384 protein-coding genes, 1 tRNA gene, 1 other RNA gene and 2 pseudogenes (1 of these 388 running past the window's edge) are annotated in these 402964 nt (G+C 36.5%); 224 read left to right on the forward strand and 164 right to left on the reverse strand.

The features are described from left to right. Together CDA10_RS06520 and CDA10_RS06525 are read left to right on the forward strand one after the other, a co-directional pair. Positions 1–167: the 3' portion of a toxic anion resistance protein gene (locus CDA10_RS06520; RefSeq protein ID WP_089604802.1), read on the forward strand. It extends 958 nt beyond the left edge of the window; only the last 167 of its 1125 coding nucleotides appear in the window; the start codon falls outside the window, past its left edge; the stop codon is at positions 165–167. 54 nt (positions 168–221) lie between these two features. Beyond that, complete coding sequence (locus CDA10_RS06525) at positions 222–1157, forward strand: hypothetical protein (protein ID WP_228704600.1); 936 nt, start codon at positions 222–224, stop codon at positions 1155–1157. An 84-nt stretch (positions 1158–1241) separates the two neighbouring features. Here the strand turns inward: CDA10_RS06525 and CDA10_RS06530 are convergent, their stop codons facing one another. Then, a complete protein-coding gene (locus tag CDA10_RS06530; RefSeq protein ID WP_089604803.1) occupies positions 1242–1862 on the reverse strand; it encodes a DsbA family oxidoreductase in 621 nt (206 codons plus the stop codon). A 413-nt stretch (positions 1863–2275) separates the two neighbouring features. Between CDA10_RS06530 and ahpF the strand changes: the two genes are divergently transcribed. Further along, entirely contained in the window at positions 2276–3841 is a 1566-nt protein-coding gene (gene ahpF, locus CDA10_RS06535) for an alkyl hydroperoxide reductase subunit F (protein WP_089604804.1), read from the forward strand. Positions 3842–4054: 213 nt separating this feature from the next. Here ahpF and CDA10_RS06540 read toward each other — a convergent pair whose 3' ends face one another. Continuing rightward, on the reverse strand, positions 4055–4972 hold the full coding sequence (locus CDA10_RS06540) for a helix-turn-helix domain-containing protein (protein WP_089604805.1): 918 nt from the start codon (positions 4970–4972) through the stop codon (positions 4055–4057). Between the two features lie 96 nt (positions 4973–5068). On the opposite strand from CDA10_RS06540, the gene CDA10_RS06545 reads away from it, so the two are divergent. Next, on the forward strand, positions 5069–5410 hold the full coding sequence (locus CDA10_RS06545; protein ID WP_089604806.1) for a carboxymuconolactone decarboxylase family protein: 342 nt from the start codon (positions 5069–5071) through the stop codon (positions 5408–5410). Between the two features lie 124 nt (positions 5411–5534). Here CDA10_RS06545 and CDA10_RS06550 read toward each other — a convergent pair whose 3' ends face one another. Beyond that, positions 5535–6227, reverse strand: a complete 693-nt coding sequence (locus CDA10_RS06550; protein ID WP_089604807.1) for an FMN-dependent NADH-azoreductase — start codon at positions 6225–6227, stop codon at positions 5535–5537. Between the two features lie 112 nt (positions 6228–6339). Between CDA10_RS06550 and CDA10_RS06555 the strand changes: the two genes are divergently transcribed. Then, positions 6340–7230 (forward strand): LysR family transcriptional regulator, encoded by an 891-nt coding sequence (locus tag CDA10_RS06555; protein WP_089604808.1) that lies wholly within the window; start codon positions 6340–6342, stop codon positions 7228–7230. A 221-nt stretch (positions 7231–7451) separates the two neighbouring features. Here CDA10_RS06555 and CDA10_RS17100 read toward each other — a convergent pair. Together CDA10_RS17100 and arsC are read right to left on the reverse strand one after the other, a co-directional pair. Beyond that, positions 7452–7562, reverse strand: a pseudogene (locus CDA10_RS17100) (hypothetical protein); the annotation flags it as partial. Positions 7563–7727: 165 nt separating this feature from the next. Then, complete coding sequence (gene arsC, locus CDA10_RS06560; protein ID WP_089604809.1) at positions 7728–8159, reverse strand: arsenate reductase (glutaredoxin); 432 nt, start codon at positions 8157–8159, stop codon at positions 7728–7730. Positions 8160–8255: 96 nt separating this feature from the next. On the opposite strand from arsC, the gene CDA10_RS06565 reads away from it, so the two are divergent. The 3 genes from CDA10_RS06565 to arsH are packed head-to-tail and all read left to right on the forward strand — an operon-like array spanning position 8256 to position 10362. Next, positions 8256–8579 carry a metalloregulator ArsR/SmtB family transcription factor gene (locus CDA10_RS06565; RefSeq protein WP_089604810.1) on the forward strand — a complete coding sequence of 108 codons (324 nt, stop codon included), beginning with the start codon at positions 8256–8258 and terminating at the stop codon, positions 8577–8579. 18 nt (positions 8580–8597) lie between these two features. Continuing rightward, entirely contained in the window at positions 8598–9656 is a 1059-nt protein-coding gene (gene arsB, locus CDA10_RS06570) for an ACR3 family arsenite efflux transporter (protein ID WP_089604811.1), read from the forward strand. 1 nt (position 9657) lies between these two features. Continuing rightward, positions 9658–10362 carry an arsenical resistance protein ArsH gene (gene arsH, locus CDA10_RS06575; protein WP_089604812.1) on the forward strand — a complete coding sequence of 235 codons (705 nt, stop codon included), beginning with the start codon at positions 9658–9660 and terminating at the stop codon, positions 10360–10362. 21 nt (positions 10363–10383) lie between these two features. Here the strand turns inward: arsH and CDA10_RS06580 are convergent, their stop codons facing one another. Next, the gene (locus CDA10_RS06580; protein ID WP_089604813.1) at positions 10384–10788 is read right to left on the reverse strand and encodes a Cd(II)/Pb(II)-responsive transcriptional regulator; all 405 of its coding nucleotides are present in this window, start codon (positions 10786–10788) and stop codon (positions 10384–10386) included. A 105-nt stretch (positions 10789–10893) separates the two neighbouring features. Here CDA10_RS06580 and CDA10_RS06585 point away from each other — a divergent pair, with 105 nt between their 5' ends. Beyond that, positions 10894–11520, forward strand: coding sequence for a cation efflux transmembrane domain-containing protein (locus CDA10_RS06585; RefSeq protein ID WP_089604814.1), 627 nt, complete (start codon positions 10894–10896; stop codon positions 11518–11520). Between the two features lie 147 nt (positions 11521–11667). Here the strand turns inward: CDA10_RS06585 and CDA10_RS06590 are convergent, their stop codons facing one another. Further along, entirely contained in the window at positions 11668–12606 is a 939-nt protein-coding gene (locus tag CDA10_RS06590) for a phosphatidylinositol-specific phospholipase C domain-containing protein (RefSeq protein ID WP_089604815.1), read from the reverse strand. A 272-nt stretch (positions 12607–12878) separates the two neighbouring features. Continuing rightward, a complete protein-coding gene (locus CDA10_RS06595) occupies positions 12879–13580 on the reverse strand; it encodes a YidX family protein (RefSeq protein ID WP_089604816.1) in 702 nt (233 codons plus the stop codon). Positions 13581–14072: 492 nt separating this feature from the next. On the opposite strand from CDA10_RS06595, the gene CDA10_RS06600 reads away from it, so the two are divergent. After that, positions 14073–14717 carry an RluA family pseudouridine synthase gene (locus CDA10_RS06600; RefSeq protein ID WP_089604817.1) on the forward strand — a complete coding sequence of 215 codons (645 nt, stop codon included), beginning with the start codon at positions 14073–14075 and terminating at the stop codon, positions 14715–14717. A 141-nt stretch (positions 14718–14858) separates the two neighbouring features. Next, a complete protein-coding gene (gene rapA / locus CDA10_RS06605) occupies positions 14859–17696 on the forward strand; it encodes an RNA polymerase-associated protein RapA (RefSeq protein ID WP_089604818.1) in 2838 nt (945 codons plus the stop codon). A gap of 64 nt (positions 17697–17760) precedes the next feature. On the opposite strand, the gene CDA10_RS06610 is transcribed toward rapA, so the two are convergent. Further along, positions 17761–18777 (reverse strand): AI-2E family transporter, encoded by a 1017-nt coding sequence (locus CDA10_RS06610; RefSeq protein ID WP_089604819.1) that lies wholly within the window; start codon positions 18775–18777, stop codon positions 17761–17763. 713 nt (positions 18778–19490) lie between these two features. Between CDA10_RS06610 and CDA10_RS06615 the strand changes: the two genes are divergently transcribed. Continuing rightward, positions 19491–20261 carry a response regulator transcription factor gene (locus CDA10_RS06615; RefSeq protein ID WP_228704601.1) on the forward strand — a complete coding sequence of 257 codons (771 nt, stop codon included), beginning with the start codon at positions 19491–19493 and terminating at the stop codon, positions 20259–20261. A gap of 697 nt (positions 20262–20958) precedes the next feature. Here the strand turns inward: CDA10_RS06615 and fabR are convergent. After that, positions 20959–21654, reverse strand: a complete 696-nt coding sequence (fabR, locus tag CDA10_RS06620) for an HTH-type transcriptional repressor FabR (protein WP_089604820.1) — start codon at positions 21652–21654, stop codon at positions 20959–20961. 140 nt (positions 21655–21794) lie between these two features. Between fabR and CDA10_RS06625 the strand changes: the two genes are divergently transcribed. The 3 genes from CDA10_RS06625 (at position 21795) to CDA10_RS06635 (ending at position 24407) form a co-directional block, all read left to right on the forward strand. Next, the gene (locus CDA10_RS06625; RefSeq protein WP_089604821.1) at positions 21795–22862 is read left to right on the forward strand and encodes a ferredoxin reductase; all 1068 of its coding nucleotides are present in this window, start codon (positions 21795–21797) and stop codon (positions 22860–22862) included. Positions 22863–22874: 12 nt separating this feature from the next. Then, on the forward strand, positions 22875–23969 hold the full coding sequence (locus CDA10_RS06630; RefSeq protein ID WP_089604822.1) for a fatty acid desaturase family protein: 1095 nt from the start codon (positions 22875–22877) through the stop codon (positions 23967–23969). A gap of 120 nt (positions 23970–24089) precedes the next feature. Continuing rightward, on the forward strand, positions 24090–24407 hold the full coding sequence (locus CDA10_RS06635) for a nucleoside triphosphate pyrophosphohydrolase family protein (protein WP_089604823.1): 318 nt from the start codon (positions 24090–24092) through the stop codon (positions 24405–24407). Positions 24408–24522: 115 nt separating this feature from the next. Here the strand turns inward: CDA10_RS06635 and CDA10_RS06640 are convergent, their stop codons facing one another. The 3 genes from CDA10_RS06640 to CDA10_RS06650 form a co-directional block, all read right to left on the reverse strand. Beyond that, complete coding sequence (locus CDA10_RS06640) at positions 24523–25293, reverse strand: sulfite exporter TauE/SafE family protein (RefSeq protein WP_089604824.1); 771 nt, start codon at positions 25291–25293, stop codon at positions 24523–24525. Positions 25294–25440: 147 nt separating this feature from the next. Beyond that, positions 25441–27651: a TonB-dependent receptor family protein gene (locus CDA10_RS06645; RefSeq protein ID WP_089604825.1), complete on the reverse strand. Its 2211-nt coding sequence runs from the start codon at positions 27649–27651 to the stop codon at positions 25441–25443. Positions 27652–27930: 279 nt separating this feature from the next. Further along, on the reverse strand, positions 27931–28635 hold the full coding sequence (locus tag CDA10_RS06650; protein ID WP_089604826.1) for an SIMPL domain-containing protein: 705 nt from the start codon (positions 28633–28635) through the stop codon (positions 27931–27933). A 505-nt stretch (positions 28636–29140) separates the two neighbouring features. On the opposite strand from CDA10_RS06650, the gene CDA10_RS06655 reads away from it, so the two are divergent. From CDA10_RS06655 to CDA10_RS06700, 9 genes are all read left to right on the forward strand, one after another. Continuing rightward, the gene (locus tag CDA10_RS06655) at positions 29141–30514 is read left to right on the forward strand and encodes a diaminobutyrate--2-oxoglutarate transaminase (RefSeq protein WP_089604827.1); all 1374 of its coding nucleotides are present in this window, start codon (positions 29141–29143) and stop codon (positions 30512–30514) included. Positions 30515–30517: 3 nt separating this feature from the next. Beyond that, entirely contained in the window at positions 30518–32050 is a 1533-nt protein-coding gene (locus CDA10_RS06660) for a pyridoxal phosphate-dependent decarboxylase family protein (RefSeq protein WP_089604828.1), read from the forward strand. A gap of 862 nt (positions 32051–32912) precedes the next feature. Beyond that, positions 32913–33929 carry a substrate-binding domain-containing protein gene (locus CDA10_RS06670; RefSeq protein ID WP_089604830.1) on the forward strand — a complete coding sequence of 339 codons (1017 nt, stop codon included), beginning with the start codon at positions 32913–32915 and terminating at the stop codon, positions 33927–33929. A gap of 104 nt (positions 33930–34033) precedes the next feature. Further along, on the forward strand, positions 34034–35413 hold the full coding sequence (gene pstC / locus CDA10_RS06675; protein ID WP_089604831.1) for a phosphate ABC transporter permease subunit PstC: 1380 nt from the start codon (positions 34034–34036) through the stop codon (positions 35411–35413). Beyond that, a complete protein-coding gene (gene pstA / locus CDA10_RS06680; protein ID WP_089604832.1) occupies positions 35410–36804 on the forward strand; it encodes a phosphate ABC transporter permease PstA in 1395 nt (464 codons plus the stop codon). Before pstC ends, pstA begins: the two co-directional genes overlap by 4 nt. A 15-nt stretch (positions 36805–36819) precedes the next feature. After that, the gene (pstB, locus tag CDA10_RS06685; protein ID WP_089604833.1) at positions 36820–37734 is read left to right on the forward strand and encodes a phosphate ABC transporter ATP-binding protein PstB; all 915 of its coding nucleotides are present in this window, start codon (positions 36820–36822) and stop codon (positions 37732–37734) included. A gap of 144 nt (positions 37735–37878) precedes the next feature. After that, positions 37879–38583: a Type 1 glutamine amidotransferase-like domain-containing protein gene (locus CDA10_RS06690; protein WP_089604834.1), complete on the forward strand. Its 705-nt coding sequence runs from the start codon at positions 37879–37881 to the stop codon at positions 38581–38583. Positions 38584–38703: 120 nt separating this feature from the next. Beyond that, a complete protein-coding gene (gene sohB / locus CDA10_RS06695; RefSeq protein ID WP_089604835.1) occupies positions 38704–39666 on the forward strand; it encodes a protease SohB in 963 nt (320 codons plus the stop codon). 193 nt (positions 39667–39859) lie between these two features. Then, on the forward strand, positions 39860–41002 hold the full coding sequence (locus CDA10_RS06700; protein WP_089604836.1) for an acyl-CoA dehydrogenase family protein: 1143 nt from the start codon (positions 39860–39862) through the stop codon (positions 41000–41002). Positions 41003–41441: 439 nt separating this feature from the next. Here CDA10_RS06700 and CDA10_RS06705 read toward each other — a convergent pair whose 3' ends face one another. Then, positions 41442–41960: a DJ-1/PfpI/YhbO family deglycase/protease gene (locus tag CDA10_RS06705; RefSeq protein ID WP_089604837.1), complete on the reverse strand. Its 519-nt coding sequence runs from the start codon at positions 41958–41960 to the stop codon at positions 41442–41444. 295 nt (positions 41961–42255) lie between these two features. Between CDA10_RS06705 and pheA the strand changes: the two genes are divergently transcribed. The 3 genes from pheA to CDA10_RS06720 all read left to right on the forward strand — a co-directional run bounded on the left by pheA (position 42256) and on the right by CDA10_RS06720 (position 46216). After that, entirely contained in the window at positions 42256–43362 is a 1107-nt protein-coding gene (gene pheA, locus CDA10_RS06710) for a prephenate dehydratase (protein ID WP_089604838.1), read from the forward strand. A gap of 33 nt (positions 43363–43395) precedes the next feature. Beyond that, on the forward strand, positions 43396–45642 hold the full coding sequence (locus tag CDA10_RS06715) for a bifunctional prephenate dehydrogenase/3-phosphoshikimate 1-carboxyvinyltransferase (protein WP_089604839.1): 2247 nt from the start codon (positions 43396–43398) through the stop codon (positions 45640–45642). Positions 45643–45838: 196 nt separating this feature from the next. Further along, the gene (locus CDA10_RS06720) at positions 45839–46216 is read left to right on the forward strand and encodes a hypothetical protein (RefSeq protein ID WP_089604840.1); all 378 of its coding nucleotides are present in this window, start codon (positions 45839–45841) and stop codon (positions 46214–46216) included. 58 nt (positions 46217–46274) lie between these two features. On the opposite strand, the gene CDA10_RS06725 is transcribed toward CDA10_RS06720, so the two are convergent. The 8 genes from CDA10_RS06725 to CDA10_RS06765 form a co-directional block, all read right to left on the reverse strand. Further along, complete coding sequence (locus CDA10_RS06725) at positions 46275–46799, reverse strand: hypothetical protein (RefSeq protein ID WP_089604841.1); 525 nt, start codon at positions 46797–46799, stop codon at positions 46275–46277. A 252-nt stretch (positions 46800–47051) separates the two neighbouring features. Next, on the reverse strand, positions 47052–47492 hold the full coding sequence (locus CDA10_RS06730) for a DUF2147 domain-containing protein (RefSeq protein WP_089604842.1): 441 nt from the start codon (positions 47490–47492) through the stop codon (positions 47052–47054). Positions 47493–47697: 205 nt separating this feature from the next. Continuing rightward, entirely contained in the window at positions 47698–48729 is a 1032-nt protein-coding gene (gene rtcA, locus CDA10_RS06735; RefSeq protein WP_089604843.1) for an RNA 3'-terminal phosphate cyclase, read from the reverse strand. Between the two features lie 250 nt (positions 48730–48979). Then, the gene (locus tag CDA10_RS06740) at positions 48980–49441 is read right to left on the reverse strand and encodes a DIP1984 family protein (RefSeq protein WP_089604844.1); all 462 of its coding nucleotides are present in this window, start codon (positions 49439–49441) and stop codon (positions 48980–48982) included. Positions 49442–49466: 25 nt separating this feature from the next. Then, the gene (locus CDA10_RS06745) at positions 49467–49871 is read right to left on the reverse strand and encodes a DUF7684 family protein (RefSeq protein ID WP_089604845.1); all 405 of its coding nucleotides are present in this window, start codon (positions 49869–49871) and stop codon (positions 49467–49469) included. Between the two features lie 330 nt (positions 49872–50201). After that, positions 50202–51479, reverse strand: coding sequence for an RtcB family protein (locus tag CDA10_RS06755; RefSeq protein WP_407640364.1), 1278 nt, complete (start codon positions 51477–51479; stop codon positions 50202–50204). Between the two features lie 205 nt (positions 51480–51684). Continuing rightward, entirely contained in the window at positions 51685–52167 is a 483-nt protein-coding gene (locus CDA10_RS06760; RefSeq protein ID WP_157909346.1) for a hypothetical protein, read from the reverse strand. Positions 52168–52261: 94 nt separating this feature from the next. Continuing rightward, entirely contained in the window at positions 52262–52537 is a 276-nt protein-coding gene (locus CDA10_RS06765) for a hypothetical protein (RefSeq protein WP_089604848.1), read from the reverse strand. 213 nt (positions 52538–52750) lie between these two features. Between CDA10_RS06765 and rtcR the strand changes: the two genes are divergently transcribed. Beyond that, a complete protein-coding gene (gene rtcR / locus CDA10_RS06770) occupies positions 52751–54358 on the forward strand; it encodes an RNA repair transcriptional activator RtcR (RefSeq protein WP_089604849.1) in 1608 nt (535 codons plus the stop codon). A gap of 7 nt (positions 54359–54365) precedes the next feature. On the opposite strand, the gene CDA10_RS06775 is transcribed toward rtcR, so the two are convergent. Continuing rightward, complete coding sequence (locus CDA10_RS06775; protein ID WP_089604850.1) at positions 54366–55781, reverse strand: patatin-like phospholipase family protein; 1416 nt, start codon at positions 55779–55781, stop codon at positions 54366–54368. Between the two features lie 292 nt (positions 55782–56073). Further along, positions 56074–56706, reverse strand: a complete 633-nt coding sequence (locus CDA10_RS06780) for an alpha/beta hydrolase (protein WP_089604851.1) — start codon at positions 56704–56706, stop codon at positions 56074–56076. A 124-nt stretch (positions 56707–56830) separates the two neighbouring features. Between CDA10_RS06780 and yaaA the strand changes: the two genes are divergently transcribed. Continuing rightward, the gene (yaaA, locus tag CDA10_RS06785) at positions 56831–57610 is read left to right on the forward strand and encodes a peroxide stress protein YaaA (RefSeq protein ID WP_089604852.1); all 780 of its coding nucleotides are present in this window, start codon (positions 56831–56833) and stop codon (positions 57608–57610) included. A gap of 60 nt (positions 57611–57670) precedes the next feature. Here yaaA and CDA10_RS06790 read toward each other — a convergent pair whose 3' ends face one another. From CDA10_RS06790 to CDA10_RS06885, 20 genes are all read right to left on the reverse strand, one after another. Continuing rightward, positions 57671–58072, reverse strand: coding sequence for a hypothetical protein (locus CDA10_RS06790; protein ID WP_157909347.1), 402 nt, complete (start codon positions 58070–58072; stop codon positions 57671–57673). A gap of 96 nt (positions 58073–58168) precedes the next feature. Next, entirely contained in the window at positions 58169–58801 is a 633-nt protein-coding gene (locus CDA10_RS06795) for a DUF2238 domain-containing protein (protein WP_089604854.1), read from the reverse strand. A gap of 102 nt (positions 58802–58903) precedes the next feature. Further along, positions 58904–60292, reverse strand: coding sequence for an adenylosuccinate lyase (gene purB, locus CDA10_RS06800; RefSeq protein WP_089604855.1), 1389 nt, complete (start codon positions 60290–60292; stop codon positions 58904–58906). Positions 60293–60354: 62 nt separating this feature from the next. Beyond that, positions 60355–61086 carry a high frequency lysogenization protein HflD gene (gene hflD, locus CDA10_RS06805; protein WP_089604856.1) on the reverse strand — a complete coding sequence of 244 codons (732 nt, stop codon included), beginning with the start codon at positions 61084–61086 and terminating at the stop codon, positions 60355–60357. Between the two features lie 35 nt (positions 61087–61121). After that, the gene (gene mnmA, locus CDA10_RS06810) at positions 61122–62261 is read right to left on the reverse strand and encodes a tRNA 2-thiouridine(34) synthase MnmA (protein ID WP_089605179.1); all 1140 of its coding nucleotides are present in this window, start codon (positions 62259–62261) and stop codon (positions 61122–61124) included. A 4-nt stretch (positions 62262–62265) separates the two neighbouring features. Next, entirely contained in the window at positions 62266–62751 is a 486-nt protein-coding gene (locus CDA10_RS06815; protein WP_089604857.1) for an NUDIX hydrolase, read from the reverse strand. Positions 62752–62860: 109 nt separating this feature from the next. Beyond that, the gene (locus CDA10_RS06820; RefSeq protein ID WP_407640365.1) at positions 62861–63283 is read right to left on the reverse strand and encodes an NF045616 family extracytoplasmic (lipo)protein; all 423 of its coding nucleotides are present in this window, start codon (positions 63281–63283) and stop codon (positions 62861–62863) included. Positions 63284–63313: 30 nt separating this feature from the next. Continuing rightward, the gene (locus CDA10_RS06825; protein ID WP_089604859.1) at positions 63314–63721 is read right to left on the reverse strand and encodes an NF045616 family extracytoplasmic (lipo)protein; all 408 of its coding nucleotides are present in this window, start codon (positions 63719–63721) and stop codon (positions 63314–63316) included. Further along, on the reverse strand, positions 63709–64119 hold the full coding sequence (locus CDA10_RS06830; RefSeq protein WP_089604860.1) for an NF045616 family extracytoplasmic (lipo)protein: 411 nt from the start codon (positions 64117–64119) through the stop codon (positions 63709–63711). The genes CDA10_RS06825 and CDA10_RS06830 overlap by 13 nt, the downstream gene beginning before the upstream one ends. A gap of 8 nt (positions 64120–64127) precedes the next feature. After that, positions 64128–64634, reverse strand: coding sequence for an NF045616 family extracytoplasmic (lipo)protein (locus tag CDA10_RS06835; RefSeq protein WP_089604861.1), 507 nt, complete (start codon positions 64632–64634; stop codon positions 64128–64130). Beyond that, positions 64609–65064: an NF045616 family extracytoplasmic (lipo)protein gene (locus tag CDA10_RS06840; protein WP_089604862.1), complete on the reverse strand. Its 456-nt coding sequence runs from the start codon at positions 65062–65064 to the stop codon at positions 64609–64611. Before CDA10_RS06840 ends, CDA10_RS06835 begins: the two co-directional genes overlap by 26 nt. A gap of 62 nt (positions 65065–65126) precedes the next feature. After that, positions 65127–65537 carry an NF045616 family extracytoplasmic (lipo)protein gene (locus CDA10_RS17190; RefSeq protein ID WP_089605180.1) on the reverse strand — a complete coding sequence of 137 codons (411 nt, stop codon included), beginning with the start codon at positions 65535–65537 and terminating at the stop codon, positions 65127–65129. Positions 65538–65562: 25 nt separating this feature from the next. Beyond that, entirely contained in the window at positions 65563–65964 is a 402-nt protein-coding gene (locus tag CDA10_RS06850; RefSeq protein WP_089604863.1) for an NF045616 family extracytoplasmic (lipo)protein, read from the reverse strand. A gap of 3 nt (positions 65965–65967) precedes the next feature. Beyond that, positions 65968–66384: an NF045616 family extracytoplasmic (lipo)protein gene (locus tag CDA10_RS06855; protein ID WP_407640366.1), complete on the reverse strand. Its 417-nt coding sequence runs from the start codon at positions 66382–66384 to the stop codon at positions 65968–65970. Between the two features lie 2 nt (positions 66385–66386). Then, positions 66387–67058, reverse strand: a complete 672-nt coding sequence (locus CDA10_RS06860) for a zinc protease (RefSeq protein WP_089604865.1) — start codon at positions 67056–67058, stop codon at positions 66387–66389. Continuing rightward, entirely contained in the window at positions 67051–67581 is a 531-nt protein-coding gene (locus CDA10_RS06865; RefSeq protein ID WP_089604866.1) for a PAAR domain-containing protein, read from the reverse strand. Before CDA10_RS06865 ends, CDA10_RS06860 begins: the two co-directional genes overlap by 8 nt. Positions 67582–68056: 475 nt before the next feature. Beyond that, positions 68057–68602, reverse strand: a complete 546-nt coding sequence (locus tag CDA10_RS06870) for a gamma carbonic anhydrase family protein (protein ID WP_089604867.1) — start codon at positions 68600–68602, stop codon at positions 68057–68059. Positions 68603–68728: 126 nt separating this feature from the next. Then, positions 68729–69877 carry a D-alanyl-D-alanine carboxypeptidase PBP5/6 gene (dacC, locus tag CDA10_RS06875; RefSeq protein WP_089604868.1) on the reverse strand — a complete coding sequence of 383 codons (1149 nt, stop codon included), beginning with the start codon at positions 69875–69877 and terminating at the stop codon, positions 68729–68731. Between the two features lie 117 nt (positions 69878–69994). Beyond that, positions 69995–70393, reverse strand: a complete 399-nt coding sequence (locus tag CDA10_RS06880; RefSeq protein WP_089604869.1) for an MCR_0457 family protein — start codon at positions 70391–70393, stop codon at positions 69995–69997. 182 nt (positions 70394–70575) lie between these two features. Beyond that, the gene (locus CDA10_RS06885) at positions 70576–70941 is read right to left on the reverse strand and encodes an MCR_0457 family protein (protein WP_089604870.1); all 366 of its coding nucleotides are present in this window, start codon (positions 70939–70941) and stop codon (positions 70576–70578) included. A 118-nt stretch (positions 70942–71059) separates the two neighbouring features. Here CDA10_RS06885 and surE point away from each other — a divergent pair, with 118 nt between their 5' ends. The 3 genes from surE (at position 71060) to CDA10_RS06900 (ending at position 73823) form a co-directional block, all read left to right on the forward strand. Further along, a complete protein-coding gene (gene surE / locus CDA10_RS06890; RefSeq protein WP_089604871.1) occupies positions 71060–71845 on the forward strand; it encodes a 5'/3'-nucleotidase SurE in 786 nt (261 codons plus the stop codon). A gap of 104 nt (positions 71846–71949) precedes the next feature. Next, a complete protein-coding gene (locus CDA10_RS06895; RefSeq protein ID WP_089604872.1) occupies positions 71950–72795 on the forward strand; it encodes a peptidoglycan DD-metalloendopeptidase family protein in 846 nt (281 codons plus the stop codon). Between the two features lie 95 nt (positions 72796–72890). Next, positions 72891–73823 carry a LysR family transcriptional regulator gene (locus CDA10_RS06900; protein ID WP_089605181.1) on the forward strand — a complete coding sequence of 311 codons (933 nt, stop codon included), beginning with the start codon at positions 72891–72893 and terminating at the stop codon, positions 73821–73823. Positions 73824–73987: 164 nt separating this feature from the next. Here CDA10_RS06900 and CDA10_RS06905 read toward each other — a convergent pair whose 3' ends face one another. Continuing rightward, the gene (locus tag CDA10_RS06905; protein WP_089604873.1) at positions 73988–75199 is read right to left on the reverse strand and encodes an aspartate aminotransferase family protein; all 1212 of its coding nucleotides are present in this window, start codon (positions 75197–75199) and stop codon (positions 73988–73990) included. A 161-nt stretch (positions 75200–75360) separates the two neighbouring features. Here CDA10_RS06905 and grxD point away from each other — a divergent pair, with 161 nt between their 5' ends. Then, positions 75361–75705, forward strand: a complete 345-nt coding sequence (grxD, locus tag CDA10_RS06910; RefSeq protein WP_089604874.1) for a Grx4 family monothiol glutaredoxin — start codon at positions 75361–75363, stop codon at positions 75703–75705. A gap of 214 nt (positions 75706–75919) precedes the next feature. Here the strand turns inward: grxD and CDA10_RS06915 are convergent, their stop codons facing one another. After that, positions 75920–78505, reverse strand: a complete 2586-nt coding sequence (locus CDA10_RS06915) for an AAA family ATPase (protein WP_407640369.1) — start codon at positions 78503–78505, stop codon at positions 75920–75922. Between the two features lie 226 nt (positions 78506–78731). Between CDA10_RS06915 and CDA10_RS06920 the strand changes: the two genes are divergently transcribed. The 7 genes from CDA10_RS06920 (at position 78732) to CDA10_RS06950 (ending at position 87552) form a co-directional block, all read left to right on the forward strand. Continuing rightward, positions 78732–80876, forward strand: coding sequence for an AmpG family muropeptide MFS transporter (locus CDA10_RS06920; RefSeq protein WP_089604876.1), 2145 nt, complete (start codon positions 78732–78734; stop codon positions 80874–80876). A gap of 215 nt (positions 80877–81091) precedes the next feature. Beyond that, on the forward strand, positions 81092–83290 hold the full coding sequence (locus CDA10_RS06925) for a YncE family protein (protein ID WP_089604877.1): 2199 nt from the start codon (positions 81092–81094) through the stop codon (positions 83288–83290). 117 nt (positions 83291–83407) lie between these two features. Then, on the forward strand, positions 83408–83809 hold the full coding sequence (gene gloA, locus CDA10_RS06930) for a lactoylglutathione lyase (RefSeq protein ID WP_089604878.1): 402 nt from the start codon (positions 83408–83410) through the stop codon (positions 83807–83809). 215 nt (positions 83810–84024) lie between these two features. Then, positions 84025–85032: a bile acid:sodium symporter family protein gene (locus tag CDA10_RS06935; RefSeq protein ID WP_089604879.1), complete on the forward strand. Its 1008-nt coding sequence runs from the start codon at positions 84025–84027 to the stop codon at positions 85030–85032. Between the two features lie 201 nt (positions 85033–85233). Beyond that, positions 85234–85458, forward strand: coding sequence for a 50S ribosomal protein L31 (rpmE, locus tag CDA10_RS06940; protein WP_004831212.1), 225 nt, complete (start codon positions 85234–85236; stop codon positions 85456–85458). Positions 85459–85808: 350 nt separating this feature from the next. Then, positions 85809–86708 carry an alpha/beta fold hydrolase gene (locus tag CDA10_RS06945; protein ID WP_089604880.1) on the forward strand — a complete coding sequence of 300 codons (900 nt, stop codon included), beginning with the start codon at positions 85809–85811 and terminating at the stop codon, positions 86706–86708. Between the two features lie 70 nt (positions 86709–86778). Further along, positions 86779–87552 (forward strand): helix-turn-helix domain-containing protein, encoded by a 774-nt coding sequence (locus CDA10_RS06950; protein WP_167374952.1) that lies wholly within the window; start codon positions 86779–86781, stop codon positions 87550–87552. A 308-nt stretch (positions 87553–87860) separates the two neighbouring features. Here the strand turns inward: CDA10_RS06950 and CDA10_RS06955 are convergent, their stop codons facing one another. Genes CDA10_RS06955 through epmB form a run of 3 tightly spaced genes read right to left on the reverse strand, consistent with a single transcriptional unit; the run spans position 87861 to position 92809 of the window. Next, complete coding sequence (locus CDA10_RS06955) at positions 87861–90044, reverse strand: EAL domain-containing protein (protein WP_089604882.1); 2184 nt, start codon at positions 90042–90044, stop codon at positions 87861–87863. Further along, positions 90026–91780 carry a GTPase gene (locus tag CDA10_RS06960; RefSeq protein WP_089604883.1) on the reverse strand — a complete coding sequence of 585 codons (1755 nt, stop codon included), beginning with the start codon at positions 91778–91780 and terminating at the stop codon, positions 90026–90028. The genes CDA10_RS06955 and CDA10_RS06960 overlap by 19 nt, the downstream gene beginning before the upstream one ends. Before the next feature lie 15 nt (positions 91781–91795). Continuing rightward, positions 91796–92809, reverse strand: a complete 1014-nt coding sequence (gene epmB, locus CDA10_RS06965; protein WP_089604884.1) for an EF-P beta-lysylation protein EpmB — start codon at positions 92807–92809, stop codon at positions 91796–91798. A gap of 367 nt (positions 92810–93176) precedes the next feature. On the opposite strand from epmB, the gene efp reads away from it, so the two are divergent. The 9 genes from efp to CDA10_RS07010 all read left to right on the forward strand — a co-directional run bounded on the left by efp (position 93177) and on the right by CDA10_RS07010 (position 102860). Then, positions 93177–93746 (forward strand): elongation factor P, encoded by a 570-nt coding sequence (gene efp, locus CDA10_RS06970; protein WP_089604885.1) that lies wholly within the window; start codon positions 93177–93179, stop codon positions 93744–93746. Positions 93747–94140: 394 nt separating this feature from the next. Beyond that, complete coding sequence (locus CDA10_RS06975; protein ID WP_089604886.1) at positions 94141–96240, forward strand: carbon starvation CstA family protein; 2100 nt, start codon at positions 94141–94143, stop codon at positions 96238–96240. 46 nt (positions 96241–96286) lie between these two features. After that, positions 96287–96589, forward strand: coding sequence for a YbdD/YjiX family protein (locus tag CDA10_RS06980; protein WP_089604887.1), 303 nt, complete (start codon positions 96287–96289; stop codon positions 96587–96589). A 221-nt stretch (positions 96590–96810) separates the two neighbouring features. Beyond that, a complete protein-coding gene (locus tag CDA10_RS06985) occupies positions 96811–97836 on the forward strand; it encodes a 2-dehydropantoate 2-reductase (RefSeq protein WP_089604888.1) in 1026 nt (341 codons plus the stop codon). A 115-nt stretch (positions 97837–97951) separates the two neighbouring features. Further along, a complete protein-coding gene (locus tag CDA10_RS06990; RefSeq protein ID WP_089604889.1) occupies positions 97952–98911 on the forward strand; it encodes an AAA family ATPase in 960 nt (319 codons plus the stop codon). A 12-nt stretch (positions 98912–98923) separates the two neighbouring features. After that, entirely contained in the window at positions 98924–99832 is a 909-nt protein-coding gene (locus CDA10_RS06995; protein ID WP_089604890.1) for a DUF58 domain-containing protein, read from the forward strand. A gap of 14 nt (positions 99833–99846) precedes the next feature. Continuing rightward, entirely contained in the window at positions 99847–101850 is a 2004-nt protein-coding gene (locus CDA10_RS07000) for a transglutaminase TgpA family protein (RefSeq protein ID WP_089604891.1), read from the forward strand. Between the two features lie 43 nt (positions 101851–101893). After that, positions 101894–101970, forward strand: a tRNA-Val gene (locus CDA10_RS07005). Between the two features lie 281 nt (positions 101971–102251). After that, positions 102252–102860 carry a tetratricopeptide repeat protein gene (locus tag CDA10_RS07010; protein WP_089604892.1) on the forward strand — a complete coding sequence of 203 codons (609 nt, stop codon included), beginning with the start codon at positions 102252–102254 and terminating at the stop codon, positions 102858–102860. A gap of 45 nt (positions 102861–102905) precedes the next feature. On the opposite strand, the gene CDA10_RS07015 is transcribed toward CDA10_RS07010, so the two are convergent. Continuing rightward, positions 102906–103208 (reverse strand): hypothetical protein, encoded by a 303-nt coding sequence (locus CDA10_RS07015; RefSeq protein WP_213062848.1) that lies wholly within the window; start codon positions 103206–103208, stop codon positions 102906–102908. Between the two features lie 569 nt (positions 103209–103777). On the opposite strand from CDA10_RS07015, the gene CDA10_RS07020 reads away from it, so the two are divergent. The 8 genes from CDA10_RS07020 to CDA10_RS07055 all read left to right on the forward strand — a co-directional run bounded on the left by CDA10_RS07020 (position 103778) and on the right by CDA10_RS07055 (position 111859). Further along, positions 103778–105031 (forward strand): heparin lyase I family protein, encoded by a 1254-nt coding sequence (locus CDA10_RS07020; RefSeq protein WP_089604893.1) that lies wholly within the window; start codon positions 103778–103780, stop codon positions 105029–105031. A gap of 382 nt (positions 105032–105413) precedes the next feature. Then, on the forward strand, positions 105414–106400 hold the full coding sequence (locus tag CDA10_RS07025; RefSeq protein WP_089604894.1) for a quinone oxidoreductase family protein: 987 nt from the start codon (positions 105414–105416) through the stop codon (positions 106398–106400). Positions 106401–106424: 24 nt separating this feature from the next. Continuing rightward, the gene (locus CDA10_RS07030; RefSeq protein ID WP_089604895.1) at positions 106425–107273 is read left to right on the forward strand and encodes a TauD/TfdA dioxygenase family protein; all 849 of its coding nucleotides are present in this window, start codon (positions 106425–106427) and stop codon (positions 107271–107273) included. A 72-nt stretch (positions 107274–107345) separates the two neighbouring features. Further along, positions 107346–108398, forward strand: coding sequence for a beta-keto acid cleavage family enzyme (locus CDA10_RS07035; protein WP_089604896.1), 1053 nt, complete (start codon positions 107346–107348; stop codon positions 108396–108398). 117 nt (positions 108399–108515) lie between these two features. Beyond that, on the forward strand, positions 108516–109871 hold the full coding sequence (locus CDA10_RS07040; protein ID WP_089604897.1) for an MFS transporter: 1356 nt from the start codon (positions 108516–108518) through the stop codon (positions 109869–109871). Then, the gene (locus CDA10_RS07045; RefSeq protein WP_089604898.1) at positions 109868–110527 is read left to right on the forward strand and encodes a DsbA family oxidoreductase; all 660 of its coding nucleotides are present in this window, start codon (positions 109868–109870) and stop codon (positions 110525–110527) included. Before CDA10_RS07040 ends, CDA10_RS07045 begins: the two co-directional genes overlap by 4 nt. Continuing rightward, the gene (locus CDA10_RS07050; protein WP_089604899.1) at positions 110524–110853 is read left to right on the forward strand and encodes a Rieske (2Fe-2S) protein; all 330 of its coding nucleotides are present in this window, start codon (positions 110524–110526) and stop codon (positions 110851–110853) included. Before CDA10_RS07045 ends, CDA10_RS07050 begins: the two co-directional genes overlap by 4 nt. Next, positions 110846–111859 (forward strand): YeiH family protein, encoded by a 1014-nt coding sequence (locus CDA10_RS07055; RefSeq protein ID WP_089604900.1) that lies wholly within the window; start codon positions 110846–110848, stop codon positions 111857–111859. Before CDA10_RS07050 ends, CDA10_RS07055 begins: the two co-directional genes overlap by 8 nt. 219 nt (positions 111860–112078) lie before the next feature. Here CDA10_RS07055 and CDA10_RS07060 read toward each other — a convergent pair whose 3' ends face one another. Both CDA10_RS07060 and CDA10_RS07065 read right to left on the reverse strand, forming a co-directional pair. After that, positions 112079–113098: an AraC family transcriptional regulator gene (locus tag CDA10_RS07060; RefSeq protein ID WP_089604901.1), complete on the reverse strand. Its 1020-nt coding sequence runs from the start codon at positions 113096–113098 to the stop codon at positions 112079–112081. A gap of 265 nt (positions 113099–113363) precedes the next feature. Beyond that, entirely contained in the window at positions 113364–114458 is a 1095-nt protein-coding gene (locus CDA10_RS07065; protein ID WP_089604902.1) for an OmpW/AlkL family protein, read from the reverse strand. Positions 114459–114801: 343 nt separating this feature from the next. Here CDA10_RS07065 and CDA10_RS07070 point away from each other — a divergent pair, with 343 nt between their 5' ends. From CDA10_RS07070 to CDA10_RS07105, 8 genes are all read left to right on the forward strand, one after another. Next, entirely contained in the window at positions 114802–115392 is a 591-nt protein-coding gene (locus CDA10_RS07070; protein WP_089604903.1) for an RBBP9/YdeN family alpha/beta hydrolase, read from the forward strand. Positions 115393–115590: 198 nt separating this feature from the next. Further along, positions 115591–117450, forward strand: a complete 1860-nt coding sequence (locus CDA10_RS07075) for a DUF1302 domain-containing protein (RefSeq protein WP_089604904.1) — start codon at positions 115591–115593, stop codon at positions 117448–117450. A gap of 389 nt (positions 117451–117839) precedes the next feature. Continuing rightward, positions 117840–118778, forward strand: a complete 939-nt coding sequence (locus CDA10_RS07080) for an alpha/beta hydrolase (RefSeq protein WP_089604905.1) — start codon at positions 117840–117842, stop codon at positions 118776–118778. A 237-nt stretch (positions 118779–119015) separates the two neighbouring features. After that, positions 119016–120962, forward strand: coding sequence for an esterase/lipase family protein (locus CDA10_RS07085; protein WP_089604906.1), 1947 nt, complete (start codon positions 119016–119018; stop codon positions 120960–120962). Between the two features lie 362 nt (positions 120963–121324). Continuing rightward, complete coding sequence (locus CDA10_RS07090; RefSeq protein ID WP_089604907.1) at positions 121325–121903, forward strand: YceI family protein; 579 nt, start codon at positions 121325–121327, stop codon at positions 121901–121903. Positions 121904–122254: 351 nt separating this feature from the next. Beyond that, positions 122255–123787, forward strand: a complete 1533-nt coding sequence (locus tag CDA10_RS07095; protein WP_089604908.1) for an MFS transporter — start codon at positions 122255–122257, stop codon at positions 123785–123787. 53 nt (positions 123788–123840) lie between these two features. Continuing rightward, positions 123841–124911, forward strand: coding sequence for an HlyD family secretion protein (locus CDA10_RS07100; protein ID WP_089604909.1), 1071 nt, complete (start codon positions 123841–123843; stop codon positions 124909–124911). Positions 124912–125191: 280 nt separating this feature from the next. Beyond that, complete coding sequence (locus tag CDA10_RS07105; RefSeq protein WP_089604910.1) at positions 125192–126064, forward strand: pirin family protein; 873 nt, start codon at positions 125192–125194, stop codon at positions 126062–126064. A gap of 163 nt (positions 126065–126227) precedes the next feature. Here the strand turns inward: CDA10_RS07105 and pcaD are convergent, their stop codons facing one another. The 7 genes from pcaD to CDA10_RS07140 form a co-directional block, all read right to left on the reverse strand. Beyond that, on the reverse strand, positions 126228–127007 hold the full coding sequence (gene pcaD, locus CDA10_RS07110) for a 3-oxoadipate enol-lactonase (protein WP_089604911.1): 780 nt from the start codon (positions 127005–127007) through the stop codon (positions 126228–126230). Between the two features lie 162 nt (positions 127008–127169). Continuing rightward, complete coding sequence (gene pcaF / locus CDA10_RS07115; RefSeq protein ID WP_089605183.1) at positions 127170–128375, reverse strand: 3-oxoadipyl-CoA thiolase; 1206 nt, start codon at positions 128373–128375, stop codon at positions 127170–127172. A gap of 175 nt (positions 128376–128550) precedes the next feature. Further along, positions 128551–129213, reverse strand: coding sequence for a 3-oxoacid CoA-transferase subunit B (locus tag CDA10_RS07120; protein ID WP_089604912.1), 663 nt, complete (start codon positions 129211–129213; stop codon positions 128551–128553). 18 nt (positions 129214–129231) lie between these two features. Then, positions 129232–129903 carry a 3-oxoacid CoA-transferase subunit A gene (locus CDA10_RS07125; protein ID WP_089604913.1) on the reverse strand — a complete coding sequence of 224 codons (672 nt, stop codon included), beginning with the start codon at positions 129901–129903 and terminating at the stop codon, positions 129232–129234. Between the two features lie 129 nt (positions 129904–130032). Beyond that, on the reverse strand, positions 130033–130953 hold the full coding sequence (catA, locus tag CDA10_RS07130) for a catechol 1,2-dioxygenase (RefSeq protein WP_089604914.1): 921 nt from the start codon (positions 130951–130953) through the stop codon (positions 130033–130035). Positions 130954–131085: 132 nt separating this feature from the next. Beyond that, on the reverse strand, positions 131086–131376 hold the full coding sequence (gene catC, locus CDA10_RS07135; protein ID WP_089605184.1) for a muconolactone Delta-isomerase: 291 nt from the start codon (positions 131374–131376) through the stop codon (positions 131086–131088). 14 nt (positions 131377–131390) lie between these two features. Continuing rightward, positions 131391–132500, reverse strand: a complete 1110-nt coding sequence (locus tag CDA10_RS07140; RefSeq protein ID WP_089604915.1) for a muconate/chloromuconate family cycloisomerase — start codon at positions 132498–132500, stop codon at positions 131391–131393. 103 nt (positions 132501–132603) lie between these two features. Here CDA10_RS07140 and catM point away from each other — a divergent pair, with 103 nt between their 5' ends. After that, positions 132604–133524, forward strand: coding sequence for a cis,cis-muconate-binding transcription regulator CatM (gene catM / locus CDA10_RS07145; protein ID WP_089604916.1), 921 nt, complete (start codon positions 132604–132606; stop codon positions 133522–133524). Between the two features lie 16 nt (positions 133525–133540). Here the strand turns inward: catM and benE are convergent, their stop codons facing one another. The 6 genes from benE to catA (CDA10_RS07175) all read right to left on the reverse strand — a co-directional run bounded on the left by benE (position 133541) and on the right by catA (CDA10_RS07175) (position 139801). Further along, entirely contained in the window at positions 133541–134776 is a 1236-nt protein-coding gene (gene benE / locus CDA10_RS07150) for a benzoate/H(+) symporter BenE (protein WP_089604917.1), read from the reverse strand. 172 nt (positions 134777–134948) lie between these two features. After that, a complete protein-coding gene (locus CDA10_RS07155) occupies positions 134949–135728 on the reverse strand; it encodes a 1,6-dihydroxycyclohexa-2,4-diene-1-carboxylate dehydrogenase (RefSeq protein WP_089604918.1) in 780 nt (259 codons plus the stop codon). Positions 135729–135768: 40 nt separating this feature from the next. Further along, positions 135769–136785 carry a benzoate 1,2-dioxygenase electron transfer component BenC gene (gene benC, locus CDA10_RS07160; protein ID WP_089604919.1) on the reverse strand — a complete coding sequence of 339 codons (1017 nt, stop codon included), beginning with the start codon at positions 136783–136785 and terminating at the stop codon, positions 135769–135771. A gap of 106 nt (positions 136786–136891) precedes the next feature. After that, on the reverse strand, positions 136892–137401 hold the full coding sequence (gene benB, locus CDA10_RS07165; protein ID WP_089604920.1) for a benzoate 1,2-dioxygenase small subunit: 510 nt from the start codon (positions 137399–137401) through the stop codon (positions 136892–136894). Positions 137402–137412: 11 nt separating this feature from the next. Next, a complete protein-coding gene (gene benA, locus CDA10_RS07170; RefSeq protein ID WP_089604921.1) occupies positions 137413–138795 on the reverse strand; it encodes a benzoate 1,2-dioxygenase large subunit in 1383 nt (460 codons plus the stop codon). Between the two features lie 85 nt (positions 138796–138880). Then, complete coding sequence (gene catA, locus CDA10_RS07175; protein ID WP_089604922.1) at positions 138881–139801, reverse strand: catechol 1,2-dioxygenase; 921 nt, start codon at positions 139799–139801, stop codon at positions 138881–138883. Between the two features lie 284 nt (positions 139802–140085). Here catA (CDA10_RS07175) and CDA10_RS07180 point away from each other — a divergent pair, with 284 nt between their 5' ends. The 3 genes from CDA10_RS07180 to CDA10_RS07190 all read left to right on the forward strand — a co-directional run bounded on the left by CDA10_RS07180 (position 140086) and on the right by CDA10_RS07190 (position 144032). Further along, positions 140086–141000 (forward strand): LysR family transcriptional regulator, encoded by a 915-nt coding sequence (locus CDA10_RS07180; protein ID WP_089604923.1) that lies wholly within the window; start codon positions 140086–140088, stop codon positions 140998–141000. Between the two features lie 296 nt (positions 141001–141296). After that, positions 141297–142676, forward strand: a complete 1380-nt coding sequence (locus CDA10_RS07185; protein WP_089604924.1) for an MFS transporter — start codon at positions 141297–141299, stop codon at positions 142674–142676. A gap of 108 nt (positions 142677–142784) precedes the next feature. Next, positions 142785–144032, forward strand: a complete 1248-nt coding sequence (locus tag CDA10_RS07190; protein ID WP_089604925.1) for an OprD family outer membrane porin — start codon at positions 142785–142787, stop codon at positions 144030–144032. Positions 144033–144196: 164 nt separating this feature from the next. Here the strand turns inward: CDA10_RS07190 and CDA10_RS07195 are convergent, their stop codons facing one another. Further along, positions 144197–144997 carry an undecaprenyl-diphosphate phosphatase gene (locus CDA10_RS07195; protein WP_089604926.1) on the reverse strand — a complete coding sequence of 267 codons (801 nt, stop codon included), beginning with the start codon at positions 144995–144997 and terminating at the stop codon, positions 144197–144199. A gap of 447 nt (positions 144998–145444) precedes the next feature. On the opposite strand from CDA10_RS07195, the gene CDA10_RS07200 reads away from it, so the two are divergent. From CDA10_RS07200 to CDA10_RS07210, 3 genes are all read left to right on the forward strand, one after another. Then, positions 145445–146764 carry an NCS2 family permease gene (locus CDA10_RS07200; RefSeq protein WP_089604927.1) on the forward strand — a complete coding sequence of 440 codons (1320 nt, stop codon included), beginning with the start codon at positions 145445–145447 and terminating at the stop codon, positions 146762–146764. Between the two features lie 133 nt (positions 146765–146897). Then, positions 146898–147899 carry an adenosine deaminase gene (locus tag CDA10_RS07205; RefSeq protein WP_089604928.1) on the forward strand — a complete coding sequence of 334 codons (1002 nt, stop codon included), beginning with the start codon at positions 146898–146900 and terminating at the stop codon, positions 147897–147899. Positions 147900–147977: 78 nt separating this feature from the next. Next, on the forward strand, positions 147978–148340 hold the full coding sequence (locus tag CDA10_RS07210; RefSeq protein ID WP_089604929.1) for a hypothetical protein: 363 nt from the start codon (positions 147978–147980) through the stop codon (positions 148338–148340). 202 nt (positions 148341–148542) lie between these two features. Here CDA10_RS07210 and CDA10_RS07215 read toward each other — a convergent pair whose 3' ends face one another. Beyond that, the gene (locus CDA10_RS07215) at positions 148543–149097 is read right to left on the reverse strand and encodes a cytochrome b (protein ID WP_089604930.1); all 555 of its coding nucleotides are present in this window, start codon (positions 149095–149097) and stop codon (positions 148543–148545) included. A gap of 244 nt (positions 149098–149341) precedes the next feature. Here CDA10_RS07215 and CDA10_RS07220 point away from each other — a divergent pair, with 244 nt between their 5' ends. From CDA10_RS07220 to rnhB, 3 genes are all read left to right on the forward strand, one after another. Next, positions 149342–149719 carry a hypothetical protein gene (locus tag CDA10_RS07220; protein WP_089604931.1) on the forward strand — a complete coding sequence of 126 codons (378 nt, stop codon included), beginning with the start codon at positions 149342–149344 and terminating at the stop codon, positions 149717–149719. A gap of 138 nt (positions 149720–149857) precedes the next feature. After that, entirely contained in the window at positions 149858–150220 is a 363-nt protein-coding gene (locus tag CDA10_RS07225; RefSeq protein WP_089604932.1) for a hypothetical protein, read from the forward strand. Positions 150221–150286: 66 nt separating this feature from the next. After that, the gene (rnhB, locus tag CDA10_RS07230) at positions 150287–150856 is read left to right on the forward strand and encodes a ribonuclease HII (RefSeq protein ID WP_089604933.1); all 570 of its coding nucleotides are present in this window, start codon (positions 150287–150289) and stop codon (positions 150854–150856) included. A gap of 74 nt (positions 150857–150930) precedes the next feature. On the opposite strand, the gene csrA is transcribed toward rnhB, so the two are convergent. Together csrA and CDA10_RS07240 are read right to left on the reverse strand one after the other, a co-directional pair. Then, a complete protein-coding gene (gene csrA / locus CDA10_RS07235) occupies positions 150931–151185 on the reverse strand; it encodes a carbon storage regulator CsrA (protein ID WP_010111264.1) in 255 nt (84 codons plus the stop codon). Positions 151186–151423: 238 nt separating this feature from the next. Further along, positions 151424–152704, reverse strand: a complete 1281-nt coding sequence (locus tag CDA10_RS07240; protein WP_089604934.1) for an aspartate kinase — start codon at positions 152702–152704, stop codon at positions 151424–151426. A gap of 677 nt (positions 152705–153381) precedes the next feature. On the opposite strand from CDA10_RS07240, the gene CDA10_RS07245 reads away from it, so the two are divergent. Both CDA10_RS07245 and CDA10_RS07250 read left to right on the forward strand, forming a co-directional pair. Further along, entirely contained in the window at positions 153382–154698 is a 1317-nt protein-coding gene (locus CDA10_RS07245) for a DNA recombination protein RmuC (protein ID WP_089604935.1), read from the forward strand. A 46-nt stretch (positions 154699–154744) separates the two neighbouring features. Then, positions 154745–155326 (forward strand): hypothetical protein, encoded by a 582-nt coding sequence (locus tag CDA10_RS07250; protein WP_089604936.1) that lies wholly within the window; start codon positions 154745–154747, stop codon positions 155324–155326. 143 nt (positions 155327–155469) lie between these two features. Here the strand turns inward: CDA10_RS07250 and CDA10_RS07255 are convergent, their stop codons facing one another. Beyond that, a complete protein-coding gene (locus tag CDA10_RS07255; RefSeq protein WP_089604937.1) occupies positions 155470–156786 on the reverse strand; it encodes a peptidylprolyl isomerase in 1317 nt (438 codons plus the stop codon). Continuing rightward, entirely contained in the window at positions 156786–159221 is a 2436-nt protein-coding gene (locus CDA10_RS07260) for an LPS-assembly protein LptD (protein ID WP_089604938.1), read from the reverse strand. Before CDA10_RS07260 ends, CDA10_RS07255 begins: the two co-directional genes overlap by 1 nt. A gap of 119 nt (positions 159222–159340) precedes the next feature. Here CDA10_RS07260 and CDA10_RS07265 point away from each other — a divergent pair, with 119 nt between their 5' ends. The 27 genes from CDA10_RS07265 (at position 159341) to CDA10_RS07395 (ending at position 180851) form a co-directional block, all read left to right on the forward strand. Continuing rightward, positions 159341–160354: an aminoglycoside phosphotransferase family protein gene (locus CDA10_RS07265; protein ID WP_089604939.1), complete on the forward strand. Its 1014-nt coding sequence runs from the start codon at positions 159341–159343 to the stop codon at positions 160352–160354. After that, on the forward strand, positions 160354–161043 hold the full coding sequence (murU, locus tag CDA10_RS07270; RefSeq protein WP_089604940.1) for an N-acetylmuramate alpha-1-phosphate uridylyltransferase MurU: 690 nt from the start codon (positions 160354–160356) through the stop codon (positions 161041–161043). The genes CDA10_RS07265 and murU overlap by 1 nt, the downstream gene beginning before the upstream one ends. Positions 161044–161181: 138 nt before the next feature. Beyond that, a complete protein-coding gene (gene rsmG / locus CDA10_RS07275) occupies positions 161182–161814 on the forward strand; it encodes a 16S rRNA (guanine(527)-N(7))-methyltransferase RsmG (RefSeq protein WP_089604941.1) in 633 nt (210 codons plus the stop codon). 25 nt (positions 161815–161839) lie between these two features. After that, on the forward strand, positions 161840–162622 hold the full coding sequence (locus CDA10_RS07280) for a ParA family protein (RefSeq protein ID WP_089604942.1): 783 nt from the start codon (positions 161840–161842) through the stop codon (positions 162620–162622). Continuing rightward, positions 162619–163509: a ParB/RepB/Spo0J family partition protein gene (locus CDA10_RS07285; protein WP_089604943.1), complete on the forward strand. Its 891-nt coding sequence runs from the start codon at positions 162619–162621 to the stop codon at positions 163507–163509. Before CDA10_RS07280 ends, CDA10_RS07285 begins: the two co-directional genes overlap by 4 nt. Positions 163510–163551: 42 nt before the next feature. Then, positions 163552–164184, forward strand: coding sequence for a MotA/TolQ/ExbB proton channel family protein (locus CDA10_RS07290; RefSeq protein ID WP_089604944.1), 633 nt, complete (start codon positions 163552–163554; stop codon positions 164182–164184). A gap of 17 nt (positions 164185–164201) precedes the next feature. Next, positions 164202–164624, forward strand: a complete 423-nt coding sequence (locus CDA10_RS07295) for an ExbD/TolR family protein (protein ID WP_089604945.1) — start codon at positions 164202–164204, stop codon at positions 164622–164624. 3 nt (positions 164625–164627) lie between these two features. Further along, positions 164628–166358 carry a lipid A export permease/ATP-binding protein MsbA gene (gene msbA, locus CDA10_RS07300; RefSeq protein WP_089604946.1) on the forward strand — a complete coding sequence of 577 codons (1731 nt, stop codon included), beginning with the start codon at positions 164628–164630 and terminating at the stop codon, positions 166356–166358. A gap of 6 nt (positions 166359–166364) precedes the next feature. Next, the gene (gene lpxK / locus CDA10_RS07305; protein ID WP_089604947.1) at positions 166365–167384 is read left to right on the forward strand and encodes a tetraacyldisaccharide 4'-kinase; all 1020 of its coding nucleotides are present in this window, start codon (positions 166365–166367) and stop codon (positions 167382–167384) included. Further along, a complete protein-coding gene (gene kdsB / locus CDA10_RS07310) occupies positions 167385–168155 on the forward strand; it encodes a 3-deoxy-manno-octulosonate cytidylyltransferase (RefSeq protein WP_089604948.1) in 771 nt (256 codons plus the stop codon). A gap of 80 nt (positions 168156–168235) precedes the next feature. Further along, entirely contained in the window at positions 168236–169216 is a 981-nt protein-coding gene (locus CDA10_RS07315; protein ID WP_089604949.1) for a DNA polymerase III subunit delta' C-terminal domain-containing protein, read from the forward strand. A gap of 26 nt (positions 169217–169242) precedes the next feature. Continuing rightward, complete coding sequence (locus tag CDA10_RS07320; RefSeq protein ID WP_089604950.1) at positions 169243–169587, forward strand: PilZ domain-containing protein; 345 nt, start codon at positions 169243–169245, stop codon at positions 169585–169587. A gap of 48 nt (positions 169588–169635) precedes the next feature. Next, on the forward strand, positions 169636–170409 hold the full coding sequence (locus CDA10_RS07325; RefSeq protein ID WP_089604951.1) for a TatD family hydrolase: 774 nt from the start codon (positions 169636–169638) through the stop codon (positions 170407–170409). 88 nt (positions 170410–170497) lie between these two features. After that, the gene (locus CDA10_RS07330; protein ID WP_089604952.1) at positions 170498–171112 is read left to right on the forward strand and encodes a TetR/AcrR family transcriptional regulator; all 615 of its coding nucleotides are present in this window, start codon (positions 170498–170500) and stop codon (positions 171110–171112) included. 5 nt (positions 171113–171117) lie between these two features. Next, positions 171118–171684 carry a prepilin-type N-terminal cleavage/methylation domain-containing protein gene (locus CDA10_RS07335; protein ID WP_089604953.1) on the forward strand — a complete coding sequence of 189 codons (567 nt, stop codon included), beginning with the start codon at positions 171118–171120 and terminating at the stop codon, positions 171682–171684. Then, positions 171671–172060 (forward strand): type II secretion system minor pseudopilin GspI, encoded by a 390-nt coding sequence (gene gspI / locus CDA10_RS07340; protein WP_089604954.1) that lies wholly within the window; start codon positions 171671–171673, stop codon positions 172058–172060. Before CDA10_RS07335 ends, gspI begins: the two co-directional genes overlap by 14 nt. A gap of 8 nt (positions 172061–172068) precedes the next feature. Then, complete coding sequence (gene gspJ, locus CDA10_RS07345) at positions 172069–172701, forward strand: type II secretion system minor pseudopilin GspJ (protein WP_089605185.1); 633 nt, start codon at positions 172069–172071, stop codon at positions 172699–172701. A 73-nt stretch (positions 172702–172774) separates the two neighbouring features. Then, positions 172775–173740 (forward strand): type II secretion system minor pseudopilin GspK, encoded by a 966-nt coding sequence (gene gspK / locus CDA10_RS07350; RefSeq protein WP_089604955.1) that lies wholly within the window; start codon positions 172775–172777, stop codon positions 173738–173740. Positions 173741–173947: 207 nt separating this feature from the next. Then, on the forward strand, positions 173948–174544 hold the full coding sequence (locus CDA10_RS07355) for a 6-pyruvoyl trahydropterin synthase family protein (protein WP_089604956.1): 597 nt from the start codon (positions 173948–173950) through the stop codon (positions 174542–174544). 59 nt (positions 174545–174603) lie between these two features. After that, positions 174604–175317 carry a uracil-DNA glycosylase gene (ung, locus tag CDA10_RS07360; protein ID WP_089604957.1) on the forward strand — a complete coding sequence of 238 codons (714 nt, stop codon included), beginning with the start codon at positions 174604–174606 and terminating at the stop codon, positions 175315–175317. Beyond that, positions 175314–176435: an enoyl-CoA hydratase/isomerase family protein gene (locus CDA10_RS07365; RefSeq protein ID WP_089604958.1), complete on the forward strand. Its 1122-nt coding sequence runs from the start codon at positions 175314–175316 to the stop codon at positions 176433–176435. Before ung ends, CDA10_RS07365 begins: the two co-directional genes overlap by 4 nt. Before the next feature lie 6 nt (positions 176436–176441). After that, positions 176442–176963: a tRNA adenosine(34) deaminase TadA gene (gene tadA, locus CDA10_RS07370; RefSeq protein ID WP_089604959.1), complete on the forward strand. Its 522-nt coding sequence runs from the start codon at positions 176442–176444 to the stop codon at positions 176961–176963. Positions 176964–177067: 104 nt separating this feature from the next. Next, complete coding sequence (locus CDA10_RS07375; protein ID WP_089604960.1) at positions 177068–177502, forward strand: SRPBCC family protein; 435 nt, start codon at positions 177068–177070, stop codon at positions 177500–177502. Positions 177503–177513: 11 nt separating this feature from the next. Then, on the forward strand, positions 177514–178203 hold the full coding sequence (cmk, locus tag CDA10_RS07380; RefSeq protein ID WP_089604961.1) for a (d)CMP kinase: 690 nt from the start codon (positions 177514–177516) through the stop codon (positions 178201–178203). Between the two features lie 117 nt (positions 178204–178320). Then, positions 178321–180000 (forward strand): 30S ribosomal protein S1, encoded by a 1680-nt coding sequence (rpsA, locus tag CDA10_RS07385; protein ID WP_089604962.1) that lies wholly within the window; start codon positions 178321–178323, stop codon positions 179998–180000. A 159-nt stretch (positions 180001–180159) separates the two neighbouring features. Then, positions 180160–180462, forward strand: a complete 303-nt coding sequence (locus CDA10_RS07390; RefSeq protein ID WP_089604963.1) for an integration host factor subunit beta — start codon at positions 180160–180162, stop codon at positions 180460–180462. Positions 180463–180485: 23 nt separating this feature from the next. Next, entirely contained in the window at positions 180486–180851 is a 366-nt protein-coding gene (locus CDA10_RS07395) for a lipopolysaccharide assembly protein LapA domain-containing protein (RefSeq protein WP_089604964.1), read from the forward strand. 150 nt (positions 180852–181001) lie between these two features. Here the strand turns inward: CDA10_RS07395 and CDA10_RS07400 are convergent, their stop codons facing one another. From CDA10_RS07400 to CDA10_RS07415, 4 genes are all read right to left on the reverse strand, one after another. Then, positions 181002–182063: a fimbrial protein gene (locus CDA10_RS07400; RefSeq protein WP_089604965.1), complete on the reverse strand. Its 1062-nt coding sequence runs from the start codon at positions 182061–182063 to the stop codon at positions 181002–181004. Positions 182064–182081: 18 nt separating this feature from the next. Beyond that, entirely contained in the window at positions 182082–184583 is a 2502-nt protein-coding gene (locus CDA10_RS07405; protein ID WP_089604966.1) for a fimbria/pilus outer membrane usher protein, read from the reverse strand. A gap of 34 nt (positions 184584–184617) precedes the next feature. Beyond that, positions 184618–185325 carry a fimbrial biogenesis chaperone gene (locus CDA10_RS07410; protein ID WP_089604967.1) on the reverse strand — a complete coding sequence of 236 codons (708 nt, stop codon included), beginning with the start codon at positions 185323–185325 and terminating at the stop codon, positions 184618–184620. 71 nt (positions 185326–185396) lie between these two features. Continuing rightward, positions 185397–185930 (reverse strand): fimbrial protein, encoded by a 534-nt coding sequence (locus CDA10_RS07415; protein ID WP_089604968.1) that lies wholly within the window; start codon positions 185928–185930, stop codon positions 185397–185399. Between the two features lie 769 nt (positions 185931–186699). Here CDA10_RS07415 and pyrF point away from each other — a divergent pair. Beyond that, complete coding sequence (pyrF, locus tag CDA10_RS07420; protein WP_089604969.1) at positions 186700–187380, forward strand: orotidine-5'-phosphate decarboxylase; 681 nt, start codon at positions 186700–186702, stop codon at positions 187378–187380. A 384-nt stretch (positions 187381–187764) separates the two neighbouring features. Here pyrF and CDA10_RS07425 read toward each other — a convergent pair whose 3' ends face one another. Both CDA10_RS07425 and CDA10_RS07430 read right to left on the reverse strand, forming a co-directional pair. Then, entirely contained in the window at positions 187765–188673 is a 909-nt protein-coding gene (locus CDA10_RS07425) for a LysO family transporter (RefSeq protein ID WP_089604970.1), read from the reverse strand. A gap of 44 nt (positions 188674–188717) precedes the next feature. Beyond that, positions 188718–190241 carry a flavin-containing monooxygenase gene (locus CDA10_RS07430; protein ID WP_089604971.1) on the reverse strand — a complete coding sequence of 508 codons (1524 nt, stop codon included), beginning with the start codon at positions 190239–190241 and terminating at the stop codon, positions 188718–188720. 154 nt (positions 190242–190395) lie between these two features. Between CDA10_RS07430 and CDA10_RS07435 the strand changes: the two genes are divergently transcribed. From CDA10_RS07435 to CDA10_RS07455, 5 genes are all read left to right on the forward strand, one after another. Continuing rightward, the gene (locus CDA10_RS07435) at positions 190396–191406 is read left to right on the forward strand and encodes an AraC family transcriptional regulator (RefSeq protein WP_089604972.1); all 1011 of its coding nucleotides are present in this window, start codon (positions 190396–190398) and stop codon (positions 191404–191406) included. A 123-nt stretch (positions 191407–191529) separates the two neighbouring features. Next, entirely contained in the window at positions 191530–192681 is a 1152-nt protein-coding gene (gene zapE / locus CDA10_RS07440; RefSeq protein WP_089604973.1) for a cell division protein ZapE, read from the forward strand. Between the two features lie 401 nt (positions 192682–193082). Next, a complete protein-coding gene (locus CDA10_RS07445; RefSeq protein WP_089604974.1) occupies positions 193083–195245 on the forward strand; it encodes a malate synthase G in 2163 nt (720 codons plus the stop codon). A gap of 285 nt (positions 195246–195530) precedes the next feature. Next, positions 195531–196151 (forward strand): 2OG-Fe(II) oxygenase, encoded by a 621-nt coding sequence (locus tag CDA10_RS07450; protein ID WP_089604975.1) that lies wholly within the window; start codon positions 195531–195533, stop codon positions 196149–196151. A 93-nt stretch (positions 196152–196244) separates the two neighbouring features. After that, positions 196245–196907: an SOS response-associated peptidase gene (locus CDA10_RS07455; protein ID WP_089604976.1), complete on the forward strand. Its 663-nt coding sequence runs from the start codon at positions 196245–196247 to the stop codon at positions 196905–196907. Positions 196908–196918: 11 nt separating this feature from the next. Here the strand turns inward: CDA10_RS07455 and CDA10_RS07460 are convergent, their stop codons facing one another. Both CDA10_RS07460 and CDA10_RS07465 read right to left on the reverse strand, forming a co-directional pair. After that, a complete protein-coding gene (locus CDA10_RS07460; protein ID WP_089604977.1) occupies positions 196919–197383 on the reverse strand; it encodes a MarR family winged helix-turn-helix transcriptional regulator in 465 nt (154 codons plus the stop codon). A gap of 71 nt (positions 197384–197454) precedes the next feature. After that, positions 197455–197847, reverse strand: coding sequence for a hypothetical protein (locus CDA10_RS07465; RefSeq protein ID WP_089604978.1), 393 nt, complete (start codon positions 197845–197847; stop codon positions 197455–197457). 659 nt (positions 197848–198506) lie between these two features. On the opposite strand from CDA10_RS07465, the gene CDA10_RS07470 reads away from it, so the two are divergent. Both CDA10_RS07470 and CDA10_RS16770 read left to right on the forward strand, forming a co-directional pair. Beyond that, a complete protein-coding gene (locus tag CDA10_RS07470; protein ID WP_089604979.1) occupies positions 198507–200048 on the forward strand; it encodes a TerC family protein in 1542 nt (513 codons plus the stop codon). Positions 200049–200302: 254 nt separating this feature from the next. Next, complete coding sequence (locus tag CDA10_RS16770; RefSeq protein WP_106408077.1) at positions 200303–200413, forward strand: YHYH domain-containing protein; 111 nt, start codon at positions 200303–200305, stop codon at positions 200411–200413. 69 nt (positions 200414–200482) lie between these two features. On the opposite strand, the gene chrA is transcribed toward CDA10_RS16770, so the two are convergent. The 3 genes from chrA to CDA10_RS07485 form a co-directional block, all read right to left on the reverse strand. Next, a complete protein-coding gene (chrA, locus tag CDA10_RS07475) occupies positions 200483–201841 on the reverse strand; it encodes a chromate efflux transporter (RefSeq protein WP_089604980.1) in 1359 nt (452 codons plus the stop codon). Beyond that, positions 201825–202763, reverse strand: coding sequence for a chromate resistance protein ChrB domain-containing protein (locus CDA10_RS07480; protein ID WP_089604981.1), 939 nt, complete (start codon positions 202761–202763; stop codon positions 201825–201827). The genes chrA and CDA10_RS07480 overlap by 17 nt, the downstream gene beginning before the upstream one ends. A gap of 353 nt (positions 202764–203116) precedes the next feature. After that, the gene (locus CDA10_RS07485) at positions 203117–203974 is read right to left on the reverse strand and encodes an alpha/beta hydrolase family protein (RefSeq protein WP_089604982.1); all 858 of its coding nucleotides are present in this window, start codon (positions 203972–203974) and stop codon (positions 203117–203119) included. A gap of 139 nt (positions 203975–204113) precedes the next feature. Here CDA10_RS07485 and CDA10_RS07490 point away from each other — a divergent pair, with 139 nt between their 5' ends. After that, positions 204114–204572, forward strand: coding sequence for a hypothetical protein (locus tag CDA10_RS07490; RefSeq protein ID WP_089604983.1), 459 nt, complete (start codon positions 204114–204116; stop codon positions 204570–204572). A 142-nt stretch (positions 204573–204714) separates the two neighbouring features. Here the strand turns inward: CDA10_RS07490 and CDA10_RS07495 are convergent, their stop codons facing one another. Both CDA10_RS07495 and brnQ read right to left on the reverse strand, forming a co-directional pair. After that, positions 204715–204951 carry a hypothetical protein gene (locus tag CDA10_RS07495; RefSeq protein ID WP_089604984.1) on the reverse strand — a complete coding sequence of 79 codons (237 nt, stop codon included), beginning with the start codon at positions 204949–204951 and terminating at the stop codon, positions 204715–204717. Positions 204952–205481: 530 nt separating this feature from the next. After that, positions 205482–206774, reverse strand: coding sequence for a branched-chain amino acid transport system II carrier protein (brnQ, locus tag CDA10_RS07500; protein ID WP_089604985.1), 1293 nt, complete (start codon positions 206772–206774; stop codon positions 205482–205484). 342 nt (positions 206775–207116) lie between these two features. On the opposite strand from brnQ, the gene map reads away from it, so the two are divergent. Then, a complete protein-coding gene (map, locus tag CDA10_RS07505) occupies positions 207117–207911 on the forward strand; it encodes a type I methionyl aminopeptidase (protein ID WP_089604986.1) in 795 nt (264 codons plus the stop codon). 321 nt (positions 207912–208232) lie between these two features. Here map and CDA10_RS07510 read toward each other — a convergent pair whose 3' ends face one another. From CDA10_RS07510 to aceR, 5 genes are all read right to left on the reverse strand, one after another. Then, entirely contained in the window at positions 208233–208676 is a 444-nt protein-coding gene (locus CDA10_RS07510; protein ID WP_089604987.1) for an Sbal_3080 family lipoprotein, read from the reverse strand. 13 nt (positions 208677–208689) lie between these two features. Further along, a complete protein-coding gene (locus CDA10_RS07515) occupies positions 208690–209862 on the reverse strand; it encodes a benzoate/H(+) symporter BenE family transporter (RefSeq protein ID WP_089604988.1) in 1173 nt (390 codons plus the stop codon). Between the two features lie 346 nt (positions 209863–210208). Beyond that, positions 210209–210862 carry a leucine efflux protein LeuE gene (gene leuE, locus CDA10_RS07520; protein ID WP_089604989.1) on the reverse strand — a complete coding sequence of 218 codons (654 nt, stop codon included), beginning with the start codon at positions 210860–210862 and terminating at the stop codon, positions 210209–210211. Between the two features lie 137 nt (positions 210863–210999). Beyond that, complete coding sequence (gene tal / locus CDA10_RS07525; RefSeq protein ID WP_089604990.1) at positions 211000–211986, reverse strand: transaldolase; 987 nt, start codon at positions 211984–211986, stop codon at positions 211000–211002. A gap of 88 nt (positions 211987–212074) precedes the next feature. Beyond that, positions 212075–212965 carry an HTH-type transcriptional regulator AceR gene (aceR, locus tag CDA10_RS07530; RefSeq protein ID WP_089604991.1) on the reverse strand — a complete coding sequence of 297 codons (891 nt, stop codon included), beginning with the start codon at positions 212963–212965 and terminating at the stop codon, positions 212075–212077. Positions 212966–213341: 376 nt separating this feature from the next. Here aceR and aceI point away from each other — a divergent pair, with 376 nt between their 5' ends. The 5 genes from aceI to CDA10_RS07560 all read left to right on the forward strand — a co-directional run bounded on the left by aceI (position 213342) and on the right by CDA10_RS07560 (position 218777). Continuing rightward, entirely contained in the window at positions 213342–213764 is a 423-nt protein-coding gene (gene aceI / locus CDA10_RS07540; RefSeq protein WP_089604993.1) for a chlorhexidine efflux PACE transporter AceI, read from the forward strand. A 240-nt stretch (positions 213765–214004) separates the two neighbouring features. After that, complete coding sequence (locus CDA10_RS07545) at positions 214005–216056, forward strand: hypothetical protein (protein WP_089604994.1); 2052 nt, start codon at positions 214005–214007, stop codon at positions 216054–216056. Between the two features lie 141 nt (positions 216057–216197). Next, positions 216198–217913 (forward strand): AAA family ATPase, encoded by a 1716-nt coding sequence (locus tag CDA10_RS07550; protein ID WP_089604995.1) that lies wholly within the window; start codon positions 216198–216200, stop codon positions 217911–217913. Between the two features lie 163 nt (positions 217914–218076). Then, the gene (locus CDA10_RS07555; protein WP_171333954.1) at positions 218077–218268 is read left to right on the forward strand and encodes a hypothetical protein; all 192 of its coding nucleotides are present in this window, start codon (positions 218077–218079) and stop codon (positions 218266–218268) included. A gap of 122 nt (positions 218269–218390) precedes the next feature. Beyond that, on the forward strand, positions 218391–218777 hold the full coding sequence (locus tag CDA10_RS07560; RefSeq protein WP_089604997.1) for a 5-carboxymethyl-2-hydroxymuconate Delta-isomerase: 387 nt from the start codon (positions 218391–218393) through the stop codon (positions 218775–218777). 95 nt (positions 218778–218872) lie between these two features. On the opposite strand, the gene thiM is transcribed toward CDA10_RS07560, so the two are convergent. The 3 genes from thiM to CDA10_RS07575 all read right to left on the reverse strand — a co-directional run bounded on the left by thiM (position 218873) and on the right by CDA10_RS07575 (position 221413). Continuing rightward, complete coding sequence (gene thiM / locus CDA10_RS07565) at positions 218873–219736, reverse strand: hydroxyethylthiazole kinase (RefSeq protein ID WP_089604998.1); 864 nt, start codon at positions 219734–219736, stop codon at positions 218873–218875. 9 nt (positions 219737–219745) lie between these two features. Continuing rightward, complete coding sequence (locus CDA10_RS07570) at positions 219746–220900, reverse strand: hypothetical protein (RefSeq protein ID WP_089604999.1); 1155 nt, start codon at positions 220898–220900, stop codon at positions 219746–219748. A 249-nt stretch (positions 220901–221149) separates the two neighbouring features. Next, positions 221150–221413, reverse strand: a complete 264-nt coding sequence (locus CDA10_RS07575; protein WP_089605000.1) for a hypothetical protein — start codon at positions 221411–221413, stop codon at positions 221150–221152. Between the two features lie 710 nt (positions 221414–222123). On the opposite strand from CDA10_RS07575, the gene pepN reads away from it, so the two are divergent. Continuing rightward, on the forward strand, positions 222124–224733 hold the full coding sequence (pepN, locus tag CDA10_RS07580; protein ID WP_089605001.1) for an aminopeptidase N: 2610 nt from the start codon (positions 222124–222126) through the stop codon (positions 224731–224733). Between the two features lie 171 nt (positions 224734–224904). Here the strand turns inward: pepN and CDA10_RS07585 are convergent, their stop codons facing one another. Continuing rightward, a complete protein-coding gene (locus tag CDA10_RS07585) occupies positions 224905–225132 on the reverse strand; it encodes a hexameric tyrosine-coordinated heme protein (RefSeq protein ID WP_089605002.1) in 228 nt (75 codons plus the stop codon). 280 nt (positions 225133–225412) lie between these two features. On the opposite strand from CDA10_RS07585, the gene CDA10_RS07590 reads away from it, so the two are divergent. The 5 genes from CDA10_RS07590 to CDA10_RS07610 are packed head-to-tail and all read left to right on the forward strand — an operon-like array spanning position 225413 to position 229049. Beyond that, the gene (locus CDA10_RS07590; protein WP_407640367.1) at positions 225413–226078 is read left to right on the forward strand and encodes a 2'-5' RNA ligase family protein; all 666 of its coding nucleotides are present in this window, start codon (positions 225413–225415) and stop codon (positions 226076–226078) included. Then, positions 226075–226593, forward strand: a complete 519-nt coding sequence (gene cobU / locus CDA10_RS07595; protein ID WP_089605003.1) for a bifunctional adenosylcobinamide kinase/adenosylcobinamide-phosphate guanylyltransferase — start codon at positions 226075–226077, stop codon at positions 226591–226593. Before CDA10_RS07590 ends, cobU begins: the two co-directional genes overlap by 4 nt. After that, positions 226593–227645 carry a nicotinate-nucleotide--dimethylbenzimidazole phosphoribosyltransferase gene (gene cobT / locus CDA10_RS07600; RefSeq protein ID WP_089605004.1) on the forward strand — a complete coding sequence of 351 codons (1053 nt, stop codon included), beginning with the start codon at positions 226593–226595 and terminating at the stop codon, positions 227643–227645. Before cobU ends, cobT begins: the two co-directional genes overlap by 1 nt. 26 nt (positions 227646–227671) lie before the next feature. Then, a complete protein-coding gene (locus tag CDA10_RS07605; protein ID WP_089605005.1) occupies positions 227672–228304 on the forward strand; it encodes a histidine phosphatase family protein in 633 nt (210 codons plus the stop codon). A gap of 4 nt (positions 228305–228308) precedes the next feature. Continuing rightward, positions 228309–229049, forward strand: a complete 741-nt coding sequence (locus CDA10_RS07610) for an adenosylcobinamide-GDP ribazoletransferase (RefSeq protein WP_089605006.1) — start codon at positions 228309–228311, stop codon at positions 229047–229049. A 156-nt stretch (positions 229050–229205) separates the two neighbouring features. Here the strand turns inward: CDA10_RS07610 and CDA10_RS07615 are convergent, their stop codons facing one another. Together CDA10_RS07615 and CDA10_RS07620 are read right to left on the reverse strand one after the other, a co-directional pair. Continuing rightward, positions 229206–230699: an amidase gene (locus CDA10_RS07615; protein WP_089605007.1), complete on the reverse strand. Its 1494-nt coding sequence runs from the start codon at positions 230697–230699 to the stop codon at positions 229206–229208. 60 nt (positions 230700–230759) lie between these two features. Continuing rightward, entirely contained in the window at positions 230760–232250 is a 1491-nt protein-coding gene (locus CDA10_RS07620) for a GGDEF domain-containing protein (RefSeq protein WP_089605008.1), read from the reverse strand. A gap of 257 nt (positions 232251–232507) precedes the next feature. Between CDA10_RS07620 and CDA10_RS07625 the strand changes: the two genes are divergently transcribed. Further along, a complete protein-coding gene (locus tag CDA10_RS07625; RefSeq protein WP_089605009.1) occupies positions 232508–232993 on the forward strand; it encodes a hypothetical protein in 486 nt (161 codons plus the stop codon). A 70-nt stretch (positions 232994–233063) separates the two neighbouring features. On the opposite strand, the gene accC is transcribed toward CDA10_RS07625, so the two are convergent. The 4 genes from accC to CDA10_RS07645 form a co-directional block, all read right to left on the reverse strand. Then, the gene (gene accC, locus CDA10_RS07630) at positions 233064–234428 is read right to left on the reverse strand and encodes an acetyl-CoA carboxylase biotin carboxylase subunit (protein WP_089605010.1); all 1365 of its coding nucleotides are present in this window, start codon (positions 234426–234428) and stop codon (positions 233064–233066) included. A 16-nt stretch (positions 234429–234444) separates the two neighbouring features. Then, positions 234445–234861 carry an acetyl-CoA carboxylase biotin carboxyl carrier protein gene (accB, locus tag CDA10_RS07635; protein ID WP_089605011.1) on the reverse strand — a complete coding sequence of 139 codons (417 nt, stop codon included), beginning with the start codon at positions 234859–234861 and terminating at the stop codon, positions 234445–234447. Between the two features lie 24 nt (positions 234862–234885). Then, the gene (gene aroQ, locus CDA10_RS07640) at positions 234886–235335 is read right to left on the reverse strand and encodes a type II 3-dehydroquinate dehydratase (protein WP_089605012.1); all 450 of its coding nucleotides are present in this window, start codon (positions 235333–235335) and stop codon (positions 234886–234888) included. Positions 235336–236546: 1211 nt separating this feature from the next. Then, entirely contained in the window at positions 236547–237458 is a 912-nt protein-coding gene (locus tag CDA10_RS07645) for a YbgF trimerization domain-containing protein (RefSeq protein WP_228704611.1), read from the reverse strand. Positions 237459–237795: 337 nt separating this feature from the next. Here CDA10_RS07645 and ffs point away from each other — a divergent pair. Next, positions 237796–237892, forward strand: an RNA gene (gene ffs, locus CDA10_RS07650) — signal recognition particle sRNA small type. Between the two features lie 191 nt (positions 237893–238083). Here the strand turns inward: ffs and CDA10_RS07655 are convergent. The 4 genes from CDA10_RS07655 to CDA10_RS07670 all read right to left on the reverse strand — a co-directional run bounded on the left by CDA10_RS07655 (position 238084) and on the right by CDA10_RS07670 (position 241259). Next, on the reverse strand, positions 238084–238710 hold the full coding sequence (locus CDA10_RS07655; protein WP_089605014.1) for a regulatory protein RecX: 627 nt from the start codon (positions 238708–238710) through the stop codon (positions 238084–238086). 219 nt (positions 238711–238929) lie between these two features. After that, on the reverse strand, positions 238930–239976 hold the full coding sequence (gene recA, locus CDA10_RS07660) for a recombinase RecA (RefSeq protein WP_089605015.1): 1047 nt from the start codon (positions 239974–239976) through the stop codon (positions 238930–238932). Between the two features lie 160 nt (positions 239977–240136). Next, entirely contained in the window at positions 240137–240577 is a 441-nt protein-coding gene (locus tag CDA10_RS07665) for an RNA-binding S4 domain-containing protein (RefSeq protein ID WP_089605016.1), read from the reverse strand. Further along, on the reverse strand, positions 240561–241259 hold the full coding sequence (locus CDA10_RS07670) for an HAD-IA family hydrolase (RefSeq protein ID WP_089605017.1): 699 nt from the start codon (positions 241257–241259) through the stop codon (positions 240561–240563). The genes CDA10_RS07665 and CDA10_RS07670 overlap by 17 nt, the downstream gene beginning before the upstream one ends. Positions 241260–241277: 18 nt before the next feature. On the opposite strand from CDA10_RS07670, the gene CDA10_RS07675 reads away from it, so the two are divergent. Both CDA10_RS07675 and CDA10_RS07680 read left to right on the forward strand, forming a co-directional pair. Continuing rightward, positions 241278–242129, forward strand: coding sequence for a 3'(2'),5'-bisphosphate nucleotidase CysQ family protein (locus CDA10_RS07675; RefSeq protein ID WP_089605018.1), 852 nt, complete (start codon positions 241278–241280; stop codon positions 242127–242129). A 166-nt stretch (positions 242130–242295) separates the two neighbouring features. Then, positions 242296–243024 carry a histidine phosphatase family protein gene (locus tag CDA10_RS07680; RefSeq protein WP_089605019.1) on the forward strand — a complete coding sequence of 243 codons (729 nt, stop codon included), beginning with the start codon at positions 242296–242298 and terminating at the stop codon, positions 243022–243024. A gap of 141 nt (positions 243025–243165) precedes the next feature. Here the strand turns inward: CDA10_RS07680 and rpsT are convergent, their stop codons facing one another. Beyond that, a complete protein-coding gene (gene rpsT / locus CDA10_RS07685) occupies positions 243166–243432 on the reverse strand; it encodes a 30S ribosomal protein S20 (protein WP_010114753.1) in 267 nt (88 codons plus the stop codon). Between the two features lie 214 nt (positions 243433–243646). Here rpsT and CDA10_RS07690 point away from each other — a divergent pair, with 214 nt between their 5' ends. The 9 genes from CDA10_RS07690 to CDA10_RS07730 all read left to right on the forward strand — a co-directional run bounded on the left by CDA10_RS07690 (position 243647) and on the right by CDA10_RS07730 (position 253737). Further along, positions 243647–244312, forward strand: coding sequence for an NAD-dependent epimerase/dehydratase family protein (locus CDA10_RS07690; protein ID WP_089605020.1), 666 nt, complete (start codon positions 243647–243649; stop codon positions 244310–244312). A 12-nt stretch (positions 244313–244324) separates the two neighbouring features. After that, complete coding sequence (rraA, locus tag CDA10_RS07695; protein WP_089605021.1) at positions 244325–244837, forward strand: ribonuclease E activity regulator RraA; 513 nt, start codon at positions 244325–244327, stop codon at positions 244835–244837. 27 nt (positions 244838–244864) lie between these two features. Continuing rightward, the gene (locus CDA10_RS07700; protein ID WP_089605022.1) at positions 244865–245653 is read left to right on the forward strand and encodes a glutathione S-transferase N-terminal domain-containing protein; all 789 of its coding nucleotides are present in this window, start codon (positions 244865–244867) and stop codon (positions 245651–245653) included. Positions 245654–245941: 288 nt separating this feature from the next. Beyond that, positions 245942–246883 (forward strand): Dyp-type peroxidase, encoded by a 942-nt coding sequence (locus CDA10_RS07705; RefSeq protein ID WP_089605023.1) that lies wholly within the window; start codon positions 245942–245944, stop codon positions 246881–246883. A 126-nt stretch (positions 246884–247009) separates the two neighbouring features. Beyond that, a complete protein-coding gene (locus CDA10_RS07710; protein WP_089605024.1) occupies positions 247010–247363 on the forward strand; it encodes a hypothetical protein in 354 nt (117 codons plus the stop codon). Further along, positions 247360–247719: a hypothetical protein gene (locus tag CDA10_RS07715; RefSeq protein WP_089605025.1), complete on the forward strand. Its 360-nt coding sequence runs from the start codon at positions 247360–247362 to the stop codon at positions 247717–247719. Before CDA10_RS07710 ends, CDA10_RS07715 begins: the two co-directional genes overlap by 4 nt. 264 nt (positions 247720–247983) lie before the next feature. Next, a complete protein-coding gene (gene mfd, locus CDA10_RS07720; protein WP_089605026.1) occupies positions 247984–251442 on the forward strand; it encodes a transcription-repair coupling factor in 3459 nt (1152 codons plus the stop codon). Positions 251443–251799: 357 nt separating this feature from the next. Next, on the forward strand, positions 251800–252234 hold the full coding sequence (locus tag CDA10_RS07725; protein ID WP_089605027.1) for an HIT domain-containing protein: 435 nt from the start codon (positions 251800–251802) through the stop codon (positions 252232–252234). A gap of 51 nt (positions 252235–252285) precedes the next feature. After that, positions 252286–253737 carry an adenylate/guanylate cyclase domain-containing protein gene (locus CDA10_RS07730; protein ID WP_089605028.1) on the forward strand — a complete coding sequence of 484 codons (1452 nt, stop codon included), beginning with the start codon at positions 252286–252288 and terminating at the stop codon, positions 253735–253737. 122 nt (positions 253738–253859) lie between these two features. Here the strand turns inward: CDA10_RS07730 and fdx are convergent, their stop codons facing one another. From fdx to CDA10_RS07770, 8 genes are all read right to left on the reverse strand, one after another. Next, the gene (fdx, locus tag CDA10_RS07735; protein WP_010114772.1) at positions 253860–254198 is read right to left on the reverse strand and encodes an ISC system 2Fe-2S type ferredoxin; all 339 of its coding nucleotides are present in this window, start codon (positions 254196–254198) and stop codon (positions 253860–253862) included. Between the two features lie 16 nt (positions 254199–254214). Beyond that, the gene (hscA, locus tag CDA10_RS07740) at positions 254215–256074 is read right to left on the reverse strand and encodes a Fe-S protein assembly chaperone HscA (RefSeq protein ID WP_089605029.1); all 1860 of its coding nucleotides are present in this window, start codon (positions 256072–256074) and stop codon (positions 254215–254217) included. Positions 256075–256147: 73 nt separating this feature from the next. After that, positions 256148–256663 carry a Fe-S protein assembly co-chaperone HscB gene (gene hscB, locus CDA10_RS07745; RefSeq protein ID WP_089605030.1) on the reverse strand — a complete coding sequence of 172 codons (516 nt, stop codon included), beginning with the start codon at positions 256661–256663 and terminating at the stop codon, positions 256148–256150. Positions 256664–256761: 98 nt separating this feature from the next. Then, the gene (iscA, locus tag CDA10_RS07750; protein WP_010114775.1) at positions 256762–257082 is read right to left on the reverse strand and encodes an iron-sulfur cluster assembly protein IscA; all 321 of its coding nucleotides are present in this window, start codon (positions 257080–257082) and stop codon (positions 256762–256764) included. Between the two features lie 44 nt (positions 257083–257126). Continuing rightward, positions 257127–257513 (reverse strand): Fe-S cluster assembly scaffold IscU, encoded by a 387-nt coding sequence (iscU, locus tag CDA10_RS07755; RefSeq protein WP_005010233.1) that lies wholly within the window; start codon positions 257511–257513, stop codon positions 257127–257129. A 107-nt stretch (positions 257514–257620) separates the two neighbouring features. Next, a complete protein-coding gene (locus CDA10_RS07760) occupies positions 257621–258838 on the reverse strand; it encodes an IscS subfamily cysteine desulfurase (RefSeq protein ID WP_089605031.1) in 1218 nt (405 codons plus the stop codon). A 1-nt stretch (position 258839) separates the two neighbouring features. Further along, positions 258840–259313: an Rrf2 family transcriptional regulator gene (locus CDA10_RS07765; protein WP_089605032.1), complete on the reverse strand. Its 474-nt coding sequence runs from the start codon at positions 259311–259313 to the stop codon at positions 258840–258842. Positions 259314–259451: 138 nt separating this feature from the next. Further along, entirely contained in the window at positions 259452–260105 is a 654-nt protein-coding gene (locus CDA10_RS07770; protein ID WP_089605033.1) for a hypothetical protein, read from the reverse strand. Positions 260106–260402: 297 nt separating this feature from the next. Between CDA10_RS07770 and CDA10_RS07775 the strand changes: the two genes are divergently transcribed. The 3 genes from CDA10_RS07775 to CDA10_RS07785 all read left to right on the forward strand — a co-directional run bounded on the left by CDA10_RS07775 (position 260403) and on the right by CDA10_RS07785 (position 263318). After that, a complete protein-coding gene (locus CDA10_RS07775; protein ID WP_089605034.1) occupies positions 260403–260882 on the forward strand; it encodes a phasin family protein in 480 nt (159 codons plus the stop codon). Positions 260883–261047: 165 nt separating this feature from the next. Further along, entirely contained in the window at positions 261048–261320 is a 273-nt protein-coding gene (locus CDA10_RS07780) for an HU family DNA-binding protein (protein ID WP_010114788.1), read from the forward strand. Between the two features lie 129 nt (positions 261321–261449). Further along, complete coding sequence (locus tag CDA10_RS07785; protein ID WP_089605035.1) at positions 261450–263318, forward strand: SurA N-terminal domain-containing protein; 1869 nt, start codon at positions 261450–261452, stop codon at positions 263316–263318. A gap of 318 nt (positions 263319–263636) precedes the next feature. Here CDA10_RS07785 and CDA10_RS07790 read toward each other — a convergent pair whose 3' ends face one another. Then, a complete protein-coding gene (locus tag CDA10_RS07790) occupies positions 263637–264287 on the reverse strand; it encodes an A1S_1983 family putative colistin resistance protein (RefSeq protein ID WP_089605036.1) in 651 nt (216 codons plus the stop codon). 101 nt (positions 264288–264388) lie between these two features. Between CDA10_RS07790 and ispF the strand changes: the two genes are divergently transcribed. Further along, entirely contained in the window at positions 264389–264880 is a 492-nt protein-coding gene (ispF, locus tag CDA10_RS07795; RefSeq protein WP_089605037.1) for a 2-C-methyl-D-erythritol 2,4-cyclodiphosphate synthase, read from the forward strand. A 94-nt stretch (positions 264881–264974) separates the two neighbouring features. Here the strand turns inward: ispF and CDA10_RS07800 are convergent, their stop codons facing one another. The 7 genes from CDA10_RS07800 to CDA10_RS07830 all read right to left on the reverse strand — a co-directional run bounded on the left by CDA10_RS07800 (position 264975) and on the right by CDA10_RS07830 (position 272339). After that, positions 264975–265499: a protein tyrosine phosphatase family protein gene (locus CDA10_RS07800; RefSeq protein WP_089605038.1), complete on the reverse strand. Its 525-nt coding sequence runs from the start codon at positions 265497–265499 to the stop codon at positions 264975–264977. 76 nt (positions 265500–265575) lie between these two features. Continuing rightward, positions 265576–266667: a 3-deoxy-7-phosphoheptulonate synthase gene (locus CDA10_RS07805; RefSeq protein ID WP_089605039.1), complete on the reverse strand. Its 1092-nt coding sequence runs from the start codon at positions 266665–266667 to the stop codon at positions 265576–265578. Positions 266668–266808: 141 nt separating this feature from the next. Then, entirely contained in the window at positions 266809–267687 is an 879-nt protein-coding gene (locus CDA10_RS07810) for a sulfite exporter TauE/SafE family protein (protein ID WP_089605040.1), read from the reverse strand. Between the two features lie 275 nt (positions 267688–267962). After that, entirely contained in the window at positions 267963–268250 is a 288-nt protein-coding gene (locus CDA10_RS07815; protein ID WP_089605041.1) for a hypothetical protein, read from the reverse strand. Continuing rightward, positions 268247–269821: a PepSY-associated TM helix domain-containing protein gene (locus CDA10_RS07820; RefSeq protein ID WP_089605042.1), complete on the reverse strand. Its 1575-nt coding sequence runs from the start codon at positions 269819–269821 to the stop codon at positions 268247–268249. Before CDA10_RS07820 ends, CDA10_RS07815 begins: the two co-directional genes overlap by 4 nt. A 3-nt stretch (positions 269822–269824) precedes the next feature. Then, positions 269825–270103 (reverse strand): hypothetical protein, encoded by a 279-nt coding sequence (locus CDA10_RS07825; RefSeq protein WP_089605043.1) that lies wholly within the window; start codon positions 270101–270103, stop codon positions 269825–269827. Between the two features lie 79 nt (positions 270104–270182). Continuing rightward, positions 270183–272339, reverse strand: coding sequence for a TonB-dependent siderophore receptor (locus CDA10_RS07830; RefSeq protein ID WP_089605044.1), 2157 nt, complete (start codon positions 272337–272339; stop codon positions 270183–270185). 242 nt (positions 272340–272581) lie between these two features. On the opposite strand from CDA10_RS07830, the gene lpxB reads away from it, so the two are divergent. Next, a complete protein-coding gene (gene lpxB / locus CDA10_RS07835) occupies positions 272582–273754 on the forward strand; it encodes a lipid-A-disaccharide synthase (protein WP_089605045.1) in 1173 nt (390 codons plus the stop codon). A gap of 184 nt (positions 273755–273938) precedes the next feature. On the opposite strand, the gene CDA10_RS07840 is transcribed toward lpxB, so the two are convergent. After that, entirely contained in the window at positions 273939–274811 is an 873-nt protein-coding gene (locus tag CDA10_RS07840) for a DUF2797 domain-containing protein (RefSeq protein WP_089605046.1), read from the reverse strand. Between the two features lie 32 nt (positions 274812–274843). On the opposite strand from CDA10_RS07840, the gene CDA10_RS07845 reads away from it, so the two are divergent. The 5 genes from CDA10_RS07845 to CDA10_RS07865 all read left to right on the forward strand — a co-directional run bounded on the left by CDA10_RS07845 (position 274844) and on the right by CDA10_RS07865 (position 279648). After that, a complete protein-coding gene (locus CDA10_RS07845) occupies positions 274844–275314 on the forward strand; it encodes a DUF6231 family protein (protein WP_089605047.1) in 471 nt (156 codons plus the stop codon). A gap of 126 nt (positions 275315–275440) precedes the next feature. Next, complete coding sequence (locus CDA10_RS07850; protein WP_089605048.1) at positions 275441–276052, forward strand: YidB family protein; 612 nt, start codon at positions 275441–275443, stop codon at positions 276050–276052. A 97-nt stretch (positions 276053–276149) separates the two neighbouring features. After that, a complete protein-coding gene (locus CDA10_RS07855; protein ID WP_089605049.1) occupies positions 276150–276593 on the forward strand; it encodes a hypothetical protein in 444 nt (147 codons plus the stop codon). Between the two features lie 682 nt (positions 276594–277275). Beyond that, positions 277276–279264, forward strand: a complete 1989-nt coding sequence (gene tkt / locus CDA10_RS07860) for a transketolase (RefSeq protein WP_089605050.1) — start codon at positions 277276–277278, stop codon at positions 279262–279264. 168 nt (positions 279265–279432) lie between these two features. Next, positions 279433–279648 (forward strand): hypothetical protein, encoded by a 216-nt coding sequence (locus tag CDA10_RS07865; protein ID WP_089605187.1) that lies wholly within the window; start codon positions 279433–279435, stop codon positions 279646–279648. A 66-nt stretch (positions 279649–279714) separates the two neighbouring features. Here the strand turns inward: CDA10_RS07865 and CDA10_RS07870 are convergent, their stop codons facing one another. After that, a complete protein-coding gene (locus CDA10_RS07870; RefSeq protein ID WP_089605051.1) occupies positions 279715–280125 on the reverse strand; it encodes an OsmC family protein in 411 nt (136 codons plus the stop codon). A 304-nt stretch (positions 280126–280429) separates the two neighbouring features. On the opposite strand from CDA10_RS07870, the gene CDA10_RS07875 reads away from it, so the two are divergent. From CDA10_RS07875 to CDA10_RS07890, 4 genes are all read left to right on the forward strand, one after another. Beyond that, positions 280430–281014, forward strand: a complete 585-nt coding sequence (locus tag CDA10_RS07875) for a YceI family protein (protein ID WP_089605052.1) — start codon at positions 280430–280432, stop codon at positions 281012–281014. Positions 281015–281354: 340 nt separating this feature from the next. Next, positions 281355–282242, forward strand: coding sequence for an alpha/beta fold hydrolase (locus CDA10_RS07880; RefSeq protein ID WP_157909348.1), 888 nt, complete (start codon positions 281355–281357; stop codon positions 282240–282242). A gap of 250 nt (positions 282243–282492) precedes the next feature. Beyond that, complete coding sequence (locus CDA10_RS07885) at positions 282493–283026, forward strand: GNAT family N-acetyltransferase (RefSeq protein ID WP_089605054.1); 534 nt, start codon at positions 282493–282495, stop codon at positions 283024–283026. Positions 283027–283263: 237 nt separating this feature from the next. Further along, complete coding sequence (locus CDA10_RS07890) at positions 283264–283968, forward strand: hypothetical protein (RefSeq protein WP_089605055.1); 705 nt, start codon at positions 283264–283266, stop codon at positions 283966–283968. A gap of 226 nt (positions 283969–284194) precedes the next feature. Here CDA10_RS07890 and CDA10_RS07895 read toward each other — a convergent pair whose 3' ends face one another. Both CDA10_RS07895 and CDA10_RS07900 read right to left on the reverse strand, forming a co-directional pair. Beyond that, complete coding sequence (locus CDA10_RS07895) at positions 284195–285493, reverse strand: Y-family DNA polymerase (RefSeq protein ID WP_089605056.1); 1299 nt, start codon at positions 285491–285493, stop codon at positions 284195–284197. Further along, complete coding sequence (locus CDA10_RS07900; RefSeq protein WP_089605188.1) at positions 285490–286044, reverse strand: LexA family protein; 555 nt, start codon at positions 286042–286044, stop codon at positions 285490–285492. Before CDA10_RS07900 ends, CDA10_RS07895 begins: the two co-directional genes overlap by 4 nt. A gap of 399 nt (positions 286045–286443) precedes the next feature. Here CDA10_RS07900 and CDA10_RS07905 point away from each other — a divergent pair, with 399 nt between their 5' ends. Continuing rightward, positions 286444–287007 (forward strand): 1-acyl-sn-glycerol-3-phosphate acyltransferase, encoded by a 564-nt coding sequence (locus tag CDA10_RS07905; RefSeq protein ID WP_089605057.1) that lies wholly within the window; start codon positions 286444–286446, stop codon positions 287005–287007. Positions 287008–287115: 108 nt separating this feature from the next. Then, positions 287116–287865 (forward strand): YebC/PmpR family DNA-binding transcriptional regulator, encoded by a 750-nt coding sequence (locus CDA10_RS07910; protein WP_089605058.1) that lies wholly within the window; start codon positions 287116–287118, stop codon positions 287863–287865. Between the two features lie 48 nt (positions 287866–287913). On the opposite strand, the gene CDA10_RS07915 is transcribed toward CDA10_RS07910, so the two are convergent. Together CDA10_RS07915 and CDA10_RS07920 are read right to left on the reverse strand one after the other, a co-directional pair. Beyond that, complete coding sequence (locus tag CDA10_RS07915; RefSeq protein WP_089605059.1) at positions 287914–288393, reverse strand: GrpB family protein; 480 nt, start codon at positions 288391–288393, stop codon at positions 287914–287916. Positions 288394–288439: 46 nt separating this feature from the next. Then, positions 288440–288913 (reverse strand): Lrp/AsnC family transcriptional regulator, encoded by a 474-nt coding sequence (locus tag CDA10_RS07920; RefSeq protein WP_089605060.1) that lies wholly within the window; start codon positions 288911–288913, stop codon positions 288440–288442. 245 nt (positions 288914–289158) lie between these two features. Between CDA10_RS07920 and CDA10_RS07925 the strand changes: the two genes are divergently transcribed. The 5 genes from CDA10_RS07925 (at position 289159) to CDA10_RS07945 (ending at position 292891) form a co-directional block, all read left to right on the forward strand. After that, positions 289159–289941 (forward strand): HesA/MoeB/ThiF family protein, encoded by a 783-nt coding sequence (locus CDA10_RS07925; RefSeq protein WP_089605061.1) that lies wholly within the window; start codon positions 289159–289161, stop codon positions 289939–289941. Between the two features lie 39 nt (positions 289942–289980). After that, positions 289981–291279 carry an ABC1 kinase family protein gene (locus CDA10_RS07930; protein WP_089605062.1) on the forward strand — a complete coding sequence of 433 codons (1299 nt, stop codon included), beginning with the start codon at positions 289981–289983 and terminating at the stop codon, positions 291277–291279. A gap of 272 nt (positions 291280–291551) precedes the next feature. Then, positions 291552–291932, forward strand: a complete 381-nt coding sequence (gene folB, locus CDA10_RS07935; protein ID WP_089605063.1) for a dihydroneopterin aldolase — start codon at positions 291552–291554, stop codon at positions 291930–291932. Next, positions 291889–292320: a 2-amino-4-hydroxy-6-hydroxymethyldihydropteridine diphosphokinase gene (locus tag CDA10_RS07940; protein ID WP_089605064.1), complete on the forward strand. Its 432-nt coding sequence runs from the start codon at positions 291889–291891 to the stop codon at positions 292318–292320. The genes folB and CDA10_RS07940 overlap by 44 nt, the downstream gene beginning before the upstream one ends. Before the next feature lie 28 nt (positions 292321–292348). Beyond that, positions 292349–292891, forward strand: a complete 543-nt coding sequence (locus tag CDA10_RS07945) for a hypothetical protein (protein ID WP_089605065.1) — start codon at positions 292349–292351, stop codon at positions 292889–292891. 193 nt (positions 292892–293084) lie between these two features. Here CDA10_RS07945 and coq7 read toward each other — a convergent pair whose 3' ends face one another. Beyond that, positions 293085–293720, reverse strand: a complete 636-nt coding sequence (coq7, locus tag CDA10_RS07950) for a 2-polyprenyl-3-methyl-6-methoxy-1,4-benzoquinone monooxygenase (protein ID WP_089605066.1) — start codon at positions 293718–293720, stop codon at positions 293085–293087. Between the two features lies 1 nt (position 293721). Continuing rightward, positions 293722–295041: an MFS transporter gene (locus CDA10_RS07955; protein WP_089605067.1), complete on the reverse strand. Its 1320-nt coding sequence runs from the start codon at positions 295039–295041 to the stop codon at positions 293722–293724. A 178-nt stretch (positions 295042–295219) separates the two neighbouring features. Between CDA10_RS07955 and CDA10_RS07960 the strand changes: the two genes are divergently transcribed. Beyond that, positions 295220–297943, forward strand: a complete 2724-nt coding sequence (locus tag CDA10_RS07960) for an autotransporter assembly complex protein TamA (protein ID WP_089605068.1) — start codon at positions 295220–295222, stop codon at positions 297941–297943. A 59-nt stretch (positions 297944–298002) separates the two neighbouring features. After that, positions 298003–302538 (forward strand): translocation/assembly module TamB domain-containing protein, encoded by a 4536-nt coding sequence (locus tag CDA10_RS07965; protein WP_089605069.1) that lies wholly within the window; start codon positions 298003–298005, stop codon positions 302536–302538. A gap of 77 nt (positions 302539–302615) precedes the next feature. On the opposite strand, the gene CDA10_RS07970 is transcribed toward CDA10_RS07965, so the two are convergent. Next, positions 302616–304244: a long-chain-fatty-acid--CoA ligase gene (locus CDA10_RS07970; protein WP_089605070.1), complete on the reverse strand. Its 1629-nt coding sequence runs from the start codon at positions 304242–304244 to the stop codon at positions 302616–302618. Between the two features lie 683 nt (positions 304245–304927). Here CDA10_RS07970 and CDA10_RS07975 point away from each other — a divergent pair. Continuing rightward, on the forward strand, positions 304928–305140 hold the full coding sequence (locus tag CDA10_RS07975) for a hypothetical protein (RefSeq protein WP_089605071.1): 213 nt from the start codon (positions 304928–304930) through the stop codon (positions 305138–305140). A gap of 98 nt (positions 305141–305238) precedes the next feature. On the opposite strand, the gene bioB is transcribed toward CDA10_RS07975, so the two are convergent. Both bioB and queG read right to left on the reverse strand, forming a co-directional pair. Further along, on the reverse strand, positions 305239–306228 hold the full coding sequence (gene bioB / locus CDA10_RS07980; protein ID WP_089605072.1) for a biotin synthase BioB: 990 nt from the start codon (positions 306226–306228) through the stop codon (positions 305239–305241). 299 nt (positions 306229–306527) lie between these two features. Next, positions 306528–307628 carry a tRNA epoxyqueuosine(34) reductase QueG gene (gene queG / locus CDA10_RS07985; protein WP_089605073.1) on the reverse strand — a complete coding sequence of 367 codons (1101 nt, stop codon included), beginning with the start codon at positions 307626–307628 and terminating at the stop codon, positions 306528–306530. A 41-nt stretch (positions 307629–307669) separates the two neighbouring features. On the opposite strand from queG, the gene CDA10_RS07990 reads away from it, so the two are divergent. The 3 genes from CDA10_RS07990 to CDA10_RS08000 all read left to right on the forward strand — a co-directional run bounded on the left by CDA10_RS07990 (position 307670) and on the right by CDA10_RS08000 (position 309927). Next, on the forward strand, positions 307670–309181 hold the full coding sequence (locus CDA10_RS07990; RefSeq protein ID WP_089605074.1) for an NAD(P)H-hydrate dehydratase: 1512 nt from the start codon (positions 307670–307672) through the stop codon (positions 309179–309181). 28 nt (positions 309182–309209) lie between these two features. Continuing rightward, the gene (locus CDA10_RS17145; RefSeq protein WP_323807403.1) at positions 309210–309320 is read left to right on the forward strand and encodes an acylphosphatase; all 111 of its coding nucleotides are present in this window, start codon (positions 309210–309212) and stop codon (positions 309318–309320) included. Positions 309321–309588: 268 nt separating this feature from the next. After that, positions 309589–309927 (forward strand): hypothetical protein, encoded by a 339-nt coding sequence (locus tag CDA10_RS08000; protein ID WP_089605075.1) that lies wholly within the window; start codon positions 309589–309591, stop codon positions 309925–309927. Positions 309928–310141: 214 nt separating this feature from the next. On the opposite strand, the gene CDA10_RS08005 is transcribed toward CDA10_RS08000, so the two are convergent. Both CDA10_RS08005 and ruvC read right to left on the reverse strand, forming a co-directional pair. Beyond that, the gene (locus CDA10_RS08005) at positions 310142–311239 is read right to left on the reverse strand and encodes a WG repeat-containing protein (RefSeq protein ID WP_089605076.1); all 1098 of its coding nucleotides are present in this window, start codon (positions 311237–311239) and stop codon (positions 310142–310144) included. 59 nt (positions 311240–311298) lie between these two features. After that, positions 311299–311844: a crossover junction endodeoxyribonuclease RuvC gene (ruvC, locus tag CDA10_RS08010; RefSeq protein ID WP_089605077.1), complete on the reverse strand. Its 546-nt coding sequence runs from the start codon at positions 311842–311844 to the stop codon at positions 311299–311301. A gap of 253 nt (positions 311845–312097) precedes the next feature. Between ruvC and CDA10_RS08015 the strand changes: the two genes are divergently transcribed. The 3 genes from CDA10_RS08015 (at position 312098) to CDA10_RS08025 (ending at position 313850) form a co-directional block, all read left to right on the forward strand. Further along, positions 312098–312331 (forward strand): hypothetical protein, encoded by a 234-nt coding sequence (locus CDA10_RS08015; protein ID WP_228704603.1) that lies wholly within the window; start codon positions 312098–312100, stop codon positions 312329–312331. Between the two features lie 141 nt (positions 312332–312472). After that, entirely contained in the window at positions 312473–313054 is a 582-nt protein-coding gene (locus tag CDA10_RS08020) for an FxsA family protein (RefSeq protein ID WP_089605078.1), read from the forward strand. 166 nt (positions 313055–313220) lie between these two features. Then, complete coding sequence (locus tag CDA10_RS08025) at positions 313221–313850, forward strand: LysE family transporter (protein WP_089605079.1); 630 nt, start codon at positions 313221–313223, stop codon at positions 313848–313850. On the opposite strand, the gene CDA10_RS08030 is transcribed toward CDA10_RS08025, so the two are convergent. Then, on the reverse strand, positions 313847–314062 hold the full coding sequence (locus CDA10_RS08030; protein WP_089605080.1) for a hypothetical protein: 216 nt from the start codon (positions 314060–314062) through the stop codon (positions 313847–313849). The genes CDA10_RS08025 and CDA10_RS08030 overlap by 4 nt on opposite strands. A gap of 291 nt (positions 314063–314353) precedes the next feature. On the opposite strand from CDA10_RS08030, the gene CDA10_RS08035 reads away from it, so the two are divergent. After that, the gene (locus tag CDA10_RS08035) at positions 314354–314602 is read left to right on the forward strand and encodes a hypothetical protein (RefSeq protein WP_089605081.1); all 249 of its coding nucleotides are present in this window, start codon (positions 314354–314356) and stop codon (positions 314600–314602) included. A gap of 179 nt (positions 314603–314781) precedes the next feature. On the opposite strand, the gene metK is transcribed toward CDA10_RS08035, so the two are convergent. The 3 genes from metK to glnL all read right to left on the reverse strand — a co-directional run bounded on the left by metK (position 314782) and on the right by glnL (position 319067). Further along, positions 314782–315948 (reverse strand): methionine adenosyltransferase, encoded by a 1167-nt coding sequence (gene metK / locus CDA10_RS08040; RefSeq protein ID WP_089605082.1) that lies wholly within the window; start codon positions 315946–315948, stop codon positions 314782–314784. Between the two features lie 541 nt (positions 315949–316489). Next, entirely contained in the window at positions 316490–317971 is a 1482-nt protein-coding gene (gene glnG / locus CDA10_RS08045; protein WP_089605083.1) for a nitrogen regulation protein NR(I), read from the reverse strand. After that, positions 317961–319067, reverse strand: a complete 1107-nt coding sequence (gene glnL, locus CDA10_RS08050) for a nitrogen regulation protein NR(II) (RefSeq protein ID WP_089605084.1) — start codon at positions 319065–319067, stop codon at positions 317961–317963. Before glnL ends, glnG begins: the two co-directional genes overlap by 11 nt. 363 nt (positions 319068–319430) lie before the next feature. On the opposite strand from glnL, the gene rimO reads away from it, so the two are divergent. The 12 genes from rimO to lpxA all read left to right on the forward strand — a co-directional run bounded on the left by rimO (position 319431) and on the right by lpxA (position 331833). Then, positions 319431–320774 carry a 30S ribosomal protein S12 methylthiotransferase RimO gene (rimO, locus tag CDA10_RS08055; protein WP_089605085.1) on the forward strand — a complete coding sequence of 448 codons (1344 nt, stop codon included), beginning with the start codon at positions 319431–319433 and terminating at the stop codon, positions 320772–320774. 64 nt (positions 320775–320838) lie between these two features. Continuing rightward, a complete protein-coding gene (gene pyrH, locus CDA10_RS08060) occupies positions 320839–321567 on the forward strand; it encodes a UMP kinase (protein ID WP_089605086.1) in 729 nt (242 codons plus the stop codon). 79 nt (positions 321568–321646) lie between these two features. Continuing rightward, positions 321647–322201 carry a ribosome recycling factor gene (gene frr, locus CDA10_RS08065; RefSeq protein ID WP_089605087.1) on the forward strand — a complete coding sequence of 185 codons (555 nt, stop codon included), beginning with the start codon at positions 321647–321649 and terminating at the stop codon, positions 322199–322201. Between the two features lie 8 nt (positions 322202–322209). After that, positions 322210–322962 carry a polyprenyl diphosphate synthase gene (gene uppS, locus CDA10_RS08070; RefSeq protein ID WP_089605088.1) on the forward strand — a complete coding sequence of 251 codons (753 nt, stop codon included), beginning with the start codon at positions 322210–322212 and terminating at the stop codon, positions 322960–322962. Next, on the forward strand, positions 322962–323786 hold the full coding sequence (locus CDA10_RS08075; RefSeq protein ID WP_089605089.1) for a phosphatidate cytidylyltransferase: 825 nt from the start codon (positions 322962–322964) through the stop codon (positions 323784–323786). The genes uppS and CDA10_RS08075 overlap by 1 nt, the downstream gene beginning before the upstream one ends. Beyond that, the gene (gene ispC, locus CDA10_RS08080; protein WP_089605090.1) at positions 323787–324983 is read left to right on the forward strand and encodes a 1-deoxy-D-xylulose-5-phosphate reductoisomerase; all 1197 of its coding nucleotides are present in this window, start codon (positions 323787–323789) and stop codon (positions 324981–324983) included. Positions 324984–324985: 2 nt separating this feature from the next. Continuing rightward, positions 324986–326341 carry an RIP metalloprotease RseP gene (gene rseP / locus CDA10_RS08085; RefSeq protein WP_089605091.1) on the forward strand — a complete coding sequence of 452 codons (1356 nt, stop codon included), beginning with the start codon at positions 324986–324988 and terminating at the stop codon, positions 326339–326341. 36 nt (positions 326342–326377) lie between these two features. Then, positions 326378–328954, forward strand: a complete 2577-nt coding sequence (gene bamA, locus CDA10_RS08090) for an outer membrane protein assembly factor BamA (protein WP_089605092.1) — start codon at positions 326378–326380, stop codon at positions 328952–328954. Positions 328955–329000: 46 nt separating this feature from the next. Next, complete coding sequence (locus CDA10_RS08095; protein WP_089605093.1) at positions 329001–329486, forward strand: OmpH/Skp family outer membrane protein; 486 nt, start codon at positions 329001–329003, stop codon at positions 329484–329486. 3 nt (positions 329487–329489) lie between these two features. Next, a complete protein-coding gene (lpxD, locus tag CDA10_RS08100; RefSeq protein ID WP_089605094.1) occupies positions 329490–330560 on the forward strand; it encodes a UDP-3-O-(3-hydroxymyristoyl)glucosamine N-acyltransferase in 1071 nt (356 codons plus the stop codon). Between the two features lie 2 nt (positions 330561–330562). Next, positions 330563–331048, forward strand: a complete 486-nt coding sequence (gene fabZ, locus CDA10_RS08105; RefSeq protein WP_010111473.1) for a 3-hydroxyacyl-ACP dehydratase FabZ — start codon at positions 330563–330565, stop codon at positions 331046–331048. After that, positions 331045–331833, forward strand: coding sequence for an acyl-ACP--UDP-N-acetylglucosamine O-acyltransferase (gene lpxA / locus CDA10_RS08110; protein ID WP_089605095.1), 789 nt, complete (start codon positions 331045–331047; stop codon positions 331831–331833). The genes fabZ and lpxA overlap by 4 nt, the downstream gene beginning before the upstream one ends. A 151-nt stretch (positions 331834–331984) precedes the next feature. Here lpxA and CDA10_RS08115 read toward each other — a convergent pair whose 3' ends face one another. After that, positions 331985–333142, reverse strand: coding sequence for a winged helix-turn-helix domain-containing protein (locus CDA10_RS08115; RefSeq protein ID WP_089605096.1), 1158 nt, complete (start codon positions 333140–333142; stop codon positions 331985–331987). Between the two features lie 195 nt (positions 333143–333337). Between CDA10_RS08115 and CDA10_RS08120 the strand changes: the two genes are divergently transcribed. The 3 genes from CDA10_RS08120 to CDA10_RS08130 all read left to right on the forward strand — a co-directional run bounded on the left by CDA10_RS08120 (position 333338) and on the right by CDA10_RS08130 (position 334649). Then, complete coding sequence (locus tag CDA10_RS08120) at positions 333338–333676, forward strand: immunity protein Imm33 domain-containing protein (protein ID WP_089605190.1); 339 nt, start codon at positions 333338–333340, stop codon at positions 333674–333676. Between the two features lie 48 nt (positions 333677–333724). Then, positions 333725–334093: a hypothetical protein gene (locus tag CDA10_RS08125; protein ID WP_089605097.1), complete on the forward strand. Its 369-nt coding sequence runs from the start codon at positions 333725–333727 to the stop codon at positions 334091–334093. A 367-nt stretch (positions 334094–334460) separates the two neighbouring features. Next, on the forward strand, positions 334461–334649 hold the full coding sequence (locus CDA10_RS08130; protein ID WP_089605098.1) for a hypothetical protein: 189 nt from the start codon (positions 334461–334463) through the stop codon (positions 334647–334649). Between the two features lie 93 nt (positions 334650–334742). Here CDA10_RS08130 and dsbG read toward each other — a convergent pair whose 3' ends face one another. The 3 genes from dsbG to dsbD are packed head-to-tail and all read right to left on the reverse strand — an operon-like array spanning position 334743 to position 338369. Next, positions 334743–335501 carry a thiol:disulfide interchange protein DsbG gene (dsbG, locus tag CDA10_RS08135; protein ID WP_089605099.1) on the reverse strand — a complete coding sequence of 253 codons (759 nt, stop codon included), beginning with the start codon at positions 335499–335501 and terminating at the stop codon, positions 334743–334745. 10 nt (positions 335502–335511) lie between these two features. Next, positions 335512–336342 (reverse strand): TlpA disulfide reductase family protein, encoded by an 831-nt coding sequence (locus CDA10_RS08140; protein ID WP_089605100.1) that lies wholly within the window; start codon positions 336340–336342, stop codon positions 335512–335514. Beyond that, on the reverse strand, positions 336339–338369 hold the full coding sequence (dsbD, locus tag CDA10_RS08145) for a protein-disulfide reductase DsbD (RefSeq protein WP_089605101.1): 2031 nt from the start codon (positions 338367–338369) through the stop codon (positions 336339–336341). Before dsbD ends, CDA10_RS08140 begins: the two co-directional genes overlap by 4 nt. Positions 338370–338459: 90 nt before the next feature. Here dsbD and CDA10_RS08150 point away from each other — a divergent pair, with 90 nt between their 5' ends. From CDA10_RS08150 to CDA10_RS08165, 4 genes are all read left to right on the forward strand, one after another. Next, complete coding sequence (locus tag CDA10_RS08150; RefSeq protein WP_089605102.1) at positions 338460–339128, forward strand: response regulator; 669 nt, start codon at positions 338460–338462, stop codon at positions 339126–339128. Positions 339129–339138: 10 nt separating this feature from the next. Next, the gene (locus tag CDA10_RS08155; protein WP_228704604.1) at positions 339139–340524 is read left to right on the forward strand and encodes a sensor histidine kinase; all 1386 of its coding nucleotides are present in this window, start codon (positions 339139–339141) and stop codon (positions 340522–340524) included. 190 nt (positions 340525–340714) lie between these two features. Continuing rightward, positions 340715–341344 carry a TetR/AcrR family transcriptional regulator gene (locus tag CDA10_RS08160; RefSeq protein ID WP_167374954.1) on the forward strand — a complete coding sequence of 210 codons (630 nt, stop codon included), beginning with the start codon at positions 340715–340717 and terminating at the stop codon, positions 341342–341344. A 104-nt stretch (positions 341345–341448) separates the two neighbouring features. After that, positions 341449–342126 (forward strand): class I SAM-dependent methyltransferase, encoded by a 678-nt coding sequence (locus CDA10_RS08165; protein ID WP_089605105.1) that lies wholly within the window; start codon positions 341449–341451, stop codon positions 342124–342126. 66 nt (positions 342127–342192) lie between these two features. Here the strand turns inward: CDA10_RS08165 and plsB are convergent, their stop codons facing one another. Beyond that, positions 342193–344370 carry a glycerol-3-phosphate 1-O-acyltransferase PlsB gene (plsB, locus tag CDA10_RS08170; protein WP_089605106.1) on the reverse strand — a complete coding sequence of 726 codons (2178 nt, stop codon included), beginning with the start codon at positions 344368–344370 and terminating at the stop codon, positions 342193–342195. Positions 344371–344896: 526 nt separating this feature from the next. On the opposite strand from plsB, the gene cysK reads away from it, so the two are divergent. Next, positions 344897–345895 carry a cysteine synthase A gene (gene cysK / locus CDA10_RS08175; RefSeq protein ID WP_089605107.1) on the forward strand — a complete coding sequence of 333 codons (999 nt, stop codon included), beginning with the start codon at positions 344897–344899 and terminating at the stop codon, positions 345893–345895. Positions 345896–346388: 493 nt separating this feature from the next. Here the strand turns inward: cysK and CDA10_RS08180 are convergent, their stop codons facing one another. After that, positions 346389–347333, reverse strand: coding sequence for an alpha/beta fold hydrolase (locus CDA10_RS08180; RefSeq protein WP_089605108.1), 945 nt, complete (start codon positions 347331–347333; stop codon positions 346389–346391). A 267-nt stretch (positions 347334–347600) separates the two neighbouring features. Here CDA10_RS08180 and CDA10_RS08185 point away from each other — a divergent pair, with 267 nt between their 5' ends. Further along, positions 347601–348209, forward strand: coding sequence for a histidine phosphatase family protein (locus CDA10_RS08185; RefSeq protein WP_089605109.1), 609 nt, complete (start codon positions 347601–347603; stop codon positions 348207–348209). Positions 348210–348250: 41 nt separating this feature from the next. On the opposite strand, the gene CDA10_RS08190 is transcribed toward CDA10_RS08185, so the two are convergent. Then, the gene (locus CDA10_RS08190; protein ID WP_089605110.1) at positions 348251–348820 is read right to left on the reverse strand and encodes a LuxR C-terminal-related transcriptional regulator; all 570 of its coding nucleotides are present in this window, start codon (positions 348818–348820) and stop codon (positions 348251–348253) included. A 459-nt stretch (positions 348821–349279) separates the two neighbouring features. Between CDA10_RS08190 and CDA10_RS08195 the strand changes: the two genes are divergently transcribed. The 3 genes from CDA10_RS08195 to CDA10_RS08205 all read left to right on the forward strand — a co-directional run bounded on the left by CDA10_RS08195 (position 349280) and on the right by CDA10_RS08205 (position 353093). Next, positions 349280–350617 (forward strand): MFS transporter, encoded by a 1338-nt coding sequence (locus CDA10_RS08195; protein ID WP_089605111.1) that lies wholly within the window; start codon positions 349280–349282, stop codon positions 350615–350617. Positions 350618–350691: 74 nt separating this feature from the next. Continuing rightward, on the forward strand, positions 350692–351579 hold the full coding sequence (mmsB, locus tag CDA10_RS08200; protein ID WP_171333955.1) for a 3-hydroxyisobutyrate dehydrogenase: 888 nt from the start codon (positions 350692–350694) through the stop codon (positions 351577–351579). A gap of 11 nt (positions 351580–351590) precedes the next feature. Beyond that, on the forward strand, positions 351591–353093 hold the full coding sequence (locus tag CDA10_RS08205; RefSeq protein ID WP_089605113.1) for a CoA-acylating methylmalonate-semialdehyde dehydrogenase: 1503 nt from the start codon (positions 351591–351593) through the stop codon (positions 353091–353093). Positions 353094–353671: 578 nt separating this feature from the next. Here the strand turns inward: CDA10_RS08205 and CDA10_RS08210 are convergent. Both CDA10_RS08210 and CDA10_RS08215 read right to left on the reverse strand, forming a co-directional pair. Continuing rightward, a complete protein-coding gene (locus CDA10_RS08210) occupies positions 353672–355531 on the reverse strand; it encodes an ABC transporter ATP-binding protein (protein ID WP_089605191.1) in 1860 nt (619 codons plus the stop codon). A gap of 382 nt (positions 355532–355913) precedes the next feature. Next, positions 355914–356456 carry a helix-turn-helix domain-containing protein gene (locus tag CDA10_RS08215; RefSeq protein WP_089605114.1) on the reverse strand — a complete coding sequence of 181 codons (543 nt, stop codon included), beginning with the start codon at positions 356454–356456 and terminating at the stop codon, positions 355914–355916. Between the two features lie 99 nt (positions 356457–356555). On the opposite strand from CDA10_RS08215, the gene CDA10_RS08220 reads away from it, so the two are divergent. After that, positions 356556–357452, forward strand: a complete 897-nt coding sequence (locus tag CDA10_RS08220) for a DMT family transporter (RefSeq protein ID WP_089605115.1) — start codon at positions 356556–356558, stop codon at positions 357450–357452. A 118-nt stretch (positions 357453–357570) separates the two neighbouring features. On the opposite strand, the gene CDA10_RS08225 is transcribed toward CDA10_RS08220, so the two are convergent. The 4 genes from CDA10_RS08225 to CDA10_RS08240 form a co-directional block, all read right to left on the reverse strand. Further along, on the reverse strand, positions 357571–358833 hold the full coding sequence (locus tag CDA10_RS08225; protein ID WP_089605116.1) for a mechanosensitive ion channel family protein: 1263 nt from the start codon (positions 358831–358833) through the stop codon (positions 357571–357573). 190 nt (positions 358834–359023) lie between these two features. Then, on the reverse strand, positions 359024–360694 hold the full coding sequence (locus tag CDA10_RS08230; protein ID WP_089605117.1) for an FMN-binding glutamate synthase family protein: 1671 nt from the start codon (positions 360692–360694) through the stop codon (positions 359024–359026). 171 nt (positions 360695–360865) lie between these two features. Continuing rightward, positions 360866–361729, reverse strand: a complete 864-nt coding sequence (gene tehB / locus CDA10_RS08235) for an SAM-dependent methyltransferase TehB (RefSeq protein WP_089605118.1) — start codon at positions 361727–361729, stop codon at positions 360866–360868. Between the two features lie 99 nt (positions 361730–361828). Next, positions 361829–362992, reverse strand: a complete 1164-nt coding sequence (locus tag CDA10_RS08240) for a ribosomal protein uL16 3-hydroxylase (RefSeq protein WP_089605119.1) — start codon at positions 362990–362992, stop codon at positions 361829–361831. Positions 362993–363156: 164 nt separating this feature from the next. Between CDA10_RS08240 and CDA10_RS17005 the strand changes: the two genes are divergently transcribed. Beyond that, positions 363157–363924, forward strand: a complete 768-nt coding sequence (locus CDA10_RS17005; protein ID WP_228704606.1) for a PDZ domain-containing protein — start codon at positions 363157–363159, stop codon at positions 363922–363924. A 51-nt stretch (positions 363925–363975) separates the two neighbouring features. On the opposite strand, the gene CDA10_RS08250 is transcribed toward CDA10_RS17005, so the two are convergent. Together CDA10_RS08250 and CDA10_RS08255 are read right to left on the reverse strand one after the other, a co-directional pair. Next, positions 363976–364569: a Maf family protein gene (locus CDA10_RS08250; protein ID WP_089605193.1), complete on the reverse strand. Its 594-nt coding sequence runs from the start codon at positions 364567–364569 to the stop codon at positions 363976–363978. A gap of 36 nt (positions 364570–364605) precedes the next feature. Next, positions 364606–364989, reverse strand: a complete 384-nt coding sequence (locus tag CDA10_RS08255) for a DUF2237 family protein (RefSeq protein WP_089605120.1) — start codon at positions 364987–364989, stop codon at positions 364606–364608. Between the two features lie 140 nt (positions 364990–365129). On the opposite strand from CDA10_RS08255, the gene CDA10_RS08260 reads away from it, so the two are divergent. The 5 genes from CDA10_RS08260 (at position 365130) to CDA10_RS08280 (ending at position 369794) form a co-directional block, all read left to right on the forward strand. Then, positions 365130–366317: a phosphoglycerate kinase gene (locus CDA10_RS08260; protein ID WP_089605121.1), complete on the forward strand. Its 1188-nt coding sequence runs from the start codon at positions 365130–365132 to the stop codon at positions 366315–366317. A gap of 467 nt (positions 366318–366784) precedes the next feature. Next, positions 366785–367060 (forward strand): hypothetical protein, encoded by a 276-nt coding sequence (locus CDA10_RS08265; protein WP_089605122.1) that lies wholly within the window; start codon positions 366785–366787, stop codon positions 367058–367060. A gap of 130 nt (positions 367061–367190) precedes the next feature. Next, complete coding sequence (gene fba, locus CDA10_RS08270; RefSeq protein ID WP_089605123.1) at positions 367191–368228, forward strand: class II fructose-bisphosphate aldolase; 1038 nt, start codon at positions 367191–367193, stop codon at positions 368226–368228. 91 nt (positions 368229–368319) lie between these two features. Continuing rightward, complete coding sequence (locus CDA10_RS08275) at positions 368320–369171, forward strand: DMT family transporter (RefSeq protein WP_089605124.1); 852 nt, start codon at positions 368320–368322, stop codon at positions 369169–369171. 23 nt (positions 369172–369194) lie between these two features. Continuing rightward, complete coding sequence (locus tag CDA10_RS08280; RefSeq protein WP_089605125.1) at positions 369195–369794, forward strand: GNAT family N-acetyltransferase; 600 nt, start codon at positions 369195–369197, stop codon at positions 369792–369794. Between the two features lie 56 nt (positions 369795–369850). On the opposite strand, the gene CDA10_RS08285 is transcribed toward CDA10_RS08280, so the two are convergent. Together CDA10_RS08285 and CDA10_RS08290 are read right to left on the reverse strand one after the other, a co-directional pair. Continuing rightward, positions 369851–370342, reverse strand: coding sequence for a GNAT family N-acetyltransferase (locus CDA10_RS08285; protein ID WP_089605126.1), 492 nt, complete (start codon positions 370340–370342; stop codon positions 369851–369853). A 512-nt stretch (positions 370343–370854) separates the two neighbouring features. After that, positions 370855–371769 carry an AraC family transcriptional regulator gene (locus CDA10_RS08290; RefSeq protein ID WP_089605127.1) on the reverse strand — a complete coding sequence of 305 codons (915 nt, stop codon included), beginning with the start codon at positions 371767–371769 and terminating at the stop codon, positions 370855–370857. A 189-nt stretch (positions 371770–371958) separates the two neighbouring features. On the opposite strand from CDA10_RS08290, the gene CDA10_RS08295 reads away from it, so the two are divergent. Further along, the gene (locus CDA10_RS08295) at positions 371959–373191 is read left to right on the forward strand and encodes an alkane 1-monooxygenase (RefSeq protein WP_089605128.1); all 1233 of its coding nucleotides are present in this window, start codon (positions 371959–371961) and stop codon (positions 373189–373191) included. Positions 373192–373668: 477 nt separating this feature from the next. Here CDA10_RS08295 and CDA10_RS08300 read toward each other — a convergent pair whose 3' ends face one another. The 5 genes from CDA10_RS08300 to tusD all read right to left on the reverse strand — a co-directional run bounded on the left by CDA10_RS08300 (position 373669) and on the right by tusD (position 375968). Then, complete coding sequence (locus CDA10_RS08300) at positions 373669–374124, reverse strand: DUF2087 domain-containing protein (RefSeq protein WP_089605129.1); 456 nt, start codon at positions 374122–374124, stop codon at positions 373669–373671. Positions 374125–374427: 303 nt separating this feature from the next. Continuing rightward, positions 374428–374751, reverse strand: coding sequence for a TusE/DsrC/DsvC family sulfur relay protein (locus CDA10_RS08305; protein ID WP_089605130.1), 324 nt, complete (start codon positions 374749–374751; stop codon positions 374428–374430). Between the two features lie 146 nt (positions 374752–374897). Beyond that, entirely contained in the window at positions 374898–375182 is a 285-nt protein-coding gene (locus CDA10_RS08310) for a DsrH/TusB family sulfur metabolism protein (RefSeq protein WP_089605131.1), read from the reverse strand. A gap of 23 nt (positions 375183–375205) precedes the next feature. Beyond that, a complete protein-coding gene (locus tag CDA10_RS08315; protein WP_089605132.1) occupies positions 375206–375556 on the reverse strand; it encodes a hypothetical protein in 351 nt (116 codons plus the stop codon). A gap of 43 nt (positions 375557–375599) precedes the next feature. Further along, on the reverse strand, positions 375600–375968 hold the full coding sequence (gene tusD / locus CDA10_RS08320; protein ID WP_089605133.1) for a sulfurtransferase complex subunit TusD: 369 nt from the start codon (positions 375966–375968) through the stop codon (positions 375600–375602). A gap of 70 nt (positions 375969–376038) precedes the next feature. On the opposite strand from tusD, the gene CDA10_RS08325 reads away from it, so the two are divergent. The 10 genes from CDA10_RS08325 (at position 376039) to CDA10_RS08370 (ending at position 384747) form a co-directional block, all read left to right on the forward strand. Further along, entirely contained in the window at positions 376039–377043 is a 1005-nt protein-coding gene (locus tag CDA10_RS08325; protein ID WP_089605134.1) for an SDR family NAD(P)-dependent oxidoreductase, read from the forward strand. Between the two features lie 156 nt (positions 377044–377199). Then, the gene (fumC, locus tag CDA10_RS08330; RefSeq protein WP_089605135.1) at positions 377200–378594 is read left to right on the forward strand and encodes a class II fumarate hydratase; all 1395 of its coding nucleotides are present in this window, start codon (positions 377200–377202) and stop codon (positions 378592–378594) included. Between the two features lie 105 nt (positions 378595–378699). Next, on the forward strand, positions 378700–379194 hold the full coding sequence (locus tag CDA10_RS08335) for a hypothetical protein (RefSeq protein ID WP_089605194.1): 495 nt from the start codon (positions 378700–378702) through the stop codon (positions 379192–379194). Positions 379195–379396: 202 nt separating this feature from the next. Continuing rightward, complete coding sequence (locus CDA10_RS08340; protein WP_089605136.1) at positions 379397–379999, forward strand: nitroreductase family protein; 603 nt, start codon at positions 379397–379399, stop codon at positions 379997–379999. A gap of 518 nt (positions 380000–380517) precedes the next feature. After that, positions 380518–380982 (forward strand): DUF2946 family protein, encoded by a 465-nt coding sequence (locus CDA10_RS08345; protein ID WP_089605137.1) that lies wholly within the window; start codon positions 380518–380520, stop codon positions 380980–380982. A gap of 73 nt (positions 380983–381055) precedes the next feature. Beyond that, a complete protein-coding gene (locus CDA10_RS08350) occupies positions 381056–381289 on the forward strand; it encodes a hypothetical protein (RefSeq protein WP_089605138.1) in 234 nt (77 codons plus the stop codon). After that, complete coding sequence (locus tag CDA10_RS08355; protein WP_089605139.1) at positions 381286–382746, forward strand: cytochrome ubiquinol oxidase subunit I; 1461 nt, start codon at positions 381286–381288, stop codon at positions 382744–382746. The genes CDA10_RS08350 and CDA10_RS08355 overlap by 4 nt, the downstream gene beginning before the upstream one ends. Beyond that, positions 382746–383750 (forward strand): cytochrome d ubiquinol oxidase subunit II, encoded by a 1005-nt coding sequence (gene cydB / locus CDA10_RS08360; RefSeq protein ID WP_089605140.1) that lies wholly within the window; start codon positions 382746–382748, stop codon positions 383748–383750. The genes CDA10_RS08355 and cydB overlap by 1 nt, the downstream gene beginning before the upstream one ends. Positions 383751–383878: 128 nt before the next feature. Then, a complete protein-coding gene (locus tag CDA10_RS08365; RefSeq protein ID WP_089605141.1) occupies positions 383879–383986 on the forward strand; it encodes a DUF2474 domain-containing protein in 108 nt (35 codons plus the stop codon). 452 nt (positions 383987–384438) lie between these two features. Beyond that, positions 384439–384747 (forward strand): DUF7710 domain-containing protein, encoded by a 309-nt coding sequence (locus CDA10_RS08370; RefSeq protein ID WP_089605142.1) that lies wholly within the window; start codon positions 384439–384441, stop codon positions 384745–384747. A 6-nt stretch (positions 384748–384753) separates the two neighbouring features. On the opposite strand, the gene CDA10_RS08375 is transcribed toward CDA10_RS08370, so the two are convergent. Continuing rightward, positions 384754–385671 carry a LysR family transcriptional regulator gene (locus tag CDA10_RS08375; protein ID WP_089605143.1) on the reverse strand — a complete coding sequence of 306 codons (918 nt, stop codon included), beginning with the start codon at positions 385669–385671 and terminating at the stop codon, positions 384754–384756. 130 nt (positions 385672–385801) lie between these two features. Between CDA10_RS08375 and CDA10_RS08380 the strand changes: the two genes are divergently transcribed. From CDA10_RS08380 to CDA10_RS08400, 5 genes are all read left to right on the forward strand, one after another. Further along, positions 385802–387040 (forward strand): acyl-CoA dehydrogenase family protein, encoded by a 1239-nt coding sequence (locus tag CDA10_RS08380; protein WP_089605144.1) that lies wholly within the window; start codon positions 385802–385804, stop codon positions 387038–387040. 126 nt (positions 387041–387166) lie between these two features. Next, complete coding sequence (locus CDA10_RS08385; protein ID WP_089605145.1) at positions 387167–388288, forward strand: phosphotransferase family protein; 1122 nt, start codon at positions 387167–387169, stop codon at positions 388286–388288. Then, entirely contained in the window at positions 388285–388983 is a 699-nt protein-coding gene (locus CDA10_RS08390; RefSeq protein ID WP_089605146.1) for a histidine phosphatase family protein, read from the forward strand. The genes CDA10_RS08385 and CDA10_RS08390 overlap by 4 nt, the downstream gene beginning before the upstream one ends. Before the next feature lie 260 nt (positions 388984–389243). Further along, positions 389244–389987 carry an SDR family oxidoreductase gene (locus CDA10_RS08395; RefSeq protein ID WP_089605147.1) on the forward strand — a complete coding sequence of 248 codons (744 nt, stop codon included), beginning with the start codon at positions 389244–389246 and terminating at the stop codon, positions 389985–389987. Between the two features lie 195 nt (positions 389988–390182). Beyond that, positions 390183–390896, forward strand: a complete 714-nt coding sequence (locus CDA10_RS08400; RefSeq protein ID WP_089605148.1) for an SGNH/GDSL hydrolase family protein — start codon at positions 390183–390185, stop codon at positions 390894–390896. Between the two features lie 12 nt (positions 390897–390908). Here the strand turns inward: CDA10_RS08400 and CDA10_RS08405 are convergent, their stop codons facing one another. After that, complete coding sequence (locus CDA10_RS08405; protein ID WP_089605149.1) at positions 390909–391190, reverse strand: helix-turn-helix domain-containing protein; 282 nt, start codon at positions 391188–391190, stop codon at positions 390909–390911. 228 nt (positions 391191–391418) lie between these two features. On the opposite strand from CDA10_RS08405, the gene CDA10_RS08410 reads away from it, so the two are divergent. After that, positions 391419–392015: a uracil-DNA glycosylase family protein gene (locus tag CDA10_RS08410; RefSeq protein WP_089605150.1), complete on the forward strand. Its 597-nt coding sequence runs from the start codon at positions 391419–391421 to the stop codon at positions 392013–392015. A 96-nt stretch (positions 392016–392111) separates the two neighbouring features. Here CDA10_RS08410 and CDA10_RS08415 read toward each other — a convergent pair whose 3' ends face one another. Continuing rightward, positions 392112–392975 carry a DMT family transporter gene (locus tag CDA10_RS08415; RefSeq protein ID WP_089605151.1) on the reverse strand — a complete coding sequence of 288 codons (864 nt, stop codon included), beginning with the start codon at positions 392973–392975 and terminating at the stop codon, positions 392112–392114. A 172-nt stretch (positions 392976–393147) separates the two neighbouring features. Between CDA10_RS08415 and CDA10_RS08420 the strand changes: the two are divergent. The 3 genes and pseudogenes from CDA10_RS08420 (at position 393148) to CDA10_RS08430 (ending at position 395856) form a co-directional block, all read left to right on the forward strand. Beyond that, positions 393148–394565 (forward strand): annotated as a pseudogene (locus tag CDA10_RS08420) (aminotransferase-like domain-containing protein). A 237-nt stretch (positions 394566–394802) separates the two neighbouring features. Beyond that, positions 394803–395123, forward strand: a complete 321-nt coding sequence (locus tag CDA10_RS08425; RefSeq protein ID WP_089605152.1) for a hypothetical protein — start codon at positions 394803–394805, stop codon at positions 395121–395123. Positions 395124–395232: 109 nt separating this feature from the next. Continuing rightward, positions 395233–395856 carry a class I SAM-dependent methyltransferase gene (locus CDA10_RS08430; RefSeq protein ID WP_089605153.1) on the forward strand — a complete coding sequence of 208 codons (624 nt, stop codon included), beginning with the start codon at positions 395233–395235 and terminating at the stop codon, positions 395854–395856. 147 nt (positions 395857–396003) lie between these two features. Here CDA10_RS08430 and CDA10_RS08435 read toward each other — a convergent pair whose 3' ends face one another. After that, entirely contained in the window at positions 396004–397485 is a 1482-nt protein-coding gene (locus CDA10_RS08435) for a phospholipase D family protein (protein ID WP_089605195.1), read from the reverse strand. A 249-nt stretch (positions 397486–397734) separates the two neighbouring features. Here CDA10_RS08435 and CDA10_RS08440 point away from each other — a divergent pair, with 249 nt between their 5' ends. Next, positions 397735–398169 carry a putative hemolysin gene (locus tag CDA10_RS08440; RefSeq protein WP_089605154.1) on the forward strand — a complete coding sequence of 145 codons (435 nt, stop codon included), beginning with the start codon at positions 397735–397737 and terminating at the stop codon, positions 398167–398169. A 128-nt stretch (positions 398170–398297) separates the two neighbouring features. On the opposite strand, the gene CDA10_RS08445 is transcribed toward CDA10_RS08440, so the two are convergent. Next, positions 398298–399503 carry an amino acid aminotransferase gene (locus CDA10_RS08445; RefSeq protein WP_089605155.1) on the reverse strand — a complete coding sequence of 402 codons (1206 nt, stop codon included), beginning with the start codon at positions 399501–399503 and terminating at the stop codon, positions 398298–398300. A gap of 335 nt (positions 399504–399838) precedes the next feature. Here CDA10_RS08445 and CDA10_RS08450 point away from each other — a divergent pair, with 335 nt between their 5' ends. The 3 genes from CDA10_RS08450 to CDA10_RS08460 all read left to right on the forward strand — a co-directional run bounded on the left by CDA10_RS08450 (position 399839) and on the right by CDA10_RS08460 (position 402622). Continuing rightward, positions 399839–400609, forward strand: coding sequence for an alpha/beta fold hydrolase (locus tag CDA10_RS08450; RefSeq protein ID WP_089605156.1), 771 nt, complete (start codon positions 399839–399841; stop codon positions 400607–400609). A gap of 168 nt (positions 400610–400777) precedes the next feature. Next, positions 400778–401371, forward strand: a complete 594-nt coding sequence (locus tag CDA10_RS08455; RefSeq protein WP_089605157.1) for a hypothetical protein — start codon at positions 400778–400780, stop codon at positions 401369–401371. 90 nt (positions 401372–401461) lie between these two features. After that, entirely contained in the window at positions 401462–402622 is a 1161-nt protein-coding gene (locus CDA10_RS08460) for an MFS transporter (protein WP_089605158.1), read from the forward strand. Positions 402623–402964: the final 342 nt, after the last annotated feature.

The raw sequence follows: 402964 nt of genomic DNA on the forward strand, positions 1-402964 counted from the left end.
AAACACTTGAACATGTTCAAAACACCCTCATTAAGACTGTAAATGATGTGATTCAGATTCAGAAAGAAGGCATGCAAAAGCGTGAAGAAGCATCTACACGAATTAAGGCATTGCAAAATAATTTACAGCAATTGGTGATCAATTCGAGTACAAATAAATCATCATAAAAGTTGTTTTTATTTGCACATCATCTTTGATCCATTTTTAAATAGGTATTGTGATTGAACCAAACATTGAATCAAACAACGAAATATCCTTTAGATGCTCAGCATTTACAACAAGGTCTGACGCTTTTAAAAAGGCGTCAGAATAGATTGTCTGTGTTAGCTTTATTATCAAGCACTCTAGGAATTGTAGGTTTAATCACTGTATTTATGCAGCAAAGCATTGTGTTTGGTTTATTTGGATTGAGCTTAGATATTCACCAAATGCATATCCCTTATGCAGTCGATGAGCAATTGAGAGCATTTCTTCATCAACCTGATTATTTCATGAATGCATTTTCATGGTTTGGGTGGTTGATTTTAAAGGTCATCGTGTCGTTTATTGGTGCATTTGTTATTGTCAGTATTTTAAAAAAGTTTAAATATTTTTTATTTAAATTTCAGTCTTTTGTACTCAAATTCGTGACATGGATACTTGCTTTTGTCGTGCTTTGGTCTGCAATGACCTATGTTCAGTATGATTTAAAAGATGATGAAGAAAGTGAAATGGCCTCTTTTATTCAGTATGAGCAAAATATTCAACAGAGTGAAATTTATGCCTATCTACAGCAAGCCGATACGCCAGACCCTGTAAAACATTATTTATTGGTACAAACAGCGTTGATGCATAAACCCGAGGACAAAACCGTTGCTAAAGTTTATGCGGAAAAGCTTTTAAATGATGAAAAAACAGATCGTCGTTTTCAAGAATATGGTTTTAAACCTGAACAGATTTGGGCGATTCAACATCAAGTCTATGGACATTCGGTTTCTAATATTGCGAAAACTGTAGATCCACAAATAGGTAAAGCGACATTCTTGTCGAATATTGCTCAAAATATTTTATGGGTGATTACAGCGATTAGCTTTGTGATAAGTATATTGATTTACTTTCTTGCGAGCCGAATTAAACAACGTCTCATTCGAATTGTTCAGCAAATTTTTCATCATTAATACAATAAAATTAAATAAGCACGCTATCTATTTTTGAGAAGAGTAGCGTGCTTGAAATCATTGTTTATTTCAGTACTTTAAAATTTAAGCAACACTTCTAGCATCTTCGAGTAAAAGTTGTTTTAACTCCAAAGTATCAAAAGTCTTGTCCCAAATTTCCCCATCTACAATATAGAATGGAGTTGGGTGCTTATCAAAACTATTTACATAACGCGTGATTTCAGCCTGTCTATCACTGATTTCTTTATGCTGAATTGAGCGTAAAACTTTGTTGCCGTCAAGCCCCATTCCTTCGATGATGTCTTTTAGCACCTCGTGATTTGCAATATCTTTACCATGTGCAAATAGCGCATGGAAAATAGCTTGGGCGAGAGCATATTGATCGAAGGTATTGTCGAGTGCCAAAATAGCTTGATGAGCAAGACGACTATTTGGCATACGTTTCATATGCGCAATATCGACAGTTAAGTCTTGGCTATAGGCTGCAAACTTCGCCATATCTAATTTTCGATCGGCTTCTTTTGTGCCATATTTTTCGGTTAGATATTGATAAACATTTAATCCTTCTTCAGGAATTTCTGGCAAAACTTGGACCGGTAATAATTCGATTTTTTTCGCAGTCGGTTGATTCCAATGTTGTTTCAATTTTTCGAAAGCAACATAACTCATTGGATAGACAATATCGAATACAAACTCAATTTTCATTGTTTTACCTCACTCTATATACATCTATAAATACATTTGTTTTGATTAAGGACAAGAAACTGTGGTTAATCGTAGATAAAATATTTCATAGATTTAGCTTAAAACTTTGTATGAAGTCCGCGCATGATTTTTTGTGCAATGATGGTCGCAAATTTATTATTTTTTATTGATGATTAATCGAATTTTAAGGTTGTAGTAAACTGGAAGTTTCATTGAAATTATAAAAATTGATCCAATTCTGAGTGTTACTGAAAAGATTGAACTTTGAAAGTAGAGCGTTAGAATAGAGGGGGTTAAAATCCTTCAAACTAAAAAACCGATTGTTTTTATGAAAACAAACTGTTTTATCTATTTTTTAAATTGCCGTACTATACACTTAATAAATGAAATTAACTCCTTTGGAGATGTAAGCCATGTTAGATCAAAATACAACTGCTCAATTAAAAACACTTTTAGAACGCTTGGAAGCACCGATCGAATTGGTAGCATCTTTAAATGATTCAGAAAAATCTGAAAAAATTAAAGAATTAGTGACAGAAGTTGCAGCTTTATCTGACAAAGTAACTGCACGTTTTGATGGTCAAAATAATCGTAAACCAAGCTTTGGTATTGCTAAAGCAGGCGAGCAACCACGTGTATTCTTTGCTGGTTTACCGATGGGGCATGAGTTTACGTCTTTAATCTTGGCTTTATTACAAGTTTCGGGTTATGCGCCTAAAGTTTCAGATGAAGTACTTGCTCAAATTAAAGCATTAAATTTAACGTCGAACTTCGATGTATTTGTATCTTTAAGCTGTCATAACTGTCCAGATGTTGTGCAAGCGTTGAATTTGATTGCAATTAACAATCCGGGTACAACGGCGACCATGATTGATGGTGCTTTCTTCCAAGATGAAGTTGAAGAACGTAAAATTTTAGCTGTACCTATGTTATTTCAAAATGGTGAACATATCGGTCAAGGTCGTATGACTTTAGAAGAAATTATTGCCAAATTAGATACGGGTGCGGCGGCGAAAGATGCAGAAAAATTAAATGCAAAAGAAGCATTTGATGTATTGATCATCGGTGGTGGGCCTGCTGGTGCAACTTCAGCGATTTATGCAGCACGTAAAGGTATTCGTACAGGTATTGTTTCTGAACGCTTTGGTGGTCAGGTGATGGATACCATGGACATTGAAAACTTTATTTCAGTGCAAAAGACCCAAGGGCCTAAGTTTGGTGCGGATATGGAAGCACATGTACGTGAGTACGGTGTAGACATTATGAATCTACAAAAAGTGAAAAGTATTGTCGGTGCAGAGCAAACAGCTAATGGTTTAGTTGAAGTTGAGCTTGAGAATGGTGCAAAACTTGAATCAAAAACGGTCATCTTATCGACAGGTGCGCGTTGGAGAGAAATGAATGTACCGGGTGAGAAAGAGTATAAAACACGCGGTGTTGCATACTGTCCTCACTGTGATGGGCCATTATTTAAAGGTAAAAAAGTTGCTGTCATTGGTGGCGGGAACTCGGGTGTTGAAGCAGCAATTGACCTTGCGGGTATTGTTGAGCATGTGACTTTGGTTGAGTTTGATACCAAACTACGCGCCGACCAAGTGCTTCAAAACAAATTGAACAGCTTGCCTAATACCACAGTGATTTTAAATGCACTTTCGACTGAAGTGGTGGGTGATGGTTCGATTGTCACTGCGTTGAAGTATAAAGATCGTGCGACTGATCAAGAGCATACTGTTGAACTTGCAGGTATTTTTGTACAAATTGGTTTGTTGCCAAATACAGATTTCTTAAAGGGAACCGCAGTTGAACTTTCAAATCGCAATGAAATTGTGGTGAATGATCGCAATGAAACCAATGTAAGAGGTGTCTTTGCCGCGGGTGATTGTACAACTGTCCCTTATAAGCAAATCATCATTGCATCTGGTGAAGGTGCAAAAGCTTCTTTATCTGCATTTGATTACATGATTCGTTCAGGTCAATAAGCGTCAAAAGAAAAACCAACGTGCTCTCAATTCGCGTTGGCTTTTCTTGCTTTCCTCTTATTATTTACCCTTGATAGGAATTGAGTCACTAACAGCTCAATTCCTTTTTTATTGCTTAATGTATTCTTATAACAATCTACCACTTCAATAGTCATGATCAACCCTAGCTTAAAAGTTCTCTATTTAAAGGACTTTAATTCTAAGATTTTAATTTTAATGAGAATTTCGATAGCAGTGCGGTGTCATTCCATAATGTTGTTTAAAGACTCGTCCAAAGTGTGTTTCAGACTGAAAACCAAGATCTAATGCAATATTATAAATAGATAGATGGCTTGTTTTTAAAAGCAAAGTCGCATGTTGTAGTCGTATTTTAAGCAAGAATGCATGTGGTGTCGTGTGTAAATCTTTTTTAAATAATCGGATGAGCTGAATTCGAGTACAGTGCAGGAAGCTCGCCATCTCATCTAAACTCCATTTATGTTCAGGAGATTTTAAAATAACGTGAATGAGCTGAGACAGTTTTGAAGTATTCCATTGCAGAATACGTGATGAAATATTGTCATGTTGAGTATTCAAATAGCTACGGAAAATATAAATTAATAAAACTTCAGATAGGGCATTGATGACCTTGATCTGCCCGATCGTTTGTACTTTTTCTTGTTCTAGTAAGTTTAACAATGACTCTAATAATAATGGTTCAAGCTTTAAGTGGATAAATTCTGGCAACTGGATAAATAAATCTGCATCTTCAGAATAAGTGAAATGTGCACAAAATAAATTCAAATTGAGCTGCTGAGAATGATTGGTCTTTAAAACTAATCCTGAGGTCTGTTTGAGAGCGATAATTTCTTGTATAGATTCAGATTCCTTTTCAATCATTAGAATATCGTTAGTATTTTCTTGAAAATGAACGAGTTGGTGTGCTGCGCCGTGTGGGAAAAAGATGACATCTCCTGCGTCAATCTTAATCTTTCTGTGATCGATATATAACCAACCTTTTCCGCGGCGAACAATATGAATCATTGCGGTGTTTTCAAGTGGCGAGATGGAGTATAGCCACTCGCCACCAAATCGACATTCAGTGTCTATACCACCTTGGATTTGAGCAAGCTCGATGAGTTTATTTAACATAGCATGATACTTTTAGATTGTTGTTTGATACTTTTGAGCGGTTTTTACTATATAAAAATTGCAATACTAAATTATCAACACAATGAGATGAATGCAATGTTTATGGATTGGCAAGATCACACGCAACATGTAAAAAAATCATTTGGAGCTTTAGGAAAAAAGCATCCAAAAATGTTGCAAGCGTATCAAGCTTTAGACGATGCTGCGGCAGCTGAAGCTTTGGATGCTAAAACACGTGAGTTAATTTCTTTGGCTGTTGCAATAACAACTCGCTGTGAAAGCTGTGTTTCTGTACATGCAGAGGCAGCAATGAAAGCTGGTGCAACTGAAGGAGAGGTTGCGGGAGCATTGGCTACTGCAATTTCACTGAACGCAGGTGCAGCTTATACTTTTGCGCTACGTGCGTTAGAGGCATGTGAAGCACAAAAGCCTGAATAATTTTATTGATTCTTGTTCTATAAAATAAATTTTTTATAAAAAGGACAAGACAATTTTACCGAATGAAAAAGCCAATGTGTTCCCCAATTCACGTTGGCTTTTTCTTTTGATAGGAATTGGGCGGTTAGCGGCTAACAGCACGATTCCTTTTTTTATCGAATTGTTGCTGTAATTTATGCACCAAAGCCGTTGTTTTTAACTCCGCATCTGCAATAGATTTTTGCAACAAATCCCCGCCATATTCTTGATACTCAATTGCAATTTCATGAAATTTTTCTAGTCCCATGAAATTAAAAGCAGTTTTGATCGATGGTTCGACATGATTCGCAAAAGGCGTATTCGCAGAATCAAAATCATGCCCACCACGTGCAGATAAAAGAATTACAGGTTTTTCGTGGTCGAGTAAACCGATATAGGGTTGCGCTTTGCTACTGTCGTACTTGTAGGTTTTGTTCATTCTCACCACATTGTCAATATATGCTTTTAAATGCGCAGGTGGCCCAAAGTTGTACATTGGGACACCGAGCACAATAATATCTGCCCAATTTAACTCATCGATCAGCTCATCACTGAACTGTAAGCGCTGTTGCGCTTTTTCAGGTGATTCAGCATAGCCAAATTCTGAAACAATCCATTCCTCATCAATTAAAGGGGGTGGATTTGCTCCAACATCGCGCACTTTGATTTGTATGGATGAATCAATTTCATTCCATGTGTTGATAAATAATTCAGTTAAGCGACGGCTTAAAGAGCCATGCGGATGTATTCCAGAGATCCCTGTACGTGCACTCGTATCTATTCTTAAGATATTGGTCATTTTAATCGACTCATTTGATCTGTTGATTTCAATTTTCTTCAAATTTTTAAGCAACGACAAACGATAAGAATACATGTTATAAGTGAATTGAATTCATTCATTGGGTTTTAAAATGGATTTGCATTATTCATTAGAACAATTATTGGCATTTCAGTATGTTGCAGAGCATCTCAGTTTCAAAAAAGCTGCGGATCAATTGTTTTTAACACCTACAGCTTTAAGTCACCGTATTAAAAAGCTTGAACAGCAGTTGAATATTCAATTATTTGAGAGGCATACTCGTGCTATTTCATTAACTCCTGAAGGGAGTTATTTGCTAAAGCATGTACAAGCTGGATTTGGGCAGATTCAAACTGCATTAGATCAGTTACAACATCATAAACAACGCTTATTTACGATCACGACGACACCTTCTTTTGCCAGTGAATGGATTATTCCTTATCTTCCAGAATTACAGCGCCGTTTTCCGAATATGATGTTTCGAGTGCATACCAGTTACGATGCGGTAAATATGTCTTCGGGTCTTTATGATTTGGCAATTCGTTATGGTTCTGGGACTTATCAAGATGTAAATGTTGAGTTATTGGTTAACGATGAATATGTCGCTGTAGGACATCCATCGTTAAACACTGAAACAATTAACTGGTCAACTATACCTTTGATTCACTTTAGCTGGGGAGATGAATATTTTCCAAATCGAATAAGTTGGCAGAAATGGTTTGATCGACAACATTTGCATATTCAAGCAGGTCAACCACAGGTATTTTATACACAAGAAAGTCATGCGATTCAGGCTGTTTTATCTGGACAAGGTGTGGCTCTACTAAGTCGTATCCCAATTGCAAAGGCTTTAAAACAGCAACATCTTAAAATAGTTTCACCACATACTGAAAAGGCGCTGAGCTATTATTTATTAACACTACCTAGAGCAGATTCTATCGTCCATGAAATTAAGCAATGGTGTCGGGACAAGTTTTTGCAGTCTTATGATTCTCATAAATAGATTTATTTGACCAAAGAGAAAATCCAACGTGTTCCCCAGTACACGTTGGATTTTTCTCCTTTTTTCTTGTTTTACCCTTGTTCGGTAGTGAGTGACGAGCAGCTCAATACCTTTTTATTATTTATCGTTATTATTGCTTACTGTTATTTTTATTCTTCACGTTATTTTTTTTATTGTTATTAAATTTTCCACATCATTCATAAAGCAAAAAGAATACCAACAAGTTGTAAACTATAACGTGGTAGACCTGCATAAACAGCGTCTGCACGATAAACAAAGGTTTCAAGTGAACCAACAGATGAGAGTCGTTCAGTAATGTGATTGGTGCTCATAAAAGCCTAAAGGCATACAAAAACTATGTCTTTATTGTAGGGATTTAAAAATAAGATTCAACCTAGTAAAACACTCAGGATTATTAGGTTGAATTTATTTAAAAGTAATTATTTATCAATAAATTATATTTAATTTTTTGATCGTAATATAAAGCTAGCGAAAAATTATTTTATTCGTTTTAGTTGATGATCGATAATAATTTCACCATCTTCTTTGCTAAATGGGTGAAGTTGTGGCGCAGATAAAATATCCAAAACTAATTCTGAAGGTCTGCACAATCTGACACCTAATTCAGTGACTACAAATGGACGATTGATTAAAATAGGGTATTTCAGCATAAACGCTATCAATTGTTCGTCTGTCCAATGTTGTTGTTCTAATTCTAAATCTTGATAAGGTTCGACATTTTTTCGAATGGCTGCGCGTACAGATAAACCTGATTGCTGAATCATCTCAATTAATTGATCTTGAGTTGGCGGGTTGTATAAATATTCAATCACTTCAGGTTCTTGCCCTGAATTACGAATGAGCGCCAAGGTATTCCGCGAAGTCCCACAAGCAGGGGTATGATAAATTTTAATCAGATTTGATGACATGTTCATTCTCAGATGGAAAGCTATATTGCATTTATATATGGATATGCGTATATTCGCAATAGCATATATTTAAAGCAACAAAATTGAGTGATCAATATGGATCAAACTGATTTTTTTAAGTGTTTATCTGACCCAACTCGGTTAGATATTTTGAAAATGGTGATGGCAAAAGATAATGTCTGTGTCTGTGAAATGACGGCAGGATTGGATTTGAGCCAACCGAAAATTTCGAGACATTTAGCACTACTCAGAAACCTATCGATTCTGCTTGATCAACGCAAAGGGCAATGGGTCTATTATCGTTTAAATCCTGATTTACCTGAGTGGGCTGTTGCAGTTTTAAACATTATTGCGCAGCAACATATTGATGTTTCTGAAAATAGCCTAAGTGATATTCATCCTGTCAATTGTTGCGATTAAATGTAAGTGAGCAAAAGCATGTCTGCATCCAAACTGTCTTTTTTAGATCGTAATTTAACATTATGGATTTTTATTGCTATGGCTTTGGGGATCGGGATAGGCGTCTACTTTCCACAAGCTTCTACGGCTTTAGATCGTTTAAGTGTAGGTACGGTTAATATTCCAATTGCGATTGGTTTAATTTTAATGATGTATCCACCTTTAGCTAAAGTGGACTATGCAACCTTGCCACAGGTGTTTAAAGATAAACGTACGTTGATGCTGTCATTGGTTCAGAATTGGTTGATTGCACCGTGTCTGATGTTTGCTTTAGCAATCATTTTTTTACATGCTTATCCTGAGTATATGACAGGTTTAATTCTGATTGGTTTGGCACGTTGTATTGCCATGGTACTGGTTTGGAATGGTTTGGCATGTGGTGATAATCAATATGTTGCAGGGCTTGTTGCTTTTAACAGTATTTTCCAAATCCTATTTTTTAGCAGTTATGCATGGCTATTTCTGAGTTTCCTACCGCCATATTTTGGCGTAGCAGGGCAAGTGATTGAAGTGGGGTTTTGGACAATTACCCATGCTGTGCTGATTTATTTAGGCATTCCTTTTTTATTGGGTTTTTTAAGTCGACTCATCCTGATTAAAGCCAAAGGTTTGCAATGGTACGAGACTCAATTTATTCCCAAGATTAGTCCTTTGAGTCTATTGGCATTGTTATTCACGATTGTTGCCATGTTTAGTTTAAAAGGCGCAGAAGTTGTTCATTTACCTTTAGATGTACTGCGGATCGCAACTCCTTTGACGATTTACTTTGTGGTGATGTTTTTCCTAAGTTTCTTTATGAGTAAATGGATGGGGAATGATTATCCTCGGACAACGGCTATTTCATTTACAGCAGCAGGTAATAATTTTGAATTGGCACTTGCTGTGGCGATCGCAACATTTGGTTTAGCGTCACCTGTTGCATTTACCACAGTGATAGGCCCTTTGGTTGAAGTTCCTGTATTGGTTCTTTTGGTGAGTGTGTCTTTGTGGTTGCGGAAAAGATACTTCTCAGAAGCGCTAAAGCAGGTGGGAGAATAGAATGAACTTACCCAATATTGATTTAGCGTTATTGCAAACACCAAGTTTGGATCAGATTCAAGCCAAAGCACTGACGCATCCACCTCGTATATTATTGCTTTATGGTTCTAATCGAGAGCGTTCATTTAGCCGTTTGGCTGTCATGGAAGCAGGGCGTATTCTTGAGCAGTTTGGAGCAGAGGTTAAAATCTTCCATCCTAAAGGTTTACCACTGCCTGAAGATGCAGAAACCACGCATCCTAAAGTTCAAGAATTGCATGAGCTCTTGGCTTGGGCAGAGGGAATGGTCTGGTGTTCTCCTGAGCGACATGGCTCGATGAGTTCTATTTTCAAATCACAAATTGATTGGATTCCTTTAGCCGCAGGTGCAATTCGTGCCACGCAGGGTAAAACGTTGGCATTAATGCAAGTCAGTGGTGGTTCTCAATCATTTAATACAGTGAATCAATTACGTATTTTAGGTCGTTGGATGCGAATGATCACTATTCCAAATCAGTCCTCTATTCCAAAAGCATTCTTAGAGTTTGATGAAAATGATCGGATGAAAGCATCTTCGTATTACGATCGGATTGTCGATGTGATGGAAGAATTGTTTAAATTTACATTGTTAACACGTGGGCAAACGGCTTTTTTCACAGATCGTTATTCTGAACGTAAAGAATCAGCAGAACAGTTGTCTAAACGAGTCAATCAGAAGGCATTGTAAGTTATCTATAAACCTCATCAGTTATTCAGAAGTCTCCAGTTTTTTGACAATTTGGCAATGATCAATGGTGGTATTTGAGGAACAGGATTGACGTAATTCATGTAATTGAGTTTTAAAACTCATCAATTCTTGAATACGTGTCTCTACATGTTGGATGTGTTCCTCGATCAGTTGATCAATCACTTTACAGCCTTGTTCAGGATATTGAATTTGTTCAAGAAGTTGAGTGATTTCGTGTAAAGTCATATCTAGAGAGCGACAACGTTTGATAAAAATCAGACGTTTTAATGCTTCATCATCATAATATTTATAATTATTATCTGCTCTAAAACTAGGTTTAATCAGTTGTTTCTTTTCATAAAAGCGAATGGTGTCATTACTCAATTGGGTCTTTTTGGCTAAATCACTGATTAAATACTGATGCATGATTTATTCTCCGCATTTATTTTTCTAAACAGACTTGACCTTGGAGTTACTCCATGGTTTTGAATAGCATAATATAGATTATGATTTAATCAAGTGAGGAATGTGATGGCATGTACTTGTAGCCATGAACCTGCACCGCAAAAACCGAATAGTAAGTTTCGTACAGCACTATGGATCGCTTTATTTATTAACTTAACCATGTTTTTAGTTGAGTTGATTGGCGGTGCTTATGCACATTCATCGGCACTTTGGGCAGATTCTCTGGATTTCTTTGGAGATGCTGTCAATTATGGAATTTCACTGGCCGTTTTAGGCGCAAGTCTGTACTGGCGTGCGACAGTCGCATTATTTAAAGGTCTCACCATGGCTTTGTTTGGCTTGGTGGTGATTGCAAAAACAGCCTATGCTTATGTACAGGGTATTCCACCTGAAGCGATTACGATGGGTTTAATTGGTGTGCTTGCTTTAATTGCCAATGTGATTGCCGCAGTCGTTCTGTACGCATTTCGCGATGGTGACTCCAATATGCAGTCAGTATGGTTATGTAGTCGTAATGATGCAATTGGGAATGTTGCTGTAATTCTGGCTGCGGTAGGTGTGTTTGGTACTGGCAGTTTGATTCCAGATTTAATCGTGGCTTTGATTATTTCTATACTGGGGTTAACGGGTGGATATCAAGTGATTAGAAAAGCATTGCAAGAAAGAAAGCAGAATAAGTTTGTGAATGCTTAAGTTGTTTTTATGACAGTTTTTCTTTTTTAAATTTATTTTGAAATGATCGATTAGATAAATTGAACCATTAATAAAACGATAACTCCATGAATATCAATCTATTTATTTAAGATTGTTCATTCAATGGAGTTATTTTAAATAAAGCGCTCATATATAATTCTTCACACTATAGCGTAAGTTAAGTTCAATCAGAGTTTTGGTGAGATTGAAACCATTCTTATCCATGTTACGGTAGTAATCCAATAAAATGACGCCTAAACGTGCTGGATGATTCGGTAAGTTTTCTAAAATAACCATGAGAGATTTATTCATAACAGGGTATCCAGTTAAACCGTTGCCCCATGCTAAATCGTATGGTGTCTCTTTTTCAGAATGTGTTTGTATACAGTTATAGCTAATGTACAAGGTATCATTGCTGTTAGTTGTAGCTTCATCGATCACTTTTTTAATACCCGTAATTTGACCCGCAGTTTCAGTTTGGTATTGCAATGGCAAGATACGGAACTTTTGGTCCAAATGATTTGAGTATTCATATAATCCAGCTTGACATGGAATACCGATTTCACTGATTGCAGTACAATGATTGAAGAAAACAATTTTTCCTCTCAATTCACTGAGTGTTGTATTGCGATCACATTCAGAAAAATAGGTTTTATCACCCTCGATTAGATACTCTTCCAAGTGGTGCATGAAATTACGTTTAAAATTGAAGAACTTCGTTTCTCTTTGCACAATTTGAATACAGATGATTTCTGTAGGATTGCGTTTTAAAAAGCTTTTGCAGGTCAAAAGTACTTGTTCAAAATTAATTTGGCAATGATAACGATCATGAATCACACTTAGCGCGTAATCTTCAGGATGTGTACATGCCAATTGGATATCCAAATAGCGGATTCCATCATGAAGTTGTTCAAGTAAAGTATAGTTCTGATGTTTAAGATGATTCATCGAGTCATCAAAATTATAAGTCGCTGAGCAATGCGTCCCCGGGATGGTAATTTCACTTAATTTTAAGTTTGGATTTAAATGTCTCATCCAATTATGTGTAGCAACACTATAAACGTGTTTATTTATTCCAAGATTCATCGCAGAACTCAACTTTGATGTTTGTGTTTATAAAGTATTCAACTTTTGTAAGTGTGAGAATCACTAAAAATAAGTAAAATTTAAGTAAAATTCAGTAAATTAAAATTTATGATATTTTTACTTAAAACAATGGTTTGTATCTAAAATTTGTAACAAAATAATTGCAATAAAACTGAGCTTTGAAATGTCTATAAAAGCTCAGTTTTATTGATGGTTCAATCGATTCAAAATACAGAAATAAATGAGCCGAATTGGATTAAAAGCTTGGAAAATTAATCAAAGATTTTTTGAATGGCTTGAAATGGTAAAGTCACTACATCGAATGCGATAGCAAAAGGGAAAAGCACCAGTTTATCGGTCGTTTTACGACCGACTTGAGCGTAATCCTTCACTTGTTCATTGGTATAAATACTAACGCTATACGGTTTGCTGAGTGCTTTAAATGAGGCACTATTTGTTGCGGGTGGATAAATTAGCCCAGATAAAGCCAAATTAAAACAGAAACGCTGCGCTTTTAAGCGTTGGTCACTTGAAGTTGTACATTCTTCTGCGCCATTTTCAATAAAAAATTCACGATCTTGTTTGGTGACATCTTCTGAAAGCTTAACGTATTTCAAGGGTAATGTGCCTGAAAATTTCCCATCATTATTTGCAGAATAGAATTTAAGTTCTTTATCAATTTGAATAAATTTAGGATCAAGCCCCGTAATGACTTTGGCAAATCGAGCCCCACCACTGGTGAGCACATAGCTTTGCTGTTGTCCAGCGATGACGATACTATCCGCAGGTAAAGTAGGAATGGGTTGAGATGGTTTGCCAAAAGCCAGTACCGTATCATCCACTAAAACTTTCTGCACATTACGAGTACGTACACCATCATCTTTTTCTAAAAGGGTTTTGGTTGCACAACCTGTAATGAATATGCTTGAAGAACATAAGATTGCGAATGTGAATTTATAGGTTGTTTTATTCATATTTGACTCATTTTGTTTGAATTGATTGTTTATAACATTTCATCAAGGGTGGCGTTAAGATAATAAGTTGCCAAAAAAAACGGCAAAAAAGTGCTTTATCAATAGATTACTCATTTTTTAACGTTGTGAATTGGCAAAATGTATGATGATTGATTTTATAAAACGCTCATTATCCTGAATCAATGCATTAAAATTTACCTAAATCGTGCATGTGTTCGATATCTTTTTTCTCTACATTTAAAATTCTAATCATCATTTGAGAGTAGGATAAATTTAAAATGAGGATTTCATTTCAATTTTTTGATTATCGTTTGGTTATAGTTTGGTTATTATTTGATGAGGGGAACAAGATTGATTTATAAAGCTTAATCAATCCAAGTTAGTATGATGAAAAACCGATGAATATAGCTAAAAAACGAAAATATTCATTGTAATTTCATGTCAAGATTCATAGAATTGCTCGCTTGTTTGCACGATCAGCGGAACTGAACCTTGAGTAATTTTCTAACCGAGCACCTGATACATCGTGAAGATGATTTTATGGTGATTCATAAGCCAGCAGGCATACTCACAGTTCCCGGAAAAACAGAAGACTTACAAGATTGTGTAATTAACCGTTTATTGAAAATACAACCCAAAACTTTACTGATTCATCGCTTAGATCGAGATACTTCAGGTATTCTTGTATTCGGCTTAAGTAAATGGGGACAAAAAAGTATTTCACGCCAGTTTCAAGAACGCCAAACGTCCAAAATATATCAAGCCGTTGTTGCAGGAAATTTGCAAGGTGAGGGTACTGTCGATATTCCTGTAATTTATGATCCTGAACATCCTCCATTACATATTGTTGATCCTTCAAACAATAAACCTGCTTTGACCCATTGGAAAGCAATCGAGCATTTTCAAATACAAGGTCAGCCTGTAACACGTGTTGAATTAACACCGATTACAGGGCGGTCACATCAGTTACGTGTTCATATGCAATATTTAGGTCATCCCATTATTGGTGATACTTTGTATGCAACAGCAGAACAACAACAGCTTATGCCTCGGTTATGTTTACATGCACAACAACTGAGTTTTCATCATCCTAAAACAGAGGAGCTTGTACAATTTGATTGTCCAGTTCCGTTTTAGTCAAATTTTTTTAAATAGATCGTGAAAAAGCTCAGAATTTAGTGAGCTTTATGTCAAAAAGTATTGCGTAAAGGCGGTATACTTTGTTCAAATATTCTCCTGATTTGAGCAACTGTGTTTCGGTCCTAACTTGAGATAAAGGTGGAAAAATTGCAACAATTTGCTATAGGTCAACGTTGGTTATCAGACACAGAAACTGAATTAGGTTTAGGTGTATTGATTGATGTCGATGAACGTTCAATTAGTATTCTCTTTCCGAAAAGTGATGAAACGCGTGTCTATGCACGTAACAATGCACCTCTATCTCGTATTGTCTTCAATGTAAATGATGAAGTTCAAGACCAAGAAGGCACAAAATGGATCGTAGAATCATTTGATGATCACAATGGTGTGATTCGTTATAACGTGATTCGCACGCTTGAAAATGGTGAACAAGAACGTAAAGCCTTGAATGAAACGCGTATTGGCGCGCAAATTCAATTGTCAAAACCATTAGAGCGTTTACTTGCAAGCCAAATTGACTATAAAGAGTGGTATGACTTACGTATTGAAGCTTTGCAAATGCAAGCCAATATGCAAACTTCACCATTACGTGGTTTAGTGGGCGCACGTGTAGGTCTTATTCCACACCAGCTTTATATTGCACATGAAGTCGGTAAGCGTTTTGCACCTCGTGTTTTACTTGCCGATGAAGTCGGTTTAGGAAAAACCATTGAAGCAGGTTTGATCATTCATCAACAATTGAAGACAGGTCGTTCTGAGCGTATTTTGATTCTCGTACCTGATTCATTGCAATATCAATGGATGATTGAAATGCGCCGTCGTTTCAATCTAAACTTCTCATTGTTTGATTTGACACGTACAGCTTCGATTAAAGAACATGATCCTGAGTTAAATCCATTCTTAACTGAGCAATGTATTATTGCTTCGGTAGATTTGATGATTGACCATGATGACTTGCGTGATCAAGCAATTGAAGCAGGTTTTGATCTTCTTGTAGTCGATGAAGCACATCATTTGATGTGGAGCGAAGAAGAAGGTGGTAATGACCGTTATGACCTTGTAGAAGAACTTGCAGAAAAAACTGAAGGCGTATTGTTATTAACAGCAACACCTGAACAATTGGGTGTAGAAAGCCATTTTGCTCGTTTACGTTTACTTGATCCGCAACGTTTTAGCTCTCTAGAGCGTTTCTTAGATGAAGAAGAGCAATATCATCATACGGCTAAAATTGCAGAAGTGTTGATGTCAGATCTTCCACTTGAAGCTGAACATTTAGCTGCAGTAGAAAAGCTACTTGGTCATCCGATTGAAGATCAACCTGAACACCGTTTCCGTGCGATTCATGAGCTTTTAGACCGTCATGGTACAGGACGTATTCTTTTCCGTAATACTCGTGAAGCAATTCAAGGTTTCCCTGGTCGTGACTGTCAACCTGCGCCATTACCTGCACCAGAGCACTGGTCTAAAGATGGTAAGTTGCGTGAGCAAATGTGGCCAGAAGAAGCACAGCTTGATGGTGCTTGGATGGAAACAGATCCACGTGTGACGTGGTTGATGGAAAAATTACGTACAGATTTAAAACATCACAAAGTACTGTTAATTGCACGTAGTGGCCCAGTGGTAGAAGCATTGGAAAATGCTTTACGTATTCATGCAGGTATTCGCACAGCGATGTTCCATGAAGGCATGAGCTTGTTGGAACGTGACCAAGCAGCTGCTTATTTTGCAGAAGATTCTTACGGTGCGCAGATTTTACTGTGTTCTGAAATTGGTTCAGAAGGTCGTAATTTCCAGTTTGCTTCTAACCTCGTATTATTCGATTTACCTGCCAATCCTGATGTTTTAGAACAACGTATTGGTCGTTTAGACCGTATTGGTCAAGAACATCGTATTCAAATTCATGTGCCTTATCTATTAGGAACGGCTCAAGAGCGTATGTTCCGTTGGTATAACGAAGCATTGAATATTTTCAGCAGTATTTCTCCAACGGCTCAAACGCTACAAGAAAACTTTATTCTTGATTTAAAAGAGAGCTTATTGACAGATAAAGGTCAAGAATTTGAAGAACTTCTTGAAGCTGTGAATGTTCAACATCAATCACTTGAAAATGAGTTACAAGAAGGGCGTGACCGTTTATTAGAATACAATTCATGTCGCCCAATGGTTGCGCAAGAAATTGTGACAGCGCTTGAAGACTATGATGACAATACATTATTACCGATGTTTATGAAGCGCTTTATGGCAGCAACGAATATCGATTTTGATGAGCAAAGTAATGGCACTGTAATTATCAAACCAACGGATCAAATGCAAGTTCAAGGCTTGGATATTGATGAAGAAGGTATGACAGCAACATTCTATCGTGACCAAGCGCAGATTCGTGAAGATGCCCAATATTTAACACTTGAGCACCCATTTACTGAAAGTGTAATGGAAATTATTCGTACACAATCTTTTGGTAGCACCAATGTTGCGATTCTTAAAACCAATGCTTTAAAACAAGGTTCAATCTTGTTGGAAGTATGGTTTAAAGTAGATGTGATTGCACCTAAAGCATTGAACTTACCTTCAAGTTTACCGACTCAATTGATTCGTGTTCTACTGACTGAGACTGGTCAAGATATCACGGCAAAACTTGATCCTGAGATCATTAAACCGTACTTGCATCATTTAGACAGTAATAGTTGCCGTCAAGTGGTTAAAGCACGCCGTGAAGTGGTTGAAGAGCGTTATGCACAAGCACTTGATATTGCTAAAGGTGCATTGCCGACTTTGCGTGAACAGGCGAAAGAAATTTATGGTAGTAAATGGCAATATGAAATTGACCGTTTAACTTACTTAAAACAATTTAATCCAAGTATTCGTACAGATGAAATTGAGCGTTTACAGAAATTCCAGAAAGAAGGTTTGAACTTATTGGATGGTTTATCTGTAACACCAGATGCAATTCAAATCTTAGTTGTGGTTAAACCTTAACTTATTCATCTTATTCGAATAAAAGTTAAAAAGTAAAAGCTCCTTCGGGAGCTTTTTTTTCTAGTCAAATCATCCCAGCTTCTTTTAATTCAAGTTTGATATAGGCATAGAAAATAGGTGCAACGATTAAACCTGCAAGTCCAAAAATAGACTCAAATACGAGCATGGCCAATAAAACTTCCCATGATGCTGCATGGATTTTTGTTCCAATGATTTTGGCATTGATAAAATATTCAAGTTTATGGATTAAAATAAGATAAATCAGAGCAATACCCGCAGTTGCTACCGAAATGGTTAAACCTGTAATGACAATAATCGTATTTGAAATGAGATTTCCTACAATTGGAATCAAACCAAAAATAAACGTTAGAATCACTAAGGTATTGGCAAAGGGTAACTCTATTCCAAAAATTGGTAATAAAATATGCGAAAAAATAAAGAATAATCCAGTATTAATCAGTGAAATCTTAAATTGAGCAAACACTACATTTTTGAATGAAATAGATAGGTTTTCTATACGTTGTATCATGGCTTGTTTGAATACGGGATGCTCAGGCTTTTTCTGTAAACGATTTAATGAAACCAATATACCGACAATCGAGCCAATGAGCATTGTCGCGAGGTTATGAATAAAATCGGTACCTGTATGTTTGAGCGTGGATAAATTATCTTTCATCAATGCCAAAGTTTGATCTTTAAGCTCAGGTAAAGTATAGGGGATAAATCCAGGGATATATTGTGCAATTTCGAGTTGAAGTTTTTGTAGTGTTGAGTCTATTTGTAAACTTAATGCATTGATCCCAGAACCTTGGACATCATGTTGCATAAAACTAATGAGGCTGGTAATTGCAAAAGTGATTAAGGTTACGGCAGTGATCCCAAGAACGACACTTATTGTGATACGAGCACGTTGACCATCGATATATCTTTCAGTGATAGTGCCTAAACTATTGATCATTTCATAAATAACAAAACCTGCGAAGAAACTTGCAAGCAGATGCAGAGGAATGATTGAAATTAAAGCGATGAACATGATTGTATAGCTTGCAAGAATGCTTTGACGGTTATTCAGTAGGTTCATTGAGTTGTCCAAATCGCTTAGTACCGTTTGATTATAGATGGGATTATAAGAAGTGTTTAAGTGTGGTCATTGAAGATGCATTTCAATTCTAGGCTTTTTTTATTTTATAGTGTGAAATACTTAAAATTAGATGAATATTTTTATATATTCCAAAAAAAAAGCTGATGAACATGTGCAGTTCATCAGCAAAGAGGGACTTGACCGCATTTTGTGCATAGGTAAACATGCCGAATAACGCGTAGTTAAACAAACAGATCAAGTCTAAAAAAAAATCATTTTAATTTTCCCTAAAACAAAAGATGCTTTAGGTCTGTTAAATATCAAAAAGCAAGCACTGACAAAATTCCCCATTAAACTGGACTTAATTGTGATTTTTAGCTTAAATAAAGACCTACCTTTTAAATGAAGAAAAGATATGTTGAACCCTTGTAATTAAACTAATTCAGAGTATCAAGATAATAAATCACTAAAAATAAGTAATTTAAAATTTATATTAATGTTAATCTAATCTTAATAATTTGTTTTGTAATAATAGAGGAAATATTTTAGTTAATAAAATATGTTACATATTTTTTAAATTATTGTAATTTATATTTTTATTTTAATGGTTTGAATCTTTTTTTAAGATTAAATGAAATATACCCAATATTGGTTATTGTATTATATCTCATTTTAAATTAACAATATTAGGAAGTAAGGAAGGAGTGGAATACATGTTTTCTTTAGACTATCAATTACCATTACCTACTCATACATTAGAAGATGATCATAAAATGGATGAACACTTTAATAATATTTTTAATATGGATTGCAAATTAAGGTTACCTGTTCTTGTTTTAGAAGATGATCCAGTTATTCAAGAACGCATGTATAAAATATTAATGAGGTTTGGTTATAAAGATGAGGACTTAAATTTTACTCAAACGATTAAAGGGGCTGAGGAAATTTATGATACAAAACATACTGAATTGGTTTTAGTTGACTTAGGTTTGCCAGATGGTAATGGTATCGATTTTATTTCATATATGCGTGAATACAAAAACGATAACAAAACACCGATTATGGTGGTATCAGCATGGAATTCTGTAGACACTATTTTAAAAGCCTTGTCTGCAGGTGCTTCGGGGTATGTCTTAAAGGAACGTGATGATTTTGAACTGATTTTTGCAATTCGTAGTTTATTGCGTGGTGGGGTAATCATTGATCCATTTGTTGCTAGTCAAATTCTGAAAAGCATGAACCATATAGATGATGAAGTTAAACCATCATGTTCGCAGCATAAAATGGAAAGCAATTTATCGACTAGAGAATTAGAAATATTAATTTTAGTTGCAGCTGGGAATAGTAGCCGAGAAATTTCCGAAACACTGAGTATTTCTAAGTTTACAGTAGATTGTCATATTAAAAATATTTATCACAAACTTTCTGTTAATTCTAGAACAAAGGCAATTAATGCTGCAAAGAAAATAGGATTAATTGATTAATATCATTCAATTTTATTGAAGCATTTGATTACATATATGGAGATTTTAAACATCTTCATTATTTATCAAAAGGTCTAAAAACTAGAAATCCAGTGCCATTTTAACCAAATTAAAGTGGCAAATTTTAGTTAATTTAGTTTGATATTTGAATGATTAAATTAAAAAATAATTAATTTGAAATGAGTGATTAAATAGAATTCTATTAAAAAAGATGTAATCATACTTTTGTTGGTTAATTTTACTTAATTTAAACTAAAAAATCTTATAGGTAAATAATGTCACTCATGATTTATAATATGTATTTTATTTACACCTTATTAAGGTGGGTTATTTAGACATATATTGGGTTTAATATAAGTATTGTTTTTATTTCAAATATGAACATTTAGACATTTGTTGGATTAAGCTCGGAAAATTATATTATAAAAACATGAATCATTGAATTTAACTAAATAGGGTGTAGTTATTATTAAGAATAACTTTTTTAAAACATCGTTCTTCACATGCGATTATTAAAAGACTTAAAAGCAAAGTTTATATTGGACTGATTACTGGCTCTAACATTAGCTAAAAAAGGCTCAATGAACCTTTATAGAAGCATTAATGTAGGCAATGATTTGTAACCAATCCAAAGCTGTGATTTTTTAAAGCATAGCTTGAGTGATAAATAATCTAAGTCAATGCAAATCGCTAAAAATTAGCGAATCTGTGCTTCTTCTAAATGACGAGAACCTTCAAGTAGCATACGAATCATAATCATGGTTTGTTCCGCAATTTTTTTTCTTTCTTCTATAGGTAAATCAATCACTTTTGCACCCATATTAAACACCAATTGGGTAATGGCTTTTGCAACTAAATCAGGATGTGCCAACTTACTGTCATTGATTTGTTCTAAGCGAATTAAATCATCCTGTAGTTCTTGTTGGAAGTAGTTCAATTGTTTATCGACAGCAAGTTTATATTGAATTGAGCCTGTATAGCCCTCACGCAGTAAAAGGCTAAGATTACCTTCATCTGCATCCAATTGTTCAATAAACACTTCGACAGAACTACGAATAATGCTGCTTTGTTTGATGGCTTTAATTCGAGCTTGATGCAGAATTCGGCGTAAGGCACCCCCAGAAAGCTCAATTAATTCAATGGCTAATTCATCAATATCTTTAAAATGTCGATAAAAGCTATTCGGTGCGATACCTGCTTCACGTGCAACTTCTCTCAAACTCAATGAAGCAATGCTTTTTTGAGGGCCGATTAAATTAAGCGCAGCTTGAAATAATTCTTCTTTTGTAATGGTTGCCTTTCTGCCAACAGTGCGCACAGATACTTTCTCAAGCTCATGATACTGCTCTTGAAGTGTAGATGGATCCTGAGGAATTGCAGAAGTCTGATTCATAAATATCAAATAAATTAAATTATTTAACCATTATAGCGTTCGAAGTCACATAAATGAAACGACTAGATACAATACACATGTATATACAAATATATATACATGTGTATAATAATTAAAATTTAGACAAATGGTGAGCTCAAATGCACGCTATTGAAAAGCAAAAATCTCCTGTAAATTCGATGTTTGACATAGTTTTAGGTCAAGACAGTGTTAATTTTTGGCTACAAAAAATTAATCCACTATGGTCTGTCCATCAGGCTTTAGGAAAAATTGTTCAAAAGCAACAATCCGCAGCGGACACGGTGAGCTTAACCATTCAAGTCAATCGTCACTTTAAAATGGGGCAAGCAGGACAACATCATCCGATTATTATTGAAATAAAAGGTATTCGATACGAAAGAACCTATAGTTTGACGCAACTTGATGATCAGCATGTGCTTTTAACGGTTAAAAAAGTAGATAAAGGTATCGTCAGCCAGTGGTTGAATGATCGTGCCAAAATTGATGATGTGATTGAGTTCGGTGTTCCTTATGGAGAAATGCTACTTCCAAAAATGCCACAAAGTTTGATTCTATTGGCTGCGGGCAGTGGTATTACACCGATGTATAGTCTAATCCAAAAATTAGCAACGACCCGACAATTAGATCAACAAGCAGTACATTTAATGTATTGGGTCAAAAAGCATGAAGATGTTGCTTTTAAACAAGCGTTTGATCATTTCAGCGAGCAATTTCCACAATTCAAATTCGAAGTATTTTATACCCAAGAACAACATGCAGATTCACGTTTAAATGTTGCACATCTGAGTCATATTGAAAACCTTCAACACAGTATAGTCTATGTGTGTGGGCCTTCAGGCTTTGTTACAACAGCAGAAGCACTGTTTGAAAATGTCCGAGACTTCATGAGTGAAGCTTTTAGCCTAAGTCCTGTAATCACAGATGATAATGGCTTTATTAACGTGACATTAACACAGTCGAATAAAGTGGTTGCGATTCCAAAAGGACAGTCCATTTTAGTCGGACTTGAGCAGCAAAACATCAAACCACAACATGGTTGCCGTATGGGAATCTGCAATAAATGTGCGTGCAACAAAGCACAGGGTGCAACCAAGAATTTAGTCAATGGTTCAGAAAATTCAGAACCGAATAATCTGCTGAGAATCTGTGTCAATACAGCCCAAACTGATTTAGTTATCGATCTTTAAGCGAGTTTTGTCATGAATATGCCCGTTAAAATTCAATATTTTACCAATCCTAAAAACCGTGAACTTACTCAATTTGAATTGGATGAATTAGCACGTGAGTTGGATGCAATTAAACAAGAAGTCCTTGATGATATTGGGGAAAAAGATGCCAAATACATTAAAAAAGTGTATGCAGCGGTTCGCTATAGCAGTATTTTAGGTCGTGCTTGTTTATTTGCGGGTTGGTTCCCGCCAGCATGGTTGTTGGGTACAGGCTTACTTGGTTTTGCTAAAATCATGGAAAATATGGAGTTGGGTCATAATGTCATGCATGGGCAATATGATTGGATGAATGACCCACGTTTTAAAGGTACAACTTACGAATGGGATATCGTTGGAACCTCAGATAATTGGCGCCAAACGCACAATTATAAACATCATACTTATACCAATATTAAGGGTATGGATGATGATATTGGTTATGGTTTATTGCGTCTATTTCCAGAACAACGCTGGAAAGCTGGGTTTTTATTACAACCTTTGTATGCGATTCCATTCTGTTTATTGTTTCAATGGGGGGTAGCCATTCAAAATCTTGAAATTGGTAAACTCATCTATAAACGAAAAACTTGGGCGCAGTTTAAAGAAGAGTGGAAACCAACTCAGAAAAAAATTGGTAAACAATTTTTTAAAGATTACTTATTTTTCCCACTCATTGCAGGGCCAGCAGCATTACCTGTATTTACAGGGAATTTAGTTGCCAACGGCATTCGTAATATTTGGACCTTTAGTATTATTTTCTGTGGGCATTTTACCAAAGACGTTGAGGTTTTTCCTAAAACGGTATTGCAAAATGAAAGCCGTGGTCATTGGTATATGCGCCAAATCCGTGGTTCTTCGAATTTAACAGGTTCAGAAGCCTTTCATATTTTGACGGGTCATTTAAGCCATCAAATTGAACATCACCTATTCCCAGAAGTACCTGCACGTCGTTATCGTAAAATGGCGCCAAAGGTAAAAGCTGTTTGTGAAAAATATGGCTTAAATTATAACAATGCCAGTTTGTTTAAGCAGTACGGTCAGGTGCTTGGACGTATTGTGAAATATGCATTTCCGTTCAAGAAATAGTTTGGATTGAATCGTCTCTTCTAAAGACCACTTTCGAGTGGTTTTTTACTGTGAATTACATGACTTCAACGCTAGTTTGGAGGAGAAGAAGTATGATCTAGTCTTTGGATTGATCAAAATATGAATGAAATAACGTTAGCTGAAGTTGTAGGACGTTCAATTAAAATTCGAGCACGTTATCACGAGTTGGAAAGAATAAATCATGATGCTGAATGGACAGTGCAAGAAGATGCATTGGCATTTTTATCTGATGCAGGTTTAGTCGGTAGGTTAACGATGGCACAAACAGGAAAGTGGGTACATAAAGGAAATGCACAAGAAGAATTGAAACATAAACTTGGGGAATGCGTTTGGTGGTTGGCCATACTTGCACATGAATTAGATTTGGATTTAACCGATGCAACGCAATACTTTTTAAGTAAAGCTGAAAAAATTTAAGCTCAATATTTTAATCGTTTAATATTTAAATGGTTTGATAGTTTAATGTTTTAAAACCTCCGATAGGAGGTTCTATTGTTATGACTAACATGAAACGGAGAACATCTATTTATTTTTAGTTTAAAAACAAATCATAGCCCATACGACCAATTAAAAAAATCAATAAAATCAAAAAGAAAATCCGAATAAAACCACTGCCATATTTTATGGCTAATGCAGTTCCTGCAAATGAACCTAAAACATTACATACGGCTAAAATAATGCCTGCCATCCAAAGAATGTGCCCAGAAGGAATAAAGAAGAACATGGCAGAAATATTGGTTGCTACATTCACCAATTTGGCTGAGGCAGAAGCATTTAAGAAATCAAAGGCAAAGACTTTAACGAATAAAAATAACAGGAAACTTCCAGTTCCTGGGCCGAAAATTCCATCATAAAAGCCAATCAATGCACCAAAGAATAACCCTAAGGCAATTTCTTTTTTACCTGTTTGCAAAACAGTATGAATTTGTCCTAAATCCTTTTTTGCAAAAGTGTAGATTGCAATGATGATCAATAAGAAAAAGACAATATAGCGCATGAGTTCTTTGGGAATGAATGAAACTGACATCGCACCAAAGAAAGAAAAGATGAATGCAGCGAGCATTGTTGGAATAATTAATTTCCAATTGATAGTGACTTTCTTATAGTAAGCAAAGGCTGAGGAAACTGTACCAGCCATTGCAATGATTTTATTGGTTCCGAAAACTGTGGCTAAGCTTTGTTTTGGAAATGCATGCATCAATGCAGGGAGTTGGATTAAGCCACCACCACCGACTGCAGCATCAATAAGTCCTGCGCAAAAAGCGAAAAACCCAAGGCTGAGTAGTATCGTTTCGTATTCCATTGCTGAATTTTCTATCTATAGAGTCATTTTGAGAGAATAATCATAGAAGATATTCAAATAAAAGTAATTAAAAAGTCCTAATCTCATATTTTGAGATTAGGACTTTGGTGGTTTAAAATACGATTGATAAAATTTAAACCAATAAGCTTAGAAATCAACAGAAGTTTGTAGATAGAAGGTACGTGGTTGCCCTACGTATTTACCACCTGTTGAGTCAGAAGAACGAGTGAAGTACTGAGTATCAAATAGATTCTTAATCCCACCTGCAACTTTTAAACCATAAAAATCTTTACCAAAGTTATAACCTGTACGAACCGCAAAAGTTGAATAACCAGGGATATCACCGATACGACCATCTGCTGTTTCTTTGGTTTGATATTCGTCCCCAGAACCTGGCGCATGTTGTTTAGACTGGGCAAACATATCGGCATTTACGGTCCATTTCTTTAAGGTATAACCCAATCCTAAGTTTGCAACATGACGTGAATAGTAAGGCAAGTCTTTACCGTCAAATTTACCTGCTTCAGATACAGCTTTGGTAAAAGTATAATTACTATAAACTTTAACGCCTTTTAACGTATCTGATAATGATCCAAAATCATAACTCAGACCAGTTTCAATTCCTTTATGACTGGTTGCACCTAGATTGGTCCAAATACCTGTACCAATATTGTCAGGACGTTCTAATAAAAGTTCTTTATCAAAATCTAGGTAAAATACGGTGAATTCAGCATTTAAACCATTGCCTAAGTATTTGGTTCCAATTTCGTAGTTATTTGATTTTTCAGGATGTAAGCCGTCAAGAGTTGTAAAAGCTGTATTTATATTTTTATTCTGTGAATTCTTTACAGCTCTCGTTGTGACCAATTGGTTGTATTGTTGTGGGCCGAATGATACGCCTGCATTGGCAAATACATTCCATTGGTCATTGAATGCATACTGTATTGCGATATTGGGTAAGAATTCATCCGATTTAATTTTTGGATGAACTGTATTGACCGCAGCGCCATCTTGATATGCAGTGAAATCATTGTGAGTTTTAATTGACTCAAAGCGAACACCCGGTGTAATCGTCCATGCACCCAGACCAAAACGGTTATCAATATACACAGCATGGGCTTTTGTTCCACCATCACTGGTGGTATTCGGTACACGCGTTCCTGGGATACCTGTTAATGTATTGTAGTCCGCTGTACGGCCTGAAAACTCAGAACTTTCTTCTTCTAAATAGCGATAACCTACAGTCACTTCATTATTCATTTTGCCCCATGTATAAGCTCGAGAATAACGTGGTTCGATACCAAAATATTTATAATCACGAGGCGAATTACTAATACGGCTATTGGCTGTATTGGCAATCGCAGATTCAAGATCACTGGTACGGAATGAATCGACGTAGTAGCCCAACACTTCAAAATTATTGACATCATCTTTATGGCTATATTTCACTGAAACGTCAGAACGACGACCTGCGAAATAGTTACGAAATTGATTCGATTGATAAGGATTCTCTGCATATTGTGCAGCTGTTAAACCTTCAGGCATTTCACCACGACCTTCATAATGATGCAGATTGACTGCAACTTCATCATGATCGGTAAATTGATATGATGTTTTTAACATTACGTCATCAATATCAATTTCATTGTTGGCTTCTCGGTAGCCATCACCTTTGGTTCCTGAATAAAGCAGGGCAAGACCCAAACCATTATCCATTGTTCCGCCAATGAATAGGCTTGGGCTATATTTGATTTGATCTGTACCTGTTGCAAACTCAGTGGTTAAACCGACTGAACCAGAAAGTTCTTGAGGAATAGAACGTGTCGCAAAGTTAATAATACCCCCCACGTTTTGTGGCCCAAAGCGTACTGAACCTGCACCACGAACGACATCAACAGACTCAATATTCCCCATAGAAAGGGGAGCCATAGACAGCTGTGGCTGACCATATGGAGCAAAGGATAAAGGAACACCATCCATCAACACAGTTGAACGCGGGGATAAACGTGAAGTTAAACCACGAACCCCTAAGTTTAAAGATACATCACTACCGCCAGTCCCGTTGCTGTCTTGAACTTGAACACCGGGAACTTGTTTTAAAGCATCACGAATTGAAGTAACAGCAGAGGCATCCATTTTTTTACGATCGATAATGGTTCGTGCACCTGCATGGTTATGGACTTTTTCTGCATTGGCATTTTCTAACCAGTTACCTTTGGCTTGAACAACAATTGGGGCAAGCGTCTGCGTTTGATTATTGTCTTCATTTTCCGCATAGCTTATAGACGTAACAGAGAGGAAAGATAATCCAATCGCATAACTAAGGGTAGATGGCTTGAACTTTAAGCTTTGTAGCATGAGCGTCCTTGAAAATTCTATGAGAATATGTGCAATTAAAATTTAGTTCATTTTAATCTTTTGTAATCTAAATTTAAATAAACATGATTATCATTTATAACTATTGCTTAGTTAAAATTAATTGAATTTTTAATAAATAATGATCATTTTAGATATCGCCTTTAGCTGTGTATTTTAATGCACCATTGGCTTATTGATATTGAATGCGCTGTTGTCGCAGCGAATATGCAGGCATGAAAAAACCGTGCATGAGCACGGTTCTTATTGATTAAATTAAACTTATTTCAGTTGAATTGAACCATTGGCATTCACAGTCACTTTAGATTCACCCGCTGAAACATCTTGAGGCGGAGCTGCTTCAGCATCAGAAAATTTTGCCATACTTGCACGCATCATGACGGGTTGTGGGTAATAGTTACTGGTATTCAAATTTAAGTTAACCAAGTTGTAGCTGGATTTATTCCAAGCTTGTGTAATGATTTGAGCACGTTGTTGGAAGCTTTTTGAAGCTTCGACCATCAATTCATTTTCAACTTTCTTACGTTGTTCATCTGAAACAGAGAAGTTAATCGATTGAGTTTGGAAGTTTTGCTGCAATTCACTAATTAACTGACTTGCTGCTTTAAAGTCCTTACTTTCGATTTGGACTTCTGCACGTCCACGCCATTCTTTTAATTTCTGATTGTCATTGTCATATACAGGGTAAGTGGTTTGCGAACCTGTTTCGACTTTAACCTGCGGGTATTTTTTAGCAATAGCCATCGCTTGATTCATCAATTGAGCAATTTGTGATGAAAGTTCAGCAGGCTGTTTGTTGGTTTTTTCAATGAAGAGTACAGCATGCATTTCGTCATTAGACACTTGACGAGTTGCTTCAGCTTGTACATTGACAATATTGTAATTTAAAGGCTCTTTTTCAGCTGCAATAGTCATAGTGCTTAATGTCGTTCCTAAAAGTAGGGTAGTTAAAGCTAAATAACGCATGGCAAATCCTTACAAAGTGTTTGTCAAATTTTTGACTATTTGACTAAAAGTTATATGAAAGTGGTTTGAATATATTTTGATATTAAGCACAACTTGCGTATTACTTTGGCAGAATTTGTGGTGTAATTGTAATAATTTACGTATGATTTGCAAATTTGATAAAATTTAAATGATATAAAAATTAAATGCTTATATAAAAAATTAAACTGTTTGTTTATAAGGTATATGTAGATTTTAGCAAATAGAGATAATTATCGGGTTTTCTTTGCTTTGTCACATAGTATGATAATAATAGTAGTTTAGAGTTCGCTGAATGTTTTTTTCGATAAATGGGATATAGATAAGTGCATAAAAGATATTTATTTTGTCGTAAAAAACTGTATCATTCCGCTCCTAGTTATGAATACACAAAGCACTCTAACTAGATTCTATAAAGCACCGAGTCAAAAGACCGCAAGTCACCCGACTTATTTCTTTCAACCCATATCAGAGATGGTAATTCGATATGAGCGTTACTTCTGTAAATCCTGCTGCCACTTCCACAAACGAATACTACTTGACTCGCCAAAGTCAGATGGAATCGAATGTTCGTAGTTATCCACGTAAATTACCGTTAGCGATAGCGGAAGCACATGGTTGTTGGGTTACCGATGTTGAAGGTACAAAATACCTCGATTGTTTAGCTGGGGCAGGAACATTGGCTTTGGGCCATAATCATCCTGCGGTAATTCAAAGTATTCAAGACACTTTAGCGAGTGGTCTACCTTTACATACTTTAGATTTAACAACGCCTTTAAAAGATGCTTTCACTGAAGCACTTCTTGCCGAACTTCCAGGTGGTCAAGAAGAGTATTGCTTACAGTTCTGTGGCCCATCTGGTGCAGATGGTACAGAAGCAGCAATTAAATTGGCAAAGACCTACACAGGTCGTAGCACAGTAATCAGTTTTTCTGGTGGCTATCATGGGATGACTCATGGTGCACTTGCGATGACTGGTAACTTATCTGCTAAAAATGCGGTGAATGGCTTAATGCCTGGCGTACAATTTATGCCATATCCGCATGAATATCGTTGCCCACTTGGGGTTGGCGGTGAAGCGGGTGTAGATGCCTTAACGTATTTCTTTGAAAACTTCATCGAAGACGTTGAAAGCGGTGTGACGAAACCTGCAGCTGTGATTCTTGAAGCAATTCAAGGTGAAGGCGGTGTAGTAACTGCACCAACGAAATGGTTGCAAAAAATCCGTGAAGTGACTGAACGTCATAACATTGTTTTGATTCTTGACGAAGTTCAAGCTGGTTTTGCACGTTCAGGCAAAATGTTTGCCTTCGAACATGCAGGAATAGAGCCTGATGTTGTTGTGATGTCTAAAGCCGTAGGTGGTAGCTTACCATTGGCTGTTTTAGCAATTAAACGTAAGTTTGATGCATGGCAACCAGCGGGTCACACGGGTACATTCCGTGGTAACCAACTTGCTATGGGTACTGGTCTTGCAACAATTAAAACCATTAAAGAACAAAATCTTGCGAAAAATGCGCAAGAACGTGGTGATTTTTTACAAGCTGAATTGAAAAAATTAGCTGTTGAATTTCCATGTATTGGTAATGTTCGTGGTCGTGGTTTGATGATTGGTGTTGAAATTGTCGATGAGCGTCAAGCTGCGGATCATATGGGTTCATTACCTGCAGATTCACAGTTGGCTGCTGCAATTCAAACAGCTTGTTTCAACAATAAATTATTGCTTGAAAAAGGTGGTCGTAGCGGTACGGTTATTCGTTTACTTTGCCCATTGATCATCACTCACGAAGAATGTGTTGATGCACTTGCTCGCTTTAAGAAAGCAGTTGCTGAAGCGCTTGTTGCAGTTCGAGGCGCATAAGTTATGGTAGATTTTGCAGAACACAGTAAAGCGTTACTCTGCAATGATGCTCAATCTATTGCTGACTATGAGTCAGCAATGGGTGAGGCGACTAAAGCAGTCGCAGCATGGTTGCAAAACGATAAAATGTACACTGGCGGAAGCATCAAAGATCTTCGCAGTGCAATTGCATTTAATCCTTCAAAAGAAGGTTTAGGTGTACATAAAGCTTTGGAACGTATGGTTGAGCTTTTCTTAAATAAAAGCTTAAAAGTACATCATCCACATTCTTTAGCACATTTACATTGTCCTACGATGGTGACAAGTCAAATTGCTGAAGTATTGATTAATGCGACCAACCAATCCATGGATTCATGGGATCAAAGCCCTGCGGGTTCTTTGATGGAAGTTCAATTAATTGATTGGTTACGTCAAAAAGTTGGTTATGGCGCAGGTCAAGCTGGTGTGTTCACTTCAGGTGGAACACAATCAAACTTGATGGGTGTTTTACTGGCGCGTGATGCATGTATTTCTAAAAATTGGAAAGACGAAAACGGTAATCCGTGGTCTGTACAGCGTGATGGTATCCCTGCGGATGCAATGCGTAATGTCAAAGTGATTTGTTCTGAAAATGCACATTTCTCTGTGCAAAAGAACATGGCAATGATGGGTATGGGCTTCCAATCTGTTGTAACTGTTCCTGTGAACGGTAACGCACAGATGGATGCTGATGCATTAGAAAAAACCATGGCTCATCTTCAAGCAGAAGGTAAGATCGTGGCGTGTGTTGTTGCAACAGCGGGTACAACCGATGCTGGTGCAATTGACCCACTGAAAAAAATCCGTGAAATCACCAATAAATATGGCGCGTGGATGCATATCGATGCGGCATGGGGTGGCGCACTGATTCTTTCTAATGATTATCGTTCTATGCTTGATGGGATCGAATTGTCTGACTCTGTGACATTAGACTTCCATAAGCATTATTTCCAAACAATTTCTTGTGGTGCGTTCTTGTTGAAAGATGAAGCGAATTATCGTTTCATGCATTATGAGGCTGAGTACTTAAACTCTGCTTATGATGAAGAACATGGTGTACCAAACTTAGTCTCTAAGTCATTGCAAACAACGCGTCGTTTCGATGCATTGAAATTGTGGATGACTGTAGAATCGCTCGGTGAAGAATTGTACGGTTCAATGATCGATCATGGTGTTGATTTAACACGTGATGTTGCGGCATATATCAATGCAACAGAAGGTTTGGAAATGTTGGTTGATCCACAATTCGCTTCTGTATTGTTCCGTGTCGTTCCAGCAGGCTATCCAGCTGAGTTGCTAGATACGTTAAACCAAAACGTTGCAGATGAATTATTTGCACGTGGTGAAGCGAATATTGGTGTAACCAAAGTGGGTAATGTTCAATCATTGAAAATGACCACTTTAAGCCCTGTTGCAACTTTAGAGAATGTTCAAAATCTGTTGAATCTTGTATTAACAGAAGCTGATCGTATCAAAGATGCAATTGCAGATGGTACATATACACCTGCGATTGATTAATTCATCATGGTGATGTGCAAGAAGGAGATCAGATGATCTCCTTTTTTGTATGCTTAAGATATGGCTAGCGTTTTTTAATGAGTATGTTCTTAGCATGAATCAAAGCACATATAGGCGTATATATGAGCCTTGAATGATGATTAACCCATTAGCCGTAATACTCGTTTAACATTTTACTAAAGCTCAGAAAAAATGAACTCAGTATGATCAGTGTCATAGAGAAACTACTACAAAAGAAAATAATTTTTTGGTAGTTCTGTCTACAGCTATTCATTAAAGGTAAATGATAGACATGATACATCGAACGTAAAGTCTGCATGGTGAGAATGAACAGTGAAATAAAACTGAAGCTAATCAATAGATTTTGCATCAGAAAAGAGGGGCTGATTTGTGATAATAATATGTAAAAAATGAGGCAACTCATTGTAATGATCAACGTGATCATACTGGTTGAACCCACCATTTTCAGAAAAGTTTCATGCCATTCTTGACGATTTAATACTTTCATTAGCCATTATCCTTTTTTTCTATTTTAAGCGAATTTTGCGTATAAAATAACGTAGGCACGACTTAAGTTGTCGCCTAATTGACTGAAATAAAAATGTATATTTGTGACAAATAAATGATTGATTACATTTATATTCACAATATTAGAAAAAATTAAAATATATGACAGTTTTTTACATATTGAATTTTAAAGAGTTTTAATCAGATTTATTCTAAAATATCAATTATCATAAAAGCGTCATAAAGCTGTAACTTCTTTGTCATATTTTAAAATCAAAATGCAGTTATCCGAAAAGTACAACATCACTAACAAATGGCGTACTTCAAAATTGCAAGCTTATTAAGAGAGAAAAGAATGCGCTTAAATCACATTGCACTTGCTTTAGTTGTTTCAGGGGCGGCGGTTGCAACCACAGCTAATGCAGCTCGTGACACGATCCAAATTGCTGGTTCTTCAACTGTACTTCCTTATGCAAGTATTGTAGCAGAAGAGTTTGGTCATACTTTCCCACAATACAAAGCACCTGTTGTAGGTTCTGGTGGTAGTTCTGCTGGTCTAAAACAATTCTGTTCTGGTGTGGGCGACAACACCATCGACATCGCAAATGCTTCTCGTAAAATTAAAGATACTGAAATCGCTGCATGTAAAAAAGCAGGCGTAAATAAAATCCAAGAAATCAAAATTGGTTATGACGGTATCGTATTTGCTTCAAACTCAAGTAAAGCAGCTTATAAATTACGTCCACAGCACGTATTTGCAGCTTTAGCAGCTGAATTGCCATCAAATGGTAAATTGGTTCCAAACCCTTATACACGTTGGAATCAAATTGACAAATCATTGCCAAATGAAGCGATTACTTTAGTTGTTCCTGCATCTAACCACGGTACACGTGAAGTATTCCAAGAAAAAATGGTTGAAGCTGGTTGTGAAAGTTACGATTACTTCAAAAAGTTAGATAAAGATGCACAGAAAAAAGCATGTTCTAATTTCCGTAAAGACGGACGTGTGATTGAAATTGCAGGTGACTATACTGAAACACTTGCACGTTTAAAATCGTCTCCAAATGCAGTTGGTGTTTTCGGTCTAGGTTTCTATGATCAAAACCGTGACAAATTACGTGTTGCGACTGTAAACAATGTAACACCTTCTGAGCAAACCATTCTAAATGGTACTTACCCAGTATCTCGTCCTTTATACTTCTATGTGAAAGGCGAACATTTACAATCAATCAAAGGTTTAAAAGAATATACTGAATACTTCTTGAACAAAAAAGTATCTGGTAAAGGTTCTAAATTAGATAAAGCGGGTTTAATTTCAATGTCTGATTCTGAGCGCGCAAAAGTTCTTGCAGCTTTTAAAGCTGGTAAATAATCAATCAGTCATAATCGAAGCTGATGGTGGGTGACTACCATCGGCTTTTATTGCTAAGCAGAGTTTTTTCAAATCATGAAGATTGAAAAAACGGTGGAGAATACATGAATCTGCTACTTATTGGCGTGTTATTAGCTTTAATTGCTATCGCATATCAAATCGGGCTACGCAAAAGCCGAAGCCTAGCAGGTAAGGGAAATAACACTGCAATCTTACATTCGCGTCCAGGCTATTATGGTTCATTGGTTGCGTTATGGTGTGGCATTCCTGCTTTTTTAATTTTGATCATTTGGAATTTGGTTGAACCAAGCATTTTACAACATTTAATTTTACAGAATGTTCCTGTAAATATTGCTTCTACACTTGATGAAGCCGGGGTAGATGTACTGGTTGACCGTATTCAAGCGATTGCTTCTGGGTTTGGGGTAACAGATACACCAGCCGCTTATGAAGTAGCAGCAGCAGAACAACTTGCTAAATTTGAAAGAATTGGTTCTTTTGCAAAATTCGCAGTAGTGACCTGTGCGGCAATGCTAGGACTTGTTTGGGCAAAGAAAAAAATTAGTCAACAATTCCGTGCACGTAATGAAGTAGAAAAAACAATTAATGTTGTTTTAATTCTTTGTTCTGGTGTGGCGATTCTCACCACCGTTGGCATTGTCATGTCAATGTTTAGTGAAGCAATGCACTTCTTCAAATTTGTCAGTCCAATGGAATTCTTCTTTGGCACAGAATGGAATCCGGGTTTTAGTACTTCTGGAAATGCAGAGGGTAGCTACGGATTATTACCATTGCTATGGGGTACGCTCATGGTGAGTGGTATTGCCTTATTGGTTGCTGTGCCGCTGGGTTTAATGATCGCTATTTATCTCGCTGAATATGCTTCTCCACGCTTTCGTTCTTGGGCAAAGCCAACCATCGAAGTTTTAGCGGGTATCCCAACGATTGTATATGGCGTTTTTGCCATCATGGTGATTGGGCCAGTCTTTAAAATATTAGGTAATGCTATTGGTATTGAAGTCAATGCAACCAGTGCTTTAACAGCAGGTTTTGCAATGGGAATCATGATCATTCCATTTGTATCTTCATTATCCGATGACATTATTACGCAAGTGCCTCGTTCATTACGCGATGGCTCATTAGGTTTAGGTGCAACCAAGTCTGAAACCATTCGTCAAGTTGTATTGCCAGCAGCATTACCAGGGATCACAGGAGCATTCTTGCTTGCTGTTTCTCGTGCAGTCGGTGAAACCATGATCGTGGTACTTGCCGCAGGGAACAGTCCTTTATTGCATATCAATCCACTTGAAGCTGTTTCAACTGTGACAGTAACGATTGTGAAGCAATTAACCGGTGACACAGATTTTGCCAGTCCACAAGCATTGGTGGCGTTTGCACTCGGTTTAACCTTATTTGTCATTACATTGTGTTTAAACATTGTTGCACTTTACATTGTGCGTAAATATCGTGAGCAATACGAATGAGTACATCAAATACATCTCCTGTGGATCAAAATGTATTTGATCCTCAAGTTGCAGCAGAACTTCGTGAAAAGCGTAAGGCTAAAATTGCCAGTACATTGTCAAAGCGCCATCGTAGAGAAAAAACCTTTCGTATCTTTGGTTTTACTTCGGTGATTATTGGCTTAACCTTCGTTGCAATCTTGTTTGGTAGCATCTTATACAAAGGTCTTCCTGCGTTTTGGCAAGCCAGTATGACTGTTCCTGTTTATTTTGATCCAACGGTGATTGATGCAGGACCGAAACCAACACAGAAAGTGGGTGAGTTACCTGCGCATTATGAAGAGCGTTATGTAGACTGGCAAACCAAGATGGGTATGGTGGATTGGGATGCTTTAATTGTGAATGGTTTGATTGCAAAAGATCCTTCACTTGAAAGTCGTCGTGATGAATTAAGCAATTTATACACCAGTTCTGAGGCGTATCGTATCCGAGATATGGTGTTTAAAGATCCTGCTTTAATTGGTAAAAAAATAGAATTGAATTTTCTAACAGATGCTAATATTGATGTGTGGTTAGCCGGTAATATTGATCGTTCTTTGCCTGATGATCAGCAACAATTAAGCCCAGAAGTACGTAAACTTTCAGATGATTTAGCTGCAAAAGGTGTGATCGAACGTACCTTCAATACCCAATTGTTTAGTAATCCAGACTCACGTAGTTCACCAGCAACAGCAGGTTTAGCGGGTGCATTCATCGGCTCATTGTTCATGATGCTCATCGTGATTGCGATCTCTATTCCGCTAGGTGTAGCAAGTGCAATTTATCTAGAAGAATTTGCACCAAAGAATTTTATCACTGACATTATTGAAGTGAACATTAACAACCTTGCAGCTGTTCCATCGATTGTATTTGGTTTACTCGGTGCTGCAATCTTTATTGGTTGGATGCATTTACCCATTTCAGCACCTTTAGTCGGTGGTTTGGTACTCAGCTTAATGACGCTGCCAACTGTAATCATTACCACACGTGCTTCGCTTAAAGCGGTACCACCATCGATTCGTCAAGCTGCCTTAGGTATCGGTGCATCACGTTTACAAACTGTTTTCCACCATGTATTGCCGTTGGCTTTACCAGGAATCATGACGGGTGCAATTATTGGTGTTGCGCATGCGTTAGGCGAAACCGCACCCTTATTATTAATTGGTATGAGTGCATTTGTTGCAAATATTCCAGTATCTCCATTAGATCAATCTACAGCATTACCTGTTCAGGTCTACTTATGGCAAGGCAATGAGTTACGTAACTTCTTTGAAGGACGTACAGCTGCAGCCATCATCGTATTATTGGCATTGATGGTAGGCTTGAATAGTTTTGCGATTTGGTTACGTAAGAAATTTGAAGTTCGCTGGTAATAAAGGGCACAATATATGAATACTGTAGAAATTAAAAATTCCTTAGAACAGGATAGAACCGTGAATTCAGAACAATCTCAATCAGCATTGAATGAAACAGAACAAAAGCGTCAAGCGACGTCATTTGTTTCGCAATTTGAATCTAGTAGTACACCAAAAAAAGAAAAAAATACGACAGTTAAAATCAGTGCTGAAGATGTGCATGTGTATTATGGTGAATCTGAGGCCATTAAAGGTATTGATCTTCAAGTATTTGAGAATGAAGTGATTGCATTTATTGGACCTTCGGGCTGTGGTAAATCAACATTTCTACGTACCTTGAATCGTATGAATGACACTATTGATACTTGTCGTGTAACGGGTAAAGTTCGTTTAGACAATCAAGATATTTATGATCCAAATTTGGATGTAGTTTTACTGCGTGCTCAAGTCGGTATGGTTTTCCAAAAACCAAATCCATTTCCAAAGTCAATTTTTGATAATGTGGCTTATGGCCCTAAACTGCATGGTTTAGCACGTGATAAATACGATTTAGAAGAAATTGTAGAAAATAGTTTGCGTAAAGCTGGTTTGTGGGATGAAGTAAAAGATCGTTTAAATCAGCCGGGTACAGGTCTTTCAGGTGGTCAGCAACAGCGTCTTTGTATCGCACGTACCATTGCAGTGAGTCCAGATGTAATTTTAATGGATGAGCCATGTTCTGCACTAGATCCTATTGCAACGGCAAAAATTGAAGAATTAATTTCTGAACTTTCTGCACAATATACGATTGCGATTGTAACGCATTCTATGCAACAGGCTGCTCGTGTATCTGACCGTACTGCATACTTCCATTTAGGTGATTTGATTGAAGTGAATGCGACTGAGAAGGTATTCACACAACCCGATCATCAATTAACAGAAGCATATATCACAGGTCGTTTTGGTTGATCTAAAATACGTTGTGAAATTGAAAGAGCCGAAAGGCTCTTTTTTTATTTGTAGTTCGTTCGTAGAAAGAAATTTTAGGTTTTCTCGTCCTGAGTCATACGATTTAATATATGATTTTGCAATATTTATAAAAAGATTTTTGAAATGATTAAAGAAAAAATAATCGCAATGGGCGGCGGTGGATTTTCCACAGAATTAGATAATTCATTGCTTGACCAGTACATATTGAATGCGAGTGGTGTTGAGAAACCACGGATTTGCTTCCTACCCACAGCGGGTGGGGATAGTGAAGCTTATACGACAAGATTTTTTTCCAATTTTTCTTCGTACAATTGTGAACCATTTTGTTTATCGCTATTTAGACCACAAATAGATGATATTGAATCATTTTTACTGAGTATGGATATTATCTATGTGGGTGGTGGAAGTACCAAGAATTTACTCGCAATTTGGAAAGATTGGGATATTCCTCGGATTCTAAAAAAGGCTTTAGAAAATGGTACAATTCTCTCTGGTGTCAGTGCGGGAATCATTTGTTGGTTTGAAGCAGGTCTTACAGATTCATTTCATGGAAAATATGTTCCTTTAAAGAGTTTAGGTTTCTTATTAGGAAGTGTTTGTCCACATTGTGATTCTAAAGACGGTCGTCTTGAGAAATATATTGAATACATTCAAAGCGAAGAAATTCCATCAGGATATGCTATAGATGATGGTGTAGTGCTCCATTTTGAAAATGGTCAGTTAGTCAAGGCCGTAAAGTCTCAGCCGAATGCCAAGGTACTCTTCATTTCAAAGGAATTAGGTGTGATACATCAAAGACAGCTTGAAACTCAAACTTTAATAAAATGAGTTCTATTAAATACCCAACTTTCGACAGATAAATATTTAATTTAAAAATAGCTATTGAAAAATATCACCATTGACCTAATCTAAGTTTAAAGCCTAGGCCTATTAGAGAATATAAATTCTATGTTATTTCATTTACCTAAAGTATCTGCAGAGATCCATATTGGTCATTTAAATGCACGTATTAACGAACAAAGAAAAAGAATTGCGCAAACAACGTCTTCTAAACTAGAGCTTTTACAACTGACACAACAGTTTTCTAAAGAAGCACGTTTAAGAAAGAAAAATAACCAAAAAGTCTATGTTTTAGATTTTAAAGGTGATGTTCAAGCTTCTGCTGTTGAAAATTTACGTGAAGAAATCACGCTGATTTTGGCAACTGCAAAAGCAGGGCGTGATCGTGTCGTAGTGCGACTTGAAAGCCCTGGTGGTATGGTACATGGTTATGGTCTAGCTGCTGCACAATTGGTTCGTTTACGTGATGCAGGATTTAACCTGACAATCTGTGTGGATAAAGTTGCTGCAAGCGGTGGTTATTTGATGGCTTGTATTGCGAGTGAAATTATTTCAGCACCATTTGCAATCGTGGGTTCGATTGGTGTGGTTGCTCAAATACCTAATTTCAATCGTTTATTAAAAGAGCACCATGTAGACTTTGAACTTTACACCGCAGGTCAATTCAAACGTACCGTGACCATGTTTGGTGAAAACACACCAGAAGGTAAGGCAAAGTTTGAAGAAGAATTGCAACAAACTCATCAATTATTCAAGCATTTTGTGGAAAAATATCGTCCGCAACTCAATGTTGAAAAAGTGGCGACAGGTGAGCACTGGTACGGTGAAGATGCACGTAGTCTGAACTTAGTGGATAAATTACAAACTTCAGATGAATATTTGCTCGGTCTATTACCAAATCATGATGTTTATGTGATCCAAACACGCCGTAAACCAACTTTAGGTGAAAAATTAGGATTGCAAGCTGCACAAATGGCGGATGCTTTGATTCCCTCACTGATGAATAAATTGGTAAATGAAGTCACTCAATTAAACTCATCATTACCGATGTTTAGAGACAATAAGTTTTAAGTCTAATATCCAGTAATGATGTATTTGAAGAGTAATCAATGAACATTGGTTACTCTTTTTTATCTGTGAAGAGCTTTTTATTGGCTAAATAAACATAAAAAAATGACCTCATGTGATCATGAAAGTTTTCTCAAAATTGATTAGCATGAGGCCAATAGGAATTTAAACAACAAACTCAATAAGGAACAGCATAATGTTAGCTTATGATGCAGATTTAGAACTTTTTCGTGATAATTTTAAACGTTTTATGAATGAACACATTGCGCCTTTTTATGAGCAATGGGAAAAAGAAGGCTTAATGCCTCGTTCGGTATGGACACTTTTGGGTGAAAATGGTTATTTGTGTGTTGATATTCCTGAAGAATATGGCGGTTATGGCGTACCCACTGAATATTCTTTGATGTTGGTTGAGGAGTCTTCACGTGCAGGCTATGGCGCATTATCTACAGCCATTTCATGCCATTCGGAAATTGCAGCGCCGTATATTTTAAATATTGCCAATGAAGAACAGAAACAATATTGGCTGCCTAAAATGGTTGCAGGTGAAGTGGTTGGTGCAATTGGTATGACTGAGCCGGGAGCAGGTTCTGATTTACAAGCGATGCGTACTTCAGCGATTTTGAATGGCGATCATTATGTTTTAAATGGTTCAAAAACATTTATTTCAAATGGTCAACATGCGGATTTAGTGGTTCTCGCGTGTAAAACAGATCCGCAAGCGCGTGCAAAAGGTGTGTCATTGCTTTTGGTTGATACGCATTTGGACGGTTTTAAGAAGGGTACGAATTTAGACAAGATCGGCCTACATTCTCAAGATACTTCTGAATTGTTCTTTGATAATGTCAAAGTTCCTGCAAATCAACTTTTGGGTAATGCAGGAAATGGTTTTGCTTATTTGATGCAAGAATTACCACGTGAGCGTACGGCGATTGCAGCAACAGCTTTGGGTGCAATTCGTGGTGCAATTGATATTGCGACAGTTTATGTCAAAGAACGTCAGGCTTTTGGTCAAGCAATTGGTAATTTCCAAAATACTCGTTTTGTTTTAGCACAAGCAAAAATTGATGAGTTAGCAACAGCAGCTTTTTATAATCAAAATTTAGCGTTATATAAAGAACATAAATTGGATGTTGAAACGGCTGCGGCTTTGAAAAGCTTTAGTACAGACATGCAAATGAAAGTTGCAGATAACTTACTTCAGTTGTTTGGTGGCTATGGTTATATGACTGAATATCCAATTTCACGTTTCTTTGTCGATGCGCGTATCCAGCGTATCTATGGCGGAACAAACGAAATTATGAAAGAGATCGTGGCACGTGGCATGATTGGGCGTTAATCTATATTTCTTTGAATATATGGAAGTTATTAGTAAATAGCTTCCATTGAGGAATAAAAATAAATTGAACCACGAGATAGAAAAACACCAACAATACCAAAAGCTTATACAGGCAAGAAATCGGTTTGTAATCAGTTTTTTCTCTTTACCATTTTTAATATATTTCTGTTATTACATCTTAAAAATATTCATTGCGACTCAAGGCTTGGTTTTTGTTTTGACAATGATCTTTGGAATTTTTGCTTATCTCTTTGTCATGTTTGGTTTTTTAATGAAAGATATTTGTCCTTGGTGTAGGCAGACGTTCTTCTTTCGTGCAGGCACTCATGTAAAAATAAAAAACTTTTTATGGTTTAGCGGAAATCATTGCGGTCATTGCCAAGAACCTAAAAACATTAAGACTCTAGGCTAATAAAATAGAAATGTTATTTAGCACAGTTTAAGCTCTTAATACATTTAAACATTCACTAATAAAAATGGGTAATTCTTGTGTTGAGCGAGAAGAGATATATAAATTATTGTCATTGACTACTTCACGGTCAAAAATGACTGCACCTGCTTCTTTAAGTTCTTCAATCATGGCTTCGATTGAAACCAAACGACGTCCAATTGCAATTTGCGCATCAATCAATAAATTAGGACTATAGCAACATAAAAAAATCGGTTTCTGTGCATTGGCAAAATTACGTAAAAAATCAATAAAACGTGGGTCTTGTTTGAGTAAAAGAGGAGAGTTTCCACCGGGAATCATCAGCGCATCAAAGTCCTGCACTGAAATTTCATCGATCCCTAAATCGATACTTACAGATGATTTTCGTTGTTTACTATAAACAATATTCCCAGCCAATTTTTCAATATTTCGTACAGAATGACTGGCAGCACGAAAGGCTTCGACAGGATGATGATATTCTGTATCTTCAAAATCATGGGTAATCAAAACAGCGATTCTTTTATTCATATTCTATTTCTCGAATTGCGCTTAACTCTTTCATCATAAATGGAAATCGTCATAACTCTATAGCTGCTTTGTAAATAATTTATGTGAAAAATAATGATGGAATTGGCTGTTTTTTATACAAAATTGAAGCAGTATTTAGATTCTCATCAATCAATTATTTCCTAATTGATGAACCGTGTATTGTTGCTAAGATAAAAGCAGTTTTGCTCAACAAATTTAATCGAACTATTGTTATACTGTCGGAGGTCTTAAGCTTAGACTTTTCGTAATTCTCGACTTTAAAGGGCGTATAACAATGATCAACGATGATCAAAACACGACTTCTCTCGATCTTGCTCAAATCCGTGAAGATATTGATTCTGTAGATCAACAAATTCAACAATTGATTAACCGTCGTGCAAAGCTGGCGGAAGCAGTTGCCAAAGCAAAATTTGCCGCAGAAGAGAATCCGCTGTTTTATCGTCCTGAACGTGAAGCTCAAGTATTACGTAAAGTGATGGATCGTAATGAAGGCCCATTGTCTGATCAAACCATGGCACGTTTATTCCGTGAAATCATGTCAGCCTGTTTAGCGCTTGAAGCACCACAAAGTATTGCATTCCTTGGCCCTGTCGGGACGTATACGCATTCAGCGGTTTTAAAACATTTTGGTCAAGATGCTGTGGTTCGTCCATTACCAACGATCGATGAAGTGTTCCGTGAAGTTGAAGCGGGTAGTGCACATTATGGTTTAGTACCCGTAGAAAACTCATCAGAAGGTGTGGTTAACCACACTTTAGATTGCTTTAAAGTATCGTCTTTAAATGTGATCGGTGAAGTTGAATTACGTATTCATCATCAATTCCTGGTGTCTTCAAATACGCGTAAAGACAGCATTAAACAGATTTATGCACATCAACAAACCTTGGCACAGTGCCGTAAATGGTTAGATGTACATTATCCGGGTGTAGAGCAGGTTGCTTTAAATTCCAATGCAGAAGCAGCACGCCGTATTCGCAATGAGTGGCATTCAGCGGCTATTGCATCGGATGTAGCGGCAAGTATTTATGATTTAGAAATTTTGCATGGCAATATTGAAGATAATCCAGAAAATACCACACGTTTCCTTGTGATTGGGCGTGAAAAAATTCCTCAAAGTGGCAATGACAAAACTTCATTACTCATTTCTGCACATGATCGTGCAGGGGCGTTATTGGAAATTTTAGCACCCTTCGCGAAACATAATATTAGCTTAACCAGTATTGAAACTCGTCCTGCATTACCTGAAAAATGGGCCTATGTGTTCTTCATCGATTTAGAAGGTCATGTGGAACAGGAAAATGTGAAAGCAGCGATTGAAGATATTCGCCCATTGGTGAAAGAAGTCCGTGTATTGGGTTCTTATCCTGTTGCTGTACTTTAATATTGTTGTGAAATTAGTGGTATAAAAATCGTCATGTCACAACTATTATTTAAAAAAGTTGCATTTATAGGGCTTGGGCTAATTGGTTCAAGTCTCGCTCGTGTGATTGTCGCAGAACATCTTGCAGAGAAAATTGTAGCGTCAACGCGCTCACAGAAAACTTTAGAAGATGCCAAAAATTTGGGAATTATTTCTGAAGGGTTCAGTGATCCGATAGATGCAGTGAAAGGTGCAGATTTAATCGTACTGGCTTTACCTGTACGTGCGACACAGAAAATTCTTGAAATTATTCAACCTTATATCGCTGAAAATGCAATCATTACCGATGTGGGTAGTACCAAGGGTAATGTGGTTGAAGCCGCCAAAGCTGTTTATGGTGAACATTTGCCTGCTGGTTTTGTTCCGGGACATCCGATTGCAGGTGCAGAACATACAGGCGTACATGCAGGTAAAGTTGATTTATTTGCAAATCATAAAGTGATTTTGACACCATTGCCGAGTAGTTCAGATTGGGCTGTCGAGAAATTAATACAGTTGTGGCAAGCAGCCAAAGCAGAAGTGATTTGTATGGATGTAGATAAGCATGATGAAGTGCTTGCACATACCAGTCATTTACCGCATTTGATGGCATTTAATTTGGTTGAACAGCTTGCAAATCGTGAAGATAATCTTGATATTTTCCGCTATGCAGCAGGTGGTTTTCGTGACTTCTCTCGTATTGCAGCCAGTGATCCGCAGATGTGGCACGATATCTTTTTTGCCAATAAAAAAGCCATTCTCAATGCTGTAGACGGTTTTGAAACACAACTTGCGACATTACGCCAACTGATTAAAGATGAAAACTCACAAGCTTTGATGGGATTGCTCGGTCATGCACAAGCGGCAAGACAACATTTCAATCATATGCTCGCCAATAAACCTTTGATGGAGAAAAATAAGGTGACACAACAATTTACCATTTTGCCGGGTGATAAGACATTTAAAGGTAAATTTACCGTGCCGGGTGACAAGTCGGTGTCACACCGTTCCATCATGTTTGGTGCGATTGCTGAAGGTACAACGCATGTAACAGGCTTCCTTGAAGGTGAAGATGCGCTTGCGACACTGCAAGCTTTTCGTGATATGGGCGTCAGTATTGAAGGCCCTAAGAACGGTGAAGTGACGATTCATGGTGTCGGAATCAACGGTTTAAAAGCACCGAAGACAGCTTTGTATATGGGGAACTCAGGTACATCGATGCGTTTGTTGTCTGGCATGTTGTCTGCGCAGCAGTTTGATTCTGTTATGACGGGTGATGCATCGTTGTCGAAACGTCCAATGGAACGTATTGCTAAGCCTTTACGTGAAATGGGTGCACAGATTCAAACCACAGGTGAGCGTGGTACGCCACCAGTATCGATTACTGGCGCTCAAGCTTTGAAAGGGATTCATTACGATTTACCGATGGCATCTGCACAGGTGAAGTCTGGAATTTTACTGGCAGGTTTATGGGCTGAAGGTGAAACTTCAGTGACTGAACCTGAACCAACTCGTGACCATACAGAACGTATGTTGCGTGCATTTGGTTATGATGTGAAAACTGAAGGCAATCGTATCTCTCTGCAAGGTGGTGGAAAACTAGTGGGTACTGAAATTCAAGTGCCTTCTGATATTTCTTCAGCAGCATTCTTTATGGTCGGTGCAGCGATTACTGAAGGTTCTGATGTAACACTGGAAGCGGTAGGGATTAACCCAACACGTACAGGTGTCATTGAAATCCTCAAACAAATGGGTGCTGACTTAACCGTTGAAAATGAACGTATTGCAGGTGGTGAGCCAATTGCAGACATTCGTATTCGTGGTACACGGACATTAAAGGGTATTCATATGCCTGAAGATCAAGTGCCATTGGCAATTGATGAGTTCCCATCATTATTCATCGCTGCGGCATGTGCTGAGGGTCAGACTGTGTTAACAGGTGCTGCCGAATTACGTGTTAAAGAGTCTGATCGTATTCAAGTGATGGCAGATGGTTTAAAGACCATGGGCATTGACTGCACACCAACCGATGACGGCATCATTATCGAAGGTAAAGGTCAATCTGGTGATTGGTCTGCGATTTTCACAGGTGGTGAAATTGAGTCACATCACGATCATCGTATTGCAATGAGTTTCTCGATGGCAGGTTTACGTACTTCTGGTGAAATTAAAATCGTTGGTACAGAAACAGTTGCAACCAGTTTTCCTACATTCACTGAGTTGGCGAATCAGGCAGGCTTAGCTATTCAAGTCACTGAATAAGTGACTTATTGATTTTGAGTTAGAGGTTTGGTTATTTCTTTTAACTTTAAATATAGAAATGCAAGAATCGATAAAAAGCTCAAAGAATCATCTGATCGTTGTATATTTGTTCGACAACAGCCAAGCAAAAGCTTGGCTGTTTTGTTTTAATTGCTTATTCTAAACCCTACAACTATAAAGTCTTTTGGATGAAGCGATGAGAACATTACAATTTACTGCAAACTGTGAAAGTCATGTGAAAAGCAATGATCATGGGAATGCATGTCATGTCACTCAGGGATATGTGACAGATTTATTGTCAAAGCAACTGACTGAATATGGTTTTAAAGTAGAGACAACAAATTCTGAAGAAAATTTAGCTGTGAGTGTAGCAAACCACCCGATAGATTTAGGCGTAAATTGTCAGCTTAATGATGATGGGTTATTGAGTTGTGAAATTTCAGCACATGCAGACGAAGAACAAGCTTGGTTTAAGAAGATTGAAACGCAAAGCATGATTAAGCAATTGGCAAATGCTGTTGAAAATGCACTAAAGCAAAATGATACGTTTAGTGGTTTTCAGTGGAAAGGGTAAATTAAAATTTGACCATGAATGCTGATACAGCCAAGTATTCATGATCATGCGTACTCACTTAACTTAAGCATTTTGTTTGGGTTATTACAGATTTAGAATTGTCTTTCACATAGTTGCAGAGTTGTTCAGCTTCTTGATTGGAAAGTCCCCAAAAGGCAATTACACCTCGCTCGTTTGGATCATTTTTATTGGATATATGTAAATATTGTGATCCAGAATATTCTTGATTTAACATGCTGATATATTTAGTGTCTGTGAAGCTACTACAAGATAAATTGGACAAAATTTCACAGTCTAAAGTACAACTATTTTTGAAATCTTTCATCAAGCCACTACCGCTACTGGATTGAATGATTTTTTCACATTGTTCAATATTTGCAAATGCGTAAACAAGCTTTAAAGTATAGCCATCTGCTTTTAAATCTAGGTTGATGTAGGCAGGTGTGTTTGTAACCTGCGTAGTCGGGGTTTGGCTAATCTGTTGATTGGTGTTGTTATTCCCATTCAAGATATGGTTTGTTTTGAACATTCCAATTAACCCAATTATAAGTAGTCCACCCACCCACTTTAAAACTTTACTCATATTTTTCTCAAGTACATGATTATTTTTGTAAGGCTCAATATAAATCAAAAAAATTGTGAAATAAATATCAAATGATTGAATTTAAGTGAATTTTTATAATATTTTTAGGCATTTGATTCGTTATTTATATTTTGGGAAAGTGCATGAGTGATTTTTTCTCGAATCCAAGTTTTATATAGGTAAAATTTAGATGACAGTTATATACAAAAGAATGAACTGTCATCATTTTGGCATTTTTGAAATAAGAAACTATTATTCCACACGCAACCAAGTTTGATTACGACCAATTGCAGAAATGCCTAAATAACCACGTAAAAATAATTTTTTGCCATTCGCGCTAATTTTGCCTTTTAAACGATAAATTTTTCCAGAAACAGGATCAATAATTTTACCGTCGGTATAATTGACTTGATCTGTGGTTTTTAACCCAGAAATGACTTGCATACCAATGATTGGTTTATTGGTATAAGGTGCAGGGCAGTTGGTACAAAACTCTTTTGGTGTATAGCCCGGACGAGGTGTTGATTTCAATGCAGTACCTGCATATGTCCCATTACTTTGTTTTTCAATCTTGACCAGTCCTTTAGCTTCGCCAGTTTTGTCATCGATATAACGCCAAGTTCCTGCAATATCTTCAGCAAAAACGGATGAGCTAAGTAATGCGATGCAGGCAGCCATTGAAAAAATTTTCATAAAATCCCTTTGATATAATACTTTTAAAACATAAGCTATGATTAGCTAATACATTGATTATACAATTAATTATGCAGGGCAATATTTACATATTACGCCAAATATATGCGATTTTTTAGACTAAAAAGAGATGTTTTATGGGGCATGGTCGAGTAAATTGATTGTTTTGTGTTAATTCAATTTGCTTTTAGAAATAAAGTGAGTATCAAACTTTGACACTCACTTTATAAATTTTATGGATTGGTTCAAAGTCAATTTCACAGTCTAAAAACTTTTGAATCATATCGGCTTGAGTTTTTGTATGTTCACTGATGGCTGATGCGGTAAATTGCCCACCTTGACCTAAAGCTAAAGGCAATAAAAGTTGGTCTGCTAAGTATTCATCCACCACAGCATCTATGGCCAAATAAGATTGAACATCTTTCGCTAAATCATGTGCCACTTTTTCAGCACTTTTCTTCATTTCACCTAATGCTGAAAATACTTGCTGATGATGTTCATAATTTAAAACAACAAAAGCTGTATTCCCTTGACTAATTCCTTGAAAGTTCAGTCTTTTACGTTGTGTTAAGCTTAATTTGTTATTTAACACTTCAAGCTCACGATCTGCAATATTGGGTTGAATATTTAAAGCTGCTGCAAAAGCATTGATTTCAAGTAATTTGCCTTTATTCAAAACTGAAAATTTCTGCTTTTCTACCCATGGGTGAATGGTTACATTCACTTGACCTGCACCGATTGGAAAGAAGCCAGCTTGCTTGCATTCAAAATCAACCTGTATCCCAAGCTGTTGAATTGTAGGTAGAAAGCAGTGTTCAATAAAATCAGCAGTCGGTGCCATAGGATTATGTGTACTACCGTGTATGGTGATTTGACTGGCTTCATTTTGCATCATCAAAACAGGCAGTAAGGTTTGTAGTACCAGTATTGTGCTACCCGCAGAACCGATTTGAAAATCATATTTTCCAGTTTGTACTTGTTGAGGTTGAAAATACAAACTTTGAGAATGCAATTCTGCACCTTGAACAATTGCATTACTTATCCGTTGAGACGCTTGGACGCAGACTAAATGCTGACGCATTAAGCCCGGTTTTTTACGTCCTGCACGGATATTCACAAGTTCAAAAGGAATTCCTGTCAACATAGAAAGGGAAAGGGCAGTTCTTAAAATTTGTCCGCCGCCTTCGCCTTGTGAGCCATCAATTTGGATGGTTTTATTTTTTAGAGATGTATTCATTTTCTTCTATCAATTTTATAAACAGAACATACTGTCAGTACATGGTGATGCTAAGTGAGTGGTGACTCTGCTCTCACAAAGGGTTTCATTGTGCAAGGTGATGGGTTGATTTGTGCCTAATTTGGTTAAGTTAACCCGCTCGCTTCGCTAGCCACTACACTTTATTTTCAATCCAGTGTTGTGGAATTAGGGGATCTTGCACTCGCCCAGTATGTTCAAACTGGATTATAAGCCGAAACTTATAAATTCTTTAAACTTCAAGCAAATCTACTTGCCAGTTAGTGGCTTGAATTAACACATTTAAATCACGCAATTTGGCACTGATATCATCGGCTTGCTTTTGCAAGGATGAAACAGGAATGACTTTGCGCCATTTAATCTCACGTGAGCTATAACGATCAAGTTCACGATGTGTATTGCTAATGGCAGTCGTTAAAATTTTATGTCGTTCTACTAGTTCATCTCGTTGAGTCAATAAAGCAAGTAATGAACGACCATCTGTAAGTTTCGCCAAAGCATTGGTTTGATGAATGGCATAAACCAGTTTTTGAGATTCCTGAGTTAAAGCAAAAACTTGTTTCAATAACTCATTTGGATCTTCCGATGGTTCATCACCTTCTTGTATCAATACATTTGCATTAATACGTTGTTTGAGTGAAGCGAGTTTTTTCTGTTGGTCGCTTCGGAGTAATAATGCTTCTGCGAGTTTCATTTTATTATCCTTATGACTTAAATAATTAGTGAATATTTAACACAATGATTTGATATAGAGCCTGTCGGGGTAATGTATCGACTGGAATGGATTCCGCAAACTCTATAACTTCTTCTAAAGTTTGTTTTTCATGCCAAGTGGTCATGAAGTTATAATCATCGTCATCAGGCAAGTCATAATTACAGAATTCTAAATAACTATAATCCAGTGCATCATCCCAAATTGAACACTCATGTCCCCATGCCATAGCCCAATAACATTGTTCAGATTTTACAATCCAATCACTGCATAGATTGCGCCAGTCATTACTTACATTGTTGTTATGTATTGCAATGACAACAATGTAAGGTTGCTGTGGTAATTCAAGAGTGATTTCTTGGTTCGATAATAGGTCATAATGCTGAACGACAACCTGTTTAGAATATTCCATATGTTTTACTCATTTTCTTCTGCCAAAGCATTAGTTTTCTGTGAGTTTCATTTAATTACAGCTTTTAATCTGGTTTTGAACTTATTAAATTGGTGGATATGACGGGATTCGAACCCGCATCAACACGATAACCTCCGTTTTTAGTCGAGAGGTTGAGAAGCATCATTGGGAACGTGCGCCAGTCATAACCCTTACACAGAGCTACTCCCTGCAATCCGTAACCTTGCTGATGAACCCACTTTCCTATCATGCCTAGTTTTACCTAGACCGCCTTTTAGCTCAATCGTTTTAGGCGGTGTCGCTCCCTATATGACAGCATACCCTTTACATTTACCCCTTCACACAAACTACCTGATTCAATGTATAAACCACTTCTACCAAATCACTTTGCGCTTTCATCACATCTTCAATCGGTTTATAAGCAGAAGGGATCTCATCAATCACGGCTGCATCCTTACGGCATTCCACACCCTTGGTTTGTTCAATCTGATCTTCTACCGTAAACAACTTCTTGGCAGCAGTACGACTATATACACGACCAGCACCATGCGAACATGAACAGAAAGATTCCTGATTCCCTTTACCTTTGACAATAAAAGACTTTGCACCCATCGAACCCGGAATGATCCCATACTCACCCAAACGAGCACGTACCGCACCTTTACGAGTAACCATGACTTCTTGTCCAAAATGCTCTTCTTTATCAACATAATTATGATGACAATTCACAGCTTCAACTTTGGCATTGAATGGTTTGTTGATGATGATGCGTAAAGCCTGAACAGCTGCTTCCATCATTAACTCACGGTTTTTCATAGCAAAGCGCTGCGCCCAACCGACAGCAAACCAATAATCATCAAAATGTTCAGTACCCTCAACCAAATAAGCTAAATCTTTATCGGGCAGGTGAATGAAATGCTTTTGCATATCTTTACGGGCAAGCTCAATAAAGTGGTTACCAATCGCATTTCCAACACCACGAGAACCTGAATGCAGCATGATCCACACTTGCTGATGTTCATCTAAGCAAACTTCAACAAAGTGATTTCCAGTTCCTAAAGTACCTAACTGTTTATGATTATTGGTATTTTTTAAACGAGGATGCTTGGCACAAATATATTCAAAATCTGTCACCAATTCAGCCCAAACCTGATCTACACGTTCAGATGTATTTTCCCATGAACCACGGTCACGACGTCCTCGACCTTTCGTCATCCCATGTGGAATTAAACGTTCAAGCTCAGTACGTAACGCATGTAGATTATCAGGCAGATCAGATGCTGTAAGTGAGGTACGTGCTGCCATCATTCCACAACCAATATCTACACCAACAGCAGCAGGAATAATCGCGCCTTTGGTTGGAATCACACTTCCAATGGTTGCACCGATACCAACATGGACATCTGGCATCACTGCCATCCATTTATAAATAAACGGCATTTGTGCTGTTTTTAACAGTTGATCTTTCGACTTCTCATCGACAGGGACACCTTTTGTCCACATTTTGATTGGAACACCTTTTTCGTCCTGAATAATGTTATAAGCGCGTTCCTGATTTTGTGAAGAACTTGCTTGTTTTTCAATTTTTTCTGCTACAGAAATTGTCATTGCTTTTATCCTCTTCAAAACCTGCCTGCCAAGCGGTTGCAGACAGGTGATATAGCGATACATCTTATGATGCATGTATTGTATATAGCGAGGAGTGTGCCAAGTTTTGAATTTAAGAATAAATAAATTTTAAGATGTTGATAAATATTAAATAAAATAAAATATTTTTTCATTTAAAGGTTTTGTGTATAGTTTTTTAAGAAAATTATATATCTTTAAATATATCTAAATATAAATTTTTATATCTACTAAATCCTATATCTAAGGCGTATTTTCCACCTGTAATGATGAGATAATAATTAATCTCGCCATTAGGGAAATCCAGTTTGCTAAAGTACATGGGATGATCTGGAAATTGATAGTCGTAGCACTGTGCAATGTAATCGAGTATTCGGAATGTTAGGAAACTCCTTTTGTCATCTAAGTTTTGAGTTGGTAAGCGGGTATTAAGTAATAAAAATAAAGGAAATATTTTACTTTCAAGTTCACCAAGTGAAATTTGCTTTGCAGTAAATTTATGTTCTTTGAAAAAATGATAATGTTTAAAAAAATTACTTTCTAAATCTAAATTCTCATCATATTTGATGTAGTCAGCTGTAATTAAAAACTCCCTGATTTGCCCATCAGTTTCAGAAATACCTTCTAAATATCCTGCAAGATGACGAACTTCTCTTTTATTTAATTTCATAATGTCACATATTTTTTGAGAATCCATATAGTAAATATGGATTCTATAGACGAATTTTAGATAAAACGACTGAATGAATTTTTTCCAGAAACGCTTACTGAATATCCCACACAGTATTTTCATCAGTGTGTTGATAATGCTCCTCAATATGGATTTTCAGCCTAATTGCAAGAGGATCATCTTTCAATATTTGGCTATGACCCATCAAAAGTTTCTTTTCGGTCTTTTTACGATTTTTACTGGGTGGCTTTTCATGATAATTTTGGCATTTTTTATACCAATGATTTGTTTGCAGGTAGTATTTTTTGATTCTTAATTGCTCTAGGGCAAGATCAATATTGTCGTTTTGAACAATAACTTGTATAGACATGATTTGCGTTTTAAAGACTGACACCTGTCTATGGTTTTGAGTTGAAGTGTTAAATTAGCAAAAGTGATGAAAAGATACAAGAATCTTGTCTATGGTTAAAATGATTAATCAGAGGATCAAACAATATCGGATCACCACAAAGACTAAATTTAAATGTTTTATGATAAAAATCTAGATATGATGGTTATGAAAATATAAAATTTTATAGAAAGTATGCAAAATACCAAAAAAACAGTCGTTATAGGTTTTGTGGGTTCAACCTTAGATCAAGGCAAAAAGCCTGAGCGTTGGCAACGTTGGCGTCCGACTATGAGCTTACTCATGCATGAAGACCTCATTGTTGACGAGTTGGTATTATTGCACGATCGCCGTAATGCAGGTTTAGTTGAGCATTTACAGCGAGATGCTTTACAGCTTTCTCCACAAACGCAGGTGACAGGTCATAAAGTCAATATTCGAGATCCGTGGGATTTTTCGGATATGTATGGTGCATTGTATGACTTCGTAAAGTCATATCCGTTTGATATTGAAAATAATCATTATCTATTGCATATCACCACTGGAACACATGTAGCACAAATCTGTTGGTATTTACTGATAGATGCTCATTATCTTCCTGCAAAACTCATTCAAAGCTCACCAACAGGTAAACAACAGCCTGAAGGTGAATATCGGATTATCGATTTAGATTTATCTCGTTATGCAGCTTTAACACAGCGTTTTGAGCATGAGCAGTCGGAAAATTGGTTACAGCTTAAAGCCAATATTGCGACAAAAAATAAAAGCTTTAATCAACTCATTCAAGAGGTTGAATTGGTCGCAACACGTTCGAGTGCGCCAATTCTAATCATGGGGGCGACAGGTGTAGGAAAATCACACCTAGCCAAACAGATTTATCAGCTTAAAAAAGAAAAGTTTCATTTATCAGGACGTTTCATCGATGTGAACTGCGCTACTTTAATCGGTGATAGTGCCATGTCGACATTATTTGGACACAGCAAAGGTGCTTTTACAGGAGCGATTGCAGCACGGACAGGTTATTTAAAAAGTGCAGATAACGGTATTTTATTCCTCGATGAAATTGGTGAATTGGGACTTGATGAGCAAGCGATGCTGCTGAAAGCACTTGAAGATAAATCTTTTTTCCCAGTGGGTAGTGACAAGGAAATTCAGGCTGATTTTCAACTGATTGCAGGGACAAATAAAGATTTACGTGAAGAAGTTCAGGCAGGGCGCTTCCGTGAGGATTTGTGGGCACGACTCAATACTTGGACATTCTTTTTACCCAGTTTAAAAGACCGTTTAGAGGATATTGCACCTAATATAGAATTTGAATTACAACGTTTTGCCAATCAACATCAACGTCAATTACGTTTTCATAGCGATGCCTTGCAGAAATATTTAAAATTTGCACAGTCTTATGAAGCGACTTGGCAAGGTAATTTTCGTGATTTAACCGCTAGCGTAACTCGAATGGCGACTTTAGCGAATGGTGAGCGGATTGGCTTAAATGAAGTGAGTGCTGAAATCAATCGCTTACAAAAGATTTGGAATATTGAGCAGCATGCATCTTCAACGTTATTTTCAAATCTTGATCAAATACTAAGTGCCGAACAAATTGCACAGATTGATGAATTTGATCGTATTCAGCTTGAAGGTGTCATTGAAATTTGCCGTAAATCGAAGTCTATGGCAGATGCAGGACGTCGTCTATTCTCGGTCTCTCGTGAGCAACGGCAAAGTACGAATGATAGTGATCGAGTTAAAAAATATTTGGCAAAATTTTCTTTAAATTGGGATGATGTTAGTCGGAAGTTTTAATTCATCTTTAGAGTAGGCTCTGAATTGAACATCGCTTTATTTCTTGAAGTTTCTGTTTTTGTTTATCTGTTAAAGTCACTTTGATATCTTTGCGGACTTTTTTATATGCTCTCCAATTAAAACCTGTTTTTATTGGGTCAGGATGGTTGTTTAAATCGTTTTGTTGATACGTATTTTGTTTTGTAACGATAAAGTTATGCGCTGCTTTGACACCTAGTGCAAAGAGAGCCGCTTTTTGATCAGAATTCATATTGAAATCAAGCCAATGAAATTTATATTCATTTGATTCAGCAGTATTAATATAGGTAATTAATTGTTGGTAATCATCATTTTGGTGTAAAAAACTATAATCAGCAGTGTGTCGGGCTGAATCAAATAATGTGCTTAAGTAGCTAGAAATGCTGTTTATATTTTTCGCTTGCTGACGATCTACACCGAGTTTGACACCAAATGTAGGGCATAACGGAATAAATTCACGTTGATGAAAAACATCAATTGGAAAATTTGACACGATTCCACCATCAACAAAATATGCCTTTTGAGGTGCTTCACCTTTAAATCCAGTGAGCTTTTCCCAACACGGTTTTTTATCTCTTGGAATATCTTCAATTACATGCGGTTTAAAGAATAGAGGAATCGACATCGAAGCACGTACATAATGTTTTGGATGTGTTGTTAGTGGCATAGTCCAATATAAAGCAGCCATTCTTGGAAATATGATTTTACTTTCAGTACTCACATCCGTTGCTATTATTGCGAGTTCATTATGTTTAAAATCGTATTCTAATCTTGTACGGTCTTGAGCTAAATCATCTCGATCATTTGTATCGCGAATTTTAAGTAGATTTTCCTTATTCTCTAATTTTTTTAATAAATCTAGCGTGTTAAAGTTTTTGCCAAGGGTTTCTTCTAACCATTGTTCAAATGCTTCTCCTGAATTAATCCCTAACTGTGTTTTACTAAACTTTCCAATTAAACCCAAGCCAATAATTTTAGGCAGCATGGCGATCCAAAAATTATCTTGTTGTTGAATGTTCTTAACCAATGCTTTGGCGAGTAGACCACCATCGACAAATTTATCCATACTCATCGAATCGAGTACTGCTAGGAGTTTTTCACTTTTAGGCTCATGTGACTGTCCTAATGAGGCAAGAAATAATGCATTGATTGCACCAGCGGATGTTCCAGCAATATTCAAAAATCGAATACCTGCTTGTTCTAAGGCATAGGTATAGCCGACCAGTGCAATACCAAGTACACCACCGCCTTCGAGCACTAAATCGACATATTGATGGCCTTCGCTATCGGTTAAATCTGAAATAGGATGTTGTTGAATACGTTTTTGAATGTCAGCGACATAGTCTGAAATCTTTTTATTTTCATTTGGATATTTGTAGTTACCTATTTTAGAGATTAAGGTCATTTTCACACCCTAGTTATTATTGGTTTGATTCAATTCTACGTTAAATAAGCAAAGTGCAATTGGGGTTTTTATGAAAACATAAGCCAAATCGTAACAACATTTTTAATGTCTTTTATGATTGGAGGTATTGGTCATTTGCCTAATTTAAAAATACTGAGCAAGATGTTGCATGATTCTAATTTATTGATACTTTATGTACTGATGGTTTTATGTATTAATAGCTATATAGATTAATGATTTATAGAAGAGCTAAACAGTGGTTAGCTCTTCTAAGTGTTATATTGTTCAAATGTTAAGGTACGAGCAAAAAACGATTAATTGAGATTCTTAACTGTTTCAGATAACCCGTAAAGAAATGATTTGCACCAGGTAATACCGTAATGAGATGGCGTTGCGGTTTTGCCCACTCGATTAAATCACTTAATTTAGTTGTTGGGTCTGCTTCACCATGTACAAACAAGATATCACCTTTAATCGGTGGTGTTTCATAGTGGCGAAGACCGTCAACAGTTGCTGTCGGTAGACCACATAAAATCACTTGTTTAGGCTTAATTTCATCAGGCAGGGCATGATAAGCTTTTGCCATAACATGTGCGCCGAAACTAAAGCCACCTACATAAAAAGGTAGACTTTTGTGTAATTGTCTAACATGTTTAATGACATCTAAAATGTCATCAGTTTCACCATGACCTTCGTCGTGAACACCTTCACATTGACCTGAACCACGGAAACTTGGACGATAAACCACACAACCTTGTTCAGTAAGAATCTGTGCAAGTAGTGCAGGTACTTTATGTTGCGGTGTTCCACCTTGCAGTGGATGAGGATGACAAACGACAGCAAATCCTTTTACTTCGCCCAGAGGATAGTCAACAAAAATTTCGATTTTGCCGACCGAACCTTGAATGAACAGTTGTTCGGACATAATTTAAACGACAAATAGCAGGGGAGTGTTATAGTTTACCGATTCTGTTCATAGAAAACACGAATTGGAGTTAAAATATTCTGACTGATATAGTTTGATTAATTATTTTTTGATCAGGAAGCCCATGCTCGCCCTAATTTCCCCTGCTAAGACGCTCGATTATGAATCTACACGACCGACTGATACACACACCATACCAAGACTGCTTGATCAATCTCAACAGCTTATCGACCTAAGTCGTAAACTATCAGCCTCAGAAATCGCCAGTTTAATGAAAGTCAGCGAAAAAATTGCTCATTTAAATGTCGAACGTTTTCGCGATTGGAATTCAGATTTTAACTTTTCGAATGCAAGACAGGCAATTTTCGCATTCAAAGGCGATGTTTACACAGGTTTAGATGCTTATCATCTGTCAGCTGAAGACCTAGCATTTGCTCAAAAACATTTACGTAGCCTCTCTGGCCTATATGGTTTGTTACGCCCTTTAGATTTGATGATGCCTTATCGTTTGGAAATGGGAATTCGACTTACCAACGCGCGTGGTCATAATCTTTATGATTTTTGGGAAGATCGAATCACGAATTTGATTAATCAAGATTTAGAACAAACAGGTTCAAAAGTATTGGTTAATATTGCTTCTGATGAATACTATAAATCAGTGAAAGAGTCCAAAATTCAAGCTGAAATTATTAAACCGGTCTTTTTAGACCAAAAGAATGGTCAATACAAAGTGATCAGCTTTTATGCCAAAAAAGCGCGTGGTTTGATGGCTCGTTATATCATTCAAAATCAATTGGATAAATTGGAAGATTTAAAATCATTTAATATCGATGGTTATTATTTTGATGCAGATAGTTCGTTGAAAGGCGAGTTGGTGTTTAAACGTGATGAGCGTGTTGCTTAAAATTTAAAGAATCCGCCAATCTTAGGATTGGCGTTGTTCAGCCTTTTCAAGTTATCCAAATCAATGTTTTGAAAATTGATCAACTAAAGGCTCTAATTTTTCTTGAGCAGTTTTATTCTTGTTGAAGACAAAAAGATCATTCATATTGTATTTGGCTGTATGAAGTTGTAATCCATTATCAAACAAATGTAAATATGCTTTAGAAATAACAGAATTTGTATCTTTATCTTTTTTAACATCATAAGTAAGCGTGTATTTACAGTCATTTGGTTTTTGTTGTGCATAAACCTGAGTATTGATTTGATTCGCTGTAAATCTATTTACGATGATATTTAAGTATTCTTTTGATGGATCTACGGCATTATTTTCTTGAATGCACACTTTGGTTAAAGCGGGTAATTGTTCAGTATTTACAATAGCATTGAAAGATTGATGGCTGACACATCCAGTTAAACCAGCCATCAAAGTCATTAGAAAAATTGAGTTCTTATTCATTGTATTCATATTTAATATAAAAAATAGTGTGATTTATTTTACATTAAAATATAAATTTGACAACTATGCTTGATTTTTTGTTTGTGTAAGCATGAACAAGCCTGTGAAAATTGCACCAATTGTGGCAAGGAACATATCTTTATGTGCATCCCACATATCACCTTGTTGACCATTATAATTTTCAGCTTCTTCAGGAGATAAACCTATAGCAATCCACCATTCAATCCATTCATAAACCAAGCTACTCGCCATGACGAATTGAATAATTAATAAGAAGAGTACTTTAGGTTTTAAACTCGGTAACCAAACTTGGAAAAGACGATAGAAAATTGGGTATAAAAATAGCCCATAAAAGAAATGTACGAAGCGGTCGAACATATTGCGTGTCCAACCCATTGCATGGTTAAGGTCGAAGTGTAAGTATTTGATCATCCAGTCATTATAGGGTACATAAGAGTAGAGATAATGTGCAGCAATCACATGAATGATTAGAAATAATATGTATAAGAAAAATGCCGAAAAGCTAAGTCCTATTTTTTTAATACATATAAATAAACCAATTAGCATGAGCACAGTGCCGACTTGATGCAATAAATAAGAGGGATATTCTAAGGGGTGGATACTGGCGATAATAATGGCTATTGCCAAAACAGAGAGTACAAACCAATGTTTTGAAGTGAGTGAATAATAAATCATTTCGTTATTTTCATTGTGAAATTTTAAATGATTGTAATCAAAATACAATAAAAATGCGAAGCAAAAGCTTCGCATTTTCAATGTTAAAATAAAACTAGAGTCTTAGATTTTAGCAATCAAATCTTTGATCTGTTTTGCTTGATCAGCAGCATTACCTGTATAGGTTGCAGGTGTCATTTCAGCTAAACGTGCACGATCAGCGGCAGGAACTGCTTCAAGCTCATTTCCGTTCACAAAATCAACCATCATGTCACGTGTCATGGCCTGACCACGAGTTAGTGCTTTTAATTTTTCGTATGGCTTTTCAACATTATAACGACGCATTACGGTTTGAATTGGCTCAGCTAAGACTTCTTGAGCTTGATCCAAATCTTCAAGAATACGTGCAGCATTAAGCTCAAGTTTACCAATACCTTTTAAGCAAGCTTCAAAAGCAATTAAGCTTTGTGCTAAGCCTACACCCATATTACGTAATACAGTTGAGTCAGTTAAGTCACGCTGCCAACGAGAAATAGGCAGTTTTTCACCTAAATGAGCCAATACCGCATTGGCAATACCTAAGTTGCCTTCAGAGTTTTCAAAGTCAATCGGATTCACTTTATGTGGCATGGTTGAAGAACCAACTTCACCTTCTTTTAAACGTTGTTTGAAGAAACCTAAAGAGATATAACCCCAAACATCACGGTTAAAGTCGATCAAAATCGTGTTGAAGCGACGTAAAGCATCGAACAATTCAGCAATATAATCGTGTGGTTCGATTTGAGTGGTATATGGGTTGAATGTTAAACCTAAAGATTCAACAAAAGCTTGCGAGTGAGCTGGCCAGTTGATTTCAGGGTAAGCAGAGTAATGTGCATTATAGTTACCTACAGCACCATTGATTTTACCCAATAATTCTACTTGATTGAATTGTTTGATTTGACGTGCTAAACGATAAGCCACGTTCGCCATTTCTTTACCCAAAGTGGTTGGGCTAGCCGTTTGACCATGTGTACGTGACAACATAGGTTGTTCAGCATGTGTTTCTGCCAAAGTAACAATAGAATCAACGATCTGTTGCATAGAAGCAACCAATACTTCACGACCATTTTTTAGCATTAACGCATGAGAAAGGTTGTTAATGTCTTCTGATGTACATGCAAAGTGAATGAATTCGCCTGCATTTTTTAATTCATCGATGTGTGCAATTTTTTCTTTTAAGAAATATTCAACCGCTTTAACATCGTGGTTAGTGGTACGCTCAATTTCTTTAATGCGATTTGCATCTTCTTCAGAAAAATCTGTAACGATTGCATCTAAAGCAGCATTTGTTGCCGCCGAGAAAGCAGGAACTTCTGTAATTTCCGGACGGTTCGCAAGCGCTTGTAACCAGCGCACTTCAACAGTCACACGAGCATGGATTAAACCAAACTCAGAGAGGAAAGGGCGCAGAGCATCACATTTGCTTGCATAGCGTCCATCTAATGGAGAAAGTGCAGTTAAAGCGTTCATAAAGATTCCTTAGATTTTGGAATTAAACGTAAATACAAAACGGAAGCCCTTTACTCATCAAATTAAACAACCTGATATTGTAGTCGGGCAAGATCTTGAATATCTTGGAGAAGTTTGCGTTTACTAAACATCATATTCCATGAGCTACCACCCAGTTGTCGCCAAAGGTGAGCCATTTGCAAACCAGTAAATAAACTGGCACGAATACGATTGGTATGCGATGCGTCTTTAAACGCTTCTGCATTACCACGCACGAGAATTCGGGGATTGATTTGACCAGCAGTATCTACATAAGTTTGTGCTAAATTGGCAATAATACTTGGGTGCATGTAGTCATGATCAAAAAAAGAAAGCTGTTTTAATATTTTTTGTTGTGATTTTTCAATGATTTCTACAAATTTTGGATTGCCATATACTTTCTTTTCTAATGCTAAAAGTGACATGGCATAGGTCATGGGTAATTTTGCACTGGAAAGTTTAGGAATTCGTGATTTGGGTGAAGTATTAAATGGTTGGGTGATGCTGCTTTCTAAGGCTTTCAGTCCGAGAGAAATATCAGCCAATTGATTAAAGAAATCTAGGGTTTGATTGGAACAATTATCGGCAGGGCGAATATTCAAGCTGGCTTTAATCAATTGTTCGAAGTAAAAATTACCACTTTCGCCAATACTTTGATGTCCTGACATTGCAGTCATATGCGTCAGCTGTGTTGCTTGGAACACAGCCGCTAACGCCAAAGCTCTGTTTTGGCGTTGATTCAAAGTTTGAGGCTGTTGAAAGGGTAACTCAACCATGCCTAAATTCCTTTAAATAATTCTGAAAATTTAAACTATTGAACAATAAAGTCGGGTTTTGGTGCATTGGTATGATGTATCACACCACCACCTAAACATACTTCATTTACATAGAATACAACGCTTTGTCCCGGCGTTACAGCTCTTTGCGGTTCATCAAATTCAACACGGACACCATTTGGTACATCAGTGTCGTTATAAATTGTACAAGCTTGATCTGGCTGACGATAACGTGTTTTTGCCGTGCATCGGAAACCTGTTTCTGGAATCGCTTGCTCACCTGCAACCCAATCGATTGCTTCAGACCATAAAGTGGTACTTTGCATAAGTGGGTGTTCGTGACCTTGACCGACAACTAAACGATTACCTTCAATATCTTTATGCAAAACAAACCAAGCGCCTTCCTCAGCACCTTTAAGACCGCCTAAACCGATACCACCACGCTGACCGAGCGTATAGTACATTAAGCCGTGATGTTCACCAACCTCTTTTCCTGTATCTAGGACAATTTTTCCAGGCTGAGCGGGTAAATATTGTTTAAGAAAGTCATTAAAACGACGTTCACCAATAAAACAAATACCTGTTGAATCTTTTTTCTTAGCCGTTGCTAAACCCAAATCCTCTGCAATTTTACGAACTTGAGGTTTTTCAATTTCACCAACGGGGAATAGAGTCTTGTTAATTTCACGACCATGTACTGCATGTAAAAAGTAAGTTTGATCTTTATTATCGTCAACACCACGTAGTAAAGGTGCGTATTCTTCACCACGAGAATTAGTCATCGTTTCACCACGACGGCAATAATGACCCGTTGCAATAAAGTCTGCACCTAAATTTATGGCATGGTCTAAAAATGCGCGGAACTTAATTTCTTTATTACATAGAATATCTGGATTTGGCGTGCGACCAGCAGCATATTCTGCTAGAAAGTGTTCAAAGACACGATCCCAATATTCCATCGCAAAATTGGCTGTGTGTAACTTGATACCAATTTTATCGCAAACAGCCTGAGCATCAGCAAGATCATCCATTGCTGTGCAGTATTCCGTCCCATCATCTTCTTCCCAGTTTTTCATGAAAAGTCCTTCAACTTGATATCCTTGTTGAAGAAGAAGTGCTGCAGAAACAGATGAATCTACACCACCAGACATACCGACGATGACACGTTGTTGCATAGGATTAGGCATCCAAATTTGAAATTAAAGGAGAGTTTTGGTGCTCATAAATGAGCGAAAGTGGGTATTTTTGACCAGAAAGAGCATCTTGTACAGCTTTAATTACCAAAGGGCTGCGAGCGCGTGCAGTTTCAAGTAATTCTTCAAGGCTCATCCATTTTGGGCCAATGATATCTGTATCTAATTCAGCTTCTGGAAAATACTCAAGCACATGCGCTAAAAAACAAAATCTATAATAGGTGCGATCTGGAAACATGGGCGGGGTATAAGTGTAGATTCCAAGCAATGAATCAATTTCTACTGCATGACCCGTTTCTTCCATGGTTTCACGTATTGCTGCTTGGACTATACTTTCACCACATTCAACATGCCCTGCAGGTTGGTTGAATACCGTGTGTGTAACACCTTCTGTATGTTCTTCTACAAAAAGGAATTTTCCGTTTTTTTCTACAACTGTAGCAACGGTAACATGTGGTGTCCAAGAGGTCATAAACAGCACCATGGGAAATAAAGCACTATTCTACAAAATTTTGGGAGTGGTGGCTATGTAGAAATTTATTTTGAGTAGCGAAAATTTGGAATGACTTACACACTTTTAATCATTCACTTATGGGACAAGTTGTTTCACCAACTTTAACTTCTTTGATGATTATTTGATTATTCTCATCTTTTATGCAAATGAATGAATCATAGGTTTTATTTGTATCTAAAATGACTTCATACACAACATTCTTTTCAAATTTATCTATAGGCACTTCTAAGCATTCTTCTTTTTTAATGGGTATAGGTTTACTTTTGTTTCTATGTATTTGTTCAAAATCAGTTTTCAGCTTTTTTGTTGAGTCAAATTTTAATATGTAAATCAATAATTGTCCTTTAAACCCATAATCAGTATTGGGATCATTCGTAAAAAAGCAAAGGTTGTTATTTTTAATGATAACATCTAATTTTTTACTCATTTGGCTACATCCGATGAAGGATAATAAGAAGAAACTGAGTAGTAAGAGTATTGTAGTTTTCATAATTATTTTTAACTCGATGTATTTTGAAAATTAATTCACAGGGCAAGTTTTCTCACCAGTAGTGATTTTCTGAACAAGTATTCGATTATTATTGTTTTTTAAACAGATTTCTACGATATATGTGCGCCTCATTTCTAATGAAACTAAGTATGGTGTATCTTTCTTTAATGTGTTGATTGGAATTTTTAGACAATCTTTTTCTTTTATTGGTAAAGGACTATTTGTATATTTTTTTTCAAAAACTGTTGCTATTTCTTTTTTATGCTCAAGTTTGTTTATATAAATGAGTAATTCTTTATTTGAATCATAGTAATTAGTGTCTGGATCATTTGTAAAAAAGCAAAGGCTATTATTTTTAATGATGACATCTAATTCTTTACTCATTTGGGTGCAACCAATGAGAACTAAAATTGATAAAGCTACAGTCAGTTTGAACATGAGCTATCTTCTGGTCTCATAATTTTGAAAGTTAAAATAGGTTTTTTCTTTGAGATACAAACTAAAGCGGAAAAGTTTTTATTTGTTTCTAGGTTAACTTTATAGATCTTATTTTCTTCAAAAACATTCGACGGTATGGTTAAACAATCATTTTTCTCAATCGGAAATTTTGTATTTGTGTATACTTTATCGTAAAGGCTTTTAAATTTTTCGTTTGGGTTGTACTCACCTACAAAAATCGTAAAGTAATTATCATTACTTAGATATGTATTTTTATTGTTGGTGTAGATACATAAATTATTATCTTTCGTATTAATATTTAGTTTGTGACTGAGTGGTTGTGCACATCCTGAAATAAATAGTCCTATGCTGACATATAAGAATGCTAATTTGTTCATAATTTAACCTACGGGCAAGTTGTTTTACCTGCTTCAACCTTTTTAACAACTAATTGATTATTATCATTTCTTATACAAATTAAAGCATGATAGATTTTATTTGTTTCTAGGGTAACTTGATATACCGTATTTTTTTTAAATTTATCTGCTGATAGTTCCAAACAATTTTTTTCTTTAATTGGAAGAGCATGGCCTGAATATGATTTTTCAAAATCAGTTACAAATTGTTTGGTAAAATCAACCTTTCCAAATGATAATAATAAATCATTGTCGTAACTATATTGGGTATCTAAATCATTTGTGAAAAAACACAAGTTATTTTCCTTTGCAGTAACATCTAAATTTTTTCCTCCTGAACTACATCCAAGTAGGGCTAAAAAAGAAAAACTCAATGTTAAAAAAATAAAGATGCTTATATTTGATATTTTAATAATAAACTCCTCAAATTTAGTGCTGCTATATTTTTGAAAGTTATTAATGATTAATATCCTAAAATATATTGAAAAATTTTTCAAAAAAAGTCTTTTCCTTTTCGGAGGGTAGAGGGGTATTTGAACACTGATGTCCATTAATAACTTCATTTAGTTGGATTTTTTCTGAATTATGCGAAACACAAACTCGTACTGCATATGATTTTTCCATATCAAAAACAATATCATAAGGGATATTGTTTTTGAAAGTTGATGAACCTATAGGAATACAATTATTACTATAGATGGGTGTTTTTATGTTTTTATAGACTTGACTATATGTACTTTTAAATTTTTTTCCAGAAATGATTTCTCCTATGTATACATAAATTTGATTGTTATAAGGTTTTGCCTTTGTGTCATTGGTGTAAAGACAAATGTTTTTGTCTTTTATGGTTAGATGTAAAGGTTTATCTGGTGATGCAAAAGCATGGCTAGATAAAATAAATAATAGAAAGAAATTAACTTTTTTCATACCAGATAATTCCACTAAAAGAAAAGCTTGTGATAATAAATACTACTTTATTAATTAATTAATTAATTAATGCATGAGCTATCTTCTGGTTTCATAATCTTGAAAGTTAAAATAGGTTTTTTCTTTGAGACACAAACTAAAGCGGAAAAGTTTTTGTTGGTTTCTAGGTTAACGTTATATATTTTATTTTCTTCAAAAATATTCGACGGTATGGTTAAGCAATCACTTTTCTCAATCGGAAATTTTGTATTTTTGTATACTTTATTGTAAAGGCTTTTAAATTTTTCGTTTGGGTTGTACTCACCTACAAAAATAGTAAAGTAAATATCATTACTTAGGTATGTATTTTTATTGTTGGTGTAGATACATAAATTATTATCTTTCGTATCAATATTTAGTTTGTGACTGAGTGGTTGTGCACAACCTAACAATATTATTGAAATAAAAACTAAAGAGTATATAGAGTTATTCATAATTTTTTTATTAGTTAATGAAGTCTTAATCACAGGTACTTTCACCTGCTTTCACTTGTTTAATAGAAAATGAGTTATTTTTTTCTAAGATACAAATTCTAGAAGTAAAAGTTTTATTTATTGTGCTCAATGTAATTGTATATGCCTTATCTTTCTCTATTTTATTCAAAGGGATATAGATACAGTTTTTTATTTCTGTAGGAAAAACTGTGTTATTATATTTATTTTCATACTCAGCTTTATAGTCTTTGTCAAAATTGATCAGTCCAAAGTGCACGAGAAAATTTTCAGTTTTATAACCTTGATGTTCGTTTGTGTATATACATAAGTTTTCATTACTCATCTTAATATTTAACTCATGGTTTTGTTGATTACATCCAGAAATAAATAGACCGATGCTGACATATAAGAATACTGATTTGTTCATAATTTAATCTGCAGGACAGGTTGTTTCACCAACGACAATTTCTTTTACAATTAATTGATTGTTTTTGCTTTTTAAACAAACTTCTGCGACGTAAGTATGGCTAATATCTAATACAACTGAATATGCTATATTTTTTTTAAACTGACTCAATGGTATTTCTAGACAATTCTCCTGTTTAATTGGTAAAGGTCTATTTATATATTTTTTTTCAAAAATTGTTGTTATTTCTTTTTTATGCTCAAGTTTACTCATATAAATAAATAATTCTTTATTTGAATCATAGTAATCAGTGGCTGGATCATTTGTAAAAAAGCAAAGACTATTATTTTTAATGATTACATCTAATTTTTTACTCATTTGGCTGCAGCCTATGAGAGTTAATATAAATAAACTTAATGTGATGTATGTAATACTTTTCATAACTATAATTTCGGTAGTAAATTTGAATTATTTGGATTAATTAAAAAGCTATTAAGTATTTTTTTAACTTGAGGTAGTAGGTGAATGCTTGTTTGATGGTGTTTTCTAGTAGGAGCAACATTTTTTAAATGAACAGCATCGAAATAAAATTCAATAATTCTACCTTGTTGTTCAAAATTAAAATCATTAAATTTTTTATTGTAATCTCGACCTAATAAATCCGTATCATATGCTTTTAGTTCATTCTTTCCGGAGTCTACAGAGTTAACTTGGGAAGTATAATCACCGTTACATAAATGTTTAATACCAAACCATCCGTTTGGAGTTCCTAATTGGTATTGCCAAACATGAGTCATTTCATGAATAAACCAATGTCGATCTTCCCCACGTGTTGCGATGCTAAAATCTTGGTTTTTAATATATTCATTTCTAGATAGCACAATTTCACCCGCAGGTGACATCGCATTTCCTGTTTTGCTATGTATATAACCTCCAATATTGATCAACACTTTTGAGTAGTCAATCGAATTCTTAAAAACCAATTGGCACATTTGTATTTCACCAGCAGTGAGTTTTCTTCTAACGCCAATTTTAAGATGTAATGCACTAGCAGTTTTAAAGTCCTTATCCATTTTTTGCAATTTAGCTTTGAAACTCGCCAGTACATTACTCATGATCATGTTTCTCATTCATGATTATTCTTATTTCGACTTCTTCATCACTATCACCAGTCGCAAATTCAGTTAAACCATTCATATCAGTTTTACCATGTATGACTCCATTTTTAGTAATGATTTCATAACACATATTAACTAAGGGCTCTTCCGTTAGCTCATCTTTTAGAAAAAATCTTTGACCGTATTGAAGCTGAGGTATATAGACGGAATTAGCTGTATTTTTTGATGAAAATTTAGAACTTCCTGAACTCGAACCACTGGCCATGACAGCTAAGTCCGATATTTTAATGTATCTTGAACCACATGTTGAAAGATCACCAGCGGCAACAATACTTTTACCTCCAACCGTCATAAAACCTTGATTAGAGGCAATGGCCTTTGATTGTATTTGACATCTAGGACAGTAGTGAGTCATTCCATCAAGATGCACAGCTTTACCTTCAACAATAAAAGATGAATCACCTAAAATGATGTATCCACCATGATCAGTTGTACAGCCAACAGTTATTAATGCTTTCATTTTATTTTTTACTTATATTTAAGAGTCTTGTATTAAAACATAAACAATAAGGGAGGTGAAATTTTGTATTTTTATTATAATCACATAAAATTTATATTAATTTTAACTTGAGCATAATAAGATAGGGTGTTTGTATCAGTTATAAATTTTAAAGTGAAATTAAAGAATATAATCTTCATTATTCAAAGCAAAACAATAAAATTGAGTTGTCAGAAATTAAATGTAAGTATTAAATTTAATGTTTGATTTACGACCTAAATACTCAAAAAAAATAAGATAAATACCTTTGAATTTGTATTTCCTTCAAAATAAATATGTTTTGATATGTTACAAATACATGCTTTTGAATCGATATCTTAATTGCAAAGCTTTTGCAGCTCTCTAAATAAGCATCATTCGAAAACACGTATTTAAATTTCAACGTGAATGTAATAATAAGTTTGATTATTCAAAAACTTGTTTTCAGATTTCACAGTTAGTTATTTTCTTGTTGTAAATAATTCCCCGCTACCTTTACATAATGTCTTGCTGAATAAGGTAAAAACTCTTTTTCTTTCTCGGTTAAAGCTCGAACTTTTTGTACAGGACTCCCCACATATAAAAAACCACTTTCTAAACGCTTACGTGGCGGAACCAAAGACCCTGCACCAATCATCACATCATCTTCGATAATGACATCATCCAAAACAATACTATTAATTCCGATCAATACACGATTACCAATTGTGCAACCATGTAAAGTCACATGATGGCCAACCGTTACATCCTCACCAATGACTAAAGGTGAACCATTGGGTTTGGCATCATTTTTATGGCTTACATGTAACATACAGTGGTCTTGAACATTAGAATAACGACCAATCTTAATGCTATTTACATCGCCACGAATGACAGCAAAAGGCCAAACAGAAACATTTTCAGCTAAAGATACTTCGCCAACAATCACAGATAAATCATCAATATAACAAGTCGAATCAATCTTTGGGTGATGCTCTAAATATGTACGAATATTCTTTTTCATTGGCGACATTCCTTTTCAATATCCAATATCATTTTTAAACATTCAGACCATTATAAATAAAAAAGCATCCATGTTAAGAACATGAATGCTTTAGTCTAAGACAAAACGAAGCGTTAAATCTTGGAATTAAAACAAGTTGCTAAAGAACATTTTAATATGATCAATTAAACGAGAGAAGAAACCAGCTTCTTCAACCGCTTTTAAAGCAACTAAAGGTTTTTCAGCAATCACTTTACCATCTAAAGTCGCTGTCAATTTACCCACAACTTGACCTTGTTTTAACGGTGCATTTAAGTTCGGTTGAACATTGACTTGTGTTTTGATCGCATTGGCCTGACCTTTAGGCATGGTCACATTGAAGTTTTCTGCCAAACCAATTTGAACATCATTTTCTTGGCCGAAGTAAACTTTTGATTTTGCAAGAGCTTTGTTGGCAGGCTGTACACTTACAGTTTCAAAGTTTGAATAACCCCAAGCTAAAAGCGTACGAGTTTGACTTGCACGTTCATTCATCGATGGCGCACCAAAGATCACTGAAATCAAACGCATTGGTCCACGTTTAGAAGACGTTGTTAAGCAATAACCTGCTTCGTCAGTATGACCTGTTTTTAAACCATCAACACTTGGATCTGTATAAAGCAGGGCATTACGGTTACCTTGCTTGATCCCGTTGAACGTGAATTCTTTTTCAGAGTAAATTGGATAATATTTTGAGCTGTCATGAATGATATGTTGCGCTAAAGTCGCCATATCTTTCGCAGTTGAATAATGTCCTTCAGCGGGCATACCTGTTGCATTGATAAAATGAGTATTCACCATACCAACACGTTTTGCTTCTTGGTTCATGGCATAGGCAAAAGAACCTTCATTGCCTGAAATATGCTCAGCCATTGCTTTAGAAGCATCATTACCAGACTGAATGATAATACCACGCAACATTTCTAAAACTGTTGCTGTACCGTTCAACGGCACGTACATACATGATTCAGTGCTACTACCACGACACCATGCAGACTCATTCATGCGAACTTTTTCATCTTCAGTCAGTTCACCTTTAAGGAGTTTTTGCTCAATGATGTAACTGGTCATCATTTTGGTCATTGAAGCGGGCGCTAACTTTTCATTTTCATTTTTAGATGCAAGAATTTGCCCAGTCTCATAGTCCATCAAGACATACGATTTATTATTTAATTCTGGCGGTGTAGATAAGACGGTTGCTGCGTAAGAAAATGAGGGTAAAAGTAATAATGCAGCAATGGCGCTTTTTCTGGTCATTCTAGGTCGTTCCAATCGTTATATGGGCACAAAAACAGCCTAGTATTCTAGGATAAAGCAAAGCCGACTTCTACACGAAAAGTCGGCTTATTTCCTACTTATTGTAACTATTTTACTTTAATAGTTGTAATCAACCACTTCTTGGCACATTTCTTTGTTTTCTTTATCACCAAAGCGTTTCGAGTCTGCTTGAATTTGCTTTAAAGAAGTTTTGAACTCTTTTTGTTTGCTGAGTTGTTTGATTGCTTCTTGAGGGTTCGCTTCATTTGGTAATACTTTTTTCAATTCAATATCATAATTATGTTTAAATTTATTACTGTCTTTATCATCAATAAGTGACGGGCAAATTAAAGATAAATGATATACAGTCGCAATTTCGCCTATAGATATTTGTTCTTGAGTTACATCAATATTTTCTTCGCTTGCAGCTTTGTTTGGTGCAGCAAAGGTTTGAGTCATCAGAAAGCTACTTGCTGAAATAAGACTTAATGTAAGCATTTTAAAAGACATACGCATGATTAAACTCATAAACTTAAGAATGCGCATAGATTAAACATAAAAGCAGTGAAAAATATAGAGATAATGTATTGATGTTGTAGAGTTATATGAACTTATAATAGTTTAAATCATGCAGAAACAGTGAGCTATAAACAGAGCAACTATGGGTTTCTGCATGACAATTATGGCTTGGCTAATCTTTAAGATTCAAGTGTTAAAATATCATTACAAACAGCTTTATTCTCATCACCCTCTACTTCTTTGGCACTTGTTTGAGCTTCTTTAAATGCAGCTTGGTATTCCGCATCTTGTTGTAATTGTACCAATGTGGTTGATTTAGATAACTCTTTCAATGAACTTTGAGTTAATCCATCAATTTTACTGTTTAAAATTGGATTATTTCCAATCAAAGCAGGGCATACTTCCGCCAATACTTGAGTTGCAGCAATATCTTCTTTAATTATAAGGTCTGCTTCTTGTGTGCTTAATGTTTCAGAAAATGCAGATTGTGCAAAAAGTGTGATGAATGCTATAGAAAATGTGCGAATAAGAGAACGTGTAATCATCTTTTTTAACTACAAATTGATTTAGAATTGGATGCGTAACTATATATAATTGTTGAATAAATTTAAATCTATTTATTTAACGTAGACCGAATAAATGATGACTGAAGAGTAGACTATAGTGAATATTTTAATTGCAAATGATGATGGTGTTTTTGCACCTGGTATTCAAGCACTTGCCAAAGCATTAAGACCATTGGGGCGTGTTGTAGTTGTAGCACCTGAAAGTGAACGTAGTGGTTTTTCGAGTGCACTTACATTGGATCGTCCACTTAGACCGATTCAAATCGCGCCTGATATGTGGGCGGTCAATGGTACACCAGCAGACTGTGTTTATTTATCTATGAATGGCTTATTTGACTTTGAATTTGACTTGGTGGTCAGTGGCATCAATAGCGGAGCCAATCTTGGTGATGATGTGCTGTATTCAGGCACAGTGGGTGCAGCTTTTGAAGGGCGTTTGATGAAGCAAGCGGCAATTGCTGTTTCATTGGCAGGCAGTAATGTGCGTTCTTATGAAAGCGCAGATGATTATGTGCAGGCCGCAAATTGGGTGTATGAATTCATTGCCAATGGATTACCACAACTGCCAGAACGGCATATTTTTAATATTAATATCCCCGATGTAGCAGAAATAAAAGGTGCGCAAATTACCTATCAAGGTAAACGAATTCAATCTAAACCGATCACCAGTCATGTTGACCCACGTGGACGGCAAGTTTATTGGATTGGTTTAGCCGGTGAAGCGATAACGGATCCCGAAAAAAACCTACGAGATATTCAATCCGATTTTTTTGCAATTGCGAATGGGTTTGTTAGTATTACTCCCATTCAAATGGATGCGACCAATTACGGTGTATTGGAATCATTGCAATCGCAACTATCACATAGTCGTTTTGATGTTTGAATGTTATAAGTTTGTGAAAAAGCACTGTTAAACGGTGAAAGTTAATTGTTTTTTGCTAATCTTAGCAAAATATTTCAAATTTTAAGATGTAGAGAGGGAAATCAATGCTTTTGGCTCGATCACAGCTCCAAATTCAAATGCCTAAGGTATGGATAAAAACGATTTTTTTAACAATCGCAATCACTTCTACATTGCTTGTTACGGGTTGTGCATCAAAACCACAAATTAATAATCCAACTCGATATGCAGTAGCACCAGATTATTATACTGTTCGTTCAGGAGATACATTAAGCGGTATTTCAATGCGTTACGGCTTAAGTTACATCAGTGTTGCTGAGATGAATGATATTGCGGCACCTTATAGAATCTATGTCGGGCAATCGATTCGTCTGAAAAAATCGGGCAATAATGTCAACCGCCCTGCAACACAAGCATTAACGACTGCACCACAAATTCAACGTCAGACCATTAATTTACCAACACAGCAACCAGTATCGCCACCTGTTGTGCAAACAGCCCCTGCAACAACAACTGCACCTGTAGTGACAGCACAAGTGCCTGTCATTCCAGCAAAGAGCACAAGTTTAAGATGGGTTAAACCATCAAATGGGCCTGTGATTGCAAACTTTAATGTAACAAATAATATCAAAGGTTTGCGATTTGGCGGTAATCAAGGCGATCCAGTCTTTGCAGCAGCCGATGGGCAAGTGGTTTATGCTGCTGATGGATTGAAAGAGTATGGTAATCTTGTATTAATAAAACACATTGATGGTTACATAACTGCATACGCTCATAACAGTCAAATGTTAGTAAAAAGTGGTCAAAATGTTAGCGCAGGACAAAAGATTGCAGAGATGGGTTCTTCTGGTACAAATAGTGTTATGCTGGAGTTTCAAGTACGATTAGATGGTAAACCTATCAATCCTGCAAATATTTTACCAGTAAGTTAATAATTTTGATGCAAAGTGTAATTTTCTTCGTATAATACAATGAGTTGTTTTGAATGGAAAAATGTGAAGCAACTCATAATTTCAGAGGGAAATTTATGTTAGATCAACTTCGAGCAATGGGTGTCTTTGCTTGTGTTGTTGAAAAAAGCTCTTTCAGTGGTGCCGCGCGTGATCTTGGCATTACGACAAGTGCAGTTAGTCAGCAAATTCGATCTTTAGAACATGAAATGGAGGTTACACTTCTACATCGTTCTACACGGAAACTGAGTTTAACTGAGGCTGGTCAAGCTTTTTTCCACAGCTGTCAAGAAATGCTTGCTGCGGCAGAGCGTGGAAAAATCCGAATTAATGAGTTGCGAGACGACTTAGTTGGTGATTTACGCATTGCGACTACCCCAGAAATAGGTGCAACACATGTTGTACCTGCATTATCACATTGGATGTCTGCACATCGTGGTTTGATGGTTCATTTTGAAGCAGATAACCAGTATATCGACTTGATTCAAGAGCGTATCGATATTGCTATTCGTATGTCTTCTAAAATGGAAGATTCGAATAACTTAAGTTGTATGCCATTGGCACGAGTAGATCAGATCTTAGTTGCATCGCCAAGTTATTTAAATCAAACATCGCCTATTTCACGTCCTGAAAATTTACAGAATCATGATCTGATTCCAATAAATATTTTGAAAAACTATCAACATTTTTCATTTCAGCATGGTACGACAGGCGAAGTTGTTAATTTAGAGATGAAGCACCGTCTTCAAACAAATAATGTATTTATTGCAAAATCTCTATGCCAAAATGGTCATGGGATTGCACGCATTCTTTATTTAGATGTGCAAAAAGAATTGATGAATGGGACATTGGTTGAAGTATTACCAGAGTGGAAATTACCAACTTTCACTTTGAGTGCGGTAACCTTAAAACGTGAACAACAACCGATGAAGATTCATCGTTGTTTAGATGCTTTAAAACAATATTTCGGCCAACTACCAGGTGGCAGAATTTTCCAAGAAGCTTCGTAAAAGTTCAAATCTAAATAGAAAAGCCGCTTTATAGCGGCTTTTCTATTTCTGTTATTTATCAATGTTCGCAATCAAAGCTGAACCCAATGATTTAAATGGCTTGATATGAGCCCATTTAAATCATTTATACTTGAAGTACTTAACTTGAGTGTCGTGGTGATCAATTATGCTAAAAAATTCTTAATCGCAGGAACTAAACGGCTTAATAAATCATTTGCTTGTTGATGATTCATGTTCAATGCAGGAAGTAAGCGAACAACATTGCCTGAAGTTACGTTGATAATAAGATGATGTTCATCACGTGCAATATTTACAAGCTCAGCACATGCCTTAGGTAGTTCGATACCAATCATCATACCGAAACCACGAACGATGACATTTTGATCCGCAAGTTGAGTGCGGAATTGTTCAACCAAATAAGCACCGATTTCGGCCGCATTCGCAACAATATTTTCTTTCTCAATCAAATCAATGACTGTGTAGACAATACGAGAACCTAAGTGCGTTCCGCTGTATGTTGAACCGTGATTACCCGCGGTCAATACACCAACGCCACGGCCTTGTGTCATTACAGCACCAATTGGAAAGCCATTACCCAAACCTTTTGCTGTGGTTAGAACATCGGGAACGATATTGGTGTGTTGATAAGCAAAATATTTACCAGTACGTCCATTACCTGTTTGTACTTCATCAAGCATCATTAACCAATTGTGTTGATTACAAATGTGACGGATTTCTTCAAGATAACTAAAGCCTTGTGGAGCAGTATTTACGCCACCTTCACCTTGAATCGGTTCAACTAGAATTGCCACAATATCAGGATGATTAATCGCAGCTTCTTCAATCGCTTCGATGTCCCCAAATGGAACACGAATGAAACCTTCAACTAAAGGTGCAAAGCCTTCTTGAACTTTTTTATTGCCTGTTGCAGATAATGTCGCAAGGGTACGACCATGAAAAGATTGATCAGCGACAATAATTTTAGGGGTGCTAATACCTTGCAGATGGGCAAATTTACGTGCAATTTTAATTGCACCTTCATTCGATTCTGCACCACTGTTGGAGAAGAAAATTTCTTCCATACCAGAAACTTCTGCAAGTTTCTGAGCGGCAGCCGTTTGCCAAGCCACTTCATAAATATTACTGGTATGAATTAAAGTCGCTGCTTGTTCAGCAATCGCTTCTGCGATGATAGGATGTGCATGACCTAAACCACAAACCGCAATTCCTGTAAGTGCATCAAAATACTCAGTATTATCTTCTGTGTAAAGATAAGAACCTCGTCCTCGCACAAAACTGATCGGTTGACGGCTAAATACAGACATCAAGTGAGATGGTTGATCAGGTTGTACCGGAGCGAGGGTGATATTGTTCATGACTAACTCTTATCTGTTAGGAATAAAAAGAAAAGATCATCTAACCAAAGATTGGCAAAGATTTAAAGCCTAAATACAAATAAAATTGGAAATAATCGCCAAGACATATTCTTTATTGTGGATTTAGGTATAATGCAGGCAGATGAGTTGAGGATTTATCAATGACTGAACAAGCGCGTGATACAGAAGCATTAATTCGCGATCAAATTGCTAAACATGCAGTACTTCTTTATATGAAAGGTACTCCGCAGTTCCCACAATGTGGTTTCTCTGCTCGTGCAGTTGAAGCTCTTAGTCAAATTGGTCGTCCATTTGCTTATGTAAATATCTTGGAAAATGCTGATATTCGTGCACTTTTGCCACAAATTGCAAATTGGCCAACATTCCCACAATTGTGGATCAATGGTGAGCTGATTGGCGGTAGCGATATTATGCTCGAAATGTTCCAAAATGGTGAGTTAAAGCCGTTGGTTGAACAGTATAGTCCTGCATCTGAAGCTCAATAAGCTGAAGATATTCAAAAAGCACCGAAAGGTGCTTTTTTATTGGCTAGTTTTTTGTTATTTATGAAAAAAATATTTTAAATTCTTAATTTTAAGAGTTAAGTTTTTTAATAAATGTAGAAGTTTAATCATTTATTATCATCATTACAAAAGCATTACGCTCTGATATTCAGAGCGTAATTTTATTTTTGGTTAAACTTTCAAAATAAAGGTAAAATTATTCACTTTTATTTTGTTTTTCAATTGGTTCGATAGAAGTAATCTCAACAATAGCCGTTGCTTCGCTTTCAACCTTTTTGTCTTTTTTTGCCTTCTTCTTTTTTTTCTTTTTCTTCGGCTTTGTCTCGATTTCTATTCCGTCTTCAAGCGCTTGCCAGTATTCAAGCTGCGCCATGACAGCAGCATAGATAGAACCTTTGGTGTAACGACCTTTTTTATCGAGCGTTCCGACAGGACGAGCCATGAGTATTTCTAAAGCTTGATCAATGGTATCAATCGCATGAATATGGAATTGTTTAGCTTCAACGGCTTCAATCACATCTTGACGTAACATCAAATGTTGCATGTTTTGACGAGGAATGATCACACCTTGCTTGTGCGTTAAACCTTGTAATTTGCATGCATCAAAGAAGCCTTCAATTTTAGCATTTACACCACCAATCGGTTGTACTTGACCCAATTGGTTCATTGAGCCTGTAATTGCCCATGATTGATCAATCGGTAATTGGCAAATTGCTGATATCAATGCGGATAATTCAGCAACAGTGGCACTGTCACCATCGACTTGACCATAACTTTGTTCAAAGGCAAGGGCAGCAGAGAAGTGTAAAATTTGTTCACGACCAAAATGTGCTTTTAAGAAGCTAGACATCAACAACACGCCTTTGGCATGCAATGAGCCGCCTAATTCAACGCTACGTTCGATATCTAAAATATCACCGCCACCTTGATAAACTGAGGCAGTTAAGCGAGAAGGCAGGCCAAATTCAACATCTGCATAATGAATCACAGACAATGCATTGATCTGCCCTAAACGATGCCCACGTGTTTCAATCAATTGTGTGCCGCGTGATAAATCTTGCCAATACAACTCACGTAAATAGCCTAAGCGGTATTGACGATGTTTGAGTGCGGTATTGATGTGATGTGATGTCACTAGCTTTTCACCAGATTGTGCAGCATGGTGATGCGATTCACGAATCAAATCGCCTAAGGTTAAAGCATGTAATGACAATGAACTTTGGTCTTCAGCTTGGCGACTAGAGTCTGTAAGTAAGGCCGCAAGTGCTGAGCGATCAAAAGGCAATAATTTGTCTTGCTGAACATAATCTGCAATCAACTGCATATAGGCTTGTTCATTGTCATCATTACGTTGCAAGGTATCGGTAAAATCAGCACGGATTTTAAAAACACTACCTAGTTCAGGTTCAAGCTCTAAAATTTCATAATAAATTTCAGGTTCTGCAAGTAAAACGACTTTTAAATTCAATGGAATAGATGCCGGTTCAATCGAAATACTCCCGGTTAAAGTCAGCATGTGTTCCAACGATGAAAGCTTTAATTGTCCAGACTTTAAAGCACGTTTTAACCCTTGCCATGCATAAGGTTGTTCTAAAAGCTGTTCAGCTTCTAAAATTAAAAAACCACCATTGGCTTGATGCAAAGAACCTGGACGAATTAAAGTGAAATCTGTCGTAATCGTGCCATTTTGAGTTAATTGTTCAACATGACCCAATAAGTTGTAATGGGTTGGGAAGTCTTCAAAAATAACTGGTGCACCTGAATTCGGCTTATTACTCACCACCACATTGGCTTGGTAGCGAGAAGGCACACGGTTAAACAGCGCAGGAGAAAATTCTTCACCTTCTTGGTCTAAAATGGTTTCGACATTTTCAATAATATCGGCAGCATATAGTTTTAAGTACTGTTCAAGCCCTTGTACGGATTCAAACTTATTGAGAATGACTTCCATGCGAGGAATAACAACTTGCTTGGCAATATCACGATTGAGTTCAGAAACTTTATCTCGTGCCTCATCTTCAAGGTCACCCAGTTGTAAACCTAACCGTTCTAATTTTTTATCCATGTAACGGATTTTGGAATGAATTTCAGCACGTTGTTTGCTATTCAAAGCATTCATGTCTTCTTGTGACATTTCAAAAACTTCATCATTTTTGACATGAATCGGTACAAAGATATGCTCATCATGTCGATTGATGAGTTTTAGATCTAAATCTTCGCCTTCTTTGGTCAATTCAACCAAGGCCAATTGTTGTTCATTACCAGTCACTTGGCGGATTCGTTCGATATGATTGTGATATGTTTCAGCACTAAAACGACGTTCAAGCTGTTTGAGAATAGTTTGCCACGTTTGATGAACTAAACTCTGAAATTTACTGCCTTGGCTTGCGGGAAAACGTAGTGCAATTGGTTGTCTTGCATTCTTAAAGTTATAAACATAGACCCAATCATCAGGGGTTTGCATTGTTTTAGCATGTTGTTGTAGTAAACGCTTAATCATGGTGCGTTTACCTAAGCCTGCTGTTCCTACTGCAAAAATATTATAGCCAGAATAAGGCAAAGCGATGCCTGCCTCTACAGAGGCTTTAGCACGATCTTGACCTAAAAAGTTATTTAAGGGCTTAATTCTTCGTGTAGAAGAAGGGATCGTTACAAAATTTGGAATATGCGTAAGCTGCTCTGATTTAAGCGCCGTTAGTGCCAGTGTATTTTGAATTTCCGTTTGATCAAAAGCAGTTGCTAATTTGTTTTCAATTTTTTGTAGTGCAGTTGTGGTTGTCATATTAGAAACAGTGGTTGAACTTAATTGATCGTGTCTTTGCGTCACAGGTTGAATCCAAAACAAATGAAGGTTTAAAAGTTAAAGGTATACAGGATTGGGGGTAAAGATCAAGCGCCAAAAGCGGAAATATCTGTAAATGCGTACAACAGTTGCATAAAAATGATTGAAACTCTGAGCATTAAGCGGTTGAATAGCACTATTTCATTTTTCAGAAAATAATAACGCAATGACAACACAGTCTACAGGTTGGAAATCTGCCTTTACCGCATTTCTTGACCGTCGTGCAGCTATTATGCTGTTTTTGGGTTTTTCAGCAGGTATCCCAATCCTTCTTATCTTCTCTAGCTTGTCTTTATGGTTGGGGGAAGCTGGGATCGAAAAGAGCGCAGTAACTTTTTTTAGTTGGGCTGCTTTGGGTTATTCCTTCAAATTTGTTTGGGCACCGCTGATTGATGAATTGCCCGTACCATTTTTAACCAAAAGTTTAGGCCGAAGACGTGCTTGGTTATTGATTGCTCAGATACTCATTATTTGTGCAATTAGTATCATGGCATTTTCAGATCCTGCGCTTGGGCAGAGTTATATTTACCAAATGGCGGTTGGTGCGGTTTTGCTCGGCTTTTCAGCAGCAACGCAAGATATTGTCATCGATGCTTATCGTATCGAACTTGCTGAAACTGAAATGCAAACGGTGCTTGCTTCTACTTATAATGCGGGATATCGCATAGGGATGATTGTTGCAGGTGCAGGTGCGCTGTTTCTTGCTGCATCATTAGGCACGGCCAAAGGTAACTATATTTATGAAGCTTGGAAATATACCTATTTAACCATGGCTGCTGTGATGGTCGTTGGTATTATCACGACATTAATTATCCGTGAACCGATGGTTAACCGTATAGATAAACATTATAAAAATATTGATTACTATCGCTTAGTATTTGTTTTTATTGTCGCTGTTGCAAGTTTTGTTTGTTTCTATATTTATTCGGATGATGTTGTCCAGTATTTGCAAACACAGTGGGAAATCAAAGACAGTTTCTTGAAATTTTTAATGGAAGCTGTGCGATTTTTAGGTTCTGGTGCAGGTGCTATTTTTGTAGCAACATTCCTCATACGCATGGGTGTTGTGAATAAGCAAATGGCCTATGAAACTTGGGTCAATCCGATAGCCGATTTCTTTAAACGTTATGGAGTTAAACTGGCTTTAGTTTTATTATTGTTGATTGGTTTTTATCGAATTTCTGACATTATTGCAGGGGTGATCTCCAATGTGTTTTATCAAGATTTAAATTTTACCAAAGAACAAATCGCTGAAGCAGTCAAAATTTATGGTGTAATTTTCAGCTTGGTTGGTGGTTTCTTAGGTGGTTTACTTGCACAACGTATGAACATTATGAAATTGATGTTTGTTGGTGCAATCTTGGCAAGTTCAACCAATTTAATCTTTATTGGTTTGGTGAAGTCAGGTGCGCCTATGCAGCCTGTCATGTTACAAGTGGGTGAAAAACAATACCAAGCTCAACCTGATGAAGTGGGTTATTGGAAAGTCCTCGTTTCAAATCAAGACCTAGTACAGGCTAAGCAGATTCAAGTGAATGTTGCACTTGCAGATCAATCTGAAAAAGCTGAATACGTTGTGCCGTATTTAACAGACAATGGTGCAGCACAAATTCAAATCCTACCTGTGACCAGTGATAATCAACTATCAACAGCTGAGTTAAAGCAAAATGTTGTCATTAAAGGGCAACTTGTAGGTGTGCAAGCGACTGACTTAAATGCAGAACAACCAATCACTTTAAAGTTGGATGGAAAAGAGTATTCTGCAAAACTAGATAAAGATGGCATGTTTACTGGGACAATTGATGGTAAAAATTTACAAAGTTCTGCTTCAAAAAATGTCATTGCAATCGCCAACTTTAATCAGTCACATGCGAATTTAAATGCACAGCAAAATTATCAAATTAGCGATAAGAAAACTGCTGTGGATGTTGATATTCAACCGATTACAGTAGTCAATTTACAGTCCGCAGATGCTGTAGAAATTAAAGGTAAAGTAATCGAACAATACAGTTCAGCTTGGCTTTATTTTGCAATTATTGTCGATAATCTGGCTTCCGGCTTAGCAGGTGCAGCATTTATCGCATTCCTTTCTAGCTTGACCAGTGTTTCATTTACAGCCGTTCAATATGCTATTTTTAGCTCACTGATGACTTTAACACCTAAAATTCTAGGTGGTTATTCTGGAACGATTGTAACCAATATTGGTTATCCGAAATTCTTTTTAATGACCACTTTAATTGGTATTCCGATCCTCATTCTCGTGGTGTGGGTCGCTAAACTTTTGAGAGAACATACAAATCGTCAAATTTAAAAAGCTGAACAATTAAAGTATGAGAGTAATGGACTTCGCTCTCATACTTTACTCAAACCTATTTCATTTGAACTGTGAAATAGGTTTTTTAAATTTAGAGTGTGATTTATATTTGAGAATAAGCATTTATAGTGATCGATTTAGTTTTTAAATAAATATATTGATCCACAATTTTTGTTAATTTGTGTGGGTTGGATTTTCTATTGGGGAATAGGATGAATAAGCAACTTTTTGCTTTAAATTTAGCCATAGTATTGGCATTGTCGGGATGTGGTGGCGGTGGAGGTTCTGAACAAGGGAAAAATAATTCAGACAATGGTAATGAAACTACACCAAAACCACCATCTGAAAATAATAATGAACAATTTGTTTTATTAAAACAATTACGTACTGCTGATGCTGCATCAGAGTTAAATCCAAGTACATTTGGTTTGGACGAGTGGAACCCGCGAGCGATTGCTAGAGATGGTGATGTATTATATATCGCCAATAGCAATGAAAAATCACAAATTTTGCGCTATGACTTAAAAACTAAAACTGTACTTACAGCAATAGACCCTGAGAAAATCACAGGTATTTTAAAAGCATGGAATACTTTAAATGATATCAGTATCTATAAAGGTCGTTTATATGTTTCATCATTTCCATCAAGCCGTGTCGATGTTTTAGATATCAGTACAGGAACACCACAATATGTCATGGCGTTAGGTACGGGACAGTGGTGGGGTGATACAGCAAACAGCGCAATTGTGCATACACATTCAGTGACTGCGAATGACAATTACGTTTTTTCAGCAGATATGGAAAACCGTATTAATGTCTGGTCGCAAAGTCAGGTGGTTGCAGCAAATAGTTTAAAAGCTCGAAAATATGCACGCTTGGTATTGCCAAAATGTGAGCGAAAATGTGTTGTACGCTTAGAAACCGTTGGAAATTTACTTTATGCCAATTTAAGCAATGGTAATACCTTTGTTTATGATGTGAGTAATTTACAACAAGGTGCTGTTGATGTTGCAGCAACACGCCAACAGACAGGTATTGCTTCCGTAAGCCATTTAGCCAATGATGGTTTGCTTTATGCATTACGTAGTAGTGGGGCAGTAGAAACTTATCCAAGTGATCAATTAACAACGATAAGTGACGTATTACCCAATGCTATTGATCGTATCGCATCTTATCGCGTACAAGGTCAAGATCAATCTCAGAGTTTGGCAAAAACCACTGATCTAGCTGTATATGAAAATAACCTGATGAGTTTGGTCAATAATAAAGTCATTATTATGCCTTTGCGTGCTTTACAGCAACGTAAAACATCCACTGTCGTGAATCCATTACAGTTGCAGCAAGCACAAAAAGTCAGCAGTTATAAGATGTTACAGGATGGTGAGAGTTGGGAGACGCTCACGAATCCGAATCTACGTCATGTGATGATGAATGAAATTCTCTCTGCAACGTTGAACCGTGATACCGTTCAATTACAAAGCTACAGTGCCATACCTGTTTCAGATTTAGAAATTCAAGCAAGACTTAAAGGGACTGAACAATGGATGGTCTTGGCTAAACTGGATCAATTGGATGCATTTTCAAATGTGTCATTAAAATTGAAAATAAATGATGATTCACGCTTTAACTTGATCGATGGTTCAGGTTCGATCCAATTGGCGGGTTTAAGCCAATTAAATCAATTACCAAGTGATCTTTTTGATTTAAAAATTGCTTCGCAAACGGATATGCATGTTCAAAAATTGTCGAAAATTAAAGCCAAGTGGAATATTTATTTTGGTACGTATAATCCTGAAGCAGACTCAAAATGGTTGAGAATTACACCATTATATGCCCGTGAATGGGTCATTATGATGACTAATTTTGCCTATACCTTAAGTAGCCCTGAATTCGAACATCTTTGGTTTAATCATAAAAAAGTCATGGGATATGATTTCTTTGGTAATGGTGGCATGATTGATGGCGAAAATGGTTACTTTAAAGACGCTGATTATACGCGTGTCTATCAAGAAATATTTGATCGCGGTGGGATCTCTCTAGGGATTACCAATATGGGTGGTGGACTCGGCGGTGGTGCTGTTTTAGGCGTTGATCCTTGGATTTATTATGGTCATTACCGCTGGTCTGGCTTAGGCATTGTTGCACATGAATTTGGACATCATTGGGGTAATCATAGCAGTGCATGGTCAAATGGTAATTATGGCTTCCAGCCGATGATTGGCGATCTTCATTTTTACATGCAACATCAAAATGATTTGCCGTATTTAGATCCGAATGCCAATAAACTTCATTTGGCAAATGCGGCTGATTTATATGGCAGTGTTTCAGCAAATATTGTGAACAAAGCACCAAACAGTTCACCGTGGAATAAAATTGATCAGTATTTTGCAGATTATCCATTGAAAAAATAAAGACCAAACGAAGTAAAAGCAGCCAAACAATGGCTGCTTTTACTTTGAGTAAATTGAAATTTTCAACGCTATTGCCTATATTGACAGGCTATATTTTATAAAATAGGAAAATCAATCATGCGCATGCTGCATACCATGTTACGTGTAGGCAATTTAGAACAATCTTTAGCGTTCTATACTGAAGTACTCGGTATGACTTTACTTCGCAAACGTGATTATGAAGAAGGTCGCTTTACTTTGGCTTTTGTGGGTTATGGTGATGAAGAGAGCAATACAGTGCTAGAGTTGACGCATAATTGGGACACATCGAGTTATGAGTTAGGTAATGCTTATGGTCATATCGCCATTGCTGTAGATGATGCTTATCAAGCCTGTGAAGAGATTAAAGCACGTGGTGGAAATGTTGTTCGTGAAGCAGGGCCGATGAAGGGTGGCGTGGCGGTGATTGCTTTTGTTGAAGATCCAGATGGTTATAAAATTGAATTAATTCAGCAAGATCATGATGCTCGTAACAATTAATTATGATGGTCGTTGAGTAGGATGAAATATTCAGGAAATTGTCATAAAACACTTAAGTAAAAGCCTAAGTGTTTAAATGAAATACTGAACATTTTGTATAGATGCTAGCTTAATTTATTTAGCTCAGTAAGATAAGTCGTTTACCTATAGGTAAACTTTTGATTACTGGGCTTTTTTGTAAGCTCTTAATTTCACTCAGAGGATAGGGGGCTTAGGTGAAACTATTAAAAATTCTAGCTTTGGATCGGTTTACTTTTCTTTTGGTTGTAATGGTCATTTTGGCTACACTTTTACCTGTACATGGGCAAGCTGCGCTTGTTTTTGGCAAAGTGACGACCTTTGCCATCGCCATTTTATTTTTCTTACATGGTGCAAAACTTTCCCGTGAAGCTGTTATTGAAGGCGTTTTACATTGGAAACTTCACGCGTTGGTCTTTGCATTTACATTTGCATTATTTCCTATCATTGGATTGTTTGCTGAGCCTATTTTAGTACCACTATTGGGACAACAGTTGTACTGGGGTTTCTTGTTTATGTGTTTTTTACCATCAACAGTACAGTCTTCAATTGCTTTTACTTCAATGGCTAAGGGAAATGTGGCAGCCGCCGTGTGTAGTGCTTCATTTTCAAATTTAATAGGTATGTTTATTACCCCAATTTTAGTGAGCTTATTTATTTTTGGGCAATCTAAGCATGGTTATGATCCAACCTCATCAATTATCGAAATTACTTTACTGCTGTTAGTGCCTTTTATCGCAGGACAATTATTACGGCCGTATGTTTTCCCAATCATGCAGAAAAACCCCAGTATTGTGAAAACTTTTGACCAAGGTTCTATATTGATGGTGGTCTATGGTGCTTTTAGTGGGGCGGTTGTTGCAGGACTTTGGCAGCAGGTGAGTTGGACGACACTGATTTATTTAATTTTAGCGTGTTCAGTTTTTTTAACGATCATCATGCTATTGGCATTCTTTATTCCCAAATGGCTCGGGTTTAATCAACAAGATCAGATCGCTATTTTCTTTTGTAGTTCAAAGAAAACGCTTGCTAGTGGCGTACCCATGGCGCAAATTCTGTTCATCGGTCAACCGCTTGGTATGATTGTTTTACCGATTATGATCTTCCATCAGATTCAGCTAATGGTTTGTGGTGTGATTGCGAGTTATTGGTCAAAGCAAAAAACGACCGAAATGCAAATTAATCAAGATTCTGTGTTGGATTAGTCGCATTTGGCTAAAAACTTCAGTATAATATGCTCCACTTGTTGTGCTTAGCTCTGACACTTATAGTCTCGGTGGGCCAAAAGAAATGGTCTGTTGTGGTGTTAACCTGTTGAATTTATTTTTAAATCAACTTTCCTCAATTTATTGAGAGTGGTTAATTGCGATGACAGCAAAACCTTTCTTAACTTAGGAGAATCGACCATGCGCGCCGATATTCACCCAAAATACGAAAAATTAGTTGCTACTTGTTCATGTGGTAACGTTATCGAAACTCGTTCTGCTTTAGGTAAAGAAACAATTTACCTTGACGTATGTTCAGCTTGCCACCCATTCTATACTGGTAAACAGAAGAATGTTGATACTGGCGGTCGTATCGATAAATTCAAACAACGTTTTGCTGGTATGTCACGTTCTGTTAAACGTTAATATCGCGAAACGAAAAAACGGGCTTAAGCCCGTTTTTTTGTGTCTAAAATTTGTGTTTAGAATTTTTAACGATGTATAAGTGATCTGTTTGTTAAAGCATGTTTTTAATTAGGTATTGAATCTTAATCAGGCGATATAAGAACTATCATTCTAAAAGAAGTACAAAATTATGCGCTCATGGTGTTTATCTAAATCTTAATTATCGAGCGAGTATCTCATTATCCTATAACCCGATCGCCTACCTTTTATCTTATCTCCTTAACCCTTTTATAACTACCTGATAGGTAGTTGCGAGTGTATCAGCATTGGCACATCATCATATCTCTTATAACTCAAAGAGAGTTTTGATCATGTCGCTCAGTCATACACGTGCTGCAGTAGAACAAACATCCTATTCATCAGCAGCGCAAGCTTTTCTCAAAGCTCCTATTCAGCACATCAAAGTAGACGATGCAACTTTTGCCTTACGTCGTTTTGGTAAGGGGCCAGCATTATTGTTGATTCATGGGTTTCCCTTAAGTAGCTTTACTTGGCGACATATTCTACGAGGGCTTTCGGCGCATTTTACTTGCTATGTACCAGATTTACCCGGGCTTGGTGATTCAATTTGGCAGGACAACACAGACTTTAATTTTGTAGCACAAGCAAGCCGCTTGAAAAAAATGATGGATATTCTGGAAATTTCAAAATATAGCATTATCGCGCAGGACACTGGTGCGACGATTGCCCGTTGCCTGACGCTACAAGATAGTCAGCGTGTCCAAAAATTAGTGATGATCAATACTGAAATATCATTTCATCGTCCGCCATGGGTCGTTGAGTATCAAATACTCACTAAAATTCCTGGGGTGGCACTGATATTTCAACAATTATTGCGATCTCATAGCTTTCTTAAATCATCCTTGGGTTTTGGTGGTAGTTTTCAAAATATGGCATTGATGAACGATGAATTTTTGCAGCAATTCATCGCACCATTGGCAGATAAAACTCGTTTACGAGGGCTTATTTCTTATTTGAATGGTATTGATTGGGATGTTGTAGATGGTCTTGCTGTACAACACCAAGCTATACGTCAGCCTGTATTATTATTGTGGGGTGAAAATGATCTGACCTTTCCATTAACTTATGCAGAAAAAATGTTACCAGAGTTTCCTGATGCGGTACTTAAAATCATTCCAGACTGTAAATTATTACCTCATGAAGAAAAGCCTGAAATGGCTCTAGTCGCCTTACTTGAATTTCTTGGGTGAGAATAAAAGTGTTTTATATTGCAATGAATAAAAATAGATTTTAATGAGATAAACTTTTATGGATATGAGTATGCGATCTGTTATAAGTTTTGGTCAAAGATTAAAGCACTTACGTAAGTTGCGCGCTCTTAGCCAACTCGAACTTGCAGAGCGTTGTGGTATTTCGCAACGACACCTTGCATTTTTGGAATTAGACAAATCGAATCCTAGTCGGCGAATGGTGCTGGATTTAGCCGATACACTCCGTTTATCAATTGATGCTCAAAATACACTGTTATTGGCGGCGGGTTTTGCTGCTGTGCACCCAGATACAGCATGGTCAGATAAACGCTTGGAATATATTGATCAGGCTGTAGAGATGATTCTTGAAAAACAAGAACCTTATCCTGCTATTGTTGTTGATCGATTGTGGAATATTAAACGAACCAATCGAGCAGCTGATACATTATTTGCATGGATATTTGATTATCAAATGGTAATTTCAGCAGATATTTTGGTTGGGCAGAATTTAATAAGACTGATGACAACTGAGGCTTTGCAACCTTTAATGCCAAATGCTATTGCACTGGCGCGAGAGTTACTAGTAGCCACACGAAGGATGTTTGATTCATCAATAGAAACATTAAATGAGCTTGAGTTGCTAGAAAAAGAGTGTGGTATTCATAAAGAGCGCAGTATTCATACTATGCAGCCTCCACCCTTAGATTGGCCAGTCATTCCAGTTATACTAGAAAAAAATCAGGTTAAACTATCTTTGGTATCTACAATCACATCATTTGGTGCACCACGTGATTTAAATCTACAAAATATGTTAATTGAAAGTTTTTTCCGACTGATGCCGTGACTAAAGCTTTTTTTCTAACGCTCCAAAATCCATAGTAAGTATAGATATTGCTAACATAAAAATTGATACTTAATACAGTGTTGGAATCAAAGATGTTGGGAGGTGTGAGTTTTTCTAAGTGTAGCAAAACATGCTCAGTTGGACAGTCACAAAAATGGCTATATTGGCACAGTTGTTCTCGATGATCGCTTATATGTAAAACCATCTGTCGGATGATGATTACGAAAAGCTCCCATGCTTTGCATGACAGCTTTTTCTAAGTTACGACAATTTATATATTGCTTATGGCATTTATACTCAATACTTCATTAATGATCTTGAACATCCGTTAAATGATCTAGTTTCTTCTGGAAATACTCACCTTGTAAGTAGCGAACTTCCACATTCCATGCGTTTGCAAAGGAATTCATATCATTTAAGTTTTTCAATATCATGTCGACAGGTTTAATCTCATGGTATTTCTCTAATAAACGTTGGAAGTCACCTATTGCAGCATCATTATTTAATTGCTCAGTAAATTTCTCATCCAGTGTGAGTAGACCAACATCAATTTGTTTTAAGATGGCTTCACTTGAAATCGTTGAACCAAAGCGGCGAATTGAAATTTCCGCACCATTTTCTCTTAAGATCGTAAATTGCTTTTGCGATTCAATGATATTTTTTGCAATATCTTCTTCGTCAAATTGTAAAATAAGTGGATGAGAAAGACGGCTACCTACAATAGTCAGTAATTTGGAAATAAGTTCAGGAAATTGCTTGTCATTAAATAGAACATGACGATTTAAATTTACCACCAATTTTGCTTCAGGATATTGCGTAATAAAGTTATGTAGTTGTTTACACGCTTCAACTAAAATCCAGCGATCTAATTTGACTGAAAGCTCAACATCATCATCTAAATCAATTAAATTACTGACTTTCTTCCATTGATTTTCAAAGATAAAACCACAACTTACTTCGTAAATATTTAGGATACTATCTTGTTTATCGTAGAGTTGTTGGTATTTAAGTTGAATTTCACCTTTTTCAAGCGACCGTGCGATTTGGGTGAGAATAGGGGATTCTTGGAAAGTTGGATTTGCTTGAGCATCAATGATTGGTTTTACAGGTGCAGCTTCAAACTGAATAGGTTTATTCGTTTCAAGTTCTAACTTTGGTTTTTCAACAGCCAACTCAATCTTTGTTTCTTGTAATGTTGCAGACAATTGTAACTCAGATACTGAATTTTTCTTTACGAGGCGGTTGTCATAGGCTTGTTCTAAAATTTTGCCAAAGTTTGCATCAGTAAAGTCATTCGGTTGAATGTTTGTATAACCAATTTTCAGATTAAGTGGATAGGTTTCTGCATTAATTTCAAGTAATTGAGGTTTTTCTAAAGCATGTAAACTGTGTATGCGTGATTCTAAGATAGTGTCTGATTCAGCTTGTAAAATAATCGCATATAGCATGTTATCAATCTGAAAAACGGTGCTATTGGTTTGCTCTTGAATAAATTGTTTAAAACCTTCCAAATATTGAATAACAGTATTCCAATTTGAATTAAAGATTTCTTTAGAGCAATCTGAAAAACTAAATAAAACCAATGCATTGGCTTTAGCAGGTTGATTCATTAAACAAGCGTTAATTTGTTGAAAACTGTTTGCAACAAATGAAATTTTTTGTTTAGACAAATCTGATGAAGCGGTTGCATAGCTATTGGTTTCAATCGTGATTTGAATTGCATCTTCTTCGTCAGAAGGGAGAAATTCAATTTTTAAAGGGTTTTCTGATTTTGCATTACTGTTGAGCGTGTCGATTTCAAAGCGAGCAAGATCAAACTGACCTTGTGAAATCTTTTTAAACCGTTGTTTAAAGTCATTGATATTTTTTGGCTGTAAAATATCAAGTAAAGGCAGACCAATAATATCTGCAACATCATTCAAACCGAAAAGTTTTAAATATTCTTCATTGGCTTCGGTGTGAATACCTTCTTGAATGAGCGCAACAGCTTTATGCTGTTCAACAGCCAAAGCTTGCGCTTGGTTTTTTGCATTTTCAAGATCATTAAATAAATGTTTTTGAGCTTGTAATGTGCGGCTATAAGATAATGCACGAATCAAACTTATATAGAAACGTTCAGTGTATTCCAAATTAATAACATCATAGATGCCTTTTTGGATAAACGATAAATATTGATCATTTTGATAGTCCTCAGGTTTTAATAATAAAACAGGAATATCAATTTCAGCTGAAGCTTGAATAAGTGTAACGGCTTGCTCGATTTTAATATCATAAGCACGACCAAATATAATCAAATCCCATGAAGTATTGAGTTGTTTTTCAAAGCTTTTCAATTCATCGAGTAAAGTAGCATGAACCAAATGATTTTTACTTTGAAAGAGATCAACAATTTCATTATATCGAATTTGGTTATCATCAATAATGAGTAATCGAGTTTCAGAGAGTTTTAACTTCTTAGATAGTAACAAATTTCTCACTTCAAGGCTTCCCATACATCTTGATTATTCAAATTGGTAGATTGTTGCTCAATAAACTGATCAACAAAAATGCTTTCTTCATCATTAATTAGTTCAAACTCATACTGAGCAAAACTTTGAGTAATTAACACAGTTTTGGTTAAATACACTTTAATTTCCTCAGTACCTAAACGTAAATAAATGGCCTGTTGTTCTTTAAAGAACGGTAAATTGGGTAAAATAATGGAAATATTCGATTCATTGAGATTTGGGACTTTGACCATCAAACAAGGATGATAATTAAAGGCAGATCGATCCGCAGGAACTTTAACTGCGCATGGATAAATATCCTGTGCCAAAATTTCCAACCCAACCTCAAAGCTTTTATTGGTAGATTGCTTAATCCAACGAATAATCGCGCCTCTCCATTTATTTTGAAGATTTTCATTCAATAAAATAAATTCGCCCGTTCTCAAGTTACGCGGTGTTTCATTTGCCCAGCGAACACGATATCCATTGATACTAATATCAATGACTTGTGCTTGATAAATTTGTTTAGCCTCACGATCTAAACTTTTTATCTGTGTTGTATTGGATGCTGAGCTAGAACCCGTTGCAATTGAAGAATGCTTGCTCGATTCAGATTGAAACGCAAAATTATTATTGATATCTAAAGTTTCATAGAAGTTTTTCGCTTTAGATAAATAAAAATGTGCGGTTTGCAGACTGAAGCAAATTTCTAATTGTGCTGTATATTCATAACGTTCCTGCTGACGTTCTGAATTGGTGCCAAGTACATTTTGCACATGAAACTTCAAAGCAGGAGATAAATAAATTTGTTCATTCTTAGACATATATTCAGCGTCTTTATGAATGGTCAAATTGATATGTTCAAGCAAATTTTGCGTCGAAATATATAAGCTTGTACGGAAGCTAGGGTGTTGTTTGCGATTATAAATAGGCGGTATATCTTTAGATCCATCCACGACATAACGTGAAAGTGCAGTTTCTCGCGGCAAAATTTGAACCAATTTCACCCAATCAAAAGTACAATGATAAAGTGCTTGGGTTTCTGAAGGGCGTATTTGGTGTGTATTAAAAATATCGAGCAATAAAACTTGCGCATAAGCTTGCTGAATATTCTGAATCGTAAAATGTGTACCTTGTAATTGATTGATATTAATATTGAATTCTTGATTTTTAATGGATAATTCATACAAATAATGTGTGGTTTGCCATTGTTTTGACAATGGACCGCTATACAGCATTTGCTGCTGAATAAGTAGTAAACCCAACTGTTCTAATGCATAAAATGATGCAAGGATTCTTGCAGTTTTTAAATTCCGTTTTTGCTTGAATTTAAAAAAAGAAAGTTTGTTCTGAGCGAGTGTTTGATCACTTCTTTGTACGATGTTGACGTAGATATTGGTAAAATATGTACGGATTCTTGTGATTAAATCAATAATATGCTCAATACGATCAGACTGAGAAAGACCTTGATTTAAAATATTTTTTTCTAAACTAGATAGAATACTTTCAGTAATTGGATGTAAGACTTGAACTAAGTCAAAACGTAGTGTCTCAGTGCAATTAAGTTCGCTAATTTCAAGAATCGCTTTCAAAACTGATTCAGCGGTATCCCCAAGCTGCATAATTGACAATGTCGTCGTCCAAGCAGTCACAGATTCAACGGTATTGTCTGCAAAGCTCAGATTTTCACGCTGTAGCGTTGTGGAACTATGGAAAATTTCAGAAATCTCTTGATTTATCATGCTTGTGTTCAACTCTTAAAAGGTTGTAACTCCAAAAAGCGGTGTCTTATTGTTTTCTCCCGCAATCTCTCGAACTAGTTTTGGCACTAGATAACCTGGCAAACTTGCTAATATTTCTGTGTAAATCTCATTAATTTTTTCCGTCCCTAAATCGAAATGATGTGCACCTTTTACTTTATCTAATACATGTAAATAGTAAGGTAAAACTTGCGCTTCAAAAAGTCGTTGACTTAATTCAACTAAAATTTGTGCCGAATCATTGATACCTTTAAGTAAAACTGCTTGATTCAACACAAGAATATTTTGTTTTGCCAATTGATTGAGCTTTGAACAAGTCAAATCATCTAATTCAGCTGGATGATTTGAGTGTACCACTAGAATTACGCGTAGCCTACTGTTTTTCAATAAAGAAACAAGCTCCTCATCAATTCTTTCAGGAATGACAATCGGAACGCGTGAATGAATTCTCAAGATTTTGATTTGACTGAGAGATGCTAGGCGTTCTACCCAAAGGGCTAATTTTCTATTAGATAAAGTTAAGGGATCTCCACCACTTAAAATAACCTCATTAATTTCAGGATGCGCCTCTAAATAGGTTTTAATTTTAAGCCAGTCTTCATTTTTAGGTAAGTTTTCTTGATAAGGAAAATGCCGACGAAAACAATATCGACAATGAACAGCACATGCGCCTGTTAAAGTTAGTAAAAAACGTGATTTATATTTATGTAATACACCAGGTAGCTGATTGGCTTGTTCTTCGCCAAGCGGGTCAGTCACAAAGTCTTGATGTTCTTCTAACTCAAGGTGATGCGGCAGAACTTGTAATAATAATGGATCAAAAGCATCAGCAACTTTCATTTTTTTAACAAAAGCACGTGGTACACGCAACTTAAACTGTTCAGAGGCGAGTAAAGCACCTGACAATAAATCATCTGATGAAAGTTCTAGGATGTTGAGTAACTCAGCAGGAGAGGTGATTAAATCACTCATCTGTGATTGCCAGTTTTGCTCTTGATATAAATAAGTCATGAAAATAGAAGAAGTCGTTGAGCTCAATACAATTTGCGTTACAAGTTTGTATTTTAAAGATTTGAAATTGAGCTTCGCTAAATAATAAATCACTATAGCCAAGCTAATCGTGGATTTTAGCACTTTGTCTACAAAGAAGCATACTATAAAGCCTAAAAATGGGCAGTAATTAGCGAATATCTGAACAGTACTGAAAATTTTTACATTGCTTCAAAGTGTCTAGGTCATTTAGAATAGGCTCGAATGAAAAATATGGCTTGCGAATAAGCCTAGGCAAATTCACTAGGAAAATTCGCAATAGTATTTTATTGCATGCTGTATTTTGAGCATGAATAGATTAAAGATTTAAGTTTGGAGTGTGCCTTTCATGGCCTATTATTCTACAAATGATTTTAAAGCAGGCCTAAAGGTTATGCTTGATGGTAACCCATGTTCAATCATGGAAAATGAATATGTAAAACCAGGTAAAGGTCAAGCATTTAACCGTGTAAAATTACGTAACCTTAGATCTGGCAAAGTATTAGAAAAAACTTTCAAATCAGGCGATTCTTTAGAAGCTGCTGATATTGTAGAAGTTGAAATGGATTACTTATACAACGACGGCGAACTATGGAATTTCATGGATCCTGTATCTTTCGAGCAAATTGCAGCCGATAAAGTTGCAATGGGGGACGCTGCGAAATGGTTAAAAGACGATTCAAACGAAAAATGCACAATCATGTTATTTAACGGTGTTCCATTAAACGTAAGTGCGCCAAACTTCGTTGTATTGAAAATCGTTGAAACTGATCCAGGTGTTCGTGGTGATACTTCAGGTGGCGGTGGTAAGCCAGCTAAGTTAGAAACAGGTGCTGTGGTACGTGTTCCATTATTCGTACAGCAAGAAGAAAGCGTTCGTGTAGACACTCGTACAGGTGATTACCTAGAGCGTGCATAATCATTGATGATGATTTGCAAAGGGATGATGAAAATCATCCCTTTTTTTATTTTTGAATGATGAGGAAGCTGACAATTTTAACCACGGTTAAAATAGATTTTAAATATGGTAAAAATTAAACAAATTTTCGACCAAAGTATTAGATCGAGATTAAAAAATAAATAGTAGAGTCAAACAGTCGGAATAAAATTTTAACAATAAAAATAACAGTGTAACTGTTTAAGTCATGCCAATGTCATGCTAAATGTACATATTCAAATCAAATTTTATTCCAAAGTCTTAGATGAAAACAACAAAGCGAGGAGTACAGTTGCCACGGAAAGAATCACATGGAAATGAGTTTAGGTAAATAAGAACAATGGAACTGCTTTTATTATCAAGATGAGAGGTATTTATGGAAAATATTGAAACGAAATCATCACCCCTCTCAAAGCTTATATGGGTGATTGTAGCAATCATTGGTGCAGTATCATTTGGAATACTGGCTGTAAGCAAGGGTGAACATGTCAATGCGGTTTGGTTAGTCCTTGCAGCGGTCTGTGTATATAGCATTGCTTATCGCTTTTATAGCCTATTTATTGCCAATAAAGTATTTGAACTAAACCCAAGACGGTTAACCCCAGCACATCGTTTGAATGACGGTTTGGATTATGTGCCGACCAATAAATATGTTCTTTTTGGACATCACTTTGCTGCAATTGCAGGTGCTGGACCACTGGTTGGTCCTATTCTTGCTGCACAAATGGGGTATTTACCTGGAACGATTTGGCTACTCGTCGGTGTAGTACTCGCAGGTGCGGTTCAAGACTTTCTTGTATTATTCATTTCGACAAGACGAGATGGTCGTTCACTGGGTGAAATGGCGAAGCAGGAGCTTGGTTCATTTGCGGGTATTGTTGTGATGCTTGGCGCATTAGGGGTAATGATTATTATCCTTGCTGTATTAGCTTTAGTGGTGGTAAAAGCACTTGCGCATAGTCCTTGGGGCGTATTCACGATAGCTGCGACGATACCAATCGCATTGTTCATGGGCATTTACATGCGTTACATACGCCCAGGGAAAATTGCAGAAGTATCGATCATTGGTTTTGTATTAATGATGGCTGCGATTGTTTATGGCGGTGACGTTGCAGCACATCCATATTGGGGGCCTTTCTTTACATTAACAGGAACACAGTTAACTTGGGCACTGATCATTTATGGTTTCGTGGCTTCAGTTTTACCTGTTTGGTTATTATTGGCACCTCGTGATTATTTATCTACATTTTTAAAAATTGGGGTAATCGCAGGGCTTGCAGTAGGCATCATGATTGCAATGCCGATGTTGAAAATGCCTTCCGTAACGCATTTTGTTGATGGTACTGGCCCAGTATTTGCTGGCTCAATGTTCCCATTCTTATTTATTACCATTGCTTGTGGTGCAATCTCAGGTTTCCATGCTTTAGTGTCTTCTGGAACGACGCCAAAATTGATTGATAACGAATCCAATATTCGTGTGATCGGTTATGGCGGTATGTTGATGGAATCATTTGTCGCAATTATGGCAATGATTTGTGCGACTGTACTTGAACCAGGGATATATTTTGCAATAAATGCACCTGCGGCTGTATTGGGTACAACGGTAGAAAGTGCTGCCGAAGCTGTGCGTACACTTGGCTTTGTGGTCACACCTGAAACACTTACCTTGTTGGCAAAAGAGGTAGGTGAAACCACGATCCTTTCACGTACTGGTGGTGCACCAACTTTTGCAATTGGTATGGCACATATTATTACGGATATTTTTAATAACCGTTCAATGATGGCATTTTGGTATCACTTTGCGATTTTATTTGAAGCATTATTTATCCTCACAGCTGTTGATGCAGGTACACGTGCATGTCGTTTTATGGTGCAAGATACCGTGGGTATCGTTGTTCCATCACTTAAAAATTCGCACAATTTTGCCGGTAATATGGTGGGAACAGCGGTCGCAGTAGCGGGATGGGGTTTCTTCGTTTATCAGGGGGTTGTCGATCCTTTGGGTGGTATTAACAGCTTGTGGCCGTTATTTGGTATTGGTAACCAAATGCTTGCTGCTATGGCATTGATATTGGGCACAGTGATTCTCTTTAAGATGAAAAAAGAGAAATATGTTTGGGTAACCATTATCCCAACGGTTTTCTTAATCGTTACTTGTATGACGGCGGGTTGGCAAAAAATCTTCCATGAAAATCCAAAAATTGGTTTTTTAGCACAAGCAGATAAATTCTCGGCTGCTATTGCGAAAGGTGAGATTTTAAAACCAGCTAAAACGCTTGAAGAAATGCAAACGATTGTATTGTCGAATCAAATTAATGCTGCACTCTGTGCATTCTTTATGATTGTGGCAGTTGTGATGGTTTTTGCTGCGATTGGTGTGATTCGTCGTGCATTGGCAAGTCCAGTTCCAACAGTAAATGAAGCACCAGCAGTGTATGCAGATCCTGAAGAGGTTTCAGTGTCTAAGTCACATTAATATTTTGCGATATGTTTTTTGCAAGAAATAAGATGAGGTGAGTAAGATGAATCTTAGATTCGCCAAAGGTGGTAAAACGGTGATTTATAAAATCATCAAGATGACCATTATGTCGCAAAAAGACTTAATTTTTTCACCAAAGAATTGGTCGAGAATTGCAACATTGTGGCAGCGTTTACAACAAAGTTTTCGTTTGATGGTGGGTGTTCCAGATTATGAAAATTATGTGGAACATATGAAAAAGCATCATCCTGATGTTGATGTAATGGATGAAAAGACATTTCACCGTTATTGCGTGGATGCACGTTATCCAACAGCAGGCGGTACGATGAAGAAATGTCCTTGTTGATGTAGATTATGGATTGAAAGACGGCACTTCGGTGTCGTTTTTTATTGGAGGTAGATATAAATCTAGATTAGTGATTCATGAATAAAACAATTATATATGATATTGATTATCAATAAAATTTATCAATTGATGGGTGTTGAAAACGAGTAATTGTCATGTATCCGACAGTTTTTGATTGATATCCACGATATAGTGTGCCTCTCATAGAAAAAGGAAGTTTTGTGAAAATTTATATTCATGGTGCAGGAAATATTGGTTGCTATCTAGGTGGGAAATTAGCTGCTTCAGGCAATGATGTTACTTTCATCACTCGTCCACGTATCTATCAGGAACTTTCTCGATACGGTTTAGAATTAACCGATTATTTGGGTGGGAATATCAAACTTGCGCCAAATGAATTGAAGCAAACAACAGATATTAAACAGATTATAGATGCAGATGTAATTTTGGTCTGTGTTAAATCAGCGGCAACCGAACAAGTTGCGCATGAATTAAAGCAATACTTAGGACAAAAAACACCGCTGATCATTAGTTTTCAAAATGGTTTGAGTAATGTTCCTATTTTAAAAAATATTTTACAGGGGCAGACTATTTTAGAGGGTATGGTTCCTTTTAATGTCGCTGCTCAAGGGCATGGGCATTATCATCAAGGAACATCTGGTGCTGTAAGTGTTAAGCAATATCCTACTCAATATCTGCTTGAAAACACATTTAAAAAAGCTGGTTTTGATATTGTATTTGAAGATGATATGTTGGCAGTTCAGTGGGCAAAATTGCTGTTAAATTTAAATAATTCCATCAATGCTTTGTCAAAGTTACCATTAAAACAACAATTATCTATTCGCGCATATCGCCAATGTGTGGCGATAGCACAGCAAGAAACCCTAGATTTACTAGATTATGCGCAAATAAAAACAGCAAAATTAACAGCAATCCCTGCACATTGGATTCCGAAAATTTTAAGTTTACCCAATCCAGTCTTTAAACTGTTAAGTCGTAAAATGTTGGAAATTGATCCTTTGGCACGATCATCAATGCAAGATGATTTAATGATGGGACGTGTTACAGAAGTCGATTGGATTAATGGGGAAGTAGTAAAATTAGCCGAACAGTGTGGAAGACGTGCCCCGATCAATGAAAAGCTTATACAGTTGATTAAACAGGCTGAAAAAATGCCCAAAGCATTTTTAATCAGTGCAGATGCTTTAAAAGATCAATTAGAATCTGTAGCTAAAACGTCGCTTTAGCGGAAGCTGTTATTAAGTAATAAAGGGATTTAATATTTATAATGATCACCTTTGAGTATTCTATAAAAGCGTGTATGTTTAACAGATACATAGAATTTTTATTGGGGAATAAAAGGTGATTTGGGGAACAACACAAGTAACAGCATCTATCGAAAATGAACCGACTTCTCAGCAAGAACTTACGCGTTATTACCCTAAAATTGAAGAATTTCTCAAGCAAATTAACCAAATCATCCTCGATAAAGAACAGCAAACCAAGCTTGCATTATGTAGCCTCTTGGCTGGTGGGCATTTATTGTTTGAAGATTTACCGGGGCTAGGTAAAACAACATTGGCCAGTAGTTTATCTCGTTTAGCTGGCTTAGATTTCCAACGTATTCAATTTACCAATGATATGCTTGCGAGTGATGTGATTGGTATCAATATGTTCAATCAAAAAGAACATCAATTTGAGTTTAAACAAGGGCCTATTTTCTCTCAAATTTTACTTGCAGATGAAATTAACCGTTGTAGCCCTAAGACTCAAAGTGCTTTGCTTGAAGCTATGGAAGAGGGTAATGTTACTGTAGATGGTACTCGTTATGAATTGCCGAAACCATTTTGGGTGATTGCCACACAAAATCCACTTTTTCAAAGCGGAACCTATAGTTTACCTGAGTCACAACTCGATCGTTTCATTATGCGATTGTCTTTAGGCTATCCATCACGATCTGCTGAAAAATTACTTTTGCAGCAAAATTCACGACATGAATTGATCACACAACTGCAATCAATATTCGAACAACAAGAAATATTGCAATTACAACGTAATGTTAATCAAATTGCAGTGAATGAGCTTATTTATGATTACTTACTTGATTTAACAGAAGAAACTCGAAAAGGTCGTCATGGCCTATCGACACGAGGATTACTTGCACTGAAGAAAGCGGCACAAGCTTATGCTTTGGTTGAAAAACGCCAATTTGTAATTGCAGATGATGTGCAAGCGGTATTTGTTGCAGTTGTTTCTCATCGTATTGGATTAGGTGAATCTGAAACTTTAGCCTTGATGCAAAAAGTTCCTGTAAAAGGTTAATAGGAATCGATCATGCTCAGAGAACGATTTGTACGTTGGCTGCATCTGCGATTTCGCTATACAGGTGTGCGTACGCTTAAGCAAAATGAGGTGTTGGTCTTTATTTATCAGCAAGGTTATTTATATCTTGTTTTGATTTTGATTACTTTTATTGCAGGTATTAATTATGCCAATAACCTAATTCTGGGTTTTTGCTTCCTTATTAGTGCAATTTTATGTATCAGTTTTTATCTAAGTTTTAAGCAGTTACATGGTTTAACCATGCAAGTCGTTGTAGATGAAGTGGGTAAAGTCGGAGAGGCTTTTAAAGTTAAAATCATTTTGCAACAAGATCGACTCACACCTAAATATTTAAATTTCAAAACCAATGATCAAATCCATCCCTTTTTATTTGAAGAAAAGCAGCAAAGTTTTGAACTTGTGTTTATTCCAAAGCAACGTGGAAAATTTGAAATTCCACCAATCCAAATATACTCAACTTATCCTTTAGGACTTGTGAGAGCTTGGACGTATATCTATCTCACTGACATCTATTGGGCTGCTCCGCAAGCCAAAGCATTTACACAGAGTTTGCAAAGTTACTCGAATACAGGTGAACCTGACTTAGATGAATTTAAGGAACTTAGAACATTTAAACTGGGTGATTCATTGCAAAGCATTTCATGGAAACAAGCTGCGCGAGGACAAGGCTTATTCGTCAAACAATTTGAAGATTTGGTCGACACGCATGTTATGCAAATTGAATACAGTAAAATGCCAAGTGGTGACCATGAAGAAAAACTATGCTTCATGATGGAATTGGTTGATCAATGTGAACATTCTCAAACACCTTATAGCGTTATTTTACCGCATGCACAGACTGAAAATGGCGTAGGTGAGCAACATTATATTCATATCAAAACATTATTGGCTCAGGCTTAATCGGAGTGCTGATGATGAATAAATCAATTCAAATTTCAATCTTACTTGTGCTGAGTTTGATCTTGGTCGCTCAAGCTGCATACATACCCATTGCATTATCTATTTTATTTTTAAGTAATATTATTGGATTAGGCTTATTCTACAGAAAACAAAATAAACATGAAATTTCAGATTTTCCCAAATACCCAAAATTAATTTTTGCGCTAATCGCATTGGTGATTATTTACTTTGATACTCAAACTTTTTTAGGTGTAGAAGCAGGAAATGCTGTTCTCGCTACATTCTTATATGCTAAAGCTTTAGAGACCAAGTCTAAACGTGATTTTATTATTTTATTTAACTTTGCCTTATTTGTGAGTGCAAGCCTATTTCTACATTCACAAGCCTTTTGGATGGCATTGTTGGTACTGTGTTGTTTAGTCAGTTGTTTAATCGGTTTATATCGTGTGCAAACAGCACATTTTCAAACTAAACAACCTGTTTTACAATCACTCAAAAATGATTCATTTCATATTTTAAAATTTATAGGCTTGGCTTTACCATTTTTTATCTTACTATTTCTGTTTTTTCCACGCTTGCCGCCGCTTTGGCAAATTCCAATCCCCAATAATAAAGCCGTAACAGGTCTAAGTGATACGATGTCACCGGGCGATATTGCTGAATTATCGCAATCAAGTGCCTTGGCATTTCGTGTGATTGCAGATATGAAGCAGTTACCTAATCGCAATGAATTATATTGGAGAGCGTTGGTTTTAGACCGTTATGATGGTACGACTTGGACCAGTGATTTTATCAATAAACGGGATAAACCTTATTCAGCGATCACAGGGCATCGTGAAGGGTTTCGTTATCAATATTTAGCCAGTGATCCAAGCCAACAATGGATTACTGGACTCGAAAAATCAGTTCCAATTGAACAACGATTTACTTTACATGAAGATTGGTCAATTACGCCGAAACGTTTAGTGCAACGGACACAACCGATTCAATTACAATGGATTGGCAATGAAATTGTTGAAACGCAACAGGAAGGACTTACACAAACTATACTGAGGAATAGTTTGGATTATCCTTTAAAAAGTGATCCACAAGCGCAAAAATTTGCACAATTGATGTATCAACATAGTCAAAACAATCCTGAACTATATATTCGTAATATTTTAAATTGGTATAAAAAAGAGAATTTTGTTTATACATTAGCACCGGGGAAACTGGGCGATGATCGCGTAGATGAATTTTTATTTCAAACTAAACAAGGCTTCTGTGAACATTATGCATCTAGCTTTGTTTTATTAATGCGCTACGTTGGAATTCCTGCCAGAGTCGTCACGGGATATCAAGGCGGTGAGTTAGCTCCTGATGGTCAAAGTTGGGAGGTTCGTCAGTTAGATGCACATGCTTGGGCGGAAGTTTACCAACGAGGTCAATGGCAACGCGTTGATCCGACAGCAATTATCGCACCAATGCGTATAGACCAAGGAATGCAGAACATTATGAATGATAATAATGCAATCTTTGGTGATGCAAGCTATTCAAATTTACGTTTACAACATTCTTCAGTTTTTAGAACTTTACGTGTTTGGAGCGACTACGCAAGTTTCCAATGGCAAAGTAAAGTGGTGGGTTATGATGCTGATAAACAAAATAGTTGGCTAAAAAAACTCGGACTCACATCCACTTATAGTTATGCGCTCATTTTAATATTTGGAATTTTAGGGTTGCTTTTGACGTATTGGGGAGTCTCTAAGTTTTTATTGATTCGGCAAATGTCTAAAATTGAGTATGTATTGTTCCAATTTAATAAGACACTAGATTCCGTTGATCAAAAAAATGAATCGGAAACTTTTCAACAGTGGATGCAGCGTTTGGCAAATCAAACTCAGCAAAAAGGGATTTTTGAGGAGGCCAATCGGTATTTTCAAAACCTTGTTTATTTAGCTGATGAAAATCAACAAGATATTAAAAAGTTTAAAAATTTGCTTAAAGAGTGTGCGAATGTGCTGAAGCAACGTAAATAAGGCTTGTCAAAATCTAAAAAAATGCATATTATCGCTCTCACCTAGGTGTATAGCTCAGTTGGTTAGAGCGCTACGTTGACATCGTAGAGGTCTCCAGTTCGAGTCTGGATATACCTACCAAATTTTAAAAGAATATAATCAAGGGTTTATAGGTAATTCAATTACTTATAAACCTTTTTTTATTTGTTTGTCGCATTTTAATTATGGAAGTATTTGTAAAAATTGGCAATATTTCTAAGTCATCTGCGACAAGCCTACGATAAAAATGAAGCTTTCAACACTGATAAAAAGAGGTGAGATTTATACGATTACGGTCTCATTTGAACAAAAGATTCTATTGCACGAGAACTTTTAAAAATTATAAAATACAATTAAAAAATAATACTTTAAATGGTAATGAGATGGATCATAAACAAATTTTTAAAAATGCACTCGAAGTAGAAAAAGCTAATCCAAATGATTTACAGAATAAATTTGGTTTAGCTTGCTTGTTTTTGTGTGGGATAGGTACAGATAAGAATGAAAAGAAAGCTTTTGATATATATACCGAGCTTTCTGCAAAAAATAATGTATCTGGTATCGAAGCTTTAGCAAATATGTATATTCAAGGGCAATATGTAAATGTTGATGTGAAGAAAGCTGAGGAAATTATTCAAGACAAATTGATAAAAATAAATTCAGGGAAGTCTTTAAATTCAGCAGGATCGTTGTATTACACACTATCATTCAAAGTAGGTGATAATCAAAGTATAGTCTATTCTCATAAAGCATTTGAGCTTTTCAATAAGGCTCTAGAATTAGGATATGAAGAAGCTAATTATTACCTAGGTGAATATTATTTATTTGGAAGAAATACTTGCTTAATAGATGAAAATAAAGCTTATTTATATTTTAAAAAAGCAGCGCTTGTAGGGCATGATGAAGCAATCGCAAGAGTTAAAGAGATGGAGAATACTCAAAAGTTTAAACAGGGGCTGGGTGTAGCTAGGTTACTTTCAGGGTTATTTTGATTTGGTGTAGAAACTGTTTGAGAAAGCCCTTTAAAGGGCTTTATTTCATTCTTCCACAATGCATTTAAATCTAATTTCTGTCTTCGGGAAATTACCTAAAATAAAAGGAGGCCTAGCATCAATCGTCTCTAATACTTTAACTGCTTTGTCAGTTTTACTACATTCAGAGTAAGCTTCTTTCATTGCTTCAGCTTTTAATGTCCCCATGCCTGTAAATCCTGTTGCTGCCTGACGTGATACCATATAAGTATTACTTCCCATAGGTACAATGCCTGAATTCGCAGCACATCCACTAAGTATTGTTAGACCAAGCATGCATATGGTTTTAACTTTCAGTTTTTTAATCATTTACATCAACCATTACTTTTAAGTGGATGAATAATATAGGTTTGTATGAAATAATCAATTATTTAAATTTAAGATAGTGATTATAGGCATTCAGTTACTTATTTCTCATGATTCTTTTGTTTTGAGGAAAATTAATTGAACTATTTCACAATCTGCTATTTGCAACAAAATTAATGAATGAAACTTGGTCGTGATTTAATATAAGTTTTTGATTTTTTTGTAAATTAATATTACTTTAACATCATAAAAGCCAGCAGTTCGAGTTAAGTTTTATTAAAGACTTATAAGCTAATCAAGCTTGTAGGTCTTTTTTTTGCTTCTGCATTTTAAATAGAACAGCTCATTTATAAAATGAATAGATTTTAATCTGTATTTCGCATAAAAATGAAAAGAGCCTGAAAAGTGTAAAGCTTTCAAGTTTACGCAAAATCTCATGAAGTTGATGGGCATCACAAATTAGCTAACTATCCGATAATAAACATGTTATTTCTATAATTTAGTTTTTATATTTGATGATTAATATGGTAAAACCATCAATAGTTTCATGAGCTTATCGAGTATGTTTTTGAATGAAAAAACTTAAATATTGTTTAATATTTTCTACGACCTTAATGGTCACAGCATGCGGTGGGAATAGCAGCGAAAATAATGGCGAAAATCCAACTCAACCTGTAACAAAAATATCTGAAAATATTGCACCTGTTTCAGTCATTCAATCCGTGAAAGACACGATAAAAGTTGGTGATTCAATTGTACTTGATGGTTCAGAGAGTACAGATGATGGGACAAATACATTGAATTATCGATGGGAAGTTTTATCAAAACCAAATAATAGCTACCCAAGCACAGGGGATAGTCATTCAAAAACCTTTTCGATCATTCCAGATATAGCTGGCGAATATCAAATTAGCTTGGTCGTGAATGATGGAGAAAAAGACAGTCAAGTCACGACTATTCAGTTAAATGTGTTGGATAGACAAAAGCCAGAAAAAATAGATGAGATTATACCACCTACCGAATCATCTCCTTTAGTTCCAAAGGAAGAAGAACCAAGTCAACCGACTGATTTAGCCGAAGCAGGCAAAGTAGTATTTCGTGATGGCTTTTGGACTGGAATGATAAATATCGATAAGAGCATTCCAAATGATTACAGTTGGAGTTCAATTGGACTTGAAATGGAAAATAGCAGTTCAGCAGTCATTGTAAAAGATCCTGCTGGAACAGGAGAAAATGTAGCAAAATTTACAGTTCCTGATGATGGGAAATCCTATCGTGCTGAAATACAACGTAAACAGTTTGAATGGGGGCATTATAACTATTCCGTTTCGCACTATATTCCATCATCATGGCCATTATTTGATTATGGAACAATTTTAGCGCAATGGCATGGTTATAGCCTGAACAACAAAAATCTTAATCCTCCAATTGCTTTGGTACTATTTGGTAAGAAGCCTGAATGGCAGATTCATGTTTATCAACTGAAGCCGCTTTCATCACCTTTAGCGGTACCTGAAACTGTTTTAAAACGCTATGTACTCGATGTTCCTGTTACTTTTAATCAATGGAATAACTGGAATTTTGATATTAAATGGTCACAATTAGATGCAAATAATCAACTTATTCCAGGACAGATTGTGGTTAAGCACAACGGTATAGAGGTTGCAAATATTGTTGGTGGAAATAATTATCACCAAAAATGGCCTCCCTATTTTCAAATGGGGATTTATCGTTCAAGCTGGCGAGAAGGGGCGCTCAATCGATCAATCAATGGCAACCCGATCGAGGTTTATCATAAGGGTGTTGTCATAAAAGACATGAATTAAAAGAAGTTTTGTATTCAACACACGTCATACTTGGTGAATGAATAATATGGAAAAGCTCAACTGAATGTTGGGCTTTTTTATTGCGAGTTTTAAAATGATGATTATTTTAATAAGCGCAATGAGTTATAAGCTTAATAGTACTTCTAAAGGTATTCAGAAACTTTTTACAGAATAGAATTAAGAGAATCAAAAAGTTAAATCAAAGCCAATCAAAAGAAATGCTGTTTAAATATATGTCACTTATACATCCCAATAAAATACCAAAATAAGTGTCGTAAAAAGATAAGTCTGTGTCGTCATATGTAAAGTGAGCGCTAAGCTGAGTGTTGTAATTTTAGATATTGCTTAGCGAAGCACGATAAAACAAGACATGGACAATCAAATGACGTTGACTAAAGCTGTACGTTTCTATGGAGCAGGAACGCCTGAAGTAATGCGCTATGAAGATGTAGAAATCGGTGAACCAAATGTCGGAGAAGTACGACTGCGTCATGTGGCTGTTGGTTTAAATTACGCAGATACTTATTTCCGCAATGGCACATATCCTGTCCCAATGCCAAATGGTATGGGGGTTGAAGCTTCAGGAGTTGTTGAGGCTGTAGGAGAAGGCGTTACAGAGTTTACTGTTGGCGATCGCGTCACATACACAGGATTTCTAAATACTTTAGGTGCTTATAGTGCTGAAAGATTAATACCTGCCAATGCATTGATAAAACTACCAGATGATATTTCATGTGAAACAGCAGCTGCTATGACTATGCGTGGGCTAACGGCATCTTATCTAATGCGGCGCATTTATAACTTTAAAGCAGGCGATACGATTTTATTACATGCAGCAGCAGGCGGTGTGGGATTGATCGTTTCTCAATGGGCAAAACTCCTTGGCTTAACTGTAATTGGGACAACATCATCAGAAGAAAAGGCTGTTGTAGCTCGTGCTCATGGCTGTGATCATGTAATTAATTATAGCCATGAAAATGTTGCTGAACGTGTTCGTGAAATTACCAACGGTATTGGCGTAAATGTCGTGTTTGACAGTGTAGGTAAAGATACTTTTATGTCGTCATTAGACTCATTAAAACGCCGTGGATTATTGGTTTGTGTAGGTACAGCCTCTGGTCCAATACCTGCTTTTGATCCTGTTTTATTGGCGATTAAAGGTTCACTCTATATTACCCGTCCTGCTTTGGCAGATTACATTGCTGACCCAGAAGAAAAAAGAGAACTGGCAAATGAATTGTTTGATCATGTTCGTCATGGGCGCATTAAAATTGAAATTAATCAAAGATATGAACTAAAAAATGCTGTACAAGCACATCAAGATTTAGAAGCACGTAAAACCATAGGTTCATCTATTTTTGTTATTTAAGTTTGTTGTTGGAAAGGATTTCTTATGCAAATTGAACAGTTAACTTGCAATATTGGTGCAGAATTACGGGGCGTTAATCTAGCCGATGCACTACATGATGATGGATTATTCTCAGAAATTCGTACACAACTGCTTCAGCATCGTGTTTTGTTTTTACGAGATCAAGACTTAACTCGAACAGAACATGTTGCTTTTGCAGAGCGTTTTGGACAATTAGAGGATCATCCTGCAGTGGGTAGTCATCCAGATCATCCAGGTTTAGTGCAGATTTATAAAAATCCTGAAAGTCCGATTGATCGTTATGAAAATGCGTGGCATAGCGATGCAAGTTGGCGCAAAGTTCCACCTATGGGTTGTGTACTTCGTTGTGTCGAAAGCCCTCCTGTTGGAGGGGATACCATGTGGACCAATATGGTATTGGCTTATGAAAACTTGCCTGAAGATGTCAAAGTCAAGATTGCAAATTTACGTGCTTATCACAGTATTGAAGCCAGTTTTGGTGCGGCAATGCCCATTGAAAAACGTTTGGAGCTAAAAGCTCGTTTTCCAGATGCAGAGCATCCCGTGGTGCGTACCCACCCTGAAACTGGCGAGAAAATCTTATATGTTAATGCATTTACGACGCATCTGAGTAATTACCACACCAAGGATTTAGTGCGTTTTGGGCAAGATGCAAATCCTGGTGCAGCAGATTTACTCCGCTATTTAATTACGCAAGCCTCTATTCCAGAGTATCAAGTTCGTTGGCGTTGGAAACCAAATAGCATTGCCATTTGGGATAATCGTAGTACGCAGCATTATGCCGTAATGGATTACCCACCTTGTCATCGAAAAATGGAACGTGCGGGCATTATTGGTGATGCAACTTATTAATTTAAGAACGAATTCATTTTATTGAAATCACATTATTTAATTTACATTTTAAAAATAGCATAGGAGATGCACATGCAATTCTTTGATGATTCTTTGCACCCAGAAAACATGGAAAAAGTTGTAATTACAGTTGCACCATATGGTCCTGAGTGGATGCCAGAAGATTTCCCTGAGGATATTCCTGTCACGATGGATGAGCAAATTCAAAAGGCTGTAGAGTGTTATGAAGCAGGTGCTACAGTCTTACATTTACATGTTCGTGAGTTAGATGGTAAAGGTTCTAAACGCTTATCAAAATTCAATGAATTAATCGCAGGGGTACGTGAAGCTGTGCCTGAAATGATTATTCAGGTGGGTGGCTCGATTTCTTTTGCACCAGAAAGTGAAGGTGAAGCTGCACTTTGGCTTAGTGATGACACACGTCATATGCTGGCTGAATTGACACCAAAACCCGATCAGGTGACTGTTGCTGTGAATACCACACAAATGAATATTATGGAGCTACTTTATCCTGAATATTTAGCAGGGACTTCTTTGGAAAATCCTGGGATTCAGGAAGCATATGCTGAAATGACCGTTCCAGCAGGTCCAGCTTGGTTAACTGAACATCTTAAACGTTTGTGTGCAAATAATATTCAACCGCATTTCCAATTAACAGGTATGCATGGTCTAGAAACTTTAGAGCGTATGGTGCGTAAGGGCTTATATAAAGGGCCATTAAATATTACTTGGATTGGGATCGGTGGCGGTTTTGATGGGCCAAATCCATTTAATTTCTTTAATTTTATTCATCGTGTACCTGATGGTTGTACGTTGACTTCAGAATCATTGTTAAAAAATGTCTTACCTTTTAATACGATGTCCATGGCAATGGGTTTACATGCACGTGTCGGTAACGAAGATACGATTATCGATCATCATGGAAAGCGTTTTTCGTCTGTTGAGCAAATTAAGCAAACCGTTCGTATCGCTCATGAATTAGGTCGCGAAGTGGCTTCAGGCAAAGAAGCACGTGAGATTTATCGTATAGGTGTGCAATACGACAGCATTGACGAAACTTTATTTGCAAATGGTATGTCACCGAATCGTAAATCAGGCCAAAAAGGTGTCCCGCAATTTAAATAATGTTCTTATTCGAAATGAATTTGAGCATGAGTTGAAGTGAAAACAAGAATTGCGTTTCTGAGAAGAGATGTAATTCTTTGTTAATAAATAGATATTATAAAAACACAAGGAGTTCGTATGGATGCTCATCAGTATACAAATCATGCGAGTAGTGTAGATATTTCAAAAAATATATCACGTCGTTATGCATGGTTGGTTTTTGCTTTAACGTTCGGATTGCTCATTTCAGATTATATGTCACGACAGGTCTTAAATGCGGTATTTCCTTTAATCAAAAGTGAATGGTTGTTAAGCGATAGCCAACTCGGTTTACTCAGCGGTATTGTGGCAATCATGGTTGGTCTATTGACTTTGCCTTTGTCACTACTGGCAGATCGTTTTGGTCGTGTCAAAAGCCTATCGATCATGGCTGTATTGTGGAGTTTAGCGACTTTAGGTTGCGCACTTGCACAGAATTATCAAGAAATGTTTATTGCTCGGTTTATGGTGGGTGTCGGTGAGGCAGCTTATGGCAGCGTAGGCATAGCTGTTGTTGTTGCTGTCTTTCCAAGGGAAATGCGCGCTACATTGGCAAGTGCTTTTATGGCTGGTGGTGTGTTCGGTTCTTTTCTTGGTATGGCTTTAGGCGGTGTAATGGCTGAACACTTTGGATGGCGTTGGGCATTTGGTGGTATGGCACTATTTGGTTTGATTCTCGCTAGTCTATATCCGATTGTTGTTAAAGAGAAAAAAATCTCTCCATCAATGTTATCTGATGAGCGTAGAAAAAAATCTCCTCACGCTAAAAACCCATTGAAAACGATCTATTCCAGTCATTCGGTCATCGCGACTTATATTGGTAGTGGTTTGCAGTTATTTGTGGGAGGTACGGTGATCGTTTGGATGCCGAGTTACCTAAATCGATATTATGGAATGACGACAGACTCGGCAGGTGTGGTTGCTGCCATCATTGTTTTATGTGGTGCGATAGGAACAATTTTTTGCGGCATGCTTTGTGATCGTTTAGGGCGAGAACGTCCTGATCGTAAAGTCAGTTTGGCAATCACTTATTGCCTAGGTAGCTGCGTATTGCTGTTAATTGCATTTGCGATGCCAGTTGGAAAAGCTCAATTACTTATGATTTGTATAGGCATGCTGATTGCTTTGGGAACCAATGGTCCATCCAGTGCAATGGTTGCTAATCTGACACACAACTCCGTACATGGTACTGCTTTTGCAACTTTAACATTAGCCAACAATTTTTTAGGTTTAGCGCTTGGGCCTTTGGTCATAGGAAAGGTTTCTGATGTGATTGGCTTACATCAAGCATTTCAGTGGATGCCTTTAGTTAGTATTGCAGCAGCAATGGTATTTTTATATGCCAAATATCATTATCACAAAGATATGGCTTGTTTAGATGGACAGATTGCGGCTGAAGCTAAGTTACAGCATGAAGACAAAATTCAGGAACAGTGTGTGGAAGAGAAAGTATGATTCGCCAATTGCGTATAGATGTATTTTTTGACTTTATTTGCCCTTGGTGTTTGATTGGAAAACGTCAGTTGCAAGCTGCAATTGATCAGCTACAAGACAATGATCCTGATATTGAGGTGATATTGCATTGGCGAGGTGTGCAGTTATTGCCACATCTCCCTCCAAATGGCGTTGCTTTTAAAGCTTTTTATCATGAAAGATTAGGTGGCGAATCGGCCGTTCTCCAGCGACAGGCGCAAGTCCGTCAGGCTGCTCATGCCGTAGGAGTTGATATTCATTTTGATCGTATCTCTCGTATGCCAAATACAGCCAAAGCACATCGATTATTTGAAAATGCGTTGAAGGTCGGAACACCTGAGCAATGTGAGATGTTATTGGAACGTTTATTTTCAGCCTATTTTCATTATTCAGAAGATATTAGTGATCCTTTAGTGTTACTCAACATTTTAAATTCTTTTGGTTTCGCCGAGGCGATTCAAAATGGTGATCTAGATCCAGAAGGATTTCAGCAACCTTTTATATCTGCAAATACAGGTGGTCAGGGAGTACCTTATTTTGTATTTAATGATCATTTTGCATTAGCAGGTGCTCATTCCGCAGATACGCTTTATAAGGTCATGCTTGAAGCATTAGCACGCCAAGGGGAAGTGCAATGACTTCTCGTTTTCAAGTGCCTAGTGAAAAAGTGCCTGTTATTGGTACAAGGGCTTTTCTTCAAGTGGGAGAGAAATTTTTAGTTCTTTTTAATGTCGATACTCAATTCTATGCCATTGATGATAGTTGCCCACATCAAGGTGCTTCACTTTTCACAGGACGATTAGATGGCAAACTGATTCAATGCTGTGCGCATGGTTTACGTTTTGATTTAGAAAGTGGTTACTTGTTGAATTCTAAATATCTCAAAGTGAATTCCTATCCAGTAGAAATCATTGGAGAAGATGTTTTTATTATCATGAATGCAGCAGGAGAACAGCATGAATAGTGCTAAATCTGCCAATATAAAACAACGGATACATGTGTTGTTACCTGGGTTCATTGTGAGTGCAGTCGTTGCTGCAGCAGCAAAATTTTTGTCCGAACATTATGGTGCACCTGTAATGTTATTCGCTTTGTTGCTTGGTATGGGGCTTAACTTTTTAGCGACAGAAAGTAAGTGTAAAGCAGGTATTGAATTTACTGCACGTGAAGTATTACGTTTCGGGATTGCTTTACTGGGAATGCGGATCACCTTAGAGCAGATTACAGCGCTCGGTTGGCAACCAATAGCTTTAGTCATTTCACTGGTTGCAATTACGATTACTGTTTCTATCCTAGCGGCTAAAGCACTGGGTTTTAATAAGCTTTTTGGTATGTTAACAGGTGGTGCGACTGCAATTTGTGGAGCTTCTGCGGCCTTGGCATTATCTGCTGCATTACCCAATCATCCACAAAAAGAAAAGGCAACATTATTTACAGTCATTGGTGTTTCTGCACTTTCTACCTTAGCTATGATTGTTTACCCAATGATTGTAAAAGCACTTCATTTGCCACCTCAAGAAGCTGGTGTATTTTTGGGCGCGACAATTCATGATGTGGCTCAGGTTGTGGGTGCGGGTTACAGCATGTCGCCTGAGATTGGTGATACTGCAACGGTGGTGAAGTTGATGCGAGTTGCTATGCTTCTTCCCGTAATTGTTTGTGCGGCAATGATTACTCGTATGCAGGGCGGAGGTGATTCAACAGGCCCACGTCCTCCATTGTTGCCTTGGTTTGCTGTAGGTTTTGTCATTTTGGCATGTATTAATAGTACAGGTTGGGTGCCTACAATTGCACAAAATGGATTAAATGAATTATCAAGTTGGTGTTTGGTAATTGCGATCAGTGCTTTAGGAATGAAAACGCAACTTAAAGAACTTGCTACTGTAGGTATGAAACCGATTCTATTGATGGTGGGGGAAAGTATTTTCCTCATATTATTAGTATTAACATTGATGCATTGGTGGTTTTAATTATCGAAGGCATTTCAATATTAATTTTACTGCTAATTTTTGATCATTTTTTGCTTTTGTAAGCGCTTTAATATGCACATAGATTTATTTTAAGACTTTATTGAAAAAATAATTTTAATTAAAAAATACCGTTTTGAGCTGATGCTAAAACGGTATTTTTATTTTAAATGTTGTTCATATCCATGAGAAAGTTTGATCATCTATTTAGAAATAACAATTTTATTGATCAAGCACTTTTTTATTGACATTACGCCATGTGGTTGGTGTCATACTAAACTGACTGATAAACCAACGAGTAAATGAGCTTGGCATAGAATAACCTAAAATATCAGAGACTTGTGCAAGTGAGTAATTGATATTTTTAAGATAACGAAGTACTAAACTACGTCTAACATCATTGATTAAATCGCTAAAACTGGTTTGAGATGCTTCTAAACGGCGTTGTAAAGTGCGTACATTCATACCATGCGTTTGTGCAATTTGATGAATTGTGGCGCGTCCCATAGGTAAAAGCAGATAAATACTTTTGCGTATTTCAAAAATAATAGAAGATTCATTTTTGTTTTGTAAGATATCAATATCGAGATAACGTTGTGCATGAGTCGCCATTGCGATATTGGCTTGTGGATTGGCTTTGTTAAACTCTGCTGCGGTACAAACAATACCGTTAAATTCACTACCAAACTCTAAAGAACACCCAAAAATACGTTGATGGACGGATGGATCATTGGGTGCATCATGCGTAAAATGTACACTTAAAGGACGCCATTTTTGTAATAATAGAGCAGCACAAAAACGATGGGTAATTCCAAGCGCCAACTCAATTGCTTGGCGACTATATACTGAAGATGCAGAGATAACTTCTAATCTAATAATGACTGTGTTATTCACTTCTTCAATATATATTTCGAGGGCATTATTAATTAAATTTCTATACCTAACAATAACTTGTAAAGCATCACGCAAAGTTTCTTGGTAACTTAGTAATAAACTCAACTCACCAAAATCTGAAAGTTGGCGTTGCTCAGCCATATGTAAACCAAATACTTCACAACCACTAAGTTGAGCTGATTTTTCTAACAGCTCTATTACTTTGTCTGCAGGAATTCGTTGTTTTAAGTCTTTTAAAAGCGTTTGGTTGAGCCCAACATTTGATAATAAATAGTAAGGATTGATGTTAAGTTGTTGACTAACATTCAAATAATTTTTCAAAACGGCTGCATGAGCAAGAGGTACCATTTTAAACTCCTTGTATCAAAACCGATCTTCCTGATCAGTACTTATTGATAACCAAAATATAAGATGCGGTATACATTTGACTATCGATATACAGCAATCTTCGCATGTATTTAGCTGTTTTGAATATACTACTTTTGCAAATGCTTTTTAATATATTAATATGCGAAATAGCTGATTTCTGTAAAGTATAGAAATCAGCTTTGAAATGATGTCCAGTTTTAAGTATTCAAATTGTGTTGATTACGCAATTTGAATACTATAAAAATTAGAAGCGATAACCCACACCGACATAAGTAACTAAAGGATCAAAATCAATTTTAGTCGTTGATTTGATCAATTGTGTACCTGTTGATGTATCGGTTACAGTAACCGTAGCCACATTATTAAAGTTTGGCATATAACTTAATGAACCTGTTGTAAACCAGCGTTCAGTCAAGTCGTATGTAAAGCCTGCAGTAAATACTGGAGCGAAGGCATCACTTGTTTTAACTTTAACTTCAGGCGTGGCTGTTGAACTCCCTTTGCCCCCATGAAGTGCTTCACCAGCACGATCATTTAAAATGTTGTCAATCATATAACCAGCTTGAACTAGATCTTCTCTGACACCACCATCAATTTTCAATTTATTGAAGTGTCCATAAACGATCCCTGCGCCAACAAATGGACGGAATTTATCTTTTCCTGATGTTCCAAAATGATATTTCACAGTAGCTGCAGGAGTCCAAGCGGTAACTTCGGCTACAGTACCATGTGCAGCAAGGTCAGTAATTAAGGTATCTTTAACCAGTTTTAAACCGTTTAAATATGTAGGGGGTGTTCCTTTTCCTGGGGTATTAGCAGTAGATGAAGCAACGGCTCTGATTTCTCCCACACCCTTAATGTCTACTTTAGGTGGAATACCGCCAACCAACTCTAAAGAAACATTATCGTTCGCAAAATAACTAAGGGTTAATCCTAAGGTATCAGTATCATCAACTTCCATCCCCCCAGAACTGGTATAGTCTGAAATGCCTGTGATGTCTGATTTAGAGCCTTTCATTAGGCTATCGGGGACTTTATAATTTGGGTCTTTTAAACTATTTTTAATGATTGAGTTTGTAAAAAGTGCTCCCATACCCTTCATATCTGAGACATTGGTTGCATAGTTAGCAATGTCTGTACCGAATAATGATCCGACTCCATAACTTCCATTTTCTTCAACACTAGTGGTTACATGAGTGGAATTGGCTTTCCCTTGAGGCATGACATGCATCCATCCAGCACTTACTGCCCAACGTTTATAATTTGTAGAATCCGCATAAGCTAAATTTACAGACAATAGGCATGCCACAGGCAGCACTATTTTACAAATTTGACTCATTTTACTTTCCTTATCGTTTAATTTTTTATGGTTTCAGCGGATCCTTTCTGAAACACGGGCACATTATTCAAAGAGAAACGATATAAATCAACTAAAAAATATTTAAAGTACAAGTGTATATATTTATTTTATTCAAAAGTTTAAATTATTTAATTTAAATTAAATCAACACTTTATTTTTATATTTTTGAAATCATGAGTATCGTTGTATTCAAGCCAATCTGTCATCAAATGAAAAGTACCTGTCACCTAATGTGTATTATCTAAAAGATCTGTTCTTTATTGTGTGTATGTCATTTATGCAATTCATCACACTTAAAGTGCTATTTAGTTTAGGTATAGACATGGAAAAAATACGGACAAAAGCAACAGTTTTAATCATCCCGGGCTTACGAGATCATGTGGCCGATCATTGGCAAACTTTATTACAAGCACGATTGATGAATGTACATTCTGTTCCAGCATTGGAAACGGACAAACTCAATTGTGAAAAAAGAGTAACTGCGATCCAAGCGCAATTAGAAAAAATACAAGGCCCCGTGATTATCGTCGCACATAGTGCAGGTGTATTGATGACTTTACATTGGGCAGCTAAGTATCAACATGATATTCAAGGGGCATTGTTGGTTACTCCACCAGATTTAACACAAAATTGGCCAGAAAATTACCCAAGTGCTGACACGCTTCGCAAAGAAGGCTGGGCGCCTTTACCGAATCAAAAATTACCTTTTCCGAGTATTGTTGTTGCAAGTAGCAATGATCACTTGGCTCGTTATACCGCTGTTGAAGAGATGGCAAAAAACTGGGGTAGTCAATTGGTCAATCTAGGTGATGTGGGGCATATGAATCCCGCAGCAGGCTTTGGGCTTTGGACACAAGCTGAGCAATTTATTCAACAACTTGATTTAGTTGATGAGCACGTTTTGTTAGCTTAAAACGCGTAAAAAATCAGTTTGAATATCCAGTTAAATCTTGGTTTAAAAATGATTGAACGATTTAAAAAAAGCTTCTAAAAAAAAGCTTCTATTCTAATAGTTCAGCAGCTCATGCTGTAAATAAAACAATTACAGAATAATTCAATGTCTACGCAGTCAAGAAGATTGCTAGTGAAATCATTGCGATATGGAGATCGTATGGTCAATAAGTATATATATTTAGTCGATGCTAAAGGCAAAACCAAAAACAAAACTAGGAATCACATTATTTTTATTCCAAAGCTTGGTGTTTTGTTGATTGCTTTTTTGACAATGACGGAAGCCTCAGCAGCTAGTTTTGATATAAATGATCAGTGGAAATTTGAGACCAATTCAACGATCAGTTTAGGTCAAAGTTGGAGTACCCAAGATCCATCAGCCGCACTACTTTATCGTCCCGATGCTTATAGTATTGGTAAAAATGGTGCGAGTGTTGATATTAATGGTGATGATGGGCGAGCAAACTTTAGTCAAGGTGATGCAATCTCGCAAATTGTCAAAGGCTATACCGAGTTTAAGTTGAATGGAAAGCAACAAGGGGCGGTATTGAGTGGCAAATATTGGTATGACCATGCTTATGAGACAGGACATGGCGATTTAAAAGCATTTGATGATTCAGCATGGCCGAAACTTGCAAAATTCAAAGGTATAGATCTTTGGGATGCTTATATTTGGAAGAATTCGACCTTTGATAATGGGCAATCTTTCAATTTTAAATTGGGTAAACATAGCTTTAATTGGGGGAAATCACAGTTCTTCCAAAATGGTTTGAATTCTATTAATGCTTTTGACCATGCTGCGATGAATAGACCGGGTGGTGACCCTAGAGAGAAAATGATTCCTGTCGAAATGTTTTCTTTTTCAGCAGGATTGAATAAAAACTTGAAACTTGAAGGTTTTTATCAGTTTAAATTTAGACCTTCTGTTTATGATGGTTGCGGAACTTTTTTTGCAGCAACTGATTTTGTTCCAGAAAATTGTGGCCCGATTTTGATTACATTGGCACCGGGCGACAAATTGTCTGAAACCGCATTAAAGCAACAAACTTATATTCCACGTTCTGCAAGTCATATGGCAAAAGATAATGGTCAATATGGTGTGTCTTTAAAACAAACTTTGCCCAGTTTAAATAACGCTGAACTTGGTGTGTATTTTGCAAATTACCACAGTCGAAATCCAAATTTTGATGCATATAGTGTCACAGCACCAGGTATGCAAAACTTTAAAACAGCACACTTTTATTCTGTCTATGCAGAAGATATCAAAATGTATGGATTAAGTTTGACTGGAAAAGTAGGCAATACCACTATTTTTAGTGAATTAAATTATAAGCCAAATCAACCGCTACAATTTAATGGTACAGATACTGTTTATGCACAAGTCCTCGATAAGAATACTCCACTGACTCCACCTGGTGAATCTTTTGGACTTGGGGAATACATCAATGCATATAAAAGATTGCCCGTCACTCAGTTCTCAATCGGTGCGAGTAGTAGTATTCCCAATATTTTGGGGGCAAGTAGTTTAAATTGGTCGGCTGAGGCTGCTGTAAATCATATTGCTGAAATTGGTGATTATCGTTTTGGTCGAGTAGGTCCGTTTGGTCGTAGTGAGCTTTCTAGTGGGGCGTATAATCCTGAAACAGGTGATTTTAAATGTACACCATACGGAACGGCACATCTTTCAAATGACGAAATTGACAGGTTGAATAAACGGTTTTGTAATGACGAAGGCTTTTTTAGTGAATGGTCATTCGGTTATAGAATGCGTGGTGCATTGAATTATCAAGATGTTCTACCTGCAACAGTCATTACGCCAAGTCTGACGTTCCGCCATGATGTTTATGGTTTTAGTCAAAATTTCCAAGAAGGGCAAATGAGTATTGGTGCTGCATTATCAGCAACTTATCAGAAAAAATATACAACGGAACTGGCGTATTATAGCTTTTTTGGTTCAAATGATTTTAGCGTATTAGATGATAGAGATTTTGCATCATTATCATTTAGAGCAAATTTTTAATCGATTCAAAATCTTATAAAAGGCATTGATTTGTTATGTATGAATAGATCAATGTCTTTTCGAGTTTAATTAAATACAGATCATTTATTAAAGGTCGCTATTCTCTTTATTCATTAGATTTGAATTATTTTAGTCATATACAAATTTTCAGTACATTGGTGCTGTTTTCATGACAAATGGTCTTGCTGAAATGAATAAAAATGACGTAAAAGAATAATGAAAAACGTATTTTAGAAGTTGTAATGATTGTTTTTGATACTGAATTGATCAGTTAGAATATTCAAATAATCAAGATTATTAAAACTATAAATATTGAATTTTATCATAAGTATAGCCTATTGAATTACTCATTGTCTTTGCTCTATTTGTGATAAACAAGGAGAATTTTCTTGAATTTTTTACTTCATCCACAAGCACAACCAATCATCGATACTTTTTTAGCAAATGGCGGAAAGTCATTTGAAAAAATAGGGGAAATTTCAACGCTGCGCGCTATGTATGAAAATAATTGTCGTTTAGCGATAATGCAAGGTTTAGCACATATTCAATCATTTGATATTTCAGACTATATTGAAAATGAACCGATCAAACTACGTATTTATGATCAGCAAATTGATAGCGAGCTACTGAGACCTACGATACTGTTTATTCATGGTGGCGGTTGGGTGATGGGAAACCTCAATAGTCATGACTCTATATGTCGTAAACTAGCAGAAATCGCCGCCGTACGTGTGATTGCTGTAGATTATCGTTTGGCGCCTGAAGTGAAATTTCCAGTACCCTTGGAAGATTGTCAACGAGCACTTCAGTATATTATTGATCATCAAGATGAATTATCTGTAGATCCAACTCGTATGGTTGTTGTCGGAGACAGTGCTGGGGGAAATTTAGCAGGGCATATAGGACAAAATTTCTTTCAACGTTATGGCTATGCATTAAAAGCACAAGTTTTACTGTATCCAGTGATTGCTTATCTGCCTGAATCTGAAAGTTATCAGACCTATCAAACAGGTTTTCCTTTGGTTGCAAGTACGATGCATTGGTTTTTTGAGCAATTATTTAGTACATGCCAACAACATTCTCAGATTTCATTGTTTGAACAACCTTTTATTGCTCATAACGGCGATATTTTTTTACTGACATTAGAACATGATCCTTTACGTGATGAAGCATTGTTGTATTTAGATAAAGCCGTTAAGAATGGTTTAAATGTTGAATATCATCATTTAAAAGGCTTGATGCATGGTGTTTTTGCAATTGCAGGTAAGTTGCCCGTGGCTGAGCAATATTTAGCGTTAGTTGGCAAATATATTGCAAAACGAATTTGAATTGTAAATGTGTTTTTCTACATCAGAATGGATAATAATTAAAAATACATCTAAGTCGATTAGACACAACAAATATTTCGTAAAATGATTTTTAGTAAGCCATCATTTATTGATTTTGCGATTGCATAAAGATAGAAAACTCGATTACATTACTTTGAATTAGTTTAATTTAATTGTTTTAGTCATTCATCGCGGTATCGCTTTTTTAGTCCTCAAAATATCTTGAAGAGTTTTAGCATGATCAAACGATCGAAGATCAATAAACGATTTTTAGTGATTGTTATGCCTTTATTATTGGTAGGATGCCAATTGGTTAAGCTGCAAGAACAAAAAATGAGTTCAGAGTTATCCAATAATATTGAAACAGTGCTCACCAGTTCAAATCTCAGTAGTCAAACAAATAGTTTATTGCTTTTAATCGACAATAGTCAGTCGGATTGTTTAACGTCACCTGATCGCTGTATTTCTAAATTAAATGAATATCAATATCTTGATCGTTCAGAGCTTTATTCCTCTGCCAGTGAATTATACCTAGCGAGTGCAATGAAGCTAGAACATTCCTCACAATGTGATCATGCTTTAAAAAATGGATTTGTCGATCAAGACAAGAATAACAAGGCACAAATCTGTGCTGATCAAGCGCTTTATATGTTGGATAAAAGTATCCGCTATAGCTATATGTATTTATTTAAAACCGAAGACAGTCCGCAATCTCGTGTATTTAGTATCCGTCAATCACAAGTCAGAACATTTTATAATTATGCTTTATCACGGTTAATGACTTTACAATATTTAAAAAGTCATTTTGAACAGATTCCTACAGATTTTTCAATTGGACAAAATAAATATTCATCTGATTTTCAATATTATCCAGCTTTGGAAAGCTTGAAGATGGAGCATTTTAAGTCAAGTTATAATATGAAGTTTAAAGGCTTGCAGAGAATTAACCGCCGTGATGGTTTTGGTGCTGAATTTGTCGTTGTTCGAAATAGTAAACCGATTAATAAGTCAAAAGAATTTATTTTCAATCCTGAAGAGTATTATAAAAATGCCGAAGATTGGAATATTTATGCCGCCAAATATTTACCTATTACAGTCATTGCAGAACCCGTTAATTTTGATGAGCAACACGTATTAACTGCGCCATTTCTCATCCGTTTTTTTGACCCTTATCAGGAAGAAAGTGCGACTGTTGATGGAGAGCAGTTTAAAATTTCGGGTAACTTTTCTGTACCTTATGGATTGTGGTTAGCTGAAAATAATTTCGGTGCTTTGGGCTATAAAAAAATATTAAATATGGGGAAAAGCTCTGCTATGCCTCATTTGTTTCTGATTGAACCTTATCAACCCAATAAAAAAGTCATTGTATTGATACATGGTTTAGCCAGTAGTCCAGAAGCATGGGTCGATTTAACCAATAATATTATGGGAGATAAAGTATTAAGAGACCATTACCAAGTTTGGCAAGTTTTTTATTCAACCAATATGCCGATTTGGGAAAGCCGTTATCAGATTAATGCTTTATTGAAACAAGCTTTTAGTCAAACCATTCCAAACTCAGTATCATCACAAGATGCTGTGTTGATTGGGCATAGCATGGGTGGTGTGATCAGTCGACTTTTATTAAGCCAAGCGGATGTTCGAGCCAATGTTATTCCACTTTTGAGTGATGATGAACGTAAGTTTATTTATAAATATCCAAGCATTATGGATCGTTTTCAATTTGAACCCATTCCTAATTTTAGTAGAGCTGTGTTTATTGCATCGCCACATCGAGGGACAGCTTTCGCAGATCGTTGGTTTACACAATCAATCCGCAGAATGATTAGCTTACCGGGTGATTTTTTTGAGTCATTAAAAGCAGGAAATTTAATTCAAAAAACCAGTCAGGCTGTTAAATTAGGTGTCGCAACGATCGGACCTAGTGATTTAAGTGACCAATCTATTTTTATGAAGATGACAGGTGATATACAACCCAAAGAGGGTTTGAATTATCACTCAATTATGGGGAATACAAGTACCAGTCAAAATACTGAAATGATGACAGATGGAATTGTGCCTTATAAAAGCTCACATTTGGATTTAGCAAAGTCTGAAAAAATAATCAAAGGGGGACATTCAATTCAAGAAACTCCTGAGGCTGTACACGAACTACAACGGATTTTACATGAGCATCTTCAATAGCCAACAATAAAAATGCCGTACTATTTCATCAATGATTGAGTGGTAGATTAAAGAGAATGCTGTAAACAATGGGCAAAACTTTTGTCTTTGGTCGTGTTTGATTTAACAAAAGTTTGATGTGAAGCATAAGTTATTTATTTGTCATATTTATAGGACAATGTTAATCATTTTAAGGTCTTTATCCGTTCTGTATGAATGATTAACATGGAGTTAATCAACCAAATTCAGTTTTATCCATGTTGATTCATGGGCAAATTAAGCATCAATGCCGCTTAATTTAGACTCAAGAAAGCTATGATTGGTATGGTGAACTGAATAGATTTCAAATTGAAGAGCATCAAGCTCTAGAAGGCTTTAATAAGATGAAACTCAAAAATTTTGCTATTGGTTTAAGTTTATTGACGATTTCAGGCTTGGTTTCAGCAGAAATGGTCAGTTATAAAATTGATCCAACCCATACAGCAACTGTATTTACATGGAACCATTTAGGTTTTTCTACACCAAGTGCTAACTTTTCAGATATTCAAGGGACGATTCAAGTTGATAATGCTGATCCTGCAAAGTCTTCCGTAAGCGTAACAATCCCTGTAAAAAGTTTGAATACCAACGTTCCAGTGTTAGATACTAAACTTCAAGAAAGTGATTGGTTTAATACTGCAAAATATCCAAATATCAGCTTTCAAAGCACTAAAGTTGAAACAACCGACAAAAAGACATTTAAGATCTCAGGCAATTTGACCGTCAAAGGTGTTACTAAACCAGTGGTATTAGATGCTGTGTTAAATAATCAAGCACAACACCCGATGTTAAAAGTACCTGCAATTGGTTTTAATGCTTCGACAACCATCAAGCGATCTGATTTTGATATTGCAGCTTACGTGCCTGCGGTGAGTGACACGATTGATATTCAGATTACAACGGAAGCATTAGCTGTTAAATAGATTGCAGAGATGATGAAAGTATGGAGCTGAGTTGCCACGCCAACGGGTGTGAATAAAATCATTGATCAGCTCCTATTTTCAAACATTCTAAATAGCATTGTAATATTGACAGTAAACATCTTGAATCATTCAACTTTTTGATCATACAGTAGGTATCGCTGTTTAAAAATTCTACCGATCTTTGGGTTATACAATTCAAATATTCGGTATTTAATACAAACAGCAAACTGTGATAAAAATTTAGAAAACTGAATGAAGAGGTGATGGTTTTATAGATCGTCTAATAATTCACTTTATAGATAGCTTTATAAAATTGATCATTCTATTTATTTGTCCATCAAGAGAATTTCTATGCTTGATCAGGCGTCAATTCAAAGATTAACCAGTATGTCTGTTGCGGCATTCGGCGCAGCGATTAGTAGTACCTTTCCTCTGTCTGTGATTTTTGCACAGCAAGACATCGCAGGCGCTTTTTCTGTGACCTCACAAGATGTTGGCTGGGTCGTGACGCTATACAATGTTGGGCAAATCCTAGGTTTACCAATTGCATTTCTATTTTCGGGTGTATTAGGACGTAGACGTGCAATGATGACTGCGGGAATTGGTTATGTCCTCAGTTCTTTACTTATCGTGATCATTAATAATTTTGCCACAATGATGATTCTCAGGATTTTTCAAGGTGCTTTTGCGGGCATGTTGCCAATTCTGATGTTTATTATTCTTTTTTCTACGCATCCCGCAGGTATCATTCGGACACGCGGGTTGACCTATTTTGCCACTGCAACAGCGATCGGCGTCGGAATTTCAGCTTGGTTTGGTAGTTTGTTTCTATATAACGAAAATTGGCGTTTGTTATTTATCGTTCCTGCACTCGGCATTATTGTTTATGTGGTCATGGCACATTTTTTGTTTCGTGATGATCCGATTAAACCAGAAGTATTTAAACTATTTGATTGGTCAGGATACATCATCATTTCAATGAGTTTGACCTGTTTGGTGATTTTCGTTTCTGAAGGTGAACGTCATTTTTGGTTTGAATCTTGGTGGATTACTGCTTGTTTGATTAATGCAATTTTGTTTTTTATCTTTGCTATATATCACTTTATTCAACATGACCAAGCTCTTTTAAAGAAATCTATATTTTATAAACCTTTTACGTATGGTCTTATTTTTCAAATTATTTTTCGTTTTGGCTCACTCTTTATTATTTGGATTATTCCTCAATTTCTGATTCAACTTGCAGGTTTCAGAATCGAGCAAATTGCCGAAGTATTATGGCCGTTTACTGTAGGTACGCTGATTGGTTTAGCGGCGGCTTATATGTTAAGTCCTCGTGTGGATCAACGAATTGTCATGTCTATTGCATTGGCTATTTTGGCCTTTACGTCACTCTATTGTAGTTATGCAACGTCGAAGTGGGCTATTGATGACTTTTTACTGCCTATTTTTATTGCAGGGCTTGGGCAAGGGCTTTTTTCTTTAGCAACGTTGCATTTGGTTTTATATGACATTTTGCCTGTAGAAGGGCCTACATGTGGCATTGGTTTTAACTATGCACGGGTTTTAGGTCTGACTGGCGGAATTGGTGTTTTAAGTCATTTTATCAATGAACGGGAAAAGCTGCACTCAGCAATGCTTGGTGAAAATGTTCATTTACAGAGTGAAGAAACGTTATCTACATTAAGTACGATACAAGGTTCGTTGAGTCGGTTTTTTTCTGATCAAGGCAGTCTCGATGCAGTGAGTTATGCTCAGTTGAGCCAGCATATTAAAACTCAGGCTTTTGTATTGTCTTATAACGATGCTTTCTTATTGGTTTTTATCACTCTTTTTATCGCGTCAGCTTGTGTATGGATTTTTCCACACAGTAAGGCTATTCACTAGGTATTTTCATACGTTGAATATTTCTTCATTATCACTGGAGTCGAGTTTAAACAATGACTGAATCTAAAAAATTAGTTCGTCCTTGGATGCGAGTCATCATTGCCTTTGTTTTGATGATGGGCATTCTGAGCTTGGTGTTTTACATTTATAATTATTGGAGTGTGAATAGCCAAACGCAGACTTCAGATAATGCTTATGTTAAAGGTGATTTAAGTTACATTACCAGTAAAGTCAGTGGCTATGTTTTAAAAGTTAATGTGGTTGATAATCAAAAGGTTAAAGCAGGGCAGGTGCTGGCAGAAATTGATCAAACAGATTATTTGTCTGCTGTCGATCAGGCTAAAGCAAAGATTGCTGAAATTGAAGCTTCACAACACGAGCTTGAAGAAAAAATTAAATTAGCCAAAGAACAAATCAATATTAGTAAGGCTGAAATTGTCGCAGCAGAAGCAACGCAACGCCGTGCAAATAATTACTTAAAACGGACTGAAGATCTGGTGGATATTGGTGGCATTAGTAAGAGTGAGTTTGACAAAGCGATAGAGGATCAAGCTGGCCAAACGGCCAATTTAAATGTTGCTAAAGTGAAAATTCGTGAGTCTGAACAAAGCATTCATGTGTTAGAAGCTCAACGTGCAACATTAAAAGCGGCATTATCTGCGGCTTATGCGAATTTAACGCAAACGGAAAATAATCTGAAAGCAACTCAATTGCTTGCTCCACGTGATGGCACAATTGTCTCACGTAAAGTACGTGAGGGAGAATATATCACTGCGGCTAAAAGTTTGATGGTGGTTGCTCCATCTACGAATCTCTGGATTGAAGCGAATTTAAAAGAAACTCAACTCTCAAAACTTGCTCCAGGTGACAAGGTTTATTTCTCTGTAGATGCTATTCCAAGTAAAAAATTCTGTGGTACGTTGGAGAGTATTTCGAGAAGTAGTGGATCTGATTTAGCCTTACTCCCTGCAGATAATGCAACAGGTAACTTCACCAAAATCGTCCGTCGTTTTCCTGTGAAAATTATTTTTGATTCTCAACAAAAAGGGATAGAAAATTTGGCGATTGGTATGTCCGTTATTGTCGATTTAAAAGCCAATACACAAGCTAAAACATGCAAATAATCAAGTTTTTATATTTATATAGTTGATGTGTGAATCATTTTCAGTTGAACCATAATTATAGAAATAATTATGGTGTAAGAGTTTGATTATTCTTTTAAATTTTAGCTTTTAAGCCGTTAAGTTGACTATGTTTTTAAATGTGTATAAGGATTGTATTTGAGAAAACAAGTCAGGTATTGTTCTATGTATGGAAAGCTGTTTATCGTGTAGAGTATTTATTAACACAACTTAAAAAACTAAAATAAACCTATGTTAACTCCGATCAAGGAGGAGGATTTAAATGAAGAATATTGTAGGTGTATATCGTAACCCACATAGTCATTGGGTTGGTGATGGATTTCCAGTAAAAGGTTTATTTTCATATGATCGGTTTGACCAAGCGACGAGTCCTTTTCTATTGCTTGATTATGCAGCACCGTATCATTTTGAACCGACAACAGCGCAATTAGGTGTAGGTTCTCATCCGCATCGTGGTTTTGAAACCGTAACCATTGCCTATAAAGGCGAGGTAGAGCATAAAGATTCAAGTGGTGGTGGCGGTACGATTAAAACAGGTGATGTACAGTGGATGACAGCTGGAGCTGGCTTGGTGCATGAAGAGTTTCATTCAAAAGAATTCGCCCAAACAGGTGGATTATTTGAAATGGTACAACTTTGGGTCAATTTACCTGCGAAGGATAAAATGACACCACCTAAATACCAAGCTATCGAAGCTAAAGATATCCCTATGCTTGAATTAGAAGATGGCGCTGGTCATATTCGTGTGATTGCAGGTCAATATCTTGATCTTACTGGCCCAGCATTTACATTTAGTCCTGTGAATGTTTGGGATGGCGAACTCAAAGCAACCCATAAAAAAGTGTTCAGTGTTCCTGCTGATCACAATTCAATGATCATTATGCTTTCGGGTAAAGCCATGTTGAATGGTACAAAAGAGATTACTGATAATTCGATGATTTTGTTAGAACGAGATGGTCAGACTGATTTTGAATTCGAAGCATTAGAAGATGCACGTTTTCTTATTCTTTCAGGGCAACCATTGAATGAAACAATCGAAGGCTATGGTCCTTTTGTGATGAACAAACGTGAAGAAATTGAACAAGCAATTGATGATTTCAATAGTGGAAAATTCGGTAAGATCCCTGTGTCATAAGCGTATTTATGCTAAATAGTGATTTATGAATATAAATAACCCCGCCAAATTTGGTGGGGTTATTTGTTTAAACAATAAGTATTCGCGCAATAAATAAGACCTCAGTGCTATCAAATTTTATTCAGCTCTTTGTAGCGATTTATCGTGAGTATATTTCTAAAGATTACTGAGCTAAAAAGTGTACTAAAGCTTGATTAAATTCTTCAGGCTTTTCTACATTGGAAATATGCGAAGCATCTATTTCCACAAGTTGAGCATTTGCAATTCGATCAAGCATATATTGACCATCAATTACAGTCGTTACAGGATCTTTTTGTCCTGCAATGATCAATACAGGCACAGTAATTTGACTGAGTTGATCTCGTAAGTCCGCTTTAGCCAAAGCCTCACAACAACTTGCATAACCCTCTGCGCTGCTAGCTGCTAAGTCGTTACTTAAGGACGCTACAATTGTTGCTTGGCTTTGGATAAAGGGTTCGGTAAACCAGCGTAGTGCTGCTGTTTCTGCGATAGGTTTTAAGCCTTGCTCTCGGACTAATTGAGCACGATCAAGCCAAGCCTGTTCTTGACCAATTTTTGCCGCAGTGTTGCAGACTACAACATGATGAAAACGCTCAGGTCTATAAATCGCTAACCATTGTCCAGTGAGACCACCCATAGAAATTCCGCAGAAATCTGCCTTTTGAATCTTCAAATGATCCAATAAATTCACGACATCTTGACCCAACTGGTCAATGCTATATGGCCCTTGTGGTGTAGAAGATTGTCCATGACCACGAGTGTCATAACAAATCACAAAATGATCTTTTTGAAAATGATCAATCTGCGCTTGCCACATATTCAACTTTGTACCTAATGAATTTGAAAAAATAAGAGCAGGTTTTGAACTGTCACCAAAAGTTTGATAATTGATGATGGCATCGTTAGAAGTAAATGTTGGCATTCTATTTTCCTTACAATTTTTCTTCACAAATTAAGGCAGGTTGATCATGAATTTCCTCTTATAACAAAGAGGAAATCATTCATCGTTTAATAAAGTTAATCGTTAAAGCTATTTTCTACGTCTATAAAGAAAATAGCTAAATAGCCTAAGCAATATGAAAATTTAAACCCGTTGAATAATCAGCGCAATCCCTTGTCCGACGCCAATACACATTGAGCATAGGGCATAAGTGCCGCCTGTTTGTTCCAATTGGTTTAAAGCTGTTGTGACTAAACGTGCGCCTGATGCGCCAAGAGGATGACCAATCGCAATTGCTCCACCATTTGGATTCACTTGAGTCGTATCATCCGCTAGACCTAAGTCACGCGTCACAGCTAAAGCCTGTGCTGCAAAAGCTTCATTTAGCTCAATTACATCCATTTGTTCTAAAGTGAGATTGGCTTGTTTCAATAGTTTTTTAATCGCAGGTGCAGGAGCGAAACCCATGATACGTGGTTCAACACCGACCGCTGTTGAGGCGATGATTTTGGCACGTGGTTTTAACTGGTATTGCTTAACTGCTTGCTCTGATGCAATCAACACAGCAGCTGCACCGTCATTGATCCCTGAAGCATTGCCCGCAGTTACAGTTCCATCTGCTTTAACTACACCTTTGAGTTTATTTAACTCCTCTAAAGTGGTCGAAGCGCGTGGATGTTCATCGGTATCGACCACAACAGGATCACCTTTACGTTGTGGAATTGAAACAGGAGTGATCTCATGTTTAAAAAAGCCCTGAACTTGTGCAGTAGCCGTACGCTGTTGGCTACTCAGGGCAAACTTATCCTGATCTTCACGGTTAATATTAAATTGCTCAGCTACATTTTCAGCCGTCTGAGGCATGGTATCCACACCGTACATCGCTTTCAGGGTTGGATTGATGAAACGCCAGCCCATGGTGGTGTCTTCAATCTTTTGACTACGACTAAAAGCAGTGTCAGCTTTACCCATTACAAATGGAGCACGTGACATGCTTTCCACACCACCTGCAATAATCAGATCCGCTTCACCTGCTTTAATTGCACGTGCTGCCATGGCAATAGCATCTAATGATGAACCACATAGGCGATTGACTGTAGTGGCAGGGACTTCGACAGGCAGGCCAGCAAGTAGTGCTGACATACGCCCTACATTACGGTTATCTTCACCCGCTTGGTTGGCACAGCCGTAGATCACATCATCGATTTGTTTCCAATCAATTGTTGGATTACGTTCAATTAAGGCTTTGATTGGCAATGCACCCAAGTCATCTGCACGAACTGAGGCGAGTCCTCCTGCATAGCGTCCGAAAGGGGTACGAATGGCATCGATAATATAAGCGGTTTTCATTTTTAAATTTTCCATTTTCTACCTCCCTATATCCCTCCTGAAAGGAGGGACTCGCGTGAAATAGTTTTGGGTTAAAGCCATGATTTACTTTGATCGACTCTTACTTAAACATTCATCAAAATTAATAAGTAATGAAAGTTTCCCTCCTCTTAGGAGGGATGAAGGGAGGTCATATTTATTCAAAAAAAGTTTGCGTCGCATCAATCAAGGTTGCACCCGTCATCGACTGCAATTCTGCGAAGCTCAAGCCATCAACTTTTTCAATCACTTTTAATCCATCCGCAGTGACATCAATCACGCACAGATCCGTATAGATACGATCTACACATTTTTTACCTGTAACTGGATAGGTCAGTTCAGCCACAATTTTTGGCTCACCTTGTTTAGTGACATGATCGGTGGTGATGAAGACTTTTTTTGCACCGACTGCCAAATCCATCGCCCCACCAACCGCAGGAATAGCATCTGGAGCACCCGTATGCCAATTGGCCAAATCACCATTTTCTGCAACTTGAAATGCACCAAGCACAGCAATATCTAGATGACCACCACGCATCATGGCGAAAGAATCACCATGATGGAAAAATGAGCCACCTGTAAGCATTGTGACAAACTCTTTGCCTGCATTGATCAGTTCAGGATCTTCTTCACCTTTAGCAGGTGGTGGGCCAAATGCGAGTAAACCATTTTCAGAATGTAAAAAAACATCTTTGTCTGATGGTAAATAATTCGAAATTTTAGTCGGGAGACCAATACCTAAATTGACATAAGCACCGTCTGGAATATCTTGTGCAACACGTTCTGCAATTTGGTCTCGAGTTAGTTTTGTATAGCTCATCTTATTCTCCGACTTCAATTACTGTGCAGGTTTTGCAGCAACAACATGCTGTATAAAGATGCCCGGCGTGATGATGTGTTCAGGATCAAGCGCCCCAAGTTCAACAACCTCAGTGACTTGAGCAATGGTGATATCCGCTGCCATTGCCATGATTGGGCCAAAGTTGCGCGCTGATTTGTTATAAACCAAGTTGCCCCAACGATCGCCTTGATGTGCCTTAATTAATGCAAAATCAGCTTTGATTGGATTCTCCAAAACGAAATCTTTCCCTTCATAATGGAGAGTAGGCTTAGCTTCTGCCAGTAATGTACCAAAACCTGTTGGTGTATAAATCGGCCCTAATCCCATACCTGCTGCTTGGATTCGACAAGCTAAGTTGCCTTGTGGTACCAGTTCGAGTTCGATTTTACCTTCACGATAAAGGTCATCGAATACCCAAGAGTCTGACTGACGTGGGAATGAACAAATGATTTTACGGACAGCACCTGTTTTTAATAGTTTTGCTAAACCATAATCGCCATTGCCTGCATTATTATTGATAATAACGAGGTCTTTGACGCCAAGTTCAATCAAACCATCAATGAGTTCTGCCGGTTGTCCTGCCGTACCAAAACCACCAATCATGATGGTTGAGCCATCTGTAATTTGGGAAAGTACTTCTTTCATGGATAAAGAGCTTTTATCGATCATAAGACTGAACCTTTGTCTATGTTTCTAAATTTCTATGCATAGATGAGTCAATGCATATCTATGCGCAGATATCTAACAAATTGAATAAACTGTGAGATAAGAGGGAATATCTCACAGTCCTCATGTTAATTAAGCACTTACACGGCGACGATCAACTTCAGTAGTTGGTGCATTGTCTTGTTCTTTGACCAATTCAACATTGAACGTAATGTGTTTGAATGGTTTGTTTACACCGCGACGAGCAATTTCCGCTTCATCTGTTACGTCTACAGCAGTTGCAACGAGACCATCACGGGTTGCAAAGGCAAAGTCATCCCAAAGATATTTGTCACCTTCAATATTAAATTGAGTCGTGAGTTTGCGATAACCGGGTGCAGAGACGAAATAATGAACGTGAGAAGGGCGATTACCATGACGACCTAGCAAATTTAAAACAGCTTGCGTTGTACCTTCAGGTGGGCAACCATAACCCACAGGCATGGTGGTTTGTGCAATGTATTGACCATTTGCATCAGAAAGAATTGTACGACGTAAATTGAAGTCAGATTGTGACTTATCAAAGAAAGAATAGTTACCTAAACTGTTGGCATGCCAAACTTCAACTTTAGCGCCTTCAATGATATTACCGTCTGTATCTGTTACAGAACCTTCAATGAATAAAGTATCGATTTTATCGCTTTCAGAGCCATCATCCATACGAGCGAAGCCTACAGATTCTGGCGCGCCAGCAACGTATAGTGGACCTTCGATTGTACGTGGTGTACCGCCCGTAATACCTGCTTTAGCATCAGCTTCATCAGCACGTAAATCTAAATAATGTTCAAGACCTAAGCCAGCAGCTAAAAGACCAAGTTCGTTGGCTTGTCCTGCATCGGTAAAATATTCTAAACCTTTCCAGAGCTCGGACTGAGAAATATCCAAATCCTCAATCGCTTGAAATAAATCGCCAAGTAAGCGTACAACAATTTTTTGAATACGTGGATTCACTTCGCCTGTTGCAGTGTCTACGTTCATTTCCTTGACTAATTTATCTATTTCTTGACGGTTCATACAGATTCTCCTGAAGTATGAAAATATTTACGTGGTTGGCTTTGCTTGCATTAATTTGCTTGCTCTTTTGCTCGCCACATTCCTTGTTATTGCTGTAATTTAAAAAATTAAGTTGGGTGTGATGCGAAAGGCTTAGCTGTCATCATCACGAATTGAAGAAGGGTGACGATTAAGCGCCATCACTTCAATATTCATATAAGGGTATAATGGTAAGCCTTGTAAAATATTGTGAAGTTCTTCATTGCTCTCCACATCAAAAATACTGATGTTTGAATATTGCCCAGTCACACGCCAAATATGACGCCATTTGCCTTGACGCTGTAAATCTTGTGAATAAGCCTTTTCAATCATTTTAATTTCATTGGCTTTTTCTACTGGCATATCGAGTGGGATATGTACATCCATTCGTACTTGGAAAAGCATATTCATTCCTTTCATTATTGACGACGCATGTTGTCGATTTTGTCTTCATCTAATTCAATCCCTAAGCCTGCACCTGTCGGTATTTTTAGCTCGAAATTTTCATATTGAAGTGGTGTTTTTAAAATATCTTCAGTCAATAACAAGGGGCCAAACAACTCAGTGCCATATGCTAAATTACTGAATGTTGAAAATACGTGAGCAGATGCAATCGTTCCGACTGGACCTTCTAACATCGTGCCGCCATACAGATCGATCCCTGCAAGATTCGCCAATTTACCAACTTCACAAGCTTCGATTAAACCACCAGATTGAGCGACCTTAACTGCAAAGACTGATGCTGCATTGCGTTTAGCAAGTTCATAAGCACTTTGTGGTCCAAAGAGTGATTCATCAGCCATGATCGCAAGATCAAATTTTCGTGTTAAGCGTTGCATTGCATCAATATTGTGAATTGCGCAAGGTTGTTCAATCAGATCTACACCACCAGCTTGAAGCATTTGAATGCCTTTAATTGCATTTAGCTCTGACCAAGCACGATTGACATCAACACGAATAGAAATGTCAGAACCTAATGCTTTTTTAATAGTGAGCACGTGTTCTACATCTTGCTCTACAGGACGTGAACCAATTTTTAATTTGAAAATATTGTGACGTTTAGCTGCAATCATTTTCTCAGCTTCAGCAATATCCTTTTCAGTATTGCCAGAAGCCAAAACCCATAACACTGGAATACGGTCACGTAAGCGACCACCTAGCACTTCACTCAGTGGCAAGCCTAAACGCTGAGTTTGGATATCCAACAATGCAGTTTGAATCGCACATTTGGCAAAGCGATTACCGTTGATGTTACGGTTAATGACTTGCATCGTTTGGGCGATATTCATAGCACCTAATGTTTTGAGTAATGGTGCGAAATACGTTTCAATATTGGTTTTTACACTTTCAGGACTTTCTTCAGCATAGCCTAAACCGCCAATCGTGGTTGCTTCACCCCAACCGACCAGTCCATCTTCAGTGGTGACTTTGATGAGTACCAAGGTTTGAGTTTGCATCGTTGCGACCGCCATCTTGTGAGGGCGAATCGTTGGAATTTCGACTAATAGCGTTTCTATGGACTTATACATCTGCGTATTTCTTAAGTATCAATCTATTTATATACCCTAAATTAATGTAAAATCTTTAACTAGGCTCAATTTGGTATTTTTAGATACTTTTTAGGTATATTAAATGGAATTAAGACATCTTCGATATTTTGTCACTGTTGTAGAAGAGCAAAGTATTACCAAAGCCGCTGAGAAATTATGTATGGCCCAACCTCCGTTGAGTCGACAAATTCAGAAGCTAGAAGAAGAGCTGGGAATTTTATTATTTGAACGAGGCTCAAGACCTGTACGAACTACAGAAGCAGGGCAGTTTTTTTATCAGCATGCTGTACAGATTTTAACCCATACAGCACAAGCAACGTCAATGGCAAAGCGGATTAGTTCGGTCAATAAAATTGTTCGTATTGGTTATGTCAGTTCACTTTTATATGCTTTACTACCGCAAATTATTTATCTATTTCGTCAAAATAATCCAGAAATCGAAGTAGAGCTGATCGAGTGTGGAACCAAAGATCAAATTGAAGCACTGAAACAAGGAAAAATTGATTTGGGATTTGGGCGTTTAAGAATTAGCGATCCTGCTATTAAACGTATTTTACTCAGAGAAGAAAAATTAAAATTAGCAGTACATAAAAATCATCATTTAGCTGAATATATTGATCAAGGTATTTATTTATCACAAATTATTAACGAGCCTATTTTTTCTTATCCTGCATCGCAAAAGCCAAACTTCTCAACACTTATTCAATCTATTTTTACTGAATTAGGACTTGTGCCGAAAGACATGATTGAAGTTCGAGAAATTCACTTGGCACTTGGATTAGTTTCTTCAGGTGAGGGGATTTGTATTATCCCTGAAAGTGCTAGTGATATTGGTATGAAGAATTTAGTTTATATTCCAATTTTAGATGTAGAAGCTTATAGTCCAATTTCCTTATCAGTTCGAAATATGGACCAAAGCAACTATATTCCAAGTATCTTGGATTGTATCAAGAATGTATTTGAAGAAGAAAATATGGTACTTAAAACCAGTGATTCAACTTAACTGTATTCGCTCCAACCTAATCCTTAGTCGTTTGTGCTGATTTTAATTCTGTCTTTATCGGTTGTGGCGTGGTTGGTGTTTTCTTGGTTAAAACCAAATGTGCAATGACACCAATACAGATTCCCCAAAATACTGAACTTAGGCCTAAAAAGTGCATGCCTGATGCTGTGGCAAGAAAAGTGATCAAAGCTGCTTCTCGTTGAGATTCATTTTTCATAGCGACTGAAATATTGGTTGCAATCGCACCTAATAAGGCTAAACCTGCAAGTGCAGCAACGAGCTCTTTAGGTAGTAAACTAAACAGCATGACAATACTGCCAGCAAATAAGCCACCTAGAATATAAAAAATACCATTGGCAATCCCTGCAATATATCGCTTTTCTTTTAGCTCATGTGCATCTTTTCCCATACACAGCGCAGCTGTAATCGATGCAAGTACGATGGTGATTCCCCCGACACATGCAACGGCCAAAGACGCAATACTGGTTACTGTAATAATAGGTTTTGCAGGCGTGTCATAACCACTGAGTTTCATAATGGCCATGCCGGGTAAAAACTGCCCAGTCAGGCTGACTAAAATAAGGGGAATAGCAAGGTTTAAGGTGGAATCCCAAGTCCATTCAGGTTGGATAAATTGTGGAATCGCCAAGGTAAAATTAACATCGACAGGATTCATTTTACCCAGTAGGAGACTGAGAACGACACCAGCAACAAGTACCCAAACCATGGCATAACGTGGTGTTAAACGTTTAGCAAAGAGGAAAACCAAGAGCATACTGAACACGATTAAGGGCATACTATCTGTTGCAGTAAATAAACCTAATCCAAATTGAAATAATATGCCTGCCATCATGCCTGCGGCGACATCTTGTGGGATCCACTTTAGTAATTTATCAAAATAACCTGTGATGCCAATCATTAAAATTACTACAGCAGTGGTGATGTAAGCTGCTACAGCTTCATTTAAAGAGACATGGGGAAATAATGTGACCAGTAAAGCAGTACCGGGTGCTGACCATGCTGTAATGACAGGTGTTTTGAATTTAATCGATAAATAGATCCCTGCAACAGCTGCACCAATTGAGATTCCCCAAATCCACGAGATCATCATGGCATTGGAAACATGGGCTTGCTGTGCTGCTTGGAAAAAGATGATCAATGGCCCTGAATAGGAAATAAGAACAGCTAGAAATCCTGCAACAGTCGCTGAGATAGACCAATCTTTTTTTAATGTTTGCAATAGATTTGCCATTGTTTACTTCCTTGCTCAATGGTTATTTTTATCGACTGATATTACATCCATATGTCTATAGCGTATTTTATTGAGCGATTAAAACTGAATTTAATTTTTAATCATCACGGCATAGTAAATATGTTATGTAACATCAGTTGTTTTATATTTATTGATCAGAATAAAACTGAGTTTAACCCTGATCGCCACCACCAACAGGAACAACTGTTCCTGTCATATATGAAGAATCATCAGATGCAAGGAATACGATGGCATTGACTTGTTCTTGAATTGATCCATAACGGCCCATGAAAGTACGATCAATGGTTTGATCAACAACTTCTTGCATCCACAGTTTTTCATGGTCAGAAAGTGGCTTAGCATTTCTAGGCACTTTACGTGGCGGTGCTTCTGTACCACCTGTTGCAATCGCATTCACTCGGATACCATTTTTGGCATGTTCAAAAGCAAGTGAAGCGGTTAATCCGTTCACACCACCTTTTGACGCAGAGTAGGGTACACGGTTAATACCACGCGTTGCAATTGAAGACACATTTACAATCGTACCTTTTTGATTTTTAATCATTTCAGGAAGCACTGCTCGACAACACCATAGCGTTGGAAATAAAGAGCGATTCACTTCTTTGATGATTTCCTCTTCAGAAAACTCTTGAAAAGGTTTCATCCAAATTGCACCACCGACATTGTTAATGAGGACATCGACACGTCCATAAGTTGCAATGGCTTTTTCAACGACAGCTTGTGCACCTGAAAAGCTTTCTAAGTCTGCATTGATGGTGATAGCATCACCACCATTGCGTTTAATTTCAGCAAGAACTTCTTCCACAAATTCAGAGCGATCGGCCAAAACTGCTTGAGCACCTTCTAGCGTGACTTGTAGGGCGACTCCGCGTCCAATCCCTTGTGCTGCACCTGTAACAATAACAACTTTATTTTCAAAGCGCTTATTCATGGCATTCTTCTCCTCAAATATAAATGTTTAAAACGACTTATTAATTGGCAGAGAATTTTTCGAACAAAAAGCTTTTTGGTTTAATGCCTTCCGTATCTAACCAACCACGTACAGCTTCGACCATTGGAACTGGACCACATAGGTAAATATCGACATCACCTTGATTTAACCAATCATTTTCAACATGACTGGTCACATAACCTTTACGTTCATGCTGACTGTCTGCATGAGCAACAACGGTACGGTATTCAAACCAAGCATGTTTTTCTTGTAATTCATTTAACTTTTCAATTGCGACTAGGTCGAAGTCATTTGTTACGCCAAAAACTAAACGAACAGGTTGCTCTGAATGTTTTTCTTCAAGTACTTGCAACATCGACATGAATGGGGCAATACCTGTTCCGCCTGCGAGCATGAGTACAGGACGGGTGACATCACGTAAATAGAAACTTCCAAATGGACCTGTAAACGTCATTTTGTCGCCAGCTTTGACATCTTTACTGAGAAATTCACTCATTTTCCCGTTCGGAACATTACGGACCACAAAACCTGTTAAGCGATTGCCCGGTTTTGAACTAAATGAATATGAACGCGTTTCAGTTGTTCCAGGAATGCCAACATTGACATATTGTCCAGCAAGGAAATGAATATCAGGCTGTCCTTCATCCAATTGAATATCAAAAGTAATGGTTGAATCAGATAGGTTTTCAACACGAGACAGTGTGCCCTGAAATTGATGAATTTCAGTTTTACAAACATCCGATGAAGCTGCGATTTTAAATACAGCATCTGAAGTCGGTTTACATTGACAGGCCAAGATATAACCTTGTTCAGCTTCTTCAGGCGTCAATGCATCTTCAATGTAATTTTCTTCAGGCATATCATACGTGCCTGACTCACAGAAGGCACGGCAGGTACCACATGCGCCATCACGGCAATCTAAAGGAATATTAATTTTTTGACGGTATGCAGCATCTGAAAGCGTTTCATCTTGTGCAACTGAAATAAAGCGAGTTACGCCATCTTCAAATTGAAGTGCAATATTATGGCTTGACATGGCAGAATCCTTTTAATCTATACAAATCTTCTGCCGCTCAGTCAAATTTCCTTTAGCCTGAACGGCGAACCTTGCTGTCTGTTTAAAATATTTGTAACAGACAGTCTTAGAGGTGATAAATATCAATCACTTGGTTGATGTAATCATTTTTTAGCACCACATATTTGCTTAAAATCTGTGGTTGTTCGCCTGAAAAATCGATTTCATAACGTGACATACCAAAATAGCTATAATTGGTTTTATAACGGAAACTTAGCGTATTCCAATTAAAGCGTACTGTGACTTTGTCACCTTCTCGTGCAATAACTTCAACATTGGTAATGTTATGGCTGGTACGCGTATCTGGCATGGTTGCAGAAGAGCGTTCAGTTTTGATACGGAACACACGATCTTCAAGCCCTTGACGATCTGGATAATAAATCAGGGAAATTTCAGACTGTGGATCTTCAGTCAGTTTGTCATCATCATCCCAAGCAGGCATCCAAAAAGAAGCACTGGATGCATAGCACGTTAACCAATCATCCCACTGTTCATCATCCAAAAAACGAGCTTCGCGATAGAGAAATTGGCTGATATTTTCGATACTTGCTTTATCAATTGTTGCAGTCGCATTCATATTGTTTCTCCTTAATCAACCAAATCCAAACCAACGAGTTCTTTTTCTGCTTCGATGGCATGTTTCATGGTTTTTAACCAATATTGATGCTGTGCAAGATAAAGCCCTTCATCTTCAGTTTTGATACAGCTAATCGCAGGTTTTAGACCAATTTCGTTGGCTGCATCATCAGCGCCTTGAATCCAATGCTTTGAACCGCGACACATGTCATTCCATTCCAACTCAATACCGGCATAACCTGCTTGGCAAGCACGGAATTCCTCAAGATCGTCTGGCGTTGCCATACCTGAGGCATTGAAGAAATCTTCATATTGGCGAATACGACGTGTACGCGCTTCGGCAGATTCACCGACTGGTGCAATACAGTAAATGGTCACTTCAGATTTATTGACTGAAATTGGACGTACCACACGAATTTGGGAACCAAACTGGTCCATTAAATAGACGTTTGGATATAGACACAGGTTACGTGAACGCTCAATCATCCATTTCGACATCGGCGCACCGAATTTTTCAGTATATTCATCGGCTTTGGCGTAGTTTGGACGATCTTCTGGGTTTGCCCATTGCGTCCAAAGCAGCATGTGACCATTGTCAAAACCGTATGAGCCACCGCCTTGTTTGCCCCATGAACCTGCGCTCATCGCACGGACATTGTCAGCAGCTTCTTTCTCTTTACGTTGTTGAGTTGTCGCAGCGTAGTTCCAATGTACTGCTGAAACGTGATAACCATCAGCACCATTTTCAGCGGTTAATTTCCAGTTACCTTCAAAAGTGTAAGTAGAAGAACCACGTAATACTTCTAAACCTTGCTCAGACTGATCAACAATCATGTCAATGATTTTGGTTGTTTCACCTAAGAACTCTTCTAAACTTGGAACGTCTGGATTTAAGCTACCGAATAGGAAACCTTTGTAGTTTTCAAAACGTGCAACTTTTTTCAGGTCATGTGAACCATCTTTATTGAAACAGTCTGAATAACCTGCATCCGCTGGATCTTTAACTTTGAGTAATTTTCCAGAATTATTAAACGTCCAACCATGGAAAGGACAGGTATAAGTTGCTTTATTACCGCGTTTATAACGACAAAGTTGCGCGCCACGGTGTGAACAGGCATTGATCATTGCATTTAGTTCACCATTACGGTTTCGTGCAATTACAATGGGCTGACGACCCATGTAAGTCGTGTAGTAGTCATTATTGTTTGGAATTTGGCTTTCGTGTGCCAAATAAACCCAATTGCCTTCAAAAATGTATTTCAATTCAAGGTCAAATAAGGCTTGGTCTGTAAATACTGAGCGATGTAATTTAAATTCACCTGTTTCAAAATTATCGACAAGTAACTCATCAATACGATCAAGATGGCTGGTGTTAATTACTGGAATACGAGGCATGTCTGTTCTCCGACTATCCGTGTGGTGATAGGGCTGAGGCTGTTTGATCTAAACCCCAGACGAGTCATCAATTTTGGTATTTTTGTTATGCGCTTGCGCGACGACGATCTACTTCTGTTGAAGGTGCTTGTGTTTGATCTTTGACCAATTCAACATTAAAAGTAATCTGTTTAAATGGCTTGTTTAAACCACGATGAGCAATTTCAGCTTCATCAGTTACATCAACAGCAGTCGCGACTAAACCATCACGTGTTGCAAAGGCAAAGTCATCCCAAAGGTATTGGTCACCTTCGATATTAAATTGTGTAGTGAGCTTGCGATAACCTGGTGCAGAAATGAAATAATGTACGTGAGAAGGACGATTGCCATGACGACCAAGCATATTTAAAACAGCCTGTGTTGTACCTTCAGGCGGACAACCATAACCAACAGGCATGGTGGTTTGAGCAACATACTTTCCATTTACATCTGCTAAAATGCTACGACGTAGATTAAAATCAGATTGTGATTTATCAAAGAAAGAATAGTTACCTAGACTATTGGCATGCCAAATTTCAACTTTAGCATTTGGGATAATGTTGCCATTGATATCGGTAACAATACCTTCAATGAATAAAGTATCGATTTTATCGGTTTCAGAACCATCATCCATACGGGCAAAGCCTACAGACTCTGGTGCACCTGCAACGTATAATGGGCCTTCGATAGTACGTGGTGTTCCCCCAGTAATGCCTGCTTTAGCATCTGCTTCGTCAGCACGTAAGTCTAAATAATGTTCTAAGCCTAAACCTGCTGCTAAAAGACCAAGTTCATTCGCTTGACCTGCGTCAGTAAAATATTCTAGACCTTTCCATAATTCAGATTGAGAGATATCTAAGTCTTCAATGGCTTCAAAAAGGTCAGCAAGCAAACGAACAATAATTTGTTGTACACGATGATTGACAGTACCAGTCGCCGTTTCCACGTTCATTTGCTTAACTAAAGCATCAATTTCTTGACGATTCATACGATTGCTCCTAAATATGAGTGGTTTGGCATGTGACTCGCAGTGATTGAAATTCTGCTTACTGCATTGCTGACCACTTTTCATGTCCTACTTGAATAAGACTTAAAAAGTTGAACATGCATCGCTTATTCATTTGGCTGACTGAATTAAATTAATTCGCTTGGCATTGTGAAAAGTTTTGCAATCTTGCTTTTCATCTTACTTTTATATACCTTAAAAGAATGGATGATCGCTGTCTAAGATCAAATTTGCATTTATTTATATCTTAAAGGTATGGAGTTGAAATGGAACTCAGACATTTACGCTATTTTGTTGCTGTTGTTGAAGAGCAAAGTTTTACAAAAGCCGCAGAAAAGCTTTTTATCGCTCAGCCACCATTAAGTCGGCAAATCCAAAACCTTGAAAGTGAACTAGGAATTGCACTTTTTGAAAGAGGAAGCCGTCCATTGAAAACCACAGAAGCAGGGCAATTCTTCTATCAGCATGCTGTTAAACTTTTGTCTAATGCGGAAGAAGTAAAGTCGATGACTAAGCGTATTGGCTTGATAGAAAAAACAGTAACAATGGGTTTTGTTGGATCTTTACTCTATGGATTGCTACCGAAAATTGTTTATATGTTTCGTCAGCAACAACCTCACCTTAAAATAGAATTGGTGGAAATGAGCACCAAAGATCAAATTCAAGCTTTAAAAGAAGGCAAAATAGATGTTGGATTTGGACGTTTGAGAATTTCAGACCCTGCAGTGCGACGCGTATTATTACGTGAAGAACCTTTAATGGTTGCTGTACATACCAGCCATCCCTTAGCTTCGGATTTAAAAGGAACATATTTAGCAGATATTGAAGATGAAAATTTATTCCTTTATCCAAGCCATCCCAAACCAAATTTTTCAACACAGGTACGCAATATCTTTTCAGAACACGGATTAGATCCGAAAAATTTAAAAGAGGTCAGAGAAATTCAGCTTGCATTGGGTCTTGTTGCTGCCGGTGAAGGGATTTGTATCGTGCCAGAAAGTGCAAAAACGATTCAATTACCGAATTTAAACTATATTCCACTCTTAGACAGTTCTGCGAAAAGCCCAATTTTCCTCGCTATCCGTTGCATGGATGAAAGTGAAAATATTCGTTCTTTATTTGATTGTATTTATCAGGTTTATGATTTGGAAGGATTTCAATATGATCGCAATCATATATAAGTATAAATATTATGTGAATAGTAATGTATTGATTAATCAGGGCAAATCATCAGATTTGTCCTGAAGGGCGTTCGAAAAATATCAAGAATGGGTAAAAATAATAAAATTAAAAGAAAAAATAATAAAAACAAGAACGAATTATTCTCAAATTTCATTTTCAATCTATTGTTTATAAAATGTTTTTAATTAATCCGACCTTTTAGGTATGAATATATATGCAATCGGTTTTGGACAAAAAATAACAGTTGCCTCATTGTTTGGAAAATTTTATCACGTTTCACAGCAGGAGGCTGAACATGCAAACGAATAAATTGAATATAAATAGCATTGTGGATGAGGCTAAATTTACACCATTTCATTGGAGTGTTTTGTTGTGGTGTTTGATGATCATTATTTTTGATGGTTATGACTTGGTGATTTACGGTGTCGCGCTGCCATTGTTAATGCAAGAGTGGGGGTTATCCGCTGTTCAAGCAGGATTATTGGCCAGTACTGCACTTTTTGGGATGATGTTCGGTGCAATGAGTTTTGGCACACTTTCAGATAAATTAGGTCGTAAGAAAACCATTATGATCTGTGTGGCTATTTTTAGTGGTTTTACTTTCTTAGGCTCATTTACGACGACACCTGTAGAATTTGGAATTTTAAGATTCCTTGCAGGCTTAGGCATTGGTGGTGTTATGCCGAATGTCGTTGCTTTGATGACAGAATATGCACCTAAACGTATCCGTAGCACACTTGTCGCTGTGATGTTTAGTGGTTATGCAATTGGTGGGATGACTTCAGCACTACTTGGTGCGTGGTTAGTTGCTGATTATGGCTGGAAAATCATGTTCTACATTGCAGGACTACCATTGCTTTGCTTGCCTTTAATCTGGAAATTCTTACCTGAATCGCTGATGTTTCTGACTAAAAAGGGTGAGACTCAAAAAGTTGCTGAAATTGTTAAAAAGATTTCTCCACAACAAGTAATTACGCCAGAAACAACATTTGTATTGAATGAAGCGACGATTGGAGATGAAGCACCACTGAAAGCCTTATTCCAACAAGGACGCACGACAAGTACCATCATGTTTTGGATTGCTTTCTTCATGTGTCTACTTATGGTGTACGCACTTGGTAGTTGGTTACCAAAACTTATGATTCAAGCAGGGTATTCGCTTGGTGCAAGTATGTTATTCCTATTCGCGCTTAATATCGGCGGTATGATAGGTGCAATTGGTGGTGGTGTATTAGCAGATCGTTTCCATCTTAAACCTGTATTAATCGTGATGTTTACTGTGGGCGCAGCGGCATTAGTTTTACTTGGGTTTAAGAGTCAACAAGTTCTTTTATATAGCTTAATCGCAATTGCAGGCGCTGCAACCATCGGTTCCCAAATTCTACTCTATACTTTCGTTGCACAATTTTATCCAGCCGCAGTTCGTTCTACAGGCATGGGCTGGGCTTCAGGAATAGGCCGAATTGGAGCAATCGTTGGACCAGTTTTAACAGGTGCTTTACTTACGCTACAACTTCCACATCAACTGAACTTTATGATCATTGCTATCCCAGGTGTAATTGCAGCTTTAGCCATACTTATGGTGAACTTAAAAGCATCTGTTGAAAGTAAATCTAAAGACACAGCAGCGTATCAAAAATCAACAACGATTAAAGCCAGTAATTCATCAATTTAATTAACGACTTGTCACATTCATCATTTTACGGAAGGTTTTACCAACCTTCTGTAGAGGAATTCATCTGTATCAATATAGGAATTGAGATACAGCTTTAAAGGATTAAACATGCAAACCACTGTAAAAACATTACTTTCTATTTTAATCGGCAATTTATGTATGACAGGCTTGAGTCATGCAGATGGCGGAAATGACAACCAATTTAAACTCGTATTAAAAAATGCATTTATTGAACGTAATTTTGATCGAGATGATTTAAAAGATCCAGGGAGTTGGTCACAAGGGATTTCAGGTTTTTATAATTCAAAATATATTCCGACAGTTTTAGAAGTTGCGGATAAACCAATAGAATTAGGTTTAGATGCATCATTGCAATATGCCTATCGTTTAAGTGATGACCGACATGTGAATGATACGGTTTTGCCTTTCGATAAAAATACACAAACTCAAGATCGTAACTTCTTTAAATATGGTGCGACATTTAAAGCACGCTACGATCAAACAGAATTAAAAGTAGGTGAACTTTGGTTAGATCTACCGATTACTTCAGTGGATGCGAGTCGTCAATTAATCAGCTCATATTGGGGTGGACAACTTCAATCTAAAATTACAGATAAATTTAAACTTGAATTAGGACGAGTTGAGCAAGTTTCACCTCGTTATCAAGAAGGTTTTCATCGTTTTTCTTATACTGTAAATGGGCAAAAGCATGAGTCAGAGGGACTGAATTATGTCGACCTTAAATATGATGTGACGCCTAATTTAAAAGCTGAATATTATTATGGTGATTTGGAAGATTTATATGATAAACATTATGTCGGCTTGGAATATTCATGGAAAAATGAGTATTTAAAATCACAGACACGGTTGAAATATTTCAGATCTGCAGATTCTGGTGATGCAAAAGCAGGAGAGATTGATAACCATAATTTTGGGGTTTTAGAGAAAATATTTGTCGGAAATCACAATGCAGCATTGGGTTATCAACAAATTTCTGGTGATACAGCTTATCCACTGCCTGATGGATTCTTGCCAGAGTTGTATTTTATTAACTGGAACGCAACGGGTTTCTTTAAGAAAGATGAAAAATCTATCCATGCAGTCTATGGCTATGATTTTAAAAATTATGTTCCCGGTTTAAATGCGTTGGCAAAATATGCGTATGGTTATGATTTTAAAGATGCACAAGGTCGAGACAATAAAGAATCAGAGTTGAATTTGATTCTTGCATATCAATTTCAAAATCCATCATTGAAAGGTTTAGCATTTCAATGGTTATACATAGACTATGATATTGATCATGGAAATTCATTTCAGGAAAATCGTATCTTAACGACTTATACCAAGAAGTTTTGATGGTTCTAGAATGAAACTTTGCTTTGATCGATCGCTAATATTCTAGTCCAATCAACGCATTATATTCTGATGGTACTTTAGACCAACGATCTTATAAACATACCAATAAAAACCCCCTGAATTTTTGAAATTCAGGGGGTTTTTGATTCTATGGTGTGTTTAATTTATAAGAAAACTATGAGCAAAATCACACCTAATACAACGCGATACCACGCAAATACTCTTAGGGTATGTCTTTCAACAAACTTAACTAAAGCTTTAACAACCAGAAGCGCCGCAATAAATGCAGCAACGAAGCCAACAGAAATATTGACTAAATTATCAGAAGTAAGGACATCGGCATTACGGATCAAGTCATAAGTCGCAGCACCGAGCATGGTTGGCATTGCAAGAAAGAAAGAAAATTCTGTTGCTGCTTTACGAGATAAGCCTGCCAACATTCCCCCGATAATGGTTGCACCTGAACGAGAAGTTCCTGGAATCATGGCAACACATTGTGCAAATCCGACAATGATTGCTTGTTTAATCGTAATATCAGTCGCTTCAATGGTTTTGGGTTCAAACTTTCTTGCTTCAACAGCAAAAATAATTAATCCACCAATGATCAGGGCACAAGCGACGACAAGCGGGCTAAATAAAACTTGCTTAATAAAATCAACGGCTAAAACCCCAATGACCACTGCTGGGATAAAAGCGAGCAATACATTGATTGCAAAACGTCTCGCGTGGACATCCCCAGAAAAAAAACCTTTAACGAGCTCTACAATTTTTTGTCGATATAGCCAACAAACGGCTAAAATTGCACCAAGTTGGATGACCACTTCAAAAACTCGACCACCATCCGAATGGAAATCGATTAAATGTCCAAAAAGAATTAAATGCCCAGTACTTGAAATAGGTAGAAATTCAGTTAATCCTTCGATTAAACCCAAAAATAAGGCTTTAAAAAGCTCAAAATTTTCCATAAATTAAACAATTGATTGGTTATAAAAATTTGAATCATTTTCAATGTATTTCGATATTTTTAGAAATAGAAAATTGTAAATTTTTACGTTTATTCAAAGGCTCGCTATTGTGCTGATATTTATATCGGGCAATCAGTATAAAATTGGTTCATATTTTTTTGATCTTTCACGTTCAAAGTAACTCGATAAGTAGCATAAACAGATTGGTAAAATTAACTCAACAGTATGTTATAATTTGTAATATGTAATCGATTAAGATCGTAATTAAAGCGTTCTTATATAAAAGCTGCCTAACCGCAGCTTTTTTAATTCAAATCGTTTTTTATCGAAAATGTTATTTTGGTACGTTTATTGAATGTTTTGTTCACGCTAAATTTGGACGTGCATCATTTTTTAAATGAACTAGATTTTATCAACGAATAGCTCAAACTCGATAGGGGCTCAGCAATGACAAATCCAAATCCTTCAGCGGGTTTGCTTGAACGCTTATTTAAATTAAGCGAGAACAAAACAACGTTTAGAACCGAAATACTTGCGGGTTTAACGACATTTTTAACGATGTGTTACATCATTATTGTAAACCCGTTGATCTTATCTGAAACAGGAATGGATCATGGTGCTGTATTTGTAGCAACCTGTTTGGCTGCTGCAATCGGTTGTTTTGTAATGGGAATTATCGCAAATTATCCTATTGCACTTGCACCAGGTATGGGTTTAAACGCTTATTTTACTTATTCTGTATGTTTGGGTATGGGCGTTCCTTGGCAAACTGCATTGGCTGCGGTCTTTGTTTCAGGTTTGGTGTTCATTGCGATCAGTATGTTTAAGATCCGTGAAGCGATTGTCAATGCGATTCCAATGTCTTTGAAATTTGCAATCGGTGGCGGAATTGGTTTATTCCTTGCGCTTATCGCATTGAAAAACTCAGGTATTATTGTTGCAAATCAAGCCACTTTAGTGGGCTTGGGAGATTTGAAACAACCAACAGTTTTATTGACTTTACTTGGTTTTACAATGATTGCTGTGATGCATCATTTTAAAATCCGTGGCGCTATTATTATCAGTATTCTTGTGATTACAGGTATTGCAACAGCGCTGGGTATAAATGAATTCAAAGGTGTAGTCGGTACAATTCCTTCAATCGCGCCTACATTCTTACAGATGAACTTTGAAGGTTTGTTTACTGCAAGTTTAGTTGGTGTGATTTTTGTATTCTTCCTTGTCGATCTATTCGATTCTACAGGTACGCTTGTTGGTGTTTCGCATCGTGCAGGCTTATTGAAAGATGGTAAATTACCACGTTTGAAGAAAGCCTTATTTGCTGACTCAACTGCGATTGTTGCAGGTGCTGCTTTAGGTACATCTTCGACGACACCTTATATTGAATCTTCAGCTGGTGTTGCAGCTGGTGGTCGTACAGGTTTAACAGCAGTTGTAGTCGGTATTTTATTTATTGCCTGTTTATTCTTAGCACCATTGGCACAGTCGGTTCCTGGTTTTGCAACTGCTCCAGCATTGCTATTTGTTGGTGTGTTGATGATTCAAGGTATTACCAATATTGATTGGGATGACATCACAGAAGCTGTTCCAGCATTCTTAACCATCGTATTCATGCCATTTACCTATTCAATTGCAGATGGCATCGCAATGGGCTTTATTAGCTATGCAGTGATAAAATTATTTACGGGTAAGGCAAAGACTGTTCCTTATATGGTTTGGATCATTGCTTTACTTTGGGTGATTAAATTTATTGCATTTGGTGGATAATTTCTCCAATCAATGAAAGGGTGTAAACTCAGTTTGCACCCTTTTTTGTTTAAGATGATTAAAGAATTTTTAGTTTGAAAGAAGTTATTTAACTGATTACGAGTTTTTGACTTTGGATTTTTGAGGATAGAACATGAATAGAAATGAACTCATACGTGCTTTACCAAAAGCAGAATTGCATGTGCATATTGAAGGGACGTTTGAGCCAGAACTCATGTTTGCCATTGCTCAACGTAACCAGATTGATATTCCATACAAATCTGTAGAAGAAGTGAAACAGGCCTATAACTTTCATAATTTACAGTCTTTTCTTGATATTTATTATGCAGGTGCCAATGTACTTGTACATGAACAAGACTTTTACGATTTAGCTTGGGCATATTTTGAGAAATGTGCTGAAGATAAAGTTGTACATACAGAAATGTTCTTTGACCCACAAACGCATACAGATCGTGGTGTTGAATTTGCAACGGTGATCAATGGTTTGCAGCGTGCTTGTGATGATGCTGCAACAAAATTAGGTATTTCTTCACGTTTGATTATGTGTTTTTTACGCCATTTAAGTGAAGAAGCAGCATTTCAAACCTTAGAACAAGCTTTGCCATATAAAGATCAAATTATTGGCATCGGACTTGACTCAAGTGAAGTGGGACATCCACCTGCTAAATTCGAACGTGTATTTGCAAAGGCACGTGAGGCAGGTTTCTTAGTGGTTGCACATGCTGGTGAAGAAGGTCCAGCTGAGTATGTGTGGGAAGCTTTGGATTTATTGAAAGTGAATCGTATTGACCATGGTGTACGTTCAGAAGAAGATCCTAAACTCATGCAACGCTTAATTGCTGAAAAAATGCCTTTGACAGTGTGTCCGCTGAGTAATCTTAAATTGTGTGTGGTTGATGATATGGCACAACACAACATTCACAGATTATTAAAGCAGGGCGTACATGTGACGGTGAATTCAGATGACCCATCATATTTTGGTGGTTATATGAATGATAATTTCTTCGCAATCGCTGAAGCACTTGATTTGAATCACGATGAGTTAAAGCAGTTGGCTAAAAATTCATTTGAAGCTTCATTCATTTCAGATGACGAAAAGCAGAAATGGAACAATCAAATCGATGCATTGGTTTAAATAACGATTTATTCTCAGTTATTCTAAAGTGACAATGATAAAGCAGTGTTCATACACTGCTTTTTTAATGAGGACAATATGTTAAAGCGCTTGCTGATTTTACTTTTTGTATTGTTGATCATAGGCGTTGTGATATTCGCTTATACAGGAAATCAAAAACAATCCACGGTACAAAGAATACTGAAACCATGGATTGCATTGCAGTGTGATAATGAATTGAAAGCTTCCAAGTTGTGGCAGGTTTCTTCTTTATTTTTAACGGCGGATCAACAAAACCATGCACAAGAAAAAGTTTGTGAATGTGTCAGTGAAAATGCATTAAACGATGTGCCTACTCAAGATTTGCTGATGGCGACAGTCAATGAAAATGCGAAGAATGAATTAGTACAGCAGGCGCTTATAAATAGTTTAAAAGGTTGCGTACAAGAAGTATTGAAATAATGTGAATGGATTTGAGAATAGCATCTTAAATAGAAATCAATAAATATGAACGTCTGAATGGGGAATTTATTATTTAGTTCATATTTTATTTATTTTCAGTTTTAGTCTTACTATGTTGATTGCTAAAAGAATTTCTAAACTGGAAAAGTTGCATATTTCCTAAACGAAAAGGAAATATGCAACCTGAATTGATCAGAATAAATTAATCGGATTGGCGAGTCATACTTTTGAGTACATTATCTTTATCAATAAAATGATGTTTAAGTGCTGCAAGAATATGTCCAACTAAAAGTAAGCCAGCAGCCCAAGAGAGATAGATATGAACGGGTTTGACAATATCTGTTAAATCAGGATTATCTTGAATCATTCTTGGAATTTCAAATAAATAGAGAACGGGTACAGGGTGTCCTGCGCTCCAACTAAATAAACACCCAGAAATAGGCAATGCCAAAAGCATGAAATATAGACCTAAATGTCCTAAATGAGCCAAGGTTTTCATCATCGGTGACATGGTTTCTGGTAATTCAGGCGCAGGGTGGGTATAGCGCCAAAAAATGCGAATAATGACCAAAAAGATAATTACGGAGGCTATATTTTTATGTAAGGTAATCACATCACCTTTAAAGCTACCATCGACATCGTAACTTAAAAAGTTTCCACTATAAAAACCGATCAGCCACGCAGCAATGAAAATAATGGCCATAACCCAATGAAGCCACTGTGCAGTTTTGGTGTAATATTTTGATTTTTGCGGCATTTTATGCACACCTTAAATATAATTAACAATATCATATCGATTTTTTAGAGCAGTATCATCGCTAAAAATTCAACGTATTGTTTTATATTTGCAACGCAAAGTGTTAATAAACATAAAAATGCTGAATCATTAGTCAAAGTCTGCTTGAATAGGTGACGATTACATGATTCCTGAAAATTTAGGTTTAAACTGCGTGAGAGTTTAGGCAGAATACAGCAACTTGATCTCAAGAAAAGGAATAACTGTGAAAAAATTAGCTGCTCTCGTTGCGTTAACCAGCTTAGCATTAACTGCTTGTGTAACGACAGATTCTACAGGCAGTGCCGCAAGTACCACAACTCAGCAATTGGGTATGGTTGCGATCAAAGTTGCAATCAATGCGAAATGTACGACTGAACTAAATAGTCTACCTGCTTGGAAAACTGCAACTCGTGTGATGACAGATGAGCAGAAAACCAATGTTCAAGGTCAAATTTGTGGTTGTGTGAGTGAAAAAGCGCCTCAAAGCGTAACAGCGGTTGATTTGGCTACAGCAGCGATAGATCCACAAGCACGTGCAACTATTGTTTCAAATGTTGTAACTAAAACAATTAATCAATGTGTTGTTGAAGCGATCAAATAAGTTTTTGTGAAATCAAGAAGCTGGGGCAATCCGAGCTTCTTTTACTGAATTTTTTGTACTTTCTTGAATTTATCTTTTATATTGATGTGAACAATAAAAATCGAAGCATCGTATATTTTCAACAAGGGTGACATTGGTATGAAAAATGATAAATTAATTCTGAGTTTGCTTGGGTCTGTCATACTTACAGCATGTGCATCAAATCCTTTGTCTGGTTCTGACTCAGATGGATTTTCCGTGATTAAGATGGCTTCGCATGCCAAATGCATGGATGAAATTGAAAGCAATCCAACATGGATGTTAAGTAGTAAACTTTTATCTGAAGATCAAAAGCATAAGAAAAAACGTCAAGTATGTAACTGTGTAGGAGAAAATTCACCGAAAGTATTGTCTAAAGAACAGTTGGCATTGGCGGCAATTGATCCGAAAGCGAAAGCAACTTATACCGCTTTGGCAACGACAAAAACAACAGCCGTTTGTGCCTCTGAAATGTTAGACTAAGCGCAAGTGATTGTTGTTAAATTTTTAAAATGGCTGTTGATCAGTCATTTTTTATGAGAGTAGAAAATGTTAATTGCTGGTGTAGATGAAGCAGGTAGAGGCCCATTGGTAGGCTCAGTTGTGGCTGCTGCTGTTATTTTGGATCCAAATAATCCAATTGAAGGATTGAATGATTCAAAAAAATTGACTGAGAAAAAACGTGAAAAGCTATTTGTCGAAATTCAAGAAAAAGCTTTGGCTTGGGCCATTGCAGAAGCCAGTCATGAAGAAATTGATGAGATCAATATTTTACAAGCATCTTTATTGGCAATGCGCCGTGCAGTAGAAAAATTAAAGGTTCAGCCTGAGCATGTCTTGGTGGATGGTAATAAAGTCCCACAAGGTCTTGTTATGAGCTGTGATGCTGTTGTCGGTGGGGATGCATTACATGCGGAAATTAGTGCTGCCAGTATTCTTGCAAAAGTGACGCGTGACCGTGAAATGGTGGTTTTAGACTTAAAATATCCACAATACGGCTTTGCTAAACATAAAGGTTATCCAACGAAGGCACATTTTGAAGCGATTGAAGAACATGGTGTGATTGACCAACATCGCCGTAGTTACGCTCCAGTGAAAAAAGCTCTAGGGATTGGCTAATTATAAATTATTGAAATCCATATAAATTTAAAGCGGCCTCAAGAGCCGCTTTATTTTGCAAAAAGACTATAACCTTAACGATTATAGTTATTTTGCACAGTATTATCATCTTCAAAAGAAGGCTGATAATCTTGATCGATGTGTTGAAGATGTTCATGCATAGCACGTTCATGTTGAATTCGTTGATAGATTTCTTCGCGATGAACAGATACTTCTTTTGGTGCATTTACACCAATACGCACTTGATTACCTTTGACACCAAGTACAGTTACACTGACTTGATCCCCAATCATTAATGTTTCTCCGACACGACGGGTCAGAATCAGCATGTTTATCTCCTTGCTTAAACGCTAAACCTGCGATGAATTTCAAAATACGAAAAACAACCTCGATAGCAGAGACAATTTTAACAGAAAAATGTGACAAATTTTTCACTTTGCACGTTCTGTTGAAAATTATTCTTAAACCTCATAATCTAATATAACAGAGCCACTATAGTAAAAACTATAGTGGCTCATGTTTTTTATCACTTGGAATAGTGAAATATTTAACGATTATGATTAAATATTAAGCATGTACGCTTGATTCACCGTGTTCACGGTCTAAACCAAAAGCAGTGTGTAGTGAACGAACAGCAAGTTCTAGGTAATTTTCTTCAATAATCACTGAAATTTTAATTTCAGAAGTTGAAATCATTAGGATATTGATACCTTCGTCTGCAAGTGCGGTAAACATTTTACTTGCAACACCTGCATGTGAGCGCATACCCACACCCACGATTGACACTTTAACAATATCATCGCGAGTTGCTACTTCACGTGCACCAATTGCACGAGCAGTTTCTTCTAAAATTGTTGTCGCTTTCTTAAGGTCGCCACGATTTACTGTGAACGTAAAGTCAGTTGTGCCATCTTCTTCAACATTTTGGATAATCATATCCACTTCAATGTTTGCAGCACCAATAGGCGATAATATTTTAGAGGCAATACCAGGGACATCAGGTACACCTAAAATTGTTAATTTAGCTTCGTCACGGTTAAATGCGATACCTGAAATAATTGGCTGTTCCATATTGTCTTCCGCTTCTGTGGTGATTAGTGTCCCGACATTTTTTTTGAAATGTTCATCGAATGCGCCATCATTGTCATTATCAAAACTTGATAATACACGTAAAGGCACTTGGTATTTTCCTGCAAATTCAACAGAACGAATTTGCAAAACTTTTGAACCAAGTGATGCCATTTCAAGCATTTCTTCAAATGAAATGCGGTCAACTTTTTTCGCTTTAGGTGCAACACGAGGGTCAGTAGTATATACGCCATCAACATCTGTATAAATCTGACATTCATCCGCTTTAAGTGCCGCAGCAAGTGCTACACCTGAAGTATCTGAACCACCACGGCCTAAAGTTGTGGTATTGCCATCAGCATCAAAGCCTTGGAAACCTGCAACAACAATGACACGACCTGCATCTAAATGCTCTGTCATTACATCAGTATCAATCGATTCAATACGTGCTTTTGTATATGCGTTGTCAGTTTTGATACCGACTTGGCGACCTGTTAGAGATTTTGCTTCAACACCAATCGAGTTAAGCGCCATTGCTAACATTGAAATCGTTACCTGTTCACCGGTAGACACCATTTGGTCTAATTCACGAGGATCAGGGGTTTCGGTAATGGCTTTCGCTAAAGCCAATAAGCGGTTGGTTTCACCACTCATTGCTGATACAACCACTACAACCTTGTGGCCGTGGTCATGCCAACGCTTTACACGACGAGCAACATTTAAAATGCGCTCGGGAGTACCCATAGAGGTACCGCCATATTTTTGAACGATTAATGCCATAACACCTAAACCCTTGTTATCAAACAGGTAAAGTTATTTCTTGCTTTCTACTATTTGTATTATGTACGCATATATGTACATAAATGAAAATATTGAGTTTTTAGCAAGCCGTAAAAATTGCGATAAGTATATAGCAAGCGAAATACACTAACAATCATTGATATAGACTAAAACCCATGAGTCTAATGATTGTTAGCATTAATGTTATTTATATAGCCTTTTTTGTTTGCTCTGTATTTTGATGTTATTTTTCCATCCAATAATGTCTGTGGCTAAGTCGTGCTTTATTGTACTGCATGCAGAATCAAATATAGGGGCAGGGAAAAGGATGCCTAAGGTGTTTTACTTTCCTAAGGATGAAGTGCGCGCTTGGTAGTTTGAAACATTTTACAGACACAGTTGGAGGTTATATATTTGTTCATCAACCTTCCTCCATCAACCTTACAGCACATCATGCTGACAAAAATTCACTAACAAGATGAAAACTAAGATTAATACACGTTGATCGTGAGAGTAGGTTTGATTATCCTTAAATCACAATGATTTGAGAATAACTTCATGAAAAACATAATTCTTGTTTTAATTTTAACATCACCTGTTGTTGCTTCTGCAGTTCATTTGAAATCTATTCGTACAAGCTTTGATTATCAATAATAAGAAGAAGGGTTGCTAAATCAATGGAACATATAGACATCATCATACTTGTTTGCATAATAATAGTTGCCATATTGCAAATATTGCTTTTATTAAAAAAGTCAGGAAAATTAAATACTGACGATATTTTATCTCCTATAAGTCAATCTTTTGAACGTATTGAAAGATTCACAAGTAATGAACTGGGTAGGAATAGAGAAGAATCTAGCCAGCAATCAAGATTTACACGTGAAGAACTTGGCGGAACAGTTAAGGCCGAATTATTGACGTATGCTCAAACGATGCGTGAAAGCCTTAAACAGATTTCTGATGAACAAACAAAGCATCTAAGTTCGTTTGTGGAACAGATTGGCAATCTAAATCAATCACAAACCCAACAGGCTGAACAGTTAAGAAATAAAATTGAAGAAAAATTGATTAGCCTTCAAAAGGATAATTCGGAACAATTAGAAAAAATGCGTCAAACAGTAGATGAAAAACTACAAGGTACGCTTGAAAAAAGGTTGTCAGAATCCTTTAAGTTGATTAGTGAGCGTTTGGAATCAGTGCACAAAGGGTTAGGCGAGATGCAAGTATTAGCCAGTGGTGTGGGGGATCTTAAAAAGGTTCTAACGAATGTTAAGACTCGTGGTACTTGGGGGGAGGTTCAATTGGGTGCAATGCTGGAGCAGGTTCTTACCATTGATCAATATGAGGCAAATGTTTCAACCAAAGGTAATTCAGAGCGTGTTGAATATGCTGTAAAAATTCCAAGTAAGAATAATGATCAAGATATTGTATGGTTGCCTATTGATGCTAAATTTCCAATGGAATCTTATAGTCGCTTAGTTGAGGCTCAGGATAATGCTGATGCGACTGGCGTTGAATCAGCATTAAAAGAACTTGAATTACGCATTAAACAATGTGCGAATGATATAAGTAGAAAATATATCTCACCACCCGCAACAACAGATTTTGCAATTTTATATTTGCCGACTGAAGGCCTGTTTGCTGAAGTTACAAAGCGATCCAATCTTGTTGATATTGTCCAGCGTGATTATAGAGTCGTATTTGCAGGGCCAACTACATTATGGTCAATATTGAATAGTTTACAGATGGGGTTTAGGACGCTTGCTATTGAAAAGCGCTCAAGTGAAGTATGGAATACATTAGCAGCTGTTAAAACTGAATGGACTAAGTATGGTGACGCTTTAGATAAGGTTAAAAAGAAACTTGAGGAAGCTTCTAATAGTATAGATCAGGCGCAAGTTAGAACCAGAGCGGTTGGAAAGAAATTGAAAGAGGTTCAGGAGTTACCTTCATCTCAGGCAGATAATATTCTTGAATTAGATGAAGATTAAATAATTAAAATAAGCCATTGGTTCGTTATAGGAGATAGCATTGAGTATGAAATACATATTAGGTGCATTTATTATTGTTGTCTTATTAATTGGTTATTTTATCAATAAAAGCAATAAGGAAGATATGGTGAGGTTAAAGCAAGCCGAAGCCGCTCAAAAAGAAAAAATGCAAATTGCTAATGATGACTTTAAAAATGCTGATGTTGCAAAAGAGCGCAAAATAAAGCTTGATAAGGAAATTGTAGAACTACAATCTAAGATGGCAATGGATTATTTGGAGGCTAAGCAAATTTTAGAGTCAAAGAAAATTTCTATTCAAGATCAGGCTTTTTATGCCGATTTGTTTAGTCGTTGGAATGAGGTTGTTCATGTTGCTGCCTCTGTGTCTAGGACTTCATTAGCCCTACCAGTAAAGGAATTACAAGCAATTCGTAGAGAATTAGAAATAAAAGATACACAAAGCTATTGTGAGAGTGAGTTTAAGAATAATCTGGTGACGGCTTATAGCTATACTATTGATGGCTTTTTAGAATTTATGCAAAGCAATGATGCAATGCCTAATACCAATAGTGAACTAGATGAAAAGTATGCTAAAAAAATATCAATATTGATGGAGTATTGTTATTAATTTTTATAAATAAGTTTCAGTAGTAAAGAATACATTTTACTTTGTAAATTAAAATGAATAAACCCGTTTAAAAACTTATTCTAAGACAGAATATGGAGCGATAAAAAACCAGTTGTTTCAACTGGTTTTTTATCGCTTAACCTCTAGCTTCCGTTCTTTTTAGGATCTAAGCTTGGGTCTTTAATTTCGATATACGTATTTGCACGTAGTTCTCGGATCCAGCTATCAAATTCAGATTCGAACTGGCGTTCGCCTAATATCTGACGTGCCATACGCTTTTGATATTCACTGGTCATATCTTGTTGACGCGTTTCTGAAACTTGTAAAATATGCCATCCGAACTGTGTTTCAAAAGGTTTGCTGACTTCGCCAACAGTGGCGCTTTGCATCGTTTTATCAAACTCAGGCACCATCATACCTGGGCTAACCCAACCTAGGCTACCACCATCACGTGCTGAACCTGGGTCATTTGAATAGGTTGAAGCAAGTGTGGCAAAATCTTCACCAGCTTTTAAGCGGTTATAAATGCTATCGATCATTTGTTTTGCATTTTCAGGACTGACCACTTCTGATGTTTTGATCAGAATATGACGAGTGCTGTATTGTGGAACCAAAGCTTTTTGATCATTAGATTTCTTTTCAATCAGCTTTAGGATGTGAATACCATCTTTGGCTTGAATCAAATCAGTGGTTTGTCCTGCTTGTAATGTACTTACACGCGCAGCGAGTTCAGCTGGGATGTCTGAGAGTGGGCGGAAGCCCATATCAGCACCGTCAACCTTGATCTGAGCTGTAGTGAATTTTTTTGCTATAGCATTTACATCATTACTGTTTTTTAAATCTGTACGAACAGATTTAGCTATATTCTCAAGATCAGCAACTGGTGCATCAGCTGCAATACGCATATGTAGTACATGCGCCTGACTGCCGACAGCAGCTTGACCTTCAGGGGATTTTAAGAAGTTTTCAATATCTAGGTCAGTGATTTTAATACGGGACATGACTTGTTGTTGACTTAGTTTTTGAATCAATAAATCCTCAGAAACTCGGTTACGTAGTAATTCATAAGTGCCCGGTGAAACTGAATCTAATTTTTGTTGAAACGCTTCTAATGAGTTAGAGCCAGACTGTTGGGCAATTTTCAAAACCGCTTCATTTAGACTTTTTTCATCAGACTTTAAGCCATATTTTTTAACCAGTTCAAGCTGTGCATCATGAGTAATCAGTTGATTTAGAACTTGAGCTTGTAAAATATTTTGTGGTGGAATTTCTTTTTTCTGTGATTGAAGTTTATGTGTGGCTTCAGCAACACCTTGATCCAAATCACTTTTTAAAATAGCAGTTGCACCAACAATGGCAACGATCTGATCGTTAGGTGCCGCATAAGAGAAAGCAGATGCTGAGATGAGTAAAGCTAAGCTCGAAGCTTTAAACAATTTTTTAAATTTTTGCGTCTTCATTAATGTGTCCACGATTGATTAGCTTTATCAAAACCTAAAATACGATTTTCAAGTAATGAGCTTAATTTGTTGTTCAAACCACCAAGTCCTTTTAAGGTAAGTTCTGCCATCACTGCGCGTTTAGGTGAAACGGAAGAATCAGTGACATCATCAAGGTCATTGAAATAAGAGCGACCATAGACAGATATGCCCCAACAACAAGATTCATAATTCACACCTAATAAGTATTCACGTGCAACATGGTTGTCAAGATCATATTGAATGTGTCCCATGATGCGCCAGTTGTCTTTAATCGGCTGCATAAATGATGCAACTGCTTGATCATATTTATCTTGACGATCTGGAAGGTTATTTCGATAGAAGTAACCGACATTGTAAAGATTGCCTTGCTCACCTGTGTAATACACTTGGAAGTCGTGTTGTGCGCTATCGCCATTCGACATCCAAGCAGAGTTCGTACTCAAGGTAAAATTCTGAGAAAGTTGGCTAGAAAGGCTAATGACAGGGCCGGTGCGCTTTTCTTTATCAATATTGTCGGTGTTATTAAGTAAGGTAACTCTTCGGTCATCAAAATAATAACTTTGTCCGAGACTGGCACGTAAACGTTCTAAACCGACTGTATCAAAGAGGCTATAACTTAGACCTAAAGATAAAAAGTTATTGTCTTCTAAACGGTCATGTCCATAAAAACGATATGGACTAAACAGTTGGTCATAATTGATAGAGGCAGAGGTCGAATCAAAGTTCGGGTTACCATTTTGTTTTTCATACGGAGCGTAGGCGTAGAAAGCACGTGGTGTAATTGTTTGTAGGAATTTACCTTCTTTCTCAAAGGTTAAACCTGTGTCCAAAGTAAATTGAGGAACAACAATCGACTTGGTCTTGTTATCTGTACCCAGCCTTTGTTCTGTTTCTTGGTCGTAGAATGTATTTAAACTACGAACAGAAACTTCTGGAATCGCAAATGCCCATGGATTACGGAAATTATATCGTGTCGCGAATTGGTTGTATAAACGTGTACCACTTGGCTGGCTAACATCTGTTGTGTCATTGATATCTTTTTGGAAATAAGCCGTATCGTTATTAAACTCGTATTCTAAACCTTGTGGATTACCTGTAACGTAGTTTAATAAAAATTGCGGCAATCGTGCATACGGCTTATCAATATCTTGAATAGTATCATCCAAAGTCTGGAAATCTTCGACTTTTAACTGTGCTTTTAAACCAGGAATGCCATGTGCATAATTTAATTCCCAAGCACGACGTTGATTCAGCTCTGTTCTAGAGTTTGGATTGTTATCTAGATCAGAAAAGAAGTCTTTATCCGATACGTAGTTATATTCTAAATTGGTTGTCCATTGGTTGTTAATTTGCCAGTTATGCAAAAAGTGAAAATCTTTACGGTCTTTATCTTGGTATTCACGATCTGAGGGTAAATAACTCCCCCAAACACTTCCTTTGCCATAATTTTCAGTCAGATAACGGAATTCGCCTTGAGCGAATATGCCGCGATCTGTAATCAGTCTTGGTGTAATTGTTGCGTCATAATTCGGTGCAAGATTTAGATAAACAGGCACAGCCAGTTCAAAGCCACCATCATTGGTAAAGCCAAAACCTGGATTTAAAATCCCTGTGGTACGACGATCATCGATAGGAAAGTTAAAATATGGCACAGCAAGTACCGGTACATCTTTAACATAAATTTTTGTGCCGCGTGTTATACCACGACCTGTATCCTGATCTAATTCAATTTGATTGGCTTGAATTTTCCAAGTTGGTTTTTCATCAGGAGGGCAAGTGGTATAGCTTGCATTTTCTAAAATAATTTTCGTAGGTGATGTTCTGTTGATCTTATTGGCATGACCATGCGCATGTGTCACTTCAGCGATGTAAAAACTATTATTTAACTGACCTGTTTCATCTTTTAGGTTGTAATCAATCTGGTCACTTTGTGCGATGATTCCGCCTTGAGCCATTTGCACATTACCTTTGGCTTTCGCAAAAGTCTGTGTCTTATCAATGGTGACTTCATCTGCACGAATCATTCGCCCAGATTGGTCAATGACGACATCACCTGAAAGTATTGAGTCGCCATTGGGATTGAAATATCCTTTATCTGCTGTAATGACAGATGAAGCTTCTTGCGGATTAATCGTTTTTGACTGATTACTAAAAGGCGTGATCCATACACCTTCACAATAACGATTGTTTGGGCTTTTAACGTCGCGTAATTGAGCTTCAGGGGTATTTTTGTCGACATAATATTGCTCAAAGAAGTTTTGCCCTGCATAACTTTCTTTGATGGCAGCATTGAGTTGCGTATTATTGACTTCAGAAGCAGTATTTGTTGATTCTGCATAGCTGGATACTGAACTTCCACAAAGTAGTGTCAAAATAGCAGTCGCTAAAGGATTAAATTTAAACTGATGCTTCATTTGTCTCATTAACCAAATATGCTAATCGCAATTAATTATTGTCGCATCATAGAGAAAAAGTCGATAAGTAGCTACACTTAACACTTCAAAAATTCAGCCTGAATTAGATTAAATTGCAAATGAATACACAACGTGAACAATTGATACAAGCATGGTTAACATCAGTACTCAATTCAAAACAATTTGAAATCCATTTTTTAGCAGGCGATGCGAGTTTCCGTCGTTATGCACGAATTATATTGAATAATAAAACATTTATGCTCATGGATGCACCTCCTGAGAAGGAAGATTGTCGTCCTTTTGTGTCTATTGATGAATTCTTTGACACAAATGGTGTACGTGTCCCACATATTGTTGCGAAAGACTTGGAAAATGGCTTTCTATTATTAGAAGATTTTGGTGATGTTTTGCTGTCAACGCAGTTGAATGATCAAACTGTAGACGCACATTATGCGCAAAGCTTTAAACAATTAGTACAGCTACAATCGATTGCTGAGACTTCACATTTACCTGAATATGCATATGAAAAACTCATTTCGGAAATGGAGTTGCTGACCGATTGGTTATTACCTTCATTGAGTATTCAACCAACAGTTGACGAACTTGCACTGATCAAACGTACTTTTGCGATTTTGGCCAATGCTGCTTTGGCGCAGCCTCAAGTGATTGTACATCGTGATTTCCATAGTCGTAATTTGATGATTTTGGACGGTGAAACTGAACAAGGTGTGATTGATTTTCAGGATGCTGTGATTGGTGCAGATACTTACGATCTGATCTCAATTACCCGTGATGCCTATGTGCAATGGAATCCTGAGCGTGTTTATCAATGGTTTGAAGTGTTTTATAACTTGCTTCCTGCAACTGCAAAACAAGATCGTGATTTTGAGCAGTTTAAACAAGATGCAGACTTTATGGCAATTCAACGTCATATCAAAATTTTAGGTATCTTTGTCCGTTTATTTGAGCGTGATGGAAAGTCAGGCTATCTCAAAGATTTACCGCGTGTGATGTGGTATTTAGTTGAAGAATCGAAACCATATGCAGAATTACAACCTTTTATGCAGTTTATCAATGCTAAGGTATTGCCTAAATTTGAAGAAAAATATGGAAAATATGAGGTTGTAGCATAATGAAGGCAATGATTTTAGCTGCGGGTTTAGGTAATCGCATGCGACCATTAACTTTATATAGACCTAAACCACTTTTAGAAGTAGGTGGAAAGGCACTGATCGTATGGCATATCGAAAAGTTAAAAGCGATTGGCGTAACGGAAATTGTGATTAATTCTGCATGGTTAGCGGATCAGTTGATTGGTACTTTAGGTGATGGTTCTCAGTTCGGAGTAAGCATTCGTTGGACACGTGAAGACAAGGGCTTAGAAACCGCAGGTGGAATCATCAATGCATTACCATTATTGGGCGTTGAGCCTTTTATTTTGGTGAATGGTGATGTTTGGACTACTTTTGATTTTGCTTCATTATTAAATGTAGATTTAGATGATGATTTAGCTCACTTGGTTTTTGTAAACAATCCTGAGCAGCATCCAAATGGCGATTTTACCTTGTTAGATAATCGTGCATATACTTTTGATCAGGAAAAGCAAGGTGAGAATCTCACTTATAGCGGGGTTGCTGTGATTAATCCAAAAATGTTTGACGGTTTAGAAACGGGTAAACGACCACTTGCACCATTGCTCAAACAAGGCATGTTAGATGGTAAAATTTCTGCTGAAAAAATGCAGGCAGCTTGGGTTGATGTGGGTACACCAGAGCGTTTAACTGCACTAGATTTGCAAATTAGACAAGGTAACTATGTTTAAGCGTGGGTTAGCTGAGGATTAACTGCATTTAAGTACGAATAAATCTGCTTAAGTGCATATTAACTCGTCATTAACTACTGTTCCACGGGCAAGAAATCGGTATACTTTCAACTAATTTTTTAGAGATGTTATTTGATTATGCATCCATTTTTTCAAGAGTTAAAGCAAGGCAGTCAAAAGCTTGGCTTAAAACTAAGTGATGAAGCATTGGGGTTGTTACTACAATACCAAGATGCGCTCGTGCTGTGGAACAAAGCTTATAATCTAACAGCGATTCGTGATCCAAAAGAAATGTTGGTGAAACATTTATTAGATAGTTTAAGTATTTTAAATGATTTGCCAGCAGGTCGTTTACTGGATATCGGTACAGGTGGTGGTATGCCTGGAATGATCATTGCATTATGCCAGCCTGAACGCCAATGTGTTTTATTGGATTCAAATGGTAAGAAAATTCGTTTTCTAAAACAATTTATTGCAGACCTAAAATTAAAAAATGTGATTGCAGTTCAAACTCGTGTTGAAAATGAAGACAGCATTGATGAACTCGGTCAATTTGATGTAATCACCAGTCGTGCTTTTGCATCATTGACAGATTTTGTGGCAGCTTCACAACCATATATGCATGACAGCAGTATTATTGCGTCTATGAAAGGTTTGATTCCAACAGAAGAAGTTGATGCATTAAAAGATCAATTCAGTTGCGATATTATTGAATTACACGTACCAAGACTTGATGAACAACGTCACTTACTTTTATTAAAACAGATCTAAAAAACAGACAAGGATTGGGGTTACCATGGCTCAAATTATTGCTATCGCAAACCAAAAAGGTGGCGTCGGTAAAACCACGACAGCAGTGAATTTGGCTGCATCTTTGGCAGTCTTAAAAAAACGTGTGCTATTGGTAGATATGGACTCGCAAGGCAATGCCACAATGGGTTCAGGTATTCAAAAAAACGATTTATTGTATTCTGTAACTGATGTTCTATTGGGCGAAACACCGATCGAAACGGCGATTACTAAAGCAGAAGTCGGTTATAAAGTTTTAGGTTCTAATCGTGATTTAGCAGGTGTAGAGCTTGTTATTGCTGAGCAAGAAGGTCGTGAGTTTATTCTCCGTGATGCATTACAAAAAATTGAAAAAGATTTTGACTATATTATTGTTGACTGTGCACCGAGTTTGAGTTTGATTACAGTCAATGCGTTGGCTGCTGTGCACAGTGTAATGATTCCAATGCAATGTGAATATTATGCTTTGGAAGGTTTGGCAGATTTAACCCAAACCATTGATAAAATTCAGCAAGCTTTAAACCCAGACTTAGAAATTATTGGTGTTTTACGTACGATGTATGATGCACGTAATGCGTTGACTCGTGATGTTTCTAGTGAGTTGGAACAATATTTTGGTAAGAAACTTTATGATACAGTGATTCCGCGAAATGTACGTTTGGCAGAAGCACCTGCACATGGCTTACCGATTATCTATTTTGAAAAAAGCTCTAAAGGTGCAATTGCATATTTAAATTTAGCAGCTGAAATGTTGAAAAAAAGTAAAGTGAAAAAAGGAAGTAAAGCATGACCGTAAAAAAAAGAGGCTTGGCGAAGGGTCGTGGCTTAGATGCATTATTAGGTTCTATTCAAAAAGAAAAATTACAGCTTGAAGTTCAAGCGCTTGATCATGGTCAATTAAAGCAAATTGAGGTGACTCAATTAAAGCGTGGTACTTATCAACCACGTCGCTTTATTAATGAACAAGACTTGCAAGAGCTTGCAGCATCAATTAAAAAACATGGTGTGATGCAACCCATCGTTATTCGCCCAATTGATGATGAAGAATATGCTTATGAAATCATTGCAGGTGAGCGTCGTTGGAGAGCAGCTCAGATTGCTGGATTGACGGAAATACCTGCAATTGTCCGTGATCTAACCGACCAAGTCGCTATTGCATTAGCTTTAATTGAAAACATTCAGCGCCAAGATTTGAATCCAATCGATCAAGCTTTGGCATTGCAGCGTTTTCATGAAGAATTTGGTTTGAGCCATCAAGAAATTGCGGATACTGTAGGTAAGGCGCGTACGACAGTGAGTAATTTACTACGATTACTCAGTCTTGAAGAAGAAATTAAAGAATTGATGCAACAAGGTCAGATTGATATGGGGCATGCCCGTGCAATCTTGACCATGAAAGCCAAAGACCAATTACAAATTGCAAAAATTGTGATTGAAAAAAGCTTGTCAGTGCGTCAAACAGAACAATTGGTTCGTGATTGGAATGAGCCAAAACAGGAGAAATCTAAAGACCCACAAGCACCTGATGTGCAACAGCTTACACAAAAGCTGTCTGAACGTTTTAGTGCAAGTGTGAAATTAGATTACAACAAGCAAGGTAAAGGAAAATTAGTGATTAGCTATAATTCATTGGATGAATTAGATGGTATTTTAAATATCTGTTTAGCAGAAAAATAATTTTTAAAACGGTTTAACTAACGTGTTATTGGGGAACTTAAGATGTGGGAACTTGTAAAGGCAGGTGGCTGGTTAATGCTGCCATTGGTTTTATGTTCAATTTTTACTGTCGCAATCTCGATCGAGAGGTTTATACGGTTAAAACGCTCTTTGGTTCTCCCTAAAGCGTTAATGATGCAAAAAGGGCGTAGTCTAGATGATGTTTTGGATGTTATAGAACAAGATAAATCTGCTGGTCAAACATCATTGGGTTATATTTTTAAAGATGGAATTGATGCTTATCCTCAAGGCGAGGATTATGCACGTGCGCAAATGGAAGCAACTGCATCGCGTGAAATTGGCTATTTAGAAAAAAATATTAATTTTTTAGGTACCTTAAGTGCTGTTGCACCATTATTGGGTTTGTTGGGAACAGTTGTCGGAATTATTGAATCATTTTTGGTGATTGACTTAGGTTCGACTGCAAATCCAACTATGATGATTCCGGGGATTTCTAAAGCATTAATCACGACTGCCGCGGGTATGGTCATCGCGATTCCTGCTTTATTTGCTTATCGTTATTTTCAACGTTTAGTTCAAGAATATGTGGCTGAATTGGAACAACAATCAACTTTATTCCACGCTTCATTATTCTTTCAAAAACACCATGAAAAAGATCAGAAAAAAGCTGGTTAATCCTAAGGGGTGTTTAGATGAAATTTAAACGTAAAGCAGTAGAAGATATTCATATCAATCTCACACCAATGATTGATTGCTTGCTCTTTATTTTGGTGATTTTGTTGCTAACGACGACATTCAATCAACAAAGTCGTATTAACTTATCGTTACCAGATGCACAAGGTGTTCCACCAAAAGAATATAAAAACAAGATTGAAGTCATGGTAGACTCATCGGGACATTATGCAGTGAATGGTCAGGCACTTTCGAGTAAAGAGGGTGCGGATTTAAGCACAGCAATTAAACAAGCAGCCAATGATCGTCGTGATTTGATGTTTATCATTGCTGCGGATGCAAAAGCAACACATCAAGACGTTATACGAGTTATGGATGTCGCAGGACAGCTAGGATTTGTGAATGTCAACATTAGTACTAAAGTTCCATCCCGAGGTTATTAATCAGTGAAGCAAGATTTTAAGGTCTATATTCGCCTTTTATCGTATTTAAAACCATATTGGGGGATCGCCTTATTAGTTGTTGTCGGGTTTGGGATTAATGCAGCGACAGAGGTTTCTGTTGCTAAATTGCTGAAATATATTATTGATGCAATTCAAGGTGGTAACCGAGGTGATTTAGACTGGTTCCCTATTTTAATTGTGTTACTTATTTTCTTCCGTGGTTTAGGCTTATTTATGGGAGGCTACTTTACAGCAGTCATCTCTAGAAGCCTGGTATTTAGTATCCGTCAAGAAATATACGCAAAGCTTTTAAAACTTCCATCACAATATTACTTAGATAATTCATCGGGTCATATTACTGCAAAGATTATGTACAACGTGGAGCAGTTGACCGCAGCTTCATCAGAGTCATTAAAAATCTTAGTTCGTGATGGTGCTATTACGCTTGGTTTAATGGGCTATTTGCTTTATACCAATTGGCGTTTAACGCTGTGTATCTTTATTTGTGTTCCGATTATTGGAATCTTGGTGCGTAAAGCGTCTAAGCGTTTGCGTAAGCTTTCTCTGCAAGTGCAAAACACTATGGGCGATGTCAATCACATCGTACAAGAAACTGTGACTGGAAATGCAGTGGTAAAGAGCTTTGCTGGTGAAGAAAGTGAACAGCAACGCTTTTATAAGTCCTCACAAGAAAACTTAAAACGTGGCTTGAAAATGGTTGTGGTTCAAAACCTCAATAGCCCACTTGTACAGTTGGTGATGGCTTTTGCTTTGAGTATTATTATTTGGTTGGCATTACGTCCACAAATTTTAGGAAATACTTCAGCGGGTGAATTTGTTGCGTTTATTACTGCGGCAGGTTTGTTGGCTAAGCCAGTAAAAAGTTTGACTGATATTAACGAAAAGTTGCAACGCGGAATGGCTGCGGCTTATTCAGTATTTGAGCTGTTAGATCTTCCTCAAGAAGAAAATACAGGAACACTTCAACCTACTTTACAAGGTGCAATTAAATTTGAACATGTAGATTTGGTTTATAAAGATAATGTTAAAGCCATACAAAATTTTAATTTAGACATTCGCGCTGGGCAAACAGTCGCTTTAGTGGGGCGTTCTGGTGCCGGAAAGTCTTCTTTGGTGAATATGTTGGTGCGTTTTCAAGAACGGAGTGCAGGGCAAATTTATCTTGACCAAATCCCAATTCAAGATATTGAACTGACCTGTTTACGTTCTCAAGTCGCTATGGTAAATCAGCAAGTGGTGTTGTTTGATCGAACTGTGCGTGAAAATATTGCGTATGGGCAATTAAATAAAGCAACGGATGAACAGGTTATTGCAGCGGCAAAAGCAGCCTATGCGCATGAGTTTATTATGGCTTTACCGCAAGGTTATGATACACCTTTAGGTGCTCAAGGTTTGAGTTTATCTGGTGGGCAGCGTCAGCGTATAGCAATTGCACGTGCTATTTTAAAAGATGCGCCTATCTTAATTTTGGATGAAGCAACGAGTGCTTTAGATAATGAGTCAGAGCATTTTATTCAAAAAGCTTTTGATGCAGCAATGCAGGATCGTGATCGTACAACAATCGTGATTGCACATCGTTTATCGACGATTGAAAACGCTGACTTGATTGTAGTTATGGATAAAGGGCGTATTATTGAGCAGGGTACACATGTTGAACTGTTAGCTCAGCAAGGCGCTTATTATCAACTTCATCAACGTAATTTTGAGGAATAACTGTACATGGCTATTGCGCAAATCATTCAAAATGCTTGGAATAAAAAAGCCAAGTGGTTGATTGTGTTGCGCCCATTGTCATGGCTTTATCAGTTTGGTTTTGGTTTAAATAAAAAATTATATCAGTACGGTCTTAAACGTAAGTTTAAAGCACCCATTCCAGTGATGATCATTGGAAATATTACTGTTGGCGGCAGTGGTAAGACACCATTACTGATTCAGCTGGTTAAATATCTTCAACAGCATCAGGTTCGAGTCGGTGTGATTAGTCGTGGCTATGGCGGGCAGGGCCCTTTTCCTGCTTTAGTGGGTTTGGAGTCTGTACCTGAAAGTGTCGGTGATGAACCATGTTTAATTGTTCAATCCACCCATGTTCCGATGGCAGTGGGTGGAAATCGCCAAGCGACCATTGAGTTGTTGCTAAAACAGTATGATCTAGATTTGATCATTAGTGATGATGGTTTGCAGCATTGGGCTTTAGCGCGTCAAATTGAATGGATTGTCTTGGACAATAATCGTGGTTTAGGTAATCAAAGGATATTGCCGGAAGGTTATCTGCGTGAACCAGTCAGCCGTTTAAAACACAGTACTGTAATTGAGCATGCACAACACCCACAGTCAGATTTAAATATGCATTTAGAGGTTGCAGAACCTTATTTGCTAAATCCGCTTTTTGATCAGTCTGAACAATTTAATCCGAATCAAGATTTTTATGCAGTGGTAGGTATTGGCTTTCCGCAACGCTTTTATAATACTTTGGAAGACATAGGTGTTCGTCAGTTTCAATGTCATGAATTCCCTGATCATTATGATTATGAAATTGATGACCTGCAATTTGAGGATTTAACCCCTATTATTACAACTGAAAAAGATGCTGTTAAAATATTACCCTTGTTAAATAAACATCCTTCATTTAATCGTGAAATCTGGATTGTTCCAGTTGAAGCGGTATTATCTGAACCATGTTATCAGTTACTTCATAAACAACTTACCCAACTTGGTATTGATTTAATACAAGGTTATTAAATGAAACATATTGTTATTCCTGCTCGTTTTGCAAGCTCACGCTTACCCGGAAAACCACTTTTAGAAATACACGGTCGTGCTATGATTTTACGTGTCGTGGATCAGGCTAGAAAAGTACAGGGTTTCGATGATTTATGTGTTGCTACAGATGATCAACGTATTGTTGATTTATGTCGCGCTGAAGGCGTTGATGTGGTGATAACCAGTCCAAACCATCCTTCAGGTACAGATCGTTTAAGTGAAGTGGCTCGAATGAAAGGTTGGGCGGAAGACGATATTATTGTCAATGTGCAGGGTGATGAGCCTTTATTACCTGCTGAGTTGGTGATTCAAGTTGCGAAATTGTTGGAAGAAAAACCACATTGTTCAATGTCAACGCTGTGTGAGCCTATACATCATCTTGAAGAATTTCAGCGTGATAGTATCGTGAAAGTAGTGATGTCAAAGTTCAATGAAGCGTTATATTTTAGTCGTTCAACGATTCCTTATGATCGTGATGGTGTAAAACAGGAAGAGCAAAAGTTACATCAACATGCTTATCGTCATTTGGGCTTATATGCTTACCGTGTAAAACTCCTTCAAGAATATGTAACTTGGGATGTGGGGACTTTGGAGCAATTGGAGAGCCTTGAGCAATTACGCGTATTGGAAAATGCTCATCGTATTGCGATTGATGTTGCTCAAGTGAATTTACCTCCAGGTGTAGATACTCAAGCCGATTTAGATCGCTTAAATGCGATGGATAGATCTTCATTTGCATCATTTGAATGATTTTTTTTATTTTCAATATTAAATGAATGTTTTTTGCTAAATCTTTGTTTTAAATAATGGCTTTTGTAGGTTAAAGATCAATGGATGCTACGCAATCTCAGGTTTATCCATGGCAACAGCCTGTATGGGAAACGCTCACAGGGCGATTTCCACAGTTAGGACATGGCTTATTGTTCTATGGTAAGAAAGGGTGTGGCAAGCATGCTTTTGCACAACATTTTTTGTCTTGGGTATTGTGTCTCAATAAAACCGCAGCTGGTGCTTGTGGTGAGTGTAGTAGTTGTCAGTGGTTAAAATCAGATACCCATCCTAATTATGTCAATATCACAACGGATGAAGACAATAAAAAGCAAAATGCAAAAATTAAGATAGAGAAGATTCGTGATTTATTGCCATTTGTGCAACAAACGGTTGATGGTTGGCGTGTTATCGTTATTCAACCTGCTGAGGCACTGAATATTGCTTCAGCCAATGCACTCTTAAAAACACTCGAAGAACCAGGTGATCGAGTGCTGATTATTCTATTGGCAGATCATTATTTAAAACTTCCAGCGACAATCCGTAGTCGCTTACAGCATTTTGCAATGGATCGTATTACACCTGCTCAATCGGAAGCATACTTAAAACAGCATCTCCCTGTTGAAATACAGTCAAAAATTCCGTTACTCTTAAATTTATCCAATCATATGCCTTTACAAGCTTTATCGCTTGCCCAGTTGGATTGGTTAAATCGTAGAGCTGAATTTTTGCAAGATTGGCAAAGACTGGTTTTACAAAAGAGTATGCCGTTACAGTTTGCAACCAAGTGGAATAAAGAATTAAGTTTTTCTGATTTTTTACAGATGTTTGAATACTTGTTGTCGGATATAATTTGTGTCAAGCTGAACCAAGCAGTTAAAAATGATGATATAGATTTAAGTACAATTGCAGAGCAATATAGTTTGCAAAGTTTATTTTTAATTTATGAAGATTTACAGAAATCTAAGTTAAAAGTAGAGCAAAATGTACAAAGTAATCTCATTATTGATCAATTATCTATTCAATTGATGAATGTGTCATAACATTTGAATATTAAAAGGAAATAATAATGCAACCACCACGTATGAACGGTTTAATTCAGGTGAATATTAATGATCGAGCGACATTACAAGCCAGTTATATGCCTTATATTCAGGGTGGTGGATTATTCATTCCCTCTAAACAAGCCGTAAAGATGGGCGACGAAGTGTTTGTTTTGGCAGGACTACCAGAGCAATCACAAAAAGTACCTTTAACAGGGAAAGTGATTTGGATTTCGCAAAAGCAAAACGGGATTAAACCACAAGGTTTTGCAATCCAATTATCAGGTGAAAAAGGCACATATTACAAAATGGAAGCAGAAAAAATGCTTGCAGGAAGTCTGTCTTTAGATCGTCCTAATTTTACCATGTAAGACCATTACAATTATTTTTAAAACTATTGATTAGGAAAGACAAAGACTGTGTTTGTTGATACGCATTGCCATCTCACCATGTTGGATTTAAGCCCTTATGATGGAAATCTTGATGCAGCATTGCAACAAGCGCGTGAGGGTGGTGTCTCTAAATTTATGGGAATTTCTGTAGATTTGGATGATCATATTGCACTAGCTGAAATTGCAGCACGACATACAGATGTTGGTTATAGTGTGGGTGTACATCCTTGTGAAGATCCAGCTGTAATGCAGCGTGCAACAGTTGAAAAACTAGTTGAATTAGCACAGGCTGAAAAAGCTTGGGCATTGGGTGAAACAGGTTTAGATTATTTTCACAGCACTGAATTTATTGCCGAACAAAAACAATGTTTCGCACGCCATATTCATGCTTCGCAAATTGTAAAAAAACCTGTGGTTGTGCATACACGTTCTGCTAAGCATGATACTGTAGATTTAATTCGCGCTGAGCAATCCACTCATGGGATTTTGCACTGTTTCACAGAAGATTGGGAAACCGCAAAAGCAGTATTGGATTGTGGCTATTACATTTCTTTTTCAGGGATTGTCTCGTTTAAAAATGCTCAAGACCTAAGAGATGTGGCAAAACAAGTTCCGCTAGATCGAGTGTTGATCGAAACGGATAGTCCTTATTTAGCACCCATGCCATACCGAGGTAAAACCAATGAGCCTAAGTATGTTCCTTATGTCGCTAAAGCTTTAAGTGATGTATATGGTAAATCACTAGAGGAAATGGCTTTCATTACCACACAAAATTTTGAAAATCTGCTTAAACAAAAGTAATTAAGCGTCTGCGGACACTTCATAATTGGCTTGCGTTGTAGGCAAATGATTAACGGATAGAATAAAGAAGAGAGTTTATCGGGTGAAGATGGATCGACAGGCTCAATTTAGAGCAAGAGAAGCGTTAATTTTTCAGGTAGCTGAACAATTGCTTTTAGAAAATGGTGAAGCGGGGATGACTTTAGATGCGCTCGCTGCTGAACTTGATCTCGCAAAAGGAACGCTTTATAAACATTTTCAAAGTAAAGATGAATTGTACATGTTGTTAATTATTCGTAATGAACGCATGTTATTGGAAATGATTAAAGACACTGAAAAAGCGTTTCCAGAACACTTGGCTTTTTTTATGTTGCATCACTTACATCATCCTGAAAGAGCCGTATTGTTCCATCAAATAGAGGAACGTTTGTCTACGACTGGGCAGGGTATCTATCATTTATTTAGTGAACTCTATCAAATACGTAAACAGCGTCTGCGTCTGATTATTCGAATGACCGAAAGTTATTTAGAATCGATTCAAAGTTTGATGAGTGTGCGTGATTATTTGGCATCGATTTGGTCAATCACTCATGGTGCTGCGGCTATTCTTAATTCAAGTTTTTATCAACGCTATTTAGGTTGTCGTGACACATTGCGTGTTGCACTTATTGACCAAGCTTTGGCAATCCCCAAACATCCGCAATCTTCTGAGCAGGTTGCATAATTTATATGAAGTCTTTGCCATCATCTCATGCAGTTCGAGGTTTTACCTTAATCGAGGTGATGGTTGTTATTGTGATTATCAGTATTATTGCATCGCTGATTGTGCTCAATATCGATGGTTTGGATCAACGTAAAGCGATGCAAGCGCGTGAAATGTTGTTGCTCGATTTAAAACAAATTAATCGTGAATCCAGTGATCAGTCTCGTGTTTATGCTTTAGATTTTCAAAATGCAACAGATGTCGCTGCGGCACAATACGGTATCATTGAATATCTTCCTACTCGCTCAGAAACGCGATCTTCAATCCAAGTCATTGAAAATAAACCTTGGAAAGACGTAACGGATTTTCAAAAAAGAACGTTGCCTGATCATGTCTCATTTGTTGTTGAAACTGAAGATCATCAGTTTGAAAATGCCAGTAATACTGATTTGTTGGGAAATAATGCACCTAAATTAATTTGGTTTGGCAATGGTGAAGCCAAACCTGTCACCATTCAGATGTATTATGATCAAAATCCTGTGGGTGATGTGATACGTGTTGATTATTTGGGTAAAGTAGATGAAGAAAAATAAAGGCTTTACCTTGATTGAAGTGGTGGTTGCTTTAGCAATCTTTGCAGTTGCAGCAATGGCACTAACCAAAGTAGCGATGCAATATACACAATCAACAGCGAACTCAATTTTACGTACCAAAGCACAGTTTGTTGCACAGAATGAAATTTCTCAAATGATCATTAATAAAGAATGGTTAACAGGAACATCTTCTAAACAGATTACTGCACAAGGCGAAACGTGGCAGGTGGATAAAACAGCAGAAGCGACCATTAGCCCAGATGTGCAAAAAATAGATGTACAAGTCAGTCTTTTTAATCATGATACGGGTAAAGTCGAAGCGGGCATCACCAATATGGTGTTTTTTAATTATCCTATTAAAGAAAAACAATCGTGAAAGTGCAGATGCAAAATAACAAAAAATCTTCATATTTACCTAAAAGATCAGGTTTTACTTTAATCGAGCTATTGGTTGCGATTGCGATTTTTGCGGTACTTTCAGCATTAGGCTGGAAAATTTTTGATTATTTGATCAAAGTCAAAGATCGTAATGCAATGCATGAAGAAAATTTAGGCCAATTGCAAAGTGCTTATCAACAAATTCAACGAGATACTCTGCAAATGATCCCTGTTACAGCAAACAATGCTGGTACTATGGAGCCTGCTTTGTATTTAGATCATCAGCGCTTATCGTTTAGTAAAGCTGGTGTCACTGACCCGCTTAAGCAAGGTGTATCACCTTATGAGCGTGTCGAATACAGTTATAATCAACAAGAAAAAAAATTATATCGTTTAAAATATTCAAATCTTAATCGAGTGCGCTCAGAACAACCCTTGTCGAGTGTATTATTGACTGATGTAGAGCAGTTTCAAATCAATGTATTAAATCCAAATGAATTAGAGCGTTGGCCAAGTGATAATGCAAATGATATCAATCAATTACCTGCTGGATTGAAAATTAAAGTCATGATTCGAGATGTGGAATATGAATGGATTTTTAATTTGTTAAATACTGATTTTTTAAATAAAAGTTCTTAAATATAAGCATGTTCAAAACATTGGGTCACTTAGCAATGCAGGCTAAGGTATTTAAACCGTTAGGTAAATCGCTATGCAAATAAAGCAGCAAAAAGGAATTGCATTAATCACAATACTGGTGATGGTGGCATTGGCGACCATTATTGCTGCAACGATTGCAAAAAGACAAAACTATACCAATGAAAGTACAGCATTTTTAAAACGTCAAAGTCAGGCGGTTTTTTATGCTAAAAGTGCAGAGTCGTTTTTTGCAGAGCTTTTGGCACAGGACAGTCAAAACAGTAAAGAAGCAGATTATTTACAAGAAACATGGGCAAAGCCGATGCCTGCATTTCCTGTTGAAGATGGCTATGTGACTGGAGAATTAATGGATGAGTCGGGTAAGTTTAATTTAAATAGTTTGTTAAATGCTGAAAATAAGCCTAATCTTGTGGCTCAAGCTTACTTCTCTAAGCTTTTGGTTCGTGTGGGTTTACCTGCGGACACAGTCCAAGCAGTGATTGATTGGCAAGATCCTGATGATGAGACCATAGGTGCAATGGGTGCTGAGAGTAATTATTATCAAGGTTTAACAAAGCCATATTTGGCTGCAAATCGTAAGTTTGCCAGTGTGGAAGAATTAAAACAGGTGCGGGGTTTCGAAGGGAAAAATTTTGATCTAATTGAGCAATATGTTTCTGCATTGCCTGATATTACAACAAAAATTAACGTGAATACTGCACCTGCAATGGTTCTGGCAGCCATGGATGAAAGCTTGGATGAAAATGCTGTTAAAACTACTTTGGAAGCGAGGCAAACAAAGCTAGAGTATTTTGCCAATGTGAGTGAACTATTAAAAATGCCACCATTTGATGGCTTAAAAGATAAAGAGTCAGAAATATTGAAAAGCCCTGAGCAAATTTTTGCTGTTAAATCTAATTATTTCAAAGCACATATTGAAGTTTTATTAAGTAACAGAAAGCGTCAATTTAGTAGTGATTTAATGCGAAATGATAAAGGACAAGTTTTTATTTATGCACGAAGTTTAGCACCTTTTTAGATTAAATATTTTAAAATAAATCAAAAGTTTGTTGTATGTTGGAAGAAGGTTGGTTGCGTAAATAAGCATAGATCACTATTTTTATTTTTAAGGTTTTTAAGCGCAATGCCTTTTGCCTATTGCTTTAAACGTTAAATTTAATGCTCAGCATGCGACTTTTGCTTTATAATCGAGATTCTAGACAGCTTTGTTTGTAAAATTTGGCACATGTTAATTCGTAAGTTATTCAAGTTTGAAAATGCACATATTGTGCGTAATTGCACTTCAGATCGCTGCAAGCGGTCTATACATGGGCACAGCTATAAAGTTGAGCTATTGCTAAAAGCTTCGAAACTTGATCACGGTCAAATGGTTTATGACTTTGGTTTGCTGAAAGGTGTAATTAAAGAAATTTTTGACAGTTTCGATCATGCGATCTGTTTTTGGCAAGATGATAGTCCAGAATATATCCAAGCCTGTAAAACTTTTAGCGCACGTTGGGTTGCTTTACCTGTTTCCCCATCGGCAGAGCAATTTTCAAGAGTATTTTTCTTTCTTGCTCAGGAAGTTTTAAAATCAACCATTACCCAAAATGGGGAAGGTGATGTGGAAGTGTATTCTGTGATTGTGCATGAAACAGATACAGGTTATGCGCAAAGCTTTCAAGAAGATATTGAAAATGCGCAAATGGGCTTGTTGAGTTTGGATCAAATTGTATTTTCAGAACAAGTTCAAGCTGAATGGTCTGATCCTGAAATGTATGAAAAATTAAAGCAAGGAATTCAATTCCAAAATCCTGAAGTGGATTTACAAGTTAAAGTTTAATGAATGGTTTTAGAGAGAAACCATTTTACGCATTGATGAAAGATTTAGGATGAAGATAAATGCAATTGACTGAAATCGAACAAACAAAATTAAATCAAGTTCGATTAGATCAAAGTTGGAAAGAGGGGTTGGCAAACTTTTTACTCAGTTCGCAAATGGATGAGTTAAAAGCTTTTTTGGTTGCAGAAAAGAATGCCGATAAACTGATATATCCACCAAGCTCGCTTATTTTCAATGCTTTTGACATCACACCTTTGTACAATGTCAAAGTTGTGATTTTGGGGCAAGATCCGTATCATGGCCCTGAGCAAGCGCATGGATTGAGTTTTTCTGTACAGAAAGGATTGGCTCTACCTCCATCTTTACGCAATATTTTTCACGAATTAAACACTGATTTGGCTGTACCTGTGTCTAAACATGGTGATTTAACCAAATGGGCACAACAAGGCGTACTTCTATTAAATAGTGTACTGACCGTTGAGGCAGGGCAGCCGACATCACATCAAAAACGAGGTTGGGAAAATTTTACCGATCAAGTGATTGATGTGTTGAACGAACGCAGAGAGCATATCGTATTTATCCTTTGGGGTGCTTATGCTCAGAAAAAGGGACAGCGTATCGATCAAGCAAAACATCTCGTATTAAAAGCTGCTCACCCATCTCCATTGGCAGCAAATCGTGGTGGTTTTTTTGGTTGTAAAGCTTTTTCTAAAACAAATAATTACCTGAAACAACATGGCATTGAGCCAATCGACTGGCAGCTGGACGCATGACAAATTCTCCCGAAATAAACGATTATCACCCAGATCTGATTATTGAAGAAGCAGCACAAGGATGGCGGATTATTCGTTTAAACCGCCCAAAATCTCTGCACGCACTTGACGAGTCAATTGTTGCAGCACTCTTGAAGTTGTTTGAAGATTTTCACCATGATGATTCTGTGAAAGCGATTTGGTTAGATTCAACAACACCAAAAGCTTTTTGTGCAGGTGGTGATGTTCGTAAGCTTCGTCAATTGGTCATCAATAATGAGGTTGATGCTGCCAATCGCTTTTTTGAAACAGAATACGCACTTGATTTGTTATTACATAACTACGCTAAGCCGATTGTGGTATGGGGTGAAGGTTATGTGATGGGTGGCGGGCTTGGTTTGTTTATGGCAGCGCCATTCCGTTTAGTGACGCCGTATTCTCGCTTAGCAATGCCTGAAGTGAATATTGGTTTATATCCAGATGTTGGTGCGACACGCTTCTTAGCTGATCGTGGTCAAATTGGTTTATTTACTGGTTTAACGGGTTCAATCATGACCGCTGCAGGTGGTTATGGCATTGGTTGGGCAACGCATATTTGTGATACGCAACGTGATGTGGTGTTACAGAAACTTGTTGATATCGATTGGGATCATTATCCAGCAGGAGACTTCCGCGCGATCGATGATACCTTAAACAGTTTGCATCGTCCTGTTTCTCCTGGGCCGCTACAAAATTCGTTGGATGTGATTCATAGTGTTTGCCGTGGTGTAAATTTCCAACAAGATTATGAAGCAATCATTGGTTTGAGTGATGCACGTAGTGATTGGTTACGTCAAGCCAGTGAAAACTTGCAAAAAGGATCTCCAAGCACAGCAGCTATTACATGGTTGTTATGGCAATGGGGGCGTCAAGTGCATGCTTGGGCAGAAGTTTACGAGTTAGAAAAGCAAATTTCTGACTGGAAAATACGCCATCCTGATTTTGTTGAAGGTGTTCGTGCTCGTTTGGTAGATAAAGATTTATCTCCTGAATGGGAGCAAGTGGAATCAATGACATTGGCGGGAATTCTTGCCAAAAATCCACCTGTCACTACGATTGAGAGTTGGAATGCATTATTACGTCAATACGGCGTAATTTAAGCGGTTATGTCTGAAGAAATTCAACAAAACATCATTGATGAACAATGGATGCAGCAAGCTTTCGAGCAAGCTGCATTCGCTGCTTCTATAGGTGAGATTCCTGTCGGTGCGGTGATCGTGAGCCAAGGTCAAATCATTGGCCGAGGATATAACCATCCAATATCCCAACATGATCCAACAGCACATGCTGAAATTCAGGCATTGCGAGATGCATGTCAAACCATTCAAAACTATCGCCTTCCTGAAGATGCAACACTCTATGTAACCTTAGAGCCTTGTACGATGTGTGTAGGTGCATTGATTCATTCACGTGTTCAGCGTGTAGTTTTTGGTGCGACTGAACCTAAGGCAGGTTCACTGGTGAGTAGTCGGCAGTTGTTAGAATCAGGTTACTACAACCATGTTTTTAAATTTGACGGTGGATGTTTACATGAGCAATGCTCATTGCAGCTTTCAGACTTTTTTAAAATGCGTCGTGAGCAAAAAAGACAACTAAAATTACAACAAAAGTCATTAAATGAGAGATAAAAATAATTTAAAATGATGTTGATTTTTAATGACAATAATCATTGTCAAAACTAATATTTTTAAAACTATAGTATTTAAAAGCAAATATACAAAAGGCGAAAATCATGAATTCAATTCAAGTGAAACAAGCGTTTGATGCACCTGTAGCACAAGTGTTCGAATTACTTTCAAAACACTCAACTTATAATATTGCATTTGCACCTGTACAAGTTGTACGTGTTAAAGATTCTGCAGATGCTGAGCGCCCTGATGGTTTGGGTTCAATTCGTCGCATGGGTTTTGGGCCGATTAAACCTGTTCAAGAGCAGATTACATTACTTGATGTAAATAAGCGTATTGAGTATAAATTAATCAATAATCCACTGATTAAGCATCATATTGGCATGATTGAGTTTAGTGAAATTTCTCCAAATAAAACATTGGTCACTTATACGATTGAATTACAAGCACGTGCACCATTTGTAAGTAAATTAATACTTGCACAGCTCAAACTTGCGATTACACTTGGCTTTAAGAAACTCGCAAAATCTTTTGTTTAATTGGAAATACAATGACAATTCAAATCATCACGATCGATGGCCCTAGTGGTTCGGGCAAGGGAACACTTGCTGCCAAACTTGCAGCGCACTATCAATTCCATTTACTTGATTCAGGTGCGTTATATCGTTTGCTCGGATTGTCATTACATCAAAAAGGTTTTTTGGATACTTTGGATGATGAAGATACACTTCAACAAAGCGTTACAATTACAACAAATTTAGATATTGTCTTTAAAAGCTCAGAATCTGGCACTCAAATCTTGCTTGATGGTGAGGACGTAACCCAAACTATTCGTACAGAACGAGTGGGCGAGTTTGCCTCAAAAGTTGCTGCAATTCCTGCACTTAGAGCTGCATTAGTCGATCGCCAATACGCATTTGCACAAGCGCCTGGCTTGGTTGCAGATGGTCGTGATATGGCAACAGCTATTTTCCCACAAGCTCAAGCGAAGATTTATTTGACGGCATCTGCTGAGTCTCGTGCAGAGCGACGAGTAAAACAGTTGCAGGCTATGGGGCTGGATGTTAAAATAAGCGACATTTTAGCAAATATACAAGCTCGAGATAAGCGAGATATGGAACGCACTGTCGCTCCACTCAAGCCAGCAACTGATGCTTACATCATTGATAGTTCAAGTTTGAACATTGATGAAGTGTTTCAGTTAATGACTGATTATGTCGATTCTAAATTAGCTAACTAACGAATATTTAACTAAATATTAACAGAAGCATAACTTGATCAGTTTATATGGATTATGTGGATGTTTAACTAAACCGGCCTTGTCTGATCCAAGACCGCTGACTTTACTAGGTATATCATGACCGAATCTTTTGCAGCCCTCTTTGAAGAAAGCGAATTAAACCTCAACGTTGAAAAGGGTGCAGTCATCCAAGGTATCGTTGTTAGTATCGATTCTGACTGGGTAACTGTAGATACTGGCCTTAAATCTGAAGGCGTTGTATCACGTGCTGAATTCTTAAACGAACAACGTGAACTTGAAGTTCAAGTTGGCGATACTGTTGATGTTGTTGTTGAAGCACTTGACAACGGTATGGGTCAAACAGTTTTATCACGTGAAAAAGCGAAACGTGCTGAAACTTGGACTAAGCTTGAAAAAATCTTTGAAGACGGCGAAATCGTTACTGGTGTTATTTCTGGTAAGGTTAAAGGCGGTTTCACTGTTGACATCGGTCCAGTTCGTGCATTCTTACCAGGTTCATTGGTAGACACTCGTCCTATCCGTGACACGACTCACCTTGAAGGTAAAGAGTTAGAGTTCAAAGTAATCAAGCTTGATGCTAAACGTAACAACGTTGTTGTATCTCGTCGTGCAGTTATGGAAGCTGAATCTTCAGCTGACCGTGAAGCATTACTTTCTCAACTTGAAGAAGGTCAAACAGTTACAGGTACGATTAAGAACCTTACTGATTACGGCGCATTCGTTGACCTTGGCGGTATCGATGGTCTTCTACATATCACAGATATGGCTTGGAAACGCATCAAACACCCTTCAGAAGTTGTTGAAGTGGGTCAAGAAGTTACTGTTAAAGTACTTAAGTTTGACAAAGAACGTAACCGTGTATCTCTAGGTCTTAAGCAATTAGGCGAAGATCCTTGGTTAGCGATCATGAACCGTTATCCTAAAGGTTCTATCGTTAAAGCGCGTGTAACGAACTTAACTGATTACGGTTGTTTTGCTGAAATCGCTGAAGGCGTTGAAGGCTTAGTACACGTTTCAGAAATGGATCACACTAACAAAAACATCCACCCATCTAAAGTTGTTCAGATTGGTGACGAAGTTGATGTTATGGTTCTTGAAGTTGATGAAGAGCGTCGTCGTATTTCTCTTGGTATCAAACAAACTCGTGCGAACCCATGGGAAGAATTCTCTAAGTCACACGACAAGGGCGAGAAAGTTTCTGGTACGATCAAGTCAATCACTGACTTCGGTATCTTCATCGGTTTACCAGGCGGTATCGATGGTCTAGTTCACTTGTCTGATATTTCTTGGAACGAACAAGGCGAAGATGCTATCCGTCGTTACAAGAAAGGTGACACTGTTGAAGCGGTTATCTTGTCTGTAGATGCTGAAGGCAACCGTATCAGCCTTGGTATCAAACAATTGAACAACGATCCGTTCAATGACTTCTTAGCTGCTAACGAACGCGGTGCGTTAGTTAAAGGTACAGTAACTGCAGTTGATGCTAAAGGCGCAACGATTAAGTTAGCTGATGAAGTTGAAGCTTCTTTGAAAGCATCTGAAATCAACCGCGATCGCGTTGAAGATGCAACTAAATTCTTAGAAGTTGGTCAAGAAGTTGAAGCTAAAATCATCAATGTAGATCGTAAATCACGTTCTATCAACTTGTCGATTAAAGCGAAAGACGAAGCTGAAGAGAAAGAAGCTGTTGCTAACTTGAAAACAACTGCAACAAATGGTCAAGAAAATGGTCCTAAGACTATTGGTGACTTGATCAAAGCTCAGATGAATCACTAAGTTATTGTTAAGAAGTATTATTTAATGTAATTAATTAATATTTTTTATTCAATTAGTGTAAAAGGTAGCGTAGTATATGATTACTGCGCTACCTTTTTGTATTTAAAAAGGATATTATCTAGTGTATGTCAATTAGCATTAAAATTAATGAGGTCTTAAATGACAACTGAAGCACTTAATAAGTCTGACTTAATAGAAAGAATTGCTCTTAAAAATCCACATTTAGCAGAGCCTTTAGTGGAAGAAGCTGTTAAGATCATGATTGACCAAATGATAGCATCATTATCTTCGGATGATCGAATCGAGATTCGTGGGTTTGGTAGCTTTGCATTACATCACCGTGAACCGCGTGTCGGTCGCAACCCAAAAACAGGTAAATCAGTAGAAGTTGCAGCTAAAGCTGTGCCACATTTTAAACCTGGTAAGGCACTACGTGATGCAGTAAACGAATCTGCTGATTAATAAAAAATTCGAATGGGGTAATTATGCGTTTTATCTTAGGGCTGCTTTTGGTAGCAGTGTTTGTCTATTCTTTAGCATTGGTATTGATCAATGGTACTGAATTACCTGTAGACTTATGGTTTACTCAAGTTCCTGCTATGCGCCTAGGTTTATTGCTATTACTGACCTTAGCGATTGGTATTGTTCTAGGATTGCTTATCGGTGTTCAAGCTTTCCGTGTGTTCCAAACAAACTGGGAAATTAGACGTTTACGCAAAGATATTGATCATCTGCGTAAAGAGCAAATTCAGACTGCACAATTGGCCGCTGCTGAAGCTGCTGCAAGTGTACGTCATGAAAAGACGGTATTAGATATACACGCTCAAGATAAAAACTCTAATCCTCTTTAATCGCAGTACTAAAAAACTCCTTATTGGTCAAAATAAGGAGTTTTTGTTTTTATAGCAGTTCAAAATAAAATTTTATCAAAACTTATTATTGAAAAGTGGAAGACTTCATTTTTCACGAATATTATTTTTATTGAAAAGTTATTCTAAAAATTAATCATAAACAATATTGAGATAAGCTTGTGCACGAACAGTTCCAGGTGTGACGTTATTGTTGGTTCTGACGTAATTGGCTTTAATAATGTGCTGAATAATTGTAGATGTATTCATATTTCCAAAAGTCCATTTATTTGTTGTTTCAGACTGGTTTGGATCTAAACTGATAATATTATTACTTTTATCACGCAGGCGTATTCCGACACCAGTAGCATAACCTGTACCAGTTTGATTTTGTAAAATATTACTTGCATTGGATTGATTGAGTGTATCGGTCATATAGGCTTTGATTTCGCGACCACCACCATTATTTAAGTTGGCACAGTTAATGCTCAATGTTGCAGTATTATTGCTTAAAGATGTTTCACTTCCAGGTAGACCTAATTGGCGGATACTTACATCAGGTAGTGAGATGGTATAATCGGTAGGACTAAGCGTGCAAGTTGTCTCAGAGATATTTACAGTCGCATTGAGGTAAACTGGGATAGATGTTGAAACTTGGGCACCTGTAGAGTTTCTTCTTAAATTAATGGTTGCCACTTGAAGCTTATTGATATTGATCGTAGCAGGATATGAAGTCATTGCTGCTGTTTTCGGTAAAACATAGAGTGTGACTCTTATTTTTACTCCATGTGAATCACCATCATATTGATAAATGGGTGTTTCTACAGTATTGACAACTTTTAGAGTGGCTGTCATGGGTGCATCGCCCATTTCTACTTTAACGCCAAGAGCAGGGTTGCTATTCAGGCGATAAACATCTGTACTGAATTGTGTAACGTTAGTATTGAAAATAGTACCATAAACAGTTCGCATATATTGAGGGTTAAGAGAGCAAGTATCATAGACTCTAAAAATACTGGCATCTACAGTAGCGACCCCTCGTGAAAAAACATTAGATTGAATAGAGCTGGTTTCATATTTATTAATATTTGTAGTACTGGCTGTTAATGTGGGCATTGTATAACCACCAGTGAAACTGCTACCTACGTTACACGCAAATGCAGAATAACTGGCAGGTAGGGTAAATAAAGCAAATAAAAATTTATATTTAAACATTCTACCACTCCAATGATTCTATTTGCATACTGCGCTAAAACTAGCAAAAGGAATTTGATTTTGACTTTGCTTTAACATTTCATCTGAAATGTTAAATTGGCAAGCATTTGAATTATTCCAGTTTATGCTATAGGTTCCTGCATTAAGGCTAGAAATAAAAATTTGCTGCCCTTGTCCAACGGTAGCAATTACATGATTCGATGCATTTAACACTTGAGCGCCCATTGGAATGACTGAATCATTATGTATAAGCTCAATTAATGCTTTATTGCTTTTCAGTGCTTTAAAATCAACTAAAATACTGGCATTGGATTTTGGTATGACCTGTAGTTCTGTCGCATTCACTTCTGTATTTAAAGGAATTGTATTCGGGTTTAAGGCGATACTATTATATTGATATGGATTTAAGTAAGGTAAAATCGCATTTCCCCAACGATCAACTTTGATATTGTTGCCATTCAATAGGCTGATACCTTCTAGTCCTTTTGCATGAATAATGGCATAAGTATCATTTAAATCATTGCTTAAGGTAATACCATGGCGGTGAGCCACAATCGCGCCTTGTGCCTGAACAGAGTATTGGCGTTGTTGATCAAAATTTGTGGTATAAGTCGATGCCAAATAAACAGGGCTAGTTTTATAACTTAGTGAGCCACTTAATAAGTCGGTGTCTTTGCTATTAGAATAATTTATATTATAGCCGAGTTGTTGATTTTCACCTAAACTACCAAATAAGCCAATTTGATTGGTATTGAGTGCATTATTATCTGGATATAATTCGCTGCTTAATCGAAGATTGCTATTTTGCTTCTTAAATGAAAGTGGAATGTTTACATTTAAAAAGTATTGGGTATCTTTATCGGATTTATATTGGTCATTTTCGGTACGTTGTAAGCCAAAGTAATAACCTATACCTTTATAGTTATTGCTATAACTAAGTTGCAATGATTTTTGTTCATTCTCAGCATGCCAGAATTTATATTGCGAGTAATTGACTGACAATGCACCATAGGATTGACCTAAGTTTTGCGTCAATTGGATGTAATTTGAAGATTTTGGGCGACCATTCAGTGCATTTGAGAATGTATTATTCTGTGTATAACGACTTTGCATGACCTCATCAAATGAATAATATTGATCATTGTTATAATATGAACTATTTAAACTAATATTGGTTTTTGCTGCATTTAGTGCAAGGTTGTAGCGCATATTAATAAGGAAGCTATCCAAATTTTGATTAGATTCATTAAAATCGGCTTTTACATAATTTCCTTCGAATGCAAAACCACCGATCTGAGTATTTAAGGCTGTACCCAATATAAATGATTGATAATGCTTACTGATGAGTCCAGCGCTACTCAGCGACATGAAGTTATTTAAACCATAATCAAAAGATGCATTGATTAACTGTTCATCATAGGCTTTATCATTTTGGCGGAAACGACCTAGCGCAAATTGGTACCTGAATTGATTGGCGCGTATGGTTTGTATGTAGTTGTTATAGGGTAAGTCAAAGCTATGAATTTCACCATTGGCTTCGATTACATCGACACTTAATGTCCCACCTGTACCCGGTGTTTGTAGATCTGTGATATTAAATGCACCTGCAGGTACTGTGCGTTCTAGGATAATCTGTTGATTTTGACGAACACGAACGAGGGCATTGCCTTTAGCATATCCAGTAATATTGGGTGCATAACTTTGTAGAGAGACTGGCAACATGCGATCATCGCTCGCAATTTGCACACCACGAACAGCAAAGCTTGAATTACTATTGATTGTTTTAGTATTGGTATAAAAATCACCAAGTGTCAGTTGTGATTTGATACTTGGTAAAACACGCAAGAGTTTATTTTCGTAACTTACATATTGTTCAGTATTATTTTCATTGCTAAAACTGGTACTGCCTGAGTGACGGAATTGCCATTCACCTAAATTAACTCCAGCATTCAGATTTAAAAAGCTAGAGTCTTGTTGATTATCTTGACCATAATCTGAGTTGTAATAGTTGTAATAATATTTTAAAAAACTACTATTACCGCCATTTTCCCATAATGATGGATCGATGTAGCCTAAAGGTCTTTCATTGAGCATGTTTTGAGGGCTGGTAATGTTGACTCGTTGTTCTGCAATATTGAGTTTCCAAAAAACCACATGATTCATTAAACGAGTGTCGATACAGTCAGATGTGACTTTATCTAAATCAATCAACTTTGTATTAAAATCTAACTGCTTGACCGTGTTTCTAGGAATACAATAACGCTGCTTTTGAGGATCGTTAGGATCATCAGTAATATGCACGACAGAGCGGGTGATATAGCGATCGTTTAAATAAAGATCGAGAATATAATCATTGGGAGCAACTTTATCGCTCGAAATTAATTTTTCGATATCGATATTTTTACTATTTTGACCGTATAAGAAACTATTATCAAATTGAGGAGATTGCGCAACAACATTTTGATGACAAAGATATAAGCTTAGCGCTAAAGCACTATATCTAAGTTTTAAATGTTTCAAAAAACAATCTCCAATTGAGTAGTATTAAAAGGTATTAAAAAGTCTTTTCTATAGTAAATAATGAACCATAATCATTGATAAAAGAAAGCTGTATCGATTTGGCACTCTCTAAATGATCAAGATTAATCTGCTGTTTTGCAAAAGGTTCTATATAAGTCAGTGATGTAATTTCACGAGTACTACTATTTTTTAAAACCAAATTAGATTTACCAAAATTTAAGTAATACGGTGTTGGGTTATTAATTTCTAAACTATTACCTGTACGTTGCACTTGAACCTTTTCAAAAGCTTGTTGCTGTTCCATTTTAAGGCCCGTTGGGCGATAAAAAAGTTTTAAACGGCTACGAATTGCAAATTGTAAATAATTGGCATCTGCCACTTCAGGTTTAGCAGGAATATCAAGGACATTCAACCAAAATAAACTTTCTCTGTCAGTCGCAAGTTTTTCTTTTTGATTGAAGATAATGCGTAAAGATTGTCCTTTATTAGCATCAACAGTTGTAATAGGTGGTGTGACAATAAATGGCGCTTTGGTTGTGGTAGGATCTGCAATGGAATCTTTGGTATCAACCCAAGACTGAACTAACGCAACTTTATCACCGACATTGCTTAACTGTACCGATACGAATTCTTTATCACTTGGATAAATCACACGTGTACCTGTAATCACGATACCTGCTTGAACAGTAGAGAATAAGCTAGATAACATTAACAATGATGAAGTCATCAGTCTTTTGTTCATTTCAAATCCTTGTAGAAAGCATAAGTCTGCTATTTAGCAGACTTATGTATGTTTTTGAAAGTACAATTTTATTATGGATAAACAACATAATAAGTTACAGCTGTATTTACATCACCTTTTGTTGCAGCAGCAGGTGCGAAATAACGAGCAAAGAAATCAATATTTGCACTACCATTTGCAGTTGCAACATTTGTTGTTAAAAGGTTTTGACCAGTACGATCTTTAGTTAGATCAATCGCAGTTTTTGCAGAGTTTAATAATTGAACTTCTACATTCGAACCAGTAGGGGTTGCAATCGTATTTTTTAAACGACCTGTTGCAGTAATATTTGCGTGTGTATTGTCATAATATACGCCAACATTGCCAATAGGGCAGTTGGTTAAATTAATCGTAAATTTAGTATCACCAGCTGTTGCATTCGCAGGTAATGTTGATGCAAGAACTGTTGGTAAAGCAACAGTGTAATTGCCTGATGCACCACCAACATTACAAGTTTGATCTACAACCTTTCCTGTAATTGTAACAGTTCCATCAGCCGCGGCGAAAACAGTAGAAGATGCTAAACCTAAGCTGATTACCGCTAAGCCTAATTGAAATTTTTTCATGGAGATTCTCTCAAAATAATTGAACAGTTCCTTATTCACATATTTCTAACAAGGAATTTTTCTGTTTGGAGCTAAACATTTCATGCCTAATATAAATTCTTTCTGACGAATGGCAATAAAAATTGTGATAAAAATCACTTTTTTTGTTAATAAACTAATTTATATCTTGTAATAATTATGATAGTGTAAAGTTCTTGGTTGAAATAATGTAATAAATACAAATATATAATTATATTTTTTAATATATTTTATGCGATTATACTTTTTAAAATAAATTTCCAAAGGAATGACGAAAAGTGTCACCTTTTGCCAATTTAATCACGGAATAATTTAAAATTGAATATTATTTAAAATATACTTAACTGTTATTTAAGATATTTTAAATAAAATCATTGCTGATTTAGAAGAAAATTAGAAGGGCGATATTAGAAAATAATTTCTAGTTTATAATTTATTCATCTCATCATGTTTCAAAGTGAAATCAATTTTAAATAGATTAGAGGTTCATTTACCTTATTATATATTACAAAAATATTTAGAGTAATTATTCTAAGTAATGAAGTGTAAACCTGAACAAAAGATAATATCTTGTTTCAAAATTGAGTCTGAACAGTCAGAATTACAAATCTAAAAAAATAATCGTATTCACTTGAATTTTATTATTAATCTAAATTTAGCGATAAAATGCTTGAAACTTTAGTAGAAACCTTTGTACCAGCATTGAAAAACTTTATAATGTGGCATCTTTTTGTGTGATGGAAGTAGACTCTTGAGTATCATTGTTGCCTTGGATGCTAAAAGCCAATATGACGCATTAGCAATTGCTGATCAACTTGACCCATCACTCTGTCGTGTAAAAGTAGGCAAAGAACTTTTTACACATGAAGGCCCTTCAATTGTTAAAGCATTACATGACAAAGGCTTTGAAGTTTTTCTCGATTTAAAATTTCACGATATTCCAAACACGACAGCTCAAGCTGTATGTGCTGCGGCTGACCTAGGTGTATGGATGGTTAATGTACATGCATCAGGTGGTCGTAAAATGATGGAAACCTGCGTTGAACGCTTAAAAGCTGGAAATTATAAAACACAACTCATCGCAGTGACCGTTTTAACCTCAATGGGGCGTGAGGATCTACGTGATTTAGGTCTAGACATTGAACCCTTTGAGCAGGTAAAGCGTTTAGCAAAACTGACCCAAGACAGTGGTTTAGATGGTGTCGTATGTTCTGCGCAAGAAGCAAAAATGCTACGTCAAGATTTAGGTCAAGATTTTGCTTTAGTGACCCCTGGTATTCGCCCTGAAGGCTCGAATGCTGATGATCAAAAGCGTATTGTGACACCTAAACAAGCCATGCTGGATGGTTCTACGCATTTGGTGATTGGTCGCCCAATTACTCAATCTGCACATCCAAGCCAAATGTTGAAAGATATTTTAGCAACCTTATAATTTTTATAAATATCTATTTTTGAATAGAAGATTTTATTTAAAACAAAAAATAGGGGAATTTACCCTATTTTTTTTGTTCCTAATTTTTGGGGTTAAGTTACGTTTTTTCGATTTTAAGCTTAACTATTTTAGAATTTAAAAATCGAAAATGACGAAAAAACGTCCTATAATGCTAAACTTAATACTGATTAGTTAAAAGTAATTTGGTGATCCTAATATAAGAATCTCCCCTAACCCCTCTTTAAAAAGAGGGGAAATCTTTGAGAATTTAAAATTATCTTAAATTCCTTGCGCAGCAGTGCTGCTCATCCCTCCTTTTTCAAAGATGAGGAGCATAGCTCCGCAAGAGGGAGAATTAAAAATGCTGAACTGACTGGCATTATTTTATAAAGCAGCCAAGATACTCACTGCAATAGGAGCGAGTATTGAAAGTATAAAACCACTGACCATCGCATGCGGAATAAACTCATTACCACAAGCTTGTTTAACCATGGGTAGTGTTACATCCATTGCTGTTGCACCTGCCGAAGAAATGGCTGAACGAGGATAGCGCCAGCCTATTAAATACATAAGCACAATCGCAAAAATTTCTCTAAATAAATCATTCATTAAAGCAATGCTACCTAAGTGAGCATTTTTCAATTCTGTAACGACAATACCTGTCATAGAGTAGAAACCATAGCCTTGTGACAGCATAATCAAGTCTTTAAGACTGATGCTATGAATAAAAAAAGAAACCAAGATTGCACCAAGCACTGAACCAATAATACAGGCGATGGGTACAAGTAATATTTTCCAATTGAGCCATGAACGATCAAGTGGTGAATAAGCCAGATCCAGACCAATCAAAAACATAAAGACCAGTAATAAATTCCAAGTGCTGACATGCAAAGTATAGTGAAAATGATTAAATAGTTCCGCTAATCCGTAACCTGCTGCAAGTGCGAAAAAAGCATAACTAATATTGATCAATGATCGAGTGAGTAACGCTATAGAAACCTTACCTTGAGAGGGTTGGTAACCTATACCTGTAAATAGGACATAGCAGCAGAGGAAAGCACCTATAGAGGTTGCAATAGAAATTAAAATTGCATGAGTTAAAATTTCAGTAGGGTTTGAGATGCGGTGAATGGTTTGTGAAAACTCAATGGCGATCGCAATTAAGAGGATATAAGTAAAATAAGGCAAAATTTTAAGTGCAATTCTTTCTAGCCATTGTGGCAAACGCCTTGCCAACATGAAACCAATAAATAAGCAAAACAACAGTTGAAAAATAAGCCAAAGAGATTGCATAAAAATATGTAGGTATGAAAATACCTACATATTATAGACAAAGTTTATGCAACGCGGGATGTTTTATGTTGGATTTGTTGATTGCCAAGTAATTGAAAATCAGCAGGATTCACTTTGCGTGTCTTTAACCAATATTTCCAAGTATAGGTTGGCCATAATGCAAAGTTTTTGCCACCATCCTGTTGATACCAACTAACGCAACCTGATTGCCATACTGTGCCCTCTAACATGTGTTGAACCTGTTCGTTGTATTTGTCTTGAACTTCGGGCTTCACTACGATCGCTTGAGTAGAGGTTTTATTGACGATTTGCATGAGCTGTAAAATATAATGGACTTGCGCTTCGATCATAAAAATCACAGAGTTATGCCCTAAAACCGTATTCGGCCCAAGTAATTGGAATAGGTTTGGAAAACCTTTGGTGCTAATGCCTAAATAACTTTCAGCACCATCTTTCCAAGCATCTTTGAGTTCAATCCCATTTTCGCCATAGCATTGGAATGATTTCAGGTAGATACGTGGGTCTGTGATAAAACCAGTACCATAGATTAGGCAGTCAATTTTGCGTTCTTCACCATTTTTAAAGATGATACTATTTTCGGTCAATTCTTGAATTGCATCGGTAACTAGTTCAACATTTTTACGATTAAACGTAGGGTAATATTTGTTTGAAATTAAAATACGTTTACACCCCATAACGTAATCGGGAGTGAGTTTTTGAGCGGTATTTTTATCTTTCACTTGGAATTTAATAAAAGCTTCTGCAAGTTTTTGACCATATTTCATGATTTGCGGCTGCACGATTGGCACGACGCGGGATTCATTCGACCAATAGAGGCGAGCGCGGTGTAATTTTCTAAACCAATCAAAACGATTAAACAGCTTTTTATCAAATGTATTATAAGTACGTTCATCGCGCGGTATGACCCAAGCAGGTGTACGTTGCAATACATAAAGATTTTTTACTTTATCTGCAATTTCAGGAATGTACTGAATTGCACTGCCACCAGTGCCAATAGAAGCAACATTCTTATCATTTAAATTATATTGATGATTCCACTGCGATGAATGGAAAACTTCACCTTTGAATTTTTCGATGCCTTTGATTTTAGGTACTTGCGGTACGTGCAATGGGCCAGAGGCAAAAATAACAAATTGAGCGTTTATTTGCTGCCCATTTTTTAAAGTTAAATGCCAATTTAATGTGTTTTCATCATACTGTGCTGTGACAACTTCATGATTGAACTGAATATATTGTTTTAAATCATATTCACGGATTAAATCTTGAATATAGTCAAAAATTTCAGGGGCTTCGGCATAACGTTTTGACCAATCAAGTTTGGGCGCAAAAGATAAAGAATACATGTGAGATTGCACATCACAAGCAGCACCAGGATATTGGTTTTCACGCCAAGTCCCACCGACATCGTTGGCTTTTTCTAAAATAATAAAATCATGAATATTGGCTTGGATTAAACGTATAGCGGTGGCTAAACCTCCAAAACCCGATCCAATAATGGCGACTTGAGTGCTTTGAATCTGTACAGTTGTTGTTTGCGTTGTGCCCATTGTTATTAACTCAGTGTGCTTTAATTTTGTTTAGAATAATCGAAATGTACATAGAGGATAATGATTGCCTTGACATAAATATTGATATATTCGGCAATTTCCAAAACTGGCTCTTTATAGTAAAAAGTTGTTGTAATAAATATTTGAAGACAAGATGAAACGATCAATACTCGGCTTGATGTACTTAATTCACGGTATGCGTAATGCAGGAATAGACGTGGATTCACGACTTGAGAGTATTGGAATCAAAGCAGATGCTTTAGATCCAAGTTCAATTATTCATCCAAGTCTTGAATGGGATATTTTAAAAGTTATTGGTAAAGATGTAGAACCTGAAACAGGATTATTTATTGGTAAGCATTATTCTCTAGCGGGTTATGGTCCTTTACTTATGTTATTGGTGACGTGCAGTACTGTTTATGATGCAATTCAAAAAGGCATTCAATATCAGGGTTTAACTTATTTATATGGTGTATTGGGCATTGAAAATAGTGAACATCAAATTGCTTTAACTTACCAACCGATCGATTTAGATTCTGAAATGGGTTTGTTAAGGGCACAATGTGAAATATCAGGTACGTATAAGTTCTTAGATGATATTTATAAAATGATGGGACTAACTGCACCCAGTGTGAGAATCGAGTTACCTTTTGCACAACCTCAAAATGTAGAAGTATTAAAGCAATATCAAGATTATTACGGTTCAAACCTACACTTTGATTGTGATAAAGCATCATTTTGGATTAATCATGATGTGATGCAACTAAAAATACCTTCAGCAGATTCAATCACACATCGTGTTTATGAGATTAAATGTGTTGAAGAATTAGCACGATTAAATGCTGAAGAAGTCAAAGTGCCAGCATTGATTCAACGTGTAAATGATTATTTAGAATTGCAACAAGGCATCATTCCTTCAATGGCAGAGGTTGCACAAGCTTTAAATTTGCCAGAAAGAACATTGCGACATCAGTTGCAGCAATTGAATACCAGTTATAAGCAAATTCGTGAGCAATTGATTAAACATAAAGCTTTGCGCTTAATTGAATATAAAGAATATTCAATTGAAGTGATAGCTGAACTGCTCGGTTATTCAGAGCCTGCAGCATTTAATCATGCATTTAAACGTTGGTTTGGACAAAGTCCAAGACAATACGGTAAATAAAGAAGTGTAATGAAATTATGAAAATGACGACTCGTTTTTTAAATTGGAATTATGCCAAAGTTTTATTTATCAAAACTAAATATTCGATATAATCTCCCTAGCCATTAAAAGTACCTTAGCCATATGTTAGATCAAAATTCAATGCCCAATACTGCATTTTCTCCCGTATCACCCGCAGAACGTTATGCTAAAGCTTTATCATCTGGTCAATTTTTACCCGATGATGCTCAAGCGCATGCTGTGCATGAATTGGAGCGAGTATGGCAAGAATTAATTAATCGATATAAAGCTTCGAAAAAAGCATTCCGTCGTTTTAGACGCCAAACTGCACCACGTGGTGTCTATATGTGGGGTGGCGTAGGGCGTGGAAAAACATGGTTAATGGATCAGTTTTATGAGTCGATCCCGTTTCGTCGTAAAATGCGTATGCATTTCCACCACTTTATGCAATTTGTTCATAAAGAACTGAATAAGCTAGCAGGGCAACGCAATCCGCTTGATTTGGTGGCAGATCAAATTTACAAAGAAGCTGTAGTGATTTGTTTTGATGAGTTTTTTGTATCAAACGTCACAGATGCCATGATTATTAGTGATCTGTTCCAAAAACTATTTACTCGCGGTATTACTTTAATCGCAACATCGAATATTGCACCAGATGGTTTATATAAAAATGGTATTCATCGTGACCGTTTTTTACCAACGATTGAAATGGTGAATACGCATTGTGTGGTTTTAAATGTAGATGCAGGCGTAGACTATCGTTTGCGTGTGCTTAAACAAGCTCAATTATTTAAAACACCATTAAGCGATGATAATAAAATTTGGATGGCGAAACGTTTTAATGCGCTTACCAGTTCACAAGTTATTTCAGAAGAACCGATTCAAATCAATAATCGTGTGGTTGAAACGATTGGACACACTGAAGATGTGTTGTGGTGCGAATTTAGAGAGCTGTGTATGAAACCACGCAGTCCTTCTGATTTTATTGAGATTGCCAATATTTATAATACGGTTTTAGTGAGTAATGTTCCGCATTTAACTGATACGCTTTCTGAAGGAACACGTCGTTTTATTTATTTAGTCGATGAGTTTTATGACCGTGGTGTGAAGTTACTGTTAACCTCAGAAGATTCAATTATTGAAATTTATGAAGGTGAGAAGCTTTCTTTTGAAATTGAAAGAACACGTTCACGTTTACTTGAAATGCAATCAGATGATTACTTACAGTCAGAGCACCGACTAATTAAAGATTCGGGTGAATCGCAGGCTGAATAGTGAATACTGATTAAAATTAAAAGCACTCAAATGAGTGCTTTTTTTGATTCAAGAAAAGACAATAATTTTAAACATAATTGTTGATTTGCTTTATCGACATTTTGTTATATTCGTGGCTTAATCTTTACATAAGGAAGTAAAGTGTATTGTAAAAAATGGATCAATTAGCACTTATTCGGCACTTTAGTCTAATTTCGACATTTTAAAAACTTTATACACTGTAAAAAGCGATCCAAGTTGATGATATTGTCTCATTTTTAATCATTATTTTTAGAATGAATGCTTGCATTTATTTAAATTAAAATGATCACTATTTAGCAATGTGATAATACTATTCAGCATGGTTTAAATCGGTATACTAGAAACTCTTGTTATAAAAAGTAGCAATATCAGGAAAGACAATGACTGCACGTATTCAGAAAGGCAAGTTAGCGATTGCTAAAGAACTTTACGATTTCATCGAGAATGAAGCACTACCAGGTTCTGGTTTAGACAGTGAAACTTACTGGAAAAACTTTGAGCAAGTTGTTGTCGATCTTAGCCCTAAGAATAAAGCGCTTTTAGCTAAGCGTGATGACATTCAGGCTAAAATTGATGAATGGCACCGTAATAATAAATTTGAGCTGGAAGCTTATAAAGCTTTTCTTAAAGAAATTGGCTACTTAGTACCAGAAGTAGAAGATTTCCACATCAGCACAGAAAATGTAGATGAAGAAATCGCATTATTGGCTGGTGCGCAATTAGTAGTACCTGTGCGTAATGCACGTTACTGTTTAAATGCTGCAAACGCACGTTGGGGTTCGCTCTATGATGCACTTTACGGCTTTGATGTAATCCCAGAAGATGGCGGCGCAGAAAAAGGTAAAGGTTATAACCCGGTTCGTGGCGACAAAGTTGTAGCATTTGCTAAAAACTTCTTGAATGAAACATTCCCATTGGCAAATGGCTCGCATGCAGATGTGACGAAATATGCAATAGAAGGCAAAAAGCTTGTTGCAACATTAAAAGATGGTTCAACATCGACTTTAGCAAAAGAAGCACAATTTGTTGGTTTTAATGGTGAAGCATCGGCTCCAACAGAAATCGTTTTATTAAATAATGGCTTGCACGTTATTATCGAAATTGATGCGAATAGCCCAATTGGTAAAACTGATGCTGCTGGCGTTAAAGATTTAGTTCTTGAAGCTGCTTTAACAACGATTCAAGATTTAGAAGATTCGATTGCTGCTGTAGATGCAGAAGAAAAAGTTGAAGGCTACCGTAACTGGTTAGGTTTGATGAAAGGTACTTTGGAAGAATCTATCGAGAAAAACGGCAAGACTGTTACTCGTACATTGAACAAAGACCGTACGCATAAAAACTTGATCGGTGGAGAAACGACGCTTCATGGTCGTTCATTGATGCTTCTTCGTAACGTGGGTCATTTAATGACGAATCCAGCGATCCTTGTAGATGGTGCTGAAATCTACGAAGGCATTATGGATGCATTGATCACACCATTGTTGTCTTTTGCAGATATCAAAGGCGAAAACGAAAACAAGAACTCTCGTAAAGGTTCTATGTACATCGTTAAGCCAAAAATGCATGGTCCTGAAGAAGTTGCATTTGCTGTTGAATTATTTGAACGTGCTGAGCAAGCGTTAGGTTTACCTGAGAAAACGTTAAAAATCGGTATTATGGATGAAGAACGTCGTACATCTGTAAACTTGAAAAACTGTATTGCTCAAGCAAAAGACCGTACGATCTTCATTAATACAGGTTTCATGGACCGTACTGGTGATGAAATCCATACCTTTATGGAAGCGGGCCCATTCGTTCGTAAAGGCGAAGTGAAGTCTCAAACTTGGTTCCCAGCATACGAAAACCGTAACGTAATGATCGGTCTTCAAGCAGGTTTACGTGGTAAAGCACAAATCGGTAAAGGTATGTGGCCTAAACCAGATATGCTTTTAGACATGTATAACACCAAAATTGAACATCCTGAAGCTGGTGCAAGCTGTGCATGGGTTCCATCGCCATCTGGTGCAGTGATTCATGCAATCCATTATCATCATTGCAATGTTTCAGCTCGTCAACAAGAGTTGTTGAAAGTTGAGCCATTATCTCTTGATGATTTGTTAACGCCGCCTTTAGCGACAGATACAAACTGGACTGACGAAGAAAAAACCAAAGAGCTTGAAAATAACCTTCAAGGTATCTTAGGTTATGTGGTTCGTTGGGTTGATCTAGGTGTAGGTTGTTCGAAAGTTCCAGATATCAACAACGTTGGTTTGATGGAAGACCGTGCAACGCTACGTATTTCTTCACAACACGTTGCGAACTGGTTGCGTCACGGTATCGTTAGCAAAGAACAAGTTGAAGAAGTTATGCAACGTATGGCGAAGATTGTGGATGAGCAGAATGCGAGTGATCCAGAATATACAGCTATGGCGCCTGCATTTAATGGTTATGCATATCAAGCAGCATATGACCTTGTATTTAAAGGTGGTGAGCAACCATCGGGTTATACTGAGCCATTACTACATGCTTCACGTTTGAAATTAAAAGGTTATACAGGTGATTAATTTCACTGCTGTATAAAGTCAAAAAAGCCTCTTCGGAGGTTTTTTTGTTTTGAGGGCTTTTATATTAATCATGAGAATTGAATCCATCACATTGCCATTAAAAATAGGTGGTTATACTTGTGATGTATTATTGATGCGATTTTAACTGCGGGATTTCAATTAAAACTTATGATTTGTTATTCTTGTCCAGTTATATAAATTTTGTTGAGCTAAGTTGGAGATTACTCAAACAATCATAAATCTCTGCTACAATTTAAAAGAATCAATCTTTAAGTTGAATTATAAATGTCATCAATTCTTAAATTAGATGCATTGAAAAATGCTGAAGTTTCTAGCGCTCCTTATCCTTTTTTTGTCGTTGAAAATGCATTGGCGGACAACGAAGTACAAGCTGTAATCCAAGATTTTCCAAAAATTGAGCAGGGTGGAAGTTTTAACATTGAAGATGTTGAAATTAAACCAAATTTTGATCGATTCTTAAAGTCATTAGATACACCAGAATTTCGTAAAATCTTGACAGATAAATTTGATGTGAATGTTATGGAGCATCCAATGATGATCACTTTACGTGGTTATTCACGTCAAAAAGATGGGCGTATTCATAGTGATTCTAAGAGTAAGTTATTAACCGTCCTTATTTATTTAAATGAATCATGGGATGCACCAAATGGCCGTTTACGCATTTTAAATGATGACAAAGATATCAATAACTATGTTGCTGAAATCAATGCAGGTCCCGGCGCATTGGTTGCTTTTAAAGTGACAGACAATGGTTGGCATGGTTATATTCCTTATGAAGGACAACGCCAGTCGATTCAAATTAACTTTTTAACCAGTGAAAAAGCCAATGCGAAGCATAAGTTTTTCCATGGTTTAAGTGCGAAAATGAAAAAGATTTTTAAATAATCAATAGGTGTTCAGAAGGTAAATGTAGATTTACCTTCTTTTTTTGAAATGCTGTTTGAATAAAATCTAACGTTTGAAATCATATTTTATTGTATGTGTGCCAATTTTAAACCCATTAGTCTGATACAAGTTGAGCAACTCCGTTTGCCAATAATCCCATTCGCATATGAAGAAGAGATATTTCCAAGCTTTCAAACACCATTGCTATTCCAATCTAATCAAGGAATAGAGTGGCGTTTAGTAAATTTTGGTTTAATCCCGAAGTGGGCAGAGGATAAAGAGGTTGCTAAGCATACCTACAATGCTCGCAATGAAACAGTCATGGAAAAACCAAGCTTTAGCGAAGCATTTGCTAAATGTCAGTTTGGTGTTATTCCTGTAAGTGAATTTTACGAATCAAAATATATCAATGGTAAACCACAGCGTTGGGCTGTTAGACGAAAAGATGGCCAAGCATTTTATATTGCTGCGCTGTATGAAATTACCCGATTGAAAAGTGGTGAAGTTGTGCGTTCAGCAACCATGTTGAGTATGGATGCTCATCATCACGAAATGATGAAAGAGTTTCATGAACCAAGAACGGATAAGCGTTCCATCGTGGTGATACCACAACACCGTTTAGAAGAATGGCTGTCACTGAAACAGCCGAATATAATGAGTTTTATTAAAGGGTTTCCTGTAGAGGAGTTTGAGTGTTATTACTGTCCAAAACAAAGGCACAACAAAAACACTCTACAGATCAATATGTTTGACTAATTTTTATTCTATTAATGAGAAAGATTTTTAAAAATATGCTTTAAGCTTTCCATCATTTTTTCAATTTGTAATGGTGTCAAACCATCAAATGATTGTTCGAGTACCACACTCATTAAGTCATTAATTTTTTGAGTCATTTGTTTGCCAGACTCAGTAAGTTTGACCCGAGTAATACGCGCATCATGCTCACAAGAAAAAGTTTCAACTAAGCCTTCTTCTTTTAGGCGATACACGATTTTAGTGGTTGTTGACATTTTAGAAACAATCATTTCAGAAAGTTCTGAAACACTGGCATTAGGCTTAGCCTCTAAAGAAATCAATAAACGCCGTCTTGAATTGTCCACGCCATATTTTTTTAAAACATGATCTACGTTCAATACGTATTGTGCATGTACTTGAGTAATCCAGTAATAAGGAAAACTTTCTATATTAAAATTTTCTGCTGATGGCAAAAATTTTGAATATTTCTTAGTCATTAGGTAACCCTGATTTTTTGTAATTATAGCCAAAATAAAGGCTTAATAATATTTTATTTTGAATAGTTGAATCAAGACGTGATCAATCGCTTAATGTAAAAAAACAAGGAAAATCCATAAAATATCGATTTTCCTTGGAGTAAACTTAGGCAGAACTGTCTAGTTAAAGACATAGTGTAACTATCTTTATCTTGATGAAACGCGACAATACTTTGAGCAAATTTAGTTGCTTTTTCTTGCAATTGAGAATTGGTAGCTTTCGTATCTGATAGTTGTGCTGTCAGATCTGCATTTTCAAGAATGACATTGTAGGTCAATTCTTGCTTATTATTCTCTTGCGTAACTATGACTTTGACCGGATGCTGTTCTAGGGCTGAATCAAGATTGATATCAGTTCCTGCATAGCTTGTATTTGCAATAGTCTTTGAAATTTTTTTAAAAGTCAATGCATTTACACTTGTCATAGCGGTTAATCCTATTCACTTTTACGTGCCTTAGTATTGATGAAAAACTAAAGCGACTGAGTCAAAATGTTCAATAACTAAACAATGCTGACTGTGGTCTTATTCTAATGAAAAATTAAGTGCATGAGACTTGGCTTTATGATGAAAAAATTCTGTCGCAATAGTCATAACTGGTGTAGGTTTATTTATTTGTTGTGTGAATATTGTTTTAAGAATTTGAAAATAATCATTTTTAATATTTTCATAAAGATGAAAATCTGAACTATGACACTACATTCCGTAAGTGTAATAAATCATTACAGAAATTAGGTGATTCAGGACTAAAAATACTTTCTGTAAATATTGTTAAGTCTAGTTTAAATGTTGTTAGATACGTTGCAAATTATACTAATTTTCCTTGTTAAACTTGTCATGGTCATTTGGGGCCATTTTTAGACTAAAGTTGAATAATTTTTTTATTAGCAACGATTATTTATGCAAGCTTTGCCAAATTTATAAAATACTAAAATGTAAATTTTTCATGAAAAGTAATTACAAATCTTAGATATTGTGCATAATTAAACTAATATTGTTGAAAAGGTATCATTCATGGATCCGTCGCCGTGTAGGTTAAACTTATTTTTGTCTTCTTTTTATAATAAAAAGCAGGAGATCTAATAATGGAATTTTTATTAGACCCTGGTATTTGGGTTGGTCTTTTAACCCTGATTGTTTTAGAAATTGTACTGGGGATTGATAACCTCGTATTTATTGCCATTCTTGCAGATAAACTACCTCCCGAACAACGTGATAAGGCTCGTATCATTGGCTTGTCTTTAGCTTTATTGATGCGTCTAGGTTTATTGTCTGTCATTTCTTGGTTGGTTACATTAACCAAACCCTTAGTCACTTTTGCTGATTTTTCATTTTCTGGAAGGGATTTAATTCTCTTATTCGGTGGGCTATTCCTTGTTTATAAAGCAGTAACAGAGCTGCATGAAAAAATGGAAGGAAAGCCAGAAGTTAAAAGCACTGGCGCAGTGGTTTATGCAAGTTTTTGGGCGGTCGTTGCTCAAATTATCGTACTTGATGCGGTTTTCTCGCTGGATTCAGTGATTACAGCAATCGGTATGGTGGATAATATTTATGTGATGATGGCTGCGGTGACGATTGCTGTTATCGTGATGTTAATTGCTTCAAAACCATTAACAAGCTTTGTAAATAGACATCCTACAGTCGTGATTCTATGTTTAAGCTTCTTATTGTTAATTGGCGTAAGTTTGATTGCAGAAGGCTTCGGTTTCCATATTCCAAAAGGCTATATTTACTCAGGTATTGGTGTTGCGATCTTGATTGAAGCATTTAACCAATTTTCAAGCCGAAATGCCGAAAAGCATGAATCAAAAATTCCTTTACGTCATCGCACTGCGGATTCAATTCTCAAGATGATGGGAAGTAAGTTAGACGCTGATTTATTACAAACACCTGAAGCCTTGGCTGCACAAAAAGCCTTTGGTGATGAAGAACGTTATATGGTCGGTGGTGTATTAACCCTTGCAGAGCGTTCTGTCGCATCGATTATGACGCCAAGGAATCAGATCTCTTGGATCAACCTTGAAGATGATCCTGAAAGTATTCGTCAACAAATTTTGGCTGTACCGCATAGCTTATTTCCAGTCTGCCGTGGGCAATTGGATAAAGTGGTGACTGTCGTACGTGCCAAAGAACTAATCGATGTTTTAGACGAACCTGAGCAATTACAGGCGTTGTTAAAACGTCATCGTCCAATCTTTATTTTTGAGAAAATGAAGGTGATTGATGCGATTCACACGCTAAGAACTTCGAAAGGTTCTTTGGTTTTGGTGAGTAATGAATTTGGTAATATTCAAGGTTTGATCTCACCACTTGATGTGTTCGAGGCGATTGCAGGTGAATTCCCAGATGCGGATGAGCAACTGGAATTGGTCAAGCTTGATGAAACCACTTGGAAAGCTTCTGGAATGTTAGATCTTTATCAACTTGAATTAGAGTTGGGGATGTTAGATCTGGTTCAAGAAGATTCTGGTTATTTCAGTGTTGCAGGTTTAATCTTGGATAAGACACAAGGTGAAGCCAAAGTCGGTACTCAGATCGAACAAGAGGGCATTTGGTTTGAAGTGGTTGAGATGGATGAAAATCGAATCAAAACAGTTAAAATTACCCGTCCTGAACAGTTTGCTTAAATCGATTAAGTCATAAATTTAAGATTTAAATACTCTTTTAAGATATAAAAATGCCTCATCAATTGAGGCATTTTTTATTGCTAAAACATATTTGAAGTACATGGTTAAGGTCTGATGATTTGTTTTTTAACCAAGATGGTTTCATACGATTTAAAATTGCATTAAAAATAATTTTAAGTAATTGATGAAATATTGTAGAGTTAAAATTCTTGTATTAAATTGATTTAAAAGGAATTATTGTGAATAAAATATTAATGGTATGTTTAGTTATCTTTGCCTCTACAAATATTAATGCTCACTCAGGAGGCACAGACTCAGAAGGTTGTCATAAAAATAGTAAAACGGGTGAACGTCATTGCCATTGATATTAATTGAGTAGGAATAGTTATTCCTACTCATTTTAAACTTTAGCGCATATTTTAAAACACCATTTTTTAAAAGAACAGTTTAATGACTAAACCTGTAAGCGCAGATAAAGCAATTACTCTTAAAACACTTTGATTAAATTTGAATAATGCCAGTATGGCAACTAAGCAAATAAGTGCAGAAACATAATCAAATGAACCTGCAAACCCTTTGGGCCATAAGACATGATAGCCAAAGAACAATGCTAAATTTAGAATAACACCCACCACAGCAGCAGTAATTGCCGTCAATGGGGCAGTAAATTTAATTTGATTATGTGTCGATTCAATAATTGGCCCACCTGCCAAGATAAATAAAAATGAGAATATAAAAGTAAACCACGTCACGATCACTGCACCCAATGCACCTGCGATGAACTGTTGATCTACACCTAATAAGTGATGACTATATGCACCAATAAATCCTACAAAAGCCACCACCATAATTAAAGGTCCGGGAGTACTTTCACCGAGCGCCAATCCATCTATCATTTGGGTGGGACTTAACCAATGATAATAATTGACAGCACCTTGATAAACGTATGGTAAAACAGCATACGCACCACCAAAGGTCATCAAGGCTGCTTTAGTGAAAAACCATGCCATTTGAGTATAAGTATGATTCCAGCCGAAAATATAAAACAAACTTGTGAATGGGACGAACCACAATAAAGCTGAGATTGCTATAATTTTAATAAGTCGAGACCATTTAAATACAGCATGTTCAGGGATAGGCGTATCATCATCGATGATGGCTTTGCCGTAGGACTTACTACTCGATTGATGTGCTTGATTTGAAAACAGCTCAGGATATTTTTTACTCGTGAAATAACCTGTTAAAGCCGCAAATAAAACGATCATAGGAAAAGGAATATTGAAAATAAAAATCGCAATGAATGCCAGTGTAGCGATTAACCAAAGAAATTTATTCTTCAATGATTTGCTACCAATGCGATAAGTTGCATGAAAGACAATCGCTGTGACTGCAGGTTTAATACCGTAAAATAAACCTGCAATAATAGGAACATTCCCAAATTTGATATACACCCAAGACAACGTAATCAAAATAAACAATGAGGGAAGAACAAACAGAATGCCTGCAACTAAACCGCCTTTGGTTTTATGCATCAACCAACCGATATAAGTTGCCAGTTGTTGTGCTTCAGGGCCAGGTAAGAGCATGCAGTAATTTAAAGCATGCATAAACCTTTTTTCAGAAATCCATTTTTTCTGTTCGACAAGCTCTTGATGCATGACTGCAATTTGACCAGCAGGGCCACCAAAGCTAATAAAACCAAGTTTGAACCAAAATAAAATAGCATGCCAAAAATTAACACTTTCAATTTTATTTTCAATATCTTTAATATTTTCATTATTTTGAGGATTCATGTGTTTCTCCAAGTAGATCTGCATATAAACCATCAAAAATATGATTTGAGAGTGTTAGGAGTCGGTCATCGTCTAAAATCGTGGTTTTTAAACCATGAATAACCTTTTCAAAACCAACAGCTTCAGCAGGTTCGTGACCACCGATATCGAGGTAATGGACAATTTCGGCAATTTTATTTAATGCAGGCGTACTTTGGTCGAAGCTGAGCATTAACACTTCGAAAGTCACAAAGGAGTCGATATGAGTGAATTTTGCACCATCGAAGTCGAAGCCAATTGCATCGGTAGGGCAGTCAGATGGGGAGTCCAACCATTTAAATCGAGCAGATGAATCGATAAATTTTTGAATGAACCATGCGGATGCAAGTCGGTCAATCCACGGACGTTTTCGTGTTGCCCAAACTTTATTTTGAAAATGTTCAGCTTGTAGTGTTTGTATTGTTTGCGAGCTCATCTGAGGTTCATTAATTTCCCCCAAACGGGTGATTTTATATTCAAGATCATTCAGTGTCTTCGTAGATTGTTTTTGTATCGGTTTTGGAAAATAATCGATTTGAATTAAATGATTTAAATTTTTTCTTAATTTCCTGATGTGTTTTAAATGTTCATTCTTCTTAGTTATACCTAATTCATTTTCAAGCATTTTCAGTTGATTTAAAAATTCTGAATATTCTTCTTCTCGATCAAACAGTTTAAATAGATCAATATTTTCGGGGCATTGGGTATGAAAAATATAAGCTTTACCGTCTTCATTTTGATGATCTTGAGCAATTTCATCAAAGGTATTCGCGAAAGCTGATGGTAGCAAGTAAACACCATCTCTCAGCGTGACTGCCCCACAATTTTTGATAGACCGCCATACTCTCATACGTGTCGCCGTACTTTGTGTGGGCAGGCTTGAAACCAGCAAGGAAATATCCATGTTATATATTCTACAAATTTTGTATTAAACATAACATATTTAAAATTTATCTATAGAATATAAATAGATAACGATATTGACGAATATGCAAAACAATGACTTTAAAAAGAATAGTTTTTAAATTAAATCATTAAGTTATTTTTTTATTAGAAGTATATTTTTAGTATCAAAACTAAGTGTATAGGAGAGAGTTTTTTGATTTTTAGTATTATTTTTAAGCATTTTATTGTAATTAATAATTCTTTATTTTAAAGAATGTAAATGTTTAAAAAGAATCTTAGATACAAAAGAGTGCTGAAATAAAAAGAGCACTTAAATAGGATTACTTATTTAAGTGCTTAAAACGGAAAGTTTTAATTAAAAATATTTTTCGTCATCAATGGCCACAAGTTTTGATGTGATTTTCTAAACATGAGCATATGCCCAATGGCTTTATGGTCATGTGCTTGAGGTTTTAACTCAATCATATTGGTATTTGCATTTGGATATAAACGCAATAGATCTTGAACATTGGCTTTTGTGGCAATTTCGTCATCGGAAGACCAATACACCGTAATAGGGCATTGAATTTCTTGATGGAAATCCTCAAAAATGGTTTTACCAATAGCGTTCATGACATAACCAGGTTTACTACAAAAGAGAGCCCATTGCTTAGCAACATTTTTTGGAAGGTTTTCCCCCATGCCGAGCATTTTTGTTGCGCCGTAGCCTTTAAATAAACTTGAAACTGGAAATACAAGCTTAAACATGACAGGTGCCAGATGTTTAGTTCGACCTTTCAAACCTTTAACATGTCCTGTTGAACCCGAAATAGCAATCACTTGTGCAACTTTGTCATAGTTTGGTACAACGCCAAGAAGTTGCCCGCCAGCGCTATGTCCAATTAAAATAACTTGGTCTTTTCCTGTTTTTGCAAGCAACACTTGAATTGCCGCAGGAATATCCAATTGTCCCCAATCTTGAATACTTGCATTTGATTGTCGAATTGGACCATGCAGTGATGCTCCAATCCCACGATAATCAAAAACTAAAACATCTAAGTTTTGTTCAGTCAGCCATTCAATAAAGTCGTGATAAAAACCTTGAGTAATACCCGTTGCAGGGCAAAGCAAAACAGGTAACTTGTCAGTTGGATGTTTCGCCTTGTAAAAACGTGCACTTAAGCCATAGCCATCGGCACAACTTATGGTTAAATTTTCAAAAGTACTCATAATAAATCGATAACGTTTAGAATTATGTTTACTTTAAATGAGTTCCGAAAGGAAACTTAATTAAAACGTGACTAAAAAGTCATTATGCTCGAATAGCTTGAGTATTAAATTTGACTGTTAAATAAAATAGGACAATAAAATGGGTATTGGTCTTTTACCACTTTCAGCAAAATTAGCTATATTATTCAGTGGGATATATTTGTTGGTTGGCATGCTAACAGGAGTATGGAAGTATTATCAAATAAGCCGTTCTGAGTTAGCAAGGGCGCATTATTATGTGGATATTGCTCATCGCAGTAGCTTACTTTATGCACCTGCAACGCTGATTTTAGCCATCATGGCTTACTGTTCTGTGTGGTCAGAAATTGTAAATCTTTTATTTATTGTCATTAATTTAATTTTCTTTACTTTTTCAATTGCGAGCTATGTGTTGCATGGTTTCTTAAAAGACACGACCAACCAATTTAAAGAACCACACCAATTAGGAAAAATGCAATTACCAAAAATACTGATGCGTATGGCAATGGTTTTATTGGTGATTGGTGAAGTTACTGCGACAGGTGGTCTTTTATTGGGAATGTTCAAGGGATTGTTCTGATTTAAGCTATATTAAATCGTTTGAATATTGGGTTGATTGAATATTAAATTGTTTGAAAGTTTTTAACGTAAGTATTTGTTTTTTAAATTCTTATAGTTTTTATTTCTTCATTCATTAAAGATGGATGCTTCGCATCCATCTTTTATTCTGTAATTTTCGCAAGCTTTCGCGATTTATGATCGACAACATCCCAAAGATAGAAGGCTGCAGATACGATTAATGCATAAGCAAAAAATTCAGGTTTTAAATTACCTTGAATGAGCCCATGAATAAATAGGGTAGCAAGAAGTGCCAACGTAGTGCTTAAATACGTGACCATTTTTTTGTTTGCCTTCAACGAATTAATGAAGACTTGCTTGTCGAAATGTATTGGTAACATCTCCATACCTCCTGTCTGCTCGACAAAAACCTAATTGTTTTGGTCTGGATTGGTTTATTTAGTTGTACCACATCTGATTATTATTTCAAGTGAAAATATGACTATTTTCATGACTAAATATGACATATTTATGACAAAACATGAATATTTCATTTATTTTAAAAATATGTTTAATCAATATTGGATTATAAAGGTAGTGAAATTTAAAAGTGAGATCTAGTTATCATTATAAAATACAATAAGTTGTAGATAGATGGAAGAGAACTAAGACCAAAGTTTATGATTTTGATGCAAAAAATAAGCCTAATTTGTATACCGAATCGGTTTAATTTATTCAAATTTCTTTATTGTTTTATTTGGTTGAAATTTGATCAAATGGAAGAGAGGCACGTCCTAGAAAAAAATTTACTGCATTTGAATAACGAAGTGTCGCAAACAATAACAGCCAGTTGGATAAACTTGACGATTATTGATTACTCATAAAATATGATTTGGGTAAAATCAAATTTTAAAGGTAGGTTAAAAAAGGTTTATTTTTTAACTTTATCAATTACGACACAAATAATGAATACAATTAAAGATGGAATTAACCATGCTAAGTTTTGTTCATTCAAAGGTAAGTTTTGGATCAATGCAGGTAAATTGTCTTTAAAGCTTGTGACTTTAATTCCTTCAATAACCCCAAAAATGAATGAAACAGCTGTTACTGGTGCAATCACTAAAGATGGATTGTTGAATTTTTTCCAGAAGAAGCTCAGTACAATCACCACAATTGCTGGCGGATAGATGGCACTTAAAACAGGAACTGAAAAAGCAATTAACTTGGTTAAACCTAGATTTGAAATAACCAATGAGAATAAAACTAAAATGACCACTAAAATCTTGTAAGGGATTTTGAGCAATTCAGAGAAATATTCTGCACATGCGCAGGTTAAGCCAATCGCAGTCACCATACATGCAATAAAAATTAGAGCAGTAAGGAATAATGACCCTAAATTACCAAAAGCATGTTGCACATAGGCATGTAGAATCACAGCTCCATTTGCAGCATTAGGTGCAACATCATGGCTGCCTAAACCCAATTTAAATAAGCTGAGATAAACGAGCGTTAAACCGACACCTGAAATTAAACTAGCGATGACCGCATATTTAGTCACTAACTTTTTGTCAGTTACACCACGCGAATGAATGGCATGAATAATGACAATACCGAAAACCAATGCGCCTAAAGTATCCATGGTTAAGTAACCATTGACGAAACCTTCAGAAACAGGGCTAGTGACATAATTATTAATTGCAGGAGAGATTGAACCTGTTGGTGTGACCAACGCAGCAATGCCTAGAATAGCAAGTGCAATAATTTTCAATGGTGCAAGAACATGCCCGACAGTATCCAATAACTTATTTGGATAAAGAGACACGACTGTGACAAAAGCAAAATAAACAATACTATAGATCAGTAAAGATGTGCTGCTATTTCCAAAATAAGGAGAAAAACCGATTTCGTAAGAAACCGTTGCAGTACGTGGCGTAGCGAATAAAGGTCCGACAGAAAGGTAGCAAACGACAGTTAACATTAAACTGGCAACTTTACCCAAAGGCGAACTTAAAATTGCAATAGAACCTTCAGTTTTTGAAAGCGCCATGATGGTGAGTACAGGTAGACCTACAGCAGTGATTAGAAAACCTAAAGCTGCGAGCCATACATGTTCACCTGCTTGTTGAGCAACAATAGGTGGAAAGATAATATTGCCTGCCCCAATAAATAAGGCAAAAGTCATAAAACCTAAAGCAATAATATCCTTTGTACGGAGATTCGTCATAAAGGAAGAGGTTAGAGAAACAAAAACGGTGATTTTAGTAGAAAAGTGATTTTTTTTGTATTTTATTTTATAAATATTATTCCTGAAGTTTATAAATTTTAACCAATTAGCAATATAAATTATATTTATGTAGATGATTAATCGCTTAATTTAGATCATTATTGTCAAAAGCATATTTGAAAATAATTAATCTTGTGTTTTAATTGATTTTTTATGCATTTATCTTATTTTGTAAATATTGAGGAATATTTCACATTGCAAAGTTCTTTGTAATGGTTAAGAAAAAGCACAATCAGCGCATAAAAAGCTTATAATGCATGCTCATAATTGCGGACAGATACGATGAAAGCTTCTACTATCACGATTAAAACTGAACAAGACCTTGAAAAATTACGAGTGTCTGGGCGTTTGGCTGCGCAGGTTTTAGAGATGATAGGTGAGTATGTCAAGCCGGGTGTGACAACAGAGTATTTAGATGATTTGTGCAATGATTTTATTGTCAATACATTGAAAGTGATCCCTGCAAATGTGGGTTATTATGGTTATACCAAAACGACCTGTATTTCTCCAAATGAAGTAGTTTGTCATGGTATTCCTTCTAATAGCATCGTTTTGAATGATGGCGATATTATCAATATTGATGTTGCGATTATTAAAGATGGATATTTTGGTGATACCAGTCGGATGTACTATGTGGGTAGTGTAAAACCTGAAGCAAAGAAGTTGGTTGACACAACTTATCTTGCAATGGTCGCAGGTATTCATACAGTGAAGCCTGGAGCAACATTGGGTGATGTAGGTGCTGCAATTCAACAAGTTGCAGAGCAAGAAGGTTATTCAATTGTTCGCGAATATTGTGGTCACGGCATTGGTAAGGTATATCATGAACAACCCAATGTGCTACATTATGGACAGGCGGGACATGGCTTAATTCTTAAAAAAGGCATGGTCTTTACCATTGAACCGATGGTCAATGCAGGTAAAGCAAAAGTTAAAGAACTGAAAGATGGTTGGACTGTTATTACCGCAGACAAGTCTCTATCTGCACAGTGGGAACATATGATTGCAGTCACGGATACCGGATTTGAGTTGTTGTCGCCTTGGCCAGAAGGTACAGGGTTTTATCCTGAAATTTAATACCTATACAACTTTTGTCTAAGAATTGTGATTCAATACGGGTTTAATTGTTTTTTTGTCTTATGTTTTTGCATTATTTATCACATTTTTTTTTAATTAATTTAATTGTTTAGATCTATTAATACAAAAAATTAATTGTTTAATCGTTTTTAAGTATTTGTTTAAATAGTGAGCGGTGTGTAATATACGTTTCAGATTCTAGCTGTAGTTTCTACTTTATTTAACTTATTTTAAGTTTCTAAGCTTATCCATCATAGGGTAAGCTTTTTTTTGTCTGTAATATTAGTATGAATTTAAAGATCAGCTTGAGATAAGCATTTATTATTTACTTTTAGGATCAACCAATTGCTCCACTAGCTCGTCAACTTTAGTGTCCGTGCTACGCCATTTGTTTAAAGCGAGACCACCTTTTCCTTTTAATCTAAATTCTGCTTCAGAAACGATTCGTCCTTGTTTCATGAGAGTAAATTTTGCATAAGTTAAATAAGTCACAAAATCCCATGAGCGTAATGCTGTGTAATTCATCGTTGTTTCACACATCACAGGTTTTGAATTTTCAGGGTAAATTCGTGCATTAATGTTGTATCGCCTGAAACTACGTATAATAGATTGTTCAAACCCATCGATTGTCACTTTTGAGTTATGAATAACACATATTTGTTTTACAGATTGTGGTTGAAATCCGTCATTATTTTTCACTTGAATTGAAGTGCATGCATTCAGTGTTAAAGCAAAAATTCCAACTGTAAATAATTTCTTTTTCATAAGTTATCATCACTTATTTTTTAGTTCTAAAATTTAAAATAAATGACACTGCAAATCCGAACAATAATCCCCAAAATGCTGAACCAATACCAAAGAATTGCACGCTTGAAGCACTGAATAAGAATGTGAGTAATGCTGCTTCACGGTCTTTCACTTCATAAAAAGCAATTGCAATGTTATGACTAATTGTACCGAATAGGGCAATTCCTGCTAAAGCAACGATAAAAAGATGTGGGAAAGACATGAGCAAACTGGTGAGAGTTGCTGCAAAAAGCCCCATCAAAATATAGAAAAATCCACAACTAATCCCTGCGATATAGCGCTTAGATGGATCAGGGTGAACTTGATCATCTAAACTGACAGCAGCACTAATTGCTGCAATATTTACGGTATAGCAGCCAAAAGGTGCAAGAATGGCTTGTGTCAAACCTGTCCAACCAATCAGTTGATTGACATGGGGTTGATAACCGTAGCTTTTAATCATGGCAATACCGGGCAAATATTGAGAAGCCATGTTGATCACAAATAAAGGTAAAGCCAGTCCAAATAAAGCAGACCATGTAAATTCAGGTGTCATCCATACAGGTTTTGCCAAACTCCAATGTAAAACTGGGGTATGAAACTCCATAAACAAAGGACAAATCAGAATCCCTGCAATAACTGTAATGACAATGCAATAACGTGCCCATAAACGTTTAGAAATAATATAAATAGCAAGTAAAGATAAAATGAATTGCCAATCGTTTTGCATACTGGCAAATAAGGCGATACCAAACTTGAGTAATACTCCTGCAAGCATGGCACTGGTTAAACTTTGTGGAATGTAGGCAAGGACTTTTTCAAAAATACCTAAGAATCCTAAAATCGCAGTCAATAAACCACAGACTAAGAAGGCACCAATTGCTTCATAAAGTGTATAACCACTCGCAGTTGCTAGGATGAGTGCAAGCCCAGCCGTTGACCATGATGTCGCAACTGGATATTTAAATTTCCAAGACAGAATCAGTCCCGAAAGACCAATACCTAAACCCAGTGCCCAAAACCAAGAAGTAATTTGTTCAGGCGTTGCACTAAGTAGCTGTGCGGCTTGAATCACCAATACAGCTGAAACACTGATACCAATTAAAAAGGTAATAAAGCCTGCAAAAACAGCAGGTATAGAAAAGTCTTGGAGTATTTTTTGCATGATCCCTAGCTTTTGAATTTGACTAAATGGTAGAAAAGTACACTAATCATCATACACGGAACGATTTGTTGCTTATAGCAATAATCGTGAGATTGCTCATTTTAAACATGAAATTTTCTAATGCTAATGATGAAAGCATTTTATAACTTATTCCAAATATTCATTCGTGATCAATTTACGAAAAGTTTTAACGAGTTTGGATTTTCATCAATGGTCTTAATCAAATATTCAACTCATCGAAGTTGAAATTCACAAGTCATATAGAACTCACTGATTGATCGAGAAAAGCTCTATGTTTAGTCAGCGAGTTTAAACACTGACAATATCAAGCTTCATAATATAAAGCTTACATTGTAGACGTCGCCAGTTTTAAACCAAAGCCACAAAATAATAACCCTACGCATGCCACACTAAAAGCAGCGACTTTATAACGACGATTAAAGAAGTTCGCCAGTTTAATTCCCGAAAAAATCAGAATAGTAAGATAAGCCATACTAATCACTTGCAAAATCACAGAAAGTACAGCAAAACTAATCGCAGGATAGGGATATTGGGGATCTACAAATTGAACAAAAAAGGACAAGTAAAACATAATCGCTTTAGGATTTAATAAACTAATGGTTAATGCGGTTCTAAAGGGATGAAACTGTTCAACAGTCGTTGAGTTTTCTGAAATTGTTTGAATATTCTTGGGTTTATTCATCCATGTTTTTACACTGGCGATAAGTAATCGAACGCCAAGATATGAAAGATATGCCGCGCCAGTAATTTTAAGAATAATAAATAACCAAGGGAAGGTATGTAACAGTGATGCCGCACCAAGTACTGTACATAGAATGAGGATTAAATCACCTACAAACACACCAAAAGCGCCAATATAACCTGTTTTGATCCCAAATCGAGAGGCAATAGACATCACGTAAAGCGAGTTTGGTCCCGGCAAAATGACAATGAAAATAGCCCCTAAGACATACGTTGCAATATCGGTAATACCAAACACGGGATACTCACTAGATTATCAAATATAAATAAAAAACCGAGCTTGTATCATAACAAACTCGGTTTTAAATTGTGAGCAATTTTAGTGCATTAATCCACTAAATTAATGCATAGAAAATGCATTCAAATTTGAAACAATTAATCAATAAAATCTGCTTCTAAGCCAAAGGATTGACGTAATAATAAAGCCAATTGTTCACGTGCTTTGATAAAACCATCGACTCCGCTTTGTAGCAATTGGAATGACATCAAATCACCCTCTAATTGCTGTTTAAAGTCAGCTTTAGAAATTTCTTGGTATGGCTGATTTTGATCATTCTGTACGTGTTTGTGCAGTTGTGGTTCAACGATACGCTGATCTTGCTCTAACTTTGTCAGTAATCCGGGTGCAACAGTGAGTAAGTCACAGCCCGCCAATGCTAGAACTTGGTCTACACTACGGAAACTTGCACCCATCACTTCAGTTTTAATTTGATGCTGTTTGTAGTAAGCATAAATGTGTTTAACTGAAAGCACCCCTGGATCTTTTTCAATTGGGTAGTTATCTACATTTTCAGCTTTTTTGTACCAATCTAAAATTCGGCCTACGAATGGAGAGATCAGGGTGACTTCAGCGTCTGCACAGGCCTTGGCTTGGTGCATACCGAAAAGTAGTGTTAAATTGCAATGAATACCTTCAGCTTCAAGTGCTTTCGCCGCTTGAATACCTTCCCATGTCGAGGCAATTTTAATTAAAATGCGATCTTGGTCGATACCATATGATTTATAAAGCGCTAGTAATTCTTTGGCTTTGACAATGGTTTCATCAGTATTATAAGAAAGCGCAGCATCAACCTCAGTCGAAACACGTCCTTCAATTGCTTTTAAAATTTCTACGCCGAGTTTTACTGTAAGAATGTCAATAGTACGATCGACAAGTTGATCGAGTTGATATCCTTCTTTTTTCGCTTGGTCGTAAGCATCTTCAATGAGCTCACGATTTTCAGGTTGCTGAGCAGCCGAGGTAATGAGTGAAGGATTGGTTGTTGCGTCTAAAGGACGAAATTGTTGAATAGCAGCTAAATCACCTGTATCAGCAACAATAGTGGTTAAGCGTTTTAATTGATCTAATGCAGATTGTGTCATTGCCGTCTATTTCTTAGTTAAAATATTTGTAATTTATTTATAACACAATGCAAATTTAGCAAAAGTGGAAAAAGTGTTGAATTTGACATTATTTTGTATGAATTCTTTGTTTTCTGATGTGATTAATCAAAAAACGAGCAGCTAGACCAAGATTACTCTCTTTATTCCATACAATGTCGACGTAATATTCAAATTTGGGAGTGAAATCGAGCAAATCAAGCGTTTTTAATTTTTTCCTTAGTTCAGGATTTTCGTTAAACATTTGTATAGGTAGAACGCCCCAACCTAACTTTTTTAAGATCAGTGAGCATGCTGAATGATGATTATCGGTTCGCCAATAATTCTTTGAATAAAGTAATTCAGGTTTTACGGTTCGATCTCGACTAGCAACAACAATTTGTCGGCTTTGTAGGATTTGCTCAAAACTCACTTGTACATGCTGTGCCAAAGGATGATCAATTGCCGCTACAGGAACTAAGGTCTCTTGTTTAAATTCTACAAATTGTTCACGACTTTCCAAAAACTCACGTTCAAACATGAGCGCAAGTTGAGCACTTTGATTAATTAACATTTTCAATGCATCTTCTTGCGGTGCAGTATAAATATTGATTTGCAATGTCGGAAAGCGCTCAGCTAATAGCGCAACATATTCCGTCCAATCGGTATGAATTAATTCTGAAACCACCACAATATTGAGTGCAGATTCTAAACCTTCGCTGAGTGCAATGGCTTGTTGTTTCCATTGATTCATTTCAACCAAGAGTTGTTCGGTTTTTTCATACAAGAAATTGGCTTGAGCCGTAGGAATAGGCTCACGACCGACACGATTGAAAAGTTTCAGGTTTAAATCAATTTCTAAGTTGGCGATAGACATACTGACTGCGGAGGGTACTTTACCTAATTTTCGAGCCGCAGCAGAAAATGAACCTGTTTCCATCACGGTCTTAAATATATTCAGCTGCTCTTGGTTGATATTCATGATTATTCTCAAACATGCTTGGTTTAATCTTTCAATAAAACTGAAAGAATCTAACTCGATTAATCAATATTATAAAAATATACTGCATCTGTCGAATCAATATCATGCAAAAGTCAAAAATGATCGAAAATTAATATTGCGAGTCTCTTTTCTTGCGCCATCTATGGCTCAGGGATAAGGTTAGAGTGAGAGGGTGCTTATTATATAAATCCTCTCCCTAACCCTCTCCTTTATTAAGGAGAGGGAACTTCCATTATAAATAGATGTTGATCACAACTCGACTTATCGCAAGAAGTCTAATCAATATCTGTCTTTATGAAATGAGTGAATTATTCATTCATAAGTCAGCAACGTAAAGAAAAGTGAGTATTTTAAAATGGTGATTTCTAAAAGAAGGATTATTCATGCTTTGAGCTATGAGATCATTCTATTGGTGATCATAGCGATTGCATTGAGTTTTATTTTTGAAGTTCCAATGGAAGTGACTGGAACTTTGGGTGTAGCCATGGCGGTTACATCTGTCGTCTGGAATATGATTTTTAATCATTTTTTTGAGAAAATTGAGCAGAAAAAGAAGTTTAAGCGAACCATTAAAATTCGTATTTTACATGCGATTGGTTTTGAGGGGGGCTTAATGCTTGCAACCATTCCAATGGTCGCTTATGCAATGGAGATGAGCATCCTACAAGCGATTCTGTTGGATTTGGGAATGACCAGCTGTATTTTAGTTTATACCTTTGTTTTCCAATGGTGTTATGACTTGATTGAAGAACGAATGGGAGTCAATGCTGTTTGTTAGACTGGTTTAGAACCTTTATTAACTGTGCAGCTCAAGACATTTAATGCTTTTAATACACCATTTCCATGCGTTATTTATCAGGTAAGTGTTTGAAGTGGGTGTGTTAAGGCATTGAATGTAAAAGTATATTGTGATGCATAAACAAAAAATTGCAAAAGATAATGAAATGAAATAGGTGTTGTGATGGGGTTATCATAGAATAAGCCATTCATCGACATGATAGAAAGACCGAGGCACACAATGGCGCAGTTAATCTCGCATGAGCTGCAAAATAGCCACCAGCTTGCTGCACAAGAGCTGCTTCTGATTTCAATAGATTTGCGCCAAATCTATTTGGATCAACTTTATTATTTTAAAAATATTAATGCACAAAATTTTTTCGAAGTGAGTGATACGCAATGCAGTTTAGGTATTGCCAATCAGCTTTTGAATGTAGCTTTAGATGAATCATTGGGTTTGGTCTTTAAGTTAGCACTTGAAAATCGCCAACTCAATGCAGACCGTCTGATTCGATTGATCACGGAAGATATTTATTTTTATACACATCCATTTCAGTCATTTCATCCGACAGATTTAAAAACCAGAACGCAAATTCTAAGACAAACTTTTATTGAGCAAGTCTTTGAATGGGTCGATGGTGAAAATCGAGTAGAGCAGTATTTATATAATATTCAGCAAACTGAAGCTTTAAAAATAGATCAATTGCTCATCAAATATGGTTATTTTGATCATCCCTATATTTCTGAATTTGCAAAATATGGCAAAGAAATTCCACTTGCTGTAGAAATTAATATTAAACATCTGCTTTTAATTAACTCAGTATTAGGTAGTGAGTTTTTAGCGGTGAATGAATTGATGCCTAAGCTGCAACAATTGAGTTTTAAATTACATCAATTTATACCAAGCCATTATTTACGAATTTTTAAGGTTTTCCATTCAGAATCATTGCAACTTAAAGATATTGTGCAACATTTTAATAGCTATCAATTGTTGTCTAAGCATGCATTAGAACAACCGCATCTGCTTGCTTATGCCAAATTGATGCAACGAGGCTATTGGCAATATCAGGATTTACTGAACAAAAAACACTTTTTAAATACACATGGGACATATTGGGATCAAGATTTAATTCATAAATTACCGCTTTGCTTGACTAAACGCAGTGTCAATTGGTTGTTTAAACAAGATGTTTTGGTGAATGATTGGGTTGCAGAACATGTCAATCATGTCAGTACGCGAGTGAGTATCACGGCTTTGAGTTTTGTGGATACCTCTAAAATTGATGCGGAAGTCATCGTCAGTGTGTTGGAGTTTTTTAAAAATATTTCTGCAAGATTGTTTTTGTTAGAAAGTCATGCATTTGCGATAAAAAACCAATGGTTTAATAACTCTAAAAATGATTGTTATGATTTATATCAGAAAGATGTTCAGCCACAAAAAAACCGAAAAGTTATTGCCAATTCTTATTTATACATTGAAGAGTGGTTAGATTTTGCTGCTTTGATGACTAATGAAAATCCTCAGTTATATAAAAAGATTTATAGCAAAATAAATCGTGTCATGCAGTCATTTATGTGGTTTTTACAGAATATTGTTAATGATTTGCCTAAAGAGTTGCTGGCTTTTATTCATCCAGAAAAACAACAACATTCTGAATTTTTCCGTTTATTACAAAAGCATCAAATTAAGGTTGAAGATTTCCGCAAAAGATTTAAGCATGTTCCAACACGAAGAATACCGACACACAGCATTTTTGATAGTTTTGTCTTAGATTATTTAATGGATTGTTTTAATCAACAAAAGAGTGTCAGTAAGAATATCACTTGGTTGGGCTTATATCACCAAGCAGAACGTTGGCATGAACAGGTTTATTTTGATGAAACATTGTCAAAACTTAAACAACAGGTGGATGTTGAAACTTGGGATCGTGTTTCACCCATGCAGAAGATCTATTTTGAAGGGTGGTGTTATGAGGAGCTGAATAGTTTAAAACGAATTATTCAAGAATCTATCGTGTTTAAACATTGTCTAGCTTTGTCCTATACCAAACCAATTATAGAAAAAGAATATGTGGCTTTTCATATGTCGCATATTGATAACCCAAGCCAAGAGTTTACTTTAGGCTGTTATTATCAACTCGGACAATTGTCTTTTGATCAAATTCGTTTGCCGAATAATCAAATTCCAGAGAATGCATATATGTTGCAAGCCATGCGTTTTATTCACGATGTAAATCAACATCTAAAGTGGAAATTAAGTATTCAACCCAATGAAGAACTTGGTCATTTATAGGGTCTATTAGCATTTCATAAGGTCATAAGTTGTCGTAAACATCGATGAATTATGAATAGACCGTAGCATTCTACTTAACATTTTGGATAAAAATCGTTAGGCTATAGCCGTCCTATCCTGTTTAGCTAAAAATAGACTGTTATGAACCAAGAAACTGCACTAAAACTGATGAAAGCGGGCGAAAATGTCTTTTTGACAGGTTCCGCAGGTGCAGGTAAAACCTATACGTTGAACCAATACATCAATTATTTAAAAGCGCGCAAAGTACCTGTAGCGATCACAGCTTCAACTGGTATTGCTGCAACGCATATGAATGGTATGACGATTCATACATGGGCAGGGATTGGAATTAAAGACACGCTTTCAGATGATGATCTGAAACGCATGAAAGAACGTAAATATTTAAAAGAGCATTTAGAAAATGCCCAAGTGTTAATTATCGATGAAATTTCGATGTTACATGCCAAACAACTGAATTTGGTCAATCAGGTTTTAAAATACTTTAAAGAATCCGATGATGCCTTTGGTGGTATTCAAGTGATTGCGGCAGGTGATTTTTTTCAGTTACCACCTGTAGGTAAAAACAGTGAACAGAATCGGGATAAATTTTGCTTCATGTCCAATGCATGGGTCGAAGCGAAATTTCGAGTGTGCTATTTAACAGAACAACACCGTCAAGATGATTCTGCGCTGAATGATATTTTGAATGCGATCCGTGCACAAAGTATTCAGCAACAACATATTCAAGCGCTGCACGATACACGACACCAAGATATTGGTGATACCTACACTCGTCTATATACCCATAATATGGATGTCGATAGCATTAATTTTCAACATCTGAATGCAATTGAAGGTACGGACCATCAATTTGTCGCCGTGACTGATGGCAATGAAAAACTCATTGAAACATTAAAGTCTTCAGTTCGTGCACCAGATGAATTAACACTTAAAAAACATGCCAAAGTCATGTTTGTAAAAAATAACTTCGATATGGGTTATATCAATGGCAGTTTAGGTGAAGTTATTGGTTTTGAAGAAGATGACCAAATGGGTATGTTGCCTAAAGTCAAAATGACGGATGGCACGACATTATTAGTCGCCCCAGAAACATGGTCTGTGGACAATGAGGGTGGTAAAACCATTGCCAGTTTGCAACAAGTTCCTTTACGTCTTGCTTGGGCGATTACTATTCATAAATCTCAAGGTATGACTTTAGAAGCGGCCGAAATTAATCTCAGTCATACTTTTGAAAAAGGGCAAGGCTATGTTGCACTGTCACGACTGAAGTCAATTAATGGTTTAAGGTTGCTTGGATTTAATGAACAAGCTTTGGAGTTAGACAGTTTAGCCATAAAGGCAGATCGCCGCTTTCAAGAGCTTTCCAATGAAGCCGAACAGCATTATACAGACACAGATTTAACGCAGCAGCACAATGCATTTATTCGTCATTGTGGTGGGACATTGAATGCGACTGAAATTGAACGCAATGAAAAGAAAATTGCTCGAAATGCAGGTAAGACCAATTATGCTTCTGCAACTTTGGATGAAACACGTGAGCTGTTTGAAAATGGTTATGAAATTCAAGATATTGCTGTTGAACGTGGTTTAACACCCGCAACAATTATTAACCATTTGGCTCGTTTACATCGTGAGCAGAATTTAGATATTTCTGTGGCTAACCCTGGCGAAGAAGTGGTTGAACAAATTCGTAATATTTATAAAAAACTTAAAAAGCGTCAAGACCCAAGTCATTTTAGTGATGATGGTGCAATTAAGCTACGTCCAATTGTTGAATTGACCAATCCAAAGATGGGCTATGATCAAGTGCGTTTGGCTTTATTATTTGTTGAATAATTATCCAGTTATGAATTAAGTCATATCAATCGTGTTTTGAGAGAAGATTGCTTACTATTTTTAATAGTGTGATTTATGTAACATAACTTTAAGTTAATTTGATGTTATCTGCTTTTGAGTTAAACTATAGCCATAATCCAGTTGCTCTAAAGAGGTAACTATTATGATTATTTATGATGGCGAACAAGTATTTCCAGAACGTGCCAATATGTTCAAGGTTTTCTTAAAACGATATCTTATAGAACAAGATTGCGAGTATTTATTAGAAGAAAAAACATTTATTTATGACAGTGACTGTGATGAATTTTTAGAGCATGACATACAAGAGTTCTATGCATTGTGGCTGGTTGCTTAGAGATATTTTTAAACCACCTTCGGGTGGTTTTTTCTTATTTAATAGAGCAGCCTAAGCATTTTTTCTGTAGAGAGCTGTTATAATTTTTTAACTTTTCACCATGTTAATAAGTCGTTAATCTCATGCCACAAATGTTTATTGATTATTCTGACAATATTCAGAATTTAGACAAAAAGAAGCTTATGTTAGGTTTAAATCATGCTCTGTTTGATACAGGCTTGGTTGGACATGCGCATGATATCAAGTCTCGCATTCAAGAGGTTGCAGATTATTTGATTGGCTTTGGTGATGAAAATGGCGAGGAGAGTAAGCAAGCCTTTATTTTTGTGCGCTTACAAGGTTTAAGTGGTCGAACAGAACAACAAAAAGACTTAATGACTGAAAATCTATCGCAATTTTTACAATCCTTTCAAAATTACTCAGCAGATGGTTTAGAGATTCAGCTTTGTGTTGAATTTGCTGAAATGCCAAGAGAGATTTATAAGAAAGTGATTGTGAAAGCAAAATAAAGTGAGTGACAAGAGCTAAAATTTAACTCTTGTCCAATTCAAAGCATGCATTTTTTACTATTGAAAGAAAAGTAGATCCATTTTTGAAATAGGAACTATTTTAAAACTTCAATATCTGCATACTGCACTATTTTATCGGCAGTCATTGTATAAATTTCATCGAGGAAAGCGACATTAAAACTGCCAACACTTTGTGATTTTTCGAAAGCTAATTTTCCTGCAATTGCAAAGTGAATATGTGCTGAAATTGCAGCGATTGTCGGTGTTGTTACAGCACTATACGCTGCAATTAAAGCGCCAAGTGCACAACCCGTCGCTGTGACTTTAGGTTGTAGATAGCTTCCACCATTGACTTGAATCACAGCATTTAATTCTTTAGAAAGTAGAAAGTCTGATTCACCTGAGATCGCAACACATTCGCAATGTGCCAAAAGCGGTAAAGCTTGTAAATAAACTTCATTGCTCGATACAGTGCTGTCTACACCTTTCGATTCAACATGATTGCCTGCTAGTGTACTTATTTCAGAGGCATTACCACGAATGATGGTTGGATTGAGTAAAACCAGTTGATCCGCCATTTCACTGCGCCACTTTAAAAAAGCACCATAACCAACTGGGTCAAGTACCCACGGTGTGCCTTTTGCAGCGACTGTTTGCGCAGCAATTTGCATCGCCTGCATTTGTTCTGTGGTTGGCGTTCCTAGATTGATACTCAGTGCCGCAGCAATAGAAGCAAAACTTTCAGCTTCAAAAGGATTATCAATCATTGCAGGAGATGCACCTGCGGCAAGTAAAACATTAGCAGCATAATTTGCCGCAACACTATTGGTAATACAATGAACCAAAGGCTGTCTGGTTTGTAACTCTATCCATGCAGCAACGACTTTTTCTAAAATCACATCCGTTTGGATATGCAGTTGATCCAGTAGAGAATTCGAGATATTTTCAGGGTGATTCATAGAAAGTCCTTACTGTGTAAAATAGTGGTCTTGATGTTTACAACTGCGACAAAACAAAGTCACGTAGTTTTCTGCATCATAATCAACCGTCAATTCATTGGAACCACAGTACATACAGCGTTTTTGTGAATAAAAATTTAAACGTGATTCTATCTTTTTCCAAGACTTCCAAACAGGTTGAAAGAAAATATTTTCATCGTAGCCTAAAAAACGATAAAAAAGTATTTCACTCATACGGCTAAAAGGAATATTTGGAGGACGAGGTAGCGTAGTGGTTTCCCACTTTTCAGCCAAAGCACGCTCACGATATTGTTGAACCGTTTTCTTTAAAATATTGGTATTAATAAAATTATCATTTCTAACTTGCAATGCTTTCTTTTGATGCAGATATTCAAGCGCTGTTTGAATCAGATAAAAAATTTGCCCAACAGCTAAACTATCCAATAAACGATAGCAGAATGCTTGGAAATTCTTATTTCCAGAAATTTGAATGCCCCAAGTACGACAATAATGTTGCGTAAATTGTACAATTTCCTGATACAACATCACATACAGCGTATTTTTGACTTCTTCAGCTGTTTTAAAAGGAACTCCTAAACTCAGGTTTTCATAAAACCAATGACGAAGTTGTGTGGTAATACTAAATAAGCTCGGCTCAGAATATCCATCTAAACGAACATTGACATAATATTGATGTGCATCATCACTAAAGTCTTTAGGTGTCAGAATATTGTCTTTGATTAACTGATTTAAAAGCTGACTTTGAAAATAGTAATTTGGCGTAATAGGATGATATTTAATCACTTCCCAATCGATGAATTCTTGGTGCGCTGTATTTTCATGGACTTGATTGTCTAAAATACTCAATAAAAACAATTTATGTAAAAAACTTAATTGGTTTAAACCAAACTCAAAATTGTCTTTTTTCTTATATTTTCGAGCTTCTTGAAGACGTGTTTCTTTGATCAATTTTTTACGTTTGTTTTGACACGTTTCACAATGACAAGTGTGTTGCTGATTTTGAAAAACTTGATGACTACAGTGACTACACAGATGAAAATTGACTTCTTTTTCAAACTCTTCAGCTTCTACATAGTACATGCTCGCCTGACATAGTGGGCAAAAGGTACTTTCATCAAGCTGTTTTTGCAAAATTTGCAGCATAGTCGAGTATTAAAAAACAATAATTTTTGATTATACACGTCTATGTGGCTGAAAGCTGATTAGCGTAAATGAATGACCAATTAAATTTGTTCATACAAGCGATTTAAGGCTCTATTGCCAAGATAGAATAAAAGTATTTTCAGCTATGAGATAGAAGGACGGCAAATAGAACCAACGAATAATTCTATTTACCTTTTAAATGATTTTAGCTATTCGTCCATTGATTATTAAATGACTAGAAATAAAGAGCTAATACGCCGTAGGGCACGGCAATTCTGAATCCTCAAAATGATTCATTTTGGCTTGAATTAAAGCTTTTGCTTTTTTATGGGATACTTTGTGCTGTCCTAATGCATCATACTGTCTTAATATTGCACAAACATCTTCTTTTTCTAGTGGTACACCTTCACAGGTCATAAACATGGCAATGACTTGGTGATCAATTTTTGCGGCATTCAACATTTGCATCGTTTTGATATTATCAATACGGACAATATGGTCTTTGAAAATCATGTTGCACCTCATTATGTTGTTTGATTCACTATTGTGCGTGTTGCACATATTTAAACAAGCAATAACTGTGCTCAAAATGTAGTCAGTTTGAAAAGAATGTAATTTTTCTAGTTTGCAAGGCAACATTTAATTCGAATAAAAGCAGCAAAAAGCGATATAAAGAAAACGTGAATCTAAGCTATAAAATAGCCTAAGCAAATTTTAAATATGCATTCTATATCGATAATATCTAAGTAAATGGGTAGTTATCTTTATTGGCTACTCAATGATCGATGAAGATGATAAATCAATATTCTTGGAAAAATTTAATGGAGTATTCTCTTGATTATTATGTATATATAATTTGACTGAAGATGGCGTTTATTTGATTGATAAAGGTGTTGTTTATCACGATTCATTTTATCTAAGTTGTTGTTATTATCATTTTGGTAGTGTTAGACATGATAAAGTCGTGAACCTATTCGGTATTGAAAAGTGATATTGGAAAAATATTACATTTTTATTCATCACTAATGATTTAATTTTTTTGCAAAAAAGTTGTATAAATAAAGTTTAATTCGCATGATTTTTGCATTTCAAGATTGAAATTAATTTCACGCAGACCCATATAGAAATTAAGCACGATGCACAGACAAATTGTGAAATTTGACTTATGCTCAAATGACTTCACAACCATAAGTCTAAGCTAAACAACAGAATTAGGACATTATATGAACATTGCGGCAAACCCTGTAGTTGAAGCAGATCAAACGGTATATTTAAAAGATTATCAAAAACCTTCTTTTCTTGTCGATTCAATCCAACTTGATATTCAAGTTTACGATGACCACAGCAATGTAAATTCGAAGTTAGTCATGAAAAGACAAGCTGCTGGTGCTTTGATTTTGTTGGGGCGAGATCTTGAATTAAAATCAATTTCAGTCAATGGTAAGCAACTTACTGAAAGTGAGTACACATTGGATTCTGAACAACTGGTGATTACCAATGCACCTGATGACGCCGTTGTTGAAACGAGTGTAGTGATCCATCCTGAAACAAATACACAGCTTGAAGGTTTGTATCTCGCTGGTGGTGATTTATTTGTTACTCAAAATGAGCCTGAAGGTTTCCGTAAAATCACGTTCTACCCAGACCGCCCAGATGTTTTGTCTGTATTCACCACACGTGTAGAAGCTGATAAAAAATATCCAGTGCTTTTGGCGAATGGTAACTTGATCGAAGCAGGTGAAGCGGAAAACAATCGTCATTATACGATTTGGGAAGATCCAACTAAAAAGCCAGCTTATTTATTTGCTTGTGTGATTGGTGATTTGGCTGTACTCAAAGATCGTTACACCACTTCAGAAGGCCGTGATGTTGCTTTAGAAATCTACGCAGAAGAAAAAGACATTCCAAAGTGTCATATTGCCATGGAAGCTTTAAAACATTCGATGCGTTGGGATGAAGAGCATTATGGGCGTCCGTATGATCTTGATAATTATATGATCGTTGCAACGAGCCAGTTCAACATGGGCGCAATGGAAAATAAAGGTTTAAATATTTTCAATACCGCATGTGTTTTAGCCGATGAAGAATATACAACTGACTCAGCGATCATGCGTGTACAGTCTGTGATTGCCCATGAGTATTTCCATAACTGGACAGGTAACCGTATTACGTGTCGTGATTGGTTCCAATTGTGTTTAAAAGAAGGCTTAACGGTTTTCCGTGATCAGTCATTCTCAGAAGATTTACAATCAGCTGCGGTACAACGTATTGATGATGTTGCAATATTGAAAGGGCATCAATTCCCAGAAGATGCAGGCCCATTATCGCACCCACCACGCCCAGATCATTTTGTCGAAATTAATAACTTCTATACGGCGACTGTGTACGACAAAGGTGCAGAAATTAACCGTATGATGGCGACTTTACTGGGTAAAGAAAAATTCCGTAAGGGCACAGATGAATATTTCTTACGCCATGACGGTCAAGCGGTAACAGTTGAAGATTGGGTTGCAGCTTTAACAGCGGGTTCAGGTGTCGATTTATCTGCATTCCTCATTTGGTACAACCAACCAGGTACACCAAAACTAGAAGCGCAGGGTGAATATGATGCAGCAAATCAAATTTATCGTTTGAGCTTTAAACAAAGTTTGAAAGAACATCCAAAATATCCAAATCTTAAAGCTGTGCCGATTCCTGTAGCTTTGGCGTTATTCAATGCAGAAACAGGTGAGCAATACACACTTCATTCAGATGCTTTGGTTGAAAGTGATGTAAAAGATGGTGTGTATTTATTTGATCAAGATGAAGCAACAATTGAATTTGCAGGTATTACTGGAAAACCTGTTGCGTCGTTATTACGTAATTTTTCTGCGCCTGTAAATCTTGAATTTAACTATTCAGATGAAGAGCTTGCATTCTTATTGAAATACGAAACCAATGGTTTTAACCAATGGCAAGCAACTCAAACTTTGCTTGAGCGTGTATTGCTGAATGGTCATGATGCGCAAATTTACATCAATGCGATTCAGCAAGCTTTACCGTCTGTGATTGCCAAAGATCCACTATTGGCTTCTCGTCTATTTGATGTGCCTACAGAAGGTTATTTAGGTAGTCGTATTGATACCGATTATAATCCTGTTGTGGTGAATGAAGCACGTGAGGCTTTGTTAAATCAACTGGCTAAAATCTTAGGTGGTTTTGCTAAAGAAACGTATCTATCTCTTGATCCAGATATGCAGAATGAATTTTCTCAAGCGATGGGTGTACGCGCGCTAAAAAATATCATGCTGAGTTTTATGGCGCGTCAAGGTGATGCAGAAGTGTTTGATTTGGCTTATGCGCAGTATAAAAATACGGGCAATATGTCTGAACGTTTAGGCGCATTAAAAGTGTTGGTTTGGGATGATGCACCGCAAGCTAAAGATGCTTTGCAAGACTTCTATAATCGTTTTAAAGATGAAGATTTATCTATGGATCAGTGGTTTATGATTCAAGCTGCACATCCGAAAGCGACTGCTGAAACCATTCAATATTTAACCTCACATGCAGACTATGACTTAGGTACACCAAACCGTATTCGTTCAGTGAGTGGTGGTTTAAATGCCAATCCTGTGAATACATGGAGTTTTGGTATTCAACATTTTGTAGACTTGGCGAAGTATTTAGATGAGAAAAACCCAATTCTAGGTTCTCGTTTATTGCAAGCTTTAACACGCTGGTACACTTTGGCAGAACCACAGCGTAGTGAAGTCAAAACAGCACTTGAAGCATTAAAACCTCAAGTGAAATCTAAAAATGTCAGTGAAACTTTAAATAGTATGTTGAGTGTTTAAGCCGTTTTAATCTTTTGATTTTATAAGCCATTCCTCTTATTTAGATAGGAGGGATGGTGATTGTATTTAAAAAACGATGAATGAATATTTAAAATTTAAATCATCAAGATGTTGTGTTCTCTACATTGGATAGGGAATATAGTTTATGCATTCACAATCGCGGTTTACTTTTTATTTCCAATAGTTATTTGCAGCAGCAATTGTTTGAAAATAGGTTGAGATGACTTGTGAAGAAGCGATCAATGAATCTGCATTGTTGGAATATTCAGGACGCAGTTTTTTAAGTACTTCTACATCAGGTTGCGTGGTTTTTACACTTCGGCGGCTTAATGTGACAGCTAAATCGAAGCCTTCTTGTGGGGTTGCTGTAATTAAAGTGGGTAGCCATAAATCGCTCATAGAATTTCCTTTTGTTTTAACCGTATGTGAAAAATCAATTTATTATTAAGAATAATATTATAGCTAAAATTGAATTTAATCATATAATATATTTAAAAAGTGTTTTAAAAATAAATAATAAGTTTGCGGCTTGGTCAATATGATTTAAGCAAAAATCACTTAAAATGATGTAATCACTGAATAATATTCATCTTTAACCGAATAGCGTTCATGCAATATCACAGCAAAACATAGCCATTACATGCTTTAATAACACGATAAATCTAAATGTATTTTTAAAGTGTTTTTACAACCTCATCAATTGACCATTCCGGCTGAAATGCATGATTATCCTGAATGGCACAAAAGGAGAGAGGACTATGCACTATGGTACATAGAAATTGATCAACCTGAACTTATTGCATATTTAAATCAGCTGAGACAACAATTCTCCAATTATTTACGGCAACCCAATATTCGTCAGTTTCATATCACTTTATTCATTTGCGGATTTTTAAAACAAGATTGTGCCCAATTGAATGATGATTTTTCACAAAACCAATTTCAGCAACAATTAACACGATTAGAAAATATACATTTTAAAACGTTTAAACTCAGTACAGGGCAAATCAAAAGCTTTGAAAGCGCTTTATTCATTGAAATATTAGATACAGAAAATAGCCTAAGCAAAATAAGAAAACTATTCTCTAGTTGCCACCAAGAAATTGCTGCATTGGATTATTGTCCTCACATTACTTTAGGTCTATATCAAGCAGAATTTGAAGCTGAACACATATTCAATAGTATTTCAGCGGCGCACCAAAAAACTTTTGAAATCTCAATTGATCATCTTACTTTTGGTTTTTATAAAGCTAAAATTTTACAAGGTGAGCTTTATTCTTTGCATCAGCATAAATTTAATCAAAATAATGTTAAGCAGGCTTTATTTCAGGAGCAAAATCGATGATGCAGTTAATATTGGGTGGTGCACGATCTGGAAAGAGTCGTTTAGCAGAGCAAACAGCCATTCAGTCAGCCAAACCTGTTATTTATATTGCGACAGCACAAGCTTATGATGATGAAATGCGTCAACGAATTACACACCATCAGTCACAACGGCCAAGCGAATGGAAAGTCATAGAAGAACCTCTATTTTTAGCGGATTGTTTGCAAAAAAATGATGCAGTGGGGCAAGTGATTTTGATTGACTGTTTAACACTGTGGATGAGTAATTTACTTATGCATTCCGATCCTGATTTACAAACCAATCAATGCCTTAACTTATTAGCACTACTACCGCAACTGCAATCTGAGATTATTCTGGTGAGTAATGAAACAGGTTTAGGTGTTATTCCCATGGGTGAAATTACGCGTAAATTTGTGGATGAATCGGGGCGTTTGCATCAGCAGTTAGGACAAATTGTAGATAAAGTGGTGTTTTGTGTGGCGGGTTTTCCAATGATTTTAAAAGGAGAGAAATAATGAAGTGGTGGTTAGATGCATGCAAAGTTCCAAATGCAGATGTCAAAAAACAAGCGCAAGAACGTCAATTACAACTGACTAAACCCACAGGTTCTCTTTCAGTATTGGAAAATGTAGCGGTACAATTAGCGGCATTACAAAATAATCCTCAACCAAATGTGAATGCCCCTTGGATTACGATATTTGCAGGTGATCATGGGGTGATGGAAGAAAAAATTTCAGCATATCCTCAAGCAGTTACCCGTCAAATGCTGCAAAATTTCGCCACAGGTGGCGCATGTATTAGTGTCATTGCAAAAGAATATGCTGCAACCTTACAGGTGATCGATTGTGGTTCTGTGGGCGATGCTTATGAATATGCAGGAGTTGAGCGTTATTGTATTGCTCAAGGGACAGCAAATTTTGTAAAACAAGCTGCGATGACTGAGGAACAATGCATTCAAGCGATGAATTTAGGCTGTGAAAGTGTTGAAAAAGCGATTGCTCATGATGCATCTATTTATATTGCAGGGGAAATGGGGATAGGCAATACCTGTTCCGCTTCAGCACTCTCTTGTTTGTTACTGGGTGAAGCAGCAGAACAATTAACAGGTGTTGGTACAGGGATAGATGCAACACAATTACAGCATAAAAAGGATGTAATTAATCAAGCGATTGAATTGCATCAAAATGATGTTACAGATGACCCATTTAAAATACTGTGTGCCGTTGGTGGTTTAGAAATAGCAGCTATGACAGGTGCTTATATTCGTTGTGCGCAGTTAGGCTTAGCAGTCATTGTTGATGGTTTTATTAGTACGGTTTCAGCTTTAATAGCCGTGCGTTTAAATCCTGAAGTGCGTCAATGGATGCTATTTGGTCATCAGTCTGCTGAGTATGGGCATCGTCGTTTATTGGATGAGCTAAATGCTGATCCATTATTAAAATTAAACTTACGACTAGGTGAAGGCAGTGGAGCAGGGGTTGCATTGGGTATGATCAAACTGGCATGTAGTTTACACAATAATATGGCAACTTTTGCTGAGGCAGCAGTGACTGGTGAAAAGGTTTAAATAAAGCAGATGTTAGGCAAAAGACAATGAAGCTGGAACAGAAACTTCAACTGGATTTACTCCGCCACGGTGAAACCACACTTGGTCATACCTTGCGTGGTTCTACCGATGATGAATTGACTACATTGGGATGGCAACAGATGTATCAGATCGTGCAAATGACGGATCAAGCTTCAATCTCTCAAACCGCGATTCAAAAGCCTTGGGATATTATTTTTACATCACCACTCAAACGTTGTCGCTTATTTGCTGAATCTATTGCAGAGCAATTGCATCGTCCACTTATTGTCGATCAGCAATTACAAGAAATGCATTTCGGTGATTGGGAGGGGGAATCAACGCAAATGATTTATGAAAATGATCCTGAATTATTAGCGAACTTTTGGCAATATCCTACAAAATTTACGCCGCCCAATGCTGAAAGTCTGCAAATTTTTTCTGCGCGTATTCAAAGTGCATTACACAATATTCAGCAACAGATGTTGCAATATCATGCAGAAAAGGCATTGGTTGTGACACATGGCGGGGTGATTAAACTTTTAAAATGTATGGCTTTGCAAAAACCTTTAGATGATATTCTGAAAATGTCAGCGGAATTGGGGCAATTGAATCGCTTTGTTTTAAACAGTGAAACAATGCATTTGCAGTGGCTGGAGTAAATCGATGACGCCATTCTTTATTGCGCTACAGTTTTTGACCATCATTCCGGTTCAGCTCAAAGCAATGCCGTCTCAACAACAAAATGCGCAGTCAGTGTTATTTTATCCATTGGTTGGTTTGATGATTGGCGCTGCATTATTTGCGATTGCAAATGTAATGCATGCTTTGCCCGCCGTTTTATTGAGTTCACTTATTCTCGTCATTTGGATTTGCTTAACGGGCGGTTTGCATTTAGATGGCTTAGCGGATACAGCAGATGCATGGGTTGGTGGTTTTGGTGATAAACAACGTACCTTAAAAATAATGAAAGATCCTGCTTGTGGCCCAATTGGGGTGCTGAGTTTGATCATTCTTTGTTTGGTTAAATGGTCTGCGTTATATGTTCTCCTACAAAAACAACAGTATAGTGCTTTAATCTTATTCCCTATATTCGGACGTTTAGCGCCATTATTCTTATTTCTGACCACAGCCTACGTTCGTGAAAACGGATTAGGTTCTTCAATTGCTCAATATATTTCACGTGTTTGGGCTCTGATTATTTTTGCAACAAGTTTATTGTTGAGTGGTTATTTTGTTTGGGTTGGATTGATTACTACATTTATTTTTATTCTCACATTATTGTATTTGCGCTTTAAATTTATTCAAAGAATTGGTGGAATCACGGGTGATACCATCGGGGCGAGTATAGAAATTACCGAAGCTATATGTTTACTGAGTTTTGTGATTGCGAGTGTTTATTTATAAAAATTTTAAATGCTTAGCGTTTTGATTTAAACAGAGCATATTCTCAACTTAAACAAGTATCAATAAAATGAGTAATCCAAATCACTCATTTTATTAATTTTTTCTTATTGATTCCGTAAGACAACACATTTTGAAAATATCTTGTTCATCATCAGCTTATAACTGAATCGATTGATATTTTGGCATCCACGGCTGAGCTTGTTCTAGTTGTGCAGCCAATTGTAAAAGCACATCTTCACGTCCAAAAGGAGCAACAAACTGCGAACCAAGCGGTAAATTGTCTTTATTCCAATACAATGGAACGGACATGGCAGGCAGTCCTGTAATATTTGCCAGTTGTGTGAAAGGTACCCATTGCAAATTATTTTTAATGAGTTGTTCAACCAATTTACCTTTTGCTAATAAGTGCGCTTGGTCTACTTTAAGCAAGCCTTTGATAATTGGAACTTGCCATGCAGGTGTTTTTACTTGGCCATTTTTAGGTGCGACAGACGCCGTGGCAGGAATGAGGAATAAATCATATTGATCAAAAAAACGATTCATTTGAGAGACATAAACACCCCAATTATTGAGGTTGTTAATATAATCTACAGCAGAGGCTTTAGCGCCAAATGCAGCAATGGCCAATGTATCTAATTCAAAGTCACTGTCTTTAGCACCAAATTTCTGTTTGACTTGATTGACTGTGAATGCACATTGGCTAAACCATGTTGTAATAAAATCTTTAGCCAGTTTCATACCATCAATTTGAGGTTTGGCTTCTTCTACATGATGCCCCAAAGATTCTAATAGTTTTGCTGTATTTTGAATGGCTTGGATTGCATCTTTAGAAACTTGAGTGCCAATGGGTGACTCAGTCGAAAATCCAATTTTTAAGCGTTTGGGTGCTCTTTGTAAAAGTTTTAGATAACTTTCTGTCGGACTTTGGATATTAAACAAAGAGGCATGATCTGAACCTTGTGTAGCATCTAACATCGCTGCACTATCTCGCACGGACTTAGTTAGAACATGTTGCATTGCTGCACCATGCATCGCTTCGCTTATTTGCGGCCCCCACGGTGTACGTCCACGGCTTGGTTTGAGTCCAAATAAACCACAGTATGACGCAGGAATACGGATTGAACCACCACCATCACTGGCTCCTGCAATTGGGACGATACCTGCTGCAACAGCAGAAGCCGAACCACCAGAAGAACCACCACTATTATGTTTTAAATTCCAAGGGTTTTTACAACTTCCCCATGCTTCAGGCTCGGTGATGCCTTTAATCCCAAACTCAGGAGAATTGGTTAAACCAAAAGTAATGACACCTGCATTTTCCCAACGATTGACCATCTCAGAGTTTTCGGTGGCAATATATTTATTCTTTTTATAGGCATTTGATCCGAATGAGGTCGCAACACCTGCGTACTCTTGATGCAAGTCCTTGAGTAAAAAGGGGATACCTGAAAATTCACCTGAATCTGTATATTTTTCCGCACGATCAATAGCTTGTTGATGCATTGGAATCACAATGGCATTTAATTTGGGGTTTACTTTTTCAGCCTGTTGCATCGCAATTTGGAGAAGTTCTTTGGCTTGAACCTCTTTATTTTGAATTAATTTTGCTAAACCTAAACCATCGTATTGAACATATTCTGAAAATTTCATTGCATTCCTTTGCTTTTGGTCTTGTAGAATTTATTCTAACTCAGTGTAATTGAATTAAAGTTATTGTATTTGCATATTATTTTGTACATCTACAACACGGTCAGCGTTTAGGTTGCTTTCTAAACAAAGACGGTTACGCCCTTTTTCTTTGGCTTGATAAAGCGCTTCATCTGCACGCTTTATTAATTGTTGGAAGGGTACACAATAAGGCAAAGTCTGATAGCTCAAACCAATACTCACACTGATGTTTAATTCACGATGATCATCTAAACGGATTGGGGTACTAAAAACGCTGTTACAAATTCGTTGTGCAATATTGATACTTTGTTCAAGTGTTAAATCTTTAAGTAATATTGCAAATTCTTCACCACCTAAACGACCAAACAAATCATTTGAACGCAGTTGAGCTTTTACTTGTCGCGTAAATTCTTGCAATACAAAATCACCAACAATATGTCCATATTGGTCATTAATGTTCTTAAAGTGGTCTAAATCTAAAACCAAAATAGTGACACTGTGTGATTGATATCTTTCAATTTCTTTTGTTACTGTACGTTCACTTTCTTCGTAAAAAAAACGACGATTCATCGTGGTCGTCAGCCCGTCATGATTCGCTAGATATAAAATCTGATGATAAAGCTTTTGACGATTTAAACTGATAATCGTTAGAGTCAGTGGCCCCAAAGCCAACATGAATAAACCAATACGCACAGAAATAGCCGTAGCCAAATATGCGTCTGGAGATTGAGCGATATAGTAGGATGTCAGGCTGTTGTATAGCAACATACAGACTACGCAGTTAATAATCGAAACGAAAAATAAGTTATAACTCAGCGAAGCCCAGACCAATGCTGCAATTGGGAACATAATTGCACCTGGCCCAATAAAGAAATGGGTCAAGATCACTGAAACCACAACTGCAACTAAGGGAAGTAGTGTTTTAGATTGAAGTGGTTTTTGCTTATATTCTTCAAGGTATTTTTTTAAAACTTTCTTTTCAGGAATTGCCAGCAAAATAGGTAAAAAGGCAACCACATTCAAAATTTCACCCGTCCACCACATACCAAAATCAATCCAAATACGATCGATTGACATAAAGGTGTTGGGTAAATAGGGCACAGTTAGGCAGGCGAAAACTGGAGCTGCAAGACAACCGCCAAAAACACAAATCGCAAATAAATAGAGGAAAGTTAAGCCTTTATTATATTGCTTATAATTAAGCTTAAATAAGTGAATGAGTGTCAATGTGACAATAACGTACAGTAAATTGGCGATGGTTAAAAATAAAGTCAGTAAAAAATAATTACCTGTAATGAGATCGGCAATCATAAATCCACTAAAAGCACCAACCCATCCACCAATATTATTTAATGGCTTAAAACGAAGAAATAAGCCCAATAAAACAGCATTGGCTGGCCAAAAAATTGCGAGGAAAAATAATGGACGACCTAATATCCCCAATAATGCACAGGCGAAAATAACAACCGCAACAATAATGAATGCAGTGGTGTTTTCTTTAAGTACTTGATTTGAAAATTTTATTCCTAGCAATTTACTAACCTATTTTATTAGAATGGTCAATTGATAAGCATGTTGTATACGATTGCTTAGCTATTCTAACTTAATTACGATAAGCATATATTTTTTCATCTACAAATCAATAGTTTTAAGTGTCATTTTAAGTAATGCTTACAAAATTATCATCCACCTGATAAAAAATAAAGATTGTTCTTATATGGTTATTTTTGCATGCTTTATTTTAAATTTATGCTAATTTAGTTTTGATGAAACCTTTATACAGATTAGGTATGAAAAAAACAGCACTTATAATTCCTTTACTGCTTAGTCTTTCAGTACATTCTTTTGCAGATCAAACAGTTCCATCATCAGTTTCGAATACTGAAAATGCGAAAAACACTGCAAATTTAATTCGTATAGACACCCGCCCTGAAATTTTAGGTTTATGGGGAATGGAAATTCCAAACAATAAGAAATGCACTGAATATTATAATTTTCGTGGTTCAAATGAAGTTGTAGTAAACAGTGGTAAAGAATGGTCAATTGGTCTATATGATTATCAACCATCGCCAGACAACACTTTAGAAAAGCCGCCAGCTTTAATTATGCAAATTAAGCATGAAAATAATGAGACAGATTGCTCAGGACGTAAAGAAGATCAATCTGGTGAAGTTTCACAATATTTTGTGAAGTGGAATAATCCAAATACAATTACTTTCTGTGCTTCTGAAAAAGGTGATCAGTGTTTTGCAATCTTGCGTCGTATATTACCTTAAGTATTTGAATAATTAGACATAAAAAACCTCTGACTGATCAGAGGTTTTTTATTAACAAAAGATTAACAGATTAAGCATCATTTTCATGACCTTGAAGCTGTTTGAGTAAATGCTTTTCAAGGTAATGAATATCCATTGCCTGTTTGCAGAATTTTTTATCTTCTAAAATTAAATCTTTATGCAAAGGAATATTGGTTTTAATCCCTGTTAAGATCATTTCATCTAAAGCTTGTTTCATGCGAGCAATCGCTGTATCACGATCTTTACCATGCGCAATTAATTTTGCAATCATAGAATCATAATATGGAGGAATGTTATACCCTTCATAAATATGAGAATCTAGACGAATACCTGCGCCACCTGGTGCATAAAAGCTTTCAATTTTACCCGGTGAAGGTAAGAATGTCGTCGGGTCTTCGGCATTAATACGACATTCGATCGCATGACCTTTTACTTCGATTTCATCTTGTTGAAGATCTAAACCTAAGCCTGCTGCGATGCGTAACTGTTGTTCAATAATATCGATACCAGTCACTTGTTCAGTGACAGGATGTTCAACTTGAACACGAGTATTCATTTCAATAAAGAAAAATTCACCATCTTCAAATAAGAATTCAAAAGTACCTGCACCACGATATTGCATGAGTTTACATGCATTGACACATGCATCTAAGATTTGAGCACGAGCCTCATTTGGTAAACCCGGAGCAGGCGCTTCTTCTAAAACTTTTTGATGACGACGTTGTAAAGAACAGTCGCGATCGTACAAATGTACAGCATGACCATTACCATCTGCCAAAACTTGTACTTCAACATGACGTGGCTTTTGTAGGAAGCGTTCCATATAAACCGTGTCGTCACCAAACCACATTTCAGCATCACGTTGTGCAGCTTGAACAGATTCAAGGAGTGTGTCTACACGCTCAACAATACGCATCCCGCGACCACCACCGCCCGAGGCAGCTTTTACGATCAAAGGAAAGCCAATTTCTTTAGCTTCTGCCAGTGCATTACTTGTTGTTACTGCATGCGCTGAACCGGGCACTGTTGGAACACCAGCTTTACGCATTGCCATGATTGCAGAAACTTTATTACCCATTAAACGGATATGTTCTGGGCGTGGGCCAATAAAAATAAAGCCAGAACTTTCTACAATTTCAGCAAATTCAGCATTTTCAGATAAGAAACCATAACCGGGATGAATTGCATCTGCGCCCGTGATTTCAGCAGCCGTAATGAGAGCAGGGATATTTAAATAGCTTTCACTACTTGCGCCCGGCCCAATACATACGGCTTCATCGCAAAAACGAAGATGCATCAAATCTTTATCGGCATCGGAATAGATACCAACCGTTTTGATTCCTAAAGTTTTGCAAGCTCGTGTAATGCGTAAAGCAATTTCACCACGGTTTGCAATCAAAACTTTTTGCAACATATCAACCCCCGAGGTATTACGCGCGGTAGCGGAATAAAGGTTGACCGAATTGGATTACATCGCCATTTTTAACTAAAATTTCTTCAACCACACCACTTTGTGTTGCTTCAATCGGATTCATAATTTTCATTGCTTCAATGATACCAAGCGTTTCACCAGCAGCAACGGTTTGTCCTACATTGACAAAAGGTGCTTCGCCTGGACTTGGTGCTGAATAGAACACACCAACCATTGGCGAAGTTTCTACCGCACCACGTGGAGCAGCTTTCTTCGGTGCCTCAGCGATTGGTGCTGCAAGAGGTGCTACGCCAGCAGCAACCACAGGATTACGGCGAGTTAAAGCAATCGATTGATCTCCTTCTTTCACTTCAATCGCTTGAAGGTCAGATTCAATCATCAAATCGATGAGCTTTTTGATTTTGCGAATATCCATGGGTTCGTATTCCTAAATTATGATTTAAGTTGAAGATTGAATTTTGTCGATTACGTAATTGAGCGCAAAAGCATAGCCTTTTGCACCTAAGCCACAAATTACGCCTACGGCTTTATCGGATAAATAAGAATGATGTCTGAATGTTTCACGTGCATGTACATTTGAAAGGTGTACTTCAACGAAGGGAATCGCTACACCTAAAAGTGCATCGCGTATGGCAACAGAAGTATGTGTCAATGCGGCTGGATTTATAATTATAAATTGCACACCTTGTTGCTGCGCTTGGTGAATTCGATCTACAACAGCACCTTCCCAATTACTTTGGAAAGTGTCTAAGGAAATATGAGCTTGCTGAGCTTGTTGAATGAGTTGCTGGTTAATGTCATCCAATGTGAGGTGACCATAAACCTCGGGTTCGCGCTGTCCTAGCAAATTTAAGTTTGGTCCGTGGATGACCAAAATGGTCGAACTCATTGAACATGCTCCAATTTAAAAGTTGCAAAAAAAAATGCAAGATGTCTGCAAAGTTTGCATATTATGGCATGTTTTTCTACAAATACTTTATATTTTCTTTGAATTGTCGTAGAAAGGCACTGCCTAATATGAGCTATATAATGTTAATTTTGGCTGTAAATGGCAATGTTAAAATATGACAAATTTTATAGATGTTTCGTAATACTTACATTTTAAACCGAATGACCAAACTATTCATTTGATTTGTGTAACAGACGTGCTCAAATGAATGACATATAGCGTTATATTCAATCAAAGAAGAAGTAAGCAATCTAAGGTCATTGCGGTATTTTCCTTATTACACTATTGACGTGCTAAACAACTTGAACGTGCTTTGTAGCTCAGTGAGTTTTTAGATTTGCAAAGATGTAGATCAGATATTTTGCTTTATTTATGAAGTGATAACTATTGCCTAATATTATAGAGATAGCCTCATTTACTGAGGTGAAGTAAAAGTAAATGTCTTTTGAATGAATTTATTTTATAAATAAAACATGTATTTATGCTAATGGTTGCATTAAGCGTATAAGTGATTAATTTAATATTTTAAGTAAATAACGTCATAACTTATTTTTGAATTCTCGTTTAGATTGTTGCATAGGTAATGCAATGCCAGGTTGCCATAATGAATTTCGATTTTGCAAAGTAATATGCTATTCAAACGCTAGAAAAAATAATTTATTATTTTAATTATTACAAATTTTCAGAATACAAATGAATGAATAGCCGTGGCATATATTGTTTCAGTTGAAATTTAAAAAATATCTAAAAGTATACAGAATTGACCTTTTAGATCATTGGTCGCTTGTTTGATCTGCACTAATACTTTTTGATTAAGGGGATCTGTATTGGCAAAAGTTAAGCCATCACAAGTATAAATAGGATAAGTAGGTGATCAGATGCTTATTTTGCCCGCAGTTCATCAAATTTTAGCTATGTTGGCATTTTCAATAAATGATTGTTTGAATGATATGAAATAACTTAATCATTAATAATGGTTTTTGAAGGGTATGGTTGGGGCTGTTTGCTTTAAGCTTTAAGCTTTAAAATTTTGGAGTTAGAAAGCTCAAGCTAAATTTACTTTCATACTTTATTTTGATGTTCTATTGAGAGAGATAGAATCAAGATTTTCGTAGATTAAATCTTGATTCTCATATTACTCACATTAGTCATTAAGCTTTCTTAAAGTAACCCGCTTCTTCAGATTTTGGATATGTTTTTAAAAGCTTACTTTTATAGACATTTGCTGTTTGTGCATTTTTGTTTACATCTTTAGCAATGCTATAGAGTTGATAAAGCGCACGTGGTGCTTTAGATGAGTTTGGAAATTTTGCTGCAACAATTTCATAGTTTTTCTTGGCTTCATTGTAATTAGGCGGATCAATCGCCAAATTGAACTCTGCTAACCAAAAATAAGCATTACCTGTATAGATGCTATTGGGATTATTTTTGATAAAGTTTTGCATTGGTGCAATGGCTTGTTTAGCACCACCTTTCTTATACGCATCTAGCGCAATTGTATATGCCGCTTTTTCTAAAGCGATTGGGTCACTACTATTATTGTTCACTGTACTGGTTGTAGTGGATGGCTGTGGCGTATTGTCTACAGCAGGTTGTGAGGCTGGTGTTGTAGGTGCTACTGTTTGCGGTGGAGCAACATTATTGTTGTTTGCTGGCGCAGTATCCGTCGGTGCGGTATTTGCAGGTGCATGGGTACTATTTGTTGCAGGTGCATTTTCAACGGGTGTTGTTTGTTCACTATTCTCAGGATCAAGCTTTTGATTTAATAACTCTAGGCGTTGATCTAAATCGGTATAACGATTTGTGAGCTCTTTGCTTAACTGGTCAATGGTGTTTTCTTGTTCTTCAATTTTTCCACGTAATTCACGAATTTGGTTTTCTAGTTGTTGATTCTTTTGAATCAAATCCCAATTCATATTACCAGTAATAGGCGTAGTAGAATTTGATATCGTATTTGTTGAAGATGCAGAATCACTTAAACCACGAGATTCAATGGGTATTGCATATAAAGACGCTGAACTGAGTAAAGCAATAGAAAACAGGGCATGCTTCTTTAGCATAATTTTAGATCCATCAAAGTTAGTTTTTACATACACACTTCATCATCGTATGTATGAAAATAGATATTTGTTCTCATTAAAAACGGCTGAAAAGGGAAAAGCAAGGTGCTTTTACAAACTTCAGCTAATTCTAATCAGAATGTGAATGCTTTTTGTATAGAACAAGCAGCGGTTTTTATTCCCATAGCAATAAAAAAGGTGCTTTAAGTTTAGATTTTTCCAATTTTTCATACATATTGATGATGAAATAAGCAAATGAATGAATAACTTGAGAAAATCACAATGTTTGGCTTGAAAGAATATAAAAAATCTCTATACTCTGATCTTGCAATGGTAGCCCTGCTGGTGGCTTCGCAATTGTACTCTGAAAACCCCGCCAGGACCGGAAGGTAGCAACGGTATCAGAAATACGATGTGCCGAGGTTTTGCTAGTAGGGTTGCCACCAGTTTCTAAATCATAAAAATAAATTGTTATTCACTTTTTTAAATATCTTTTCAATCAATTGTCTTATCTTAAATATTCTTATCGTTATCTATATCTTTTACTTGTGATTGTTTTTTATTCTGTTTGTTTATTCTTATTTCTATCTATGATCAGTTTGTATTTTTATCTATATCATGATGATTCTTAATCAATCTCTTTTTTAGAAATCGCTTTCATAATCGCATCCATTTCAAAACCACGATATTGCAAAAAACGAATCTGTTTGGCTTTAATTTTTGGATCTTTAGCGACTTCGGTACCGTATTTTTTAACTTTGAGTTGGTAAGCTTGTTCATACCAATCAATTTCAGCTAAATCTTCTTGTACCAATGTTTTATCTAACTGCTTACTGCTCAGTGCGAGTTTAATACGGTTTGGGCCTTTACCTTTACGCATTTGACTGCGTACGGTCATTTCAGCAACACGTTGATCACTTTGATAATTATTCTGCGCTAATTCTTCTACTAGACTAATAACTTCGTCTCGGTCTTGTGCATAAGTTATTAACTTTTCAATTAAATCCGCTTTTGAATATTCTCTGCGTGTTAATACTGCAAAAGCATAAGAGCGTAGGCGAGTGCCTGTTAAACCTTGAGGCTTTGGAGTGTTCTCAGTTTCGTCATCTGAGGGTGAATCTAGTGAGGTCGTATCGTCAGCTTGTTGATACGGTACATGAGTTTGCTGGTCGGTTTGATCGTTTTCTTGTTCATCACCAAATTGCTGTTTTAATTTTTCATAATCGAGCATTTTAGGGAAGTTTGAGTTGGACATGTTTGTACTTTGCTATTTAAAATAAATTAATAGTTAAAGCGTTATTTTAACAGTATTGTGCATCAGATATGGTTTTTATTTTCAGGCTATGCAATTACTGTGCGAGAGTTAGAAACTTAATATTTAGACTTTTAAGTGATTTAAATCTATCTATAAAAATGTCTCACCATAAAAAACAAAAAACGCCCCGAAAGGCGTTTAATGGATTTAGATAATGAATTAAACCTCTAAGAAATCAGGTTCTTCTTCATCTTTTTCATCAGTTGGTGCTGCAATTGCAGTAGTTAATAGTTTTTCACGAATCAAACGATCAAGCTCTTGGGCAATTTGAGGCTTTTCTTCTAAGAGGCGAATCACATTGTTCTTCCCTTGACCAATTTTATCACCTTGGTAAGAGTACCAAGCGCCTGCTTTTTGTACTAACTCTTGAGCAACAGCAAGATCGACTAACTCACCAAGTTGGTTTACGCCTTTGCCATATAAAATTTGGAAAAGTGCTTCTTTAAATGGGGGAGCCATTTTGTTTTTAACAACTTTAACGCGAGTCTCTGAACCTATAATTTCATCGCCTTCTTTAACTTGACCAATACGACGAATATCTAAACGTACAGAAGCATAGAATTTAAGTGCGTTACCACCCGTTGTAGTCTCTGGGCTACCAAACATAACACCAATTTTCATACGAATTTGGTTAATGAAAACGACCATACAATTTGAACGCTTGGCATTACCTGTAATTTTACGCAATGCTTGGCTCATCAAACGTGCTTGTAAGCCCATGTGCGAATCGCCCATTTCACCTTCAATTTCGGCTTTAGGAGTCAATGCTGCAACAGAGTCGACAACAATCATATCAATTGCGCCAGAACGAACTAACATGTCTGCAATTTCAAGTGCTTGTTCACCATGGTCAGGCTGTGAAACCAGTAGGTTGTCAATATCAACCCCAAGTTTACGTGCATACTGTGGATCTAAAGCATGTTCGGCATCAATAAAGGCACAGGTTCCGCCTGCTTTTTGGCATTGTGCAATCGCTTGAAGTGTCATGGTTGTTTTACCAGAAGATTCAGGGCCGTAAATCTCAACGATACGACCTTTTGGTAAACCACCAATACCTAATGCGATATCAAGCGTTAAAGAACCTGTAGAGACAGCTTCTACGGCTTGAACAGTATTGTCACCAAGGCGCATCACTGTATTTTTACCAAATTGTTTTTCAATTTGACTTAGGGCAGCATTGAGCGCCTTGCTTTTGTTATCATCCATCTCGTAAACCTCAAACGATGTAATATCACTAATATCTTAAGTGGATGTGATTAAATTTGATCTTTCGTCCACGGTCGTAATAGTGACAGAAATTAAAAATCTGTTCTATGTTTAAATTTATTTGTGCGACACGAAATGTCGCGATAGACCAAAACGAATTTCAGTCATCATCATAAGACCAACTTTGGTCAAATTGTTGATCATTTTCTTGTTTAAATTTATGAATTTCACGTCGATCTTTTTTACTCGGTCGATGATCAGGTCGCGCAAGATTATGCAATTTTCTTTGGGATGAAATCAACTCTCTACGCGCAATACTGACTTCGGTTTCTTCATAAAGTTGTTGAGCAATCGGTGCACCACCACGTACCGCAGAAAGTGCTTTGATTACAACAGTTTTACGATCAAAACCTTGTTGTATCGTCAACTCCATACCGACACGAATTTCTTTAGAAACTTTAACACGTTCATTATTATGATGAACTTTACCACCTTCAATCGCATCTTTAGCAATTGAACGGGTTTTGAAAAAACGTGCAGCCCAAAGCCATTTGTCTACACGCATAGATTCTACAGGTGGGTGATTAGGCTGTTTTGACATCGACATCCTTATTCTGAATTTGCTCAAGTATAGGTAAAAGCTCAGTTAAATCATTGATCGCAGTGAATTCAAGCTCTAAAGCATGGCGTGGTGCTCGAAGACTTGAAGGCTGAGTAATGGTAATTAAATGCTGTATTCCAAATTTTGCTGCACCTTTTAAGACAGGTGCGGTGTCATCGACTAAACATGCATTTTGCGGATCAAAAAAATGTTTATTCTGTAGAATTTGCCAAAACTCTACAAACTCTTTGGAATACCCAATTTCTTCACTACTGATCATTACTTCAAAATAAGGGCTTAAATCAACATTTTCAAGTTTAAGTTTTAATCCTGCGCAATCAGCATTGGTGAGTAGCCAACAGCGATAGCCTTGCTGTTGTAAAGATTTTAATAGTTCAAAACAGCCCATTCTTGGTGCGATTTTATCTTTAAAGTCATATTGTAGTTGTAATACATCGACACCAACTTTTTCAGTCCAGTAGGTAGATGAATACCAAGATAGTGTATGCTTATGCTGTTGATAAAAATCAGACAGAATGGCATGACTTTGTTCCAAAGAGCATTGGTGTGTTTCTGCATGACGTTCTGGAAGTTTTGTATTCCAGATCAAATCATCAAAAGCCAAATCGAGTAGTGTGCCGTCCATATCAAAGAAGATAATCGGCTGAGTAGAATCAGACATAAAATAGGTTTTTAATCAATGTTTATTACAGTTCCTGCACCGCAAGATGAACAAATTTTAAAATTGGTTCCAATTTTGGCGTATGCAAGTCAAATTTTGTTAGAAGAATACCAAAATTATTGTGCAGGACGCGAATTTAATATTGATGAAAAAGATGATCATTCACCTGTAACGCAGGCTGATTTAAGAGTTAATGATTATTTAATCAAGCAGTTAGCACTACTCACACCAGATATTCCTGTTTTATCGGAAGAAAGTGATAATTCCAATCGTCATACATGGAAGACGTGTTGGATGTTAGATCCTTTGGATGGCACAAAAGAATTTATTCATGAGCGGGATGAATTCACGATTAATTTAAGTTTAATTCAAGCGCATCAGACTTTATTTTCAATCATTGCTGTGCCTACAGAACAAGTGATGTATATCGGTTATTTAACAGAGCTGCCTTATAAATATTCCTTTATTCGTGAAAGTTGGGAACGTTATTGTAAATATAAAAATACAGAATCTGACGCCATTCAAGTTGGCTTAAGCCATAGTAGTAAGAACCCAAAATATCAGCAATATATTGATTATATTGAACAAGAGACGCCTGTGATTCGTCGTGAGGCGGGTAGTGCTTATAAGTTTTGCATGATGCTTGAAGGTGAAATCGATATTTACCCACGTTTCCATCCAACTTCAGAGTGGGACACCAGTGCAGGACAAGGTTTGTTGGAAAGTATTGGTGGTGGTTTATTGAGTTTGGATGCAGTGCCATTTACTTATAATCAACGAGAGACCGTATTGAATGATGGCTTTATTGCCTTTAGAAATATGGAAAATAAAGACATTGCATTGGAAGCATTATCTAATGTGAATCTGTAGTGTATTGATCTAAGCTTCACATTGTTATTGAACTTGATAGATATGCTTTATCGATATAAATGAAAATATTGTTCTTTTTTCAGCAAAGCGTTCATTTTTAGATTTGATTGAGAGTTTAGCCTCACATGGTATAGTGGAGCAGTGTAGATGAGAGTTATGATTGATTATGGCCTTAGATTTATTGCCAAAGAGTATGCTAAAAGCAATTGATTTGTTGCCAGATACAAATACGCCTGTGACTTTATTCACCCGACATTCGATCCGTGAGGTGGTGAATGGGCAGGGATTGTCAGGTTATGATTTGCAATTGACTTCAGAGGGGCGTGATTTAGCTCAAGCTTGGGGTTCTTATCTCATTGATCATACCGACCGCATTATTCAACATTGTATTTCAAGTCCGATTCAGCGTTGTGTGGATACGGCAGCGTTGATGATTCAAGGTGCCGATGCCATTTTGCCTGATAATAATACGCATCATATTGAAATTGTCGAAAAAGGTTTATTGGTTGAACCAGGGAGCTTTGTACTTGATATCAAACAAGCTGCACCGTATTTCCGTAAACAAGGTGCTTTAGGTTTTATCAATAGTTTTGTGAATAATACCTTGCCTGGGATGAAACATCCGATTACTGGTGTCGTGGATGTACTTGAATTAATTTATGAAACGCATCCAATAGGGCAAAATAAACTGAGCCTTGCGGTCAGCCACGATACAATTCTCGCCGCAATTATTGCTGTTATTTCCAAGCGAACCCAGATTAAACAAAGTGATTGGCCTGAAATGATGGAGGGTTTATTTGTTTGGTTTGAGGGTGATCGTTTTGCGGACTGTCATTTGAAGTGGATTTGGCGTGGGGAGAAAGGCGATCTTTCTATTCGAGAGTTTCAACAATAATAATTGTGTAAGTGTGAACATTGATTGTTAATAAATATCTCAAATTTATTTTTGATTTAAATTTTCAATAAAAACGTTAAGATTATAAAGTTTGAGATACAAAAAAAGCCCTAAATTAGGGCTCTTTTTTCATGCAACAACTTAGTTAGCTAAAGCTTTAACTTGTGCATTTAAACGGCTCTTATGACGAGCAGCTTTGTTCTTATGGATGATACCTTTATCAGCCATACGGTCGATTACTGGAACAGCTTTTTTGTAAGCATCAGTAGCAACAGTATAGTCGCCAGCAGCGATAGCAGCTACTGTACGTTTGATATAAGTACGAACCATAGAACGTAAGCTTGCGTTGTGTTTACGTGCTTTAACGTTTTGTTTAGCACGTTTTTTTGCTTGAGCAGAGTTTGCCACTCGTGCACTCCTTGAAATAGATTGGTCTGGGCGGGCTGAAATCACATCTGAAAACCTACATCAGAGAATTTTCACCAGCCCGTAAACAAGTGCCGTATTGTGATTAAAAAGCGCTTCAAAGTCAAGTCTTGGCTTGCTTTGGCAACATTATAGATGCAGAAAAATTTTAAATAAAACGTTAGATTAGTAATAAATACAGGAGATTGTTTAAAAAATGACTAAATCAATTAAAAGTGCGATTGTAATTGGGGCAACAGGTTTGGTGGGGAAAGCTTTAATTGAGCAACTTCAGCAAAACCCAAGTTGTGAGAAAATTACAGCGATTGTAAGGCGTGAATCAGCTGACTTTAAATCTTTAAATAAAGTTGAGCAATTGGTTCTAGAAGATCTTTTATTACTCAATGATCAAGATGTCAGTGGCTATAGCCATGCCTTTAGTTGTCTTGGGTCAACCATTAAAAAAGCAGGTTCAAAAAAAGCTTTCTATAATATTGATTTTGAAATTAATGCGCATTTTGCTGATTTATTTGAACTGACGGAAACACATTTTCTTTTGGTTAGTGCATTAGGTGCGAGTGCAAGCTCACCAATTTTTTATAATCAAGTCAAAGGAAAATTGGAACAATATATTCAAAAACTGGATTTATATCGTATTTCGATTATCCAACCATCATTGCTGATTGGTGAACGCCAAGAAAAAAGAACCGTTGAAGGGGCGATGCAAAGTATCTATCAAAAGGTTTCGCATTTGGTTCCAAATTCTTTTAAATATAAGCCAGTGACAGCAGAACAAGTGGCTCATACTATGGTCGAGGCTGCACAAACTCAGACTGAAAATTTTGAAATATATGATAATTTACGCATACTCAATGCCAAATAATGGAGAATTAAAGTGACTACAGTTCCATTCGTAACTTGTGATTTATTAGATGACAATCCAGACAAAGATATTCAAACCTTAATTCCGTCAATGGATGGTAAATTCTTCAAGAGTTATGGTGCGCGGAAGACATTTGGTGGGCAAATCGTGACAGTCAAATGTTTTGAAGATAATTCACGAGTAAAAGAATTATTGGCAACGGATGGGGCAGGTAAGGTTTTAGTGGTCGATGGTGGTGCGTCTATGCGTTGTGCGTTGATGGGCGATATGATTGCTGAATCAGCCGTCAAAAATCACTGGAATGGTGTTGTGATTTATGGTTGTGTGCGTGATGTTGATGCATTGGTAGAGCTTGATTTAGGTGTACATGCATTGGCTGCAATTCCACAAAAAAGTAATCGTAAAGGCCTAGGTGAAGTCGATATTGCCTTGTATTTTGGCAGTGTAAACTTCAATTCTGGTGATTATCTTTACGCAGATAACAATGGAATCGTAGTTGCAAAAGAAAAATTAGTCGATTTATAAGATCAAGCAAATCATAAGGACAATAAAATGGTGCACCATCAAATAAAAGTTGTACAAGCGTTGGTTTCAAGTCTTGCTGCGGGTGGTCGAGGCGTTTCAGGGACAGCATTTCCCAATCAACCTGAAAAAGCATTAAAATTGTATGAGTTTGAGGGGTCACCATTTTGTCGTCGTATACGTGAGGTTTTAACTTTATTAAACCTTGATTATGAGGTCTATCCATGCCCTAAAGGCGGAACGAAATACCGTAAAATTGTCAAAGAGCAAGGTGGAAAGGCGCAATTTCCTTATTTTGTCGATGAAAATACAGGTGAAAAACTGTATGAGTCTATAGCGATTGTCGATTATCTATTTAAACATTACGGTAAAACAGGTAAGACGCCACAAAAATATGCGAAATATCCGCAATATCCTTCTGTTGCGATGGTTGGAACAATCCTCAATGGAGCACGTGGTGTATGGATTGATAAAAAAATTATCAATCGTGAAGCGCCTGCTCAGTTGTTGGAATTATGGAGTTTTGAAGCAAGTCCGTACTCACGCATTATTCGTGGTGTGCTTACAGAATTAGAATTACCTTTTAAATTACATAATGTTGCGAAAGAACGTTGGCAAGATATGGGGCCAGCAGTTTTGCGTTTAAAACCAGGTAAGTATGAACCATTGCAAGGTGGTAAGCGTGAAAATATCATTCCTATCATGGGGCGTAAGAAAAAAGATATTCAAGTGCCATATTTGGTCGATCCCAATACAGGGATACATTTATTTGAATCTGAAGCGATTGTGAAATATTTGCAAAAACAATATGGTGCATAACGTTGTTAATATATTGATTTATTAGACAGAAATATTCATATTGAACATAGAAGGCATCTGAAAAGGATGCTTTTTTATGATAAGTGAATATAAAACCATTATTTTGAATGTGTATCTGATAAAAATATTAGGCTTAAAGTAATTCTAGGGTAAATTGCTTTAAAAATTATTTTGAATATTAAGTCACGTTAAATCATAAGTTTGTTTATGAATAGTTACTGTAATTGACAAAATCCTGTTTGGATTGTGATAAATTGACAAAAATATTATCAATTTAGGGATATTTATATGACTACAACTCGAATCCAACCTGTAATCAGCCGTCCTGGTGAGAATGCATTATTTATTGTTTTGGGCTTAAAGCAAGGTGCAGAGGTTGTAGATAGTGTTATTGATTTCTCAGCTAATTTTTCAGCATTAACCCGTAGTTTAACCAATCGTTATCCGGATGCTCAATTTAATGCAACATTGGGTTTTGGTTCGGATGCATGGGATCGTTTATTTCCAGAAGAAGCTAAACCTAAAGAATTAGAAACATTCCAAGAAATAAAAGGCCCTAAATATACGGCTGTTTCAACTGTTGGAGATTTATTTTTCCACATTCGTGCAGACCGACAAGCACTTTGCTTCGAGTTGGCAAGTATTATTCAAGAACAATTACAAGATGTAACTACCCCAATCGATGAGGTACATGGCTTTCGTTATTTTGATGGACGTTCAATTATTGGTTTTGTAGATGGTACTGAAAACCCTGAACATGAAATTGCCGCGGAATATGCATTGGTCGGTGATGAAGATGCAGAATTTAAAGGCGGAAGTTATGCCTTTATTCAAAAATACATGCATGACATGGACAAATGGCGTGCTTTGAGTGATGAAGAACAAGAAAAAGTGATTGGACGAAAAAAGTTTAATGATGTGGAATTAGGTGATGATGTTAAGCCGAAAACTGCACATAATATGGTGAGCAAGGCACATGATGAAGATGGTAATGAATTAAAAATTATGCGTGCAAATATGCCATTCTCATATCCATCTAGAAATGAATATGGAACTTTCTTTATCGGTTATGCACGCAAATTTAGTGTGACACGTCAAATGTTAGTACACATGTTTCAAGGTGATGCAGAAGGTAATTTAGACAGTTTATTGGATTTTAGTTCTGCAAAAACAGGCACTTTGTTCTTTGTACCGACTGTTGATTTTCTAGATGATTTAGGTGATGAGTAATTTCATCATTTTCTAATAAATATTACTCATTGATTTAATATTGAAGGATGCTTGATCGCATCCTTTTTTAATTCTCATGTTGAATTTTGTTATGATATATAAAGTGTTGAATGAGGATAATTGAAAATGTTGAATAAACTTGTAGAAATGTTTAAGAGCAATAAAGAAAGTGCCGAGCAAATTTTTTTACGTGAAAATTATATCCAGATTGATACTGAAAAGGGTTATATCGTAGATGGTGTGGTGGTGAATGCGTTGTCTGAGCGGCTTGAGTATTTTTCTAATCGTAAATTAACAAATTTTGATGATTTAGAAGCGTTGTTTTATAAAGCGATTTTGATCAATGAAAAGATTGATTTGGAAATTGCTTCAAGTCGTTATGTCGCGAGATTGGGAAATACAGAAGAAAACCTAATGCAACTCAAAGTAATTATTCAGAAACTTAATGATTATTATAAAGAATTTAAACGAGACAGATGAATATCATTACATTAAAGATCGTGAAAATTACAGCGTATATAGAAGACTATTGTGCTGTTTTAGCTTTCGCATCAGCTGTCACAGCTGAACCTGAACATTATTTGATTTTAAGTAGAGAAACTTCGGAACGGATAGGAGGTAACGGTGTATCAGAGCCAGACTGGGCGTTAGAAATTCAATTTAATGGTGAAATTAATCAATTGAAGGCGTACCAGATGATCAATGCACAGCGAATTCATTTTTTCTTTGATGAAAATGTTTTGCTTGACGTTGAATTGCCTATAACGCACGATATTGATATTCAATATTGGGTAAATTTTATTTTTGAAAATACAGAAGTTATTGAGAAGTCCTAATATTGCTGGCGAATAATTAGGTAGAAACGATTGCACGAACCAAAATATTTATACAGCTTTTTAAATAAAACCATTTTTATTCGATGTTATGTTGCTCATAAAGATTATGACGCTATCAATGATGCTCAACTGAAATGATATTTATCCTAAAGTAAAAACGATGGTATTTAGTAACTATTCTTGTCTATAGAACAAATAAAATCACTGAATTCAACAAAGTCATCATGTTAAACTATCGCCATGTCTTTTAGACCAATAGCGATCATGTTCCAAAAAGAAATCTCTGAACTCAATTTAAAACAACTTAAAATAGGTGAAAAGCGTTGGATCGGCTCGATGCTGGGTTCTTCTGCGGCTTTATTATTTAAAGAAATTTCAGAACAATCTGAGCAACTATTTGTTTTAGTTGCAAGAAATAATCAGCATTTAGGACAGCTCGAAAGTGAACTCGAGTTTTATGGCATTAAACCAACGATATTTCCAGACTGGGAAATATTGCCATACGATCGCTTATCACCACATCAAGACATTGTTTCAGAGCGTTTATCTATTCTTTCAAATATGCCTAAAAAAGGCATTTTACTCATTTCTGCAACAACGCTTGCGCAACGTGTTGCTCCAACCTCATGGGTACTCGGAGAACATTTTGATATCAAAGTAGGGCAGAAGTTTGATTTAGAACAACAAAAACTTAAATTGGTTCAGGCTGGCTATCATTTAGTCGATACAGTTTATGATCATGGTGAATTTGCTGTACGTGGTAGCATCATGGATATTTATGCATCGGGCCAGAATGCGCCAATTCGTATTGATTTATTTGATGATGAAATTGATAGTTTAAAATTCTTCGATCCAGAGACACAACGTACCACAACAAAGCTGGATCGGTTTACAGTTCTGCCTGCCAAAGAATTTCCACTGAAAGAAGCGCGTTCAATTTTCCGCGATCGTTATGCAGAAAGTTTTCCAACGGCAAATCCTAAAAAGAATCCAATTTATCAAGATGTTTTAGAAGGTATTGCATCACCGGGCTTAGATTTCTATTTTCCGTTATTCTTTAGCAAAGAAGCGATGCAATCACAAAGTAGTTTAACATCGTACTTACCAAGTAATTCGATTGTCATTACAGATAAAAATATTGATGAAGGATTAACCACTTTTTGGAAGGATGTGATGCGACGTTATGAGGATCGTCGTCATAATGTTGATCAACCTTTGTTGGCACCAGAAGAAATATTTTTACAACCGAATCAAATATTTGAATATTTAAACCAGTTTTCAAGAATTATTGCTTCAACTGAAGAAATTGAGAAAAAAGCAGGTGTTATTCATTTAAATGTAGAACAACCGCCAAAACTACCTGTTGACCCTAAACAAGAAAAACCTTTTTCAGCTGTCAAAAAATACATCGATGCTGCTAATCATCCTGTTTTATTGGTTGCTGAAAGTGCAGGACGCCGTGAAACCTTAAAAGATGCGTTACGTGCCAGTTTAGGCGAAATTCCAGTTGTTGAAAATTTTGAAATATTCCGTAAATCCAATTTTTCTGTTGCAATCACCAATGCTCCTTTAGATCGTGGTTTAGTGGTCGCTGACCAATTATCGGTTATTTCAGAAAACCAACTTTATGAACATCGTGTTGTTCAACGCCGTCGTAAGCGCCAACAAGAAGTTTCAGAAGAATTTTTAATTCGTAGTTTAACTGAACTGAGTATAGGTGCACCCGTTGTCCATATCGATCATGGTGTTGGGCGTTATGCGGGCTTGGTGACCTTAAATATTGACAATCAAGACTATGAATTTCTGCAACTGAATTATGCAGATGCAGCGAAAGTTTATGTTCCAGTCACACATTTGCACCTGATTAGTCGTTTTAGTGGGGGTGATCCTGATTTAGCGCCATTGCATAAGTTGGGTACAGATGCATGGAATAAAGCAAAACGTAAAGCTTTAGAGCAAATTCATGATGTGGCTGCGGAGTTGCTACATATTCAAGCGCGTCGTCAAGCTAAACCGGGTTTGAGTTTCGAACTTGAACAAAGTAGTTATATGCAATTCTCTAGTGGTTTTGCCTATGAGGAAACACTCGATCAAGCCAATGCGATTGAAGCAACTTTATATGATATGCAACAAGCGAAGCCGATGGATCGTTTGGTTTGTGGTGATGTTGGCTTTGGTAAAACAGAAGTGGCAATGCGTGCTGCCTTTGTCGCAGTACAAAATAACAAACAGGTTGCAGTCTTGGTACCAACCACACTTTTGGCACAGCAGCATTATGAATCTTTCAAAGATCGTTTTGCTGATTGGCCAATACGTATAGAAGTGCTTTCACGCTTTGGTACCAATAAAACCCATACAAAAATCATTGAAGATTTGGCCGATGGTAAAGTTGATATTGTGATTGGTACACATAAAATTCTTCAGGAAAATGTCCAATTTAAAAACTTAGGTTTAATGATTGTCGATGAAGAACATCGCTTTGGTGTTCGTGATAAAGAACGTATTAAGGCGCTACGTGCTGATGTAGATATGTTGACACTGACAGCAACGCCAATCCCGCGTACTTTAAATATGGCATTTAGTGGGATGAGAGATTTATCGATTATTGCGACACCGCCTGCACGACGTTTGGCCGTAAAAACATTTGTGAATGAACAGACCAATGAAACCATGAAAGAGGCGATTCTTCGTGAATTACTCCGTGGTGGACAGGCTTATATTCTGCATAATGAAGTGGATACGATTGAACGTGCTGCTGAAAATATTCGTAATTTAGTCCCTGAAGCTCGTGTTGCGGTAGCACATGGGCAAATGCGTGAGCGTGAGCTAGAGCAAGTCATGCAGCAGTTCTATCATAAAGAATATAATGTTTTGGTGTGTTCTACGATTATTGAAACAGGGATTGATGTTCCAAATGCCAATACCATTATCATTGAGCGTGCAGATAAACTAGGTTTAGCACAGTTGCATCAGTTGCGTGGTCGTGTTGGACGTTCACATCACCAAGCTTATGCTTATTTGATGGTGCCATCCTTGAAGAGTTTAAAAGGTGATGCGGAGAAGCGTTTAGATGCAATTATTCGAGCGTCAAACCTTGGTGCAGGTTTCATGTTGGCAACAGAAGATCTGGAAATTCGTGGAGCTGGAGAGCTGTTAGGTGAGCAACAAAGTGGTTCTATGCAAGCGATTGGCTATAGCTTGTATATGGAGATGCTCGAAAAAGCCACCAAAGCGATTCAAAATGGTAAAACCCCTAATTTTGATGCACCGTTATCATTGACTGCAGAAATTAGCTTACACATGCCAGCCTTGATTCCAGATGATTATTTGGGTGATGTGCATCAACGATTATTATTCTATAAACGTATCAGTAATACAGATACGCAAGAAAAACTAGACAATATTCGCATGGAATTGATCGACCGATTTGGTGTACCACCACAGGCGGTTAAACAATTATTTAATGTGCACCAAATTCGAATTCATGCAGAATTTTTAGGCATTACAAAAATCGATATCGGTGCGAATGGTGGTGTTGTAGAATTTTCACCTGATACGCCAGTCCAAGCAATCAGTATTATTCAACTCATGCAAAAACAGCCAACTTATTATCGTATGGAAGGCGGTCAGCGGTTAAAAGTGATGGTGATGTTAGAGGAGTATGAAAAGCGTATTCAGTTTATTCAAGAGTTATTGAACAAACTTATTTCAGAGTTAAAGTGAGGTTGATTTAAGCGCTAAATCAGCATTCATCTGAGCGGTTCTGCATACGTTCTGCTGTCCAAACTTCCTGAACAAGGCGAATGAAAAGCCTGAATTGTTCAGGGAGACGCATTCATTTTATGATTGAGAAAAAAACTATTGAAATATGAATGTTCTATAAAAATAAAATATAGAAAATAATTGAAAAATTTAGTTCAAACATCTTGTAAAAAATTTGTGATTCTTTAAAGTGTAATTGTGACTAAGTTCAGATTAATCTGTATTAATTTGTACAGAAACACAAGCTAAGCAATACTCACATGAAAACCGATGTGGTAGTATTGTCCATCATTTTAATTTTGCGTCATTTATAAAGATATGTTTAGTTTGCATCCACAACTTGCTCAAGATACTTTTTTTGTAGGCGATTTTCCGCTTTCAACATGTCGTTTAATGAATGATATGCAATTCCCGTGGTTGATCCTTATTCCACGTGTACCGGGTATTACAGAGCTTTATGAACTGAGTCAAGCAGATCAAGAGCAGTTTTTGCGTGAATCAAGTTGGTTGTCTAGTCAACTTTCTCGTGTTTTCCGTGCTGACAAAATGAATGTAGCAGCATTAGGAAATGTAGTTCCGCAATTACACTTTCATCATGTTGTTCGTTATCAAAACGATGTAGCTTGGCCTAAACCAGTGTTTGGTCTTCAAGCAGTTCCATATACAAATGAAGTTTTGGCTCATATGCGTCAAACGCTCATGTTAGCGCTACGTGGTCAAGGTGATATGCCGTTCGATTGGCGTATGGATTGATTCAACAGCACATAGGAAGTGTTTAATAAATGACATTCGAGGTAAAATATTTTGCCATTTGACCGTATGTTAGATAAAGAGCCTAAGCAATTTGAAATATTCCAAAGATTTATGGGGTATTTAATTATTGCTTTGCTGGTTGTTATTTATTATTTCACTTCACCTATAGCAAATTATCAAATTTATGTTCCGATTTTTATCGTCTTTATTTTTTTAATTAGTCCAAAGCTTTCACGTTGGCTTGAATATCGTTATGGATATGAAGCTCGAAAAAATATTTATTTTTTAATTGATGTTGTGGTTGTTTCCACAGCACTTGCTGCTGTTCATCTAAGTTTAGTGGTTACTTTTGTACTGCTTTTTGCGCTGATTTATACAACGATCAATAATAAAATCTCATTTATGATGGGATCTTTGGCAACTTTAATTGCTTTTGTGGTCTTTTATACCAATATTATTTTTATTTTTGGCTTTGAAGGTTATTTCGAACAGACCAGTCTTGAGCTTTCGGTTTTATCCTTTGTTAGCTTAATCATGTATGTCAATATTGGAAATTATTACCAAAACCGCCGCATGAAACTTGTTGAAAAACAGAAGCAAACTTATTTTAATGAAATGAATCGCTATATTGAGCTATCAAACCAGCTTAGTCGATATGCACCATTACAATTGTGGCAAGCCATTATGCGTGGCGATTCTGAAGCAAAGATTGAATATAAGCGTAAAAAAATAACAGTATTCTTCTCAGATATTCAGGGCTTTACTGAACTTTCTGAAACACTGATCCCCGATGATTTAGCCTTTGTTCTAAATGATTATCTAAGTCATATGACCGAAATTGCAAAACAATATGGCGGAACGATTGATAAATTCATGGGTGACGCCATTTTGATTTTCTTTGGTGATCCTGACTCGCAAGGTGTAGAGCGAGATGCTAAAAACTGTATGGATATGGCTTTGGCAATGCGTCAGCAAATGACTTTTTTGCGAGAGCGTTGGGTTAAAATGGGTTATGCACCACTCCATATTCGTATGGGTGTGAGTACAGGTTATTGCCACGTAGGGAACTATGGTGCGGTTCATCGTATGGCCTATACGATAGTAGGGCGTGATGCTAATTTGGCAGCACGTTTGCAATATGCTGCTGAAATTGATGAAATTCTAATTTCAGAAGAAACATTCAAACTAGTCAAAAATGATTATCTATGTGCACCTAAAGCACCGATCGAGTTAAAAGGTATTCAAAGTAAAGTTCGAACTTGGCAAGTGATGGAAAAATATTCAGCAAGTAAAAATGAAAATCAGCAATGGTTTGATTATGAATACAAAGGTTTTCATTTGGTGCTAAATTTGGAAGAAGTACAAAATTTTGAATATGCTGAATTGGTCGAGGTTTTGGAAAAGATGGTACAGCGTATTAAAGTTCAGCAAAAATTAATCAATTCTCAAGGCGTTGCAAAATTGAATGCTGAAGATGAAGTGAAATCGAATTATTTGATTTAACGTGCTGTTCAATTCAATCTCGTGATTTTAGTTATTTATACAACAATTAAAATTTATTTATAAAAAAACCACTCAATTCAATTGAGTGGTTTTTTATGTATTACATGGTCATTGATTGAGAATTAATGGTTCTCTGAAGCATGGTTGATGGTGTATTTTGGAATTTCAATTTCCATATCTTCATCGGTAATTTTAACTTGGCATGAAAGGCGAGAATCAGGTTCTAAGCCCCAAGCACGGTCAAGTAAATCAGCTTCAACATCATCCATTTCATCTAGGTTGTCAAAGCCTTTACGTACAACGACATGGCAAGTTGTACATGCTTTTGACATATCACAAGCATGCTCAATTTTGATACCATTATCGAGTAAGCTTTGACAAAGATTAGCATTTTCTTCAACTTCAAACTCAGCACCATTCGGGCAAATTGTTGCGTGAGGTAGTACTTTAATACGTGGCATAGTCTTTACCTATAAATTAGTTTGAGTTTGACCAGTCATCAAGTTTAGTGCCTTTTAAGGCATGATCAATATGCTGATTCATTCGTTCAGCTGCAAAAGCATCGCTATATACTTTTAACTGTTCAATCGCATGTTCAATCGACTTGATGTTATCGGTTTCAAGTTGTGCTTTTAATTGTGCAGTCGCTTGATTAAGTGAATCTAATTGTTCAGCACTTAAAAGTTGTGCATCAACTTTCAAAGCCTGTTCTAATGCTTCAAGCTCACGACGAGCTTCAACCTTAGTTTCATTTAAGTGGCGAAGATTTTTATCTTTTTCAGCAAATTTATAGCCATCTAAAAGTAGACGTTCGGTATCTGTTTCAGACAAGCCATAAGATGGTTTGATGTCGATCTGTGCATTTACACCTGAAGTCGTTTCTTTGGCTGAAACTGTCAATAGACCATCAGCATCGACTTGGAAAGTGACTTCAATACGTGCCTGACCTGCAGTCATAGGTGGAATGCCACGTAAAACAAAACGGCCTAAACTTCGACAATGCTCAACCAAATCACGTTCACCTTGCACCACATGGATCAGCATGGCAGTTTGACCATCTTGATAGGTGGTGAATTCTTGACGACGCGCCACTGGAATAGCGGTGTTACGTGAAATTAAGCGTTCAACTAAACCACCCATGGTTTCTAAGCCAAGAGAAAGCGGGGTAACATCCAACAGTAAAGATCCATCTTTTGAATTACCAATCAATTGATTGGCTGTGATGGATGCACCAATTGCAACGACTTCATCAGGATTGATTGTACAAAGCGGTTCTTGTTTGAAAGTGGCTTTTACTGCATTTTGTACAGCATAAGATCGAGTTGAACCACCGACTAAGACAACATTTTGAATATCATCAAGTTCGAGCTTGGCATCACGCATGACACGTTTGCATACACTGATGGTTTTGTCTAAAGCAACTTTGATAATTTCTTCAAATGTGCTGCGATTTAAAGTTAAGTGATGGCTAAGCACTTTAATATCAACAGACTCCGCATCGCTTAAAGCTTCTTTGGCTTTACGTGCAGATACAATGAAATGTGCATATTCAGCATCATCTAAAGTATCTATATTGAGTTGTTTTTTAGCCCATTTAACAATTAAGCGATCTAAGTCATCGCCACCCAGTGCGGTATGACCACCCGTGGCTAAAACCTCAAACACGCCTTGAGAAAAACGTAAAATTGAAACATCGAAAGTACCACCACCTAAGTCATAAATCACATAATTGTGATCATTTTCAAGGTTGCTTTCTTGATCCAAGCCGTAAGCAACAGCAGCAGCAGTAGGTTCATTGAGTAAACGTAATACGTTTAAACCTGCAAGCTCAGCAGCATCGCGTGTTGCTTGGCGTTGTGCTTCATCAAAATAGGCAGGAACGGTAATCACCGCACCATTGACAGGGTTATTTAAGCTTTTTTCGGCACGATCTTTGAGTTGTTTTAAGATTTCTGCAGAGATTTCTACGGGCGTTTTACGTCCCTGAGCTGTTTCAAAAGCTGGCATTTCATTTTCAGCACCGACAAGGTTGTATGGGTGTTGGAATTTAATATCTGCTTTAGAACGTCCCATGAAACGTTTAACTGAAACAATGGTATTTTTAGGGTCTGTCGTGATAAATGGTTTTGCCGCATCACCATATTCAGTTGTATTTTTAGAATAATGGGCAATAGATGGTAGAAGTACGCGACCATGTTCATCATTCAGAACTTTAGCTTTTCCAGATAATACTGTGGCAACTAAAGAATGTGTTGTACCTAGATCAATACCAATTGCGATACGATGTTCGTGTGGCGCACTTGATTGACCTGGTTCAGCAATTTGCAAGAGTGCCATGTGTTACATCCTTAAAATATACAAACTTAAAATATACAAAATAATGTTTTAAGAGAATGGGTTAAATCTAAAGTTAGAAATCGTCATCTAAATCAAAGTCTTCATCATCTAAAAGATGATCTTCGGCTTTTTCAATATCATTCATAACTTTTTGAAAAAAACGTAATTTACGAACAGTATCTCGTGCTTCAGCCCAATCTTCATCTGAATAATCAATTTTAAACTCACGAACTAAGCCTTCAATCCATTGATTGACTTCTTTTTTAAGAGAGTTTAATTGGTCAGGAGCACTAGCTTCATCCAGTTGTTCGCGGATTTCTAAAGCAGATTGCAAGAATTCAAAATCACTAATGGATTGATCTAGATGGTGATCTTGTTTTTTGAGAGCTAAAAGATAAGCGGCCCGACTATCGACATTAGATAAAGCTTTGTATGCTTGATTAATTTCACTCGATTTAATCAAGGCTTGGTCTTTATCTTCAGCTTTATCAGGGTGATATTGTTGTTGCAATTTTAAAAAATTAGCTTTTAAGGTTGCTAGATCAATATCGAGCGCTTCTGGGAGACTAAACAGCTCAAAATGACTCATGGGAGATACTCATCCACGATGTTTTGCAAGAAAACGGTATAAATAAATATGATTAAAACAGTGTTGTGCACTGTTTTAATGTGAAAAGTGTAGGGTGATTAAACAGTGAAAGATTCACCGCAACCACATTCACCTTTTTTGTTTGGGTTGTTAAATTCGAAGCCTTCATTTAGACCATTTTTTACATAGTCCATTTCCATACCTTCGAGATAAACCAAACTTTTTGGATCTACAAAAACTTTAACACCAAACTGTTCAAAAATTTGATCATGCGTATCTATGTCATCAACAAATTCAAGTACATAAGCTAAGCCTGAACAGCCTGAAGTTTTCACACCAAGACGAATACCTTCACCCTTACCGCGATTTTTTAAATAATTGCTGATATGAGTTGCAGCATTTTCAGTTAAATGGATCATGAAAACTCCGTTATAAAATGATCTGTAAAATAAACCTACAGATATTAGGCTTTAGTTTTCTTGCTACGGTAATCTTCAACAGCAGCTTTAATGGCATCTTCTGCAAGTACTGAACAGTGTACTTTTACAGGAGGTAGAGCAAGTTCAGTTGCGATATCAATGTTTTTGATCGCTTGAGCTTCGTCTAAAGTTTTACCTTTTAACCATTCAGTTACAAGTGAACTTGAAGCGATTGCAGAACCACAACCATAAGTCTTAAAGCGTGCTTCTTCAATTACACCATTATCATCCACTTGGATTTGAAGGCGCATAACATCGCCACAAGCAGGTGCACCGACCATACCTGTACCAACGTTTTCTGCATTTTTGTCTAAAACACCTACATTACGAGGGTTTTCGTAATGATCGATTACTTTTTCACTATAAGCCATGATGCTTCTCCAAACCTCGGGGTCAGCGTTGATAATATGTATTGCTACAGTCTAATATGAGGGCATTTCACTGATTTTCAATAAAATGCCGAGTTTTGATTATGTGATTAGTGTTCAGCCCATTCCACTGTACTTAAATCAATTCCTTCTTTGTACATATCCCAAAGAGGAGAAAGTGCACGTAATTTTTCAACGGCTGCTTTGGTGATTTCAATGACGTGGTCAATATCAGCTTCAGTTGTGTAATGACCAAAACTAAAACGGATAGAGCTATGTGCTAATTCATCAGATAGACCAAGTGCACGAAGTACGTAAGAAGGTTCTAATGTTGCAGAAGTACATGCTGAACCTGATGATACAGCAGCATCTTTAAGTGCCATCATCAATGATTCACCTTCAACAAAGTTGAAACTTACATTGAGATAGTTGGCAACATTATAAACAGGATGTCCATTTAAGAACACTTGTTCTAAATCTTGTAAGCCATTCCAAAGTTTGTCACGCAGTACGCGTAAACGTGTTTGTTCAGCTTGTAAATTTTTACCTGCAAGTTCGAATGCTTCACCCATACCTACGATTTGGTGAGTTGCAAGTGTACCTGAACGCATACCACGCTCATGACCACCGCCATGCATTTGACCTTTAATACGAACTCGTGGGCTACGGCGTACAAATAAAGCACCGATACCTTTAGGTCCATAAATTTTATGTGCAGAGAAGCTCATTAAATCTACTTTCATTGTTGAAAGATCGATTTCAACTTTACCAGCAGCCTGAGCGGCATCTACATGGAAATATGTTTTGTTCGCACGAGTGAGTTCACCGATTGCGGCAACATCTGTCACAGTACCGATTTCATTGTTGACCATCATTAGTGAAACAAGAATGGTATCTGGGCGTAATGCAGCTTGAACCATTTCAGGAGTAATGAGACCTGTTTGTGGTTCAGGTTCAAGATAAGTGATCTCGAAACCTTCTTCTTCTAATTCACGACAAGTGTCTAAAATTGCTTTATGTTCAATTTTACTTGTGATGATGTGTTTGCCTTTAGACCCATAAAATTGCGCAATACCTTTAAGCGCAAGATTATCTGATTCAGTTGCACCAGAAGTCCATACGATTTCACGTGGGTCAGCTTTAATTAAATTAGCGACTTGTTCACGTGCATATTCAACTTTTTCTTCAGCTTGCCATCCATAAGCATGGGAGCGAGAGGCTGCATTACCGAATGTACCGTCAAAGGTTAAACATTCCATCATGCGTTCTGCTACTTGAGGATCAACAGGTGTAGTTGCTGCGTAGTCAAGATAAATCGGACGTTTCATGTCAAATACCTGTAACCGATAATAGGGCTGAATCAAGATGTGTAGAGTTTTGACGAACGGCAACGGTTTGTACGTTGTCACGCGTGACTAAGTCTGCAAGCGAGATTTTAGCGAGATAATCGGCAATATGGAGAGAGAGTTCTTGCCATAAATCATGAGTTAAGCACATTGCACCATTTTGGCAGTTTCCTTTATGGTCACAACGTGTTGCGTCAACTGTTTCGTTTACGGCTTCAATAATTTCTAAGACAGTAATTTCTTCAGCACTACGCGCTAAGTGATAACCACCATTCGCACCACGAACACTTGAGACCAAACCATGACGCTTTAATTTTGCGAACAATTGCTCAAGGTAAGCGACAGAGATTGTTTGGCGGGCTGCAATTTCTGCAAGCGTAATCGTTTGCTCAGGTGGCTGCAATGCTAAGTCAAGTAATGCAGTCACTGCGTAGCGACCGCGAGTAGTTAGGCGCATGATTCGATACACATGTTTTAGACTAGATGTTCGAATTTTATGAATCCTGACTAAAATAGTCAAGTATTTTTGAGGTTAATTCTGACTATTTTAGTCAGAATTTGTAATTGTTCATTTAATTATAGATTCTCTTAAGAATTAAGAAAAAATCTGCCATAAATTATACACGATTAATGCGAAAAATAGAATGCTTACTAAGCCAAAAGCAGTATTCATTCTTTTTTGGTTTTGCTTCATTCGTTTAATACGGTTTTGGTACTGCTTAACTTCGACTTGTAGCGTATTGATTTTTGAGCGTTGTTGATCAATTTTTTCCAATAATGGAGCAATACGTTTTTTTGAAGCACGTGTCTCCTGATCATTATCAGGATGAGTCAGCCATTGTTTCCAGTCGGACAGCAGTTTTGGCACTGTTAAATGAACGACTAAATCACGAAACTGGTCTTTAAGTTCGGCATTGCCTTCCAAACGCATTTTCTTCATACTGCGGCGATTGGCAAAAACAAAAATTTGAATTAAATCAAGCAATGTACTGCTAGCTATTAAGTCAGCCTCTTTTTCGAAAGGCTGTAAATTGAATAATATTCCACGATCTGTAAATTGAATATAAAAATCAAAATAAGGAATGTAGCTATTCACTTTAATGGTCATTTGTTGCGTGACAAATGTTTTTGCCTGTAAGCGAACAACACGATCATGCTTCAATACGAAAGAATAAATTGTCTCCAATATAATCATGACAATGTTTAGCAACAAACGAGTTTGACCTTGTTTTTGTTGCGCATCATTCATATAAAATTCCTATAACAAAACAGAGAGTCCGATCTCTTAAATCTAAAAAGTGAATGTATTCACGAAATCCATTTACAAAAATATTCTCAAAAAAGAAACACTGAATTTTCTATTATGATTACGAAAATATTTATCGCATAACCATTGTTGAATTGCAAAGCGTTACTTAACATTAAATAATTACTTTTGCTTTGTAGAACAGTTTAGCAAAAGGTTCAATACTTTTATTTGATATTATAGGGATATTTTCTACATAATTTGGTCATTTAAGCAATTAAATGCAGGAGTGCGGGTCAGATGGAGCAAGATATGAAAAATACAAGTGTAGAACAATCGGATCAAAGCAAGGATCAAAAGGAACCTATTTCATCGCAACAAAGAAGTAAATTTCAAAAAAAATCGGCCTTAGATTTTAGAAAATATACCAAACAAATTTGGTTGGCAGGTTTGGGTGCTTTTTCTCGTGCAGAAGAAGAAGGTAATAAATTGTTCGATTCTTTAGTCAAAGTTGGTGAAGAACTTGAATTAAAAACAGTTGAAGTGACGGATCAGACGGTCAACAAAGTTGCGGAAAAAACCAAAGAATCTGTGACAGATACCAAAGATAAAGTTGAAAAACTAATAGACCAAAGTGTTAACCATTCACTTAATCGTATTGGTTTAGTGACTGCAAAGGATTTACAGCATTTAGAAAACTTAATTTTACAGTTACATACTAAGGTTGATGAACTCGTCGATGAGAATAAAAACTTACGTGAACAATTGCTAAAAAAATGAAATAAATGCTGTGAAAGTAAAAAAATCTCATTTTTTGGTCATAATTTTTGTGAAAAGCTGGTTTGGAGTCTTGCGTTTTCCCCCAAAGCATTGCTATAAAGTCGTCATGGCCTTTGATCTACAGCCTTGGAACTTAAACAAACGATATAAGAGGACGTAATCTTCATGAATAAATCAGAATTAATCGACGCGATTGCAGAGAAAGGGGGATTGTCTAAGTCTGATGCAGGTAAAGCATTAGATGCGACTATTGCTTCAATCGGTGAAGCACTTAAAACGGGTGATACAGTAACTTTAGTTGGTTTTGGTACTTTCAGTGTGAAAGACCGTGCTGCACGTACAGGGCGCAACCCAAAAACTGGTGAAGAACTACAAATTAAAGCAAGTAAAGTTCCTAGCTTTAAAGCGGGTAAAGGATTAAAAGATTCAGTAGCTTAATCTTTTACTGCAATAAGCGCGCCCAAGTGGCGCGTTTTTTATAAAAATTGTCAAATTATAATAGATTGCTCATTCATTCATTTCTGAATTTCAGTTAGAATCCCTACGAAATAAAATATTGGAATACTCATGGAATCGTTTCGTACGCTCATAAGGGGCTGGTTTGGTAAAGTTCTCCTTGTGTTATTTTTGGCGCCATTTGCTGTAGTTGGTATTGAGGGTTATTTCAGCGGTGGGCAAAAAGAAGACGTAGCTAAAACCGTTAATGGTCAAGATATTTCGAAAAAAGATTTGGAAGCGCAGACAAAAGCGTATAAAGATCAATTGCTCCAACGCTTAAATGGCGATGAGTCTTTGCTCAATCAGTCTTATATTCAAAAAACCGTTCTTGATAATTTAGTTGCGCGTGCATTGCTGATTCAGCAAGCGGACAAGCTGGGTATTTCATTAAGTGATGCACAAATTGAGCAAATGATCGCTCAACAACCAAGTTTTCAAGAAAATGGTAAGTTTTCACAAACGTTGTATGCAAATTACTTGCGTTCTGTGGGAATGACCAATCAAACGTTGATTGCGAATTTACGTCAAGATCATGCTTTAAAAATGTTAATGGGTACATTTACAGATAATGCATTGGTCAGTAAAACTGACATTCAACAGATTGCAAACTTACAAACTGAAAAACGTGAATTGTTTTTATCAAGTGTGAAACTTGATGAATATAAAGCTGGTGTTAAAGTGACGAATCAGGAAATTGCTGATTACTACAACAAACATCAAAATAAATTCAAGCAAGTTGCTTCTGTTGATGTGGATTACGTTGTTTTAAGCCCTGCGACTTTGACACAGCCGAATACAGCTGTATCGGATGAGGAATTAAAACAAGCGTACAATCAGTTTGTTGAAAAACAAAACAAAGATGCTAAACGTGATGTGAAGCATATTTTGATTACCCTAGATAATCGTACACCTGAACAAGCTGAAAAACTTGCGAATGATGTGTATGCGAAGATTCAAGCAGGGACTTCATTTGCAGCTGCTGCAGCACAATATTCAGAAGATCCAGACTCGAAAGCAAAAGGTGGTTTACTCGCTGCCTATGTACCAGGTGCTTTTGGTACTGAATTTGACAATGCAGTTTCAACCACTACAAATGGTCAAGTCTCTAAGCCTGTAAAAACGCAGTTTGGTTATCATTTGTTAGAAGTGCAAACAGTTGCGGGTACAGTGCCATCATTTGAAGCTAAAAAAGCAGAATTAACTGCGGAAGTATTAAAAAGCAAATCTGCAAATTATTTCTCAGACACTGTAAATAGCTTAAATGAACAAGTTGTCAGTGGTGATAGCTTAGATGTGATTCCAGAAGCAATAAAAACTGTGAAAGTTCAATCTGCTAATGGTGTAACTTTAGGTACGGCAGATCCAATCCTTGCAGATGCGGCTGTTAAATCTAAGTTGTTTAGTGAAGATGTGAAAGCAGGCAGCCAGACTGCGTCAAGTAACATTCAAACTGCAAATGGTGATACTGTTTGGATTAAAGTACGTAAATATCATGCTGCAGGTGTTCAACCTTTAGCACAAGCGACTGAGCGTGTTAAAGCACAACTTATTGAGCAAAAAGCGTTTGATGCTGCACATGCGAAATTGAATGCAATGTTGGCTGATTTCAAAAAATTACCAGCGCAGGAAGTGACGAAGAAATATCAATACAATTTTGTGCATGCAGGTATTTTCACTCGCTCGCAAGGTTTGAAACGTCCAATTGAACGTGCTGCATTTAGTCAGTCTACGCCTAAAGCGGGTATGTGGTCTGTGACTACAGCGAAATTGCCTGATGAATTGGTTGTTGTTGCGGTATCAAGTGTGACAAAAACACCGATTGATGAGTTAAGTCCTGCTGAAGTTCAACAATTGACTCAGATGTATCAAAAATTCCGTGGTGAACAAATACTTGATGATTATTCACGTTATTTAAAGTCACATGCAAAACTTAAATAATTTTGTATTCCTTTTTATTTTGAAATAACTTGATGTTGTTTCACACAAAAGCCCAATGAAACTCATTGGGCTTTTGTGTTTTAAAGTAGTTTAAGAATATTCAATGTATTGTCTTTATTCTCTAATTTACCTTTGAACTCATTTTATAAAAATTATAGATATTGGACTTTATTATAAATTTTGATTTTGAGTAGTGAATCCCTTTTTTAAATTCAAGCGTGTAGATGATTCTAGATACTACGCTTCTATTAAAATCACTTTCATATCTACTTATTTAGCAATTTAACTACAATCTATGCGATTCATGCAGTATAAAAACTAATCATATAAGCGGTAAACACCAGTAAAACGTTCACAGCCTTTCTGTTCCGTTTTAATCGACAAAATAGACTTTTGGAAATTGAGTTGATATTTACAGTCATGCTCATTGTCCAAAATGTCACTCTTTTTTTCAGGCGTGGTGTACGCCAATAAGGTGACTATTTGTGTATCTTTACGATTGTTGGGATTGCGATATGCGATACCTTCAACTTTGATACGGTCTTTGGTTAATTGATGGATTTGCAAATGAATCGGTTGTTTTGATATTTCGCCTTGTTCATATTTAATGAAATGTTGCGTTAAACTTTGATTCATTGAAGTGTAAAAGTTGAAATCTTCTAAGCGAATATCAATTTGTTGTTGAAAGCAATCGTTAGATTTACATTGCTTTAAACGGTTGAACCATAACTGATTGGTATCATTGATTAAACGAATAGGCGCATCTGTAATGAGATAAGCCGTTAAATATTTTTCATTTAATTGTGCACGCAAATCTTTAAATTGTGCTCCACAAAATTTCTTTAAATTTGAAGCGTTTGTTTGCTCGCAGCTCATCGGTAAAGCATAAACAGCAGATGTGCTGATACAGCTTAAAATGAGAGCAGCTAAGCGTGTTTTAGTTTGATTAAATTCTGTATTCAACAGCATGATCGCTTATACTTTCACAATGTTTGCATACGTACTATAGCGAAATAGAAAGTACGAATACAAGATTTTTCAAACTAAAAAACTGCATAAAGGGGCTGAAAATGATCATACCGATTCGTATTGGGCAAGGAATGGATGTACATGCTTTTGATGAAGGTGATTTTGTGACTTTGGCAGGTGTGCAAATTCCACATACGCATGGCTTAAAAGCACATTCAGATGGTGATGTGGTATTGCATGCATTGTGTGATGCTTTGTTAGGTGCGTTGGCTTTGGGGGATATTGGACAGCATTTTCCAGATACAGATCCAGAGTTTAAAGGTGCAGATAGTCGTAAATTGCTGAAACATGTTTATCAGCTAATTTTAGATCGTGGCTATATTTTGAATAATGCTGATATTACTGTGGCTTGTGAGCGTCCAAAATTGGCGAAACATAATCTAGAAATGCGTCAAAGTATTGCAGATGTTTTGGATGTGGATGTTACACAGATCAGTATTAAGGCAACGACAACTGAACAATTAGGATTCACAGGACGTCAGGAAGGTATTTTATCCACTGCGACAGTGTTGATTACGCATCCTACGAAGTAAAAAATGATCAGTTAATCTGTTGCAACGTTTAATATCTAACGTTTATTTTGAATGATTAACTGATCGATCTTTTTTATATCTGCAAATCCACGGATCAAAAAAACTGATCCGCATTCATTAAAGAATGTTGCAAATCTTCTGTGGCTTTGCGCCCTTGAAGTTGCAAGCCGACTGCATGGATTAAACCCGTCCACGTTTCATTGGGTTCCCAAATTTGATGCAGTAGCTCTTGAGCCGTCGACATATCGATATCCATGAAATATTGACGATATAAATACATTAAACTACTAACGCGCATATTCAGAGCGCAATGCACCCAAATCTTTTTTTCCTGAACCAAATGTGCAATTAAATCCAAAGCAAATAAACATTGGTCATCGGCAGGAGTGTCCCATAAAATTGGAATCTGAATATAGTTAAGCCCAAGTTCAACACAAATTTTATCTTCGCCATCTAAATGTGGGTCAGCATCATTAAAAGCAAGATTGATAACAGTGTCTATGCCATATTCTTTAATAAGCTGAAATTGCTCTGCCGAAGGTTGCCCCGAAGTAAATAAACGTTCATGTATAAACTGGAAGCTTGGAATTCGGCTGAGCTCTTGTTCAAATTCGTTCATAACATTCTTACAGAAAAAAGTTTTAATGACATCATAAACAAAAACGCCATCTATGTAGATGGCGTTTTTGAATTAATTAACGATTTGGTAATATTTCTTTTAATGCCGCATCCATTTCTAGTAAGGCTTTTTCAGTGGTTTCCCAATCGATACATCCGTCGGTGACTGACTTACCATATTCCAAATCAGCGAGATTTTCAGGAATATCTTGGCGTCCGCCTTTGATATGGCTTTCAACCATAATGCCGACAATAGATTTATTCCCATCTAAAATCTGCTCAGTAATATTTTTCAATACTAAAGGTTGTAAATATGGGTCTTTGTTTGAGTTGGCATGACTAGTATCAATCATGATTTTGTTGCTAACTTTCGCTTTGGCCAATGCATTTTCAGTTTCAGCCACTGAACCTGCATCATAGTTTGGTTTACCATTACCACCGCGTAAAACCACGTGTGCATATGGGTTACCATTGGTACGAATAACAGAAACTTGTCCTTCGTTATTTAAGCCTAAGAAACTATGACCATGTTTTACCGACTGCATTGCATTTGTTGCAACAGTTAAACCGCCATCTGTACCATTTTTAAAGCCAACAGGTGATGAAAGACCTGAAGACATTTCACGGTGAGTTTGGCTTTCTGTTGTACGTGCACCAATTGCAGACCAAGAGATTAAGTCTTGATAATATTGTGGCGAGTTTGGATCGAGTGCTTCAGTAGCACATGGCAAACCTTTGTCATTCAACTCAAGTAAAAGTTTACGACCTAAACGTAAACCTTTTTCAATATTGAATGAATCATTCATGTCAGGGTCGTTGACTAAACCTTTCCAACCTACAGTTGTACGTGGTTTTTCAAAGTAAACACGCATGATGATATAGAGCGTATCTTTTACTTTTTCACTTAAAACTTTTAAGCGATCTGCATAATCATGCGCAGCAACAGGGTCATGAATTGAACATGGGCCAATCACAACAAATAAACGGTTGTCTTTACCATCAAGAATATTGCGCACCGTTTCACGACCATGAAGTACGGTTTGATAGGCATTTTCATTTAAAGGTAATTCAGCTTTAAGTTCAGCTGGGGTTACAAGTGTTTGAATGCTTTGTACATTCACATCATCAATATCTGATTGAGTAATTGGAGTAGACTGTTGTGTATTCATTGCCGTCACTGGGTATTAGATCATACAAAAGTATTTTTAGTAGGCTGAATATAACATGAATTGAGCAAAGTTTTGTTATAAATAAATCATTAAAACTTTGCGATCAATTCATAAAATTCAGTTATGAGTTAGATTCGTTCATTAACTTAAATGTTGCTGATTTGCTTGAACAATCATTGCAGTTTGAGGTTTTTCTACAGGTTTGCTTTTTACAGGATTCAAAATAAAGTTAATACCCAGTGCAAATAAGGTAATACCTAATATTTTACGAATCAATTTATCGGGTAAGCGAGAGCTGATGAGCGTACCAATAATAATTGCTGGAATAGAACCGACTAAAAGCCAACCGAGTAAGTGAAAATCAACATTACCAGAAGTCATGTGAGCAAAGCCTGCAACTGAAGTCAGTAGAACTGCATGCACTACATCTGAACCAATGATGCGAATCATAGGTAAGTTTGGAAACATGAGAATCAATGCCATGATCCCGAATGCACCTGCACCCACCGATGAAAGTGTTACAAACACACCGAGTACGATTCCCATAATCACAACATATAGACGTTTACCTTCTATGTTGAAATTATTCGCTTCATGGAAATCACGCTTTTCTGCACGGAACTTGGCAAAGAATTTTTCAATTTGCGCCCGGAACATAATTGAAAGTCCCGTTAACGTCAGCATGAAACCTAAAACCATGGTCAATACAGCTTTGTAATGGGTTGAACCACTTAGGAAGGTCTCTAAAGCCCAATGTGTAATAAATGACGCAGGAACGCTACCCGCAGCAAGCCATAAAACAATGGGCCAAACAATATTGAGCTTTTTAGCATGCACTAAAGAGCCACAGAATTTTGAAATAGCAGCGTAGAGCAGGTCAGTACCAATCGCAATATGTGGTTCTATTCTAAATAAGCTGATTAGAATAGGGGTCATTAAAGAACCACCACCGACACCAGTAATACCTACGCAGAAACCAACGAGAACACCAGCTAAAATAAACTCAACAGGACCAACCATGACTATAGTGCCAAATATCAGAAAACAGGCATATCTTATGACTTTTTGATATAAGTAGTTGTCTTGATTATTGATTTACTTATTCTAAAAAATGCTAAAGTGATTTTGAAAGCATACTTTTAAAATAATAATTTATATCTTTTTGATAATATTAGAATATTTTTTCATAAATTTTATTGGTGATAATCATCGGAATGTAGTTCTTAAAATTAACGAATGAGCGTTTGTTGCCATTGATCAATTGTGAAATATTTAAGACCTTTAATATAAGTCTTTTAAGACTTAACTTTAGGCTTTAAATCATTGATCGATAAGATCACCCCAAAAATAATTGGAGTTGAAAATAGACACAAAGCAACGATTGCAATGCTCTTGCCAAAAGAATTAATCAAACACATCAATGCAATACATATAAGTATAAACGCAATTACACGAATGCATTTAGGCTGTTTTGCCACTATTGCCCATTTAGATTTTAAAGTCTTCTGAATTTGTTTGCTGCTGACTAAATATAAGCCAAAACTCGCAATAAAAATCAATCCTAAAGCAATGATTAAAGTCATTTTATAGACTCCAAAAGTGTTGATTTAGCTTGATTCTTTGCTAATTTTTGTTGAATTTTAGTCACCGATTTTTGCTGTATAGGAACGATTTTTTGATGTAGGAATATTGCCAGAATTGCAAATAGTAAAATCATTAAATCAACACGTAAAAATGCCCAATATTGCTGAAATGATTGGATATGATCATGGGTGATTAGATAATAAAGATTTAAAAATGGTAATCCTAAAGCCAGTCCGATAAAGACTTTAAGTTGCGATTTCCATAAATATTGTTGTGGCGTGATCAATGCAAAAACAAAGCTGATTAACCAGACAATAAAGAAACTGTAGATTTCATAATTAGGGCCGTCAGCTTGAATCTGAACCAGTCTATTTGCATACAAATAACTGAGCATTGCGATAGGTAAGCCTAAGATTACAGCGATATTTAAACGATTAACCAGATATTGTCCGAAGTGAAAACGCTGTGTTTTATTTTGAATTTGACGCTTTAAACTCCACAATAATAAGCCAGATGCAATCATGGCACAGCCTAAAACACCTGAAAAAAAGAAAGCTAAACGTAATATAGGTTGTGCAAAATTTGCCATGTGTAAGCCATACACACCTGCATTTAAGGTTGCAATTGCACTGTGATTACGTGTATCAGTAAGTAAATGACCATCTTGTGCATTAAAACTGAGTTGTGCTTGGTTTCGTGTAATCGATTGATCTTTAAGTTCTGTGATTGTCAATTGAGCCAGCTGAGTATTCGGCTGTTTCACTGTAATATTATCAATTTCCGAACTTCCCCAGCGTTGTTGGGACTGTTTTAAAAAATAATCAATCGGCAGCATTGGTGCTTTGTTGGCATTGGCTTTATTTGAAGGTGTTGAAACTGTTCTAATTTCTTCAAAATATTGAAAAGGGTGGTCAGGATATAACTGCTTCATTCCAGCAGGGAAAATAATATAAAAGAATATCGCCAAACCTGTAAATGTAACGGTTAAAAAGAAAGGTAAGGCCAATACAGCAGAAACATTATGAAAATCTAAATAGGAGCGTTGTCCCTTAAAAGCTCTTAATGTAAAGAAATCGGTAAATATTTTTTTATGGGTAATGATGCCTGAAATAAGGGTAATAAACATCACCAAAGCGGCAAGGGTGACAATAAGACGCCCGATAAAGTAGGGCATTCCATACAATTGATAATGAAAAGTATAGAAAAAATTACCGCCTTGTGTGGCTGATAAACTTAACGCTTTTCCCGTATTTGCATCTAAGGTTTTACTTTCATAGCTGTCATCCGCTTTTTGCCAATAGATTTGATTAACAGGAGAATCCGCATTGGCAATACCGATATACCAACTTTTGGCATCGGCTGCATTTTTTTGTAGATAATCAAAAGCAGTATGCACAGCGGTGTCTTGATGAATTTGCATACTTGCAAACTGAGGTTGCATCCAAGTGCTGATCGCATGACGATAATAGGTCACTGAACCTGTAATAAAAATAGCAAGAAGAAGCCAGCCTAAAAGCAGCCCAATCCATGAATGTAGCCATGCCATAGATTGGCGAACAGATTTAAACATGGATTAACCTACTAATTTCGAAAGTAAAAACAACATCGATAATAAAGAAAGAATAATGGTCGAGAGTTTTTTTAAAGATTGAATACAAAAACTAAAAATCACAAAAATAATATAAAAAACTAAGGCTGAAAATGCTGCCAAATAAATAGATTCTGCTTTTGCTAAATAAGGATAAAAAAGATCGGTTAAAGATAAAGACAATAAGTAGCTACAGATATACCCCAAACCAAAGGCAAGAATAAAACGATATAAGACTGATAATGGATATTGAACTTTATGCATAACGAACCATTTTATTCAGATAAAAGTGCCTTGGTTTTTTGCCTTTGTTTTAAAGCGCGGAAACCAAGGCGCTATTGAATCAATATTTAAATTTCACAGCAACACTATAATTGGCAGGCGCACCGTAAAAACCTTGGGCATCGGGGAAGTTATAGAGATATTTCTCATCGGTGAGGTTATTACCATTTGCTTGTAAAGTGATGTTTTTATTCACTTCGTAGCTTGCCATTACATTTACAAGCGCATAAGCATCTTGTTGAATGACACCTGCTTTTTGAGTCACAGTGCCATTGCTTTCAGCTTGAGGAATATCTAAATGCGTTTTATCTTGCCATTGAACGCCTAAACCTAATTTTAACTTAGGTATTTGCGGTACTTGATAAGTTGTTAATACATTGAAAGATTGTGTTGGGTTAAAGGTACGTGCATCTCCACCATTAATTAAATCTTTCAAGCTCAACACGGTATAACCAAAGTTTAAACTGAGGTGATCAGTTAGTTGTCCTGCAAGACCAAATTCGTAGCCTTGAGAACGTAAATCACTGACTTGGGTTTTACGTGTAGTTGGTAGTCCATCAGAATTACGTAGCGGATAATTGCTTTCTTCCGTTCTGAAAACGGCCATGGTTGCCGTTAATTTATCATCTAACCATGAACTTTTTATCCCAACTTCATAGCTTTCGCCTTCAATTGGTTTGTTAATACTTCCATCAAGTGCTTTGGTGGTTTGCGGGCGGAAAATAGAGGTATAACTCATATAGCCTGTATATTCAGGGGTGAAATTATAGGTTAAACCTGCATAAGGTAAAACTTTATCTTCATCATAAATCGTGTCAGTACCATAGCTGCTACCTGTACTTTCAGCTTGTACATAGTTTGCACCCAATAGTAGTCTTAAATCATCGTTTAAATGCAAACGTGTTGCTGCATAATAACTTTGATTTTTTTGCTTCATGTGCATTTCACCGCTGGTTTTAGCGAAATCCCAAGTTGGTTCCGCAGCAGTCCAGCTGGCTAAATCTGTGGTGAGGTGATTGGCATAACTTCCACCATAGCCTAATTCATTGCTATTATTTTCAGACCATGTATAACCAAAAACGGCTTCATGGCGTTGACCTAACAATGGATATGTCCCTTGCAGATTCAGGTTGGCTTGACGTGCTTTATTATCATCAAGATATATACCAGGCCATAAGTAGACACCAGAAGTTCCATCTGCACTTGGATTACCCGATAAATATAATAACTTTGAGCTACGATCTGTTTGCTTTTCATCATAAGACAACTTGGCAACCCAATCACTGCCTAGCTTTTGTTGTAGCGAGACAAAATAATTTTTGATATTGGTGTCCCAATAGGTCCATTCTGGGCTGTAGTTATAATCTCGTGAATAATGCAGTTGTTCACCTTGTGTATTAATCAGTGGATTGGCACCCCAGTTATTACCATTCGAATTATTATTGGTTTCGGTATAACCTACTGTGAATAATGTTGAATCGGTGAGATCTGCTTCAACGATTGCACCAAAGCCATTTTTCTCAAGTGAATAGTTGTCTAAATAACTATCACCCGTTTGTTCATAACCAAATACGCGACCACGGATTTTACCATCCTTAGTGAGTGCTGAAGATACATCTGCCTCATAACGTTGTGTATTCCAAGAACCATAGCTTGCGTTTAAAGAGGCTTGTAAGTCTTGAGTAGGGCGTTTGCGGATCATATTAATGGTCGCACTTGGATCACCCACACCATTATTTAAAGCATCGGCACCTTTAACAACTTCAATTCGGTCAAACAGGAAACTATCAGGGTTATCATTATTATAGTTATAACTTTCTAAAGGAAAGCCAACACCATCAACTAAAACATTTGAAATTTCAAAACCACGTGCAAGGTAAGTGCTTCGGTCTGTTTCTTGGTTACTCACAATGACACCAGGCACATTACGTAATACGTCACGTGTGCTATTCAGTGCAAAATCATCTAACTGTTGACGAGTAACAACATTGACCGTTTGTGGAGTTTCTTTCAGTGGAATATTGAGTTTAGTCGCACTAGAAGATTGTTTAATGATATAGGATTTGGATTGTTCAGATGTTTGCTCAGTTTGATCGGCATTTGCTGCAACCGTGATCGTCGCTAGGGTTTGTACATCTTCAGCCAAACTATGTTGCGCACTGAAAATAGCCAATGTGATGATCGAGAGCTTAAAAGGGGATGAGATAGCGTTGGTCATTTATTAAATACAAATGAGAATAATTATCGCTAAGTTTATTGTTTGAGAACGTGCTTTACAAGTTTTTTACAATTGGAAATATAAATTGAAAATGCTTTTTGATTGAAAATAGGTGAAAAGTGATTGGATAAATCAGTGTTCAAATCAATATTGAATTTAAGAGTACTGTGCTCAGATACAAACACCAATCCAAAAATGACTATGCTATGATGTGCCTGTTAAAAAGGGTTAGGAAGAATATCTTGCAAAATCGGAAACTTAAAATTGGAATCGTAGTAGGTGAAGTGTCGGGAGATACTTTAGGTGCGAAACTTATCCGTAGTTTTCGTGAACAAGGTATAGATGTTGAGTTTGAGGGGATTGGTGGTCCTCAAATGATCGCAGAAGGCTTTAATAGCTTTTACCCGATGGATATTTTATCTGTCATGGGGATTGTTGAAGTCCTTAAAGATTTGAAAAAACTATTTGCTGTCCGTGATGGCCTAGTTGAACGATGGACAGAAAATCCAGTCGATATTTTTATTGGTATTGATGCACCAGATTTTAATTTACGTCTTTCTAAAAGTTTAAAACAGAAAAATTTAGCTATAAAAACAGTTCAGTACGTGAGTCCGTCGGTTTGGGCTTGGCGTCAGGGTCGAGTACATGGCATTAAAGCCAGTATTGATTTAGTGTTGTGCTTATTTCCATTTGAAAAAAGCTTTTTTGAAAAATTTGCTGTTCCAGCAGCCTTTGTTGGTCATCCACTTGCCAGTCAATTGTCATTACAAAATCCGATTTTAGATGCAAAACAAGAGCTGGGTTTGGACATTAGCCAAAAACATATTGCATTATTGCCGGGGAGTCGCCGTGGTGAAATTGAACGACTTGGGCCTTTGGTTTTAGATGCGGCGAAGATCATTCATCAAAAACATCCTGAATATCAGTTTTTAATTCCTGCGATTAATGATTTACGAAAACAGCAAATTGAAGAACTATTAAAAAACTATCCGAAACAATTAACAGATCAAATTCATTTACTGGAAAATACAGATAAAGAATCAAAAATTGGTCGTCAGGTAATGAATGCGGCAAATATTGTGGCTTTAGCGTCGGGAACAGCAACTTTAGAAGCGTTATTGTTACATCGTCCAATGGTGACTTTTTATAAACTGAATTGGTTGACTTATATCATTGCAAAACTATTGGTGAAGATTCCTTATTATTCTTTACCCAATATCATTGCAGGTAAAAAAGTGATTCAGGAACTCATTCAACAAGATGCAACCGCTGAAAAACTTGCAGATGAGATTGAAAAATTAATGAATATCGAAACGGCTCAGATCCAAGTGATGCAATTGATTACCATGCATAAGCAGCTATTGTCAGGCAATAGTGAAGACCCTGTACAAGCAATTTTAGCGATTTTGAAATAGCCCAAGTATTTTTATTTCATTTAGTTTTAAGATTTATATGTTTGATTTTAAATTATATTTTTGGATGTAATTGTGATAAAGAGTTACGAAGAGGTTATTTAAATAACCTCTTCCTCTTGCGCGTAATAACGCTCATCCTTTAAATTAAAGGAGAGAGAATATTCAATATGAATACATTGACTTTTTATTCAGCCCGAACTTTGATTTCATAACCCGTATATTTACGAATATTGATCACACCCGTATCCATAATTAAATATTGACCTTTAATGCCTTGTAATTTGCCACGAATAATCGGTGTTTTATCTAGATTGTGAGATTTAACTTTTTCAGGATAAATATCAATAGGGTAGATAAATTCACGAGGTAATTCATTTTCAAGTAATTCAACAGTTTCATTAAACTCAAGATTTTGAGCAAATTCATCACGAATGGTTTGGATTTTCGGAGCAAATTCCTGAACCAATTCATTACGAATTTCAATTAAATTTACAGGTTCTGCTTCACCTTTGAGTAATTTACGCCAATCAGTTTTATCTGCAACTTGTGTTCCAAACATGACTTCTAGCTGACCTGAAAGGCGACGTGAACCGACTTTCATAATCGGTAATGCTTGAGTTGCACCTTGATCTAACCAACGGGTTGGCATTTGACCTAAACGGGTGATCCCTACTTTTAAAGCACTGGAATTGGCTAAATAAACAATATGCGGCTGGAAGCAAACCTCATGGGCAAAATCATTTTCACGACATGTACCTAAATGATAATGGCAAGTTTCAGGCTTCATGATGCACATATCACATGCAGCTTTAGTTTTCATACATTTAAAGCAATGTCCTTGTGAATAAGACTTCGGCGTTTTAGACCCACAAGACACACAGTAAATATTTCCAGTCGCTTCAATTTCAATTTCTTGACCTAAGCTAAACGGAAGTTCAATTTCTGAACGATCCAATATGAATTTGTATTCAACATTTGCCTTATGTGTTTGCTGATCAGTTACACTTAGGTCTTTTAGACCTGCATGCATTTTATGGCAAATGCCTTGTAGTTCCATGTTCAATTACTCGCTTCAATAAAGGTGCAGTTATGGCTGAGCAAAATGTCATCACTTCAATGCTAGACGATTTATCGCTAGAACAGCCCATTCAAACTGCATTGTGTATTGGGCAAAATTTGTCCCAATACAATGTTCATCATTCAATTCAATGGTCTTATTTTAACGTATCTGAGTTTTTAAATCTGCCTTTTACACAACGTTATGATTTAGGTTTTGTGTTATTTGATACAGATGAAACATTGGGTGTTTCGGATCAACATAAAACGCAACTTTTAGTAAAACTACGTGACTTATTAGCAAAGCGAATTGTCGTGGTCTGTAAATTAAGCGATGAACAGCTATTAAGATCGCTTGGTTTTACCCAGTTGATTGATAAAACTTCACATGATAATGATTTTGCACTGTGGCAATTTAATATTCTGACTTATAAACATGTGCCTGATTGGTTTAACGCTAAGTTTTGGGCAAATCCAGAAAATTGGAATAAATTCCGTTGGTAAGCGATTTGTACTGGCTAAAAATTTAGTTTTAACTTATTGCAAAATTTAACAATTTCAATTTTGGCGAAAACAACAAAGCCACGTATGCTGTGCGAGTGTCATAAAAACTTAAAAAAGGAGAAACTCATGACAGATTTATCAAATATTGTGGAAATTTTGGCGAAACAAGCGCTTGGCGGACAACAACAATCACAAGGCGGTTTAGGCGGTGGATTGGGGGGCGTGTTAGGTTCAGTATTGGGTGGCTTAACTGGTGGTCAGCAACAATCACAACAAGGTGGTTTAGGTGGGATGCTTGGCTCAGTTCTAGGTGGATTGACAGGTGGTCAGCAACAACAAGCGCCACAATCACAATCGAGCGGTTTTAATGGTTCATCTTTATTGATTGCCGTTGTGCCTTTAATCCTAGGTTGGATTCAACAAAACGGTGGTTTACAAGGTGCTTTGGCGAAATTGCAAGGTGCTGGACTAGGTGGTCAGGTACAAAGTTGGGTCGATCCATCTCAAGGCAATAGTGCTGTAGATGCTCAGCAAATCCAAAGCTTGTTTGGCGGTCAGCAAATAGAACAAGTTGCACAACAAGCTCAAGTTCCAACCAATGAAGTGTATGGTGCGATTTCAACAGTATTACCGCAAATCATTGACTCTTTAACGCCTCAGGGTGATTCTACAGATCAGAATGAAGCCAATGATGATATTCAAAATGTAATGAATATGGTTTCAGGTTTCTTAAAATAATCAATTAAGAATTAAAAGCGTCATCCATTTGTTTTTAGTAAAGCTAATTTTTAAATTGGCTTTACTTTTTTTGAAGACTGTTTGAACGCTGTTGCTGATGAAACTTGTCAATCATATCCAGTTAAATATCATTGAAGAAACCAGTAAATATAAAGAAACGCTGTGTGAAGTTTTGATTGATCGCAAAGCTTCAAATATCTTGATAAGAGGGAAAATACTCGAAAGTGCCGTATGTATTGGAGAAAATCGTTATATTTTATTTACAACAGATGATGTTATTTTTGAGGAATCTTTAAGGATTTATCTGATTGAATTGGGGAAAGGCATCCTTGATCAATTATTTATCGGGCAAGCTTACCAAACAGATATTTTCAGCGCTTTGAAAATGATTGACGAAACCTCACTCACTTTTAGTTTTTTGCATCGTTGGAAATTAGACGTCTATCCCAAAGCCAAATTCGGTATAGGCATCAATTTTTGGATATTATTCTTATATAATTTAAGATTTAGACATTACATGAAGTTAAGCTACGTTGAATGAATATTTTTAATATCTTCAGCTAAATTTTTAATGTTTTATATCAGTAACTGATGTTATGCACTTGATTTAAACTTAGTAGATGAAAAAGAAAAAGCTAAATTTACACGACGGAGTCTTACATCCATAGTTTAAATTTAGGGAATAGCCTTCGGCTCGAGGTACTTTTGTTTTGGCAAAAGTACCCAAAACCATTGTCATCCGCAGAACTCGTTCACTATTGTCAAAATATTCAAAGTTTCGCAGAAACTTTACTTATTAGAAGAAGTCCTGCCTCAAACAATTGCGGATGACGTTTTCGCGTATCCACATTCTTCTAGCTCCAACGTTTAATTTTAGAGTTACTGCGTAACATCAGTCAGTAAGATTTCTATTTTTAACAATCAAAACATCATTTCTTTGTTTAAGATCAACTTGAAACATCGGCTATCACTTAAATCTATGTCCAAGTTCTCAATCTTTGTAATTTCGACTTCTTATTCATATCGACTAGGATAAAAGAGAATCTTATTCATTTGAACAGTGTCTTTTATTTTAAGTGTGCTTATTTTTTGTTCTATTGCGTATTGATTAGATATTTATGCCTTAACGGGCTTTACGCCTTGCACTTTTTTTAAGACAATATGCAGTAGTTTTGAATTTAATTCATCTTCTTATTTTTTTCATATTTATTGGACTTTGATCTATGACAACCCCGCTGAATGAACGTCGTATTGCCAATGCAATTCGTGTATTAGCAATGGATGCTGTGCAAAAAGCAAATTCTGGACATCCAGGTGCTCCAATGGGGATGGCAGATATCGCTGATGTGGTATGGCGTGAGTTTTTAAATCACAATCCTACAAACCCACAATGGGCGAACCGTGACCGCTTTGTATTATCGAATGGTCATGGCTCAATGCTTCAATATGCGTTGCTTCATTTAACTGGTTATGATCTTTCTATTGAAGATTTAAAAGCATTCCGTCAATTGCATTCAAAAACACCGGGTCATCCTGAATTAGGCTATGCACCAGGAATTGAAACAACCACTGGCCCATTAGGTCAGGGTGTTGCCAATGCTGTTGGCTTTGCTTTAGCTGAAAAAACTTTAGCTGCGCAATTTAACAAAGAAGATATTAAAGTTGTAGATCACTTCACTTATTGTTTCTTGGGTGATGGCTGCTTAATGGAAGGTATTTCCCATGAAGCATGTTCACTTGCAGGAACTTTAGGTTTAGGCAAACTAGTTGTTTATTATGATGACAACGGCATTTCGATTGATGGTGAAGTTGAAGGTTGGTTCTCTGACAATACAGAAGAACGATTCAAAGCTTACGGTTGGCAAGTGCTTAAAGTCGATGGTCATGATAGTGATGCGATCCGTGCTGCAACGGTTGAAGCTAAAGCTGAAACAGCGAAGCCTACACTCATTATCTGTAAAACTATTATTGGTTTAGGTTCACCAAATAAACAAGGTAAAGAAGATTGCCACGGTGCACCGTTGGGTAATGATGAAATTGCATTAACTCGTGAAGCTTTAGGCTGGAAAGAAGAACCATTTGTAATTCCTGTTGACGTTTATACTGCTTGGGATGCAAAAGCAAAAGGTACAACTTCTGAAGCAGCTTGGAATGAAATATTTGCTCAATACCAAGCAAAATATCCAACAGAAGCAGCTGAATTATTACGTCGTATTAATGGTGATTTACCAGCTGATTTTGTTGCAAAAGCAGATGCTTATATTGCAGAAGTAAATGCAAAAGCTGAAACGATTGCAACACGTAAAGCAAGTCAAAATGCAATCCAAGCATTTGCTCCTCAGCTTCCTGAAATCTTAGGTGGTTCTGCTGACTTAGCGGGTTCTAACCTAACACTTTGGAAAGGTGCTGAAAGCGTAGAGTCAAATCCAGCAGGTAACTATGTACATTATGGTGTACGTGAGTTTGGTATGACTGCAATAGCCAATGGTGTTGCACTTCATGGTGGTTTCATTCCTTACGTAGCAACATTCTTAATGTTCATGGAATATGCACGCAATGCAGTACGTATGTCTGCGTTGATGAAACAACGTGTGATCCATGTTTATACGCATGACTCAATTGGTCTAGGTGAAGATGGTCCTACACATCAACCGGTAGAACAAATTGCATCTTTACGTGGTACACCAAATTTAAATACATGGCGTCCATGTGACACTGTTGAAGCTTCTATTTCTTGGAAATCAGCATTGTTACGCAGTGAAGGCCCTACGGCGCTTATTTTCTCTCGTCAAAACTTACCATTCCAAACACGCACTCAAACTCAAATTGAGAACGTTGCGAAAGGTGGTTATGTCTTGGCTGAAGAAAAAGGCGAATTAAAAGCAATTATCATTGCAACAGGTTCAGAAGTTTCATTGGCAATGGAAGCGTATGCACAACTTGACGGTGTGCGTGTTGTTTCTATGCCATGTGCTGAAGAGTTTGTAAAACAAGATGCTGCTTATCGTGAAGCCGTACTTCCTGCAAATATTCGTGCACGTGTTGCAGTTGAAGCAGCTCATGTCGATTACTGGTGGAAATTTGTTGGTTTAGACGGCAAAGTGATTGGTATGACGACTTATGGTGAGTCTGCGCCTGCGAAAGATTTATTCCAATTCTTTGGTATTACGACTGAAGCTGTGGTTGAAGCTGTAAAAGAATTGACTGCATAATTATTTTTTAATTGAAAACGCTCCAACTCAATTGGAGCGTTTTTATTTTGGAAAGTGTTTTGTAACTTGGTCAAATTTCACTAGTAGTTTTTAATAATAGGTATATAGTTGTGCCATTCTTCAGTATTCATGAAATATGGTGAAACATCTACCATAAGTGAGGAAAATATGAGCCTTTATGATCAGATTAGTGATGAAATTGTCCTGATGGATGCTGGTGAGCAGAAGTGGATTGGACAAGATTTACCACTTGAATCTATGGTAGCCGTTGAGTTGCTATTACAAGATTTGCAAGAAGATAAAGTCATTAAAATTCGCCGTAAAAACCATGAGAAACAAACTGGTTTAAAGCAAATTGATCGGATCTTGGTTGAAAAGTTGTAAGAGTGAAAATAAAAGCCCTGAAAAGGGCTTTTATTTTATTATAGAAAGAAAAAATAAAGTTACATTTCACTCAATGTTTAACGTTGTTTGAATCTGAATATTGGATGTTAGTAATTTATGAACAGGGCAATTTTCTGCAACTTTTAATAAGCGCTTATGCTGATCTTCAGTAAAATCACCAGTTAAAGTAATTTTGCGTACAATATTATTTTGACCCGCTTCAGGGTCACCTTCTGGATTTAATGCCAAATCTACTTGGACATGTTCAATTTTGATTTCTTTATTATCTGCATACATTTCCAAAGTTACAGTGGTACATGCGCCTAAAGCAGATAATAACAATTGCATTGGGTTTGGAGCACTATCTTTTCCACCTTTTTCAATAGGTTCATCGACATACCATGTATGCCCTTGAGGATCTGTGAGTGTGACGCGATAAGGGATTTTTGTACTGTGTGCTACGGCGCTATGGATCATTTTTAACGACTCTTAAAAGAAATTTATATTGCTATACAACGCCTTAAGTCTGCTTTTAACTGTAGTTGTTTTGTATAGAATGTTTTTAAAATTTTACTTTTAGATAGAACAAAGACCTGTAGAATGAAAAAAGGTATTTAACACAAATTTATATAATTCAAATAAATAGATTAATTTTATGTTTTTCAAAATTCGCATATTTTTATACTGCGTTCTAATTTTGGAACATATCGTCTTATCTATAACAGTGCATTAAAATCTTAGAGGTATAAAATAACAAACATTCAAGAGCGAGATTAAGAACATGAACTTTAAAGCATTAACATTAGGTTTAGCCGTTGCATCAGTAACAACATTCACAATTGCAAAACCAGTGGATTACACTATCGATCCTACGCATACTGCTACAGTATTCACTTGGAACCATTTTGGTTTTTCTACGCCATCTGCTAATTTCAGTGATATTCAAGGTACGATTTCTGTAGATAATGCAAAACCTGCAAATTCTTCAGTGAATGTAACAATTCCATTATCAAGTTTAAATACTAATGTAAAAGCTTTAGATGAGCATTTAAAGAATGCTGATTTCTTTAATGCTGAAAAATATCCAAACATTACTTTTAAGAGTACTAAAGTACAAGCTTTAGGCAAAAACAAATATAAAATTACAGGTAACTTAACAGTTAAGGATGTAACTAAACCTGTTGTTTTAGATGCAGTTTTAAACAAGCAAGGCGTACATCCAATGACGAAAGCGGAGTCAATTGGTTTCAATGCAACGACTTCGTTTGATCGTTCTGCATTTGGTGTAGGTGCTTATGTGCCAAATGTCGGCGATAAGATCACTGTAAACATTACCACTGAAGCTTCTGTTCCTGCTGCTAAGTAATAAACGAATAAAATGAGAAACTTGCACTAGATATTCTAGTGCGAGTTTTTTATTGTCTAGATAAACTATAAAATGGTAGTTTTCACTATTTTTTAGTATAAGATTCTCAAACCAATAAGAATATATACCAAAACAAAGCTTTTTAAATTTTCTATTTCAATGTTTTATAGAAATATCGTTTTAAAATATAAGCTTTATATGAAAATATTTAAGTGTTTTTAATCGTCACTTTTAAAGTAAGAAGAGCAGTTAAAATTTTAATCAGCACAATAGTTCTATTGATTTTTAAATCATAAAATGTTTAATGTTTAGATTAACTAAAAAATTAAAGACACTAATGATGGAATTATTTAAAACTCAAAAAACAATTCAATTACCTTGTGGTGCAATTAATTTAAGAGAAAATGGCAAAGGTTATCCTGTTATATTTTTACATGGGATTGTTACAAATAGTTTGGTTTGGCGTCACGTGGTTGCTGGGTTGGGTAGTGAAGTTCGATGTATTGTGCCAGATCTTCCGTTAGGCTCACATAAATCAGCATTACCGAATACAGACCTTAGCATACCGGGAATCGCACAGATTGTTGTAGATTTACTTGACTCACTCAATATTGAACATGCGGTGATCGTCGGTAATGGATACGGTGGTGACATCGCACAAGTTATAGCAGCTAAGTATCCTGAACGTATTAGCGGCCTTGTTCTTATTGCAACGAATGCATTCGATTCTGATCCGTGGACGGTTAAGCTCTTAGGAAAAGTGGCAGCTTTGCTTTCCCATGCCAAAATCCTTCAAACATTTGCATTGAAATCCAAGATTGTTCAACGATTACCTATTGCTTATGGTGGAGTGACAAAACGAGCCATTCCACAAGAGATTATGGTCGATTATCTTAGCCCATTGCAGTGTGATCCACTGGTGTATAAAGACCTTCTCCGCTTTTTCGAAGAGCTTTCACCAAGTTATCTAGCAGAGTATTCGCCAATGTTAGCCGAATACAAAAAGCCATCATTGCTCATTTGGCCTCGCGAAGAAAAATTTTTCCCAGCCGAAGGCGCTGTTCGTCTTGCTAAGACTTTACCACATTGTAGCTTAGAAATTGTTGATGATGCATATGCTTGGGTACCTGAGGATAATCCAAATGCATTGGTTCGCTTACTTACCGAATTTCTTGATGCTATGAAAGTGATGATTTCTTCTCAGGAATATTCTTCGTCTAATCTATGAGTTAATCTTTATTTGAGTATTTAAATATTGAAGAAATTGATTGGATAATAAGTGTATAATGCTGACCGAATAGGTATCATTACATACTAAAACGTATTATCTTTTATAATCGTTTTCGTTAGATGAAAGAGTTGATAATATTTAATTTATTAGAAGTTTCAAAAATAAAAGGTTATTAAAAATCAAATATAGGTTGAAACCTAATGATTAAAGTGGTGAATTAAAATACATCACCGATTTATTAAATGATATGCACAAACTTACAAATCTAGAACTTTATTTAAGACCAGTCAGTATTGCAGATGCGCCACTTCTGTTAGCGAGCACGCAGATTGAAGAAATTCGCTATATGACAGGAACAACTGTAGATTTTACATTAGAGCAAATCGAACAACATATATTGAAATGTCAAAATAATACAAATCGTTATGACTTTGCGATATGTTTGAATATCAATCATCAAATGATTGGCGAACTTGTCATTATAGATATAGATCAAGTCAATAAAAGTGCGGGTTTCCGAATTTCTATGTGTAATATCGAACTGACAGGTCAAGGCTATGGTACTCAAGCGATGAATTTAGCTTTGGATTTTGTTTTTAATGTTTTGAACTTGGAGCAGTTAGAACTAGAAGTTTATAGTCATAATAAACGTGGATTACATGTGTATAAAAAACTTGGATTCAAAATCATAGATATTTTAAAAAATGCATTGATATATAAAGGCGAGCATATAGATGAAATCAAGATGACTATTCTAAAAGATGATTATTTTAAAAAATGACTATAAGCAACCTTATCTAAACTAGCGTGTTTAATCACTTTAGTATTGAGGTTTCCTATCGCTGAAAAGACTGGTCAAAATCTAGCACAACAAGCAACTTTGGCGGGTGTAAATGCGATTGTTAGTGGTGCAAATTAAAGATTGGCAAAACCAAATCCACTTCGGTGGGTTGTTTTAATTGAACAATATGTATTCTTTCAGTAACATTATGATAACAAGAAATTATATGATGAATTTATGAAAAAATTATTCTTAGTTGGGGTTTTAAGTACAGCATGTTTAGCACATGCAGATCAACCATTATTAATCGAACAAGGTGTACCAACACCAATGAGTAATACACTGGTTGCGATTCAAAACTATCAAAATGAAAAGACATTACAGCCAAAGAAATTTAAAAATGAAGCTGAATTAAATCATTCTCTTATGCTTGAGTATTCTATGCAGAAAGGGAAATTTGCAAATAATATAGATGAAGATCTTAAAGGTTTCGGAGTTGGTTACTCAACATCACCACATAACCATGGTATGTGGGCAAAATTTGAGTACCAATCTAATAAAAACTTTGATGGTGATGTGTATGAATTTTCATATGGTGGGCATTTTAATTTAATTGATTACAAAGGTTTTTATACATTAGCTACCCTTGGTATGGGGATAAGTGCAATTAGTGCGGATGGTTTTGATGATTCTGTTTATTACACAATACCTGTAGGTTTAGAACTAGGGTATACATTTACACCATCACTTTCAATTTATGGTGGAGTTGGTTACAAATGGGCATGGGATGTTTCTGGAAACACGAGATGTAATGATGGTTCTATAAGTAATAGCACAGGTTCAGGGACATGTTCTTCGCATGAGGGAATTGATCGTTATAACTATACAATTGGTGATTTTGACGGTATGACCTACAAAGCGGGTATGCGATATAACTTCTAAAATCAAACGGCCAATCGGCTTCTTTAAATAAACAATGGAAACCTCAAAAGTTAGCACTTTTGGGGTTTTTAATATTTGGAGAAAAGTATGGCACTACTCGAAATTGTTCAATCTGCACTTCGTTAAAAAATAATGTGTGATAATTATTTTAGACTTTGATTGATTTAAAAATGATATGGTTATTTGTACATATCAAAATCAGTCAGCATTTTATTTCTCATACTTTTTAATGATCTATTGTTAGTAGCTCATCCCAATGAAAAGGATTTTTACTGAGTTTATTACGATTCATTGACCAACTGCGATCGGGAATATAACAAGCACCGATGCCTAACTTTTTCTTACCAAAGCGGTCTTGTATATCTTCGATAGCAGACATTAATTTATCTTTTTTCTCAATGTTTGATCTGTCAGAAAGTAAGTCAAAAGCATGACTATTTTTCGACTCTAATGCTGTCAGAATTACCCCACATTTCTTATATTTAATTCCTTTTTTATAAATATGTTTAAGCATTTCAGTTGCAGCTTTGACTAAATCTGCCACACAGTCTGTGGGCTCAGAAAATGCAAAGGGAATAGATTGATTGTAAAAAGAAACATTCTCATCAAAAGGGCTGGATTGAACAAAAATGATGATACAACCACAAAGTAATTTACCTTCACGAAGTCTTGCACAAGCATCCTGAGCATAGGCACTTATGGCTTCTTTGAGGTCATTGAGTTCTGTAATACGTGAGCCAAATGAACGACTGGCGATAATTTGTTTTTTACTTGGCAAAGTATGTTCAAATTCGATGCAAGATGTACCTTGTAACTCTGCAACTGTTTTTGCCATGACAATTGAAAAGCGTTTTTGCATTTGAGCTGGGTTTGAAGAAGCGAGATCTAATACCGTGTGAACATTCATAGCATGTAATTTTTTAGAAAGCTTACGACCGACATTCCAAACTTCACTGACATCAATCAGGCTGAAAAAATAATCACGATGTTTGGGCTCCATCGCTGCCAAATTGCATATACCACTAAAACGTTTGGCTTTTTTCGCCATGTGATTGGCCATTTTTGCTTCTGTTTTACTTCGACCGATACCAATACAAACGGGTAAACCTAGCCATTTCCATATCCGTCTACGCATTTCTTGAGCATATTCAGTCAGATCGTAGACATTTTCATAAGCAGTTAGTTCTAGAAAGCATTCATCAATTGAATAGATTTCTTGCTCTGAAGTAGTAACAAATTCACCCAATATTGCGTGAAAACGACGTGACATTTCAGTATACAAAGCATAGTTGCTTGAAAGCACTTGTACATCGTGTTTCTGTACAATATCTTCGATTTGAAAGAATGGCACAGCCATCTTTATGCCTAAATCTTTTGCTTCCTGACTTCTCGCCACAGCACAACCATCATTATTTGACAGCACAATAACAGGCTTATTGTTTAAAGATGGATCAAAAACACGTTCACAACTGACATAGCAGTTATTGACATCGACAAGTGCAAATATTCTATTTTGAGTATTCATTTGAAGTGCTTTAATGCATAAGTGACGACACCCCAGATGATAAGCTCTTGACCTTCATCAAGATAAATATCGCTATATTCAGGGTTTTCGGCTTTTAACCAATGCTGACCATTTTCAATCATCAATCGTTTTACTGTGAAATCATTGTCGATTAGAGCGATGACAATGTCTCGATGCTTGGCTTCAAGGCTGCGATCAACAACTAACTCATCATTAATATCGAGACCAATACCGAGCATAGAAAGGGAATTAACCCGAACGATAAAGGTTGCCACTGGGTTTTTAATCAGGTGTTCATTAAGATCAATCGTTTTATCAATATAGTCCTGAGCAGGTGAAGGAAAACCGGCTTGTACACGTTCAATTGCAAGAGGAATTTGTGTAAATGTCACAGGATTAATTTTTTGAATGTGATCAATTTCAATAGATATTTGATTCTCGATATTTTTGATTTCTAATGTGCCATATTTGAGTGTGTGAGGAGGTTGAGCTTGTTCAAGCTGAATATGATTGGATTTTAGAATTCGAGTGATATCATTGGGTTTTGGCATTGCACTTTTACCGTGATTATCATGCTGATGTTTTGGCTCATTCATCACTTAACTCGAATTTGTTACATAATCAAAATTGTAAAACTTGATTGAATAAAATTCAAATGATTATTTTCATATCTAAGATTATTTTTGTGTAATATTGGCTGAATATAAAATGAAAAATCACGGTAAATATTGGGTTTGAGGCGATTTTCAGTCAAAATGAAGAGGTCTTATTTTTTTGTAAAAAAGGATAAAATACCAGTTTTTACTGTTTTAGAATTGCCATGGTTTAGTATTAAGTCTCAGTTTTGACAAAATAAATATACAAATGTAAAAAAAGAACTGAATAGCAATTGTATTTTTTTGCAGATGCTCGGACAATTCGCAAATTATTTTTATGATGTTAGGTAGAACATGAAGAAGTTATTGGGGGAGTTAGCTTTTAAATTGTCAGGTTGGACATATGAAGTAAAGCCCAATGTATTAGAAAAAAAACAAGTCATTATAGGTTTTGAACATACATCGATGATGGATGCCGTACTGTCCCTTGCGATTTTCCAAATTCATGATTTGAAAATTCATACTTTAATTAAAAAAGAATTATTCAAAGGGCCAATGAAACCGATTCTTGAGCGGGTTGGTGGTATTGCTGTTGATCGTAAATCTAATCAAGACATTGTGACGCAAATGGTTGAGTTGTTTCAAAGTAACGATAAATTTAATTTAGTTATCGCACCAGAAGCAACACGTGCTGAACGTGGAGAGGCTCGTAAACCAATTCGTACAGGGTTTTGGCATATTGCTAAAGCAGCGGGTGTACCGATTGTTTTGATGTACGCAAATTCAAAAACTAAGCAAGGTGGTATTTTTGGCAAAATCTATCCTTCGGATATAGATCAGGATTTAGCTGAAATTAAACGACTATATAAAGAGCATACAGGGCTAGATATTGTCATTCCTGAGCCAAAAAAAGTGTAATTTGGATAAAATCTAAAAAATAAGCACTTTCTCATAAAAAAGTGCTTATGCTAGAATTAGCAAAAATTTGATATGGCATAAGGCCAATCTACCAGGAGCATATTTCGCATGGCGGGTCATTCCAAGTGGGCTAACACAAAGCATCGTAAAGCAAAACAAGATGCGAGTCGCGCTAAAGTATTTACAAAATTTATTCGTGAGATCGTGACTGCGGCTCGTTTAGGCGGTGGAGATGTAGCTTCGAATCCACGTTTACGTGCAGTTATCGAAAAAGCCTTGGTGGCAAATATGACACGTGACACCATCAACCGTGCAACTGCGCGTGGTGTTGGTGGTGAAGAAAATGCCGATTTGAAAGAAGTAACTTATGAAGGTTATGGCGTTGGTGGTGTTGCTGTAATTGTTGAAACCATGACGGATAATTTGAACCGTACTGTACCTGATGTTCGCCACTGTTTTTCTAAAACCAATGGTAACTTAGGAACTGCGGGTTCGGTTGCCTACATGTTTACCAAACGTGGTGAGATTACTTTTGAAGATGTCTCTTTAGAAGATAAGATCATGGATGTTGCTTTGGACGCGGGTGCTGAAGATATTGAAGTGAGTGAAGATGAGATTTTGGTCATCACAACACCTGAAACTTTCGGTACTGTTCAAGATGCTTTAGCTGCTGCAGGTTTAAAATCTGACAATGCCGAAGTGACTATGAGTCCTTCAACAAAAGCTGAAATTACTGATATTGATCAAGCAAAATTAATCTTAAAAATGATTGATATGTTTGAAGATCTTGATGATGTGCAAAACGTTTATACCAACGTTGAATTCTCAGATGAAGTACTCGCTGAGTTAGACGCTTAACTTATATTTGAGTTAAAAAACGCACCGATGAGTGCGTTTTTTATTGAGTTAAGTTTTATGTCTATCTAGAACATCTGAAATGAATCGATTTTTTTCTGTACGATAATCTGCCATATCTAAATATTCACAGCGTCTTTTTAGATCATTGTAGTTTTTAATGAGTTCAGGTGATTGTCTAAGCCGATCTCTAAATGTAATAAATGATTCAAACTCAGAACCTTTTACAATCAGTTGAAAAGCAACGTCATCACCATTTTGAGATTCCAACATACACAGTTGATTTGTTCTCAATGTTTCTAATTTCTCTCGGAAATTTAATGTCCAAAGTTTTTGAATAGCATCATCAAATTCAGATTGTGACACTGCAATATAAATATCTAAATCACCTTTAGAAATGGCGTGAGGAATAGAAGAAGCACCGATATGTTCAATTTTTGCATATGGTAAAACTGTGCTGATTTGAGTTTGATAGTATTCAAACAACACTTTGCATTGTGGTTGGTATTCTTCTGCTAAATAAAATTTCATGTCATACCAATTAAAATGAAGTCTTATATTGTATTTACCATAAGACTTAAACGCGATTGAGCAGTCCAGTACAGTTAAAGACTTGATTGTATTCTTTAATCACAAAGCTAGAATGCAGTGCGACCACATGATCAATTTTACCGATACGTTTTAATAGAATTTCACTGTAATTTTCCATATCTTTTGCCACAACTTGAACTAGAAAATCAGCCGTTTGACCTGTGACTAAGAAGGCATTAATCACTTCAGGAATGCTTTCAAGTTCTTCTAAGAATTTAGCAAAAGTATCACTGTCGTGTTTACTCAGTGATACTTGTAATATTACGTGTAATTTAAAACCTAATTTCTCAAAATTAATATCACGTTTTAAATTGGTCATGATATTAGTTTCAATCAAATGCTTGATTCTACGGTGTACTGAGCTTACAGAAAGGCTAATACGCTCAGACAGTTCATTTAGGTTGATATCTTCATTTGTTAAAATTTCGAGAATTTGTTTATCGTAGCGATCAAGTTCCATGTTTAAATCCTGTGTGAAATTTTTTTCTACATTAATGTAGAATGATTTGATAAAAATTTCAATATTTGATGAAATTATGGGAAAAATATCGACAATACAGGCTTTTGTGGAAATAATAAATGTAGTTATTTTAGGTTGAATTTTAAATAATCAAAATTCGGTTAAAAACTCAAAATATAGTAATGTAAGCATTCAATTTGAATATTTTACTTTATACTGATTAAAATTGAAAAATATCTTCTCAAATGCTCGAAAATGATTTAGAACTCACCGAATCTGAAATACATCTTTATTCACGTCAAATTTTACTTGATGGTTGGGATATTGAAGCACAGGAAAAGCTCAAACTTGCCAATATTCTTATTGTGGGCTGCGGTGGAATAGGGTGTACCACGGCTGAGTTATTGGCTCGTGCAGGTGTTGGGAAAATTACGCTTATAGATGCAGATACCATTGAAATCAGTAATCTACAACGTCAAATTGCTTATACAGAACAAGATGTTGGTTTTTACAAATCTGAAATACTGGCTAAGCGTTTACAACAGATTAATCCATTTATTCAAGTGGAAAGTCATACTACTAAACTTGATGAACTCAATGCCCAATCATTGATTACACAGCAGGATTTAGTCCTAGATGGTTGTGATAATTTCACCACACGTTATTTGGTCAATCAGGTTTGTACCCAATTCAATGTGCCGTTGATTAGTGCATCGGCAATTGGTTTCCAAGGTCAGTTGTTTATGGTCGAAGGAAATTCAGCATGTTATGAATGTTTATTTCCTAAAGAACAACACATCAATGAAAGCTTTCGCTGTGCGGACTCAGGGGTTTTAGCGACAACACCGAATGTAATGGCAAGCTTGCAAGCACATCATGCACTTTTATATTTAGGTTTAGCGCTGACACCACTTAAGCAAAAATTGCTGCTTTGGGATGGGTTAACAATGAAACAACGAATTTTAGCCTTTGAAAAAGATACAGATTGTCCAAACTGTCAGGCAAGACATACTGCAAAGGCAGATTAATTTGCTACACTTGTCTCAATTTATTTCTATTTAGACATTATGAAAAACAATATCTGGTTAGATGGATTGCGTTCAGTAGCCCGAGTCGGGGAAACTGCTGTAATCGCAGCGAAAGCAGGCATTAAATATGCCACTGAAAAACCAAGTAACGCAAAACTTATGCGTGAAACTTTTGAATCTTTGGGTTCAACTTATATTAAGTTGGGACAATTCATTGCCAGTACACCTTCATTATTTCCTCGTGAATATGTTGAAGAATTTCAAGGTTGTCTAGATCAAACACCATCATTGCCATTTAGTTATGTACAAGGTGTATTAGCGCAAGAGTTTGCAGGACGAGATTTAAGTGAAATTTTCGCTTCTATTGAAGAGAAGCCATTGGCTTCAGCTTCTATTGCACAAGTTCATGCTGCGAAATTGGTGACAGGTGAAGATGTTGTTATCAAAGTGCAAAAGCCTGGTGTGGAAACCATTCTCTATACGGATTTAAATGTTTTGCATTGGGCAACAAAAATCTTAGAAAAAGCAGTTCCTAAAGTGAAATTCGCTTCATTGGCAGATATTGTTGAAGAAATTAAAACACGCATGGTACGTGAAGTTGATTTTATTGAAGAAGCGCAAAATCTTGATGATTTTGTGAATTATTTAAATGTTTCTCAGAATCATGCTGCGACTGCTCCAAAGGTTTATCACCAGTACTCAACTCGCCGTGTATTGACCATGCAACGCTTGTATGGTGTGCCATTAACTGATTTTGATGTGGTTAGAAAAGTTTCAAAAGATCCGTCACAAGTCCTCATTACTGCCATGAATACATGGTTTGGTAGCTTAATGCTGTGTCAATCATTTCATGCAGATTTGCATGCAGGTAACCTGATGTTGCTTGAAGATGGGCGTATAGGCTTTATTGACTTCGGTATTGTAGGGCAGCTTAAGCCTGAAGTATGGCAAGCCTGTATGGCATTTATGGATGCGTTACAAAAGACAGATTACACACTCATGGCTCAAAATATGTTGGGTATGGGCATGACGAGTAAACAAATTGATACGCAAGTCTTAGCGGATGATTTGGAACGTCTATTTAGTGGTGTTTTACTGGCTGATCCACAAAAAATCATGACATCAAATCCTTCTGATTTGAATGACATTATGATGGATATGGTTGCAGTAGGTGAGCGTCACGGCATTCGTTTCCCACGTGATTTCGCATTGTTATTTAAACAAATGCTGTATTTCGATCGGTTCATGCGAGTGCTTGCACCATATACCGATATTTATGCAGATCAACGTTTGCAAATGGTGCAAGATTTAGATCCAGCCTCGTTGTTGAAGCATTGATATGGATCTCCTTTCTTTGATAAAGGAAGGGCATTTAAATTTATTTGTTGAATAATCCTTTTAAGTCTTCCTTTTTCAAAAGGGGACTTTATTTGATTCAGCTTTGTTATTGGACATTGATATGGATCTCCTCCCTTTTTAAAGGGAGGTTGAGAGGGATTGCTTTTAATGGAATCCTCCTAAATCCCCCTTACTTGCACTTCGTTTTAAAGCAGCACTTTAAAACTTGTTCAGGGGGACTTTTTAATTTGAATAGAGAATTTGAAATCGTTATGGACGCAATTATCATTGAAGGTTTAAAAGTGGATACGGTTGTTGGCTGTTTCAATTGGGAACGCCAAATTATTCAGCCTTTAATGCTTGATCTCACGATTCAGACCTGTTTAGAAAAAGCATCTAACTCAGATGAGCTAGAAGACACATTGAATTATGCAGAAATTTGTGAGATTTCGAGTAAAGTCATTCAAGATGCTGCCCCGAAATTGATCGAACATGCGGCTAAATTGGTTTTAAATGCGCTTTTTGCTACCTATCCGTCAGTTGAATCGATTATGATTACCATCCGTAAGCCTGCCATTATCCCGCAAGCAAATTCTGTAGGAATTCGCCTTGAACGCCACCGAAACGATATTCGCCTTAGCTCTGGCGAGTAATAGCGCTCCTCAATATCATTTTCAAAAAACATTTGCTCAGATTTTGAGTTTGGGTGAAGCCACTTTTTCAAAAATTTATATTATTCCATGTCGTGATGGCGTAGGTGCAGATTATTGGAATGCCGCATGTTTGCTTAAAAGCCAATTATCTGTTGATGAAATCATCACCTTATTAAAGAAAATGGAAGCAGATTCAGGTCGTGTTCGTCCTTCACACAATATCTCTTTAGATGTCGATTTGATTGCATGGGGCAACGATTTAACGCAAATGCAATTTAATCCTAAAAAATTACCATTGGCTTTGGATGTTAAGATTCCAATGTATGATATTTGGCAAGATATGTTATTCAATCATTCCAAGCATCCATTCCCTGTTATAGTTTTATAAGAATCTGAAAAGTTAGAAGGTTATAGTGATGTATTTGAAATCATTGGTATTGTTGAGCACTGCGGTTTTATTTAGTGCGTGTACACATATACCTGAACAACCGATTCAACGATTAAACACAGAGGTTATATCAAAAGCAGAAGTTAAAAATCAGTCTGCGCAACAACGTGATAGTCATTTAAAACAAAGTGTTTTTGCTTATACAAAAGATTCATCTGCTTATGAGGTGGCTTTTGATGATCTGAATGGCGATGGGCAACAAGATGCTTTAGTGCTTTTGAATGGTATGGATTGGTGTGGTTCAGGCGGTTGTACCATGCTAATTTTTAAAGGGAAACCGAACCAAGCATTTGAATTTTTGAGTAAAACAACTTTGGTTGATAGCCCCGTCTATTCAACAACGTATGTTAGTAATGGTTGGAAACAGTTGTTGGTTTATAGCCGAAAGCATGGGCAAGTGATGTTGAAATTTGATGGTGCAGTTTATCCATTAAATCCATCTTTATTACCTGTAGAGGCCACAAAATTAGCACCACACAATGATAAATTACTTTTTGGATTGAGTGAGTAGTTCTACTTATTCAATCGGTTATTGATTGAAAATATTCAAAGAAATTAACTGAGTAGAGTAGAAATTATTTAAAAAAGAGGTGTATTAGTATAAAAAGCGCAATGCTATTTATTCTAAAACGTTTAAGTCCTTTCTTTGCTGAGTATATTCCTCACCGTTGACATGGTGAGGAATATCAAAAATAAAAAGTTTTTTAAATAAAATAACTGGTCTTGGTCATCAATTTAGAAATAGCCGTCATGGTGATTTTAACTGGAATGGGTAAATCAACACCGCCTGCGTCTAAAGCCGCATCACGATGATGTAATTCATCTTCATTCATCTGTACTAGAATTTTACGTGATCGTTCATCTTGCGCAGGCAGTTGGCTAATGTGATGTTGTAAATGCAAACTCACTTGACGTTCAGTTTCTGCAACAAAACCTAAACTGTATTTATCACCCGCGATACCTGCAAGTGCGCCCATGCCAAAAGAAAGTCCGTACCAAACAGGATTCAATAAACTGGTATGACTATCTAACTCTTTTAAACGGTCTTCACACCATGCCAAATGGTCTTGTTCTTCGATTGCAGCAAACTCCATCTCACGGCGTACATTCGGCAGCTTTGCAGTTAAAGCTTGCCCATGATAAAGCGCTTGGGCACACACTTCACCTGTATGATTTACACGCATTAAACCCGCAACATGGCGAGCTTCACTGACAGCCAATTTGGTTTCTGTATCATTAGACGGATTTGCTCTTTGTGCAGACGTCGCGCCTGGTACTAAACTTCTTAAAGCTTGATCGAATGAATTGATCAGTTTATCAATGCCAGTATATTGACGCATATTAGTCCTCCAAAGAAGCTTGAGTTGTGGCAATCAGTGGTTTTAAACGAATTAATAACCACGTACTAAAAATCGCACTGAGTATAGCGGTAATACAAAATAGAATTTTAATATCTATTTTTAAAATACTTAAGATAATTATAGAGAAAATCGCAGAGGAAACCATGAATATCGCATTAAAGATATTGTTGGCAGCAACCACACGTGCACGATGTGATTTAGGTGCATAGGCTTGCATCATGGCATATAAAGGAACGATATAGAATCCACCACTAATCCCCAATAGAGTAACAGCAAACATGACATGATAATAAGCAGCACCTGAATTAAACATGTCTGTAAGTGTCATTAAATCGCCAGTACGTTCAGGAACGAAAGCTAAACTTGCGGCTAAATAAAGTGCAAAGACCGTTAAACCAATCGCACCGATCGGTACCATTTTAATATTAACTTCAGTCCCACCAATTTTACGGCACAGTAAAGAACCGACACCAATACCCACAGAAAAGAAAGTCAAAAGTAGACTCACGACATTTTCATTGGCATGTAGATTTTGCTGTGTTAATTGGGGAATTTGTGTGAGGTATGTAGCTCCATAGAACCAATACCATGAGTTGCCTAAAAGGATGGTAAAAATTAAAGGTAAGCTTTTCGCATAACGAATTGTTTGAAAACTGGTGCGAAAGAAATTCCAGTCGATCTCTAAATCGGTATTGGTCGTGGGTTGTTTAAGGACAAAACGACTACATAGATAACCAATCACTGCAATTGCTATGATGGTTAAGCAAATCCAAATCATATTGCCTTCAGAAAGCGAAATTACCGCTCCACCTAAAATCATACCAATTAAAATGGCGATGGACGTTCCAGACTGAAATAGTGCATTTCCAGACATTAATTCATTGGGTTTTAAAATATCAGGCAAAATTGCGTATTTAATCGGCCCAAAGAAAGTACTATGGGTTCCCATTAGGAATAAAGCAAAAAGTAAAATCCATAAATTGCCCAATAAAAAACCAGCTGAAGCGATCAGCATGATAATAATTTCGAGTATTTTGATACTTCGGACTAAAAATGAACGTTCGTACTTATCTGCAATTTGTCCTGCTGTCGCAGAAAAGATGAAATAAGGTAGAATAAATAACAATGCAGCAAGGTTGTTGAGTGTACTTATACTTGCAGATTGTTGTTGAATCCATCCATAGGTGATGACGAGCAAAAGCGATTGTTTATAAACATTATCGTTTAATGCACCAAAAAATTGGGTAAGAAACATCGGCAAAAAACGCCGTGTAGCTAGAATATGCTCATTTTTTTCCATTGTAGATGACTTCATTTAGTTATATATGAAAAATGTGGTGAAATAGTAACTATCATACAAAATCATGTATCATGTTTTAACCTTAAATCATGTTTAAAACCAATTGTTTTTGAGTCTCAGAAATATACATTGCCTAGTGTAAATTTCATTTAATATATTTAGATAATTAGAGCTTGGTATGCCAGCAAAAATTAAATTTAAGAAATCTGTACTTGCACATTGTATGCATCTTCATTTCGATAGTTATCATATCAATAAACTGTTATGTGCAAGTGTTTTTTTAAGTGTTTTTGCTGCACCCGTAAGTTACGCAGCGTCAACTCAAGATGATCAAAAGCAAGGAAATCAAGCAACTGAAATTATCAATACGCAAGAGCAATTAGAAACTGTTGCAAAACAACAAGGTTTGCCCAATGAGAAAATTGACCAAATTGATGAAAAAATAGAACAAAGTCAGGCGGTAACATCTGTCGATAGTCTATCTATGCTTCAACAGCAAGAACAAAACTTGGGCGTTCAGGATGATTTTAAGCCGATTCAATTTGATGATCTTGAAGATTTACCGATTGCACCCGTTGATCAATCTTTAACGAATGAAATTTTTCAAGTGGCTGAAGAAGCAAAGAAAGAAGCGCTTGATTTTAGAAATGGTGTAACACAAACACCTGAAGTGGTTGTAAGCGACGCAACGCAGCAAGAAGTCTCAGAGATTACTCAAGCACCAGTCAATGTTGACCAACTCATACAAACGATTCGTTCTGATCAAGAGATTGCGGTAGAAAGAAATGATGCAGCGAAAACATTAACAGATCCGACTTTGAATGAAGAGAAATCTGAAGAAATTAAAGTTGGTTTTTTTAAAGGTTTGATGAATAAAGTCATTAAACCACAAAGTAATGTGGCGACAATTCCAAAAATTACAGTAACGGTTGATGGTGCGCCGACAGTACTTGCCAATAATATTAAAGCGAAATTATCGACATTTACCCAAGAGGCATTTTTAGATTTTAATGGTTCTGTTCCGCAACTAAGAACGCTGACTGTGCAAGCAGCTCAAGCTGTTGGTTATTACAATGCGCAATTTAAGTTTTCAAAAGTTGATGATATACATTTAAAAGTGAATGTTGTTGCAAATAAACCCGTTATTTTAGAAGAACAAAATATAGAAGCGAGTGGTGCGGGAGCAAATCTCGCTCAATTCCAAGTGATACGAGTTTTGCCTGACTTAGATGTAGGTGATATTTTTAATCATGGCTCGTATGAAACGACCAAGACGCGTATTGTCGATGCCGCAACCAATAACGGTTTTTTTGACAGTTATTGGCGCTTGCATGATGTTAAAGTTGAGCAGCCACAAAATAAAGCCAAGATCAATTTAAAATATGAAACAGGTGAACGCTACAAATTAGGTCATGTTGAATTTAGAATGAGTGATCCTTCAAAGCCGTTACCGATCGATTTAAAAATCCTTGAATCTATGGCACCTTGGCAAGATGGCGCTGACTATACAGCATGGCGTGTCAATGGTTTGGCGAATAATTTAACCAACTCACGTTATTTTAACTATGCTTTAGTTGATGCGATTAAGCCTGATCCAATTGTAAAACCTTTAGAATTACCCGCAGATTTACAAGCTTTGGTCGATCAGGAAAAAATCGCTGCGTCCTCATTTTCAGAACAAACGCAGGTTGAACAAACCAAGCAATCTAGTAAAGAAGTGACTCAGAATGTTGTCAATGAAAATCAATTCGCAGGTACTCAACAGGCGGATGTAAATCCAAGCCAAAGGCAATTACAAGTCCAACAAAAAGAAAAAGAATCTGAAGAAGATTTGTTAAAAGATAAAGCACGTGAAGAAAAGAAAATTCCTGTGATTGTGACCTTAAATGCAGATCGTCTCAACAGCTTGGAAACAGGTATCGGTTTTGGAACAGATACAGGCGTTCGTTTGCGTAGTCAGTATCGCCGTGCCATTGTGAATCATTTAGGGCATTCTTTTGACGCCAATTTTGAGTTATCTCAAATCCGTCAATCTTTTGATACACGGTACAATATTCCTTATAAACACCCACTCAATGATTATATTAGTTTAGTCGCAGGTTATGAGCGTGAAGATCGTGGTGGTGTGGGTAATGATTTAGATCTCACTATTGACTCGGCAGTTGCTGGTGTAGACCGTATTATTAAAGGTTCTCGTAAAGAATGGCAGCATATTTTTGGTGTGCGTTATCGTTTAGACCGACTTAATCAAACGGGCGCAGTCGATATAGATGATATTCCAGATGCATTTTTAGTACCAGGCTCAAACGCAGTACAACAATCGCTATTATTTGGATATGAAGCAACGAAAACCGATAGTGATAACCGAGTAAATCCAACACGTGGCTTTAAGCAGTCTTATAAAATTCAAATGGGTAGTGAGTCTTTGCTCACAGATACCGATATGGCAATCGCCAATGCAACGTGGAAAGGGTTATATTCATTGGGGAAAAACGATAATCATCAATTTGTTGGTGGTTTAGATGTAGGCTATATTTTTGCCAAAGATTTTCAACAAGTGCCTTATAATTTAAGATTTTTTGCAGGTGGTGATCAAAGCCTAAGAGGTTTTGATTATAAAAGTCTTTCACCTGTTGAATATGGCTATGATGTTGGAGGGCAAGCTTTAGCTGTCGGATCATTAGAATATAACTATCAGTTTAAAGAAGGCTGGCGTGCAGCAATATTTAGTGATGTTGGTAATGCCTACGACAAAAGCTTTAGTAATAGTTCAGAGTATAGTTTAGGTTTAGGAATTCGTTGGAAATCTCCAATTGGTCCAATTCGAATAGATTTAGCTTCGGGAGTATCAGATCCTGATCATCCGATTCGATTGCATTTCTATATCGGATCGCAACTTTAATATTCACAGCCCCTAAAATAAATGAATGATTAAAAATCAGTGAGAAATTTGGAAATAATATGACTGATGCAGAACATCAAGATGTTCAAAATGAACAACAAAGTAATCAATTAGAGCCTGAGCAAACGGCAAAGAAGCGTAATTTATTGCGTAATATTCTTTTGTCTGTACTTTTGATCATTGTTTTATTGGTTGCTGCATTAGCTGTTATGTTTAGTACAGATAAAGGCAGTAAGTTTTTACTTGATCGCGTTGCTGCAAGTCAAAAAATTATCCATTATCAATATGAAGGCGGTAATCTTTTACAAGGCATTATTCTTAAAAATATTATTGTTAGTCTTAAGCCTGTTGATATTAAAATTGATCGAGCTAATGTTTCTCTAGGTTGGAGAGCTATTTTTGATAAAGAGATTCATTTAAGCCATGCTGATGTCAATAATTTAAGAATTATTACGAAATTACCACCGAATAATGAACCTTTTAAGTTTAATGAAATCAAACTACCTTTTGTTTTACGTGTAGATAAGGGGGATGTTGATCATTTAGAGATCCAAACCCATTCTGCCAAAGTTGATTTTAACGACGTACATTTAGAAAAAGCACTTTGGTCTGGTACTGATTTAAAGTTTGAAAATTCAAGCATGGACATGGGCTATTTGTCTGTTAAAAATGCCAAAGGCAATATGGATTTTAAAGGGAAATATCCATTAAATGCGCAAGGTATTCTTCGCTTACCATCATTAAAAAGTTTAAATGTTCAAGATATCTATGTGCAAGCACGTGGCTCTTTAGACACGATTAAAGCGGGTGTCGCAACAAAAACACCAGATATGTTAACGGGATGGGTTGTATTGCACCCAGTACGTCCAAATGTCCCTATGTTTGGTGCTTTAAATCTTAAAGATTACCATTGGCCATTGTTATTGGAACAAGAGCTATTATCAAAGAATGGTATTGCAAAATTTCAAGGTGATATCAAAGGTTTAAACCTAGATGTTAATACAGATATTAGCGGAAAAAATATTCCACAAGGTCAATATACTGGTTTGGCGCATACTGACCTAATCAATCAATTGAATATCAGTAATGTGAATGGTCAGTTGATGGGTGGCGCAGTGAATGCTGCAGGTCTAGTCAGTTGGCAAGATCACGTACATTGGGATGTCAAAGGGCGTTTAGATCGGATTAACCCAAAAGACAAACTGATTCCTCAAGTAATTCAAGATTTTCTACCTCCATCTTTAGATGCCAATATCGGTTCAATCGGCGCATTAAAACAAGGGTTGCATTTAACAGCAAATGTGGCTTTTGATAAGTATGAAACTTGGAATGTAAAACTGGATCAAGCAGAGCAAAAAAGTAAAAAACCTGAACCGATGCTACTGGGTGTAGACTGGAAAAATATAGATCGAGCGGTTCCTTATGTCGGGTGGTTAAGTAGTCAGCAAGGTCAAGTCAATTTAGCCTTGCTTGAAGGTCAGCAAAATATTCATGTCGCAACCGTTGTTCGTAAAAATGAAAAAGGGACTTTGCCTACAGGTAAATATAATGCGCAACTAGATTTAAAAGGTAATGATTTACATATTCCAACGTTTAATTATTTAGCAGATCAGGGCAGCTTGTCGGGTAATGCTGTGATTGAATTGCCGACAGAAAAGCGTCAATTAAAGTGGACGGCTTTATTGAATGCTAAAGATTTTAATCCACAATCTGTTGTGGCGGCTGCACCTGTTAATTTGTTAAATGGTCAGATTAAGGCAAATGGCTTTGCTAAACCTAATCAACAGCTTATGTCATTTGATGCTATTAATTTAACAGGAAGAATTGCTAATCAGGCTAATCCTGAAACGATTCAACTGACGGGTAAGAGTACTGCTGCGATTATTTTTGCTGATCAAAAAGCAGGTGGTGCATTTAAAAGCTTCGCTGTGAATTATGATGGCGCACTCCATGCAACTCAATTGAAACAAGGCAGTGGTTTATTAAAACTACGCATTTCTGGGACACCAGAATTGATCAAAATTTCAGAATTACAGCATGACGGAATTGCAGGGAAAGTGTTTGCCAGTGGTTTAGTGCATATCGCCAATGGGTTCAGTTGGGATATCAATACATCATTGGTTCGTTTTAAACCGCAATACTTTGTTTCCTCAGTTCGTGGTGAAGTTTCGGGTAATGTTAAGACCCAGGGGAATTGGTCAGATAAGCAAAAACGAATCAATATTCAACAATTGAATATTGCAGGCATGATTAATAATAAGCCTTTGCGTGGTCGTGGTAATTTGGCAATCATGCTGAATTCGGATCAAAAAGGTTTTATTCCTCAGCAGTTTGAGGCAAATAACTTATTCCTGTCCTATGCCAACAATCAAGTTCAGGCAACGGGAAATGCACAAAATCTTCGATTAAAAGTAAATGCACCTGCTTTGTATGAAATCTATCCAGGATTGCGTGGTAAAGCATATGGTTATTTAAATCTGCAAGTACAGCCTCGTTTGAGTGCAACTGCAAACTTGATAGTCGATGGTTTTAGCTTTAATGATATCAGTATTAAAAAGCTCAGTTTGAAAGGCGAATTACCTACATCTGAAGTGATACCTTCAAAAATGGTTGCGCAAATGGATACTTTGCGTAGCGGTAATCGTGAAATTCAACATGCTGCGATGACTTTATCTGGAACGCGAAAGGCACATTTACTGCAATTACAAGGTTGGAATTATTATTCAAAATTCTATGTGCAATTAGCGGGTGGTTTTAATGCGCAGAATGATTGGTTAGGACAAGTGCAAAAAGGCGAGTTCGATTCGGTTCGTGCTCATTTACTTCAGCAAAAGAATGCGCCGATCATTTACTCATCTGCAAAAGCAGAATTATACATTGGACAGCATTGTTGGCAGAGCCAACAAAGCCAGTTATGTTTTGATCAGCCGATACGAGCAAGTCAAAAGAGTGGAAACGTTTCATTTTTAACTCAAAATTTAGATTTAAATGATTTCGCTGCATTTATGCCTGCTGGCTTAGCATTAACAGGTAAATTAAATGGTTACGCAAAAGCATCGTGGGTACAAGGTTCTAAACCTAAACTCGATGCAAAATTAATTACTCGTAATGGTCAAATTGGTATTGCTGCTGAAGATCCAAATGATCCTTCAACATCAATGAATTATGATGAAGCGAGCATTATTGCCAAAAGTATTGCAGATGGGTTGTTACTGCGTGTTGATTTAAAAGCACCGAATATTGGTACGGGTTATGCGAGTGTTATTGTAAACCCGTATGTTGACTCTAAACCGATGCGTGGCGAAGTTGCCTTCAATGAAGTTCAACTACAAATTTTAAAACCATTTATTGCAGATGTACGCAAATTGAATGGCACATTGTCACTTGCAGGCAAGATTAGTGGAACTTTAACTCAACCACTATTCGATGGCGAAATGCGGTTAAAGAATGGTGAGATCAGTATGATTTCACTACCAGTCAATTTAAGTAATATGCAAATTTATTCTTCAATTCACCAAGATGTAGTGACGATAAACGGAGCTTTTAATAGCGGGCGTGGTGTCGGGAAAATCAATGGTAGTATTGATTGGAAAAATGATCTTCGTGTGCAATTAAAATTAAACGGTGAAAAATTACTTATTCGTCAAGCACCATTGATTACAGCTGTTGTTGATACTGATATTGAAGTAGATGCATTGCCAATGAGTAAGCGAGTGGCTGTTAAGGGAAATGTTGATGTGCCACGCGCTTTGATTTCTATGCCTGAGTCCAGTGCAACAGTAGTTAATGTTTCGCCAGATGTTCGAATTGTAAAAGAAGGTGAGAATCAGCTTGCGATTTTACGTGCAGCTAAACCGTGGGACATTCGTGCAGATATTACTGTAAACCTCGGTGATAAAGTAGTTTTTGAAGGCTTTAATAGTCGAATACCTTTGGTTGGACGTTTGTATTTGTCACAACGTGGTTTAGAAACAGCCATGCGTGCCAATGGTGCAATTGGTGTGAGTCAAAAAGTGACAATCGAAGCTTATGGTCAGCGTTTAGATTTGAATCGTGCAATTGCTCGTTTCAATGGGCCATTGGCGAATCCAACATTGGATGTTGATACCAACAAGAGTATTTCAGGCAGTATTGTCGGGGTTCGTATTACGGGTACGGCGTCGAGTCCAAATATCCAAGTCTATAATGATGCGGGATTATCTGATCAAGAGGCGATGAATGCTTTAATCACAGGGCGTATCAATGAAGGCTCAAGTGGTTTAAGCAATGAACAAGGTTTCAAGTCTGATGTCAATAATACGATTGCAGCGGCAGGCCTTAGTTTGGGGCTTGGTGGTACTCGAGCATTTACCAATCAAATTGGTCGTACTTTTGGTTTAAGTGGCTTGTCTTTTGATGCGCAGGGTACGGGTGATGATACCCAAGTGAGTTTAACGGGCTATATTACCCCTGACTTATATATCCGTTATGGCGTGGGGGTATTTACCCCAGTGAATAAATTAACCTTACGTTATCAGATGAATAAGCGTTTATATTTAGAAGCTAGCCAGTCTTTAGAAAAAGCGATTGACTTATTCTATCATTGGAGATTCTAAAAGTTAGAATCTAAGCTAAATAAAAAGCCTTTTAGTTTTGAATTAAAAGGCTTTTTTTAGGAATTTAAATGATCAACTTAATCAGTTAATAACACTTTTCCATATTGTTCACGTAGATCACGTTTCAACATTTTTCCTGTACCGGTCAAAGGAATAGATTCTACAAAAATGACTTTATCTGGAATCTGCCATTTGGCAATTTTATCAGTATAGTAGTCTAATAATCCTTGTTCTGTAATTGCAGCACCTTGTTGTTTGATGGCAATCACAATAGGGCGTTCATCCCATTTAGGGTGATCGGCGGCAATCACCGCTGCCATCGCAATTTCAGGGTGATTCATGGCAATATTTTCCAGCTCAACTGAAGAAATCCATTCACCACCTGATTTAATTAAATCTTTAGCTCGATCGCTTAATAATAAATAACCATCTTCATTAATCGAAGCAATATCACCTGTATCAAACCAGCCATCGGATGTTAGTGCGTTATCTGTTTTTCCATAATAAGACTCAATGATCCAATGGCCTTTAACTTGTAAGTTGCCCGTAGTATGACCATCACGGCTGACTTCATGTATACCATTTTCTTCATCAGTAATACGTAAATCTACGCCGAAAGGTGGACGACCTTGCGACAGGCGGATTTTAAATTGTTCTTCTGCTGAAAGCTGTTGATGTTTTGCCTTGAGTTGATTACCTGTGCCTAAAGGGCTCATTTCCGTCATGCCCCAAGCATGGATGGTTTCACAATGATAGACATCTCTAAATGCTTTCATCATTGCAGGTGGGCAAGCAGATCCACCAACGACATTACGTTTTAGACTTTCTAACGCGCTTCCCGTTTGCTTTGCAGCTGCAAGTAAACCTTGCCAAATTGTAGGTACGCCAAGTGCAATACTGACTTTATATTCATCAATCATTTGCACCAAGCTTGCGCCATCTAAACCTGGGCCAGGAAGAACGAAGGTACAACCCACCATTGCCGCTGCATAAGGCGTTCCCCATGCATTGACATGGAACATTGGAACGACTGGAAGCATGATGTCATTGGCAGATAAATTTAAGGAGTCTGGTAAGCAAATTGCATAAGTATGCAACACTGTTGAGCGATGACTGTATAAAGCACCTTTAGGATTACCTGTTGTACCTGAGGTATAACACAGTGAACTTGCTGTATTTTCTTCTAAAGTTGGCCATTCATATTGCACAGAATGTTCTGCAATCAACACATCGTAGAATTTGACATCAGGGACTGCATCTGCAATTTCTTGATCGAAAGCACCGAGGTAGACGAAATGTTCAACCGTAGGTGTGTGTGCTTTCACAGCACGAATTAAAGGTAGAAATGTTTTATCAAATAATACAACACGATCTTGTGCATCATTGATAATAAAAACAAGCTGTTCTGGAAATAGACGAGGGTTAATGGTGTGGCAAATTAATCCACTGCCTGAAATGGCATACCATGATTCTAAATGTCGATGATTGTTCCATGCGATTGTTGCAACACGATCGCCTTGTGTAAGACCAAGAGACTGTAAAGCATTGGCAAAACGTTTAGAATTTTCTGTGATATGTGTCCAATCTGTTTTCGTAATCGTACCATCAGTATTTTTAGAAATAATGGCAGTATCTCCATGATAACGAGCAGCATGTTCAATTATGCTACTGATCAGGAGTGGTTGTTGCATCATTCTTCCTTGCATAGAAAATTCCTTTATAATCTTATGGATACATTTAAATTGTGTTAAAGCTTTCTAGTTGAAAAGATTGTTAATAGAAAAAGCTATCATTTCATCCTATATAAAAGTTGGATTAAATCAAGATTAAAACTTACAATTTTTATGACAAAAATAAATAATTTTCAGCAATAAAACCAATAATTTAAGAAATTATCACGATTTGAAAATCGATGTTAAAAATTCTTTTATGAGCAACTCAATTTATCTACGACTAAAGATGTAAGAAAATATATTTCAACTTATGAAAAAATGTGATAATTATATTTAAAAGTCTAATTAGGCTTTCTTCAAAGTTTTCAGGAAGAAATAAAACAAGTAGGAATATTAAGGGAGTTAAGGAATGTTAAGTAAAATCAGAAAGTTATTATGCATTCATAGTTATGAATATGAAATTGGGCAGAACTTTGTTGTTAAGGAATGCCGTAAATGTGGAGCACATCATTAATTTCTTCTACATGTAAATTGATTGTGTAACAAGTCTACTTAAATAACGATGCCATCATATTTGATATACATATGATGGCATTTTAATTTTTAGAACATCATATTTTAATTTTCAATATTCTTAAGCTTTTAATGTCCTTACTTTTAACCAGAAATTTATTTCATATACAATAACGACATTCTTACTGTTTGTTTTTATTGCCATGGCTAAAGATTTTCTCGCAGAAACGTATATTGTAGATGAACATATTGCCGATACTTTAAATTGGCTGTGTCAGCACCAAGATTGTTTCGATGCTTTTCAATATGATGCGATTTCTCAAGAATTAAAAGTACATCATGCCAATGGGACGGATATTATCCGTCAGGGTATGTATTTAACGTCGAAGTATGGGATTTTAGTCACGTCTTTATAGTTTTATTTTGAGCGTATTTTAATTTTAAAATCGTTATTTGTAACATAAACTAATGCATAGCAATCCCTTTTCATTGAAAAGGGATTGCTTTTTAAGTACTAGCTTGCCATTGCATCAATGGTCAGTTCAGAAATAGTCGGTTTGGCTTTTTCTACTTTTAGTCCTAATTTGCTGAACAATTGTTTGTCTTTGCCTTCACCCGCATTTGGTGTGGTAAGCAACTTCTCACCACTAAACAGCGAGTTTGCACCCGCCATAAACGCCAGCGCTTGGTCAGAATCTGACAGTGATTCACGTCCAGCTGAAAGGCGAATGTAGCTTTTAGGCATGATAATACGAGCTACTGCAATGGTGCGAATCCATTCAGTAACATCAAGTTTTTCAACATCGGCCAATGGTGTACCTTCAATAGGAACGAGCATGTTGATTGGTACTGACTCAGGATGAATGGCCAAAGTTGCCAATTCATGCAGTAGACCAATACGATCTTTACGGCTTTCACCTAAACCAACAATACCACCACTACAAACTTTCATACCGGCATTACGCACATGATCCAAGGTATTTAAGCGATCATCAAAAGTACGTGTACTGATAATATGTGAATAATATTCACGAGAAGTATCTAAGTTATGATTGTAATAGTCTAAACCTGCTTCATGTAAACGTTCAGCTTGTGATTCATTCAGCATGCCTAAAGTCATACAGGTTTCTAAACCTAGTGCTTTTACTTCACGCACCATTTCAATCACGTAGGGCATATCACGTTCATGTGGATTGCGCCATGCAGCACCCATACAAAAACGTGAAGAACCTGATTCAAGTGCTTCTTTGGCTTCGCTGATGACTTTTTCAACAGCAATACGTTTTTCAGCTTCAAGTTTTGAATCATAACGTGCTGACTGAGAACAGTATTTACAATCTTCTGGGCATTTACCTGTTTTGATTGAAAGTAAAGTGCTGACTTGAATCGTATTCGCGTCAAAATGTTCACGATACGTTTGTTGTGCTTTAAAGACTAAATCAAGAAAAGGTTGATCGTATAAAGCTTGAATTTCTTCACGAGTCCAGTCATTACGTACTGTCATTGCTCTAATCCGTGATAATCATTATTTAATAGTGCTTATCATACAGAATTCGTGTCAATTCCAAAGGGCAAAAAAGTCCAAATATGATGGTATCTTACGATTAAAAATATCAATAAAATAGAAAACAGAAATTATAGATATAGTTGCAATGTTAAACAGTTTTCCTGTGAATTACTTACAAAATTGCTATTCAGTAAGTTAAAAAATTCTTTGTATTTGCGATTAAAAGGTCGAAAAAATAAGAATTTTGCAAGCATCTGAAAATCCAAGTCTGAGTTGAAATAATCAAAATAACAAGCTTAATTTTCCAGTTGTTTACGCAGTTGTTCTGCAATAGCCCAGTCAATATGGACTTGCACAACTTCATCATGTAGTTTTTTATTTTGTTGCAATGCTTGCAAAGTTTGTGCTGAAAAAGGAGCATTTCCTAGACCAATTGCGATATTTCGCATAAAGCTTTGATAACCTGTACGCCGTATTGGACTACCTTCGGTACAAGTCAAAAAAGTTGCTTCATCCCAGTGCCATAAGTCCAATAGCGTCATTTGGTCTAAGCCATGTCTAGGATTGAAATCTTCAATCGTGGCTTTTTTAGCGAAACTATTCCAAGGGCAAATGAGCTGACAATCATCACAGCCAAAAACTCGATTACCAATACCGCGTCTTAACTCTTCAGGAATGATACCTTTATATTCAATGGTTAAATAGGCAATACATTTACGTGCATCTAACATGTAGGGCTCAACAATTGCCTGAGTTGGGCAAATATCAATACATGCTGTGCAAGATCCGCAATGTTGGGTTGTGGGTTCATCAAAAGGTAGGTCTAAAGATGTAAATAATTCACCCAATACAAAGAAAGAACCTGACGTTTTGTGAATGAGTAAGGTATGTTTTCCCGTCCAGCCCATTCCTGCATTTTCAGCTAAAGACTTTTCGAAAATAGGTGCGGAATCTGCAAATGGACGAGACTCAAATTCGCCTACTTTTTCTTTAATCTTGCTGGCTAATGTCTTTAAACGACCACGCATGACTTTGTGATAATCACGGCCACGTGCGTAGCGTGCAATAATTGCAGCATTCGGTTCATCGGGTACATAGCGTGGTTTGGGTGTTTCAACTAAATAATTCATTCGCACACAGATAATACTTTTGGTGCCTGGAACTAAAAGTGTTGGATCGGCTCTTTTTTCTAAATTTTCTTCAAGAAACTTCATATCTCCATGATAGCCACGTTTTAAATATTCTTTAAATCGAGCTAATTCAGCTTGAGCATCAGGACGAGCGATGACACAATCAGCAAAACCTAATTGCAAAGCTTGTTGCTTGATCCAAAGTTTTAATTCCTGTGAATCAATCTGTTGCAAAGGGATGTGTGGTGAAGAAGAAGTTGCTGACATAGTAAAATCAATGTACTAAAAATAGTAAAAAGGGCAAGATGATGTATCAACAAGTTTATCACAGCCAAGAAATACAAGCATGGGAACGTCGTTGGTTTGCTCAGCAAAATAGCACTTTTGGTTTGATGCAACAGGTGGCGTGGTCAATTGCACAACGTCTCGACCATTTGTTTAAGCATTCTGAATCTAAAATTAGAAAAATAGCGGTATGGTGTGGTGCGGGAAATAACGCAGGTGATGGTTATTGTATTGCCAGTTATTTACAACAATTTGGTTATCAGGTTGAAATTTTTGCAACTCAGCTGGGCGAATCTAGAGATTTAAACTTAGCTGTTGACATTGCAAAACAGCATCAATTGTCGATTCATCAAATTCTCAATCAAAACACTCAGCATAAATCCGAATTCAATCATTTGATTATGACACAATTTGATTGTCATATTGATGCTTTATTTGGAATCGGTCTGAACCGAAATTTAGATCAGTTTTGGCAAGAAATTATTCAATCGTTTAATGCTCAAACGGGTTTGAAAGTCGCCATAGATATTCCAAGTGGTTTAAATGCCAATACAGGTCAACCTTTGCCCATTGCAATTAAAGCAGACCGAACTTACACGGTTTTGGGTTTAAAAGCAGGGCTGTTTACTGGACAAGCGAAGGAATATTCAGGTCAAATTGAAGTGATTTCTGTTATTCCGACCGATATAGAACTAAAACCAATTGCACAATTGTCATCGAATCAGATTCAATTACCACAGCGTCAAGCCTTTGGGCATAAAGGAAGTTATGGTCATGTCTTGGTGATTGGAGGGCATGCGGAAATGGGTGGTGCAGTGATGATGGCGGCAGAATCTGCTTTTAGTGCAGGCGCAGGCAAAGTGACAATTGTTTGCCATGAAAAACATCACACTGCAATTTTGGCACGTTCACCGAATATTATGTTGCGTGATATCAATGCTCTCTCTCAGAACGATATTCAAACTTTGCTCAATCAAGTCGATGCTGTAAGTTTGGGAATGGGCTTAGGGCGTGATGATTGGGCAGAACAACAGTTTTTAAGATGGCTTCCTCAAATTAATTTAGCCACACATTTACAAGTGGTATTGGATGCAGATGCATTGTGGTTTTTAGCTGAACATGCGATTGCATTAAGATCGAATACTTATCTAACACCGCATCCAGGTGAAGCGGCTAAATTATTGAATTGTAGTGTGAAAGATATTGAAAATGATCGGATTCAATCCATTTACGAATTGCAAAACAAATATTCAGGACAATGGGTACTCAAAGGTGCAGGTAGTTTGATCCTTGATGATCGGTTATGGATTTGTACTGCTGGGAATGCAGGAATGGGAACAGGTGGTATGGGTGATGTTCTTGCAGGAATGATTGCTAGTTTAAAAGCACAATTTGCTGAGAAAATTGCTTTGCATGAAATTGTGACCTTGCATGCATTAGCAGGAGATTATCTTGCACAACAAGGTCAGCGCGGTTTACAGGCACAGCACATGTCAGAGGCTGTTTATTATGTTGTCAATCATGCCAATACATAACAATTTAGAGGGTAAAGGGTAGCATGATATGAAAGCTGTTAGGCTCATTATTAAAGGCAGAGTGCAAGGTGTAGGCTATCGTCGTTGGTTTGAGAAAGAGGCGATTCAACTCAATCTAAAGGGTTATGTAAGAAACTGAGTAACAGGAGAGGTTGAAGCTGTCATTATCGGTGAACAGCAAGCTATTTTAGCCATCATTCATCATAGTTATATCGGCCCTTTACATGCCCAAGTTGAAAATATTCAACAGGTTGAAATAGAAGTTGACTCGAGTTTTAATGATTTTAAAATGATTCGTGATTTATTTTAAAACGATGTTGAATATATTGCTAAAATTATCCCAATCAATGAAATCCATGTTTATCATTACAATGAGCAACAGCAAAAATATATTCGAGTGAAATAAAATGATTGATAAGTATTTGATAGTAGGAATTGTTTTTGTAGCGTGTATTTTGCTGATTATTTATACGCAACTTGATGGCCGTAAAAAAGAAGATAAATCTTTGTCATTTAAGGAAAAATTACAAAAGGAATTTCCAAGTTATACAATTATGGAAAGAAATCAAAATCTGATTATTTGCCGAGAAGGTGGTAATCCGCGTATCCCTGAAGAATTGGTTTTGATTCGAATAGATCCTGAACAAAAGAAGAATTTGCGTAATTCGGGTAAGATGCTCATCGCAACTTATGCAAAACAACCGAGTATTCGTGAGATTCGAAAAGACACCGCCAATTATCTTTGAATAATTTAAGCTGAAGTTGAGTGGTTCTATTATTGGAAAAAATTCTGGGAAATATTATGGTTTGATATCTGCCAATTCTCTCAATACTTTTTGATTGCGGATATCAAATAGATACCATTTATTTTCTCTTTGAAAGGCAAACTGTTGTTGGTCTTCTAAATGTGAAACTTTTTGAATATCAGTATAAAGATACTGACCTAAATTATTGAGTAGTCTAAAATATTTTTTTAATGGGTTTAATTAGAATTAAATCATGGCTTAAAACTCTTAAATAATTCGGATAAAGTAACCCTAAAGCGTGTCCCTGGCCTGAATAAAATTCTGCTCGAGGTGATTTTTCTTTTAAAACGTATAAAAAATCATATTGATAGTATTGAAAAGGAAGCTCAGAATTTCCGAAAATAACGTTTAATGATCGATCTAATACCGTGTATTTTTGATCTTTTAAAACTTGAACATAACCGTTAGGAAAACATTCAACCTTTGAGTAAATGGTAGGTAAGATTTCGGTGTTGCTCTGTAGATAGATTAAGCCTACTGCAGAATTCTTTACAGCAATGAAGCGGTGATAGTTTTTATCATCCAATTGTTCAATATAATCCCATTCAGTTGGAATAATAATTTCGCCAATAGTGTTAATGATTCCATACTTTTCATTATTGATTAAAATACTGTGGCCATGCTCACTAAACCAATAAATATAATCATAAATTGCTTCAACAATGATTTTATTTTGATAATCTTTTAGTCCATATTTGTTATTGTCTTTAAATATATGTGCTTCTGAATGATTAACTTGTCCTATTTCAAATAATTTCCATCCATATTGAACATACCCATGTTCAAGCATGTCTAGCCATGTGTTGAATGACTGTTCAGTTAATAAGTCATTTAAAAGCACTAAAGATTGAATTTGCATACTTTGATCAAATAGAGACTGTATTTCAATAATTTCTTCTGCTAAATCGGCAGCTTGTCTAACATAAGAATTTTCATTAAGATCAAAAACATCTGCGGCATCTAAATAAAATACTTTTCCTTCAAGGCTACTTAAATAGCTTAATATGCGATGACGGTTGATTTGAAAATTTTCATGTTGCTGTAATTGCAGAATATTTTCTATAAAATCATAAAATTTTTGCAGTTTAGGAAAACCTGCTGCAATGTCTAAATAGATTAAATGTCCATCGACAATAGGATTTTGTAGAAGAGGAAAAAGTAGAAGAGGGATCTCATATTTCCACTCTCCAATACGTGAAATTAATTGGGGGGGTGTTTGGTTGTAAGCATATAAGTTTATTCTGTGAGACATCTTTTTATATAATTTAAATCAAATATAGCAATAGCTTAACATAATTTTGATTAAAAGCTTTAACGCCTTCTACTGCTGTTGCGACTTCGTCCACGTGCCATACCACCTAAAGCATTGAGTACAGCAAGTTTACTCATACTGCCCGAAGCATGTGCATGGCAAATTGCAGCAGCCAAAGCATCTGCTGCATCGGATTGTGGTTTGATTGAAAGATTGAGTAATTTCATCACCATCATTTGTACTTGTTCTTTATCTGCTGCTCCATAACCCACCACAGACTGTTTAATTTGACGGGCAGTATATTCTGCAACTTGTAAATCTAAATTCACTAAAGCAGCTATAGCAGCGCCACGAGCTTGACCCAGTTTTAAAGCAGAATCAGGATTTTGCGCCATAAAAACTTGTTCAACCGCTGCCTCAGTTGGGCCATGAAATTTGACAATACGATCTACACCAGCAAAAATTCGTTTAAGACGTTCAGGCATTTCCGTCGTTTCAGTTCGAATCGTTCCTGCATCGACAAAAGATAATTTTTGACCGTCTTTTTTAATGATGCCATATCCAGTTAAACGAGAGCCGGGGTCAATTCCAATAATTAAAGACATAATGTTGCTGATTAGCGATAGTATTTCAATTATATGATTACACAGAAGAAATGTAAGTATAATTTTCAAACTGTTGTACTATCATTAAACAAATATCAATGAATATAGTGGGTTAGAGGGTAGTGTGGTATTTAAAAATTTGGATTTAACAAGGTTTAACCGAAAACAAGTGGTTAAAAATAACCAGGTTTATTGGGTTCACCGTGTGATTTTGATGCTTTATCTTTTAGGTTTGATTTTTCTTGGTATAGGAATGCTCAGTAAATTCGATTTAGATGCATTATCAGCTTATCTTATCCTAGTCGCTATATTGGGTTGGATGTTTTATTTACATTATGTTGCAGCACATGAGTCCGCGCAGGGTACAACTAAAGGACGTAATACCTCACGGTTTATTGCACTTATCTTCTTGTTTTTCTTTCCGATTGGAACTGTAATTGCAATTTATCTTTTTTATAAGACTTCTGATCTTGAGTGGCAAAAATAAAGATAAATCTACGTTTAACTTCAGGTTTGCCCTTTAAAATTTTTTAAATGCCCCTATAAATATTAAAAGCTAAGAATTTTCTTATAAATTTGGAAGATTTTTAGTGAAAATTATTTTTATCTTAGAGATGAATTTTTCTTAATGAAATTATTTCCCATTATTTTAATCGGTATCATATTAGAGATCCTTGTTTGGATTGGCGTTGCTCAATTCATCAGTGGCTGGTATGTGTTTTTTTGGTTCATCATTGCTTTTGTGATTGGTATGAGCATCGTACGTTCGAGTACAGCAACGATAATGCCACAGTTACAACAAATGCAAATGACAGGGCAAATGGGTGCAGATGCATCTGTGACTAAAAAGATGGCGTTTGCATTTGCAGGTATTCTGTTAATGATTCCGGGTTTAATTACAGATGTCTTGGCATTGTTGGTTCTTCTACCACCCGTACAAAAAATGATTCAAAATGCTGGCATGAAATTCATGGCGAAAAAGCAACAAGCCATGATGAATAATATGATGGGTGGCATGATGGGCAATATGGGAGACATGGGCGGAGCTCAAGGTCAAAACCCATTTGCAGATTTAATGCGTCAAATGCAAGACATGCAAAATCAACAATCTGGTGGACATTCTCGAAATTCAACCATTATTGATGGTGAAGCGCATGAAGTTGAGCCTGAGCGTAAGCAAATTGAGCTTAAAGATGTAAACCAAAAATAATTACAGATTAATCAATTTAAATGAAGCTGGGTCGAAAGACTCAGCTTTTTTTATGGAAATAAATTCTGAGAAACTTCTAGATAATTCATTAAGTGATGATGATCAAGCTGTTGATCAGTTGGTATAATCACAACGATATAGAGCAGAAAATATGTAAGTTTTAATTATGTCGATATTATTGACCATTTGTGCACTACATTTTGTTGCTCAACTTAGTCCCGGGCCTGATGTTCTTCTTGTTGCAAAAAGTGCTGCCTCAACTACACGAATCAATACCTTAAAGATCATTTTAGGGATCTCTGTTGGCGTTGTGATATGGGTAACGCTGACATTGTTGGGTTTTACCGTTTTATTGGAGCAATGGCCGTGGGTACAGCAAGTGTTGATGCTCATTGGTGGGTTTTTCCTTGCGAAAATGGGTTATGCCATGTTGAAAGGTGGGATTAATCATCTAAAACAAAATACAAATTTAGATGGAGTCATAGAGCAACAACCCAAGAATTATTTTTTATTGGGATTATTGACCAATCTTGCCAATCCCAAAATTGTGATTTATTTCAGTAGTGTCTTTTCATTGGCATTGAGTTCTGCTGAAGGAATGAATATAAAACCACAATTAGCAGTGATTATTCCTATTCAAACTTTTTTGGTATTTAGTTTTCTAATGATGATCATGTCTGTTCCAAAAATTAAAATACTTTATCAAAAATCAGGAAGTTATATCGACATTGTGTCGGGAAGCTTTTTCTTACTTTTTGCTGTGTTTTTATGGGTTGATGTTTTCAAAATGTTTTAATCTTTTGAGCTTTTGATTTCAATGTTTCCATGGTTTAAATCTATTTGAGCAACTGTTTCCTCAATCTGAGCTTGAGCATTCTCAACCTGCGGATGCTCTGTTATTGCATAACGATACGGATCTAAAGTCGTAATGTTGTTTTCAGAATGGGAATATTTTTGACTACGATTGGCGCGTTCTCGTAGACCGCCTTTTTTAATAAGCTTTACCAAAATAAACTCCAAAAATCAATTTAAGATTATATAAATTATAACGTGAATTTTTGTTTAAAAGAACGTTGAAGATAAATGAATTAACTTTTAAATTATTTAATTTTTGATTAATTTAAATACATGTTAAATATACAATTTTATGGTTTATTGTCGTATTTAAAAATAAGGCTTGTTTAAATGGTTTGATCATGTAAACTAATAATAGGGTTTAAAAGTTACATTACGTTAACGGATATAATCGTAATGTAACAAAGAAAAACAATAATAGGTCTTATAGAAAGGAGAGTTTTTATGATCTTACAATATCACTGCGCTTGTTGCGATGAGGTCGTCGCTTCTACTGATAAGGTTTGCCCAAAATGTGGCTCACAACATATTAGAAGCCCTTACGCTGCATGGATTTTCTGTATTCTAGCGTGCTTGATTGTTGCGATCAGTTTTAAAATAGGGCATATTTTTATTAAAAATCATCAAGTTGAAGCACCTGTTCAAATTTCATTGTTAGAAGTGTTACAGCAAGATTCTAAATCCAATCGTTGATTATTTTGAAAATAGTCACTTCTTTGGCTTTTTAGCAAAGATGATGCATTTTTTATGCTTTGAGAAAGTACTGTAAAAACCATTAAGGTTGTTTAAATAGTCTAAAAGTAAAAAATCATTTAACTAAAAACAAAAAGCTCGCTTAAGCGAGCTTTTTGTTTGCAATGTATTTGTAAAAATTACAGGTTGGCAGAAGCTTTAAGTGCTTCAACTTTATCTGTTTTTTCCCAAGTAAATGCATTATCTGAACCTTCACGGCCAAAGTGTCCATAAGCAGCAGTTTGCTTATACATTGGTTGAATAAGGTCAAGCATACGCGTAATGCCATATGGACGTAAGTCAAAATGCTCACGAACCAATTGGATGATTAATTCATCAGACACTTTACCCGTATTAAATGTATTGATCGAAATAGAGGTTGGCTCAGCAACACCAATTGCATAAGACACTTGGATTTCACATTTATCAGCAAGTCCAGCAGCAACAATATTTTTTGCCACATAACGACCTGCATAAGCAGCAGAGCGGTCAACTTTAGATGGATCTTTACCAGAGAAAGCTCCACCACCATGACGTGCCATACCACCGTATGTATCGACAATAATTTTACGACCTGTTAAACCACAGTCACCGACAGGCCCGCCAATCACAAACATACCTGTTGGGTTGATGTGGAATTTCGTACCAGCATGGAACATTTCAGCAGGAATGATCTTTTTAACGATTTCCTCAACCACAGCTTCTTTTAAGTTGGTTTGAGAAATTTCAGGATCATGTTGAGTTGAAAGTACTACAGCATCTAAACGAACAGGTTTGCCATTTTCATAAGCAAAAGTGACTTGGCTTTTAGCATCTGGGCGCAACCACGGAAGGCTACCATTACGACGTAATTCAGCTTGCTTTTCCATTAAACGGTGAGCATATGAAATCGGTGCTGGCATAAGCACATCAGTTTCACGGCTTGCATAACCGAACATTAAACCTTGGTCACCAGCACCTTGGTCTTCAGGCTTTTGACGATCAACACCTTGAGCAATCTCTGGAGATTGCTTACCAACCATATTGATCACAGCACAAGTTGAGCCATCAAAACCTAAGTCAGTATGGTGATAACCAATACCGTTTACAGTTTGACGTACAACTGTTTCGAAATCGATATTTGCAGTTGTTGTAATTTCGCCTGCAAGGACTACCGCACCAGTTTTTACTAATGTTTCACAAGCAACCCGTGCAAAAGGGTCTTCTTTTAAGATTGCATCCAAAATAGCGTCACTGATTTGGTCCGCCATTTTATCAGGATGACCTTCGCTTACAGATTCAGAAGTAAAAACAGCATACTCGCGCATGAAAGTCCTATCGCAGTAATTTATAAAGACGCGATATGTTACATCGACTTGGACTTTTGGACTAGCTAAACCTGACCAAAAAGAGTGAATTTCTTTCATTTAATTGGGAATTTTACTCATATAGACATCAAAAAAAATGATAAAGATAAAAAGTAGCCGATTATTTTAGGGTTTAAGTTAAATTTTAAGTTTGTAAAAACACAGGAATTTAAATGGATAACGGTTTTGTTGCGCTAAAGTGTCAATCAATCTTGTTGTGATATTGAATATCGATCTAAACATGAAATTTATTCATGTTTTTTAATTTTTTTTAGCGCACTATAAAAGTAGAAATTTGAGGTTTAAAAGTGATCGTATTCACAATTTTAGGAATGCATTGAGTTCTTGCTCTAGTCATCAATGTTAGGAGTTTATTTGAGTTTGTATTTTTTTATTCTAAAAGCATGTTGCTATCTATGTATCAGTAAATAATCTTATAAAATAAAACCATACAAAGCGAAATAGCATTGTATGGTTTATTTTGTAAGATATTGATCAGTCTTTAACTTGCTACAGACCTATCTTCCTCTTCATCATCCTCGGCAGAATCCATACCTAATTCTTTGAGTTTACGAGTTAGAGTATTACGCCCCCAACCTAATAATTCAGCAGCATGACGTTTACGACCTCGTGTTTGTTGTAGTGCCGCAACGATTAAGGTGCGTTCAAACATAGGTGTCGCAATGTCTAAAATTTTCATTTCGCCATTTTTAAGCTTTTGAATTGCCCATTGTCCCAATAATTCATCCCAATGGTGTAATGTAATACGATCCACACCAGACGGTATTTGAGTTAAATCATCAGGCTTCTGAATTGGAATTTGCTTTAATTCAGCAGGTAAGTCTTCTGGGTAAACGTCGCGACCTGTGATCATGACCGTTAACCAACGACAAGTGTTTTCAAGCTGACGCACATTCCCCGGCCAAGGCAATTGTTGGATATATTCTTGTGTTTCTGGACGTAGAATTTTCGGGCTCACGCCAAGTTCTTTGCCTGCACGTGCTAGGAAATGCTGTGCAAGCATTGGAATATCTTCAGAACGATGCGCAAGTTTGGGAATATGGATACGAATCACGTTCAGTCGATGATATAAGTCTTCACGGAAGCGGCCATCATTCACGAGTTTTTCTAAATCTTGATGGGTTGCTGCCACAATACGTACATCTACACGGACAGGAATGTGTCCACCAACACGATAAAACTCACCATCCGCCAAAACACGAAGTAAGCGTGTTTGGGTTTCAAATGGCATATCGCCAATTTCGTCTAAAAATAGTGTGCCACCATTGGCCTGTTCAAAGCGACCTTGACGTTGTGTGTTTGCACCCGTAAAAGCGCCTTTTTCATGACCGAATAATTCTGTTTCGATCAAGTCTTTAGGGATTGCTGCCATGTTTAATGCAATAAAAGGTTTACTGCTACGTGGTGAGTGACGATGCAGCGCATGTGCAACCAGTTCTTTACCAGTACCCGATTCACCGTTAATGAGTACAGTAATATGTGATTGTGATAAACGACCAATTGCTCGGAATACTTCCTGCATGGCAGGAGATTCACCAATAATTTCAGTCGATTGAATGGGTGCTGCTTTTGCAGATTCTTGTTGTTGTAATTTGTTAATATGTAAAATCGCACGGTTAACCAATGCTAAAGCTTCATCAATATCAAAAGGCTTTGGTAGGTATTCAAAGGCTCCCGTTTGATAACTCGAAACAGCAGATTCCAAATCAGAATGTGCTGTCATAATGATGACAGGTAAGTCTGGGTAATTGGTTTTTACCTTACTTAAAAAGGTCAAACCATCGATACCCGGCATACGGATATCCGTTAGGATTACATCAGGCGCATTGCTTGGAAGTTGATCTAGTGCAGACTGTGCTTCCTCAAAGCTGGTCACATCAAAGCCTTCTTCTTTGAAAGTCTTTTCCAAGACCCAACGCATTGCACGATCATCATCGATAACCCAGATTTTATTATGCGACATGGTTAGACTCCCAAGGTAAATATAAGCTAAATATTGTTTTTTCTGGAACTGACTGACATTCAATCATTCCGTTATGTTGATGCATGATATTTTGAGCGATACTCAAACCTAGACCTGTGCCTTTAGCGCGACCTGTAACCAGTGGGTAAAATACAGATTCTAAAATTTCTTCTGGTACACCGGGGCCATTGTCTTCAATATCAATGCGAATTGCAGATTTATTCAGCACACCATTTATAGTCACTAGCCGTTGAATACGTGTACGCAAAATCAGTTCAGGCTGATGTTCAGTGAAGAATTCTTTATTTTCAGTCATGGCTTGAATTGCATTGACACTAATATTGAGCATGACTTGAATGAGTTGATCTCGATCAGCCTTTACATCTGGTAAAGAAAGGTCGTAATCACGTGTAATCTTAATTTTCTTTTTGGTTTGATTGACAATAAGTGAGCGAACGCGTTCCAAAGGTTCGTGGACATTCACAGGTTCATAACTTGGTAGTTGACGTGAACCTAGCATGGTGTCGGCAAGGTTTCTCAGGCGATCGACTTCACTGATAATGATGTCGGTAAATTCAGAATACTGAGGATCATTCAAGCTGCGAGCAAGTAGTTGTGTTGCACCACGAATACCGCCTAATGGATTTTTAATTTCATGTGCCACACCGCGAATCAACTGACGAGCCACTTGGTGTTGTTGAATTAGATTTTCTTCTTTGGAAATTTTCAACATACGATCAATTGGATTGAGCTCAATTAAAAGTAGGGGATGATAAGGCTTTCCAGTGTTGAGTTGAGATACAGAATAATCGACATGGCTGTCTTTAAAATTTACATTAATGATCGCTTCACGACGAGTGTAAGCCTGACCTGTTTTAAGCGTGTTATTCAGAGCTTCAAAAGTATTAAAGCTGTCATTTGGTGCATGCAGTAGATTCATTACAGGCTGACCCTCAGCACGTAATAAACTGATATCAAACAGTGCTTCACAGGATGAATTCAGGTAAAAAACATTCAAATTGCAATCGACCAAAAGGATTGCTGTGGTTAAATTATCCACAAGTAGTCTATAATCAATGGTTGGGTATTGATCCATTAGCAAAGCGTTCCTGTCTTAAAATAGTGCAATGGCATCTGACCTCACTGAATATTTCCAACTTACCAAGGAAATTTCATAGATATAAATAATGCTGATATATAGCAAAATACACGCCAACTTTTATTATTTGCTCAGTTTTCTTACATGAATTATAAAAATTGCGCAGAAATCGCCCTTTATCGTTCGCTGAAAGTAATTACAGCCATTAAGTTAGCATATCGGTGTTTTAAAATGGTGCATTTAAATAATTTAATAATTTTTTTGTATTATTTTGGTGCATGATGCAAAGAGTATCGTTTTCAACTATTTTTATCTCTCGAAAAGACATACAATACGCGCATTCTAGTGGAGCGCAGATTCATGAAGTCCCCCAAAGTCGGTTTTGTTTCTTTAGGTTGTCCTAAGGCATTGGTAGATTCTGAACGAATTTTAACTCAGTTAAAAACTGAGGGTTATGATGTAGCATCAGATTATGATGGTGCTGATTTAGTTGTTGTTAATACCTGTGGTTTTATTGAATCTGCAGTACAAGAGTCTTTAGATGCGATTGGCGAGGCCATGAGCGCAAATGGTCGTGTGATTGTCACAGGCTGTTTGGGTAAAGATGAAGACAAAATTCGTAAGATGCACCCAAATGTCTTAAAAGTGACAGGTGCAGCAGCATATCAAGAAGTAATGGAAGCGGTACATCAGTACGTTCCAGAGCCACCAAAGCACAATCCTTTTATAGACCTTGTTCCTGAACAGGGTATTCGCTTGACCCCGAAACATTATGCTTATTTGAAAATATCAGAAGGTTGCAACCATCGTTGTACGTTCTGCATTATTCCAAGTATGCGTGGTGATTTGGTTTCTCGTCCTGTCGGTTCGGTTTTAAATGAAGCACAAGCTTTGAAAAAAGCAGGTGTAAAAGAAGTCTTGGTCATTTCTCAAGATACTTCAGCTTATGGCTTAGATACCAAGTATAAGTTAGATTTTTGGAATGGACAGCCAGTTAAAACCAAGTTTTATGACATGTGTGAAGCACTCGGTCAGCTCGGTATCTGGGTTCGTTTACATTATGTCTATCCTTATCCGCATGTCGATGCTGTGATTGATCTTATGGCACAAGGTAAAATCCTGCCATATTTAGATATTCCTTTTCAACACGCCAGTCCGCGCATCTTAAAATTGATGAAGCGACCAGCCCATAGTGAAAATACTTTAGAACGTTTGAAATTGTGGCGTGAGAAATGTCCAGATTTAGTGATTCGTTCGACCTTTGTTGTTGGTTTCCCTGGCGAAACTGAAGAAGATTTTCAAATGTTGTTAGATTGGTTGCAAGAAGCACAACTTGACCGTGTGGGATGTTTTACCTACTCACCAGTTGAAGGTGCGACTGCAAATGATTTGCCAGATCATGTAGATGAAGACATTAAACAACAACGTTATGAACGCTTCATGGAAGTTCAGCAGGCGATCTCTGCAGCTAAATTGCAAAAACGTATCGGTCAAACTATGACAGTACTGGTGGATGATCTTGAAGATGAGTTCCCAGTTGCAGTGGCACGTTCTTATGCAGATGCGCCTGAGATTGATGGTAATGTATTTGTTGAAGATATTGATAAATCACTGATTAAAGCAGGTGATTTACTAGAAGTTGAAATTACTGATGCAGATGAATACGATCTGTATGCAAAATTGATTCGAGTTAAATCAGTTTAAGTATTTCAGATTTTAGTTAGGTTTATACGAATAAAATTGTAGATATAAGTATTGGAGTTTTGTGATGTTAGATTCTAAAAAACCGCGTTATGAACGTATTTTGCTGAAACTTTCGGGTGAAGCACTTGCGGGTAATAAAGACATGGGTATTGACGCTCAAGTCTTAGATCAAATGTCGTTATCAATTGCGCACTTAGTGGGGTTAGGTGTACAAGTGGGTATCGTTGTTGGTGGTGGTAACTTGTATCGTGGTAGTCAGTTGCAAAAAGATGGTTTAGTTGGTCGTGTAACAGGTGACCAAATGGGTATGCTTGCTACAGTGATGAATGGTTTAGCATTACGTGATGCATTGGTACGTCGTAATATTAAAACTCGTTTGATGTCTGCGCTTCCAATCGGCGCTGTGGTTGAGTCTTATTCGAGTCGTGATGCAATTCGCCATTTAACCCAAGGTGAAGTGTGTGTATTCGTTGCGGGTACAGGGAATCCATTCTTTACAACAGATACAGCAGCGTGCTTACGTGGTATCGAAATTGAAGCGAATTTGATCTTAAAAGCAACCAAAGTAGATGGTGTTTATAATAAAGATCCAAGCAAATATGATGATGCTGTAAAATATGACTTCTTAAGCTTTGATGAAGTATTAGATGAGAAGCTTGGGGTTATGGATTTAACAGCAATTTGCTTGTGTCGTGACCACAATGTTCCATTGCAAGTATTCGATATGAATAAATCTGGCGCATTGCTTTCTGTGGTAATGGGCGAAAAAGAGGGCACTCACGTTACAAACTAATGTACGTGAACTGTAAAGCTCTTTATACTATTGCAATTTTAAGTTATATACATTTAGATAAATAAGTAAGGAAGATCATATGATTAACGATCTTAAAAAAGATGCTGAAGACCGTATGAACAAGTCGCTTGACTCGTTGGAACATGGTTTTGCAAAGGTTCGTACAGGTCGTGCGCATCCATCTATCCTAAACGGTGTTATGGTTCCTTACTATGGTTCTGACGTACCGTTGAACCAAGTGGCAAACGTAGGTGTAGAAGACTCACGTACTTTGTTGGTACAACCATTTGAACGTTCAATGGTGGGTGCAATTGATAAAGCGATTCGTGAATCTGATTTGGGTTTAAACCCAGTGACTGCTGATGCGATTCGCGTACCTATGGCAGCTTTAACTGAAGAAACACGTCGTGATATGCAAAAAGTTGCGCGTAACGAAGCAGAAAATGCAAAAGTTGCGATCCGTAACATTCGTCGCGATGTATTGGGTGACATTAAAGCATTGTTGAAAGAAAAAGAAATTTCTGAAGATGATGAGCGCCGTGCAAGTGATGAAATCCAAAAAATCACAGATAAATATGTTGCTGAAGTTGAAAAACGTCTTGCTGCAAAAGAAGCTGAATTGATGAAGGTCTAAGATTTCCAATGACCACATCTGAAGACACTCATCTTCCAAAACATGTTGCCATCATCATGGATGGCAACAACCGTTTTGCTAAAAAGAAACAGCTAGAAAAGGGTGATGGGCACCGTGAAGGTAAGAATGTCCTTGACCCAATTGTAGAATATTGCCGAAAGGTAAATGTTCAGGCTTTGACTGTTTTTGCTTTTTCAAGTGAAAATTGGAATAGACCTCAGTTTGAGGTTGATTTGTTAATGAAGTTGTTAGAAGAAACAATTCATGAGCAAATTCCACGCATGGAAAAGTTTGAAATATCTTTGAGATTTATTGGGGATCGTAGTCAGCTTTCTCCCGAGCTATGTGAATTAATGTTGCATGCTGAACAAAGGACTGCTAAGTTCAGTAACATGACTTTAACCATTGCGATCAGCTATGGCGGTATGTGGGATATTGCAAATACTGCTCGCCAATTGGCACAACAAGTTAAAGATAATAAAATTGATGTGAATCAAATTGATACTGAAATATTTGCACGTCAAATAAGTTTAGGTGATCTGCCTCCTGTGGATTTACTTATCCGCACAGGTGGAGATTATCGACTATCTAACTTTCTACTGTGGCAGGCGGCATATGCTGAGTTATATTTTACTCAGACTTTATGGCCTGAATTTACAGTGAAAGAGTTAGCGCATGCGTTCAATATTTTTTCTGGGCGTGAACGACGTTTTGGAAAAACCTCTGAACAAATTCAACAAGAGTATATAGAGAATTTATAATGTTAGAGCGGATTATAACCGCATTGGTATTGGTTGCAGTTGTGCTTAGCTGTATGTTTGCAACACGCTCACAATATCCAATGTTAGTGTTAATGATTATCGCAGCTGGAGCAGCAGGTTATGAGTGGTTTAAACTCATGCCAAATGAGTCTGACCATGTGAATAAGATTAAAGCAGCTGGTTTCGGTATCTTAACCGCATTATTTTCTTGCTTAGCATTATATTTTAATGATTTGGCACTCATTCTTTGGAGTGCTTCGATTTTAACGTGGTTGTGCAGCTTATATTGGGTGAAAAACTATCCTAAGTATGATGGTTGGTATAATGTCACTTTAAACATTGTTGGCTTGGTCTTGATTAGTGCCGCCGTTACAGCAATTTTTGAAGTTTGGAAAAATTCACCTTGGTGGTTGATGTATCTGTTCTTGTTGGTATGGGGAGCTGATAGCGGTGCTTATTTTGTAGGACGAAAATTTGGTAAGCATAAATTAGCACCTGATGTAAGCCCAAATAAATCCATTGAAGGTTTAGTGGGTGGAATCATTACAGTTGCAATCGTTATTATCATTGTGCAATCCGTTTACCTTCATTTAACGCTCTCGCAACATATTATTTTCCTTGTATTGTCTATAGTCACAGTATTTAGTTCTGTGCTGGGCGATCTCTTCGAATCGATGATTAAACGTCGTGCCGGCATTAAAGACTCGGGACGTATTCTGCCAGGACATGGTGGGGTGCTTGACCGTATTGACTCATTACTTGCTGCAGCTCCAATTTTTGCAGCGGGTATGTATGTTTTAAAACTTATTGGTGTAGATTTATAGATGTCACAATCTGTTTGTATATTGGGTGTTACAGGTTCAATCGGGCGCAGTACTTTAAAAGTTTTAGAACAGCATCCTGAGCAATATTCAGTTTTTGCAATTTCTGGACATAGCAGGATTCAAGAACTGAGTGAAATATGCAAACAGTATCAGCCAAAATGTGTTGTCGTACCTTCTGATAAAGTTGATGAATTACAACAACTTTTAAATGCCCAAAATATTTCAGATATTGAAATTTTGACTGATGAAGCAGGGCTGATCGCTGTTTCAGAACATCCTGAAGTGGATGTGGTTATGGCTGCAATTGTCGGTGCAGCAGGCTTATTGCCAACCTTGGCGGCAGTGAAAGCAGGTAAACGGGTTTTACTTGCCAATAAAGAAGCTTTGGTGATGTCTGGAGACATCATGCTTCAAGCAGCAAAAACGAATCATGCATTGTTATTACCTGTTGATTCAGAACATAATGCTATTTTTCAATGTCTTCCTCAAAACTATCTACAAACAGAAAGTAATGGTCAGCCGAAACAGGGTGTTAAACAAGTTTTGTTAACAGCATCGGGTGGGCCATTTTTAAATCATAGCTTAGAACAATTACAAACGGTTACACCAGTGCAGGCATGTAAGCATCCAAATTGGTCTATGGGGCAGAAAATCTCTGTTGATTCAGCTACTTTGATGAATAAAGGCTTAGAATTAATCGAAGCGTGTCATTTATTTTCAATTCAAGAACAATTTGTTACAGTTGTTGTGCATCCACAAAGTATTATTCATTCAATGGTTCAGTATGTGGATGGTTCAACTTTGGCTCAAATGGGTAATCCTGATATGTGTACACCAATTGCACATGCACTTGCGTGGCCTGAGCGAATTGAAACACATGTTCCTCCTTTAGATTTATTTGTTCATTCGCAACTTGATTTTCAAGCACCAGATATGCTTCGTTTTCCTGCTTTAAAGCTTGCAAGACAGGCAATGCAAGCAGGAGGTTTAGCTCCTGCTATTTTGAATGCTGCAAATGAAGTTGCTGTGGCATCTTTCTTGCAGCAGCAGATTTCGTTTCTTGATATTCCTCAAGTGGTTGAACATACGCTTAATCACGTTCAAAATGGTTCGGCAGATTCGATTGAAACGATTTTGCACATTGATCAACTTGCACGTCAAGCTGCATCTAAACGTATCTCCCAATTGGAAAGCTGATCATGAGTGTTTTATTTATCATCGTCGCAGCAATATTCTTGCTTGGCCCTTTGATTGCAATTCATGAATTTGGACATTACTGGGTTGCCCGTAAATTGGGTGTTAAGGTTTTGGTTTATTCAATTGGTTTTGGACCAACTTTGCTAAAATGGACCTCCAAAAAATCAGGAATTCAATATCAACTTTCAGCATTACCATTTGGTGGTTATGTCAAAATGTTGGATGAGCGTGAAGGCAATGTCAGTGCAGAAGATGTACCCTATGCTTTTAATCGCCAACCGCCATGGAAGCGTATTGCGATTGTTGCTGCTGGCCCTTTGATTAATTTAATTTTTGCAATTTTTTTGTTTTGGATTTTATTCCTACCCGCACAAGAGCAACTTAATACTCGTGTAGGAAGTGTTTTACCGAATACACCTGCTGCTCAAGTACAAATGCAGAAAGGCGATAAGATTGTTGCTGTAGATGGTATTCAAACCAATACATGGGAAAAACTAAATTATGCTTTAGTTGATCGTGTTGGCGAAACAGGCACAATTGCTGTACAAGCTGAACGAAATGGTCAATTAAAAACATTTGAGTTACCTATACAAAGTTTCTTAAAAGATCAAAGTCAGTCTCCATTTGATGTGCTTGGCTTTACTCCTTATCGTCCACATATTTCTGCTACTGTTTATAAGTTGACGAGTGATGGTGCGGCAATTCGACAAGGGATGAAAGAAGGCGATAAAATTTTAAGCATCAACCAAGTCAAAATGAATGATTGGTTTGATGTGGTGGATGTGGTACAAAAATCACCTGAAAAGTTACTGAATGTAGATGTGCTACGTGATGGGCAAACTGTACATTTACAGGTTATGCCACAGGGTAAACGGGATAATATGGGGAACGTGACTGGAATGTTGGGTGTACAAGCTCAAACTGACAAACTCACAATTCCTGCTGAATATAAACAAATAATTCAATATAATCCTGCTGAGGCGTTGGGTGTTGCAGTCGAAAAAACAGGTCAACTTTCAGCAATGATCTTGAATTCGATAGTGAAAATGGTTCGTGGTTTAATTGGCTTAGATAATTTATCAGGTCCAATTACCATTGCTAAAGTTGCTGGTCAGACAGCGGAAATGGGCTGGCAATCATTTATTTCATTCATGGCACTCATGAGTGTGAGCTTAGGGATTCTAAATTTATTGCCAATACCAATGTTAGATGGTGGTCATTTGGTTTATTACATAATTGAAGCAATTCGTGGTAAACCTGTTTCTGAACAAATACAATTGGTTGGCTTGAAAATTGGTATGGTACTGCTTGGAAGCATGATGCTTCTAGCAATATTTAATGATTTTATGCGTTTATAACGTAATAGTGGATTAACTTACTGGAAAATAATAGGCATGCAGCAATCACATTTATTTATGCCATTGGCACTGGTTAGTGCTATGGCGGCTGTACAACAAGTACAAGCTGCAGATGAGTTTATTGCACGAGATATCCGTGTAGATGGCTTAGTTCGTTTAACACAAAATAATGTTGTTGCACTTTTACCCATAACCAGTGGTCAACGTGTCAATGATGCTGCGATTGCTGATTCAATCCGTGCTTTGTACGCTTCAAACTCATTTGATGATATTCAAGCGTCAAATCAAGACAATGTCTTAGTTTTTAAAGTGGTTGAACGTCCAGTTATTTCTAAAATAAACTTTAAGGGCAACAAGCTTATTCCAAAAGAAGCATTGGAAGAAGGCTTGAAAAAGATGGGCTTGGCTGAAGGTGAAGTCTTAAAGAAATCTGCATTACAGACTTTAGAAACTGAGTTAGAGCAACAATATGCTCAACAAGGCCGTTATGATGCAAATATTAGTGTTGAACAAGTTGCACGACCAAATAACCGTGTAGATTTAGATATTCATTTTGATGAAGGTAAGCCTGCTAAAGTCTTTGATATCAATGTGATTGGGAACACTGTTTTTAATGATGATGATATTAAACAAGCTTTTGCAGTAAAAGAAAGTGGTTGGTTGTCGATCATTTCTCGTAATGATCGTTATGCACGTGAAAAAATGGCAGCAAGCTTAGAGTCATTACGTGCTTTGTATTTGAACAAAGGTTATATCAATTTTGATGTAAACAGCTCAAATTTGAATATCAGTGAAGATAAAAAACATATCTTTATTGAAGTTTCTGTAAAAGAAGGTGATCAGTTTAAATTTGGCGAATCTAAGTTTTTAGGTGATGCGCTTTATAAGCCTGATGAACTTAAAGCACTGCAAATTTATAAAGATGGTACAACCTATTCACAAGAAAAAGTGAATGCGGTGAAGCAACTGTTACTACGCAAGTATGGTAATGCAGGCTATTACTACACAGAAGTAAATGTAGTTCCTGAAATTAACAATGAAACGCATACAGTTGACTTAAATTATTATATTAATCCGGGACAACAAGTTACGGTTCGTCGTATTAACTTTACTGGAAATACCAAGACCGCAGACGAAGTATTACGTCGTGAAATGCGCCAAATGGAAGGTGCTTTAGCAAGTAATGAGAAAATCGATTTGTCGAAAGTGCGTTTAGAACGTACTGGTTTCTTTAGTAAAGTTGATGTTAAACCTATTCGTGTGCCAAATGCACCTGACCAAATGGATTTGAATGTTGAAGTTGAAGAACAACATTCAGGGACCAGTACTTTGGCAGTGGGTTATTCGCAAAATGGTGGTATTACATTCCAAGCAGGTTTAAGCCAAACTAACTTCTTGGGGACTGGTAATCGTGTAGCAATCGATTTATCACGTTCTGAAACGCAAGATTATTATAACCTAAGTGTTACAGACCCGTATTTCACTATTGATGGTGTCAGTCGTGGTTATAACTTGTACTATCGTAAAACTAAGTTAAATGATGACTATAACGTAAATAACTATGTAACAGACAGTATTGGTGGTGGTTTGACTTTTGGTTATCCAATTGATGAGAACCAAAACATTAGTGCAGGTTTTAATATTGACCAAACTAAAGTCACCACAGGTGCTTATGTTTCGACTTATGTACGTGATTATTTGTTAAAGCATGGTGGTAAAGCAAAATCTAGTACAGATTATTGTCCAGGTGTTTATAAGTCACAAGAAACAATTGATAAGGCATTGGGAAAGACACCTCCTACAACATTACCTGATGATTATGCATTAGCGAATAAATGTGTGGACGGAGATAAAAATACCGATATTCCACTGGGTACTTATGATAATGCATTTGAAGGTAAGTTCTTAACGTATAACTTAAATTTAGGTTGGTCTTATAACACGTTAAATCGCCCAATTTTCCCAACCAATGGAACTTCACATCGTGTAAATGCAGAAATTGCATTGCCGGGCAGTGATGTTGAATACCAAAAAGTGACTTATGATGCGCAAACCTATTTCTCATTAGGTCGTGATTTCGTATTACGAGGTTATGGTAAGTTGGGTTATGGTAATGATCTGCCATTCTATAAGAACTTCTATGCAGGTGGTTTTGGTTCAGTCCGTGGTTATGATAACAGTACACTTGGACCAAAATATCCAGGTGTGACATATAATGCAACACAGACCAAAGATTATGATCCTGAAGAAGTCGGTGGTAATGCATTGATTCAGTTCGGTACAGAATTGGCATTACCTGTTCCATTTAAAGGTGATTGGGCTCGTCAAATTCGCCCAGTATTATTTGCAGAAGGTGCGCAAGTCTTTGATACTGATTGTGGTACAGCAACTGGTCCACTTTACTTAAATGGTTCAACCACACCTGTAGATGCGAAGCAATACTGTAAAGATAACTACGATTTTGATTTGAGTAATATGCGTTATAGCGTGGGTGTTGGCTTTACATGGATTACCATGATTGGTCCACTTTCATTAAGCTATGCATTCCCATTGAATGATAAACCAGGTGATCAAACCAAAGAAATTCAATTTGAGATCGGTCGTACTTTCTAAGTACGATCCTTCTTGGATTTAATAACAGCATAATTAAGGAACAAATATGAAAACAATGAAGATGGTTGTATTGAGCTTAGGTCTTGGTCTTGCTGAATTAACCCAAGCAGCAGGTTTTGGTGTGGTTGATTTAGAAAAAGTTGTAGAAAGCAGTACTTATTTAAAGCAACAAAATGCGAGCCTAGAACAATCTGTTAAGCCGCAAACTGCAAAACTTGAGCAAATCACGAAAGATATCGAAGCGTTAAAACAAAAAGCGCAAGCTCAAGGTGCAAATGTTCAGCAAATCAATGCCCAATATCAAGCGAAAGTGAATGAATTTCAAACTATTCAGCAAGGCGTACAGGCTAAAGTTCAAAGTACAATTCAAAGTACCAATGCCGCGTTTGAGACTCGTGTGAAGCAAGCTGCTGAACAATTGCGTCAAGAAGGTGGTTTAGATTATATTTTGAATAAAAATTCAGCACTTGCATATGACGCAAAGAACGATATAACTGCTAAAATGATCCAAAAGGTTAATGCAATTAAATAATCAATGAGATCAAACTATTTCCATCTCGATGAATTAGCTCAACTTGTTCAAGGTGAGCTAATTGGTCAATCCGATCTTGCTCTTAATGGTCTAGCAAGTTTAGAACAAGCGCAGGCCAATCAAATCGCTTTTGTGAATGGCGATAAACATTTGAGTGCTGCACAAAACTCTAAAGCAGGCGCTTTGATTGTTACAGCTGAAATAAAAGAACAGTTAAATAATCATCAAAATTTTATCGTCGTTGCCAATCCCTATCTTGCCTTTGCTATTTTAACCCACAAGTTTGAAATTAAAGTCAGCAAACGCGGTATTGAAAGCACAGCGCAAATTTCGTCATCTGCAATTATCGCAGATGATGCCTATATTGGTCATTATGTAGTCATCGGTGATGATTGTGTCATTGGTGCAAATACGATTATTCAATCACATGTCAAAATTGATGACGATGTAGAAATTGGTAAAGATTGCTTTATTGATTCACATGTAACGTTGACCGGTCAAACAAAGATTGGTGATCGAGTCCGTATTCATGCCAATACAGTGATTGGTGGTGAAGGTTTTGGATTTGCGCCTTATCAAGGTAAGTGGAATCGAATCGCTCAATTAGGTTCGGTTCGTATTGGCAATGATGCACGTATTGGGTCAAATTGTAGCGTCGATCGTGGTGCTTTGGATGATACAATTATTTCAGACGGTGTCATTATTGATAACCTTGTGCAAATCGCACACAATGTACAGATTGGTGAAAATACAGCGATTGCTGCCAAGTGTGGAATTGCGGGTAGCACGATCATTGGCAAAAACTGTATCCTTGCTGGTGCTGTAGGTATTGTCGGACATATTAAAATTACAGATAATGTAACGATTACAGGAATGTCAATAGTCACAAAAAATATTTCTGAAGCAGGTTCGTATTCTTCAGGTACGGGACAATTTGAAACAAATCATTGGAAAAGAACAGTTGTTCGCTTAAGACAATTAGCAGATGTGCCATTGACCAAATTGGTAAAACAAATGGATCATATGCAGACTCAAATTGAGTCCATTGAATCAACTTTAAAATCGCGTAAATAATTATGACTGAGTCTACATCTCTACCTTTTACGGTTCCTGAATTACCTATGCAAACTCAAACGATTCGTGAGTATTTACCACATCGTTATCCATTTTTGCTGGTTGATCGTGTAACAGAAGTTACAGAGAATGGAATTGTCGGGTACAAAAACGTTTCAATTAATGAAGAGTTTATGCAGGGGCATTTCCCTGGTTATCCTATTATGCCTGGTGTTTTGATCGTTGAAGCGATGGCACAAGTTTCAGGTGTATTAGGGTTTATTATGAATAATGAAAAGCCTAGACCGGGTTCTTTGTTTTTATTTGCAGGCGCTGAAAAGGTACGTTTTAAAAAACAAGTCGTTCCTGGTGACCAACTCGTGCTAAAATCTGAATTACTCATGCAAAAACGTGGCATTTACAAGTATTTATGTACTGCTAGCGTTGACGGCATGGTGGCAGCAACCGCTGAAATTATCATTTCTCATCAGAAATTAGAGCAGGCATGAGCAATAACGATCTAATACACCCAACCGCTATTATTGACGCATCGGCAGTAATAGCATCAGATGTTCAAATTGGTCCATACTCAGTTATTGGGCCACAAGTGACTATTGGAGCAGGCACCAGGCTCCATTCTCATGTTGTGATTGGTGGTTATACACGTATTGGACAAAACAACGAAATTTTTCAATTCGCCAGTGTTGGTGAAATTTGTCAAGACTTGAAATATCAAGGTGAAGAAACTTGGTTAGAAGTCGGTGACAATAATAAAATTCGTGAACATTGCAGTTTGCATCGTGGCACAGTTCAAGACCAAGGACTGACTAAAGTGGGAAGCAATAACCTGCTTATGGTGAACACACACATTGCGCACGACTGTATCATTGGCGATAACAATATTTTTGCAAATAATGTTGGTATTGCGGGCCATGTGCATATCGGTGATTTTGTCATCGTGGGTGGTAACTCAGGAATTCATCAATTCTGCAAAATTGACTCATACAGCATGATTGGTGGCGCTTCACTGATTCTTAAAGATGTTCCTGCTTATGTGATGGTGTCTGGAAATCCTGCACATGCGTATGGTATGAATGTTGAAGGTATGCGTCGTAAAGGCTGGTCTAAGAAGGTGATTCAGGGCTTAAGAGAATCATTTAAATTGATCTATAAAGAGAGTTTGACGACTGAACAAGCGATTGAAAAAATCCGTCAGGATATTCTTCCAGAAGTTGAAGAAGCGCAATTGCTGATTGATTCGATATTGGAATCTAAACGTGGAATTGTTCGTTAATTCTGTTATTGAATAAGCAAGCTCAGGTATTGATCATAAATTTTAGTAAAGAAATTTATGAAAATGTAAGCTGTACAAGTTTATAGATTACGCTCAAATACTGGGTATTCTGTATTTAATATTAAAACCGACTGAAAGCAGTCGGTTTTTTTTATGACTTATTTAAGATAGTGAGTGTATTCTCATGCAGTATTGGGCATTGATTAAACTCAGAAAATTTTTGTATTTCAGTTTTTAATAGTTCGAAGAAATGCCTTTGATCTACAATGTTATTTTCTAAATGTAAGCTTAAAATTTCAAAGACCTTTTTAGTACGATGCGCTTTGCAATCTATACGTCCAACCAGTTGGTCGCCATATAAAATTGGTAGGCAAAAATATCCATAAATACGTTTAGGTTCAGTCACATAACATTCGATTTTATAATCAAATTTGAATAGGGAGTTTAAACGATCTCGATGAATCACAAGATTATCAAAAGGTGACAAGATTTTCACTTTAGCTACAGGAACTAGTGTTTGGTTTAATGAAGTGCTGTTCACATAGTAATTTTGCCCATCTATATTCGTTAGATTTGTAATCAAGCCTTCTTCAAGATACTGGTTTAAAGCTTTTTGCATCGCTTCACGAATATCCTTTCCCGTTTTCAAATGTAGTAATTGTTTTAAAGTAAATACACCATGTGCTCTAAGTGTCGTATTCAATAAATATAAAGCATATTCGTCCAATGAAGGCTTACGTAGATCTAGTCTATCAGGTAGGCATGATTCTGTAAGGCTATAGACTTTTTCCATGCCTATGCGTTCGCTGATCATTAAATCGCCTTGCATAAAGAGCTGATCAACTGAACGACGGGCGAGGCTACTATTCCACCAACCGCCTGTATTCTTTTTATTTTCTTTATCAATGTCTCGTAGCCGGATTTTTCCTTCAGCCTTTGCTCGAATGAGGATTTCATTCATCAGACGTTGATCACCACTGTTAAAATACCGATGTTTTCCATCACGTACTTTTTCCATACGAAGAAGTGCAAAGCGATAATCTTGGATAGGTAAATAAGAAGCTGCGTGATACCAATATTCAAAAATTTGTTTTTGTTGAACTAAAAGATTGAGATGGTTTTGGTCATAATCTGCAACACGACTCCATAAAATATGATGGTGCGCGCGCTCAATGACAGAGATTGTATCGATTTGCACATAACCTAAGTGTTCTATAGCTTGATGGGTTGCAGACAAGCCACTTCCAAAGGAAGACGGTGTCATTAAGCCTTGGTGTTGTAAAGCTAAACGTCTTAGTGACTCAATCATAGGTAACTCTATACTAAAAATTAAGATTTATAGATCGATTAAAAAGACTTAGAGGTGTTGATATATTTTTTGAATATGAAACAAAATCAAGTGTATCAAAATAAATCGATTCGTCAAAGTTTCTTTGTTGAATTGATTGTGATTCTAAAGTTGTCAGCTTACAATCGCATAAAATCCAAAAGATTGGGAATATGTATGTTGCAAGATTTTGTAGAAGAGCAGAAATTAGTCTGTGAAGAGTTTGATTCTAAATATATTAAAGTGAATGAAACCGATTTAGTGGCAATTGCTAAACATACCTTAAATAAAGAGCCAATCGTTGGAATACGCAAAAAGCCTGATGCTGAAAATGTATCGTGGTTTATTTATGGTGGTGAATTGGAAGAAGGTAATGATTTCTTTGAAGTGATTACTGTAAAAGAACTTGAAGATATTTTTCCAGACGCAATTCCGTATTTGTCTTTGGAAGAAGGTTTTAGATTTATGATTGATGCTGATGATTACGAAGATGTTTGGAAAGCCGATATTCTGTAATCAATGACGTGTTAATACAAATATTCAAACTTGTGGTGTGAAATCAATATGAAAAAAATGCTGTTGGGAATATTGGTGATATTTGTATCTGCACAAAGTTTTGCTGATCAAATGACACAGAAATTGACACAAGATGAATATAATAGAAAAATCCAAGAATATACAGATCAAGTCAATGCTACCAAACTGATTTTAGATGAACCAGATTCAGTTACAGATGCTAAGCAACAGAAAGAGGCTTTTTGTTCACGTTTAGAGGCTTATCAGAACATATCCATGATTTCAAAAGAAAATATTCAACTTGATACAGCGAATATGATGTTTGTGATAGCAAATAACTTTTTAGAGCGTCAAAAGCAGAGTCTTGAAGCATCTGGAATGACCAGTTCGGTATTTTGTTCATCTAAAGCAAAATAATGTGATATATTTCACATTCTATGTCGTAAAATGACATAAAACTGGCGCAGAATGACAAGATGAAAATCAAATAACTATAAATAATAGCAACATGAAGCAATACTATATTATTTGATTTTCCCTGGTCTGAATATGTGGTTTGTTTTAATGATCAATTCTAATTTGATCAAACCCCAAGCCCGCTTTTTAGCGGGTTTTTTAATGATTTAGATTGCTATAACAGAACAGCTTTCAAATAAAAAGTTTGGTATGATTTTTAGCCATTATTATTGCCAACTTTCTAGAATCTGCTGACATTTCATAAATGACTTGTGCTGTATCCAAAATGTGTTAGTTAGAGTGATTCATTTAAAATAAAAGAGATCGTATGAATTCTCAAAACATTAGCGATACTGAAAATCTACAGCAAGATGTGGCTACAGAGCATAGTCAAGAAGAACTGGGTCAAGAAGAGCAAAATCAAAAGCATACTTCAGATTGGACACCAGACATTGATATTGCCGCTGTCGGTGAGGTGATCGTAGGTTTCTTAGGGAATTTATTAGATGGCATGTAACGCTTTAAGTTTCATGCTATTGCCAAAAAATTTAGGAGGGTGAAGACAGACGAATCCATCTTCATTGTGTTTAAGTTTTCAAATTTTGAAGTTTTATTCCGCGAGCAGTTTATTTAAATCCTTTGGTACACCTTGCTGACTTTGAATTTCTCCTTTGCTGTCTTTCCAAATCAGTGCAGGTGTTGCATAGAAACCATATTTATTCATCAATTCTGCATTGAAATCCAATTTATCTGACAAATCTTTAGAAAGAACCATCGGCGGTGTCTCTTTAAGCTTAGATTTTCCATTAGAGAGATTGTATTGCTTAAAAAATTCAGCAGGGTTTGGGTTATCCAAAATAATTGAAGCCTCACGCTTACTCGATGGTCTGATGATACCCACCAGAATATGACGTAATTGAACTTTACCTGAGTCTACATAAGGACGTGCTTGTTTCCAAAAAGTATGGCAATAAGAACAATTAGGGTCATTGAAAACATAGATAATTTTCTCAGCATCAGTTTTTCCATCTTGAATCCATGTTGATTTTTCAAGACTTTTCCAAATTTCATTAAGTACAGCACCTTTTACATGGGTATTAATCGCTTGTTCTGTTAAGTTTTGCCCAGACTGATTAAATAAGTCGCCAACCAAATAGTATTTCTGATCTTTTGAAATAAAAACAGTCGAAGGATATTCATCTTTAAAACCTGTCCAGCCGATTAACCCTTCGGGTGCATCAATTTGTTTAACAAATGTATAACCTTGTTTTTCTAACTTATTTTTTATCAAATCCACTTCTGCTGCAAATGCAACATGATTTGCCAGTATTCCAATGGTAAAAAGGCCTAAAGTTTTCAATGGCTTCATTTGATTATTCCTAGTGTGATATCATTTTTTGAAGATAATGATCCAATGCTGCATGGGTGATTTCTCCCATATGTGATTCAACAAGTTGACCTTGAGCATTGAAAAATAATGTACTGGGTAATCCATACATTCCAGTTTTTTGTGCTGTAATACTATTGGCATCCAGTAAAACCCAATTTAAATTTAATGCATGTTGTTGCAAATAAGCTTGGACTGTTGCTGCATCTTCAGATTGATTGATGAAAACAAACTGGACATTTGGATAAGTTCTTTGAGCTTGATTCAATACAGGCATTTCACGGCGACATGGTGGGCACCAGCTTGCCCAAAGATTAATCACGGTTGGTTTACCGGTGAATTGAACCAGTCCAACCTTTTGTTGTTGTAAATTACGAAGACTGACTTTTGGGAATTGTTGGTATTGCAAAATCGTTTGCTTATGAATATAGGTGCCTGAAAGTGAAATCGTAGTAAAAATACTCAATAAAATAACCAAAAATAATTTTTTAAGCTGATGATTTTTCCAAAATATCCATAAAAAAGCGCTGACTATTCCTGAAAAAAGATCAAAGCCTTTGTCCTGAATTTTTATAATTTCAATTAGATGTTGCAGATAAATATCCAAATTTAAGATAACAAATCCAATACGTGCACAGACTAAGCCAATTAAAATTGCAGTCCAAATACTGTCTTTAAAGATAACCCATTGCATGCTGTTGATTGTAAAGCGATGACGAATATATTTTCCAAGTAGTAAGGCAACCGCAATTGCAACGGTGAGGATGATTAATCCCCACGGTAGCATGATTGGGCCTAAATGTATGGCTTGTGCGCTAATCATGGCACAGTTGTTTGTTGATGGAGTTTCGCCACTTGTTGAATCAATTGTGTGGCAGTGAATGTACCTGTAAAACGTAATTCACGAACTTCTTGGCCATTTTCATTTAAAAATAACATGGTTGGAGGGCCTAAAATTTCATGTTGTTTGAGAATGAGGTCTTGTGATTCATTATAAGTGGTTAAATCCAACTGAATTAAAGTGAAATCCTTTAATGCATCTTGTACGTCTACACGAGGAAAGACTTCTTTTTCAATTGGTTGACATGCTACACACCAGTCTGCATAAACATCGATAATGATGGGTTTAGCCAATTGTTTTGCTGAGTTTAAGGCACTTTCAAGCTCATTCGCAGTGGTGACTTTTTGCCATGCGAGGTGCTCTGTTTGGCTATGCTGAATTTGATATGCAGAATAGCTTTGCTGGATATTCCAAACACTGGCAGCAAGGCTAAGCAATGCAATGAGGATTAAAATACTCTTATTAACCACTTTCTCACTGTCACGTAATGCATTGAGCAGATAGATTGCGAGGGCAATACATAAGATTGCGAAGATCGCGTAATACAATGTAGAAGCCAGCATTGGTCGGATAAAATATAAAGCAACCATGAGCATGACAAAACCGAAACTCACTTTAATTCGATCCATCCATTTACCGGGTTTTGGCAGTAATTTTGAACCAAAAACACTGGCTATAAAGAGTGGTAAACCAATACCTAAACCAAGGATAAATAAATATAAACCGCCTAGAAATGCACTTTTCGATTGTGAAACAAATAATAACGCACCCGCCAATGGCGCACTCATACATGGGCCTACGATCAGTGCTGATAATGCACCCATCGCAATAGCACCAAAAATCGTACCTGCTTTTTGATTATTTTGTAGATTGTTGAGCTTTTGACTCAGTGCTTGAGGTAGATTAAGTTGGTATAAGCCAAATAGGTTGAGTGCTAAAACCACAAAGAGAATAGCAAATAGTGAAACAATCCAAGGACTTTGAAACCAACGTTGAAAACTATAACCAATTTCAGCAACCACAATTCCCATAATCGCATAGACAACAGCCATACTGACAACAAAACTCAGTGCGATCACAACTGCTTTATAGCCTTTGGCACGCTGAATAATGATGCCCGAAAGGATGGGAATAAGAGGCAATGAGCAGGGCAAGAACGCAAGTAAAATGCCTAGACCGAAAAAGATGAATAAATTTAAAATTAATGAATCTTTAGATAGTAGCTTAAAGAAAGATTGATCATCATTCCATTGTAATGACGTTGTATTGTTAGTTTTACTATCTTCAACAGCTTTGGCATCAGTTTGAATGGTATTTGTAATGACAGTGCTTGAGTCTGTAGACTCATTTGCAATGGCTTCGCTGCTTGAACTTGTTGCAGAATTTTCTAAATTTTTGGCTTTATTTTCAGTTAAAATTTTCTGCTGTTGATTAACGGCTAAATCCGTTGCACTATCGGAATTTTGTTTATTCAACGTGTTTTGTGCTGTTGTATCTGTGGATGGTTTAAGTAATGAGTCTGCGCTGTTATTAAGTAAATTTTTAGTTGCAGTATTACTTTGTGGAAAGAGTCCGTCTGCATCGGTACGGATAGTTTTGCGTTGTAAGGGATAGCATAGGCCATCCGCTGAGCAGCCTTGATACATGACTAAATAGTTTGAATTGGGTTTAACCTGAATTTGGCTAGTGACTTGGTCATAATGAACTTCCGTTTTACCGAAAGTTGGATCATCTTTTATATGACCTTTGGGTAGGCTGAGCGCAATATTTTTGTTATTTACACTGACTTTAAATTGATCATGGTAAAGATAATAATGAGGTGCAATCTTCCATTTGAGTTGTGCTTTATTCGCAGTAATTGATTCGGCAGACAGCTGAAAGGCTTGATCTGGTGGTAAAAAATCGGCATTCGCTAAAGCAACCGTATTCACTGTATTAAAAGCCAATACAGAAATGCTCAACGCATTGAACAATTTTTGCAGCTTCATAATTCCCAATCTTGGTTTCATTTAAAGTCATTATCCATAATTTCAGATTAAGAGAACATTAATCTGAGTTTTTCTTTGTAGAATAGTGTACTGAGTGTTTGGGGAGTGTGCATGTTTATTTTACTGGTAGAAGATGATCCGTATATTGCAAAAAGTATTTGTCTGTCTCTACAACATCTGAATTTTTCAGTTGAGCATGTGACCACAGCCAAAGATGCAGATTATTTTGTTAAAAATACTGCGGTGGATTTATGTCTTTTAGATTTGGGTTTACCTGATCAAGATGGATTGGTGTTACTTAAAAATTGGCGTGATCAACATATTCCAGTACCTGTTTTAGTTTTAACGGCACGTAATAAAACCCAGCAGTGTGTCGATGCATTGAATTATGGTGCAGATGACTATCTTACTAAACCTTTTGAATTATCAGAACTTATTGCCAGAATTCACGCATTGGCAAGGCGTCATCGTGGGTTTGCATCGAATCAGATTCAACAAGGAAATTTAAAAATAGACAGGGCAACTCAGCAGGTGTTTTTGCAAGATCAAGTGTTGAATTTATCTAGGCGGGAATACACATTGCTCGAAATTTTTATGATGCATCCAAATCAAGTGCTAAAGAATGAAATATTGATCGATAAGGTTTATGGTTTCCAAGACAATATTGAAAGTAATGCATTAAACGTTCATATTTTCCACTTAAGGCAGAAAATAGGTGCGCAGTTTATTCAAACGGTTCGAGGTGTTGGATATTTGTTTCATGTTGCGCTAGATGTGTGATGTTTAAATTATGAAAAATTATAGTTTGAAATGGCGGTTAGTTCTGAGCATTACCTGCGCTTTTATTCTCGTATGGGCGGTTGCTTTTGCTTGGTTGTATTTCAATTTAGAAAAGAAAATGACGGAAACGCTTGATGAGCGTCTGTCGGCTTCAGCACATATGGTGGCTCGTTTACTCAGTCAAATTCCTGCTGAACAATTAGTCAAGTCTGCAAAACCGATGGTCTCAGAGTTGAGCCAGCAAAATCTAATCGCTTGCGAAGTCACATATTTTGGTTCAGATGTCATTATTAATCATCAAGTTGTGGCACGTACCAAAGGTGCACCTGATGGATTGGCGAATCGAGCTGAGGGTTTCAGCACATGGATTCAAAATGGTACAGAATGGCGCAGTTTTGTACTTAAAAAAGATCAATTACAAGTGGTTGCTGCCGAAAAAATTATCCTTAGAAATTCATTGCTTACTGAAATTCTTCAATCGATTTTATATCCACTTATTTTGACTTTGATTCTTTGTATTATTTTAATTTTATGGATTGTTAAAGCTGAGTTTAAGCCGATTGAAAAAGTCACCCAATCATTGAATAAGCATCAACTAAATGAGACGCACGAACTTGAGTTTTTATCCAATCTAAAGGTTGAAAGTATTCCCAATGAAATTCAACCCTTTATTGAAAATATGATTGAATTGGTTACACGTTTAAAAGAAAGTTTAGACAATGAAAAGAATTTTAGCGCTTATGCAGCACATGAGTTGAGAAGTCCTTTAACTGCAATCAAAACCAATGTGCAATTGAGTAAAATGATTGCTACACAACAGCAAGAAAATGGACAGAATACTGAAATTATTCATATTCTTACAGATGCTGAAAATAGTATTCTACGTTACCAAAATTTATTAGAGCAATTATTAATTTTAAGTCAAACAGAACATCAACAGAGTTTATCTATTGAACCAACCGATTTAAACAGATTAGTGCATGATGTTTTGACCCAGCTACAACCGCATTATCCTGAAATTTATAGCCAAATTGATTTAGATGAAGATTCATTTACTGTAATTGATATGTCATATACCGCGATGATGATTGTATTGCGAAATATTATTGAGAATAGCTTTAAGCATTCGAAAAATTTGAATCAGCAGAACCCACAAAAAATTAAGATTTTTCAAAAAGGACAACAGCTTTATATTCAAGATTTTGGTATCGGCTTAGATCAACAAGAATTAGCTTTGGCGACGAAAAGATTTTGGCGTAAGGATTCTTTACAGCAAGGTTATGGTTTAGGCTTAGCTTTGAGCCAAATCTTGTTAGAACAACAAAATTTTCAGCTTAAATTTGAACAAAGTCAACCACAGGGTTTAACGGTGATTATCAATTTTCAACCACATTGATCCACAATTGTAAATACTACCCATGATGAATACATCCAAATAAAAATAACTTTACATCAGTCATTTGATTGAATGATCGTTAGATGACTGATGATTCAATATGATCACCTTTAAGTTTGATTACTTTGAAGAAAAAGCAAGGTAGAATTGTGCTTTAGATTCAATTTTTGAAAAGGAACTGTGCGTCGTTATGAATTATAAAAGATCCTCAGTGATGGAAGAAAAGATGCAGCAAAATCGTGAGATGATTTTAAAATCTGCACGTGAGTTAGTTGCACAAGGAGGATTCAAAGATGCACAAATTCAAGCGATTGCAGATCGAGCAGGGATTTCGAGTGGTTTGGTTTATCGTTATTTTGAAAATAAGAATCAAGTGTTGATTGAAGTATTAAATGCAGCGATTCATATTGAAGTCAGTATTTTAAATGATATTGCACATACTGAGCAGACTGCTATAGAGAAATTACATCGGGCTGTAACCACTTTTGTCAAAAGAGCAATGAATAGTCCACGTTTATCCTATTCTTTATTGTTTGAACCTGTCGATCCTACATTCGAATTGGAACGTTTCCAAAGTAAGCAGTTGATCAAAGAAAGTATTATCAAAATACTCACGGAAGGACGACATTCAGGTGAGTTTATTTTTGAAGATTTGAATACTACAGCACTTTGTATCGTCGGTGCGATGACATTTGTGGTCATTGAGCCTTTAAGTATTGCAAAAACCAAGATGTTTGATCAGACTTATAAAGAGTATTTTGTTAAACAAATTGCTGATTTTTGCCTACAAGCGGTTAAAGTAAAACATCATTTAAATTAGTCTTGTACCAAACGGTTTGTAAAATAAAATTTTATAAATTCAAATTGTTAAAGATAATAATCATGTTTAAGTTCAATATAAGCAGTGCAAATAGAGATTAAAGCATGGCGAAAGATTTTAACAATCTCATGGTTGTTGATGGGTACGATGAACATATCCGTAAACTTATTCCGGGCTATGAACTCATTCATTTACAAGTACATGCATTACTAGAAACTTATTTAAACCTACATGCACATATTTTGATTGTCGGTTGCGGAACAGGTTATGAGTTACAATATTTATTAGAACAATTTCCTACATGGACTTTTACTGCAATTGACCCTGCGCGCAATATGCTTGAAAAGGCACAAAATCATATTCAAACACTCGCATTATCAGATCGTGTCAATTTTATTCATGGTGACACTTCGATTCTCAATTCAAGCCATGAAAAGTTTGATGCAGCACTTGCGATATTGGTTTTACATTTTGTTCCTATTGAAAATAAAGCTACTTTTTTTCAAGAGATTGTTGCGAGTTTAAAAGCAAAAGGGATATGTATAAGCGTTGATTTAACTCAAATTGAGATTCAGGAAGAATTAAAAATATTAAAAAGTATGGCTTTAAAAACAGGGCTTTCAGAAAAACAAAGCCAAACCATGATTGAACGTTTAAAGCAAGATTTTCACTTAATCAGTGCTCATGAAATATTAGCGCTCTATCATCAAATAGGTTTAGAACAGACAAAAATTTTTACTCAAGTGCTCAATTATTATGGTTTTATTGGGTTTAAAGTGTAAAAGACTGAACGTTTATTTCAGTCTTTTACAGCGTGCTAATGTTTTGCAATCTAGCAATTAAGAAAGTTATTGAGCTTCTTGCGGCAAATTCATTTCATATAAATGTGCGAATGAAGTCAGTAAACTGAGTGCCTCATCAGATTGATGAATATGAATGGCTTGATTTTCAATAGAGATTAATCGCTCAGCAACAAAGTATTCTAAAAGTTGATCAATTTCAGCTTGAACTTCCGAACCGTCCCATTTTAAATAAAATTGTTTTTGAATATGAACATAATGCTCAAAAATCAGATCAAGTAATTGATTTTGTTCAATAGTGAGCTGCTCTTGCTGTGATCGATTCTTCAATATACTGGCGATCAAAGCAGGCAAAATAAAGGTATGGATAATATTATTACTAAAATATTTTAGAAGCGCAGCTTGTGTATCTGCAACTTTGATCCAACGCTCATTATCATGTTCAATAAATTCAACTTGTTTAAGTTTCAATGCATATTGAATAATTTCATGGTTTGAAAGTGCTGTAATTTTCATTCGATCATCATAACGATGATATTGAAGTAAATTACGGAATTGTTCTAAGCGCAATAGTACCTCACGCTCTGAAAGTGCATGTGTCGGTGCATTTAATAAAACCAAAGAAATTAAACTCACAGGATTTATTACCACTGCTTTGTTAATATTTTCAAGGATTTCATTTGCGACATCATTAATTGACGTTTTTACAGATTCAGGTAGTTCATCTTGTAATGCAACATGCTTAGGCGCTTGATTCTTATTTAAAATATCATTTAAAAATACAGGCTCACCAAAGTTGACATGCACAACACCAAAAACTTTTTCAATCTTTTGAATAGATTTTAATAAACCAAATAGAGATTCAGCTTGTTTTTTCTGTCCACCTAACTCTTTGATATACGAAGAACCTTCCATAAGTTTTTCATAACCGAAATACGTTGGAATAAACACAATCGGTTTACTATTGCCACGTAAATGACTCTGAATGGTCATGGCCAGCATACCTTTTTTAGCAGGCAATAATAATCCAGTGCGAGAACGACCACCTTCAATAAAATATTCTAAAGGCGTATTTCGGCTGAGTAAGCTATAAATATATTCTTTAAATACAGAAGTATAAAGTGCATTACCATTAAAACTACGGCGAATAAAATAAGCACCTGCACCGCGCATCAATTGTCCGACTACAGGCATATTTAAATTAATTCCTGCTGCAATATGTGGCACCATCAAGCCACGCTTATAGATCACAAAGGACAATAATAAATAGTCGATATGGCTACGATGGCAAGGGGTGTAAACGATTTCATAGTCTTTAGCAAGCTCACGAACAGTATCAAAATGATGAACCTCAATGCCATCATAGAGTTGAGTCCATAATTTGGTCAGTGCAATTTCACCAAAGCGTAAAGTCGAATATGAAAAATCTGAAACGATTTCATCTAAATAACCACGTGCCAAAGTTTCCGCAGCATTGACACTGATTTTTTTATGAATACTTTCTGTGAGAATGGCTTGTTTAATGGCTTCGCTCGTCATCAATTTGTTAATCACATTGCGACGATCTGATATGTCTGGCCCTAAAATCGCTTCTTTATATTGATAAAACGATTTATTTAACTCTGTCACTACAAAGTGAGCAGGTGCAAAGTTTGGTGCAATTTCAAGTGAACTATTAATTAAACTTCTGAGAGAAATAGCTTGATGAAATTCGATATAATTTTCACGACCATATAACGTGATATTAATTGCTTGCTTAATGCCTGTCGGTTTTGTCCAAGCATCTGCCATCAGTGCTTTATACCAGCTGTCTTCGTTTTCAGGTGCACGACCCCATAAAATCGTGACAGGAACCAATAAAACATCAGCTTCAGGGTGTTTAAGCAGATATTCCACTAAGCGAATTAATTTATCTGGATAATAGGCTGAAGCATTGGATTTAGTGGCTTCAAGCGTTAAGAAAGAGTCATCTTCTTGGTAATCGCCTATCGTTAAAGGCGCAAATGCAGGGCTTAAATTTCTTTTCTCAGTTTCATTATCAATCAATACTTTGTTTGATGTTGAATCATCTTGAATAACATAGCATATCGGAAAAGCATTTGACGTATCACTATTCACTGTATTTTCAAGTGCTTGTGTATCACCCAAAATTTGTGGGGAAACAATTTTATCTAGAATTTTTTTGGTGAATTGACGATAAAATTTTTGATAAGCATTTGTTGCCATGTGATTCTCAAAATATTTTTAATAAGGTTATTATGCTTTAAATCTTATACAGATGTGCAAGCAGATTTGATGACAAATCAGTCAAACAGTTGAATAATAAACTAAGTTTATGATTAATAGGTATAAACATTTCACTTTTGTATATAACTAAATAATGTCAGTTCGAGATAAACTCTGATGTAAGCTATTGAGAAGATTGATCAGGTACAGCGGAGTCTTATCGTTTAAAGTCAAATGTAAGGATTAACCTTCGGTTCGGCCTACTTTTCTTTCGGGAAAAGTAGGCAAAACCATTTGTCAGTCGCGAACTCGACAGATACCATCAAGTACCTAATATATTGCAAAAACAGTATATTGTAGATGTAGCCCGGCCTCGAACAATGCGACTGACGTTTCCGCGTATCATATAGTTGGGAATATATCTTATCCCGAACTCAGATTAAATATTTTTAGAGAATATCAAACATTCACAAAAAAGCGCTATGATAGGATCGATATTACTTACTTAAAAATTCAAGGAAAGACTATGGCGACAGATCCAAACTTCCCGAAAACAGAAAATCTTGGTATTGCAGTATATAGCAATAATGCAGAGGCAATTGGCAATACACCTTTGGTACGAATCAATCGTTTGATTACAGGTGGCGCTACGGTTTTAGCGAAAATTGAAAGTCGTAATCCTGCATTTTCAGTTAAAGACCGTATCGGCGCTGCTTTAATCGCAGATGCGGAAGAAAAAGGTTTGCTTAAAAAAGGCATGCACATTGTAGAACCGACCAGTGGTAATACAGGCATCGCATTGGCATTTGTGGCAGCAGCAAAAGGTTATGATATTACATTAACCATGCCTGCAAGTATGAGTATCGAACGCCGTAAAGTGCTGAAAGCATTGGGAGCTACTCTTATTTTAACTGAGCCTGCAAAAGGCATGAAAGGTGCTGTTGATGAGGCTTCTCGTTTAGCAACAGAGCAACCTGAAAAATATTATTTACCGCAACAGTTTGAAAACCCAGCCAATCCTAAAATCCATGAGACGACTACGGGCCCTGAAATCTGGGCGGCTACAGGTGGCAAGGTCGATATTCTCGTTGCAGGCGTGGGTACGGGTGGGACGATTTCAGGTATTTCAAGTTACTTTGAAAATGTGAAGAATCAACCTATTTATTCTGTTGCTGTAGAACCAGCAGACTCACCAATCATTGGTCAGACTAAACGTGGCGAGACTTTAACACCGGGGCCACATAAAATTCAGGGTATTGGCGCAAACTTCATTCCTAAAAATTTAGATTTGGATTTAGTCGACGAAGTGATTGCGATTGGAAATCAAGAAGCAATTGATTTTGCACGTCAAAGTGCAATTCAAGAAGGTATTTTTGTCGGAATTTCTAGTGGCGCTGCTTTAGCTGCTGCATCTCAATTGGCTGCGCGTCCTGAAAATGCAGGAAAAACCATTGTGGTGGTACTTCCAGATGCAGGTGAACGTTATTTATCTTCAGTCTTGTTTGAAGACATTTCAGCAGACTAAACTTACAACAGGCTAACTGAATAAAAGTGTAGATCAGTAAAAGCTTAGAATATCTGTATGAATAACAGACCTATCAACTTCTAGACATTTAGAAGATGATAGGTCTTTTAGTATTTAAACCTAACGTCAGTTCGGGATAAATTTTGATGTAAGTTGTTGAAAAGATAGATCAGGCACAGCGGAGTCTTACCGTTTAAAGTCAGATGTAAGGATTAACCGTCGGTTCGACCTGAGAGGTATTACCTCGCAAGGCTTTCGGGAAAAGTAGGCAAAACCATTTGTCAGTCGCCAACTCGGCAGATACTATCAACTACCTAATATATTGCAAAAACAGTATATTACAGATCTTACGGAATATATTCCTCATGCCTCGAACAATGCGACTGACGTTTCTGCGTATCATATGGTTGGGAATATATCTTATCTCGAACTCAGGTTAAACCTAGTTGTATTTAGATTTAGAGTCGTATTAATTGATCATTAAACAACAAAATCATTGTTTTAGATTGGCTAAAAATAATAAATAACTCTTCGCTACTTTGCTTGGTGATTCCAACATTGGTAAATGGCCTGTATTTTCCATAATGATGATTTGCGACTGTGGCATCAATGTTTTGATTGTTGCTGTGGTTTTTACATCAAGCAGTTTATCTTCTTTACCCCAAATGACCAGTGTTGGAGTTTTGACAGTTTTTGCACGTTCCTCAATTGGATCTGCGACAAGTTGAGCTGAAATTTTACGCTCCAAAGTTGCATTTTTGATACTGTCTTGAGCAAATTCTCTCAGCATCATTTTTGGAACAAAAGGAGGATTCGTCATCACCACATCATAGAGTTTTATATAATCTTCTTCATTTTCAATAATCAGCGGATTTTTTCCCGTTCCAAAGTTTGTAAAAATAGGCATTCTTGGAACACTCCAAAAACCACCAGAATCAATTAACAATAAGCTTTTGACTTGATTGGGATATTTCGCTGCAAATGCGATGGAAATATGTCCGCCCATAGAGCTACCACCCAGATGAATTTGTTGTAAATGTAATTGTGTAATGAATTGATGCAGTCGAGTGGCTTGGGTATCTGAATCGTATTGTGCATTGTCAATTCTACTCGATTCTCCAAAACCTACGATATCTGGAAGAATGACGTGATATTTATCAGTGAGCTTACGTACAAAACGGGTAAAGTTATCTTTATTTGCACCAAAACCATGTAATAAAATAATAGTTTCATGCTTTGGATCACCCGCTTCAAGGTAGACTATTTGCTCCCCAGTGCTCAACACAATTTGTTTCTTTTCTAAGCCTGAAACTTTGCGTTCAAGATTAACCGCAAACTGAGTCGTATTTTGTGTATTAAATTGGGCACATGCAGTTAAGCCAAACATCAATATGCAGAGCACAATGAAAATATTGCGATAAAAGCGTTTCTTATTCATTTTTATTCCTACAAATATTAAACCCAGACAAGAAACTGAAAGGATTTTTTATTGAAAATATATTGTCAATTTTAAAGTGCGTAATCTAGCACGTTTTAATGTTTTGTAGGGGCTTACTTGAATAGTGGAGAATTTATTTGATAGCCGTTCATATTTCTTTAGGTTCCAAAATCAATAAATGATGGAACAGGATAGATATTGATTTAAAAATCAAATAGGTTCAATAATATCAAATGATTAAACGTTGTATAACGCTAAGGTTTTATTATGGCAATTTATTTAATTCGTCATGCAGAAAGTGTCGGCAATGTAAATGGGCGGACTGCATCACATGCGAGTATTGAACTGACAATCGAAGGGCATGAACAAGCAAGAAAACTTGCCACTCAATTACCATATGCAGATCATGTGTATATTTCATCATTTATAAGAACAAAACAAACAGCACATATAAGAACAAAACAAACAGCACAACCGATTCTTGATCGTGATCAGCGCGAGCCTGAAATACTTTCAATTGAAGAATTTTCTTATTTGTCTGATTCACGTTGTCAAAATACGACATTAGAAGAAAGAAAACCGTGGGTAGATCGTTATTGGAATGCTTTAGATGTGGATTATATAGATGGAAATGATGCTGAGTCTTTTCACGCATTTTATCAACGGGTTATTACTTTTAAACAACATCTTTTCACTATTCAATCCAACTTTGTGGATAGAAATTTAATGGTTTTTAGTCATGGTCAATTTTTAAAACTTTTTAAAATGTTGAATGAGCAAGAAAGAGCATTATCCGCATCATTGATGTCAGATTTTAGATATGAAATGTTGCACCATCCTATTCAAAATACAGAATATTTTATTTTCAATCAATAAAATTCAAAATTGGAAGATGCATGATCATTCACTTATTTTAATTATTCAAAGAGCGTGCCCATGCTTTTTTGAATAATAATTTTTGAAGTCAGCTCGGCTTTAGATCGAACTTCTAATTTTTTCATTAAATTGGCTTTATGAACTTCTACGGTGCGATGTGATAAATTGAGTTTTCGTGCAATTTCTTTACATGTAAATCCGTTTACGATCAATTGGGTGATTTCAGACTCACGTTGTGTGAGCTTTTGTTTAGAAGTCGGGGCTTGGTCTTTGCGCTCAAAATGCCACACCATCAATTTAAATGGATCTTCAGGGGTTAGGGTTCTACCATGGGTATGTGTCCAAAATAGTTCTCCATTGCGATGCTGCATAAAGCGTTGGTCTGAATAAAACTGACTTTGCTTTTTGAGTAAACTCTGCAAAGCATCATTTCCTACTTTTTCATAGTCTTCGATACTCGGAAATATTTTAACGATTGAGTGATCGACCAGTTCTTCACGTGTATAGCCGAACAAATTGGCAAAAGCTGGATTCATTTCAACCATGTGCCGATAGCTGAGTACAACGATTGGTGCAGGGCAATATTCAAAAGCGAGTTGGTTATAATCCATAATAAGCATCCATTCTTAATATAAGAATAAATATAATGGAATGGCATAAAATAACAAGTATTAAAATATTTTAAAATTCATATTTTTTGGTTTTGATCTATATAAAATATACACTTTAGATTAACTAAAAGATTAAGTACTTAAGTATAAAATTATTTTACTTTAGTCTAATGAATTTTGATTAATTGTTATAAATTATTGTTTATTAAATAAAAATAAAATAATTAAACTACTTAAGTAATTAAGTATATTGACTGTTTTTTGTAGATGATACAAATTAAGACCAAAGATAATTTGTATTTATTCTTTATTGATAAAGTTTAAAGATAATTTATTTATTATAGTCAGTCTACTTAGCTAAATAAGGAAAGAGCATTAAGTTATTATATTTGAAAATTAGGATTGATTTTTAAATAGATGATTCTGTGACTGAAATTCTAAAAATGGAAGAGGTGTATTATGGATAAGATACAAGGATCGAACCCTCAGAAAGGAAAGTCTTCACATCGACTGGCTGGTGTTTCCAGTATGGTGGGTACAACCATTGAATGGTATGACTTTTTTATTTATGGTGCAGCGGCAGCGCTCATTTTCAACAAATTATTTTTCCCCAATCTTGATCCATTAACAGGTGTATTAGCTGCTTTTGCAACCTATGCAGTTGGTTTTATTGGTCGTCCGCTTGGTGGCATCATTTTCGGACACTTTGGCGATAAAATTGGTCGTAAGTCAATGTTGTTACTGACTTTGGTCATGATGGGGATTCCAACGGTTCTTATTGGTTTATTGCCTACGTATGAAAGTATTGGTTATTGGGCAACCTTCTTTTTAGTCATTCTACGTTTTGTGCAAGGTATGGCCATGGGCGGCGAGTGGGGCGGTGCTGTTTTGATGGCGGTTGAACATGCGCCAGAAGGCGGTAAAGGTTTTTGGGGCAGTTTACCACAAGCAAGTGCTGGTGGCGGTTTAATGCTCGCGTCTTTGGCACTGGGAGCAGTGTCTTTATTGCCTGAACAAGCATTGTTTAGTTGGGGCTGGAGATTACCATTCTTAGCCAGTATTTTACTGTTGGCTGTCGGTTGGTATATTCGTGTAAAAGTGCCTGAGTCTCCAGATTTTGAAAAAGTGAAAGATCAAGCTCAGGAAATTAAAGTACCTGCATTACAAGTATTTAAAAACCATCCACGTGAATTAATAACGATTATTCTTGCACGTGCTGCTGAAAATGCATGGTTCTATATCGCTTCAACATTTGCCTTGGCTTATACCACGACACAATTGGGTATTCCACGCTCTGATATTTTATTTGCAACGATTTGTGGTGCATTTTTAATCATGATCATGACGCCGTTATGTGGACATTTATCAGACAAAGTCGGGCAACGTAATATGTTCATGTTTGGACTATTTATTCTCGCACTTTACTGTTACCCATTCTTTAGCATGTTAAATACCAAAGATCCTGTATTGGTTTGGACTGCAATTGTATTGGCGATTGGTGTGGTATTCCCAATCATGTATGCACCTCAATCACAGCTTTTCGCAAGACAGTTCCCTGCGGAAATCCGTTATAGCGGTATTTCAATCTCAGTACAGTTCGCAGGTGTGTTGGGCGGTGGTATTGCACCTTTGATCGCAACTAAATTGCTCAGTATCGGTCACGGTAGTCCTTATTTAATCACTATTTATATAGGCAGTATGGCTGTGATTGCAATCTTTTGTACTTTCTTTATGAAGCGTGATGAAAAGTCTTTGTTGAGTAAACAATATCTACAAAAAGAAGTTGGGGAATCTTAAAGCTAACTTCTTTAAATCCAAACATTTAAATCAAGCATTATTCAATTTAGCGACATTTAACCTCAGGTATTGATATGAATATTTCCTTTATTGGTCTCGGAAATATGGGACTTCCTATGGCCAAAAATCTGCTCGAAGCACAGTTTAATGTGACTGGCTCAGATTTGTCCCAAGCAGCTTTAGAACAGTTTAAAAGTTACGGTGGCACAGTTGCTCAAGATCAACAACAACTTGTGGAAAATGCAGATGTGATCATCACCATGCTGCCAAGTTCTGAAAGCATGAAAAACTTCTTTTTAGGTTCAGAAGGAATTTTAAAGCAGTTAAAGCCTAAGACCTTAATTATTGATTGTTCTTCTATCGCTGCATCCGTCAGTCGTGAAGTTGCATTGGCTGCTGAGTCTTATGCCGTTGATATTGTTGATGCACCCGTTTCAGGCGGTATTTTGGCAGCGCAAGCAGGGACATTAACTTTTATGGTGGGTGGTTCTCATGAGCAGTTTGAAAGCGCTAAACCAGTTCTTGAAAAAATGGGTAAAAACATTTTTCATGCAGGCGAACATGGTGCAGGCCAAATTGCAAAAGCGTGTAACAACATGCTGCTGGCCATCAATATGATTGGTACAAGCGAAGCTTTGAATTTAGCAATACAACATGGGCTTGACCCGAAAGTTATTTCAGAAATTATTCAAAACAGTTCGGGGGCGAATTGGTGTGTTGAAAAATACAATCCCGTTCCAGACGTTTTAGAAAATGTACCTTCAAGCAAAGGATATGTTGCAGGCTTTATGACCGATTTAATGCTCAAAGATTTAGGGCTTTCTATGACAGCAGCCTCTGAAGTCAGTGCGACTGTCACTATGGGTGAACTCGCAAAAGATATTTATCGTTCGCATAGCCAAAATGGTCATGGGAAAACAGATTTTAGTAGCATTTTTAATTTAATTTCACAAACTTCATAAGGAAAATGAACATGAATAATATGATCGGACATTTTATTTCAGGACAGCACATTACACAGACTCAAAATTCTGGTCCAGTTTTTAATCCATCTACGGGTGAAGAAATTGCGCGTTGTGCTTATGCAGATGTTGCTGTAGTCGATCAAGCTGTTCAGGCTGCAACATCTACGAATGCGAAAAAATGGGCAAAGGCTTCACATGCAACACGTTTGCAAGTTTTATTTAAACTGCGTGAATTGATGATTGCGAAAACGGATGATCTTGCAGAAATTATTGGTCGTGAGCATGGCAAAACCATAGCAGATGCAAAAGGCGAAATAGGTCGCGCGGTCGAAGGGATTGAATTTGCATGTAATGCCCCACAAGTCACCAAAGGCGAATATGCGCGTAATGTTGCAGGTGATATTGATGTGTTTTCAGTACGTGTCCCTGTGGGTGTGGTTGGTTGTATTACACCGTTTAATTTTCCAATTATGATTCCTGCTGTGATGATGGCAATGGCAGTTTCAGTTGGAAATAGTATCGTTTGGAAGCCTTCAGAAAAAGTACCTTCAGCTGCATTATTCTTTGCAGATTTGTGGAAAGAAGCAGGGCTTCCAGACGATGTATTCAATATTGTTCAAGGTGATAAAGTTGCAGTAGATGCAATGTTAGAACATCCAGATATTGCAGCCATTAGTTTTGTCGGTTCAACGCATATTGGTGAATATGTCTACCAAAAAGGTACATCACACAATAAACGAGTTGCATCATTCACAGGCGGCAAAAACCATATGGTGGTGATGCCTGATGCAGATTTGGAAGCTGCTGCGAATGCTTTTGTATCGGCAGGTTTTGGTTCGGCGAGTCAACGCTGTATGGCTGTTTCATTGCTCGTTCCTGTTGGTGAAGAAACGGCAAATCAATTACGTACACTCATTATTGAAAAAACAAAGGCATTGAAAATAGGGGCTTACAACGACCCAACAGCAGATTTTGGCGCAGTCATTTCAGCACAATCACAGCAATCTGTTTTGAAAGCAATTGATCAATGTGTAGCAGATGGTGCAGAGCTGTTGTTGGATGGTCGTGCATATGAGCATCCACAGTATAAAAATGGTTATTACATTGGGCCGACTTTATTTGATTATATTTCTACAGATATGGATTTTTATAAGCAGGAAGTGTTTGGCCCAGCGCGTGGTATTTTACGTGTAAATAGTTTAGATGAAGCAATTCTCGTGACCAATAGTCATGAGTTTGGTAATGGGTCTGTGATTTTTACCCGTGATGGAAAAACAGCACATCGTTTCTTTATGGAAGTTGAATCAGGGATGATCGGTGTGAATGTTCCTGTTCCTTTACCAGTAAGTTATTTTAACTTTGGTGGGTTACGCCGCTCTAAATTTGGTGAGTCACATTTATATGGCCCAGATGCAGCACGTTTTTATACCAAGTTAAAAACGGTATCTCAAAAATGGCCTGAGCCAGAAGAAAGTGACCAAGCAATCTCATTGGCTTTTAAAATCACTTAATTCTGAATAACGTCAGTTCGGGATAAACTTTGATGCAAGTTATTGAAAAGATAGATCAGGCACAACGGAGTCTTACCATTTAAAGTTAGATGCAAGGATTAACCTTCGGTTCGACCTACTTTTCTTTCGGGAAAAGTAGGCAAAACCATTTGTCAGTCGCCAACTCGACAGATATCTTCAAGTACCTAATATATTGCAAAAACAGTATATTACAAATGTAGCCCTGCCTCGAACAATGCGACTGACGTTTCCGCGTATCATATAGTTGGGAACATATCTTATCCCGAGCTTAGGTTAAATATTTTTATTTGTTTAAACACCGTCTATTAAATATGCTTAATGGGCGGTTTCTGTATAAGAACGAGTGGTTGGGAAGGGTTTAGAATCTATAAACCAAGCATGTTTTTTGAAAACTTGTATTTTTATTTGAGGAAACTAAGAGTTCATTTAATAAAATATTAAATGAACATAGTGTATTACTCATCAATGATTTGATGACTTCGTATGTTCAAAATCATATTTTAATTGTCCACTTAGATTGTAGCCTTTTAGAGCACAACCTACTGAAACTGAATGATTTAAGCAACTTCCGTATCAGGTTTTTCCTTTTTGGTTTGTTCAATCAAAAAACCACCTGTTTGTCTTTGCCACAATTGAGCATATATACCATTTTGAGCAACAAGTTCCTCATGTGTACCTTGTTCAGCAATATGTCCTTGGTCTAAAACAATTAAACGATCCATTTGTGCAATGGTCGATAAACGGTGAGCAATTGCAATAACGGTTTTGCCTTGCATCAATTCATCTAAACTCGATTGAATTGCAGCTTCAACTTCTGAATCCAATGCACTGGTTGCCTCATCCAAAATCAAGATGGGTGCATCTTTCAAGAATACCCGTGCAATCGCAATACGTTGTCTTTGACCACCTGACAATTTAACGCCTCGTTCGCCTACATATGCGTCAAATCCAGTACGTCCACGCAAATCTGAAAGTTGCGGAATAAATTCATCTGCTTTAGCTTTACGCACGGCTTCAAACATTTCTTCATCTGTTGCATCTGGACGACCATATTTAATATTTTCAGCAACAGTACGATGTAGTAATGACGTATCTTGAGTGACAAGGGCAATATTTCTACGCAAGCTGTCTTGGGTTACATCTTCAATATTTTGATCATCAATGATAATTTTACCGTGATTGACTTCATAAAAATGTAGAAGTAGCTGAATCAGTGTCGATTTACCCGCACCTGAACGTCCCACAATCCCAATTTTTTCACCTGGTTTTATGTCTAAGTTAAAGTGGTCAATCACATTCTTGTCATTATAGGCAAAGCTGACATCTTTAAATTGAATATTCCCTTTAGCAATAACCAAGGGTTTCGCATCTTCTTTATCTTGAATTTTAATTGGACGCCCCAGTGTTTGCATACCATCTTGAATGGTACCGACATTTTCAAACAACGCTGAAGTTTGCCACATCATAAATTCAGCCATGCTATTTAGTTTCAAGATCATTGCAGTCGTTGCAGCAATCACACCAATCGCAGCTTGACCTTGTAACCATAACCAAACGGCTGTACCCAAAACGCCAAAGAAAAGAACTGCCGTGAGTAAATTAATACAAAATTCATAAGAGGTACCTAAACGCATTTGTTTAAATACGGTCGTCATGAATTCTTTCATGGACTCTTTAGCATATTGGCTTTCACGACCCGCATGAGCAAAAAGTTTTACCGTTTGAATATTGGTATAAGCATCGGTTACGCGCCCAGTCATAATCGAGCGAGCATCTGCTTGTTCTTTTGAAATTTTGCCTAGTTTCGGAATGAAATATAAGGCTGCGCTAACAAACAGAATCAACCATAGAAATAATGGTAATAGTAGAATAGGGGAAATTGAACCCAATACTACACTTATAGTGATGAAATAAATAACAACATAAGTCAGCATATCTCCCAAAATAACCCAAAACTCACGTACAGCTAATGAAGTTTGCATGACTTTGGCAGATAAACGACCTGCAAAATCATTATGAAAGAAATCTAAACCTTGTCTAAGTAATAGGTTATGGAAGCGCCAACGCAGACGCATTGGAAAACTACTATATAAAATCTGATGTCTTACAATCGATTGGATACTCGCAAAGAAAATATTGGCAAGTAAAATACTAGAGAGAATAATTAAATTATTTTTATGCTGTTCTAAGAATGTACTCGGTTTCGATTGGGTTAACCAGTCTACCAAATGACCAATTTGGGCAAAGAATAATGCTTCAAATGTTGCTGTCGCTGCTGTGAAAAGAATAAGAATCAGTAAATAACGCTTTATACCTGTCGCAGCTTGCCAAACAAAAGGGAAAAATTTGGTTGGCAATGGTTCATTTAAGCCTTTAGATGGGTAGGGATCGACTAATTTTTCGAACCATTGCAATATAGATAGCCTGTCCCGCATAGAAACATTTGCAGAATCAGTACTTTGTTCTTTTGATTTGGAAAGCAACAATTTAGAATCACCATTTAAATATGTTTAAATAACGACAAACATGTAAAACATGCGTGAGTAATACAAACTTTACGCCAAATGCTATGCCATAGTCAAAGATGTAAATAGAAGTAAACGATGTGTTTAATGAGAGAAAGTAACCTGTGAATAAGACATTTTGTTTTGGAATATTAAATTTTCAGTACAGAGTAGAATAACAGAAAAGATCATTCACACGCAGAGTGGAAATGAAACAAAATACTGATAGTGTGAATAGAAACTTAGCGACCTAATTCATTAGAGAACGATTTTTGATAAAACTTAAATAAATGGGTTAATGCACAACATTTCTAACAAATTTCAGCAGTTCATGGCTATGGTTATGGTACGAATAAAAAACCGAACTCGAAAAAATAAAAGATGCACCACAACTTAAAACCTTTATTTCCTTTCCAATTTTAAGGGTTAATTCTCCTTGCATAATATAGAGCATTTCTTGCCAGCCCTCTGGATCTGGTTCAGCGATATATGAATCACCAGAAGCTAAAGACCAGACCCACATCTCTGTTTGAGAGGAATGGTTGACTGTACCTAATAATGTTGCATAACTATCAACATGATTTCCTTGCCAAGCTAAAACATCCGTAGAATTAGATTCTTTTATATATACAGGACTCACTAAAGTACTAAAACTAATATTTAAAGCACTTGCAAGCGTATCGAGCTTGGCCAAACTTATATTGATCTGATCTGATTCAAGCGCAATGATGGTACGCCGACTGACTCCAGAACGATCAGCCAAATCTTGTTGGGTAAGCTTTTCTTTTTCTCGGAAAAACCGAATATTTTTGCCTAAAAATTCAAGAACATTGGTCATCTTATTAAGCATTGCAAAATATAATGTGCAATATATTGCACTGCAAATCTGAATAATGCAATAATGTGCAGTATATTGCACATATTGAATTTATTCCGAATGAAACTCATAGATTCTCTTAAAAATCATACAAAACCTGAAATGATACTGATATTGATTACAATGATTTGGGGAGGTACTTTTCTTGCAACTCATTATGTTCTAAATTACACAACACCTATGTTTTTTGTAGGATGTCGATTTTTTGTGGCAGCATTGATTCTGTTCATTTTGACATTTAAAAGCATGAAAAATATGAGCAAAATTGATTGTATCGCGGGTTTTCTCATTGGTGTCGTACTTGCATTTTCTTATGGATTACAAACTATAGGTTTGAAGACAATTACCAGTAGTGAGTCTGCATTTCTAACGGCATTATACATTCCACTCGTCCCGATTTTAATTTGGATTTTTTATCGACAACGCCCTCATCTTTATATCTGGTGTGGTGTTTTTTTTGCATTTATCGGATTGTTACTGCTTACAGGAAATGGTTTTAATCAAATTCATTTTAATTTAGGACAAATATTTACAATACTCAGTGCTGTAGGAATCGCCTTAGAAATCATTTTGATTAGTCTATTTGCTAGTCGAGTAAACCTAAAAAATGTCACGATTATTCAATTGGCCGTTGCATCTATTTTATGTTTTTTCATGATGCCACTTGTTGGTGAAACTGAAATTCCGCCAATCTCTTGGCAATTTACCATCATAACGCTCGGTTTGGGGTTTGCAAGTACATTAATACAATTTGCCATGAACTGGGCACAGCGTACAGTTGATCCTGCTCGTGCTGCAATTATTTACGCAGGAGAACCTGTTTGGACAGCGTTATTTGGACGTCTTGCAGGAGAGCGTCTACCTGTTTTAGCCATGATCGGTGGAGTATTGGTCATTCTCGGCGTTTTGATCAGTGAGTTGAAACCAAAAACCAAAATCGAAACTCAAGACATGTGAAAAAGAAATATATATTTTAAAGTGGTGTATTTTTTTTGAATTTATTAAAATGTTACTGCAATTGGTTGAAAAACCATTATTTTAAAACCTTTGCAGTAACATAAAATTCAATAAATTTTTAATTAGTCATGTCAGCTTCATTTATTTTAGAAGATAACATGGCGTGAAGATCAACACCTGAAGGGGCTTGATACAGTCTTAGACCAAACAATGGAATAATTGCCATTAAATGGTCAAAAATATCAGATTGAATCGCTTCATACTCATTCCAAGCCGTTGTATTGGTAAACGCATAGATTTCTAAAGGCAAACCTTCACTCGTGGTTTGCAACTGACGAACAAGAATAGTGCTGTTTTTGGAAATTCTTGGATGCTGTTTGATATAAGCATCGACATAAACACGGAAAGTCCCAATATTGGTTAATCTGCGTTGGTTATAGACAGATTCATGCTGCAATTGTTGGTTAAAACTTTTTAATTCATCTTGTTTTTGATCGAGGTAATTTTCCAGTAATAAAAACTCTTTTAAGCGACTCTGTGCTTGTAAAGAGAGAAATTGAATACTGGATTGGTCGATATAAATTGAACGTTTAATTCGACGCACACCTGATTGCGACATACCTCGCCAGTTTTTAAAGGTATCTGTAACTAATTTATTGGTTGGAATGGTGGTAAAAGTTTTATCAAAGTTTTCAATGGTCACAGTATGTAATGACATATCAATGACAGTACCATCAGCGCTTAAAGATGGCATTTCAATCCAATCTCCAATGCGAACCATGTCATAAGAGGAAATTTGAACCGAAGCGACTAAAGACAATATCGTGTTTTGGAAAACCAGCATTAACACAGCTGCCATTGCACCAAAACCTGCTAAAAGCGTAAATACATCTTTTTGAAGGAATGTTCCTAAAATCATCAAACCACAAACAATGAAAATAACCAGTTTGACCAACTGTAAATAGCCTTTGATTGGCTTATTTCGTGATTTGGGATTACGTTGATAAATAATATTAAAGACACTTAAAAATTCACTAATCGCCAAAGCAATGGTTAAGAAAATAAAAGCTTGAGCTAACATCTGAGTCATTGAAATGACTTTTTCAGAAAGATGAGGAACGGTCATGATTCCATTCATAATCACAATGGCTGGGATGATATTGGCAATACGGCGAATGACGCTGTGTTGTGCAAAAACTTCATTATTGGCAAATTTTATTTTGGAAATAAGCTTACGAATTCCACGTACAACCACTTGTTTGGCAATAAAATTCGCTGCCAATGCAAATATAATAAGCAAGCTTAAAGATGTCAGCATTTCTAACCAAGGGTATTGATCAGACCAATCTCTAAGATTTTGGATGAATTCATATTTTTCCAAAAGTAAAACCTCTGAGTTTAAATTAGAGGCTATTCTATTGATTTTGAATAAAGATCACATTTTAGGTAACGTATTTACCACATTAAAAGCACTTGAATTAACCAATTTTTTTGTTTTAGGAGGATTTAGATGAGGTGTCTAGTATAACGAGACCATGAGAATGGGCTTAATTCTCATGGTCTAATGCCGTTTAAAATGCTTCAGCAGATGCTAAATTCCACATTCTAAAATAGAAATTTTCATCATCTTTATTTTCACAATTTAATAATTCCCCATTTTTCATCCAAAAGTGAAGTTGAGCATAGGTTTTAATTTCACGGTCATTAATACGTTGCGCCAAATGGTGTGCTTTAATTTCAGCGGGGTGCTGTAAACCAGCGGCTGCAATCATTTCGGCTAAAGCTTTTAAAGTATTTCTTTGGAAATTAAAGACGCGTTCAGATTTGTTAGGAACATCGAGTGCTTTTTGGCGTTCTTTATCCTGCGTCGCTACACCAACTGGACATTGGTTGGTATGGCAACTCTGCGCTTGAATACAACCCACTGCAAACATAAAACCACGTGCGCAATTGACCCAATCTGCACCAGTTGCCATTATGCTCGCAATATCAAAAGCACTGATGATTTTACCACTTGCTCCCACTTTAACTTGATCACGTAAACCAGCACCAACTAAGGTATTGTGTACAAAGAGTAAACCTTCACGTAATGGTGTTCCCATATGGTCGATCAATTCGATAGGCGCTGCGCCTGTACCGCCTTCAGAGCCATCGACCACTATAAAATCAGGGACAATTTTAGTTTCAAGCATGGCTTTTACAATGCTCATAAACTGCCATGGTTGCCCGATACAGAGTTTAAAACCTACAGGTTTTCCATTGGATAATTCACGGAGTTTTTGAATAAAGTGCATCATTTCAATTGGCGTGCTGAAAGCAGAATGTGCCGCAGGGGAAACACAGTCTCGATCACGTGGTACACCACGAATTTGTGCAATTTCTTCACTAATTTTATGTTTAGGTAAAATTCCGCCATGTCCTGGTTTAGCGCCTTGAGAGAGCTTAATTTCAATCATTTTAATTGAATCCAGTATGGCTTGTTTTTGGAATTTTTCTGGGTCAAATTTGCCATCTAAAGTACGACACCCAAAATAACCACTGCCAAGCTCCCAGACAACGTCACCACCATATTCAAGATGATAAGGGCTTAAGCTACCTTCGCCTGTGTCATGGTAAAAGTTACCCATTTGAGCGCCTTTGTTCAGTGCACGAATCGCATTAGCACTTAAACTGCCAAAGCTCATCGCTGAAATATTCATAATCGATGCACTATAAGGCTGTGAACATTGTGCATTTCCAATACTAATTCTAAAACTATTGTAATCAGCCGGTTTTTTGGGTGCTAAAGAATGCGTTAAAAAACGATAATCTTCCTGATAAACGTCAATAATTGAGCCAAAAGGTTTATCTGCATTTTCATTTTTTGCACGTTGGTAAACCAAACTGCGTTGTGAGCGTGAAAAAGGCAGGGCATCCTCATCTGATTCAATAAAATATTGTCGAATTTCTGGACGAAAGCTTTCAAAGAAAAAACGGAAATGTCCCATAATTGGGTAATTTCTTAAAATAGCGTGTTTGCTTTGTATAATGTCATATATACCGACAATACTCAGTATGATGGTCAGTAGCCAAACGACATTGAGAAAAGTATCTGAAAAGAAGTAATAAATAAAATGTGTTTCATAAAAGAAAATAATCCATGTCAGATAGATTGAAATAAACAGACATAGAAACCAAACGGAATATCGTGAAAAAAATGTATTTAAGAACTTACTTCTTATTGCTTGAGCGGGGCTTGCCATATGAGTAGTTGGTCCAACTGAAGACGATCATAGTGACTAAGTTGCCAATTTTAAGTGGTTTTCTCAAGTGACGAATTGTTAGAAATAAGAAAGATTCTATTTTAAAGCATGAATAAACATTTAAGCACTCAACGGATGATTCAAAAAACTGCTCAAAAATAGAAAATACTTTTAGATTTTTTGTGCAAATAAAGTCGCAAAGCGTTGTTTAATACGCTTACCTTGTTCATCGACGCGGTGTAATTCACCAATGTTCTCGTTATATTTTAAAATTTTCCAACCCTGATAATAATTAAGCAGTTCATTTTCTTTAAAACTAAAAGGAAAGTCGCCTAATACAGGATAATCATCTGTATCCATTGCACAAACAATCAAATTAAACCCATGCAGATGTGTTGCTTGTTGCATATTTTGAATGAGCGTAGGGATTGTTTCGGGTTGTAAAAACATCATTACAACGGTTGAAAATATAAAATTGTAAGTTGAGTTTATATTTTGATCTGTATTTAAATCGCGAATGCCTGTATGAATATTTTGTAAGTTTTCAGTCTGAATAATATCGTCTAATATTTGAATGCTTTGTGGGTTTATATCAAAAGCATCGACCTGAAAACCATGTTGATTCAGATATAAACTATTTCGACCCGTACCACAGCCAATATCTAGCGCTTTGCCTTTAGGAATATAAGGTATTGCTGCTAAAATCTCTGAATGTGTTGCTGTTAATTTGTATTTTTTCTCAAAATAAATATTGGGTTCACAATAAAAGCTCAGTTGACATTCTACATCCTCGGATGCAGATACAATTTTGTGCCAAGCTTGAGGAGGAATAAACGGAGGCTGAGAATCTGTATTAAATTCATGCTCAGAAAGGATGTCCCCAGTTTCACTCAACATTGCAAAATGAATCGTACCTTGAATAATATTTAATTTTGCCCAAGTGCCTTGCTTGGTATTATGTGGACGTTTAAAGCCTTGAGGAATGGTCGAAAATTGCCAGATCGGAAGTTGTTGATAACAACGTAAATCATTCATATACCACTCCTTTTAGCTTATTTTAAAACAGAGTCTAAACTTAATCTTCAAGTTAAAAATTCAGCTTAAATATCTTGTTTAGACTCCTTGTACTATACGTTATTGTTCTGTTGGAACAAGCATCAGCACAGACTCATTTAAAAGCAGACTGAGGTCTTCTAAAATCTCCTCATCTGCTAAGTTTTGATTCAATGCAACACTTTGACCATCTGCAATTTGTTGTAAAAATGGTGTGAATTGTTCAGAAATACAAATAGCCTCACCATTCGCCCAAAATAAAACTTGATCGTCTTGATCTGAGTAGAGTAAACGAGAAGCAGGCTCTAATTGAATTAAATAGCCCTGATCTAAGGCGTCTTCTAAATCACCTGTGCCAAGTTCCTCAGCTTCGGGAATATTTTCAGGGTATTTAGATTCCGACATTAAGCTCATTATTGCATCATCTAAAACAATCGAGTTTTGCAATTGAGTCAAAACCTCTGCCTTTAAATACGCCAATTCATTTTCAGTCACTTCGCCAGCGCGTGAAACTTGATCACGAATAATATCGATTAAAGGATTTTTTAAGCTTTGATTTTCTGAGAATTTGTCACAAACTCGATCCATCATATCAGTCACATTTGGCATACGGAAGCCAAAAGAGAAGGTGAGGCATTCATCTTCAGCAACACCGTAATGTGCCAAACCTGGTGGTACATAGAGTAAGTCACCAGGGGCTAAAACTTCGTCAAAATGTACATCGATGTCTGTGAGTAATTTAAGCGGTTGTCCTGCAACAAAGTCTGTATTTTCATCACACATTTGTCCCAGTTGCCAGCGACGGTGTCCATAGCCTTGTACTAAAAATACATCATAGAAGTCGAAATGTTTTCCAACAGAACCGCCTTGAGGTGCATAAGACACCATAATATCGTCACGGCGCCACTGCGGAATAAACGGAAATTTTTTCCAAAGTTCGGCTAAATCAAAAGAGTAATGATCAATAGCTTGAACCAGTAAAGTCCAAAGCTTTGGCATCTTTTGAAAATCACCTTTGATGAGTGGTGAATTTTTAACTGACCATTGATTCGGATCTTTGTCTTTTTGTTTGATTAAACGTGCAGTGACATTTTCATCGAGTGCCAATTCCATAACATCATTGGGTTCTAAAATATGGGCAATTTCAGGTAATGCGTTACGAACCAATAATGGTTTTTTTTGCCAGTATTCTGAGAGGAATTGTTCTGCGGTGATTCCGCCTAAAACATCTAAAGGTTGCGACATGAAAATAGCCTAAGCAAATTTGAATCAATATTGGGTGTATTGTCTTATGAGATGAAAAGAGGTGCAAGAAAAAAGCAAATATAATTAATTCAGATTTATGGATTTTTTATAAAAAATTTTTATACTGATAAAGGTATTTAATCAATAATAATTTTGACTTTAATATGAAATTTAAACTTGCTTTTCTAACTCTTGTACTTCTCTCTGTAGGGGTAAGTGTTTGCGCAGAAAGCCCTACACTTAAAAATATTAATAATTATCAAAAAGAATCAGCTAAATCAAAGCCACGAATAATCAAAACTGATAATTTTGAGGATGCTTTGGAAAATTTAATTAAAGAAGGATATATACCGATTAAATCAGAAACTTATAGTAATGGTGCAGTTTTTTTTAATTATGATCATGGCATTAATGAATTACAAAAAAATGCAAGAAATTTAGGGGCACAGATCGTTTTATTTAGTAAGTCTGACGATTACAGTACATCATTAGTAACTGATTATAGTTTATCAAATTTCAGAGATATTCCTCAAACACACAAAGATTTTGAAAGTTATAATGATAATTCTCAAACATATATTAATGGATCTTTAACTCGTTCATCGATGCGTTCAGTAAATTCAACTGAGTATGAAGTATCTTATTTTTCTAAATTTAATTCAGCAACTGGCATATATCCAAAAGATTTATCTGATAAAGAAAAAAATAAAATGGGTTTAACTACTGGAGTTGAAGCAATTACAATTTCAGCTAGGTCTCCAGCTGATGGTCAAATTCTAAAAAATGATATTATTCTTAAAATAGGTAATGATAACATTATGAATATGAATAGTTTTATTGAATCTTCAAACAATTTAAAGAAAGGTTTTATTTTTATAGAAATACTACGTAAAGGACAAAAAATGACTAAAATTATTGCACTTAATGAGTAGATTCTTTAAATCTTAATTTTAATAAAGCATCCATGCTTATGTAGTGATCAATCAAGGCAAATTCATCCCTAACTTTCTTAAAATATTACACAATTGAATCATTGGCATACCCATTAAGGTCGTTTGATCCTGACCAATCATTTGTTCAAATAAACTGATGCCTAAACTTTCACACTTAAAACTACCTGCGCAATGCAAAGGTTGATCTATTTCAATATAGCGTTTGATTTCATCAAGACTTAAATCTCGAAATTTAACATGATAATGTTCAACCAATGTTTGCTCAAAACCTAAAGCCAAATATTGCACACTTAATGCTGTACTGAAAAAAACATTTTTACCTGAATTGGCTTGTAACTGTTGAATGGCATTATCTACAGATAACGGCTTACCGATAAATTCTTGCGGCGCATGTTCACGCCATGCCACTTGATCTGAACCAATCACAATAGCGTTTGGATTTTCTTGGGCAATCACTTGTGCCTTTTCAAAAGCCAAACGCTTAGCCAAATCGTCAGCATGTGTTTCACCCTGAACAGATTCATCAATATCAGGAGAAATACAACGATAATCCAATCGTAAACGATTCATTAAATCTTTACGTGTTTGGCTCGAAGACGCCAAAATGATTTCAGGATGGTTTATCTTTGGATTATTCATTTTTACATTATTCATCAAAAGTTAAACTGCATATTCCATCAGGACATCTAATGGAACATAAGACAAAACAGCTTTATGACATGCCTGTAATTTTACCCGTGGCGCCATATCATTTTGATAGGCTTCAACCCAACGTGTAACGCATAAACACCAAAAATCACCGGGTTCTAGACCAGGGAAGCCGTGCTCAGGTAAAGGGGTGATTAAATCATTGCCTACTTTTTGGGAATAATTGAGAAACTCCGAGGTCATTTCAGCACAGACGGTATGCTGACCAAGATCAGACGGTGCTGTATGGCAAAAACCATTACGGAAATAGCCTGTAATAGGTGAGTAACAACAGCTTGCCAAAGGCTCGCCTAATACATTTAAACCATTAATTTTAGGATCTGGATGAAAAGACATAAGCGTACAAATTTTCGAAGTTAACACTATGATAATCAAATCTGAATATTTCTACAGCTTTTCTACAAAAGTATCTAACCTTTTTTTGCGTAATCATTTAGAATCTACGCGATTTTTAATATCTATAAAGAGAGCTATACATGAATTTTCAGCGTATGACTGACCTTGATTTAACGGGCAAGCGTGTTCTTATTCGTGAAGATTTAAACGTTCCTGTTAAAAATGGTGTGATTACAAGTGATGCACGTTTACGTGCAGCATTACCAACAATTAAGCTAGCACTAGAAAAAGGTGCAGCTGTAATGGTTTATTCTCACCTAGGTCGTCCTGTTGAAGGTGAACCAAAATCAGAGCAGTCACTTGCGCCAGTAGCAGCGTATTTGACGGAAGCTTTAGGACAAGAAGTAAAATTATTTACTGATTATTTAGAGGGTGTTGACGTTGCAGCAGGACAAGTTATTCTACTTGAAAACTGTCGTTTCAACGTTGGCGAAAAGAAAAATAATCCTGAACTTGCAGCAAAATATGCAGCACTTTGCGATGTATTTGTCATGGATGCTTTCGGTACGGCGCATCGTGCAGAAGCTTCAACTGAAGGTGTAGCTCGTTTAGCGAAAGTTGCTGCGGCAGGTCCATTATTGGCTGCTGAGTTAGATGCACTTGGTCGTGCATTGCAAACACCTGAAAAACCAATGGTTGCCATTGTTGCAGGTTCTAAAGTTTCTACAAAACTCGATGTATTAACTTCACTTTCTGATATTTGTGACCAGTTAATTGTTGGTGGTGGTATTGCCAATACTTTCTTGGCTGCTGCTGGTTTCAATGTCGGTAAATCATTATGTGAAAATGATTTAATCGATACGGCTAAAGCGATTGCGGCTAAAGTATCTGTACCACTTCCTACAGACGTTGTGGTTGCTGATGCTGCTGAAATTGATTTTTCAGACTTCTTAGGTTCTTTAGCAAATGCTAAAGCGACTGTGAAAAAAGTTGAAGATGTGACTGATAACGACATGATTTTAGATGTTGGCCCAGAAACTGCAAAAGCGTTTGCAGAAATCTTGAAAACATCTAAAACTATTCTTTGGAATGGTCCTGTGGGCGTATTTGAAGTTGATCAATTCGGCGAAGGCACAAAAACTTTATCTTTAGCGATTGCTGAATCAGCTGGATTCTCTATTGCAGGTGGTGGTGATACTTTGGCTGCTATTGATAAATATGAAGTTGCTGACAAAATCGGTTATATCTCGACGGGTGGTGGTGCATTCCTTGAATTTGTAGAAGGTAAAACACTTCCAGCAGTTGCAGTATTGTTAGAGCGTGCATAATAGAGTTGTGTTTATTTAAATATCGAGTGTGGTTATTTTAGATAACGTCAGTTCGGGATAAGTTCTGATGTAAGCAATTAAAAAAGCTAGATCATGCACGACGGAGTTTTACTCTTTAAAGTCAAATGTAAGTATTAACCTTCGGTTCGACCTACTTTTCTTTCGGGAAAAGTAGGCAAAACCATTTGTCAGTCGCAAACTCGGCCAATACCGCTATGTACTTAATGTATTGCAAAAACAGTAAATGACGTATGTAGTCCTGCCTCAAACAACGCGACTGACGTTCTCGCGTATCATATATCTAGAACATATCTTATCTCGAACTAAAGTTAGATAAATAACGATTTTGTGAATCGGCTGACCATGTGTCAGCCTTTTTTATTCAGCGATTCACAATTAAGTCATCAAAATGAAATATATCTGCAATAAAATCGTGAGCATTAAATCACCAGCTGTGGAAAAATGTGATGAAATTTAAATTTGCACTGATTGCACTTATTCTTGCGCCTTTAGCTTTAACGGCGTGTAGTAAACAAGACAAAGCACCTGCATCTGAACAAACTTCAGCTTCAGGCGTAGCAGCAGAATCAGAAAAGCTAAGTCCAGAACAACAAGCAGCAATCGATGCGATTGATAAGCCTGTATTAGATGAAAAAAATACAGATGTTCCGGCTGAAAAAGCCAATGCACCTGCCGATGTTGCGACTCCTGCAACTGAACAAGAAGCACCAAAAGCACAATAATTTATTTTGCTTTGTTGTTATTTGTTAAAAATCCCTGCTAAAGCAGGGATTTTTTATGAAATAGTGAATATTGTTGCTGAATTGAAATAATTCCCCATGTAGAATATCGGGCATTACCTGGGAGGATATTATGGCACTTATTTCATTGCGCCAGCTCTTGGATCATGCCGGCGAACATAACTACGGCGTTCCAGCGTTTAACGTAAACAATTTAGAACAAATGCGCGCAATCATGTTAGCCGCAGACGAAACGAATTCACCTGTAATCGTGCAAGCTTCTGCTGGTGCGCGTAAATATGCAGGTGCTCCATTCTTACGTCATCTTATTTTGGCAGCAATTGAAGAATGGCCACATATTCCAGTGGTAATGCATCAAGATCATGGTACAGATCCTGGCGTATGTCAGCGTTCTATCCAACTGGGCTTTTCATCTGTAATGATGGATGGTTCGTTAGGTGCAGATGGTAAAACACCGACAACGTATGAATATAACGTAGATGTAACTCGCCGTACTGTTGCAATGGCGCATGCATGTGGTGTTTCTGTAGAAGGTGAAATTGGTTGCTTAGGTAGCCTTGAAACTGGTTTGGCTGGTGAAGAAGATGGTGTGGGCGCAGAAGGCGTTCTTGACCATTCTCAACTTCTGACTTCTGTTGAAGAAGCACGTCAATTCGTCGCAGATACCAATGTAGATGCTTTGGCAATTGCTGTAGGTACTTCACACGGTGCATACAAATTTACACGTCCACCTACAGGTGATATTTTGGCAATTGACCGCATTAAAGAAATTCATGCGGCACTTCCAAATACACATCTTGTTATGCATGGTTCGAGCTCTGTTCCTCAAGAATGGTTAGCTGTGATCAACCAATACGGCGGCGACATCAAAGAAACTTATGGTGTTCCTGTTGAGCAATTGGTTGAAGCGATCAAGCATGGTGTTCGTAAAATCAACATCGATACAGATTTACGTTTAGCGTCTACAGGTGCGATGCGCCGTATGATGGCTGAACAACCAAGTGAATTTGATCCGCGTAAATTCTTTGCTAAAACTGTTGATGCAATGAAACAAATTTGCGTAGATCGTTATACTGCATTTGGTACAGCAGGTAATGCTGACAAGATCCGTCCAATTTCTTTAGAGCAAATGGTCGATCGTTATAAATAATTTTTAACGTTATTTATACAGCGCTATACAGTAGAAGCCCACGTTATTGTGGGCTTTTTCTTGAATAATAAACGAATGAAAGAAGATAACAATGGAACTTATATTTTCAGCAGCATTGTGTAGTGTACTGGTATCAATCCTTTTAAAGTTTGCCAAAAATAAAGGTTTTGATGCTTTACAAATGATTGCTTGGAATTATGCCATTGCCAGTATTTTAAGTTATTTATGGTTTAAACCTGATTTGGTGCATATCTCGGTTTCAGCGACACCGTGGTGGCTGATCATTGTTTTAGGTATGGTATTACCCAGTATCTTTTTGTGTTTAGCCAAATCATTACAGACAGCAGGTATTCTAAAAACTGAAATTGCACAACGGTTATCTGTTGTATTGTCGCTATTAGATGCTTATTTCTTATTTCAAGAACAGTTTAGTCAATTGAAAATAATCGGGGTAGTACTGGGTATTACCGCCGTGTTATGTCTTATTTTTTCACAATCAGGTGCATCAAAGACCACGTTAAATCGCAATGGGATGTTTTTTCTGCTTAGCGTATGGATTGGTTATGCGATTGTCGATATTTTATTAAAATACACCACAAGTTTGGGGCTGCAATTCCCTGTAATATTAACTTTGATGTTTATTTGTGCTTTTATTCTTTCTATTGTTTATCTTCTTATTCAAAAAGCACAATGGAAAATAAAAAATATTGTCGCGGGTTTGCTTTTAGGATTTTTAAATTTTGCCAATATCGCGTTATATGTAAAAGCACATATTCTATTAAAAGACTCTCCAGCCATCGTTTTTGCTGGGATGAATATTCTCGTTGTGCTATTTGGTGTGATTGCAGGTTTATTCATTTTCAAAGAGAAACTGAACAATATAACGGTACTTGGTCTTGTTTTAGGACTTGCAGGCGTAATGTGCTTGGCTTTAGCGATTTGAAAATTAAAATAATGGAGTAAATTATGATCGAAAACTTATTCTTAGAAAATGTTGAATTGGTACAAAATAATGTACGTCTTATTCCTTTATCTTATGTACATGAACAAGGGCTTGCAGAAGCCTGTAAAGATGGCGAATTGTGGAATTTGAGAATTACTTCGGCACCACATTTTTCAGAAGTTAAACAATATATCGAAACAGCCTTAGAGCAAAAGGCGCAGGGAAGTCGTTATCCCTTTGCTGTAATCGAAGAAAGTACAGGAAAAGTGCTTGGAACGACCAGTTTTCACGATATTTTATTACAAGTAAAACGTTTTGAGATTGGTTATACATGGTATGCAAAATCGGTACAGCGAACGCATGTAAATACAACCTGTAAGTTACTGTTATTGAAGTTCGCATTTGAACAACTTCAGGCCAATACTGTGGGGCTACGTACAGATCAATTTAATTTTAAAAGCCAAAAAGCAATTGAGCGTTTAGGTGCTAAAAAGGATGGTGTCATCCGTGGTCATGCTTTGCGTAAGGATGGCACGATTCGAGATACGGTCATGTATAGTATTGTTCAAGCTGAGTGGGAAAATGTGAAAGCACATTTAGAGGACTTATTGGCGAGTCATTAAATCGGCTTCGTTACATCAATAAAATCAGTAACACATTCTAAGATGGATATTTCAAACTATTGATTACTTATGGATTTTGAATAATATAAATCATTGTCTTCTAACTTGATAAAGTTGAAAAGATTTTTCTCTAATACTTTGATTGAAGCGGTATTTTGTGGATCGACATAGGCTTCAAGATATTGAATAGGAAAAGTTTCTGTTAAATGTGCTTCAAGCCATTCAACAGCTTTGGAGGCATAGCCTTTGCCCCAAAATGGTTTAAAAATAACATAACCAATTTGAACAGTTTCTTGTTGCGGGAAAAGCGTTGCTTGTAAAGTTCCGATTGGTTGTTTAAGTACTGAATCATTGAAAATAACCCAGTTCATCCAAATTTCATCAGCAGTTACTGAACCTTGAATTAAACGTGAATATCTTTCTTCAAGCGCTTGTATAGATAAGTATTTTTGATCTGGAATATAGTGGTAAAGCGCATCTTCTTGCAAATATTCAAAGAGTATATTTGCATGGTCGATATTTAAACTTTGAAAATAAATTTTAGTCATTAATGTATTTAACCGCTTTAGTGAGTCTGTATTTGTTGTAAATGTCTTTGCTTCTATTTTGTCATGATAATACTTAAATAACTGATGTTAGACATTTGAAACAATATGTATGATCTAAATGTTTAAAATAATAAATCTTTAACAGAGTCTTACATGTAACGTTTATATTTAGGAATAAGCCCACTGCGTCTTGCGCTACGGTTAAAGTAGTACTTTAACCGAGCTCAGGCTCGACCTGAGAGGTACTACCTCGTAAGGCTTTCGGGAAAATGAAAAGCGAAGTTTTGCAAGAAAACCACCTTGCGGAGCTTTGCTCCTCACCGCTGAACTCGTTCAATACCCTCTACTAATCAGATTTATCGCAAAAACATTCACATTCAAATATAGTCCTGCCACAAACAATAGCGGATGACGTTTTCACGTATCAATTAATCATTATGAAGAAAATTAAAAGAATTAGACTATCACCGTTTAATATGCGTTAAATAATTGAATACTAATCAAAATTCAGATTATTGATTCCGATATTGACTAGGACTGAGTTCAAATTGCTTTTTAAAAGCTTGGCTAAATGCTGTTTCAGAAGAATAACCGACTTGGTGGGCAATTTGTTGAATAGAAAGTTGACCTTGTTTAAGCAATTGGCTGGCTAAACGAAGTCGATGCTGTTGCAAATAAGCCAAAGGTGTTTCTCCAACAATCTGATTGAATAAATTGGCAAATTTAGAACGTGACATGCAACAGGTTTCAGCCAGTGTTTCTACCGTCCAGCCTAATTCGGGTTGGCTATGAATAGCAGCGAGCGCATTGGAAAGCTCAGGATGAATTAAGGCATTCAGCCAGTTGTTCTGATGCTGCATTTGTTCAATATAATCACGTACACATTCAATTACCATGATACTGACCACATGATCCATGATCTTGTTTTTACCCGCCATGGTTCGGCGAGTCTCAGCTGAAACAAAATATAACCCGATACGTAACCACTCAGGTGCTTCATCACTCAATGCATTTTGTATATGCAAGTAGGGTGGTAAGGCATTCACTAAGGGTTTTGCCATAATCGCATTGAGTTGACATCTGACGGTGAGGATTAAGGTCTTTTCACTTTCACCTTGACCAAACTCAATCGCATCTTGTCTTAAGCCATTAAATAGTGAATGAATACTTAATACTTCAACCAATTTTTGATCTGCTGTCGCCATGACTTGATGTTGTAATCCAGCAGGGATCAACAGCATGTCACCTGTGTTTAAATTTAAACTTTGATGATTCAATTTAATATGCGCTTGACCATATAAAATAATATGTGCAATCACTGCAGATTGTTCTGCGTATTCAAAAGCCCAAGCACCTTGAGCCTGCAAATAGATATATTCAGAGTGATTTAGATGAATATCATCAAAAATTTTACTCAGTGCATCCATAGACTTATTTCAATATCCCATAGCGATGATTATAAAACCCATAGCTTGTTAAAGCATGTGCGAATAGGACAATTTCTAGGTTGAATGTGCCAAAGACTTTTACATAGCTTTTTTGGACGATCACAACTGTTGTTCAATGCCCGAATAAACAAATATATACATAAGAATAAGGCATTAAAAGGTGAAGTTATGAATGCTCCAGTACAAATGACTGAATTACAGCTTCAGGATGTAAAGCAAAAGTCAGGTTTTCAGCTCGATAAAAAAAGATATTTATGGATGATTAGTCCATCATTACCTGTGATTGGTTTAGGTATTTTAGCAGGCTATCATGTTGCGCCAAAACCTTTGAAAAAAGTATTTGCACTGGGCGGCCCAATTGTTTTGCATGTGATTATTCCAACAATTGATTCACTCATTGGTAAAGATAAAAACAATCCAACAGCTGAAGATGTAAAATTACTCGAGCAAGATCCTTACTATGCGCGTTTGGTGAAATCATTTATTCCGATTCAATATGCTGCCAATGTCTATGCTTGTTATTTGGTTGGACGTAAACAAACGTCGTTACTGGATAAAATTTTATTAGGCATGTCCATGGGCGCGATTAACGGCATTGCGATCAATACTGCACATGAGTTAAGTCATAAACATGATCGTATGGATCATATTCTTTCGCATTTGGCTTTAGTACCTTCTGGTTATAACCATTTCCGTATTGAACATCCGTATGGGCATCATAAACGTGCAGCAACACCAGAAGATCCTGCTTCTTCAAAGATGGGTGAAACATTCTATGAGTTTTTACCACGTACCGTGATTGGCTCATTCAAATCTGCGATTGAAATTGAAACTAATCGTTTAAAGCGTAAAGGTTTAGGTTTTTGGTCGAAAGAAAATGAATTATTACAAGGTTGGGGAATGACCACGGCTTTTCATTCTTCAATGATTGGTTTATTTGGAACAGGCATATTGCCTTACTTAGCAACCCAATCGGCTTATAGTATTGGTTTGTTTGAAGTGATTAATTATATTGAGCATTATGGTTTATTACGTCAAAAGAGTGAAAATGGTAAATATGAACGTACTATGCCAGAGCATAGTTGGAATAATAACAACATTGTAACTAACTTATTCTTATACCAGTTACAACGTCATTCAGACCATCATGCTTATCCTACACGCCCGTTCCAAGCGTTGCGTCATTTTGATGAAGCACCTGAATTACCAAGTGGTTATGCAAGTATGTTATTACCTGCATTGATTCCTTCTTGGTGGTTTAAGATCATGGATAAACGCGTATTTGATCATTATCAAGGCGATTTGAATAAAGCTAATATTTTCCCAAAACGCCGTGCAAGCTTATTCAAAAAGTTTGGTGTGATTGATAAGTTATTAAATTCATCGAAACAAGATGTTTAAGATATTTTATTGATTAAGTGACTGATCTAAAAAGCCCTTCCTTTTTCAAAGGAGGGGATTTTTATGGAAAAGTGGTGGCATGCTCTTCGCAACACAAGGATTTAAATATTCTGAAATAAATAACGTCAGTTCGGGATAAACTCTGATGTAAGTTATTGAAAAAATAGATCAGGCACAACGGAGTCTTATCATTTAAAGTCCGATGTAAGGATTAACCCACTTCGTCTTGCACTTCGCTTGAAATATATTTCAATCTTGTTCAGGTTCGACCTGAGAGGTACTACCTCGCAAGGCTTTCGGGAAAAGTAGGCAAAACCATTTGTCAGTCGCGAACTCGACAGATACTATCAAGTACCTAATATATCGCAAAAACAGTATATTACAGGTGTAGTCCTGCCTCGAACAATGCGACTGACGTTTCCGCGTATCATATAATTGGAAACATATCTTATCCCGAGCTCAGGTTAAATAGTAATGTTAATGAGAGACTTTCATGTGCTGATTCATTCTTTCCAGTTTTTGCTGTTCGATCTGTTGTTTGATCTTAAAAATCGTATCATCAATATCCATCATGGATAAAACATCAAGGTATGGTTTTGCAGGGTGGTCATCTGAAAGCTGTAATCTTTGATATTCGTTTCCAGCTAAATTTCTATGCAAAAAACCATAATCTATCAATGTTCTACGCAATTCAACATGATCAATCCACAGTATGCTTCCAATACCATTTAACCAGTGTTTCAGTGCTTCATTAACATCTTTTTCACTGAGTATTTGGGATGATGGAACGGTCAATGAAGCCAATGCCAAACAGGTCTGAAATTCTTCATGCTTTAGGTTTTTAAGCGTGAAATCTTTTTTCTTTAAAAGACGTTGTAGTATTGCCAATATATCTTGTTGATGAATGGTGATTCCAGAAGTCGTCGTATTCATTTTAAACTCTTTTTGTTTATATCACTGTAAAAGCGAATTTTTCCTTATCCATTTTTACTTTTTTGGATTTAGATGTTGATTAAACCAATAGGTCGAAGTGTTTGATTTATTCATTAAAAATCAAACAGCAGTGTATAAAAATAAAGCAAAATTTTAAATTAATTTTCTAATAAAACAACAAATAAATTTTTATACAATTATTTTCAAGCTAGTTGTAACTAATGAGATTGTCGTAAAGCATTCTGCTACAACGACATAGTGTATGTGTTAAAAGCGTAAAGTTTGTATCGTACTTATCGCTGTTTATAGACAATTCGCAGGCTTAGGTACACCTGCCAAACGGCTTAAATGACGAGCCACTAAACCTGTATTAAATTTCTCTTGTAAAACAGCATTATTAATCTCAGGGCTCACTGTTTTCATTAAAAATTTAATCAATGGGCGTGTTGCAGGTGAGTGCCCAAATTGTGCATAGAATTGGCGTACAGATTGAAGTATTTCAAAATGCCATGCGGTTAACTCTAAGTCTAAAGTTTTGGCTAAGATTTGTGCGACATCTTCATTCCAAACGGTGTAATCAAGTAAATGACCGTCTTGATCTAATTCCAAATTTAGTTCTAAACTCATAAAATAGCCTAAGCAAATTGAATCACAGATTTATACTGCTGATTTCATGGATATAAATACTACGAAAAGAGAATATTTAAACGGATTGAATGTAAAACATATTCAAATATTACCGTACTGCATGATGCAAAATCTCATTCGTTTTATTAGTTTAAACGAATACAACGCTTAAAATCTAAAACCAAGTCTGCAAATTGATCATATGACAGCTTTTGTATCTGTGCGGGTAAATATCCAACTAAAATTTCAGCATCATTTTCCAATACAGCAACATGCTGTTTATTTAAAATACGTGGGTCTTGGGCAAATAGAACAGCATCGCCCATTAAAACCACAGAATCATGTGTTGAATAGATGCGTTCTAATTGATTTAAAACAGCATCTGTATGTTGAAAAGAGGATTGAATTAAATAAAGCGTTTTATCCGACATGAATGGTTACCTGATTGAGCCTTTTACCAATACAACACATGGTCAAATGATTGAATAAATTCAGCATTTAAATCAATAAATGCGAGTTCTTGTTGTGATTGCGTAACGAAATTTAAATTTTTATCCTTATTTTCTACAAAAACAGGAGTCAAATCATAAAACTCGAAGCTATCCACCATGTTTGATGCAACCTTGAAGGCGTGTTTTAACCCATCAAAAGCTGTATCTGCATGCAATAAACTCAACGCTGCACCTTGTAGTAACACTTTGACTTCACTACCAAAAGTTGCTAAAACCATGGTTGCTGAAAGACTCTCATGTACGTGTAAGCTATTCAAATTGGCTTGGGTTAATATGACAAGTACAGTTTTCACACAATTTACCTTTTAAATGCAACAATTGAATAAAAATAACAACCTAGAATTGAATTAAGCGATCTGTAGATTGAACAGCATCTGCAAGTTCACCTAAGCCGACAAGTTCAAATCCTTGAGCAAGGTTAGCAGTGTGAATTTGGTGACGCTTTGCATTCTCCTCATCTGTGATCCCACGTGCTAAAGCGGCACTGACACATACAGGCAGCATGATTGCTAGTTTCTGCCATTCAGCAGTTAAGTTGCGTTGATCGTCAGGTATCCATTGCAAATTATTCGCAACTTGTACACCGTCTTGGTAGAAGAAAACGCGGAAATCTTGATTTTTGCTTTTTAAAGCTTGCGCAAGACCTAAAGCATGCCACGCATGGATAGAGTATGGCGCAGAGGTGATTAGCAATAATGTACTCATTGGAATTTCACTTGGAGAATGGGAAGCGGCTGTGCAACATTCAAACTTGATAATAAATAGGTAGTATACAATGATTTTAGTGACTGGTGGTTTAGGCTTTATCGGCTCGCATGTGGTTTTAAGCTTGCTTGCTCAAGGGCAAGAGGTCGTCATTGTTGATAACTTAGCCAATGCGAATTTACAGTCTTTAGAACGTCTAGAATATATTACGGGAATGTATATTCCTTTTGTCAAAATTGATATCAGAAATACACCTGCTTTAAATAAAGTTTTTGAACAATATTCGATTGATGTGGTCATCCACTGTGCAGGATTTAAGTCGATTGAAGAGTCTGTGCTTAAACCGCTTGAATATTATAATGATAATGTCAGTTGCATCATGAGCTTATTACGTGCCATGCAACGAACAGGCGTACGAAATTTAGTACATATTTCAAGTATGGCTGCTTATGCACAGTCTAGTACTGAGTTGAATGAACACACCGCGTTTAATTATTCTTATCCAAACCCATACATCAAATCACAGCAAATGATCGAAGAAATTATTCGAGATACATTTAGAACGGATAATGAATGGGGCATTGCAATTCTAAGAGTTGCAAATGTCGTGGGTGCTTTTGAACATGGTGTACTCGGTGAATTTGTTGCGCCGATGCCGAAAAATATCGTGCCATTGATTTTACAAGTTGCAGCGCAGCAGCGAGAAGTGATTGAATTACAGCAGAATGCGCAAACGCAAGATGGAACAACAGAGCGTAGCTTTGTCCATGTACTCGATGTTTGTGATGCAATCCAAGCCAGTACGCTGTGGTTGCAAGGGCAACACAATGTCTGCGAAAGTTTTGATATCACAGGGCATTTATCGTCTATTAAAAACTTAATTAAAATTGCTGAGGAAGTGACAGAAACGGAAATTCCGCAGATGGTTGCACCGTATCAAATTCAAGAAATTGACCAAGTTGCATCAAATAGCACCAAAGCGTTAGAAATATTGCAATGGCAACCAAAACGGTCATTAAAACAAATGATTGAGGACGAATGGAGATTTTTCCAAAATACGCTAAATAATCGCTAACGGTATTGTAAATTTAAATAAATGCAAATAATTATCATTTACATTTATTGTGTTAATGTTTAGCATAGCGTAAATACGATTGATGTTTTAGATCAGTATCATGATTTGAGAGTTATACGATTTTAATACAAGTACTTAGATAAGATTGAGGTTGCTATGCAAACACGTATTGAACATGACACGATGGGTGATGTTGAAGTGCCAAGCGAGGCGATGTGGGGCGCGCAGACGCAACGAAGTGTAGAAAACTTTAAAATTGGTACAGAGCATATGCCTCGCCCGATGATTCGTGCGATGGGGTTGGTTAAAAAAGCCGCGGCAATCACCAATGCTGAGTTGAATCAAATCCCGCAGGAACTTGCTAAATATATTGTCGATGCAGCAGATGAAGTGATTTCTGGACAATGGGATTCTCAATTCCCTCTCGTGGTTTGGCAAACAGGTTCAGGTACGCAAAGTAACATGAACTGCAATGAAGTTATTGCCAATATTGCCAATCAAAAACTCGGTAATCCTTTAGGTTCACAAAAGCCAGTACATCCCAATGATCATGTCAATCGTGCTCAATCGACCAATGATTCGTTTCCAACAGCTATTCATGTCGCTGCTGCATTGCAAATCAACGAACTACTGATTCCTGCTGTAAAACGTTTAAGAGATACCCTGAATCGTAAATCTGAAGAATTTAACGATATTGTGAAGATTGGACGTACCCATTTACAAGATGCTACGCCGTTAACGTTAGGGCAAGAATTTAGTGGATATGTGTCACAACTGGATCATGGTCTAAAACGCTTACAACAAGCTTTAGTGTGGTTGTATGAGCTTCCTCTAGGTGGTACGGCTGTAGGTACAGGTTTAAATGCCCATCCTGATTATGCAGAGCAGGCTGCCGCACAATTGGCGCAATTGACGGGTTTACCTTTCATTAGCAATCCAAATAAATTTGAGGCTCTAGCAGGCCGTGATGCTGCTGTATTCGCTTCAGGTGCTTTGAAAACCTTGGCAGCAAGTTTAAATAAAATTGCCAATGATATTCGTTGGTTAGCCAGTGGACCTCGTTGTGGACTTGGTGAATTATCCATTCCTGAAAATGAACCTGGTTCTAGTATCATGCCTGGAAAAGTCAATCCTACACAATGTGAAGCCATGACCATGGTTGTTGCACAAGTGATGGGGAATGACACCACCATTAACTTTGCTGGTGCAGCAGGTAATTTTGAATTAAACGTTTATATGCCTGTTATTGCTTATAACTTAGTTCAATCTGTGCAGTTACTTGGTGATGCATGTAATAGCTTTGATGAGCATTGTGCGGTAGGTATTGAACCGAATCGTGAGAAAATTGATTATTTCTTACATAACTCACTCATGTTAGTGACCGCTTTAAATCCAGTCATTGGTTATGAGAATGCAGCCAAAGTTGCTAAAACAGCTTATAAACAAGGTAAGACTTTAAAAGAAGTTGCTGTTGAATTGCAATTGGTGACACCTGAGCAGTTTGATGAAGTCGTGCAACCTGCAAAAATGGTGCATCCGAATGCAAAGTAAACCTTAAAGTAATCGAATCAATTGAACATAAATCATCAGCAATAGTTTGTATCTCGATTCGAAGTGCGTACAATATGCATTAGAGTTTTATTGTTGATGATGGTTATGCTAGATATTTATTTAACGGATGTTCAGGAAAATGTGCAATTTAAGGATTACCCAAGTGAGCATCCTGTTAAATTTATTTTAAATTTCAAAAAAATATTTCCAAGTGTCATGGAGTTATTGCTTCCTGTTCTTCCAGATGATGAAGATTTAGATAAAATGACTTGGGAATCAAATACTCAAGATTTTGAAATATTTAAAAATTTTCTTACAGGTTGGGGCGTGATCGAATTACGATTACAGGCCATTCGCCAATATAAAGATAAAAGCTATGCAGATCAGTTGGTGAAAAAAGCTCAAGTAAAACGTAAAGAATTTGCCAAGCAACAAAAGCAACTCACAACAGTTGAATTAGATTATTTATTTATGCATGAAATACATGCATTGATCGATGCTGAGTTGGTTGAACTCGGCGAAAAATTCTATTTACCAGTTTTACGTGATCTGTGGAAAAATACTGTTTCAAGCAAAGTATTGAATGCGAGATTTGATTGATTTGTCTGTGTAATAGGAAGGGACAGTTTAAGACTGTCCTTTTTTATTTCTGCAAACTTTAAGGGATTAGTCACTTAAATTTTTTTGAAAAAGCAAAGTAATATTTATCTACAAAAAACAGCATAAAAAATATAATTCAATCAAAAATCATCATTTATAATTTATTTGCACGACTTTATGAATAACAAGCAGGGAATAAAAAATGCCGAATCATTTTCAAGCACTGATCGAAAACCGCCGTACTATTTACGCGATAGGTAAGAATGTTAAACAAAATACAGATGAATTGATTGAGATTATTGAAAATGCGATTGTGCATGCACCTTCAGCATTCAACTCTCAAACTTCACGTGCTGTCTTATTGTTTGGTACAGAACATACAGCCTTTTGGGAAATGGTTTTTGATAAATTAAAAGAGTTTCTTCCAACGGATGAGGCTGTTGCCGCAACTAGAGGCAAAATAAATAGTTTTGCAGCAGGTGTTGGTACTGTTTTATTTTTTGAAGATATGGATGTGGTGAAGTCTTTACAAGAGCAATTTGCATTATATGCAGATAATTTCCCGGTTTGGGCAGAACATTCAACGGGGATTGCTCAATTTGCGACATGGACTGCATTGGCAGAAAATGGTGTAGGTGCATCTCTACAACATTACAATCCAATTATTGATGATCAAGTCCATGCGAAATGGGAAGTTCCTACAAATTGGAAATTACGTGCGCAATTGGTATTTGGTTCAATTGAAGCGCCAGCAGGCGAGAAATCATTTATTGATAATGCAGTACGTTTTAAAGTTTTCAAATAATTGTTTGAGCTAAATCATAAAGGCAGATCTCCGTTATCTGCCTTTTTATATGGCTTAAATGACTTTGTTGTTTTGTGTAGTTTGCCTTTATTATTTTTAGTTGATGATCGAGTTTCCTCGGGGATATATTCATATTTTTAGAAGAAAAGTAATGTATTTATTAGTTGAATTATACAGTTTGTATGAAAATTCTAGAAAAAATAACGCTAAATTCATATTTTTTAATTATTTTATAGAAAATTTAGCACCTAAATTATAGATTTATACATAGTCAGAATATTGATCAAGATGACCAATTCACTCTGATTTACTTAATATTATATTTTTAGACTAAACCCTGAATAAACAAGCGAGTATTTACAAGTAACCGTGAAATAAGCTTTAAAATAGTGTAAATATGCACTATAGTAGAACAAATAAAGTTGAGCGTTGCGCTTGGTTTTTAATCAATTGGTCGTGTACCAGTTTACAGGCGGATTCTTCACTTTTAGCTTTTTTCTCAATATGAGCAATCAATTGTGTTAAGACGAAGTGGTTTGCTGTTTGCTTTCGCAACAGTGTTTTTACAGTTCGCGGTTTTTCTACAGCCGTTATTACCTACGCAATATCAAATTGCCCCGGTGTGTGAACTTGTCACTTCATCTTTATTCACAGCATCCTCGATTGTATCTTCAGACCAAGAAATTTCACATTATCATCATTCAGAATCGAGTCGTGCATTCGTCCTTGATCAAGATCATCATACAAACGCAAATGAACTGAATAATAAACACAGTCATCATCAACACGATCTAAATCATCAATGCCCATATTGTAATTTTTATGGACATCTGATCATGCCGCCAGAATTGGGCATAAAAGAGGCATTGGTTCGTATTCAAGTGCGTTTATTGGCATTTGTTGAAACTTTTCAGCATGTTTACTTTCAACTTCAACGTTTATATCTAATTCCTCAAGGTCGAGCCCCGCCAAGCTTTACATAAGTTTTAAGTTTCACTCATCAATATATTTTTAGAATTATTGATGGATAAACAATATCTTATGTAGAGAACCTATATGTATCTATTCTTAAATCAATTGATTCAAGATCATGTATTGAATCATCCGCTGTTTTTGTTGAAAAAAACAGCAATAAATAAGCTACAGACAGCTGCTTCTGTTCAAGTTTATGCTTTAGAAACAATGCTAAAAACACGTATTGAACAATATATCTTCATTAATCGTTGTAATACTTTTGAATTCAACCATGCTGCTATTTGTGGTTTGAAAATGGGTAAGGTGGTGCTATGAGTTTAGGATTTACCGCACTTGAATTGGCACGGATACAATTCGCATTCACTGTGTCTTTTCATATTATTTTTCCAGCAATTTCGATTGGTTTAGCCAGTTTTCTTGCCGTTTTAGAATGGCGTTGGTTAAGAACCAACAATCCTGTTTATCAAGACTTATTTAAATTCTGGGTTAAAATTTTTGCTGTTGCCTTTGGAATGGGCGTAGTTTCAGGCGTGGTGATGAGTTACCAGTTTGGAACGAACTGGAGTGAGTTCTCACGTGTCGCAGGTTCAGTGACTGGACCATTGCTGGCTTATGAGGTGCTGAGCGCATTTTTCTTAGAAGCAGGCTTTTTAGGAATCATGTTATTTGGTTGGGGACGTGTAGGGCCAAGAGCACACTTTTTTGCAACGGCAATGGTCGCACTCGGCACATGTATTTCAATGTTTTGGATCTTGTCTTCGAACAGTTGGATGCAGACACCGCAAGGTTTTACCATTGAGAATGGCATCATCGTGCCGCAAGACTGGTTTGCAATTGTGTTTAACCCATCATTCCCATACCGTTTAGCGCATATGGCTGTAGCTGCTTTCTTAGTTTCAGCTTTATTGGTTGCTGCAACAGCTGCATGGCATCTGCTCAAAGGCCGCCGTGATGCCTTAGTGAAAACATCATTTTCTATGGCAATGTGGATGATTTTGGTGCTAGCACCATTACAAGCGATCATTGGTGATAATCACGGTTTAAACACTTTAGAACATCAACCTGCAAAACTCGCTGCGATTGAAGGGCATTGGGAAACCAATAAAGGTGAGGGTATGCCTTTGTATTTATTCGGTATTCCAGATATGGAAGCTGAAGAGACCAAATATGCGATTGGCATTCCAAACCTGGGTAGCTTGATCATGACGCATAGCATGGATGGAGAGGTGAAAGGCTTAAAAGAGTTTGCACCTGAAGACCGTCCAAATTCCTTAATCGTGTTTTGGAGTTTCCGAATCATGGCGGGTCTTGGTGTGTTGATGATTCTCCTCGCATTTATGGCACTGGTTTTGCGTAAAGGCGGAAAAATTTATGAAAATAAATGGTTACATCGCTTTGCATTTGTGATGGGGCCATCGGGGTTCATTGCTTTACTTGCAGGTTGGTTTACCACAGAAGTGGGGCGTCAACCGTGGGTGGTTTATGGTGTAATGCGTACTAAAGATGCCTTATCGCCAGTTTCGGCAGAACAAGTTGGTCTTACTTTGATCATTTTTGTTGTCGTGTATTGTGTTGTATTTGGTATCGGTATTTATTACATGCTGAAGCTTATGCATAAAGGACCACAGTTTATTTATTCAGCACCTGAAGAAGGTGTGGTTCATAGTGAAGAAGCGGTGATCCTTGCTTCTAAACGTCCATTAACAAGTGTTGATGAAAGTGTCGATTCAGATTTCAAAGCTGACGATGGCAATGAACAGGAGCGTAAATAATGATTGATTTATCTCTGATTTGGATTGTAATTATTGCCATTGGTGTATTTATTTATGTGGTACTTGATGGTTTTGATTTAGGTCTCGGTATTTTATTTCCATTCGTTAAAGATAGTCGTGAACGTGATGTGATGATGAATACTGTCGCACCAGTTTGGGATGGTAACGAAACTTGGATGGTTTTAGGCGGTGCAGCACTTTATGCCGCATTTCCAATGGTTTATGCAACGGTTTTGTCTGCTTTATATCTGCCTATTATTTTTATGGTGGTTGCACTCATTTTCCGTGGTGTTGCGTTTGAGTTTCGTTTTAAAGCCAATAGAACTAAGCATTTGTGGGATAAAGCTTTCATTGGCGGATCTATTTTTGCGAGTTTTTTCCAAGGCATGATTTTAGGTGCTTATATTCAAGGTATTAAAGTTGAAAATCACATGTATGCAGGTGGCGGTTTCGATTGGCTTTCACCATTTACGATTTTCACAGGTGTTGGCGTCGTTGTGCTTTATGCAGCGCTTGGTTGTGGATGGTTAATTTTCAAAACTGAACTTGATCTACAAGATCGTATGTATAAGTTAATGCCTAAATTGATCATTGCTTTGTTTGTCATTTTTGGCGCAGTAAGTATATATACACCACTGGCACATCCACAAATTGCAGAACGTTGGTTTAACCCACAACAATTGATGTATTTTAGCCCTGTGCCGATTTTGGTGGTTGTATTTACAATTTTGGTGTATCGCTCATGTAAGAAACGTAATGAATTAAGTCCTTTTCTCTATACATTGGCCTTGGTATTTTTAGCTTATACAGGTTTTATGATTAGTCTTTGGCCTTATGTTATTCCGCCGTCAATTACGATTTGGGAAGCTGCTGCGCCTGCTAGTAGTCAACTATTTGCATTAATTGGTGCATTGATTTTGATTCCAATTATCTTGATTTATACAGGACTTTCTTACTGGGTTTTCCGTGACAAAGTACGTATAGGGGATGACGGTTATCATTAATTTGATGATTTATAGAAGTGAATCGGATTGTAATATCTGATGTAACAATGCAGTTGCTTGGGTTATATGATTTAAAATAGCCTAAGCGATTTCAAACCAATAACTGAAATTTGGAGAGATATAAATCAATGAAACTTTCTCAAACTCAATGGTTTATTGTACTTTGGATCGGTGGTTTTTTAACTTTGGCCATTATTGCTGGATTTTTTAGAATATTAATTCAGATGGCATACTGATCAATTATGATTTCAAAGAGGTCTTTATTGACCTCTTTTTATTTTTAATAAGAAGGAGCTTGGCAGGTTTAGATTTTGATATATTTTTAAATAGCCTAAGTAATAAAAATACTTTTAGGATTTCCAATTAATCAAACCATTGAATTATTTTTTAATAGTTATTGGGATTTGAATTTATCTATAGGTACTTTTAATGGCTTAGCTTGGAAGAAAGAAAAACCATAGATATAAAGCCATGAGTAAATTTTTATTAAAATTTACTCAATAAAACAATAGAAATATTAAGAATGGCTAAAATAAAGATGAAAGTATTTTAAATTTATTAAAGCCAGATTTGAAATATGTAGCAAAAAAACTAAAAAAGGAGAAAATTTACATAATTGTAGTGACTGTTTTATTTTCAAAATTAACGCAAAATCTTATAAAGAATAAGGCGAATCAGGAGTAAAACGATGAAAAGACCTTCTGTATTTTTATTTCAAGCTGAGAATGCGTCATATACTTCGGCGGTATTTTCATCCTATAAATTAGCGCAAACTTGGGTATATGAAAATGGGTTATCTGGAGTCATTATGGAATATCCTTTAGATGTTTCAAGTTATGATTGGTCTATTTCAAAAAACTATTTTAAAGTGAAATCTCCGATTGATAAATCGCCAGTTTTTATTGGAAGTTTCGTATCGACATATCAATTACAATGGCATTTCCAACATGGTAGATTTATAGACAAATTCTCAAGTAAACTTTTAAAAACACCATAAAATAGCCTAAGCAAAGATTTTCATAATTTCTGCTCTTAAAAACTCATTTCTAGAATTTTCTTGTAAATCCTTATGCCAATAAATTCCCATATTCAAAATGGGTAATTCAATAGGGTGTTCATAAATATGCACATTTTCATCAATTTTCATATGTTGCAAAATTTGCTTTGGAATGGTGAGCATGGCGTTACTATGTTGGGCTAAAACTTGTAATGCTGTGGAATAATGTTGGCATCTTAAAAAAATCTGACGACTAAATTGTTTACGATTGAGATGAATGTCCTCAAGTAACATACCTGTGCGCCTTGATGAAACACCGATATGAGAAGCAGAAAAATATAACTCACTATTCATTTCTCCTTGCTGAGTGCAGACCACAAAATGATCTTCAACGAGGCTTTGATATTGGACTTTATCGCCATAATTTTGTTCCAAATCGATAATAAAATCGACTTGTTGCGAGGCTAAATCAGCGACTACATTTTTACGATCGAGCTTGGAGCTTAGAAATTGAATGTTAAGCTTTAAATTTTGAAAATGATTGATTAACTTAGGAAAAATAATCGGTTCAATTTCATCATGGACTGCAATTTTCAATGTCTGAATCAGACTTGGATCAAATTTCTGCTTTTGTTTTGAAATGTTTTGAATTGAAAATAAGGCACTTTTAATTGGTTGATAAATTTGTTCAGCAAAAGGCGTAGGCAACATTTTTGAACCTGCTCGTACAAATAAGTCATCTTGTAAATGTTGTCTTAAGCGTTGCAAAGCATGGCTTGCTGCCGATTGGCTTATACAGAGTATTTGAGCGGCTTTAGAAATATTTTTCTGCTCATAAATCGCAATAAAAAGCGGGTATAAATTAATATCAATATGGTTAAAGAGTGCCACATCAACATTGGTTTTATTATGAATCATATTCATAGTTAGATATTGAATTAAACCATTTTGTTCATAATAGTTTTTCAGTTAATGTGTTGTAAAGCGTGATAAACAAATGTATTGATTTTTAGCATGATAAAAATCTAAGTACAGCACTAAAAGGAAAATGACCATGTTTGAACTGTCAGCACGTGCACAAGATTTTATTGAACGTAGCAAAGCATTTATAACAAACGAAATTGAACCTGTAGAAACGGCGTTTTGGAATGAAGTTCATCATCTCAATCAAGGTGGTGATTGGACACAGTGGCAATGGCCCGCTCAGTTGGAAGTATTAAAAAACAAGGCAAAAGCAGCAGGGCTGTGGAATATGTTCCTACCCGATCCAGTGTTAGGTGCAGGTTTATCTGTTCAAGAGTATGCACGCGTTGCAGAACTTTCAGGTCGTAGTTTAATTGCGCCAACAGTATTCAATTGTAATGCACCTGACAGTGGCAATATGGAAGTCTTATGGCGCTATGGAACAGAAGCTCAAAAAGAACAATGGCTTAAACCTTTGCTTGAAGGGGAAATTCGTTCTGTTTTCTGTATGACTGAGCCTGCTGTTGCATCATCTGATGCCACCAATATGCAAGCTACTGCGGTTATTGAAGGTGATGAAATTGTTTTAAATGGTCGCAAATGGTGGTCTTCAGGTTTAGGTGATCCAAACGCCAAAATCATTATTTTTATGGCACATACACCTGATACGACTAAAGATCGTCATCATCAACATTCAATGGTTTTAGTTCCTGTAGATACACAAGGGGTCAAAATCGAGCGTATGCTTCCAGTTTTTGGTGATTATGATGCTCCTCATGGTCATGGTGAAGTCAGTTTTAATCATGTTCGTGTACCTATAAGCAACTTTATTGGTGGTGCAGGGCAAGGTTTTGAAATTGCACAAGGTCGTTTAGGTCCTGGTCGTATTCATCATTGTATGCGTTGTATTGGTGCTGCTGAAAAATCTTTAGAATTGATGATTGATCGCGGGATGAGCCGAACAGCATTTGGCAAAGAAATATTAAAACTCGGTGGGAATTTAGAACGTGTGGCTGAAGCTCGAGTTGCCATTGATCAAGCAAGATTACTGACTTTGTACGCTGCTTATAAAATGGATACTCAGGGCAATATGGCGGCACTGACTGAAATTTCAGCCATTAAAGTTGTTGCGCCATCTGTCTTAGAAAAAGTGGTCGATATGGCCATACAAATTCACGGCGGCGAGGGCGTATCTAGAGATACACCATTAACAGGATTTTTTGCTCAAGCACGTGCTTTACGCTTAGCCGATGGTCCTGACGAAGTTCATAAAGGGATGATTGCTAAATTAGAATTGAAAAAACGTGGTTATGGTTCACGTAAAAAGTAACAGTTTAAGCATTGAAAAATAACTGTTTTAGTATACAGATAGTATCTAAGACAGTTCAAAACGGAATTGCATTATTTCGTTGAAACATCATTGATTTTTAGAATACGCAAGATTCAGGGAAATAACATGTCAGTCATTGATATTGGTGGAAATGTACGTGAAGGCGAAGAGCTAGACGTTCGTGCTGTTGGAAATTGGCTTATTGAAAATGGATCTGAAATTTCAGGTGCGGTGGAAGTCACTCAATATTCTGGCGGTGCATCAAACTGGACATATCGCTTAAAATATGACAATGCAGATTTGATTTTACGTCGCCCACCGAAAGGGACAAAAGCAAAATCAGCACATGATATGACCCGTGAATATAATGTGCAAAAATGGCTAGCACCTTATTATCCCGTTCTCCCTGAAATGGTTGCACTTTGTCAGGACGAGTCCGTGATCGGTTGTGAATTTTATGTGATGAAACGTATTGAAGGTATTATTCCTCGTGCAAAATTACCACCTGAATTAAATTTTAATGAAAAGCAAGTGCATGAACTATGCGTGAATGTGCTCGATAAATTAATTGAATTACATCAAGTTCCTTACCAAGGCACAGCACTGGAAAAACTGGGTAAAGGTGATGGCTATTGTCGTCGTCAAGTTGAAGGATGGGATCAGCGTTATGAAAAAGCGCATACCATCAATGTACCAAGTTTCAAATTTGTTCGAAAATGGCTACATGAAAATATTCCTGCTGATTCAACCAGTTGTATCATTCATAATGATTGGCGATTTGATAATGTGATTTTAGATCCGCAACAGCCAACGAAAGTGATTGGTGTTTTGGATTGGGAGATGGCAACAATCGGTGATCCATTGATGGATTTAGGTTCTGCGTTGGCTTATTGGGTTGAAGAAACAGATAATCAAATTTTTAAATCAACACGTCGCCAACCAACCCATTTAAAAGGCATGTTTACGCGCAAAGAAGTCGTTGATTATTATTTGGAAAAAACAGGTCTACAACCTGAAAATTGGACATTTTATGAAGTGTTCGGGATTTTCCGTTTGGCGGTGATCGCACAGCAAATCTATTATCGCTATTATCATAAACAAACGGATAATCCTGCATTTAAAGACTTCTGGATCGTGATTCATGCTTTACATATTCGTGCATTAAAATTGATTGGTGTGCATAAATTAGAAGCTAATGAAATAGCACATAAATATATGGAAAAATTTAAGGAAATTTTAGGAAAATGACCACAATTTATTTGATACGTCATGGGCAAGCTTCTTTTGGTGCAGAGAGTTATGACAAGCTTTCTCCTAATGGGGAGTTACAAGCCAAACGATTGGGTCAATATTTCAATAAAATTTTGAAAGAAGAACCTTATGTGGTTGCGGGTTCGATGCAACGACATCAGCAAACGGCGCAATTTGCATTGGCTGAAAGTTTTCCTGATACGCAGATCATTACTGATCATTCTTGGAATGAATTTAATCATCAACAAGTATTTGCGCAGTATGATTCACGATTTAATCAACCACATTTACTTCAACAAGATGTTGCTAAAGAAAGTAGCCCACGTGCTTATTTAGCTAAGATTTTTGAAGGTGCAATCGATCGTTGGACCGGTGGGGATTATCACCATGAATATGATGAATCATGGCCAGATTTTAAAAATCGTGTAGAAACAGCATTACAGAATTTATGTGATGAGCTGGCAAAAACCAAACCTCGTTATGCTGTGGTATTTACTTCAGGCGGCGTGGTTTCTGTGGCCGCAGGAAAATTATTGGAACTGAGTCCGAATAAGACGTTTGCACTGAATTGGGCAATTGCCAATGCAAGTTTAACCACCTTGCGTTTAGTTGGAAATGAGCCGCAATTACTCAGTTTAAATGAACATCATTTTATTAAAGCCGAAGATCCACAATTATTGACGTGGATTTAACGATTTTTATCTGATGAATAGACTTTTTGCATAAGTCGAGTTGTGATGAACATTTATTTATAATGGAAGTTCCCTCTCCTTTTAAAGGATGAGCGTTATTACGCGCAAGAGGGTGAGGATTTATATGATAAATTTCCCTCATTCTAAGCTTCTCCCTGAGCCATATATGGCTCAAGAGAAGGGACTCTTAACATTCATTTTCGATCACTTTTGACTTATGCAAAATATCTAATAACTAAGGGAATATAAGGAAAAATAGCATGGCAAAGACGATTTTAATCACGGGTGCAAGTTCAGGTATTGGTGCAGGAATGGCACGTGAATTTGCACAAAAAGGCTATAATTTGGCTGTGTGTGCACGTCGTTTAGAACGATTAGAAGCTTTAAAACAAGAGCTTGAGTCTAAATATGGCGTAAAAGTTTTGCCTAAAGTATTAGATGTAACCCATTACGAACAAGTGTTTCAAGTTTTTCGTGAGTTTAAACAAGAGTTTGGTACGATTGACCGAATCATTGTCAATGCGGGTGTAGGTGACGGACGTCGCATTGGTAACGGTAAGTTTGAAATTAATCGTGCGACTGTGGAAACTAATTTTATTTCTGCTTTGGCACAATGTGAAGCTGCTGTTGAAATATTCCGAGAGCAAAAATTTGGTCATTTGGTGGTGATCTCATCTATGAGCGCTATCCGTGGCATGCCAAAACATTTAACCGCGTACGGTGCAAGTAAAGCAGGTGTTGCGGCCTTGGCTGAAGGAATCCGTGCAGAATTGATCGATACCAAAATCAAAGTATCAACCATTTTCCCTGGTTATATTCGTACCGAAATTAACGAAGGTGCGAAAAAATTACCGTTTGAAGTGGATGTTGAAACTGGCTCACATCTTCTCGTTAAAGCCATTGAAAAACAACCTGTAAAAGCCTATGTCCCACAATGGCCATGGTTACCATTGGGTTTAGCGATGAAAATATTGCCTTTAAAATGGGTGAATAAACTGGGTTAACTCTTATTTAAAATCAAACGTGTAAACATTTTTATTCACGCTGTTTTATTTACAAATGGATCTTTTAAAATTTGGCTTAAATAGAACAGCGTGAAATAAATGAAGATTAAACGGATTTGGAATTTTTAATCATAAAAATTTGATTATTAAATAATTTCTAAATTTTAATGCAGTATTTATGACGATGGTTGCACTATGTTTTTGAAAGTATCTACACTGCTATTAATACCATCCCTTGTTATTCAAGGCTATCGTGTTAAAAAATATACACCACGATTAGAAGAGGCGAGTGGACAACGACAAGGTAAGATGGGTAAAGGCAAAGCCTTGTCTGTTTTAATCCTTGGAGATTCGGCAGCCGCAGGTGTAGGTGTTGAACATCAACAAGATGCTTTACTCGGAGCTTTATTAAAAGAATTAGAACATGACTTTGAAGTTTATTATCAATTAGAAGCTAAAACAGGTGATACCACTTTACAAGTTCTAGAAAGAACAAAACAGCTGAATCATCAATCCTTTGATGTGGTGATCACGTCTGTTGGGGTAAATGACGTCACCAAGTTGATCTCGCCCAACAAATGGATTTTACAACAGCAACAATTTTATGCAGAAATTGAGTCTCGATTTTCTCCTAAGAAGATTGTGGTGACTGGTGTTCCACCAATGAATTTATTTCCAGCTTTACCCAATCCACTAGGATGGTTACTTGGGCAATACTCCAGTGCGATGAATCAGCAACTAAGTCAATTTGTAAATACAAAGCCAGATTATCAATTGATTCGATTTGATTTAGCTCATTTTAAAGCATTAAATTTGCAAATGGCTGAAGATGGATTTCATCCAAGTAAAGATATTTATCAGCTATGGGCAAAAGAAATTTCGCAGGTTATTTTCAATAAATTTCAATGAATCATCGCTATTTTAATGCGTCATTTTCACAACTAAATTTAATCCAAAAGCACTCAATAACTTTAAGATTGATTGCAATGTTGGATTTGAATCTGCTTGTTCCATTTTTTGTAAAGTTTGAGGTGCAATTTTCGTGATTTTCGCCATTTCAGGTAGGGTTAATCGCAATTCTGTACGAAGAAATTTAGCAATTTGATGAATTTCCCACTCAGGATGTAATTCAATCATGTCTAGAACTTGCTGTTTTCTTTGAATTTGCTCAATTGGACTGAGTGTTTTAAAGCGTTTATCCATATTATAGTTTCTCCAATTGCTGGCAAATATTTTGAATTCGATACTCGTAAATTTAAATCGTATAATATTTACTCATAATTTTATTGAAATAGAAGAATATAAAGAAAACAGCAGGCTAATATTCTATTTTAGTAAAATATTAACCTGAAAAATTAAATTTTTAAATTGATATTGAAATAAAATGATTTAAGTCCACAATACCAATGATAACCTGAATAATGTCTGCTTATGTCAAGTTCTGAACAAATTATAGAAACCCACCCACTGAAACCTTTTTTACCTCAAAACGCCAAGCTTTTGATGTTAGGAAGCTTTCCACCGCCTAAAGAACGTTGGAAAATGGATTTTTATTATCCAAATTATCAAAATGATATGTGGCGGATTTTTGGAGTGATTTTTTTTAAGAACAAGGATTATTTTTTAGATTTACCCAATAAAAACTTTAAAGAACAAATAATTAAAGATTTTCTCATTGAAAAAGGTATTGCTATTTTTGACACGGCGTATCAAGTCATACGTTTAAAAGGCAATGCAGCAGATAAGTTTTTACAAATAGAAACTGCAACAGACATCAAACAACTTTTAGATCAAATGCCGAATTGCTATAACATCATGACCACAGGTGATAAAGCCACAGATACATTGATGTTATCGATGCCTGAAATGACTGAAAAACCGCAAATAGGGCATTCGTCTACAGCAATATTTGCAGATCGAGATATCACTTTATATAGAATGCCTTCATCTTCAAGAGCTTATCCACTTGCATTAGATAAGAAAGCAGAAGCCTATCATAACTTATTTAAAGAAACAGGCTTACTATAAGTAAGCTTAATTTATTTCAAGCCTCAAAACCGAATATGACATTTACGAAAGCTAAGCATTCAGAATGTAAATAATTAGACGCTATTATTTAAGCCCTCAAGCAAACTTCTTTGCTATCACAACACATGCAACCACAGCAATACTAACTAGAATCATCGCAGGACTGATATGTTCACCCAATAGCACAGCAGATAACAGCAACCCTATAAAAGGTTGAACCAGTTGAATTTGCCCAACTTTTGCAATGCCACCAAGTGCTAAACCTTTGTACCAAAAAACAAAACCGATCAGCATACTAAACAATGAAACATAGATCAGTGCAAGAATAGGGGCAATACTCATATTTGAATAATGCGCTGGAAAATAATAGACGCTACCAAATAACATGATCGGTAAAGCTATTACCAAAGCCCAGCAGATCACTTGCCATCCACCTAATTCACTCGATAATTTACCGCCTTCAGCATAGCCCAAACCGCAGACGAGGATCGCGGCTAACATATAGAAATCACCAAGTGTCAGGCTTAAGCTTTTATTTTCAAAGAACATGAAAATAATCACTAAACAGCTTCCCAAAATCGCAAATAACCAAAACTGAGAAGAAGGTTTTTCTCCGCCACGCAACACTGCAAAGATTGCGGTCGATAAGGGCAACAGGCCGACAAAAATAATCGCATGTGAAGATGAGACCGTTTGTAATGCAAGGGCTGTAAATAATGGAAAGCCGATAACAACACCCAATGCGACAATAATAAGTGCTTTAAATTGCTGAAAATTTGGTTTAAGTTGTCTGAATATAATCAAAAGTATTAAAGCGATTATTCCTGCAATTACGGCACGTGATGTGGTTAAAAATTCAGGTGTAAACCCGAGTACGCCAATACGGGTTGCAGGTAATGAACCTGCAAAAATAACCACACCAATCAATCCATTTAACCAGCCTTTTGAAGCTTGATCCATTTGCAAATACTCATCATCTTTTAATGGATTAAAGCAATGAGGGATCATCTATTTATATATACAATCTAGAACAATTTGTGATAACTGTACTGCTCAATCAACCAGTACAATTTGTATTATTTTTGAAGAGTTATTATGCTTAGCGGATACCCATCTTGAATGATTAAAGAAAATGGCGAAAACTAAAACGTATAAAACAAAAATTAATATTGCAATTGATATTATCAAACAACAAATTGCCAATAAAAGCTTAATTGCAGGTTCACGCTTGCCTTCAGTACGTCAATTAGCAATACAATTAAACTTTTCCGTATCTACAATCGTCGAAGCATATACACGCTTAGTATCTGCGGGTATTTTAGAGTCGCGGATTGGTGCAGGTTATTTTGTCGTTGGGCAAGCAAAGCAAATTCAAATATTTGAAACAAAAATTCAATATCAAAGAGAAATTGACCCGCTGTGGATTTCAAGACAGTCTTTAGAGGCAAAACCTGATGTTTTAAAACCGGGTTGTGGGTGGCTGCCAAGTCACTGGATGCCAGAACAAACCATTCGTAAGGCATTAAAGCAAGTTGCAAAATCTGAAATCAGTTTAATGACTGATTATGCTGTGCCAAATGGTCATTTAGCCCTTAGACAATGGATTGCACGACGTAAACAAAATTATGATTTAAGCATTGATTTAGAACAAATTTTAATTACAGATTCAGCAACTCAATCGATCGACTTGATTTTTAGGCTTTTATTACAAGCGGGTGATGTTATTTTGATTGATGACCCATGCTATTTCAATTTTCAAGCTTTGATTAAAGCACATCATTTAAAAGCAGTCGCAATTCCATTTACACCGCATGGCCCTGATATCGAACAATTTAAACAAGCTTTAAATTTAAAACCTAAAATATATTTAACCAATTCAGGTATTCAAAATCCTACGGGGTAAGTCTATCCATTCAAACGGCTTTTCAAATTGCCAAACTTGTTGAACAAGCAAATCTAATGATTATTGAAGATGAAATATTTGCAGATTTTGAATATCAACATGCACCACGCTATGCATCTTTGGCAGGCTTTGAACATGTGATTCAAATTGGCAGTTTCACTAAAACACTTTCAGCAGCAGTGCGTTGTGGTTATATTATTTCCAATCAAGCGAATATTGAAAATCTAATAGACTTACGCATTGCCACAAATTTTAGTCATAGTAATTTAAATGCAGAAATTGTTTACCATGCATTGATGGATAGTAGTTATTTAAAACATATCGATTGGCTTAAAAAACAGCTCGTTAAAGCAATGAATGAAACGATTCATAAATTGGCAGTTTTAGATATTCAGCCATGGATTATTCCCAAAGCAGGAATATTTCTATGGTGCACATTACCAAAAGATATTTTGGCTTCTGATTTATCTAAATATTGCCTTAAAAATGGGGTCATTCTTGCACCCGGAAATGCATTTAGCCAAGCGGATGGCGCAGAGCATTTTATGCGTTTTAATGTGGCACAGTGTATCGATAAGCGTATATTTGATGTACTTGAGTCTGCAATTAGAGAGATTCGAGAGCATGATCATTTTGACTATGATTGATAGTGACTGAAAATATTGGAAAAATTCATTGAATAATCAGGATTTCATTCATTTGACCTGTGCAAACTCGATTGCTTATTGATTTGATGTTTTTAAATTCGGTTCTTTTGAATAGCTTCCTAATTTTCAAGTGATTTGAAACTTCATACAGAACACATTGAAATTACCTGTAACACCGATTATAAATAAGCATTGACTCAATAACTTTATTAAAACGATTTATTATAAGGATCTAATATGAGTTTTACAGGTGATATCAAAGATTTTCGACAACCCATGATCACATCATTAGGCATTATGATGGGGTTTATTCTTAATTTTTTAGCTGGATGGGCAATCGAAGGAACGCCTGAGCATCCTGCATTAGAAAGTTTATCTGATTGGGTCATTGTTCTAACACTTTTAATTTCTTTAATTTGCATGTTAATTGTCGTCTATCGACTATTGAGCAATAAAACTTATGATGATGCTCAAGCAATGTATTACACAACTTTAAAGTTATATATGTTCAGTATTTGCATTGCATTTCTCGGTATTATTTTTGCGCTGTTTATATAATCGTTGATCGTGTTTAGGGAATCGTGGTAGTGATTCCACTCAGCGTTGGTCAATCAAAATAGTTTTGCAAAAATTGAAACAAATAATTTGATTTATCGAGTGAAAACACATGCAAATACAAGAAGTAGCGAGTCCTATAGATTTAAAAGACCCACAAGAAGCATTGCAATGGGCCAATGAAGCCAATATCAAACGACCTTGGCGTTATGAGTTTTTTGACTTATATGTAAATAAAATCAGAAGCTTGAATAAAGGTAATATTCATGTCTTAGAAATAGGTTCAGGCCCAGGGTTTCTTGCTAAACACTTATTACAACATTGTAAAGACATAAAATATACCGCTGTTGATTTTTCTCAGGCGATGCATGAACTGTCAAAAAGTAAGTTACTTGCTGAAGAATTAGATCGTGCGGAATATCGAATTGCGGACTTTAAACAAGCGGATTGGTACAAAGATCTTGGACAATTTGATATGGTAATTATTCATCAGGCATTACATGAATTACGCCATAAAGCCTATGCATCATTGTTTCATCAGCAAGTTAAAAGATTGTTAAAAGAAGATGCAGTTTATTTTGTTTGCGATCATGTTTTTGCAGCAGAGGCTATGCAAAATAATCAGCTTTACATGTCAGTTGAAGAACATTTTCAAAGTTTGGAAAATGCAGCCTATCAACAAGTCATATTGATCAAAGATTACAATGGCTTATATCTGTTTGAGTGTAAGGTTTGAGACTTATAAAACTGAGTTTTAATTGATCGTCAATTTAAGCTTTTCTTAGAAAAGTAAAATACTAAGCAGGTTAATTGACTGAATATGAATAACAACTAATTTTGTAATGATAAAGTAAGTTTCAGAACATTACAAATTGGTTTTTTATTACATCATCCATTCAATAGGTAAATAAGAGACACTGTGCATCATCAGCCTTTGGAATCGAGTGGTCTCAGGATCTGTTTTATATTCAATCGTCTTTCCATTTGGGCCATGATCTAACCAAATAATTTCGCCCTGATTGTCCAATTTTAATTCATAGGCAACGGTGTGTAAGGTTTGATCTAACAAACCAGAAATTTGTTCTTGAAGTGGATCAGATGTAACCACTAGGCCGACTTCTGTATTGAGATTAAATGAACGTGGATCTAAGTTAAATGAACCAATAAAAACTTTGTCATCAATATCAATAAACTTTGCATGTAAGCTTGATTTATTTTTACCTTTTTTAGGAATTACATTTCCAGTCACGACCTCATACCAAGTACGGCGTTTACGCTCAATATAAGGTTTAAACTCATAAAGTTCGACTCCATTTTTGAGTAAATCCACACGATATTTTTGATAAAAAGCATGCACCAAGGCAACATCATTAGCAACGAAAGAATTGGTCAGCACTCTGACTTTTACATTTTGCTTAGGAAATTGATTGATAAAATCTGTCCCATCTTTTGTAGGAACAAAATATGCAGCAATCAAATCCATCTCTTGCTTAGGGTCGCCCATATAGTTACGAATTTGATGATAGATCAGTTCATTATCTTGAGCTTGACCAAGGGTTTTATTGGGGGAGTCAGCAAGAAATTCCGCAAAGGCCCAATCTACCTTATTTTGATTTAATTCATTCGCTAGTTCTTTTTGTTCTAAATTTACTTTTTCATCTGTTGGGTGATTCGATTGTCCTAATTTTACAAAGGCTTGACGTAAATCGAGCAAGTCTTGTTTAGAGCCTTTGTCAATGAATGCTTCAACAGGATAGCTGAGTTCAAAGTTCCAAAACTCTTGAAATACTTGGTTAGCGTGATGAACAGCATTGCCTAAAAACAAAATATCCATATCGCTAAATTGAAAGGATTCGCTCGCATCAAAATATTCACTGCTAATATTGCGACCACCTGTTACGGCAATTCCACCATCTGCAATAATCAGTTTGTTATGCATACGATGATTAATGCGATTTGCTCGTAAAATATAGTCAATAATTCTAAAATTCCTGAATTTGTACGGATTATAAAATTTAATCGAAATATTAGGATGTGTAATCAAAGCACTTAATTGGCGGTCTATTTTAGTACCATTTTGATCATCAATCAGTAATCTAACTTTAACCCCACGATCCGCAGCGGTTAATAGCTCCTCTAACATCAAATTGCCAATAAAATCATCAGCCCAAATATAGTATTGTAAGTCTAAGGTATATTTTGCTTTTCTAATCAAATGAATACGAGAGGCGATGCTTTGATAAGCATCACTCATCGCTAAATAAGCGGTTAATCCCTGAGCGAGTTTTTTCTGTGCATCAGGATCGTTATTGATCCAATGATCTGTATGCATGGCAATGCGTTGTTCTTGTTTAGAATGATTCATAGGCAAACTACATCCTGTCAAAGCGATCATGAAAGATAAAATCGGTAAAATTCTGAATTTTTTCATCTTTTTAGTTGATGTTTGCTGAATATTAAAATCATATCATTACTTTTAAGTTGAAGCATTAAACTTAGCCAAGCGTACTGTTAGTCGTTTGTTAAATTAAAGTCTGTATGAGTTTTATAAATTTAATATAAAAGTAACACTTTTTTTGCTATGTTTAACTTTTAAAGTAATAAAAGTATCTTTATGAAAAATATTGCATTTTTAGCTGTTATTGTAACTTCATTATCAGCATGTTCATCTGTTCAAACAACAGATTCAAGTCAAACTAAACTGGGTTTAGCCAATCCAGCAAGTCAGTATTGCGTAGAACAAGGTGGCAAATTAGAAATTGTAAAAGAAACCAATGGCGAAGTCGGCTATTGTCATTTGAAAAATGGCGAAAAGGTCGAGGAGTGGGCTTTGTTCCGTCAGAGTCAAGCACGATGTGTTGCTGAAGAAGCTGTAAAATTGGTTGGTCAAACAAATTTGACTGATGAACAAATTAAACAGAGCACCAAAGCACAAACCATTCGCCGAGTTGCGCCAAATCAGCCAGTAACGATGGATTATCGTGAAGATCGAGTGACTGTGACCATAGAACCAATAACGAAAATAATTACACAAGCCACTTGTGGTTAAAGGGTTATTTTCAAAGTTATAGATCATTGATTTAAAAACATTTAATATTATAAAATTAAAAAACCCAAGTACATTCACTTGGGTTTTTTAAAGATAAATGATTCAAAACAAATCATTTAACCTAAGCATTAAGAAGTCGCTTTAATCACTTCTGCAACTGAATCTGCAACATAATCAATGTTCTTTAAATTTAGACCAGCAGCGCACATACGACCGCTACGGACTAAATAAATCGCATATTTATCTTTTAAAATATCAACTTGTTCAGCAGTTAAGCCAGTGTAGCTAAACATACCTTGTTGCGTCGTAAGATAATCAAAATTACGTTCAGGTAAGGCAGCAGATAATTTTGCTTTTAAAAGCTCACGCATTTGGATAATACGTTCACGCATTTCTTTCAATTCAGCATGCCATTTTTCAGTCAATGCAGCGTCATTCAAAACATTATTTACAGCTAAAGCACCAGTCGTTGGTGGGCTAGAGTAGATACGGCGTACTGTTGCTTTTAATTGACCTAAAACTTTTTGTGCAGTCGCTTGGTCATCACAAATAAAGCTTAAACCACCGACACGCTCACCATAAAGTGAGAAAATTTTAGAGAATGAATTACTTACAATGAAGTTCATACCTGATTTGTCTAAAGCACGAATCGCATAAGCATCTTCTTCTAAACCTTGACCAAAACCTTGATAAGCAATGTCTAAGAATGGAATCAAATCACCAGCTTTCAGTACTTCAATCACGCGATCCCACTCAGCAGGTGTTAAATCCGCACCTGTAGGGTTATGGCAACAAGGGTGTAGTAAAACAATACCTTTGGCAGGAATTTGTTTTAAATCTTCCAACATGCCTTCGATATCGACACCATTGCTTGTTGCATCGAAATAACGGTAGAAATGCGAGTTAATTCCTGAACCATTAAAAATCGCAATATGATTTTCCCAAGTCGGTTGGCTTACCCAAACGTCTGATTCAGGAAAATACTTTTTAAGGAAGTCAGCGCCAACTTTTAATGCACCAGAGCCACCTAAAGTTTGAATCGTTACAGCACGACCATCTTTACGTGCTTGACTGTCTGTACCTAAAACAAGCTTTTGGGTTGCTTCGTTATAAGACTTTAAACCATCCATAGGTAAATAAAGCTTTACCTTGTCATTGCTTGGCTCAATATTTTTTAAAGCAGCTTTGACTGCTTCAAGCTGAGGAACAATGGTGTCCTCATTGTAATAAAGACCAATACTTAAATTTACTTTATTTGTCCGTTCATCCTTACCAAATGCTTCCATTAGGGAAAGGATCGGATCACCTGCATAAGGATCTACATGTTGAAACATGGTTGAAAGTCCTAAATCAAACGAAGATATTCAAGACTGATCATATATGTAATTTGAAGGATGACTCAACAGCAGATTTAGGTTTATTTTAAATAATTTATTCAACTTTAGCTTATATTCAGCTTATAACAGCCTGAAAAGTTGCATTTGATCGTTGTAATCGGTTTTTTGAGCATTTTTTTGATCTATCCACTTCGAACGATTAAATATTATAGATAAAGTATTGAATCCTTTTCTTATAATAAATTTGTAGATAAATCATTAAAAACATTGTTGATACGTATATTTCTTGCCATCATATTCACTATTGAATTGGCTTTTTGGACGGTTTTAAAATGTTACTCAATTATCAATATGACCAGGTCACAACTGCTACAGATGCTTCTCCGACATTGGTTTTGATTCATGGATTATTTGGTAGTTTAAGTAATTTAGGCATGGTAGCCCGTGTGTTTCAAGGGAAATTCAATATTTTACAGATAGATGTAAGAAATCATGGTCATTCAGCACACTCTGAAGAAATGAATTATCTACTTATGGCTAGTGATGTTTTAGAAACCCTTGATCATTTAAAAATTCAAAATTTTATTGTGATTGGACACTCTATGGGTGGGAAAATTGCGATGAAACTTGCGGATTTAGCTCAAGATCGTTTAGAAAAAATTGTTATTTTAGATATGACACCATTTGCATATAAACAAAATCATCATGATCAAATTTTTAAAGCATTGCTCGCGGTGGAAGATGCTCAAGTTGAATCGCGTAAAGATGCAACAGAGATTATGCGCCAATACTTAAATGAAGAAATGGTGATTCAATTCTTATTAAAATCATGGAATAAGGGCAAGTGGTTGTTCAATGTGCGTACCTTGTATAAGGACTATCCCGATATATTGGGCTGGGATCAGCAACGTACAAATGCAGTTCCTATCTTATTCATTAAAGGTGGAAATTCTCCTTATCTTGCAAAACCTGAACATTTTGAAGCAATTGAGCAGCAATTTAGTAACCATCAGATTCAGGTTGTTGAAAATGCAGGGCATTGGTTACATGCGGAAAAACCTACGGAAGTGAATCAGCTTATTACGACTTTTATAGAGGCTTAGTAAGTAAGTCTTAACCATAGTTTATGTATATTTTATATTCAATTGGATATAAGAAATACTGGTATGATTTTACAAGGTGATTTCTATATTATAATTTAATTAAAATATATGACTCTCTTAATAAGAATTATCGTATTAAATTAAAGGAAAATCGAGGAAATTGGATTTATGTGGGAATTTATTCATAAAATAATTCTATTGTTTTTAGAAAGGAAAAATAAATTTAAGTCTGCTGAAGATAGATATAATCGTAGAGCTAAATACTTTGATAACCTAAAAATTATTACTGATTTAAATATAAATGAAATTGAAAAGAGAGCACTTCGTAATTCGGCTGCTCAGGAACTTGCTGGAAGTCAGTTAATATCATATGAGTTAATGCATTATTTAATAGAAAATAAAAATATTACGAATTTTGAAATCGTTTCTAGGAATTTAGCTCTTTGGGATAATTGTTTAAATGTTATAAGAAATAACAATAATCAAATTGTTGGTATTTTTTTGAATAAAAGAACTTATATTAGAGAAAAAATAACAATGTTTTTATTATCATCTTTTATGGTATTTTTCCTATTTATTTTTATTGTAACTTTTAAGAAAAATGTTCTTTGGTTACAGAATGTGCTGTTGCTTCCTGAGCATATTTCTATAATGATTTTAATCAGCTTGTCTCTACTACTATTGCTATTTATCTTATTTTTTTATTTTTTAACTATAATGTTATTTGATCTTAAAAGAATAGTTAAGCTAATTAATCGTTAAAGAATTGATTGATATTTGATAAATAAATCACATCCATTAATTAGCTTAAACTCATGCTAACATATTGAAAATACAAACGAATGTAGCTATATGCAATCTATACCGATCCAATACAGACTAAGCGGATTTTACTTTTGGTACTATACAATTGTTGGTACGTTTTTGCCTTATTGGAGTCTATACCTTCAAGACCAAGGATTTAACTACAAAGAAATCGGTTTACTTTCATCTATTGCAATTTTAACGCGTATTTTTGCTCCTTTTATTTGGGGCTTTATTGCAGATAAAACGGGCAAGCGAATGCTATTGGTTCGTGTAGCCACATGGATGGAAGCTACGATTTGGTTTTTAATTTTTATTATTCCCAATAATATGCAATCTATTGCATTGCTGATGTTCATTTTTAGCTTTTTCCAAAATGCCATACTTGCTCAATTTGAAGGCGTAACTTTGTTTTGGCTAGGTGATAAACATACTGAATATTATGGGAAAATTAGAAAATGGGGTTCAATTGGTTTTATTGTCGGTGTATTTAGCATAGGTGCGATTCTAGAGATTATTGATATCCATTATTTACCAATGATGTTGTTATGCATTGCATTTACTGCATTCATTTGGTCATTTTCAATTAAAGAACCCAGTGCTGCACCTAACGCTCAAAAAGCGCTCGAACCCTTATTGCCAATATTAAAAAGACCCGTTGTTGCTGCATTCTTTTGCATTGAATTTATTATGCTTTTTGCACAGGCACCATTTTATAGCTTTTATAGCAACTATCTAAAAACATCAGGTTTTAGTACCTCTGAGATCGGCTTTTTATGGTCAGTTGGTGTCATTGCAGAAATTATTATGTTTAATCATGCCAATTCCTTTTTGTCTCGTTTTTCGTGGCGAAACCTCATCGCTATTTGCTTAATAATGACCTGTATCCGATTTTTATTGGCTGGTTTTTTCCCTGAAAGTTTCTTTATTCAGTTTATTTCACAAAGCCTACATGCATTTAGTTTTGGTTTATTCCATATTCTTGCCATGCGTATTATTTTGCAGAATTTTACAGCAAAACAACAGGGTAGAGGGCAAGCTTTGTACAGCACCATGTGGGGCTTGGGTGTGGCTTCAGGAAGTATTTTAGCCGGACAATATTGGGAAATATTATCAGGAACAACCATTTTTATTTGTGCAGGTTTGTCAGCATTAATAGGCTTATTTATGGTGAATTTCTTACCGAAAACGATTTATCAAGCTCGTTAAAAATCATCAGTGTCTTATTGTTCATCTGTATTTAAATTAACTCAAATTTAAAACAAAACAAGCTTGATTTTTTGTACTTTAAGTAATTTCATAAAAACATTATTTTATAATGTCAAAATATCAACACGGCGTCCTGAGCACATAGATTTGATGTAAGTTCTAAAACTTAAAATCTAGTTGAGTTCTGCAAATCTTACAAAGGTAAAGAAATTTATTGAACAGAAACATATTAGAGACTTAAGGTTTTATGTGAATTGAATGGTGCGCCATTTAAACCTATAGCAATAAGTCTTTTATAATCGAATGTTTAAAATATATTTGTTATTCACCAATTAAAATGTC

This window comes from Acinetobacter piscicola (assembly GCF_002233755.1).
Taxonomy (GTDB): domain Bacteria; phylum Pseudomonadota; class Gammaproteobacteria; order Pseudomonadales; family Moraxellaceae; genus Acinetobacter; species Acinetobacter piscicola.

Bases quoted from the DNA above. Each gene is read 5' to 3' on its own strand.
- CDA10_RS07280 (WP_089604942.1), top strand. From the start codon at position 161,840: ATGGCTCAAATTATTGCTATCGCAAACCAAAAAGGTGGCGTCGGTAAA.
- CDA10_RS07120 (WP_089604912.1), bottom strand. From the start codon at position 129,213: ATGAGCTATACAAAACTAACTCGAGACCAAATTGCAGAACGTGTTGCA.
- CDA10_RS07610 (WP_089605006.1), top strand. From the start codon at position 228,309: ATGACGCCATTCTTTATTGCGCTACAGTTTTTGACCATCATTCCGGTT.
- CDA10_RS08000 (WP_089605075.1), top strand. From the start codon at position 309,589: ATGATTGATAAGTATTTGATAGTAGGAATTGTTTTTGTAGCGTGTATT.
- CDA10_RS07060 (WP_089604901.1), bottom strand. From the start codon at position 113,098: ATGGTACCTCTTGCTCATGCAGCCGTTTTGAAAAATTATTTGAATGTT.
- CDA10_RS06830 (WP_089604860.1), bottom strand. From the start codon at position 64,119: ATGAACAAATTAGCATTCTTATATGTCAGCATAGGACTATTTATTTCA.
- CDA10_RS07030 (WP_089604895.1), top strand. From the start codon at position 106,425: ATGCAAATTGAACAGTTAACTTGCAATATTGGTGCAGAATTACGGGGC.
- CDA10_RS08380 (WP_089605144.1), top strand. From the start codon at position 385,802: ATGTTTGAACTGTCAGCACGTGCACAAGATTTTATTGAACGTAGCAAA.
- pstA (WP_089604832.1), top strand. From the start codon at position 35,410: ATGAGTACATCAAATACATCTCCTGTGGATCAAAATGTATTTGATCCT.
- CDA10_RS07000 (WP_089604891.1), top strand. From the start codon at position 99,847: ATGAATAAATCAATTCAAATTTCAATCTTACTTGTGCTGAGTTTGATC.
- CDA10_RS07675 (WP_089605018.1), top strand. From the start codon at position 241,278: ATGTTTATTACAGTTCCTGCACCGCAAGATGAACAAATTTTAAAATTG.
- CDA10_RS07800 (WP_089605038.1), bottom strand. From the start codon at position 265,499: ATGAACGAATTTGAACAAGAGCTCAGCCGAATTCCAAGCTTCCAGTTT.
- CDA10_RS08230 (WP_089605117.1), bottom strand. From the start codon at position 360,694: ATGGCAAGCCCCGCTCAAGCAATAAGAAGTAAGTTCTTAAATACATTT.
- CDA10_RS07390 (WP_089604963.1), top strand. From the start codon at position 180,160: ATGACAACTGAAGCACTTAATAAGTCTGACTTAATAGAAAGAATTGCT.
- CDA10_RS07700 (WP_089605022.1), top strand. From the start codon at position 244,865: ATGGTGCACCATCAAATAAAAGTTGTACAAGCGTTGGTTTCAAGTCTT.
- CDA10_RS08255 (WP_089605120.1), bottom strand. From the start codon at position 364,989: ATGTCTTTTCATCCAGATCCTAAAATTAATGGTTTAAATGTATTAGGC.
- CDA10_RS06720 (WP_089604840.1), top strand. From the start codon at position 45,839: ATGAGAACATTACAATTTACTGCAAACTGTGAAAGTCATGTGAAAAGC.
- CDA10_RS08015 (WP_228704603.1), top strand. From the start codon at position 312,098: ATGCTCAGTAAATTCGATTTAGATGCATTATCAGCTTATCTTATCCTA.
- CDA10_RS08290 (WP_089605127.1), bottom strand. From the start codon at position 371,769: ATGGATGCACTGAGTAAAATTTTTGATGATATTCATCTAAATCACTCT.
- CDA10_RS06670 (WP_089604830.1), top strand. From the start codon at position 32,913: ATGCGCTTAAATCACATTGCACTTGCTTTAGTTGTTTCAGGGGCGGCG.
- lpxA (WP_089605095.1), top strand. From the start codon at position 331,045: ATGAGCAATAACGATCTAATACACCCAACCGCTATTATTGACGCATCG.
- CDA10_RS06745 (WP_089604845.1), bottom strand. From the start codon at position 49,871: ATGGAATATTCTAAACAGGTTGTCGTTCAGCATTATGACCTATTATCG.
- CDA10_RS07050 (WP_089604899.1), top strand. From the start codon at position 110,524: ATGACTTCTCGTTTTCAAGTGCCTAGTGAAAAAGTGCCTGTTATTGGT.
- CDA10_RS06705 (WP_089604837.1), bottom strand. From the start codon at position 41,960: ATGAATAAAAGAATCGCTGTTTTGATTACCCATGATTTTGAAGATACA.
- CDA10_RS06860 (WP_089604865.1), bottom strand. From the start codon at position 67,058: ATGAGTAATGTACTGGCGAGTTTCAAAGCTAAATTGCAAAAAATGGAT.
- thiM (WP_089604998.1), bottom strand. From the start codon at position 219,736: ATGAATCACCCTGAAAATATCTCGAATTCTCTACTGGATCAACTGCAT.
- fumC (WP_089605135.1), top strand. From the start codon at position 377,200: ATGCAAACACGTATTGAACATGACACGATGGGTGATGTTGAAGTGCCA.
- CDA10_RS06755 (WP_407640364.1), bottom strand. From the start codon at position 51,479: ATGACAATTTCTGTAGCAGAAAAAATTGAAAAACAAGCAAGTTCTTCA.
- CDA10_RS06820 (WP_407640365.1), bottom strand. From the start codon at position 63,283: ATGAAAACTACAATACTCTTACTACTCAGTTTCTTCTTATTATCCTTC.
- ahpF (WP_089604804.1), top strand. From the start codon at position 2,276: ATGTTAGATCAAAATACAACTGCTCAATTAAAAACACTTTTAGAACGC.
- CDA10_RS07990 (WP_089605074.1), top strand. From the start codon at position 307,670: ATGTATCAACAAGTTTATCACAGCCAAGAAATACAAGCATGGGAACGT.
- CDA10_RS08390 (WP_089605146.1), top strand. From the start codon at position 388,285: ATGACCACAATTTATTTGATACGTCATGGGCAAGCTTCTTTTGGTGCA.
- CDA10_RS07075 (WP_089604904.1), top strand. From the start codon at position 115,591: ATGGTCAATAAGTATATATATTTAGTCGATGCTAAAGGCAAAACCAAA.
- ispF (WP_089605037.1), top strand. From the start codon at position 264,389: ATGATCATACCGATTCGTATTGGGCAAGGAATGGATGTACATGCTTTT.
- CDA10_RS07320 (WP_089604950.1), top strand. From the start codon at position 169,243: ATGCAACCACCACGTATGAACGGTTTAATTCAGGTGAATATTAATGAT.
- CDA10_RS08180 (WP_089605108.1), bottom strand. From the start codon at position 347,333: ATGAATAAGAAACGCTTTTATCGCAATATTTTCATTGTGCTCTGCATA.
- lpxD (WP_089605094.1), top strand. From the start codon at position 329,490: ATGAGATCAAACTATTTCCATCTCGATGAATTAGCTCAACTTGTTCAA.
- mfd (WP_089605026.1), top strand. From the start codon at position 247,984: ATGTTCCAAAAAGAAATCTCTGAACTCAATTTAAAACAACTTAAAATA.
- CDA10_RS06825 (WP_089604859.1), bottom strand. From the start codon at position 63,721: ATGTTCAAACTGACTGTAGCTTTATCAATTTTAGTTCTCATTGGTTGC.
- CDA10_RS07035 (WP_089604896.1), top strand. From the start codon at position 107,346: ATGCAATTCTTTGATGATTCTTTGCACCCAGAAAACATGGAAAAAGTT.
- CDA10_RS07680 (WP_089605019.1), top strand. From the start codon at position 242,296: ATGGCCTTAGATTTATTGCCAAAGAGTATGCTAAAAGCAATTGATTTG.
- CDA10_RS07830 (WP_089605044.1), bottom strand. From the start codon at position 272,339: ATGACCAACGCTATCTCATCCCCTTTTAAGCTCTCGATCATCACATTG.
- CDA10_RS07010 (WP_089604892.1), top strand. From the start codon at position 102,252: ATGGATCATAAACAAATTTTTAAAAATGCACTCGAAGTAGAAAAAGCT.
- CDA10_RS07775 (WP_089605034.1), top strand. From the start codon at position 260,403: ATGGAGCAAGATATGAAAAATACAAGTGTAGAACAATCGGATCAAAGC.
- CDA10_RS08405 (WP_089605149.1), bottom strand. From the start codon at position 391,190: ATGGATAAACGCTTTAAAACACTCAGTCCAATTGAGCAAATTCAAAGA.
- CDA10_RS07290 (WP_089604944.1), top strand. From the start codon at position 163,552: ATGTGGGAACTTGTAAAGGCAGGTGGCTGGTTAATGCTGCCATTGGTT.
- CDA10_RS06635 (WP_089604823.1), top strand. From the start codon at position 24,090: ATGAATGAAATAACGTTAGCTGAAGTTGTAGGACGTTCAATTAAAATT.
- epmB (WP_089604884.1), bottom strand. From the start codon at position 92,809: ATGACTTATTTATATCAAGAGCAAAACTGGCAATCACAGATGAGTGAT.
- CDA10_RS07480 (WP_089604981.1), bottom strand. From the start codon at position 202,763: ATGGATATTTCCTTGCTGGTTTCAAGCCTGCCCACACAAAGTACGGCG.
- pheA (WP_089604838.1), top strand. From the start codon at position 42,256: ATGATCAACGATGATCAAAACACGACTTCTCTCGATCTTGCTCAAATC.
- CDA10_RS06540 (WP_089604805.1), bottom strand. From the start codon at position 4,972: ATGTTAAATAAACTCATCGAGCTTGCTCAAATCCAAGGTGGTATAGAC.
- CDA10_RS06565 (WP_089604810.1), top strand. From the start codon at position 8,256: ATGGATCAAACTGATTTTTTTAAGTGTTTATCTGACCCAACTCGGTTA.
- mnmA (WP_089605179.1), bottom strand. From the start codon at position 62,261: ATGCAACAACGTGTCATCGTCGGTATGTCTGGTGGTGTAGATTCATCT.
- CDA10_RS06880 (WP_089604869.1), bottom strand. From the start codon at position 70,393: ATGCGTATGTCTTTTAAAATGCTTACATTAAGTCTTATTTCAGCAAGT.
- CDA10_RS07910 (WP_089605058.1), top strand. From the start codon at position 287,116: ATGGCGGGTCATTCCAAGTGGGCTAACACAAAGCATCGTAAAGCAAAA.
- CDA10_RS07665 (WP_089605016.1), bottom strand. From the start codon at position 240,577: ATGTCAAAACAGCCTAATCACCCACCTGTAGAATCTATGCGTGTAGAC.
- CDA10_RS06780 (WP_089604851.1), bottom strand. From the start codon at position 56,706: ATGTCCGAACAACTGTTCATTCAAGGTTCGGTCGGCAAAATCGAAATT.
- plsB (WP_089605106.1), bottom strand. From the start codon at position 344,370: ATGGCAACAAATGCTTATCAAAAATTTTATCGTCAATTCACCAAAAAA.
- CDA10_RS07435 (WP_089604972.1), top strand. From the start codon at position 190,396: ATGAAACGATCAATACTCGGCTTGATGTACTTAATTCACGGTATGCGT.
- CDA10_RS07810 (WP_089605040.1), bottom strand. From the start codon at position 267,687: ATGGTTGGTCCTGTTGAGTTTATTTTAGCTGGTGTTCTCGTTGGTTTC.
- CDA10_RS07415 (WP_089604968.1), bottom strand. From the start codon at position 185,930: ATGAAAAAATTTCAATTAGGCTTAGCGGTAATCAGCTTAGGTTTAGCA.
- CDA10_RS06630 (WP_089604822.1), top strand. From the start codon at position 22,875: ATGAATATGCCCGTTAAAATTCAATATTTTACCAATCCTAAAAACCGT.
- chrA (WP_089604980.1), bottom strand. From the start codon at position 201,841: ATGAATCCTCAAAATAATGAAAATATTAAAGATATTGAAAATAAAATT.
- CDA10_RS07805 (WP_089605039.1), bottom strand. From the start codon at position 266,667: ATGAATACACAACAGTCTACTCCAATTACTCAATCAGATATTGATGAT.
- CDA10_RS07925 (WP_089605061.1), top strand. From the start codon at position 289,159: ATGCTCGAAAATGATTTAGAACTCACCGAATCTGAAATACATCTTTAT.
- CDA10_RS07460 (WP_089604977.1), bottom strand. From the start codon at position 197,383: ATGACTAAGAAATATTCAAAATTTTTGCCATCAGCAGAAAATTTTAAT.
- tal (WP_089604990.1), bottom strand. From the start codon at position 211,986: ATGACACAATCTGCATTAGATCAATTAAAACGCTTAACCACTATTGTT.
- CDA10_RS07710 (WP_089605024.1), top strand. From the start codon at position 247,010: ATGTTGAATAAACTTGTAGAAATGTTTAAGAGCAATAAAGAAAGTGCC.
- CDA10_RS07155 (WP_089604918.1), bottom strand. From the start codon at position 135,728: ATGAATAAGCGCTTTGAAAATAAAGTTGTTATTGTTACAGGTGCAGCA.
- CDA10_RS08120 (WP_089605190.1), top strand. From the start codon at position 333,338: ATGTTGCAAGATTTTGTAGAAGAGCAGAAATTAGTCTGTGAAGAGTTT.
- aroQ (WP_089605012.1), bottom strand. From the start codon at position 235,335: ATGAGTTCGACCATTTTGGTCATCCACGGACCAAACTTAAATTTGCTA.
- CDA10_RS08335 (WP_089605194.1), top strand. From the start codon at position 378,700: ATGCTAGATATTTATTTAACGGATGTTCAGGAAAATGTGCAATTTAAG.
- CDA10_RS07560 (WP_089604997.1), top strand. From the start codon at position 218,391: ATGCCACAAATGTTTATTGATTATTCTGACAATATTCAGAATTTAGAC.
- CDA10_RS06840 (WP_089604862.1), bottom strand. From the start codon at position 65,064: ATGAAAAAAGTTAATTTCTTTCTATTATTTATTTTATCTAGCCATGCT.
- csrA (WP_010111264.1), bottom strand. From the start codon at position 151,185: ATGCTGATTCTGACCCGTCGTGTCGGAGAAACATTAATGATTGGGGAT.
- rimO (WP_089605085.1), top strand. From the start codon at position 319,431: ATGAAGTCCCCCAAAGTCGGTTTTGTTTCTTTAGGTTGTCCTAAGGCA.
- CDA10_RS06765 (WP_089604848.1), bottom strand. From the start codon at position 52,537: ATGTCTATACAAGTTATTGTTCAAAACGACAATATTGATCTTGCCCTA.
- CDA10_RS07445 (WP_089604974.1), top strand. From the start codon at position 193,083: ATGACTGCACGTATTCAGAAAGGCAAGTTAGCGATTGCTAAAGAACTT.
- CDA10_RS08035 (WP_089605081.1), top strand. From the start codon at position 314,354: ATGATCTTACAATATCACTGCGCTTGTTGCGATGAGGTCGTCGCTTCT.
- CDA10_RS08370 (WP_089605142.1), top strand. From the start codon at position 384,439: ATGAAAAGACCTTCTGTATTTTTATTTCAAGCTGAGAATGCGTCATAT.
- aceR (WP_089604991.1), bottom strand. From the start codon at position 212,965: ATGAATATCAACCAAGAGCAGCTGAATATATTTAAGACCGTGATGGAA.
- accB (WP_089605011.1), bottom strand. From the start codon at position 234,861: ATGGATATTCGCAAAATCAAAAAGCTCATCGATTTGATGATTGAATCT.
- CDA10_RS06950 (WP_167374952.1), top strand. From the start codon at position 86,779: ATGCGATCTGTTATAAGTTTTGGTCAAAGATTAAAGCACTTACGTAAG.
- CDA10_RS07975 (WP_089605071.1), top strand. From the start codon at position 304,928: ATGGCTAAAGATTTTCTCGCAGAAACGTATATTGTAGATGAACATATT.
- CDA10_RS07490 (WP_089604983.1), top strand. From the start codon at position 204,114: ATGGGTATTGGTCTTTTACCACTTTCAGCAAAATTAGCTATATTATTC.
- cmk (WP_089604961.1), top strand. From the start codon at position 177,514: ATGACAATTCAAATCATCACGATCGATGGCCCTAGTGGTTCGGGCAAG.
- CDA10_RS07400 (WP_089604965.1), bottom strand. From the start codon at position 182,063: ATGTTTAAATATAAATTTTTATTTGCTTTATTTACCCTACCTGCCAGT.
- CDA10_RS07410 (WP_089604967.1), bottom strand. From the start codon at position 185,325: ATGAACAAAAGACTGATGACTTCATCATTGTTAATGTTATCTAGCTTA.
- CDA10_RS07670 (WP_089605017.1), bottom strand. From the start codon at position 241,259: ATGTCTGATTCTACTCAGCCGATTATCTTCTTTGATATGGACGGCACA.
- CDA10_RS08185 (WP_089605109.1), top strand. From the start codon at position 347,601: ATGGCAATTTATTTAATTCGTCATGCAGAAAGTGTCGGCAATGTAAAT.
- recA (WP_089605015.1), bottom strand. From the start codon at position 239,976: ATGGATGATAACAAAAGCAAGGCGCTCAATGCTGCCCTAAGTCAAATT.
- dsbG (WP_089605099.1), bottom strand. From the start codon at position 335,501: ATGAAGCCATTGAAAACTTTAGGCCTTTTTACCATTGGAATACTGGCA.
- CDA10_RS06645 (WP_089604825.1), bottom strand. From the start codon at position 27,651: ATGCTACAAAGCTTAAAGTTCAAGCCATCTACCCTTAGTTATGCGATT.
- CDA10_RS06915 (WP_407640369.1), bottom strand. From the start codon at position 78,505: ATGACAACCACAACTGCACTACAAAAAATTGAAAACAAATTAGCAACT.
- CDA10_RS06895 (WP_089604872.1), top strand. From the start codon at position 71,950: ATGCTTTTGGCTCGATCACAGCTCCAAATTCAAATGCCTAAGGTATGG.
- CDA10_RS08410 (WP_089605150.1), top strand. From the start codon at position 391,419: ATGTCAAGTTCTGAACAAATTATAGAAACCCACCCACTGAAACCTTTT.
- CDA10_RS06925 (WP_089604877.1), top strand. From the start codon at position 81,092: ATGAATAAGCAACTTTTTGCTTTAAATTTAGCCATAGTATTGGCATTG.
- CDA10_RS08205 (WP_089605113.1), top strand. From the start codon at position 351,591: ATGAATAATATGATCGGACATTTTATTTCAGGACAGCACATTACACAG.
- CDA10_RS07885 (WP_089605054.1), top strand. From the start codon at position 282,493: ATGCACAAACTTACAAATCTAGAACTTTATTTAAGACCAGTCAGTATT.
- tadA (WP_089604959.1), top strand. From the start codon at position 176,442: ATGTCTGAAGAAATTCAACAAAACATCATTGATGAACAATGGATGCAG.
- CDA10_RS07705 (WP_089605023.1), top strand. From the start codon at position 245,942: ATGACTACAACTCGAATCCAACCTGTAATCAGCCGTCCTGGTGAGAAT.
- CDA10_RS06995 (WP_089604890.1), top strand. From the start codon at position 98,924: ATGCTCAGAGAACGATTTGTACGTTGGCTGCATCTGCGATTTCGCTAT.
- CDA10_RS06975 (WP_089604886.1), top strand. From the start codon at position 94,141: ATGGAAAATATTGAAACGAAATCATCACCCCTCTCAAAGCTTATATGG.
- CDA10_RS07850 (WP_089605048.1), top strand. From the start codon at position 275,441: ATGACAGATTTATCAAATATTGTGGAAATTTTGGCGAAACAAGCGCTT.
- CDA10_RS08125 (WP_089605097.1), top strand. From the start codon at position 333,725: ATGAAAAAAATGCTGTTGGGAATATTGGTGATATTTGTATCTGCACAA.
- CDA10_RS08350 (WP_089605138.1), top strand. From the start codon at position 381,056: ATGTATCTATTCTTAAATCAATTGATTCAAGATCATGTATTGAATCAT.
- CDA10_RS07955 (WP_089605067.1), bottom strand. From the start codon at position 295,041: ATGGAAAAAAATGAGCATATTCTAGCTACACGGCGTTTTTTGCCGATG.
- CDA10_RS07190 (WP_089604925.1), top strand. From the start codon at position 142,785: ATGCAAACCACTGTAAAAACATTACTTTCTATTTTAATCGGCAATTTA.
- CDA10_RS07015 (WP_213062848.1), bottom strand. From the start codon at position 103,208: ATGATTAAAAAACTGAAAGTTAAAACCATATGCATGCTTGGTCTAACA.
- rtcA (WP_089604843.1), bottom strand. From the start codon at position 48,729: ATGAATACATCTCTAAAAAATAAAACCATCCAAATTGATGGCTCACAA.
- CDA10_RS07960 (WP_089605068.1), top strand. From the start codon at position 295,220: ATGCCAGCAAAAATTAAATTTAAGAAATCTGTACTTGCACATTGTATG.
- CDA10_RS07205 (WP_089604928.1), top strand. From the start codon at position 146,898: ATGAATAGAAATGAACTCATACGTGCTTTACCAAAAGCAGAATTGCAT.
- CDA10_RS08195 (WP_089605111.1), top strand. From the start codon at position 349,280: ATGGATAAGATACAAGGATCGAACCCTCAGAAAGGAAAGTCTTCACAT.
- CDA10_RS08325 (WP_089605134.1), top strand. From the start codon at position 376,039: ATGATTTTAGTGACTGGTGGTTTAGGCTTTATCGGCTCGCATGTGGTT.
- CDA10_RS07200 (WP_089604927.1), top strand. From the start codon at position 145,445: ATGACAAATCCAAATCCTTCAGCGGGTTTGCTTGAACGCTTATTTAAA.
- CDA10_RS07250 (WP_089604936.1), top strand. From the start codon at position 154,745: ATGAAATACATATTAGGTGCATTTATTATTGTTGTCTTATTAATTGGT.
- CDA10_RS07210 (WP_089604929.1), top strand. From the start codon at position 147,978: ATGTTAAAGCGCTTGCTGATTTTACTTTTTGTATTGTTGATCATAGGC.
- CDA10_RS07055 (WP_089604900.1), top strand. From the start codon at position 110,846: ATGAATAGTGCTAAATCTGCCAATATAAAACAACGGATACATGTGTTG.
- coq7 (WP_089605066.1), bottom strand. From the start codon at position 293,720: ATGCGTCAATATACTGGCATTGATAAACTGATCAATTCATTCGATCAA.
- yaaA (WP_089604852.1), top strand. From the start codon at position 56,831: ATGCTCGCCCTAATTTCCCCTGCTAAGACGCTCGATTATGAATCTACA.
- CDA10_RS06980 (WP_089604887.1), top strand. From the start codon at position 96,287: ATGAATCTTAGATTCGCCAAAGGTGGTAAAACGGTGATTTATAAAATC.
- CDA10_RS07330 (WP_089604952.1), top strand. From the start codon at position 170,498: ATGGATCGACAGGCTCAATTTAGAGCAAGAGAAGCGTTAATTTTTCAG.
- CDA10_RS07875 (WP_089605052.1), top strand. From the start codon at position 280,430: ATGAACTTTAAAGCATTAACATTAGGTTTAGCCGTTGCATCAGTAACA.
- arsB (WP_089604811.1), top strand. From the start codon at position 8,598: ATGTCTGCATCCAAACTGTCTTTTTTAGATCGTAATTTAACATTATGG.
- CDA10_RS07395 (WP_089604964.1), top strand. From the start codon at position 180,486: ATGCGTTTTATCTTAGGGCTGCTTTTGGTAGCAGTGTTTGTCTATTCT.
- CDA10_RS08160 (WP_167374954.1), top strand. From the start codon at position 340,715: ATGAATTATAAAAGATCCTCAGTGATGGAAGAAAAGATGCAGCAAAAT.
- mmsB (WP_171333955.1), top strand. From the start codon at position 350,692: ATGAATATTTCCTTTATTGGTCTCGGAAATATGGGACTTCCTATGGCC.
- pyrH (WP_089605086.1), top strand. From the start codon at position 320,839: ATGTTAGATTCTAAAAAACCGCGTTATGAACGTATTTTGCTGAAACTT.
- hscA (WP_089605029.1), bottom strand. From the start codon at position 256,074: ATGGCACTCTTGCAAATTGCTGAACCAGGTCAATCAAGTGCGCCACAC.
- CDA10_RS07765 (WP_089605032.1), bottom strand. From the start codon at position 259,313: ATGCGCCTAACTACTCGCGGTCGCTACGCAGTGACTGCATTACTTGAC.
- glnL (WP_089605084.1), bottom strand. From the start codon at position 319,067: ATGGATCAATACCCAACCATTGATTATAGACTACTTGTGGATAATTTA.
- murU (WP_089604940.1), top strand. From the start codon at position 160,354: ATGAAGGCAATGATTTTAGCTGCGGGTTTAGGTAATCGCATGCGACCA.
- CDA10_RS07615 (WP_089605007.1), bottom strand. From the start codon at position 230,699: ATGAAATTTTCAGAATATGTTCAATACGATGGTTTAGGTTTAGCAAAA.
- CDA10_RS08395 (WP_089605147.1), top strand. From the start codon at position 389,244: ATGGCAAAGACGATTTTAATCACGGGTGCAAGTTCAGGTATTGGTGCA.
- CDA10_RS08020 (WP_089605078.1), top strand. From the start codon at position 312,473: ATGAAATTATTTCCCATTATTTTAATCGGTATCATATTAGAGATCCTT.
- CDA10_RS06595 (WP_089604816.1), bottom strand. From the start codon at position 13,580: ATGAATAAAACAACCTATAAATTCACATTCGCAATCTTATGTTCTTCA.
- dsbD (WP_089605101.1), bottom strand. From the start codon at position 338,369: ATGAAACCAAGATTGGGAATTATGAAGCTGCAAAAATTGTTCAATGCG.
- CDA10_RS07450 (WP_089604975.1), top strand. From the start codon at position 195,531: ATGTCATCAATTCTTAAATTAGATGCATTGAAAAATGCTGAAGTTTCT.
- CDA10_RS16770 (WP_106408077.1), top strand. From the start codon at position 200,303: ATGGTATGTTTAGTTATCTTTGCCTCTACAAATATTAATGCTCACTCA.
- rseP (WP_089605091.1), top strand. From the start codon at position 324,986: ATGAGTGTTTTATTTATCATCGTCGCAGCAATATTCTTGCTTGGCCCT.
- CDA10_RS08415 (WP_089605151.1), bottom strand. From the start codon at position 392,975: ATGGATCAAGCTTCAAAAGGCTGGTTAAATGGATTGATTGGTGTGGTT.
- gspK (WP_089604955.1), top strand. From the start codon at position 172,775: ATGCAAATAAAGCAGCAAAAAGGAATTGCATTAATCACAATACTGGTG.
- kdsB (WP_089604948.1), top strand. From the start codon at position 167,385: ATGAAACATATTGTTATTCCTGCTCGTTTTGCAAGCTCACGCTTACCC.
- hflD (WP_089604856.1), bottom strand. From the start codon at position 61,086: ATGGTTGAGTTACCCTTTCAACAGCCTCAAACTTTGAATCAACGCCAA.
- CDA10_RS07105 (WP_089604910.1), top strand. From the start codon at position 125,192: ATGAAGAATATTGTAGGTGTATATCGTAACCCACATAGTCATTGGGTT.
- rtcR (WP_089604849.1), top strand. From the start codon at position 52,751: ATGCAAAATACCAAAAAAACAGTCGTTATAGGTTTTGTGGGTTCAACC.
- gspJ (WP_089605185.1), top strand. From the start codon at position 172,069: ATGCAAAATAACAAAAAATCTTCATATTTACCTAAAAGATCAGGTTTT.
- CDA10_RS07245 (WP_089604935.1), top strand. From the start codon at position 153,382: ATGGAACATATAGACATCATCATACTTGTTTGCATAATAATAGTTGCC.
- CDA10_RS06725 (WP_089604841.1), bottom strand. From the start codon at position 46,799: ATGAGTAAAGTTTTAAAGTGGGTGGGTGGACTACTTATAATTGGGTTA.
- CDA10_RS07465 (WP_089604978.1), bottom strand. From the start codon at position 197,847: ATGACAAGTGTAAATGCATTGACTTTTAAAAAAATTTCAAAGACTATT.
- ung (WP_089604957.1), top strand. From the start codon at position 174,604: ATGCAATTGACTGAAATCGAACAAACAAAATTAAATCAAGTTCGATTA.
- CDA10_RS08265 (WP_089605122.1), top strand. From the start codon at position 366,785: ATGAAATTTAAATTTGCACTGATTGCACTTATTCTTGCGCCTTTAGCT.
- CDA10_RS07240 (WP_089604934.1), bottom strand. From the start codon at position 152,704: ATGGCATTAATCGTTCAAAAATATGGCGGTACCTCTATGGGTACTCCC.
- CDA10_RS08285 (WP_089605126.1), bottom strand. From the start codon at position 370,342: ATGACTAAAATTTATTTTCAAAGTTTAAATATCGACCATGCAAATATA.
- CDA10_RS08445 (WP_089605155.1), bottom strand. From the start codon at position 399,503: ATGTTTCAACATGTAGATCCTTATGCAGGTGATCCGATCCTTTCCCTA.
- CDA10_RS08005 (WP_089605076.1), bottom strand. From the start codon at position 311,239: ATGTCTCACAGAATAAACTTATATGCTTACAACCAAACACCCCCCCAA.
- CDA10_RS08450 (WP_089605156.1), top strand. From the start codon at position 399,839: ATGTTACTCAATTATCAATATGACCAGGTCACAACTGCTACAGATGCT.
- CDA10_RS08455 (WP_089605157.1), top strand. From the start codon at position 400,778: ATGTGGGAATTTATTCATAAAATAATTCTATTGTTTTTAGAAAGGAAA.
- CDA10_RS08095 (WP_089605093.1), top strand. From the start codon at position 329,001: ATGAAAACAATGAAGATGGTTGTATTGAGCTTAGGTCTTGGTCTTGCT.
- CDA10_RS07970 (WP_089605070.1), bottom strand. From the start codon at position 304,244: ATGCAAGGAAGAATGATGCAACAACCACTCCTGATCAGTAGCATAATT.
- accC (WP_089605010.1), bottom strand. From the start codon at position 234,428: ATGTTGCAAAAAGTTTTGATTGCAAACCGTGGTGAAATTGCTTTACGC.
- fabZ (WP_010111473.1), top strand. From the start codon at position 330,563: ATGACTGAGTCTACATCTCTACCTTTTACGGTTCCTGAATTACCTATG.
- CDA10_RS07725 (WP_089605027.1), top strand. From the start codon at position 251,800: ATGTTTAGTTTGCATCCACAACTTGCTCAAGATACTTTTTTTGTAGGC.
- pcaD (WP_089604911.1), bottom strand. From the start codon at position 127,007: ATGCCAACATTTACTTCTAACGATGCCATCATCAATTATCAAACTTTT.
- CDA10_RS08305 (WP_089605130.1), bottom strand. From the start codon at position 374,751: ATGAGTTTAGAACTAAATTTGGAATTAGATCAAGACGGTCATTTACTT.
- CDA10_RS08430 (WP_089605153.1), top strand. From the start codon at position 395,233: ATGCAAATACAAGAAGTAGCGAGTCCTATAGATTTAAAAGACCCACAA.
- fabR (WP_089604820.1), bottom strand. From the start codon at position 21,654: ATGAATCAGACTTCTGCAATTCCTCAGGATCCATCTACACTTCAAGAG.
- gloA (WP_089604878.1), top strand. From the start codon at position 83,408: ATGCGCATGCTGCATACCATGTTACGTGTAGGCAATTTAGAACAATCT.
- CDA10_RS06855 (WP_407640366.1), bottom strand. From the start codon at position 66,384: ATGAAAAGTATTACATACATCACATTAAGTTTATTTATATTAACTCTC.
- CDA10_RS07890 (WP_089605055.1), top strand. From the start codon at position 283,264: ATGAAAAAATTATTCTTAGTTGGGGTTTTAAGTACAGCATGTTTAGCA.
- CDA10_RS07770 (WP_089605033.1), bottom strand. From the start codon at position 260,105: ATGAATGATGCGCAACAAAAACAAGGTCAAACTCGTTTGTTGCTAAAC.
- CDA10_RS08275 (WP_089605124.1), top strand. From the start codon at position 368,320: ATGGAACTTATATTTTCAGCAGCATTGTGTAGTGTACTGGTATCAATC.
- CDA10_RS06700 (WP_089604836.1), top strand. From the start codon at position 39,860: ATGTTAGCTTATGATGCAGATTTAGAACTTTTTCGTGATAATTTTAAA.
- CDA10_RS07045 (WP_089604898.1), top strand. From the start codon at position 109,868: ATGATTCGCCAATTGCGTATAGATGTATTTTTTGACTTTATTTGCCCT.
- CDA10_RS08130 (WP_089605098.1), top strand. From the start codon at position 334,461: ATGAATTCTCAAAACATTAGCGATACTGAAAATCTACAGCAAGATGTG.
- CDA10_RS06920 (WP_089604876.1), top strand. From the start codon at position 78,732: ATGACAACACAGTCTACAGGTTGGAAATCTGCCTTTACCGCATTTCTT.
- CDA10_RS06610 (WP_089604819.1), bottom strand. From the start codon at position 18,777: ATGAACCTACTGAATAACCGTCAAAGCATTCTTGCAAGCTATACAATC.
- CDA10_RS08385 (WP_089605145.1), top strand. From the start codon at position 387,167: ATGTCAGTCATTGATATTGGTGGAAATGTACGTGAAGGCGAAGAGCTA.
- map (WP_089604986.1), top strand. From the start codon at position 207,117: ATGAAAGCTTCTACTATCACGATTAAAACTGAACAAGACCTTGAAAAA.
- queG (WP_089605073.1), bottom strand. From the start codon at position 307,628: ATGTCAGCAACTTCTTCTTCACCACACATCCCTTTGCAACAGATTGAT.
- hscB (WP_089605030.1), bottom strand. From the start codon at position 256,663: ATGAGTCATTTTGAGCTGTTTAGTCTCCCAGAAGCGCTCGATATTGAT.
- CDA10_RS07545 (WP_089604994.1), top strand. From the start codon at position 214,005: ATGGCGCAGTTAATCTCGCATGAGCTGCAAAATAGCCACCAGCTTGCT.
- CDA10_RS06955 (WP_089604882.1), bottom strand. From the start codon at position 90,044: ATGGGAAGCCTTGAAGTGAGAAATTTGTTACTATCTAAGAAGTTAAAA.
- pstB (WP_089604833.1), top strand. From the start codon at position 36,820: ATGAATACTGTAGAAATTAAAAATTCCTTAGAACAGGATAGAACCGTG.
- CDA10_RS07295 (WP_089604945.1), top strand. From the start codon at position 164,202: ATGAAATTTAAACGTAAAGCAGTAGAAGATATTCATATCAATCTCACA.
- CDA10_RS06815 (WP_089604857.1), bottom strand. From the start codon at position 62,751: ATGACCTCTTGGACACCACATGTTACCGTTGCTACAGTTGTAGAAAAA.
- CDA10_RS06660 (WP_089604828.1), top strand. From the start codon at position 30,518: ATGGTAGATTTTGCAGAACACAGTAAAGCGTTACTCTGCAATGATGCT.
- CDA10_RS06850 (WP_089604863.1), bottom strand. From the start codon at position 65,964: ATGAACAAATCAGTATTCTTATATGTCAGCATCGGTCTATTTATTTCT.
- CDA10_RS07715 (WP_089605025.1), top strand. From the start codon at position 247,360: ATGAATATCATTACATTAAAGATCGTGAAAATTACAGCGTATATAGAA.
- CDA10_RS08365 (WP_089605141.1), top strand. From the start codon at position 383,879: ATGAAACTTTCTCAAACTCAATGGTTTATTGTACTTTGGATCGGTGGT.
- CDA10_RS07495 (WP_089604984.1), bottom strand. From the start codon at position 204,951: ATGTTACCAATACATTTCGACAAGCAAGTCTTCATTAATTCGTTGAAG.
- rpsA (WP_089604962.1), top strand. From the start codon at position 178,321: ATGACCGAATCTTTTGCAGCCCTCTTTGAAGAAAGCGAATTAAACCTC.
- CDA10_RS08295 (WP_089605128.1), top strand. From the start codon at position 371,959: ATGAATGCTCCAGTACAAATGACTGAATTACAGCTTCAGGATGTAAAG.
- CDA10_RS07260 (WP_089604938.1), bottom strand. From the start codon at position 159,221: ATGAAGCATCAGTTTAAATTTAATCCTTTAGCGACTGCTATTTTGACA.
- CDA10_RS07430 (WP_089604971.1), bottom strand. From the start codon at position 190,241: ATGGGCACAACGCAAACAACAACTGTACAGATTCAAAGCACTCAAGTC.
- CDA10_RS06640 (WP_089604824.1), bottom strand. From the start codon at position 25,293: ATGGAATACGAAACGATACTACTCAGCCTTGGGTTTTTCGCTTTTTGC.
- glnG (WP_089605083.1), bottom strand. From the start codon at position 317,971: ATGTCGCATAATAAAATCTGGGTTATCGATGATGATCGTGCAATGCGT.
- grxD (WP_089604874.1), top strand. From the start codon at position 75,361: ATGACTGAACAAGCGCGTGATACAGAAGCATTAATTCGCGATCAAATT.
- CDA10_RS07690 (WP_089605020.1), top strand. From the start codon at position 243,647: ATGACTAAATCAATTAAAAGTGCGATTGTAATTGGGGCAACAGGTTTG.
- iscU (WP_005010233.1), bottom strand. From the start codon at position 257,513: ATGGCTTATAGTGAAAAAGTAATCGATCATTACGAAAACCCTCGTAAT.
- CDA10_RS07785 (WP_089605035.1), top strand. From the start codon at position 261,450: ATGGAATCGTTTCGTACGCTCATAAGGGGCTGGTTTGGTAAAGTTCTC.
- CDA10_RS06545 (WP_089604806.1), top strand. From the start codon at position 5,069: ATGTTTATGGATTGGCAAGATCACACGCAACATGTAAAAAAATCATTT.
- CDA10_RS08240 (WP_089605119.1), bottom strand. From the start codon at position 362,992: ATGTCGCAACCTTTAGATGTTTTAGGCGGAATCACCGCAGAACAATTC.
- CDA10_RS07485 (WP_089604982.1), bottom strand. From the start codon at position 203,974: ATGAGTACTTTTGAAAATTTAACCATAAGTTGTGCCGATGGCTATGGC.
- catA (WP_089604914.1), bottom strand. From the start codon at position 130,953: ATGAACCGTCAAGAAATAGATAAATTAGTCAAGGAAATGAACGTAGAC.
- CDA10_RS06690 (WP_089604834.1), top strand. From the start codon at position 37,879: ATGATTAAAGAAAAAATAATCGCAATGGGCGGCGGTGGATTTTCCACA.
- CDA10_RS07020 (WP_089604893.1), top strand. From the start codon at position 103,778: ATGAAAAAACTTAAATATTGTTTAATATTTTCTACGACCTTAATGGTC.
- tusD (WP_089605133.1), bottom strand. From the start codon at position 375,968: ATGAGTACATTATTGCTAATCACCTCTGCGCCATACTCTATCCATGCG.
- CDA10_RS08155 (WP_228704604.1), top strand. From the start codon at position 339,139: ATGAAAAATTATAGTTTGAAATGGCGGTTAGTTCTGAGCATTACCTGC.
- CDA10_RS06865 (WP_089604866.1), bottom strand. From the start codon at position 67,581: ATGAAAGCATTAATAACTGTTGGCTGTACAACTGATCATGGTGGATAC.
- benE (WP_089604917.1), bottom strand. From the start codon at position 134,776: ATGGCAAATCTATTGCAAACATTAAAAAAAGATTGGTCTATCTCAGCG.
- CDA10_RS06740 (WP_089604844.1), bottom strand. From the start codon at position 49,441: ATGAAACTCGCAGAAGCATTATTACTCCGAAGCGACCAACAGAAAAAA.
- CDA10_RS07185 (WP_089604924.1), top strand. From the start codon at position 141,297: ATGCAAACGAATAAATTGAATATAAATAGCATTGTGGATGAGGCTAAA.
- CDA10_RS07965 (WP_089605069.1), top strand. From the start codon at position 298,003: ATGACTGATGCAGAACATCAAGATGTTCAAAATGAACAACAAAGTAAT.
- CDA10_RS06585 (WP_089604814.1), top strand. From the start codon at position 10,894: ATGGCATGTACTTGTAGCCATGAACCTGCACCGCAAAAACCGAATAGT.
- CDA10_RS07025 (WP_089604894.1), top strand. From the start codon at position 105,414: ATGACGTTGACTAAAGCTGTACGTTTCTATGGAGCAGGAACGCCTGAA.
- benB (WP_089604920.1), bottom strand. From the start codon at position 137,401: ATGAATGCGACTGCAACAATTGATAAAGCAAGTATCGAAAATATCAGC.
- CDA10_RS07365 (WP_089604958.1), top strand. From the start codon at position 175,314: ATGACAAATTCTCCCGAAATAAACGATTATCACCCAGATCTGATTATT.
- brnQ (WP_089604985.1), bottom strand. From the start codon at position 206,774: ATGACGAATCTCCGTACAAAGGATATTATTGCTTTAGGTTTTATGACT.
- CDA10_RS07820 (WP_089605042.1), bottom strand. From the start codon at position 269,821: ATGTTTAAATCTGTTCGCCAATCTATGGCATGGCTACATTCATGGATT.
- benC (WP_089604919.1), bottom strand. From the start codon at position 136,785: ATGTCAAGCCATAATATTGCACTTCAATTTGAAGATGGCGTAACTCGC.
- CDA10_RS07095 (WP_089604908.1), top strand. From the start codon at position 122,255: ATGCTTGATCAGGCGTCAATTCAAAGATTAACCAGTATGTCTGTTGCG.
- pcaF (WP_089605183.1), bottom strand. From the start codon at position 128,375: ATGAAAACCGCTTATATTATCGATGCCATTCGTACCCCTTTCGGACGC.
- arsH (WP_089604812.1), top strand. From the start codon at position 9,658: ATGAACTTACCCAATATTGATTTAGCGTTATTGCAAACACCAAGTTTG.
- CDA10_RS08310 (WP_089605131.1), bottom strand. From the start codon at position 375,182: ATGTCGGATAAAACGCTTTATTTAATTCAATCCTCTTTTCAACATACA.
- CDA10_RS07140 (WP_089604915.1), bottom strand. From the start codon at position 132,500: ATGTATAAGTCCATAGAAACGCTATTAGTCGAAATTCCAACGATTCGC.
- CDA10_RS08215 (WP_089605114.1), bottom strand. From the start codon at position 356,456: ATGACCAATGTTCTTGAATTTTTAGGCAAAAATATTCGGTTTTTCCGA.
- tkt (WP_089605050.1), top strand. From the start codon at position 277,276: ATGACAACCCCGCTGAATGAACGTCGTATTGCCAATGCAATTCGTGTA.
- rpmE (WP_004831212.1), top strand. From the start codon at position 85,234: ATGCGCGCCGATATTCACCCAAAATACGAAAAATTAGTTGCTACTTGT.
- CDA10_RS07255 (WP_089604937.1), bottom strand. From the start codon at position 156,786: ATGAAGACGCAAAAATTTAAAAAATTGTTTAAAGCTTCGAGCTTAGCT.
- CDA10_RS07900 (WP_089605188.1), bottom strand. From the start codon at position 286,044: ATGCCAAAACCCAATGATATCACTCGAATTCTAAAATCCAATCATATT.
- CDA10_RS08375 (WP_089605143.1), bottom strand. From the start codon at position 385,671: ATGAATATGATTCATAATAAAACCAATGTTGATGTGGCACTCTTTAAC.
- CDA10_RS07585 (WP_089605002.1), bottom strand. From the start codon at position 225,132: ATGAGCGATTTATGGCTACCCACTTTAATTACAGCAACCCCACAAGAA.
- CDA10_RS07195 (WP_089604926.1), bottom strand. From the start codon at position 144,997: ATGGAAAATTTTGAGCTTTTTAAAGCCTTATTTTTGGGTTTAATCGAA.
- CDA10_RS06625 (WP_089604821.1), top strand. From the start codon at position 21,795: ATGCACGCTATTGAAAAGCAAAAATCTCCTGTAAATTCGATGTTTGAC.
- CDA10_RS07915 (WP_089605059.1), bottom strand. From the start codon at position 288,393: ATGAAATTTTATTTAGCAGAAGAATACCAACCACAATGCAAAGTGTTG.
- CDA10_RS07355 (WP_089604956.1), top strand. From the start codon at position 173,948: ATGTTAATTCGTAAGTTATTCAAGTTTGAAAATGCACATATTGTGCGT.
- CDA10_RS08075 (WP_089605089.1), top strand. From the start codon at position 322,962: ATGTTAGAGCGGATTATAACCGCATTGGTATTGGTTGCAGTTGTGCTT.
- bioB (WP_089605072.1), bottom strand. From the start codon at position 306,228: ATGACAGTACGTAATGACTGGACTCGTGAAGAAATTCAAGCTTTATAC.
- CDA10_RS07930 (WP_089605062.1), top strand. From the start codon at position 289,981: ATGAAAAACAATATCTGGTTAGATGGATTGCGTTCAGTAGCCCGAGTC.
- rsmG (WP_089604941.1), top strand. From the start codon at position 161,182: ATGCATCCATTTTTTCAAGAGTTAAAGCAAGGCAGTCAAAAGCTTGGC.
- ruvC (WP_089605077.1), bottom strand. From the start codon at position 311,844: ATGTCTTTAATTATTGGAATTGACCCCGGCTCTCGTTTAACTGGATAT.
- cobU (WP_089605003.1), top strand. From the start codon at position 226,075: ATGATGCAGTTAATATTGGGTGGTGCACGATCTGGAAAGAGTCGTTTA.
- CDA10_RS07845 (WP_089605047.1), top strand. From the start codon at position 274,844: ATGGCTGAGCAAAATGTCATCACTTCAATGCTAGACGATTTATCGCTA.
- CDA10_RS07180 (WP_089604923.1), top strand. From the start codon at position 140,086: ATGGAACTCAGACATTTACGCTATTTTGTTGCTGTTGTTGAAGAGCAA.
- CDA10_RS07760 (WP_089605031.1), bottom strand. From the start codon at position 258,838: ATGAAACGTCCGATTTATCTTGACTACGCAGCAACTACACCTGTTGAT.
- arsC (WP_089604809.1), bottom strand. From the start codon at position 8,159: ATGTCATCAAATCTGATTAAAATTTATCATACCCCTGCTTGTGGGACT.
- CDA10_RS07865 (WP_089605187.1), top strand. From the start codon at position 279,433: ATGAGCCTTTATGATCAGATTAGTGATGAAATTGTCCTGATGGATGCT.
- CDA10_RS07070 (WP_089604903.1), top strand. From the start codon at position 114,802: ATGGAAAAAATACGGACAAAAGCAACAGTTTTAATCATCCCGGGCTTA.
- CDA10_RS07225 (WP_089604932.1), top strand. From the start codon at position 149,858: ATGAAAAATGATAAATTAATTCTGAGTTTGCTTGGGTCTGTCATACTT.
- cydB (WP_089605140.1), top strand. From the start codon at position 382,746: ATGATTGATTTATCTCTGATTTGGATTGTAATTATTGCCATTGGTGTA.
- CDA10_RS07315 (WP_089604949.1), top strand. From the start codon at position 168,236: ATGGATGCTACGCAATCTCAGGTTTATCCATGGCAACAGCCTGTATGG.
- benA (WP_089604921.1), bottom strand. From the start codon at position 138,795: ATGCCTCGTATTCCAGTAATTAACACCAGCCATCTTGATCGTATTGAT.
- CDA10_RS06615 (WP_228704601.1), top strand. From the start codon at position 19,491: ATGTTTTCTTTAGACTATCAATTACCATTACCTACTCATACATTAGAA.
- CDA10_RS07215 (WP_089604930.1), bottom strand. From the start codon at position 149,097: ATGCCGCAAAAATCAAAATATTACACCAAAACTGCACAGTGGCTTCAT.
- sohB (WP_089604835.1), top strand. From the start codon at position 38,704: ATGTTATTTCATTTACCTAAAGTATCTGCAGAGATCCATATTGGTCAT.
- CDA10_RS08435 (WP_089605195.1), bottom strand. From the start codon at position 397,485: ATGAATCATTCTAAACAAGAACAACGCATTGCCATGCATACAGATCAT.
- CDA10_RS07470 (WP_089604979.1), top strand. From the start codon at position 198,507: ATGGAATTTTTATTAGACCCTGGTATTTGGGTTGGTCTTTTAACCCTG.
- CDA10_RS07780 (WP_010114788.1), top strand. From the start codon at position 261,048: ATGAATAAATCAGAATTAATCGACGCGATTGCAGAGAAAGGGGGATTG.
- CDA10_RS08220 (WP_089605115.1), top strand. From the start codon at position 356,556: ATGAAACTCATAGATTCTCTTAAAAATCATACAAAACCTGAAATGATA.
- CDA10_RS07790 (WP_089605036.1), bottom strand. From the start codon at position 264,287: ATGCTGTTGAATACAGAATTTAATCAAACTAAAACACGCTTAGCTGCT.
- CDA10_RS06730 (WP_089604842.1), bottom strand. From the start codon at position 47,492: ATGAAAATTTTTTCAATGGCTGCCTGCATCGCATTACTTAGCTCATCC.
- cysK (WP_089605107.1), top strand. From the start codon at position 344,897: ATGGCGACAGATCCAAACTTCCCGAAAACAGAAAATCTTGGTATTGCA.
- CDA10_RS08400 (WP_089605148.1), top strand. From the start codon at position 390,183: ATGTTTTTGAAAGTATCTACACTGCTATTAATACCATCCCTTGTTATT.
- iscA (WP_010114775.1), bottom strand. From the start codon at position 257,082: ATGATCCATTTAACTGAAAATGCTGCAACTCATATCAGCAATTATTTA.
- CDA10_RS07855 (WP_089605049.1), top strand. From the start codon at position 276,150: ATGAAACTTGTCAATCATATCCAGTTAAATATCATTGAAGAAACCAGT.
- CDA10_RS07510 (WP_089604987.1), bottom strand. From the start codon at position 208,676: ATGAAAAAGAAATTATTTACAGTTGGAATTTTTGCTTTAACACTGAAT.
- CDA10_RS07265 (WP_089604939.1), top strand. From the start codon at position 159,341: ATGAATACACAACGTGAACAATTGATACAAGCATGGTTAACATCAGTA.
- CDA10_RS06885 (WP_089604870.1), bottom strand. From the start codon at position 70,941: ATGATTACACGTTCTCTTATTCGCACATTTTCTATAGCATTCATCACA.
- CDA10_RS06655 (WP_089604827.1), top strand. From the start codon at position 29,141: ATGAGCGTTACTTCTGTAAATCCTGCTGCCACTTCCACAAACGAATAC.
- purB (WP_089604855.1), bottom strand. From the start codon at position 60,292: ATGAACGCTTTAACTGCACTTTCTCCATTAGATGGACGCTATGCAAGC.
- frr (WP_089605087.1), top strand. From the start codon at position 321,647: ATGATTAACGATCTTAAAAAAGATGCTGAAGACCGTATGAACAAGTCG.
- CDA10_RS06790 (WP_157909347.1), bottom strand. From the start codon at position 58,072: ATGGCTGGTTTAACTGGATGTGTCAGCCATCAATCTTTCAATGCTATT.
- CDA10_RS07555 (WP_171333954.1), top strand. From the start codon at position 218,077: ATGATTATTTATGATGGCGAACAAGTATTTCCAGAACGTGCCAATATG.
- CDA10_RS06530 (WP_089604803.1), bottom strand. From the start codon at position 1,862: ATGAAAATTGAGTTTGTATTCGATATTGTCTATCCAATGAGTTATGTT.
- metK (WP_089605082.1), bottom strand. From the start codon at position 315,948: ATGCGCGAGTATGCTGTTTTTACTTCTGAATCTGTAAGCGAAGGTCAT.
- CDA10_RS07455 (WP_089604976.1), top strand. From the start codon at position 196,245: ATGTGTGCCAATTTTAAACCCATTAGTCTGATACAAGTTGAGCAACTC.
- CDA10_RS06900 (WP_089605181.1), top strand. From the start codon at position 72,891: ATGTTAGATCAACTTCGAGCAATGGGTGTCTTTGCTTGTGTTGTTGAA.
- efp (WP_089604885.1), top strand. From the start codon at position 93,177: ATGGCCTATTATTCTACAAATGATTTTAAAGCAGGCCTAAAGGTTATG.
- ispC (WP_089605090.1), top strand. From the start codon at position 323,787: ATGTCACAATCTGTTTGTATATTGGGTGTTACAGGTTCAATCGGGCGC.
- CDA10_RS07425 (WP_089604970.1), bottom strand. From the start codon at position 188,673: ATGCAATCTCTTTGGCTTATTTTTCAACTGTTGTTTTGCTTATTTATT.
- CDA10_RS07605 (WP_089605005.1), top strand. From the start codon at position 227,672: ATGAAGCTGGAACAGAAACTTCAACTGGATTTACTCCGCCACGGTGAA.
- CDA10_RS08460 (WP_089605158.1), top strand. From the start codon at position 401,462: ATGCAATCTATACCGATCCAATACAGACTAAGCGGATTTTACTTTTGG.
- CDA10_RS08280 (WP_089605125.1), top strand. From the start codon at position 369,195: ATGATCGAAAACTTATTCTTAGAAAATGTTGAATTGGTACAAAATAAT.
- folB (WP_089605063.1), top strand. From the start codon at position 291,552: ATGGACGCAATTATCATTGAAGGTTTAAAAGTGGATACGGTTGTTGGC.
- CDA10_RS06870 (WP_089604867.1), bottom strand. From the start codon at position 68,602: ATGAAAAAGAATATTCGTACATATTTAGAGCATCACCCAAAGATTGAT.
- CDA10_RS07880 (WP_157909348.1), top strand. From the start codon at position 281,355: ATGGAATTATTTAAAACTCAAAAAACAATTCAATTACCTTGTGGTGCA.
- gspI (WP_089604954.1), top strand. From the start codon at position 171,671: ATGAAGAAAAATAAAGGCTTTACCTTGATTGAAGTGGTGGTTGCTTTA.
- lpxK (WP_089604947.1), top strand. From the start codon at position 166,365: ATGGCTATTGCGCAAATCATTCAAAATGCTTGGAATAAAAAAGCCAAG.
- CDA10_RS17005 (WP_228704606.1), top strand. From the start codon at position 363,157: ATGAAATTTAAACTTGCTTTTCTAACTCTTGTACTTCTCTCTGTAGGG.
- CDA10_RS17190 (WP_089605180.1), bottom strand. From the start codon at position 65,537: ATGAATAACTCTATATACTCTTTAGTTTTTATTTCAATAATATTGTTA.
- CDA10_RS08340 (WP_089605136.1), top strand. From the start codon at position 379,397: ATGCCGAATCATTTTCAAGCACTGATCGAAAACCGCCGTACTATTTAC.
- CDA10_RS08140 (WP_089605100.1), bottom strand. From the start codon at position 336,342: ATGATTAGCGCACAAGCCATACATTTAGGCCCAATCATGCTACCGTGG.
- CDA10_RS07515 (WP_089604988.1), bottom strand. From the start codon at position 209,862: ATGCAAAAAATACTCCAAGACTTTTCTATACCTGCTGTTTTTGCAGGC.
- dacC (WP_089604868.1), bottom strand. From the start codon at position 69,877: ATGACCAGAAAAAGCGCCATTGCTGCATTATTACTTTTACCCTCATTT.
- CDA10_RS06945 (WP_089604880.1), top strand. From the start codon at position 85,809: ATGTCGCTCAGTCATACACGTGCTGCAGTAGAACAAACATCCTATTCA.
- CDA10_RS08115 (WP_089605096.1), bottom strand. From the start codon at position 333,142: ATGATTGAGTCACTAAGACGTTTAGCTTTACAACACCAAGGCTTAATG.
- aceI (WP_089604993.1), top strand. From the start codon at position 213,342: ATGGTGATTTCTAAAAGAAGGATTATTCATGCTTTGAGCTATGAGATC.
- CDA10_RS17145 (WP_323807403.1), top strand. From the start codon at position 309,210: ATGAAAGCTGTTAGGCTCATTATTAAAGGCAGAGTGCAAGGTGTAGGC.
- CDA10_RS07575 (WP_089605000.1), bottom strand. From the start codon at position 221,413: ATGATTTTCAAAGACCATATTGTCCGTATTGATAATATCAAAACGATG.
- CDA10_RS07920 (WP_089605060.1), bottom strand. From the start codon at position 288,913: ATGGAACTTGATCGCTACGATAAACAAATTCTCGAAATTTTAACAAAT.
- CDA10_RS07100 (WP_089604909.1), top strand. From the start codon at position 123,841: ATGACTGAATCTAAAAAATTAGTTCGTCCTTGGATGCGAGTCATCATT.
- CDA10_RS08190 (WP_089605110.1), bottom strand. From the start codon at position 348,820: ATGGATTATAACCAACTCGCTTTTGAATATTGCCCTGCACCAATCGTT.
- CDA10_RS06550 (WP_089604807.1), bottom strand. From the start codon at position 6,227: ATGACCAATATCTTAAGAATAGATACGAGTGCACGTACAGGGATCTCT.
- CDA10_RS07550 (WP_089604995.1), top strand. From the start codon at position 216,198: ATGAACCAAGAAACTGCACTAAAACTGATGAAAGCGGGCGAAAATGTC.
- uppS (WP_089605088.1), top strand. From the start codon at position 322,210: ATGACCACATCTGAAGACACTCATCTTCCAAAACATGTTGCCATCATC.
- CDA10_RS07335 (WP_089604953.1), top strand. From the start codon at position 171,118: ATGAAGTCTTTGCCATCATCTCATGCAGTTCGAGGTTTTACCTTAATC.
- CDA10_RS07655 (WP_089605014.1), bottom strand. From the start codon at position 238,710: ATGTCCAACTCAAACTTCCCTAAAATGCTCGATTATGAAAAATTAAAA.
- CDA10_RS08150 (WP_089605102.1), top strand. From the start codon at position 338,460: ATGTTTATTTTACTGGTAGAAGATGATCCGTATATTGCAAAAAGTATT.
- CDA10_RS07040 (WP_089604897.1), top strand. From the start codon at position 108,516: ATGGATGCTCATCAGTATACAAATCATGCGAGTAGTGTAGATATTTCA.
- pstC (WP_089604831.1), top strand. From the start codon at position 34,034: ATGAATCTGCTACTTATTGGCGTGTTATTAGCTTTAATTGCTATCGCA.
- catM (WP_089604916.1), top strand. From the start codon at position 132,604: ATGGAATTAAGACATCTTCGATATTTTGTCACTGTTGTAGAAGAGCAA.
- CDA10_RS07090 (WP_089604907.1), top strand. From the start codon at position 121,325: ATGAAACTCAAAAATTTTGCTATTGGTTTAAGTTTATTGACGATTTCA.
- CDA10_RS07285 (WP_089604943.1), top strand. From the start codon at position 162,619: ATGACCGTAAAAAAAAGAGGCTTGGCGAAGGGTCGTGGCTTAGATGCA.
- CDA10_RS07125 (WP_089604913.1), bottom strand. From the start codon at position 129,903: ATGATCGATAAAAGCTCTTTATCCATGAAAGAAGTACTTTCCCAAATT.
- CDA10_RS08165 (WP_089605105.1), top strand. From the start codon at position 341,449: ATGGCGAAAGATTTTAACAATCTCATGGTTGTTGATGGGTACGATGAA.
- zapE (WP_089604973.1), top strand. From the start codon at position 191,530: ATGTTAGATCAAAATTCAATGCCCAATACTGCATTTTCTCCCGTATCA.
- CDA10_RS08425 (WP_089605152.1), top strand. From the start codon at position 394,803: ATGAGTTTTACAGGTGATATCAAAGATTTTCGACAACCCATGATCACA.
- CDA10_RS07625 (WP_089605009.1), top strand. From the start codon at position 232,508: ATGAAAAAAACAGCACTTATAATTCCTTTACTGCTTAGTCTTTCAGTA.
- CDA10_RS06960 (WP_089604883.1), bottom strand. From the start codon at position 91,780: ATGATAAATCAAGAGATTTCTGAAATTTTCCATAGTTCCACAACGCTA.
- bamA (WP_089605092.1), top strand. From the start codon at position 326,378: ATGCAGCAATCACATTTATTTATGCCATTGGCACTGGTTAGTGCTATG.
- CDA10_RS07870 (WP_089605051.1), bottom strand. From the start codon at position 280,125: ATGATCCATAGCGCCGTAGCACACAGTACAAAAATCCCTTATCGCGTC.
- CDA10_RS07945 (WP_089605065.1), top strand. From the start codon at position 292,349: ATGTATTTGAAATCATTGGTATTGTTGAGCACTGCGGTTTTATTTAGT.
- CDA10_RS07065 (WP_089604902.1), bottom strand. From the start codon at position 114,458: ATGAGTCAAATTTGTAAAATAGTGCTGCCTGTGGCATGCCTATTGTCT.
- CDA10_RS06905 (WP_089604873.1), bottom strand. From the start codon at position 75,199: ATGAACAATATCACCCTCGCTCCGGTACAACCTGATCAACCATCTCAC.
- catC (WP_089605184.1), bottom strand. From the start codon at position 131,376: ATGCTTTTCCAAGTACGAATGGATGTACATATCCCACTCGATATGCCA.
- CDA10_RS07825 (WP_089605043.1), bottom strand. From the start codon at position 270,103: ATGCATAAAGTTCAATATCCATTATCAGTCTTATATCGTTTTATTCTT.
- CDA10_RS06795 (WP_089604854.1), bottom strand. From the start codon at position 58,801: ATGATTTATTATTCACTCACTTCAAAACATTGGTTTGTACTCTCTGTT.
- CDA10_RS06580 (WP_089604813.1), bottom strand. From the start codon at position 10,788: ATGCATCAGTATTTAATCAGTGATTTAGCCAAAAAGACCCAATTGAGT.
- pepN (WP_089605001.1), top strand. From the start codon at position 222,124: ATGAACATTGCGGCAAACCCTGTAGTTGAAGCAGATCAAACGGTATAT.
- CDA10_RS08355 (WP_089605139.1), top strand. From the start codon at position 381,286: ATGAGTTTAGGATTTACCGCACTTGAATTGGCACGGATACAATTCGCA.
- CDA10_RS07570 (WP_089604999.1), bottom strand. From the start codon at position 220,900: ATGCTGCAAATTTTGCAAAAACAGCTTGATGAAAGTACCTTTTGCCCA.
- CDA10_RS08440 (WP_089605154.1), top strand. From the start codon at position 397,735: ATGAAAAATATTGCATTTTTAGCTGTTATTGTAACTTCATTATCAGCA.
- CDA10_RS07895 (WP_089605056.1), bottom strand. From the start codon at position 285,493: ATGAATACTCAAAATAGAATATTTGCACTTGTCGATGTCAATAACTGC.
- fdx (WP_010114772.1), bottom strand. From the start codon at position 254,198: ATGCCACGTATTAAAGTACTACCTCACGCAACAATTTGCCCGAATGGT.
- cobT (WP_089605004.1), top strand. From the start codon at position 226,593: ATGAAGTGGTGGTTAGATGCATGCAAAGTTCCAAATGCAGATGTCAAA.
- CDA10_RS07905 (WP_089605057.1), top strand. From the start codon at position 286,444: ATGAAGAAGTTATTGGGGGAGTTAGCTTTTAAATTGTCAGGTTGGACA.
- fba (WP_089605123.1), top strand. From the start codon at position 367,191: ATGGCACTTATTTCATTGCGCCAGCTCTTGGATCATGCCGGCGAACAT.
- CDA10_RS07375 (WP_089604960.1), top strand. From the start codon at position 177,068: ATGAATTCAATTCAAGTGAAACAAGCGTTTGATGCACCTGTAGCACAA.
- CDA10_RS07085 (WP_089604906.1), top strand. From the start codon at position 119,016: ATGATCAAACGATCGAAGATCAATAAACGATTTTTAGTGATTGTTATG.
- CDA10_RS06590 (WP_089604815.1), bottom strand. From the start codon at position 12,606: ATGAATCTTGGAATAAATAAACACGTTTATAGTGTTGCTACACATAAT.
- tehB (WP_089605118.1), bottom strand. From the start codon at position 361,729: ATGAATGATTTACGTTGTTATCAACAACTTCCGATCTGGCAATTTTCG.
- CDA10_RS06555 (WP_089604808.1), top strand. From the start codon at position 6,340: ATGGATTTGCATTATTCATTAGAACAATTATTGGCATTTCAGTATGTT.
- CDA10_RS06650 (WP_089604826.1), bottom strand. From the start codon at position 28,635: ATGCGTTATTTAGCTTTAACTACCCTACTTTTAGGAACGACATTAAGC.
- CDA10_RS07815 (WP_089605041.1), bottom strand. From the start codon at position 268,250: ATGACTTTAATCATTGCTTTAGGATTGATTTTTATTGCGAGTTTTGGC.
- CDA10_RS06760 (WP_157909346.1), bottom strand. From the start codon at position 52,167: ATGAAATTAAATAAAAGAGAAGTTCGTCATCTTGCAGGATATTTAGAA.
- catA (WP_089604922.1), bottom strand. From the start codon at position 139,801: ATGAATCGTCAAGAAATTGATGCTTTAGTTAAGCAAATGAACGTGGAA.
- rnhB (WP_089604933.1), top strand. From the start codon at position 150,287: ATGTTAATTGCTGGTGTAGATGAAGCAGGTAGAGGCCCATTGGTAGGC.
- CDA10_RS07840 (WP_089605046.1), bottom strand. From the start codon at position 274,811: ATGGAACTACAAGGCATTTGCCATAAAATGCATGCAGGTCTAAAAGAC.
- CDA10_RS06715 (WP_089604839.1), top strand. From the start codon at position 43,396: ATGTCACAACTATTATTTAAAAAAGTTGCATTTATAGGGCTTGGGCTA.
- CDA10_RS08025 (WP_089605079.1), top strand. From the start codon at position 313,221: ATGTCGATATTATTGACCATTTGTGCACTACATTTTGTTGCTCAACTT.
- CDA10_RS08300 (WP_089605129.1), bottom strand. From the start codon at position 374,124: ATGAATACGACGACTTCTGGAATCACCATTCATCAACAAGATATATTG.
- CDA10_RS06775 (WP_089604850.1), bottom strand. From the start codon at position 55,781: ATGACCTTAATCTCTAAAATAGGTAACTACAAATATCCAAATGAAAAT.
- CDA10_RS08260 (WP_089605121.1), top strand. From the start codon at position 365,130: ATGAATTTTCAGCGTATGACTGACCTTGATTTAACGGGCAAGCGTGTT.